At 74.3% G+C, this 461373-nt stretch carries 411 protein-coding genes, 9 tRNA genes, 1 other RNA gene, 1 pseudogene and 2 riboswitches (2 of these 424 running past the window's edge); of the genes and pseudogenes, 241 read left to right on the forward strand and 181 right to left on the reverse strand.

Going from position 1 to position 461373, the window contains the following annotated elements:
• The 10 genes from KIN34_RS10705 to KIN34_RS10750 all read left to right on the forward strand — a co-directional run.
• On the forward strand, nucleotides 1-1177 hold the 3' portion of the coding sequence (locus KIN34_RS10705; protein WP_214350198.1) for an Ig-like domain-containing protein. 5045 nt of this gene lie to the left of the window's left edge; only the last 1177 of its 6222 coding nucleotides appear in the window; the start codon falls outside the window, past its left edge; the stop codon is at nucleotides 1175-1177.
• An 83-nt stretch (nucleotides 1178-1260) separates the two neighbouring features.
• Nucleotides 1261-2217 (forward strand): AAA family ATPase, encoded by a 957-nt coding sequence (locus KIN34_RS10710; protein ID WP_214350201.1) that lies wholly within the window; start codon nucleotides 1261-1263, stop codon nucleotides 2215-2217.
• Entirely contained in the window at nucleotides 2217-3359 is a 1143-nt protein-coding gene (locus KIN34_RS10715; protein WP_214350205.1) for a DUF58 domain-containing protein, read from the forward strand. Before KIN34_RS10710 ends, KIN34_RS10715 begins: the two co-directional genes overlap by 1 nt.
• On the forward strand, nucleotides 3356-5686 hold the full coding sequence (locus tag KIN34_RS10720; protein ID WP_214350208.1) for a transglutaminase-like domain-containing protein: 2331 nt from the start codon (nucleotides 3356-3358) through the stop codon (nucleotides 5684-5686). The genes KIN34_RS10715 and KIN34_RS10720 overlap by 4 nt, the downstream gene beginning before the upstream one ends.
• On the forward strand, nucleotides 5683-6966 hold the full coding sequence (locus tag KIN34_RS10725; RefSeq protein ID WP_214350211.1) for an RDD family protein: 1284 nt from the start codon (nucleotides 5683-5685) through the stop codon (nucleotides 6964-6966). The genes KIN34_RS10720 and KIN34_RS10725 overlap by 4 nt, the downstream gene beginning before the upstream one ends.
• A 78-nt stretch (nucleotides 6967-7044) precedes the next feature.
• Nucleotides 7045-8505 carry an outer membrane protein assembly factor BamB family protein gene (locus KIN34_RS10730; protein WP_214350214.1) on the forward strand — a complete coding sequence of 487 codons (1461 nt, stop codon included), beginning with the start codon at nucleotides 7045-7047 and terminating at the stop codon, nucleotides 8503-8505.
• A gap of 187 nt (nucleotides 8506-8692) precedes the next feature.
• Nucleotides 8693-10465, forward strand: coding sequence for a 2-isopropylmalate synthase (gene leuA / locus KIN34_RS10735; RefSeq protein WP_214350216.1), 1773 nt, complete (start codon nucleotides 8693-8695; stop codon nucleotides 10463-10465).
• Between the two features lie 263 nt (nucleotides 10466-10728).
• Nucleotides 10729-11460, forward strand: a complete 732-nt coding sequence (recO, locus tag KIN34_RS10740) for a DNA repair protein RecO (RefSeq protein WP_214350219.1) — start codon at nucleotides 10729-10731, stop codon at nucleotides 11458-11460.
• A gap of 70 nt (nucleotides 11461-11530) precedes the next feature.
• A complete protein-coding gene (locus KIN34_RS10745) occupies nucleotides 11531-12322 on the forward strand; it encodes an isoprenyl transferase (RefSeq protein ID WP_214350223.1) in 792 nt (263 codons plus the stop codon).
• A gap of 41 nt (nucleotides 12323-12363) precedes the next feature.
• The gene (locus KIN34_RS10750) at nucleotides 12364-12711 is read left to right on the forward strand and encodes a VOC family protein (RefSeq protein ID WP_214350226.1); all 348 of its coding nucleotides are present in this window, start codon (nucleotides 12364-12366) and stop codon (nucleotides 12709-12711) included.
• 67 nt (nucleotides 12712-12778) lie between these two features.
• Here KIN34_RS10750 and KIN34_RS10755 read toward each other — a convergent pair whose 3' ends face one another.
• Nucleotides 12779-13510, reverse strand: a complete 732-nt coding sequence (locus KIN34_RS10755; RefSeq protein WP_214350229.1) for a DedA family protein — start codon at nucleotides 13508-13510, stop codon at nucleotides 12779-12781.
• A gap of 172 nt (nucleotides 13511-13682) precedes the next feature.
• Here KIN34_RS10755 and KIN34_RS10760 point away from each other — a divergent pair, with 172 nt between their 5' ends.
• From KIN34_RS10760 to dusB, 6 genes are all read left to right on the forward strand, one after another.
• Nucleotides 13683-15068 (forward strand): glycine--tRNA ligase, encoded by a 1386-nt coding sequence (locus KIN34_RS10760; protein WP_214350232.1) that lies wholly within the window; start codon nucleotides 13683-13685, stop codon nucleotides 15066-15068.
• A gap of 149 nt (nucleotides 15069-15217) precedes the next feature.
• Nucleotides 15218-16216, forward strand: coding sequence for an ABC transporter ATP-binding protein (locus KIN34_RS10765; protein WP_214350235.1), 999 nt, complete (start codon nucleotides 15218-15220; stop codon nucleotides 16214-16216).
• Entirely contained in the window at nucleotides 16213-17064 is an 852-nt protein-coding gene (locus tag KIN34_RS10770) for an ABC transporter permease (RefSeq protein ID WP_214350238.1), read from the forward strand. The genes KIN34_RS10765 and KIN34_RS10770 overlap by 4 nt, the downstream gene beginning before the upstream one ends.
• Before the next feature lie 90 nt (nucleotides 17065-17154).
• Nucleotides 17155-18348 carry a sensor histidine kinase gene (locus KIN34_RS17405; RefSeq protein WP_214350241.1) on the forward strand — a complete coding sequence of 398 codons (1194 nt, stop codon included), beginning with the start codon at nucleotides 17155-17157 and terminating at the stop codon, nucleotides 18346-18348.
• Complete coding sequence (locus KIN34_RS10780; RefSeq protein ID WP_214350244.1) at nucleotides 18345-18959, forward strand: response regulator transcription factor; 615 nt, start codon at nucleotides 18345-18347, stop codon at nucleotides 18957-18959. Before KIN34_RS17405 ends, KIN34_RS10780 begins: the two co-directional genes overlap by 4 nt.
• A 63-nt stretch (nucleotides 18960-19022) precedes the next feature.
• The gene (gene dusB / locus KIN34_RS10785) at nucleotides 19023-20216 is read left to right on the forward strand and encodes a tRNA dihydrouridine synthase DusB (RefSeq protein WP_214350247.1); all 1194 of its coding nucleotides are present in this window, start codon (nucleotides 19023-19025) and stop codon (nucleotides 20214-20216) included.
• Nucleotides 20217-20244: 28 nt separating this feature from the next.
• Here the strand turns inward: dusB and KIN34_RS10790 are convergent, their stop codons facing one another.
• Complete coding sequence (locus tag KIN34_RS10790) at nucleotides 20245-21153, reverse strand: carbohydrate kinase family protein (protein ID WP_214350250.1); 909 nt, start codon at nucleotides 21151-21153, stop codon at nucleotides 20245-20247.
• A gap of 109 nt (nucleotides 21154-21262) precedes the next feature.
• On the opposite strand from KIN34_RS10790, the gene KIN34_RS10795 reads away from it, so the two are divergent.
• Nucleotides 21263-22744: an alpha-amylase gene (locus KIN34_RS10795; RefSeq protein WP_214350253.1), complete on the forward strand. Its 1482-nt coding sequence runs from the start codon at nucleotides 21263-21265 to the stop codon at nucleotides 22742-22744.
• Nucleotides 22745-22820: 76 nt separating this feature from the next.
• Here KIN34_RS10795 and KIN34_RS10800 read toward each other — a convergent pair whose 3' ends face one another.
• Both KIN34_RS10800 and KIN34_RS10805 read right to left on the reverse strand, forming a co-directional pair.
• A complete protein-coding gene (locus tag KIN34_RS10800; RefSeq protein WP_214352034.1) occupies nucleotides 22821-24569 on the reverse strand; it encodes a glycoside hydrolase family 13 protein in 1749 nt (582 codons plus the stop codon).
• Nucleotides 24570-24657: 88 nt separating this feature from the next.
• Nucleotides 24658-25722, reverse strand: coding sequence for a LacI family DNA-binding transcriptional regulator (locus KIN34_RS10805; RefSeq protein ID WP_214350256.1), 1065 nt, complete (start codon nucleotides 25720-25722; stop codon nucleotides 24658-24660).
• 220 nt (nucleotides 25723-25942) lie between these two features.
• Here KIN34_RS10805 and KIN34_RS10810 point away from each other — a divergent pair, with 220 nt between their 5' ends.
• The 10 genes from KIN34_RS10810 to KIN34_RS10855 all read left to right on the forward strand — a co-directional run bounded on the left by KIN34_RS10810 (nucleotide 25943) and on the right by KIN34_RS10855 (nucleotide 43002).
• Complete coding sequence (locus KIN34_RS10810) at nucleotides 25943-27205, forward strand: sugar ABC transporter substrate-binding protein (protein ID WP_214350259.1); 1263 nt, start codon at nucleotides 25943-25945, stop codon at nucleotides 27203-27205.
• Between the two features lie 122 nt (nucleotides 27206-27327).
• Nucleotides 27328-28944: an ABC transporter permease subunit gene (locus KIN34_RS10815; protein WP_214350262.1), complete on the forward strand. Its 1617-nt coding sequence runs from the start codon at nucleotides 27328-27330 to the stop codon at nucleotides 28942-28944.
• The gene (locus tag KIN34_RS10820) at nucleotides 28944-29858 is read left to right on the forward strand and encodes a sugar ABC transporter permease (protein WP_214350265.1); all 915 of its coding nucleotides are present in this window, start codon (nucleotides 28944-28946) and stop codon (nucleotides 29856-29858) included. The genes KIN34_RS10815 and KIN34_RS10820 overlap by 1 nt, the downstream gene beginning before the upstream one ends.
• Complete coding sequence (locus KIN34_RS10825; RefSeq protein WP_214350268.1) at nucleotides 29855-31696, forward strand: glycoside hydrolase family 13 protein; 1842 nt, start codon at nucleotides 29855-29857, stop codon at nucleotides 31694-31696. Before KIN34_RS10820 ends, KIN34_RS10825 begins: the two co-directional genes overlap by 4 nt.
• A 78-nt stretch (nucleotides 31697-31774) precedes the next feature.
• Nucleotides 31775-33052 carry a deoxyguanosinetriphosphate triphosphohydrolase gene (locus tag KIN34_RS10830; RefSeq protein ID WP_214352036.1) on the forward strand — a complete coding sequence of 426 codons (1278 nt, stop codon included), beginning with the start codon at nucleotides 31775-31777 and terminating at the stop codon, nucleotides 33050-33052.
• 647 nt (nucleotides 33053-33699) lie between these two features.
• Nucleotides 33700-35376: a glycosyl hydrolase family 18 protein gene (locus tag KIN34_RS10835; protein ID WP_214350271.1), complete on the forward strand. Its 1677-nt coding sequence runs from the start codon at nucleotides 33700-33702 to the stop codon at nucleotides 35374-35376.
• Between the two features lie 90 nt (nucleotides 35377-35466).
• Nucleotides 35467-38553 carry a hypothetical protein gene (locus tag KIN34_RS10840; RefSeq protein WP_214350274.1) on the forward strand — a complete coding sequence of 1029 codons (3087 nt, stop codon included), beginning with the start codon at nucleotides 35467-35469 and terminating at the stop codon, nucleotides 38551-38553.
• Nucleotides 38554-38575: 22 nt separating this feature from the next.
• Nucleotides 38576-40492, forward strand: a complete 1917-nt coding sequence (dnaG, locus tag KIN34_RS10845) for a DNA primase (protein WP_214350276.1) — start codon at nucleotides 38576-38578, stop codon at nucleotides 40490-40492.
• A gap of 177 nt (nucleotides 40493-40669) precedes the next feature.
• Nucleotides 40670-42088, forward strand: a complete 1419-nt coding sequence (gene aztD / locus KIN34_RS10850) for a zinc metallochaperone AztD (protein ID WP_214350279.1) — start codon at nucleotides 40670-40672, stop codon at nucleotides 42086-42088.
• A 14-nt stretch (nucleotides 42089-42102) separates the two neighbouring features.
• Entirely contained in the window at nucleotides 42103-43002 is a 900-nt protein-coding gene (locus KIN34_RS10855; protein ID WP_214350282.1) for a metal ABC transporter substrate-binding protein, read from the forward strand.
• A 1-nt stretch (nucleotide 43003) separates the two neighbouring features.
• On the opposite strand, the gene KIN34_RS10860 is transcribed toward KIN34_RS10855, so the two are convergent.
• Nucleotides 43004-43801, reverse strand: a complete 798-nt coding sequence (locus KIN34_RS10860; protein WP_214350285.1) for a transglutaminase-like domain-containing protein — start codon at nucleotides 43799-43801, stop codon at nucleotides 43004-43006.
• A 370-nt stretch (nucleotides 43802-44171) separates the two neighbouring features.
• Here KIN34_RS10860 and KIN34_RS10865 point away from each other — a divergent pair, with 370 nt between their 5' ends.
• Complete coding sequence (locus KIN34_RS10865) at nucleotides 44172-44972, forward strand: DUF1206 domain-containing protein (protein ID WP_214350288.1); 801 nt, start codon at nucleotides 44172-44174, stop codon at nucleotides 44970-44972.
• A gap of 33 nt (nucleotides 44973-45005) precedes the next feature.
• On the opposite strand, the gene KIN34_RS10870 is transcribed toward KIN34_RS10865, so the two are convergent.
• The 4 genes from KIN34_RS10870 to KIN34_RS10885 all read right to left on the reverse strand — a co-directional run bounded on the left by KIN34_RS10870 (nucleotide 45006) and on the right by KIN34_RS10885 (nucleotide 47349).
• Nucleotides 45006-46316 carry an MFS transporter gene (locus KIN34_RS10870; RefSeq protein ID WP_214350291.1) on the reverse strand — a complete coding sequence of 437 codons (1311 nt, stop codon included), beginning with the start codon at nucleotides 46314-46316 and terminating at the stop codon, nucleotides 45006-45008.
• A 126-nt stretch (nucleotides 46317-46442) separates the two neighbouring features.
• Nucleotides 46443-46515: transfer RNA gene (locus tag KIN34_RS10875), tRNA-Asn, on the reverse strand.
• Nucleotides 46516-46583: 68 nt separating this feature from the next.
• Entirely contained in the window at nucleotides 46584-47096 is a 513-nt protein-coding gene (locus tag KIN34_RS10880) for a hypothetical protein (RefSeq protein WP_214350294.1), read from the reverse strand.
• A 179-nt stretch (nucleotides 47097-47275) separates the two neighbouring features.
• Nucleotides 47276-47349 (reverse strand) — tRNA-Ile (locus tag KIN34_RS10885).
• A 236-nt stretch (nucleotides 47350-47585) separates the two neighbouring features.
• Nucleotides 47586-47661, forward strand: a riboswitch (cyclic di-GMP riboswitch).
• A gap of 15 nt (nucleotides 47662-47676) precedes the next feature.
• Here KIN34_RS10885 and KIN34_RS10890 point away from each other — a divergent pair.
• From KIN34_RS10890 to KIN34_RS10905, 4 genes are all read left to right on the forward strand, one after another.
• Nucleotides 47677-47901, forward strand: a complete 225-nt coding sequence (locus tag KIN34_RS10890; protein WP_214350297.1) for a BldC family transcriptional regulator — start codon at nucleotides 47677-47679, stop codon at nucleotides 47899-47901.
• 142 nt (nucleotides 47902-48043) lie between these two features.
• Nucleotides 48044-48532, forward strand: a complete 489-nt coding sequence (gene def / locus KIN34_RS10895; RefSeq protein WP_214350301.1) for a peptide deformylase — start codon at nucleotides 48044-48046, stop codon at nucleotides 48530-48532.
• Nucleotides 48533-48695: 163 nt separating this feature from the next.
• Complete coding sequence (locus KIN34_RS10900; RefSeq protein ID WP_214350304.1) at nucleotides 48696-49196, forward strand: DUF3145 domain-containing protein; 501 nt, start codon at nucleotides 48696-48698, stop codon at nucleotides 49194-49196.
• Nucleotides 49197-49364: 168 nt separating this feature from the next.
• Nucleotides 49365-49757: a hypothetical protein gene (locus KIN34_RS10905; protein ID WP_214350308.1), complete on the forward strand. Its 393-nt coding sequence runs from the start codon at nucleotides 49365-49367 to the stop codon at nucleotides 49755-49757.
• A gap of 99 nt (nucleotides 49758-49856) precedes the next feature.
• Here the strand turns inward: KIN34_RS10905 and KIN34_RS10910 are convergent, their stop codons facing one another.
• From KIN34_RS10910 to KIN34_RS10930, 5 genes are all read right to left on the reverse strand, one after another.
• Entirely contained in the window at nucleotides 49857-51101 is a 1245-nt protein-coding gene (locus KIN34_RS10910; protein ID WP_214350311.1) for a beta-ketoacyl-[acyl-carrier-protein] synthase family protein, read from the reverse strand.
• A 135-nt stretch (nucleotides 51102-51236) separates the two neighbouring features.
• Nucleotides 51237-51485, reverse strand: a complete 249-nt coding sequence (locus KIN34_RS10915; RefSeq protein WP_214350314.1) for an acyl carrier protein — start codon at nucleotides 51483-51485, stop codon at nucleotides 51237-51239.
• Nucleotides 51486-51563: 78 nt separating this feature from the next.
• Nucleotides 51564-52565, reverse strand: coding sequence for a beta-ketoacyl-ACP synthase III (locus KIN34_RS10920; RefSeq protein ID WP_214350317.1), 1002 nt, complete (start codon nucleotides 52563-52565; stop codon nucleotides 51564-51566).
• Entirely contained in the window at nucleotides 52562-53557 is a 996-nt protein-coding gene (locus tag KIN34_RS10925) for an ACP S-malonyltransferase (RefSeq protein ID WP_214350320.1), read from the reverse strand. The genes KIN34_RS10920 and KIN34_RS10925 overlap by 4 nt, the downstream gene beginning before the upstream one ends.
• Nucleotides 53558-53675: 118 nt before the next feature.
• Complete coding sequence (locus KIN34_RS10930) at nucleotides 53676-54959, reverse strand: PucR family transcriptional regulator (protein ID WP_237689088.1); 1284 nt, start codon at nucleotides 54957-54959, stop codon at nucleotides 53676-53678.
• A gap of 319 nt (nucleotides 54960-55278) precedes the next feature.
• Between KIN34_RS10930 and KIN34_RS10935 the strand changes: the two genes are divergently transcribed.
• Entirely contained in the window at nucleotides 55279-55839 is a 561-nt protein-coding gene (locus tag KIN34_RS10935; protein WP_214350323.1) for a hypothetical protein, read from the forward strand.
• 119 nt (nucleotides 55840-55958) lie between these two features.
• On the opposite strand, the gene aceE is transcribed toward KIN34_RS10935, so the two are convergent.
• Nucleotides 55959-58706 carry a pyruvate dehydrogenase (acetyl-transferring), homodimeric type gene (gene aceE, locus KIN34_RS10940; protein WP_214350326.1) on the reverse strand — a complete coding sequence of 916 codons (2748 nt, stop codon included), beginning with the start codon at nucleotides 58704-58706 and terminating at the stop codon, nucleotides 55959-55961.
• Between the two features lie 412 nt (nucleotides 58707-59118).
• Here aceE and KIN34_RS10945 point away from each other — a divergent pair, with 412 nt between their 5' ends.
• The 4 genes from KIN34_RS10945 (at nucleotide 59119) to KIN34_RS10960 (ending at nucleotide 61068) form a co-directional block, all read left to right on the forward strand.
• Nucleotides 59119-59538 (forward strand): DUF3052 domain-containing protein, encoded by a 420-nt coding sequence (locus tag KIN34_RS10945; RefSeq protein WP_214350329.1) that lies wholly within the window; start codon nucleotides 59119-59121, stop codon nucleotides 59536-59538.
• A complete protein-coding gene (locus tag KIN34_RS10950) occupies nucleotides 59535-60005 on the forward strand; it encodes a peroxiredoxin (protein WP_214350331.1) in 471 nt (156 codons plus the stop codon). The genes KIN34_RS10945 and KIN34_RS10950 overlap by 4 nt, the downstream gene beginning before the upstream one ends.
• A gap of 93 nt (nucleotides 60006-60098) precedes the next feature.
• Nucleotides 60099-60172 (forward strand) — tRNA-Val (locus KIN34_RS10955).
• 26 nt (nucleotides 60173-60198) lie between these two features.
• Nucleotides 60199-61068 carry an MOSC domain-containing protein gene (locus KIN34_RS10960; RefSeq protein WP_237689089.1) on the forward strand — a complete coding sequence of 290 codons (870 nt, stop codon included), beginning with the start codon at nucleotides 60199-60201 and terminating at the stop codon, nucleotides 61066-61068.
• A 38-nt stretch (nucleotides 61069-61106) separates the two neighbouring features.
• Here the strand turns inward: KIN34_RS10960 and KIN34_RS10965 are convergent, their stop codons facing one another.
• Nucleotides 61107-61655, reverse strand: coding sequence for an NAD(P)-binding domain-containing protein (locus tag KIN34_RS10965; RefSeq protein ID WP_214350333.1), 549 nt, complete (start codon nucleotides 61653-61655; stop codon nucleotides 61107-61109).
• Nucleotides 61656-61784: 129 nt separating this feature from the next.
• Here KIN34_RS10965 and KIN34_RS10970 point away from each other — a divergent pair, with 129 nt between their 5' ends.
• The 3 genes from KIN34_RS10970 (at nucleotide 61785) to KIN34_RS10980 (ending at nucleotide 64571) form a co-directional block, all read left to right on the forward strand.
• Nucleotides 61785-62972, forward strand: coding sequence for a Nif3-like dinuclear metal center hexameric protein (locus KIN34_RS10970; RefSeq protein ID WP_214350335.1), 1188 nt, complete (start codon nucleotides 61785-61787; stop codon nucleotides 62970-62972).
• 47 nt (nucleotides 62973-63019) lie between these two features.
• Complete coding sequence (locus tag KIN34_RS10975; protein ID WP_214350338.1) at nucleotides 63020-63754, forward strand: zinc ribbon domain-containing protein; 735 nt, start codon at nucleotides 63020-63022, stop codon at nucleotides 63752-63754.
• A 64-nt stretch (nucleotides 63755-63818) separates the two neighbouring features.
• Nucleotides 63819-64571 carry a histidine phosphatase family protein gene (locus KIN34_RS10980; RefSeq protein ID WP_307858192.1) on the forward strand — a complete coding sequence of 251 codons (753 nt, stop codon included), beginning with the start codon at nucleotides 63819-63821 and terminating at the stop codon, nucleotides 64569-64571.
• 10 nt (nucleotides 64572-64581) lie between these two features.
• On the opposite strand, the gene KIN34_RS10985 is transcribed toward KIN34_RS10980, so the two are convergent.
• Both KIN34_RS10985 and KIN34_RS10990 read right to left on the reverse strand, forming a co-directional pair.
• Entirely contained in the window at nucleotides 64582-65754 is a 1173-nt protein-coding gene (locus tag KIN34_RS10985) for an SLC13 family permease (RefSeq protein WP_214350340.1), read from the reverse strand.
• Entirely contained in the window at nucleotides 65751-66527 is a 777-nt protein-coding gene (locus tag KIN34_RS10990; protein ID WP_214350342.1) for a YaaA family protein, read from the reverse strand. Before KIN34_RS10990 ends, KIN34_RS10985 begins: the two co-directional genes overlap by 4 nt.
• Nucleotides 66528-66636: 109 nt before the next feature.
• Between KIN34_RS10990 and KIN34_RS10995 the strand changes: the two genes are divergently transcribed.
• Nucleotides 66637-67020 carry a tautomerase family protein gene (locus KIN34_RS10995; RefSeq protein ID WP_214350344.1) on the forward strand — a complete coding sequence of 128 codons (384 nt, stop codon included), beginning with the start codon at nucleotides 66637-66639 and terminating at the stop codon, nucleotides 67018-67020.
• A gap of 49 nt (nucleotides 67021-67069) precedes the next feature.
• On the opposite strand, the gene KIN34_RS11000 is transcribed toward KIN34_RS10995, so the two are convergent.
• Nucleotides 67070-67462, reverse strand: coding sequence for a VOC family protein (locus KIN34_RS11000; RefSeq protein WP_214350346.1), 393 nt, complete (start codon nucleotides 67460-67462; stop codon nucleotides 67070-67072).
• A 63-nt stretch (nucleotides 67463-67525) separates the two neighbouring features.
• Here KIN34_RS11000 and rnpB point away from each other — a divergent pair.
• The 4 genes and pseudogenes from rnpB to KIN34_RS16845 form a co-directional block, all read left to right on the forward strand.
• Nucleotides 67526-67923, forward strand: an RNA gene (gene rnpB / locus KIN34_RS11005) — RNase P RNA component class A.
• A 75-nt stretch (nucleotides 67924-67998) separates the two neighbouring features.
• The gene (locus KIN34_RS11010) at nucleotides 67999-68676 is read left to right on the forward strand and encodes a hypothetical protein (RefSeq protein ID WP_214350348.1); all 678 of its coding nucleotides are present in this window, start codon (nucleotides 67999-68001) and stop codon (nucleotides 68674-68676) included.
• 73 nt (nucleotides 68677-68749) lie between these two features.
• Nucleotides 68750-69508, forward strand: coding sequence for a YcnI family copper-binding membrane protein (locus KIN34_RS11015; RefSeq protein WP_214350350.1), 759 nt, complete (start codon nucleotides 68750-68752; stop codon nucleotides 69506-69508).
• Nucleotides 69509-69596: 88 nt separating this feature from the next.
• Nucleotides 69597-69860, forward strand: a pseudogene (locus KIN34_RS16845) (copper resistance CopC family protein); the annotation flags it as partial.
• Between the two features lie 105 nt (nucleotides 69861-69965).
• Here the strand turns inward: KIN34_RS16845 and KIN34_RS11025 are convergent.
• From KIN34_RS11025 to map, 5 genes are all read right to left on the reverse strand, one after another.
• Nucleotides 69966-71117, reverse strand: a complete 1152-nt coding sequence (locus KIN34_RS11025; protein WP_307858193.1) for a DUF817 domain-containing protein — start codon at nucleotides 71115-71117, stop codon at nucleotides 69966-69968.
• A gap of 98 nt (nucleotides 71118-71215) precedes the next feature.
• Complete coding sequence (locus tag KIN34_RS11030; protein ID WP_214350354.1) at nucleotides 71216-75541, reverse strand: carboxypeptidase-like regulatory domain-containing protein; 4326 nt, start codon at nucleotides 75539-75541, stop codon at nucleotides 71216-71218.
• A gap of 247 nt (nucleotides 75542-75788) precedes the next feature.
• Nucleotides 75789-76523: an MBL fold metallo-hydrolase gene (locus KIN34_RS11035; RefSeq protein WP_214350355.1), complete on the reverse strand. Its 735-nt coding sequence runs from the start codon at nucleotides 76521-76523 to the stop codon at nucleotides 75789-75791.
• 74 nt (nucleotides 76524-76597) lie between these two features.
• Nucleotides 76598-77356, reverse strand: coding sequence for a polyphosphate--glucose phosphotransferase (gene ppgK, locus KIN34_RS11040; protein WP_214350357.1), 759 nt, complete (start codon nucleotides 77354-77356; stop codon nucleotides 76598-76600).
• Nucleotides 77353-78216 (reverse strand): type I methionyl aminopeptidase, encoded by an 864-nt coding sequence (map, locus tag KIN34_RS11045; protein ID WP_214350360.1) that lies wholly within the window; start codon nucleotides 78214-78216, stop codon nucleotides 77353-77355. Before map ends, ppgK begins: the two co-directional genes overlap by 4 nt.
• 59 nt (nucleotides 78217-78275) lie before the next feature.
• Here map and KIN34_RS11050 point away from each other — a divergent pair, with 59 nt between their 5' ends.
• A complete protein-coding gene (locus KIN34_RS11050; RefSeq protein ID WP_214350362.1) occupies nucleotides 78276-78446 on the forward strand; it encodes an SPOR domain-containing protein in 171 nt (56 codons plus the stop codon).
• Nucleotides 78447-78449: 3 nt separating this feature from the next.
• Here the strand turns inward: KIN34_RS11050 and panB are convergent, their stop codons facing one another.
• From panB to KIN34_RS11065, 3 genes are all read right to left on the reverse strand, one after another.
• Nucleotides 78450-79262 carry a 3-methyl-2-oxobutanoate hydroxymethyltransferase gene (gene panB, locus KIN34_RS11055; protein WP_214350364.1) on the reverse strand — a complete coding sequence of 271 codons (813 nt, stop codon included), beginning with the start codon at nucleotides 79260-79262 and terminating at the stop codon, nucleotides 78450-78452.
• Between the two features lie 100 nt (nucleotides 79263-79362).
• Entirely contained in the window at nucleotides 79363-81120 is a 1758-nt protein-coding gene (locus KIN34_RS11060) for an NAD+ synthase (RefSeq protein ID WP_307858194.1), read from the reverse strand.
• Between the two features lie 155 nt (nucleotides 81121-81275).
• A complete protein-coding gene (locus KIN34_RS11065) occupies nucleotides 81276-82232 on the reverse strand; it encodes a type IV toxin-antitoxin system AbiEi family antitoxin domain-containing protein (RefSeq protein WP_214350366.1) in 957 nt (318 codons plus the stop codon).
• A 218-nt stretch (nucleotides 82233-82450) separates the two neighbouring features.
• On the opposite strand from KIN34_RS11065, the gene KIN34_RS11070 reads away from it, so the two are divergent.
• Both KIN34_RS11070 and KIN34_RS11075 read left to right on the forward strand, forming a co-directional pair.
• On the forward strand, nucleotides 82451-83788 hold the full coding sequence (locus KIN34_RS11070; protein WP_214350368.1) for a glutamine synthetase family protein: 1338 nt from the start codon (nucleotides 82451-82453) through the stop codon (nucleotides 83786-83788).
• A gap of 7 nt (nucleotides 83789-83795) precedes the next feature.
• Nucleotides 83796-86840, forward strand: coding sequence for a bifunctional [glutamine synthetase] adenylyltransferase/[glutamine synthetase]-adenylyl-L-tyrosine phosphorylase (locus tag KIN34_RS11075; protein ID WP_214350370.1), 3045 nt, complete (start codon nucleotides 83796-83798; stop codon nucleotides 86838-86840).
• Nucleotides 86841-86877: 37 nt separating this feature from the next.
• Here KIN34_RS11075 and KIN34_RS11080 read toward each other — a convergent pair whose 3' ends face one another.
• Nucleotides 86878-88158: an AI-2E family transporter gene (locus tag KIN34_RS11080; RefSeq protein WP_214350372.1), complete on the reverse strand. Its 1281-nt coding sequence runs from the start codon at nucleotides 88156-88158 to the stop codon at nucleotides 86878-86880.
• Between the two features lie 161 nt (nucleotides 88159-88319).
• Here KIN34_RS11080 and KIN34_RS11085 point away from each other — a divergent pair, with 161 nt between their 5' ends.
• Both KIN34_RS11085 and KIN34_RS11090 read left to right on the forward strand, forming a co-directional pair.
• Nucleotides 88320-89810 carry a hypothetical protein gene (locus KIN34_RS11085; protein WP_237689090.1) on the forward strand — a complete coding sequence of 497 codons (1491 nt, stop codon included), beginning with the start codon at nucleotides 88320-88322 and terminating at the stop codon, nucleotides 89808-89810.
• On the forward strand, nucleotides 89807-90514 hold the full coding sequence (locus KIN34_RS11090) for an esterase/lipase family protein (protein WP_214350375.1): 708 nt from the start codon (nucleotides 89807-89809) through the stop codon (nucleotides 90512-90514). The genes KIN34_RS11085 and KIN34_RS11090 overlap by 4 nt, the downstream gene beginning before the upstream one ends.
• On the opposite strand, the gene KIN34_RS11095 is transcribed toward KIN34_RS11090, so the two are convergent.
• Entirely contained in the window at nucleotides 90511-91335 is an 825-nt protein-coding gene (locus KIN34_RS11095) for an alpha/beta fold hydrolase (RefSeq protein WP_214350379.1), read from the reverse strand. The genes KIN34_RS11090 and KIN34_RS11095 overlap by 4 nt on opposite strands.
• Nucleotides 91336-91700: 365 nt before the next feature.
• Here KIN34_RS11095 and KIN34_RS11100 point away from each other — a divergent pair, with 365 nt between their 5' ends.
• Nucleotides 91701-92699 carry a hypothetical protein gene (locus KIN34_RS11100; RefSeq protein WP_214350382.1) on the forward strand — a complete coding sequence of 333 codons (999 nt, stop codon included), beginning with the start codon at nucleotides 91701-91703 and terminating at the stop codon, nucleotides 92697-92699.
• 118 nt (nucleotides 92700-92817) lie between these two features.
• On the opposite strand, the gene glnA is transcribed toward KIN34_RS11100, so the two are convergent.
• Complete coding sequence (gene glnA, locus KIN34_RS11105; protein WP_214350385.1) at nucleotides 92818-94242, reverse strand: type I glutamate--ammonia ligase; 1425 nt, start codon at nucleotides 94240-94242, stop codon at nucleotides 92818-92820.
• A 175-nt stretch (nucleotides 94243-94417) separates the two neighbouring features.
• Between glnA and KIN34_RS11110 the strand changes: the two genes are divergently transcribed.
• Entirely contained in the window at nucleotides 94418-94915 is a 498-nt protein-coding gene (locus KIN34_RS11110) for an RDD family protein (protein ID WP_214350388.1), read from the forward strand.
• 91 nt (nucleotides 94916-95006) lie between these two features.
• Here KIN34_RS11110 and KIN34_RS11115 read toward each other — a convergent pair whose 3' ends face one another.
• Both KIN34_RS11115 and lipA read right to left on the reverse strand, forming a co-directional pair.
• On the reverse strand, nucleotides 95007-95720 hold the full coding sequence (locus KIN34_RS11115; RefSeq protein WP_214350391.1) for a DUF4191 domain-containing protein: 714 nt from the start codon (nucleotides 95718-95720) through the stop codon (nucleotides 95007-95009).
• A 75-nt stretch (nucleotides 95721-95795) separates the two neighbouring features.
• A complete protein-coding gene (gene lipA / locus KIN34_RS11120) occupies nucleotides 95796-96797 on the reverse strand; it encodes a lipoyl synthase (protein ID WP_214350410.1) in 1002 nt (333 codons plus the stop codon).
• Nucleotides 96798-96975: 178 nt separating this feature from the next.
• Between lipA and KIN34_RS11125 the strand changes: the two genes are divergently transcribed.
• On the forward strand, nucleotides 96976-97470 hold the full coding sequence (locus KIN34_RS11125) for a flavodoxin domain-containing protein (protein ID WP_214350412.1): 495 nt from the start codon (nucleotides 96976-96978) through the stop codon (nucleotides 97468-97470).
• A gap of 54 nt (nucleotides 97471-97524) precedes the next feature.
• On the opposite strand, the gene lipB is transcribed toward KIN34_RS11125, so the two are convergent.
• Nucleotides 97525-98199: a lipoyl(octanoyl) transferase LipB gene (gene lipB / locus KIN34_RS11130; RefSeq protein WP_214350414.1), complete on the reverse strand. Its 675-nt coding sequence runs from the start codon at nucleotides 98197-98199 to the stop codon at nucleotides 97525-97527.
• A 113-nt stretch (nucleotides 98200-98312) separates the two neighbouring features.
• On the opposite strand from lipB, the gene KIN34_RS11135 reads away from it, so the two are divergent.
• Both KIN34_RS11135 and KIN34_RS11140 read left to right on the forward strand, forming a co-directional pair.
• Entirely contained in the window at nucleotides 98313-99338 is a 1026-nt protein-coding gene (locus KIN34_RS11135) for a Gfo/Idh/MocA family protein (protein ID WP_214350416.1), read from the forward strand.
• Nucleotides 99339-99434: 96 nt separating this feature from the next.
• Complete coding sequence (locus tag KIN34_RS11140; protein ID WP_214350418.1) at nucleotides 99435-100775, forward strand: protein kinase; 1341 nt, start codon at nucleotides 99435-99437, stop codon at nucleotides 100773-100775.
• A 96-nt stretch (nucleotides 100776-100871) separates the two neighbouring features.
• On the opposite strand, the gene KIN34_RS11145 is transcribed toward KIN34_RS11140, so the two are convergent.
• From KIN34_RS11145 to KIN34_RS11165, 5 genes are all read right to left on the reverse strand, one after another.
• A complete protein-coding gene (locus KIN34_RS11145) occupies nucleotides 100872-101762 on the reverse strand; it encodes a TIGR01777 family oxidoreductase (RefSeq protein WP_214350420.1) in 891 nt (296 codons plus the stop codon).
• Nucleotides 101763-101861: 99 nt separating this feature from the next.
• A complete protein-coding gene (gene sucB, locus KIN34_RS11150; RefSeq protein ID WP_214350423.1) occupies nucleotides 101862-103751 on the reverse strand; it encodes a 2-oxoglutarate dehydrogenase, E2 component, dihydrolipoamide succinyltransferase in 1890 nt (629 codons plus the stop codon).
• A 27-nt stretch (nucleotides 103752-103778) separates the two neighbouring features.
• On the reverse strand, nucleotides 103779-105164 hold the full coding sequence (gene lpdA, locus KIN34_RS11155; protein ID WP_214350426.1) for a dihydrolipoyl dehydrogenase: 1386 nt from the start codon (nucleotides 105162-105164) through the stop codon (nucleotides 103779-103781).
• 179 nt (nucleotides 105165-105343) lie between these two features.
• Nucleotides 105344-105691, reverse strand: coding sequence for an oxidoreductase (locus KIN34_RS11160; protein ID WP_214350429.1), 348 nt, complete (start codon nucleotides 105689-105691; stop codon nucleotides 105344-105346).
• A 40-nt stretch (nucleotides 105692-105731) separates the two neighbouring features.
• Entirely contained in the window at nucleotides 105732-107213 is a 1482-nt protein-coding gene (locus KIN34_RS11165) for a leucyl aminopeptidase (RefSeq protein ID WP_214350432.1), read from the reverse strand.
• Between the two features lie 89 nt (nucleotides 107214-107302).
• Here KIN34_RS11165 and KIN34_RS11170 point away from each other — a divergent pair, with 89 nt between their 5' ends.
• The 4 genes from KIN34_RS11170 to KIN34_RS11185 are packed head-to-tail and all read left to right on the forward strand — an operon-like array spanning nucleotide 107303 to nucleotide 109421.
• Nucleotides 107303-107680 (forward strand): hypothetical protein, encoded by a 378-nt coding sequence (locus tag KIN34_RS11170; RefSeq protein WP_307858195.1) that lies wholly within the window; start codon nucleotides 107303-107305, stop codon nucleotides 107678-107680.
• Nucleotides 107677-108141: a hypothetical protein gene (locus KIN34_RS11175; protein ID WP_214350435.1), complete on the forward strand. Its 465-nt coding sequence runs from the start codon at nucleotides 107677-107679 to the stop codon at nucleotides 108139-108141. The genes KIN34_RS11170 and KIN34_RS11175 overlap by 4 nt, the downstream gene beginning before the upstream one ends.
• A 9-nt stretch (nucleotides 108142-108150) precedes the next feature.
• Nucleotides 108151-109212: a quinone-dependent dihydroorotate dehydrogenase gene (locus tag KIN34_RS11180; RefSeq protein WP_214350438.1), complete on the forward strand. Its 1062-nt coding sequence runs from the start codon at nucleotides 108151-108153 to the stop codon at nucleotides 109210-109212.
• Nucleotides 109212-109421 (forward strand): hypothetical protein, encoded by a 210-nt coding sequence (locus tag KIN34_RS11185; RefSeq protein ID WP_214350440.1) that lies wholly within the window; start codon nucleotides 109212-109214, stop codon nucleotides 109419-109421. The genes KIN34_RS11180 and KIN34_RS11185 overlap by 1 nt, the downstream gene beginning before the upstream one ends.
• Before the next feature lie 21 nt (nucleotides 109422-109442).
• Here the strand turns inward: KIN34_RS11185 and yczR are convergent, their stop codons facing one another.
• Nucleotides 109443-110900 (reverse strand): MocR-like transcription factor YczR, encoded by a 1458-nt coding sequence (gene yczR / locus KIN34_RS11190; RefSeq protein WP_214350442.1) that lies wholly within the window; start codon nucleotides 110898-110900, stop codon nucleotides 109443-109445.
• 60 nt (nucleotides 110901-110960) lie between these two features.
• Here yczR and KIN34_RS11195 point away from each other — a divergent pair, with 60 nt between their 5' ends.
• Both KIN34_RS11195 and yczE read left to right on the forward strand, forming a co-directional pair.
• Complete coding sequence (locus tag KIN34_RS11195) at nucleotides 110961-111122, forward strand: hypothetical protein (protein WP_214350444.1); 162 nt, start codon at nucleotides 110961-110963, stop codon at nucleotides 111120-111122.
• Between the two features lie 77 nt (nucleotides 111123-111199).
• Entirely contained in the window at nucleotides 111200-111829 is a 630-nt protein-coding gene (gene yczE / locus KIN34_RS11200; protein ID WP_214350446.1) for a membrane protein YczE, read from the forward strand.
• A 153-nt stretch (nucleotides 111830-111982) separates the two neighbouring features.
• Here the strand turns inward: yczE and KIN34_RS11205 are convergent, their stop codons facing one another.
• Nucleotides 111983-112993 (reverse strand): aldo/keto reductase family protein, encoded by a 1011-nt coding sequence (locus tag KIN34_RS11205; RefSeq protein WP_214350448.1) that lies wholly within the window; start codon nucleotides 112991-112993, stop codon nucleotides 111983-111985.
• A 33-nt stretch (nucleotides 112994-113026) separates the two neighbouring features.
• Complete coding sequence (locus KIN34_RS11210) at nucleotides 113027-113623, reverse strand: DUF3043 domain-containing protein (protein WP_214350450.1); 597 nt, start codon at nucleotides 113621-113623, stop codon at nucleotides 113027-113029.
• Nucleotides 113624-113655: 32 nt separating this feature from the next.
• On the opposite strand from KIN34_RS11210, the gene KIN34_RS11215 reads away from it, so the two are divergent.
• Nucleotides 113656-115089, forward strand: a complete 1434-nt coding sequence (locus KIN34_RS11215) for a dipeptidase (protein WP_372449540.1) — start codon at nucleotides 113656-113658, stop codon at nucleotides 115087-115089.
• 18 nt (nucleotides 115090-115107) lie between these two features.
• Here the strand turns inward: KIN34_RS11215 and KIN34_RS11220 are convergent, their stop codons facing one another.
• Together KIN34_RS11220 and nadA are read right to left on the reverse strand one after the other, a co-directional pair.
• Nucleotides 115108-115650 (reverse strand): acyl-CoA thioesterase, encoded by a 543-nt coding sequence (locus tag KIN34_RS11220; RefSeq protein WP_214350452.1) that lies wholly within the window; start codon nucleotides 115648-115650, stop codon nucleotides 115108-115110.
• Between the two features lie 85 nt (nucleotides 115651-115735).
• Nucleotides 115736-116935 (reverse strand): quinolinate synthase NadA, encoded by a 1200-nt coding sequence (nadA, locus tag KIN34_RS11225; RefSeq protein ID WP_214350454.1) that lies wholly within the window; start codon nucleotides 116933-116935, stop codon nucleotides 115736-115738.
• A gap of 92 nt (nucleotides 116936-117027) precedes the next feature.
• On the opposite strand from nadA, the gene KIN34_RS11230 reads away from it, so the two are divergent.
• Nucleotides 117028-118209 (forward strand): glycerate kinase family protein, encoded by a 1182-nt coding sequence (locus KIN34_RS11230; RefSeq protein ID WP_307858196.1) that lies wholly within the window; start codon nucleotides 117028-117030, stop codon nucleotides 118207-118209.
• A gap of 148 nt (nucleotides 118210-118357) precedes the next feature.
• Nucleotides 118358-118708, forward strand: a complete 351-nt coding sequence (gene erpA / locus KIN34_RS11235) for an iron-sulfur cluster insertion protein ErpA (protein WP_214350457.1) — start codon at nucleotides 118358-118360, stop codon at nucleotides 118706-118708.
• A 140-nt stretch (nucleotides 118709-118848) separates the two neighbouring features.
• Here the strand turns inward: erpA and KIN34_RS11240 are convergent, their stop codons facing one another.
• Nucleotides 118849-120018 carry a cysteine desulfurase family protein gene (locus KIN34_RS11240; protein ID WP_214352052.1) on the reverse strand — a complete coding sequence of 390 codons (1170 nt, stop codon included), beginning with the start codon at nucleotides 120016-120018 and terminating at the stop codon, nucleotides 118849-118851.
• 367 nt (nucleotides 120019-120385) lie between these two features.
• Between KIN34_RS11240 and ctaC the strand changes: the two genes are divergently transcribed.
• The 4 genes from ctaC (at nucleotide 120386) to KIN34_RS11260 (ending at nucleotide 124272) form a co-directional block, all read left to right on the forward strand.
• Nucleotides 120386-121264 carry an aa3-type cytochrome oxidase subunit II gene (gene ctaC / locus KIN34_RS11245; RefSeq protein ID WP_214350460.1) on the forward strand — a complete coding sequence of 293 codons (879 nt, stop codon included), beginning with the start codon at nucleotides 120386-120388 and terminating at the stop codon, nucleotides 121262-121264.
• Nucleotides 121264-123090: an aa3-type cytochrome oxidase subunit I gene (gene ctaD, locus KIN34_RS11250; protein WP_214350464.1), complete on the forward strand. Its 1827-nt coding sequence runs from the start codon at nucleotides 121264-121266 to the stop codon at nucleotides 123088-123090. Before ctaC ends, ctaD begins: the two co-directional genes overlap by 1 nt.
• Nucleotides 123087-123485: a cytochrome c oxidase subunit 4 gene (locus tag KIN34_RS11255; protein WP_214350466.1), complete on the forward strand. Its 399-nt coding sequence runs from the start codon at nucleotides 123087-123089 to the stop codon at nucleotides 123483-123485. Before ctaD ends, KIN34_RS11255 begins: the two co-directional genes overlap by 4 nt.
• A gap of 256 nt (nucleotides 123486-123741) precedes the next feature.
• On the forward strand, nucleotides 123742-124272 hold the full coding sequence (locus tag KIN34_RS11260) for a glyoxalase superfamily protein (RefSeq protein WP_214350468.1): 531 nt from the start codon (nucleotides 123742-123744) through the stop codon (nucleotides 124270-124272).
• Nucleotides 124273-124352: 80 nt separating this feature from the next.
• Here the strand turns inward: KIN34_RS11260 and KIN34_RS11265 are convergent, their stop codons facing one another.
• From KIN34_RS11265 to ctaE, 5 genes are all read right to left on the reverse strand, one after another.
• Nucleotides 124353-124982 carry a superoxide dismutase gene (locus KIN34_RS11265; RefSeq protein WP_214350470.1) on the reverse strand — a complete coding sequence of 210 codons (630 nt, stop codon included), beginning with the start codon at nucleotides 124980-124982 and terminating at the stop codon, nucleotides 124353-124355.
• A 106-nt stretch (nucleotides 124983-125088) separates the two neighbouring features.
• Nucleotides 125089-126828 (reverse strand): cytochrome bc1 complex cytochrome b subunit, encoded by a 1740-nt coding sequence (qcrB, locus tag KIN34_RS11270; RefSeq protein WP_214350472.1) that lies wholly within the window; start codon nucleotides 126826-126828, stop codon nucleotides 125089-125091.
• Nucleotides 126825-127865, reverse strand: a complete 1041-nt coding sequence (gene qcrA, locus KIN34_RS11275; RefSeq protein ID WP_214350474.1) for a cytochrome bc1 complex Rieske iron-sulfur subunit — start codon at nucleotides 127863-127865, stop codon at nucleotides 126825-126827. Before qcrA ends, qcrB begins: the two co-directional genes overlap by 4 nt.
• Complete coding sequence (gene qcrC / locus KIN34_RS11280; RefSeq protein ID WP_214350476.1) at nucleotides 127862-128647, reverse strand: cytochrome bc1 complex diheme cytochrome c subunit; 786 nt, start codon at nucleotides 128645-128647, stop codon at nucleotides 127862-127864. Before qcrC ends, qcrA begins: the two co-directional genes overlap by 4 nt.
• 79 nt (nucleotides 128648-128726) lie before the next feature.
• Entirely contained in the window at nucleotides 128727-129374 is a 648-nt protein-coding gene (gene ctaE / locus KIN34_RS11285) for an aa3-type cytochrome oxidase subunit III (RefSeq protein WP_214350478.1), read from the reverse strand.
• A 219-nt stretch (nucleotides 129375-129593) separates the two neighbouring features.
• Here ctaE and KIN34_RS11290 point away from each other — a divergent pair, with 219 nt between their 5' ends.
• Nucleotides 129594-130034 (forward strand): response regulator transcription factor, encoded by a 441-nt coding sequence (locus tag KIN34_RS11290; protein ID WP_214350480.1) that lies wholly within the window; start codon nucleotides 129594-129596, stop codon nucleotides 130032-130034.
• Nucleotides 130031-131074, forward strand: coding sequence for an anthranilate phosphoribosyltransferase (gene trpD, locus KIN34_RS11295; RefSeq protein WP_214350483.1), 1044 nt, complete (start codon nucleotides 130031-130033; stop codon nucleotides 131072-131074). The genes KIN34_RS11290 and trpD overlap by 4 nt, the downstream gene beginning before the upstream one ends.
• A gap of 238 nt (nucleotides 131075-131312) precedes the next feature.
• Here the strand turns inward: trpD and KIN34_RS11300 are convergent, their stop codons facing one another.
• Together KIN34_RS11300 and KIN34_RS11305 are read right to left on the reverse strand one after the other, a co-directional pair.
• Nucleotides 131313-131594, reverse strand: a complete 282-nt coding sequence (locus KIN34_RS11300; protein WP_214350485.1) for an Lrp/AsnC family transcriptional regulator — start codon at nucleotides 131592-131594, stop codon at nucleotides 131313-131315.
• 25 nt (nucleotides 131595-131619) lie between these two features.
• Nucleotides 131620-133446 (reverse strand): DEDD exonuclease domain-containing protein, encoded by a 1827-nt coding sequence (locus KIN34_RS11305; protein WP_214350487.1) that lies wholly within the window; start codon nucleotides 133444-133446, stop codon nucleotides 131620-131622.
• 113 nt (nucleotides 133447-133559) lie between these two features.
• Between KIN34_RS11305 and KIN34_RS11310 the strand changes: the two genes are divergently transcribed.
• Nucleotides 133560-134810 (forward strand): NYN domain-containing protein, encoded by a 1251-nt coding sequence (locus KIN34_RS11310; RefSeq protein ID WP_214350489.1) that lies wholly within the window; start codon nucleotides 133560-133562, stop codon nucleotides 134808-134810.
• 58 nt (nucleotides 134811-134868) lie between these two features.
• Nucleotides 134869-135093: a hypothetical protein gene (locus KIN34_RS11315; protein WP_214350491.1), complete on the forward strand. Its 225-nt coding sequence runs from the start codon at nucleotides 134869-134871 to the stop codon at nucleotides 135091-135093.
• 45 nt (nucleotides 135094-135138) lie between these two features.
• On the opposite strand, the gene KIN34_RS11320 is transcribed toward KIN34_RS11315, so the two are convergent.
• Nucleotides 135139-136956 (reverse strand): AMP-dependent synthetase/ligase, encoded by a 1818-nt coding sequence (locus KIN34_RS11320; protein WP_214350493.1) that lies wholly within the window; start codon nucleotides 136954-136956, stop codon nucleotides 135139-135141.
• A 246-nt stretch (nucleotides 136957-137202) separates the two neighbouring features.
• Between KIN34_RS11320 and KIN34_RS11325 the strand changes: the two genes are divergently transcribed.
• Complete coding sequence (locus tag KIN34_RS11325) at nucleotides 137203-138147, forward strand: ROK family glucokinase (protein ID WP_214350496.1); 945 nt, start codon at nucleotides 137203-137205, stop codon at nucleotides 138145-138147.
• Between the two features lie 49 nt (nucleotides 138148-138196).
• Here KIN34_RS11325 and KIN34_RS11330 read toward each other — a convergent pair whose 3' ends face one another.
• Nucleotides 138197-138793: a hypothetical protein gene (locus tag KIN34_RS11330; RefSeq protein ID WP_214350499.1), complete on the reverse strand. Its 597-nt coding sequence runs from the start codon at nucleotides 138791-138793 to the stop codon at nucleotides 138197-138199.
• A gap of 74 nt (nucleotides 138794-138867) precedes the next feature.
• Between KIN34_RS11330 and KIN34_RS11335 the strand changes: the two genes are divergently transcribed.
• The 3 genes from KIN34_RS11335 to KIN34_RS11345 all read left to right on the forward strand — a co-directional run bounded on the left by KIN34_RS11335 (nucleotide 138868) and on the right by KIN34_RS11345 (nucleotide 142355).
• Nucleotides 138868-139653, forward strand: a complete 786-nt coding sequence (locus tag KIN34_RS11335; RefSeq protein WP_214352054.1) for a lysophospholipid acyltransferase family protein — start codon at nucleotides 138868-138870, stop codon at nucleotides 139651-139653.
• 132 nt (nucleotides 139654-139785) lie between these two features.
• Nucleotides 139786-141006 carry a pyrophosphate--fructose-6-phosphate 1-phosphotransferase gene (locus tag KIN34_RS11340; RefSeq protein WP_214350502.1) on the forward strand — a complete coding sequence of 407 codons (1221 nt, stop codon included), beginning with the start codon at nucleotides 139786-139788 and terminating at the stop codon, nucleotides 141004-141006.
• Nucleotides 141003-142355, forward strand: coding sequence for a class II 3-deoxy-7-phosphoheptulonate synthase (locus KIN34_RS11345; protein ID WP_214350505.1), 1353 nt, complete (start codon nucleotides 141003-141005; stop codon nucleotides 142353-142355). Before KIN34_RS11340 ends, KIN34_RS11345 begins: the two co-directional genes overlap by 4 nt.
• A gap of 53 nt (nucleotides 142356-142408) precedes the next feature.
• On the opposite strand, the gene pknB is transcribed toward KIN34_RS11345, so the two are convergent.
• On the reverse strand, nucleotides 142409-144424 hold the full coding sequence (gene pknB, locus KIN34_RS11350) for a Stk1 family PASTA domain-containing Ser/Thr kinase (protein ID WP_214350508.1): 2016 nt from the start codon (nucleotides 144422-144424) through the stop codon (nucleotides 142409-142411).
• A 65-nt stretch (nucleotides 144425-144489) separates the two neighbouring features.
• Nucleotides 144490-145650 (reverse strand): LysM peptidoglycan-binding domain-containing protein, encoded by a 1161-nt coding sequence (locus KIN34_RS11355; protein ID WP_214350510.1) that lies wholly within the window; start codon nucleotides 145648-145650, stop codon nucleotides 144490-144492.
• Between the two features lie 201 nt (nucleotides 145651-145851).
• Here KIN34_RS11355 and KIN34_RS11360 point away from each other — a divergent pair, with 201 nt between their 5' ends.
• On the forward strand, nucleotides 145852-146256 hold the full coding sequence (locus KIN34_RS11360; RefSeq protein WP_214350513.1) for an Rv2175c family DNA-binding protein: 405 nt from the start codon (nucleotides 145852-145854) through the stop codon (nucleotides 146254-146256).
• Between the two features lie 24 nt (nucleotides 146257-146280).
• On the opposite strand, the gene KIN34_RS11365 is transcribed toward KIN34_RS11360, so the two are convergent.
• Complete coding sequence (locus tag KIN34_RS11365; RefSeq protein ID WP_214350516.1) at nucleotides 146281-147411, reverse strand: polyprenyl synthetase family protein; 1131 nt, start codon at nucleotides 147409-147411, stop codon at nucleotides 146281-146283.
• Between the two features lie 10 nt (nucleotides 147412-147421).
• Nucleotides 147422-147961, reverse strand: coding sequence for a hypothetical protein (locus KIN34_RS11370; protein WP_214350519.1), 540 nt, complete (start codon nucleotides 147959-147961; stop codon nucleotides 147422-147424).
• Nucleotides 147962-148064: 103 nt separating this feature from the next.
• Between KIN34_RS11370 and KIN34_RS11375 the strand changes: the two genes are divergently transcribed.
• Together KIN34_RS11375 and KIN34_RS11380 are read left to right on the forward strand one after the other, a co-directional pair.
• Nucleotides 148065-149210, forward strand: a complete 1146-nt coding sequence (locus tag KIN34_RS11375) for a DUF4192 domain-containing protein (RefSeq protein ID WP_214350522.1) — start codon at nucleotides 148065-148067, stop codon at nucleotides 149208-149210.
• A 165-nt stretch (nucleotides 149211-149375) separates the two neighbouring features.
• Nucleotides 149376-149774 (forward strand): universal stress protein, encoded by a 399-nt coding sequence (locus KIN34_RS11380; RefSeq protein WP_214350524.1) that lies wholly within the window; start codon nucleotides 149376-149378, stop codon nucleotides 149772-149774.
• A gap of 42 nt (nucleotides 149775-149816) precedes the next feature.
• Here the strand turns inward: KIN34_RS11380 and KIN34_RS17155 are convergent, their stop codons facing one another.
• Nucleotides 149817-150755, reverse strand: a complete 939-nt coding sequence (locus KIN34_RS17155) for a cold-shock protein (RefSeq protein WP_214350526.1) — start codon at nucleotides 150753-150755, stop codon at nucleotides 149817-149819.
• Between the two features lie 409 nt (nucleotides 150756-151164).
• On the opposite strand from KIN34_RS17155, the gene KIN34_RS11390 reads away from it, so the two are divergent.
• Nucleotides 151165-152757 (forward strand): RNA polymerase sigma factor, encoded by a 1593-nt coding sequence (locus KIN34_RS11390; RefSeq protein ID WP_214350528.1) that lies wholly within the window; start codon nucleotides 151165-151167, stop codon nucleotides 152755-152757.
• Between the two features lie 151 nt (nucleotides 152758-152908).
• Here KIN34_RS11390 and KIN34_RS11395 read toward each other — a convergent pair whose 3' ends face one another.
• Entirely contained in the window at nucleotides 152909-153112 is a 204-nt protein-coding gene (locus tag KIN34_RS11395; protein ID WP_237689091.1) for a DUF7455 domain-containing protein, read from the reverse strand.
• A 227-nt stretch (nucleotides 153113-153339) separates the two neighbouring features.
• On the opposite strand from KIN34_RS11395, the gene KIN34_RS11400 reads away from it, so the two are divergent.
• The 3 genes from KIN34_RS11400 to KIN34_RS11410 all read left to right on the forward strand — a co-directional run bounded on the left by KIN34_RS11400 (nucleotide 153340) and on the right by KIN34_RS11410 (nucleotide 157598).
• Nucleotides 153340-155469 carry a DNA gyrase/topoisomerase IV subunit B gene (locus tag KIN34_RS11400; RefSeq protein ID WP_214350531.1) on the forward strand — a complete coding sequence of 710 codons (2130 nt, stop codon included), beginning with the start codon at nucleotides 153340-153342 and terminating at the stop codon, nucleotides 155467-155469.
• 84 nt (nucleotides 155470-155553) lie between these two features.
• Nucleotides 155554-156636 carry a GNAT family N-acetyltransferase gene (locus KIN34_RS11405; RefSeq protein WP_214350533.1) on the forward strand — a complete coding sequence of 361 codons (1083 nt, stop codon included), beginning with the start codon at nucleotides 155554-155556 and terminating at the stop codon, nucleotides 156634-156636.
• 101 nt (nucleotides 156637-156737) lie between these two features.
• Complete coding sequence (locus KIN34_RS11410) at nucleotides 156738-157598, forward strand: lysoplasmalogenase family protein (RefSeq protein ID WP_237689092.1); 861 nt, start codon at nucleotides 156738-156740, stop codon at nucleotides 157596-157598.
• Nucleotides 157599-157618: 20 nt separating this feature from the next.
• On the opposite strand, the gene KIN34_RS11415 is transcribed toward KIN34_RS11410, so the two are convergent.
• Complete coding sequence (locus KIN34_RS11415) at nucleotides 157619-160105, reverse strand: DNA gyrase/topoisomerase IV subunit A (RefSeq protein ID WP_214350535.1); 2487 nt, start codon at nucleotides 160103-160105, stop codon at nucleotides 157619-157621.
• Nucleotides 160106-160224: 119 nt separating this feature from the next.
• On the opposite strand from KIN34_RS11415, the gene KIN34_RS11420 reads away from it, so the two are divergent.
• From KIN34_RS11420 to KIN34_RS11435, 4 genes are all read left to right on the forward strand, one after another.
• Nucleotides 160225-162969 (forward strand): GNAT family N-acetyltransferase, encoded by a 2745-nt coding sequence (locus KIN34_RS11420; protein WP_214350537.1) that lies wholly within the window; start codon nucleotides 160225-160227, stop codon nucleotides 162967-162969.
• Between the two features lie 95 nt (nucleotides 162970-163064).
• On the forward strand, nucleotides 163065-163637 hold the full coding sequence (locus tag KIN34_RS11425; RefSeq protein ID WP_214350540.1) for a DUF5998 family protein: 573 nt from the start codon (nucleotides 163065-163067) through the stop codon (nucleotides 163635-163637).
• Between the two features lie 8 nt (nucleotides 163638-163645).
• On the forward strand, nucleotides 163646-164881 hold the full coding sequence (locus KIN34_RS11430) for an alkaline phosphatase family protein (RefSeq protein ID WP_214350543.1): 1236 nt from the start codon (nucleotides 163646-163648) through the stop codon (nucleotides 164879-164881).
• Nucleotides 164882-164936: 55 nt separating this feature from the next.
• On the forward strand, nucleotides 164937-165605 hold the full coding sequence (locus KIN34_RS11435; protein ID WP_214350546.1) for a thymidine kinase: 669 nt from the start codon (nucleotides 164937-164939) through the stop codon (nucleotides 165603-165605).
• Nucleotides 165606-165614: 9 nt separating this feature from the next.
• Here KIN34_RS11435 and sepH read toward each other — a convergent pair whose 3' ends face one another.
• Nucleotides 165615-166883 carry a septation protein SepH gene (sepH, locus tag KIN34_RS11440; protein ID WP_214350548.1) on the reverse strand — a complete coding sequence of 423 codons (1269 nt, stop codon included), beginning with the start codon at nucleotides 166881-166883 and terminating at the stop codon, nucleotides 165615-165617.
• Between the two features lie 210 nt (nucleotides 166884-167093).
• Between sepH and KIN34_RS11445 the strand changes: the two genes are divergently transcribed.
• The gene (locus KIN34_RS11445; protein WP_214350551.1) at nucleotides 167094-167942 is read left to right on the forward strand and encodes an inositol monophosphatase family protein; all 849 of its coding nucleotides are present in this window, start codon (nucleotides 167094-167096) and stop codon (nucleotides 167940-167942) included.
• 173 nt (nucleotides 167943-168115) lie between these two features.
• Nucleotides 168116-168415: a DUF4193 domain-containing protein gene (locus KIN34_RS11450; protein ID WP_013883495.1), complete on the forward strand. Its 300-nt coding sequence runs from the start codon at nucleotides 168116-168118 to the stop codon at nucleotides 168413-168415.
• Nucleotides 168416-168547: 132 nt separating this feature from the next.
• Here KIN34_RS11450 and KIN34_RS11455 read toward each other — a convergent pair whose 3' ends face one another.
• Entirely contained in the window at nucleotides 168548-169033 is a 486-nt protein-coding gene (locus KIN34_RS11455; RefSeq protein WP_214350554.1) for a DUF3093 domain-containing protein, read from the reverse strand.
• A gap of 101 nt (nucleotides 169034-169134) precedes the next feature.
• On the opposite strand from KIN34_RS11455, the gene dut reads away from it, so the two are divergent.
• The 4 genes from dut (at nucleotide 169135) to KIN34_RS11475 (ending at nucleotide 171649) form a co-directional block, all read left to right on the forward strand.
• The gene (gene dut / locus KIN34_RS11460) at nucleotides 169135-169602 is read left to right on the forward strand and encodes a dUTP diphosphatase (protein ID WP_214350557.1); all 468 of its coding nucleotides are present in this window, start codon (nucleotides 169135-169137) and stop codon (nucleotides 169600-169602) included.
• 130 nt (nucleotides 169603-169732) lie between these two features.
• Entirely contained in the window at nucleotides 169733-170485 is a 753-nt protein-coding gene (locus KIN34_RS11465; protein ID WP_307858198.1) for a DUF3710 domain-containing protein, read from the forward strand.
• Complete coding sequence (locus KIN34_RS11470; protein WP_214350561.1) at nucleotides 170482-170850, forward strand: OB-fold nucleic acid binding domain-containing protein; 369 nt, start codon at nucleotides 170482-170484, stop codon at nucleotides 170848-170850. The genes KIN34_RS11465 and KIN34_RS11470 overlap by 4 nt, the downstream gene beginning before the upstream one ends.
• A gap of 145 nt (nucleotides 170851-170995) precedes the next feature.
• Entirely contained in the window at nucleotides 170996-171649 is a 654-nt protein-coding gene (locus KIN34_RS11475; RefSeq protein ID WP_214352060.1) for a DUF3159 domain-containing protein, read from the forward strand.
• On the opposite strand, the gene KIN34_RS11480 is transcribed toward KIN34_RS11475, so the two are convergent.
• Both KIN34_RS11480 and KIN34_RS11485 read right to left on the reverse strand, forming a co-directional pair.
• Nucleotides 171612-172298: a potassium channel family protein gene (locus KIN34_RS11480; protein ID WP_214350564.1), complete on the reverse strand. Its 687-nt coding sequence runs from the start codon at nucleotides 172296-172298 to the stop codon at nucleotides 171612-171614. The genes KIN34_RS11475 and KIN34_RS11480 overlap by 38 nt on opposite strands.
• Nucleotides 172295-172945: a potassium channel family protein gene (locus KIN34_RS11485; protein ID WP_214352062.1), complete on the reverse strand. Its 651-nt coding sequence runs from the start codon at nucleotides 172943-172945 to the stop codon at nucleotides 172295-172297. The genes KIN34_RS11480 and KIN34_RS11485 overlap by 4 nt, the downstream gene beginning before the upstream one ends.
• A 176-nt stretch (nucleotides 172946-173121) precedes the next feature.
• Here KIN34_RS11485 and KIN34_RS11490 point away from each other — a divergent pair, with 176 nt between their 5' ends.
• On the forward strand, nucleotides 173122-175122 hold the full coding sequence (locus tag KIN34_RS11490) for an APC family permease (protein WP_214350567.1): 2001 nt from the start codon (nucleotides 173122-173124) through the stop codon (nucleotides 175120-175122).
• Entirely contained in the window at nucleotides 175115-176356 is a 1242-nt protein-coding gene (locus tag KIN34_RS11495) for a class I SAM-dependent RNA methyltransferase (RefSeq protein WP_214350570.1), read from the forward strand. Before KIN34_RS11490 ends, KIN34_RS11495 begins: the two co-directional genes overlap by 8 nt.
• Nucleotides 176357-176372: 16 nt before the next feature.
• On the opposite strand, the gene KIN34_RS11500 is transcribed toward KIN34_RS11495, so the two are convergent.
• The gene (locus KIN34_RS11500; protein ID WP_214350573.1) at nucleotides 176373-178277 is read right to left on the reverse strand and encodes a carboxypeptidase regulatory-like domain-containing protein; all 1905 of its coding nucleotides are present in this window, start codon (nucleotides 178275-178277) and stop codon (nucleotides 176373-176375) included.
• Nucleotides 178278-178440: 163 nt separating this feature from the next.
• Nucleotides 178441-179685, reverse strand: coding sequence for a pectate lyase (locus KIN34_RS11505; protein WP_214350576.1), 1245 nt, complete (start codon nucleotides 179683-179685; stop codon nucleotides 178441-178443).
• A gap of 310 nt (nucleotides 179686-179995) precedes the next feature.
• Between KIN34_RS11505 and KIN34_RS11510 the strand changes: the two genes are divergently transcribed.
• From KIN34_RS11510 to KIN34_RS11520, 3 genes are all read left to right on the forward strand, one after another.
• Complete coding sequence (locus KIN34_RS11510; protein WP_214350579.1) at nucleotides 179996-180160, forward strand: translation initiation factor 2; 165 nt, start codon at nucleotides 179996-179998, stop codon at nucleotides 180158-180160.
• A gap of 259 nt (nucleotides 180161-180419) precedes the next feature.
• Nucleotides 180420-183164, forward strand: coding sequence for an aconitate hydratase AcnA (gene acnA, locus KIN34_RS11515; RefSeq protein ID WP_214350582.1), 2745 nt, complete (start codon nucleotides 180420-180422; stop codon nucleotides 183162-183164).
• A gap of 82 nt (nucleotides 183165-183246) precedes the next feature.
• On the forward strand, nucleotides 183247-184161 hold the full coding sequence (locus KIN34_RS11520) for an endo alpha-1,4 polygalactosaminidase (protein WP_214350585.1): 915 nt from the start codon (nucleotides 183247-183249) through the stop codon (nucleotides 184159-184161).
• Nucleotides 184162-184219: 58 nt separating this feature from the next.
• Here KIN34_RS11520 and KIN34_RS11525 read toward each other — a convergent pair whose 3' ends face one another.
• Nucleotides 184220-184636 (reverse strand): DUF1801 domain-containing protein, encoded by a 417-nt coding sequence (locus KIN34_RS11525; RefSeq protein WP_214350588.1) that lies wholly within the window; start codon nucleotides 184634-184636, stop codon nucleotides 184220-184222.
• A gap of 77 nt (nucleotides 184637-184713) precedes the next feature.
• On the opposite strand from KIN34_RS11525, the gene KIN34_RS11530 reads away from it, so the two are divergent.
• A complete protein-coding gene (locus tag KIN34_RS11530; protein WP_214350591.1) occupies nucleotides 184714-185991 on the forward strand; it encodes a serpin family protein in 1278 nt (425 codons plus the stop codon).
• Complete coding sequence (locus tag KIN34_RS11535) at nucleotides 185988-187253, forward strand: serpin family protein (protein ID WP_214350593.1); 1266 nt, start codon at nucleotides 185988-185990, stop codon at nucleotides 187251-187253. The genes KIN34_RS11530 and KIN34_RS11535 overlap by 4 nt, the downstream gene beginning before the upstream one ends.
• A 61-nt stretch (nucleotides 187254-187314) precedes the next feature.
• On the opposite strand, the gene KIN34_RS11540 is transcribed toward KIN34_RS11535, so the two are convergent.
• The 6 genes from KIN34_RS11540 to KIN34_RS11565 form a co-directional block, all read right to left on the reverse strand.
• Nucleotides 187315-187788, reverse strand: coding sequence for an aromatic ring-opening dioxygenase LigA (locus KIN34_RS11540; RefSeq protein ID WP_214350596.1), 474 nt, complete (start codon nucleotides 187786-187788; stop codon nucleotides 187315-187317).
• A 156-nt stretch (nucleotides 187789-187944) separates the two neighbouring features.
• A complete protein-coding gene (locus KIN34_RS11545) occupies nucleotides 187945-188811 on the reverse strand; it encodes an alpha/beta fold hydrolase (protein WP_214350599.1) in 867 nt (288 codons plus the stop codon).
• Between the two features lie 17 nt (nucleotides 188812-188828).
• On the reverse strand, nucleotides 188829-189728 hold the full coding sequence (locus tag KIN34_RS11550) for an aminoglycoside phosphotransferase family protein (protein ID WP_214350602.1): 900 nt from the start codon (nucleotides 189726-189728) through the stop codon (nucleotides 188829-188831).
• Complete coding sequence (locus KIN34_RS11555; protein WP_214350605.1) at nucleotides 189725-190411, reverse strand: NUDIX hydrolase; 687 nt, start codon at nucleotides 190409-190411, stop codon at nucleotides 189725-189727. The genes KIN34_RS11550 and KIN34_RS11555 overlap by 4 nt, the downstream gene beginning before the upstream one ends.
• Complete coding sequence (locus tag KIN34_RS11560) at nucleotides 190408-191109, reverse strand: type 1 glutamine amidotransferase (RefSeq protein ID WP_307858200.1); 702 nt, start codon at nucleotides 191107-191109, stop codon at nucleotides 190408-190410. Before KIN34_RS11560 ends, KIN34_RS11555 begins: the two co-directional genes overlap by 4 nt.
• Nucleotides 191106-192560 (reverse strand): GuaB1 family IMP dehydrogenase-related protein, encoded by a 1455-nt coding sequence (locus tag KIN34_RS11565; protein WP_214350608.1) that lies wholly within the window; start codon nucleotides 192558-192560, stop codon nucleotides 191106-191108. Before KIN34_RS11565 ends, KIN34_RS11560 begins: the two co-directional genes overlap by 4 nt.
• Before the next feature lie 168 nt (nucleotides 192561-192728).
• Here KIN34_RS11565 and dxs point away from each other — a divergent pair, with 168 nt between their 5' ends.
• From dxs to pflA, 4 genes are all read left to right on the forward strand, one after another.
• The gene (gene dxs / locus KIN34_RS11570; protein WP_214350613.1) at nucleotides 192729-194615 is read left to right on the forward strand and encodes a 1-deoxy-D-xylulose-5-phosphate synthase; all 1887 of its coding nucleotides are present in this window, start codon (nucleotides 192729-192731) and stop codon (nucleotides 194613-194615) included.
• A gap of 83 nt (nucleotides 194616-194698) precedes the next feature.
• Nucleotides 194699-195952 carry an amidohydrolase gene (locus KIN34_RS11575; RefSeq protein ID WP_214350616.1) on the forward strand — a complete coding sequence of 418 codons (1254 nt, stop codon included), beginning with the start codon at nucleotides 194699-194701 and terminating at the stop codon, nucleotides 195950-195952.
• 140 nt (nucleotides 195953-196092) lie between these two features.
• Complete coding sequence (gene pflB / locus KIN34_RS11580; protein WP_214350619.1) at nucleotides 196093-198366, forward strand: formate C-acetyltransferase; 2274 nt, start codon at nucleotides 196093-196095, stop codon at nucleotides 198364-198366.
• 69 nt (nucleotides 198367-198435) lie between these two features.
• Nucleotides 198436-199329, forward strand: coding sequence for a pyruvate formate-lyase-activating protein (gene pflA / locus KIN34_RS11585; protein WP_214350622.1), 894 nt, complete (start codon nucleotides 198436-198438; stop codon nucleotides 199327-199329).
• Here the strand turns inward: pflA and KIN34_RS11590 are convergent.
• The 6 genes from KIN34_RS11590 to KIN34_RS11615 form a co-directional block, all read right to left on the reverse strand.
• Entirely contained in the window at nucleotides 199326-199994 is a 669-nt protein-coding gene (locus KIN34_RS11590; RefSeq protein ID WP_214350625.1) for a maleylpyruvate isomerase N-terminal domain-containing protein, read from the reverse strand. The two genes, pflA and KIN34_RS11590, sit on opposite strands and share 4 nt — an antisense overlap.
• A 112-nt stretch (nucleotides 199995-200106) precedes the next feature.
• Nucleotides 200107-202266, reverse strand: a complete 2160-nt coding sequence (locus KIN34_RS11595) for a 3-hydroxyacyl-CoA dehydrogenase NAD-binding domain-containing protein (protein WP_214350628.1) — start codon at nucleotides 202264-202266, stop codon at nucleotides 200107-200109.
• The gene (locus KIN34_RS11600) at nucleotides 202263-203552 is read right to left on the reverse strand and encodes a thiolase family protein (protein WP_214350630.1); all 1290 of its coding nucleotides are present in this window, start codon (nucleotides 203550-203552) and stop codon (nucleotides 202263-202265) included. The genes KIN34_RS11595 and KIN34_RS11600 overlap by 4 nt, the downstream gene beginning before the upstream one ends.
• A gap of 155 nt (nucleotides 203553-203707) precedes the next feature.
• On the reverse strand, nucleotides 203708-204964 hold the full coding sequence (locus KIN34_RS11605) for an HRDC domain-containing protein (protein ID WP_214350633.1): 1257 nt from the start codon (nucleotides 204962-204964) through the stop codon (nucleotides 203708-203710).
• A 102-nt stretch (nucleotides 204965-205066) separates the two neighbouring features.
• Nucleotides 205067-205582 carry a LuxR C-terminal-related transcriptional regulator gene (locus tag KIN34_RS17160; protein ID WP_307858201.1) on the reverse strand — a complete coding sequence of 172 codons (516 nt, stop codon included), beginning with the start codon at nucleotides 205580-205582 and terminating at the stop codon, nucleotides 205067-205069.
• Nucleotides 205583-205717: 135 nt separating this feature from the next.
• Entirely contained in the window at nucleotides 205718-206302 is a 585-nt protein-coding gene (locus tag KIN34_RS11615) for a DUF3000 domain-containing protein (RefSeq protein WP_214350635.1), read from the reverse strand.
• A 173-nt stretch (nucleotides 206303-206475) separates the two neighbouring features.
• Here KIN34_RS11615 and KIN34_RS11620 point away from each other — a divergent pair, with 173 nt between their 5' ends.
• From KIN34_RS11620 to cuyB, 4 genes are all read left to right on the forward strand, one after another.
• On the forward strand, nucleotides 206476-207093 hold the full coding sequence (locus tag KIN34_RS11620; protein WP_214350637.1) for a YbaB/EbfC family nucleoid-associated protein: 618 nt from the start codon (nucleotides 206476-206478) through the stop codon (nucleotides 207091-207093).
• 298 nt (nucleotides 207094-207391) lie between these two features.
• Nucleotides 207392-208852 carry an NADP-dependent phosphogluconate dehydrogenase gene (gene gnd, locus KIN34_RS11625; protein WP_214350640.1) on the forward strand — a complete coding sequence of 487 codons (1461 nt, stop codon included), beginning with the start codon at nucleotides 207392-207394 and terminating at the stop codon, nucleotides 208850-208852.
• Entirely contained in the window at nucleotides 208849-210138 is a 1290-nt protein-coding gene (locus tag KIN34_RS11630) for a carboxylate--amine ligase (RefSeq protein ID WP_214350642.1), read from the forward strand. The genes gnd and KIN34_RS11630 overlap by 4 nt, the downstream gene beginning before the upstream one ends.
• Nucleotides 210135-210842, forward strand: coding sequence for a cysteate racemase (gene cuyB, locus KIN34_RS11635; protein WP_214350644.1), 708 nt, complete (start codon nucleotides 210135-210137; stop codon nucleotides 210840-210842). Before KIN34_RS11630 ends, cuyB begins: the two co-directional genes overlap by 4 nt.
• A 77-nt stretch (nucleotides 210843-210919) precedes the next feature.
• Here the strand turns inward: cuyB and KIN34_RS11640 are convergent, their stop codons facing one another.
• The 8 genes from KIN34_RS11640 to KIN34_RS11675 all read right to left on the reverse strand — a co-directional run bounded on the left by KIN34_RS11640 (nucleotide 210920) and on the right by KIN34_RS11675 (nucleotide 218595).
• The gene (locus KIN34_RS11640; protein ID WP_214350647.1) at nucleotides 210920-211405 is read right to left on the reverse strand and encodes a hypothetical protein; all 486 of its coding nucleotides are present in this window, start codon (nucleotides 211403-211405) and stop codon (nucleotides 210920-210922) included.
• A gap of 58 nt (nucleotides 211406-211463) precedes the next feature.
• Nucleotides 211464-212270 (reverse strand): dihydrofolate reductase family protein, encoded by an 807-nt coding sequence (locus KIN34_RS11645; RefSeq protein ID WP_214350650.1) that lies wholly within the window; start codon nucleotides 212268-212270, stop codon nucleotides 211464-211466.
• A 123-nt stretch (nucleotides 212271-212393) separates the two neighbouring features.
• Entirely contained in the window at nucleotides 212394-213578 is a 1185-nt protein-coding gene (cobA, locus tag KIN34_RS11650; RefSeq protein WP_214350652.1) for a uroporphyrinogen-III C-methyltransferase, read from the reverse strand.
• Nucleotides 213578-215032, reverse strand: coding sequence for a sulfate adenylyltransferase subunit 1 (locus KIN34_RS11655; protein WP_214350654.1), 1455 nt, complete (start codon nucleotides 215030-215032; stop codon nucleotides 213578-213580). The genes cobA and KIN34_RS11655 overlap by 1 nt, the downstream gene beginning before the upstream one ends.
• Complete coding sequence (gene cysD / locus KIN34_RS11660) at nucleotides 215032-215973, reverse strand: sulfate adenylyltransferase subunit CysD (protein WP_214350657.1); 942 nt, start codon at nucleotides 215971-215973, stop codon at nucleotides 215032-215034. The genes KIN34_RS11655 and cysD overlap by 1 nt, the downstream gene beginning before the upstream one ends.
• Complete coding sequence (locus KIN34_RS11665) at nucleotides 215970-216689, reverse strand: phosphoadenylyl-sulfate reductase (RefSeq protein WP_214350659.1); 720 nt, start codon at nucleotides 216687-216689, stop codon at nucleotides 215970-215972. Before KIN34_RS11665 ends, cysD begins: the two co-directional genes overlap by 4 nt.
• Nucleotides 216686-216940, reverse strand: a complete 255-nt coding sequence (locus KIN34_RS11670) for a hypothetical protein (RefSeq protein ID WP_214352181.1) — start codon at nucleotides 216938-216940, stop codon at nucleotides 216686-216688. The genes KIN34_RS11665 and KIN34_RS11670 overlap by 4 nt, the downstream gene beginning before the upstream one ends.
• Entirely contained in the window at nucleotides 216937-218595 is a 1659-nt protein-coding gene (locus KIN34_RS11675; protein ID WP_214350661.1) for a nitrite/sulfite reductase, read from the reverse strand. Before KIN34_RS11675 ends, KIN34_RS11670 begins: the two co-directional genes overlap by 4 nt.
• A 342-nt stretch (nucleotides 218596-218937) precedes the next feature.
• Between KIN34_RS11675 and zapE the strand changes: the two genes are divergently transcribed.
• Nucleotides 218938-219972, forward strand: a complete 1035-nt coding sequence (zapE, locus tag KIN34_RS11680) for a cell division protein ZapE (protein ID WP_307858202.1) — start codon at nucleotides 218938-218940, stop codon at nucleotides 219970-219972.
• On the opposite strand, the gene KIN34_RS11685 is transcribed toward zapE, so the two are convergent.
• From KIN34_RS11685 to glgX, 4 genes are read right to left on the reverse strand one after another with little or no spacing between them, the layout of a single operon-like run.
• Nucleotides 219912-223409 (reverse strand): proline dehydrogenase family protein, encoded by a 3498-nt coding sequence (locus tag KIN34_RS11685; RefSeq protein WP_214350667.1) that lies wholly within the window; start codon nucleotides 223407-223409, stop codon nucleotides 219912-219914. The two genes, zapE and KIN34_RS11685, sit on opposite strands and share 61 nt — an antisense overlap.
• Nucleotides 223406-225208, reverse strand: coding sequence for a malto-oligosyltrehalose trehalohydrolase (gene treZ / locus KIN34_RS11690; RefSeq protein WP_214352068.1), 1803 nt, complete (start codon nucleotides 225206-225208; stop codon nucleotides 223406-223408). The genes KIN34_RS11685 and treZ overlap by 4 nt, the downstream gene beginning before the upstream one ends.
• The gene (treY, locus tag KIN34_RS11695; RefSeq protein ID WP_214350671.1) at nucleotides 225205-227712 is read right to left on the reverse strand and encodes a malto-oligosyltrehalose synthase; all 2508 of its coding nucleotides are present in this window, start codon (nucleotides 227710-227712) and stop codon (nucleotides 225205-225207) included. The genes treZ and treY overlap by 4 nt, the downstream gene beginning before the upstream one ends.
• The gene (glgX, locus tag KIN34_RS11700; RefSeq protein WP_214350674.1) at nucleotides 227709-229991 is read right to left on the reverse strand and encodes a glycogen debranching protein GlgX; all 2283 of its coding nucleotides are present in this window, start codon (nucleotides 229989-229991) and stop codon (nucleotides 227709-227711) included. Before glgX ends, treY begins: the two co-directional genes overlap by 4 nt.
• A gap of 129 nt (nucleotides 229992-230120) precedes the next feature.
• Between glgX and KIN34_RS11705 the strand changes: the two genes are divergently transcribed.
• Nucleotides 230121-231368 (forward strand): NAD(P)/FAD-dependent oxidoreductase, encoded by a 1248-nt coding sequence (locus KIN34_RS11705; RefSeq protein ID WP_214350677.1) that lies wholly within the window; start codon nucleotides 230121-230123, stop codon nucleotides 231366-231368.
• A 4-nt stretch (nucleotides 231369-231372) separates the two neighbouring features.
• Here KIN34_RS11705 and KIN34_RS11710 read toward each other — a convergent pair whose 3' ends face one another.
• A complete protein-coding gene (locus KIN34_RS11710) occupies nucleotides 231373-232506 on the reverse strand; it encodes a carboxylate-amine ligase (protein ID WP_214352070.1) in 1134 nt (377 codons plus the stop codon).
• Between the two features lie 791 nt (nucleotides 232507-233297).
• Here KIN34_RS11710 and KIN34_RS11715 point away from each other — a divergent pair.
• Genes KIN34_RS11715 through KIN34_RS11725 form a run of 3 tightly spaced genes read left to right on the forward strand, consistent with a single transcriptional unit; the run spans nucleotide 233298 to nucleotide 237837 of the window.
• Nucleotides 233298-234998: a glycosyltransferase family 2 protein gene (locus KIN34_RS11715; RefSeq protein ID WP_214350680.1), complete on the forward strand. Its 1701-nt coding sequence runs from the start codon at nucleotides 233298-233300 to the stop codon at nucleotides 234996-234998.
• Nucleotides 234995-235726, forward strand: coding sequence for an HlyD family efflux transporter periplasmic adaptor subunit (locus KIN34_RS11720; protein ID WP_214350683.1), 732 nt, complete (start codon nucleotides 234995-234997; stop codon nucleotides 235724-235726). Before KIN34_RS11715 ends, KIN34_RS11720 begins: the two co-directional genes overlap by 4 nt.
• On the forward strand, nucleotides 235723-237837 hold the full coding sequence (locus tag KIN34_RS11725) for a glycosyl hydrolase (RefSeq protein WP_214350686.1): 2115 nt from the start codon (nucleotides 235723-235725) through the stop codon (nucleotides 237835-237837). Before KIN34_RS11720 ends, KIN34_RS11725 begins: the two co-directional genes overlap by 4 nt.
• Nucleotides 237838-237847: 10 nt before the next feature.
• Here KIN34_RS11725 and KIN34_RS11730 read toward each other — a convergent pair whose 3' ends face one another.
• From KIN34_RS11730 to idi, 9 genes are read right to left on the reverse strand one after another with little or no spacing between them, the layout of a single operon-like run.
• Nucleotides 237848-238708 carry a potassium channel family protein gene (locus KIN34_RS11730; RefSeq protein ID WP_214350689.1) on the reverse strand — a complete coding sequence of 287 codons (861 nt, stop codon included), beginning with the start codon at nucleotides 238706-238708 and terminating at the stop codon, nucleotides 237848-237850.
• Nucleotides 238709-238756: 48 nt separating this feature from the next.
• Nucleotides 238757-239242, reverse strand: a complete 486-nt coding sequence (locus KIN34_RS11735; RefSeq protein WP_214350692.1) for a pyrimidine dimer DNA glycosylase/endonuclease V — start codon at nucleotides 239240-239242, stop codon at nucleotides 238757-238759.
• 2 nt (nucleotides 239243-239244) lie between these two features.
• Nucleotides 239245-240156, reverse strand: a complete 912-nt coding sequence (locus KIN34_RS11740; protein ID WP_214350695.1) for a prenyltransferase — start codon at nucleotides 240154-240156, stop codon at nucleotides 239245-239247.
• Entirely contained in the window at nucleotides 240153-240491 is a 339-nt protein-coding gene (locus tag KIN34_RS11745; protein WP_214350698.1) for a lycopene cyclase, read from the reverse strand. The genes KIN34_RS11740 and KIN34_RS11745 overlap by 4 nt, the downstream gene beginning before the upstream one ends.
• Nucleotides 240488-240946: a lycopene cyclase domain-containing protein gene (locus tag KIN34_RS11750; RefSeq protein WP_214350701.1), complete on the reverse strand. Its 459-nt coding sequence runs from the start codon at nucleotides 240944-240946 to the stop codon at nucleotides 240488-240490. The genes KIN34_RS11745 and KIN34_RS11750 overlap by 4 nt, the downstream gene beginning before the upstream one ends.
• Nucleotides 240943-242628, reverse strand: coding sequence for a phytoene desaturase family protein (gene crtI, locus KIN34_RS11755; protein WP_214350704.1), 1686 nt, complete (start codon nucleotides 242626-242628; stop codon nucleotides 240943-240945). The genes KIN34_RS11750 and crtI overlap by 4 nt, the downstream gene beginning before the upstream one ends.
• Complete coding sequence (locus tag KIN34_RS11760; protein ID WP_214350706.1) at nucleotides 242628-243506, reverse strand: phytoene/squalene synthase family protein; 879 nt, start codon at nucleotides 243504-243506, stop codon at nucleotides 242628-242630. Before KIN34_RS11760 ends, crtI begins: the two co-directional genes overlap by 1 nt.
• Entirely contained in the window at nucleotides 243503-244621 is a 1119-nt protein-coding gene (locus tag KIN34_RS11765) for a polyprenyl synthetase family protein (RefSeq protein ID WP_214350708.1), read from the reverse strand. Before KIN34_RS11765 ends, KIN34_RS11760 begins: the two co-directional genes overlap by 4 nt.
• Entirely contained in the window at nucleotides 244618-245175 is a 558-nt protein-coding gene (idi, locus tag KIN34_RS11770) for an isopentenyl-diphosphate Delta-isomerase (protein WP_214350710.1), read from the reverse strand. Before idi ends, KIN34_RS11765 begins: the two co-directional genes overlap by 4 nt.
• A 95-nt stretch (nucleotides 245176-245270) precedes the next feature.
• On the opposite strand from idi, the gene KIN34_RS11775 reads away from it, so the two are divergent.
• Nucleotides 245271-245801 (forward strand): MarR family winged helix-turn-helix transcriptional regulator, encoded by a 531-nt coding sequence (locus tag KIN34_RS11775; RefSeq protein ID WP_214350712.1) that lies wholly within the window; start codon nucleotides 245271-245273, stop codon nucleotides 245799-245801.
• On the opposite strand, the gene KIN34_RS11780 is transcribed toward KIN34_RS11775, so the two are convergent.
• Together KIN34_RS11780 and KIN34_RS11785 are read right to left on the reverse strand one after the other, a co-directional pair.
• A complete protein-coding gene (locus KIN34_RS11780; RefSeq protein WP_214350714.1) occupies nucleotides 245798-246874 on the reverse strand; it encodes a LacI family DNA-binding transcriptional regulator in 1077 nt (358 codons plus the stop codon). The two genes, KIN34_RS11775 and KIN34_RS11780, sit on opposite strands and share 4 nt — an antisense overlap.
• Nucleotides 246875-246960: 86 nt before the next feature.
• Nucleotides 246961-247179 (reverse strand): hypothetical protein, encoded by a 219-nt coding sequence (locus tag KIN34_RS11785; RefSeq protein ID WP_214350716.1) that lies wholly within the window; start codon nucleotides 247177-247179, stop codon nucleotides 246961-246963.
• 263 nt (nucleotides 247180-247442) lie between these two features.
• Between KIN34_RS11785 and KIN34_RS11790 the strand changes: the two genes are divergently transcribed.
• The 11 genes from KIN34_RS11790 (at nucleotide 247443) to KIN34_RS17410 (ending at nucleotide 261233) form a co-directional block, all read left to right on the forward strand.
• Entirely contained in the window at nucleotides 247443-248345 is a 903-nt protein-coding gene (locus KIN34_RS11790) for a phosphatase PAP2 family protein (RefSeq protein ID WP_214350719.1), read from the forward strand.
• A gap of 192 nt (nucleotides 248346-248537) precedes the next feature.
• Nucleotides 248538-249734: a toxic anion resistance protein gene (locus KIN34_RS11795; RefSeq protein ID WP_214350722.1), complete on the forward strand. Its 1197-nt coding sequence runs from the start codon at nucleotides 248538-248540 to the stop codon at nucleotides 249732-249734.
• Between the two features lie 44 nt (nucleotides 249735-249778).
• Nucleotides 249779-250297, forward strand: coding sequence for a hypothetical protein (locus KIN34_RS11800; RefSeq protein WP_214350725.1), 519 nt, complete (start codon nucleotides 249779-249781; stop codon nucleotides 250295-250297).
• A complete protein-coding gene (locus KIN34_RS11805; protein ID WP_214350728.1) occupies nucleotides 250294-251943 on the forward strand; it encodes an AAA family ATPase in 1650 nt (549 codons plus the stop codon). Before KIN34_RS11800 ends, KIN34_RS11805 begins: the two co-directional genes overlap by 4 nt.
• Entirely contained in the window at nucleotides 251940-253307 is a 1368-nt protein-coding gene (locus KIN34_RS11810) for a GlnX family signal transduction membrane protein (protein ID WP_214350730.1), read from the forward strand. Before KIN34_RS11805 ends, KIN34_RS11810 begins: the two co-directional genes overlap by 4 nt.
• Entirely contained in the window at nucleotides 253307-254266 is a 960-nt protein-coding gene (locus tag KIN34_RS11815) for a glutamate ABC transporter substrate-binding protein (protein WP_214350732.1), read from the forward strand. Before KIN34_RS11810 ends, KIN34_RS11815 begins: the two co-directional genes overlap by 1 nt.
• A gap of 11 nt (nucleotides 254267-254277) precedes the next feature.
• Nucleotides 254278-255420, forward strand: a complete 1143-nt coding sequence (locus tag KIN34_RS11820; RefSeq protein ID WP_307858203.1) for a hypothetical protein — start codon at nucleotides 254278-254280, stop codon at nucleotides 255418-255420.
• A complete protein-coding gene (locus KIN34_RS11825) occupies nucleotides 255417-257783 on the forward strand; it encodes a serine/threonine-protein kinase (RefSeq protein ID WP_214350733.1) in 2367 nt (788 codons plus the stop codon). The genes KIN34_RS11820 and KIN34_RS11825 overlap by 4 nt, the downstream gene beginning before the upstream one ends.
• Nucleotides 257768-259063 (forward strand): PP2C family protein-serine/threonine phosphatase, encoded by a 1296-nt coding sequence (locus KIN34_RS11830; RefSeq protein WP_307858204.1) that lies wholly within the window; start codon nucleotides 257768-257770, stop codon nucleotides 259061-259063. The genes KIN34_RS11825 and KIN34_RS11830 overlap by 16 nt, the downstream gene beginning before the upstream one ends.
• Before the next feature lie 2 nt (nucleotides 259064-259065).
• The gene (locus KIN34_RS11835) at nucleotides 259066-260343 is read left to right on the forward strand and encodes a VWA domain-containing protein (protein ID WP_214350735.1); all 1278 of its coding nucleotides are present in this window, start codon (nucleotides 259066-259068) and stop codon (nucleotides 260341-260343) included.
• Nucleotides 260340-261233, forward strand: a complete 894-nt coding sequence (locus tag KIN34_RS17410) for an FHA domain-containing protein (RefSeq protein WP_214350737.1) — start codon at nucleotides 260340-260342, stop codon at nucleotides 261231-261233. Before KIN34_RS11835 ends, KIN34_RS17410 begins: the two co-directional genes overlap by 4 nt.
• A 16-nt stretch (nucleotides 261234-261249) precedes the next feature.
• Here the strand turns inward: KIN34_RS17410 and KIN34_RS11845 are convergent, their stop codons facing one another.
• Nucleotides 261250-263358, reverse strand: coding sequence for an acyltransferase family protein (locus tag KIN34_RS11845; RefSeq protein ID WP_214350739.1), 2109 nt, complete (start codon nucleotides 263356-263358; stop codon nucleotides 261250-261252).
• Nucleotides 263359-263644: 286 nt separating this feature from the next.
• On the opposite strand from KIN34_RS11845, the gene KIN34_RS11850 reads away from it, so the two are divergent.
• From KIN34_RS11850 to KIN34_RS11860, 3 genes are all read left to right on the forward strand, one after another.
• Nucleotides 263645-263716, forward strand: a tRNA-Gly gene (locus KIN34_RS11850).
• 46 nt (nucleotides 263717-263762) lie between these two features.
• Nucleotides 263763-263833 (forward strand) — tRNA-Cys (locus tag KIN34_RS11855).
• A gap of 19 nt (nucleotides 263834-263852) precedes the next feature.
• Nucleotides 263853-263927 (forward strand) — tRNA-Val (locus KIN34_RS11860).
• Between the two features lie 189 nt (nucleotides 263928-264116).
• Here KIN34_RS11860 and KIN34_RS11865 read toward each other — a convergent pair.
• The 3 genes from KIN34_RS11865 to KIN34_RS11875 all read right to left on the reverse strand — a co-directional run bounded on the left by KIN34_RS11865 (nucleotide 264117) and on the right by KIN34_RS11875 (nucleotide 265351).
• Entirely contained in the window at nucleotides 264117-264518 is a 402-nt protein-coding gene (locus tag KIN34_RS11865) for a RidA family protein (protein ID WP_214350742.1), read from the reverse strand.
• A 105-nt stretch (nucleotides 264519-264623) separates the two neighbouring features.
• Nucleotides 264624-264893 carry a DUF7218 family protein gene (locus tag KIN34_RS11870; RefSeq protein WP_214350745.1) on the reverse strand — a complete coding sequence of 90 codons (270 nt, stop codon included), beginning with the start codon at nucleotides 264891-264893 and terminating at the stop codon, nucleotides 264624-264626.
• Nucleotides 264894-265180: 287 nt separating this feature from the next.
• Nucleotides 265181-265351: a CsbD family protein gene (locus KIN34_RS11875; protein ID WP_214350748.1), complete on the reverse strand. Its 171-nt coding sequence runs from the start codon at nucleotides 265349-265351 to the stop codon at nucleotides 265181-265183.
• Between the two features lie 310 nt (nucleotides 265352-265661).
• Between KIN34_RS11875 and KIN34_RS11880 the strand changes: the two genes are divergently transcribed.
• Complete coding sequence (locus KIN34_RS11880; RefSeq protein ID WP_214350750.1) at nucleotides 265662-266855, forward strand: alcohol dehydrogenase catalytic domain-containing protein; 1194 nt, start codon at nucleotides 265662-265664, stop codon at nucleotides 266853-266855.
• A gap of 51 nt (nucleotides 266856-266906) precedes the next feature.
• Here KIN34_RS11880 and KIN34_RS11885 read toward each other — a convergent pair whose 3' ends face one another.
• The gene (locus tag KIN34_RS11885; RefSeq protein ID WP_214350752.1) at nucleotides 266907-267944 is read right to left on the reverse strand and encodes an NAD-dependent epimerase/dehydratase family protein; all 1038 of its coding nucleotides are present in this window, start codon (nucleotides 267942-267944) and stop codon (nucleotides 266907-266909) included.
• A 193-nt stretch (nucleotides 267945-268137) separates the two neighbouring features.
• Here KIN34_RS11885 and KIN34_RS11890 point away from each other — a divergent pair, with 193 nt between their 5' ends.
• From KIN34_RS11890 to KIN34_RS11900, 3 genes are all read left to right on the forward strand, one after another.
• Nucleotides 268138-268827 (forward strand): ANTAR domain-containing protein, encoded by a 690-nt coding sequence (locus KIN34_RS11890; protein ID WP_214350755.1) that lies wholly within the window; start codon nucleotides 268138-268140, stop codon nucleotides 268825-268827.
• A gap of 100 nt (nucleotides 268828-268927) precedes the next feature.
• Nucleotides 268928-271102 carry a SpoIIE family protein phosphatase gene (locus KIN34_RS11895; RefSeq protein WP_237689095.1) on the forward strand — a complete coding sequence of 725 codons (2175 nt, stop codon included), beginning with the start codon at nucleotides 268928-268930 and terminating at the stop codon, nucleotides 271100-271102.
• 112 nt (nucleotides 271103-271214) lie between these two features.
• Nucleotides 271215-271484 carry a hypothetical protein gene (locus tag KIN34_RS11900; RefSeq protein ID WP_214350757.1) on the forward strand — a complete coding sequence of 90 codons (270 nt, stop codon included), beginning with the start codon at nucleotides 271215-271217 and terminating at the stop codon, nucleotides 271482-271484.
• A 29-nt stretch (nucleotides 271485-271513) separates the two neighbouring features.
• Here the strand turns inward: KIN34_RS11900 and KIN34_RS11905 are convergent, their stop codons facing one another.
• Nucleotides 271514-273004, reverse strand: coding sequence for an ATP-binding SpoIIE family protein phosphatase (locus KIN34_RS11905; RefSeq protein WP_214350759.1), 1491 nt, complete (start codon nucleotides 273002-273004; stop codon nucleotides 271514-271516).
• A gap of 24 nt (nucleotides 273005-273028) precedes the next feature.
• Complete coding sequence (locus tag KIN34_RS17170) at nucleotides 273029-274078, reverse strand: ANTAR domain-containing protein (protein WP_214350761.1); 1050 nt, start codon at nucleotides 274076-274078, stop codon at nucleotides 273029-273031.
• Between the two features lie 230 nt (nucleotides 274079-274308).
• Here KIN34_RS17170 and KIN34_RS11915 point away from each other — a divergent pair, with 230 nt between their 5' ends.
• From KIN34_RS11915 to KIN34_RS11935, 5 genes are all read left to right on the forward strand, one after another.
• A complete protein-coding gene (locus tag KIN34_RS11915) occupies nucleotides 274309-275289 on the forward strand; it encodes a TIGR03557 family F420-dependent LLM class oxidoreductase (protein WP_214350763.1) in 981 nt (326 codons plus the stop codon).
• 79 nt (nucleotides 275290-275368) lie between these two features.
• Entirely contained in the window at nucleotides 275369-276163 is a 795-nt protein-coding gene (locus KIN34_RS11920) for a histidine phosphatase family protein (protein ID WP_214350766.1), read from the forward strand.
• Nucleotides 276156-277007, forward strand: a complete 852-nt coding sequence (locus KIN34_RS11925; protein WP_214350768.1) for an NAD(P)H-hydrate dehydratase — start codon at nucleotides 276156-276158, stop codon at nucleotides 277005-277007. The genes KIN34_RS11920 and KIN34_RS11925 overlap by 8 nt, the downstream gene beginning before the upstream one ends.
• Before the next feature lie 49 nt (nucleotides 277008-277056).
• Nucleotides 277057-278241, forward strand: a complete 1185-nt coding sequence (locus tag KIN34_RS11930; protein ID WP_214350770.1) for a chorismate-binding protein — start codon at nucleotides 277057-277059, stop codon at nucleotides 278239-278241.
• A 28-nt stretch (nucleotides 278242-278269) separates the two neighbouring features.
• Nucleotides 278270-279124 (forward strand): aminotransferase class IV, encoded by an 855-nt coding sequence (locus KIN34_RS11935; protein WP_214350772.1) that lies wholly within the window; start codon nucleotides 278270-278272, stop codon nucleotides 279122-279124.
• 79 nt (nucleotides 279125-279203) lie between these two features.
• Here the strand turns inward: KIN34_RS11935 and KIN34_RS11940 are convergent, their stop codons facing one another.
• Complete coding sequence (locus tag KIN34_RS11940; protein ID WP_214350774.1) at nucleotides 279204-279632, reverse strand: SsgA family sporulation/cell division regulator; 429 nt, start codon at nucleotides 279630-279632, stop codon at nucleotides 279204-279206.
• A 309-nt stretch (nucleotides 279633-279941) separates the two neighbouring features.
• On the opposite strand from KIN34_RS11940, the gene KIN34_RS11945 reads away from it, so the two are divergent.
• The 20 genes from KIN34_RS11945 to KIN34_RS12040 all read left to right on the forward strand — a co-directional run bounded on the left by KIN34_RS11945 (nucleotide 279942) and on the right by KIN34_RS12040 (nucleotide 300374).
• Nucleotides 279942-280013, forward strand: a tRNA-Val gene (locus KIN34_RS11945).
• A 158-nt stretch (nucleotides 280014-280171) separates the two neighbouring features.
• Nucleotides 280172-282274, forward strand: coding sequence for a threonine--tRNA ligase (thrS, locus tag KIN34_RS11950; RefSeq protein ID WP_214350776.1), 2103 nt, complete (start codon nucleotides 280172-280174; stop codon nucleotides 282272-282274).
• A gap of 84 nt (nucleotides 282275-282358) precedes the next feature.
• Nucleotides 282359-282997 carry an HIT family protein gene (locus tag KIN34_RS11955; protein ID WP_214352078.1) on the forward strand — a complete coding sequence of 213 codons (639 nt, stop codon included), beginning with the start codon at nucleotides 282359-282361 and terminating at the stop codon, nucleotides 282995-282997.
• A gap of 7 nt (nucleotides 282998-283004) precedes the next feature.
• Nucleotides 283005-283622, forward strand: coding sequence for a phosphatidylinositol phosphate synthase (gene pgsA / locus KIN34_RS11960; RefSeq protein ID WP_214350778.1), 618 nt, complete (start codon nucleotides 283005-283007; stop codon nucleotides 283620-283622).
• The gene (locus KIN34_RS11965) at nucleotides 283619-284593 is read left to right on the forward strand and encodes a phosphatidylinositol mannoside acyltransferase (RefSeq protein WP_214350781.1); all 975 of its coding nucleotides are present in this window, start codon (nucleotides 283619-283621) and stop codon (nucleotides 284591-284593) included. The genes pgsA and KIN34_RS11965 overlap by 4 nt, the downstream gene beginning before the upstream one ends.
• Before the next feature lie 20 nt (nucleotides 284594-284613).
• Nucleotides 284614-285810 (forward strand): glycosyltransferase family 4 protein, encoded by a 1197-nt coding sequence (locus KIN34_RS11970; RefSeq protein ID WP_214352080.1) that lies wholly within the window; start codon nucleotides 284614-284616, stop codon nucleotides 285808-285810.
• Complete coding sequence (locus tag KIN34_RS11975; RefSeq protein WP_214350784.1) at nucleotides 285807-286472, forward strand: hypothetical protein; 666 nt, start codon at nucleotides 285807-285809, stop codon at nucleotides 286470-286472. Before KIN34_RS11970 ends, KIN34_RS11975 begins: the two co-directional genes overlap by 4 nt.
• Before the next feature lie 114 nt (nucleotides 286473-286586).
• Nucleotides 286587-287513, forward strand: a complete 927-nt coding sequence (gene pdxS, locus KIN34_RS11980; protein WP_214350788.1) for a pyridoxal 5'-phosphate synthase lyase subunit PdxS — start codon at nucleotides 286587-286589, stop codon at nucleotides 287511-287513.
• Nucleotides 287507-288154, forward strand: a complete 648-nt coding sequence (locus tag KIN34_RS11985; protein ID WP_372449556.1) for an NUDIX hydrolase — start codon at nucleotides 287507-287509, stop codon at nucleotides 288152-288154. The genes pdxS and KIN34_RS11985 overlap by 7 nt, the downstream gene beginning before the upstream one ends.
• 63 nt (nucleotides 288155-288217) lie before the next feature.
• Nucleotides 288218-289402 carry a pyridoxal phosphate-dependent aminotransferase gene (locus KIN34_RS11990; RefSeq protein ID WP_214350795.1) on the forward strand — a complete coding sequence of 395 codons (1185 nt, stop codon included), beginning with the start codon at nucleotides 288218-288220 and terminating at the stop codon, nucleotides 289400-289402.
• Between the two features lie 23 nt (nucleotides 289403-289425).
• Nucleotides 289426-290031 (forward strand): pyridoxal 5'-phosphate synthase glutaminase subunit PdxT, encoded by a 606-nt coding sequence (pdxT, locus tag KIN34_RS11995; protein ID WP_214350798.1) that lies wholly within the window; start codon nucleotides 289426-289428, stop codon nucleotides 290029-290031.
• Nucleotides 290032-290038: 7 nt separating this feature from the next.
• Nucleotides 290039-290794: a YebC/PmpR family DNA-binding transcriptional regulator gene (locus tag KIN34_RS12000; protein WP_214350801.1), complete on the forward strand. Its 756-nt coding sequence runs from the start codon at nucleotides 290039-290041 to the stop codon at nucleotides 290792-290794.
• Nucleotides 290795-290858: 64 nt separating this feature from the next.
• Nucleotides 290859-291419 carry a crossover junction endodeoxyribonuclease RuvC gene (gene ruvC / locus KIN34_RS12005; protein WP_214350805.1) on the forward strand — a complete coding sequence of 187 codons (561 nt, stop codon included), beginning with the start codon at nucleotides 290859-290861 and terminating at the stop codon, nucleotides 291417-291419.
• A gap of 222 nt (nucleotides 291420-291641) precedes the next feature.
• Entirely contained in the window at nucleotides 291642-292265 is a 624-nt protein-coding gene (ruvA, locus tag KIN34_RS12010) for a Holliday junction branch migration protein RuvA (protein WP_214350808.1), read from the forward strand.
• Between the two features lie 97 nt (nucleotides 292266-292362).
• Nucleotides 292363-293400 (forward strand): Holliday junction branch migration DNA helicase RuvB, encoded by a 1038-nt coding sequence (gene ruvB, locus KIN34_RS12015; protein WP_214352082.1) that lies wholly within the window; start codon nucleotides 292363-292365, stop codon nucleotides 293398-293400.
• Nucleotides 293401-293599: 199 nt separating this feature from the next.
• A complete protein-coding gene (gene yajC / locus KIN34_RS12020; RefSeq protein WP_307858205.1) occupies nucleotides 293600-294076 on the forward strand; it encodes a preprotein translocase subunit YajC in 477 nt (158 codons plus the stop codon).
• A gap of 130 nt (nucleotides 294077-294206) precedes the next feature.
• On the forward strand, nucleotides 294207-296276 hold the full coding sequence (gene secD / locus KIN34_RS12025; protein ID WP_307858206.1) for a protein translocase subunit SecD: 2070 nt from the start codon (nucleotides 294207-294209) through the stop codon (nucleotides 296274-296276).
• Complete coding sequence (gene secF, locus KIN34_RS12030) at nucleotides 296276-297376, forward strand: protein translocase subunit SecF (RefSeq protein WP_214350812.1); 1101 nt, start codon at nucleotides 296276-296278, stop codon at nucleotides 297374-297376. The genes secD and secF overlap by 1 nt, the downstream gene beginning before the upstream one ends.
• Entirely contained in the window at nucleotides 297373-297939 is a 567-nt protein-coding gene (locus KIN34_RS12035; RefSeq protein ID WP_214350814.1) for an adenine phosphoribosyltransferase, read from the forward strand. Before secF ends, KIN34_RS12035 begins: the two co-directional genes overlap by 4 nt.
• A 116-nt stretch (nucleotides 297940-298055) precedes the next feature.
• On the forward strand, nucleotides 298056-300374 hold the full coding sequence (locus KIN34_RS12040; protein ID WP_214350816.1) for a RelA/SpoT family protein: 2319 nt from the start codon (nucleotides 298056-298058) through the stop codon (nucleotides 300372-300374).
• Here KIN34_RS12040 and KIN34_RS12045 read toward each other — a convergent pair.
• Genes KIN34_RS12045 through KIN34_RS12055 form a run of 3 tightly spaced genes read right to left on the reverse strand, consistent with a single transcriptional unit; the run spans nucleotide 300337 to nucleotide 303584 of the window.
• On the reverse strand, nucleotides 300337-300939 hold the full coding sequence (locus tag KIN34_RS12045) for a hypothetical protein (protein ID WP_214350817.1): 603 nt from the start codon (nucleotides 300937-300939) through the stop codon (nucleotides 300337-300339). The two genes, KIN34_RS12040 and KIN34_RS12045, sit on opposite strands and share 38 nt — an antisense overlap.
• A gap of 54 nt (nucleotides 300940-300993) precedes the next feature.
• The gene (locus tag KIN34_RS12050) at nucleotides 300994-302781 is read right to left on the reverse strand and encodes a DUF349 domain-containing protein (RefSeq protein ID WP_307858207.1); all 1788 of its coding nucleotides are present in this window, start codon (nucleotides 302779-302781) and stop codon (nucleotides 300994-300996) included.
• Nucleotides 302778-303584, reverse strand: coding sequence for a peptidylprolyl isomerase (locus tag KIN34_RS12055; protein ID WP_214350819.1), 807 nt, complete (start codon nucleotides 303582-303584; stop codon nucleotides 302778-302780). The genes KIN34_RS12050 and KIN34_RS12055 overlap by 4 nt, the downstream gene beginning before the upstream one ends.
• A 224-nt stretch (nucleotides 303585-303808) precedes the next feature.
• Here KIN34_RS12055 and KIN34_RS12060 point away from each other — a divergent pair, with 224 nt between their 5' ends.
• Both KIN34_RS12060 and hisS read left to right on the forward strand, forming a co-directional pair.
• A complete protein-coding gene (locus tag KIN34_RS12060; RefSeq protein ID WP_214350821.1) occupies nucleotides 303809-304615 on the forward strand; it encodes an MBL fold metallo-hydrolase in 807 nt (268 codons plus the stop codon).
• A 135-nt stretch (nucleotides 304616-304750) separates the two neighbouring features.
• Nucleotides 304751-306130, forward strand: a complete 1380-nt coding sequence (gene hisS, locus KIN34_RS12065; RefSeq protein ID WP_214350824.1) for a histidine--tRNA ligase — start codon at nucleotides 304751-304753, stop codon at nucleotides 306128-306130.
• 16 nt (nucleotides 306131-306146) lie between these two features.
• On the opposite strand, the gene KIN34_RS12070 is transcribed toward hisS, so the two are convergent.
• Nucleotides 306147-306677 (reverse strand): TspO/MBR family protein, encoded by a 531-nt coding sequence (locus KIN34_RS12070; protein WP_214350827.1) that lies wholly within the window; start codon nucleotides 306675-306677, stop codon nucleotides 306147-306149.
• An 80-nt stretch (nucleotides 306678-306757) separates the two neighbouring features.
• Here KIN34_RS12070 and KIN34_RS12075 point away from each other — a divergent pair, with 80 nt between their 5' ends.
• The 3 genes from KIN34_RS12075 (at nucleotide 306758) to KIN34_RS12085 (ending at nucleotide 310522) form a co-directional block, all read left to right on the forward strand.
• Nucleotides 306758-307789: an Rv2578c family radical SAM protein gene (locus KIN34_RS12075; RefSeq protein ID WP_214350830.1), complete on the forward strand. Its 1032-nt coding sequence runs from the start codon at nucleotides 306758-306760 to the stop codon at nucleotides 307787-307789.
• A 130-nt stretch (nucleotides 307790-307919) separates the two neighbouring features.
• On the forward strand, nucleotides 307920-309710 hold the full coding sequence (gene aspS / locus KIN34_RS12080; protein WP_214350833.1) for an aspartate--tRNA ligase: 1791 nt from the start codon (nucleotides 307920-307922) through the stop codon (nucleotides 309708-309710).
• The gene (locus KIN34_RS12085) at nucleotides 309707-310522 is read left to right on the forward strand and encodes a GNAT family N-acetyltransferase (RefSeq protein ID WP_214350837.1); all 816 of its coding nucleotides are present in this window, start codon (nucleotides 309707-309709) and stop codon (nucleotides 310520-310522) included. The genes aspS and KIN34_RS12085 overlap by 4 nt, the downstream gene beginning before the upstream one ends.
• Nucleotides 310523-310535: 13 nt before the next feature.
• Here the strand turns inward: KIN34_RS12085 and KIN34_RS12090 are convergent, their stop codons facing one another.
• Nucleotides 310536-310880, reverse strand: coding sequence for a hypothetical protein (locus KIN34_RS12090; RefSeq protein WP_214350839.1), 345 nt, complete (start codon nucleotides 310878-310880; stop codon nucleotides 310536-310538).
• 4 nt (nucleotides 310881-310884) lie between these two features.
• Nucleotides 310885-313119 carry an MMPL family transporter gene (locus KIN34_RS12095; RefSeq protein ID WP_214350842.1) on the reverse strand — a complete coding sequence of 745 codons (2235 nt, stop codon included), beginning with the start codon at nucleotides 313117-313119 and terminating at the stop codon, nucleotides 310885-310887.
• A 162-nt stretch (nucleotides 313120-313281) separates the two neighbouring features.
• Between KIN34_RS12095 and KIN34_RS12100 the strand changes: the two genes are divergently transcribed.
• From KIN34_RS12100 to KIN34_RS12140, 9 genes are all read left to right on the forward strand, one after another.
• Complete coding sequence (locus tag KIN34_RS12100) at nucleotides 313282-314652, forward strand: replication-associated recombination protein A (RefSeq protein ID WP_214350845.1); 1371 nt, start codon at nucleotides 313282-313284, stop codon at nucleotides 314650-314652.
• A 229-nt stretch (nucleotides 314653-314881) separates the two neighbouring features.
• Nucleotides 314882-315508 (forward strand): 30S ribosomal protein S4, encoded by a 627-nt coding sequence (gene rpsD / locus KIN34_RS12105; protein ID WP_214350848.1) that lies wholly within the window; start codon nucleotides 314882-314884, stop codon nucleotides 315506-315508.
• Nucleotides 315509-315627: 119 nt separating this feature from the next.
• Nucleotides 315628-315996 carry a DUF948 domain-containing protein gene (locus KIN34_RS12110; RefSeq protein WP_214350851.1) on the forward strand — a complete coding sequence of 123 codons (369 nt, stop codon included), beginning with the start codon at nucleotides 315628-315630 and terminating at the stop codon, nucleotides 315994-315996.
• A complete protein-coding gene (locus tag KIN34_RS12115; protein ID WP_214350853.1) occupies nucleotides 315996-316364 on the forward strand; it encodes a hypothetical protein in 369 nt (122 codons plus the stop codon). The genes KIN34_RS12110 and KIN34_RS12115 overlap by 1 nt, the downstream gene beginning before the upstream one ends.
• Before the next feature lie 106 nt (nucleotides 316365-316470).
• Complete coding sequence (alaS, locus tag KIN34_RS12120) at nucleotides 316471-319167, forward strand: alanine--tRNA ligase (RefSeq protein ID WP_214350855.1); 2697 nt, start codon at nucleotides 316471-316473, stop codon at nucleotides 319165-319167.
• Between the two features lie 2 nt (nucleotides 319168-319169).
• Entirely contained in the window at nucleotides 319170-319757 is a 588-nt protein-coding gene (gene ruvX / locus KIN34_RS12125; RefSeq protein WP_214350857.1) for a Holliday junction resolvase RuvX, read from the forward strand.
• Nucleotides 319754-320965 carry an endolytic transglycosylase MltG gene (gene mltG / locus KIN34_RS12130; protein WP_307858208.1) on the forward strand — a complete coding sequence of 404 codons (1212 nt, stop codon included), beginning with the start codon at nucleotides 319754-319756 and terminating at the stop codon, nucleotides 320963-320965. The genes ruvX and mltG (KIN34_RS12130) overlap by 4 nt, the downstream gene beginning before the upstream one ends.
• A 69-nt stretch (nucleotides 320966-321034) precedes the next feature.
• Nucleotides 321035-322216 carry an endolytic transglycosylase MltG gene (gene mltG, locus KIN34_RS12135; protein ID WP_214350859.1) on the forward strand — a complete coding sequence of 394 codons (1182 nt, stop codon included), beginning with the start codon at nucleotides 321035-321037 and terminating at the stop codon, nucleotides 322214-322216.
• Nucleotides 322213-323082 (forward strand): shikimate dehydrogenase, encoded by an 870-nt coding sequence (locus tag KIN34_RS12140; protein ID WP_214350861.1) that lies wholly within the window; start codon nucleotides 322213-322215, stop codon nucleotides 323080-323082. Before mltG (KIN34_RS12135) ends, KIN34_RS12140 begins: the two co-directional genes overlap by 4 nt.
• A 7-nt stretch (nucleotides 323083-323089) precedes the next feature.
• Here the strand turns inward: KIN34_RS12140 and KIN34_RS12145 are convergent.
• A tRNA-Leu gene (locus KIN34_RS12145) sits at nucleotides 323090-323163 on the reverse strand.
• A 129-nt stretch (nucleotides 323164-323292) separates the two neighbouring features.
• Between KIN34_RS12145 and KIN34_RS12150 the strand changes: the two genes are divergently transcribed.
• Entirely contained in the window at nucleotides 323293-323976 is a 684-nt protein-coding gene (locus KIN34_RS12150; protein ID WP_214350863.1) for an ANTAR domain-containing response regulator, read from the forward strand.
• Between the two features lie 201 nt (nucleotides 323977-324177).
• Nucleotides 324178-325467, forward strand: coding sequence for an ABC transporter substrate-binding protein (locus tag KIN34_RS12155; RefSeq protein WP_214350865.1), 1290 nt, complete (start codon nucleotides 324178-324180; stop codon nucleotides 325465-325467).
• Between the two features lie 182 nt (nucleotides 325468-325649).
• On the opposite strand, the gene KIN34_RS12160 is transcribed toward KIN34_RS12155, so the two are convergent.
• Genes KIN34_RS12160 through KIN34_RS12175 form a run of 4 tightly spaced genes read right to left on the reverse strand, consistent with a single transcriptional unit; the run spans nucleotide 325650 to nucleotide 329775 of the window.
• On the reverse strand, nucleotides 325650-326444 hold the full coding sequence (locus tag KIN34_RS12160; protein ID WP_214350868.1) for an ABC transporter ATP-binding protein: 795 nt from the start codon (nucleotides 326442-326444) through the stop codon (nucleotides 325650-325652).
• Nucleotides 326441-327454 (reverse strand): ABC transporter ATP-binding protein, encoded by a 1014-nt coding sequence (locus KIN34_RS12165; RefSeq protein WP_214350870.1) that lies wholly within the window; start codon nucleotides 327452-327454, stop codon nucleotides 326441-326443. Before KIN34_RS12165 ends, KIN34_RS12160 begins: the two co-directional genes overlap by 4 nt.
• The gene (locus KIN34_RS12170) at nucleotides 327444-328430 is read right to left on the reverse strand and encodes a branched-chain amino acid ABC transporter permease (RefSeq protein ID WP_214350872.1); all 987 of its coding nucleotides are present in this window, start codon (nucleotides 328428-328430) and stop codon (nucleotides 327444-327446) included. Before KIN34_RS12170 ends, KIN34_RS12165 begins: the two co-directional genes overlap by 11 nt.
• Before the next feature lie 16 nt (nucleotides 328431-328446).
• A complete protein-coding gene (locus KIN34_RS12175) occupies nucleotides 328447-329775 on the reverse strand; it encodes an ABC transporter permease subunit (protein ID WP_307858210.1) in 1329 nt (442 codons plus the stop codon).
• A gap of 559 nt (nucleotides 329776-330334) precedes the next feature.
• Between KIN34_RS12175 and KIN34_RS12180 the strand changes: the two genes are divergently transcribed.
• Nucleotides 330335-330997, forward strand: a complete 663-nt coding sequence (locus KIN34_RS12180; RefSeq protein WP_307858211.1) for a GNAT family N-acetyltransferase — start codon at nucleotides 330335-330337, stop codon at nucleotides 330995-330997.
• Between the two features lie 31 nt (nucleotides 330998-331028).
• Here KIN34_RS12180 and KIN34_RS12185 read toward each other — a convergent pair whose 3' ends face one another.
• Nucleotides 331029-331430: a hotdog fold thioesterase gene (locus KIN34_RS12185; RefSeq protein WP_214350876.1), complete on the reverse strand. Its 402-nt coding sequence runs from the start codon at nucleotides 331428-331430 to the stop codon at nucleotides 331029-331031.
• On the opposite strand from KIN34_RS12185, the gene polA reads away from it, so the two are divergent.
• From polA to KIN34_RS12200, 3 genes are all read left to right on the forward strand, one after another.
• Nucleotides 331429-334257: a DNA polymerase I gene (polA, locus tag KIN34_RS12190; RefSeq protein ID WP_214350879.1), complete on the forward strand. Its 2829-nt coding sequence runs from the start codon at nucleotides 331429-331431 to the stop codon at nucleotides 334255-334257. The genes KIN34_RS12185 and polA overlap by 2 nt on opposite strands.
• Nucleotides 334258-334390: 133 nt before the next feature.
• Nucleotides 334391-334744, forward strand: coding sequence for a DUF485 domain-containing protein (locus KIN34_RS12195; protein WP_214350880.1), 354 nt, complete (start codon nucleotides 334391-334393; stop codon nucleotides 334742-334744).
• Entirely contained in the window at nucleotides 334741-336393 is a 1653-nt protein-coding gene (locus tag KIN34_RS12200) for a monocarboxylic acid transporter (protein ID WP_214350882.1), read from the forward strand. Before KIN34_RS12195 ends, KIN34_RS12200 begins: the two co-directional genes overlap by 4 nt.
• 63 nt (nucleotides 336394-336456) lie before the next feature.
• Here KIN34_RS12200 and KIN34_RS12205 read toward each other — a convergent pair whose 3' ends face one another.
• Nucleotides 336457-337290, reverse strand: a complete 834-nt coding sequence (locus tag KIN34_RS12205; RefSeq protein ID WP_214350885.1) for a class I SAM-dependent methyltransferase — start codon at nucleotides 337288-337290, stop codon at nucleotides 336457-336459.
• Nucleotides 337291-337414: 124 nt separating this feature from the next.
• Between KIN34_RS12205 and KIN34_RS12210 the strand changes: the two genes are divergently transcribed.
• The 8 genes from KIN34_RS12210 to KIN34_RS12245 all read left to right on the forward strand — a co-directional run bounded on the left by KIN34_RS12210 (nucleotide 337415) and on the right by KIN34_RS12245 (nucleotide 346335).
• Nucleotides 337415-338440, forward strand: a complete 1026-nt coding sequence (locus tag KIN34_RS12210) for a 6-phosphofructokinase (RefSeq protein ID WP_214350888.1) — start codon at nucleotides 337415-337417, stop codon at nucleotides 338438-338440.
• 201 nt (nucleotides 338441-338641) lie between these two features.
• A complete protein-coding gene (gene rpsA, locus KIN34_RS12215) occupies nucleotides 338642-340117 on the forward strand; it encodes a 30S ribosomal protein S1 (protein ID WP_214350891.1) in 1476 nt (491 codons plus the stop codon).
• 125 nt (nucleotides 340118-340242) lie between these two features.
• Entirely contained in the window at nucleotides 340243-340869 is a 627-nt protein-coding gene (coaE, locus tag KIN34_RS12220; RefSeq protein WP_214350894.1) for a dephospho-CoA kinase, read from the forward strand.
• A gap of 179 nt (nucleotides 340870-341048) precedes the next feature.
• On the forward strand, nucleotides 341049-341462 hold the full coding sequence (locus KIN34_RS12225; RefSeq protein ID WP_214350897.1) for a hypothetical protein: 414 nt from the start codon (nucleotides 341049-341051) through the stop codon (nucleotides 341460-341462).
• A gap of 79 nt (nucleotides 341463-341541) precedes the next feature.
• Entirely contained in the window at nucleotides 341542-343647 is a 2106-nt protein-coding gene (uvrB, locus tag KIN34_RS12230; protein ID WP_214350899.1) for an excinuclease ABC subunit UvrB, read from the forward strand.
• A 64-nt stretch (nucleotides 343648-343711) separates the two neighbouring features.
• A complete protein-coding gene (locus tag KIN34_RS12235; protein ID WP_214350901.1) occupies nucleotides 343712-344140 on the forward strand; it encodes a VOC family protein in 429 nt (142 codons plus the stop codon).
• Nucleotides 344141-344337: 197 nt separating this feature from the next.
• Nucleotides 344338-345336: a TerC family protein gene (locus tag KIN34_RS12240; protein ID WP_214350903.1), complete on the forward strand. Its 999-nt coding sequence runs from the start codon at nucleotides 344338-344340 to the stop codon at nucleotides 345334-345336.
• A 3-nt stretch (nucleotides 345337-345339) separates the two neighbouring features.
• Nucleotides 345340-346335 carry a TerC family protein gene (locus tag KIN34_RS12245; protein ID WP_214350905.1) on the forward strand — a complete coding sequence of 332 codons (996 nt, stop codon included), beginning with the start codon at nucleotides 345340-345342 and terminating at the stop codon, nucleotides 346333-346335.
• Between the two features lie 24 nt (nucleotides 346336-346359).
• Here the strand turns inward: KIN34_RS12245 and KIN34_RS12250 are convergent, their stop codons facing one another.
• Nucleotides 346360-346644, reverse strand: a complete 285-nt coding sequence (locus KIN34_RS12250) for a YciI family protein (protein WP_214350907.1) — start codon at nucleotides 346642-346644, stop codon at nucleotides 346360-346362.
• 39 nt (nucleotides 346645-346683) lie between these two features.
• Between KIN34_RS12250 and KIN34_RS12255 the strand changes: the two genes are divergently transcribed.
• Nucleotides 346684-347502, forward strand: a complete 819-nt coding sequence (locus KIN34_RS12255; protein ID WP_307858212.1) for an aldo/keto reductase — start codon at nucleotides 346684-346686, stop codon at nucleotides 347500-347502.
• 140 nt (nucleotides 347503-347642) lie between these two features.
• Nucleotides 347643-348797 carry an acyl-CoA dehydrogenase family protein gene (locus KIN34_RS12260; RefSeq protein ID WP_214352094.1) on the forward strand — a complete coding sequence of 385 codons (1155 nt, stop codon included), beginning with the start codon at nucleotides 347643-347645 and terminating at the stop codon, nucleotides 348795-348797.
• Between the two features lie 18 nt (nucleotides 348798-348815).
• Here the strand turns inward: KIN34_RS12260 and KIN34_RS12265 are convergent, their stop codons facing one another.
• Together KIN34_RS12265 and KIN34_RS12270 are read right to left on the reverse strand one after the other, a co-directional pair.
• On the reverse strand, nucleotides 348816-349526 hold the full coding sequence (locus tag KIN34_RS12265; RefSeq protein ID WP_214350910.1) for an MBL fold metallo-hydrolase: 711 nt from the start codon (nucleotides 349524-349526) through the stop codon (nucleotides 348816-348818).
• Nucleotides 349523-351439 carry a glycoside hydrolase family 15 protein gene (locus tag KIN34_RS12270; protein ID WP_214350913.1) on the reverse strand — a complete coding sequence of 639 codons (1917 nt, stop codon included), beginning with the start codon at nucleotides 351437-351439 and terminating at the stop codon, nucleotides 349523-349525. The genes KIN34_RS12265 and KIN34_RS12270 overlap by 4 nt, the downstream gene beginning before the upstream one ends.
• Nucleotides 351440-351601: 162 nt before the next feature.
• Between KIN34_RS12270 and uvrA the strand changes: the two genes are divergently transcribed.
• Nucleotides 351602-354463, forward strand: a complete 2862-nt coding sequence (gene uvrA, locus KIN34_RS12275; RefSeq protein ID WP_214350916.1) for an excinuclease ABC subunit UvrA — start codon at nucleotides 351602-351604, stop codon at nucleotides 354461-354463.
• A gap of 28 nt (nucleotides 354464-354491) precedes the next feature.
• Here uvrA and KIN34_RS12280 read toward each other — a convergent pair whose 3' ends face one another.
• Nucleotides 354492-355010 carry an OsmC family protein gene (locus tag KIN34_RS12280; RefSeq protein ID WP_214350919.1) on the reverse strand — a complete coding sequence of 173 codons (519 nt, stop codon included), beginning with the start codon at nucleotides 355008-355010 and terminating at the stop codon, nucleotides 354492-354494.
• 73 nt (nucleotides 355011-355083) lie between these two features.
• Between KIN34_RS12280 and uvrC the strand changes: the two genes are divergently transcribed.
• The 9 genes from uvrC (at nucleotide 355084) to KIN34_RS12325 (ending at nucleotide 364438) form a co-directional block, all read left to right on the forward strand.
• A complete protein-coding gene (gene uvrC / locus KIN34_RS12285) occupies nucleotides 355084-357198 on the forward strand; it encodes an excinuclease ABC subunit UvrC (RefSeq protein ID WP_214350922.1) in 2115 nt (704 codons plus the stop codon).
• On the forward strand, nucleotides 357195-358139 hold the full coding sequence (rapZ, locus tag KIN34_RS12290) for an RNase adapter RapZ (protein ID WP_214350925.1): 945 nt from the start codon (nucleotides 357195-357197) through the stop codon (nucleotides 358137-358139). The genes uvrC and rapZ overlap by 4 nt, the downstream gene beginning before the upstream one ends.
• Nucleotides 358140-358165: 26 nt before the next feature.
• A complete protein-coding gene (locus KIN34_RS12295; RefSeq protein WP_214352096.1) occupies nucleotides 358166-359161 on the forward strand; it encodes a gluconeogenesis factor YvcK family protein in 996 nt (331 codons plus the stop codon).
• A gap of 91 nt (nucleotides 359162-359252) precedes the next feature.
• Nucleotides 359253-360233 carry a DNA-binding protein WhiA gene (gene whiA, locus KIN34_RS12300; RefSeq protein WP_214350929.1) on the forward strand — a complete coding sequence of 327 codons (981 nt, stop codon included), beginning with the start codon at nucleotides 359253-359255 and terminating at the stop codon, nucleotides 360231-360233.
• 322 nt (nucleotides 360234-360555) lie between these two features.
• On the forward strand, nucleotides 360556-361560 hold the full coding sequence (gene gap, locus KIN34_RS12305) for a type I glyceraldehyde-3-phosphate dehydrogenase (RefSeq protein ID WP_214350932.1): 1005 nt from the start codon (nucleotides 360556-360558) through the stop codon (nucleotides 361558-361560).
• Between the two features lie 117 nt (nucleotides 361561-361677).
• Nucleotides 361678-362877 carry a phosphoglycerate kinase gene (locus KIN34_RS12310; protein ID WP_214350935.1) on the forward strand — a complete coding sequence of 400 codons (1200 nt, stop codon included), beginning with the start codon at nucleotides 361678-361680 and terminating at the stop codon, nucleotides 362875-362877.
• Nucleotides 362877-363671, forward strand: coding sequence for a triose-phosphate isomerase (tpiA, locus tag KIN34_RS12315; RefSeq protein WP_214350938.1), 795 nt, complete (start codon nucleotides 362877-362879; stop codon nucleotides 363669-363671). Before KIN34_RS12310 ends, tpiA begins: the two co-directional genes overlap by 1 nt.
• A gap of 157 nt (nucleotides 363672-363828) precedes the next feature.
• Nucleotides 363829-364080, forward strand: a complete 252-nt coding sequence (secG, locus tag KIN34_RS12320; protein ID WP_214352098.1) for a preprotein translocase subunit SecG — start codon at nucleotides 363829-363831, stop codon at nucleotides 364078-364080.
• 10 nt (nucleotides 364081-364090) lie between these two features.
• A complete protein-coding gene (locus KIN34_RS12325) occupies nucleotides 364091-364438 on the forward strand; it encodes an RNA polymerase-binding protein RbpA (protein WP_214350941.1) in 348 nt (115 codons plus the stop codon).
• 124 nt (nucleotides 364439-364562) lie between these two features.
• On the opposite strand, the gene KIN34_RS12330 is transcribed toward KIN34_RS12325, so the two are convergent.
• From KIN34_RS12330 to tkt, 6 genes are all read right to left on the reverse strand, one after another.
• Nucleotides 364563-365234 carry an O-methyltransferase gene (locus tag KIN34_RS12330; protein ID WP_214350944.1) on the reverse strand — a complete coding sequence of 224 codons (672 nt, stop codon included), beginning with the start codon at nucleotides 365232-365234 and terminating at the stop codon, nucleotides 364563-364565.
• 51 nt (nucleotides 365235-365285) lie between these two features.
• Nucleotides 365286-366053, reverse strand: coding sequence for a 6-phosphogluconolactonase (pgl, locus tag KIN34_RS12335; RefSeq protein ID WP_214350947.1), 768 nt, complete (start codon nucleotides 366051-366053; stop codon nucleotides 365286-365288).
• Entirely contained in the window at nucleotides 366050-366973 is a 924-nt protein-coding gene (locus tag KIN34_RS12340) for a glucose-6-phosphate dehydrogenase assembly protein OpcA (RefSeq protein ID WP_214350950.1), read from the reverse strand. Before KIN34_RS12340 ends, pgl begins: the two co-directional genes overlap by 4 nt.
• On the reverse strand, nucleotides 366970-368511 hold the full coding sequence (gene zwf / locus KIN34_RS12345) for a glucose-6-phosphate dehydrogenase (RefSeq protein ID WP_214350953.1): 1542 nt from the start codon (nucleotides 368509-368511) through the stop codon (nucleotides 366970-366972). Before zwf ends, KIN34_RS12340 begins: the two co-directional genes overlap by 4 nt.
• Nucleotides 368508-369638 (reverse strand): transaldolase, encoded by a 1131-nt coding sequence (gene tal / locus KIN34_RS12350; protein ID WP_214350956.1) that lies wholly within the window; start codon nucleotides 369636-369638, stop codon nucleotides 368508-368510. The genes zwf and tal overlap by 4 nt, the downstream gene beginning before the upstream one ends.
• A 151-nt stretch (nucleotides 369639-369789) precedes the next feature.
• Nucleotides 369790-371958 carry a transketolase gene (tkt, locus tag KIN34_RS12355; protein WP_214350960.1) on the reverse strand — a complete coding sequence of 723 codons (2169 nt, stop codon included), beginning with the start codon at nucleotides 371956-371958 and terminating at the stop codon, nucleotides 369790-369792.
• A 569-nt stretch (nucleotides 371959-372527) separates the two neighbouring features.
• Here tkt and KIN34_RS12360 point away from each other — a divergent pair.
• The 12 genes from KIN34_RS12360 (at nucleotide 372528) to KIN34_RS12415 (ending at nucleotide 383423) form a co-directional block, all read left to right on the forward strand.
• On the forward strand, nucleotides 372528-373379 hold the full coding sequence (locus tag KIN34_RS12360) for a heme o synthase (RefSeq protein WP_237689803.1): 852 nt from the start codon (nucleotides 372528-372530) through the stop codon (nucleotides 373377-373379).
• 160 nt (nucleotides 373380-373539) lie between these two features.
• Nucleotides 373540-374451: a site-specific tyrosine recombinase XerD gene (locus tag KIN34_RS12365; protein ID WP_237689804.1), complete on the forward strand. Its 912-nt coding sequence runs from the start codon at nucleotides 373540-373542 to the stop codon at nucleotides 374449-374451.
• Between the two features lie 74 nt (nucleotides 374452-374525).
• On the forward strand, nucleotides 374526-375389 hold the full coding sequence (locus tag KIN34_RS12370) for a ParA family protein (protein ID WP_214350969.1): 864 nt from the start codon (nucleotides 374526-374528) through the stop codon (nucleotides 375387-375389).
• A complete protein-coding gene (locus KIN34_RS12375; RefSeq protein WP_214350972.1) occupies nucleotides 375373-376314 on the forward strand; it encodes a segregation and condensation protein A in 942 nt (313 codons plus the stop codon). The genes KIN34_RS12370 and KIN34_RS12375 overlap by 17 nt, the downstream gene beginning before the upstream one ends.
• Nucleotides 376311-376958, forward strand: coding sequence for an SMC-Scp complex subunit ScpB (gene scpB, locus KIN34_RS12380; protein ID WP_214350976.1), 648 nt, complete (start codon nucleotides 376311-376313; stop codon nucleotides 376956-376958). Before KIN34_RS12375 ends, scpB begins: the two co-directional genes overlap by 4 nt.
• Complete coding sequence (locus KIN34_RS12385; RefSeq protein ID WP_214350979.1) at nucleotides 376955-378064, forward strand: pseudouridine synthase; 1110 nt, start codon at nucleotides 376955-376957, stop codon at nucleotides 378062-378064. Before scpB ends, KIN34_RS12385 begins: the two co-directional genes overlap by 4 nt.
• Nucleotides 378061-379170, forward strand: a complete 1110-nt coding sequence (locus KIN34_RS12390; RefSeq protein WP_214350982.1) for a prephenate dehydrogenase — start codon at nucleotides 378061-378063, stop codon at nucleotides 379168-379170. Before KIN34_RS12385 ends, KIN34_RS12390 begins: the two co-directional genes overlap by 4 nt.
• Nucleotides 379152-379868: a (d)CMP kinase gene (cmk, locus tag KIN34_RS12395; protein ID WP_214350984.1), complete on the forward strand. Its 717-nt coding sequence runs from the start codon at nucleotides 379152-379154 to the stop codon at nucleotides 379866-379868. The genes KIN34_RS12390 and cmk overlap by 19 nt, the downstream gene beginning before the upstream one ends.
• Nucleotides 379869-379872: 4 nt before the next feature.
• The gene (locus KIN34_RS12400; protein ID WP_214350987.1) at nucleotides 379873-380565 is read left to right on the forward strand and encodes a lysophospholipid acyltransferase family protein; all 693 of its coding nucleotides are present in this window, start codon (nucleotides 379873-379875) and stop codon (nucleotides 380563-380565) included.
• Between the two features lie 101 nt (nucleotides 380566-380666).
• A complete protein-coding gene (gene der, locus KIN34_RS12405) occupies nucleotides 380667-382142 on the forward strand; it encodes a ribosome biogenesis GTPase Der (RefSeq protein WP_214350990.1) in 1476 nt (491 codons plus the stop codon).
• A gap of 4 nt (nucleotides 382143-382146) precedes the next feature.
• Entirely contained in the window at nucleotides 382147-383322 is a 1176-nt protein-coding gene (locus KIN34_RS12410) for a hypothetical protein (protein ID WP_214350993.1), read from the forward strand.
• Nucleotides 383323-383349: 27 nt separating this feature from the next.
• A tRNA-Pro gene (locus KIN34_RS12415) sits at nucleotides 383350-383423 on the forward strand.
• Between the two features lie 103 nt (nucleotides 383424-383526).
• Here KIN34_RS12415 and KIN34_RS12420 read toward each other — a convergent pair.
• A complete protein-coding gene (locus KIN34_RS12420) occupies nucleotides 383527-383886 on the reverse strand; it encodes an MmcQ/YjbR family DNA-binding protein (protein WP_214350995.1) in 360 nt (119 codons plus the stop codon).
• Between the two features lie 421 nt (nucleotides 383887-384307).
• Here KIN34_RS12420 and KIN34_RS12425 point away from each other — a divergent pair, with 421 nt between their 5' ends.
• Nucleotides 384308-385675, forward strand: a complete 1368-nt coding sequence (locus tag KIN34_RS12425) for a pectate lyase family protein (RefSeq protein WP_214350998.1) — start codon at nucleotides 384308-384310, stop codon at nucleotides 385673-385675.
• 77 nt (nucleotides 385676-385752) lie between these two features.
• Here the strand turns inward: KIN34_RS12425 and KIN34_RS12430 are convergent, their stop codons facing one another.
• Complete coding sequence (locus KIN34_RS12430) at nucleotides 385753-386682, reverse strand: VOC family protein (protein WP_214351001.1); 930 nt, start codon at nucleotides 386680-386682, stop codon at nucleotides 385753-385755.
• A 102-nt stretch (nucleotides 386683-386784) separates the two neighbouring features.
• Nucleotides 386785-388122: an alpha-amylase family glycosyl hydrolase gene (locus KIN34_RS12435; RefSeq protein ID WP_214352100.1), complete on the reverse strand. Its 1338-nt coding sequence runs from the start codon at nucleotides 388120-388122 to the stop codon at nucleotides 386785-386787.
• Between the two features lie 122 nt (nucleotides 388123-388244).
• Here KIN34_RS12435 and KIN34_RS12440 point away from each other — a divergent pair, with 122 nt between their 5' ends.
• Nucleotides 388245-390551, forward strand: coding sequence for an aryl-beta-d-glycosidase (locus KIN34_RS12440; RefSeq protein WP_214351004.1), 2307 nt, complete (start codon nucleotides 388245-388247; stop codon nucleotides 390549-390551).
• Here the strand turns inward: KIN34_RS12440 and KIN34_RS12445 are convergent.
• Nucleotides 390515-391144 (reverse strand): TetR/AcrR family transcriptional regulator, encoded by a 630-nt coding sequence (locus tag KIN34_RS12445; protein WP_307858214.1) that lies wholly within the window; start codon nucleotides 391142-391144, stop codon nucleotides 390515-390517. The genes KIN34_RS12440 and KIN34_RS12445 overlap by 37 nt on opposite strands.
• 78 nt (nucleotides 391145-391222) lie before the next feature.
• Here KIN34_RS12445 and KIN34_RS12450 point away from each other — a divergent pair, with 78 nt between their 5' ends.
• Nucleotides 391223-391531, forward strand: a complete 309-nt coding sequence (locus tag KIN34_RS12450) for a hypothetical protein (protein ID WP_237689098.1) — start codon at nucleotides 391223-391225, stop codon at nucleotides 391529-391531.
• Between the two features lie 68 nt (nucleotides 391532-391599).
• Here KIN34_RS12450 and KIN34_RS12455 read toward each other — a convergent pair whose 3' ends face one another.
• The 7 genes from KIN34_RS12455 to KIN34_RS12485 all read right to left on the reverse strand — a co-directional run bounded on the left by KIN34_RS12455 (nucleotide 391600) and on the right by KIN34_RS12485 (nucleotide 398191).
• Nucleotides 391600-392241, reverse strand: coding sequence for a hypothetical protein (locus KIN34_RS12455; protein WP_214351010.1), 642 nt, complete (start codon nucleotides 392239-392241; stop codon nucleotides 391600-391602).
• A gap of 130 nt (nucleotides 392242-392371) precedes the next feature.
• Complete coding sequence (locus KIN34_RS12460) at nucleotides 392372-392686, reverse strand: DMT family transporter (protein WP_214351013.1); 315 nt, start codon at nucleotides 392684-392686, stop codon at nucleotides 392372-392374.
• A gap of 9 nt (nucleotides 392687-392695) precedes the next feature.
• Nucleotides 392696-392760: riboswitch (guanidine-III (ykkC-III) riboswitch) on the reverse strand.
• 10 nt (nucleotides 392761-392770) lie between these two features.
• Complete coding sequence (locus tag KIN34_RS12465; RefSeq protein WP_214351016.1) at nucleotides 392771-393952, reverse strand: AI-2E family transporter; 1182 nt, start codon at nucleotides 393950-393952, stop codon at nucleotides 392771-392773.
• Between the two features lie 90 nt (nucleotides 393953-394042).
• The gene (locus tag KIN34_RS12470; RefSeq protein ID WP_214351019.1) at nucleotides 394043-395626 is read right to left on the reverse strand and encodes an esterase/lipase family protein; all 1584 of its coding nucleotides are present in this window, start codon (nucleotides 395624-395626) and stop codon (nucleotides 394043-394045) included.
• A gap of 94 nt (nucleotides 395627-395720) precedes the next feature.
• Entirely contained in the window at nucleotides 395721-396542 is an 822-nt protein-coding gene (locus KIN34_RS12475) for a universal stress protein (RefSeq protein WP_214351022.1), read from the reverse strand.
• 132 nt (nucleotides 396543-396674) lie between these two features.
• Complete coding sequence (locus tag KIN34_RS12480) at nucleotides 396675-397163, reverse strand: YbaK/EbsC family protein (protein ID WP_214351024.1); 489 nt, start codon at nucleotides 397161-397163, stop codon at nucleotides 396675-396677.
• A 44-nt stretch (nucleotides 397164-397207) separates the two neighbouring features.
• Nucleotides 397208-398191 (reverse strand): pirin family protein, encoded by a 984-nt coding sequence (locus tag KIN34_RS12485; RefSeq protein WP_214351026.1) that lies wholly within the window; start codon nucleotides 398189-398191, stop codon nucleotides 397208-397210.
• A gap of 258 nt (nucleotides 398192-398449) precedes the next feature.
• Between KIN34_RS12485 and KIN34_RS12490 the strand changes: the two genes are divergently transcribed.
• Genes KIN34_RS12490 through KIN34_RS12500 form a run of 3 tightly spaced genes read left to right on the forward strand, consistent with a single transcriptional unit; the run spans nucleotide 398450 to nucleotide 399931 of the window.
• Nucleotides 398450-398947, forward strand: coding sequence for an RNA polymerase sigma factor (locus KIN34_RS12490; protein ID WP_214351028.1), 498 nt, complete (start codon nucleotides 398450-398452; stop codon nucleotides 398945-398947).
• The gene (locus tag KIN34_RS12495) at nucleotides 398944-399546 is read left to right on the forward strand and encodes a methylated-DNA--[protein]-cysteine S-methyltransferase (RefSeq protein WP_214351030.1); all 603 of its coding nucleotides are present in this window, start codon (nucleotides 398944-398946) and stop codon (nucleotides 399544-399546) included. Before KIN34_RS12490 ends, KIN34_RS12495 begins: the two co-directional genes overlap by 4 nt.
• Nucleotides 399547-399556: 10 nt before the next feature.
• On the forward strand, nucleotides 399557-399931 hold the full coding sequence (locus KIN34_RS12500) for a DUF2277 domain-containing protein (protein WP_214351032.1): 375 nt from the start codon (nucleotides 399557-399559) through the stop codon (nucleotides 399929-399931).
• Between the two features lie 76 nt (nucleotides 399932-400007).
• Here KIN34_RS12500 and KIN34_RS12505 read toward each other — a convergent pair whose 3' ends face one another.
• Nucleotides 400008-400313: a hypothetical protein gene (locus tag KIN34_RS12505; RefSeq protein ID WP_307858215.1), complete on the reverse strand. Its 306-nt coding sequence runs from the start codon at nucleotides 400311-400313 to the stop codon at nucleotides 400008-400010.
• On the reverse strand, nucleotides 400310-401827 hold the full coding sequence (mqo, locus tag KIN34_RS12510; protein WP_307858216.1) for a malate dehydrogenase (quinone): 1518 nt from the start codon (nucleotides 401825-401827) through the stop codon (nucleotides 400310-400312). The genes KIN34_RS12505 and mqo overlap by 4 nt, the downstream gene beginning before the upstream one ends.
• A gap of 161 nt (nucleotides 401828-401988) precedes the next feature.
• Here mqo and KIN34_RS12515 point away from each other — a divergent pair, with 161 nt between their 5' ends.
• Nucleotides 401989-402225: a hypothetical protein gene (locus KIN34_RS12515; protein ID WP_214351034.1), complete on the forward strand. Its 237-nt coding sequence runs from the start codon at nucleotides 401989-401991 to the stop codon at nucleotides 402223-402225.
• A 33-nt stretch (nucleotides 402226-402258) separates the two neighbouring features.
• Here the strand turns inward: KIN34_RS12515 and KIN34_RS12520 are convergent, their stop codons facing one another.
• The 4 genes from KIN34_RS12520 to ligD (KIN34_RS12535) all read right to left on the reverse strand — a co-directional run bounded on the left by KIN34_RS12520 (nucleotide 402259) and on the right by ligD (KIN34_RS12535) (nucleotide 405941).
• Nucleotides 402259-403449, reverse strand: a complete 1191-nt coding sequence (locus KIN34_RS12520) for an App1 family protein phosphatidate phosphatase (RefSeq protein WP_214351036.1) — start codon at nucleotides 403447-403449, stop codon at nucleotides 402259-402261.
• A complete protein-coding gene (locus tag KIN34_RS12525) occupies nucleotides 403446-404030 on the reverse strand; it encodes a Dps family protein (RefSeq protein WP_214351039.1) in 585 nt (194 codons plus the stop codon). The genes KIN34_RS12520 and KIN34_RS12525 overlap by 4 nt, the downstream gene beginning before the upstream one ends.
• A 100-nt stretch (nucleotides 404031-404130) precedes the next feature.
• Nucleotides 404131-405027, reverse strand: coding sequence for a non-homologous end-joining DNA ligase (gene ligD, locus KIN34_RS12530; RefSeq protein ID WP_214351042.1), 897 nt, complete (start codon nucleotides 405025-405027; stop codon nucleotides 404131-404133).
• Nucleotides 405024-405941 (reverse strand): non-homologous end-joining DNA ligase, encoded by a 918-nt coding sequence (gene ligD / locus KIN34_RS12535; RefSeq protein WP_237689810.1) that lies wholly within the window; start codon nucleotides 405939-405941, stop codon nucleotides 405024-405026. Before ligD (KIN34_RS12535) ends, ligD (KIN34_RS12530) begins: the two co-directional genes overlap by 4 nt.
• Before the next feature lie 172 nt (nucleotides 405942-406113).
• Here ligD (KIN34_RS12535) and ku point away from each other — a divergent pair, with 172 nt between their 5' ends.
• The 3 genes from ku to KIN34_RS12550 all read left to right on the forward strand — a co-directional run bounded on the left by ku (nucleotide 406114) and on the right by KIN34_RS12550 (nucleotide 408583).
• The gene (gene ku, locus KIN34_RS12540) at nucleotides 406114-407061 is read left to right on the forward strand and encodes a non-homologous end joining protein Ku (protein WP_214351047.1); all 948 of its coding nucleotides are present in this window, start codon (nucleotides 406114-406116) and stop codon (nucleotides 407059-407061) included.
• Entirely contained in the window at nucleotides 407058-408116 is a 1059-nt protein-coding gene (locus KIN34_RS12545; RefSeq protein ID WP_214351050.1) for a PHP domain-containing protein, read from the forward strand. The genes ku and KIN34_RS12545 overlap by 4 nt, the downstream gene beginning before the upstream one ends.
• Nucleotides 408117-408301: 185 nt before the next feature.
• Nucleotides 408302-408583, forward strand: coding sequence for an HU family DNA-binding protein (locus KIN34_RS12550; RefSeq protein WP_214351053.1), 282 nt, complete (start codon nucleotides 408302-408304; stop codon nucleotides 408581-408583).
• 69 nt (nucleotides 408584-408652) lie between these two features.
• Here the strand turns inward: KIN34_RS12550 and KIN34_RS12555 are convergent, their stop codons facing one another.
• A complete protein-coding gene (locus tag KIN34_RS12555; protein ID WP_214352108.1) occupies nucleotides 408653-409087 on the reverse strand; it encodes a DUF6328 family protein in 435 nt (144 codons plus the stop codon).
• A gap of 222 nt (nucleotides 409088-409309) precedes the next feature.
• Between KIN34_RS12555 and KIN34_RS12560 the strand changes: the two genes are divergently transcribed.
• A complete protein-coding gene (locus KIN34_RS12560) occupies nucleotides 409310-410344 on the forward strand; it encodes a threonine aldolase family protein (protein ID WP_214351057.1) in 1035 nt (344 codons plus the stop codon).
• A 111-nt stretch (nucleotides 410345-410455) separates the two neighbouring features.
• Here KIN34_RS12560 and KIN34_RS12565 read toward each other — a convergent pair whose 3' ends face one another.
• From KIN34_RS12565 to KIN34_RS12575, 3 genes are all read right to left on the reverse strand, one after another.
• Entirely contained in the window at nucleotides 410456-412453 is a 1998-nt protein-coding gene (locus KIN34_RS12565; RefSeq protein ID WP_214351059.1) for a cellulase family glycosylhydrolase, read from the reverse strand.
• Nucleotides 412454-412550: 97 nt separating this feature from the next.
• Nucleotides 412551-414830 (reverse strand): glycoside hydrolase family 6 protein, encoded by a 2280-nt coding sequence (locus KIN34_RS12570; RefSeq protein ID WP_237689100.1) that lies wholly within the window; start codon nucleotides 414828-414830, stop codon nucleotides 412551-412553.
• 319 nt (nucleotides 414831-415149) lie between these two features.
• On the reverse strand, nucleotides 415150-416190 hold the full coding sequence (locus KIN34_RS12575) for a LacI family DNA-binding transcriptional regulator (protein WP_214351066.1): 1041 nt from the start codon (nucleotides 416188-416190) through the stop codon (nucleotides 415150-415152).
• A 136-nt stretch (nucleotides 416191-416326) separates the two neighbouring features.
• Between KIN34_RS12575 and KIN34_RS12580 the strand changes: the two genes are divergently transcribed.
• Nucleotides 416327-419050 carry a substrate-binding domain-containing protein gene (locus KIN34_RS12580; protein WP_214351069.1) on the forward strand — a complete coding sequence of 908 codons (2724 nt, stop codon included), beginning with the start codon at nucleotides 416327-416329 and terminating at the stop codon, nucleotides 419048-419050.
• Nucleotides 419051-419057: 7 nt separating this feature from the next.
• On the opposite strand, the gene KIN34_RS12585 is transcribed toward KIN34_RS12580, so the two are convergent.
• Both KIN34_RS12585 and KIN34_RS12590 read right to left on the reverse strand, forming a co-directional pair.
• Nucleotides 419058-420884 carry a DEAD/DEAH box helicase gene (locus KIN34_RS12585; RefSeq protein ID WP_214351071.1) on the reverse strand — a complete coding sequence of 609 codons (1827 nt, stop codon included), beginning with the start codon at nucleotides 420882-420884 and terminating at the stop codon, nucleotides 419058-419060.
• Nucleotides 420885-421179: 295 nt separating this feature from the next.
• Nucleotides 421180-421593 (reverse strand): CoA-binding protein, encoded by a 414-nt coding sequence (locus KIN34_RS12590; protein WP_214351074.1) that lies wholly within the window; start codon nucleotides 421591-421593, stop codon nucleotides 421180-421182.
• 138 nt (nucleotides 421594-421731) lie between these two features.
• Between KIN34_RS12590 and clsA the strand changes: the two genes are divergently transcribed.
• The 8 genes from clsA (at nucleotide 421732) to KIN34_RS12630 (ending at nucleotide 427861) form a co-directional block, all read left to right on the forward strand.
• The gene (gene clsA / locus KIN34_RS12595) at nucleotides 421732-422376 is read left to right on the forward strand and encodes a cardiolipin synthase ClsA (protein ID WP_307858218.1); all 645 of its coding nucleotides are present in this window, start codon (nucleotides 421732-421734) and stop codon (nucleotides 422374-422376) included.
• A complete protein-coding gene (locus KIN34_RS12600) occupies nucleotides 422373-423431 on the forward strand; it encodes a DUF881 domain-containing protein (protein ID WP_307858219.1) in 1059 nt (352 codons plus the stop codon). Before clsA ends, KIN34_RS12600 begins: the two co-directional genes overlap by 4 nt.
• Nucleotides 423428-423760 carry a small basic family protein gene (locus KIN34_RS12605; RefSeq protein ID WP_214351077.1) on the forward strand — a complete coding sequence of 111 codons (333 nt, stop codon included), beginning with the start codon at nucleotides 423428-423430 and terminating at the stop codon, nucleotides 423758-423760. Before KIN34_RS12600 ends, KIN34_RS12605 begins: the two co-directional genes overlap by 4 nt.
• 1 nt (nucleotide 423761) lies before the next feature.
• Nucleotides 423762-425048, forward strand: a complete 1287-nt coding sequence (locus tag KIN34_RS17415) for a DUF881 domain-containing protein (protein WP_214351080.1) — start codon at nucleotides 423762-423764, stop codon at nucleotides 425046-425048.
• A 138-nt stretch (nucleotides 425049-425186) separates the two neighbouring features.
• Nucleotides 425187-425645, forward strand: a complete 459-nt coding sequence (locus KIN34_RS12615) for an FHA domain-containing protein (RefSeq protein WP_214351083.1) — start codon at nucleotides 425187-425189, stop codon at nucleotides 425643-425645.
• A 49-nt stretch (nucleotides 425646-425694) separates the two neighbouring features.
• Nucleotides 425695-426510, forward strand: coding sequence for a transcriptional regulator FtsR (ftsR, locus tag KIN34_RS12620; protein WP_307858220.1), 816 nt, complete (start codon nucleotides 425695-425697; stop codon nucleotides 426508-426510).
• 76 nt (nucleotides 426511-426586) lie between these two features.
• The gene (locus tag KIN34_RS12625; protein ID WP_307858221.1) at nucleotides 426587-427102 is read left to right on the forward strand and encodes a bifunctional nuclease family protein; all 516 of its coding nucleotides are present in this window, start codon (nucleotides 426587-426589) and stop codon (nucleotides 427100-427102) included.
• Between the two features lie 174 nt (nucleotides 427103-427276).
• Nucleotides 427277-427861 (forward strand): MerR family transcriptional regulator, encoded by a 585-nt coding sequence (locus tag KIN34_RS12630; protein WP_214351086.1) that lies wholly within the window; start codon nucleotides 427277-427279, stop codon nucleotides 427859-427861.
• 101 nt (nucleotides 427862-427962) lie between these two features.
• Here the strand turns inward: KIN34_RS12630 and KIN34_RS12635 are convergent, their stop codons facing one another.
• Nucleotides 427963-428727 (reverse strand): ParA family protein, encoded by a 765-nt coding sequence (locus KIN34_RS12635; RefSeq protein ID WP_214351089.1) that lies wholly within the window; start codon nucleotides 428725-428727, stop codon nucleotides 427963-427965.
• 159 nt (nucleotides 428728-428886) lie between these two features.
• On the opposite strand from KIN34_RS12635, the gene KIN34_RS12640 reads away from it, so the two are divergent.
• Nucleotides 428887-429045, forward strand: coding sequence for a hypothetical protein (locus KIN34_RS12640; RefSeq protein ID WP_214351092.1), 159 nt, complete (start codon nucleotides 428887-428889; stop codon nucleotides 429043-429045).
• Between the two features lie 37 nt (nucleotides 429046-429082).
• Nucleotides 429083-429577: a GNAT family N-acetyltransferase gene (locus KIN34_RS12645; protein ID WP_214351095.1), complete on the forward strand. Its 495-nt coding sequence runs from the start codon at nucleotides 429083-429085 to the stop codon at nucleotides 429575-429577.
• 12 nt (nucleotides 429578-429589) lie between these two features.
• On the opposite strand, the gene KIN34_RS12650 is transcribed toward KIN34_RS12645, so the two are convergent.
• Entirely contained in the window at nucleotides 429590-430645 is a 1056-nt protein-coding gene (locus tag KIN34_RS12650) for an ankyrin repeat domain-containing protein (RefSeq protein WP_307858222.1), read from the reverse strand.
• Between the two features lie 119 nt (nucleotides 430646-430764).
• On the opposite strand from KIN34_RS12650, the gene KIN34_RS12655 reads away from it, so the two are divergent.
• The 5 genes from KIN34_RS12655 to KIN34_RS12675 all read left to right on the forward strand — a co-directional run bounded on the left by KIN34_RS12655 (nucleotide 430765) and on the right by KIN34_RS12675 (nucleotide 434473).
• Entirely contained in the window at nucleotides 430765-431067 is a 303-nt protein-coding gene (locus tag KIN34_RS12655) for a hypothetical protein (RefSeq protein ID WP_214351097.1), read from the forward strand.
• 139 nt (nucleotides 431068-431206) lie between these two features.
• Nucleotides 431207-431704, forward strand: coding sequence for a hypothetical protein (locus KIN34_RS12660; protein WP_214351100.1), 498 nt, complete (start codon nucleotides 431207-431209; stop codon nucleotides 431702-431704).
• A 304-nt stretch (nucleotides 431705-432008) separates the two neighbouring features.
• Nucleotides 432009-432674, forward strand: coding sequence for a hypothetical protein (locus tag KIN34_RS12665; protein WP_214351103.1), 666 nt, complete (start codon nucleotides 432009-432011; stop codon nucleotides 432672-432674).
• 170 nt (nucleotides 432675-432844) lie between these two features.
• Nucleotides 432845-433819: a phosphotransferase enzyme family protein gene (locus KIN34_RS12670; RefSeq protein ID WP_214351106.1), complete on the forward strand. Its 975-nt coding sequence runs from the start codon at nucleotides 432845-432847 to the stop codon at nucleotides 433817-433819.
• Nucleotides 433820-433966: 147 nt separating this feature from the next.
• Complete coding sequence (locus tag KIN34_RS12675; RefSeq protein ID WP_214351110.1) at nucleotides 433967-434473, forward strand: heme-degrading domain-containing protein; 507 nt, start codon at nucleotides 433967-433969, stop codon at nucleotides 434471-434473.
• Nucleotides 434474-434495: 22 nt separating this feature from the next.
• Here KIN34_RS12675 and KIN34_RS12680 read toward each other — a convergent pair whose 3' ends face one another.
• The 3 genes from KIN34_RS12680 to KIN34_RS12690 form a co-directional block, all read right to left on the reverse strand.
• Nucleotides 434496-436877, reverse strand: coding sequence for an ATP-binding cassette domain-containing protein (locus tag KIN34_RS12680; protein WP_214351112.1), 2382 nt, complete (start codon nucleotides 436875-436877; stop codon nucleotides 434496-434498).
• 128 nt (nucleotides 436878-437005) lie between these two features.
• Complete coding sequence (locus KIN34_RS12685) at nucleotides 437006-437416, reverse strand: VOC family protein (protein WP_214351114.1); 411 nt, start codon at nucleotides 437414-437416, stop codon at nucleotides 437006-437008.
• A 10-nt stretch (nucleotides 437417-437426) separates the two neighbouring features.
• Nucleotides 437427-437879, reverse strand: a complete 453-nt coding sequence (locus KIN34_RS12690; protein WP_307858223.1) for a helix-turn-helix transcriptional regulator — start codon at nucleotides 437877-437879, stop codon at nucleotides 437427-437429.
• A gap of 74 nt (nucleotides 437880-437953) precedes the next feature.
• Here KIN34_RS12690 and KIN34_RS12695 point away from each other — a divergent pair, with 74 nt between their 5' ends.
• Nucleotides 437954-438388, forward strand: a complete 435-nt coding sequence (locus KIN34_RS12695) for a helix-turn-helix domain-containing protein (RefSeq protein WP_307858224.1) — start codon at nucleotides 437954-437956, stop codon at nucleotides 438386-438388.
• Nucleotides 438389-438423: 35 nt separating this feature from the next.
• Entirely contained in the window at nucleotides 438424-438825 is a 402-nt protein-coding gene (locus tag KIN34_RS12700; RefSeq protein ID WP_214351120.1) for a VOC family protein, read from the forward strand.
• 18 nt (nucleotides 438826-438843) lie between these two features.
• Here KIN34_RS12700 and KIN34_RS12705 read toward each other — a convergent pair whose 3' ends face one another.
• Together KIN34_RS12705 and KIN34_RS12710 are read right to left on the reverse strand one after the other, a co-directional pair.
• Nucleotides 438844-439692, reverse strand: coding sequence for an aminoglycoside phosphotransferase family protein (locus KIN34_RS12705; RefSeq protein WP_307858225.1), 849 nt, complete (start codon nucleotides 439690-439692; stop codon nucleotides 438844-438846).
• A 32-nt stretch (nucleotides 439693-439724) separates the two neighbouring features.
• Nucleotides 439725-442061, reverse strand: coding sequence for a rhamnogalacturonan lyase family protein (locus KIN34_RS12710; protein ID WP_214351124.1), 2337 nt, complete (start codon nucleotides 442059-442061; stop codon nucleotides 439725-439727).
• Between the two features lie 168 nt (nucleotides 442062-442229).
• Between KIN34_RS12710 and KIN34_RS12715 the strand changes: the two genes are divergently transcribed.
• Nucleotides 442230-442721, forward strand: a complete 492-nt coding sequence (locus tag KIN34_RS12715; protein ID WP_214351127.1) for a hypothetical protein — start codon at nucleotides 442230-442232, stop codon at nucleotides 442719-442721.
• A gap of 47 nt (nucleotides 442722-442768) precedes the next feature.
• Here the strand turns inward: KIN34_RS12715 and KIN34_RS12720 are convergent, their stop codons facing one another.
• A complete protein-coding gene (locus KIN34_RS12720) occupies nucleotides 442769-443710 on the reverse strand; it encodes an aldo/keto reductase (RefSeq protein WP_214352122.1) in 942 nt (313 codons plus the stop codon).
• Nucleotides 443711-443933: 223 nt separating this feature from the next.
• Between KIN34_RS12720 and KIN34_RS12725 the strand changes: the two genes are divergently transcribed.
• Nucleotides 443934-444278 carry an RNA polymerase-binding protein RbpA gene (locus KIN34_RS12725; protein WP_214351129.1) on the forward strand — a complete coding sequence of 115 codons (345 nt, stop codon included), beginning with the start codon at nucleotides 443934-443936 and terminating at the stop codon, nucleotides 444276-444278.
• A gap of 49 nt (nucleotides 444279-444327) precedes the next feature.
• Here the strand turns inward: KIN34_RS12725 and KIN34_RS12730 are convergent, their stop codons facing one another.
• The 10 genes from KIN34_RS12730 to KIN34_RS12775 form a co-directional block, all read right to left on the reverse strand.
• Entirely contained in the window at nucleotides 444328-445116 is a 789-nt protein-coding gene (locus tag KIN34_RS12730; RefSeq protein ID WP_307858226.1) for a polyprenol monophosphomannose synthase, read from the reverse strand.
• A complete protein-coding gene (gene lnt / locus KIN34_RS12735) occupies nucleotides 445113-446675 on the reverse strand; it encodes an apolipoprotein N-acyltransferase (RefSeq protein ID WP_307858227.1) in 1563 nt (520 codons plus the stop codon). Before lnt ends, KIN34_RS12730 begins: the two co-directional genes overlap by 4 nt.
• A 516-nt stretch (nucleotides 446676-447191) precedes the next feature.
• Nucleotides 447192-448808, reverse strand: a complete 1617-nt coding sequence (locus KIN34_RS12740; RefSeq protein ID WP_214351135.1) for an amidohydrolase — start codon at nucleotides 448806-448808, stop codon at nucleotides 447192-447194.
• Nucleotides 448809-448827: 19 nt separating this feature from the next.
• On the reverse strand, nucleotides 448828-451728 hold the full coding sequence (locus tag KIN34_RS12745; RefSeq protein WP_214351139.1) for a DEAD/DEAH box helicase: 2901 nt from the start codon (nucleotides 451726-451728) through the stop codon (nucleotides 448828-448830).
• A gap of 49 nt (nucleotides 451729-451777) precedes the next feature.
• Entirely contained in the window at nucleotides 451778-452692 is a 915-nt protein-coding gene (locus KIN34_RS12750) for a diacylglycerol/lipid kinase family protein (protein ID WP_214351142.1), read from the reverse strand.
• A complete protein-coding gene (tatC, locus tag KIN34_RS12755) occupies nucleotides 452689-453501 on the reverse strand; it encodes a twin-arginine translocase subunit TatC (RefSeq protein WP_214352127.1) in 813 nt (270 codons plus the stop codon). Before tatC ends, KIN34_RS12750 begins: the two co-directional genes overlap by 4 nt.
• Before the next feature lie 44 nt (nucleotides 453502-453545).
• Entirely contained in the window at nucleotides 453546-453839 is a 294-nt protein-coding gene (gene tatA / locus KIN34_RS12760) for a Sec-independent protein translocase subunit TatA (RefSeq protein WP_214351145.1), read from the reverse strand.
• A 97-nt stretch (nucleotides 453840-453936) separates the two neighbouring features.
• Nucleotides 453937-454257 (reverse strand): hypothetical protein, encoded by a 321-nt coding sequence (locus tag KIN34_RS12765; RefSeq protein WP_214351149.1) that lies wholly within the window; start codon nucleotides 454255-454257, stop codon nucleotides 453937-453939.
• Between the two features lie 13 nt (nucleotides 454258-454270).
• Complete coding sequence (locus tag KIN34_RS12770) at nucleotides 454271-455245, reverse strand: helix-turn-helix transcriptional regulator (protein ID WP_214351152.1); 975 nt, start codon at nucleotides 455243-455245, stop codon at nucleotides 454271-454273.
• A complete protein-coding gene (locus tag KIN34_RS12775) occupies nucleotides 455238-456293 on the reverse strand; it encodes a helix-turn-helix transcriptional regulator (RefSeq protein ID WP_214351155.1) in 1056 nt (351 codons plus the stop codon). Before KIN34_RS12775 ends, KIN34_RS12770 begins: the two co-directional genes overlap by 8 nt.
• A gap of 34 nt (nucleotides 456294-456327) precedes the next feature.
• On the opposite strand from KIN34_RS12775, the gene KIN34_RS12780 reads away from it, so the two are divergent.
• Nucleotides 456328-457464 (forward strand): DUF3866 family protein, encoded by a 1137-nt coding sequence (locus tag KIN34_RS12780; protein WP_214351158.1) that lies wholly within the window; start codon nucleotides 456328-456330, stop codon nucleotides 457462-457464.
• Nucleotides 457465-457484: 20 nt separating this feature from the next.
• Here the strand turns inward: KIN34_RS12780 and KIN34_RS12785 are convergent, their stop codons facing one another.
• From KIN34_RS12785 to ribA, 6 genes are all read right to left on the reverse strand, one after another.
• Complete coding sequence (locus tag KIN34_RS12785) at nucleotides 457485-457922, reverse strand: PH domain-containing protein (protein ID WP_214351161.1); 438 nt, start codon at nucleotides 457920-457922, stop codon at nucleotides 457485-457487.
• On the reverse strand, nucleotides 457922-458770 hold the full coding sequence (gene hisG, locus KIN34_RS12790) for an ATP phosphoribosyltransferase (RefSeq protein WP_214351164.1): 849 nt from the start codon (nucleotides 458768-458770) through the stop codon (nucleotides 457922-457924). The genes KIN34_RS12785 and hisG overlap by 1 nt, the downstream gene beginning before the upstream one ends.
• A gap of 70 nt (nucleotides 458771-458840) precedes the next feature.
• Nucleotides 458841-459104 (reverse strand): phosphoribosyl-ATP diphosphatase, encoded by a 264-nt coding sequence (locus KIN34_RS12795; protein ID WP_214351166.1) that lies wholly within the window; start codon nucleotides 459102-459104, stop codon nucleotides 458841-458843.
• Nucleotides 459091-459837, reverse strand: coding sequence for a nicotinamide riboside transporter PnuC (gene pnuC, locus KIN34_RS12800; protein ID WP_214351169.1), 747 nt, complete (start codon nucleotides 459835-459837; stop codon nucleotides 459091-459093). Before pnuC ends, KIN34_RS12795 begins: the two co-directional genes overlap by 14 nt.
• A complete protein-coding gene (gene ribH, locus KIN34_RS12805) occupies nucleotides 459834-460328 on the reverse strand; it encodes a 6,7-dimethyl-8-ribityllumazine synthase (RefSeq protein WP_214351172.1) in 495 nt (164 codons plus the stop codon). The genes pnuC and ribH overlap by 4 nt, the downstream gene beginning before the upstream one ends.
• Nucleotides 460325-461373, reverse strand: partial view of a GTP cyclohydrolase II gene (ribA, locus tag KIN34_RS12810; protein WP_214351175.1) — the 3' portion only. Its footprint extends 316 nt past the window's final position; only the last 1049 of its 1365 coding nucleotides appear in the window; its start codon lies off the right edge, out of view — the gene reads right to left on this strand; its stop codon occupies nucleotides 460325-460327. The genes ribH and ribA overlap by 4 nt, the downstream gene beginning before the upstream one ends.

A 461373-nucleotide genomic window follows, 5' to 3' on the forward strand; every position in this document is an offset into this window, starting at 1 on the left:
GCCGTCGGTCAAGAACGCCGAGCAGCTCACGGGGTACCGGGTGACCGTCACGAGCGCGCAGGGCTTCCGGCTCGCCACCGACCTGCCGCTGCAGAACCGGTGGACGTTCGACCAGGCGGAGAACGGCGTGGACTACACATTCGTCGTCCAGGCCCGGAACAAGTACAGCGACGACGGCAAGGGCGAGGGCGAGAAGAGCTCGCCCGCCACGGCGCGCGCGTTCGGTCAGCCGACGACGCCGCAGCTCACCGACGTCGCCGCGCCGGCGGGCACCGGCGAGATCACCGTGCAGTGGGCGGCGGTCGACGACCGCGGCGCGGCGGTCACGTACCACGTGTACGAGGACGGCAAGGAGGTGGACACGACCAAGAGCCTGTCCACCCGGCTGACCGGGCGCGTCGGCGGGACGACGTACACGTACAAGGTCATGGCCGAGAACGAGGCGGGCAAGAGCGGCTTCAGCGCGGAGAAGAAGGTCATGGCGACCACGGCACCGGGCCGGCCGACCGGCCTCGGGATCGCCAAGACGGCGCCTGCGGGCGTGGGCAAGCCCGAGACGATCCACGTCACGTGGGACGCGGTGGACTCCGGCGGCGGGAACAACCTGCGCTACGACTACGAGCTGCGGATGGGCGGGCGGTCGAGCGGCACCAAGACGACCTCCAGCACCGGCGCCGACGTCGACGTGAGCAGCTGGGACGTGAGCCTGTGGGGCTCGGAGTTCACGCTGGTCGTGACGGCCCGTACGGACATCAAGAGCGGCGAGAGCGCCTCGGCGAGCACGACGATCAGCTGGGGCGAGGTGCCGTCGACGCCGACCAACCTCCAGGTCGCGCTGGACTCGGCCACCGCGCCGACGTCCGTCACGGCCACCTGGGGCGCGCCCGTCAACGGCGGTGGCGCCGGCGACGTGCGCTACGAGTACTGCTGGTACCCCGAGCGCACGGGGCGCACGTGCGGTTCGACGGCCGAGGCGGGGCCGTTGACCGTCACCCTCGCCGAGCTCGGCGCTGAGCAGTCGTGGCGCGATCGTCAGATCACGTTCCAGATCCGGGCGATCAACGACAAGGGCGGCTCGGACTGGATCCAGGAGTGGGTCACTGTCCCCGCGCAGCAGCCCGATCCCGAGCCGACACCGGACCCGACGCCCGCGCCGACCGACGGCACGAGCGGCTGAGCAGCTCCTCCGCACGACCCGACTCCGACCCGCACCACCGAGCCGTCACCGAGCCACTACCGAGCCACCAACGAGAGGACCCCATGACCCCCGAGCAGAGCGCCTGGTTCGCTGAGACGTTCACCGCGCTGACGGAGAACGTCGGCCGCGCCCTGCTGGGCAAGGAGCACACGGTGCGGCTCGCGCTCACCGCGATGGTGGCGGAGGGGCACCTCCTGCTCGAGGACGCGCCGGGCACCGGCAAGACGTCGCTGGCCAAGGCGCTCGCGGCGACGGTCCAGGGGTCGCACCACCGCATCCAGTTCACGCCCGACCTGCTGCCGTCGGACGTCACCGGCGTCACGATCTACGACCAGGGGACCGGGCGGTTCGAGTTCCACCGCGGCCCGATCTTCGCGTCGGTGGTGCTGGCTGACGAGATCAACCGCGCATCGCCCAAGACCCAGGCCGCGCTCCTCGAGGTCATGGAGGAGGGCAACGTCACGGTCGACGGCGTGACGCACCCGGTCGGTCGGCCGTTCATGGTGATCGCGACCCAGAACCCCATCGAGCAGGCCGGCACGTACCGGCTGCCCGAGGCCCAGCTCGACCGGTTCATCATCAAGACGAGCCTCGGCTACCCCGACCGTGCGTCGGCGGTCGAGATCCTGGCGGGGGCGAAGGACCGCGTCGCGGGCCTCGGCGCGCGGATCACGACCGAGGCGGTCGGCACGATGGCGGACCTCGCGCAGACCGTGCACATCGACCCGGTCGTGCTCGACTACGTCGCCCGCATCACCGAGGCGACCCGCGACGACAGCCAGACCGCCCTCGGCGCGAGCGTGCGCGGCGGCCTCGCGCTGGTGCGCTGCGCGAAGGTGTGGGCGGCGTCCCAGGGCCGGGAGTACGTGCTGCCCGACGACGTGAAGGACCTGGCCCAGCCGGTGCTCGCGCACCGCCTGGTGCTCGACGCGGAGGCGGAGTTCGCGGGCGTCACCGCGGTCGACGTGCTCGCCCGGCTGCTCGACCAGGTCGCACCCCCGGCGCAGCGGGCGGCCTGATGCGCATCTCGGCCGTCGGGTGGGGGACCGCGTTCGTCGCGGTCCTCGGCCTCGTGCTGGGCCGGCTGCTGGGCTGGCTCGAGCTCGCGGCGCTCGGTGCGGGTCTCGCGGGCGTGCTCGTCGTCGCGCTGCTCATGACGGTCGGCCGGGCGCGGTACGCGATCACCCTCGACATGGCGGACAACCGCGTGAAGATCGGCGAGCGCGCGGTCGGCCGGCTCGAGGTCCGCAACGCTGCCCGGCGACGCTCGCTGCCCTCGCGGCTCGAGCTCCCCGTGGGAGCGGGTCAGGCGGAGCTCTCGGTCCCGTCCCTGGCCCCGGAGGCGACGCACGACGAGCTGTTCGCGATCCCCACGGCACGGCGCGCGGTCGTCGTGGTCGGTCCGGTCCGCTCGGTGCGCGGCGACCCGCTGGGGCTCGCGCGGCGCAGCGTGCTGTGGACCCGGCCGGTGGACCTGTACGTGCACCCGCTGCTCGTGGCGCTCGGCGGGGCGAGCGCGGGCCTGCTGCGTGACCTCGAGGGCCAGTCGACGCGCGACCTCTCGGACTCCGACATGTCGTTCCACGCCCTGCGCGACTACGTCGCGGGCGACGACCGCCGGAACATCCACTGGCGCACGACCGCCCGCACGGGCCAGCTCATGGTCAAGCAGTTCGAGGACACCCGCCGCACGCAGACGGTCCTCGCGCTGGCCACCGACCCCGCGGACTACGCCGACGACGACGAGTTCGAGCTCGCGGTCTCCACGATCGCCTCGATCGGGGTGCAGACGCTGCGCGACGAGCGCGACCTCGAGGTCCTGGCGGGCCCCGGTTCGCTGCGCGTCCTGACCCCGCCCATGCTGCTCGACGACTGCTCGGGGCTCGAGCTGTCGCCGACCGGGGCCGGGGTGACGCTGCTCGGACGGCGCGTCGTCCGGGAGGCGCCGCAGTGCTCGGTCGCGATGCTCGTGACCGGCTCGGAGCCGTCCGACGCGGACCTGCGGCTGGGGGCTCGTCACCTGCCGGCGGGCACGCGCGCGCTCGTCGTGCGCTGCCAGACCGGCGCGGAGGTCTCCGTGCGGACGCAGGGCCTGCTGACGCTCGGGACCCTCGGCACCCTCGACGACCTGCCTCGTCTGCTGCGCCGGGTCGTGTCGTGAGGCGCCCGGCGCGCGTCCGTCCGCTGGGTCTCGCGGCCGTGGACGCCCTCGTCCTGGTCGTGGTCCTCGCGGTGGTGCTCTACCCGCTGCTCGACGTGTACGGCGGCGCCGTCGCGGCGCCCGCGATCGCCGGCGGGCTGCTCGTCGGCGGCGGCCTGGGACTCGTGGCCGCCTGGCGCACGTGGTCGGCGCTGTCCGTGGTCGCCGCCGTGGTCGGGGCGTACGTGGTGCTCGGCGGCCCGCTCGCCGTGCCGACGACGACCGTGGCCGGGGTGGTCCCGACGGGGGAGACGCTCGTCGCCCTCGCGCGCGGGGTGGTGTCCTCCTGGTCCCAGGTCGTCACGCTCCAGCCGCCCGTGGGCCGCGGCGGCAGCGTGCTCGTCGCCGCCTTCGTGCTCGCGCTCGCCGGTTCGTCGGGCGCGGTGGCGCTCGCGACCCGGCTCCGGGCGCCGGCGGCCTCGGCCGCGGCGCTGGTCCCCGTCGCGGTGCTCGTCGTCGTGATCCTGCTCGGGACGCGCGCCCCGACCGTGCCGCCCGTCGCCACCGGCGTCGTGCTCGCCGTCGTGCTGCTCGGCTGGGCCGCGTGGCGGGCCGACCGGCTGCGCGCCCGCCGTGTCGTCGCGACCTCGGTGGTCGCGGTCGTCGCGGTGGGCTCCGGGGTGCTGGGAGCGTCCGCCGTGGTCGCGGACCAGCCGCGCTACGTGCTGCGCGACGAGATCGTGCCGCCGTTCGACCCGCGGGACTACGCGAGCCCGCTGTCCGCCTTCCGCGAGTACCTCAAGGAGCTCGACGAGACCACGCTGTTCACCGTGAGCGGCCTGCCCGAGGGCGCGCGGGTCCGGCTGGCGACCATGGACGCGTACGACGGGGTCGTCTGGAACGTCGCCGGCGACGGGGGCGCCCAGAGCTCGGGGGAGTTCCGCCGCGTCGGCGGCGAGCTGGCCACCAGCCTGCGCGGGACGCCGGCGCACGTCGACGTCACCGTCGAGGACCTCGGCGGGGTGTGGCTGCCGACGGTCGGCCAGACCACGGCGTTCGCCATGTCCTCGAACGCGGTGACCCAGCAGCTGCGCTTCAACGAGGCCACGGGTGCGGCGGTGCTCACCGGCGGTCTCACGAAGGGCCTCTCCTACGGCCTCGACGTGGTGGTCCCGGCGGTTCCCGCGGACGACGACATCGGCGCCGCCGAGCCCGGGTCCGACCCCCAGCCCGTCGCGCTGGCCGTGCCGGACGTCGTGGGCGTGACCGCCGCCGACGTCGCGCGCGACGCGGGCAACCCGGTCGAGGTGGCGCGCGAGCTGTCCGACTGGCTGGTCGACGAGGGCTTCTACAGCGACGGCCTCGACGAGCAGGGCGGTGGCACGGGCTCCCTGTCCGGCCACGGCGCGGACCGGATCGCGAGCCTGCTGGGCGGCGACCAGCTGGTCGGCGACGGCGAGCAGTACGCGTCCGCTCTCGCCCTCATGGTCCGGGAGATGGGCCTGCCCGCGCGGGTCGTGCTCGGGTTCGTGCCGTCCGCCGAGGACGTCGCCGGCGACGAGCCGGTACAGGTCACGGGCGACGACGTCGAGGCGTGGGTCGAGGTCGGCTTCGAGGGCTTCGGGTGGGTGCCGTTCGACGCCACCCCGCCGCGGGAGCGCACGCCCGACAACACCGACATCGAGAAGCCGACGGACCCGCAGCCGCAGGTCGTGCAGCCGCCCCCGCCGCCGCCTGGTGCCGTCACACCGCCCGACGAGGACGACGAGCAGCCCGCGCCCGAGCCCCCGTCGGACGACGACGGCTCGGCGGCGATCTGGCGGACGGTCGCGATCGTCGCGGTCTCGGTGCTCGTCCCGCTGCTGGTGCTGGCGCTCCCGTTCGTCGTCGTCGGGCTGATCAAGGCCGTCCGGCGTCGCCGCCGCCGCAACCGCGGTGACACGGTCACGCGCGTGGCGGGCGGCTGGGCCGAGGTGCTCGACACCGCGGCCGACCTGCGTCAGCCCGTCCCGGACCACGCCACGCGCACGGAGTCGGCGGCGGTCCTCGCGGCCGCCTTCGTCGGCGAGCCCTCGCGGCGGCGCCCGGACGTCGGAGCGGAGGTCCGCGAGCTCGCGCGCACTGCCGACCGTGCGGTCTTCGCCCCGGGCGAGCCCCCGCCGGAGCAGGTGGACGCGTACTGGTCCCGGGTCGACGAGGCCGTCGCGGCCATGCGGCGGTCGGTGGGCTGGCGTCGGCGCGTGCGCGCCCGCCTGTCGCTCGCGTCGGTGCGGGCGCGCCGCCACCGGACCGTCCCCGCATCCCCTGCCGGAGCCCGTCCCGGGCGCTCGAGGAAGGACTCCCGGTGATCCGCACGATCGGCACCGCACCCGTCGCGGGCCTCGGCCGGCGCGCCGCCGCCGTCCTGGTCGACGGCCTGCTCGCGCTGCTCGCGGGCGGGTGGCTCGTCGTCGTGGTCGCGGTGCGGGCGCTGCCGGGGGGGAGCGGCGGTGACGCAGACGGGCCGTCCGTCCCCGGGTGGGCGGTCGCGCTGTGCTGGGGAGCCCTGCTGGTGCTCACGGTGGCGCAGTGGGTCCTGCACGGCCGGCTCGGCTGGACCCTGGGCCGCCGACTGCTCGGCGTGCGCACCGTCGACGTGCGCACGCGCCGGCCCGTCGGGATGGCGCGGGTGCTCCTGCGCGGTCTCGTCGTCGCCGCGGGCGCGCTGGTGCTCGGCGTGGGCCAGTACGTCGTCCTGCTGTCGCCGCTGCTCGACGGCTCCGGCCGGCGCCAGGGCTGGCACGACAAGGCGGCCCGGGACCTGGTCCTGGACGTGCGCGGGGTCGGTGCCCCGGTGCCGCCCCCGCCGCCGCGCCCCGAGGTCGCCCGGGCCGCGACCGCGATCTCGTTCCGCGGCGCGCCCGACGGGCAGCTGCCGGTCTCGCCGCCCCCGCCGGTGCCGGGCGGGCTGACCCCGCCGCCGCCCGGCGCGGCAGTGCGACCGTCGGGTGCCCCGGATGCCCCGGGTGCCTCGGTCGCCCCCGCGACCGGCCCGCTGGTGCTCGCGCCGCTCGCGCCGCGGCGCGCCGGGCCGGACCTCGACACCCGCGCGCTCCCGCTCGTCCCGCCCCCGCCGCGTCCCGTCCCGCCGCCGCCGGCTCACCCCGAGCCCGTCGTCGCACCGACGGTGGCCCGCGCCGCCGAGATCGACGACGAGGATCTCGACGGCGAGGACGACGAGGACGTCGAGACCACACGCCGCCGCGTCGACCTGCCGCCCTCCGGCGCGCCGGCCGCCGGACGAGCGTCCGGGCCGCTGACGGCCGCGGTGCTGACCCTCAGCGACGGCCAGCGCGTCGTCGTCCAGCGCACCGCGCTCGTCGGACGCAACCCGGCCGCCGCGGCGGACGGCGTCCAGCTCGTGCGCGTGGTCGACCCCGGCCGGTCGGTCAGCAAGACGCACCTGCAGATCGCCGTGGAGCCCACGGGGGTCTGGGTCGCGGACCGCGGCTCCACCAACGGCACGGTCGTCACGCTGCCGGACGGCGGGCAGGTCATCTGCCCCGTCGACCACCCGGTCCGGCTGCGCATCGGTGCCGTGGTGGTGTTCGGCGACTGCGCGATGCGGCTGGTCGAGACGACGAGCTGACGGCACGGCGCCGAGCGAAGGGCACGGACCTGACCCGACGGCACGGCGTTCGACCGGTGCGGGGCATAGCCTGAGCCCATGGCAGGCTCGGGCCGGGCTGCGCAGATGCAGCTGGTCGAGGTCGAGGAGACCTCGCCGGCGCGCGCCGCTGCGCCCCCGTCCGGCTCGCGGCCGGAGCCCGGCCCGTCGTCGCCGGAGGGGGACCCGCCCCCCAGAGGGCGCCTCCGGACCGGCCGCTGGGTGCTGCTCGGCGGTGCGCTGGCCGCCGCGGTGGTCGCCTCGCTCGTCGTCGTCGACGCCCGTGCGCGGGACGCGGACCGCGACCACGCGCTCGCCACGCCCGGCCTGCTCCTGCCGGTCGACGGCCCGCTGCGCGCACGCTGGAGCGCACCGGCAGCGAGCGGCGCGGGGACGGTCCAGGTGGCCGGCGGGACGGTCGCCGTCGTCACGACGGACGGCGCCGGCCGGGCCGTGACCGGCTACGCCGCGGGCACGGGCGAGCCGCGGTGGCGGGTGGAGGTCGAGGGCGGCACCTCGGGCTTCGAGGACGGCGGGCTGACGTGCCCGTCGACCCGGTACGACGACGACCTGGTGCTCTGCACCGCCGCGACCCCGGACCCGCTGTACGTCGACGAGGGCGACGAGGTGACCCCGCAGACCCGCGTCCTCGCGATCGACGCGGCGACGGGCCGGGAGGAGGGCGGCTGGTCGCAGCCCGGGGTCCTGATCGGCGTGCAGCGGGTGGACGACGACCTGGTGCTCGCCAGCACCGACGAGGACGGCCACACGCTGGTCCAGCGCCGCGCCGGGCGCACCGGCGACGTCCTGTGGACGTACCGCTCGCGGGGGGTGATCGTGAGCGAGTTCGCGCAGGCCAGGTCGACGATGGACGCCTCGGAGCGCACGGCGGTGGTGCGCGGCGTCGACGTCGTGGCGGTGCGGCTCCGCGACGGTCTGGTCACGCCCGTCGGCTCGCGCGCGCTCGCGGTCGCGGCGGCCCCGTTCCGGGACGCGTTCGCGACCTGGACGCCGGCCCGTGGCGGCACGCTGCACGACGAGGACGGCGCCGCGACGGTCGAGCTCCCCACCATCCCGGCGCCGCTGGCGGTCGACGACGGATCGTCGGGCGAGCTCGCGGTGGTGAGCACCGGCGTGGACGTGCGGGGCATCGACGTCGGGTCGGGTGCGGAGGTCTGGCGCGCGGTGACCACGATGCGCGTCCGCGGCGTCGTCGCGCAGACCGTGCTGCTCGGGGACGGCCCGCGGTACGCGGCCCTGGACGCCACCGACGGACGGACCCTGTGGTGGCAGGAGCGGCGCTCCGCGCTGCCGTGGACGCCGCTGACCGACGGGTCCGTGGTGCTGGCGCCGGGCGAGGACGGCGCCGGCGGCGACGCGCCGGGCACGCTCGTCGCGCGCGACCTGCGGGACGGCGGGGCCCTCTGGCAGACCGAGCTCCCGGCGGGGGTACGGAGCCTCGAGACGGTGGGCGGCCTGGTGGTGGGACGGACCGCCGACGGCGTCGTCGTGCTGGGCTGACGGCGCCCCGAGGCGCGGCCGGCTTGCCCGCCACGGCCCTCGTCGTTGTAGTGTGACGGCGTGCAGACCAGCGTGAGCCTCCTTCTTCGCTGCCGCGGCGAGGCCTTCTAGGCCGGATCCTCGCCGCGGTGTTCGGTGTGCCGGCTGACCACTCGCCGAGAACCAACCGCAGCGAAGGACCCACCCCATGAGCTATCTGGACACGAGCCCGCAGCAGCCGTCGGGCATGCCGATCCACAAGTACCGGCCGTTCCACGAGCAGATCCGCGTCGACCTGCCGGACCGCACCTGGCCGTCGGCGCACATCACGAAGGCGCCGCGCTGGTGCGCGGTGGACCTGCGTGACGGCAACCAGGCGCTGATCGAGCCGATGAGCCCCGCCCGCAAGCTGGAGATGTTCGAGCTGCTGGTGGACATGGGCTACAAGGAGATCGAGGTCGGCTTCCCGGCGGCGTCGCAGACGGACTTCGACTTCGTCCGCAAGCTGATCGAGGAGGACCGGATCCCCGACGACGTGGTGATCCAGGTCCTGACGCAGTCGCGCGAGCACCTGATCGAGCGGACGTACGAGGCGATCGCGGGCGCCACGCAGGCGATCGTGCACCTGTACAACTCGACGTCCACGCTGCAGCGCGAGGTCGTGTTCCGGTCCGACGAGGACGGCATCGTCGACATCGCGGTCTCGGGCGCCCGGTTCTGCAAGAAGTACGAGGAGCTGATCCCGGACACCGAGGTCTTCTACGAGTACTCCCCGGAGTCCTACACGGGCACCGAGCTGGAGTTCGCGGTGCGGATCTGCAACGCGGTGCTCGAGGAGTGGCAGCCCACGCCCGACCGCCCGGTGATCGTCAACCTGCCCGCGACCGTCGAGATGGCGACGCCGAACGTCTACGCCGACTCGATCGAGTGGATGAGCCGCAACCTGCGCTACCGCGACGCGGTGGTCCTGAGCCTGCACCCGCACAACGACCGCGGCACGGCCGTCGCCGCCGCGGAGCTGGGCTACATGGCGGGCGCCGACCGCATCGAGGGCTGCCTGTTCGGCAACGGCGAGCGCACCGGCAACGTGTGCCTGGTGACGCTGGGCATGAACCTGTTCAGCCAGGGCATCGACCCCCAGATCGACTTCTCGGACATGGAGCGCATCCGGCGCACGGTCGAGCGGTGCAACCAGCTGCCCGTCGGCGAGCGCCACCCGTGGGGCGGCGACCTGGTGTTCACGGCGTTCTCGGGATCGCACCAGGACGCCATCAAGAAGGGTCTGGACGCCATGGAGGTCCGCGCCGCGGCGCAGGGCAAGGGCGTCGACGACATCGAGTGGGCCGTGCCGTACCTGCCGATCGACCCCAAGGACGTCGGCCGGTCGTACGAGGCGATCATCCGCGTGAACTCGCAGTCCGGGAAGGGCGGCATCAGCTACCTGATGAAGTCCGAGAAGGACCTGGACCTGCCCCGCCGGCTCCAGATCGAGTTCTCCCAGGTGGTGCAGCGGCACACCGACGCGCACGGCACGGAGGTCACGTCCGACGACCTGTGGCGCATCTTCGTCGACGAGTACCTCCCGGTCGACGTCGCCAAGGTCCAGACCGCCGCGCAGGACTTCGGGGACCTGGTGCCGTGGGGCCGGTTCGCGCTGCAGGGCACGCGGACGACGAGCGAGCAGGACGGACCGGACGCGCTCGAGGTCGACCTGCAGGTCGACGGCGCGGTGCGCACGCTCACGGGCTCGGGCAACGGCCCGGTCGCGGCGTTCGTCGCGGCGCTCGAGCAGGTCGACGTCCACGTCGCGGTGCTGGACTACGCGGAGCACGCGCTCTCGTCGGGCGGCGACGCCACGGCGGCCGCGTACGTCGAGTGCGCGATCGGCGACCAGATCCTGTGGGGCGTCGGCATCGACCCGTCGATCACGACGGCGTCGCTCAAGGCGATCGTCTCCGCGATCAACCGTCACCTGCGCTGACCTCGTCGGGCCGGCGCGGCCGGTCGCTCCCACCGAGCCTTCCGGGGACGGCACCACCCTTCGTCGTACCCCGGCGGCGCGCCGCACGTCCGTGAGCACCCCCACGGGACGTGCCCGTGCGCGACCCTGCGCCGCCGGCGCCCGATCGACTCGTCGCCCACCACCCCTCGGGACGACGAGCCACGTCGAGGCGCCGGCGGCGCGGGTACCCCCGCGACCGCGCGGTGCGGGGCGATGTCGGTGCGGTGAGGGAGGATGGACGGGTGAGCCTCTACCGCGACGAGGCGATCGTGCTGCGCACCCACAAGCTGGGGGAGGCCGACCGCATCGTCACCCTCCTGACCCGCCAGCACGGCAAGGTGCGCGCGGTCGGCAAGGGCGTCCGCCGCACGACGTCGCGGTTCGGCTCGCGCCTCGAGCCGTTCATGCACGTGGACCTGCAACTCTCCACGGGCCGCAACCTCGACATCGTGACGCAGGCGGAGACGCTCGGTCCGTACGGGCGGGCGCTCGCGGCGGACTACGCCCTGTACACGGTCGGCACCGCGATGCTGGAGACCGCCGACCGGCTGGTCGAGGCCGAGCACGAGCCCGCGCTGCAGCAGTACTGGCTGCTCGTCGGGGCTGTGCGCGCGCTCGCGACGCGGGAGCACGCCCCCGGCCTGGTGCTCGACTCCTACCTGCTGCGCGCGCTGGCCGTCGCCGGCTGGGCGCCGAGCTTCGCGGACTGCGCGCGCTGCGGTGATCCCGGCCCGCACCAGGCGTTCAACGTCTCGTCGGGCGGCGCGGTGTGCTCGCGGTGCCGCCCGCCGGGCTCGGCGTCGCCGGCGCCGGAGACCTTCGGGCTGCTCTCGGCGCTGATCGCGGGCGACTGGGTGGTCGCGGACGCGAGCGCCGAGCGGCACCGCGGTGAGGCGGCCGGGCTGGTCGCCGCGTTCAGCCAGTTCCATCTGGAGCGCCACCTGCGTTCCCTGCCGCACGTCGAGCGCGTCTGAGACCCACCCGCCCCACCCCGCACGCCGCACGCCGGGCCGGGCGCGGGGCTGCCGTGGCGGACCCGGCACAATGGGCCGCGTGGTGAAGCCTCTGGTCGACCCGTACCCGCACCCGTCCGGCGCGCAGCCGCCCGCCATCCCGCAGCAGTTCGTGCCGCGCCACGTGGCGGTGGTCATGGACGGCAACGGTCGGTGGGCGAACGCGCGCGGCCTGAGCCGCATCGAGGGCCACAAGGCGGGGGAGGCGTCGCTGCTCGACGTGGTGGCCGGCGCGATCGAGATCGGCGTCGAGTACGTCTCGGCGTACGCGTTCTCGACCGAGAACTGGAGCCGCTCGCCCGAGGAGGTGCGCTTCCTCATGGGCTTCAACCGGGACGTCCTGCGGCGCCGCCGGGACCTCATGAGCTCGTGGGGGGTGCGCGTCCGGTGGGCCGGGCGGCGCCCGCGGCTGTGGCGCTCGGTCATCACCGAGCTGGAGACCGCCGAGGAGCTCACGCGCGAGAACACGCGGTGCACTCTGACCATGTGCGTCAACTACGGCGGGCGCGCGGAGATCGCCGACGCCGCGGCGGCGCTCGGCCGGGACGTCGCCGCCGGCCGGGTCAACCCGGACCGGGTCACGGAGAAGGTGTTCGCGCGGTACCTCGACGAGCCGGACCTCCCGGACGTCGACCTGTTCCTGCGCTCGTCCGGGGAGCAGCGGATCTCGAACTTCATGATCTGGCAGGCCGCGTACGCCGAGCTCGTCTTCCTGGACGAGCCGTGGCCGGACGTCGACCGGCGCCACCTGTGGCGCGCCGTCGAGGAGTACGCCCGCCGGGACCGGCGCTACGGCGGGGCGGTCGACGCGCCCCGGGCCTGACGGCCCACCGCGGTGTCGGCCGCCGTCGCTACGGTGACGTCATGGCACTCACGGTGGGGATGATCACGTTCGACACGCGGGACGCGGTGGCGCTCGCGGCGTGGTGGGCACGGCAGCTCGGCGGGACGGTGCACGACGAGTCGGAGGGCTGGTTCGTCATCGTGACGGACGTGCGCGGCGTCGGGCAGGTCGCGTTCCAGCGGGTCGAGGACCCGACGCCGGGCAAGAACCGCGTGCACCTGGACCTCGGCTCCGAGGACCCGGCGGCCGAGGTGGCGCGCCTGCTCGCGGACGGCGCCTCCCTGGTGGCGCGGCACGACGAGCACGGCTTCGCCTGGACGGTGCTCGCGGACCCGGAGGGCAACCAGTTCTGCGTGGCGCCGGGCTGACGCGTCGGCGTCGCGGTGGCGTCAGCTCGGCCCCGCCCGGTGCAGCCCGGCCGGGTGCGGGACCGGCTCAGTCCGGCGGCCGGGCCTCGTCGGAGCGCGCGGCGCGGTGCTGGTGGTGCGGGCGGTGCAGGTCCGGCTCGTCGTCCACGGAGGTCCACAGCGGCTCGCCGAGGACGTCGTCGATGCTGCGCACGTGGCGCCCGCCCTCGTCGGCGTGCCGCCCGTGCGTCTCCGGCGGCTCGAGCGACTCGTACGCCTCCGCCTCCTCCCGGGCGTGGCGCAGCATGCGGCGCCGGAAGAACCACGACCCCAGGACCACCAGCCCCGCGAGCACGGCGGCCAGGAGCCAGGGGGACGTCGCCACCAGCCGGATCGCGCCCCACACGGCGGAGAGCCCGACCGTGGCCCAGACGATGCCCCAGGCGAGTGCGCCGGGAAGGGTCGCGATCGTGAACCGCAGGTAGCGCATCCGGATCAGGCCGGACGCGGCGAAGACGGCCGTCTGGACGCCGAAGGTGAGGAACGCGAACGTCACGGCGAAGGGGCCCCACCGCCGGACGAGCTCGAGGCCGCGCTGCGCGGCGCGCGTGCTGGTCCACACCTCGAGGTGCGTGATGGTCGACCGCCACCACGCGTAGCCCTTGTCGCTCGAGTGGACCGTCCGGGCGCCGCGGACCACGCCTCGTCCCGCCCAGTAGGTCGCGTGGGACCGGGCGAGGGCGACCAGGAACAGGGCGCCGATCGCGACGCCGATCGACGCGGCCCCCAGGCCGAAGGCGTCGAGGGGGTCGTTGTCCACGCGCGCATCCTACGAAGTCGGCGCGCCGGCGGGCGGGACCGAGGTTGCGCCCCCGGGATTCCCGGCGGGCCCGGGCGGCGCGGGCCGGTACCCTGGGCGGGCGCCGCGGCAGCCCGCGGCATCCCCGGTCGCGACACCCAGTCGCGGCACGTCGACCTGGAGTGATCGCACCGTGGCAGCCCCCTCTCGCCTGGATTCCGTCGTCTCCCTCGCCAAGCGGCGCGGGTTCGTGTTCCCCAGCGGCGAGATCTACGGCGGTACGCGCTCGGCCTGGGACTACGGGCCGCTGGGCGTCGAGCTCAAGGAGAACATCAAGCGCCAGTGGTGGCGTGCGATGGTGACGAGCCGGGACGACATCGTCGGCCTGGACTCCTCCGTCATCCTGCCGCGCCAGGTGTGGGTGGCCTCCGGCCACGTGGGCGTCTTCACCGACCCGCTGACGGAGTGCCTGTCCTGCCACAAGCGGTTCCGCGAGGACCAGATGCTCGAGGAGTTCGAGGAGCGCAAGGGTCACGCGCCCGAGGGCGGGCTGGCCGGCATCGCGTGCCCGAGCTGCGGCACCCGCGGTCAGTGGACCGAGCCGCGCGACTTCAACATGATGCTCAAGACGTACCTCGGCCCGGTCGAGGACGAGTCCGGCCTGCACTACCTGCGGCCCGAGACCGCGCAGGGCATCTTCGTGAACTTCAAGAACGTCTACACGGCCGCCCGCATGAAGCCGCCGTTCGGCATCGGCCAGATCGGCAAGTCGTTCCGCAACGAGATCACGCCCGGCAACTTCATCTTCCGGACGCGCGAGTTCGAGCAGATGGAGATGGAGTTCTTCGTCGAGCCGGGCAGCGACGAGACGTGGCACCAGTACTGGATCGACTTCCGCACCGACTGGTACGTGGACCTCGGGCTCAGCCGGGACAACCTGCGGCACTACGAGCACCCGGCCGAGAAGCTGTCGCACTACTCCAAGCGCACGGTCGACATCGAGTACCGGTTCGGCTTCCAGGGCAGCGAGTGGGGCGAGCTCGAGGGCATCGCGAACCGCACCGACTTCGACCTGTCGACCCACAGCGAGCACTCGGGTCAGGACCTGTCGTTCTTCGACCAGGCCAAGAACGAGCGCTACGTGCCCTACGTCATCGAGCCCGCCGCCGGTCTGACGCGCAGCCTCATGGCGTTCCTGGTCGAGTCCTACACGGAGGACGAGGCGCCCAACACCAAGGGCGGGGTGGACACGCGCGTCGTGCTCAAGCTCGACCCGCGCCTCGCCCCGGTCAAGGCGGCGGTGCTCCCGCTGTCGCGCAACGAGCAGCTCAGCCCCAAGGCGCGTGACCTCGCGGCCGAGCTGCGCAAGCACTGGAACGTCGACTTCGACGACGCCGGTGCCATCGGCCGCCGCTACCGCCGCCAGGACGAGATCGGCACGCCGTTCTGCATCACGGTGGACTTCGACACGCTGGACGACCAGGCCGTGACGATCCGTCACCGCGACGACATGTCCCAGCAGCGCGTCGCGCTCGACCAGGTGACGTCCTACCTGGCACCCCGCCTCCTGGGCGCCTGACCGACCGCGCACCACGCTCGCCGAGGTCGTCGGACCCCCCGACGACCTCGGCGACCGGTGTGCCGGGCGAGCGGGTCGTGACATCTGTCATGCGGGGTCGGTGACGGGCGGCGGGGGAACGGCCCGGGCGCGGTCGCCAGGATCGAGTCATGACCTCCACCGACACCCTCGCGTCGCCGGCACGGACCGGCGACGCCCCGCTCGCGATCGACCTGCGCGGGCTGCACAAGTCGTTCGGTCCGGTGCGCGCGGTCGCGGGGCTGGACCTCGCGGTGCGGCCCGGTGAGGTCGTCGCGTTCCTCGGGCCCAACGGCGCGGGCAAGACGACGACCATCGACATGCTGCTCGGTCTCGCCGAGCCGGACAGCGGCCACGTGCGCGTGCTGGGCATGGACCCGTCGGACGCCATCGCCGCGGGCCGCGTCTCCGCGGTGATGCAGACCGGCGGCCTGCTCAAGGACCTCACCGTGGCGGAGACCGTGCGGCTGAGCGCGTCGTTCTTTGGCGCGCCCGCCGCCGCGGTGACCGACGCGATGGCGCGCGCCGGCATCGCCGAGATCGCCGAGCGCCGCGTCGGCACGTGCTCGGGCGGTCAGCAGCAGCGGCTGCGGTTCGCGCTCGCGCTGCTCCCGGACCCGGACCTCATCGTGCTCGACGAGCCGACGACCGGCATGGACGTCGAGGGCCGGCGCGAGTTCTGGACCGCGCTGCGGGCCGACGCCGCGCGCGGCCGGACGATCGTGTTCGCCACGCACTACCTCGAGGAGGCCGACGCCTACGCCGACCGCGTCGTGATGGTGAGCCACGGCAGCGTGGTCGCCGACGGATCGGCCGCGCAGGTCAAGGCGCTCACGGCCGGCCGGGTCGTGTCCGCGACGGTCGCGGGCGGCGTGGACGCCGCGCTGCAGGCCGCCCTGCACGCCGTGCCCGGGGTCGTGGACGTCGAGGTGCGGCGCGACCGGCTCGTCGTGCGCACCACGGACTCCGACGCGCTCGCGCGCCACCTGCTGACCGCGACCGCGGCCACCGACCTCGAGATCACGGCGCGCGGGCTGGAGGACGCCTTCCTCGCGCTCACGGGTGACGCCGTCACCCCGACGAGCACGCCCGCCCCGACCACCACGACGACCCCCGGGAGCACCCGATGACCGGCACGACGACCACCACGTCCACGACGAGCGCCACCCTGGCCGACCCCACCGACCCCGCCGACCGCACGGCCGCACGTGCCGGCGAGCGCGTAGCCCGCACCGGACCGGCGCGCGGACTGGTGAACCTGCCGTACCTCGCGATCGAGCTGCGCCGCGTCCTGCGCAACCGCCGCACGGTGGTCTTCACGCTCGCGATGCCGCCGGTGTTCTTCCTGCTGTTCGGGACGGTCGGCGACTACCAGACGCAGCGGGCGGGCTACGGCAACGTGACCGCGTGGGTGATGGTGTCGATGGCGCTGTACGGGGCGCTGCTCGCCACGACCAACGGGGGCGCCAGCGTCTCGGTCGAGCGCGCGCAGGGCTGGACGCGCCAGCTGCGGCTGACGCCGCTGCGTCCCGCGACGTACGTGACGACGAAGGTGCTCGTCGCGATGATCCTGGCGCTCGCCTCGATGGTGATCACCACCGTCGTCGGTCTCGCGTCCGGCGCGGACGCGCCCGTGGGCCGGCTCGTCGCCGCCCTCGTCGTCGGCTGGGTGGGCTCGGCCGTGTTCGCGGCGTTCGGCCTGTTCATGGGCTACCTGCTGCCGTCGGAGAACGTCATGCAGGTCCTCGGCCCGGTGCTCGCGCTGCTGTCCTTCGCGGGCGGGCTGTTCATGCCGCTCGGCGACGGCGTGTTCGCGACGGTCGCACGGTTCATGCCGACGTACGGCCTCGCCGAGCTCACGCGCGCGCCGATCGGTGGCGACTTCTCGTGGTGGGCCGTCGTCAACGTCGTCGTGTGGGGGGCGGTGTTCGTGTGGGGCGCCGCATGGCGCTTCCGCCGGGACACGGCGCGCGTCTGAGCCCCGGCGGTCAGCGGCGTGGGTACGGCGGCTACGGTGAGCCCTGCTGGCGTAGGCCCGGCTGGCGTGAGCCCGGCTAGCGTGAGCACCGTGACGTCCCCCAGCCCCGACCGCCTCGAGCAGGGGTCGCCGATCTTCACCCCGTGGCGGCGCGGGCGCCGGGCGATGCGGGTCATCGGGCCCGTGATGGGCATCGTGTGGGTCGTCTTCCTGGTCCAGCCGCTGCGAGCGGCGTGGGACAGCGGCCCGGGCGCGGCCCGCTGGGTCTCGGTGGTCGCGGTCGTGGCGCTCGCGCTGAGCTTCGCGTTCGTCGTCGTCCGGTACGCCCGGCCCTACGCGGACGGGATGTCCCGGGACCGCGCGGTGGCGTTCCTGGTCGGGCAGGTGGTCCTCGTCGGGCTGTCGACGATCGCGGCGGACCAGGTCGGCCTCGTCGGGCTGGTGTTCGTGTGCGTGTCGGGGGTGTTCCTGCTGCGCGGGCCGGCGGTGCTGGGCGTCGCGGTGCTCGCCTCTCTCGCGATCGTGGTGGTGCCGCGGGTCGCGGGCTGGGACCCCATCGACGACCTCGTGGTCTCGGTGGTCCTCAGCACGGTCGCGATGTTCGGGTTCACCCAGCTCGTGCGGCGCAACCGGCAGCTCCAGCTCGCGCAGGACGAGGTGGCGGTCCTCGCGGTGGAGCGCGAGCGCGAGCGGATCGCGCGGGACATGCACGACATCCTCGGGCACAGCCTCACCGTCATCTCGGTCAAGGCCGAGCTCGCGGCCCGGCTGCTGGACCGGGACCCGGAGCGGGCGCGGGGGGAGGTGCTCGAGGTCCAGCAGCTCGCCCGCTCGGCGCTCGCGGACGTGCGCGGGATGGTCACCGCCACGCGCGCGGTGACGCTCGCGGGCGAGCTGGCCGGGGCGCGGCTCGCACTGGACTCCGCGGGGGTGCAGGCGACGCTGCCGGGCAGTGTCGAGGAGGTGCCGGAGGACCTGCGCGAGCTGTTCGCGTGGGGGCTGCGCGAGGGGACGACGAACGTGCTCCGGCACGCCGGTGCGCGGCGCGTCGTGGTGGTCATGGACGCGCGCACGCTGATCGTCGACGACGACGGCGCGGGTCCGCCGGACGCCGCGGCCGCGCAGGACTCCCACGGGCTGCTGGGCCTCACCGAGCGCGCCCGGCGTGCGGGCGCCCGGGTCGAGGTCGGTGCGAGCCCGATCGGCGGCTACCGGCTGCTGGTGACGCGCGACGGGGGAGCACCCGGGCCCGCGGGGACCCCGGACGGGCGGACCGACGCATGAGCGAGGCGATCCGGATCCTGCTGGCGGACGACCAGGCGCTCGTCCGGGGCGCCCTCGCGGCCCTGCTCGACCTCGAGCCGGACCTCGAGGTCGTCGCGCAGGTGGCCCGCGGCGACGAGGTGCTCGACGCCGCGCGCTCGTCGGGCGCGCAGGTGGCGCTGCTGGACGTCGAGATGCCCGGGCTGGACGGCATCGCGGCCGCCGACGTGCTGCGCCGGGAGCTGCCCGGCTGCCGGGCGCTGATCGTGACGACGTTCGGCCGGCCCGGCTACCTGCGGCGCGCGCTGGACGCGGGGGCGAGCGGGTTCGTCGTGAAGGACACCCCGGCCGAGCAGCTCGCGGACGCGGTGCGTCGCGTGCACGCCGGGCTGCGGGTGGTGGACCCGGACCTCGCGGTCGAGTCGCTGACGGTCGGCGCCAACCCGCTCACCGAGCGCGAGCGTGGGGTGCTGCGGGCGGCCGCCGACGGCGGCACGGTCGCGGACGTGGCGCGCGCGACGTTCCTGTCCGAGGGCACGGTGCGCAACTACCTCTCGGCGGCCATGGGCAAGACGGGCGGGCGCACGCGCGCGGAGGCGGTCCGGCTCGCGCAGGAGAACGGCTGGCTCTGAGCCGCGCGCGGGGCGCGGCTCCGAGCCCCTGGTGCACCGGCGCACCGGCGCACCGGTGGGAGAATGGCGCGCGTGACGACCACGACGACCGCCGACCAGCGCGCGCCCGCCGCCGTGCTGCCTCCGCTGCGCATCGGCCCCCTCCAGGTGGACACCCCGGTGGTGCTCGCACCCATGGCCGGCGTCACCAACGCGGCGTTCCGCCGGCTGTGCCGCGAGTCCGGCGCCGGGCTGTACGTCGCGGAGATGCTGACGAGCCGCGCGCTCGTCGAGCGGTCTCCCGAGTCGTTCCGGATCATCGCGTTCGAGCCCGACGAGGTGCCGCGCTCGGTCCAGGTGTACGGCGTCGACCCGGCGACGGTCGGCGCGGCCGTGCGGCTCCTGGTCGAGGAGGACCGCGCGGACCACGTGGACCTCAACTTCGGCTGCCCGGTGCCCAAGGTGACACGCCGCGGCGGGGGAGCGGTGCTCCCGTGGAAGCGGGACCTGTTCCGCTCGATCGTGACGGCCGCGGTCCAGGCGGCCGCGCCGCGCGGCGTGCCGGTGACCGTGAAGATGCGCAAGGGCATCGACGAGGACCACCTGACCTTCGTCGAGGCGGGCCTGACGGCGCAGGACGCGGGCGTCGCGGCGGTCGCGCTGCACGGCCGCACGGCCGCCGACTACTACTCGGGCACCGCCGACTGGGACGCCATCGCGGCGCTCAAGGAGGCCGTCACCGACATCCCGGTGCTCGGCAACGGGGACATCTGGTCCGCCGAGGACGCGCTCGCGATGGTCGCGCACACCGGCTGCGACGGGGTCGTCGTCGGCCGCGGGTGCCAGGGCCGGCCGTGGCTCTTCGCCGATCTCGCGGCCGCGTTCGCCGGGTCCGACGAGCGCGTGCGGCCGGGCCTCGGGCACGTCGCGGGCGTCGTGCGCCGGCACGCCGAGCTGATGGTCGACCACTTCGGAGAGGAGGACAAGGCGCTGCGCGAGATGCGCAAGCACATGGCCTGGTACCTCAAGGGCTACGTGGTGGGCGGCGAGCTGCGCGCCCGGTTCGGGCTCGTCTCGAGCCTGGCCGAGCTCGACGACCTGCTGGCCGAGCTCGACCTCGACCAGCTGTACCCGGGGGCGCCCGCGGAGGGCCAGCGCGGCCGTGCGGGTTCCCCGAAGAAGCCGCACCTGCCGTACGGCTGGCTCGACTCGCGAGAGCTGTCCGACGAGTTCCGCCGCGACCTGGCCGAGGCCGAGCTCAGCGTCTCGGGCGGCTGACGCCGGTCCCGAGGTCCGCGCAGTCCGGTCAGGCCGGGCCCGTGACGCGGACCGCGCGGGCCAGGGTCTCGACGGTCGCCGGGTCGGCGTGCGGCGCGGCCAGGCCGAGGTGCGTGACCGCCAGCGCACCGGTGGCCGCCGCCTGCGCCAGCGCGTCGCGACGCGGGGCGCCCGCGAGCGTGGCGCGCAGGAGCCCGGCCAGGAAGGCGTCGCCCGCGCCCTCTGCGTCGACGACCGGGCCCGCGTCGGCGACGTCCACCTCCCACCAGCCGTCCGCGTCCAGCGCGAGCGCGCCGCGCGCCCCGTCCGTGCAGACGGCCAGCGAGGTGCCGGAGCGGAGCGCAGCGCGCAGGTAGGCGCGCGGGTCGGCGAGCCGTGCCGCCGAGACCAGGAGCACGTCCGCCGCGGCCGCGAACGCGCGCGCGAAGTCGCCCACGCCGTCGTCGTCGTGCACGTCGCACCACACGGGGACGCCGGCGGCCCGGGCGACGTCGAGCAGCGGGCGCGATCCCGCGGCGAGGTCGAGCACCGCGGCGTCGGCGGCGCGCACCGCCGCGAGGACCGCGTCGTCCGCCGGGGGAGCCGTGGGCAGCTCGAGGTAGAGGGACAGGCGCGCACCGTCGTCGGCTACGAGGTTCACGTGCCGCTCGGTGCGTCCGCCGAGCGCGGGCCGGGCGAGCACGCGGAGGTCACCACCGCCGCGGCCCGCACCGAGCGCGTCGAGCACGCGCGCGGCCTGCTCGTCGTCGCCCGTCGTCGTGACGAGCGTCGTCGGCACGCCCAGGGCGGCCAGCGTGACGGCCTTGCCGGCGGACGTGCCGCCCAGCCCGTCGTGGTGCGCGGCCGCGAGCTCCATGTGCGGCACGGGCGCGGGCAGGCGGGGCAGCCGGACGACGGTGTTCCAGGAGACCGGCCCGTGCACGACGACGTGGTTCACGTCACGCAACCTAGGGCCTGCACCCCCTACTCTGGTACCCCTGGCAGAAACTTGCAGCAACTCCTTGCAGCGCTCGTCGTCGAGCGTTGACCGAGACCTGGTGGTGACGATGACGCGCCCTTCCCGACGCGCCCGAGCGGCGCGGTGGCTGACGCCGCCGGCCGCCGCCGTGCTCGCCCTGACCGCCCTCGCCGGGTGTACCGGCGAGCCGCCGGACCCGGCGACGCGGCCGGCCGCCGACGGCAGCGGGCACGACGTCGGCGTCCAGCTGTTCCAGTGGACGTGGGACGCGGTCGCGGCGGAGTGCACCGACGAGCTCGGGCCGGCGGGGTACGCCTGGGTGCTCGTCTCGCCACCTCAGGAGCACGTCGTGGGAGCGCCCTGGTGGACGGCGTACCAGCCGGTGAGCTACCGGCTGGAGTCCCGGCTCGGCACGCGCGAGCAGCTCGCGGCGATGGTCGAGACCTGCCACGACGCGGGCGTCGACGTCCGGGTCGACGCGGTGATCAACCACATGACCGGCCAGGACGAGCCCGGGACGGGCTGGGCGGGCTCGTCGTACGAGCACTACCGCTACCCCGGGACGTGGGAGGAGGACGACTTCCACCACTGCGGGCTCACGCCCGCGGACGACATCGTGCTCTACGGCGACCGCGAGCAGGTCCAGACGTGCGAGCTCGTGAACCTCGCGGACCTCGACACGGGGGCGTCGCACGTGCGCGAGCGGCTGACGGCGTACCTCGAGGACCTCGTGGGGCTCGGGGTCGACGGGTTCCGCATCGACGCCGCCAAGCACATGGCTGCGCAGGACGTGGGGGCGGTCGTGGCGCCGCTCGACGACGACGTCGCGATCATGCAGGAGGTCATCCGGGGATCTGCGGAGCCGGTCCAGCCGGAGGAGTACGTCGCGAACGGCCAGGTGTACGAGTTCACGTACGGCAAGGAGATGGCGGGCGTCGTCGCGGGGTCGCCCGGCCTGGCGCTCGAGCTCGGCGAGGCGTCCGCGCGGTACCTGCCGTCGGACGACGCGGTCGTGTTCGTCGAGAACCACGACACCGAGCGCAACGGCTCGACGCTCTCCTACCGGGCGGGGACAGACGACGCCCTGGCGACCGTGCTCATGCTCGCGGGCGACTACGGCACGCCCCAGGTCTACTCCGGTTACGCGTTCGACGACGTCGACGCGGGCCCGCCGCAGGACGACGGCGGCACGGTGCTGGACGCGTCCTGCTCCGCCGACCCGGGACCGCAGGCCACGCCGGCGCCGGGAGACTGGGTCTGCCAGCACCGCTGGCCGCAGGTCGCGGGGATGGTCGGCTGGCGCGGCGTCGTCGGTGACGCCGAGGTCCGGGACACGTGGTCGGAGGGCGACGCCGTCGCGCTCGGCCGCGGGCAGCGCGGCTTCGTCGTCGTGAACCTGGGCGACGAGACGCTGACGACCACGCTCCCGACGAGCCTGCCGGAGGGCGACTACTGCGACGTGCTGAGCGCCGCCGACGCGTGCGCGCGCACGACCGTGCACGACGGCGAGATCGAGGTCGTGGTCCCGCCCGGCTCGGCGGCCGCGTGGGACGTCGCGCGCACGGACTGACGGCGAGCAGCGAGGGACGGGCCGACGGCCCGTCCCTCGCGTGGTCTCCCGGCGGAGGCGTCGCCGGGAGCGTCCGTCAGGCGCGCAGCCAGACGGTGGTGTCGGCCGGCACGACGAGCGCGTCGCCGTCGGTCACGAGGTCGCCCGACGCGATCAGCACGAGGGCGTCGGCGGGCAGCCGGACCGGGGTGGTGCCCAGGTTGGCCACGACCCGCACGCCGCGGTTGACGAGGTCGAGCACGTCGTCGCCGGACGCGTGCCAGGCCAGGCCGCCCGAGCCGAGCTGCTCGGCCTTGCGCAGGGCGAGCGCGGACCGGTAGGTCTCGTACGTCGATCCCGCGACGCCACGCTGGGCGTCGGCGGCGTACGCGACCCAGGACGCGGGCTGGGGCAGCCACGTGCGGCCGGTGGGGGAGAAGCCGAAGCCCGGCTCGGCCGCCGACCAGGGGAGCGGCACCCGGCAGCCGTCACGGCCGCGCTCCGCCCCGCCCGTGCGGAAGAACGCCGGGTCCTGGCGCAGGTCGTCCGGCAGCGCGGTGTGGTCGGGCAGGCCCAGCTCCTCGCCCTGGTAGAGGTACGCGGAGCCCGGCAGGCCCAGCATCAGCAGCGTGGCCGCGCGGGCGCGGCGCAGGCCGAGCTCCTCGTCGGGCTGCTCGTCACTTGCGCCGATGCCGTTGGGGCGCGATCCCGCCACGGCCAGCCCCAGGCGCGAGGCGTGCCGGACGACGTCGTGGTTGGACAGGACCCACGTGGTCGGCGCACCGACGGAGTCGGACGCCGCGTACGACGCGGTGATGACGTCCCGCAGCGCGGCGGCGTCCCACAGGGTCGCCAGGAAGGCGAAGTTGAAGGCCTGCTGCATCTCGTCCGGCCGCACGTACCGCGCCAGGCGGGACAGCGGCTCGACCCACGCCTCGGCGACGAGCGCGCGGTCGCCCTGGTACCCGGCGAGCACGCGGTTCCACGCGCGGTAGATCTCGTGCACGCCGTCCTGGTCGAACATCGGGCCCTGGTTGCCGGATCCCGTGACCTCGTCGACGCGCTCCACCTCGGTGCCGTCGGCGTGCGCGTGCAGCACGTGCTCCGCGGCCTCGTGCGCGGTCTCCGAGCCCTCGATCATCGAGACGTGCCCGTGCCAGTCCGGCAGCCCCGGGGCCTTCACCATGCCGTGCGCGACGTCGATCCGGAACCCGTCGACCCCGCGGTCGAGCCAGAACCGCAGGACGTCCTCGAACTCGGCGCGGACCTCGTCGTGCTCCCAGTTGAGGTCCGGCTGGCGCGAGTCGAACAGGTGCAGGTACCACTGCCCGTCGGGCACGCGGGTCCAGGCAGGACCGCCGAAGATCGACTCCCAGTTGTTGGGCGGCAGCTCGCCGTGCTCACCACGCCCCTCGCGGAACAGGTAGCGCTCGCGGGCGGGCGAGCCGGGGGCGGCGGCGAGGGCCTCGACGAACCACGCGTGCTCGTCGGAGGTGTGGTTCGGCACCAGGTCGACGATCACCCGCAGCCCCAGCCCGTGCGCGCGGCCGAGCAGCGCGTCGAAGTCGTCCAGCGTGCCGAACAGGGGGTCGACGTCCCGGTAGTCCGCCACGTCGTAGCCCGCGTCCGCCTGCGGCGAGCGGTAGAACGGCGAGAGCCAGACGGCGTCGACGCCGAGCTCGGCCAGGTGCGGCAGGCGCGAGGTGATGCCGGGGAGGTCGCCGACGCCGTCCCCCGAGCCGTCCGCGAACGAGCGCGGGTAGACCTGGTAGATGACGGCGTCGCGCCACCACTCGCCGTCGGGCGAGCCGGGAGCGTGCACAGTCGTGGGTCGGGCGTCGAGCATGGTCACGGGGGGTCGTACCTTTCGCAAGGGTGTGCTGCGGACGCAGCGGGAAGGTCGCGCCGGAGGCGCACGTGCCGGGGTGGCTGGGTCAGCCGGCCGCGACGTCGTCGAGGGCCTGCACGACGACGGGCGCCGCGCCGGTCGAGCCGCGCACGATCAGCTCCGGGTGGAACTGGAGCTCGGTGCGGGAGGCCGGGGTCTCGTTGATCTCCGCGACGAGCGCGGAGACGGCCGCGTGCCCCATCGCCAGGACGGGCTGGCGCACGGTGGTCAGCGGCGGGTCGGTGAACGCGATGAGCGGCGAGTCGTCGAACCCGACCACCGACAGGTCGTCCGGCACCTCGAGGCCGCGGGAGCGTGCGGCACGGATGGCGCCGAGCGCCATCATGTCCGAGCCGCAGACGATCGCCGTGTGGCCGGACGCGATGAGCTCGAGCGTCGCGGCCTGGCCGCCCTCCACGGTGAACAGCGTGGAGACGATGTGCTCGTCGGGCTTTGTGACGCCGAGGTGACGCGCCAGGTTCTCGGCGAACGCGGCGCGCTTGCGCTGCGCGGGGACGAACCGCTCCGGGCCGATCGCGAGGCCGATCCTGCGGTGGCCGAGCGAGACCAGGTGCCGGAACGCGAGGTCGAGCGCCGCCTCGTCGTCGGTGGACACGAACGGCGCGTCCACGCCGTCGGCGAACCCGTTGACGAGCACGATCGGCATGCCGCGGCTGCGCAGGCGGTGGTAGCGCTCCTTGCTCGCCGAGGTGTCGGCGTGCAGCCCGGACACGAACACGATCCCCGCGACGCCGTGCTCGAGCAGCATCTCGACGTACTGGTCCTCGGTGGTGCCGCCGGGCGACTGCGTGCACAGCAGCGGCGTGTACCCCCGCTCGGTCAGCATCGACTCGATGACCTGCGCGAACGCCGGGAAGACGGGGTTCGCGAGCTCGGGGACGACGAGCCCGACCAGGCCGGCCGAGCGCGTGCGCAGCTTCTCGGGGCGCTCGTACCCGAGCACGTCGAGGGCGGCGAGCACAGCCTGCCGCGCCTGGGCGGACACACCGTGCTTGCCGTTGAGGACGCGGGAGACGGTGGCCGTGCTGACGCCGGCCTGCTCCGCGAGATCCGTCAAGCGGGTACGCACGGGGGGCAGCGTAGGGGACACAGGACCTCCTCGTCCTCGTTCGGTTGGCCAACGGGCACTCGTGTCCGGGCGGGGGCAGCGGACGACCGCGCACCGACCCACCTGAAACTGTTGCCTGAAAGTTACCGTAACGACTTGCAAGCCCCGTTGCAACGAGGTTAGTTTCCTCCGCATCAGGCCAGAGTCGGCAGGCGATGCCGACGACGGGCTACGCCTCGATCGACCCCAGGAGACACAGACGATGCGACGGAGCATCCCGGCCCTCGCGGCCGTTCTCGGCCTCGCCATGACGCTCACCGCCTGCAGCAGCGGCGGCTCGGGCGACACGGACGCCGACGCCACCACGGAGCCCACGACGGCCGAGAGCACCGCCCCGGCCCTCACCGGCACCCTCACGATGTGGGTCGACGAGACCCGCATCGACGTGATGAAGCCGATCGTCCAGGAGTTCCAGGACGAGACCGGCGTCAAGGTCGACCTGGTCCAGAAGGCCTCCGGCGACATCCGCACCGACTTCGTGTCCCAGGTGCCGACCGGCCAGGGCCCGGACGTCATCATCGGCGCGCACGACTGGACCGGCGAGTTCGTCAACAACGGCGTCGTCGCGCCGATCCAGCTCGGTGACGTCGCGGACCAGTTCTCGCCGTCCGCCGTGCAGGCCTTCACCTACGACGGCCAGGTCTACGGGTCGCCGTACGCGATCGAGAACATCGCGCTCGTGCGCAACAACGAGCTGGTCCCCGAGACCAAGGCCACGACGTTCGACGAGCTGATCGCCGAGGGCAAGGCGGCCGGCACCAAGTACTCGGTGCTGCTGCAGCAGGGCGACCAGGGCGACGCGTACCACATGTACCCGCTGCAGACGTCGTTCGACGCCCCCATCTTCACGCAGGACGAGACCGGCTCGTACACCACCGAGCTCGGCCTCGGCGGCGAGAACGGTGACGCGTTCGCCGAGTACCTCGCCAAGCTCGCGGACGAGAAGGTGCTCGACCCCGCGATCGGCGGCGACCAGGCGAAGGCCGCCTTCGAGAAGGGCGAGTCGCCCTACATCATCACCGGCCCCTGGTACACGACGGCCTTCAGCGAGGCCGGCATGGACATCTCGGTCCTCCCGGTCCCCAGCGCGGGCGGCTCCGAGGCCAAGCCGTTCGTCGGCGTCCAGGGCGCGTTCATCTCCGCGAAGTCGGAGAACCCGGTGCTCGCGAACGAGTTCGTCGTCAACTTCCTGACCACCGAGAAGGTCCAGACGGAGCTGTACGAGGCCGGCGGCCGTCTCCCGGCGCTCAAGGCCGCGGCGGCCAAGGTCGACGACCCGATCCTCGCGGGCTTCAACGAGGCCGGCGCCACCGGTGCGCCGATGCCCTCGATCCCGGAGATGGGTGCCATGTGGCAGTTCTGGGGCACCACCGAGGTCCAGATCATCGGCGGTCAGGCGAAGGACCCCGTCGCCGCCTGGAACACGATGGTCGACAACATGCAGGACGCGGTCGACAAGGCGTGACCTGACGGCTGCCCGCGTCGCCACCCGGCGGCGCGGGCAGCCACGCCTCGTCACGGCCCCCGTCCCGTTCCCGCAACACTGCCGAGGTGCCGGCGCCACGACGCGCCCGCGGAGGAACCACCATGTCGCAGCAGACGATCGCCCCGGACGGCGAGCAGGCGCCGCCGCAACCCCCACCCCGAGCGCGAGGGCGCGCCGGGGACTCCTCTCCCGCCCGCAGCTTCTCCCGGGGCTTCCTGGTCAAGCTCGCGCTCGTCGCCATCGTCAACGCGCTGGCCCTGTACGGCCTGCTCACCGCGATCTCGGTGCAGCAGTGGGCCCTCGCGGCCTCGATGGTCGTCGCGATCGTCGCGGTGAACTGGGCCTACTTCTCCCGGCGCGCGCTCGCGGCCAAGTACCTGCTGCCCGGGCTGGCGTTCCTGTTCGTCTACGTCATCTTCACCGCGTGCTACACGGCGTACGTCGCGTTCACCAACTACGGCGACGGCCACAACTCGACCAAGCAGGACGCGATCGAGGCGATCCTGGCCCAGAACGAGCAGCGGGTGGAGGGCTCCCAGGCCTACCCGCTGGCGGTCGTCTCCCAGGACGGCGAGCTCGGCTTCGCGGTCGTGCGGGACGGCCAGGCCGAGGTCGGGACCGCCGAGCAGCCCCTCGAGCCCGCCGACGGCGCGACCGTCGAGGGCGACCGCGTCACCGCGCTGCCGGGCTGGGACGTCCTGGACTTCGCCGCGGTCGCCGGGCAGCAGGACGCGATCGTCGCGCTGCGGGTCCCCGTGTCCGACGAGGCCGCCGACGGCTCGCTGCGCACGCAGGACGCGTCGACGGCCTACGTCTACGAGTCGGTGCTCGAGTACGACGCCGCGGCCGACACGATGACGGACACCTCGACCGGCGTCGTCTACACGCCCGACGACCACGGCAGCTTCCGCGCGGACGACGGCACCGCCCTGACGCCCGGGTGGAAGGTCACGGTCGGGTTCGAGAACTTCACGCGGGCCTTCACCGACGAGCGGCTGCGCGGGCCCTTCGTCGAGGTGTTCCTCTGGACGTTCGCGTTCGCGCTGCTCTCGGTCCTGACGACGTTCGTGCTGGGGCTGTTCCTCGCGGTCGTGTTCAACGACCCGCGGGTGCGCGGGCGCAAGGTCCTCCGGTCGCTGCTGATCCTGCCGTACGCGTTCCCCGCCTTCCTGTCGGCGCTCGTCTGGAAGGGCATGCTCAACGAGAGCTCGGGCTTCGTGAACGAGGTGCTGCTGCGCGGCGCCGACGTCGGGTGGCTCACCGACCCGTGGCTGGCCAAGGGCTCGATCATCGCGGTGAACCTGTGGCTCGGGTTCCCCTACATGTTCCTGGTCTGCACGGGGGCGTTGCAGTCGATCCCGGGCGACGTGCTGGAGTCCGCCCGGATGGACGGCGCCAGCGCGTGGCGGGTCCAGCGCTCGATCGTGCTGCCGCTGCTGATGGTCTCGGTGGCGCCGCTGCTGGTCGCGTCGTTCGCGTTCAACTTCAACAACTTCGCGCTCATCTACATGCTCACGGGCGGCGGACCCAACTTCGTCGGGACGCCCGTCGTCGTCGGGCACACCGACATCCTCATCTCGATGGTCTACTCCGTGGCGTTCGAGAGCGGCCTGAAGCAGTACGGGTTCGCGAGCGCCCTGTCGATCCTCATCTTCATCGTCGTCGGCGCGATCTCCTGGTGGGGCTTCCGTCGCACGCGTCGCCTCGAGGAGCTGTGATGGCCACCCAGACGACCGACCAGCGGCCGACCAAGGCCGCGACCACCCGCAAGCGTCGGGAGGGCACCACCGGCGCCCGGTGGTGGCGCGAGGTGTCGTGGCGCTACCTCGTCGCGCTCGTGATGATCGCGATCTGCGTCCTGCCCCTGCTGTACGTGCTCTCCGCCGCGCTCAACCCGGGCGGCCGGCTCGTCGGGTCCAACGACCTGTTCGGCACGGTGGCCGCGGACAACTTCGCCGAGCTCGCGGACCGCGGGTTCTGGGGCTGGCTGCGCAACTCCCTGGTCGTGTGCACCGTCACCGCGATCGGCACCGTGCTGATGGGCGCGGCGGCGGCGTACGCGTTCTCGCGGTTCCGGTTCCGGGGCCGGGAGAAGGGCCTCACCGGCCTGCTGCTGGCGCAGATGTTCCCGCAGACGCTCGCGTTCGTTGCGATCTTCCTGCTGCTGCTCACGCTCGCGGACGTCTTCCCGGCACTCGGGCTGGACAGCCTGCTCGGCCTGATCTGCGTGTACCTGGGCGGCGCGCTCGGGGTGAACACGTTCCTCATGTACGGGTTCTTCAACACCGTGCCGCGCGAGCTCGACGAGGCCGCCAAGATCGACGGCGCCACGCACGCCCAGATCTTCTGGACGATCATCCTGCGGCTGGTCTCGCCGATCCTCGCGGTCGTCGGCCTGCTGTCCTTCATCTCGTCCTTCGGCGACTTCCTCATCGCCAAGGTGGTGCTCCAGCACCAGGAGAACTGGACGGTCGCGGTGGGTCTCTACACGCTGGCCGCCGACGAGCGCACGGCCCCCTGGGGCGTGTTCGCGGCCGGCGCCGTCGTGGCGGCGGTGCCGATCGTGCTGCTGTTCCTGTTCCTCCAGAAGTACATCGTCGGCGGCCTGACGGCCGGCTCGGTCAAGGGATGACGACGCTCGACCAGCCGCACCACGACGGGTCGGAGCTGTACGTCGAGCGCGGCACCCCGCGGCTCGGGGACGTGGTGCCCGTCCGGGTCCGCGTCCCCGCGTCGCGCCGCGAGCGGGCCGTCCACCTGCGTGTGGTGCGCGACGGCGAGCCGCGGTTCGTCGCGGCCCGCCTGGAGCGGTCCGACGAGCACGAGCGCTGGTACGTCGCCGACGTGCCGGTGCACAACCCCGTCACGCCGTACCGCTTCCTGCTCGACGAGCCGGGCGGCTACCGGTGGCTCGACGGCCGCGGCCTGCACGACCGCGACGTCACGGACGCGGCCGACTTCCGGCTGTCCGTGCACTCGCCCGCGCCGCGGTGGCTCGACGACGCCGTGGTGTACCAGGTGTTCCCGGACCGGTTCGCGCGCTCGTCGGGGCACGAGGGGCCGCCCCAGGGCGACCTGCCGGGCTGGGCCATCCCGGCTGCCTGGTCCGACGAGCCGGTCGCAGCCGGTCGCGGCGTCGCGCAGCAGCTCTTCGGCGGCGACCTGCGGGGCGTGGAGCAGCGGCTCGACCACCTGCAGCGCCTCGGCGTGGACACGGTGTACCTGACCCCGGTGTTCCCGGCCCGCTCGAACCACCGCTACGACGCGACCACGTTCGAGCACGTCGACCCGCTGCTCGGCGGGGACGCGGCGCTCGCGTCGCTGTCCGCGGCCGTGCACGCGCGCGGTATGCGCCTGGTCGGGGACCTGACGACGAACCACACGGGCGCGGGTCACGAGTGGTTCGAGCGCGCCCGCGCGGACCGGTCGAGCCCCGAGGCGCAGTTCTACTACTGGACCGACGACGAGCCCGGCTACGTCGGCTGGCTCGAGCACGCGTCGCTGCCGAAGCTCAACTACGGCGCGCCGGGGCTGACGGAGCGCATGGTCACCGGACAGGGCGCGGTCGCCGAGCGGTGGCTGCGCCCGCCGTTCGACCTCGACGGCTGGCGCATCGACGTCGCCAACATGACCGGGCGGTACCGGGACGACGACCACGCGCACGCGGTGGCCCGCGCGCTGCGCAGCAGGATGCACGGCATCAACCCCGACGCCGCGCTGGTCGCGGAGCACTTCCACGACGCGGCCGCGGACCTCGTCGTCGGCGGCTGGCACGTCAACATGAACTACTCGGCGTTCACGCGGCCGGCGTGGACGTGGCTGGTCGAGCCCGGCTCGACGCTGCCCTTCCTGGGCATGCCCGTGCCGGTGCCGCGCCGCGGCGGTGCGTCGATGGTCGCCACCATGCGCGACTTCGACTCGACGGTCCCGTGGTCGGTGACGCGCCACCAGTGGAACCTGCTGGGCTCGCACGACACGGCCCGGATCCGCACGGTGGTCGGCTCGCGCGAGGCGGTCGAGGTCGCGGCGACCCTGCTGTTCACGTACCCCGGGACGCCGGTGGTCTTCGCGGGCGACGAGGGCGGGCTGACGGGCGTCAACGGCGAGCACGCACGCGTGCCGATGCCGTGGTCCGAGGTCGACGCGGGCGGGGGAGCGCACTGGGACGCCGCGACGTTCGCGGTCTACCGGCGCCTGGCGGAGCTGCGACGCTCGTCGCGCGCGCTGCGCGAGGGCGGGCTGCGCTGGGTGCTGGCCGAGGACGACGCCGTCGGCTTCCTGCGGGAGACGTCCGACGAGCGCGTGCTCGTCGTGCTGACGCGGGCGGCCTGGCCGGGCGCGCGGCTCACGGGTCTGGCGGCACGCTCGTCGGACCTCCTGCACGGCGCCACCCCGCTGACGCACGACGCCACCGCGACCCACGTCCCGGCCACGCCCGGCCCCGCGGCGCACGTCTGGCGCCTGAGCTGACCCGCGTCCTCACCTCCCACGCGCGTCGGTGGCGATGACCGGGCGACGGCGGGCTCGCCCTAGGCTGGGCGCGTGACCATGCTGGAGCACCTCGACGTGGACGGGTACGTCGACGTCGACCGGGAGCGGTGGGTCGCGGAGTCCGCGAAGTCGAAGGGCCGCACACCGTTCGAGCGCGACCGCGCCCGCATCGTGCACTCGTCCGCGCTGCGCCGGCTCGGTGCCAAGACCCAGGTGCTCGGCCCGTCGTCGGACGACTTCGTCCGCACGCGCCTGACGCACACGCTGGAGGTCGCGCAGGTGGGTCGCGAGATCGGCAAGGCGCTGGGCTGCGACCCGGACGTCGTCGACACCGCGTGCCTGGCCCATGACCTGGGGCACCCGCCGTTCGGCCACAACGGCGAGCGGGCGCTGGCCGCGCTGGCGCGGGGCATCGGCGGGTTCGAGGGCAACGCGCAGACGCTCCGGCTGCTGACCCGGCTCGAGCCCAAGGTCGTCGGGCCGGACGGGACGCCCGTCGGTCTCAACCTGACCCGCGCGTCGCTCGACGCCTCGGTCAAGTACCCGTGGCGCTACCTGCAGGGACCCGTGAGCGCCGCGAGCGGCCGCCCCACGCACAAGTTCGGCGTCTACGAGGACGACCTGCCGGTCTTCACCTGGCTGCGCCAGGACGCGCCCGAGGGCCGCAAGTGCCTCGAGGCGCAGGTCATGGACCTGGCGGACGACATCTCCTACTCGGTGCACGACGTCGAGGACGCGGTGGTGGGCGGCCGGCTCGACCTGACGGTCCTGACGGTCCCCGACGAGCGCGCGCGCGTCGTCGAGGCCGTGCAGACCTGGTACGGCGACACGGTGGACGAGGCCGGGCTGCTCGCCGCGATGGACCGGCTGGTGCACGCGCGGCTGTGGGCGACCGGCTTCGACGGGTCCCGCGGCGCGCTCGCGATGCTCAAGGACGCGACGAGCCAGCTCATCGGGCGGTTCGCCAAGGCGTCGCAGAAGGCCACGCGCGCGCAGTACGGCGACGGGCCGCTCACGCGCTACGCGGCCGACCTCGTCGTGCCGCTCACGACGCAGGCCGAGATCCTGGTGCTGAAGGGGCTCGCGGTCGCCTACGTGATGGCGCCCCGCGAGCTCGAGCCGCTGTACCACCGGCAGCGGGAGATGTTGACCGACCTGGTCACGATCATGGCGGACCGCGCGCCGCTGGCGCTGGAGCCGCCGTTCGCCGCCGACTGGGCCGCCGCGCCCGACGACGCCGCGCGCCTGCGCGTGGTGATCGACCAGGTCGCGTCCCTGACCGACGTCTCGGCCGCCGACGCCCACGCCCGCCTGGTCCGCCCACCCCGCCACTGACCCCACCCCCACCCCAGCCCGCACCGGCCCGCCCTACCCGAGCCAGCCCGCCCCGCCGGGCCCGCCCGGTCCAGCTCGCCCGCCCCGGCCAACCCCGCCCGCCCCGCCTGCCCCGGCAGGCCGCCTGCCCCGGCTGACCGGCCTGCCCCGGCCGGCCCGCGCGCGCCAGCCTGCCCCTGGCCCACCAACCCCCGCCGAGAACGTCATCGCTCCGGCTCTGCGCCCTCAGAGCCGGAGCGATGGCGTTCTCGACTGGGGATGGGGGCCCGCTCGGGCCAGCTCGCCCGCCCGGGACAACCCCGGCCGGCCCGCCTGCCCCGGCTGGCCGCCTGCCCGGGCCGGCCGCGCCAGCCTGCCCCTGGCCCACCAGCCCCGCCGAGAACGTCATCGTTCCGGCTCTGCACCCTCAGAGCCGGAGCGATGGCGTTCTCGACTGGGGATGGGGTGGTCGGGGTGCGGGCGGGGAGGGGTGGGGTGCGGGCGGGGAGGGGTGGGGCGGGGTGAGCGGGGCGGGCTGGGGTCTGGTTGGGGCGGATATCGGGCGGATCGTTGACCGATTTCACCCGGTCTGGTTACCGTCGGGGGTGAGGGATTTGTGAATATCCCTTACTAAATACCGCACTTCCCATCGCTCAGGGAGGCAAGGCATGCACCACGCAGGACCCGCCGGCACAGGCGCCGGCAGCACCCGCAGGACACCGCCCCAGCGACGACGTACCGCGCTCGTCGCCCTCGCCGCCGCGGCGGCACTCGTGACGGCCGGACTCGCCGCCGCACTGCCCGCCACCGCGGCGGGCTCGTTCACCGCGACCTTCACGTCGGCGGGTGACTGGGGGACCGGTCACCAGGCCAGCGTGAAGGTCACCAACGGCTCGTCGGCCTCGGCGTCCTCCTGGACGCTCGAGTTCGACCTGCCCGCCGGCACCGCGATCACCAGCTCGTGGGACGCGGACGTGACCCGCACCGGCAACCACTACAAGGTCACCTCCAAGAGCTGGGCCGGCCCCTTCGCCCCGGGCGCCTCCCAGTCCTGGGGGTACGTCGGCAGCGGCCCGTTCGCGCAGCCCACGGGCTGCACGATCAACGGCGCGACGTGCACGGGCACGGTCCTGCCGACGACGAGCCCGACGGGCCCGACCACGAGCCCGACGCCCACGACGAGCCCGACGGTGAACCCGACTCCGACGCCCACCACGACCGTGAACCCGGGAGCGAAGAAGCTCGTCGGGTACTTCGCGGAGTGGGGCGTCTACGGACGGAACTACCACGTCAACAACATCAAGACGTCCGGCAGCGCGTCGAAGCTGACCCACATCCTGTACGCGTTCGGCAACACCACCGGGGGCCGCTGCTCGATCGGCGACTCGTACGCGGCGTACGACAAGGCGTACACCGCGGACCAGAGCGTCGACGGGGTCGCGGACACCTGGGACCAGCCGCTGCGCGGCAACTTCAACCAGCTGCGCAAGCTCAAGGCCGCCAACCCGAACCTCAAGGTCATCTGGTCGTTCGGCGGCTGGACCTGGTCGAGCGGCTTCACCGCCGCCGCGGCCAACCCGACCGCGTTCGCGGACTCCTGCTTCGCGCTGCTGAACGACTCCCGGTGGGCCGGGCTGTTCGACGGCATCGACATCGACTGGGAGTACCCGAACGCGTGCGGGCTGAGCTGTGACACCAGCGGACCGCAGGCGTTCGACAAGGTGATCACGGCGCTGCGCACGAGGTTCGGCCAGAGCTTCCTGATCACCGCCGCCATCACGGCGGACGGCAGCAACGGCGGCAAGATCGACGCCACGGACTACGCGACGGCGGCGACGAAGCTGAGCTGGATCATGCCGATGACGTACGACTACTTCGGTGCCTGGGCGCCGCAGGGGCCGACCGCCCCGAACGCGCCCCTGACGTCGTACCCCGGCATCCCGCAGGCGGGGTTCAACGCCGAGGACGCGATCAACAAGCTGATCGGCAAGGGCATCCCGGCGAGCAAGATCCTGCTGGGGGTCGGCTTCTACGGCCGCGGCTGGACGGGCGTGACGCAGTCCGCGCCCGGCGGCTCGGCGACCGGTCCCGCGCCCGGGACCTACGAGCAGGGGATCGAGGACTACAAGGTCCTCGCGACCCGCTGCCCGGCCACCGGCACCGTCGGCGGCACGGCCTACGCGAAGTGCGGCAGCGAGTGGTGGAGCTACGACACCCCCGCGACCATCACCTCCAAGATGTCCTGGGCCAAGAACAAGGGCCTCGGCGGCGCGTTCTTCTGGGAGCTGTCGGGTGACACCGGCAACGGCGCGCTCGTCTCCGCGATGCGGAGCGGCCTGGGCTGACCGCGACGCGCCGGAGGGGCGGACCGCAGGGTCCGCGCCTCCGGCGTGCGTCGCCTCCGCGGGTGTCGTCGTCGTGGCACACTGCGCGCCGTGTCACGACGCAACGGCGCCTCGCGGAGCACGATCGCGCTCACCCTGGTCCTGGTCGGTCTCCTCGCGCTCGGGGCCCTGGTCGCCGCGCAGGTGGGTGACCTGCTCGGGCTGAGCCACACCGCGGCGGACGTCCCCGACGAGCAGACGTCGGCGGCGCCGGCACGGCCCGACGTCGCCGCCCCGGCGGTCAGCGCGGTCGTCGCGCCCGGCGTGCCGTCGCTGCAGCTCGCGGCCGGCTCGGTCGCCGCCGCGTACGCCGCGCGCGGCCTCGCCCGCCCGGAGGTCACCTCCGACGAGCCGGGCGTCCGGTCCGACGACGAGCCCGACGACGAGCCCGACGACACCTGCTGCCGCCTCGTCGCGACCGTCGACGCGGGGTCGGGGCTCACGGGCGAGCAGTTCCGGCTCACGACCGACGCCGGGATCCGGGTGGTCGCCGGGACCGAGGCGGGCGCCCGCGCCGGCCTCTACACCGTCGCCGACCGCGTGCGCTCGGCGACCGAGGTGGTGCCGGACGACCAGGACGGCGTCACCCAGGAGCCGCGCCTCGGCCTGCGGCTGACGGACGTCGGCGCGGTCGGACTCGACGACGACCCCGCGCGGTTCGCGGCGGGCGACGACTACTCGCTGAACTCCGACGTGGTCGGCTCAGCGGTGCTGCCCGCGGCGCCCTGGGTGGACCCGGCCGCCGTCCGGGCGATCGAGACGCAGTTCCGCGCGCTCGTCGACCATGCGTCGGAGCAGGGCTACAACGGCGTCGTCGTGCCCGGCTTCCTGGAGTACGTGACGTTCCCCGACCTGGGCGTCTACCCGGAGGGCGACCCTCACGTGGCGCGCGCGGAGGCGATGGTGCAGGCCTTCGCCCCGGTGTGGCGCTACGCCCACGACATGGGGATGAAGGTCTACCTGATGACGGACATGCTCGCCGTCAGCCCGCCGCTCGAGGAGTACCTCGAGCGGACGGTGGGCGGCCTCGACACGACCTCGCCGGCGCTGTGGTCGGTGTACCAGGCCGGCCTCCGCGAGCTCTGGACCGGCATGCCGTTCCTCGACGGCGTCATGGTCCGCATCGGCGAGGGCGGGTCCGCCTACCAGCTCCCGGGCTGGGACTACGGGTCGAGGATCGCGGTCACCACGCCCGCCGCGGTCCGCGCGATGCTGACCGCGTTCCTCGAGACCGCCGGTGCGGCGGACAAGGACGTCATCTTCCGCACGTGGACCGTGGGTGTCGGCGCCGTCGGTGACCTGCACACCAACCCGCAGTCGTACGACGAGGTGCTGGGCGGGCTCGACGACCCGCACCTCGTGGTGTCGACCAAGTACGTCGCGGGCGACTTCTACAGCCACCTGCCGATCAACCCGACGCTCCGCACCGGCACCCAGCGCCGCATCGTGGAGCTGCAGGCCAGGCGCGAGTTCGAGGGGCAGGGATCGTTGCCCGTCGACCTGGGCGACCTCACGCAGCGGGCCCTCGCGGACCTGCTCGCCGCCAACCCGCACATCGAGGGCGTGTGGGACTGGGCGCAGACCGGTGGACCGCTGTACGCGGGGCCGCGCGCGCTCTACCTGCGCGACGGCTTCTGGCAGCTGTGGGACCTGAACGCCTACCTCGCGGCGCGGCTCGCGGTCGACCCGACGACGTCGGTCCCCGCCGCGCGCGCCGACTGGGTCCGCCAGACCTTCTCGTCAGACCCCGCGACGGTCGCGGCGGTCTCCGAGGCCTACGCGCTGTCCCGCGACGCGATCACCGACGGCCTGTACATCGGTCCGTTCGCCGACCGGTCGGTCAAGGCGCTGGGGCTCGAGCCGCCCCCGATGATGTGGATCTTCGAGTGGGACATCGTCTCGGGCGACTCGGCGACGTTCGACACCGTCTACGCGTTGACGCGCGAGCGGGTGGACGAGGCGGTCGCGCAGGGCCACCGCGCCGCGGCGACCGCCGCGCGCATGCGCGAGCTCGTCGCCGCGACGCCCGCCTCGACGTGGCGGGACCCCGCGCAGCGCACCGCCTTCCTGGCGGCGCTCGACTACGAGCAGGACCTGCTCGCCACGCTCGACGCGTACCGCGAGACGGTGCTGCGGCACGCGCAGTGGCTCGACACCGGCTCGGGCGCGGCGCGGGCGGCCTGGCGCACCGCGGAGCAGCGGTTCCAGGCGGCTCGCGCCGCGCACGACGCGCGCTACGGCGACGACCCGGAGCTCCCGGCGTACAACTTCGCCGCCGCCGACCTGGGCCTGCACCGAGCGGACCTCGGCGACGCCGCGACGTGGACGTCCCGCGGACTCCTGGCCCTGACGCTGGCCGCGCTCGGGCTCGGCGCGTGGTCGGCGCGCCGCCCGCGGTTCGCCGGCCACCGCGCACTGCACCTGCTGTGGACCGGGGCGACCCGTCCCTGGCGGCTCGCCGACGCGTCCGCCGCGGCCGGGAGGCCGGGCCGGACCGACCGGGTCCTGCTCGTCGCGCTGCCGGCGGTGGTGCTGGTCGCCTCCCGCGAGGCCTACACCGCCTTCTCCGCGCCCGTGCACCTGGCGCTCACCCTCGGCGCCTGGCTCGTGCTGGCCCTCGTCGTGCTGGCCCTCGGGGCGGGCCGACGAGCGTGGTGGCCGCTGCTGGCGACGGTCGGCGGCGTCGCGCTGGTGCGCAGCGCGCTGCTGCTCGCGGTCCTGTCCTGGCGGGGGCCGGGTCGCTACTGGTTCGGCTTCTGGACGCTGCCCACGCAGCGCGCGGTCTACGTGACGGTCGCGTTCGCGGCGTTCTGCTGGCTGTTCGTCGCCACCTACCTGGCGCTGCGGGCCGCCTACGGGGCGAGCCGACGACGCGCCGCGGGCGTCGTCGCGGGCGCGGTCGGCGCGGTGCTCCTCGTGGGCGGCGCGGTCGTGGCCGCCCTCGGTCTCGAGACCGTGCTGAGCACGTGGAACGACCAGATGGCGCTGCTGCCGTGGGGCCTGCACCGGATCCTCGGGTTCTGCGTCTACCTGGGCATCCCGACGTCGCTGCCCGCCGGCGTGGCCGTCGCCGGTGCCGTCCTGTGCGCGGTCGCCGGGCTCCTGCAGCTGGGTCGTCGTCCCGCGCCGTCGCGCTGACCGGGGCACCTACACTGGCCGCGTGGCGGGACGCATCCGACGGGAGGACGTGGAGGCGGTCCGCGAACGCGCGCGCATCGAGGAGATCGTCGGCGCGCACGTGCAGCTGCGCTCCGCCGGCGTCGGGTCCATGAAGGGGCTCTGCCCGTTCCACGACGAGCGCTCGCCGTCCTTCCACGTGCGGCCCCAGGTCGGCCGGTACCACTGCTTCGGCTGCGGTGAGGGCGGCGACGTCATCGACTTCGTCATGAAGGTCGACGGGCTGCCCTTCGCGGAGGCCGTGGAGTACCTCGCGGGCCGCGTCGGCCTGCAGCTGCGGTACGAGGAGGGCGGGCCCACCCGGCCCGCGGAGGAGCCCGGCCGCCGGCGGCGGCTGGTCGAGGCGCACAAGGTCGCCGAGGAGTTCTACCGCGAGCAGCTCACGTCGCCCGGTGCCGCGGCGGGCCGGGCGTTCCTGGCCGAGCGCGGCTTCGACCGCGCGGCGGCCGAGCAGTTCGGCGTGGGGTTCGCCCCCCAGGGCTGGGACCACCTGATGAAGCACCTGCGCGGACGCGGCTTCACCGAGCCGGAGCTGCTCGCGTCCGGGCTCGTGAGCCAGGGGCAGCGCGGCGTGTACGACCGGTTCCGCGGGCGCCTGGTCTGGCCCATCCGCGAGGTCACGGGGGAGACGATCGGCTTCGGCGCCCGCCGGCTCTTCGACGAGGACTCCGGGCCCAAGTACCTCAACACCCCGGAGACCCCGCTCTACCGCAAGTCGCACGTCCTGTACGGCCTCGACCTGGCCAAGCGCGACATGCAGCGCACCAAGCAGGTGGTGGTGGTCGAGGGGTACACGGACGTCATGGCGATGCACCTGTCCGGGGTCGGCACGGCCGTGGCGACGTGCGGCACCGCCTTCGGCTCCGACCACACCCGCATCGTCCGTCGGCTCGTGGGGGACAGCGGCTCGACGAGCGGGGTCCAGCTCGCGACCGGGGCGTCGGTCGGCGGCGAGGTGATCTTCACGTTCGACGGCGACGAGGCCGGCCAGAAGGCGGCCCTGCGTGCGTTCGGGGAGGACCAGACGTTCGCGGCCCAGACCTTCGTCGCGGTCGAGCGCAGCGGCCTGGACCCCTGCGAGCTCCGGCAGAGCCGCGGTCCCGACGCGGTGCGCGCGCTGGTCGCCGGCCGGCAGCCGCTCTTCGCGTTCGTGCTGCAGGCGACGCTGCGCTCGTTCGACCTCGCGACGGCCGAGGGGCGGGTGGCGGCGCTGCGCGCGGCGGCCCCGGTGGTCGCCGGCATCCGGGACGCGGCGCTGCGCCCCGAGTACACGCGCCTGCTGGCCGGCTGGCTGGGCATGGAGGACCAGGGGGCGGTGCGCCAGGCGGTCGCGGCGGCGGGCCGGCCCGCGGCGCAGGCGCGCGGCAGCCAGGCACCGGGGCGTCAGGACCCGCCGCAGCGGCGACCGCAGCGCCCGGCGGATCCCGTCACGCAGCTCGAGCGCACGGCTCTCGAGGTGGTCCTCCAGGCGCCCGCGCTGGTCCCGCCGGAGTTCGACGAGCTCGCGGCCGACGCCTTCGCGGCGCCCGCCCACCGCGCGGTGCACGAGGCCGTGCGCGCCACGGGCGGCGTCGGCGCGGGCCGCGCGCTCGTCGGTGCGGACGGCAGCTCGACGGCATGGGTCGGTGCGGTGCTCGAGGAGGCGGCCGAGGCCGTGCGTCCGCTCGTCACGGAGCTGGCGGTCGCGCCGCTGCCCGAGGACCGGCCGGAGGCGGTGGCCGACTACGTGCGCGGCGTGGTGCTGAGGCTGGTCGAGGTCGGCTTCACGCGGCACATCGCGGAGCTGCGCGGGCGGCTCCAGCGCATGGATGCGGCCGAGGACCCGGCGGGCTACCAGGCGGCGTTCGCCGAGCTGGTGGCGCTCGAGGGCCGCCGCCGCAGCCTGCGCGAGAGCGCCTGACGCACCCACCGGGACGGGCGCGGGCATCGTCTGCCCGTCTTTAGTGAGAACGAGTCGCAGTATCTGTTAACGTTCCTCTCGCTCGAGCACGCTCGGCGCTGCCGGTCCGCCGGACGACGCCGGCTCCTGCCCCGACGAGAAGGAAGGAGGGGTCCCACCCGGGACCCCGATCACCCCATGACGAACACGACCCACCCCGGGCCGCGCGCCGCGGCCCGCCTGACCCGGCGCCGCGCCGCACGGGCGCTGGCCCTCGCGGTGCCTCTCGCCCTGCTGGCGGCCTGCGGCGACGCCGCCGACCCGGCTGCGACCGGCTCATCCACGCCCGGACCCTCGACCGCGGCGGGCGACCCGACGAGCACCCCGACGAGCACGCCCGTCGCCACCGAGCGCGACGCCGCCACCCCGCGCCTCGTGCTCACCTACGACGGCGGGCTCGTCGTGCTCGACGCGACGTCGCTGGAACCGGTGGCGACGCTCGACGCCGAGGGCTTCACGCGGGTGAACCCCGCGGGCGACGGCCGGCACGTGCTGGTCTCGACGACGGGCGGCTTCCAGGTCCTCGACGCCGGCACCTGGTCCCAGGCGCACGGTGACCACGCGCACCACTACACGGCCGACCCGGCTCTGACGGACCTCACGTACGCCGCCGCCGAGCCGGGCCACGTCGTCGTGCACGACGGCCGCACCGCGCTGTTCGACGACGCCACGGGGCACGTGACGGTGCTGAACTCCGCGGACGTCGCCGACCCGGCGGCCGTGCTGCGCGAGCACACCACACCCGCCGCCCACCACGGCGTCGCGGTCGAGCTCGACGACGGCACGCTCGTCGTCTCCGACGGCACCGCCGACGAGCGCACCGGCGTCCGGGTGCTCGACGCGCACGGCGCGGAGCTCACCGCGTCCGACGCGTGCCCCGGCGTGCACGGCGAGGCCGTCGCGGCGGACGACGCGGTGGTCGTCGGGTGCGAGGACGGCGTCCTGGTGGTCCACGACGCGCAGGTCACGAAGGTCGACGCCCCCGACGCCTACGGCCGGATCGGCAACCAGGCGGGGCACGAGAGCTCCCCGATCGTCCTCGGCGACTACAAGAGCGACCCCGACGCCGAGCTCGAGCGGCCGACGCGCGTCGCGCTCGTCGACACGCGGGACGCCGCGCTGCGCCTGGTGGACCTGCCCGCGAGCTACACCTTCCGCTCGCTCGCGCGCGGCGACGACGGCGAGGCGATCGTCCTCGGCACCGACGGCGCGCTGCACGTGATCGACCCCGAGACCGGCGAGATCGTGCGCTCGGTCCCCGTGGTCGACGCGTGGCAGGAGCCCGAGGACTGGCAGCAGCCCCGCCCGGCCGTCCGCGTGCACGCGGGCACCGCGTACGTGACCGACCCCGCGGCGCGCGCGGTGCACGCCGTGGACGTGCAGACCGGTGAGGTGTGGCGCTCCGTCGAGCTCGACGTGGTGCCCAACGAGATCGCCGTGGTCACGGGCGACGTCCCGCCGTCCGCGCACGGCGGCGCGCTGCCCGACGAGCACGCGCACGACGAGCACGCGCACGACGAGCACGCGCACGACGAGCACGCGCACGAGAACGACTGACGGAGAGGCCCCCGATGCGTACCCCCATCCGCCGCGGCTCGCGCGCGGCCACCCCGATCGCGGCCGGCGCGCTGGCCGTCGGACTGCTCGCCGGCGCGTGCGCGGCGGGTGGGGCGTCCGCGCAGGACGACGACCGCGTGCACGTCGTCGTCTCCTCCTACCCGCTGCAGTACGTCGCCGAGCGCGTGGGCGGAGCGCGTGTCGACGTCGTGAACCTGACCCCGCCCTCGTCGGACCCGCACGGACTGGAGCTCACCGTCCGGGACGCCGCGGACCTGGCCGCCGCGGATCTCGTCGTGCACCTGCCGGGAGGCTTCCAGCCGGCCGCCGACGCGGCCGTGGCGGACGTCGAGCCCGGCCGGCTGCTCGACGCGACGGACGCGGCCGACCTGCGGGGCGAGGACCCGCACTTCTGGCTCGACCCGACGCGGCTGGCGGCGGTCGGCGACGCGGTCGCCGACCGGCTCGCGGCGATCGACCCGGACGCCGCGCCCGGCTACCGCGCGGACGCGGCCGTGCTCGCGGCCGACCTGGTCGCGCTCGACGAGCGGTACGCCGCGGCCCTCGCACCGTGCGCCGGCGCCACCCTCGTGACCTCGCACCAGGCGTTCGGGTACCTCGCCGAGCGGTACGGCCTGCACCAGGTCGGCGTGGTGGGCGTGGACCCCGAGGTCGAGCCGAGCCCGGCCCGGCTGCGCGAGGTCGCCGAGCTGGTGGAGCAGCACGGCGTGCGCACCCTCTACTTCGAGCGCGCCGCCGGCCCCGGGGTCACGTCCTGGCTGGCGGAGCGGGCGGGTGTCGGCACGGCCGTCATCGACCCCGTGGAGTCGCACGGCGAGGACGACCCGGACTACCTCGAGGCGATGGGGGCGAACCTCGACGCGCTCGTCGGCGGGCTCGCCTGCCAGGGCTGACTCAGCGCAGGACGCGGGTCCCGCTGCCGTCGTCGGGAGACAGGACCTCGCTGGACGCCGCGGTCACCGTCATGGACCGCAGCGTCAGGTGGCCCCGGTAGTGGGAGAGGAACGCCGTGTCCGTCGCGTCCCGGCCGGTCGCGATCCGCAGCATCGCGTCCCGGGGGGCCAGGCGGGTCGCGTCGAGCAGGTGCCACGCGCCGTCCACGTACGCCTCGGCGACCGCGTGGAAGTCCATCGGCTTGAGCCGCGGCGCGTACACCGAGACCAGCCGGGCCGGCACGTCGCACGCCCGCAGCAGCGCGACGACCAGGTGCGCGAAGTCCCGGCAGACGCCACGCCGCTTGAGGAGGGTGTCGGACGCGCCGTCGGTCGGCAGGCTCCCGCCCGACAGGTAGGTCACGTGCGAGGCCACCCACGTGACGACCGCGTCCATCAGCGCCGTGCCGTCGAGGCCGCGGAACTGGTCGCGCGCGAAGGCCAGGAGCCGGTCGGAGTCCGCGTACCGGCTGGGCCGGAGGTACTCGACGAGGTCGATGTCCTCGACCGGCGGGACGTCCGCCAGGCCGGCGACCGAGGCCTGGTAGTCGACGACGACGCGACCGGCGGGGGCGAGCACGCGGTGCAGGCGTGCGCCGTGCGCGGACTTGATCTCCAGCACGTCGAGCGGACCGTCCTCGTGGCGGACGACGAGCTGCTCCGTGCGGTCGTAGGCACCGTCCGCGACGGCGACGGCGAGGAACATCTCGAGCGGGGTGCGCACGTCGAGCGAGAGGTGGCAGGAGACGGTGCGCAGCACGGCCGGTGGTCCATTTCTCCGGCCGTCGGTGGCCGGTTTCCGCGAGGGGGCAGCGCAAGTGTGAGGCTCGCGCGGCCGTTCGACAAGCCCGTCGTCGAGCAGGTGCGAACCCGCAGGTCAGGGGGCTGTCGGGGGCCGTCGGGCGGGCCCGCGGAAGAGCTTCGAGGGCGTCGACGACGGTCGCGGCGACGAGCGCTGCGGTCGCGGGCGCGGCGCGCCGCTGCCACCATCGGACGATCGTGGTCGATGGCGCACCCGGCGCCGCCTCGGCCGCGGTCACCCGACGACCCTGAACCACCCCGCACCACACCACCCACCACCCCCCTGGTGAACGGCAGCGACACCCCCTGAACCCCCCGACGGGAGAGCCATGACGAGCATCGCGAGCGTGTCCGGCACCACCGAGGACGCCTGGGAGAAGGTCGCCCGCGTGGGCTTCGCCGTGAGCGGGCTGCTGCACCTGCTCATCGGGGTCCTCGCCTTCCAGCTCGCCTTCGGGGACTCGGGCGAGTCCGCGGACCAGTCGGGCGCCCTGTCCGCGGTTGCGGAGCAGCCGTTCGGCGCCGCGGTGCTCTGGATCTCCGTGGTCGGGTTCGTCGCGCTCGGTGCATGGCAGCTCGCGAAGGCCGTGCACGTCGGTCACACCCGGAGCGAGAGCTCGACCGGGGACCGGCTCAAGGCGGTCGGCCGCGCCGTCGTCTACCTCGCCCTCGCCGTCGCGGCGTTCGGGTGGGCGACCGGTGGCGGCTCCTCGAGCAAGAACCAGACGCAGGGCCTGACCTCGGACCTGCTCAAGATGCCCGGCGGGCAGCTCCTGGTCGGCGCGATCGGCGTGGCGGTGGTCGCCGTCGGCGTCTACCACGTGGTCAAGGGCTGGCGGGAGAAGTTCCTCGAGGACCTCAAGGGCCTCCCGCGCGGCCAGGCCGGCCGCGGGACGCGCTGGGCCGGGAAGATCGGCTACGTCGCGAAGGGTGTGGCCCTCGCGGTGGTCGGCGGCCTGTTCGTCGTCGCGGCCGTGCAGCACGACGCGTCGGAGGCCTCCGGGCTGGACGGGGCGATGCACACGCTGAAGGAGTCGCCGGCGGGCCCGGTGCTCCTGGCGCTCGTCGCCGTCGGCCTCATGGCGTTCGGCGTCTACTGCTTCGTCCGCGCGCGGTACGGGCGCCTCTGACGCTCGTCGAGCCGCTCCTGCGTCGGGTCGGGCTCACCGGCCCCGGCGCAGGACGTCGCGCAGCGACGGGACCACGACGCCCTCGTCGGCCATGACCGCGCGGGTGCGCCGGCGGGTGGTCAGGACGCCACCGACGCCCAGCACCCACAGGCCCAGGAGCGAAGCGAACGCGGCCCGGTACGCGTCGAGCGAGTACGTCGTCGCGCCCGCGGGGGAGAGGGCCTGCAGGACCACCCCGACGACGAGCACGGCGACCACGGTCGAGGTGAACCCGCCGGTGTTGACGAAGCCGGACGCGGTCCCGATGCGGTCCGCGGGCGTGAACGTGCGGGCGTAGTCCATCCCGACGAGCGACACGGGTCCGCCGGCACCGATGACGGCGCAGAACACGACGAGCTGCCACATCGGCCGCGGCGTCGTGGGCACCAGGAGCGCGACCCACGCGACGAGGGTGAGCGTGCACGAGCCGAGCACCACCCACGACCGCCGCAGCGGGTGGCGTCCGGTGAACCGCCCGACGAGCGGGCCTGCGGCCATCGCGGACACGGTGAGGACGGTCAGCAGCGTCCCGGCCTCCGCCCGCGTGCGACCCTGCGCGGTGACGAAGAACGGCACGCCCCACAGCAGGGAGACCACGTTGGCGCTGAACGGCGTCGCGAAGTGGCTCCACCAGCCGAGCCGGGTCCCCGGCGGCCCCGCGGCGGTCCGCACGGCGCGCAGGAAGGAGCTCTCGCCCGGCGCGGTCCGGCCGGCCGCGGCGGGCTCGCGGACCCCCAGGAACGCCCCGCACGTCGCGAGCGCACCCACGACGGCGAGCGTGCCGAACGCGGGTGTCCAGCCGTGCGAGTGCAGCAGCCAGGCCAGCGGGATGGCCGACGCGAGCTGGCCGGACTGGCCGATCAGGCCGGTGAGCTGGACCAGCACCGGGATCCGGCGCGGCGGGAACCACAGCCCGACCAGCCGCACCGCCGAGATGAAGATGCCCGCGTCGCCGGCCCCGATGAGCACCCGCGCGAGCAGTGCTGCCGGGACCGAGTCGGCGAACGCCAGGACCAGCTGACCGGTCGCCATGACCGCGGACCCGCCGGCGATCACGGCGCGGGAGCCGAACCGGTCCAGCAGGCGCCCGGCGGGCAGCTGCAGCGCGGCGTAGACGACGAGCTGGACCACCGAGAACATGGACAGCGCGGTGGCGCTGAGCCCGAACCGCTCGATCGCGTCGACGCCGGCGACCCCGAGCGCGGTCCGGTGGAGCACCGCGACGAAGTAGGCCGCGACGGCGGCCACGTAGACGACCACCGCACGGTGCGACGACGACGGCACGGGCTGCCGCTGGTCGCTCATCGGGTGCTGGTCCGTCCTTCCGGCGCCCACGACGAGCACCGTCCACCCACCCTACGACGCCCGGGCGGCCCCGCCGCCCGCACGACGAAGGCCCCGACCAGACGTGCTGGTCAGGGCCTTGTGGAGCTCCCCCGACTGGACTCGAACCAGTAACCCTTCGATTAACAGTCGAATGCTCTGCCAATTGAGCTACGGGGGATCGCGCTGCAGAACTCTAGCAGCCGATCGGGGGTGGTCCCGACCACCGGGACCCGCGGGCGGCGACGGTCAGGCGCGCAGCCCCGCCGCGGCGCGGACCTGCTCCTCGGCCTCGTCGACCGCGTGCGCGACCGCAGGGTCGGCGAGGTCGACGCCGTCGTCGGCGATGACCTGCGTGAAGAGCTCGCCGTCCTCGTCGCGCCGCAGCGCCACGCGCGCCTGCCCACCCGCGGGGAGGTTCACCGTCGCGGCGTGGACCACCGACTGCTGCACCCGCTCCCGGAAGGTCTGCGAGAACGTGACGGACGTGCGGTCGGTGCCGAACCGGAACGCGTCCGAGGCGCCCCAGACCCAGCGCACCGTCAGCGTCCTGGTCTCCGGGTCGAGAGAGCCGCGGTCGACGTCGGCCCACGGCGTGCGCACCCCGGCCTCGTCGGACAGCACGTGCAGCGCGAGCCGCGACGCGGCCACGCGCCGGCCGTCGGTGAGCGTGGCGGCCACCAGGACGCGGTCGCCGCGCCGCAGCCCGAGCCGTCGGCGGTCGTCGGCGGTCAGCGCACGGGCGGGGGAGAAAGCGGCCACCGCCTCACGGTACCGGCCCGCGACCGGGACACCGTGGCCCGGCGAGCGGTCGCGCCGTGCCGGACCCGGACAAGGGTGATGACCCCGGCGCCCAGGGTCGCTACCGTCCAGGCATGGACGGACGGATCGGGCACAACGCGATCGACCGCCTGGTCACGCGCCGTCTCCGCGGCATCGAGTGGGGCAGGTGGGGCTTGAACCCACGACCGACGGATTATGAGTCCGCTGCTCTGACCGGCTGAGCTACTGCCCCTCGGCGCCGCCCAGGGTAGCGGTCCGGGACGTCCGCCGACCGCGGCGCGGCCCCGTCGCGCAACGCCGGCCGAGGGCGCCCCGGGGAGGCGGTTGCCGACGGCACCCAGCGCGGGTCCTGGGGCTTGTGCCGGATCTCTCCCGGTTCGGTGCGTCCGAAATTCACCCGTATGCCCGTGGTCTCTCACGGGTTGCTTCTTGCACAGGTGTCCAGTTTCGGGCATAGTTCTGACTTGTCAGCGACAACGGCAAACCCTCCGCAAGGGGGGGACGCAAAGCCACGGGACCCACGCAGGTCAGCCGAGCTACCGAACGACAGGAGTCGATCATGGCGATCACCACCCCCCACACGGAGACCCCGCTGCAGCAGGGCGCCCTGCTCACCCCCGGCGAGGTCGCGGTCCTCTTCCGCGTCGACCCCAAGACGGTCACGCGCTGGGCCCAGGCCGGCAAGCTCTCGGCGGTCCGCACCCTCGGCGGTCACCGCCGCTTCCACGAGGCCGAGGTCCGTCAGCTCCTGCAGGGCGTCCCGCAGCAGCGCGTCGGCGAGTGACCGATCGCGGCACCCGCCGCACGCGTCCTTCGACGAAGGGCCGGTGACCACAGGTCACCGGCCCTTCGCGCGTCCGCGGCCGGGTGTCCCGAGGTGCGGCCCGCGCCGCGGAGCCCGACCCGGACGTGCGAGGATTCTCGGCATGGCGATGCGAGAGATCCGGACCGTCGGCGACCCCGTGCTGCGCACCCCGTGCGACCCCATCACGACGATCGACGAGCGTGTCCGCTCGCTCGTCGAGGACCTGCTCGAGACGGTCGACACCGACGGCCGTGCGGGGCTGGCCGCCAACCAGATCGGCGTCGGTCTGCGGGCCTTCTCGTGGAACATCGACGACGAGATCGGCTACGTCCTCAACCCCCGCATCGTGGAGCTCTCGGAGGACGAGTACCAGGACGGTGACGAGGGCTGCCTGTCCGTCCCGGGCCTGTGGTTCCCGACGAAGCGCGCGTGGTACGCCCGCGTGGTCGGCACGGACCTGGACGGCAAGGAGGTCGTCGTCGAGGGCACCGAGCTCATGGCGCGTTGCCTGCAGCACGAGGTCGACCACCTGGACGGCATGCTCTACCTGGACCGCCTCGAGCGGTCGGTGCGCAAGAAGGCGATGCGCGCGATCCGCGAGCAGCTCTGACCCCGGGGATCGGCGGCACGCGGCGTCCCGTCCGGCCGCGACGCTTGGCGGACGACGTGCTCGTCGTGCATGCTGGGCCTGTACGCCGCGAGAACCGTGCGCTCCGTGCAGTGGGACGAGGTCGTTGGGGAAGGCGAACCTCGAGCCGCTGATGGAGGACGACATGGCAGGTGCGATCACCCGCGGTGTGCTTTTCGTGCACTCTGCACCCCGCGCGCTGTGCCCCCACGTGGAGTGGGCGGCAGGCAACGTGCTGGGTCAGCGGCTCAGCCTCGACTGGACCGAGCAGCCCGCCGGGCCCGCGTTCTTCCGCGCGGAGCACTCCTGGCAGGGCGCCCCGGGCACGGGGGCGCGGCTCGCGTCCGCGCTGCGTGGCTGGGCGCACCTGCGCTACGAGGTCACGGAGGAGGCCAGCCAGGGCGTCGACGGGGCGCGGTGGAGCCACACCCCGGAGCTCGGCATCTTCCACGCCGCCACGGACGCCCACGGCAACGTGGTGGTCCCCGAGGACCGCATCCGCGCGGCGCTCGAGCACGCCGAGGACGCTGTCCGGCTGCGCCAGGAGCTCGACCTCGCGCTGGGCCAGGCCTGGGACGACGAGCTGGAGCCGTTCCGCTACGCCGGCGCGGGGGCTCCCGTGCGGTGGCTGCACCGCGTCGGCTGACGCCCCGGCGGCTGTGCCGTTGTCTCCTGGCACTGCCTTTGTCTCCTGTGCGCTCCTGACCAGGCGAGACGCGCGCACCAGGGCGTCCCGGTCTGCGCTATTTTGCCCCCTTCTGCACATCGGTGGGAGCGCTTCCGCGCGCCCGCCGCGACTGAAGGGACACACCGCATGCCCGAGTTCCCCGAGCTCACCGACTGGCTCACGGCGCAGCCCGAGCTCTTCGAGACCAAGAAGAAGCTCTTCGGCAAGAGCGTGATCCACAAGCCGTCGGGCGAGAAGGTCGTCGAGGGCTACCGGTACTTCCGGTCGAGCATCGACGAGCTCACGGCCGCGTTCGAGAGCGGCGACCTGGCCGCGGTGCAGGCGCTCGAGTACGCCCTGGACGAGGACGGCGACCCCGACACCAGCGCGGTCGCGCTGCTGCTCGCCTACACCAAGAACGGCGCGTTCCTCGCGGCCCAGCCGGAGGAGTACCAGGACTACGTGCCGGTGCGCGTGCGTGAGCCGCGCTTCTTCCCCGGCTCGGTCGCGCTCGTCGACGAGCTCGACCAGACGAGCTGACGGCGGTCCGCTGACGCGAGCACGGTCCCGCGCTCGGCGCGCGGGACCGTGCTCGTGACGTCGGCGGGTACGGGCTGCGGGGCCTGCGGGCGTCGCCCCTCAGGCGGAGGTGACCACCAGGGCCACGTTGTGGCCGCCGAAGCCGAACGAGTTGTTGATCGCGGCCACGTCGCCCGCGGGCAGCGCGCGCGGCTGGTCGCGGACCAGGTCGAGCACCAGCTCCGGGTCCGGGTTCGCGACGTTGATGGTGGGCGGTGCCTGACGCTCGTGCAGTGCGAGCACCGTGAAGATGGTCTCGAGCGCGCCGGCGCCCCCCAGCAGGTGCCCGGTCATCGACTTGGTCGCCGAGAGCGCCACGTGGTCGGCGTCCTCGCCCAGCACGCCGCGGACCGAGCGCGCCTCGATGAGGTCGCCCACCACGGTCGAGGTCGCGTGCGCGTTCACGTGGACCACGTCCGTCGCGTCGACGCCCGACTCGCGCAGCGCGGACCGCATGGCGCGGATCTGGCCGTCGCCGCTCGGCTCCGGCGAGGTGATGTGGTAGCCGTCGGCGGAGAGCCCGACCCCGGCGATCCGTGCGTAGACGCGCGCCCCGCGGGCGGCCGCGTGCTCGGCGCTCTCGAGCACGACGATGCCGGCGCCCTCGCCGATCACGAACCCGTCGCGGTCGACGTCGTAGGGACGCGAGGCGCCCGTGGGGTCGTCGTTGCGCAGCGAGAGCGTGCGGGACGCCGCGAACGCGGCGATGGGCATGGGGTGGATCGTGGCCTCGGTGCCGCCCGCGATCACCACGTCCGCGCGGCCCGCGCGGATCATGTCGACCCCGTAGCCGATCGCCTCGGCGCCGGAGGCGCACGCGGACACCAGCGCGTGCGCACCGGCCTTCGCGCCGAACTCGAGCGACACGTAGGCCACGGGGGAGTTGGGCATGAGCATGGGGACGGTCATCGGCAGGACGCGGCGGGCGCCCTTCTCCCGCAGGACGTCCCAGCCGTCGAGCGTGGTCCAGATGCCGCCGATGCCGGAGGACACCACGGCGCCCAGGCGCTCGCCGTCGATCTCGGGCGAGCCCGCGTCGGACCACGCCTCGCGCGCCGCGATGATCGCGTACTGCGCCGAGGGGTCCATGCGCTTGAGCTCCGGACGCTCGAGGACGTCCGCCGGCTTGACCTTGATGGTGGCCGCGAACTCGACGGGGATGCCGTACTGCGCGGACCAGTCCTCCTCGAACGGGCGGGCGCCGGACTCGCCGGCGAGCGCGGCGGCCCAGGTGCTCGTGACGTCGCCACCGAGCGGGGTGGTGGCGCCCAGGCCGGTGACGACGACCTCGGTCGTGTGGCTCATCGGTGCTCCAGTGTCAGGTGCCGTCGGTGTCAGGTGTGCCGTCGGTGCGGGCAGGACGTGCGGTGGGGACGCGGTGGTCCCCGCCGGCCCACCCCGGCGTCCGCGCGGGGCGGACGGGGCGGGCCGGCGTGAGGATCAGGACTGCGCGCCCGCGATGAAGCTCACCGCGTCGCCGACCGTGGCGAGGTTCTTGACCTCGTCGTCGGGGATGCGGACGTCGAACTTCTCCTCGGCGAGCGTGACGATCGTCATCATCGAGAGCGAGTCGATGTCCAGGTCGTCCGTGAACGACTTCTCGGGCTGGACCGCGTCGGCCGGCAGACCGGTCTCCTCGCTGACGATCTCGGCCAGACCGGCCAGGATCTCCTGCTCGCTGTACGCCATGGGTGTCTCCTTTGTCGGACGTGCGGGGTCGGACGAACGGTACAGCCGGACGGCCGCACCGGGCGGTAGGGGGTCGTGTCAGGGGAGCACGACGACCTGGGCCGCGTAGACCAGACCGGCACCGAAGCCGATCTGCAGGGCGAGCGCCCCGGAGGGCACCTGGCCCTCGCGCAGCAGCCGCTCCGTGGCCAGGGGGATCGAGGCCGCGGACGTGTTGCCGGTGTCGGCGATGTCGCGGCCGACCACCACGGACTCGGGCAGCTTCAGCTGCTTGATCATCTGGTCGATGATCCGCATGTTGGCCTGGTGGGGGATGAACGCCTCGATGTCGTCGGCGGTCACGCCCGCGGCGTCGAGCGCCTTCTGCGCGACGGGAGCCATCTGCCACACCGCCCACTTGAAGACGGACTGGCCCTCCTGACGCAGCGTCGGCCAGCCCGCGCCGTTCTGCGTCTCCTTCCAGGAGTGCGTCTGCCGGATCGCCTGCGCCTGGCCGCCGTCCGAGCCCCAGATCGTCGGGCCGATGCCGGGTGTGTCCGAGGGGCCGACGACGACCGCGCCGGCGCCGTCGCCGAGCAGGAAGGAGATCGACCGGTCCGTCGGGTCGACGAAGTCGCTCATCTTCTCGGCGCCGATGACGAGCACGTGGCGCGCGGTGCCGGCCCGGACGAGCGCGTCCGCCTGGCCGATGCCGTAGCAGTACCCGGCGCACGCGGCCGAGATGTCGAACGCGGCCGCCGGCGTGGCGCCGATGCGGTCGGCGACGATCGCGGCACCCGCGGGCGTCTGGTGGAAGTAGGTGACCGTGGACAGGATCACGGCGTCGATGTCCGCGGCGGTCAGCCCGGCGTTCGCGATCGCCTGCCGGGCCGCCGCCTCCGCGAGGTCCAGCACGTCGGAGTCCGCACCGGCGCGGGCGCGGGTGATGATGCCGGTGCGCTGCCGGATCCACTCGTCGGAGGAGTCGATCGGGCCCGCGATCTCGTCGTTGGTGACCAGGTTCTCGCCGCGGACCCCGCCGATCCCGAGGATGCGGGTGTGGGCGGGCCCGGTGGCCTGCGTGAGGGTGGGACGGGTCACGACGACTGCTCCTGGCTGCTCGCGGACGGGACGGCGCCGGCCGGTGTGCCCGCGTGGCGGCGCACGAGGTCGCGCGCGGCGTCCAGGTCGGCGGGGGTCTTGACGGCGACCGTCTCGACCCCGGGCAGCGTACGCCGGGCCAGGCCCGTGAGCACACCACCGGGCGCGACCTCGAGCAGCCCCGTCACGCCGAGCTCGAGCAGCGTGGCGCAGCACAGGTCCCAGCGCACGGGGTTGGCCACCTGGGCCACGACGAGGTCGAGCGCGCGCGCCCCGGAGGGGACCACCGAGCCGTCGGAGTTGGTGAGGAGCCGGACCGCCGGATCGCCCGGCGTGACGCCGGCGGCGGCCGCGCGCAGCTCCGCGACGGCGGGTGCCATGTGCTCGGTGTGGAACGCACCGGCGACCTGCAGGGGCACCACGCGCGCACGGGCCGGCGGCGCGGCGGCGAACGCGGCCAGCGCCTCGAGCGTCCCGGCGGCGACCACCTGGCCGCCCCCGTTGACGTTGGCGGGCACCAGGCCGTGGCTCGCGAGTGCCGCGAGCACCTCCTCGGGGTCGCCGCCCAGGACCGCGCTCATGCCCGTCGGCGTGACGGCCGCCGCTCGGGCCATCGCCGAGCCCCGGACCGCGACGAGCTGCAGCGCCTCCTCGTCGGACAGGACGCCGGCGACGGCGGCCACGGCGAGCTCCCCGACGGAGTGCCCGGCGGTCACGTCGACGCTCGTCGCCACGCCCGCGCCCAGCGGCGCGTCGGGCGCCAGGTCGAGCACGGCGCGCAGGCTCGCGAGGGCCGACGCGACCAGCAGGGGCTGGGCGACGGCCGTGTCGCGGATGGTGTCCGCGTCCGACGTGGTGCCGTGCGCGGCCAGGTCGAGGCCCGTGGCCTGCGAGGCCCGGCCGATCGACTCGGCGACGGCGGGCAGCTCGAGCCAGGGGCTGAGCATGCCGGGGGACTGGGCACCCTGACCGGGGCAGGCGACGACGAGCACGCGTCCACTCTGCCGTCCGCGCGGCGCCCGACCCGGTCGCGGCGGGCACCAAGGTCGCCGCGGGCTGTTGTGCGTGTCCTACAAACGCACCGGACCGCGCGGCGGCCCTCGGACGCCGTCAGGTCGCGTCGAGGCGGCCGACGGCCAGCGCGGTCTGCAGCACGTAGGACTCCCGGGCGTCGAGCGGGTCCCAGCCGGTGACGTCGGCGACGCGCTTGAGGCGGTACCGCACGGTGTTCGGGTGCACGTACAGCGAGCGGGCCGCGGCCTCCAGGGAGCGCCCGGTCCCCAGGTACGCCGAGATCGTCTCGAGCAGGGCGCCCTGGCTCGCGGCGAGCGGCTCGTACGCCTGCACCACGAGCGTGCGGCGCGCCGTGGCGTCGCCGACGAGCACGCGCTCGGGGAGCAGGTCGTCGGCCAGCACCGGCCGCGGCGCCTGGGGCCATGCCGCCGCGGCCTGCAGCCCGGCGAGGGCCGCCCGCGCCGACCGTGCGCTGTCCGTGAGGTCCTGCACCACGGGCCCGATCACCACGGGGCCTGGGCCGAAGCGCGGCATCAGCGACGTCGCGGCGGCGCGCAGGTCGCCCTCGCCGCCCAGGAAGACGACGAGGCGGTCGCCCTGGATCCCGACCAGCGCGTCGTCGGCGGCCCGGCGGGTCGCGCGCCGCAGGTCGGCGGCCCGCACCTCGTCGATCGCGGTCGCGGAGGTGCCGACCAGCACGAGCGTCGAGCCGCGACCGCTCCAGCCGAGCGCCGCGACGCGGGAGCGCACCGAGTCGTCCACGTCGCCGCGCACCAGGGAGTCGACGACGAGCGCCTCGAGGCGCGCGTCCCACGCACCGCGGACCTCCGCGGCCCGGGCGTAGACCTCCGCGGCCGAGAACGCGACCTCGCGCGAGTAGAGCAGCACGGCCTCGCGGAGCTCGCGCTCGTCGCCGGGCGCCGCCAGCCGGTCCGCGTGGCTCTCCACGACGTCCACCACGACGCGCACCAGGTGGAGCGTGTGCTGCAGCGAGATCGACCGGGTCAGCTCCGGCGGCGCGGACGCAAAGATGTCGCCCACCCCGTGCGGGGGCCGGGAGGGGTCCGCGAACCAGGCGATGAACGCGCTGATGCCCGCCTGGGCGACCAGGCCGACCCACGAGCGGTCCTCCGCCGGCAGCGCGCGGTACCAGTCGAGGTCCTCGTCGAGCCGTCGCATCGCCGCCGCCGCGAGCAGGCCCGCGCCCTCACGCACCCGCCGCTGCGTCTCGGGGGTGCCACCGTGCACGGTGGTGGCGCCGGCGCGGACCGAGCGACCCGCGGCACGCGAGGACGTGCCCGACGAGGGCGCGGCCGACGAGGTGGGGGTGGCCGGGGGGACGGCGCCCGATGCGTCGGCACCGGCGTTCGCAGCGGGCATGGGGTGAGCATAGGGCGGCCGGTTGTGGGAAGTCGACAAAGTCCGCGCGCGCTCGCGGCGACGCTCCAGCCGGCGACAGCGGCCTCGCGACGGGGCCCCGTCGGCGCGCGGTGGTGCCCCGGCGGGGCCGCGATGGGTCCCGCGAGACCGCCGTCGCAGGGTGCGTCGGCGCCGCAGAGGCTAGGGTCGCTGCATGGCTCTGCTGCCCCGCCTGAGACAGCTCATGCGCCGACCGTCGTCCGCGTCGCGTGTCGGAGCGCGCCGACCGACCAGCACGGCTCGGCGCGGAGACACGCTGCACGAGGACGCCCTGCGGTCGATGCTGAGCGACGACCCCAACAACGTGCGCGCCTTCGCGGCCCTCGCGGAGATCGTCCGCCGCCGCGCTGCGGACGCCGGCCCGGACGGCGACCCGCTGACCGCGCCGCAGGACGAGCACGAGCGTCAGCGAGCCGCTGACCTGGCCGTGTGGTCGCTGGGCGAGGAGCTCGCCGGCAACCCCCGCGCCTGGTACCCGCTGATCGAGGTCGCCCGGCTCTCGGTGCGGGACGACCACGAGGGGACGCTGCGCCGGCTCACCACGGCCGCCGAGCGCGACCCCTCCGGCAGCGCGCTGGTGGAGGCGCTGTCGCTGCTGCGCGAGGCGGGCCAGCCCGTCGACGCGCTCGGTCTCGGGGTGGGCCACTGGCGCCCGCGCGAGCACGACCCGGAGGTGGCGCGCCAGCTCGTCCTCGCCGCGATCGAGGCCGACCGCCCGCTCGAGGCCAAGCAGTACGTGGCCAACCTGGAGCTCTACCCGGACCAGGCGGCGATCAGCGGCCTGCGGGACGAGCTGACGCACGTCGTGGCCGAGGCACAGCAGGCGATGCCCGGGACCTGACCCCGGCCCGGAGTCGGCGAGCGCGCTCGTCGGACCGCACGCAGCCAGTCAGCCCGGACGGAGAAGGGGCCGACGACCACCGGTCGTCGGCCCCTTCCGCGTCGGCGCGACGCCTCGGGTCAGCTCTCGCCGCCCGCGTTGCCGGACGTGCCGGCCGTGACGTCGTGCAGGCGGTAGCGCTCGATCGCCTGGGCGGGGGCCTCCGGGGCCACCGCGCCCGTGCGGGCCAGCTGCTGCAGCACGCGCACCACGGTCGACGGGCCGTCGATCTTGAAGTGCCGGCGTGCGGCCGCCCGGGTGTCGGAGAAGCCGAAACCGTCGGCGCCGAGCGTCGCGTACGTGCCGGGGATCCACGCCCGCACCTGGTCGGGGACCAGGTGGTCGTAGTCGGTCGTCGCGACGAACGGCCCCTCCGCGCCCTGGAGCTTCTGCGTCAGGTAGGCCTGGCGCGGCTCCTCGCCCGGGTGGAGGTACGCGTGCTCCTCGGCCGCCAGACCGTCGCGCCGCAGCTCGTTCCACGAGGTGACGGACCAGACCGCGGCGCGCACGCCCCAGTCCTCGGCCAGGAGCTGCTGCGCCTCGAGCGCCCACGGCACCGCGACGCCCGACGCCAGGATCTGGGCGCGCGGCCCGTCGCCCTCGGCCGGCTTGAGCAGGTAGATGCCCTTGAGGATGCCCTCGACGTCGACGCCCTCGGGCTCGACGGGCTGGACGATCGGCTCGTTGTACACCGTGAGGTAGTAGACGACGTCGCGGTCGCGCCCGCCGTTGTCCTCGGCGTACATCCGGTCGATGCCGTCCTTGACGATGTGCCGGATCTCGTACCCGTACGCCGGGTCGTAGTGCACGACGTGGGGCATCGTGCCCGCCAGCAGCGGCGAGTGGCCGTCGGCGTGCTGCAGGCCCTCGCCCGTCAACGTCGTCCGCCCGGCCGTCGCGCCGATGAGGAACCCGCGCGCCATCTGGTCGCCGGCGGCCCAGAACTGGTCGCCGGTGCGCTGGAACCCGAACATCGAGTAGTAGAAGTAGAACGGCACCAGCGGCTCGGAGTGCGTCGCGTAGGACGTGCCGACGGCCTGGAAGGCCGACGCGGAGCCGGCCTCGTTGATGCCGGTGTGCATGATCTGCCCGGACTCGGACTCCTTGTAGCTCAGCATCAGGTCGCGGTCGACCGCGAGGTAGTGCTGGCCCACGGTGTTGAAGATCTTCGCCGAGGGGAAGATCGAGTCCAGGCCGAACGTGCGGGCCTCGTCGGGGATGATCGGCACCAGGCGGTGGCCGAACTCCTTGTCCTTGAGCAGGTCCTTGAACAGGCGCACGAGCGCCATCGTCGTGGCGACCTCCTGCGTGCCCGAGCCCTTCGCGAGGCCTTCGTACTTCTCCGCCGGGGGAGTCGTCACGGGCTTGTGCGTCGCGCGCCGCTCCGGGACGAACCCGCCGAGCTGGCGGCGCCGCTCGAGCATGTACTGGATCGCCTCGTCCTCCGTGCCCGGGTGGTAGTACGGCGGGACGTAGGGGTTCTCCTCGAGCTGCGCGTCCGTGAACGGGATGTGCAGCGTGTCGCGCAGCGTCTTGAGGTCGTCGATCTTGAGCTTCTTCATCTGGTGCGTGGCGTTGCGCCCGGCGAAGCCGGAGCCCAGGCCGTAGCCCTTGATGGTGTGCGCCAGGATGATCGTCGGCTGCCCGGTGTGCTCGCGCGCGCTCTTGTAGGCGGAGTAGATCTTGCGGTAGTCGTGCCCGCCGCGCTTCAGCGCCCAGATCTCGTCGTCCGTCATCTTCTCGACGAGCTGCTTGGTCCGGGGGTCCCGGCCGAAGAAGTGCTCGCGGATGAAGGCGCCGTTCTCGGCGCGGTAGGTCTGGAAGTCGCCGTCGGGCGTGGTGTTCATCAGGTGCACCAGCGCGCGGTCCTTGTCGGCGTTGAGCAGGGTGTCCCACTCGCGGCCCCAGATGACCTTGATGACGTTCCAGCCCGCGCCCCGGAACTCGGCCTCGAGCTCCTGGATGATCTTGCCGTTGCCGCGGACCGGGCCGTCGAGCCGCTGCAGGTTGCAGTTCACGACGAAGGTCAGGTTGTCGAGGTTCTGCTGCGCCGCGAGGTGGATCAGGCCGCGGGACTCGGGCTCGTCCATCTCCCCGTCGCCCAGGAACGCCCAGACGTCCTGCTGGCTCGTGTCCTTGATGCCGCGGTTGTGCAGGTAGCGGTTGGTCCACGCCTGGTAGATCGCGCCGGACGGGCCCAGGCCCATCGAGACGGTCGGGAACTCCCACAGGTCCGGCGCGAGGCGCGGGTGCGGGTAGGACGGCAGGCCGCCCCCGGGGTGGGAGAGCTCCTGGCGGAAGCCGTCGAGCTGGTGCTCGCTGAGCCGGCCCTCGAGGAAGGCGCGGGAGTACACGCCGGGGGAGGCGTGGCCCTGGAAGTAGACCTGGTCGCCGCCGCCGGGGTGGTCCTTGCCGCGGAAGAAGTGGTTGAGGCCCACCTCGTACAGCGTCGCCACGGACGCGTACGACGAGATGTGCCCACCGACCCCGATGCCGGGACGCTGCGCGCGCGTGACCATGACGGCCGCGTTCCACCGGTTCCAGGAGCGGTAGCGCCGCTCGATGACCTCGTCGCCGGGGAAGTACGGCTCGTTGTGCACCGCGATGGTGTTGACGTACGGGGTGTTCAGCGACGCGGGGATCGCGACGTTCTTCTCCCGCGCGTGGCGCAGGAGGCTCATGAGGACGTACCGCGCGCGCGGCCCGCCCTTCTCGTCGATGAGGCCGTCGAGCGACTCCACCCACTCCCCGGTCTCCTCGGGGTCGATGTCCGGTACCTGGCTGAGCAGGCCGCCGATGAGCGGGCCTGTCTCGTCGATCTGAGCCACCAGTGCTCCTCGCCTCTCGTCCGCGCGCGGGCCCGGTAGGCCTCGGCGCACATCGTCGGCCCGGCCAGGTTCCGGCGCGGCTGGTTGCCGCGCGGGCCGGGTGCGGGTAGTCGCCCCATTCTCGGACCCCCGAGGGCGGAAAGTCACACGGAGGTCATGCCTTGGGCACGTGACGTCGGCGACACCGGCCCCTCGGAGGGCCGGCCCCGCGCGGTCCCGAGCCGACCCGGAGGTGGCCCGGACCCGACCCAGACCCCGCGCGGCCGCCGCGCTGCGGGCCGCCCGCTGGGCTCGTCGGACGAACTGGTGCCCGCACTCTTGCCAGGTGGCGCCGGGTGCGGTGGGCTAGGTTGTGCGGACATCGGCAGCTCGTCCCGACGGGGGACGGCACGACGAAGGGATCGGTCGGGACGTGTCAGCCAGTACGGACGGCGCCGCACAGTCGGTGGTGCGTCTGGGGTTCGCCTCGGGACAGGTGATCCAGGAGTTCGGCTACGACGACGACGTCGACGACGCGCTGCGCGCGGCGATCGAGGGCGTCACGGGTAGCGACCTCGTCGACGAGGACTACGACGACGTGACCGACGGGGCCATCATCTGGTTCCGCGACGACGACGGCGACCTCACCGACTTCCTGGTCGACGCGATGACGGTGCTGGAGGACAACGGGCCGATCTGGGTCCTGACGCCGAAGTCCGGCCGCTCGGGCCACGTCACGCACTCGGACATCGAGGAGGCCGCGACCACGTCCGGCCTGCACGCCATGACCACGTTCGCGGTCGCTCCCGACTGGTCGGCCACCCACCTCGGCACGCGCGGCCGCGGCAAGTGAGCCAGGGGTCGCACGCGCTCGTCGTCGGCGAGCCCGCTCCCGACCTGACGCTCCCGGACACGCACGGGACCCCGGTCTCGCTCGCCGGGCTGCGCGGTGGCCCGGTCGTGCTCGTGTTCGTCCCGTTCGCGTTCTCGGGGACCTGCACGGGCGAGCTGTGCGAGCTGCGGGACAACATCGCGGACTTCCAGGAGGCCGGTGTGCATTTGGCCGTCATCTCCTGCGACCCCATGTTCTCCCTGCGCGCCTGGGCGGAGAAGGAGGGCTACGCGTTCGACCTCCTCTCCGACTTCTGGCCGCACGGCGAGGTCGCGCGGGCCTACGGCGTCTTCGACGAGGCGAGCGGACACGCGCTGCGCGGATCGTTCCTGATCGACGCCGAGGGCGTGCTGCGCTGGAGCGTCGTCAACCCGCGCGGCGAGGCCCGGCCGCTCGCCGCCTACCGCGAGGCGCTCGCCTCGCTCTGAGGTCGTCCCGGGCGCGGGTCGCCACGGGTCGGCGCGGCACGACCAGCCGCTAGGCTGTGCCCCCGTCGCAGGGACGCAGGGCGTCCGTGCACGGGGCCTGTAGCTCAGCTGGTCAGAGCACCGCGCTTACACCGCGGGGGTCGCCGGTTCGAACCCGGCCGGGCCCACCCGAGCGGCGAGGAGGCAGGTGTCGATGGACCGCGTGAGCACGCCGCAGCGCCCGTCGTCGAGCACGAGCGCGTCGCTGCGCCTGTCCGCGGTCGGCGTCCGTCCCGTGAAGTCCTTCGCAGGGGTCGCTGCCCGGTCCGCGGTCATCGAGCGGCAGGGGCTGCGGGGCGACCGGCGGTGGATGCTCGTCGACGACGCGGGGGACACCGTCACCGCGCGCGAACTGCCGCGGATGCTGGAGGTCACGGCGGTGCCCGCGGGCGACGGGATCGAGCTCTCCGCGCCGGGGCACGGGCCGGTGCGGGTCGCCGAGCCGGTCGCGGGGTCGCGCGCCACCGTGACGATGTCGCGCGTCGGGTGGGCGCGGGCCGCCGGGGACGCCGCCGACGAGTGGGTGTCCGCCGTCCTGGGTCGACCCCTGCGGCTCGTCTGGCTGGACGACCCCGCGCGGCGGACGGTCTCGGCGCAGCACGGCGGCCGGCCGGGCGATCCGTTGAACCTGTCCGACGCCGGTCCGGTGCACCTGACGACGGAGGCCTCGCTCGCGGCGCTCAACGGCTGGTTGGCCGACGAGCAGGACCACCCGCCGCTGCCGATGGAGCGGTTCCGGCCGTCGCTCGTGGTCGCCGGTGAGCTCGAGCCGTTCGCCGAGGACGGCTGGGCGGGCGTGCGCGTCGGTGAGGTCGAGCTGCGGTTCTCGGAGCGGTGCGACCGGTGCGTGATGACGACCGTCGACCTCGACATGCTGCGGACCACGAAGGAGCCGACGCACGCTCGCGCGGCATCGCCGCGAGGACGGCAAGGTCTGGTTCGGCATCCGGCTGGTCCCGGTCAGCACCGGCACCGTGCGGGTCGGCGACGAGGTCGTCCCGCTGCCCTGAGCACCGAGCGCTGACCCGCGGGGGCGTGCGCGTCGCCGCTCGCCGTGACCCGTCAGCCGGCGGTGCCGCGCCGTGCCCGGAGCGTCGCCGTCCCCGCCTCCGCGTCGTCACCCGTCCAGAGGGTCCGCTCGGCCATCGCGTCGAGCACGGGCGCGACGAAGCCGCGAACCTGGGGCGGGCCGGCCGCGAGGACCGTGCGCGTCCCGGCGGCGTCGTCCTCGAGCCCGTCCAGCACCGGCGCGTCGACGAGCACCAGGCCGTACCGGCGCGCGAACGTGCCGAGGCCCGCGATCGCGTCCTGCGGGACCGTCGTCGACTGCAGCCAGGCCATCCCGGCACGCAGCCCGGGCGCCGCGGCGGCCATCACCTCCAGCACCTCCGCGTCCCCGTCCAGCAGGGTCAGCACGATCTCGGCGTCGTCGACCGTCGCTGGGGGCGAGCCGACCAGGGCGACCCCGTCCACGACCGACGGCTCCGGCGCTGTGCGCGACCGGTCCCAGGCGCGGACCTCGTGCCCCGCCCGCGCCAGGTCGCGTGCGACGGCTGCCGCGCCGTCCGCGGTGCCGAGGACCGCGACCGCTCGCGGGTCTGTCTGGCTCATCGATCCCACCCTCCGTGCCGCGTCCGCCGCGGCATCGCGCCCAGTCTCCCTCGTCGTCGGCGGCGGCACGCCCGCTCCCGCACGGTTCCCACGCGCACGCCGCCGCGCGCGCCTGGGTACCGTGCGGGGGTGAGCGCACCCCGCCTGGCCGACGTCGTCCGTGTCCTCGAGCGGCGCTACCCGCCGGCGACGGCCGAGTCCTGGGACGCGGTCGGGCTGGTCGCGGGGGACCCGGACGTCCCGGTCCGGAAGGTTCTTTTCGCGGTCGACCCGGTCGCGGAGGTCGCCGACGAGGCACTGGCGTGGGGCGCCGACCTCGTCGTGACGCATCACCCGCTGCTGCTGCGCGGCGTGCACTCGATGGCGGCGACCACGTTCAAGGGCGCTCTGCTGCACCGACTGGTCCGCGCCGGCTGCGGGCTGTTCACGGCGCACACCAACGCGGACGCGGCCGCCGGGGGTGTCGCCGACGCGCTCGCCGCGGTCCTCGGCCTCGTCGACCTGACCCCGCTCGTCGCCGACGACGCCGCGCCGCTGGACAAGCACGTGGTGTTCGTCCCCGTCGCGGACGCGTCCGCGGTGGTCGACGCCATGGCCGCCGCGGGCGCGGGCGCACTCGGCGACGACGACCGGTGCGCGTGGACGACCACCGGTGAGGGCACGTTCGAGCCGGGACCCGAGGCCCGTCCCGCCGTCGGCCGTGTCGGCGAGCGCGCGGTCGTCGTGGAGGCGCGCGTCGAGATGGTGGCCCCGCGCGGCCTGCGGTCCGCGGTGGTCGCCGCGATGCGCGCGGCCCACCCGTACGAGGAGCCGGCGTCGGACGTGCTCGAGCTGGCAGGCACCAGCGGCCCGACCGGCACGGGCCGGGTGGGCCGGCTCGTCGTCCCGACGACGTTGCGCGACCTCGCCCAGCACGTCGCCGACGCGACCCCCGCGACGGCCCAGGGCGTGCGGTTCGCGGGCGACCCGGACGGCCTCGTGGAGCGGGTCGCCGTCGTCGGCGGCTCGGGCGACCCGTTCTTCGACGCCGTGCGGGCGGCGGGCGTCGACGCGTACGTCACCGCCGACCTCCGTCACCACCCGGCGTCGGAGCTGCGGGAGCGTGCGGCCTTCGACGCGGCCCGACGCGGCGGCGCGACGACGCCGTACCTGGTCGACCTGGCGCACTACGCCTCGGAGTGGCCCTGGCTGGCGCACGCCGCCCGCGCGCTCGAGGCGGACCTGGCCGACGAGGGCACTACGGTGGAGACCCGCGTGAGCGTGCGCAGCACCGACCCCTGGACGGGCCGGGCGGCGCGCGCCGACGCCGACAGCTGAAGACGAGCCAGCCACCGCCCGGACCGGGCGTGTGCGGAAGGACCCCCGTGCCGAACGCCCCCGCAGCGGACCAGCGCCGACTCCTCGACGTGCAGGCGCTCGATACGCGCCTGTCCCAGCTCGCGCACCGTCGCCGCACGCTCCCGGAGCTCGCGCGCATCGCGGAGCTCGAGACGCAGCTCGCGGACCTGCACACCGCCCTGGTGACCTCGCAGACCGCGGTCGCGGACCTGCGGCGCGAGCTCACCAAGGCGGAGGCGGACGTCCAGCAGGTGCGGGACCGCGCCGCCCGGAACCAGACCCGCCTCGACAGCGGCCAGGGCAGCGCCAAGGACCTGCAGGCGATCCAGCACGAGCTCGCGAGCCTGGCCAAGCGCCAGGGCGACCTCGAGGAGGTCGAGATCGAGGTGATGGAGCGGCTCGAGGCGCACGAGGGCGCCCTGACCGAGGTCACCGCGGCCCACACCGCGCTCGTCGAGCAGCGCACCGCCGTCGAGGCGCAGCGCGACGCGGCGTTCGCGGAGCTCGACGTCGAGGTCGGCCAGGTCGAGGCCGAGCGCTCGTCCGCCGCCGCGGGCCTGGACACCGCGCTGGTCGCGCTCTACGACAAGCTGCGCGGCCAGCTCGGCACCGGTGCGGCCGCCCTGCGCGGTCGTCGGTGCGAGGGCTGCCGGCTCGAGCTCAACCCGCTCGACCTCGACGGGATCAAGGCCAAGCCGGAGGACGCGGTGGTCCGGTGCGAGGAGTGCGGCCGGATCCTGGTGCGCCTGCCCGAGCAGTGAGCCGGCCCGCCGCGCCCGGGTCCCGGGGTCGCGCCTGACGCGGGGGACGACGAGACTGCGAGGCGTGACCGACGAGCCCGCCCCCTCGCCCACCATCCCGCGCAGCGCGGCCGATCCCGGGACCGGCCGCGTGCCGCGCCCGTCGGGAGCGGGCGTGCGGTTCGACGACGAGCGCCCCGTCACGGTCGTGCTCGTGCGGCACGGCGAGACCGCGATGACGGTCGCCCGCGGCTACTCGGGCTCGAGCGAGCCGGGCCCGCCGCTCGACGAGCACGGACGCGAGCAGGCGACCCGTGCGGCCGCGCTCGTCGACCGCATCGGCGGCGACCTGTGGGGGGACATCGAGTACCCCAGCGAGATCCTGGCGTCCCCGATGGTCCGGACCCAGGAGACGGCCGCCATCATCGCCGAGCGCCTCGGTCTGCCGGTGCAGACCGAGGAGCGCGTCAAGGAGGCCGACTTCGGGGCGTGGCAGGGCCTGACGGCCGAGCAGATCGAGGAGCGCTGGCCCGGACTGCTCGAGCCGTGGCACACGCGCGCGGACGTGCGTCCGCCCGACGGCGAGTCGATCGTCGACGTGGGCGAGCGGCTGTCGGCCGTCTTCGAGGACCTGCTGGCGACCGAGCGGGGCCGCACCGTCGTGGTGGTCTCGCACGCGGTGGCGATCCGCGCGGCGCTGGGCGTCGCGATGGGCGCCAACCCCGGGTCCTGGAGCCAGCTGCGCGTGGCACCGGCGTCGGTGAGCATCGTGCGGCTGTTCGCGGACAAGCGGCACGAGATCGCGGTGGCGGGCGCGCCGAGCGACGGCTGGGCCTGACGCGCCGGGCTCAGGACGTGAGGACGAGCGCGGCCGTCGCCAGCACGAGCGTCAGGGGCGCGACCAGCAGCCCCTGGAGCACGATCGTGCGCGCGGGCACGTCGAGCAGCACCTGACGGCACCGCTGCCACCACAGCACGGTCGCGAGGGAGCCCCACGGCGTCAGCAGCGGCGCCACGCCGGTGCCGATCAGCAGGGCGGCGATGCGCAGCGGCTCGCCCGCCGTCGCGGGGTCGAGCGCCAGGTACGCGGGCAGGTTGTTCACGGCGTTCGACGCGAGCGCGCCCACGGCCGCGAGGCGCAGCAGGTCGAGGGGGCCGTCGCCGTCGCCCGCGGCGGCCGCGAGCGCGTCGCCCAGCCCGTGGGCGTGAGCGGTCGCGACCACCACGAACAGCCCGGCGACCACGACGAGCGTGCGCCAGGGCACCAGGTCGGCGGCCGGCACCGGGAGCGGACGTCGTCGGACCGCCGTGGCGACCAGCAGGACGACCGCCGCCACGCACGCGGCGAGCGCGGGCACCACGCCCACGAGGAAGGCCACGGCCATGGTCGCGACGACCCCGCCGGTCGTGCGCAGGAGCACGGGGTCCGCGGCGCGGGGTGCCGGGACCGGGTCGTGGGCCCCGGCGAGCGAGCGCCGGTCACGCACGCCGAGCACGAGCACGGTGACGAGGACCGAGACGAGCGCGGGTGCCCACATCAGCGCGAGGAAGCCCGCCCCCGCCTCCCGCAGCGCGTGGTCGGCGAGCAGGTTCGTCAGGTTGGAGACCGGCAGCACCAGCGACGCGGTGTTCGCGAGCGCCAGGACGACGAGCGCGAACGGCAGCGGCGGGGTGTGCGTCCGGCGGGCGAGCGCGATGACGACGGGGGTCAGCAGGACGGCCGTCGTGTCGAGCGAGAGCACCGCCGTGCTCGCGGTCGCGAGCACCACGACGAGCAGCCACAGCGCCCAGCGGCGTCCGCGGGCGACCCGGGCGGCACCGGCGGCGGCCGCGGCGAACAGCCCCGCGCCCGCGCACAGCTCCGCCACCACCGTCAGGGCCGCGACGAAGAGCAGCACCGGGCCGGTGCGCTCCGCCAGCGCCACGGCGTCGGCACGCGGGAGCCAGCCGGTGACGAGCGCGAGGAGCGAGACGGCGAGCGCGACGACCCACCAGGGCCGGCCCCGACGCGGGGTGGTCACGCCACCACGAGCGTGAGCGTGCGCGCGCCGCGGGCGGGCCGCGGCGCGAGCTCGACGGCGAGCAGGTCGGTCCCGACGAGCTCCGCTGCCGCCGCGGCGAGGGCCTCGGCGTCCCGCGGCGGCTGGGCGCGCCGCGTCAGGAGGTGGCGGGTCAGCACCCCGCGGGCGTGCTTCGCGTTGTGCGAGACGACCGAGCGCCGCCCGGCGAGCTCCCGCTCGACCCGCACGGCGACCCAGTCGGCGGCGGCCGGCCGCCACATCGCGACGTAGTCGGCCGAGCGGGCGTCGACGACGAGCCCGCCCGCCGCCTGCTCGTCGAGCACGGCGCCCAGGTGCGCGCGCCACACCGTGCCCAGCGGGCCGACCCCCGGCAGGTCCACGCCGCCCGACAGCCGGTAGGCGGGGATCACGTCCTGGGGCGTGACGACGCCCCAGAGCCCCGAGAAGATCCGCACGGACTGCTCGGCGCGCCGACGCTGCGCGGGCGTGAGGTGCGCGAGCCCGGCTGCGGTGTGCAGCACGCCCGTGTAGACCGAGCGCGCCGGGGCGGCCGGCGCCTGGCGCAGCGCGGTGTTGCGCGCGACCTCGTCGGACAGCCCGGCCGAGACGTGCAGCACGTCCGTGGCGTCCGGCCGCGCGCTCACCCGGACGAGCGCGTCGAGCACGGCGGCCCGCGCGGGCGTCAGCGCGGGGGCGGACAGCGCGCCGAGGTCGACGGGAGCACCGCGTCGGGGCGCGGTCTTGCCCTCGGACGGGGGGAGCAGCACGAGCACCGGACGACTCTAGGCGCGCGCGGGCGTGCGCGCGCCGGACGCGTGCGTCCACGGGACGAGGCGTGCGCCACGATGGGTCCGAGGTCGGACGGGTCGAGGGGAGTGCGCCGTGGCGCAGGTGAAGGTCTACGGGCGGCGCTCGGCGTGGGCGCCGCGCCGGGCCGAGGTGTCGGACGCGATCCACGGCGCGTTGGTCGACGCGTGGGGGCTGCCCGCCGACAAGCGCTTCCATCGCTTCCTGCTGCTGGACGACGAGGACCTGGTGGCACCGCGCTCGTCGGACTACCTCGTGGTCGAGGTGGTGTGCTTCACCGGCCGCAGCGCCGCGGCGAAGCGGGCGCTGCTGACCGCGTTCTTCGCCGACGTGGCACCCGCGCTCGGCCTGGCGCCCGACGACCTGGAGGTCATGATCCTCGAGAGCCCGCCGGAGCACTGGGGCATCCGCGGGGTCTCCGGTGACGAGCTCACGCTCGGGTACCGCGTCGACGTCTAGGTGGACGTGGTGGTCACGTGGTGGTCTGCGGGGACGAGCGGGTCGCGCGTCAGGCCCGTGCGGCGGCGAGCTGGGCCGGGGTGGAGCGCAGCAGGCAGAACTCGTTGCCCTCCGGGTCCGCCAGCACGATCCACGGCACGTCGCCCTGGCCGATGTCCACGCGCGTCGCGCCGAGCTCCAGCAGGCGTGCGAGCTCGGTCGGCTGGTCCGAGCCGTCCGGTGGGCGCACGTCCACGTGCAGCCTGTTCTTCACGGTCTTGGTCTCGGGCACCCGGATGAACAGCCACGGCGTCGCGTCGCCCGCGGGCGGGGCGATCTCGACCTCGTCGTCGTCCGGCTCGTCGTCCTCCACCTGCACCCAGCCCAGGACGCTCGCCCACCAGCGGGCGAGCGTGGTCGGGTCCGGGCAGTCGATCGTGAGCTGGGAGACGACGAGACTCATGACGGCCACGCTAGCCACGGACACCGACACCCGCCCGCGGACGGCTAGGATCGGCCGTGCGGATGAGTCAGTCAGGCGGCCGCGTCGGCACCTCCCTCGGGGCGGTGCCGCCGAGGAACGTCCGGGCTCCGTAGGGCAGGGTGGTGGGTAACGCCCACCCGGGGTGACCCGCGGGACAGTGCCACAGAGAACAGACCGCCTCGCCCGACCGGTTCGCCGGGAGGACGCGGTAAGGGTGAAACGGTGGTGCAAGAGACCACCAGCGCACCGGGTGACCGGTGCGGCTCGGTAAACCCCACCCGGAGCAAGGCCAGACAGGGAGCGTTCGAGGGCTGCCCGCCCGAGCTCCCGGGTAGGCCGCTGGAGGCGTGCGGCAACGTACGTCGTAGATGGATGGTCGCCACCCGTGCGGGGGCAACCGCGCACGGGGACAGAACCCGGCGTACCGACTGACTCATCCGCCCTCGCCTGAGACGCTCGTCACGGCGGCCTGTGGACAGGTACGTCGGTGTTCGCCAGGTCGTTACGGTGGTCGCGTGGACCGGCCGACCTCGGGTGCTGCGCGACTGCTGCGCGCTGCGCTGCTGGCGTCCCTCGTGGTCGTGCTCGCCGCTGCTGCGCACACCGCCGCTGGCGGCTTGGTCCCGTCGGTACTCGCGCTCGCGGGCCTGGCCGCGCTCGTGCTCCCCGTCGCCGTCGTCGTGACCGGGCGCAGGGTCGGGCCGTGCGGTGCGCTGGCGTTGCTGGGCCTCGGTCAGCTCGTGCTCCACGAGGGCTTCGTGCTGCTGGAGCGATGCGACGCATCGCTCACCAGCTCCGCTCCCACCGGCTCAGCTCTCGCCGGCTCAGCTCTCACCACGTCGGCTCTCGTCGGTGGCCCGCACACCGGCCACGCGGCCGTCGGGCACGTGCACGGCTGCGCCGCGCACGTCGGGGCGCACACGAGCACGACCATGCTGGCGGCGCACGCCGCGGCGACCGTGGCGACAGCCCTGCTCGTCGCCGGTGCGGAGCGTGGGCTGTGGCGCGTGCTCGCCTACCTGGCGCCGCTCCTGGGGCCGGTCCTGCCCGTCGTCGTCCCCGCGTGGCCGGCGTCGGCGGTCGTGCCGGTCCGCCCGGCGCCGCCCGTCGCGCTGCACCTGCGGGTCCCGCCGGCGCGCCGCGGACCGCCCGTGCCCATGGCACCCCGCTACCCCTTCGCGCTCGCCGCCTGACGACCCCCGGGTCGCGGTGTGCCGCGCGTCCCTTCTCGGTGCCCCACCCGGGCACGCCCCCAGGAGTCGTCTCATGTCGAAGTCCCCGCGCGCTCTCGCGCGCCTCGCTGCCGCCGGCGTCGCCGTCGCGGCGCTCGTCGTCGTCCCCGCCGCCGGTGCGTCCGCCCACGTGCGAGTCGTGCCCGAGTCCACGACGGCAGGGGCGTGGACCACGCTGACCTTCCGGGTCCCCAACGAGTCCCCGACCGCGGTCACGACGAGCGTCGCGGTCGACCTGCCCACCGACACCCCTTTCCTGGGCGTGTCCACCAAGCCCGTCCCCGGGTGGACGGCGAGCGTCGAGGAGGGCGACCTGCCGCAGTCCGTCGACGTGGACGGCACGACGATCACGCGCGCGCCGGTGCGCGTGGTGTGGACCGCCGACGACGAGAAGGCCGCGATCGGCGACGGCGAGTTCCAGGAGCTCGAGATCTCGGTCGGGCCGCTGCCGGCGGCGGGCACCACGCTCGTGCTCCCGGCCGAGCAGAGCTACTCCGACGGGTCCGTGGTGGCCTGGGACGACGTCGCCACCGGCGACGACGAGCCGGAGCACCCGGCGCCGGCCCTCGTCGTGACCGAGGACACCACCGGGGCAGGGCACGGCGCGGCGCACGGCGACACGGAGGATGCTGACGGGGTGACGACCGAGGCGACGACGAGCGAGCAGACGACGAGCGAGACGACGAGCTCGGACGGGGTGGCGCGCGCGCTCGGCGGCGTCGGCGTCCTGCTCGGCGGGACCGCGGTCGCCGTGGCGGTCACCGGGCGTCGTCGTGCGACGGGGGGCGAGTGACGTGCGCGCCCACCTGGCGCGAGCGTTCGTCGCACTGCTGGCCGCGGCGGGTCTGCTCGCCGTCGGCTCGTCGGCCCAGGCGCACGACGTGCTGCGCTCGACGGACCCGGGGGACGGATCGACCCTCGCCGTGGCGCCCGAGCAGATCACGCTGACCTTCGACCAGCCGGCGCTCGCGCTCGGCACGCAGGTCGTGGTGCTGACGCCCGACGGGCGCGACGCCGCGGCCGGCGACCCCGTGCTGGTGGACACGACCGTCACGCAGGCGGTCGGCGGCCCGCTCCCGGCGGGGGAGTACACGGTCGAGTGGCGGGTCACGTCGTCGGACGGGCACCCCATCGACGGGACGTTCACGTTCACCGCGACCGCGGCGAGCGGCTCGGACCCGACGCCGACGGCGGACACGACGGCAGAACCGACGCCGGGCGGCGAGCCGACGACGGCCGCGCCCACGACGTCAGCCGACGCGGTCCCCACGCCGGTCGCGTCGTCGACGGCGCGACCCGTGATCGACCCCGGCCCCGCCGGTGGCGGACCGGCCGCCTGGGTCGTCGGCGGGCTCGTCGCGCTGCTCGTCGTCGGTGCGGTCGCCGTCGTCGTCTCCGCCGCCCGGTCCCGCCGGACCTGACCCGACCGGACCTGACGCGACCGGACCCAACGCGACTGACCACCCCGGGCCGGCCGCCGCGGGTGCGGCCGGTCCGGGCGCCCGCGGCGGGTGCACCCAGGTCACCAGCACCACCGAGATGATCATGAGCAGGAACCAGGACCCCAGCTTGCTCACCCCGACGGGGTGCCACGCGGCGGCCTGGTCCGGGTAGAGCCACGCGCCCGCGAACGTGGCGACGTTCTCCGCGACCCAGATCACGCTGGAGACCAGCAGGAACGCGACCACGACGGGCATCCGGTGCACCCGCGTCAGGACGCGGTAGTGCATGACGCACGGACCGAAGACGACGAGCACCGCGCCCACCAGCACCCAGCGCACGTCCGTGACCCAGTGGTGCGTGAAGAAGTTGACGTAGATCGCCGCCGCGAGCACTGCGGTGACCCAGCGCCGCGGGTAGCGGTCGAACCGCAGGTCGAAGATGCGCAGCACGCGGGTCAGGTAGGAGCCGACGGCCCCGTACATGAAGCCCGAGAACAGGGGCACCGCGCCGATGCGCAGCACGCCGTCCGCCGCGTAGGCCCACGAGCCGACGTCCGTCTTGAACAGCTCCATCACGGTCCCGACGACGTGGAACACGATCACCACGCGCATCTCTCGGACCGTCTCGAGCCGCGTCGCCAGCATGAGCACCTGCAGCGCGACGGCGGCGATCGTGAGGAGGTCGTTGCGGGCCAGCGGCGCGTCGGGCGGGTACCACGCGTCGGTCGCCAGGATCACGACGAGCAGGAGCGCGCCGAACAGGCACGCCCACGCCTGCTTGAGCGTGAAGACCGCGAGCTCGACGAGCGCCCCGACGACGCGCGCACCGCGGCCGCCGGTGCGGACCCGGGCCAGCTGGGCCAGCGCCCAGCGGTCGACGCGCTGCTCGACGGTCGTGAAGCCGCGCTCGGCCGCGCTCCGGGCTCCCGGGGGGCGGGTGAGTCGTCGTCGCCACAGCACGTGCCCAGCCCACCAGGTCGCCGCCGCATGCGTGGCCCGGACGTGTGACGGTTCGGGGGAGGGGCTGCGCAGGTGCAGCTGGACCTGCCCCGCGACGACTAGAGGTACGCCGCCGCCGGCGTCGTGACGGCTCTCGTGCTCGCGGTCGTCGCAGCCGAACGGTACCCGGGCTTGGACGCCGTCACGCGAACCGAGAGCCGGGTGCGCACGTCCGCGCTCCGTGCCGTGTACGTGGCCTTCGTCGCACCCGCGATCGCACGTCCGTCGCGTAGCCACTGGTAGCGAACGGTGACGCCGGGGACCGACCACCGACCCGGCGAGACGCGCACGGTCGCTCCGACGCGCGCCGTGCCGGTGACCGTCGGCCTCGTCACGTTCTTGATCGTGCCGGCGACGACCGTGCTCGTCGTGCTGACGGCGGAGGCCGACGGGTAGCCGGTGAGGGTGGCGGTCACGCGCACCGCGAGCTTCTTGCCGACGTCGGCGGCGACGGGAGCGTAGGTGGCCCGCGTCGCGCCCGCGATCGGCGCACCGCTGCGCAGCCACGTGTACCGGACGGACTTCGGTGCGGCGCTCCAGGTGCCGCGTGACGCCGTCACACGTGAGCCGACCGCCACCGTCCCGCTGAGCTTCGGCGGGCTCAATGCGACGAACGAGAAGACCGGAGTACGCGCGGCGGATGTCGCCACCGCTGGCGTGTACCCGTAGCGCACGGCCGTTGCGGTCGCCCTGACCTGGTGACCGACGTCGGCCTTCGTGATCGCGTAGCGCGCGCTCGACGCGCCGCTGATCGGTGCTCCGTCGCGCTCCCACCGCCACGTGACCGTCGAACCCGACCACCCCGTGACGGCTGCCGTCAACGTCGACCCGAGTGCGGCCTTGCCGGTCAGCGAGACGCGACCGGCCCCGAGAACGCCGCGCTCCACCTCGCCCCACGGCCCGACCACGCGTACTCCCTCACGCAGGCCGACGAGCCGCGCGGTGACTCGCGCCTTGACCGATCTGCCGAGGTCGGAGGGCGTCAGGCGGTAGGTCGCGGAGGTCGCGCCCGGGATCGGCGTGCCCCCGCGGAGCCACTGGTAGGCGACCGTGGCCGGCGAGGGCGCCCAGGTGCCCGACGTGACCTTCAACGTCGAACCGACGCGCCGGGTGCCGGTGACCTTCGGTTCGGTGATCGCGTGAACAGCGGGGTGCGCACCGAGGCGGGCCCCGGCCACGTCGTCGCACGACGTGAAGGTGACGTCGTCGAGCCGGCGTTCGGGTCCCGCGTCGATCGCCAGACCGACGTGGTAGGTGCCCGGTGCGAGACCGCGGAGGACGAACGCGTCCTCGCCCTCGTCGCCGTCCCACGTGCGCACGACGAGCCCGTCGTCCCACACCCGGACCGTCGCGACCTCATCATCATCGACGACCTCGTCGATGAACCCCGACCACGTGACGCACGCGTCGGCGGCCAGCACGACGCCGGCCGCCTTGCCCCGGGGCTCGAGGCTGACGACGGTCGCGGAGTCGCGCGGGACCGTCCCGGTGCTCCCTGCCGCGTAGTACGTCGGGGCGTACCAGGACCACGCGTCGTCGAGGTTCGCGCCGATGAGGTACTCGCCCGGGAGCAGCCCGCCGAGGACGAACGAGTGGCCCGGGTCGACGTAGTCCGAGGCGACGATCTCGCCCGTCGCGGTGTCGACGACGACGACGGAGGAGGAGCCGTCGTCGACCGCCGACGGGGCGACGCGCCCTGTGACGGAGGCCGCATCCGTCGCCACCACGCTGATCGTGCCCCGACCTGGGACCGACGTCGCGACCGACCTTCCGGCGACGAGCGGGGCGCCCTCGCCGTGGTACCAGCCGGTTCCGACCCCGGTGCCGCTCAGCCGGACCAGGTACTCGCCGTCCTGCGCGAGGTTCGTGAGCAGTGCGACGCCGGACGCCCTCGCCGTCGACGAGGCGACGGCGTTGCCGCTCAGGTCGTAGGCACGGACGGTCGGGCTCGAGTAGGTGATCCCCGCTGTTCCCGGGAGCGTGACCTGCACCTCGATGGTGCCTGCACGGCTGAGTCGGATCGTCCGGGGCAGCTCGGCCGGAGCCATCGTCGAGGCGTCGGTCGGGGACGGGACCGTCCTGCCCGACGCGAAGACCCGGCCCGTCGCGAGCGTGCCGGAGGCCTCATCGACGTGCAGGTCGTACTCGACGTCAGGGTCGAGGCCGCGGAGCACGAATCCGCCGTCGGCGCCGACCTCGGCCCGCGCGTCGCGAACGCTCGCTTCGCCGTCGACCGCGGACGCGATGAGCTCCACGTGCACCGAAGCGGCGTCGACCCCCTCCGGCAGCACGACCTGCCCCTGCAGCGTCGTCGTGCGGATCGGCCGTAGCACGAGCCCGCCCGTGCCCGCGGGAACGGCGGTCGCCCGCCTCGAGTCACGTGTCAGCGGGGTGTCGTCGGAGACGTACCAACCACCAGCGACGACGCCCGATCGGTCCTCGAGCGTGAGACGCACGGTCTCGTAGGGCTGGAGATCGGGCACGACGAAGGCGCCCGTCCGCGAGACGTTGATCCACCTACCGTTCTCGGTCCCGAGCTCGAGCTGAACATCGCTCCAGGTCACGCCTCCCGGCAGCTGGACCCGGCCGGTGAGGCGCGACGCGAGCGGCGGGCGCAGCGTGACACCCGACTGCGGTGCGACCAGCGCGGCCCTCGAGCCCGACGTCTCCCAGCTGCCGTCGGCGCCCAGGAAACCCCTGACGAGCCCTGATCCGTTGTATCCGAGGGTGTAGAACCTCGTCGGATCGAGGCCGCGGATGCGGAAGGTGCCGTCTTTCTCGACCTCGGCATATACGTCGTGCATCCCGTCATCGACGCCGTCGGAGTAGGCGGTCACCGTCGTGTACTCGAGACTCCCCGTGAAACCGGTGGGCTTGACGACGCGTCCGGACATGGACGTGGACGGGCGAGCGCGCAGCGTCACCGTGCTGCTCCCGGGGCGCACAGGGGTCGCGCGGTCGACGGACGTGACGAGGTACGGCTCGGTCGCGCTGTAGTACCCGCCGACCGCGGTCGTGCTCCACGTCGCCCCGTACTCCAGCAGGTACGACCCGCTCGACGGGAGGCCGGTGAATCGGAACCGTCCGTTCGCGTCGGTCGACCGGCTGCCGGCCCAGCTTCCGTCGTCGGCGTACCGCAGCGTGACGTTCTCGTAGGCGGGTGCCGGACCGTCGGGCAGCACCAGACGGCCGGAGATCGCCAGGTTCACGGCGGGCCGCAGGGTGAGCGTGGGTCCGTCGCCGCGGACGACGACCGCGTCCGACCGCTTTCGTGAGAGCGCACCTGTCGCGGCGTCGGTGAGGTAGCCCGCCACGAGCTGCCCGCTACCGTCAGCGAGGCGCAGGAGGTACTCGGCGCCGGGAGCCAGACCGCGGAACGTGAAGCCCGTGCCCCCGTCACGGAGCGAGACAGAGCCGACTTCCTCGTCGGTGTCGGGATCGAGCAGCTCGACATAGGGCTTGAACGAGTCGCTCCAGTCGTAGCCGGCGGGGACGACCACCGTCCCGCGCACGGACGCCGCCAGCACGGTCCGGATCTCGACCTCGTGCCCGACGACCGTCACCAGGGAGTCGCGGTCCGCCCCGACCGCCCCGGTGGCTCCGTCGACATAGCCGCCGACCAGCTGACGTCGGCTGTCGGCGAACCACAGCAGCACGCCTTGGCCGGTCGGGAGATCGGCGAGGGAGAACGTGCCGTCGGCGGCGACTGCGGCAGTCTCGCCGGTCGGGTACCAGTTTTCGTCGTTCCACGTCGACGCGCGGACCGTGAGTGTGCCCTTCGCGTACGTGTACCCCGATGGCATCGCGACACGACCGTGCAGGGTCGACAGGAGCGCGGGTGCCAGGAGGACGCTGTCGACGGTGTCGTCGATGACCGTGGCCTCGCCGAACGTGCGGACCGTCGAGCCGCTCCGGTCCCAGTAGCCGGTGACCAGGTCCGTCCCGGAGTCGAGCCGCAGCCGGTGGGTGAGGTGAGGCGCGAGGCCGATCCGGAACGACCCGTCCGAGGCCACGGGCACGTCCGTGCGCGACGTGCGGCCCGCGGTGGTGGTCGCGTGCAGCGTGAGGTCGAGGTCCTCGAGCGCGCCGTCCCAGGCCGGCGGCGCCTGCACCGTGCCGGAGACCACCCGTGGCGCGACCGGCCGCATCACGATGTCCGCGCCGGCGGAGACGCGCACGCCGTCCAGCATGGTCTCTTGCGGCACCAGCGTCCGGTCGTCGGTCGCGTACCAGCCCGAGACAGCTGTCAGCGGGTCGGCACTGCGGAACAGGATCCAGTAGCTCGTGCCGTTGAGGCCCGGCAGCTCGAAGGTGCCGTCGGGCGCGACGTCAGCCTCGACGGCCGAGTACGACGAATCGGCCCATGCCGAGACGGTGCCGACCACGGCTCCGTCAGCCGGCGCCACTACGGTGCCGCGCAGCGACCATCCCGCGGCGTGGGCGCTGGGCGGCGACGCCAGGCCGGCGAGCCCCACGGCGAGTGCGGTCAGGAGGACGAGGAGGACGCGCGCGGGACGCACGGAGGCGGTGACGATGAGACACATCCTTGGTCGAGCCACGACGCGCTGCCGCCACGTCGTGGGAATGATGGCACCGCTGCGTCGCCCCGCGGGCGCCGTTCACCCCGATGGGCTAGCCGACACCTGCCCGGGCCACCGCGTGCTGTCTGCGGTGCGTGGTGCGGAGCCAGGCGGCCGTCAGGCGCGTGTCGCAGACGTCGTCGGGACGGGAGGCCGCGACGAGCGCGTCGAGGTACGCGCGGTCGGCCGCGGCCCTCGCCCGGGAGCCCCGGCCGACGGTGCCGTGGCCGGGCACGACGAACGTGGCGGCAGCCCGCGCGAGCAGGTCGAGCGCGGCGCGGTAGTCGGCCACCGGGTCCACGGCGGTGTCGTCGAGCAGCGGGATCTCGACGTCGGAGAGCATGTCGCCGGCGACCAGGACGCCGACGTCGGGCAGGTGCAGCGCGGTGTGGCCGGGCGCGTGCGCGCGGTGGTGCGCGACCAGGACGCGCGGCCCGGGCCAGTCGAGCACGGCCCAGCCGTCGGCCGTGGTCCTCGCGCGGGGGTAGGGCAGCGGGTGGGGGCCGATCGGGGCGGGCTCGTCGTCGGCGCCCAGGGCGCGTCTGAGCTCGTCGTCCTCGTCGCGCTGGCGCGCCAGCTCGTCGTGCGTCCCACCGCCACCCGCGCCCCAGCGGGGGAGTCCGGCGAACCCGGGGCCGTCGAGGCGGTGGTCCCAGTGGTCGTGCGTCGACCACACCGCGAGCGGTCGCCAGCCGCGCTCTGCGATCGTGTGGGCGAGCGTCGCGACCTCGCGTCGGGTGACGCCGGGGTCGACGACGAGGCACGTGCCGTCCGCGGCGACGAGCACGCTCGTCGTCGTCGTGTAGACCCTGCTCGTCGCGACGTGGACGCCGGACGCGACCTCGACGAACGGGCCGGGGGTCAGCGGGCCGCCAGTGCGGCCGCGCCCACGATCCCGGCGGCGTTGCGCAGCTCGGCCGGCACGATCTTCGTGCGCAGGTCGAGCAGCGGCAGGAACTTCTCGTGGTGCTTCGAGACGCCGCCGCCGACCACGATCAGGTCGGGCCAGAACAGGTTCTCGACCACGGTGAAGTAGCGCTGGAGGCGCTCGGCCCACTGGGGGTACTCGAGGCCCTCGCGATCGCGTGCCGCGTCGGACGCGCGCGTCTCGGCGTCGTGCCCGTCGATCTCGAGGTGGCCCAGCTCGGTGTTCGGAACCAGCTGCCCGTCGACCACCAGGGCCGAGCCGATGCCCGTGCCGAGCGTGACGACGAGCACCACGCCGTCCACGCCCTTGGCGGCGCCGTACCGCGTCTCGGCGTACCCCGCCGCGTCCGCGTCGTTCACCGCGACGACGTCGCGGCCGGTCGCCTTCGAGAACAGCTTCTGCGCGTCGGTGCCGATCCACGACGCGTCGACGTTCGCGGCGGACTGCGCCACGCCGTGCAGCATGACCGCCGGGAACGTGACGCCGATCGGCACCTTCTTGTCCAGGTCGAACGAGTCGACGATCTGGGCGACGGTCTGCGCGACCGCGTCGGGCGTGGCAGGCAGCGGCGTCGGGATGCGCAGGCGGTCGTCGGCGAACTCGCCCTTCTTGAGGTCGACGGGGGCGCCCTTGATGCCGCTGCCGCCGATGTCGATGCCGAACGCGGTCTCGTGCTTGTGGTGGTGGCTCATGGCAGTGTCAGGATCTCCGCTCCGTCATCGGTGACCAGCAGGGTGTGCTCGAACTGGGCACTGCGTCGCCCGTCGGCGGTCAGCACCGTCCAGTCGTCGTCCCACATGATCCAATCAGGTGTGCCGAGGTTCAGCATCGGCTCGATCGTGAACACCATCCCGGGCTCGATCACGGTGTCGTACTGGGGCGCCGCGTCGTAGTGCGGCACGACGAGGCCCGTGTGGAACGCCGGCCCGACGCCGTGACCCGTGTAGTCGCGCACCACCCCGTAGCCGAAGCGTGCGGCGTACTTCTCGATGACCCGGCCGATCACGTTGATCTCGCGGCCGGGCCGGACCGCCTTGATCGCGCGCGCGAGCGCCTCCTGCGTCCGCTCGACGAGCAGCCTCGACTCCTCGTCGACCTCGCCCGCCAGGAACGTCGCGTTGTTGTCGCCGTGCACGCCGCCGACGAACGCGGTGATGTCGACGTTGACGATGTCGCCGTCCTGGACCACGGTCGAGTCGGGGATGCCGTGGCAGATCACCTCGTTGAGGCTCGTGCACAGCGACTTGGGGAAGCCGCGGTAGCCGAGCGTCGACGGGTACGCGCCGTGGTCGAGCAGGAACTCGTGGCCGATGCGGTCGAGCTCGTCGGTCGTGACGCCCGGCGCCACGTGCCGGCCGACCTCCGCCAGCGCCTGCGCCGCGACCCGTGCCGCGACGCGGACCTGCGCGATCGTCTCGTCGTCCAGCACGTCGGGCCCGCGGTACGGCGTGGGTCCCGGCTTGCCGACGTACTCGGGCCGGGCGATGGTGGCGGGGACGGCACGACGAGGGCTGATCGTGCCCGGTGACAGCGCGGAGCGGACGGGCGGCATGCCTGGCAGTCTACGGATCCCGGGCGACGCGGCCCGTGGACGACGGACGGAGCGGCAGCGTGGCGGAGTACTGGTACAACACCGAGACCGGCGAGGTCGAGGAGGGTCGGCGCAGCGACTGGAGCAAGGTCATGGGCCCGTACCCCTCGCGCGAGGGCGCGCAGCACGCGATCGAGCAGGCGAAGGCGCGCACGCAGGCGTGGGACCGCGAGGACGAGGAGCGTCGCTGACGCTCAGTGGTCGAAGCTGTGCTCCGCGTCGGGGAACGACCCGCCGCGGACCTCGTCCACGTACGCGCTCGCCGCGGCCGTGAGCGCGGCGCCGACCTCGCCGAACCGCTTGGCGAACCGCGGCGACCAGTCGCCCATGCCGGCCATGTCGACCCAGACCAGGACCTGCCCGTCGCACTCGGGCCCGGCGCCGATGCCGATGGTCGGGATCGCGACGATCTCGGTGACCTGGGCGGCGACCGGCGCGGGCACCATCTCGAGGACCACGGCGACCGCGCCGGCCTCCGTGACGGCCACCGCGTCCGCGCTGAGGTGCTCGGAGGCCTCGTCGCCCCGCCCCTGGACGCGAGGTCCGCCCAGCAGGTGCTCCGACTGCGGCGTGTACCCCAGGTGCGCGACGACGGGGATCCCGGCGTCGGTGAGCGCGCGGATCTGCGCCGCGCTGCGTCGGCCGCCCTCGAGCTTGACCGCGTCCGCGCCCGTGGACTTCATGATGCGGACCGCGCTCTCGAGCGCCTGCTGCGGGCCGGCCTCGTAGCTGCCGAACGGCAGGTCCACGACGACGAAGGCCCGCCGGGCGGCACCCGCCACGGCCCGCGCCGCGGGGATCATGTCGTCGATCGTGACGGGGAGCGTCGTCGCGTGCCCGTGCATCGTGTTCCCGATCGAGTCGCCGACCAGCAGCATGTCGACGCCGGCGTCGTCGAAGATCCGGGCCGTGACCGCGTCGTAGGCGGTCAGCATCGTGAGCTTCTCGCCGCGCTCCTTGGCGGCACGCAGGTGGTGCACGCGCACGCGCTTGACCGTCTCGCTCATCGTCGGCTCCTGTCCGGGGGTTCGGTGGTCGTGCTCGTCGTGCTCGTCGTGCTCGTCGGGAGGGTGTCAGCGGCGAGTCACGGCTCGCGCCAGCGCTGTGTCATGGCTCGCGCCAGCGCGAGGTGACCGGCAGGCGTCGGTCGCGGCCGAACGCGAGCGCCGTGACCTTGGGGCCCATCGGGTACTGCCGGCGCTTCCACTCGGCCCGGTCGACGAGCTGCAGCACGCGGTCGACGACGGCCTCGTCGAACCCGCGCTCGAGCAGCTCGGCGCGGCCCTCCGCGTGCTCGACGTAGGCGTCCAGCACCTCGTCCAGCAGGTCGTACGGAGGGAGCGAGTCCTGGTCCAGCTGGCCCGGCCGCAGCTCGGCGCTGGGCGGCTTGGTGATCGAGGACTCGGGGATCGGCGGGATCTCGCCGCGGTCGACGGCGTGGTTGTTGCGCCACCGGGCGAGTGCCCACACGCGCGACTTGTCGACGTCCTTCAGCGGGGCGAAGCCGCCGATGCTGCCGGCGTCGTAGATCGTGGCGTAGCCCGTCGCGAGCTCGGACTTGTTGCCAGGCGCGATCACCAGGTGACCCTCACGGTTGGAGATCGCCATGAGGATGACGCCGCGGACCCGCGCCTGCAGGTTCTCCTCCGCCACCCCGTCCAGCGCGAGCTGCTCCTGGTACGCGTCCACGATCGACGCGATCGGCTGGACCCGGTAGTCCGCGCCGATCCGCCGCGCGAGGTCCTCGGCGTCGTCCTTGCTGTGCGTCGAGGAGAACGACGACGGCATCGAGACGCCGACGACGTTCTCGCCGGCGATCGCGTCGGCCGCGATCGCCGCGGTGAGCGCGGAGTCGATGCCGCCCGACAGCCCCAGCACCACCGACCGGAACCCGTTCTTGCGGACGTACCCGCGCAGGCCCGTGACCACCGCGCGGTAGGTCTCCTCGTCGGCGTCCAGCGGGGGCACGCGCGCACCGCGCCGGGACGGCTCGCCCTCGTCGGCCAGGTCCCACACCAGCAGGTGCTCGACGAACTGGGGTGCGCCCGCGAGCTCGGTCCCGTCCCGGTCGACGACGAACGAGCCGCCGTCGAACACCAGGTCGTCCTGCCCCCCGACGAGGTTGACGTAAACCACGGGCGCGTCGACCTCGGCGGCGCGGCGTGCCGCGAGCTGCGCCCGGACGTGGCCCTTGCCCTCCTCGAACGGCGAGCCGTTCAGCACGACGAGCGCCGCGACCTCGTTCTCGTCCATCAGCGACACCGGGCCGCCGTCCTGCCAGATGTCCTCGCAGATCACGACGCCCACCCGGCGTCCCGCGACGTCCACCACGCAGATCTCGTCGCCCGGCGCGAAGATCCGGAACTCGTCGAAGACGCCGTAGTTCGGCAGGTGGTGCTTGGAGTAGCGCGCCTCGACGCGCCCGCCGCGCAGCAGCACCGCGTCGTTGGTCGGCCGCACCGCGTCCGCGGCCTCGGGTCGTCCGGCGACGACGTCGCCCGCGACCTCGGACGCCACCAGCCGCCGGTCGGGGTGCTCGGTGGTCCCGCTCTGCGGCGAGTCCTCGCGGCGGCGGTCCGCCGGGCGCTCGCCCACGGACCCGACGAGCACGGCGACCTCACCGAGCCCGGCGTCCGCGAGCTCGACGGCGAGCCGCTCGAGGGTCGCCTGCGCGGCTCGTCGGAACGAGGCCCGCAGCGCGAGGTCCTCGATCGGGTAGCCCGTGAGCGTCATCTCCGGGAAGACGACGAGGTGCGCGCCCTCGTCGGCGGCGCGCCGCGTCCACTCGAGCACGGCCCGAGCGTTCCCCTCGAGATCCCCGACGCACGTGTCGACCTGCGCCGCCGCAATCCTCACCAACCCCACCTGGCCGACCCTACCCACCCGCGCCCGACGCCTCGCACGTCGGACGCGCTCCGCTCACCGGTCGGCGCAGCGATGGCCGCATCACCACGACGCCCGAAGGGCACTTCCGGTGCGACCACGGATGTGCCGGCGCGCGGGAGGCGGTTCGTCACCCCTCATGCGCGTCGCAGGGCGACGACCTGCGGACGACGTGCCGCGGTGAGCGAACGGTGGGCGCGCTCGATCCGGTCCAGGACCTGGTCGGGTTCGCGGCGGATCTCTCGCGGGGTGAACGCCAACCGGAGGACCCCGGCCTCCGCGAGCGCCGAGTCCGCCCGGATCGTCGCCGTCCACTGCTCACCCGCGGCGTGGTGGGCGTGCGAGTGGACCTGGACAGCGAGGCCCACGTCGTCGAACCAGAGGTCGGGCGTGGGGAGTGCGCCTCCGGACGGGTCACGCAGCATGGGGTTCGGCCAGGGCTCTGGCAGCACTCGGCTCCGACGCACGACCCGGATCAGGTCGTGCTCCGCCACCGACCAGGCCCCGGAGCCGGCGGCCTCGATCGCAGCGCGAAGCGTCGCGGACCCTCGCGTCGGCCCGGCGAACAGCTCGTCGAACATGGTCGCCACGGTCACCTTGCGCCGCTGCACCGCCTCGATGACGAGCGCGCGCGCATACCGGAGGTCGGCCGTCGCTCGGCAGGCGTCCCCGACCACCCGCGCCGGAGGAGCGACGGCCAGCAGACCGAACCGCGTGGCGGCTGCGGGCATGCGGTCGGTACGTGACAGCCGGACGAACGCGACGGTGCGGGTCGCGCGCGTCGCGGGGACCAGGAGGTCGACCTGCCGCACCTCGCCGGCGTTCGCGAGTCCGAGGAGCCGTGCGCCCGCGCGCCCGGTGATGCGCGCGTCCTGTCCCGCCATCAGCTGCGCTGCGAGGGGGCGCGCTTCCGTCGGCAGTGCCAACCGGGACAGCAGGACGACACCGGGCAGCACGAGGCGCCACTCGTGGACCAGCCGCGCGCGCAGCGCTCGCGCGGTGATGCCGTGAGCCTCGAGCTGCGCGCGCGTCACCAGCCCGGCCTGCTCGGCAGCAAGGGCGAGGACCTCGTCGGGCGTGGGGATGCGCGTCACGGGCCGACGATGCCCCACCGGCGCGCCCTCGATCGTGCCGGGCCAGACGCTGTGGACGGACCGCACGGGCAAAGACCGTGCGTCGGCGCAGCCTTGGACGCATCCGGCGCGACGCTCTCGGTCGCGTCGGATGCGGCGATCGGTGCGATCAGAGGGTGGCCGCGCCGAGGGGTGGGATGCGGGGTCGTGCGCGCTCCGGATCAGGCAGGATGTACCGCATGGACAGGCAGCAGGAGTTCGTGCTCCGTACGGTCGAGGAGCGGGACATCCGCTTCATCCGTCTCTGGTTCACCGACGTGCTCGGGATCCTGAAGTCGGTGGCGGTCGCCCCGGCCGAGCTCGAGGCCGCCTTCGCGGAGGGCATCGGCTTCGACGGCAGCTCGATCGAGGGTCTGACCCGGGTGTACGAGGCGGACATGATCGCCCGTCCCGACCCGTCGACGTTCCAGGTGCTGCCGTGGCGCGGCGAGCGGCACGGCACCGCCCGCATGTTCTGCGACCTGCTGACGCCCGACGGCGAGCCGAGCCTCGCGGACTCGCGCAACGTGCTCAAGCGCGCGCTGAGCCGGGCGAGCGACAAGGGGTTCACGTTCTACACGCACCCCGAGGTCGAGTTCTACCTCTTCGACGCGCCCGCGGACCCGGCGCAGCCGCTGGTCCCGGTCGACCAGGGCGGGTACTTCGACCACGTCCCGCGCGGCACGGCGCACGACTTCCGGCGCGCCGCGATCACGATGCTCGAGTCCATGGGCATCTCGGTCGAGTTCTCCCACCACGAGGCGGGGCCTGGCCAGAACGAGATCGACCTGCGCTACGCCGACGCGCTGACCACGGCGGACAACATCATGACGTTCCGCACCGTGGTCAAGGAGGTGGCGCTCGAGCAGGGCGTGTTCGCCAGCTTCATGCCGAAGCCGATGGCGGACCAGCCCGGGTCCGGCATGCACACCCACCTGTCGCTGTTCGAGGGCGACCGCAACGCGTTCCACGAGGCGGGCGGCCACCTGGAGCTCTCCTCGACGGCGCGTTCGTTCATCGCCGGCCTGCTGACGCACGCTGCCGAGATCACGGCGGTGACCAACCAGTTCGTCAACTCCTACAAGCGGCTGTGGGGCGGCGCCGAGGCGCCGAGCTACGTCTGCTGGGGTCACAACAACCGGTCCGCGCTGGTGCGGGTGCCGATGTACAAGCCGGGCAAGGGCAACTCGAGCCGCATCGAGTACCGCGCGGTGGACAGCGCGACCAACCCGTACCTCGCGTTCGCCGTCCTGCTCGCAGCGGGCCTCAAGGGCATCGAGGAGGGCTACGAGCTCCCCGAGGGTGCCGAGGACGACGTCTGGGAGCTCACGGACTCGGAGCGCCGCGCGCTCGGCATCGAGCCGCTGCCGCAGTCGCTCGAGGCCGCGATCGCGGTGATGGAGAAGTCGGAGCTGGTCGCGGAGACGCTGGGCGAGCACGTCTTCGACTTCTTCCTGCGCAACAAGCGTGCGGAGTGGGACGAGTACCGCGCCCAGGTCACGCCGTACGAGCTGAAGCGGTTCCTGCCGGTCCTGTGAGCCTCCGATGAGCGAACGTCCCGAGCGGGGAGCGTCGCTCGCCGGCAGGTTGACGCGCGTCGGCGTCGACGACGTCGCGCGCGCGGAGCGCCTGCTGCACGACGACGCGCTCCTGCTGGTGCTGCCCGAGCCCGACGGCCTGGTCGGCGAGCTCGCCGACGTCGCGGACCCGGACTCGGCGCTGCTCACGCTCGCCAAGCTCGCCGGAGCGGTCCGGGGTGACGAGGCGCTGGCCGGGCTGCTGGCGCGGACGCTCGCCGAGGACGGCCCCGCCCGTCGTCGGCTGCTCGCCGTGGCGGGTGCGTCCGTGGCGCTGGGGGACACGCTCGTCGCGCACCCGACGAACCTGCATGTCGTCGCCGACGACGCGCCGGGCACCGGCGTCCCCGCCGCCGAGGTGCGCGCCGAGCTGCTGCACGCGGTCGGCGCGGACGCCGACGCCGACGAGCCCGTCGCGACGCTCGTCGGACCCGCCGGGACGGACGCGATGCGCCGCGCGTACCGTGCGCGCCTGCTGCGGATCGCCGCGACCGACCTGACGGTGAGCGACCCGCTGAACCGGATGCCGGGGGTCGCCGCCGCGCTGGCCGACCTGGCGTCCGCCGCCCTGGAGACGGCGCTCGCGCTGGCCCGTGCCGACCTCCCGGACCACGGCGCGGGCGTGCGGCTCGCGGTGATCGGCATGGGCAAGGCCGGCGGCCGCGAGCTCAACTACGTCTCGGACGTCGACGTCGTCTACGTCGCCGAGCCCGCGGAGGGCAGCGGCGTGAGCGAGTCGGACGCACTCGCCGTCGGGACGCGCCTGGCGACGGGCCTGGCGCGGGCGTGCTCGGTGCCGTCGTCGGAGCCCGTGCTCTGGCCGGTCGACGCCGCGCTGCGGCCGGAGGGCAAGGACGGGCCGCTGGTCCGCACGCTCGCGAGCCACCGGGCCTACTACGAGCGCTGGGCCAAGACGTGGGAGTTCCAGGCGCTGCTCAAGGCCCGCCCGCTCGCGGGCGACCGCGACCTCGGCCGCGCGTACGTCGAGATGACCCAGCCGTTCGTGTGGTCGGCGGCGCAGCGCGAGCACTTCGTCGAGGACTCGCAGGCGATGCGCCGGCGGGTCGAGGGCAACATCCCCGCGGCCGAGGCCGACCGCCAGCTGAAGCTGGGCGTGGGCGGGCTGCGCGACGTCGAGTTCACGGTCCAGCTCCTGCAGCTGGTGCACGGCCGGTCCGACGAGGAGATCCGCTCCGGCTCGACGCTCACCGCGCTGGCCGCGCTCGCCGCGGGCGGCTACGTGGGCCGTGACCACGCGGCGCGGCTCGCCGTCTGCTACCGGTTCCTGCGGCTCCTCGAGCACCGCATCCAGCTCCACCGGCTGCGGCGCACCCACCTGCTGCCGACGGCGGAGGCGGACCTGCGGCGGCTCGCCCGCTCGGTCGGCATGCGCGCGGAGGGTGCCGAGGGCCTCCTGGAGCGGTGGCGCCAGGTCCGTCGCGACGTGCGGCACCTGCACGAGGAGCTGTTCTACCGGCCGCTGCTGCCGGCGACGGCGCAGCTCTCGCCCGAGGAGGCGAGCCTCGCGCCCGAGGCCGCGCGCGCCCGTCTCGCGGCGATCGGCTACCGCGACCCGGCCGGTGCGGTGCGCCACATCGCCGCGCTGACCGAGGGCGTCTCCCGGCGCGCGGCCATCCAGCGTCAGCTGCTGCCGGTGATGCTCGGTTGGTTCGCCGACGGCCCGGACCCGGACGGCGGGCTGCTGGCGTTCCGGCGGCTCTCGGAGTCGCTGGGCACCACGCACTGGTACCTCAAGCTGCTGCGCGACTCGGGGACGGCCGCGCAGCGCCTTGCGCGCGTGCTCTCGACGTCGCGCTATGTGGCGGACGCCCTGACCCGCTCGCCGGAGTCGGTCACCTGGCTGGCGGGCGACGACGAGCTGGCGCCCCGTGGCCGCGAGCGGCTGTGGGCGGAGGCGGACGCCGTCCTGACCCGTGCCCACGAGCCCGTCCCGGCGGTGCAGGCGCTGCGCGGGCTGCGCCGCCGCGAGCTGGCGCGCACCGCGGCGGCGGACGTCCTGGGCGTGGTCACGGGGACCCGGGCGGCGCAGAGCCTGACGGTCTCGGCCGACGTGGTGCTCGCGGGCGCGCTGCGTGTGGCGGAGTGGGAGGCGCGCGCGGCGCGCGGTCTCGAGCAGAGCCCGACGAGCATGCTCGTCGTGGCGATGGGGCGCCTCGGCGGACGCGAGATGGGCTACTCGTCGGACGCGGACGTGCTGTTCGTCCATGAGCCGGCCGAGGGTGCCGACCACCGCACGGCGCAGGAGTTCGCGGTCGCTGTCGCGACGGCGCTGCGGCAGCTGCTCGGGTCCGTCGGGCCCGAGCCCGTGCTCGCCGTCGACGCCGACCTGCGGCCCGAGGGGCGCAACGGCCCGCTGGTGCGGTCCTTCGAGGCCTACGCGGAGTACTACGGCCGCTGGTCGTCCCCGTGGGAGAGCCAGGCGCTGCTGCGGGCACGGCCCGCCGCCGGCGACGAGGCGCTGGGGGAGCGGTTCGTCACGCTCGTCGACCCGCTGCGCTACCCGGAGGGCGGGCTCGACGCCGCGACGGTCCGCGAGGTCCGCCGGATCAAGGCGCGCGTCGAGGCCGAGCGGCTGCCCCGGGGCACCGACCCGACGCGGCACCTCAAGCTCGGGCGCGGCGGGATCGCGGACGTGGAGTGGACCGCGCAGCTGCTGCAGCTCCAGCACGCGCACGCGGTGCCGGCGCTGCGCACGACGGGCACGCTGGACGCGCTGGCGGCGGCGACCGAGGCGGGTCTGCTCGACGAGGCCGATGCCCAGACCCTGGTCGAGGCGTGGGAGCTCGCGTCCCGCCTCCGGGACGCCAACGTCCTGTGGACCGGCCGCAGCGACGGGACGCAGGTCGACGTGCTGCCGCACGACCGGCAGGCGCTCGCCGGTCTGGCGCGGGTCGTCGGGTACCCGTCCGGCTCGGGCGGCGAGCTCGAGGAGGACTACCTGCGCACCGCTCGTCGGGCGCGGGCCGTCGTCGAGCGCGTCTTCTACGGCTGACCGCGCCCGCGCTCCGTGACGGGTGAGGCCTCGCCCGTCAGTCGCGCCGTGAGCCGCCCGACGGGTCCTCGTCGGGACGTGCGCTCTCGGAGCGGATGGTCGGGGCGCCCGGCTCGTCGCCGCCCGCGGTGCTGCTGCCGCCCGGTCCGCCGGCACCGGCGGTGCGCACCAGCGCGTCGTCCGCCTGCGCGTCGTCCGCCTGCTCGACGTCCGTCCAGTGCCGATGCCGGCGCAGCGCCTCCACGTCCTCGTGCAGCAGAGGGTCGTCGACGAGCTCGTGCCTGCGCACGTACGTCGAGGACACGGCCTGGATGGTCGCCATCACGGGCAGCGCCAGGAAGGCGCCCATGGCGCCGAAGACCGCGCCGAAGGCGATGACGCCGAGGAACGAGATCGCGGGGTTGAGCTCGAGGGCCTTGGCCGAGACCTTGGGCGAGAAGATCAGGTTCTCGATCTGCTGGTAGGCGATGATCCACGCGAGCACGATCAGCGCCTTGACGGGCGAGATGGTCAGCGCGACCGCGACGGGCAGCGCGCCACCGATGTACGTGCCGATGGTCGGCACGAACTGCGAGACGATGCCCGTGAACGCGGCGAGCGCCAGCGCGTAGGGCACGTCGACGATGATGAGGAAGATCCAGGTGAAACCGGCCGAGAGCGCGGCGAGGACGAGCCGCGAGGTGATGAAGTCGGCCACCTTCTCCTGCGACACCTCCCAGACGCGCAGCACCTCGCGCTGCCGGGCGGGCTCGAGGTAGCGCAGCACCGACGCGCGGAACCGCGGCCCGGCGCTGGCCATGTAGTAGGTGACGAGGCCGATCGACGTCGCGGTGAAGAACGCCCCGACGATCGAGATGCCCGCGCCGATGATGCTCGGGGCGAAGTTCTGCCAGTGGTCCCCGATCGAGCTGACCGCCTCGTCGGCCGTGGGGATCTGCAGGTCGAAGCTCTCGTCGAGCCACTCCGCGAGCTGGGCGTAGTACTCCGGGACGTGCGCGGCGAAGTCCACCACCTGCTGGACGAAGAGGTTGCCGAACAGCGCCAGGACCACGACGCCGCCGGCGATGCCGGTGAGCATCACCAGCCCGGTGGCGCGGGTGCGGCGCAGGCCGCGGCGCACGAGCCAGCGGATGGAGGGCTCCATGGCGAGCGCGATGAACCAGGACAGCACGACGATCGTGGTGACGGTCGAGAGCTGGGCGAGCGCTCGCCACGCCAGGATGCCGAGGAAGACCGCCGCGACCGCCATCAGCAGGGCCCGGCCCAGCCACGCGGGTGGGCGGCGCTCGGGGTGCGGCGCGAGTCGGCTGGTCGCCATGGTCGTCCTCGGGTCGTCGGTGCTGACGCACGCACCGTACCGGCAAGCCGCTGACCTGCGAGGTCCGTCCGCCTCGGCACGCGGTCGGTGATGCTCGCGCGCCGCGACCCGCCCTGCCATGCTTCAGGCATCCAGGTCAGTGGTCGAGGAGAGGAACCGCGATGAGCGAGGCGAAGCCGCCGCGACGCGCGACGGGGGGCCGGCCCGCGCGGACCGGCGACGCGCACCCGGTCGAGCACCAGACCGAGCCGCTCGCGGTCGAGGAGCTCGAGGCGGCCGCCGCGGCGGACAGCACGGCCGACCGCGACGAGCTGCTCGCTCGCCTCGCCGCTCTCGAGGCGGAGAACGCGCGCCTGCGCGCCGCACCCGCAGCCGCACCGGCGACGGCACCGGTCGCCGTCGTCGCGCCACCGCGCCGCCGGCGCTGGGGCCGCTCCACGACGGCCGTCGTGCTGATCCTCCTCGGCGCGCTGCTCGCCCCCATCGCCGTGGTGTCGGCGTGGGCGCAGGGCCTCGTCGACGACACGGACCGGTGGGTCGCCACCGTGGGCCCGCTGTCCGACGACACGACGATCCAGGCCGCGGTCACGAACCGCATCACGGACGCGATCGTCGACGCGGTCAACGTCGAGCAGCTCGCCGCGGACGCGACCGGCGCCGTCGCGGACCTGGGTCTGCCGCCGCTGGTGTCCTCGGCCGTCGAGTCGCTGCAGGGTCCGCTCGTCAACGCCGCCACCGACTTCATCCGGCGGGGCGTGACCAACGTCGTGACCTCGGACGCGTTCTCCACGGCGTGGGTCGAGGCCAACCGGACGGCGCACGCGCAGCTCGTCGCCGTGCTGCAGGGCGACCCGGACGCGATCGCGAGCATCGACGCCGACGGCACCCTGTCCGTCAAGCTCACGACGGTCATCGACGCCGTCAAGGACACCCTCGTCGAGCGTGGCTTCACGATCGTCGAGCGGCTGCCCTCGATCGACGCGACCTTCCCTCTGGTGCAGAGCTCCGACCTGGTGAAGCTGCAGACCGGCTACCGGCTCCTGCACGCTCTCGGCACGTGGCTGCCCTGGCTGTCGATCCTGCTGCTGGCCGGTGGCGTGATCGCCGCCCAGCGCCGGTCGCGCGCGCTCGTGGTCGCGGGGCTCTCGCTCGCGGTGGCGATGCTGGTCCTCGGGCTCGGTCTGACGATCGGCCGGTCGGTCTACGCCTCGTCGCTGCCGGACACGATCCAGCGGCACGACGCGGCGCTGGTCGTGTACGACCAGGCGGTGTCGCTGCTGCGGATCGCGCTGCGCTCGGGCCTGGTCCTCGGGCTCGTCGTGGCGGCGGTCGCGTTCCTCGTCGGTGGGACGGTCGCCGCACGCTCGCTGCGCTCGTCGTGGTCGCGGGCCACCGCGGCCGCTCGCGGCGCGGGCGACCGACGCGGCGTCTCCACCGGGCCCGTCGGTGAGTTCCTGTACCAGCAGCGCACCCTGCTGCGCGTCGTCGTCATCGCGATCGCGGCGCTCGTAATCGTGCTGGCGGACCCCATCACGCCACCACTGGTGTTCTGGACGGCGGTCGTCGCCGGGGCGGTGCTGCTCCTGCTGTCGCTCCTGGCGCGGCCGGGCGCGCCGGTCGTCGAGCCGGACGAGAAGACCGTCGCGGTGTGACGAGGCGGTCGGGGTCGGCGCCGCGCCGTCTGTGGTGGCGGGCCTGGGACTACGCGGTCGCGGTCCGCTGGATCGTCGCCGGCGCGTTGCGACCGGGTGACCCCGACGAGCTCGCGGGGACGTCCTCGGGCGTCGCCGGACGCCCGGTCGTGCTGGTGCCGGGCGTGTACGAGGCGTGGCACTTCCTGCGCCCGCTCGCGCGAGCGCTGCACGCGCGCGGCCTGCGCGTGCACGCCGTGCCCGGGCTCGGCCGCAACCGCGGTGTGATCACGCCGTCCGCCGCCCTCGTGCGGGAACGGATCGAGGCGCTGGGGCTCCGGGACGTGGTGCTCGTCGCGCACAGCAAGGGCGGCCTGATCGGCAAGCGGGCCATGATCGAGGACGTCCTGTCGTCCGACCCTCGCATCGCCTCGATGGTCACGGTGAACACGCCGTTCACCGGCTCGCGCTACGCCCGCTGGGTCCCGCTGCCCGCCGTGCGCGCGCTGCTGCCGGGCGACGCGGTCATCCGGGAGCTGGCGCTCGAGCGGTCGGTCGACGAGCGCATCGTGGCCGTGCGCAGCTTCTGGGACCCGCACGTCCCGGACGCGGGGCCGCCGGACGGGGGAGCGGACGTGCTCCTGCGGACGCCGGGACACTTCCGCCCCCTCGCCGACCCCGAGCTCGTCGAGCTCGTCGTCCGCCACGTGCTGGACGGCGGCTAGCGGCCGATCCGCAGCACGCGCGTGAGCCCGGGCTCGTCGGGGTCGTCGACGATGTCGCGGCCGTCGAGCCAGGACCGCACCACGTGCGCGAGCTCGCCGGGGTGGCTGAAGTTCACCGCGTGGGCGGCGCCCTCGATGAGCACCACCGTGACGTGCTCGGGCGCGAGGCGCCCGACCTCGCGGACCCGCGACGGGGCGGGCATGAGCGGGTCGCGGCTGCCCAGCACGGCGAGCGACGGGACCGGGGTGCTCAGGAGCCGCTCGAGCGACGGGAACCGGGTGAGCTCGCTGAACAGGTGCAGCGCGTTGACCGGCCCGAACCGCAGGTAGTCGGGGATCGCCACGGGGAACATCCGCGGGCTCTCCCGCGCGACGTCGCGGGCCATCTGGCCCAGCGCCCGGCTCAGCGGCTGGTTCTGGATCCCGCCCGCGGGCGCGACGAGCACGATCCTGTCGACGCGGTCCGGCACCAGGTGGGCGACCTCGAGGCTGACGGGGCAGCCCATCGAGTTCCCGACGAGGACGACGCGCTCGAGCTCGAGCGCGTCGAGGAGCCCGACGAGCGTGTCGGCCAGCGCGGGGATCCCGAGCGCCCGCCCGAGCCCGTCGCTGCGCCCGTAGCCGGGCAGGTCGGGGACGAGCTGCGTCCCGCGGTCGGTGAGGCGACGGGCCGTGGGCATCAGGTACGAGCCGGAGATCGCGAAGCCGTGCACGTGGACCATCGGCAGCCGCCCCGGCGCCTCGGGCCCCTGGCGGACGAACACGCTGGTCCCGCCGACGACGACCCGGCGCTCGGTCCATCCCGGTTCCGGCACGCGCATGTGCTGATAGTGACAGACCCGCAGCTCGGCCGACGCGCCCGTATCTACCGGCAGCCTGCGGGCACCTGCGAGGAAGGGGCCGGCCCTGACCGGCCCTCCCGGCGGAGGTCCCCATGGCGACGACGAGCACGACGAGAGCCCGGCGCGCGAGCCGGGCCCCCGCGCCGAGATCTCCCGGCCGCGCCGCACCCCAGCCGGCCCGCCCGGTCCCGGAGCCGGTCGCTGTGGCCACCGAGCCGGCCCTCGAGCGGACTGACGCGAGCCACGCGGCCTTGGATGCCGCCCCGCCTCCACCGACGCCCGTCAATGCCGAGGTGGTGGGTGGGACGGAGCAGGCCGCCCCGCCGCCGCCTCCCGTACCGCACGTGACCCCGAGCCTGCGTCAGGGCAGGTCGGTGCGTCTCGCCGCGGCGTACGCGGACCTCCAGCTGGTGCAGAACAGCGTGACTGCCGCACCGGAGCGCCACGGCAGCGAGGCGGTCAAGATCATCTGCGTCGCCGAGCTGCGCGCGGCGCAGGCGGCGCTGGAGCGGATCGACTCCGGCAGCGCCCGGATCTCGAGGGACGCGCACTTCGAGTTCGCCTGGACGTGCATCCACCGAGCACGCGCGCTGCTGCCGCTGATCGTCGCCGACGACGCGCTCGAGACCCAGTACCTCTACGCGGTCGAGCGCGCTGGCCGGATGCGGCCGCGGGACGCGCGGCTCCTCGCCAGCCTCGGTCACCGCTCGAGCGACGCGGCGGACGCCGGCCCGCAGCGCCGGCAGCGCCTGAGCTACGCGCTCTCCGTCGCGTACGGCGCGGCGGACCGCGAGCACCAGCAGCTGCGCGTCCTGCGGGACCGGCTGCTGCGGGTGGCGTGGCTGACCTCGTTGGCGCTCCTGCTCGTCGTCGCCGCCGGCACCTGGGTGCCGTCGCTCTTCCCGCTGTGCTCCGAGGACCAGACGGTCTGCCCGGCGGGTCACGGCGCGCCGGACCCGGCCGACGTCGGCACGGTCGCCTTCCTCGGCCTGATCGGCGCGGGCCTGACGGCGGTGCTCGCCATCCGGCGCGCCCGCCCGTCCACGTCGCCCTACCGGCTGATGCCGGCACTCGGCTTCCTGCGCATCCCGCTGGGCGGCATCGTCGCGGTGCTCGGCGTGGTGCTGGTCCAGAGCGGGTCGGTGCCGGGCGTCGTCGGGCTGGCGGACTCCCAGCAGATCGCGGTGTACGCGATCGTCTTCGGGTTCGCGCAGGAGGCCGTCACCCGGCTCCTCGAGAACCGCGCCCGTGCGGTGCAGGACGTCGCGGCCGCGGGCGCGACCGCGAGCGTCGCCGCGGCGAGCGGCAGCACGACGAAGGACGACGACGAGACGACGCTCTGACCGCGGTCCCCGAACGGGCGCGGCTGGAACGACACAGCAGCCCGGCCACCACGAGGGCGACCGGGCTGCTGTTCCTGCGAGTCACCGGCCCCCGGGAGCAGCCGGGGGCCGGGACGTCTCACACGTCGTAGTAGAGCTCGAACTCGTGCGGGTGCGGCCGCAGACGAATCGGGTCCACCTCGGCGGTGCGCTTGTAGTCGATCCACGTGGCGATCAGGTCGGGCGTGAAGACGTTGCCCGCCGTGAGCCAGTCGTGGTCGGCCTCGAGGTTGTCGAGCACCTCGGAGAGCGAGCCCGGCACCTGCTGGATCTGGGCGTGCTCCTCGGGGGGCAGTTCGTACAGGTCCTTGTCGACCGGCTCCGGCGGCTCGATCCGGTTCTGGATGCCGTCGATGCCGGCCATCAGCATGGCGGCGAACGCGAGGTACGGGTTCGACGACGGGTCCGGGACGCGGAACTCGATGCGCTTGGCCTTCGGGTTCGAGCCGGTGACCGGGATGCGGATGCACGCGGAGCGGTTCCGGGCCGAGTAGACCAGGTTGACCGGCGCCTCGAAGCCCGGGACCAGGCGGTGGTAGGAGTTCACCGTCGGGTTCGTGAACGCGAGCAGCGCGGGCGCGTGCTTGAGCAGGCCGCCGATGTACCAGCGCGCCATGTCGGACAGGCCGCCGTAGCCCTTCTCGTCGAAGAACAGCGGCTCGCCGTCCTTCCAGAGGGACTGGTGCACGTGCATGCCCGAGCCGTTGTCGCCGAACAGCGGCTTCGGCATGAACGTCGCCGTCTTGCCCGCGGCGTGCGCGACGTTCTTCACGACGTACTTGAAGAGCTGGACCTTGTCGGCGGACTTGGCGAGCTCGTCGAAGCGGTAGTTGATCTCGGCCTGGCCGGCGGTGCCGACCTCGTGGTGCGCGCGCTCGACCCCGAGGCCGAGGGCGTCCAGCTGCAGCGAGATCTGGTCGCGCAGGTCGGCGAAGTGGTCGACCGGCGGCACGGGGAAGTAGCCGCCCTTGTAGGGCGTCTTGTGGCCGAGGTTGCCACCCTCCTCCTTGCGGCCCGTGTTCCACGCGGCCTCGATGGAGTCGATGTAGTAGAACGACGCGTCCTGGCGGGTCTGGAACCGGATGTCGTCGAAGATGTAGAACTCGGCCTCGGGCGCGAAGAACGCGGTGTCCGCGATGCCGGTCGACTTCAGGTACGCCTCGGCCTTCGCGGCGACCTGGCGCGGGTCGCGGCTGTAGGGCTCGTCGGTGTACGGGTCCACGATGTGGAAGTTGATGTTGAGCGTCTTCTCCGCGCGGAACGGGTCGACGTAGGCGGTCGTCACGTCCGGCACGAGCTTCATGTCCGACTCGTGGATCGCCTGGAAGCCGCGGATCGACGAGCCGTCGAACATCTGGCCGTCGGTGAAGAAGTCCGCGTCGAGGGACTGCGCGGGGACGTTGAAGTGCTGCATGACGCCCGGGAGGTCGCAGAACCTCACGTCGACGAACTTGACGTCCTCGCTCTTGATGAACGCCAGGACTTCCTCTGGCTTGCTGAACATCCGCTGCTCCTCGGTTGATGGTGCCCTGGGGTCGGGCGTGACCGACGCTAGGCCGGGGCCGTTTCTCTCGTGTGTGCCGATTGTTTCCGTGAGGTTACGCGCACCGCCCGGGTGTAACGATCGTGGGAACGGTCCGCCTGCCGGGACGGGTCGGCTCGCCGCTTAGTCTGGTGGGGTGACGACTCGGGAGAACGTGGGCTCGTGGCTCGAGGGCGGGCCGGGTGGTGACCAGGGGGCGCGCGGCGCCCGGCTGGGGCTGCCCGCGCAGGGTCCGGGCTCGGCAGCGGGTGTCGGGCGGCGCATCGTCGCGCTCGTCGTCGACTGGACCGTGTGCCTCGCGATCTCCGCGACGTTCTTCCCGGCCGACGAGACGGCCACGTTCCTGGTACGCGCGGACAGCATCGTGACGCTCGCCGTGTTCGCCCTCGAGAACCTGCTCCTGGTCGGGCTCCTGGGCTTCACGCTGGGTCACCGCCTGCTCGGCCTGCGCGTGCGCACGGCCGGCTACGCCCCGGGTGGCACGCCGGTGTCCGACGACGCGCGCGCGCCGGGTCTGGTGCGCGGGTTCGTGCGCACCGCCCTGCTCTGCCTGGTGATCCCGGCCGTGGTGTGGGACGCCGACGGCCGCGGGCTGCACGACCGGCTGGCCGGCACGGCGATCGTCCGTCGCTGACCCGCTCCGTCTTGCACCGGATCCGCCGTTGACCCGATCCGCGTGACCCGCAGGGGTCGGTCCGACGCCGAGCGCGCCGGGCCGGTGCGGCTCAGCGCCCGCGCATCCCCTTGCGGTCGGGGCGCGCCCGCATCGGGTCGACGCCCTTGGGGATCGGCGGCCGTGCCGTGCCCAGCGCGGTCAGGCGCTTGGCGACCTCGGCGACCTCCTGCTTGGTCAGCTTCGGCTTGAGCTTGCGCAGCTCCGTGGGCAGCTTGCGGAGCGCGACCTGACCCTCACCGGTGCCGACGACGAGCAGGGTGATCGGGACGGTGGGGATGACGCGCGCGGTGCGCTTGCGCTCGGCCTCGAGCAGCCGCGACACCCGGCCCGAGGGGCCCTCGCCGACGAGGACCACACCGGGCCGCCCGATCCCGCGGAAGACCATGTCCTGGGTCCGCGGGTCGATCGCGACCGGCTCCTCGGGGAAGGTCCACCCGCGGCGGATGGTGCGCAGGGCCGCCAGGGCCGCTCCGGGCTGCCCCTCGATCCGTGAGTACGCCGCCTTCTCCGCGCGCCGGGCCAGGATGAACATCACGCCCAGCAGCGCGAACGGCAGCGCCAGGAACAGGAAGTACACGACGTGGTCGAACACCACGCCGAGCACGACGCCGAGCGCCAGGATCCCCACGAAGACGGCCAGCAGGATCCACGTGATGCTCGGGTCGACCTCCCGCGTCATCTTGAACGCTTCCCACACCTGGTGGTACCAGCGGACCTTCTTGGTCTTCGGCGCAGGGGAGGTCGAGGCGGAGTCACGGGCCATGGGCGTGAGTCTACCGAGCGCGCGGGGCGCTCCCGCGCGCATGCTGCCCGGCACCGGGGCCGAGGCGCCCGCGGGTCAGCGGGCGAGCAGGCTCGCCGCCTCCTGGCGTGCGGTCGTCGGCTCGCCCAGGTGCGCCAGGGCGTCGGGGATCGGCAGGCCGCGGCGGCGCATCGCCTGTCCCCACAGCCGTCCGGCACGGTACGACGAGCGCACCAGCGGCCCGGACATGACGCCCAGGAAACCCATCTCCTCGGCCGCCTGCGACAGCTCCACGAACTCCTCCGGCCGGACCCACCGGTCGACGGGGTGGTGCCGCACGGACGGGCGGAGGTACTGGGTGATGGTGATCAGGTCGCAGCCCGCGTCGTGCAGCTGCTGGAGCGACTCCACGACCTCGTCGAACGTCTCGCCCATCCCGAGGATCAGGTTGGACTTGGTGACCATGCCGGCCTCACGGGCGCGCGTGATGACGGAGAGCGAGCGCTCGTAGCGGAACCCGGGGCGGATCTGCTTGAAGATGCGCGGGACCGTCTCGAGGTTGTGCGCCAGCACCTCGGGCCGCGACGCGTTGACGACGTCGAGGAGCTCGGGCACGGCGTTGAAGTCCGGGATCAGCAGCTCGACGCCGGTGCCCGGGTTGAGCGCGTGGATCTGGCGCACCGTCTCCGCGTAGAGCCACGCGCCGCCGTCCGGCAGGTCGTCACGGGCGACGCCGGTCACGGTGGAGTACTTCAGGCCCATCGCCTGGACGGACTCCGCGACGCGACGCGGCTCGTCGGCGTCGAAGTCCGCGGGCTTGCCGGTGTCGATCTGGCAGAAGTCGCAGCGCCGCGTGCACTGGTCGCCGCCGATGAGGAACGTGGCCTCGCGGTCCTCCCAGCACTCGAAGATGTTGGGGCAGCCGGCCTCCTCGCACACCGTGTGCAGGCCCTCGCGCTTCACGAGCCCCTTGAGCTCCGAGTACTCCGGGCCCATGGTCGCGCGCGTCCGGATCCACTCGGGCTTCTTCTCGATGGGCGTCGCGGCGTTGCGTGCCTCGACGCGCAGCATCCGGCGCCCTTCGGGTGCGATCGTCACGTCAGCCACCCTAACCGCTCGGACCCGTGCCGCCCCTGCTCGTCGGGACCGGTGGACGAGGCGGTGGTCACAGGTGCCCGCGGCGACCACCTCGGGACCAGGGTCCCGTGACCGGCCGCGAGCCGGGCGGGACGCTGGAGGGGAGGCGGGCGGAATGCCCGCGGAGGGAGGCACGACGATGCGGGTGCTCGTGAGCGTCGCGTCCCGGCACGGGGCGACGGCGCAGATGGGGGAAGTGGTCGCGGACGCGCTGCGGGAGGCCGGTCACACGGTCGACGTGGTCGCGCCCGACGAGGTCGAGCGGGTGATGCCCTACGACGCCGTGGTCCTGGGCTCGGCCGTCTACGTCGGACGTCTCGCGGCGTCGATGCGCGACCTGGTGCAGCGGCAGGCGCCGCACCTGCGGCTGCGGCCGGTGTGGCTGTTCTGGTCCGGTCCGGTGGGCGCGGCGCCCGTGCGGGTCAGCGTGCCCGACGACGTCGACGCGCTGGTCCGGGCGACGGGCGCGCGCGAGGCGAAGTGCTTCGTCGGCGCGCTCGACAAGTCGTCGCTCAACCTGTCCGAGCGCGCGCTGGTCTCGCTCGTGCACGCGCAGGACGGTGACTTCCGCGACCTCGACGCGGTGCGGGCCTGGGCGGCGGGCGTCGCCGACGAGCTCGCGGCGGCCGCCTGAGGCGCCTCGCCCCGCCGGGTTCGCCGTCGGCGACGGCTCGTCGGCGACGTCTCGTCAACGCTGCCCGGCGGCCGCGGTCCGACCGGCGGCGAGCAGGGGCGGCAGCGTCTCGTGGAGGTGCGCCCGGACGGAAGGCAGCACCTCGGCGATCGGGACGCGGCGGCCCAGCTCGACGCTGAGCGACGTGACGTCCGCGTCCGGGATCCCGCACGGCACGATGCGGTCGAAGACGTGCAGGTCCGGCTCGCAGTTGAGCGCGAACCCGTGCATCGTCACGCCGCGCGAGACGCGCACGCCGATCTGGGCGACCTTGCGCTGCCGGGCCCCGGGGGCCGGCGCGTCGAACCACACGCCGCTGCGCCCCTCGACGCGGATCGCGGCCAGGCCGAGGTCGGCGCAGGTGCGGATCAGCGCCTCCTCGAGGGCGCGGACGTAGCGCACGACGTCGACGGGCTCGCCGAGCCGCACGATCGGGTACCCGACCAGCTGGCCCGGCCCGTGCCACGTGATGCGACCCCCGCGGTCGACGTCGACCACGGGCGTGCCGTCGACGGGCCGGTCCCACGTCGCCGTCCGCCGGCCGGCGGTGTACACGTCCTCGTGCTCGCACAGCAGCACGGTGTCCTCGCGCTCGCCTGCGACCACCTCCGCGTGCACCTCGCGCTGCCGCTGCCACGTCGGCTCGTACGGCAGCAGCCGCGTGCCCAGCTCCAGCTCCTCGAACCGCATGCCGCCAGCGTACGGCCCGCCGCCCGAGGCTCCGTCCGGTCGTACGTCCGGGTCCACGTCAGGGTCCGCGTCAGGTTCCACGTCCTGGTCCACGTCGGGGCAGACTGGCGGGCATGAGCGCAGCGGACGTGATGCGGGTGGGGCTGGTCGGCTACGGCGGGGCGGGGCGGGGGATCCACGCCCGGTTGCTGCGGGAGGCCGGTCTCCCGGTCACCGCCGTCGTGACGCGGAGCCGTGGCGCGCAGGTGCGCGACGAGTGGCCGAATGCGGTCGTCGTGCCCGACGTCACGGCGCTCCTGGCCCTCGACCTCGACCTCGTCGTGGTCGCGAGCCCGACGGGGGACCACGCCGCGCACGTCACGCAGGCGCTCGGGTCCGGCGCGCACGTCCTCGTCGACAAGCCGCTGGCGACGTCCGCCGACGAGGCCGCGGCGCTGGTCGCCCGCGCGGACGGCCGGCTCACGGTGTTCCAGAACCGGCGGTGGGACCCCGAGCAGCTGGCCCTCGCCGGGCTCCTCGCCGACGGTGCGCTGGGCCGGGTGCACCGGTTCGAGCGGCGCTGGGAGAGGTTCCGGCCGCAGCCCCAGGACCGGTGGAAGGAGAACGACCCGCGCGGCGGCGGGTTGCTGCTGGACCTCGGCGCCCACCTGGTCGACTCGGCGGTCCAGCTCTTCGGGCCCGTGACCGAGGTCTACGCCGAGCTCGCGGCGCTGACGACGCCCGCGGTCGACGACGTGTTCCTCGCGGTGCGGCACGAGGGTGGGGTGACCTCGCACCTGCAGGCGGGCGGGCTGACCGGGGCGCCGGGCCCGCGGACGCGCGTCCTCGGCGACGCCGGCGCGTTCCTGGTGACGAGCTTCGAGAACGAGCCCACGCCCTTCCAGGTGCTCGACGACGCCTACGAGGAGGGCCGCCGTCCGGGTGAGCCGGCGCACGAGGGCTGGCTGGTGACCGGCGCCGAACGACGGCCCGTGCCGGCTCCGGCCGGGGGGCACCACGAGATCTACCCGCTCCTCGCGGCGTGGGTGCGCGGGGACGCCGCGCCGCCCGTCGACCCTGCCGACGCGGTCGCGACCGCCCGGGTGCTCGACGCGGCGCTCGTGAGCGCGGCCGAGCGCCGCGTCGTCCGCCTCGGCTGACGGGTCCCCTCGTCCAGGGTTCCCACGAGCGTCGCGCGGTGTGGAGGCTGTGGACAGCCGACGACGCGCGCGCGCCAGGTTCGGTTCGATGGGGCCATGACGTCATCGACGCACGTCGAGCGCGTGCTCGCGGCCGCCGGGTACCGCCCGGCGGGCCGGAGCGCGACCGGCGCGACGCTCGGGGTCGCGCTCGACGGGTCGGACCGCCGCGTGGAGCTGGAGGTCGTGGCCGCCGACGACGAGGTCCGGTCCCGGTGGCACGCGTTGCGGGACCTGCACCACGACCACCTCCCACGGGTGCTCGAGGTCGTCGAGCTCCACGACGAGCAGCTCGCGGTGTTCACCGAGCACGTCGTCGGGACGACGCTGGAGCAGGTCTGCGGCGCCCGCGGGCCGCTCGGTCCGGGCGAGAGCGTGACGGTCGCGATCCCGGTCGCCCAGGCGCTCGACGCGCTGCACCGCTCGGGGCTCGTCCACGGGGCGGTGAGCGCCCGCGCCATCGTGCTCGATCCCGCGGGACGGCCGGTCCTGACGTGCGCCGGGTCGTCCGTCGGGCGCGGCGCTCAGGGAGCCGAGCCTCGTCAGGACGTGCGGGCGCTGCTCGCGCTCCTGCTGGCGCACCTGGACCGCGGCCCGGCAGCGGGAGCGACGGAGGAGGACCCGGCGGGGCGGGACGCCGGGTTGGGCGCGGCGCTGGAGGACCTGCTCCGCGCGGACCGGGACGGCGAGCCAGTCACGGCGGACCGGGTCGTGGGGCGGTGCTTCCGGACGTGCGCGCCGCGTCCGGTCCGGCTGCCGACGCGCGACGAGCTGCGCCGCGTCGCCCTGACCGCGGGGACCGTCGGGGCGCTGCGACGCCCCCGCACCGAGCCGGACCGCGCGCGGGCACGGCCCGGGCCCGGAGGTCGCCGCCTCGCCCTCCTCGGTGTCGGCGGGACGGTGCTGGTCGCGGCGGCGGTCGTCGGGCTCCTGACGGTCACCCGGCCGGCGGGTCCTGCCCGAGCCGTGCCGGAACCGGCCGCTGCCGTGACGACCCGGGCGTCGTCGGTCGACACGCCCTCCGACCCGCAGGAGGCGGCGCGGGCGCTCACCGCGCGGCGCGCGGAGCTGCTCGTCGCCGGCGAGGTCGCCGGGCTGGCCGAGGTCGAGGTGGTCGACGGGCCGGCGCACACCGCGGACGCAGCGCTGCTCGGCGAGCTGGCGGGCGACCGGCTGGACGGGCTCCGCGTGCACGTCGAGCGCGTGACCGCGCTGCCGGCCGAGGCCGCGGACGAGGCACGTGTCCTGGTGGGCAGCAGCGCCAGCGCGTACGAGCGTCTCGCCGGCGACGGGACGGTCGTCGCCACCGGCCCGGCGGCGACGACGGACGTGGTCCTGGTCCTGCGCTGGACCGACGCCGGCTGGCGCGTGTGGGACGTCGCTGCGCCGCCCGGGTGACGAGCCCCGGGGTGTCGGGGTGGATTATCTGGACCGTGGCGTCAGGACCGTGGCGTCCGGACCGTGGTGTCGGGACCGTGGTGTCACGCCCGGGTGTCAGGACTGCTCGACGAGCCAGCGCGCGGCGGTCTCCAGGTCCGGGTGGTCCGGGGTGAAACCGCTGGCCTCGAGGACCCGCGGCACGGCCCGGACCGATCCGAGCACCTCCGAGGCGAAGTCGCGCAGCACCAGGCGCAGCGCCCACGCGGGCGCGGGCACCACGGCCGGGCGGTGCAGGGCGGCGGCGAGCGCGGCGACGACGTCCGCGTTCCGGTCGGCGTGCGCGACGAGGTTGACCGGCCCGTGCACGTCCGCGGTTAGGAGGTGCTCGATGGCGCGGACCTCGTCGTGGAGCGTGATCCACGGCCAGAACTGGCGGCCCGAGCCGAGCCGCCCGGCGAGCCCGGCCCGCAGCAGCGGCCAGAGCGGGCGCAACGCCCCGGCGCCCGGACCCAGGACCACCCCGGTGCGCAGGAAGACCACGCGCCCGCCCGCCTCCGTCGCCGGCTGGGTGGCCGCCTCCCACTGGCGGACCACCTCGGCGAAGAAGGTCGTGCCGAGCGGCTCGTCCTCGTCGACCGGGGTGTCGCCGCGGTCGCCGTACGCGCCGATGCCCGACGCCTGCAGCAGGCGCGGGCGCGGGCCGTCGAGCGTCGCGATCGTCTCGGCGAGCAGCCCGGCCGAGTCGACGCGCGACGCCAGGACCTCGCGCTTGCGCGACTCGGTCAGGAGCCGCGTCCCGGGGTTCACCCCGGCCAGGTCGACCACCGCGTCGACCCCGGACAGCGCGCGTGCGTCCAGCCAACCGGCGGCCGGGTCCCACCGCGTCTCCTCGGGCCGCGCCGCCGCGTGGCGCACCAGGACCCGCACGTCGTGGCCCGCGTCCTCGAGCCGACGGCGCAGAGCCGTGCCGATGAACCCGTGAGAGCCCGCGATGAGGATGCGCATCCGCTCACCCTAGGCGCGCGTGCCCCGCGCGGCCGGACGAACGTCCCGGAGACGCCGACGGCCCGGTCCCGTGCGGGGACCGGGCCGTCGGCGACGTGCTCAGAGGCCGAGCTCGGCCTCGAAGGCGCCCTCCTCGAGGCGCGCCTTGAGCGCGGACAGGTAGCGGGACGCGTCGGCGCCGTCCACCAGCCGGTGGTCGTACGACAGGCAGAGGTAGCACAGCGACCGGATCGCGATGACGTCGTCACCCTCCGGGCCCTTCACCACGGCCGGCCGCTTCACGATCGCGCCGGTGCCGAGGATCGCTGACGTGCCGCCGGGGACGATCGGCGTGTCGATGATCGCGCCGCCCGAGCCGGTGTTGGTCACCGTGAAGGTCGCGCCCGACAGCTCGTCGGGACCGATCTTGTTGTTGCGCGTGCGGCCAGCGAGGTCCGCGATCTTGCGCGCGATCCCGCCCAGGTTGAGGTCACCGGCGTCGCGGATCACGGGCACGACGAGGCCGCGCTCCGTGTCCACCGCGATGCCGACGTTCTCCTGGCCGTGGTACGTGATCTGGTTGCCCTCGAGCACGCCGTTGATCTTCGGGAAGGCCTTCAGGCCCTCGATCGCCGCGAGGACGAAGAACGGCAGGAACGTGAGGTTCACGCCCTCGCGCGCCTTGAAGTCCTCCTTGGCCGACGCGCGCAGCTTCGCGATGCGCGTGACGTCGACCTCCACGACGGTGGTCAGCTGGGCCTGCGTGTGCAGGGCCTCGACCATCCGCTCGGCGATGATCTGGCGCAGCCGGCTGGCCTTCTCCGTGGTGCCGCGCAGCGGGGACACGGCGGGCGCCGCGGCCTTGGGCGCCGCTGCCGGTGCCGCGGCCTTGGGCGCGGCGGCGGCCTGCGCCGCCGCGGTCTTCTCCGCCTCCGCCTTCGCTGCCGCCTCGAGGACGTCCTCCTTGCGGATGCGGCCACCGACGCCGGTGCCGGTGAGGCCCGCGACGTCGACGCCCTTCTCCGCGGCGAGCTTGCGCACCAGCGGCGTCAGGTAGCCACCGGAAGCCGCGGGCGCGGCGGGTGCCGAGGCGGCGGCGGGCGCGGGCGACTGCGCCGCGACGGGAGCCGGGACCGGCGAGGCGGGGACGGGCGCGGGCGCCTGCGTCTCCTGCTCGGCGGCCGGCTCGGGTGCGGTCGCAGCGGCAGGCGCCTGCTCCGGGGCAGCCGACTCCTGCGCAGGCGCGGACTCCTGCGTGGGCGCCTGCTGCTGCGCCGGCTCCTCAGCCTGCTTCTGGGCGGGGGCCGCGGAGCCGGATCCGACGAGCGCCAGCACGGCGCCGACCTCGACGGTCTCGTCCTCCTGCACCACGATCTTCTGCAGCGTGCCGGCGACCGGCGACGGGATCTCGGTGTCCACCTTGTCCGTGGAGATCTCGAGCAGCGGCTCGTCGACCTCGACCGTGTCGCCCTCGGCCTTGAGCCAGCGCGTGACGGTGCCCTCGGTGACGGACTCGCCGAGCGCGGGGAGGGTGACCTCCTGCGCGTCGCCGGAGCCCTGTCCGTCGGACGGGCCCGTGGACGGCGCCGCCTGGGACGACTCCGCCGGGGCGGCCTCCTCGTGCTCCTCGGGGGACTGCTGCTGCGGCTGGGCCTCGGCGGCGGACTCCTCCGCGGGAGCCTGCTCGGCGGGCTGCTGCTCGTCGGGCTGCTGCGCGCCGGACTGCTCGGCGGGCGCCTGGTCGGACTCGGCCGACGACGACGAGGCGCCGTCGCCGGAGCCGATCACCGCGAGGGCGGCCCCGACCTCCACCGTCTCGTCCTCCTGGACGAGGATCTGCTCGAGCACGCCGGCGAACGGCGACGGGATCTCGGTGTCGACCTTGTCGGTCGAGATCTCGAGCAGGGGCTCGTCGACCTCGACCGTGTCGCCGACGTTCTTCAGCCAGCGGGTGACGGTGCCCTCGGTGACGGACTCACCGAGCGCGGGAAGCTGCACGTTCTCGGACATGACCGCGTCGTCTCCTTCGATTCCAGGTCAGTTGTGGGCGTGCAGCGGCTTGCCGGCGAGGGCCAGGTGGGCCTCGCCGAGCGCCTCGTTCTGCGTGGGGTGGGCGTGGACCAGGGCGGCGACGTCCTCCGGGTACGCCTCCCAGTTCACGATGAGCTGGCTCTCGCCGATGAGCTCGCCGACGCGCGCACCGATCATGTGCACACCGACGACTGGGCCCTCCTTCTGCCGCACGAGCTTCACGAAGCCCTGCGTGCCCAGGATCTTGCTCTTGCCGTTGCCGGCGAGGTTGTACTCGAGGGTCTCCACGGCGTCGTCGCCGTAGATCTCCTTCGCCCGGGCCTCGGTGACGCCGACGGAGGCGACCTCGGGCTCGGAGTAGGTGACGCGGGGGATGCCGGACTCGACGATCGGCGCGGGGTTGAGCCCGCAGATCTGCTCGGCGACGTAGATGCCCTGCGCGAACCCGCGGTGCGCGAGCTGCAGCCCGGGGACGATGTCGCCGACGGCCCAGATGTTCCCGACGCCCGTGTGCAGCTTCTCGTCCGTGATGACGAAGCCGCGGTCGAGCGTGACGCCCTGCTCCTCGAAGCCGAGGCCCGACGTGCTCGGCCCGCGGCCGACGGCCACGAGCAGCACGTCGGCGTCGAACGTCTTGCCGTCCTCGAGCGAGACGTGGACGCCGTTGTCGTCCTGCGTCACGCCGGAGAACCGCACGCCCAGGTTGAACGCGATCCCGCGCTTGCGGAACGCACGCTCGAACGCCTTGGACAGCGCCTCGTCCTCGTTGGGGACCAGGTGGGGGAGCGCCTCGATGATCGTGACGTCCGCGCCGAACGACTTCCACACCGACGCGAACTCCGAGCCGATGACGCCGCCGCCGAGGATGATCGCCGACTTCGGGATCCAGTCCAGCTGCAGCGCCTGGTCCGACGTGATGACGCGGCCGCCGATCTCGAGGCCGGGCAGCGAGCGGGCGTAGGAGCCGGTGGCGAGGATGACGTGCTCACCGGTGAGGGTCTGGCCGTCCACCTCGACGGTGTTGGGGCCGGTGAGGCGTCCGTAGCCCTCGACGACCGTGATCTTGCGGGACTTGATGAGTCCCTGCAGCCCCTTGTAGAGGCCGGCGATGACCGTGTCCTTGTACTGGTTCACGCCGCCCATGTCGACGTGGTCGAGCGTCGTGTGCACCCCGTAGTGCGCGCCCTCGCGGGCGTTGTCGGCGAGTTCCGCCGCGTGCAGGAGCGCCTTGGTGGGGATGCAGCCCTTGTGCAGGCAGGTGCCGCCGACCTTGTCGGCCTCGACCAGGGCGACGTTCTTGCCCAGCTGTGCAGCGCGCAGGGCAGCCGCGTAGCCACCACTTCCCGCTCCCAGGACGACGATGTCGAAGGCGGTGCCGGTGGTCTCGGCCACGTGCAGACTCCTCAGGTCGGACGTCAGATCTCGGTGCAAGATCGTGGACCGCGACGCGCACGGTGCTGCCGCCGCGGGTCGCCGTCCATCTTGTCACCTAGGCCTGCCCCGAACGAACCGGACGGCGCGAGGACGCGTGTGACGCTCGGAACAGTCATCCCACGTCTTGCCCCACGGGGTCAGGACGACGCGTTCCGCCGGGCCAGCCGCTGGCGTGCGTTGTAGTCCCGCCACCGCTGCGGGTAGCCCGTCCGCTGCACGTCGTACGTCGGGATGCCCATCGCCTGCGCGAGCCGGTAGGCGGTCGCCGCGTCCGGCACCCGCCGCCGCGTCCACTCGCCGTCGGTGGCCACCAGCATCACGGTCGTCTGGGTGACGTTCGTCTGCGGCTCGACGTACGCCTCGACCCCCACCCGCGTGCGCACGAACTCCTGCAGGTGCGCGACGGTCGCGTCGCGCGCGTCCTTCTGGGAGACGTCGGGAGCGCCCGGCTCCGGGGAGCGGCGCGAGCGGCGGAACAGACCCATGCCGGGACAGTACCGGGCGCGACGCGGGTGCCGGGGCGGGTCAGGCGTAGGACTCGACGAGCGAGAGCAGCGTGCGCACGCCCACGCCCGTGCCGCCGGCCGGCGTGTAGTCGTGCGGTGCCTTCTCGTTGAACGCCGGGCCGGCGATGTCCAGGTGCGCCCACGGGGCGTCCCCGACGAACTCGCGCAGGAACACGCCGGCGGCGAGCATCCCGCCGAACCGCTCGCCGATGTTCGCGATGTCCGCGACCTTCGACTTGAGCGTGGGGCGCAGCTCCTCGGGCAGCGGCATGGGCCAGAACTGCTCGCCGCTCGACGTCGCGGACGCCACCACGCGCTCCCGCACCTCGTCGGTGCCCATGACCGCGGAGACGCGGTACCCGAGCGCCACGACCTGAGCCCCGGTGAGCGTGGCGATGTCGACGACGACGTCCGGCTCCTCCTCGAGGGCGGCGACCAGGCCGTCCGCGAGCACCAGGCGGCCCTCGGCGTCGGTGTTGAGCACCTCGACCGTCTTGCCGCCGCGGATGGTCAGGACGTCCGACGGGCGCTGCGCCGTGCCGGACGGCATGTTCTCGGCGAGGCAGAGCCACCCCGTCACCGCGACCGGCAGGCCCAGGCGCGCGGCGGCGACCACGGTGTGCAGCACGGCGGCGGCGCCCGCCATGTCGGACTTCATCGCCTCCATGCCGGCGGCGGGCTTGATCGAGATGCCGCCGGAGTCGAACGTGATCCCCTTGCCGACGAGCGCCACGTGGGCTCGCGGCTTCGAGGGGGAGTAGGCGACCTTGACCAGACGCGGCGGGCGGGCCGAGCCCTGCCCCACGCCGACGAGCCCGCCGTAGCCGCCCGAGGCCAGCGCCTTCTCGTCGAGCACCGTCACCTTGAGACCCTTGGCGCCCGACTGCTTGACGGCCGCCCGCGCCTCGTCGGCGAACGCCGCCGGGTACAGGTCGTTGGGCGCCGCGTTCACCAGGTCGCGGGTCCCGTGGACCGAGGCCGCGAGGACCTCGGCGCGCGCCACCGCCTCCTGCGCCGCGCGGTCGCGCGCACGGTCCGTCACGACCTCGATCTGCGCCACGGCCGCCTCGGCGAGCGCGTGGTAGCGGCTGTAGGTGTACGCGCCGAGCAGCGCGCCCTCGGCGACGGCGGCGACCGAGGCCGCGTCGGGTGCGGGCAGCGCGAGCGCGACCGAGGCGAGGCCCGCGAGCTCGCGCGTCGCGGCGCCGGCCGCGCGGCGGAGGGTCTCGGCGCCCGCGGGCGAGCCGGCGTCGAGCGGCTTGTCGCCGACACCGGTCACGACGAGCGCCGCCGCCTTGAGCCCCGTGCCGGGCAGCCGCCGCACCTCGTCGACCGCGCCCGTGATGCCCAGCCGTGCCGCGTCGCGCGCGAGGGTCTGGACGATCTCCTTCGGCAGCCAGTCGGCGCCGACGGCGGCGACCGAGGTGCCGCGGGGCCGGACGGCCACGACCACGGCGTCGACGGAGAGCTGGGCGGGGTTCTTGGCGGTGAGCGCGATCACCGCTCGATGGTAACCGCGCGGCCGGCGCGGGGACGCGGTCACAGGTCCCTGGGCGACGCCGCGGAGGACGCCAGGTAGGTTGTGCAGCCGTGACCGAGCCCGTGGACCCCCTGGTGCCTCTGGCGCTCCTCGTCGCGCTGCTCTGCGCCGCGCTGGGCGCGTGGGCGCTGTGGTTCGTCGTGCGGGACCGCGCGGTGGTGCTCCGCCAGCTGTGGGGCGGGGCGGTCGTCGAGGCCGTGCTCGTCGTGCAGGCCGTGGTGCTCGCGGTGGCGCAGGCGACGGGTGACCGGGAGGTCGACGGCCTGCTGCTGTGGGGGTACGTGGTGACGCAGCTCGTCATCCTCCCGTTCGCCGCGGCCTGGGCGTTCGCCGAGCGTTCCCGCTGGAGCTCGGTCGTCCTGCTGGTCGCCGCGCTGACCGTCGCCTTCCTCGAGCTCCGGCTCCTGCAGATCTGGGGGACCCTGTGACCGCACCGTCGACGCGCTCCGCGAGGCGCCCCACCGGCAGCGGGCCCGGCCGGCTCCTGGTCGCGGTCTACGGCGTGCTCGCGCTGGCCGCGACCGCGCGCGGCCTCTACCAGGTCACGACCAAGTGGGCCGAGGCGCCGCTGGCCTACGCGCTGTCGCTGCTCGCCGGGCTCGTCTACGTCGTCGCCACCTACGCGCTCGCGCGGGACCGCCGCACGCTCGCGTGGGCGACCGTCGGGTTCGAGCTCGCCGGCGTCCTCGTCGTGGGCACGCTGTCGCTCGTCGACGTGGGCGACTTCCCCGACGAGACCGTGTGGTCCGGGTTCGGCGCCGGCTACGGCTACGTCCCGCTGGTGCTGCCGTTCGTCGGGCTGTGGTGGCTGTGGCGCACGGGCCGGACGGGCGCCGGGCGGCCGCCCGCCCCGCAGACGGGTCCGACGAGCCCGCCCCTCCGCCCGTAGGGTGAGCGCGTGTACCGCCTGCTGTTCGACCTGGTCTTCCGGCGCATGGACCCCGAGCGCGCGCACGAACTCGCGTTCCGGCTGATCGCGACGGTCGGCCGCACGCCCGTGCTGCGCAGCCTGGTCGCGCGTCTGTTCGCCGTGCCGTCCGGCGGCGCGGTGCGCGTGTGGGGACGGTCGCTGCCCGGTCGGTTCGGTGTCGCGGCGGGGTTCGACAAGGACGCGCGCGCCGTCGAGGGCCTGGCGATGCTCGGGTTCTCCTTCGTCGAGATCGGCACCGTCACGGCGCAGCCCCAGCCGGGCAACGAGCGGCCGCGGCTGTGGCGCGTGCTCGACCAGCGCGCGCTGCGCAACCGGATGGGCTTCAACAACGAGGGTTCGCTCGCCGTCGCCCGGCGGCTGGCGCGGCTGCGCGCGACGGACCGCGGACGTGCGCTCGTCGTCGGCGTCAACATCGGCAAGACCAAGATGACGCCCGCGGCCGAGGCCGCGGCGGACTACGCGACGAGCGCGGGGCGGCTCGCGCCGTACGCGGACTACCTGGTGGTCAACGTGTCCTCGCCGAACACGCCGGGGCTGCGGGACCTGCAGTCGGTCGAGGCGCTGCGGCCGATCCTGGAGGCCGTCCGCGTCGCCGCCGACGAGGCGACGGCGCGCGCCGGCGTCCGGGCCGTGCCGCTGCTCGTCAAGATCGCGCCGGACCTCTCCGACGACGACGTGGACGCGGTCGCCGACCTCGCGGCCGAGCTCGGGCTCGACGGCGTGGTCGCCGTGAACACGACGATCGGGCACGACCTCGGACCGGGCGGCCTGTCCGGCCCGCCGGTGCTGGCGCGCGGCCTCGACGTGGTCGCCCGCCTGCGGACCCGACTGGGCCCCGACGCGGTGCTCGTCGGCGTGGGCGGCATCACCACGCCCGCCGACGCGCGCGAGTACCTGGCCGTGGGCGCGACCCTGGTCCAGGGCTACACGGGCTTCATCTACCAGGGTCCGGCGTGGGCGTCGAGGATCGGCCGCGCGCTGGCCTCCGACGCGCGCCGTCCGGTCCGCACGGGGGAGGTCGGCCGGTGATGGCGCTGCGTCCGCAGTGGGAGTGGCAGCTCGACGGTGCGTCCGGGCCGCTCGAGCGACCCGTGAGCCCCGTGTTCGGCAACCGGTACGACGCCGAGCAGTGGCTGGGCGAGCACTGGCGCGCGCTCGCCGCGCAGGGGGTGCAGGTCGCGACGTTGCGCCAGGAGGGCGTCCTCGTCGGGCAGCCCGTCCCGTTGCCGGCCCCCTGACGAGGCCGGCAGGCCGACGCGTCAGACGACGAACGACGCGGCCTGGTCCCGCGCGGGCGCGTCCGCCTCGATGCCCAGCTCCGCCCACGCGCGCGCCAGGCCGTCCACCGCGCGCACCAGGCGTTCGGCGGGCTCGGTGAACGGCACGCGCAGGTAGCGCTCCAGCCCGGGGTCGACGCCGAACGTGGGCCCGGGCGCCACGCGCACGCCGTGCCGCGGCGCGAGCGCGGCGAGCGCCGAGGAGACGGGCGCCCCGAGGTCGACCCAGAGCGACAGCCCGCCCGCCGGCGGGTCCACGCGCCACGACGGCAGGCGCCGCGCGAGCTCGTCGACCAGCACGTCACGCTGCTCGCGCAGTCGCGCACGCCGGCCGAGCAGCAGCGCGTCGCCCTGCTCGAGCAGCCGCACCACGACGAGCTGGTCGAGCACCGACGAGCCGAGGTCGACGTGGTTGCGCTGCGTCGTCAGCCGTCCGACCACGTCGCGGTGCGCCCGCACCCAGCCGATCCGCAGCCCACCCCAGAAGCTCTTGGAGGCGGACCCCACGCAGGCGACGGCGGCGTCGGTCCCGCCGCCCGCGAACGAGGGCGGCTCGGGGCCGTCGAGCGTGAGGTCGGTCAGCGCCTCGTCGCCGACGACGAGCGTGCGCGTGCGGACCGCGAGGTCCCGGACGGTGGCGCGGTCCTGCGCGCTCATCGTCGTGCCGGTCGGGTTGCGGTGGTCCGGGATGAGGTAGGCGAGGCGGGGGGACGCCTGGCGCAGGGTCGAGGCGAACAGCTCGACGTCGAGGCCTTCCGGACCGGACGGGACGGGGACCGGTCGCGCGGCCGCCGCGCGCACGGCGTCGAGCGCGTGCGGGTAGGTCGGCTGCTCGACGACGACGCGGTCGCCGGGGCCGGCGTGGGCCGCGACCAGGAGGTGGATCGCCTCCTGACCGCCGGTGGTCACCAGGACCTGGTCGGGGCTCGTCGGCGTCCCGCGCGCCGTGTACCGGTCCGCGACGGCCTGGCGCAGCTCCGGGAGGCCGGCCGGTGCGTACCCCGTGCCCGGCAGGTGGCGCGGCAGCAGCTCGAGCGCCGCGACGACGGCCTCGTGGAGCTCGGCCGGCGCGGACGGCGCGGCGACGGTGAGGTCGACGACGTCGTCCGGCACCGCGTGCGGGAGGGCGCCGCGGACGGGGCGTCCGGAGTCCGGCAGGGTCGTCACGGTGCCGGAGCCGCGGCGGCTGACGAGGTACCCCTCCTCGCGCAGCGCGTCGTACGCCGCGGTGGTCGTGGTCCGGGACACGCCGACGGACTCCGCGAGCTCGCGCTCGCTGGGCAGGCGCGTCCGCAAGGGGAGCGCGCCGGAGAGCACGGCGGCCCGCAGCGCGTCGGCCAGCGCGGCGTACGCCGGCCCCGGGCGTTCCCAGGCGCCGAGCACCGCGCGCAGGCGGGCGCCGGAGACGCGGCGGTCGGTCGGGAGGTCGACGATGCTCACGACGCCACTGTGGCAGAAGTGGTTATGGTCTGCATAGCCACCTGGGGCCAGATTGGAGACATGGTCTTCCTCCTGGCTATCGTCTGCGTGGTGCTCGTGAATCTCGTCGCCCTCGTCCGGACCGTCCTGCGGGACGGGCTGGACGAGCCTGCGCCGGGCCCGGCGGACTGGGCGACGGGCACGACCCTCGAGGTGCCCCGCAGCGTCCGGTCGGCGCGGTGAGCCGCACGACGGCGGGGCCCGGGTCCTCCAGGTCTGCTCGCGCTCCACAGCCGCGTCGGCCGTGGGGGACGCGCCCCGTGCGCCGCACGAGCCAGCTCGCCGTCGGCCTGGTGCTCTACGCGGTCTCCATGGCCGTGCTGGTCGACAGCGGCCTGGGCAACATGCCCTGGGACGTCCTCAGCGAGGGCGTGGCGGCGCGGACAGGTGCGACCTTCGGCACGGTGACGCTCGCCGTGAGCGCGCTGGTGCTGGCCTGCTGGATCCCGCTGCGCCAGCGGCCCGGCGTCGGCACGGTCGCGAACGTGCTGGTCATCGGCCTGCTGGTGGACCCGTTCCTGCGTCTCCTGGACGCCGCCGGGGACCAGCCGCTCGCCGCCCGTCTGGCGATGGCCGCGTGCGGGATCGCGCTGAATGCGCTCGCCACCGCGCTGTACGTCGGAGCGGGCCTGGGTCCGGGGCCGCGTGACGGGCTCATGACCGGCCTGGTCGCGCGGACCGGCCGACCGGTCGCGCTGGTGCGCACCGGGATCGAGGTCGTGGTCGTGGTGACGGGCATCGCGCTCGGGGGCACCTTCGGCGTGGCCACCGTCGCCTACGCGCTGCTCGTCGGCCCCCTGGTGCACGTCCTGCTCCCGCGCCTCACCGTGCGTGACGTGCCCGACGCCGCGAGCCCGGCGCTGCAGCCGGGCGCGGCCGCCGCCCGCTGACGGGGCACTGCCGCCGGCCGGTCCCGCCGCGGTGCCCGCCCAGCGATCCCGCCGAGCGATCCCGCCCGGCAGCCCCGCGGGCCGAGCCGGCCGTATCGCCCGGTCACCGGCCCGTCGTCGTCGGCGCGCACGCCGACGACGACGGGGACCGGGTCAGCGCGACGCGGGGGAGGACTTCGCGGTCTCGGCGGGGTCGCGCACGACGCTGTCGCCCAGGACCTCGTCGATCGTCGCGAGCAGCTCGGCCGGGATCTCGACGCCCGAGGCCTTGACGTTCTCCGCGACCTGCTCCGGCCGCGAGGCGCCGATGATCGCCGCGGCGACGTTGTCGTTCTGCAGCACCCACGCGACCGCGAGCTGCGCCATCGTCAGACCCAGCTCGTCGGCCACGGGCCGCAGCCGCTGCACCCGCTCGAGCGTCTCGGTCTGCTCCAGGAAGCGGCCGATCATGCGGGCGCCGCCCTTGTCGTCCGTGCCGCGCGACCCGGCGGGCGCCGGCTGGCCCGGCAGGTACTTGCCGGTGAGCACGCCCTGCGCGACGGGGGACCAGACGACCTGCGACAGGCCCTCCTCGCGGGACGCGGGGAGGACCTCCTCCTCGATGACCCGCCACAGCATCGAGTACTGGGGCTGGTTCGAGATGAACGGCACCTTGAGCTCGCGGGCCAGGGCGGCGCCGGCGCGGATCTGGTCCGCGGTCCACTCGCTCACGCCGATGTAGAGGGCCTTGCCCTGCCGGACGACGTCGGCGAACGCCTGCATCGTCTCCTCGAGCGGCGTCTCGTGGTCGTAGCGGTGCGCCTGGTAGACGTCGACGTAGTCGGTCCGCAGCCGCTCGAGCGAGCCGTCGATCGACTCGAGGACGTGCTTGCGGGACAGGCCGGAGTCGTTGGCGCCCTTGGGGCCGACGGGCCAGTAGACCTTGGTGAGGATCTCGAGCGACTGTCGCCGCTCGCCCTGCAGCGCCTCGCCCAGCACGGTCTCGGCGGCGGTGTTGGCGTAGACGTCGGCGGTGTCGAACGTGGTGATCCCGGCGTCGAGGGCCGCACGCACGCACGCCTTGGCGGTGTCGTTCTCGACCTGCGAGCCGTGGGTGAGCCAGTTGCCGTAGATGATCTCGGTGACCTTCAGGCCGGAGCGGCCCAGGTGGCGGTAGTTGACCATGCAACCACCCTAAGCGCCGTGCTCAGGCGCGGCTCACTGCGGGTAGGCGCGACGCTTCACCTGCGGCTTGGGGAGGCGCGCCCGGCGCAGCTGGAAGGCCCGCATGACGCAGTACATGAGCGTGCCGCGCGGCACCTCACCGAACTTCGCGGTCAGCCGTCGCTTGAGCCGCCACCAGAGCACGAAGCCGTCGATCACCGACGCGACGACGTACAGGTACAGCACCGACAGCGCGCCGAGCGCGACCGACGGGTTGATGGCCGAGAACGTGAGCTGGAGCACCAGGAACAGCGCCGCGACGGGCAGGAAGATCTCGCCGAGGCTGAACCGCGCGTCGACGTAGTCGCGCACGTAGCGCTTGACCGGACCCCTGTCCCGCATGGGCATCGCGCGCTCGTCGCCGGCCTGCATGGCCTTGTACTCGCAGTCGCGCTGCTCGCGCTGCGCCTGCCGCGCGGCCTTGGCCGCCGTCTGACGGTCCGCGGGCACCAGGGGACGCCGGTTGGCCGCCTCGGCCTCCTTGCGCTTCGGCGTGGGGCGGCCCTTGCGGCCGTCCTCGACGATCCCGACGGGCGGCTCCTCCGCGGCGGGGCTCGCAGGCGTCACGGGGTCCTTCTGGCGTCCGAACACCGCATCAGGGTAGTCGAGTAGCGTGGACGTCCGTGACGCACGACCACACCCCTGACCCGGTCCCGACGAGCCCGACGAGCGCGACGGCCGCCGGTGCGGCGCCCGACGACGAGCGCACCACCGTCCTGCGCGAGCGGGTCGCGCGCGCGTTCCCGGCGCTGCGCGCCGATCTCGAGGCGCTCGTGCGCATCCCGTCGGTGTCCAACGGCGAGTTCGACCAGGCGCACGTCGAGGCGAGCGCCGAGCACGTCGCGGGCCTGCTGCGGGACGCCGGGCTCGCCGACGTCCGCGTGCTGCGGGTCACCGGCGGCGCCGGGCAGGTGGGCCGGCCCGCGGTCGTGGGGCACCGACCGGGCCCCGCGGGCGCGCCGACGGTCCTGCTCTACGCGCACCACGATGTCCAGCCGCCGGGGGACGACGCCGACTGGTCCAGCGCGCCGTTCGAGCCCACCGAGCGCGACGGCCGCCTGTACGGCCGCGGCGCGGCGGACGACAAGGCCGGGATCGTCGCCCACGTCGGGGCGCTGCGCGCGCTCGGCGACGAGCTCGGCGTCGGTGTCGTCGTGTTCGTCGAGGGCGAGGAGGAGATCGGCTCCCCGACCTTCGCGGACTTCCTGCACGCGCACCACGAGGAGCTCGCGGCCGACGTGATGGTCGTGGCGGACTCGTCGAACTGGGCCGTCGGGACGCCTGGCCTGACCACGTCGCTGCGCGGGCTCGTCGACTGCGAGGTCGAGGTCGCGGTCGTCGACCACGCGATCCACTCCGGCATGTTCGGCGGTCCGGTCCTCGACGCGCCGACGCTCCTGGCCCGCCTGATCGCGACGCTGCACGACGAGAACGGCGACGTGGCCGTCGCGGGGCTGCACCGCGCCCCGGACCCGACCGTCGACTACGACGAGGCGACGCTGCGTGCCGACGCGGGCGTCCTGGACGGCGTCCGGCTCGCGGGCACCGGCCCGTTGACCGCCCGGATGTGGACGCGTCCGGCCCTCAGCGTGATCGGGTTCGACGCCCCGCGCGTCGCGAGCGCGTCGAACACGATCACCCCGCGGGCCACGGCCAAGCTCTCCCTGCGCATCGCCCCGGGCAGCGACCCCGCGCAGGCGGCGGCCGCGCTGCGGGCCCACCTCGAGTCGCACGCACCGTTCGGGGCGCGGGTGACCGTGCGGGACGGCGAGCAGGGCAAGCCGTTCCAGGCCCCGCAGGACTCGGCCGCGATGCAGGCCGCGCGGTGGGCGTTCGGGCAGGCGTGGGGCACCGAGCCGGTCGACATCGGCATCGGCGGGTCCATCCCGTTCATCGCCGACCTGCTGGAGCTCAACCCCGCCGCGGCGATCCTGGTGACCGGGGTCGAGGACCCGGACTCCCGTGCGCACGGCGCCGACGAGTCGGTCCACCTCGGTGAGCTCGAGCGGGTGGTGCTGGCCGAGGCGCTCCTGCTCGAGCGGCTCGCCCGGGGCTGAGGCGCGCCGCCGGGGAGATCAGCGCGCGGCGACGTCCACGGCGCGGGCCCAGGCCGCGACGTCGTCGGGGACGGGCGGGCTCGTCACGTGCTCCCCGACGATGAGCGCGACCACGTCGGGGGCCGGCACCCGGGTGCCGTCGCGGCCCAGGAACCGGCCGGCGACGATCCCGCGCGCGACGTGCTCGGGCGCGCCCGCGCGCGACCTGCGCGAGAACGACTGCTCGAGGTAGACCACGCGCTCGTCCCAGCCGAGGACGCGCGTCGCGATCTCGAACCGCTGCCGGTAGGTCAGCGACCGCCGGTACTTGATGGTCTGCGCCGCGACCACGGGGTACCAGCCGCGCTCGTTCAGCTCGCCGAACGCGCCGAGGTCCGCCAGGTAGTTGCTGCGAGCGACGTCCATGCACTGCAGGTAGATGCCGTTGTTCATGTGCCGGTACAGGTCGAGGTCCGACGCGTGCACGCGCATGCGCGTCGTGGAGACGTCGAGGAGCTGCTGCCCCGGGACGGCCCGGCGCGGGTGGAAGGTCGCGGCGGCGAGCTGCATCGTGCGGATCACGGCGCGATGTTACTCGCCGGTACGTCTGCGGGCCGCGGAGGGGCGGGCACGTCCCTCCGCACCTGCCAGGGTGCGACGCGCCCGCTCAGTAGCCGGGCAGCGCGAGCATCTGGTCGAGCGCGACGCGGGCCCAGTGCGCGTCGTCAGGGTCGACGACGATCCGGTTGACCACCCGCCCGGCCGCGAGCGACTCGAGCGTCCACACCAGGTGCGGCAGGTCGATGCGGTTCATGGTGGAGCAGAAGCACACCGTCGAGTCCAGGTAGTGGACGGACTTGTCGGGGTGCGCGGCGGCGAGGCGGCGCACCAGGTTGAGCTCGGTGCCGATCGCCCACGACGAGCCCGCCGGGGCTGCGTCGAGCGCCTTGATGATGTACTCCGTCGAGCCCACCATGTCGGCCGCGGTGACCACCTCGTGCTTGCACTCGGGGTGCACCAGGACGGTGACGCCGGGGTCGGCGGCGCGCACGTCGGCCACGTTGCGCTCGGAGAACCGGCCGTGCACCGAGCAGTGCCCGCGCCACAGGATCATCCGCGCGTCGCGCAGCTGGGCCGCCGTGAGCCCGCCACCGGGGCGCCGCGGGTCGAAGACCACGCAGTCGTCGAGCGAGAGGCCGAGCTGCTGCACCGCGGTGTTGCGGCCCAGGTGCTGGTCCGGCATGAACAGGACCTTGCCCGTGCCGTCGACCCCGCCGACCTTGTCGAACGCCCAGCGCAGCGCGACGTGGGCGTTCGAGGACGTGCACACCGTGCCGCCGTGGCGGCCCGTGAACGCCTTGATCGCAGCGGTCGAGTTCATGTAGGTGACCGGCACCGTCTCGTCCGCGACGCCGGCGTCGACCAGCACGTCCCACGCGTCGTCGACCTGGTCGATCGCGGCCATGTCGGCCATCGAGCAGCCGGCCGCGAGGTCCGGCAGCACCACCTGCTGCTCGTCGGACGTGAGGATGTCGGCCGACTCCGCCATGAAGTGGACGCCGCAGAACACCACGTACTCGGCCTCGGGACGCGCCGCCGCCTCGCGCGCGAGCTTGAACGAGTCGCCCGTGACGTCGGCGAACGCGATCACCTCGTCGCGCTGGTAGTGGTGGCCGAGCACGAACGCCCGGTCGCCCAGGGCGGCCCGGGCGGCGCGTGCGCGCTCCACGAGGTCGGGGTCGCTGGGCGCCGGCAGGTCGCCGACGCACTCCACTCCGCGCTCCGACGCCAGGTCGGCGCCACGACCGAGCAGGAGCAGCGCCGAGGGCGCCGGCTCCGCGAACGTCCGGGGGGTCGTCAGGCTCACGGCACGATCCTCGCACAGCGCGCGCGGCCGGCCTCGGGACCGTCCGCGGGCGCCCGGCGTGACCTGCGTCGCTCGCGTGGGAGCATGCGGGCGTGCGTGTGCTGGTGGCCCCGGACGGGTTCGGCTCGAGCCTGACGTCCGCGCAGGCGACGACGACGATCGTCGACGCCTGGCGTTCGGCCTGCCCGCACGACGACGTGCACGGCTGCCCCCTGTCCGACGGCGGTCCCGGCTTCGTGGAGACGCTGCGGACCTCGCTCGGCGGCGAGCTCGTCGGAGCGACGGTCGGCGGACCGCTCGGCACGCCCGTACCCGCCGGTCTCCTGGTGGTCGACGACGAGCGCGGGCGCACCGCGTACGTCGAGTCGGCCCACGCCGTCGGCCTGGCGCTCGTCCCGCCCGAGCTGCGGGACCCGACGCGCACCACCACCCGCGGCCTGGGCGAGCTCCTCGAGGCCGCACGGGCGACGGGCGCCCGCCGGGTGGTCGTCGGGCTGGGCGGGTCGGCGACGAACGACGCCGGCGCAGGCATGCTCGTCGGGCTCGGCCTGCCCGACCCGCGCGGGCTCCTCGGAGGAGGCGGCGGTCCGCTCGCGGCCGTGACGCCCGACGACCTCGCGGGCCTGCGCGAGCTGCGCGCGCGCTGGGCGGGCACCGAGCTGCTGGTCGCCTCCGACGTCGACGTCCCGCTGCTCGGTCTGCAGGGGGCCAGCGGGGGCTTCGCGGCGCAGAAGGGTGCGACCCCCGCGCAGGCGCAGGAGCTCGAGCGTGCGCTCGCGTCGTTCTCCCGCGCCGCGGTCACCGCCCTCGGCGACGCGCTCCGGCCGGACCTGCTCGCCGCCCGGACGGCCTCGCCGGCGACGCGCCTGACGCACGCGCCCGGTGCCGGCGCCGCCGGGGGGCTGGGGTTCGGGCTCGCGCTGCTCGGGGGACGGACGGTCCCCGGCGCCGCCCTCGTCGCCGACGCGGTCCGCCTCGACGAGCGCATCGCGGCGGCGGACCTCGTGGTCACGGGCGAGGGCCGGTTCGACTGGCAGTCGCTGCACGGCAAGGTCGCGGCGCTCGTCGCCGAGCGTGCGCTGCCGCACGCCGTCCCGACGATCGTGGTGGCCGGGCAGGTGCAGGTGGGGCGGCGTGAGCAGTCGGCCGCCGGCGTCGCGGGTGCGTACGCCGTGGCGGAGCACCCCGACGAGGTGGCGCGGGCGCTCGCCGACCCCGCCGGCACGCTCGCCGCGCGGGTCGTCCGCGTCGCGCGGACGTGGTCGCCGGCCTGACGCGCCCGTCTGGCGGGCGCGGCGGTGTGGCATCGGTCTCGCCTGCGCGGCACCGGCCCGCAGGAGTCGTACGCTGGACGGGAACATTCGAGCTGCTGCCGCTGTTGGTGGCGTTCGAGAGACGTTCGTCATCCGTCAGGGAGTGCCCATGAGCGAGACCACCGAGGTCGCCACGCACGGCGTCAACCTCACCGACGTCGCCGCGAGCAAGATTCGCAGCCTGCTCGAGCAGGAGGGTCGCGACGACCTCCGGCTGCGGGTCGCCGTGCAGCCGGGCGGCTGCTCCGGCCTGATCTACCAGCTCTACTTCGACGAGCGCCTGCTCGACGGGGACGCGACGCGCGACTACGACGGCGTCGAGGTCGTCGTCGACCGCATGAGCGTCCCGTACCTGGACGGCGCGACGATCGACTTCGCCGACACGATCGAGAAGCAGGGCTTCACGATCGACAACCCGAACGCGGGCAGCGCCTGCGCGTGCGGCGGCTCCTTCAGCTGAACCCGTCGCGTCCCGCGTGGCGCCGGTGGACGAGGCCCGGATCCTTCAGGGATCCGGGCCTCGTCGTGCGTCCGGTGGCTGCTCGCGGGCCGGCGGCTGCTCGGGTCGATCGGCTCCCGGAGGTCGTCGACCGTCCGGGCTCAGAGGTCGGTGACGCCCAGCGTGGCCCGGACGTCGGCGACGGCGCGGGGGAGCACGGCGAGGAAGTCCCGCACGTCGTCGTGCGTGGTGCCGTGGTGCAGCGCGACCCGGACGTTGCCCTGCGTGAGGACGCCCATGGCGGCGAGCACGTGCGACGGCTCGAGCGTGCTCGACGTGCACGCGGAGCCGGAGCCGACCGCGAACCCCCGCCGGTCGAGCTCGCCGACGATCGCCTCGCCGTCGACGTAGAGGCAGGAGAACGTCACGACGTGGGGGAGCCTGCGGTCCGGGTCGCCGACGACCTGGACGGCCGGCACGGTCGCCGCGACGCGCTCGCGCAGCTCGGCGACCATCGCCCGCAGCCGTGCGTCCTGGCGGTCGCGCTCGGTCACCGCGGTCTGCAGGGCGACCGCCGCGGCGAGCGCCGCCGGGACGCTGACGCCACCGGGCGCCCAGCGGTCGTCGTCGTCGGGCCAGTCGGGGGAGCGGCGCACGCCGGCGCGCGTCGCCAGCACCCCGAGGCCGCCGGGCCCGCCCCAGTCGCCCGGGTCGGCGGCCAGGACGTCCCACGCCTCGCCGACCGGCGCGTGCCCCATGCTCGCCCCGGCGTCGACGAGCAGCGGCACCCCGGCCTCGCGGGCCGCGGCGTGCGCCTCGGCCACGGGCTGGAGCGTGCCGACCTCGCCGTTGGCGTGCTGGAGCGCCGCGAGGGCCACGCCGGGGCCGCTCACCTGCGCGACGAAGGCGTCGAGGTCGACGCGACCCTGCTGGTCGACCGCGATCGTGCGGCGCTCGCCCCCGCCGCGGGCCACGACGAAGTCGGTTGCGTGGAGCAGCGCCGCGCGCTCGACCGCGCTCACCACGACGGCGGTGCCGGCCCGGCGTCGACCGCGCGCGACCGAGCGCACGGCGTGGTGGAGCGCGAGCGTGTGCGAGCCCAGGAGGTCGACGTCCTGCGGGCGCGCGCCGAGCCCGGCCGCGAGGGCCTCGCGCGCGCCGTCCAGGAGCAGCCGGGCGCGCCGGCCCTCCGCGTGCAGCCGGCGCGGGTCCGCCCAGCCCTGGTCGAGCGCCTCCACGTAGGCCGCGCGGGCCTGCGGGAGCAGCGGCGCCCGTCCGCCGGCGTCGAGCACCACGCGCCGGGACGGGGGTGCCGGCTGCGCCCCGGTCATGGGCAGTGGCTCGTCCGGCAGCTCGTCGTGCTGCTCGTCGTGCTGCTCGCCGGATCCGGCGTCCGGTCCGGCGGAGGGACCGGGGTGAGGCTCGTGCGCGTCCACACGGGCACGGTAACCGGCGCCGCGCGGACGTCCGGTCCCCGCCCGCCCTGCGTGCGTGGTGAAGAGGCTGTGGCGGCCCCCGTCGGGGTGTGTACGCGCGCCGTGCAGGTGTGACGGTGCTGACACCGTGTCGTCAACGGGTGTCACGACGCCGTGCCAGGGCGGATCGCGCGCTAGGCTGCTCGGGTCGAGGACGAAGGTCCCACGTGCGTGCAGCTCCTACTGGGCGGCTCGCACCGGGACGCGAGCGAGAGGTCCCCCGTTGCACCCGGAAACCCCCCGCCGGAAGCGGCGCCCGGCCCTGAAGTGGGCGGGCATCGCGGCCGTCGCCGCCGTGGCCCTGAGCGGCTGCTCCGAGCAGGTCCAGCGCGGCTGGCTGCCTGGCGACTCGGACGCCGAGATCACCAACCAGACCGGCCGCATCACCGACCTCTGGGTCGGCTCGTGGGTCGCCGCACTGATCGTCGGCATCATCACGTGGGGCCTGATGCTCTGGTGCGTCGCGGTCTACCGGAAGCGCAAGGACGACGACGTCCTGCCGGTGCAGCTCCGGTACCACGTGCCGCTCGAGATCATGTACGTGATCCTGCCGATCGTGATGGTGGGCGTGCTGTTCTTCTTCACCAACCGCGACATGACGGAGATCAACGACACGTCGGCGGACGCGGACCTGCACGTCCAGGTCATCGGCAAGCAGTGGAGCTGGGACTTCAACTACCTCGACGACGACGTGTACGAGACGGGCCAGCACGCGCAGGACGTGGGCGGCTCGAACGGCGTGCTCGACGACCAGGTGACGCTGTACCTGCCGGTCGGCGAGAGCGTCGAGTTCACGCTCGACTCGCGCGACGTCATCCACTCGTTCTGGATCCCGGCGTTCCTCTACAAGCTGGACATGATCCCCGGGAAGACCAACAGCTTCCAGGTCACGCCCGAGCAGACGGGCCTGTACCGCGGCAAGTGCGCCGAGCTGTGCGGAGAGGAGCACTCGTCGATGCTCTTCAACGTGCAGGTCGTGACGCGTGAGGAGTACGACGAGCACATGCAGGACCTGCGGGACAAGGGCCAGACGGGCTCGCTGGGGCTGGAGTACAGCCGCCAGCAGGACCTGGACAGCGCCGTCGAGGGGGGCGAGAGCTGATGGCCGTCGTCGCGGAGCACGTGCCCGGCCTGGCGCCCTCGCGCCAGACCCTCGGTCGCACCGTGGTGAAGTGGATCACCTCCACCGACCACAAGACGATCGGCTACATGTACCTGATCACCAGCTTCGTCTGGTTCATGGTCGGTGGCCTGCTCGCCCTGCTGATCCGTGCGGAGCTGTTCACGCCCGGCATGGACGTGTTCCAGTCCAAGGAGCAGTACAACCAGGCGTTCACGATGCACGGCACGATCATGCTGCTGCTGTTCGCGACGCCCCTGTTCGCCGGCTTCGCCAACGTGATCATGCCGCTGCAGATCGGTGCGCCGGACGTCGCGTTCCCGCGGCTGAACATGTTCGCGTACTGGCTCTTCTTCTTCGGCGGGCTGATCGCGGCCGGAGGGTTCCTCACGCCGCAGGGCGCCGCCTCGTTCGGCTGGTTCGCCTACGCGCCGCTGTCCAACACGGTCTACTCACCGGGGGTCGGGGGAGACCTCTGGGTCTTCGGCCTGGCGCTCGCCGGCTTCGGCACGATCCTCGGTGGCGTCAACTTCATCACCACGATCGTCACGATGCGCGCGCCCGGCATGACGATGTTCCGGATGCCGATCTTCACCTGGAACACCCTGGTGACGTCGCTGCTCGTGCTGATGGCGTTCCCGCCGCTGGCCGCGGCGCTGTTCGCGCTCGGCGCGGACCGCCGCCTGGGCGCACAGGTGTTCAACCCGGACAACGGCGGCGCCATCCTCTGGCAGCACCTGTTCTGGTTCTTCGGCCACCCCGAGGTCTACATCATCGCGCTGCCGTTCTTCGGCATCGTCACCGAGATCCTGCCGGTGTTCAGCCGCAAGCCGATCTTCGGCTACAAGGGCCTCGTCTACGCGACGATCGCGATCGCGGCGCTCTCGGTCACCGTGTGGGCGCACCACATGTACGTCACCGGCTCGGTGCTGCTGCCGTTCTTCGCGTTCATGACGATGCTCATCGCGGTGCCGACCGGCGTGAAGTTCTTCAACTGGATCGGCACGATGTGGCGGGGGAAGATCACCTTCGAGACACCGATGCTGTGGACCCTCGGGTTCCTCATCACGTTCCTCTTCGGTGGCCTGACGGGCATCATCCTGTCCAGCCCGGCGCTCGACTTCCACCTCTCCGACACCTACTTCGTCGTGGCGCACTTCCACTACGTCGTGTTCGGCACGGTCGTGTTCGCGATGTTCGCGGGCTTCTACTTCTGGTGGCCCAAGTTCACCGGGCGGATGCTCGACGAGCGCCTCGGCAAGATCCACTTCTGGACGCTCTTCATCGGGTTCCACACCACGTTCCTGGTGCAGCACTGGCTCGGGGTCGTCGGCATGCCGCGCCGCTACGCGGACTACTCCCCGGACGACGACTTCACCTGGATGAACCAGCTGTCGACCATCGGCGCGGTCATCCTGGCGGCCTCGACGCTCCCGTTCCTGTGGAACGTGTACACGACGGCGCGGAACGCGCCCAAGGTCACGGTCGACGACCCGTGGGGCTACGGCGGCTCCCTGGAGTGGGCCACCTCGTGCCCGCCCCCGCGCCACAACTTCACGTCGCTGCCGCGCATCCGCTCGGAGCGCCCCGCGTTCGACCTGCACCACCCCGAGGTCGCGGCCATGGACTTCGTGGAGCCGGACCCGGGTCCGCTCGACTGGGAGGCCGACCGCCGCGGTGAGACCGACGTCGCAGCCGAGCGCGTGGTGAACGGCTCGGGCGAGCCGGAGCAGTCCTCGGCCGTGGTGACGGACGATCCGCCGGTGGACGGCACGCAGACGACGCAGGACGGGGAGGGCTCGAAGTGAAGCTCGAGGCCAAGCTCTTCGGCTACGGGGTCGCCTTCTTCGTCCCCGTCGGTCTGATCTACGCGCTCTGGAGCGACGGCGAGCCGGTCGGCACCGTCGGCATCCCGCTCGTGGGCGGCCTGGTGGGCATGATCGGCGCCTACTTCGCGCTGCTCGCCCGCCGTATCGACGCGCGTCCCGAGGACGACGAGCACGGCGAGATCGAGCAGGGCGCCGGCGACCAGGGCGTGTACTCGCCGTGGTCGTGGTGGCCGCTGGCGATCGGTGCCGCGGGTGCCGTCGTGTTCCTCGGCCTCGCGATCGGCTGGTGGCTGGTCTACATCGGCGTCGCGCTCGGCGTGGTCGGGCTGGTCGGCTGGGTGTTCGAGTTCTCCCGCGGGCAGCACGCCCACTGAGACCGGTCCCGCCGCCGGGACAGCAGGACCTTCGCGAGCCGGGATCGGCGCCTCCAGGGCGTCGGTCCCGGCTCGTGGCGTCACCGACGGGTTGTCGGTACCCTCGGCGAAGGCTGACGCGGCCAGCCGCTCGCGCCGATCTCCGGCACGGTGAACGCGTCATGACGAGTCACGACGTCCGTTGCTCCCGCTCGCGCGGCGCTGACGGTCGGCAACGCGAGCACCGGACCGCCTAGGCGCCGAGGACGGCGGAGTCATGGATCTGACCACGCAGCAGGCGAAGGCAGCGGCGCGCGCCCTGCGCACCGCGCTGGCCGAGGAAGGCGTCGAGGTCGGCCACGCCCGCGCGCTCGAGCTGGTCGCGCGCCAGCTCGGCGCACGGGACTGGAACACGGCCAGCGCGTGGCTCGGCGCCCCGCGGGCAGTCGAGCCGTCCACGGGACCGGTCGTACCGGTGCTGCGGATCCAGGACGAGGCGCTCGCGCGCGAGCTGTACGTCGAGTACCTCGGCTTCGTGGTGGAGTGGGAGCACCGGTTCGACCCGGAGGCGCCCCTCTACCTGCAGGTGCGCCGGGGCGCCAGCGTGCTGCACCTCTCCGAGCATCACGGCGACGGCGTCCCCGGCACCGTGGTCAGGATCCCGGTGAGCGACCTGCGGGCGCTGCACGACGAGGTGGCGGCGCGCGGCCACCGTCGGGTTCGACCCGGGATCGAGAGCTCGCCGGGCGGTGCGACGATGGAGGTCCCCGATCCGTTCGGCAACGCGCTGCGCTTCTACCAGGCCTGAGCACGGCCCTCGGCGTACGGCGAGGGCCGTCCTTCCCGGAGCTCGGGAAGAACGGCCCTCGCGTCGGTGCTCCGTCCGGGTCAGACCGCCGGGACGATGAGACCGGAGGTCTGCGTGCGCGCGCGCTCGAAGCGGGCGGACGCGTCGGCCCAGCTCACGATGTTCCACCAGGCCTTGATGTAGTCGGCCTTGACGTTGACGTAGTCCAGGTAGAAGGCGTGCTCCCACATGTCGAGGACCACGATCGGCACGAGGCCGAGGGGGAAGTTGCTCTGCTGGTCGTACAGCTGGAAGATCGCGAGCTTCTGGCCGATCGAGTCCCAGCCGAGGATGGACCAGCCGGAGCCCTGGATGCCGGCCGCGTTGGCCGCGAAGTGCTTCTGGAACGCGTCGAACGAGCCGAAGAACTCGTCGATGGCGGCCGCGAGCTCACCGGTCGGCTTGTCGCCGCCCTCGGGGGACAGGTTCTGCCAGAACACCGAGTGGTTCACGTGGCCACCCAGGTTGAACGCGAGGTTCTTCTCGTGCAGGTTCACGGCGGCGAGGTCGCCCGACTCGCGCGCCTCGGCGAGCTTCTCCAGGGCCGTGTTCGCGCCCGTCACGTACGCGGCGTGGTGCTTGTCGTGGTGCAGCTCCATGATCCGGCCAGAGATGTGCGGCTCGAGGGCTGCGTAGTCGTACGGCAGGTCCGGAAGCGTGTAGTCAGCCATGCGTGAGTACCTCTCCTGCGTCGTCGCGGGGAGTGACCCCGCGTGGAACTGAGCGGGCGGCCCGCCCTGAGGCGAGCCGCCCGACTCGGTCAACTCTTGTCGAGGATCAGTGATTCCGCTCGTCGGACGCCGTCCCGCTGGCGGAGACGCTGCCGACTCCCGCGGGGACGGCAGCCACCTGGGCGTGCTCGTCGTGCCCCTCGATCGCGTGGGTGTCGTGCCCGTGGGCCGCGTGCGCGGCCTCGAGCTCCGCCGGCGTGACGGGCTCGACGCGGTCCTCGTAGAAGACCTGCGAGATCCGCTGGCGCAGCCGGTCCGTCTTGTAGCCCTTGCGGCGGACACCGCGCGAGTCCTCGGCCGGCTCGATCTCGAGCGGACGGACAGCGTCGTGCTGGACCCGCAGCCAGCGCTCGTGCGCGTCGAGCGGCTTGTGCACCTCGATGTACTCGCCCGAGGCGAACCGGACGATGCGGCCCGTCTCGTGGCCGTGCAGCACCAGCTCACGGTCCTTGCGCTGCAGGCCCAGGCAGATCCGCTTCGTGACCAGGAACGCGAGCCACGGTCCGACGAAGAGCAGGACGCGGAACACCCACGTGATGTCGTTGATCGACAGGTGGAAGTGCGTCGCGATGAGGTCGTTCGACCCGGCCAGGACCAGGATGAAGAACGCCACCAGCAGCGAGACACCGAACGCCGTCCGGAACGGGCGGTTGCGCGGGCGGTCGAGCAGGTGGTGCTCGCTCTTGTCGCCCGTGGCGAACGCCTCGATGAACGGGTAGGCGCCCAGCAGCGTGAACAGGATCCCGGGCACGATCATCGCGGGGATGATGACGTTGAGGCTCAGCGTGTAGGAGCCGAGCATGATCTCGGTCTGTCCCGGCATGAGACGGAGCGCGCCCTCGAGGAACAGCATGTACCAGTCGGGCTGGGCGCCGGCGGACACCGGTGACGGGTCGTACGGGCCGTAGTTCCAGACCGGGTTGATGGTCATGGTCGCGGCCATCAGGGCGATCACGCCGAACACGACGAACAGGTTGAACAGCAGCTTGCCGGCGTAGACCGGGAGTGCCGGGTACCCGACGACGTTGGTGTTCTTGCGGCCCGAGCCGGGGAACTGCGTGTGCTTGTGCATCACCATGAGGAACAGGTGCAGGCCGATGAGCGCGAGGATCAGGGCGGGCACCAGCAGGATGTGCACGGTGAACAGCCGGGGGATCAGGTCCGTGCCCGGGAACTCGCCACCGAAGATCATGGACGACATGTAGGACCCGATGATCGGGATCGCCTTCACCACGCCGTCGGTGATGCGCAGGCCGTTGCCGGACAGCACGTCGTCCGGGAGCGAGTAGCCGGAGAAGCCGGCCGCCAGGCCGAGGATCAGCAGGATGAAGCCCACGAGCCAGTTGATCTCACGCGGCTTGCGGAACGCACCGGTGAAGAACACCCGCATCATGTGGACGACGATCGACGCCATGAAGATCAGCGCCGCCCAGTGGTGGATCTGCCGCATGAGCAGACCGCCGCGCACCTCGAACGACAGGTCGAGGGTCGACCGGAACGCCTCGGACATCTCGACGCCGCGCATCGAGGCCCACACGCCGTCGTCGGGGTAGTGCACCTCCGACATGCTCGGGACGAAGAACATCGTCAGGAACACACCGGAGATCAGCAGCGTCACGAAGCTGTACAGCGCGATCTCGCCGAGGAAGAACGACCAGTGGTCCGGGAAGACCTTCCGGGCGAAGAACTTGACCGCGTTGCCGACGCCGGTGCGCTGGTCCAGGTAGTCGGCGGTCGCCGCCGCAGCCTGCGCGCCGCGGCTCGGGGGGCTCTTGATCTCGCTCACTTGGTCGCACGCTCCCAGAAGCTCGGGCCGACGGGCTGGGTGAAGTCGCTCTGCGCGATCAGGTAGCCCTCGTCGTCGACCGTGATGGGCAGCTGGGGCAGGGGGCGCTTCGCCGGGCCGAAGACGACCTTGCAGCCGTCGGCGACGTCGAACGTCGACTGGTGGCACGGGCAGAGCAGGTGATGCGTCTGCTGCTCGTAGAGCGCCACCGGACACCCGACGTGGGTGCAGATCTTGGAGTAGGCGACGATCCCGTCGTGCGACCAGGTCTCGCCCTGGGGCGACTGGTCCGACTTGAGGTCGCGCGGGTCGAGGCGGATGAGCAGGACGACGGCCTTGGCCTTCTCGTCCAGCTTGCCGTGCTCGAGCTCGTTGAGGCCGTCGGGGATGACGTGCCACACGTCGCCGATCGTGACGTCCGCGGCCTTGATGGGGCGGCCGGTGGGGTCCGTCGCGAGCTTGGTGCCCTTCTTCCACATCGTGTGCTTGAGCTTGCCGACGTTCCAGTCGCCGCCGACGTTGCCGAGCAGCGGGACCAGGATCGACAGCGGGAAGACGGCGAGCGCGGTGACGCCGGCACCCACGAGCGCCTTGCGGCGGGTGAAGCCCGAGTCCTCGGCGCCGTCCTTGAGCATCTGGACCGCGACCTCACGCGTGGCGTCCGACGAGCGCTGCTCGTGGCGCTCCTCGACGTACTCGCGGTTGCTCATCAGGACCTTGATGTAGTAGTTCCCACCGATCCCGATGCCGAGGAGGCAGACGGCAAGACCCAGGCCCAGCACGATGTTGGACGTGCGCATGGACCCCGGCGTCTCGCCCGGGGGCAGCGCGAAGTAGGCCCAGACGACGACGATCGTGCCGATGATCGACGCGGTGAACAGCGCCAGCACCTGGCGCTCGACACGCTTGGCGACCTTCGGGTCGACGTCCGCCTGGCGCGACGCGTGCTCGTGCAGGCCCGGGTTCTCGAACCGCGCGGGCGTGGCGCCTCCGTCGTCGTGGACGACGACGTCGCTGTGGGGGTCGTGAGTGCTCACGAGGACTTCGCTCCGATCCAGACAGACATACCGATGAGCAGGCCGAGGCCGACGACCCAGGCCCACAGGCCCTCGCTGACGGGCCCGAGGGCGCCGAGGTCGAGACCGCCGGGCGAGACGTCACCCTGCTCGTCGATGAACGCGATGATGTCGCGCTTCTCCTCGGGTGTGAGGTTGGCGTCGTTGAAGACCGGCATCGACTGCGGGCCGGTCAGCATCGCCTCGTAGAGGTGCGTGGGGGTGGTCTCCCACAGGTTCGGGGCGAACTTGCCCTGGGACAGCGCACCGCCGGCGCCGACCGCGTTGTGGCACATCGCGCAGTTGTTGCGGAAGAGGGCCATGCCCGAGGCCGAGTTGCCGAGCGCGGGGTCGACCTGCTCCTCGGTGGGAATCGCGGGCCCGGCGCCCAGCGAGGCGACGTACGCCGCCAGCTGGCGGATCTGCTCGTCGTCGAACTGCACCGGCTTGGCCTGCGCCTGCGGGCCGTCCATCTGCATCGGCATCCGGCCCGTGCCGACCTGGAAGTCGACCGCGGCGGCGCCCACGCCGATCAGCGACGGCACGGTGTCCGTGCCGGACGCCGACGGGCCGTGGCACGTGGCGCAGTTGGCCTGGAACAGCTTCTCGCCGGCGGCGATGTCGTCAGCGCTGGCGGTCTGCGTCGTGGCCTCGGCCGACGACGGGACGACCACGGCGTAGACACCGCCGATCATCAGCAGCGCCAGCAGGAGGAGCAGCGCCGGCGCGCGCCGGTCGTGCCTGCGGGCGGCGAGTGCCTTCACGGATGGATCCTCGTCTCGCGGGTGGGGGGTGACTGGCGGGTGGGGCGTGCGCCACGCGGCCGCGCGGCGGGTCAGCGCGTCAGCGCAGCAGGTAGATGACCGCGAACAGTGCGATCCAGACGACGTCGACGAAGTGCCAGTAGTACGACGTCACGATGGCCGTGGTCGCCTCGTGGTGACCGAAGCGCTTGGCCGAGAACGAGCGGCCGAGCAGGAAGAGGAAGGCGATGAGCCCGCCGATGACGTGCAGCCCGTGGAAGCCCGTCGTCAGGTAGAACACCGAGCCGTACGGGCTCGAGGAGATCGTGAGGCCCTCGTGCACGAGCTCGGCGTACTCGAACACCTGGCCACCGATGAAGAACGCACCCATGAGGTACGTCAGGGTCATCCACTCGTTCATGCCCCAGCGGTTGACCTGCACCAGCGAGCCGGTGCGCGCGGGCTGGAAGCGCTCCGCGGCCCACACGCCCATCTGGCACGTCACCGAGGAGAGCACCAGCACCGTGGTGTTGATCGCGGCGAACGTGATGTTCAGCTTCTCGGTCTGCTCGGCCCACTCCTGCGGCGCGGCGGCGCGCAGCGTGAAGTACATGGCGAACAGGCCGGCGAAGAACATGAGCTCGCTCGCGAGCCACACGATCGTCCCGACCGACACGGGGTTCGGTCGGTTGACGCTCACGTGGGGGGAGGTGCGCGGGGCAGCCGTTGCGGTCGACACGTTCGCCATTATGGCCGATGGAGGGCCCGCATGGGTCATTGGGCCCAGGCGTTGCGAGCGGTAAATGTCACACCGTCAGGATCCCGGCGCCGTGAAGGGTCCGTCACGCAGGGTGGCAGACCCGTGGCAGACCTGCGGGAGAACCTGTGCGCGCGGACGTCGTCGTGCCGGTACGGCCGGCGTGCCAAGATGCATCCCGGACCACGTCGACGACGAGTGAGGGACCCCATGAGCACCGTGCACGACTCTGCCTCCGCCGGCTCGGACCCGACCACGGCCGGGCCCCGGATCGTCCTGTACAGCGACGACGTCGACGTCCGCGCCCAGGTGCGGCTCGCGGTCGGCAGCAGGCTCGTGCACGGCGCGCCCCCGATCGAGTGGGTCGAGGCGGCGACGGCCGCCGCCGTGATCGGCACGGTCGAGGCCGGTGGCGTCGACCTGCTCGTGCTCGACGGCGAGACGGACAAGGTCGGCGGCATGGGGCTGGCGCGCCAGCTCAAGGAGGAGATCTACCGGTGCCCGCCGGCGCTGGTGCTCACCGGCCGACCGCAGGACGCCTGGCTCGCCTCGTGGTCGAACGCGGACGCCGTCGTCAGTCGCCCGATCGACCCGATCGAGCTGCAGTCCACGGTCGCGGCGCTGCTGTCGGCCGAGGCCGTCGCGGGATGAGCGGCGCGCTCACCTGGCCCGACCTGCTGTCCTGGCTCGTCGCGAAGCGGGACCTCACCAGCGCACAGGCGTCCTGGGCGATGGACGAGATCATGCGGGGCGAGGCCTCGCCCGTGCAGATCGCCGGGTTCCTGGTCGGGCTGCGCTGCAAGGGCGAGACGGTCGACGAGCTGACCGGCCTCGCGGAGACGATGCTCGCGCACGCGCACCGGATCGACGTCCCGGGCCGGACCGTCGACATCGTCGGCACCGGTGGCGACCGATCGCACACCGTGAACATCTCGACCATGTCGTCCCTCGTCATCGCCGGCGCGGGTCTGCGGGTCGTCAAGCACGGCAACCGCGCCGCCTCGTCGTCGTCCGGCTCGGCCGACGTGCTCGAGGCGCTCGGCATCCGGCTCGACCACGCGCCCGAGCGCGTGCGGCAGATCGCGATCGACGCCGGCATCACGTTCTGCTTCGCGCAGGTGTTCCACCCGTCGTTCCGGCACACCGCCGCCGCGCGGGCCGGGCTCGGCATCGGCACCGCGTTCAACTTCCTCGGGCCGCTCACCAACCCCGCGCAGCCGCAGGCCGCCGCCATCGGCGTCGGCGACGCGCGGATGAGCCCGCTCATCGCCGGCGTCCTCGCGGCGCGGGGGGTGTCGGCGCTCGTGTTCCGCGGCGAGGACGGGCTCGACGAGATCGCCCCGACCGACCTGACGCGCATCTGGGAGGCCGGCGGGGACGGCGTGGTCGAGCACCTCGTCGACTGGCGCGACCTGGGCGTCGAGCGCATCGCGGTGGCCGACCTGCGCGGGGCGGACGCGGCGCACAACGCCGGCGTGGCGCGGCGCCTGCTCGACGGGGAGGAGGGGCCGGTCCGCGAGACCGTGCTGCTCAACGCCGCCGCCGCGCTCGTCGCGGACGGCACCCTGCCGGGCACCGCGACCGGTTCGCTCCACGAGCGGCTCGCGGCCGGGGTGGGGCTCGCACGCGAGTCGATCGACACCGGCAGCGCCCGCGCGGCACTCGAGCGCTGGCAGCACGCCAGCGCCTGACGCCGCGCTCCGGAGGGGGAGTGCCGCGTGCGGCGACCCGCACCCCCCGCTGCGCTCCGCCTCAGTCCTCGAGTCTGTGGTCGGACCGAGGCTGCGCTCCGCCTCAGTCCTCGAGTCGTGTGGTCGGACCGAGGCTGCGCTCCGCCTCAGTCCTCGAGTCGTGTGGTCGGACCGAGGCTGCGCTCCGCGGTGGGCGAGTGCCGCCTTCGGCGACCCTCACCCCCCGCTGCGCTCCGCCTCAGTCCTCGAGCCCGAGCGCGAACGCCTGGTCCAGGTCGTGCTGGCTGTACGTGCGGAAGGCGATGTAGGTCTGCGTGCGCAGGACGCCCTCGATCTTGCTCACCTTGTCGGCGATGACGTCGGCGAGGTCGTCGTGCTCGCGCACCCGCACCATGGCGACCAGGTCGACCTCCCCGGTCACGGAGTAGACCTCGCTCACGCCGCGGATGTCGGCGATCTGCGCGGCCACCTCGGGGATGCGGGCGGCGTCGGTCTCGATCATGACGATGGCAGTCAGCATGCCTGCCATCATGCCGCGAACGGCCTCACGCCGTGCGCGACATGACGACCCGCAGGTGCGGCCGAGCGGGAGCCTCCTGCACCTCGCCGCGGACCCGGGTGCCGTGGGCCGCGATGGCCGCGGCGGGGTCGACGTTCCCGAGCGCGGTGCGGACGGGCAGGGCCCAGGTGCCGACGACGTCGACGATGCGGACGCCCGGCCGCTCCAGCCAGTCGAGGACCAGGTCGGTCTCCTCCGGGTGCGCGGCGGAGGTGGGGGCCACCGGGGCCGGCACGTGCTCCGCCGTCGCCCGCAGCGTGGCGATCGTGGGGCGCGGGTCGGTGACGCGGTCGACGCGGGCGGTCGCGGCGAGCCGCCCGTGCCGGACCAGGACGATCTCCCACCCGCCGTCCTCCGCGCGCTGCGCCGCCACCACCTCGCTGCACGCCGCGAGAGGGCCGACGCGCTGGGCGCGTGCCGCACCACGCAGGAACGCGCCGAGGCGGTCCCGCACGGTCGCGGCCTCCTCGAACCGCTGCTGGGCCGCGAGGGTCTCGATCCGCTCGGCATGCACCGCGACCACCGGTGCGGGGTCGGCGTGCATCGCGGACCGGACCCGGTCGACCACCGCGCCGTAGGAAGGTGCGTCCTGGCCGCCCGTGCAGGGCGCCCCGCACCGGCCCATGTCCGCCAGGGCGCACGCGGACGCGCCCGCGGGTGGCAGGAGAGGCAGCCGGCGCGTGCACTGCCGGATGGCGAAGCTCTCCTGCAGCGCCTCGACGGCGAGCTGGGCGCCGGACTGCGAGGGGAACGGTCCGATGTACGCGGCACCGTCCTCCTCCCGGACGTCGCGGACCACCGAGAGCCGGGGGTACGGCTCGCTGGTCAGCCGCACCCACGGCATCCGCTCCGGGAAGCGGGAGCGCCGGTTGTACCGCGGCGCGTGCTCGGCGATGAGCCGGAGCTCGCGCACGCGGGCCTCGAGCGGGGTCGCGCACACCACGGGATCGACGCGCGTGGCGATGCGGACCATCTCGAGGATGCGGCCCCGCTTCTCCGCCGAGGTGAAGTAGGACCGGACGCGCTTGCGCAGCGACGTCGTCGACGTCCCGACGTACAGGACCTCCTCGCCCGGGCCGCGGAACAGGTAGACCCCCGGCGCGTCCGGCAGGCCGTCCGCGAGCGTGCGCTTGCGGCGCACCTCGGCCGGCACGGGGTCGGTCGCGGTGGCGAGGTCCTCGAGGTGGGTGACGCCCAGCGGGCCGAGCCGGTCGAGCAGGGCGTGCAGCACGTCGACGGTCGCCCGCGCGTCGTCCAGCGCGCGGTGGTTGGGCGTGACCTCCGCGTGGAAGAGCGCGGCGAGCGTCCCCAGCTTGTGGTTCGGCGCCTCGTCACGCGTGACGACCCGGCGGGCGAGCCGCACGGTGTCGACCACGCGCGGCCCCGGCCACGCGTGCCCGCACCGGGCCGCCGCCGCGCGCAGGAACCCGACGTCGAACGGCGCGTTGTGCGCGACGAGCACGGCCCCGGCGGCGAACTCGAGGAACGACGGGAGGACCTGCTCGATCGGCGGCGCGTCGACGAGCATCGACGTGGTGATGCCCGTGAGCACCTGGATGAACGGCGGCACGGGCCCGCCCGGGTCCACCAGCGTCTGGAACTCGCCGAGCACCTGACCGCCGCGCACCTTGACCGCGCCGATCTCCGTGATGCCGTTCTCGGCCGGCGTGCCGCCCGTCGTCTCGAGGTCCACGACCACGAAGGTGACGTCCGACAGCGGGGTGCCGATCTCGTCCAGGCCGAGCTGGACGGGGGTGCCACCGGCAGCGGGGACGCCGGCCCAGACGGGGCGGAGGCGGTGCACGGTCGGCATGGCGGCGACGGTACCTGCGGTCACCGACAAGCCCCGACAAGCCCCGGCGCGCGTCGCGCGCGTCGCGGTCGACGGGCCGTCTCGTCGTGCCGGACCCGCCTAGGGTGACGGGCATGACCGACGACGAGGTGCCCGCCGCGCTGCGTGCGCACCTCGTCGCGCTCGCCGCCGACACGGTCGCCGAGGTGGACCGGGCCGTCCTGCCGGCGCCGCTGCGCCGCGTGGCGTCGTTCGCCCCCGCGAAGCGGGCGAGCGCGGGCGCCGTCCCGCTGTGGGTCGCGCTGTCCGACGACGGCTTCCGTCACCGCGTGGCTCGCGCGTGGCAGCAGCGCCACCCGGCGCTCTCCGACGAGCTCGCCGCGCAGCCGCAGGACGTGCCTGCGTCGTGGGAGGCCGCGGCGGGTGCCTGGCTGCTCGACGGCGACTGGGCGGCGCTCGTCCCGCCGTCGCCCCGGGAGGCACCCGCCGGCGACGGCGGCGTCGCGAGCGCCCGCCTCACCGAGCGCGTCGCGCACCTGACCGCCGAGCTGGCCGCCGCGGCGGGCCGCGAGCGGGCCCTGGCGGACGAGCTCGCGACGATGCGCCGGGAGCTGCGCCGGTTGCGCTCCGACGCGGACCGCGCCCGCGCGCAGGGGCGGCAGGCGACGCAGGAGGCGGAGGAGGCGCTCGCGCTCGCGCGGCAGGAGGGCGCCGCGGCGTCGGCCGACCGTGACCGGGCGGCCGAGGACCGCCGCGCCGCCGAGGCCGAGCGGACCGCCGCACGCGCGGAGCTCAGGGTCGCGCGACGGCTCGCCGACGCCCGGGTGCGCCTGCTCCTCGACACGATCGTGGACGCGGCGAGCGGGCTCCGCACGGAGCTTGCGCTCCCGCCCGCCGCCGACCTGCCGGCGGACCTCGTCGCGCCCGCGCAGCCCGGAGCGACCGCACGCGTCGGGTCACGAGGCCGGCAGGTCGAGGACCCCGCGCTGCTCGACGAGCTGCTCCGGCAGCCTCGCGCGCACCTCGTCGTCGACGGGTACAACGTCTCGAAGACGGCGTACGGCGGCCTGACGCTGGAACGCCAGCGGCGGCTGGTCGTGGACGGGCTCGCGGCGCTCGCCGCGCGCACCGGCGCGGAGGTCACGTGCTGCTTCGACGGCCAGGACCTCGCGGTCGCGCCGGCCGCGAGCGCGCGCGGCGTGCGCGTGCTGTTCTCGGTCGGCGAGATCGCGGACGACCTCATCCGGCGGCTGGTCCACGCCGAGCCGGAGGGCCGCGTCGTCGTGGTGGTCACCAGCGACCAGGAGGTCGTCCGGGACGTCGAGGCGCGCGGCGCGTACGTGGTGCCGTCCGCGACGCTCGTGGCTCGGCTGCAGCGCAGGTGACGGCCCGACGAGGCCGGTGCCGGGCCCGGTTGTCGGAGGTCGGTCCTAGCGTCGCGGCATGATCATCGACTGCGAAGGATGCACCGCGCGCCCGGCAGCCTGCGGGGACTGCGTCGTGACGTTCGTGCTGGAGGTACCCGGACGCGACGCCGGGACGGAGACGCCCTCCGGGGCCGCCCCCGCGGCGGCCGCGTTCGAGCTCGACGACGACGAGCGGCGGGCGCTCGGCGCGCTCGCCGCGCTGCAGATGGTGCCGCCGCTGCGCCTGGCCGAGAGCGGCTGACGCCCGCCCCCACGCGGGGACGGGCGTCAGTCGCCGGACAGGGGGTCAGGCGACGTCGTGGCCGTCGCCCTCGTAGAGCGCCTCGACCTCGCCGGCGAAGTCCTTGAGCACGAGCGAGCGCTTCACGCTGAGCTTGGGCGTGAGGTAGCCGTTGGCGATCGTGAGGTCCGTGCCGAGGATGTGGTACTTGCGGATCGACTCTGCGCGCGAGACGGCCTTGTTGGCGCGGGCCACGGCCTTGTCGATGGACGCCAGGACGTCGGGGTCCTTGGCGGCGGCGTCGAGCGACATCTCCGGCTTGCCGTGCGCGCTCAGCCAGCCGGGCACGCCCTCCGGGTCGAGCGTCACGAGCGCACCGATGAACGGCCGCTGGTCGCCCACCACGACGACCTGGCTGATCAGCGGGTGGCCGCGGAGCCGGTCCTCGAGCACCGCGGGCGCGACGTTCTTCCCGCCGGCCGTGACGATGATCTCCTTCTTGCGGCCCGTGATCGACAGGAACCCGTCCTCGTCGATCGAGCCCAGGTCGCCCGTGCGGAACCAGCCGTCCTCGAGCGACTCGTCGGTCGCCTCCTGGTTGGCGTGGTACCCGCGGAAGACCTGGATGCCCTTGATCTCGATCTCGCCGTCCTCGGCGATCCGCACCGACGTGCCCGGCAGCGGGAGACCGACGCTGCCGATCTTGGTCTTCTCCGGCCGGTTCACGGTGGCGGGGGCGGTCGTCTCGGTCAGGCCGTAGCCCTCGAGGACGCGCAGCCCGACCCCGCGGTAGAAGTGCCCGAGGCGCTCGCCGAGCGGCGCGCCGCCGGAGATCGCCCACTGGGCCTGCCCGCCGAGCAGCGCACGCAGGCGCTTGAGGACCAGGACGTCGGCGACCTTGTGCTGCAGGCGCAGCCACGGGCTCGGCCCGCGGGGCGTGTCGAGCGCGCGGGAGTAGACGATCGACGTCTTGGCGGCGCGCTGGAAGATCGCGCTCTTCCCGCCGGCGACGGCCTTCTGCTCCGCCCCGTTGTAGACCTTCTCGAACACGCGCGGGACGGCCAGGATGAAGGTCGGCCGGAAGGACGCGAGGTCCTCGAGCAGGGTGCGGGTGTCGGGGGAGTGGCCCAGCACCGCGCCGGCCGGGATGCACAGCACGTGGATGAACCGCGCGAAGACGTGGGCGAGCGGCATGAACAGCAGCGTGCGCGAGCCGGGCTCGGACACGACCTCGCGCAGGCCCTCCACGGCGTTCACCGTCAGCTCGTAGAAGTTCCCGTGCGTGAGCTCGACACCCTTGGGCCGGCCGGTGGTGCCGGAGGTGTAGATGACGGTCGCGACGCTGGCGAGGTCCGCCAGGCCCCGGCGCCGCGTGATCTCGTCGTCGGGGACGTCCGCGCCGGCCGCGACCAGCGCGTCGACGGCGCCGTCGTCGATGACCAGCACCTCGCGCACGGCCGGGGTCTCCTCGGCGACCTGCGCGGCGACGGCGGCGTGCCCGGCGTTCTCGACGACGAGCAGCGACACGTCGGCGTCCGTGAGGATCCAGGCCACCTGCTCGGCGGAGGAGGTCTCGTACAGCGGCACCGGGACGGCGCCGGCCGCCCAGGCCGCCCAGTCGAGCAGCGACCACTCGTACCGCGTGCGGGACATGATCCCGACCCGGTCGCCCGGCTGCACGCCCCGCGCCACGAGCCCCTTCGCCACCGCCACGACCTCGGCGTCCAGCTCGCGCCCCGTCAGCGGGATCCAGGGGCCGTCCTGCTGGGTCTTGTGCTCGATGACCACGCCGTCCGGGTCCGCGTCGACCCGCTCGGCGAGCAGGTCGTTGAGGTTGCGCGTCGGCTCGACGTCGACGAGCAGGGGCATGCTGAACTCGACCATGCTGGCTCCAGTGGCAGTGGCGGCGTGTGCGACGAGGATACGGGACGTCCGTCCATGTCCTGGGAGGTCGCAGCGGCAGTAGTGTTCCCGGGGCGCTCCGCCGCGGGACGCGCACGGGCCCGCCGTCGCGGGGCGCTAGCGTGGGCGGGTCCGCGGGACGGACCGCCGCGCGGCGGCGGTCCCGGCACGACGCCGCGACGACGCCACGACCCGGAACTCGACGCATCAGGTAAGGGACTTCAGCGCATGCACGCCATCGGTGTGGACATCGGCGGGACCAAGATCGCCGCCGGTGTGGTGGACGACGAGGGGCGGATCCTCGCCCAGACGCGCCGCCACACCGAGCCCGACGACGCCGCGAGCATCGACGCGGCGATCGCCGACGTCTACGCCGAGCTCAGCGCCGACCACCGGATCGGCGCCATCGGCCTGGCCGCGGCGGGCTTCGTGGCCGCCGACCGGTCGGGCGTGCTGTTCGCCCCGAACATCGCGTGGCGCGACTACCCGCTGCGTGACCGCGTCGCCAGCCTCATCGAGGACAAGGTCGAGATCGTCGTCGAGAACGACGCGAACGCGGCGGGCTGGGCCGAGTTCCGGTTCGGTGCGGCGCGGGACGTCGAGGACATGCTCACGCTCACGATCGGCACGGGCCTGGGCGGCGCGATCGTCTCGCACGGCCAGCTCGTGCGCGGCTTCGCGGGCGTCGCGGCCGAGGTGGGGCACATGCGCGTCGTCCCCGGCGGCCACTACTGCGGCTGCGGGCACGAGGGCTGCTGGGAGCAGTACGCCTCCGGCAGCGCGCTCGTGCGCGACGCGCAGGCGGCCGCCGTGGCGCACCCGGACCGCGCGGGGCGCATCCTCGAGCTCGCCGGCGGCGACGCGGAGAAGATCGTCGGCCCGTACGTGACGCAGGCGGCGCAGGAGGGCGACGAGCTCGCGATCGCGCTGCTCGCCGACCTGGGCCGCTGGATCGGTGAGGGCGCCGCGTCGGTCGCGGCCCTGCTCGACCCCGCGATGGTCGTCGTGGGCGGCGGCGTCGCCGCTGCCGGGGACCTGCTCCTGGTCCCCGCGCGCAAGGGCTTCGCCGACCAGCTCTCGGCGCGCGGCCACCGGCCCGAGGCGTCGATCGTCGTCGCCTCGATGGGCAACGACGCCGGGATCGTCGGCGCCGCGGACCTCGCGCGCCTCTGACCACACCGCGGGCCCGCGAGGTCGGGCCTGCGGGCGTCCGGCCGCGGGCTCAGACCACGGCGCCCGTGTCGTCGTCATCGCGGTCACGCCGCTGCGGCATGCGCCACAGCAGCACCCCGACGCCGAGCACGAAGACCACGCAGGCGGCCTGCACGATCGCGGACGGGGCGTCGCGCCACGCGATGAGCACCACGACGAGGAACAGCGGCATCCCGGCCGCGGCGAACCACGCCATGGTGAGCAGCGGGTCGCCGCCGAGCACGGGGCCGGGGTCGGGCGGCACGAACCGCTCGGCCTCGTCGATCGCGTCCTCGGCCTCGTCGTACTGCGACGTGCCGTCCCAGTCCCGGCCCGACGCCGACGGTGCCGCGAGCTCGTCGCGCCGGGCACGTCCGTCCGTCCGGTCGTCCGTCCGGCCGTCCGCGCCGTCGTGCGGGCCGTCCTCCTGGCGGCCCTCGTGCGCGGGCCGCACGACCCGTCGCCCGTCGAAGGGCGAGGCGACGCCCGGGGCGACGGGGAAGTCGATCCCGGCCGGGGGCGCGCCGGTCCCGGCGGACGAGTCGAGGTCGCCGAGCTCCGCCACGATGCGGGCCCAGCGCTCGTCGTCGACCGGCCCGTCGTCGGGTCCGTCGGAGCGAGCAGCCATGAGAGCACTCTAGAGTCGGACGTGCGGTCCGACGGCCCGCGAGGCGGAAGGCTGGACACTTGTTCTACTGGTTGATGAAGCGGGTCTTCGTGGGGCCGCTGCTGCACCTGGTCTACCGACCGTGGATCCGCGGTGCGGAGAACGTGCCGAGCGACGGCCCGGCGATCCTCGCCAGCAACCACCTCGCGGTCATCGACTCGTTCTTCCTGCCGCTCATGCTGGACCGCGAGCTCGTGTTCATCGGCAAGCAGGAGTACTTCACCGGCCAGGGCCTCAAGGGGCGGATGACGGCCGGGTTCATGCGCGGCGTCGGGACCATCCCCGTGGACCGCGGCGGTGGCAAGGCGAGCGAGGCCGCGCTGCGCACCGGGCTGCGCCGCCTGGACGAGGGCGACCTGTTCGGCATCTACCCGGAGGGCACCCGCAGCCCCGACGGCCGGCTCTACCGCGGCAAGACCGGCATCGCGCGGCTCGCGCTGGAGTCCGGCGCGCCGGTGGTGCCCGTCGCGATGGTCGGCACCAACATCGCCCAGCCGGTCGGCCGGCGGATCCCGAAGGTCATGCGCATCGGCATGGTCGTCGGCGAGCCCATGGACTTCTCCCGCTACCAGGGCATGGAGAACGACCGGTTCATCCTGCGCTCGGTCACCGACGAGATCATGTACGCGATCATGAGCCTGTCCGGGCAGGAGTACGTGGACGTCTACGCGGCGACGCAGAAGGCCCGCATCGCGGCCGGCCTCGCGACGTCGGAGGGCGCCGCGGACGACGCGCGGACCGTCGCGCCGGGCGGCCGCCCCGCGCCGGACGTCCAGGTTCCGGTCCCGCCGCAGGACGAGGGCGAGCCGTCAGTAGGATGACCCGGGTCGGCCGGGTGCCGGCAACCGGGCACCGACGGTCGTGCTGAAGGTCCCGGTGGTGCGCGAAGGTCGCACCCTAGGGTCGCCTGCGTTCCGCAGGTCCACCCTGCAGCTCAACGGAAGGTGTCTGTCATGTCGGTCCGTCGCGTCGCCCTCCTCACCGCGGGTGGCTTCGCCCCGTGCCTCTCGTCCGCCGTCGGTGGCCTCATCGAGCGCTACACCGAGATCGCGCCGGACGTCGAGATCATCGCGTACGAGCACGGGTACTACGGGCTGCTGCGCGGGGACAAGATCGTCATCGACGACGAGACCCGCAAGAAGGCCGGCATCCTGCACCGGTTCGGCGGCTCGCCGATCGGCAACTCGCGCGTCAAGCTCACCAACGCCAAGGACTGCGTCAAGCGCGGCCTGGTGCAGGAGGGGCAGGACCCGCTCGAGGTCGCGGCCGAGCAGCTCAAGGCCGACGGCGTCGACGTGCTCCACACGATCGGCGGCGACGACACCAACACCACGGCCGCGGACCTCGCGGCGTTCCTCGCGGCGAACGACTACGGCCTGACCGTCGTGGGCCTGCCCAAGACCATCGACAACGACGTGGTCCCGATCCGGCAGTCGCTCGGTGCGTGGACGGCCGCCGAGGAGGCCGCGGGCTTCGCGGCGAACATCATCGGCGAGCACCGGTCCGGGCCGCGCATGCTGATCGTGCACGAGGTCATGGGCCGGCACTGCGGCTGGCTCACCGCCGCCGCGGCCGTCGAGTACCGCAAGTGGCTGGACCAGCAGGAGTGGGTCCCGAGCATCGGCCTGTCGCGCGAGCGCTGGGACGTGCACGCCGTCTTCGTGCCCGAGCTCGCCATCGACATCGACGCCGAGGCCGAGCGCCTCAAGGCGATCATGGACAGCCAGGGGAACGTCAACATCTTCCTCTCGGAGGGTGCGGGCATGCACGAGATCGTCGAGCAGCTCACGGCGGCGGGCACGCCGCCCGAGCGTGACCCGTTCGGTCACGTCAAGCTCGACACGATCAACCCCGGCCAGTGGTTCGCCAAGCAGTTCGCGGAGAAGCTGGGCGCCGAGAAGACGATGGTCCAGAAGTCGGGCTACTACTCGCGCGCCGCGGCCGCGAACGCCGAGGACCTGCGTCTCATCAAGTCCATGACGGACCTCGCGGTCGAGTGCGCGCTGCGCGGCGAGGCGGGCGTGATCGGGCACGACGAGGAGAACGGCGACGTGCTGCGCGCGATCGAGTTCCCGCGCATCGCGGGTGGCAAGGCGTTCGACGTGCAGCAGGAGTGGTTCGGCGAGCTGCTGACGGACATCGGCCAGCCCTTGGTCCCGGCGAGTCACTCGTGAGCGTCGTCGCGGACCCCGCGGTCGTCGCCGGTCTCGACGCCTGGCGCGCGCTCCAGCCGCTGCAGCAGCCGGTGTGGCCGGACGCGACGGCGCTCGCGCAGGTCACCGACAAGCTCGCGACGCTCCCGCCGCTCGTCTTCGCGGGCGAGTCGGACGCGCTGCGGGCCCAGCTGGCGGCCGCGGGCCGGGGCGAGGCGTTCGTGCTCGTCGGCGGCGACTGCGCCGAGACGTTCGCTGAGGCCACGGCCGACAACATCCGCAACAAGATCAAGACGATCCTGCAGATGGCGGTCGTCCTGACCTACGGCGCGAGCATGCCGGTGGTGAAGATCGGGCGGATGGCGGGGCAGTACGCGAAGCCGCGCTCGTCGGACACCGAGACGCGCGACGGCGTGACGCTCCCGGCGTTCCGCGGCGACATCGTCAACGGGTTCGACTTCACGCCGGAGGCGCGCACACCGGACCCGCAGCGTCTGCTCGAGGCGTACCACACGTCCGCGTCGACGCTGAACCTGATCCGCGCGTTCACCACGGGCGGGTTCGCGTCGCTGCTGCGCGTGCACGAGTGGAACAAGGGCTTCACCACGAACCCGGCGTACGCCCGGTACGAGGTGCTGGCCGCCGAGATCGACCGCGCGATCCGGTTCATGGCTGCCTGCGGGGCCGACTTCGAGCAGCTCCGGACGGTGGACTTCTACTCGAGCCACGAGGGCCTGCTGCTCGACTACGAGCGGGCGCTGACCCGCGTCGACTCCCGCACCGGCCTGCCCTACGACTGCTCGGCGCACTTCGTGTGGATCGGGGAGCGGACCCGGCAGCTGGACGGCGCGCACGTGGACTTCTTCTCGCGCCTGCAGAACCCCATCGGGGTGAAGCTGGGTCCGACGACGAAGCCCGACGACGCGCTCGCGCTGCTCGACAAGCTCAACCCGAGCGGGGAGCCGGGGCGGATCACGTTCGTGACGCGCATGGGCGCGGGCAAGGTCCGCGACCTGCTGCCCTCGCTCGTCGAGAAGGTCACGGCCGACGGTCGCCCGGTCACCTGGGTCTGCGACCCGATGCACGGCAACGGCTTCACGTCCGCCAACGGCTACAAGACCCGCCGGTTCAGCGACGTGATGGACGAGGTCGCGGGCTTCTTCGAGGTGCACCGCTCCCTGGGCACGTCGCCCGGCGGTCTCCTCATCGAGCTCACGGGCGACGACGTGACCGAGGTGCTGGGCGGCTCGGAGGAGATCGACGACGCGCGCCTCGCCGAGCGGTACGAGACGCTCGTGGACCCGCGCCTGAACCACCAGCAGTCGCTCGAGATGGCGTTCCAGGTCGCGGAGCTGCTGCGCGCGTCCTGACCGACCGTTCGACGACGGCGGGCCGGACCCCCACGGGTCCGGCCCGTCGTCGATCAGGTGATCGTGAGCACGATCGTCGTGCCCTTCGGCTGCATGTCGCCGCCGCCGGGCTCCTGCCCGACCACGAAACCGAGCCCGAAGTACGCCACCGCACGCTGCACGTCGACCTTGAACCCCGCGTCCTCGAGCGTCGCGGTCGCGGACTCGACGCCCTGACGCATGACGTCCGGGACCTCGAAGAGCTCCGGTCCCTTGGAGACGACGAGCTTGACCGTGTCGCCCCGGTGCGCGGACGTCGTGGCCTTGGGCGACTGGCTGATGACGACGCCCGCGTCGACGTCGTCGCTGAACTCCTCGGTGGACTTCACCTTCAGCCCGTCGGCCGTGAGCTGCTCGGTCGCGTCCTCCAGCGTCGCCCCGACGACGGAGGTGATCGTGACGGGCGCGGGCCCACGGGAGGTGGTGATGGTGACGACCGTCCCCCGGGTGGTGCGGGTGCCGGGCTCCGCGGGCGAGTCGTCCGGCAGCGTGGCCGAGACCACCACGCCGAGCCCCGCGTCGTCGTCGTAGACCGGGTCCGCGTACTCGACCTCGAGCCCCGCCTTGGTCAGCGCGGCCTTCGCGTCGGCCTGCATCTCCCCGACGACGCCGTCGGGGACGTCGACGTAGTCCGGGCCCTTGGAGACCGTGACCTCGACGGTGCCGTCCTTGTGCACGCGGTCGCCCGGGGCGGGGTCGCTGCTGACGACGAGTCCCTTGTCGACCTCGTCGGAGAAGTCGGACGTGGTCCTCGCCGTGAGCCCGACCGCCTGGAGGGCGGCCTCGGCGGCGTCGGCGCTCTTGCCCTCGATCTCGGGGACGGTCGTGTAGGCGCCCGGTCCCGCGGTCACGTACCACCAGCCGGCGCCGGCGAGCCCGAGGACCGTCACGACGACGATCAGCGCGGCCAGCAGCCGTCGCTTGCGGCGCGGCCGGGGGGCGAGCGCCGGCTCGCGGGTGGCGACGGCGGACGCGCCCAGGCCGATCGGCAGCGCGACGGTCGAGCCGCGAGGCACGTCCTCCAGCCGGACGGTGGCGCCGTCCTCGTCGGAGGCGTCCGCGCCGTCGTTCGCCGGCGTGCCGTCGTCGGACGGGAGCGCGGTCTCGTCGGGGTCCGTGGCGGAGGGGAGGACGATCGTCGGCGCGACGTCCGCGCGACGCGCGAGCGTCGCCTCGTCGAGCTCGGACCGGACCCGGCGGAGCAGGGCCGTCGCGGCGGCCGCGTCCACCGGCCGGTCCTCGGGGTCACGCGCGGCGAGCGCGCGGACCAGGTCGTCGACCTCGATCGGGAGCCAGTCGACCGCGTCGGACGGGGCCGGGATGTCCTGGTTGACGTGCTGGAACGCCACCTGGATGGGCGTCTCGCCCGTGTACGGCTGCGCGCCGGTCAGCATCTCGTACAGCAGGATCCCGCAGGCGTAGACGTCCGTGCGGGCGTCGCTCGCACCGCGCACGACGAGCTCCGGGGCCAGGTACGCGACCGTGCCGAGCACCGTGCCCGTCGTCGTCGACGTCACCTCCGTGACGGCGCGCGCGAGGCCGAAGTCGGCGAGCTTGACCCGGTCGTCGGTCGCGAGCAGGACGTTCTCCGGCTTGATGTCGCGATGGACCAGGCCGGCCCGGTGCGCGACGGCCAGCGCGTCGAGCACCGCCTCCGCGATGCGCAGCGCGTCCGCGACCGTGAGCGCACCCTGCTCGGCGAGCCGACGGCGCAGGTTGGTGCCGTCGACGTACTCCATGGTCAGGTAGCTGGTCTCGCCGTCGACACCCTGGTCGTAGACCCCGACCAGACCGGGGTGCGTGAGCCGGGCGGCCGCCCGTGCCTCCCGGCGGAACCGGGCCTCGAAGTCCGTGCCGGACGTGCCCTCCGCGAGGTGCGGGTGCATCACCTTGAGGGCGACGTCGCGGTCGAGCCGACGGTCCACCGCGAGGTACACCGTGGCCATGCCACCGCGGGCGATCCGGGACACGACCTCGTACCGCCCGTCGACCAGGCGGCCGACGAGCGGATCGGTCACGGTTGCTCCCACGCCGCGAGTGTACGGTCGCCGTCAGGCTGTGCCGTGGAGCGCGCGCGGACCGTGGAGGAACCTCCTCAGAACCGCCCCATCAGGGTCTGCACGTTCGCGACGTAGCGACGCGTGTCCGAGAACATGCCGTACTTCCGCACCGAGCTCGCGCCCTGGTAGTACCCGGCGATCGCGCTCGGCAGGTCGGGCGAGATCCGCAGGAGCGCCTGGAGGATCACGACGCCGGCGGTGACGTTGTCGTCGGGGTCGAGCAGGTTGAGCTCGCGGCCGACGAGGTCCGACGCCCAGTCGCCCGCGCTCGGGATGACCTGCATGGTGCCGATCGCGTTGGCGGGGGACACGGCCGTGTGGTTGAAGCCCGACTCCTGGAACGCGACCGCCTGGGCGAGCCGCGGGTCCACGCCGTAGGCGCGCGCGGTCGCGGCGACCTTGGCCTGCATCTGCGACGGGCTGGGCACGCCCGCCGCGAGGAGGGCCCGCTTGTTGGCGTTGGCCGCGTCGACGACGTCGCGCGCGTAGGTCCGCCCCTCGAAGGTGTCCCCGACGAGCGGCGTCCCGGGCTGCGGGGTCGACGGCGCGGTGCTCCCGCTGAGCCGCAGGGTCTGGCCCACCCGGATCATGGCGTCGGAGCCGAGGTGGTTGGCGGAGACGATCGCGGAGACCGTGGTCCCGTGGCGCGCGGCGATCCCCGAGACGGTGTCACCCGCGCGGACCGTGTAGGTGCTGGCGGTCGGGGTCGGCGTACCGGTGCGTGGAGCGGTCGAGCCCGCCGTCGGGATCGTGAGCCGCTCGCCGACGACGATCATGGCGTCCGATCCCAGCCCGTTGGCCGCGACGATGGACGCGATCGACGAGCCGGTGCGCATCGCGATGCCGCTGACCGTGTCGCCCGGGCGGACCGTGTAGGTCGTGCTCGTCGCGGGCGCCGAGGTCTGCGGCGCGGTGGTGCCCGACGCGCGGGGGATGGTCAGGACCTGGCCCTCGCGGATCCGCGAGACGTCCGGCAGGGCGTTCGCCGACGCGATCGCCGCGACGCTCGCCCCCGTGCGCAGCGCGATGTGGCTCACGGTGTCGCCGGCGCGCACGGTGTAGGTCGAGCCGTCGGCGGCGTGCGCGGCGCCCGAGGTGGACACGGACATCGCGACGAGCGCGAGCGTGGCCCCGGTGCCGGTGGCGGCGCGGCGACGGAGGTCGTTCGTGCGCGGCGCGGTCGCGTTGGGCGTCATGGCGGTCCCCCGAGTGGTGTGGCGCAAGTGCAGCAGAGTGTCTGGTGTTACTGGTGTGACAGAAGTGAACGTAGCCGAGGTGCGGCGCGCTGGAAAGCCCCGGGGGACCTCGTCGCCCGCTCGGCGCAGCGGCGGCGCGCCGGAGCGGGCGGCGCGCGGCGGACCCCGCCGGAGCCGTCGGGCGTTGCGTAACCTGTGCGGGTGACCACACCTGCAGACGCTCTCGAGACCCTCGTCGACACCTGGTTGACGCTGCCCGACGTCGCGGAGCGCGTCGGCCTCGACGTGGGCAAGGTGCGGCGGATGCTGCAGGAGCGCCGCCTGGTGGGCGTGCGTCGCGGCGAGCCTCGCGTCCTGTCGGTGCCGGAGCGGTTCCTGGTCCCGGCACGTACGCCCGACGAGCGTGACGCGGCCGCGACGGGGGAGTGGGTCGCGCTGCCCTGGCTGCAGGGCACGCTCACGGTCCTGGCGGACGCCGGCTTCTCCGACGAGGAGGCGATCGTCTGGCTCTTCACGCCCGACGACACGCTGCCGGGCACGCCGATCGACGCGCTGCGGGCCGGCCAGAAGACGGAGATCCGGCGCCGGGCGCAGGCCGAGCTCTAGCCGTCCCTCGGGTCGGCCCGTCGGTCAGGCCTGGCGGTCGACGGTCGCGTGCGCGAGCAGGGTCAGGACGCCGGCGGCCGGGTCGGGCCAGGCGCGTGCCTCGATTGCGGCGAACGCCGTGCCGGCGAGCTCGTCGATCAGCTGCTCCACCTCGGCGAGGGCGCCGGTCGCCGCGATCGCGTCGGCCGTCGTCGCGACCTGCTCGTCGGACAGCGACCGGTCGCCCAGGCCGGTGCGCAGGAGCGCCGCCGTCCGCTCGTCGCCCCGGGACGTCGCGGCGCGCAGCGCGCGGACGACCAGGACGGTCCGCTTCCCCTCGCGCAGGTCGTCGCCGGCGGGCTTGCCGGTCGTCGCCGGGTCGCCGAAGACCCCGAGCACGTCGTCGCGCAGCTGGAAGGCCTCGCCCAGCGCCAGGCCCAGCTCCCGGAGCGCGGCCACGTCCCCGGGCGACGCGTCCGCGAGGGAGGCGCCGAGCACGAGGGGGTGCTCGACGCTGTACCGCGCGGACTTGGCGCGGATCACCTGGCGCGCGCGGGCCTCGTCGGCCTCCGCGTCCTGGCCCCACGGCTGGGACTGCGCCAGCACGTCGAGGTACTGGCCGACGGTGACCTCGGTGCGCATGAGGTCGAACACGCCGCGGGCGCGGGCGGCGGCGCCGGCGGGGAACGAGGTCAGCGCCTCGGCGAAGACCTCCTCGCTCGCGACGAGGGCGAGGTCGCCGAGCAGGATCGCTGCCGACGCGCCGAAGTGCTCCGCGTCGCCCTGCAGCCCGAGCTCGCCGTGCATCGCGGCGAACGCGCGGTGCGCGGCCGGGCGGCCGCGGCGCGTGTCGGAGTCGTCCATGACGTCGTCGTGGAACAGGGCTGCGGCCTGGAACAGCTCGAGCGCGGCACCCACCTGGAGCACCGCCGTGGCCGCGGTGGTCCCCGGCTCGCCGCCGTGCGCGCGCCAGGACCAGTAGCAGAACGCGGCACGCAGCCGCTTCCCGCCGCGCAGCATGGTCTCGACCGCGTCGGCGAGCACGTCCGCGTCCGGGCCGACCGACGCCAGGCGCGCGCGCAGCGCCGCGACGTGGGCGGCGAGCGCGTCGTCCACCCCGGCGCGGACGCCCTCGAGGTCGACGAGGGCGGCGGGCGTCGCGGGGGTCGGGCTCACGCCCGGCAGCCTAGGCGACCGCGACGCGACCACCGAGAGTCAGCGTGCGCACGCCGTCGCGGTCGAGCACGGCGACCGTGAGCACCTCGCCCGTGTGGCGGGCGAACGTGGACTCGGCGGCGACGCCCGCGGGCGGGGTCGCGACGGGGGTCTCGGTGAAGCCCGCGTCCTCGAGGCCACCGCGCAGCTGGTCCATGAGCTCGTCGGCGGTGAGGGTCGTGCGCAGGTTCAGGCTGATCTCGACGAGGTCGCCTCCCGCCACGGGCTGCGCGGTCGAGACCAGGATGTCCGCGTCGTCGGGCAGGTCGACCAGGTCGGGCGGGAAGTCCTCGGCGAGCGCGCCCACCGTGGAGTGCGCCGTGTCCGGCAGGTCCAGCGGCGCCTGCGAGGACAGGTCCGCCGCGGCGCTCGCCGAGCTCGCGGGTGCGGTCGCCTCGTCGAGCCGCGCGGGCGCCGAGGTGCTGCACGCGGCCACGCCGGTCAGGAGGCCGGTCAGTGCGGTCAGGAGCGCGGTCCCGACGAGGGCGCGGGCGGCGGGGCGGTACGGCACCGGGTCAGGGTAGCGAGCCGACCCCAGGCCCCGAGCCGTCGCGCTCGTCCACATTCGGGCCGAGGCGCCGCCGTCGGGTCCGCGGCTGCGATGGGCTCCGGGCATGACGACGACGACGCTGCGGGTGCACGAGCCCCGCGAGATCATCTCCCTGGTCCCGTACCGCCTGGGCTTCCGGCCGCGGGACAGCGTGGTCGCGGTGAGCCTGCGGGCGCCGCGCGGGCGGGTCGGCGTCGTGATGCGCGTCGACCTCGACGCCATGGGGGACCCGGTGCTCGGGTCGCAGGTCGCACGAGCGGTGGTCGGCACGCTCGGCAAGGACCGGGCGACGTCGTCCGTCCTCGTCGTGTACACCGACGACGACCCGCGGGGCAGGCCGGGTCCGGTCGAGCGTGCGGTGCACCACTACCGGGAGGCGAGCGACGCGCTCCTGGGGCCGGCGGCCGTGTGGGTCGTGACGGCCTCGGGCTACCTGTCCTTCGACTGCGCGCGACCGTGCTGCCCGCCGGGCGGCCGGCCCCTGCGGGAGCTCGACTCCACGCAGGTGGCCGCCCGCATGGTCCTCGCGGGGACCGCCGTCGCCGAGTCGCGCGACGCGCTGGTCCGGTTCGCCCTCGCGGACCCGGACCGGCGGCGGGTCGTCGCACGCTCGCGGCGACGGTGGGAGCGGCGTGGTGCCGAGGCGCTGGTGCGCGGTCCCGCCGCCGTCGAGGAGTGGCGGGCCGCGTCGCTCGCGGCGTGGCGCACGGCCGTCTCCGTCGCCGCGGGGACCGCACCCACGGGCGGCCACGCCCCGTGGGGACGGGTCGAGGCCGGGCTGCGGGACCGTCGGGTCCGCGACGCGGTGCTCGCGACGCTCGTGCCCGGCGTGGGCGACCTGCCCGAGCGGAGCCTGCGGGGCCGCCGGACGCCGGCGGACGTCGACGCCGAGATGGGCCGGGTGACCGCGCGGATCATGGGGTCCGCCGACGGGCGGCCGCCCGTGCTCGAGGCGACGCGGACGCACGAGGCCGCGCTGGAGGGCGTGGTCGTCCACGGGCTGCGCGACCGTCAGGCGCCGGCGCTGACGCTGCTCGGCCTCCTCGCCTGGTGGCGCGGCGACGGTGCGCGCGCCTCGGTCCTCCTCGCCCGCGCACTGGGTGACGACCCCGAGTACCGGCTCGCGGCGCTGCTGGACGCGGCGCTCACCGCCGGGCTGGCGCCCGGGTGGGCGCGGACCGAGGAGCGGGGGACCGACGGCGCCCGATGACCCGTGGACGGAGCCGGCGGTCCGCCTCGCGTGCACCCCGGACCGCGGCCGCTCGTCGCCGCGCACGTGGCGCCGCGGCCCGCGGCGTCCGCGCAGGTGGAGCGGCGGCCCGTGCGGCGGTACGGTCAGGCCACAACGGTCGAAGGCGTCGAGGGGGAGGTCCGCATGGGCATCGTGGTCGGCTACCTGGCGACGCCGGAGGGGCGAGCGGCTCTCGACGCCGCGGTCCAGGAGGCCGCGGTCCGCGGCCGGCCCGTCGTGGTCGTGGTGAGCACGCGTCCCGACGAGGCGGAGGACCAGCGCGCCGCCGTCGAGGAGGAGCTCGGGCGCGTGGCGGAGGACCTGCGCGGCCGCGGGGTCGAGCACGAGGTGCGGATGCTCGGCGGCGGCGGGGACGTCGCCGACGACCTCATCGCGACCGCCGAGGAGGTCGGGGCCGAGCTCGTCGTGATCGGGCTGCGCCGCCGCAGCCCCGTCGGCAAGCTGATCCTCGGCGCCAACGCGCAGCGCGTGCTGTTCGACGCGCCCTGTCCGGTCCTGACGGTGAAGCCCGCGGCCCGCTGACCCTCGCTCCACAGCACCCCGGCGCTCACCGGCGCCGGGCGCTCACAGCAGCTCGACGCGGTCCGCCTGCGGTCCCCGGTCGCTCTGGCGCACCTGGTACCGGACCCGGTCGCCCTCGTACAGCGGCTCGCCGCCGCGCACGACGGACACGTGCACGAACAGGTCCTCGCCGCCCGCGTCGGGCGTGATGAAGCCGAACCCGCGGTCCGCGTCGTAGCGCGCCACGACCCCCTCGCCGCCGCGTGCCGGGGCGGAGGCCGAGCGCGGGCGCGCGTGCCGGTCCCGCGCGGGTGCGGCGGCGACCGACCGGCGCGGTGCGCCGCCCACGAGCTGCACGTCGCGGGCCTGCGGTCCGCGCTCGCCCGCGGCGACCTCGAAGCGGAGGCGGTCGCCCTCGGCGAGCTCGCGCACCCCCGCCGGCAGCGTGCGGACGTGCACGAAGACGTCCTCGCCACCGGCGTCGGGGGCGATGAACCCGAACCCCTTGTCGGCGTCGAAGAAGGTCACGGTGCCGTCCGCTCCGTCCGCCGCGGCGGCCCGGCCGGCCTGGTCGCCGAGCGGGAGCAGGTGGTCGGCCTGCGGCCCCTTCTCCCCGTCGACCACCAGGAACGCGACGCGCTGGCCCTCGCGGACCACGCCGCCGCCGACGATGGCCGAGCTGTGCAGGAAGATCTCGGCGCCTCCGCCGTCGGGGCTGACGAAGCCGTACCCCTTCGCGGGCTCGTACCAGCTGACGGTGCCGAGCACCCCGAGCGGCGCGTCGGCGGGGAGGTCGCCGGTGACGCGGACGCGCCGCGCCTGCGGACCCCGGTCACCCTCGCCGATCTCGAACTCGACCTCCTGGCCCTCGCGGAGGACCCGGGCGCCGTCGTCGCCCACGATCTCGGACGCGTGCACGAACAGGTCCTCGGCGCCCTCCCCGAGGTCGAGGAACCCGAAGCCCCGTTCGGCGTCGAACCAGCGGACAACTCCCTGCGGCACGGTGAACTCCTCGTCGATCGGATGCTGCTGCCGTCCAGTGTCCCTCAGGCGGGCGCCCCGGCGCGTGCCGTGAACGAGGCGGCGGGAATCTTCCGGCGCGCTCGTCCGTTGTGCGGGTCGGTGGCTCCGGCGTCGCTGACCTCGGCCGCGTGAGAGAGCACCAGACCGTGCCCGGTCGACCAGCGCCCGCCTGCGGCGGCCGCTCGTGCCGACGGTCGTGCCCGCTGGCGCGCCGCCGTCGCTCTCCGGTCCAGTCCGGCCCCGTCCGGCGGGCACGTCTCCCCGTTCCCGACCACGATCCGCGCCTCGAAACCACCCGTCCCGGCGGTTCGATCCCGGAAGTGCTCGGTACAATGTCCGTCTACCACCCGGCTCCTCCACCGGGTGTCGTGCTGCCGAAAGGTCGTTCGTGTCGTCCCAGACCCCGCACCCCGCGCTCCCGCGTGAGTTCGAGCACCCCGCGCTGCAGGACCTCGTCGTCCGCGGTCGCACCCACGGCACCGTCGGTGCCGAGGACGTCCGCTCGGCGTGCGAGCAGGCCGGCGTCGAGGACGCCAAGCGGCTCAAGGCCGTCGTTCGCGGTCTCGCGACCGCCGGCGTGTCCGTGAGCCAGACCGTCGCGGCGCCCGCGCCCAAGAAGGTCGCGGCCGCCACCACGGCCAAGGCCCGCACCACCTCGAAGGCCGCGGTCGCGTCGGCCGGCACGGCCGTCGCCTCCGACGAGGCCGCGGCGGCACCCGCCGCCAAGACGGCGACCTCCACGACCGCGACCAAGGCCCCGGCCAAGGCCCGGTCCACCGCACGGACGGCTGCGAAGACCACGGCCAAGGGCGCCAAGGTCACGGCGGACGACGCGTCCGACGAGGTCGCCGAGGACGTCGAGGCCGAGGACGTCGACGCCGCCGCGCTCGAGGCGGACCCGGAGATCGCCGAGGTGGTCGCCGAGGCCGTCGAGGAGGACGCGGACGACGAGGACGGCGAGGAGAAGCCGGCCGCGAAGGACGAGAAGTCTTCCGAGGACACCGACAAGGGCTTCGTCTACTCCGACGCCGACGACGACGACGCCCCTGCGCAGCAGGTCGTCACCGCCGGTGCGACGGCCGACCCGGTCAAGGACTACCTCAAGCAGATCGGCAAGGTCGCGCTCCTCAACGCCGAGCAGGAGGTCGAGCTCGCCAAGCGCATCGAGGCCGGCCTGTTCGCCGAGGAGCGCCTGGGTGCCGGACTGACCATGGAGCCGAAGTTCCGCCGCGAGCTCGAGTGGATCGCGCAGGACGGCCGCCGGGCCAAGAACCACCTCCTCGAGGCCAACCTGCGCCTCGTCGTCTCGCTGGCCAAGCGCTACACGGGCCGCGGCATGCTGTTCCTGGACCTGATCCAGGAGGGCAACCTGGGCCTGATCCGTGCGGTCGAGAAGTTCGACTACACCAAGGGCTACAAGTTCTCGACGTACGCCACGTGGTGGATCCGCCAGGCGATCACGCGCGCGATGGCCGACCAGGCGCGCACCATCCGCATCCCGGTGCACATGGTCGAGGTCATCAACAAGCTCGCCCGCGTGCAGCGCCAGATGCTCCAGGACCTGGGCCGCGAGCCCACGCCGGAGGAGCTGGCCAAGGAGCTCGACATGACGCCCGAGAAGGTCGTCGAGGTCCAGAAGTACGGCCGCGAGCCCATCTCGCTGCACACGCCGCTCGGCGAGGACGGCGACAGCGAGTTCGGTGACCTCATCGAGGACTCCGAGGCCGTCGTGCCGGCCGACGCGGTGAGCTTCACGCTCCTGCAGGAGCAGCTGCACCAGGTGCTCGACACGCTCTCCGAGCGCGAGGCCGGCGTGGTGTCGATGCGGTTCGGTCTGACCGACGGCCAGCCCAAGACGCTCGACGAGATCGGCAAGGTCTACGGGGTCACGCGCGAGCGGATCCGTCAGATCGAGTCGAAGACGATGTCGAAGCTCCGGCACCCGTCGCGCTCGCAGGTCCTCCGCGACTACCTCGACTGACGAGCGGCCGCACCCGACGAAGCCCCCGCCCCGAACGCCCGGGAGCGGGGGCTTCGTGCGTCGGTCCGCGGCGCCAGGACGGACGCTCGCGCGCAGACGCGAGAAGGCCCGGACCGATGTCGGTCCGGGCCCTCTCGTGGTCGTGGATGGGTCAGCGCGCCGCGCCGGCGCCGTGCTCCTCGAGGAGACGGTCGGTCTCGTCCTGCACGTGGGTCGCCATCTCGGCGAACTTCGGCGCGTGCTCACGCGCGTGGTGGGCGCAGAACAGGAGCTCGCCCACGGGGAGAACCACGCGGACGTAGGCCTGGGCGCCGCAACGGTCGCAGCGGTCGGCTGCGGTCAGCGGTTCGGTCATGGTCCCTGTCACGTCTCCATACAACCATCCGGACCGCGGATCCATCCCATCGGCGGCGGGTGGTTCGCTCACCGCGTACCCAAACGTCACAAGATCGTGACGTGCGCGACATGCAAGGGACCTTCGGGAGGGGGTCGCGGGCCTGACCGGCCGCTCCGGGTCGACGACGCCGGCCCCGGTCGGCATGGCGGCCCGGCGGCGTCGGTGCCCGCGGTTACGATCGCCGCGTGACGACGACCCCCGCACGCTCGGACTACACCGCCCGGCACCTGTCGGTGCTGGAGGGCCTCGAGGCGGTCCGCAAGCGCCCCGGCATGTACATCGGGACCACGGACAGCCGCGGGCTGATGCACTGCCTGTGGGAGATCATCGACAACTCGGTCGACGAGGCGCTGGCCGGTGAGGGCGACCGCATCGAGGTCGTGCTGCACGCCGACACGTCGGTCGAGGTGCGGGACAACGCGCGTGGCATCCCCGTCGACGTCGAGCCCAAGACGGGCCTGACCGGCGTCGAGGTGGTCTTCACCAAGCTGCACGCGGGCGGCAAGTTCGGCGGCGGCTCCTACGGGGCGTCGGGCGGCCTGCACGGCGTGGGTGCCTCGGTGGTCAACGCGCTCTCGTCGCGCCTCGACGTCGAGGTGGACCGCGACGGCAAGACGCACCGCATGACGTTCCACCGCGGGGAGCCCGGGACGTTCGACGACACGGCGGGCCGCACGCCCGAGTCGCCGTTCGAGCCGTTCGTGTCCGGGTCGGAGCTCGCGGTCGTCGGGAAGGTCGCACGCGGCCGCACGGGCACGCGCGTGCGGTACTGGGCGGACCGCCAGATCTTCCCGAAGACCGCGGTGTTCTCCTACGACGAGCTCGTCACGCGCGCCCGGCAGACCAGCTTCCTGGTGCCGGGCCTGACCATCGTGGTGCGCGACGAGCGGGGCGTGCCCGGGACGCCCGGCGCGGACGGGCCGCACGAGGAGACGTTCTGCCACTCGGGCGGCGTCGTCGACTTCGTCGACCACCTGTCGCCCGACCCGGCGGTGACGGACACGTGGCACCTCACGGGCTCGGGCACGTTCACCGAGACGGTCCCGGTGCTCGACGAGCGGGGCCACATGACGCCGCGCGAGGTCGAGCGCACGTGCGAGGTCGACCTCGCGGTGCGTTGGGGGACGGGCTACGAGACCGAGGTCCGGACGTTCGTCAACATCATCTCGACGCCCAAGGGCGGCACGCACCAGGCGGGCTTCGAGGCGGGACTGCTCAAGACGCTGCGCAAGCAGGTCGAGGCGAACGCCCGGCGGCTGAAGATCAGCGCCAAGGACGCGGCCACCGAGCGCATCGAGAAGGAGGACGTGCTCGCCGGTCTCACCGCGGTGCTCACCGTCCGCCTGGCCGAGCCGCAGTTCGAGGGGCAGACCAAGGAGGTGCTCGGCACCGGACCCGTGCGGGGCATCGTCGCGAAGGTCGTGGAGACGGAGGTCGCGGCGATCTTCGGCTCGCCGCGCCGCGAGCACAAGGCGCACAGCGCGGCCCTGCTGGACAAGGTCGTGGGGGAGATGCGCGCCCGCCTGTCCGCGCGGAAGCAGAAGGAGATCTCGCGGCGCAAGAACGCGCTCGAGTCGTCCTCGCTGCCGGCCAAGCTGGCCGACTGCCGGATCGACGACGTCGCGCGCAGCGAGCTGTTCATCGTCGAGGGGGACTCGGCGCTGGGCACGGCCAAGCTCGCGCGCTCGTCGGACTTCCAGGCGCTGCTGCCGATCCGCGGCAAGATCCTCAACGTCCAGAAGGCGTCCATCACGGACATGCTGAAGAACGCCGAGTGCGCGGCGATCATCCAGGTGCTCGGCGCGGGGTCCGGGCGGTCGTTCGAGCTCGAGGCCGCGCGCTACGGGAAGATCGTCCTGATGACCGACGCGGACGTCGACGGCGCGCACATCCGCACGCTGCTGCTCACGCTCTTCTTCCGGTACATGCGCCCGCTGGTCGAGGCGGGGCGGGTGTTCGCGGCCGTCCCGCCCCTGCACCGCGTCGAGCTGCTGGGCGTGCGCGGGGACGCGGACCGGTACCTCTACACGTACTCGGAGGCGGAGCTCGCGGCGACGCTGAAGAGGCTCGACCGCTCGAACAAGCGCTACAAGGACGACATCCAGCGCTACAAGGGCCTCGGCGAGATGGATGCCGACCAGCTCGCGGAGACCACCATGGACCCGCGGCACCGCACGCTGCGGCGGGTGACGGTCGAGGCGGCGCAGCGCGCGGAGGAGATCTTCGAGCTGCTCATGGGCTCCGACGTCGCCCCGCGCAAGGACTTCATCGTGGCGGGCGCGAACGCGCTCGACCGCACGCGCATCGACGCCTGAGCCGACGCCGGCCGCGTCGCGGGCAGACCGGTGCGCGCGGATATGCGGTTGCCGGGCGACGTCGTGACGCGCGAGCCTGGCGCCATGTCCTCCTCCGCGACCACCTCCGCGAGCACCTCGGCGACCACCGCCGAGACCCCCGACCAGGCGCCCGTACCGATCGCCGATCGCGCCCGCCCGCCGGCCGAGGTCCGCGTGCCGTCCACCGCGCACGGGCTGACGTGGCGTCCGCTGACCGTCGCGGACGCCGGGGCGCTCACGACGCTCGTCACCGCGATCGAGGAGGCGGACGCCGAGCCGTTCCGGACGTCGTTCGACGAGGTGACGGAGAAGTTCGACGGGGCCTGGAAGGACCACGAGCGGGACACGCTCGCCGGCGTCGACGGCTCGGGCGCCCTGCGGGCCTGGGCCCAGGTCACCCAGCCGCCGGGCGACGTGCGCGTGGTGCGGACCTTCCTCGAGGGCGGCGTCGACCCGGCGTGGCGCGGGCGCGGGATCGGGCGCGAGCTCCTGGCCTGGCAGGTGGACCGGGCGCGCCAGGTGCTCGCCGCCACGGGCAAGGACGTCCCGGGCCGCATCGGGGCGTTCGCCTCCGAGCAGGCCGCGTCGGCCGCAGCCCTGCTGCAGTACGCCGGGCTGGCGCCCATCCGGGTGTACTCCGAGATGCGCCGACCGCTGGACGCGGACCTGCCCGAGCTCCCGGCGCCCGGCGGCGTGCGGCTCGCGCCGTGGTCAGACGAGCGCGACGACGACGTGCGGCTCGCGCACAACGAGGCGTTCGCGTCGCACTGGGGCAGCGAGCCGCAGACCGCGGAGGCCTGGCGCAGCGGACGCAGCCAGTTCGCGCCGGGGTGGAGCCTGGTCGCGCTGGACGAGGAGAGCGACGAGGTCGTCGGTTACCTCCTCGCGGGGCGCTACGAGCAGGACTGGGAGATCGCCGGGCACAGCTCCGGCTACGTCGAGCTGCTGGGGGTGCGGCCCGGGTGGCGTCGACGCGGCATCGCTCCCGCGCTGCTCGCCGCGGCCATGGCACGCGTGCGTGCGGACGGCATCGAGTACGCGGAGATCGGCGTCGACACGGAGAACCTGTCCGGCGCGCTGGGCCTGTACACGTCGCTGGGGTTCACGCCCTTCCACCGGTCGACGCTCTACACGATCGAGCTCTGACCCGGGCGTCGCGCTCGCTGACGAGCGCGGGATAGCATCGCGCCGGCGGACGACGGTGTCCGCCGTCGTGCTGCCGGCGGTGCCGGCGGGAAGGACGTCCGATGCCCCCGTCGGTCGTGCCGCGGTCCGGGTCCGGCACCCGTTCCGCCGGCTGGCCCCGTGCCCGGCGCGTCGCCGGGCCGGCTCCCTGGTCCATGGGCTGGGCCATCGGCTGGTCCACCGGGTGGGTGCTCGCCGTCGCGCTGCACCTCGGTGCGCTCGTCGCGGGTGCCGAGGTGCTCGCCGACGTCACGCAGTGCCTGATCACGCCGCTGCTCGCGGGGGCGCTCGTCGCCGCGACGCGCTGGCCGCGCGGGCACGTCGTGACCTGGTCCCTGGCCGGGCTCGGCGCCTGCTTCCTCGGCGACGCCGCGCCGCGCCTGCTCGCGGGCGACGCAGCGTTCCTGGCGATGGTGGGCTGCTTCCTGGTGGCCCAGGTGGCGTACGTCGTGGCGTTCGCGCCGCGGGTGAGGCGCAGCGTCGTGCGCACCCGGCCGGTGTGGCTCGTCGCGTACGCCGCCGCGCTCGTCGCGCTGGTCGCGCTGTGCGCTCCGCACGCGGGCCCGCTGCTCGTGCCCGTGGCGGTCTACGGCGGCCTGCTCACGGCGATGGCGGTGCTCGCGACGGGCCTCGGTCCCCTCGGTGCGGCGGGCGGCGCCGTGTTCCTCGTCTCGGACGCCCTGATCGCGCTGGGGCGGTTCGTGCCGGGCTGGGACCTGCCCGGCCACGACGTCGCCGTCATGCTCACCTACGCGGTCGGTCTGGGCCTGCTCGTCCTCGCGGTCGCGCGGGACGACCGGACGCAGCGCACCACCTCCGCGGCACGCACGCGCGAGCGCGCGGCCGCGAGCGTGCGCGCGGAGCGCGACGAGCGCGACAACGTCGTCCCGCTCGTCGCCGTGCGGCGGCGGCTGGAGGTCTGAGGCGCCGGTGGCGCGTGCCGTCAGCCGACGGCGTGCACGGGCGCGGGCAGGGCCGTGCCGGACATGTCGCGGCGCGGGTCGAGCTCGGGCAGCTCCACGGGCTGACCGGCGGAGCCGCACGCCCAGGCGGGCGCCGTCCCGACCCAGGCGAGGATGAGCGCGTCCTCACCCTTGAGGAACCGGTGCGAGCGGACGCCGCCGGTCGCGCGGCCCTTGCCCGGGTAGGCCTCGAACGGCGAGACCTTCGCGGAGCCCGACTGCGTGCCGGGCAGGGCGGACGACGAGCCGGCGACCGTGACGACGACCGCGTCGGGCACGAGCGCGGGCGTCACCGCACCGAACGTGACGACGCGCTGTCCCGCCGCGAGCTTGATGCCCGCCATGCCGCCCGCGGCACGGCCCTGGGGCCGGACCTGGGTCGCCGGGAAGTGCAGGAGCGAGGTGTCCGACGAGACCAGCACGAGCTCGTCGTCGTCCGCCACGTGGGTGGCGCCGACGACCTCGTCGCCGTCCTTGAGCCCGATGACCTCCCACGCGTCCCGGTTGCTGGGCACGTCACCCGGCGCGACGCGCTTCACGACGCCCTGTGCGGTCGCCAGCGCGAGCGTCGGGGCGTCGGCCGCGAGCGAGGCCAGGGCGACCACGCGTTCGCGCGGCTCGAGCGCGACGACCTCGCCCACCGGCACCCCGCCGCCGAGCGACGGCGCCCCGTCGGTGGGCGGCAGCGCGGGCAGGTCGAGCATGGACAACCGGACCAGACGGCCGCGCGACGTCACGACGCCCACCTCGGCGCGTGTGCTCGTCGCGAGCGTCGAGGCGAGCACGTCGTGCTTGGCGCGCCGGGTCTGCGGCGTCCGCACCAGCGGCTCGTCGCTCGCGGTCCGGGCGAGCAGGCCGGTGCCGGACAGGAGCGCCCAGCAGGCGGTGTCGGCGATCTCCAGCGGCGCCGCGACGCCGCGCGAGCTGCGCGCGGCCGCCGCCGCCCCGGTGACGGCCGACCCGCCGGCGGACTCGAGCAGGATCGTGCGGCGCGGCGTGCCGTAGGTCGCGGCGACCTGCGCCATCTCGTCGGAGACCACGGTCCGCAGCAGCGCGTCGTCGGCCAGGATGCCGCGCAGCTCCGCGATCTCGGACTCGAGCTGCTCCTTCTCACGCTCGAGCTCGAGGCGGGAGAACTTGGTCAGCCGGCGCAGCCGGAGCTCGAGGATGTACTCGGCCTGCGGCTCGGACAGGTCGAACACCGTGCGCAGGCGCTCGCGCGCGGCCTCGGCGTCGTCCGACGTGCGGATCACCTGGATGACCTCGTCGATGTCGAGGATCGCGACCAGCAGGCCCTCGACCAGGTGCAGGCGCTCGAGCCGCTTGCGCAGGCGGTGCTCGGACCGGCGCCGGACCACGGCGATGCGGTGCTGGACCCACACGTCGATGAGCTCGCGCAGCCCGAGCGTGCGCGGCTGGCCCTCGACCAGGGCGACGTTGTTGATCGAGAACGAGTCCTCGAGCGGGGTGGCGCGGTAGAGCTGCTCGAGCACGGCGTCGGGGTCGAAGCCGGCCTTCACCTCGATGACCAGGCGCAGGCCGTGCTGCCGGTCGGTGAGGTCGACCGCGTCCGCGATCCCGGAGAGCTTCTTGGCCTGCACGCCCTCCTTGATCTTCTCGATCACCTTCTCCGGGCCGACGGTGTACGGCAGCTCGGTGATGACGATGCCCTTGCGTCGCGGCGTGACGTTCTCGACGCGCGCCGTCGCGCGCGTGCGGAACGCCCCGCGGCCGGTGCGGTACGCGTCCCGCACGCCGTCGAGCCCGACGATCTTGCCGCCGGTCGGCAGGTCCGGCCCCGGGACGAACCGCATCAGGTCCTCGAGCGTGGCGTCCGGGTGCAGCACCAGGTGCCGCGCTGCCGCCACCACCTCGACCAGGTTGTGGGGCGCCATGTTCGTCGCCATGCCGACGGCGATGCCGGCCGCGCCGTTGACCAGGAGGTTCGGGATCGCGGCGGGCAGGACCTCGGGCTGCGTGAGCTTGTTGTCGTAGTTGGGCACGAAGTCGACGACGTCCTCGTCGAGGTCGCCCGTCATCGCGAGGGCCGCGGGCGCCATGCGGGCCTCGGTGTAGCGCGGGGCGGCCGGACCGTCGTCCAGCGAGCCGAAGTTGCCGTGGCCGTCGACCAGCGGCAGCCGCAGGCTGAACGGCTGCGCGAGGCGGACCATTGCGTCGTAGATGGCCGTGTCGCCGTGGGGGTGGAGCTTGCCCATCACCTCGCCGACGACGCGCGCGGACTTCACGTAGGGCCGGTCCGGGCGCAGCCCCATGTCGGCCATCTGGAACAGGATGCGGCGCTGCACGGGCTTGAGGCCGTCGCGCGCGTCGGGCAGCGCGCGCGAGTAGATGACCGAGTACGCGTACTCGAGGAAGGAGCCCTCCATCTCGGCGGCGACGTCGATGTCGACGATCTTCTCGACGAGGTCCTCGGGCGGCAGGTCCGGGGTCGCGGGGCGACGGGCCATGCGGTGGTGCTCCTCGGGGGGTCGTGCCGGTGGTGCGCGCGGACGGCGGGATGACGGCCCATTCTCGCCCGGTCGGCGACGCTCACGTGCCAGGCGCGCGGGATCGCTAGCCTGACAGCATGCAGGACGCGAGGGAGCGGTACCCGGCGGGCTGGGAGGCCGACGTCGTCCTGCAGGACGGGTCGACGACCCGCGTGCGCCCCATCCGCCCGTCGGACGCCGAGGCGCTGCAGGCCTTCCACGTCGCGCAGTCGGAGCGGTCGACGTACCTGCGCTTCTTCGCGCACCTCGAGCGGCTGCCGGAGCGCGACCTGCACCGCCTCGTGACGGTCGACCACGTCGACCGGGTCGCGCTCGTCGCGACGACGGACGCCGACGAGCCGCCGGGCTACCGGATCATCGGCGTCGCGCGGTTCGACCGGATCGGCGACGACGAGGCGGAGGTCGCCTTCAACGTGGCGGACGCGCACCAGGGGCGCGGCGTCGGCTCCGTGCTGCTCGAGCACCTCGCGGCGGCGGCGCGCGAGCGCGGGGTCCGCCGGTTCGTCGCCGAGGTGCTGCCGCAGAACGGACGGATGATCGCGGTGTTCCGCGACGCGGGGTACGAGGTGCGCCAGCACTCCGAGGACGGGGTCGTCTCCCTCGCGTTCGACATCGACCCGACGGACCGGTCGCTCGCGGTGGTGGCCGACCGCGAGCACCGCGCCGAGGCGCGCTCGATGCGCGCGGTGCTGGGCGCGCGCTCGGTGCTCGTCGTCGGTCCCGCGCTGCCGGGCGCACCGCCGCCGCGCGCGCTGCACCTCGGCATGGCGCGGGCGGCGCACGCCCACCTGACGGCCGGGGACGCGCGCGTGCGGGTGCAGGCGGTCGGCCTGGGGCTCGAGCCCGGCGACTCGTCGTCCGACGACGTCCTCGCGCCCGTCCCCGCGGTCGGCGGGGATCCGTTCGCCGCGTCCTTCGCGAGCGTCGTCGGGCCCGTGGACCTCGCGGTGCTCGCGGTCCCGGCGCAGGCGGCTCCCGCGGTGGTCCGCGCGCTCGCGCCGCTCGGCGTCCGCGGCGTGGTGCTCATGTCCGCGGGGTTCGCCGAGGAGGGCGAGGCGGGCCTCGCGCGGCAGCGGGCGGTGCTGGCGGCGGCCCACGGTGCGGGCATGCGCGTGGTCGGGCCGTCGTCGTACGGCCTCCTGACCACGGGGGAGCACGGCACGCTCAACGCCTCCCTCGCCGCAGAGCTGCCGCGGGCGGGCCGCGTCGGGCTGTTCTGCCAGTCCGCCGCGCTCGCGGTGCCGCTGCTCGCCGGCGTGCGGCGGCGCGGGCTCGGCCTGGCCGAGTTCGTCTCGGCGGGGCACCGCGCGGACGTGTCCGGCAACGACCTCATGCAGTTCTGGGCCGACGACGACGGCACGGACGTGGTCGGGCTCTACCTCGAGTCGATCGGCAACCCGCGCAAGTTCTCCCGCGTCGCGCGGCGGCTCGCGCAGGTCAAGCCGGTGGTCGTGCTGACCGCCGGCCGGTCCGGCCAGGTGGTCCCGCCCGGGCACGCGGTGCGCGCGACGACGGCCCCCGCGCGGGCGGTCGACGAGCTCATGCGGCAGTCCGGCGCGATCCGGGTGGACAACACCCACCAGCTCCTCGACGTCGCCCAGCTCCTCGCGCACCAGCCCCTGCCCGCGGGCCGGCGGGTGTCCGTCCTGGCGAGCTCGTCATCGGTCGCGGCGCTCGTCGCGGAGGCCGCCGCCGCGGCCGGTCTCGTCGTCGCGGGCGCGCAGGTCCTGCCGGAGGACGCGGAGGTCGACGAGGCGCGGGAGCGGGTCGTCGCGGCGCTGCGCGACCCGGACGCGGACGTCGCGATCGTCGTGCGGATCCCGACCGTCGGCGGGCCGGACGTCGGGCTGGCGTCGCTCGTCGCGCACGAGGCGGCGGCGTCCGGGCGGACCGTCGTGGCCTGCGTGCACGGGCTGAGCGGTGTGACGCCCGAGCTCACCGCGCCGGACCCGGCCGGCACCCTGCGCACCGTCCCCGCGTACACGACGCCCGAGGACGCCGCGCTCGCGCTCGGTCACGCCGCGCGCTACGCGGCCTGGCGGGCGCGGGACCACGGCCGGCCGCTGCACCCGGCGGGGATCGACCTGCGGGCGGCGCGACGGCTGGTGGACGCCCGGCTGGCCACCGACGCGGAGGTCCCGCTCGACGCGCGGTCGGCCGCGGAGCTGCTCGCCGCCGCAGGGGTCGCGGTGCTGCCGTCGGCCGGCGTGCGCGACGCCGACGAGGCGGTCGCGGCGGCCGCCGCGACCGGGTACCCCGTCGCGCTCAAGACCACCGCGCCGGCGCTGCGGCACCGTGCCGACCTGGGCGGCGTGCGGCTCGACGTCGCCGACGAGGCCGAGCTGCGGGCCGACGTCGAGCAGGTGCTGGCGCTCGCGGCCGAGCACGCGCCGGAGCCGGGCGCCCCGCCGCTCGAGGTCCAGGCGATGGCACCGCGCGGCTCGTCGTGCGTCGTCCGCTCGCTCGAGGACCCGCTCTACGGTCCGGTGATCAGCGTGGGGCTCTCGGGCGACGCGTCGGACCTGCTCGGCGACGTCGCCTACGGCATCCCGCCGCTGACCGACGTCGACGTGGCCGACCTGGTGCGCTCGCCGCGGGCAGCGCCACGGCTGTTCGGCTACCGCGGCCTGCCGCCCCTGGACGTCGCCGCGCTCGAGGACGTGGTCGCGCGCGTCGCGGTGCTGTCCGACGCGGTCCCGGAGATCCGCCACCTCGAGCTCAACCCGGTGGTGGTGGGGGAGCGCGGGGCCACGGTGCTCGCGGCGCGCGTGACGCTCGCGCGCGCCCACCGTGCGGACGCGCGGCGCCGGCTGCCGGGCTGATCGGCCCGCTGAACCGGTTCGTGCGTCCCCCCGACGGGCGACGCGTCGGTGGATGACGGTGGGGCGGGGGCCGTCCGCGGTGCGAAGATGAGCAGATGCCCGCTGCCGCACCCTCCTTGCGCGAGGACCTGCACCGTGCCGGTTACTACCCGGAGCTCGTCGCCGACGTGCTCGAGGTCGCCCTGGGCGACGAGACCGTCACGGCGCACCTGGTGCACCCCGAGACCACGTTCGACTCCGCGGAGGTGCGACGCCACGTCACCGTGCTCGTGCTGACGCCGACCCGCCTGGTGTGCGCGCACGTCGACGACCATCCGGCCGACTCCGAGCACCCGGCGGCGTCCGCGTCCGCGACCACGGAGTCCGTGCCGCTCGCCGAGCTGCGGTCCGTGGTCCTCACGCACGTGGTCGAGGAGCCCGAGCGGCACACGAGCGGCGCCTCGGCGCTCGAGCTCACGCTCGCGATCGGGTGGGGCGCGGTGTCGCGGGTCGACCTCGAGCCCGCGACGTGCGGCGACCCCGCGTGCGAGGCGGACCACGGCCTGACGGGCACGCTGTCGCCGGACGACGTCGTGGTGCGGGTCAGCGCGGCGGCGGAGGGCGTGGAGTCCGTGCGCGCGGCCACGCAGTTCGCACGGGCGCTGTCCGCGGCGAGCGCGCGGCGCTGAGGACCGACGTGGCTGCCCCGACGACCGTCGGCTCGACCTCCGCCGCCGGCTCTCCGACCGCGCTCGCCGACGCCGCGGAGGCGAGCGGGCTCCTGCTGCCCGGCGCCGACGGGCGGCCGTGCCTCGGCACGGTGCTGCCCGCGGTCGCGGGTGCGCTGACCGCCGCGGGCGCCGCGGAGCCGTCTCCCGCGCTCGGCGCCTCGTGGGCCGCGGCGCTCGCGACGCTCGGGCTGCCCGTGGCGGACCGGGTGTGCGTCGTCCTGGTCGACGGCCTCGGCCACCTCAACCTCGCCGAGCGCAGCGGGCACGCGCCCTTCCTGCGGTCCGCGTCCGCGGGGTCGTCGCCCCTGAGCAGCACGTTCCCGTCGACCACCGCGACCGCGCTCGGCACGTTCGGCGTCGCGGAGCCGCCCGGCCGCACCGGCATGCTGGGCTACACGGTGCGTGACCCGGCGACGGGCACGCTCGGGAACCTCGTCTCGTGGACGGACCTGCCGGAGCCGGAGCACTGGCAGCCGCACGCCAGCGTGCTCGAGCACCTGACGGCCGCAGGCGCCGCGGTCACGAGCGTCGGCCCCCGGCGGTTCGCGGGCTCGGGCCTGACGCGGGCAGCCCTGCGCGGGGCTGCGTACGTCCCGGCCGAGCCGCTCGCGGCCCGCGTCGACGCGGCGGTCCGGGCGCTGCGGGCGCCGGGCCTGGCGTACCTGTACTGGGGCGACGTGGACAAGGCCGGCCACCACCACGGCGTGGGCTCGTGGCAGTGGGGCGACGCGCTCGCCGACGCGGACGCCGAGATCGGCCGGCTGGCGCGATCGCTTCCCCGCGGGACCGTGCTCCTGGTGACCGCCGACCACGGCATGGTCGACGTCGACCGGACCCGGCGCTGGGACGTCGCGGACGACGAGCGGCTCGCGCACGACGTCGCGCTGGTCGCGGGCGAGCCGCGCGCCTCGCACCTGCACCTGCGGCCGGGCGCGGACGCCGAGCGCGTCCGCGACGTGTGGGCCGACGAGCTCGGCGACGCCGCGCTGGTGCTCACGCGCGAGGAGGCCGTCGCCGGCGGGCTGTTCGGTGCCGTCGACGAGCGGGTGCTCCCCGTCGTCGGCGACGTCGTCGTCGCGATGACCGAGCGGGCGACCGTCGTCGACTCGCGGACCCAGACGCCGGCCTCGCTCGACCTCGTCGGCGTGCACGGCTCGCTCACCCCGCACGAGATGCTGGTGCCCTGCATCGTCGTCGCCTGACGACGGCCCGACCGACGCCCGCACCGCGGGCCCGACCCGACGAGGAGCGCGGCTGGTGGCCGAGCTGGTCTTCTTCTCCGGCACGATGGACTGCGGCAAGTCGACCCTCGCGCTCCAGATGCACCACAACCACGCCGCGCGCGGCCGGGACGGCGTGCTGTTCACGCGCCAGGACCGCGCGGGGACGGCGACCATCTCCTCCCGCCTGGGCCTGACGAAGGAGGCGTGCGAGGTCGACGACGCGACGGACTTCTGGTTCGAGGTCATCGACCGGCGCACGCAGGGCCGTCCCGTGGACTACCTCATCGGCGACGAGGCGCAGTTCTACACCGCCGCCCAGGTGGAGCAGCTCGCGCGCGTCGTCGACGAGCTGGGCGTCGACGTCTACGCGTTCGGCATCTCGACGGACTTCCGCGCCCGGCTGTTCCCCGGCGCGCAGCGCCTGGTCGAGCTCGCCGACCGGGTCGACGTGCTGCAGGTCCGCGCCCTGTGCTGGTGCGGCGCCCGCGCCACGCACAACGCGCGCGTGGTGGCGGGCCGCATGGTCGTCGAGGGTGCGCAGGTCGTCGTGGGCGACGTGGACGGCGGCTCGTCGGGCGGCGCCGACGAGGTCACGTACGAGGTGCTGTGCCGGCGGCACCACATGCGGCGCATGACCGCGGCCGCCGCGCGCGCGGCGGCGCCGAGCGCGCAGACGCTCGTCTCGAGCGTGCTGGACGGCTGACGCGCCCCGTCACTCCGGACGGGCGCCGAAGACGATCTCGTCCCAGCTCGGGACCTTCGCCCGGCCCTTGCGCGTGCGCGGCCGCTGCTCCTCGGCGGGGGCGTCGGCGCTGGCGGCGGTCGGCTCGGCGGCGGTGGGCCCGTCTGCGCCGCCCGACCGGGACGCGGACTCGTCCGCGGGCCGCGCCGAGGAGGCGGCGGCCGTCTCCGCGGTCGCGTCACCGGCGGTCGCCTCGTCCGTGTCCGCCGCCCTCGTGTCCGCCGCCTTCGTGCCCGCCTCGCTCGTGCCGGGCTCGCTCGTGCCGGCCTCCGGGGCCGACGAGCGCGCGCGGCCGCGCAGGTGCACGGGCAGGACGACGGCCTCGGCCTGAGGATCCGCGTCGACGGGGTGCGCGCCGGGGACGTCCTCGAGCCGCGCGAAGTCGAACGCGTGCTGCGGGCCGAAGCCCTCGAACTCGCCGGCGTCCTCGTCGTCGTCCTGCTCGACGGCCTGACGCACCCCGCGGCGCCCGCGCAGGTCGTCGAGCAGCGCGGCGGTCTGCTCCTGCGGGTCCACGGCCGGCTGCTCGTGCGTGTCGTCGTCGGGGGCGTCCGGGGCACCCGGGCGCGTGACGCCGCCGGCCGGCCGTGCGCCGCGCGCGGTCGCGACCGAGTCGAAGTCGAACACCACGTCCCGCACGGCGGCGAGGTGCCGGCGCGCCACGGGCTCGTCGGGCAGCTCGGTCTCCGAGAGCCAGCGCGCCTCGTCCTCGTCGGCGACGAGCGTGCGCGCGGTCGCGTCGAACGCCCACCGCGCCTCGTGCGGCGACCCCTCCACCGTGAACCGCGCGAGCACGTACCAGGGGCCGGACGGTTCGCGGGCGGCGTCCCAGGCGAGCGAGGACAGGTCGACGCCCCGCGCGGCCAGCCGGTCGGTGACCAGGTCGCCCAGCACGGGCGCGTCGGACTCGCGGCGCACCCGGGTCGCGCGCGCCTGCTCCGCCACGTACTCGCGCTCGGCCAGCACCGGGCCCTCGAACCGACGCACGTGCTCGACGGTGATGCCGGCGCCCTCGGCGACCTCCTGCGTGGTCGCGCCGGCGCGGATCCGTGCCTGGATCTCACGCGGGCTGAGGGTCCCCGCGCTCTCCGCGCGCAGCTGCTCGAGCTGCGGACGGTCACGGCGCACGGCCGCGCGCAGCGCCTCGTCGATGCGCAGACGGAAGCGCTGACCGTCGCCGCGCGACAGCACCAGGTGCTCGCCGTCGTCGTGCAGACCCACCAGCTCGAGCTCGTCCATCCGTCCTCCTACTGACCTCACCGACGAGGGTGCCACCTCCGCGGCGCCCCGCGCCGCAGGCGGCCCGGTGTGCCGTCCACCGGTGCACGCCAGGGAGACGTGATCCTCGCCCGCCGGTCCGGCCCCCGGGGAGGGTGCCGGACGCGGTGCGGGCGCGGGGGCGGGCACGGCGAGCCGACGCCCCGGCGGCCGGGCGGGCAGGATGGGCGCATGACGAACGCCGACCCCGCCCTGGTCCATGAGCTCATGACGACGGCGGAGGCCGTCGCCCGCGAGGCCGGGGCCCTGGTGCACGGCGGCCGGCCGACGCGCGTGACGGTGCACGCCACCAAGACCAGCCCGGTCGACGTCGTCACCGCCATGGACCTGGCCTCGGAGACGCTGGTCCGCGAGCGGCTGGCCGAGCTGCGGCCGGACGACGGGATCCTGGGGGAGGAGCAGGGGTTCGTGCGCGGCTCGTCGGGCATCACGTGGGTGGTGGACCCGATCGACGGGACGGTCAACTACCTGTACGGCCTCGCGTCGTGGTCGGTCTCCGTCGCGGCCGTGGTCGCGGGGCCCGACGAGCACGGCGCGCCGGACCCCCGGACATGGACGGTGCTCGCGGGCGCGGTGCACTCGCCGACCGACGGGCGGACGTACGTCGCGGGCGCGGGGCAGGGCGCCACGCTGGACGGTGCGCCGCTGCGCGTCAACGACCCGCAGCCCCTCGACCGCTGCCTCGTCGGCACCGGCTTCGGCTACCTCGTCGAGCGGCGCCGGGCCCAGGCGGTCGTCGTCGCCGACCTCCTGCCGCGCGTCCGGGACATCCGGCGCCTCGGCTCGGCGGCGCTCGACCTGTGCGCCGTCGCCGGCGGCGGGCTCGACCTGTACTACGAGCGCGGTCTGGCGCCGTGGGACATGGCCGCCGCGGGCCTGGTGGCGAGCGAGGCGGGTGCGGTCGTCACCGGCCTGCGCGGCCGTCCCGCGACGGACGCGATGACGGTCGCCGGACCGCCCGGAGGCATCGACCCGCTGCTCTCGTTCCTGGAGGACCACGGCGCCGACGCGACCGCCTGACGCCGCTCGGAGAGCGGTTCACCCGGCCGGGTGACCGGTTGCCCGCGTCAGCACTGTTCGCGCGCGGTGCAGATGTGGTGCACAATCCCCTGCGCGCGGGAACAAAACCCTCCAGCAGTGCATTGTTCACGCGTACTCACCAGCCCAGCCCAAGACGGAGTGTGACGCCACACATGGCTACCGACTACGACGCCCCGCGCAAGACCGAGGAGGACCTCAGCGAGGACTCGCTGCAGGAGCTCCAGGCGCGACGCGCGGACAAGAACTCCGGCGTGGTCGACGAGGACGAGACGGAGGCTGCCGAGGGCTTCGAGCTCCCGGGCGCCGACCTCTCGGGCGAGGAGCTCTCGGTCCGCGTGCTGCCCCGCCAGGCAGACGAGTTCACGTGCTCGCGCTGCTTCCTGGTCCACCACCGCAGCCAGCTCGCCTACGAGCGCGACGGGCAGCAGGTCTGCTCGGAGTGCGCGGCCTGACCGCCTGACCAGGTCCGGGGCCCCAGGTCCCGGACCGTCGGCGTCCGCCCGGACCGGCCTGCCGCCGGGCCGACGCCCCGCCTGCCTGACGGCCGGTCCCGTTCGCGGGGCCGGCCGTCCGTGCGTGCGGGCTCAGGCGGCGCGGAGCGCCGCGACGAGCGCCTCGGGCCGCCGCGTCGAGACCACCCAGTACGGCGTGGGGTCCGCCGGGTCGGCGAGCTCCGCCCGGACCGCGGTGCGCACCCAGCCGCGGTGGCACAGGAACGCGCGCGCGTCGAGGCCCGGCCCGAGCTCGTGGCGCAGGGTCGGCGCGTCGAGCGCGCGCGGCTCGCGCAGGAGGGCCACCGGGACGTGTGCACGGCCCGCGTGCAGCTCGCCGGCGACCACGCGCACGCGCGGCGTCGTCACGACGAGCGCGACCAGTCCGCCGACCAGCACGACGAGGCCCGCCACGACCGCGAGCACCCCGTCCACGGGCAGCAGGGCCGCGGCCAGCGTGCCGGCGAAGAACGGCACCGCGAGCCACCCGACGGCGCCGGGCCACAGCGCCTCGTCGAAGGCGGGGACGGTGGCGGGTCCGTCCACCGGACCGGAGGGGAGCGCGTCGGAGGCGGGCATGGCTCCAGGATCGCACCGCGCGCCCACGGTCCGGGCACCGTGTGCACAGCACGGACCGGAGAGCGGCCCGATGCGCACCCCGGCCGGTAGGGTCGGGGCCCGTGACGCGCGAACCCGACCTCGAGGTCCTGCTCCAGCTGCTCGACCCGGAGCTCCCGGCGCCCGCGTACGCCCATCCGGGCGACGCCGGCGCGGACCTGGTGACCCGCATCGACGTGACGATCCCGCCGCAGGGCCGGGCGACCGTGCCGACCGGCGTCGCGATCGCGCTGCCGGACGGGTACGCCGCGTTCGTGCACCCGCGCTCGGGGCTCGCGGCGCGGCACGGGCTCACGATCGTCAACGCCCCGGGCACCGTCGACGCGGGGTACCGCGGCGAGATCGCCGTGACGCTGCTCAACACCGACACCGAGCAGGCGATCGTGCTGCACCGCGGCGACCGGGTGGCGCAGCTCGTCGTGCAGAGGGTCGAGCGCGTCCGGTTCGTGGCGGTCGAGACGCTGCCCGGCTCCCACCGGGGCGAGGGCGGCTTCGGGTCCACCGGCGGGTGGCGCACGGCCGCCCACTAGGTCTGCGGCCCCGGGCGGGCTACTGTCGAATCAGGGACGCCGTCCGCGGGCGCGCGTCCGAGCGAGAGTCGCGGGTGCCCGTCGGGCGCCTGTGCGGACGGGCGCGTGGCGCCCGAGGAGGAGTGAGCACGTGGCGATGTTCCGGCGCCGTCCCAAGGACGGCGACGAGCCCGAGGTGCGCGACGACGCGCTCGAGGCCCAGTCCGACGTCGACGAGATCGACGAGCCCGACGAGCCGACGGCCGACGCAGGGGCGACGACGCCCGTGCCGCGGACGCACGGTCCGTGGGACGCCGCCGACGACGTCGACGACCGTCCGCGCGTCGACCTCGGTGCCCTGCACGTCCCCGGCGTCCCGGGGATGGAGCTGCGCATGGAGATCGACAAGACGACGAACGTCGTGTCGGCCGCGTCGGTGTCCGTCGACGGCTCGACGCTGCAGCTCCAGGCGTACGCGGCCCCGCGCACCGAGGGCATCTGGGACGAGATCCGCGGCGAGATCCAGCAGTCGGTGGTGGCGCAGGGTGGCGCGGCCGACGACCTGCCGGGACCGTTCGGACGGGAGCTCCTGGCCCGCCTGCCCGCGCGCACGCCGGAGGGCCGCACCGGTCACCGCCCCGCACGGTTCCTCGGCGTCGACGGACCGCGCTGGTTCCTGCGCGGCGTGATCACAGGGCGCGCGGCCGTCGAGCCCGCGGCCGCCCAGGTGCTCGAGCAGGTGTTCGGCGGGGTCGTCGTGGTCCGCGGGCAGGACGCCCGCCCGCCGCGCGACCTGCTGGCCCTCAAGCTGCCCGGTCAGGCCTCGGCCGCTCCGGTCGCGCCCGAGCCGGAGCAGTCCCTGGACCCGCTCACGCGCGGTCCCGAGATCACGGAGACCCGATGAGCCTCAAGGAGCGGCTGCGGTCCCTCGCGGCCTCGCAGGCCGAGATCGAGGCCCATGAGGAGCGCGCCGACGCCGAGCGCGCGGTGGGCTGCACCGCGGTGGACCACCTGCCCCTGCGGCAGCGCGCGAAGGTCAGCGGCATCATCCGCTCGGTGACGTTCCGGCCACGAGAGGGCGTCCCCGCCCTGGAGGCCGAGCTGTACGACGGCAGCGGCTCGCTCGCGCTGGTCTGGCTCGGTCGCCGCGAGATCGCGGGCGTGGGCCCGGGTCGTCGGCTGAAGGCCGAAGGTCTCGTGTGCGAGATCGAGGGCCGCCGCACCATGTTCAACCCGCGGTACGAGCTGCGGGCACGCCCCGGTGAGTGACCCGGGCGCTCCGGGTCGGTCCGGGGCCCACGACGAGCGCCCACCGGGCACGCCCGTTCCGTACGGCACGGCTCCCGACGTCGCCGACGAGGTGCTCGAGGCCGTCGACGACGTGGTCCCGCCCGACGAGGGCGGCGCGCGCGGCATGCGCGTGCTCGCCGCGCAGGAGTTCTCCGCGGCCGACGCGGTCGGCGGTGTCCGCGGCGTCGTCGAGTCCGTCGCGCCCGGCCTGCTGTTCGTCGTCGTCTACCTCGCGAGCGGCCAGCGACTGACCCCCGCGCTCGTGGCGGCCGGCGCGGCCGCCCTGATCGCGGTCGTGGTCCGGCTCGTCCAGCGCACGCCGCTGACGCAGGCGTTCTCGGGCGTGATCGGCGTGGGCATCGGCGTGTTCTGGGCGTGGCGGACCGGGGACGCGTCCGACTACTTCGCCTACGGGCTGCTGATCAACGCGGGCTACCTCGTCGGCACCCTTGCCACCGTGCTGGTGGGCTGGCCGCTCGTCGGGCTGGTCCTGGGCCTGTTCGCCAAGGACGGGCCGCTGGGCGGGGGACCGTGGCGCAACGCCGTGGCCTGGCACGACGACCGCGCCCTGCGGCGCGTGTACACGCTGGCCACGCTGCCGTGGGTCGCGATGTTCGCGCTCCGGCTCGCCGTGCAGCTCCCGCTGTACTTTGCCGACGACGTCGCGTGGCTCGGCACGGCGAAGCTCGCGATGGGTGTCCCGCTGACCGCGCTCGCGCTCTGGGTGAGCTGGGTCCTGGTCAGCCCGACACGCCGGGCGACGCCGTCGGCACCTTGAGCAGCAGCTCGAGGGCACCCTCGTCGGCGTCGCGCCCGGTCACGAACAGCAGCTCGTCGCGCGCCTCCAGCGTGTCGTCCGGGCTGGGCGCGATCGGCCGACCGCCGCGCACGATGCACGCGAGCACGACGTCGGTGGGCCACTCCACCTGACCGACGCGGATCCCGACGAGCGGTGCGTCGGGCGGCAGCGTGATCTCGAGGATGTCGGCGCCCGACTGGTGGAACGTGAAGATCCGGACCAGGTCGCCGACCGCCACGGCCTCCTCGACCATCGCCGTCATGATGCGCGGCGTCGAGACGGCGACGTCGACGCCCCACGCCTCGTCGAACATCCACTCGTTCTTCGGGTTGTTGACGCGGGCGACGGTGCGGGGCACCCCGAACTCGGTCTTCGCCAGGAGCGAGATGACCAGGTTGGCCTTGTCGTCGCCGGTGGCGGCCACCATCACGTCGCACTCGTCGGTGCGGGCCTCGCGGAGCGTGGGCAGCTCGCAGGCGTCAGCGAGGAGCCAGTCGGCCTCGGCGACCTGCGCCACCCGCATCGCGGTGGGCTGCCGGTCGATCAGCGTGACCTCGTGCTCGTGCGCGAGCAGCTCCCGGGCGATGGACCGGCCGACCGACCCGGCGCCGGCGATGACGACCCTCACTCCTCGACCTCCGGCTCGGACGTGAGGACGCGCTCGACGGACGCGAGGTCGTCCACGCGGACCAGGGCATGCACCACGTCGTTCTCCTGCAGGACGGTGCCCGCGGTCGGCAGGACGCCGTCGCCGTAGCGGGTCAGGTAGGCGATGCGTGCACCCGACGCGTCCTCGAGGGTCGCCAGCGTGCGGCCGACCCACCCGGTGTGCACGTCGATCTGCACCAGCGTGATCTGCCCCGACGAGTCGCGGAACTCGTCGGACGTGCCCATGGGCAGCAGCCGCCGCAGGACCTGGTGGGCGGTCCAGCGGACCGTCGCCACCGTGGGGATGCCGAGGCGCTGGTAGATCTCGGCGCGGTGCGGGTCGTAGATCCGCGCCACGACGTTCTCGATGCCGTACGTCTCGCGGGCCACGCGCGCGGCGAGGATGTTCGAGTTGTCGCCGTCCGCCACGGCGGCGAAGCCGTAGGCGTCGTCGATGCCCGCCTTGACCAGGGTGTCCCGGTCGAAGCCGAGGCCAGTGACCTTGTGGCCGGCGAACTCGTTGGACAGGCGTCGGAAGGACTCGGGGTTCTGGTCGATCACGGCGACCGAGTGGCCGTGCTCCTCGAGCGTCTGCGCGAGGCTGGCGCCGACGCGGCCGCAACCCATGATGACGAAGTGCACGGTCGGTCACGCTATACCCCGACGGACCCTCGGCGCGCGGTCGCGCACCCGCCGGGCGATCCGTCCGCACCGCCCGTCCGCCCCGCCAGTCCGCACGCCCGTCCGCACCGCTCGGCCTCGCCGTACGCAGGAGTGCTCGGGCACGCCTACGATGGGGCATCGTGTCGGACCTCTCGGATGCCGCCAAACGCCTGTTGCTCGGACGTCCGGTCCGCAGCGACAACCTCGGGCACACCCTGCTGCCGAAGCGCATCGCGCTCCCGGTCTTCGCGTCGGACGCGCTCTCGTCGGTGGCCTACGCCCCCGACGAGATCCTGCTGACGCTCTCGATCGCCGGCCTGTCGGCGCTGACGATCTCGCCGTGGGTCGGGATCGCCGTCGCGGTCGTCATGCTGACGGTCGTCGCGAGCTACCGCCAGAACGTCCGCGCATACCCCTCGGGCGGTGGCGACTACGAGGTCGCGACCGTGAACCTCGGTCCCAACGCCGGCGTGACGGTGGCCAGCGCGCTGCTGGTCGACTACGTGCTGACGGTCGCCGTGTCGATCTCGTCGGGCGCCCAGTACGCCGCGGCGGCGTTCCCCGCGCTCAAGGGGCACGAGGCGCCGTTCGCGATCGGGCTCGTGGTGCTCCTGACGCTCGTCAACCTGCGCGGCGTCAAGGAGTCCGGCCGCGCGTTCGCGGTCCCCGTGTACCTGTTCATGCTCGCGATCGGCCTGATCGCCGTGATCGGCTCGTGGCGCTACGTGGCCGGCACGCTCCCGCTCGCCGAGTCCGCCGAGCTCGACATCGCGCCCGAGGCGGGCTTCGAGCAGGGCCTGGTCGGGATCGCGGGCTTCTTCCTGGTACTGCGCGCCTTCGCGTCGGGCTGCGCCGCGCTCACGGGCGTCGAGGCGATCAGCAACGGTGTCCCGGCCTTCCGCAAGCCCAAGTCCAGGAACGCGGCGACCACGCTCGCGCTCCTGGGCGGGCTCTCGATCACGATGATCCTGTCGATCCTCATGCTGGCGAAGGCGACCGGCATCAAGTTCGCCGACGTCCCGGCGGAGCAGCTGCTGCTCGACGGCGTCCCGGTCGGCGAGGGGTACGAGCAGCACCCGGTGATCGCCCAGCTGGCGTCGGCGGTGTTCGAGGGGATGCCCGTCCTGGTCGCCGTCGTCGCGATCGTGACCGGCCTGATCCTCGTGCTCGCCGCGAACACCGCGTTCAACGGCTTCCCGGTGCTGGGCTCGATCCTGGCGCGCGACGGCTACCTGCCCCGTCAGCTCCACACCCGCGGCGACCGGCTGGCGTTCTCCAACGGCATCGTGACCCTCGCGGTCGTCGCGATCGCGCTGATCTGGGCGTTCGACGCGCAGGTCACGCGCCTGATCCAGCTCTACATCGTCGGCGTCTTCGTCTCCTTCACGCTGAGCCAGCTCGGGATGGTGAAGCACTGGACGCGCGAGCTGCGCACCGAGCCGAACCCCGCCGACCGCACGCGGATGAAGCGCTCCCGCGTGGTCAACGCGATCGGCCTCGGCATGACGGGCACCGTCCTGGTGGTCGTCCTGATCACCAAGTTCACGCACGGCGCCTACATCGCGATCCTCGCGATGATCGTCGTCTTCGTGCTGATGCAGGGCATCCACCGGCACTACGCCACGGTCCGCAAGGAGCTGGCGCTGGGGGAGGACCCGATGGCGTCCCGCGCCCTGCCGAGCCGCGTGCACGCGATCGTGCTGGTCTCGCACCTGCACCGGCCGACGATGCGTGCCATCGCGTACGCGCGCGCGTCGCGCCCGCAGGTGCTCGAGGCCGTCACGGTCGGGGTCGACGAGGACGACGTGGACGACCTGCGCGCGCGGTGGGACGCGATGGAGCTGCCCGTGCCGCTGCGGGTGCTCGACTCGCCGTTCCGCGAGATCACGCGGCCGGTGCTGCAGTACGTGCGGTCCATCCGCCGCGAGAGCCCCCGCGACCTCGTCGTGGTCTACATCCCGGAGTACGTCGTCGGTCACTGGTGGGAGCAGCTGTTGCACAACCAGAGCGCGTTGCGGCTCAAGGGCCGCCTGCTGTTCACACCCGGCGTCGTCGTGGCCTCGGTGCCGTGGCAGCTCGCCTCGTCGGAGGGGCAGACCGGTCTCGAGGACCACGTCCGGCGGACGGCGCCCCGTGGCTGACGGCCTGGTCGAGCTCGAGATCGGCCCCGTCGCGCACGGTGGCCACTGCGTCGCGCGGCTGGACGGCCGGGTCGTCTTCGTCCGGCACACGCTGCCGGGTGAGCGCGTGCTGGTCCGGCTGACGGACGCGGCGGACGGCGCCACCTTCTGGCGGGGGGACGCCGTGGAGGTCCTCGACGCCTCGCCCGACCGCGTGCCGAGCGCCTGGCCCGCCGCGGGCCCGGACGGCGTCGGCGGCGGCGAGCTCGCGCACGTCGCGCTGCCCGCGCAACGCGAGTGGAAGCGTGCGGTCCTGCGGGAGCAGCTGCAGCGCCTCGCGCACGACGAGCGCGACCTCGTGGTCCGTGCCGCGCCGGGCGACGACGAGCGTGGCGGCCTCGCCTGGCGGACGCGCATCGACCTGGTCGCGGACGCGGACGGCCGCGCCGGCATGCGCCGGCACCGGTCGCACGACGTCGTCGCGCTCGACTCGATGCCGCTCGCGGTCGAGGAGATCGCCGCGCTCGACCTGTTCTCCCGCCGCTGGCCCGCGGGCGCCCACGTCGAGGCGGTCGCGCCCGTGGGCGGTGATCGTCCCCTGGTGCTCGTCGACGGCGAGCCGTACGACCTCACGCGACGCCGCCCGGACAGCCGGCCGAACGCCCGCAGCTCGGTGCGCGAGGTCGTCGCGACGCCCGGGGGCGAGCGGACGTACCGCGTGGCGGCTGCCGGCTTCTGGCAGGTGCACCGCGCGGCGCCGGCCGCGCTCGTGGACGCCGTGCTGAGCGGCGTCGGCGACGTCGCCGGAGCCGTGGTGCTCGACCTGTACGCGGGGGCCGGCCTGTTCACGCTCCCGCTCGCCGACGCGGTGGGCGACGGCGAGGTGGTCTCCGTCGAGGGCGACGCCCGGGCCGTCCGCGACGCGCGGCGCAACCTGCACGACCGCGCCAACGTCGAGCTGCACGTGGGCGACGTCGCCCGGGTGCTGCGGGGGGACCAGGACGCCGGCTCGGACGTCGTGCACGCCGACGTCGTCGTGCTGGACCCGCCGCGCGCGGGAGCGGGCCGGGCGGTCCTGGAGGCCGTCGCGGCGCTGCGGCCCGAGCGCGTCGTGTACGTCGCGTGCGACCCGGCCGCGCTCGCCCGTGACGTCGCCCTGCTGGCCGACGCGGGCTACGGGCTCCAGACCGTCGAGGGCCACGACCTGTTCCCCATGACCCACCACGTCGAGGCCGTCGCGACGTTCACCCGCTGAGCGAGCGCCGCGACCGTCACACGACTCTCGAGGTGGTCGCCGACGTCCGCGACTGGCTGACGTACCCCGCTCGGGCCCCGGTCACCTTCACGTGCAGCCGGTGGCCGCGGTCGACGGACCTCGGCGTGTAGGTCTTCGCGGTGGCGCCCGAGATCGCCACGCCGTCACGGAACCACCGGTAGGCGAACGTGACGCCGGACGGCTTCCAGGCACCCACCTTGGCGGTCAGGGTCGCCCCGACGCGCGGGGTTCCGGAGACGGTCGGCTCCACCGACGTGAGCACGCCCTTGACCGCGGTGGTCGGCGCCGACGTCCGCGACGCCGTGTCGTACCCCGCGCGCGACCCGGTGACGCGGACCTTGATCAGGCGTCCGCGGTCGGCGGCGGTCAACCGGTAGGTCGCGGCCGTTGCGCCGGCGATCGGGCTGCCGGAGCGGTACCACTGGTAGCTGGTGCGGGTCGGCGTCGGGGTCCAGACGCCGACCTTCGCGGTGAGGGTCTTCCCGACGACCGCGGTCCCGGCGACGCCGGGTGCGACCGTGGTGAACGCGAGCCCGGGGACGCGGACGCTCGCCTGCGCGAGGCGCGTCCCGCCGGCCGGCCCGGTCGCGCGGTAGTAGGCGCGGACCTCGACCGTGGTGGCACGGTGCGCCGTCGTCACCGCGAACGTCGGACCGTATCCCGCCGGCACGCCGTCGACGTACCACTCGTACCCGGTGGACGCGTCGCCGGGCGAGACGGTGCCGTCGCTCGCGGAGAGGGTCCGGCCGGTGGCGGGCGTGCCCGCGATCGTCAGGGGCGCCGATGTCGTCGGGGCGGCGCCACCGATCTGACCGATGCCGGCCGTCCGCGTCATCGACGCGTAGCCCGTGCGCGTGCCCGTGACCTCGACCGAGACGTAGCGCCCCGCCAGTGCGGCGGTGGTGGTCAGGGTGCGGCCCGTCGCGCCGGCGACGGCCTCGCGCACGCCCTCGTCGGTGTACGACACCCACTGGTACCGGACCGCGACGCCGGACGGTCCCCACGTGCCCGGGTAGGCGGTCAGGGTGGTGCCCGTCGCGGTCGTCCCGACGACCGACGGGTAGCCCGGCGTCAACGCCTTGCCGGCGGTCTTCATGACGACCGTGCGCGTCACGCGCTGCCCGACGTCGGTGAACGAGGTGGTCCCGGCGTCCTCGAGCGGGACACCGCCCGTGCCGGCCTGGTTCCAGCAGCCGGCCTGGTGGCGCACCGTGGGAGTCCACGTGCCCCCGCCGTCGTCCGTGGGCTGGTACCAGCTGTCCGTGAAGCAGAGCCTCCACTGCGTGCCGGGCTCCACGGGGTGCCACATGCGGCCGTCCTCATCGGTGAGGAGCGGGCCGTACTGCCGCCCCACCCACCGGCCGGTCGCGGGGTCGCGGTCGTAGACGTTCCACGCGATGTTCGCGAGCGGCTTGCCGGTCTCGTCGACCGCCCGGCCGAGGACCCCCGACGTCGGCCGCAACCGGAACGTCAGCCCGGTGAGGTCGGCGGCACCCGTGTCGAACGTCTGCCAGCCCTCGACGCCGGCGGAGCCGTCCCACGTCTGGGTCCGCCACAGGTCGTCGGACTGCCAGTCGTCGTCGACCTGCAGTGCGCTGGGGCCAGCGGGGACGCCGGTGATCGCGAAGGTCCCGTCCGCCGCGGTGAGCGCCGAGTGCTGCTGGCCGCCGTTCGCTGGGCCGATCGCGACGCGAACGCCGGCGACGGCCTGGGACGCCGTGTCGGTCACCCGGCCCGAGACCGTGATGGTCGTGGCCGCGCCCGCGGGCACCGCCGGCGCGAGCGTCGCGACGAGCACGGCGGCGAGCGCCCCGGCGAGCGCGACGGCGGTGCGCCCGGCGCGGTGACGGGAACGGTGACGGGAACGAGCGGTCCCGTCGGGGGAGTCGGTCTGGGGCACGGCGTCCTCCGAGGGGTCTGGGTCCGTGGCGGGCGGCACATCGTATGTCGGATCCGTCCTGGTCCGACCGGATCATCCGACGGTGCGGCGGCCGACGGTGTGGCGCCGGGCGCGCCGCGGCGCCCGCCGGCCGAGGCCGACGAGCGCCGCGTCCGACGCGAGGTCAGCGGTAGGTGATGCTCGAGGTGCTGTACCCGCAGACCGCGCTCGGGCCCGAGCCGATCTTGCTGGGCTCGCCCGAGGTGACGCCCTTGTACTCCTCGCAGATCGCGATCTTCCTCGACGAGTCGCCGATGATCGTGATGCCCGTGAGCGTGGCCTTGTCGCCGAGGTTGGAGTTGATCCCGACGAGCGACTTGCCGGGGGCGGTGACCTGGACGTTGGAGACCACCACGGTGCGCGCGTACTGCTTCGAGCAGTTGCCGCAGGACCGGTAGAGCTTGCCGAAGTCCGAGACCTGGAAGTTCTTGATCACGAAGGTGCCCGGCCCGTTGTGCTGGAACACCTTGTCCGAGGCGCTGCGCGCGCCGCCGCCGTCGACGGTCATGGTCTGCGACGACGAGGTGCCCTTGAACGTCGCCGCGTCCTCCTCGACGTCCTCCCACCACACGTTCTGCAGCGTGCACGAGCCCTTGCAGTGGACGCCGTCACCCGCGCCGGAGCCGATGATGACGTTCTTGAGCACCGCGCCGTCCGCGAGCTCGAACATCGGGGGCTGCGACTCGTCCTGCCCGCCCGAGGAGATGCCGTAGTAGCGCACCATGCCGAGGTCGCGCGTGCCGCTCACCGCGATCGTCGACGAGACCTTCTGGGACCCGGTGGCCGACGGCCAGGACGGGAACGAGCCCGTCGTGCCGCTGCCGACCCGCACGAGCTCCCACTGCTGGTTGTACTGGTTGTTGTTCGTCAGCTGCGTGACGGTGGCGCCGTCCGCGGTGGAGCGGTCGGTCACGGTGACCGCCTTGCCGGAGTGGCGGTTGAGCAGCCGGACGCGGCCGCCCTCGGAGTCGGCCAGCTTGAACTGCTGGTTGGCGCCGTTGAGGTCGGTGAACTGCCGCAGCTCGCCGCCGTCCGCGGTCGACCAGCCCCAGACGTCCAGGACCTTGCCGGAGTGCCGTGCCTGCAGGCGGTAGTAGCCCGAGCCCGAGTCGAGGAACTTCCACTGCTGCCACGGGCCGTCGTTGCGCGGCCACTGCTGGATCACGGCTCCGTCGGCCGTCGACGTGTCGCGCACGTCCAGGACCTTGCCGCTCTGCCGGTTGACCAGGACGTACCAGGCGCTCGTGTCGACGCTCGCCGCGCTCGCGGGCACGGCGGTGGCCACGAGCGCGCCGGCGCCCACGGTCGCCGCCGCGACGACGGCCGCGACGAACCGGCGCAGCCGCCGGGGCTTGTGGTGCTGGATCATCGTCGATCCTTCCGTTCGGACCAGGAGGGAAGCGGTTCCCCTCAGCGGCCCGAAAGTAGGCGTGTGAGCGATCACACGCCAGGGCTCGGGGCCCCTCCGAATCGCTTCACCGCCGCCGGGACCGGGTCCGTGCGTCATCGGTGGCCCGCTGGCCGCGCGTCCCGCCACGGGCGGGCCGTGGACGACCGCGCGCCGGGTGCGCGCTGACGCGCGCACCCGCCTCGCGGGAGGACGGAGGTCGGCCTAGCGTGGCACCAGCAGGTGTCATGACCGGGGACGACGAGCACGACGAGCGACCAGGAGGCATCGGATGAGCGAGCACGACGACGCGCAGCACAAGCTGGCCGACGCGCGCCGGCAGGCGACGCAGGAGCTGTTCAAGCAGGGCACGCCCGACTACGACCAGCGCGCGCACCAGCGCGCCGTGGAGGCCGAGCGCAAGGCGGCGGAGGCTGCGGAGCCGCACGAGGGCTGACCCCGCGGGGCGTGCGCGCCCGCAGTGCTGCGAGCGCGGTCGTCTGAGGTCGGCAGGGCGCTCGGCGTGCGGGGTCGGGTGCGCGCGGCGCACGCTCGTGTGCGGTCGCCGCGCCGGGTAGCGTTCGCGCGGCGGTCGCCCGACCATGTATCTTGATGTCGAGATATCTTGCGTCGACGACCGCCGTAGGCTGGCGATCGACGCCCTGCGGTCCGTGGACCCCCATCCCCGGCAGACTCGCCCCAGAAGGAGCCGCCCAGTGAGCACCGTCGACAGCTTCGGATCCCGCGGAACGCTGGAGGTCGGTGACGCCTCCTACGAGGTGTACCGGCTGTCCGCGGTCCCGGGCCTCGAGCGCCTCCCCTTCAGCCTCAAGGTCCTCGCCGAGAACCTGCTGCGCACCGAGGACGGTGCCAACATCACGGCGGACCACATCACCGCGCTCGCGTCCTGGGACCCCGACGCCCAGCCCGACACGGAGATCCAGTTCACGCCGGCGCGCGTGATCATGCAGGACTTCACCGGCGTCCCGTGCGTCGTCGACCTGGCGACCATGCGTGAGGCCGTCGCCGAGCTCGGCGGCGACCCCGAGCGCATCAACCCGCTCGCCCCGGCCGAGATGGTGATCGACCACTCGGTCCAGATCGACGTCGCGGGCCGCGCCGACGCCTTCGTCAAGAACGTCGAGCTCGAGTACGAGCGCAACCGCGAGCGCTACCAGTTCCTGCGCTGGGGGCAGACGGCGTTCGACGACTTCAAGGTCGTCCCGCCCGGCACCGGCATCGTCCACCAGGTCAACATCGAGTACCTGGCCCGCGGCGTGATGGTGCGCGACGGCAAGGCGTACCCGGACACCTGCGTCGGCACCGACTCGCACACCACCATGGTGAACGGCCTGGGCGTCCTGGGCTGGGGCGTCGGCGGCATCGAGGCCGAGGCCGCGATGCTCGGCCAGCCGGTCTCGATGCTCATCCCGCGCGTCGTCGGCTTCAAGCTGACCGGCACGATCCCGGCGGGCGTCACCGCGACGGACGTCGTGCTGACGATCACCCAGAAGCTGCGTCAGCACGGCGTGGTCGGCAAGTTCGTCGAGTTCTACGGCGAGGGTGTCGCGGCCGTGCCGTTGGCCAACCGCGCGACGATCGGCAACATGAGCCCGGAGTTCGGCTCGACGGTCGCCATCTTCCCGGTCGACGACGTCACGATCGACTACCTGCGCCTGACCGGCCGTTCCGCCGAGCAGCTCGCGCTCGTCGAGGCCTATGCCAAGGAGCAGGGCATGTGGCTCGACCCCACGGCCGAGGGCTACACCGAGCCCGTGTTCTCCGAGTACCTCGAGCTCGACCTGTCGACCGTCGTGCCGTCGATCGCCGGGCCCAAGCGTCCGCAGGACCGCATCGAGCTCTCGCACGCGAAGGAGCAGTTCCAGCGTGACCTGCCGACCTACGCACCCGAGCTGAACCAGGTCGACGAGGCCGAGCGCGAGTCGTTCCCGGCCTCGGACGCGCCCGCGATCTCGTCGTCGGCGAACCGCACGTTCTCGGTGACCGACAGCGAGGGACGCGAGTTCGAGCTCTTCCACGGCGCCGTGGCGATCGCCTCGATCACGTCGTGCACCAACACGTCGAACCCGTCGGTGATGCTCGCCGCCGCGCTGCTGGCGAAGAACGCTGTCGAGAAGGGGCTGACCGCCAAGCCGTGGGTCAAGACGTCGATGGCGCCGGGCTCGCAGGTGGTCACCAACTACTACGAGAAGGCCGGCCTCTGGCCGTACCTCGAGAAGCTGGGCTTCCACCTGGTCGGCTACGGCTGCGCCACGTGCATCGGCAACTCGGGCCCGCTCGACGAGAAGGTCTCCGCGGCCGTCCAGGAGCACGACCTGGCCGTGGCGGCCGTGCTCTCCGGCAACCGCAACTTCGAGGGCCGCATCAACCCCGACGTGAAGATGAACTACCTGGCGTCGCCGCCGCTGGTCATCGCGTACGCGCTCGCGGGGACGATGGACTTCGACTTCGACGCCGACCCGCTGGGCCGCACCGAGGACGGGCACCCGATCTTCCTCAAGGACATCTGGCCGGCCCCCGACGAGGTGCAGGCGACGATCGACGCGTCGATCGACCGCAAGATGTTCGAGGACGACTACGCGGACGTGTTCTCGGGCGACGAGCGCTGGCGCGGGCTCGACACCCCGGAGGGCAACGTCTTCTCCTGGGACCCCGAGTCCACGTACGTGCGCAAGCCCCCGTACTTCGAGGGCATGGGCGCCACCCCCGAGGCCGTCACGGACATCTCGGGTGCGCGGGTGCTCGCCAAGCTGGGCGACTCGGTCACCACCGACCACATCAGCCCCGCCGGCTCGATCAAGGCCGACTCGCCGGCCGGCGTCTACCTCGCGCAGCACGGCGTCGAGCGACGTGACTTCAACTCCTACGGCTCGCGCCGTGGCAACCACGAGGTCATGATCCGCGGCACGTTCGCGAACATCCGGCTGCGCAACCAGCTGGTGCCCGGCGTCGAGGGCGGGTTCACCAAGAACCTGCTCACCGGCGAGGACACGACGATCTACGACGCGTCGGTCGCGTACCAGGAGGCGGGCGTCCCGCTCGTCGTGCTGGGTGGCAAGGAGTACGGCTCCGGCTCGTCGCGCGACTGGGCGGCCAAGGGCACGCGCCTTCTGGGCGTGCGCGCCGTCATCACCGAGTCGTTCGAGCGGATCCACCGCTCCAACCTCATCGGGATGGGCGTCCTGCCGCTGCAGTTCCCCGAGGGCGAGTCGGCCGACTCGCTCGGCCTGGACGGCACGGAGACGTTCGACATCGCGGGCGTGACCGCGCTCAACGAGGGCACCACGCCGCGGACCGTGAAGGTCACCGCGACGAAGGCCGACGGCGGCGTCGTCGAGTTCGACGCGGTCGTCCGCATCGACACCCCCGGCGAGGCGGACTACTACCGCAACGGCGGCATCCTGCAGTACGTCCTGCGCCAGGTCGCCGGCGTCGCCTGACGACCCGGCACGACGAGCGAGACCCGCCACCCGCGACGGTGGCGGGTCTCGTCGCACCCGGGCCCGAACCGAGGAGGTCGACATGACCGGACCCACGAGGCTCCGCCGCAGGCGGGCGCAGGCGGCGGGGACCGCTGCTGCTCTCGCTGCGCTCGTCGCCCTGCTCCTCGGCGCCGCGCCGCCCGCCGCGCCGGCCGCGGACCGTCCTGGCAGCGAGGTCGTCGTCGCGGCACGGGACGGCGGCGCGCGGTTGGACCCGCCGGTCGTGCGCGCGCCCGGCGCCTGGGAGCCCACCGTGCGGACGAGCTGGGACTGGCAGATCAAGTCCGTGCCGAGCAAGCCGTACCGGGCGGTGCGGATGCTCGACGTGGACGGCTTCGAGGCGACGAAGAAGGACGTCGCGGCCATGCACGCGGCGGGCAGGAAGGTGGTCTGCTACGTCTCCGGCGGCTCGTGGGAGCGGTGGCGTCCCGACGCCGATGCGTTCCCGGCGCGGCTCAAGGGCGCGCGGCTCGACGAGTGGCCGGGGGAGCGCTGGCTCGACGTTCGCGACGTCCAGCGGACGAACAGCGTGCTGGCGCGGATCATGAACGAGCGCCTCGCGATGTGCCGGGCCAAGGGCTTCGACGCGGTCGAGTGGGACAACATGGACGCCTACCGCAACGACCCGGGCGTCCCGATCACCGCGCGCGACCAGCTGGTCTTCAACCAGCTCATGTTCAACAACGCGCACGCATACGGCATGAGCGTCCTGCTGAAGAACGACCTCGACCAGGTGCGCCGCCTGCTGCCCTACGTCGACGGGGTGCTCGACGAGCAGTGCTTCCAGTACGACGAGTGCGGTCTGCTGCGGCCGGTCGTCGCGGCCGGCAAGCCGGTGTTCGTGGCCGAGTACCGCCGCACGCCCGGTCTGTGCCGGGACGCCCGGGCGCTGCGGTTCAACGCGGTGCGGTTCTCGCTCGACCTCGACGGGACCGTGTTCCAGCCCTGCCGGTGAGGACTGCCGGTGAGGACTGCCGGTGAGGACTGCCGGTGAGGACTGCCGGTGAGCGAGGTCAGGCTTCGGCGGTGACCCGTGCGTAGGAGCGCGCGACCAGGCGCTCGAGCGCCGCGAGGTCGACCTTGGTGAGGTCCTTGAGGTAGAGGCAGGACGTCGAGACGCGGTGCGGCCCGAGCTCCGCCAGGTCGTCGTCGAGACCGTCGAACCCGTACGGGAAGTAGACGGTCGACGCGGCCGCGCGGGGCGAGAAGCCCGCGGCGGCGGAGTCGCCCTCACGCCCCGAGGCGTACGCGTAGTGGTAGCTGCCGAAGCCGACGATCGCCGGGCCCCACATCACTGCGCGCTCGCCCGTCGCGCGCTCGTGGAGCGCGAGGAGGTTGAAGCCGTCCCGCCGGCGGACCGGGTTCGTCACGGCGTCGAGGAACGCGACGGGATCGGCGGCTGTCGGGACGGTCACGGGCGAGTCGGCCATGCTCCATCATGCGCGCGCGGGACGGGAGCGAAGAAGGGCGCGCGCAAGGTTCCGCGTCCTGGCGACACCAACCTGACATGGGACACGGTCGAGGGACACGACGACAGCAGGCGTGGATCGGTGCGGCGGGGGTGCTGCTGCTCGCGGGATGCGCATCGAGCGCGGCGGCCGAGCCCGGGCCGCGGTCCGGCGAGGGCGAGCGCCAGCACGTCGCCCTCGATGAGGCGGACGCGCTCGACGAGGTGGTCGCGGCGAGCTGGGAGCTCGGGGTCGCCGCCCTGCGCGAGTCCGACGGCCAGAAGGCGGCGGTGGTCTCGCCCTCGAGCCTCGTCTCGGCGCTGGCGATGGTGGCCGAGGGCGCGCGCGGGGACGAGGCCCTGCCGTTCGACGCGACGCTGGGAGCCGCTGGCGACGACCGCACCGACGCGGTGAACGCGCTGCTCGGCGCGCTCGAGCGGTACGAGGGCGATCCGGCGGTCGTCCAGGAGGACGACCTGCCGGAGACACCGGTGCTGCACTCCGCCCAGCAGGTCGTCGTGGACGACCAGACCGTGCCCGAGCAGGACTACCTCGATGTCCTGACCCAGTCGTACGGCGCCGGCGTCATGGTCACGGACCTGGCGACCGACCAGGGTCTGGACCCGCTCGGCGCATGGGTGCGCGAGCACACGGGCGGCCTGGTCGAGGACACGGCGATGTCCCCCGACCCGCTGCTCGCGCTCGTGCTGCAGGACGCGGTCGCCTTCGCGGGTGCGTTCGAGCAGCCGTTCGAGGAGGGCATGACCGCCGACCGGCCGTTCGCCGTGGGCGGCACGCGGGTCGACGTCCTGACCATGTCGGGGACCAACCCGCTCGTCGCGGTCGAGCAGGACGGCTGGACGGCGGTGCGCCTGCCGTTCACCGACGACCTCTCGCTCGACGTCGTGCTCCCGCCGGTGGGATCGCCCGAGGCGGTGCGGCCTGCCGACGCGCCACCGGAGGTGCTGGCGGCCCTCGGGGACGCGCTCGACTCGGCGCCGCAGCGCGCGGTCCAGCTCAGCCTGCCCGTGCTCGACCTCAGCACGAGGACCGACCTCATGCCGCTGCTCAGCGACCGCGGGCTCACCGGTTGGCTCAGCGGCCTGGTGGCGGGCGATGACGACGTCGCGATCGGCCAGGGGACGCAGCAGGCCGTGCTCGAGCTCTCGGAGGGAGGCGTCCGGGCGGCGGCGGTGACCGAGCTCGGCATCGTCTACGCCTCGGGCCCGATCGTCGAGCTCGAGGTGGCGGTGGACCGGCCGTTCCTGCTGAGTGTCCGTGACGGGAGCTCCGGGTGGCCGGTGTTCCTCGCCGCGGTCGAGGACCCCCGCCCGTGACCGCCCGCCGCGCCGCACCCGCCCGCTGGGCGGCGCCCGCGGTGCTGGTCGCGCTCGCCGGGTGCGCGGGGGCGCCCTCCGGCGACGAGCCCGCCCCCGCGGTCGAGTTCGAGCAGCTCGCCCTCGAGGACGCCGCCGCGGTCGACGGCGTCGTCGCCGCGACGTGGCGTCTGGGCGTCGAGGCACTGCGGACCGGCGAAGAGCCCGCGAGCGCGATCGTCTCGCCGTCGAGCCTCGTGACCGCGCTGGCCATGCTGGCCGAGGGTGCTCCGCCGGCTGCGGCGGGCCCGCTCGACGACGCGCTGGGCGCGGCCGGTCAGGAGCGGACCGACGCCGTGAACGCGCTGCAGGGCGCGCTCGCGCGCTACGGCGGAGACCCGGCCGTGCTGCAGGACGACGAGCTGCCGCGGGTGCCGATGGTGCACGCGGCGCAGCAGGTGGTGGTGGACGACGACCACGAGCTCGTGCCGGACTTCCTCGACCGGCTGCGGGCCGGGTACGGCGCGGGCGTGCTGCGGACGGACCTCGGCTCGTCGGCAGGGATCGACGACCTGAGCGACTGGGTCAGGCAGCACACCGGTGGCCTGGTCGAGAAGAGCGGCATCGTGCCCGACGCGGCGCTGGTCGCGGTGCTGCAGGACGCGATCGCGCTCGCGGCGGCGTGGGAGCAGCCGTTCGACGCCGCGCTGACGAGCGACGAGACGTTCCACGTCGCCGGCGACGAGCCGGTCACGGTGCCGACGATGCGGGGGATGCCCGAGACGGTCGTCGTCGAGCAGGACGGGTGGCAGGCCGTGCGGTTGCCGTACACCGACGACCTCGCGGCGGACGTCCTCCTGCCGCCGGCCGGCTCGGCGGCGGCGGCGGACCCCGCGACCGCGGACGCAGGCGCCCTGGCGGAGCTGTCGGCTGCGCTCGACGAGGCGACGCCCTCGCTCGTGGCGGTCCGCATGCCGGTGATCGACCTGGCGACGAAGCTCGACCTCCTGCCTTTGCTGGGTGAGCTCGGGATCACCGGGGTGCCGTACGAGGTCGTGACGAGCGGGCCCGCGCACCTCGGGCAGGCAGTTCAGCAGGCCGTCCTCCAGGTCGACGAGGCCGGCACGCGTGCCGCGGCGGTCACCGAGCTCGGGCTCCTCGAGTCCGCCGGGCCGCGCCCCGAGCACGAGGTCGTCGTCGACCGGCCGTTCCTCGTCGTCGTGCGGGACGGGACCACCGAGTGGCCGCTGTTCCTCGCCGCCGTGCTGGACCCGCGGGGCTGACACGACGACGCCCCCGGTCCCGCAGCGTCGCGGGACCGGGGGCGTCGCCCGGAGGGGTCGATCAGGCGAGCACGGGGGTCTGCTTCGCCTCGACGGTGGCCACGGCGGTCGCCGGGTCGAGCTTGCGGAGCGCGTAGCCGATGATGCCGAAGACGACACCGAGGCCCATCACGAGGGCGGCGACGCCGAAGGCGACGACCGAGGTGAAGAGCGACGCACGGAGGAACGACCCGTTCATGGCGGTCTCGCGCAGCGGGTCCTCGCGGTCGAGCTGGGCGTAGGTCTTGCCGCCGGTGGCATCGAGCGTGTGGTGCTCGATGATCTGCGCCTCGGAGAAGGCCTCCCAGGGCGTGTCGACGGTGCCACCGGCGAACGTGGCGTCGTCGGAGACGGTGATGCTCTCACCCTTGAGGTTGGTGGAGACGGCGATCCAGGTCGTGGCCCCGGCGACCAGGAACACGGCGCCGAAGATGATGGTGATCAGGCCGAGCAGGCGGACGAGACCCGCCTTGTGGGCGGTCGTGGTGGTCGACATCGTGAGTCCTTCGGATCCCTCGGTGACGGGGTGGTGACCCCGGCGGCCTATCGGCTCGCACTACCGATCGTGGCGGCTCCGCGTGACCTGGACGTGGGACCAAGGGTCCGTGTGTCTCAGGTCACATGTACCCCTGCATGCACGCGTCCGTGCAGGTCACGGCAGCGGCGTGGAGGATCGGACGGCCCCGGCGGCGAGGTCGACCAGCCAGTCGAACGCCACGGGGAGCGCGTGCAGCACCGACACGTGACCGTCGCGAGGGCGCAGCCAGAGCTGGGCGTCGGGCAGGAGCTCGAGCAGGCGGCGGCTGTGGGACGCGGGCACGACGGCGTCGCGGCCGCCGTGCACGAGCAGCACCGGGACCCGGACCTCCTGCGGCGTGAAGCCCCACGCCTGGGCGTAGGCGACGTCGTCGTCGACCACGCCGTCGGGCCAGGCCTCGCCTGCCGGGCCGGCGTCCGCGCCGAGCGCACCCCACGCACCGCGCAGCGCCGCCCAGTCGGGCTCCACGAAGCCCGCGACCCCGTCGTCGTCCGTGTGCGCGGCGCGCGCCTCCCGGCCGCGCGTGGCGGACCGGAGCGCCGCGTCGGAGGCCATGCCGGCCGACCAGTCGAAGCCCTCGAACGGCGCGAGCCCGGCGATGCTCACGGCGGCGGTCGCGCGTTCGGGCAGCAGGGCCGCGCACGCGAGCGCATGGGGTCCGCCCCCGGACGCGCCGACGAACGCGGCTCGCTCCACGCCGAACGCGTCGAGCACGTGCGCGACGTCGTCCGCGGCGGACGCGACGGTGCGGCCCGGGGCGGGCGTGGAGCCCCCGTACGACGGGCGACCGTAGGAGACGACCCGCAGGCCGCGCCGGGCGGCGGCTGCGACCACCGGCGCGAGCAGCGCGCCGGACTGCGGCGTCCCGTGGTGCCAGACGACGGTCGGTGCGTCGGGCGGGGCGGCGGAGGCGTGCGCGCGCAGCGTCCGTCCCGCCACGTCCAGGGTGACCGAGGTCGTCGCAGGCACGTCGGCGTCCATCCGACGAGTATGCGCGATCAGCCGAGCGCGACCTGCGCCGCCGTGTGCCGCCCGACGGCGGCCATGAGCGGGTACTCCACCGGGTGCGCCGTCAGCATGGGCACCATCGCCGCGGCCCAGGCGCGCGCCCGGCGCCAGGTGGCGTCGTCCCAGCCGGACCGCTCGCGCGCCCGCCGGACGAACGCGGCGCGCCCCCGCTCGTCGAACGTCATCCACGCGGTCGCCAGGTCGCTCGCGGGGTCGCCCGAGCACAGGTCCCCGAAGTCGATGAGCCCGCCGAGCCGCGTGCCGTGCGCGAGCAGGTTGCCCGGGTGGGGGTCGCCGTGCACCCAGACCGCGGTCCCGGCATACGGGGGAGCGGCGAGCCCGTCCGCCCAGGCGCTCCGCAGCGCGTCCGCGTGGGGGAGCGCGCCGTCCTCGAGCCGCGCGGCGACCACGGCGTCCCGCGCCGCGAGCGGGACGCCCCGGAACGCGTTGACGGGTGCGTCGTCCGGCGCCGGGACGTGCAGTGCGGCGAGCGCGTCGGCGAGCTCGGTGGCCCACGCGGTGCGGCCGGCGACGTCGGTCGCGGCGGCGACCGTGCCGGGCAGCCAGGGCAGGACGCTCCACGGCCACGGGTAGCGGGGGCCGGGGCGCCCGTGGCGCACCGGCGTCGGGACGGCCACGGGCAGCATCGGGGCCAGGCGGGGGAGCCAGGTCTGCTCGGCCACGACGAGCGCCGCCGAGAGCTCCCGCACCGGGAACCGCAGCGCGAGGTCGTCGCCCAGCCGCCAGGTGAGGTTGTCCCAGCCGTGGACGCGGCCGCGCAGCGGGAGGTCGGCGAGGTCCGGGTGCTGCTCGAGCAGCAGGTCTCGAGCGAGCGTCTCGTCGACCTCGACCTCGATCTTCGGGTGCCGCGGCACGCTGGACCCGGTCACGGCGTCAACCGCCGGTCGCGGTCCCACGGCACCGTCCAGCCGACCGTGTCGAAGATCCCGTGCAGCACCAACGCGGTGAAGCCCCACACGAGCACGTCGCCGTCGAGCTGGAACGCGGGCGTGCGCAGCGTGCCCCGCACGCCTCGGTGCTCCACCACGCCGCGGCGGGCCGGGTCGAGCAGGTCCGCCACCGGGGCGCGGAACACGTCGACCGCCTCGGCGTGGTCGACGGCCGCGACGTGCGACGGTCGCGCCCACCACGCCACGACGGGCGTCACGAGGTTGTCGCTCACGGGCAGGGGCACGTCGGCGAGCGTCCCGAGCACCTCGACACCGGCCGGGTCGAGCCCGGTCTCCTCGACCGCCTCACGGACGGCGGCCTCGCGCGGCCCGGCGTCGGTGGGGTCGATGCCGCCGCCGGGGAAGGCGACCTGACCCGCGTGGTGCGCCATGGTCGCCGCGCGCCGCTGCAGCAGGACGTCGAGCTCGGCCGGTGCGTGCGCTGCGCCCGCCGCCCGTGCGGGGAGGTGGTCGAGCACCCCGAACAGCACGAGCACCGCGGCCCGGCGGGCGCTCGACGGGTCGCGCAGGAGCCGGCCCGGGTCGGTGGGCCACCGCACGCCGTCCCGTACCAGCCGCTCGAGGTCGTGCCGCGCGTCGGCGGGGCTCGTCGGCCCCGTCACCCGCGGAGCCGGACCTGCTCGGCGAACACCTCGACCACCTTGCGCGCGGCCGGGACCAGCGCCGGCAGGTGCGTCCGCCCGTCCTCGCGGATCGTGGCGATCTCGTCGTCGTCGAGACCCGCGACCATCTCCGGGGTCTGCAGCCACAGGTCGAGCATCGCGGGCTCGAGCTCGAGGTGGAACTGCACGCCCAGCGCGCTGCCGCGGCGGAACGCCTGCACGGGCGTCACCTCGGTCGACGCCAGCAGGGTCGCGTCCGGCGGCAGCTCGACCGCGTCGGCGTGCCAGTGCAGCACCGTGGGCCGCGCGCCGAGCGGACCGAGCACCAGGTCGTCCGCGACGACGTCGACCGGCCCGAACCCGACCTCGGTGCCGTGCCGGCGCAGCAGCCGGCCGCCGAGCGCCATGGCCAGCAGCTGCGCGCCCAGGCAGACGCCGAGCACCGGCACGTCCTGCGCGACGGCGCGGGCGAGCAGCGCGCGCTCGGCCGCGAGGCCGGGATGGTGCAGGTCGTCGTCGGCGTCCATCCAGCCGCCCATCACGACGATCCCCGCGACCTCGTCGGGATCCGGCAGGAGCGGGTCCGCGACGTCGACCACCGTGCGCACGCGCAGCGGTGCGTCGAGCGCGGGACCGATGAGGCCGGGACCCTCGGAGGGCGCGTGCGTCAGGACCAGGACGGGCCGCACGTCGCTCACCAGCCGTCGGGGAGGGGACGGCCCTCCTCGTAGCCCGCCGCGGACTGGATCCCGACGACGGCACGCTCGTGCAGCTCCTCGAGCGTGGCGGCGCCGACGTACGTCGCCGCGGACCGCACGCCGGACGTGATGTGGTCGACCAGGTCCTCGACGCCGGGCCGGCGCGGGTCGAGGTACATCCGCGAGGAGGAGATGCCCTCCTCGTACAGCGCCTTGCGCGCGCGCTCGAACGGCGACCCGCCGCGCGTGCGGGCGGCCACGGCGCGCGCCGACGCCATGCCGAACGACTCCTTGTAGAGCCGTCCGGTGCCGTCCTCGTGCAGGTCGCCGGGAGACTCGTGCGTCCCGGCGAACCAGGAGCCGATCATGACCTGGGACGCACCCGCGGCCAGCGCGAGCGCGACGTCGCGCGGGTGCCGGACACCCCCGTCCGCCCAGACGTGGCCGCCGAGCCGACGTGCCTCCGCCGCGCACTCCAGGACCGCGGAGAACTGCGGGCGGCCGACCGCGGTCATCATGCGCGTGGTGCACATGGCGCCGGGCCCGACGCCGACCTTGACGATGTCCGCCCCGGCCTCGATGAGGTCCCGCGTGCCCTCTGCGGTCACGACGTTGCCCGCCACGACGGGGACCCGCGGGTCGACCGAGCGCACGGCGGCGAGCGCCTCGAACATCTTGCGCTGGTGGCCGTGCGCGGTGTCCACGACGAGCGTGTCGACGCCGGCCTCGAGCAGCGCCGCGGCCTTGGCCTTGACGTCCCCGTTGATGCCGACGGCCGCGGCGATGCGCAGCCGGCCGCCGTCGTCGAGCGCGGGGCGGTAGATCGAGGAGCGGAGCGCGCCCACCTGCGTCAGCACGCCGACGAGCGCGCCGTCGCGGACCACGGGCGAGAACCGGCGACGGCTCGCGTGCAGCTGCTCGAACGCGGCCTCGAGGCCGCGCGCGCCGCCGGACTCGACGACCGCGAGGTCGACGGTGGTCGGCTGGTCGCTCATGACGTCCTCGACCTGCGTGAACCGGTCGACGCCCTGGCAGTCGGCCTCGGTCACGACGCCGACGGGCCGGCCGTCGGCGACCACGACCGCCGCGCCGTGCGACCGCTTGCCGATCAGCGTGAGCGCGGTGTGCACGGTGTCCTGCGGTGCCACGACGACCGGGCTCTCGACGACCGGGTGGCTCGCCTTGACCGACCGGACCACGTCCGCGACGACGTCCGCGGGGATGTCCTGCGGGATCACCGCCATGCCGCCGCGACGGGCGACGGTCTCGGCCATCCGCCGGCCGGAGACCGCGGTCATGTTGGCGACGACGAGCGGGATCGTCGTCCCCGTGCCGTCGACGCTCGCGAGGTCGACGTCGAAGCGGGAGGTGACCTCGGAACGTGACGGGACCAGGAAGACGTCGCCGTACGTGAGGTCGGAGGTGGCCGACTGGCCGGGCAGGAAGCGCATGAGGGGATCCCCTTTCCGAGACATCCTACCCGTGGGGGCCCGGCCGGCCCCGCCTGCCTGGGGGCGCCCGCCGCCGCTGGGACCTACAGTGGTGCGTCAGGCACTCGGCGTCCGCACCCGCGCTGCAGCGTCGCCGCACACGACGAGACCCCGGGAAAGGACGCGTCCGTGACCCGATCGATCCTCTCGACGATCCGCACCCCGGCGGACGTGCGCGCGCTGCGCCCCGAGCAGCTCGACGACCTCGCGGCGGAGATCCGCGCGTTCCTGGTCGACCAGGTCTCGCGCACGGGCGGACACCTCGGCCCGAACCTCGGCGTCGTCGAGCTCACGGTCGCGATGCACCGCGTCTTCACCAGCCCCCGGGACACGTTCGTCTTCGACACCGGGCACCAGTCCTACGTGCACAAGCTGCTGACGGGCCGCGGCGACTTCAGCGCGCTGCGGCGTCGCGACGGGCTCTCGGGCTACCCCAGCCGCACGGAGTCGGAGCACGACGTCGTCGAGAACTCGCACGCGTCGACCGCGCTGAGCTGGGCGGACGGGATCGCCAAGGCCAACGAGCTGCAGGGCCGTGCGGACCGGCACGTGGTCGCCGTGATCGGCGACGGCGCCCTCACCGGGGGCATGGCGTGGGAGGCCCTCAACAACATCGCGGCGGCCGAGGACCGCCGGCTCGTCGTCGTGGTGAACGACAACGGCCGCTCCTACGCCCCGACGATCGGCGGGCTGGCCCACCACCTCGACTCGCTGCGCACCACGCAGTCCTACGAGAGCGTGCTGTCCTGGGGCAAGCGGACCCTGACGCGCTCCGGTGCGCCGGGCCGCGTGGCGTACGACGCGCTGCACGGCCTGAAGAAGGGCATCAAGGACGTCGTCGCGCCGCAGGGCATGTTCGAGGACCTGGGCCTGAAGTACATCGGCCCGGTCGACGGCCACGACGAGCCCGCGGTCGAGCGCGCGCTGCGTCGCGCGCAGGCGTTCGGCGGTCCGGTGATCGTGCACGTCATCACCGAGAAGGGGCGCGGGTACTCCCCGGCCGAGCAGGACGCGGCGGACCGGTTCCACGCGGTCGGCCGCATCCACCCGGAGACCGGCCTGCCGGTGGCGCCGTCCCGGTTCGGGTGGACCAGCGTCTTCGCCGACGAGATCGTGCGGATCGGCCGCCGCCGCCCGGACGTCGTCGCGATCACGGCGGCGATGCTGCAGCCCGTCGGCCTCGCACCGTTCGCGCAGGAGTTCCCGCAGCGCGTCTTCGACGTCGGGATCGCCGAGCAGCACGCGGCCACCTCCGCGGCGGGCATGGCGTTCGGCGGCCTGCACCCCGTCGTCGCGGTCTACGCGACCTTCCTCAACCGCGCGTTCGACCAGGTCCTCATGGACGTCGCGCTGCACCGGGCGGGCGTGACGTTCGTGCTCGACCGGGCCGGCCTCACCGGCGACGACGGCGCGAGCCACAACGGCATGTGGGACATGGCGATGCTGGCGATCGTGCCCGGTCTGCGGCTCGCGGCCCCGCGCGACGAGGAGACGCTGCGCACCGCCCTGCGGGAGGCGGTCGACGTCGACGACGCCCCGACGGTGGTCCGCTACCCCAAGAGCGCGCTCGTCGACCCGATCCCCGCGCTCGAGGACGTCGACGGCGTCGACGTCCTGGCCCGGCACGACGACGCGGCCGACGCGCGCCGGGTCCTGGTGGTCGGCGTCGGCTCGATGGTGGGCTGCGCGCTGCAGGTCGCCGAGCAGCTCGCCGCGCACGGCCTGCGCGCCACGGTCGTGGACCCCCGGTGGGTCCTGCCGGTGCCGGCCGCCCTGGTCAAGCTCGTCGGGGACCACGACCACGTCGTGACGATCGAGGACGGCGTCGTCGACGGCGGCGTCGGTGCCCACGTCGGCCAGCGGGCCGCCGAGCACGGCATCGCCACGCCCGTGCAGTCGTTCGGCATCCCGCGCGACTTCCTGCCGCACGCCTCCCGCGACCAGCTGGTCACGACGCTGCGGCTGACTCCGCAGGACGTCACGCGCGACGTGCTCACGGCGCTCGCCCGCGGCTGACCGCGCCGCGCGACCGGCACGGGGTCGCCGACGCCGGCGAGCGCCCCGGGTGATGATGGAGCGCCCCGGGTGATGATGGGGACATGAGCGCCCAGCCCCGCACCGCCCGGTCCACCGTCGCGATCACGGGCGGCTACGTCGTCCCCGTGGTGTCCGACCCGATCGAGGGCGGGACCGTCCTGGTCGAGGACGGCATCGTGACGGCCGTGGGGGCGGACGTCGTGGTCCCCGAGGGCGCCCGCGTCGTCGACGCGACCGGCAGGTGGGTGCTGCCGGGGTTCGTCGAGGCGCACGCGCACCTGGGCCTGCACGAGGAGGGCGAGGGCCGCGCGGGCGACGACACCAACGAGATGACCGACCCGAACGGCGCGGGCCTGCGCGCGATCGACGCGATCAACATCGAGGACGAGGGGTTCCGGGACGCCCTCGTCGGCGGAGTGACGTCGGCCGTGGTCAAGCCCGGCTCGGGCAACCCGATCGGCGGCCAGGCGGTCGCGATCAAGACCTGGGGCGGCCGCACGGTCGACGAGCAGGTCATCCGCGAGGCGGTCTCGGTCAAGTCGGCGCTGGGGGAGAACCCCAAGCGGGTCTACGGCGAGCGCAAGCAGCTGCCCTCCACGCGGCTGGGCGTCGCGCACGTGATCCGTGCGGCGTTCGTCGACGCGCAGACCTACGTCGCGCGCCGCGACGCCGCCGCGGCGAAGGGCGAGCCGTTCGCGCGCGACCTCGCCAAGGAGACGCTCGCGCGCGTGCTCGCGGGCGAGCTCGTGTGGGACCAGCACGTGCACCGGGCCGACGACATCGCGACGGCACTGCGCCTCGCGGACGAGTTCGGGTACCGGCTGGTGATCAACCACGGCACCGACGGCGCGCAGATCGCGGACGTGCTCGCGGAGCGGGACGTGCCGGTGGTGTTCGGGCCCATGTTCACGACGCGGTCCAAGGTCGAGCTGCGGCACCGCGCGATCGCGAACCTCGGCGTCCTGGCGCGCGCCGGCGTGCGGGTGGCGATCACGACCGACCACCCCGTGGTGCCGATCAACTTCCTGGTGCACCAGGCCTCGCTCGCGGTGAAGGAGGGGCTCGACCGGGACACGGCGCTGCGGGCGCTGACCGTGAACCCCGCGCAGTTCCTGGGCATCGACGACCGCGTCGGCGCGCTCGCGCCCGGGCTGGACGGCGACGTCGTGGTGTGGAGCGGCGACCCGCTGGACGTGACCTCGCGCGCCGAGCGCGTGCTGGTGACCGGGACCGAGGTGTACGCGTGGGAGCCCGGCACGGACGGGGAGCCCGGCACGGGCCGGGTGGTCGAGCGCGGGTCCCGCTTCGCGCGCTGAGCGCGCGCACCGCCCTCGTCGGGCACGGGCCGGACCCCACGTGTGACGTGCGGAACAGGCCGCCGGGCCAAAGGTCCTGAGACATCCCATCACTCGCTTCGTAGGTTCGATCCATCGGACCGATTCCCCAAGGAGCGAAGATGTCCACGACGGCCGTACCCGGCACCGACCACCTCGAGGCGACGACGCCCGCTGCCTGGGAGGGGTTCGTCAGCGGACCCTGGGCAGACCACGTCGACGTGCGGGACTTCATCCAGCGGAACTACACGCCGTACACCGGCGACGCGTCGTTCCTCGCCGGGCCCACCGAGCGCACGACCGCGATCTGGTCGAAGCTCTCCGCCATGTTCCCCGCCGAGCGGGAGAAGGGCGTCTACGACGTCGACGCGACCACGCCGTCGACCATCACGTCGCACGGACCCGGCTACATCAGCGAGGGCGACGAGGTCATCGTCGGCCTGCAGACCGACGCGCCGCTCAAGCGCGCGATCATGCCCAACGGCGGCTACCGCATGGTGCAGACCTCGCTCGAGACCTACGGCTACGAGGCCGACCCGGTCGTCACGGAGATCTTCACCAAGTACCGCAAGACCCACAACGACGGCGTCTTCGACGTGTACCCGCCGGCCGTGCGCGCCGCGCGCTCGTCGCACATCATCACCGGCCTGCCCGACGCCTACGGCCGCGGCCGGATCATCGGCGACTACCGCCGCGTCGCGCTGTACGGCGTCGACGCGCTGATCGCGGCCAAGAAGCTCGAGAAGGCCGACCTCGACATGGAGCGCTCCGTCGAGGACGTCATCCGCGCCCGTGAGGAGCTCGCGGAGCAGCTGCGGGCGCTGAACGAGCTCAAGACGATGGCCACCTCGTACGGCTACGACGTCTCCGGCCCGGCGACCACGGCGCGCGAGGCCGTGCAGTGGCTGTACTTCGGCTACCTCGCCGCGGTGAAGGAGCAGAACGGCGCCGCGATGTCGCTGGGCCGCACCTCGACGTTCCTGGACGTCTACCTGAACCGCGACCTCGAGGCCGGCCGGATCACCGAGGAGCACGCGCAGGAGATCATCGACGACTTCGTCATCAAGCTGCGGATCGTGCGCTTCCTGCGCACGCCCGAGTACGACAACCTCTTCTCCGGCGACCCGACCTGGGTCACCGAGTCGATCGGCGGCATGGGCGAGGACGGGCGCACGCTCGTCACCAAGACCTCGTTCCGCTACCTGCAGACGCTGTACAACCTGGGTCCGGCCCCCGAGCCGAACATGACGGTCTTCTGGAGCGACCGGCTCCCGGAGGGCTTCAAGGCGTACTGCGCGCAGGTGTCGATCGACACCTCGGCCGTCCAGTACGAGTCCGACGACCTCATCCGCGCGGACTGGGGCGACGACGCGGCGATCGCCTGCTGCGTGTCCCCGATGCGGGTGGGCAAGCAGATGCAGTTCTTCGGGGCGCGCGTCAACCTCGCCAAGGCGCTGCTGTACGCGATCAACGGCGGGCGCGACGAGGTCTCCGGCAAGCAGGTCGCGCCGGTCACCGCGCCGGTCGAGGGCGAGATCCTCGACTACGACGACGTGATGGCGAAGTTCGACGCGACCATGGACTGGCTGGCCCAGACCTACGTCGACGCGCTCAACTGCGTGCACTACATGCACGACAAGTACGCGTACGAGCGCATCGAGATGGCGCTGCACGACCGCGAGATCCTGCGCACCATGGCCTGCGGCATCGCCGGCCTGTCGGTGGTCGCGGACTCGCTGTCGGCGATCCGGTACGCGAAGGTCCGCGCGCTGCGCACGGCCGACGGCCTGGTCACCGAGTACCAGGTCGAGGGCGACTTCCCCACGTACGGCAACGACGACGACCGCGCCGACGACATCGCCGTGCACCTCGTCGAGACCTTCATGGAGAAGATCCGCCGGTACCCGACGTACCGCGGCGCGCTGCACACGCAGTCCGTCCTGACCATCACGTCGAACGTCGTCTACGGCAAGGCCACGGGCTCGACGCCCGACGGCCGGCGCCACGGCGAGCCCTTCGCCCCGGGTGCCAACCCGATGAACGGGCGCGACACGCACGGCATGCTCGCCTCGGCGCTGTCGGTGGCCAAGCTGCCGTACTCGCAGGCGCAGGACGGCATCTCGCTCACCTCGTCCGTGGTGCCCAGCGGGCTCGGCCGGACGCGCGGCGAGCAGGTCGCCAACCTCGTCGGGCTCCTGGACGCCTACACGATGTCCAACGGCTACCACATGAACGTCAACGTGCTGAACCGCGAGACGCTGCTGGACGCCATGGAGCACCCGGAGAACTACCCGCAGCTCACCATCCGCGTCAGCGGCTACGCGGTGAACTTCGTCCGGCTGACGCGCGAGCAGCAGCTTGACGTCCTGTCCCGCACGTTCCACGGCGCGGTCTGACCGTCCCGACCGATCGAACCGATCACCCACCGATCACCCACCAGCACGACGAGCCCGAGGGAGACGACGATGAGCACCACGACCGCCGAGGTCACCGGAGCCCCCGTCGTCTCCCTCGGCGTCCCGCTGGTGGGTGGCCAGCACGGCCGTGTGCAGGGCGCCGGCACCGAGGGCCTCGCGGAAGCCGAGTCCGACGACCGCTCGGCCCGGCTCGCCGCGGTCCGCGCCGGCGAGCTCGGGGCGGTGCACTCGTGGGAGCTCGTCACGGCCGTCGACGGCCCGGGCACGCGCCTGACGGTGTTCCTGTCCGGGTGCCCGCTGCGCTGCCTGTACTGCCACAACCCGGACACCATGGAGATGCGCCGCGGCACGGACGTGACGGCGGACGAGATCCTGGCGAAGGTCAAGCGGTACCGGGGCGTCATGACGGCGACCCGTGGCGGCCTGACCATCTCCGGCGGCGAGCCGCTCATGCAGCCCGCGTTCGTGCGGCGCCTGCTGCGCGGGGCCAAGGCCATGGACGTGCACACCGCGATCGACACGTCGGGCTACCTCGGCGCGCACTGCACCGACGAGATGCTCGACGACGTCGACCTGGTGCTGCTCGACGTGAAGTCGGGCGACCCCGAGACCTACCAGCGCGTCACCGGCCGCCCGCTCGAGCCGACGCTGCAGTTCGGCCGGCGTCTCGCCGCCCGCGGCGACACCGAGATCTGGGTCCGCTTCGTCCTGGTCCCGGGCCTGACCGACGACGAGGAGAACGTCGAGGAGGTCGCGCGGTACGTGGCCTCGCTCGGCGAGTGCGTCACGCGCGTCGAGGTGCTGCCGTTCCACCAGATGGGCCGCGACAAGTGGGCCGAGCTCGGCATGCGGTACGAGCTCGAGGACACCCAGCCCCCCACCCCGGAGCTGGTCGAGCGCGTGCGCGACCAGTTCCGCAGCCGCGGCCTGCAGGTCTTCTAGAACGCGCTGATCGACGCGGGCGCCCGCTGCGGGCGGCTCAGCGAGCGGACCAGCGCGTCCTGACCGTGGCGCCGGACCGCGAGGTCCGTCAGCAGCGTGAGCACGGGGGAGAGCACCTCGTGCGGGAACTGCGGGACGGGGACGTCGAGGCTCGCCGCGAGGTCGTCGGAGTGCACCACGATCTCCAGCAGCCGCGTCGCGACGACGTCCTCGATCGCCATCGCGGCGCCCGTCCAGGGCAGGACCACGACGGGGGGCACCGCGGTCAGCGCGGCGTCGAGCCGCGCGAGCGACATCTGGGCCGTCAGGGCGGCCGCCTGAGGGCCCGCGGCCGCCTGCTGCTCGCCCCGCTCGCGGACCCCCACGTTCGACGGCCCCTCCAGGTCCTCGTGGAGCCAGACCGCGCGCGCGTAGTGCGTCGACACGGCGATCGGCTCCGAGAGGCGCGAGTCTCGAGGGTCGTGCGACTCGAGCACCTCCACCAGGCGCTGCGGCTGGTTGATCAGGTGCCACGTGAGCCCGCCGACGCTGAGCCCGGCGCACGCGGACTCGTCGTCCCACCGGGCCGTGAGCTCAGGCCAGGCGACCAGTCCGGCCAGCAGTCGCGTCGCGGCGAGGGCGGCGCGTGGGTCGAGCTTTCCGACGAAGGTCAGATCGGGCCACATGGGGACAACCTTGGCACGGCTCCGGCGCCTGCAGGCGCGGATGGTCCCACCGGCTGCGCCCGTGTCGGGCGCAGCCGGTGCGTCAGGCGTGGTGCGTTCAGGCGTGGTGCGGTCAGGCGTGGTGCGGGGTGGGGACGTTCGCCGTGCCGTCGGGCAGGAGCCGGCGGCCCAGGACCCGCTCGCTGTAGCCGGTGCGGTCCAGCAGGGGCGTGATGCCGCCCAGGTGGAAACCCCAGCCGGCGCCCAGGATCATGCAGAGGTCGATCTGCTGCGGCGTGGCGACCACGCCCTCGTCGAGCATGTGGCCGATCTCGACCGTGAGGGCCGTCAGGACCGAGTCGAGCACGCCTGCCTCGTCGAGCGGCTGCTCGGTCCGCTCAGGCGCGGGCCGGCTGCCGCGGGCCTCGTCGAACGTCGCCTGGATGGCCGGGTCGACGGGCTTGGGCAGCCCCTTGCCCGGCGCGGGGAGGACGACGCGTGTGCCGTCGGCGACGAGCTTCTCGAGCCCCGGCGACCGGGGGAACCGGTCGCCCAGGTCCTCGCGCAGCGACGTGAGGACGTGCAGGCCCACCGCGGGCCCGACGAGGTCGAACAGCTCGAACGGCGGCATCGGCAGGCCGAGCGGCCGCAGCGCGCGGTCCGCGACCTCGACCGGGGTGCCGTTCTCGACCGCGTCGACGATCACGCCGAGCAGCAGGACCAGCAGACGGTTCACGACGAACCCCGGCCGGTCGGCCACGAGTACCGCGGTCTTGCGCAGCTTCGACGCGACCGCGAAGCCGGTGGCCAGCGCCTCCGGCGACGTGCGCTCGGCGTGGATCACCTCGACCAGCGGCATGGCGGCCACGGGGTTGAAGAAGTGCAGCCCGACGACGCGCTCGGGGTGCTGCAGGTCCGCGGCCATCTGCGTGATCGACAGGGCCGAGGTGTTCGTCGCGAGGACCGTGTCCGCGGAGACGACCTGCTCGACCTCGGCGAACACGCGCTTCTTGAGCGAGAGCACCTCGGTCACCGCCTCGATCACGAGGTCGCAGCCGGTGAGGTCGGCCAGGTCGGTCGTGCCGTGGACCGATCCCAGGAGCCGCGCCCCGGTCGACTCCGAGATCCGGCCCGACGACGTCAGGCGGTCGACGCCCGCGCGCACCGCGCTCAGCCCGTGCGCGACCCGCTCGTCGTCCAGGTCCCGCATGACGACGGGGACGCCCAGGCGCTGCGCGAAGAGCAGGGCGATCTGGGCGGCCATGAGCCCGGCGCCGACGATGCCGACGCGCGTGACCGGACGCGCGAGGGCCCGGTCCGGGGCGCCGACGGGCCTCTTGCCGCCGGAGACCAGCCCGAACGCGTAGACCGAGGCGCGCATCTCGTCGGACATGATCAGGTCCGCGAGGGCCTCGTCCTCGGCCGCGAACGCCTCCTCGCGCGACGACGCGCGCGCCGCGGCGACCAGGTCCAGCGCCCGGTACGGCGCGGGCCGGGAGCCGGCGACCGTCGCGTCCAGCCGCTGCCGCGCGGCGTCGGTGACGGCGGTCCACGTGGCCTCGTCGTCGAGCTCCCGACGGGCGACCGCGACCTCGCCCGTCAGCACGCGCGCCGCCCAGCGCACGGACTCCTCGAGGAAGTCCGCGGCGTCGAGGACCACGTCGACCAGGCCGATCTCGGCGGCCTGCTGCGCGCTGAACGGCTTGTTGGCCGCGGGCCGGGCCAGGATGACGTCGAGCGCGGCCTGCACGCCGACCAGCCGCGGCACCAGGTACGCGCCGCCCCAGCCGGGCACGAGGCCCAGCCCGGTCTCCGGCAGGGCGAGGGCCCGCACGTCCGCGGCCGCGGTCCGGTAGTCGCAGGCCAGCGCGAGCTCGAGCCCGCCGCCGAGTGCGACGCCGTTGACGAAGGCGAAGGTCGGCACGCCCATGTCGTGCAGCAGCGCGTACGCGGCGTGGCCGCCGCGCCCCAGCGCGAGCGCGTCGTCGCGCGAGGTCACGCTCGCGACCTGCGTCAGGTCGGCGCCCGCCGCCAGGAAGTAGGGCTTGCCCGTGACGGCGACGGCCTGCACCTCGCCCGCGGCGACGCGCTCGCGCAGGGCCGTCAGGGTCGTGGTGAGCTCGGCGATGCCGAGCGGTCCCAGCGTCGTCGGCTTGGTGTGGTCCAGGCCGTTGTCGATCGTGACCAGGACCAGGGTGCCTGCTCCGCCGGGCAGGCGGACGTCCCGGGCGAGGGCGTGCGAGACGCGCTCGGCGCGGGGCTCCGCCGGGGTGGTGCTCGGGGCGTCGCTCATCGCGCGGCCTCCTCACTCGTCGGGACATCGCTCGTCGGGACATCGCTCGTCGGGACGTACTCGGGGTGGTGAGGGTTCTCCCAGATCACCGTGCCGCCCTGGCCCAGGCCGACGCACATCGTCGTGAGCCCGTACCGGACGTCGGGCCGCTCGGCCATCTGGCGGGCGAGCTGGGTCATCAGCCGCACGCCCGACGACGCGAGCGGGTGGCCCACGGCGATGGCGCCGCCGTCGGGGTTGACCCGCGGGTCGTCGTCCGCGATCCCGAACGCGTCCAGGAACGCGAGCACCTGGACGGCGAACGCCTCGTTGATCTCGAACAGGCCGATGTCCTCGATCGTGAGCCCGGCCCGCTCGAGCGCCCGCCGGGTCGCCGGGACCGGGCCGATGCCCATGATCTCCGGCTCGACGCCCGCGTACGCGAACGCGACCATGCGCATCCGCACGGGGAGCCCGAGCTCGGCGGCCGTGTCCTCGGCGGCGAGCAGGCAGGACGCCGCGCCGTCGGTCAGCGGTGCCGACGTGCCGGCCGTCACGCGGCCACCGGGACGGAACGGGGTCGGCAGGGCCGCGATGCCCTCGACCGTGGTGCCGGGGCGGGGCGGCTCGTCGGCCGTCGCGAGGCCCCAGCCGCGCTCCGGGTCGCGGGTCGCGACCGGCACGAGGTCCGCGTCGATGCGGCCCGCGGCGAGCGCCTCGGCGTACTTGCGCTGGCTCGCGGCGCCGTAGGCGTCGGCCCGCTCGCGCGTGAGGGCACCGAAGCGGTCGTGCAGGTTCTCGGCGGTGACCCCCATGTTCAGGGCGTCGTTCGCGACGAGGCGCTCGGCGAGGAAGCGCGGGTTCGGGTCCGCGTCGAAGCCCATCGGGTGGTGGCCCATGTGCTCGACCCCGCCGGCGAGTGCGACGTCCGCCGCACCGACGCCGATCGCGGCGGCCACGTTGGTCACCGCCGTCATCGCGCCGGCGCACATGCGGTCGATCGCGTACCCGGGGACCGTGCGCGGCAGGCCGGCCAGCACGCCGACCGTGCGGCCGAGCGTCAGACCCTGGTCGCCCTGCTGCGTCGTGGCGGCGATCGCGACCTCGTCGATCCGCTCGGCGGGCAGCTCGGGATGCCGGCGCAGGAGCTCGCGCACGGTCTTCACCGCGAGGTCGTCGGCCCGGGTGTGGGCGTACAGGCCGTCCGGCCGGGCACGGCCGAAGGGGGTGCGCACGCCCTCGACGAAGACGGTGCGGCGGACGCGGGGAGCCGGGTTCGGCGACGCGGGTGCGGATGCGGCGGGCATCGGGCCTCCAGGCGGGACGGCGGTGTCCGTGGATGGCTGACCAGGGTGGCGTCCTGATCAGGACCTTCGGCCCGGTGGGCCGAAGTTACTCGAGAGTAACATCCGGCGGCCCGTGACGTCCGTCACCCGGCGGCGCCGGTTCGTCGGCCGCGCGGTCACGCCGTCGGCAGCGCCCCGAACGCGGCGGTGAGCGGACCGGCGAGCAGGCCGACCTGCCACGGACGCGCACCGCCGGCCTCGAGCTGGTCGGCGATGCCGCGCTCGTCGAGCGGGCGCGGCGGGGACCAGCACAGGCGGCGCAGCAGGTCCGGCTGCAGCAGGTTCTCGACCGGCACGGTGTGCTCCGCGGACAGGGCGGCCACGACGTCCCGTGCGGCGGCGAGCCGCGCGGCGGCGGCCGGGTCCCGGTCCGCCCAGGCGCGAGGCGGCGGCGGGGCGTCGCTCTTGGGCCCGCGGACCGAGGGCAGCTCGCCGTCCGGCAGCGCCAGCGCACGGTCGATGGCCGCCTGCCACAGCGGAGCGCGGCGACGCGTCCCCTTGCCCGAGAAGGCGGGCAGCGCGGTCAGCGCGGGCACCGAGCGCGGGAGCGCCTGCGCGGCGGCCACGATCGCCGCGTCGGGCAGCACGCGGCCCGGGGAGATGTCCCGCTGGCGGGCGTTGGTGTCCCGCGTGGTCCACAGCTCGCGCACCACCGCCAGCCGGCGGGCGTCGCGGATCGCGTGCAGACCGGAGACGCGGCGCCAGGGCTCGACGCGCGGGGGCGGCGGGGGAGCCGTGCGCACCGCCTCGAACTCCTGCGCCGCCCACTCGGCCTTGCCGGCCACCGCCAGGCGCTCGGCGAGCACCTGCCGGACCTCGACGAGCACCTCGACGTCGAGCGCCGCGTAGCGCAGCCACTCGGTCGGCAGCGGCCGCGTCGACCAGTCGACGGCCGAGTGCTCCTTGGCGAGCCCGAGGCCGAGGGTGTCCGCGACGACCGCCGCGAGGCCCACGCGCTCGAGGCCCAGCAGCCGGGCGCCGAGCTCGGTGTCGAACACCCGCGACGGGCGCATCCCCTGCTCCGCGAGGCCGGGCAGGTCCTGCGACGCCGCGTGCAGCACCCACTCCACGCCGACGAGCGCCTCGGACAGCGCCGAGAGGTCCGGCAGCGCGATCGGGTCGATCAGCGCGGTGCCCGCACCCTCCCGTCGCAGCTGCACCAGGTAGGTGCGCTGGCCGTACCGGTAGCCCGACGCGCGCTCGGCGTCGACCGCCACGGGTCCCGTCCCGGCGCCGAACGCGGCCACGACGGCGGCGAGCGCCTCCGGGGTCTCGACGACCGGCGGGATGCCCTCGGCCGGGTCGGTGAGGGGGACGACCGCGTCCTCCGGGGCATCCCCGGAGGGGTCCACCTGCTCCTCACCCGCTCGCATGGGAACCACGGTAGGCGACGACGGCACCGCATCCGTGCAGGCCGCGCGGCACGCCCGCGACGAGAGCGCCGGCCTGGCCCGTCGCGCGCCGGGGTGCCGGGCTCAGTCGAGCAGGCCGCCGCGGTAGGACATCGCCACCAGGTGCGCCCGGTCGCCCGTGCCGAACTTGCGGGAGATGCGGGCGAGGTGGCTCTTGACCGTCAGTGCGGACAGCCCCAGGTCCTCGCCGATCAGGCGGTTGCTGCGGCCCTGCGCGACGAGCCGCAGGACGCTCAGCTCGCGGTTGGTCAGCTCCGGCAGCGGCGGCATGGGCGGCGCCGCTGCGGGGGTGCGCGCGAGCGTGGCCGCGGTGCTCGAGGCGACCGCGCCGCGCACGCCCCCCTGGAGCAGCACGCCGAGCTCGATGCGGCTCGCCCGGCGGGTCAGGACGACGACGCGCTGCGCGCCGCGGCGACGCAGGCTCTGCACGAGCGTGGAGCCGTCCCCGTCCGCGAGCTCGGTCACGACGACGCACATGTGCTGGGCGGCGGACGGACGTCGCTGCGCGGCAGCCGGCGCGGTCGCGCTCCCGGTGGCACGCCGGGCCACGGGTGCGCGGCGGAGCGGCTCGATGGTCACGTCCGTCACATCGGCAGCCGGTGCCGTGGACTTGAGGGACCGCGGCACGTCGGACGAGGCGGACGTCCGGGACCGACCGTGACGCCCGGGCGCAGCGATCGACGGCGGCACCGCCGTCGCGTCGCAGCCGGTGCGTCAGTGCCGCGGGCCGAGCGGCACGACGCCCTCCGGCAGCGGCGGCAGCCCGGCGGCGGTGCACAGCAGCGTCTCCCACGCGCGCAGGTGGTCCCGCAGGTCGGGGTCCGCCGCGGTCCACGACGCCCGGATCTCGAGCTCGGTCTGCTCCGCACGCACCTCGAGCGCACCGAAGCTCTGGGACAGCACGCGGGTCACCGTACCGCCGGCGGCGTGCGCGTCCAGCCCCACCTCGGCGAGCGCGTCGAGGAACCACGTCCACGCGACCTCGGCGAGCATCGGGTCCGAGCCGACCTCCGCCTCGAGCGTCGCCCGCACCAGGGTCACCAGCCGGAAGCAGCCGTCCCACGCCTCCTGGCCCGCCGGGTCGTACAGCACGACGAACCGACCGGAGGCGAGCTCGGTCGCGGCGACCGACCGCCGCGCCGTGCGGACCTCCGCGGTCAGCGCCGCCGAGTACGGCGCGATCCGTGCCGGGCCGGGCACCTCGTCGAGCAGCACCTCCGGGCGGACGGTCACCGCACGCAGCGAGCGCAGCGCGTTCACGAAGTCGGCGGGCACGTCGTCGGGGCCGGCGGGGGTCACGGTTGCTGAGCGTACGGACCCGCGTGCCGGGTCCGGCTCCGGCGCGCCGCGCGTTCGCGCGTCGGCCGGACCTGTGGAGGACGACCGACGCCCGCGGGCCGCGCGGACTAGCGTCCGGCGCGGCGGGGGACGCCTCCGCACGGGCACGACGACGAGCGACGGGGGAGCGACGAGTGGGCGAGAGGGCAGCACGGTCCGCGGAGCGGGAGGACGCCGGCGCGGCGCAGCGGGGAGCCGCCGGCAGGGCGTGGGTGCCGAGCGCCGTGGGGGCGCGGGCGCGGGTGCCCGGGTCCGACGAGTCCGCCGACGCGGTGCCCCGGGACCCGTTCGGCGCGCCGCGCGTGCCGCCCTCGGCGCTCGCCGAGCACGTGCCCGAGCCGGCAGCCGAGCCGGGCTGGAGCGAGCCGGGCTGGAGCGAGCCGGACGGGAGCGAGGCGGGCCGGAGCGAGGCGGCGCGCCGGGTCGAGGCGCAGGTCGCGGCGGCGCGGGAGCGGGCACGGCAGGCCACGGCCCTGAGCGCGGAGGTCGACGCGCTGCGCGCCTCGGCCCGCTCACCGCGGGGTGAGGTCACGGTGGAGGTCGACGCGGGCGGACGCGTCACGCGCGTGGGCTTCACCGAGCGCGCCCGTGCCGTGCCGCCCGCCGCGCTCGGCCGCGCGGTGGAGGAGGCGATCCGGGCGGCGGCGCGGGAGTGCGGCAGGCGGGCGGTGGCGCTCGTCGAGCGGAGCGCGGCCGGGGGACCCGCGATGGCCGAGGCGATGCGTGCGGACCACGACCGGCGCTGGGCGTGACCGACCACCCGGGGGCCCGACCGACCAGCCGGGGGCCCGACGGACCAGCGCGGGCCGGACGTGCGGGGACCTCATCCCCTCCTGACCCCCTCATGCGGTGGCGGGGACGGGCGCCCGTGCGGCGGCCTTCGGCCGCGGCGCCTGTGCGGCGGCCTTCGGTCGTCTTGCCCCGTGATCGCGCGCAGGAGCCCGTCCGGGCGGCGCACTAGGCTGAGCCGGGCACCCAACCCCGGCCGGACCGCCTGCGCGTCATGCCCGCGCGTCGCCGAGCCGACGACCCGAAGGAGCACCTCGCAGCATGGTCGACAACGCACCTGGCACGCAGACCGGGACCGCGCAGATCGGTGTCACGGGGCTGGCGGTCATGGGCCGCAACCTGGCACGCAACTTCGCCCGCAACGGCTACACGGTGGCGGTGCACAACCGGTCCTGGGCCAAGACGGCCTCGCTCGTCGAGGACCACGGTGACGAGGGCACGTTCGTCCCGTCGGAGTCGGTCGAGGACTTCGTGGCCTCGCTCGAGCGGCCGCGCAAGATCGTCGTCATGGTCAAGGCGGGCGCGGCCACGGACGCCGTGATCGACGAGCTGGTGCCGCTGCTGGAGGAGGGCGACATCGTCGTCGACGCCGGCAACGCGCACTTCCCGGACACCGTGCGCCGCGAGAACGCGCTGCGGGCCCAGGGCCTGCACTTCGTCGGCTCGGGGGTCTCGGGCGGCGAGGAGGGCGCGCTGCTCGGACCCTCGATCATGCCCGGCGGCACGCGCGAGTCCTACGAGTCGCTCGGCCCGATCCTCGAGAAGATCTCCGCCAAGGTCGACGGCGTCCCGTGCTGCACGTACGTGGGCCCCGACGGCGCCGGGCACTTCGTCAAGATGGTGCACAACGGCATCGAGTACGCGGACATGCAGCTCATCGCCGAGGCGTACGACCTGCTCAAGCAGGGGCTGGGCGCGTCCGCGGCCGAGATCGGGCAGATCTTCGCCGACTGGAACACGGGCGACCTGGAGTCGTTCCTCATCGAGATCACGGCCGACGTGCTGCAGCACGTCGACGCCGAGACCGGCAGCGCCTTCGTCGACATCGTGCTCGACCAGGCGGAGCAGAAGGGCACCGGTCGCTGGACCGTGCAGAACGGGCTCGACCTCGGCGTGCCGATCACCGGCATCGCGGAGGCCACGTTCGCCCGCGCCCTGTCCGGCGGGGTGCCGCAGCGCGAGGCGGCGGTCGGCACGCTCCCGGCGGCGACCACGCCGTGGGAGATCACCGACCGCGACGCCTTCGTCGAGGACGTGCGGCTCGCCCTGTACGCGTCGAAGGTGGTCGCGTACTCGCAGGGCTTCGACCAGATCGCCGCGGCGTCCGCGCAGTTCGGCTGGGACATCGACCGTGGCGCGATGGCGCGGATCTGGCGCGGCGGCTGCATCATCCGGGCCCGGTTCCTCAACCGGATCACGGAGGCGTACGAGCGCGACGCGAACCTGCCCCTCCTGCTCGCGGACCCGTACTTCACGGGCGCCGTCGGCAACGGGGTCGAGGCCTGGCGGCGGATCGTGTCCGGCGCCGCGCTGCACGGCGTGCCGACGCCCGCGTTCTCGTCGTCGCTGGCGTACTACGACGGCGTGCGCGCGGAGCGCCTGCCCGCGGCGCTGATCCAGGCGCAGCGTGACTTCTTCGGCGCGCACACCTACCGCCGGACGGACCGCGAGGGCACGTTCCACACGCTGTGGTCGGGCGACCGCACCGAGCAGCCCGCGTGAGTCGTCGGCAGCGCGCCGCCGTCGCCCAGGACGACCTCCAGCCGGTCGTCCTGGGCGGCGACATCGGTGCGTACAGCATCGCCCGCACGTTCCACGAGGCCTACGGCGTGCGCGCCGTCGTCGTGTCGACCGTCTCCACGGGGCTCGTGCGGCACTCGCGGATCCTGCACAACGTCGTCGAGCCCGGGCTGGAGGACCCCGCGACGCTCGTCGCGACCCTGCGCCGGATCGCCGCCGAGCACGCCGGGCGGCGTCTGGTGCTGCTCGGCAGCGCCGACTGGCTGGTGCGTCTCGTCGTCGAGAGCCGCGAGCAGCTCGAGGACCTGTACACGATCCCGTACGTGCCCCGCGCGACCCTCGACAAGGTGACCGACAAGGAGCTGTTCGGCGAGCTGTGCCGCGAGCACGGCCTCGGGCACCCGACGACCGTGGTCCACGACGTGCAGGGCGGCGGCACGCCCGACGTGTCCGGCCTGCGCTTCCCGGTGATCGCGAAGGCCGCGGACACCGCCGCGTACCACGCGATCGAGTTCGCCGGGAAGAAGAAGGTGCACACCGTCGGCTCCCCGCAGGAGCTGGCGGACCTGCTGGGCCGCGTCCGCGCCTCCGGGTACCAGGGCGGGTTCGTGATCCAGGACTACATCCCGGGCGACGACTCCGGCATGCGGATCCTCACCTGCTACAGCGACCGCAGCGGGACCGTGCGGTTCGCGGCGTTCGGTCACGTGCTGCTCGAGGAGCACACGCCCGGCGCCCTCGGCAACCCCGCGGGCATCGTGACCCGCGAGGAGCACGCGCTCGTGGCCCAGGCGACCCGCCTGCTCGAGGCGCTCGGCTGGACGGGCTACGCCAACTTCGACCTCAAGCACGACCCGCGCGACGGCAGCACGGTCTTCTTCGAGCTCAACCCGCGTCTCGGCCGGTCGAACTTCTACATCACGGCCGGCGGGCGCAACACGGCCGAGCTCTACGTGCGCGAGCACGTGCAGGGGCTCGACCCGCTCCCGCCCGGAGCGGCGACGCAGCTCGTCGAGCCGCACCTGTACACGGTCCTGCCCCGGTGGCTGCTGCGTCGGTACGTCGCGGACCCGACCATGCGCGCGCGCGTGCGCTCGCTGGGCCGGTCGCGTCGTGCGACCAACCCCCTGTGGTACCGCGCCGAGACCGATCCGCGGCGCATCGCGTACCTGTGCCTCGCGCAGCTCAACCAGGTGCGCAAGTACGCGCGGCACTACCCGGTCGGGGAGGCGCGCCTGGCGGCGTACCGGCCCGAGGGGGCGGCGTGAGCGACCTCGTCGGCGTGATCGGGGGAGTCGGGCCGCAGGCCACCGTCTGCTTCCTCGACAAGGTCGTGCGGCTCACCAGCGCCGGTCGGGACCAGGAGCACGTCGACCTCGTCGTGCTGCAGCACTCCTCCATCCCCGACCGGACGGCGTTCATCCTGGGCGAGTCCGACGAGGACCCGGGGCCGGTCATGGCCGCCGACGCGCGCCGTCTGAGCGCGCTCGGGGTCGCGTTCGTCGTCGTGCCGTGCAACACCGCGCACCACTTCACGCAGCAGGTCGTCGAGGCCGCGGGCGTGCCCGTGCTCTCGATCGTCGAGGAGGCCGTCGCGGAGATCGACCGGCGCGGGACCGCGCGCAAGGTCGGCGTGCTCGCGACGTCGGGCACGCTCGCGGCCGGCGTCTACCAGCACGCGGTCGAGGCCGCGGGCCTCGAGTACCTGGTGCCCGACGAGGCCGACCAGGCGACCGTCATGGCGATCATCTACGACCAGGTGAAGGCCGGTCGGCCCGCCGACGTGGCCGCGCTGCAGGGGGTCGTCGACCGGCTCGTCGCGCGCGGGGCGGACGTCGCGCTGCTCGGGTGCACCGAGCTGTCGGTGGTCGCCGACGAGGCCGGCCTCCTGGCGGACCCGCGCTACGTCGACTCGCTCGACGTCCTGGCCCGGCGCACGGTGGTGCGCGCGGGCCACACGCTCCGGGACTGACTGGCGGCGCCGACGGGGCGCGCCGGGAGGTCCCGTGCCCGCCCCGCCGGTCCCTGCGCCGTGCGGGTGAGGTGCGCTCAGCCGAGCTCGGACGTGCCCGAGTACAGGTGCAGGACCGGGACCTGCAGCACGTCGCGCGCCCGCGAGGCCCAGTCCTGGTGGAACGTGTCGAGCCACGCGTGCGGGTAGGTCACGACGGCGAGCTCACGGACCTCGCCCGACGCGACGGTCTCGCGGACCGCGGGGAGCGGGTCGTCGGAGACCACGGCGCCGGTGGCCCGGCGGCCGGCGGCGGCGAACTCGGCGAGCGTGGCGCCCAGGCGCTCCTCGGCGGTCGCCGTGGCCTCGCGGACCGTCGGCTCCTTGCCGCGCAGGCGCGCGAGCGCGTCCTTGATCTCGCCGAGGCCCAGGTCGTCGACGATGGTCGGCAGCAGCGGGCGCTCGGAGTCCGCGGGGACCAGCACCCGGTACTCGAGCTCCTCGCCCGCGTGCAGCGCGAGCAGGTGCTGGATGTCGACGGGCGCGAGGGTGTCCTCGATGAGGACCAGGATCGTGTCGGTCACGGGCAGAGCCTAGTCGTCGCGACGGGCGCCGCGGGGCGCCCCACCACGCCCGGCCGGGTCACGCCGTGGCGTGCAGCCGCCACCGCCCGAGCAGCACCCCGTCGGCGTGCAGCAGGTGGACCAGCGTGGCGTCGACCGGCGGCGCGAGCCACGGTGCCCCCGCGAGGACGCGGGGGGCCGGGCCCCCGACGATCGTGGGGCTCCAGGTGAGGAACAGCTCGTCGACGAGACCACGCTGCAGCAGGCCGGCCAGCAGCGCGGGACCGCCCTCCGTCAGGACGTCGGTCAGCCCGAGGTCGCCGAGCAGCCCGAGCGCCAGCCCGAGGTCGACCGGCCCGTCCCCGTCGCCGTCGCCTGCCACGAGGACGCTCTCGGCGCCGATGCGGTCACGCAGCTCCCCGAGCCGGGGGCTCGACGCCACGGTCACGACGAGCGGCGGCAGGTCGGTGCCGAGCAGCTCGTCGGGCACGTCACCGCGTCGCGTCACCACGGCCAGCCGCGGCGGTTCCGCGCGCCCGTGCGCGCGACGCGTCTCCTCGAGCGCGGCCGGCAGGTCGATCCCGCGGTACCGCTCCTGGCGGACGGTCCCGGCGCCGACGAGCACGACGTCGGCCACCGTGCGCAGCGCGCGGAAGACCCGCAGGTCCGCCGGACCGTTGATGGAGCCGGTGACGTCGTCCGGGCCGGTGGCCGCACCGTCGAGCGTCGCGATCATGTTCGCGCGCACCATGACGTCGCCCCGGCCTTCCGGGCGTGCGCGCGCGAGCAGGTCGACGAGCTCTGCCTCGTCGTCCCGCGGCTCGAGCCGGACCGGGGTGAGCGGTGCGCGGGGGAGCAGGACGTCGAGCGCGGGCACGTCGGTCATGCACGCAACCTAGACGGCTCCGGCGCCGGGTGCGCGGGACGTGACGGGAGGGCCGTTCGTCCGGGCCGACCGGGCCGACCGTGCCGCCCGGGCCGACCGGGCCGACCGGGCGGGCCGCCCGGGTCAGTGGACGTCGGCGAGGGAGGCGACGTCGCCGACGACGACCACGGCGGGGTTGCCGATGCCGCGCTCGCGCGCCAGGTCCGCGATGGTGCCGAGCGTCCCGACGGTCGTGCGCTGGGAGGCGAGCGTCCCGTTCTCGACCACGGCGACGGGGGTCCCGCGGTCGCGGCCGTGCGCGACGAGCGCGTCGGCGTAGGCGGCGATCCGGGCGACGCCCATGAGCAGGACGAGCGTGCCCTCGAGCCGGGCCAGCGTGGCCCAGTCGGGCGTCGTGTCGTGCGCCGAGAGGATCGTCACCTGGCGGGCCAGGCCGCGGTGGGTGACCGGGATCCCGGCCGCGCCGGGGACGGCGATCGCGCTGGTCACGCCGGGCACCACGGTGACGGGGACGCCGGCCTGGGTGCACGCGAGGACCTCCTCGCCGCCGCGGCCCAGCACGTACGGGTCGCCGCCCTTGAGCCGGACCACGCGCTTGCCGGCGCGGGCGCGCTCGACCAGCACGGCGTTGATCTCGGTCTGCGTGAGCGTGTGCGCGTGCGGCGCCTTGCCCGCCTCGACGACCTCCACGTCGTCCGCGAGCTCCGCGAGCAGCGCGCGGGGCGCGAGCCGGTCGACGACGACGACGTCGGCCTCGGCGAGCGCGCGCCGCCCTCGCGTCGTGATGAGCCCGGGATCGCCCGGACCGCCGCCGACGAGCGTGACGTGCCCGGCCGCGGGCGCGCGGTGGTGCCGCAGCGGCAGGCCGCCGGTGTCCAGGAGCACGGCGATCGCGGAGCGCAGCGCCGCCGCCCGGCGCGGGTCGCCGCCGGCGCTCACGGCCACCGTGACGTCGCCCGCACGGGCCACGGCGGGCGTCCAGGCCGAGGAGGCCGCGGCGTCGTCCGCGCGGACGCACCAGATCCGTTCCGTCTCCGCGTCGGCCGCGACCCGGTCGTCGATCGAACGCACGCCCGTCGCGGTGTGCGCCAGCCACGCGCCCGCGAGGTCGCCGGGCGCGTAGTCGCGCGCCGTCCACCGCACGGCGTCCGCGGCCGCCAGGGCCGCCAGGTCCTCGCACACGGCGGGGGCGACCACGAGCACGTCCGCCCCGTCCTCGACGAGCCGCGCGGTGCGCCTGGCCGCGACGGGCCCGCCGCCGACGACGACGACGCGCCGGCCGCGCAGGTCGAGGAAGAGCCCGTGCATCAGATGCCCGCTCCCGCGAGCCAGTCGGCGTCCGCGTCCTCGTCGGGCTCCGGCGCGAGCCGGTCCAGCAGCGTCGGCCCGACCATGCCGGCCGCGAGCGTCGTGCCGTCGGCGGGGTCCACGAGCAGGAAGGCCCCGGTCCCGCGGTGCGCCGCGTAGTCGTCCAGCAGGACCGGCTCGGCGAGGCGCACGCGGACGCGCCCGATCGCGTTCAGCCCGAGCCCCGAGGGGGCCGCGTCCGACGAGGTGTCGGTCGCGTCCACCGCGTGCAGCGTGTCGACGCCGCTCAGGAGCTCGACGGTCTGCGTGTCGACGTCGAGGCGCGCGTCGACCTCCCGCAGCAGCGCCCGCACCGTCCGGGTGCCGAGCCGCACCAGCAGGCGGGCGCCCAGCACGGACCGACGCTCGGACAGCCAGCACACGGTGCCGACCAGGTCCTGGCCCACCGTGGTGCCCGCGTCCGCGTCGGTGGTCGGGGTGGGGACCAGGACGTCCCCGCGCGAGACGTCGAGCTCGTCGGCCAGGCGCACGGTGACGGACCGGCCCACCGACGCCTGCTCGAGCGGACCGTCGAAGGTGTCGATCGCCGCGACGACGCTCGTCTTCCCCGACGGCAGGACCGTGAGGGAGTCGCCGACCCGGACCGTGCCGGAGGCGATGCGGCCCGCGTACCCGCGGTAGTCCGGGTACGCCGCGGTGCGCGGACGGATGACGACCTGCACCGGCAGCCGCAGCGGGGCGTCGGCGAGGGCGTCGTCCGTCGGCACCTGCTCGAGGTGCTCGAGCAGCGTCGGGCCGGCGTACCAGGGCGTGCGCGTCGAGCGGTCGACGACGTTGTCGCCGGCCAGCGCCGAGACGGGCACCGCGAGCACGTCGGGCAGGCCGAGCCCGGTCGCGTACGTCGCGAACTCCTGCGCGATCGCGCGGAACGTGGCCTCGTCGAAGTCGACCAGGTCCATCTTGTTGACCGCGAGCAGCACGTGCGGGACGCCCAGGAGCGCGGCCACCGTGGCGTGCCGGCGGGTCTGCTCGAGCACCCCCTTGCGGGCGTCGACGAGCACGATCGCGAGCTGCGCCGTCGACGCGCCCGTGACCATGTTGCGCGTGTACTGCACGTGCCCGGGCGTGTCCGCGAGCACGAACGCCCTCCGGGCGGTCGAGAAGTACCGGTACGCGACGTCGATGGTGATGCCCTGCTCGCGCTCGGCGCGCAGCCCGTCGGTGAGCAGGGCGAGGTCGACCTCGCCCGCCGCCGCGCCGCGTGCGAGCGTCGCGCGCTCCACGGCCGAGAGCTGGTCGGCCAGGACCGACTTCGTGTCGTAGAGCAGGCGGCCGATGAGCGTGCTCTTGCCGTCGTCGACGGAACCGGCCGTCGCCAGGCGCAGCAGCTCGCGCTGCGCGTGCTCGGCCGCCGAGCCCGCGGCGGCCGTCGTCGTGCTCGTGGTCGTCGTCATCAGAAGTAGCCCTCGCGCTTGCGGTCCTCCATGGCGGCCTCGGAGGCCCGGTCGTCGGCGCGCGTCGCCCCGCGCTCGGTCAGCCGGCTGGCGGCGACCTCCGCGATGACGTCGGCGACCGTGGCGGCGGTCGACTCGACCGCGCCCGTGCAGCTCATGTCCCCGACCGTGCGGTAGCGCACGGTCCGGGTCTCGAGCACCTCGTCGGACCGTGGCCCGCCCCACCCGCCCGGCGCGAGCCACATGCCGTCGCGCAGGAAGACCTCGCGCTCGTGCGTGTAGTAGATCGCCGGGAGCTCGATGCCCTCCCGCTCGATGTAGCGCCACACGTCCAGCTCGGTCCAGTTGGACAGCGGGAAGACGCGGACGTGCTCGCCCGGCTTGTGGCGGCCGTTGTAGAGGTCCCACAGCTCGGGTCGCTGCCGGCGCGGGTCCCACTGGCCGAACTCGTCGCGCAGGGAGAACACGCGCTCCTTGGCACGCGCCTTCTCCTCGTCGCGCCGCCCGCCGCCGAACACGGCGTCGAACCTGTTCGCGGTGATCGCGTCGAGCAGCGGGACGGTCTGCAGGGCGTTGCGCGAGCCGTCCGGGCGCTCGGCCACGCGGCCGTCGTCGATCGCGTCCTGCACGTGCGCGACGACGAGCCGCAGGTGGTGCTCGGCGACGGTGGCGTCGCGGTACGCGAGGACCTCCGGGAAGTTGTGCCCGGTGTCCACGTGCAGCAGCGCGAAGGGCACCGACGCGGGCCAGAAGGCCTTGCGGGCGAGGTGCAGCATGACGATCGAGTCCTTGCCGCCGCTGAACAGCAGCACGGGCCGCTCGAACTCGCCCGCGACCTCGCGCATCACGTGGATCGCCTCGGACTCGAGCGCGTCGAGCTGGGTGAGCCGCGAGCCGGCGGCGGGTGCCTCGACGGGGTCGAGGGTGGGCGTGGGCGTCATGTGTGCAGACCGCATTCCGTCTTGGAGGTACCGGACCAGCGCCCGGCCCGCGGGTCCTCGCCCGGGGCCACGGCGCGCGTGCAGGGGCCGCAGCCGATGGACGCGTAGCCCGACTGCCGCAGGGGGTTGAGCACGACGCCGTTCGTCTCGACGTACTCGTCGACCTGCGCCTGGGTCCACGCGGCGAGCGGGTTGAGCTTGACCTTGCCGCGCTTGGCGTCCCAGCCGACGACGGGGATGTCCGTCCGCGTGGGGGCGTCCTCGCGCCGCATGCCGGTGACCCACGCGCCGTAGGGCGCGAGCCCGCGCTCGAGCGGCTCGACCTTGCGCAGGGCGCAGCACAGGTTCGGGTCGCGGTCGTGCAGCCGCGGGCCGTGCTCGGCGTCCTGCTCCGCGACGGTGCGCAGCGGCAGGATCGTGCGCAGGTTGATCGGCGTGAAGTCGGCGTAGTAGTCCCGCGTGCCGATGGTCTCCGCGAAGTGGTACCCGGTGTCCAGGAAGATGACGTCGATGCCGGGCACGGCCCGGGCCGCCATGTGCACCAGGATCTCGTCGCCCATCGAGGACGCGACGACGAGGTCGCTGCCGAAGGTGGCCCCGGCCCAGGCCAGGATCTCCTCCGGGTGGGCGTCCTCGAGCTCGGCGCCGGCGCGCTCGACGTAGGCGCGCAGCTCGTCGGGCGACAGGTCGGCCACCGCCGGTGTCGTGGTGCTCATCGCGTCTCCTCCCGTGCTCGGTCCGGCAGGACCGGGTCGGTCGCGTGCGTGGGTGTCGCTGTGGTGGATGTCGCTGTGGTGGGTGCTGCTGCCGTGGCCGCTGCGAGCCCGACGAAGCGCAGCGCGAACGCGCGGGTGCACGCCCGGCACTGCCACTGGCCGTGGGTCTCGCCCGCGGGCCACAGGTCCTCGCTCGCGCAGAACGGGCAGTAGTACGGCACCGCCCGCTGGCCCTCGGAGCCGCTGCTCATCGCAGGTCGTCCTCGGCGGCGCGCTGGACCCACTCGGCGAAGAGCTCGCCCTCGACCCGCTGCTCGTCGAACCGCCGCGCGACCCGCTCGACGTAGTCCTCGAGCTCCGACGCCGGCACGCGCAGCCCGCGCAGGGTCTTGCCGAGCCCGCTGGTCATGCCCAGGCCGCCGCCGAGGTGCACCTGGTAGCCCTCCTCGCCCTGCGCGAGGGCACCCTTGAGGCCGATGTCGGCCGTCTGGATGCGCGCGCACGAGTTGGGGCAGCCGTTGACGTTGATGGTGATCGGCTGGTCGAAGGTGGGCAGGCGCTTCTCGAGCTCGCCCACCAGCGCCGTCGCGCGGCCCTTGGTCTCGACGATCGCGAGCTTGCAGAACTCGATGCCCGTGCACGCGATGGTGCCGCGGCGGAACTGCGACGCCGTCCGCACGCGCAGGCCCAGCTCCTCGAGACCGGCGACGAGCGCGTCGACCCGGTCGGCCGCCACGTCGAGCACCACGAGCTTCTGCTCGGTGGTCAGCTGGACCCGGTCCGAGCCGGCGGCGTCCACCACGTCCCCGATCGCCTCGAGCACCGGGCCGGAGAGCCGACCCACGGTCGGCGCGGCGCCGACGTAGAAGCGACCGTCCTTCTGCGGGTGGACGCCCACGTGGTCACGGTTGCCGGTGGGCGGCGGGGGCGGCGCCGGACCGTCGGACAGGTGGTACCCGAGGTACTCCTCCTCGAGGACCTGACGGAACAGCTCCGGCCCCCAGTCGGCGAGCAGGAACTTCAGCCGCGCACGCGTCCGCAGCCGGCGGTAGCCGTAGTCGCGGAAGATCGACACGACGCCCACCCAGACGTCCGGGATCTGCTCGAGGGTCACGAAGGCACCGAGGCGCTTGCCGAGCATGGGGTTGGTCGACAGCGCGCCGCCGACCCACAGGTCGAAGCCGGGGCCGAGCTCGGGGTGCACCACGCCGACGAACGCGACGTCGTTGATCTCGTGCGCGACGTCCTGGTGCGGGGAGCCGCTGATCGCCGTCTTGAACTTGCGCGGCAGGTTCGAGAACGACGGGTCCCCGATGTAGCGCTCCTGGATCGCCTTGATCGCGGGCGTGCCGTCGATGATCTCGTCGGCGGCGACGCCGGCGACGGGCGAGCCCAGGATCACGCGCGGCACGTCGCCGCACGCCTCCTGGGTCGAGAGCCCGACCGCCTCGAGCCGGCGCCAGATCTCGGGCACGTCCTCGATCCGGATCCAGTGCAGCTGGATGTTCTGACGGTCGGTGATGTCGGCGGTGTCGCGGCCGAACTCGCGCGAGATGCCGGCGACGGTCCGCAGCTGGGCGAGCGTGAGCGTCCCGCCGTCGCACCGCACGCGGAGCATGAAGTAGGAGTCGTCGAGCTCGTGCGGCTCGAGCGTGGCGGTCTTGCCGCCGTCGATGCCGGGCTTGCGCTGCGTGTACAGCCCCCACCAGCGCATGCGGCCGCGCAGGTCGTCGCCGGGGATCGAGTCGAAGCCCTGCTGGGCGTAGACCGTCTCGATGCGGTGGCGCACGTTGAGGCCGTCGTCCGCCTGCTTGAGCGCTTCGTTGCCGTTGAGCGGCTCACGCTGGTCGAAGGCCCACTGGCCCTCGAGCTTGGCGGCGGGTGGGGCGATCCGGGTCTGCGCCATGTGGCGCTACCTCCAGGACGTTCATGGCCGAACGGCTGCACCTGGGGCAGGGACGCGGGTCAGCACGTGGCTGGGTCCATCCCTCCGGGCACAGACCGCGCGCCCGGGGTGTCGGGGGACGGGGCGGGTCAGTTGCTCCGCAGACAGCAGCACATGCACATGGACGTCCGAGCGCACGCTGCCGAGCCGGCACAGGGCCGACACGCGCGCACGAAGGACGAGGTCATGGAGCGAGGGTCACACGCGCACGGGCGGCACGGGAGTCCCAGACCGGATGGTGAGATGGGTGTGACGACATGTGGACGCGGCTCCGACCGACGCGTGGACGTATCCTCGACCCTCGTGACCGCCACCCCCAGCGCCCGCTCCCTGGCCGGGGTCGTGCCCGTCGTCCCGCCGCAGCGCCTGGTCGCCGAGCTCGTCCCGCCGGCCCACTTCGCGCAGGCGTCGTTCGCGAGCTACGTGCCGGACCCGGCCCACCCCAGCCAGGGCGCGGCCGTCGAGCGGCTCCGTGCCGCCGCCGCCCGGATCGCCGCCGCCGGCTCGTCGTCCACGTCGTGGTTCCGCCGCCGGCGCAGCGAGCCGGAGGCGCTCTACCTCGACGGCGGGTTCGGCGTGGGCAAGACGCACCTGCTGGCGGCGCTCGCGCACGCGGTCGTCGCCGACGGGGGGACGGCGGCCTTCGGCACGTTCGTCGAGTACACCAACCTCGTCGGCGCGCTCGGCTTCCGGCAGACCGTCGACGCGCTGGCCGAGTTCCGTCTGGTCGGCATCGACGAGTTCGAGCTCGACGACCCCGGGGACACGGTCCTGATGTCCCGGCTGCTCCGCGAGCTCGCGGACCGCGGGGTCGCGCTCGCCGCGACGTCGAACACCCTGCCGGAGTCGCTCGGGGAGGGCCGGTTCGCCGCCGAGGACTTCCTCCGGGAGATCCAGGCGCTCGCCGCGCGGTTCGAGGTGCTGCGGATCGACGGGGAGGACTACCGGCACCGCTCGGTGGAGCACGGCGCGCCCCTGCCCGACGACGCGGTCCGCGGCGCGGTCAGCGGCCGGCCCGGCGCGACGCTCGACCCGTTCGGCGCGCTGCTCGACCACCTCGCCCAGGTCCACCCGAGCCGCTACGGCGCGCTGCTCGACGGCACCACCCTCGTCGGCCTCACGGGGGTGCACCCCGTCACGCGGCAGGACGTCGCGCTGCGGCTCGTCGTCCTGGTGGACCGGCTGTACGACCGCGACGTGCCGGTGCTGCTGGGCGGCGGCGGCACCGACGAGCTGTTCTCGGCGGAGATGCTCGCGGGCGGCTACCGCAAGAAGTACTACCGCGCGCTGTCCCGCCTGGGCTCGCTCGCGGCGGACGGCGCCGCGCTCGTCGGCTGACCGACGGCGGTCTCCGCGCGCAGCACGTCGTCCGTCAGGTGGTGCGGCGTGCCGAAGCGGTGCGCCGTGATGCTGACCGCCTGCTCGTGCAGGAACGGCACGAGCTCGACGCGTCCGGACTCGGTGACCTCGTGGTCCCAGACGGCCACGTCCGGGCGGCCCCCGGTGGCCGGGACGGTCGTCGACGCGGTGCCCCCGACGAGGCGCACGCGTCCGCCGTCGAGCCGCGCCAGGCGGGCGAGCCAGGCCTCGTCGTCCTCGACCACGAAGTCGGCGACGGCGCCGACCGCGGTGGCGAGCGCCGGCGGGAGGTCGTCGGCGACCGAGACCACGACCCGCGCGCCGGCCGCCGTCGCAGCCGCGACCACGCGGACGAGCGGTCCCGCCGCTGCTCCGGCGGCGCCGCGGACCAGCGCGGGCTCGTCGTAGGGGAGGTGGCGCAGCACGTCCCGCTCCGCGGTCAGGCCGCTGACGTCCCTCGCCGCGAACCGGGTGGCCAGGGCCAGCGCGTCGCTGCGCGCACCGCGCTCGACCGCGGCCGCCTCGTCGTGCGGCAGGGTGGCGCGGGCGGCGGCGAGGAGGGCGAGCACGCCCCCGTCGGTGACGTCCGCGCCCTGCGTCGCGCGCGCCGGCGACCACGTGCCCAGCGCGTCGAGGTAGCCCGGGCCGCCGGCCTTGGCGCCCGGTCCGACGGCCGAGCGCTTCCAGCCGCCGAACGGCTGCCGCCGGACGATCGCGCCGGTGGTGCCACGGTTCACGTAGAGGTTGCCGGCACGCACGCCCGCCAGCCAGGCGGCGATCTCGTCCGGGTCGAGGGAGTGCAGACCGGAGGTGAGGCCGTACTCGACGTCGTCGACGAGCTCGAGCGCCTCGTCGAGGTCCGCGGCCGTCATCACGGACAGCACGGGGCCGAAGTACTCCACGAGGTGCGAGGGCGCCCCGCGCCGGACCCCCGTGCGCACGCCGGGTGTCCACAGGCGTCCGGACGCGTCGAGCGGACGTGGCCGCAGCGCCCAGGTCTCCCCGGGCGCGAGCTCGGTCAGCCCCGCCAGCAGCTTGCCGGCGGCAGGTTCGATCACGGGTCCCAGCTGCGTGCGGGGGTCGTCGGGGTAGCCCACGACGAGCGACGACACGGCGTCGAGCAGCTGGTCGCGGAACCGCCGCGAGGTCGCCACGGAGCCGACCAGCACGACGAGCGACGCCGCCGAGCACTTCTGGCCCGCGTGGCCGAAGGCGGACGCGACGACGTCCCGCACGGCGAGGTCCAGGTCCGCGCTGGGCGTCACCACGATCGCGTTCTTGCCGCTCGTCTCCGCCAGCAGCGGCAGGTCGGGCCGGAAGGACCGGAACAGCGCCGCGGTCTCGTACGCGCCGGTCAGCACCACCCGGTCGACGTCGGGGTGCGCGACCAGCTCGCGGCCGAGCTCGTGCTCGTCGACCTGCACCAGGCGCAGCACGTCACGGGGCACCCCCGCTCGCCAGAGGACCTCCGCGAGCACGGCGCCGCAGCGCTGGGCGGGGCCCGCGGGCTTCAGGAGCACGGCCGATCCGGTCGCGAGCGCGGCGAGCGTGGACCCGGCCGGGATCGCGACCGGGAAGTTCCAGGGCGGGGTGACCAGCGTGACCCGCGCGGGGGAGAACCGGGCACCGTCGACGCCGACGAGGTCCCGGGCGAGCTCCGCGTAGTAGTGCGCGAAGTCCGCCGCCTCGGACACCTCGGGGTCGCCCTGGTCGAGCGTCTTGCCCGCCTCGGCCGCCATCACCTCGAGCAGCTCCGCGCGGTGCGCGTCGAGCTCGTCGCCCGCGCGGTGCAGCACCGCCGCACGCTCGTCGGGCGTCAGCGCCGCCCACGGAGCCGCGGCGCGCCGCGCGCCCTCGACCGCCTCGTCGACCTGGGCCGGCGTGCGCAACCACGCCGCGGCGATCGTGTCCTCGCCCAGCCGGGAGGTCGGGACGCGGGTGAGCACGGCCCGGGCCCACGCGCGGTTCTCGGGGACGGCAGGGTCGGTGTCCGGGGTCCCGACGAAGTGCCCCGGCCCCGGACGCCGCTCGACGGCGGCGAACCGGTCCGGGGTCCGGTGCCGCGCCGGCACCGGGTCGTCGAGGGCGGCGACCGACGCGAGGAAGCGGTCCCGCTCGCGGGCGAGCAGCGCCGGGTCGCTCGCGAGGTCGTACACCGCCGACATGAAGTTGTCGGTCGAGGCGCCCTCCTCGAGCCGCCGGATCAGGTACGCGATCGCGACGTCGAACTCCCGCGGCGCCACGACGGGCGTGTACAGCACGAGCCCGCCGACCTCGCGCCGCACCACCTCCGCCTGGCCGGACGCCATGCCGAGCAGCATCTCGAAGTCCACCGCGTCGCGGACGCCGCGGCGCCCCGCCAGCAGCCACGCGTACGCGACGTCGAACAGGTTGTGCCCCGCGACCCCGACGTGGACGTTCGTGACCCGGTCCGGCTGCAGCGCCCAGTCGAGGACGCGCTTGTAGTGGGTGTCCGACTCGCGCTTGGTGTGCCACGTCGCGAGCGGCCAGCCGTGGAGCTCCGCCTCGACGCGCTCCATCGGCAGGTTCGCGCCCTTGACCAGCCGGACCTTGACCGGCGCACCGCCGCGCGCCCGCCGGGCGGCCGCCCACCCCTGCAGCCGTTGCATCGCGGGCAGCGCGTCCGGCAGGTACGCCTGCAGCACGACGCCGGCCCGGAGGTGCAGCAGCTCGGGCTCGTCGAGCAGCGTGGTGAACACCTCGAGCGTCGCGTCGAGGTCCTTGTACTCCTCCATGTCGAGGTTGACGAACTTCGTCGGCGTGCTCGAGGCAGCCAGGCGGAACAGCGGACGGAGGCGCTCGACGGTGTCGGCCACGGCCTCCTCGTGCGCCCACGGGCTGTGCGGCGCGACGGTCGAGGAGACCTTGACGGAGACGTAGTCGACGTCGTCGCGCTCGAGCAGCCGCTGCGTCCCCGCGAGCCGACGCGCGGCCTCGCGGCGGCCGAGGATCGCCTCGCCGAGGAGGTTGACGTTGAGGCGCACCCCGTCTCGACGCAGCCGGGCCACCGCCACGCCCAGGCGCCGGTCGGTCGCGTCCACCACCAGGTGCCCGACGAGGTGCCGCAGCACGCGGCGCGCGGCCGGGACCACCACGTGGGGCAGCACGGGCGCGAGGGCCCCGCCGACGCGCAGGAGCACCCGCAGGCCGGCGGGCAGGAAGCGGGGCGGCCGCCGCGACAGCGTGCGCAGCGTGCGGGCGGCGACGTGCACGTCCTGCGGCCGGACCACGCCGTCCACGAACCCCACGACGAACGGGAGCCCCGCCGGGTCCTGCAGCGCCGCCGCGAGCTGCGCGGCGGAGGCGTCGACCGGCAGCTCGGCGGACTCGGCGAGCCACCGCTCGACCAGGGCGACGGCCTCCTCCGCGAGCGACGGGGCGACGGACGGCGTCATGCCGCGCCCCGGTCGTCCGTCCCGTCGAGCGCCGGGACCAGGACGGCGGTGGACCGGCCGGGGACGACGAGCGCGCCGGGCCGGGGCCGCACGGGGGACCACGCCGCGGCGACCTCGTACGGCCCGGGCGGCAGCTCCACCTCGCGCTCGCTCTCGTCGAGGTTCAGCACGACGAGCGCCGCGCCCCGCCGCAGCACGAGCACGCCCTGCCAGGGCCCGTCGGCGTCGTCGGGACCGTCCCAGCGCAGGTCGGTGGCCGCCAGGTCACCGGACCCCAGGTCGGGCACGGACCGGCGGAGGACCACGAGCTGGCGGTACCAGTCGAGCAGCCGGCCGTGCTCCGCGGCCCCGGGGCCGGAGCGCACCTCGCCGCGGTCCAGGACCGCGGCGTCGCGTGTGGCGGGGTCCTGCGGGTCCGGCACCTCGACCTCGCCGCCGTAGATGCCCTCCCACCCGTGGCCGGCGAACTCGGCGCGGCGGCCCTCGCGCACCGCCTGGGCGAGCTCCGGGTCGGTGTAGGACGTGAAGAACGGGAACCGGCGGCGCGTGCCCCACTCCTCGCCCATGAACAGCATCGGGGTGAAGGGCGAGAGCAGCAGGAGCGCGGCCTCGGCGGCGAGCACACCGGCCGCGAGCCGCTCGGACGGACGGTCGCCGAGCGCCCGGTTGCCGACCTGGTCGTGGTTCTGCACGCAGACGACGAAGGCGTGGCCGTCGGTACCGGCCGGCACCGGACGCCCCCAGTCGCGGCCGCGGAAGGTCGACCAGCCGCCCTCGTGGACGAACACCCTCGTGAGCGCGTGCCGCAACGTCGCGGGGGTGCCGAAGTCGACGTAGTAGCCGTGCCGCTCTCCCGTCACCAGCGCGTGGATCGCGTGGTGCACGTCGTCCGCCCACTGCGCGGTCATGCCCCAGCCGCCCGCGGCCGTCGGCGTCACGGACACGGGGTCGTTGAGGTCCGTCTCCGCGACGAGGGACAACGGCCGGCCGAGCTCGTCGGACAGCGTCGCCACCGCGTCGGACAGCTCGGCCAGCAGGTGCGGCTCGGAGTCGTCCGCCAGCTCGTGGACGGCGTCGAGGCGCAGCGCGTCGACGTGGAAGTCGCGCAGCCAGCGCAGCGCGGAGCCGATGATCCAGTCCCGCACGCCGCGCGAGCCCGGCTGGTCCAGGTTGATCGCCGCGCCCCACGGCGTCGCGTGCGCGTCGGTCCAGTACGGGCCCAGGTCGCCGACGTAGGCCCCGGCCGGTCCGAGGTGGTTGTGCACCACGTCGAGGCACACGCCGAGCCCGTGCGCGTGGGCGGCGTCCACGAAGCGCTGCAGCGCGGCCGGGCCGCCGTACGCGTCGTGCACCGCCCAGAGCCCCACGCCGTCGTAGCCCCAGCCGCGGTCGCCGTCGAAGGGCGCGAGCGGCATGAGCTCCACCACGTCGACGCCGAGCGAGACGAGGTCCTCGAGGTGCTCGACCGCCGCGTCCAGCGTGCCCGCCGCGGTGAACGTCCCGACGTGCAGCTCGTAGAGCACGCGCCCGCGCACGTCGAGGCCCGCCCAGCCCTCGTCGGTCCAGCCGAAGGTCGTGGCGTCGAACGTGCGGCTGGGCCCATGCACGCCGTGCGGCTGCCACGCGCTGCGCGGGTCCGGGCGCGGCGGGCCGCCGTCGACGCGGAACGCGTAGTCCGTCCCGTCCGGCAGCTCCGGACCCGACCACCACCCGTCGTCCTGCCGCACCATCGCGTGCTCGTCGTCGCCGGCGACCAGGCCGACCCGTCCGGCGTCCGGAGCCCACACCCGCACGGTCAGACCACCTTCACCAGGAGCGCGACCGGCAGCCGGTCGAGCAGGGGAGCGACGGGGACCACGCCGCCCGCCACCTCGTGGCCGGTGAGCACGTCCACCCAGTCGCCGTCGGGGACGCCGACCGTGTGGTCCGCCCAGCCGCCGAGGCGGTCCACGGAGGAGGCCAGGCGCGTCGCGACGACGGTCACGCGCGGCTCGTCGTCGACCGTCCGGGCGTACGTGACGGACTGGCCCGACGAGTGCGCGAGCGGCACGTAGCCCGCGTCCGGGCCGACGAACGCCTCCGGCAAGTCCCGGCGCACCCGTAGGGCGCGCGACGTCACCAGCAGCTTCTCGTCGGACAGGTCGCGCGGTCCGGCGCCCTCGTCGAGCCGCTCGAGCCGCGCGACGAGCGGCTCGAGCTCGACGTGGCGGCGGTTGTCCGGGTCCACCAGGGTCGGCTCGGCGACCTCGCTGCCCTGGTAGACGTCCGGCACCCCCGGCAGCGTGAGCTGGACCAGCTTGGTGCCGAGCGTCGCGGCCCGGACGGCGGCACGGGTCAGCTGCTCCCACTCCGTGAACAGGGCGGCCACGACGGGGTCCTGGCGGGCCTGACGGGCCAGGTCGAGCACGGCGCGCTCGTACGCCTCGTCGGGTGCGGTCCAGAACGTGTGCTGCTTGGCCTCGCGCAGCGACTTGGTGAGGTACTCGGTCAGCCGGTCCTCGGCGATGGCGCCGGCCTCCGTCCACGTGCCGGCGAGGGTCTGCCAGAGCCACTGCTCGGCTCGGCCGTCCACGTGCGCGGCCCGGTACGTCGCGGTCGCCGCACGGACCTGCGCCACCAGCGCCGCCCACTCCTGCGGTCGCTCGCTGAGGACGCCGAGGCGGTTGCGCGTGTCCTCGTTGCGCTTGGTGTCGTGCGTGGACAGCGTCGTCATCGCCAGCGGCGCCGCGACCTGCTGCCGCGCGGCCCACGCGGCGAGGTCGGTCGGCGTGAACGCGAACCGCGCGGGCTCGCCGCCCACCTCGCACAGCCCGACGAGCTGCGTCCAGCGGTAGTACGCGGTGTCCTCCACGCCCTTGGCCGTGACGGCGCCGCACGTCTGCTGGAACCGGACCACGAGCTCGTCTCGCCGCTCGCCGCGGGTGCGTCCCGCGCTGCCCACCTCGCGACCGGCGAGCAGGTCGACGACGACGTCCATGGTCGCGCCGCGCTCGGCGGACATGCGGGTGCGGGCGATCGCGGCCGGGTGCTCGAGCGACGCCGCCGAGTCCGGGTGCATGGGCTCCCCGGGCACGACGTACGCGCGGTAGCGGTCGAACGCCACCAGCAGCTCGACCAGGCACTCGTGCAGGGCGCGCCACGTGTGGTCGCGCAGGCGCAGGTCGTCCGAGCAGATGCTCGCGGCGAGCGTGGTGAGCCGGTACACCTCGGCGTACAGCGGGCCGTCGACCACCTCGCGCTTCGCCTGCTCGACGACGTGGGCGTAGTCGTCGGACGCGTCGCCCGTCAGCCGGTGCATGAGCGCGCCGAGCGGTGCGGCGCCGCCGGGGTCGACGAACGTCTGCTGGATCCGCCACAGCGCGTCGTAGCCCGTGGTGCCCGCGGTGTCCCAGTCGGAGGGCAGGTCCTCGTCGCCCTCGAGGATCTTCTCCACCACCACCCACGCGCCGTCGCTGGCCTCGTGCAGCCGGGCCAGGTAGCCCGCCGGGTCCGCGAGCCCGTCCGGGTGGTCGATGCGCAGCCCGTCGAGCGTGCCGTCGGCCAGCAGGTCGAGCACCAGCCGGTGCGTCGCCTCGAAGACCTCGGGGTCCTCGACCCGGACGGCGAGCAGCGTGCCCACGTCGAAGAAGCGGCGGTAGTTGAGCTCCTCGTCCGCCACGCGCCAGTACGCGAGGCGGTAGTGCTGGCGCTCGAGCAGCTCGACGAGCGGCAGCTGCTCGGTGCCCTCCCGCACCGGGAACACGTGGTCGTAGTAGCGCAGCACGGTCCGCACGCCGTGTCCGGGGACGTCCTGCTCGGTGAGCTCGATCTCCCCGCGGGCGACGACGGTCCCGATGCGGTCGCCGAGCACGGGCATGAGCACCGCGCCCTCGCCGGCGGACCAGTCCACGTCGAACCACGCGGCGTACGGCGAGTCCGGACCGTGCGCGAGCACCGACCACAGCGCGGCGTTGTGCCAGACGGGCGTGGGCACGGCCATGTGGTTGGGCACGATGTCGAGGACCAGACCGAGCCCCGCGTCGTGCGCGGTGGCGGCCAGCCGGCGCAGGGCCGGCAGCCCGCCCAGGACGGGGGAGACCTCGTCGTGCGCCACCACGTCGTAGCCGTGCGTCGAGCCCGGCGCGGCGCGCAGGATCGGCGAGAGGTAGACGTGGGTGACGCCGAGCGACGCGAGGTACGGCACGCGCGCCGCGACGTCGTCCAGCGTCAGGTCGGCGCCGAGCTGCACCCGGTACGTCGAGACCGGGACCGCGCGGCCCGGTGCGGGCAGCCGGCGCGCAGGTGTCTGGCGCGCGTCGGTCACTGCGCCCCGTCCGTCGGCGCGCCGTCGCGGACCTTGCGCCGTGCCCGCCTGGGCTTCGCCGGCTCGGCAGCGGCCTCGCGCTGCTCGCGGGTCGGCGGGGGAGTGACCTTCGCGGACTCGCGTGCCGCTGCCGCGACCGCGCCCGAGCCCGACACCGACGGGATCGGCTGGATCGGCGGTCGCGTCAGCACCACCATCGAGTGCCGGGCGAGCGCGAGCTCCTCGCCGGGCCTCGCCGTGTCGCCCGGCTCCACCTGCGAGTCCGTGTCGAGCACGGCCGTCCACAGCTCCCCGTACTCGCCGTCGGGGATGGTGAACGACGTCGGCTCGGGCTGCCCGTTGAACAGGATCAGGAACGAGTCGTCGACGATCTCCTCGCCGCGCATGTCCGGCTCGGCGATCGCGTCGCCGTTGAGGAACACCGAGACGGCGCGCGCCATCGAGTTGTTCCACTCCTCGTCGGCCATGTGCTCTCCGGAGGGCGCGAGCCACGCGATGTCCCGCAGCTCCGACTCCCCGCCGTGCTCGGGCGCGCCCGCGAAGAAGCGGCGGCGCCGGAAGACGGGGTGGTCCTGGCGCAGCTGCACGACCCGCCGGGCGAACGCGAGCAGCTCCGTGCTCGTCTCGTCGAGGTCCCAGTCCACCCACGAGAGCTCGTTGTCCTGGCAGTAGACGTTGTTGTTGCCCTGCTGGCTGCGCCCCAGCTCGTCACCGTGCGCGAGCATCGGGATGCCCTGCGAGAGCATCAGCGTCGCCAGGAAGTTGCGCTGCTGCCGTGCGCGCAGCGCGTTGATCGCCGCGTCGTCCGTCGGCCCCTCGGCACCGCAGTTCCAGGACCGGTTCCAGCCCTCGCCGTCCCGGTTGTCCTCGCCGTTGGCCTCGTTGTGCTTCTCGTTGTAGGAGACCAGGTCCCGCAGCGTGAACCCGTCGTGCGCCGTGATGAAGTTGACGCTCGCGATCGGACGGCGGCCCGTGTGCTCGTACAGGTCCGACGAGCCGGACAGACGGCTCGCGAACTCCCCGAGGGTCGAGGGCTCGCTGCGCCAGAAGTCGCGGACGGTGTCCCGGTACTGACCGTTCCACTCCGACCACAGGGGCGGGAACCCGCCGACCTGGTAGCCCCCGTCGCCGACGTCCCACGGCTCCGCGATGAGCTTGACCTGCGAGACCACCGGGTCCTGGTGCACCAGGTCGAAGAACGCGGACAGCCGGTCGACCTCGTGGAACTGGCGCGCCAGCGTCGCGGCCAGGTCGAACCGGAAGCCGTCGACGTGCATCTCGGTGACCCAGTAGCGCAGCGAGTCCATGATCAGCTGCAGCACGTGCGGCGAGCGCATGAGCAGCGAGTTGCCGGTGCCGGTGGTGTCGAAGTAGTGCTCCTTCTCCTCGTCCACCAGGCGGTAGTAGTTCGCGTTGTCGATCCCGCGGAAGCTGAGCGTCGGCCCCAGGTGGTTGCCCTCGGCCGTGTGGTTGTAGACGACGTCGAGGATGACCTCGATGCCCGCCGCGTGGAGCTCCTTGACCATCGCCTTGAACTCCTGGACCTGCTGGCCCGGCTGGCTGAAGGCGGCGTACGCGTTGTGCGGCGCGAAGAACCCGATCGTGTTGTAGCCCCAGTAGTTCGACAGCCCCTTCTCCTGCAGCGAGGGGTCGTTGACGAACTGGTGGACCGGCATGAGCTCGATCGCGGTGACGCCCAGCTGCTTGAGGTGCTCGATGACCGCGGGGTGGGCCAGGCCGGCGTACGTGCCGCGCAGCTCCTCGGGCACCGCCGGGTGGAGCTTCGTCAGCCCGCGCACGTGCGCCTCGTAGATCACCGACTCGTGGTACTCGTGCTCCGGCGGCCGGTCGTGGCCCCAGTCGAAGTACGGGTTGATCACCACCGACGTCATGGTGTGCGGCGCCGAGTCCTCCTCGTTGCGCTGCGCCGGGTCGTCGAACCGGTAGGAGTACAGCGACGCGTCCCCGTCGACCTGGCCGTGGATGGCCTTGGCGTACGGGTCGAGCAGCAGCTTGGAGGGGTCGCAGCGGTGGCCGTTCTCGGGGTCGTACGGCCCGTGCACGCGGTAGCCGTACTGCTGCCCGGGCTGCACCGCGGGCACGTAGCCGTGCCACACGAAGGCGTCGGCCTCGACGAGCTCGACGCGCGTCTCCGTCCCGTCGGGGTCGATGAGGCAGAGCTCGACACGTTCGGCGATCTCCGAGAACAGCGCGAAGTTGGTGCCGCTGCCGTCGTAGGTGGCGCCGAGGGGGTAGGGGCGTCCGGGCCAGATGAGCATGCGCTCAGGGTGCCAGTGACCGCCCACATCGGCGCGGGCAGGCCGGGGTGACTTCGTCACACGACGCGCGGTTGCGCGCCGGCGTACCCGGTGTTGCGCCGCCGGCGCCGACCTGGTCGGCTGGTCGTCGTGACGCAGCGCGTGGTGGTCGTGGGTGCGGGGCTCGCCGGAGCCAAGGTGGCGGAGTCGCTGCGCGCGCGGGGGTACGCGGGCTCGCTCGTCGTGCTGGGTGCCGAGCCCGTCCGTCCGTACGAGCGGCCGCCGCTGTCCAAGGGGTACCTGCAGGGGTCCGACGAGCGCGAGTCCGTGTTCGTCCACCCCGAGGCCTGGTACGACGAGCACGACGTCGACCTGCGGCCGGACGCGACCGTCACGTCGCTCGACCTCGCGTCCGGGCACGTGGTGGACGCCGGCGGCGGGCGCACCGCGTTCGACCGCCTGGTCCTGGCGACCGGCTCGGCGCCTCGCGGGCTCGACGTCCCCGGGGCGGAGCTCGAGGGCGTGGTCACGCTGCGGACGCTCGCGGACAGCGACCGTCTGCGTGCCCGGCTGTCGGAGGCGCGCCGCGTCGTCGTGGTGGGCGGCGGGTGGATCGGCCTCGAGGTCGCCGCGGCCGCGCGCGCGGCGGGCTGCGAGGTCACGGTCGTGGTCCGCGGCGCCGCGCCCCTGCTCGGCGTGCTCGGCCCGCGGATGGCCGGGATGTTCGCGGCGCTGCACCGCGAGCGGGGCGTGGAGCTGCGCACGCGGTCCGAGGTGCGTGCGCTCCTGCCCGCGCGGCGCAGCGGCTCCCTGGACGGCACAGCGGTCGGGGGTGTCGAGCTGCTCGACGGCACCGTCCTGCCGGCCGACCTCGTCGTGGTCGGCGTCGGTGCCCGCCCCCGCGTCGCGCTCGCCGAGGACGCGGGCCTCGTCGTGGGGGACGGGGTGCACGTCGACGCCCACCTGCGCACGTCGGACCCGCGCGTGCTGGCGGTCGGCGACCTCGCGGCGGTCGCCCACCCGTTCCTGGGGCACCGCGTGCGGGTCGAGCACTGGGACGCGGCTCTCCACCACGGCGAGACGGTCGCGGCGACCGTGCTGGGCGCGGACGAGCCCTACGACCGGCTGCCGTACTTCTTCACCGATCAGTACGACCTGGGCATGGAGTACACGGGATGGACCGGCCCCGAGGGCGGCACGGACGTCGTGGTGCGTGGCGACGAGGACGCGCGCGAGCTCGTCGCCTTCTGGACGCGGGACGGTCGCGTGGTCGCGGGGATGAACGTCAACGTGTGGGACGTCGTGGACGACCTCCAGGCGCTCGTGCGCTCGCGCGCGGTGGTGCCGCCTGAGCGGCTCGCGGACACGTCGGTGCCGATCGCCGACCTCGCGGGGTGACGGGCTAGCCGGCGACCACCGGCGCGCCGAGCGTGCGGTCCACGGCGCGGCGCACCACCGCCTCGTCGTCGTCCCCGCGGGCGCGCCACGACATCTGCTCGAGCGCCCCGTTGCCGCGGCGCAGCACGGTCGCGGTCTGCCGCTCGACCGCCTCGAGGTCGCCGTTGGCGACGAGCGCGTCGCGCACGTGGTCGACCAGCTCGCCGACCACCTGCTCCGCGGGCGCGGGTCGCCACGTGACGGGGCTGACCAGGTCGCCACCGAGGCCCGAGCGTGCCGCGCGCCACGTCGCGGCACGCAGCAGCTCGGTGCGCACCGGCGGCTCGGCCGGGGCCGTGGGGGCGGGCGGGGACGAGGCGCGCGACGGTGCCTGCGCGACGGCCGTGTCGGCGAGGGCGCGCACCAGCGCGGCCTGCAGGGCCGCGTCCGCCGCGTCCAGGCACACGTCCGCGACACGCACCTCGACGGTGGGGTAGCGCTGCGAGAGACGGGCGTCGAAGTAGAGCATGCCGTCGTCGAGGATCGTCCCGCTGGCGAGCAGGCTCTCGATGACGGCCCGGTAGCCCGCGGCGTCGCCGAACGGCGCGGTCGGTCCGGCGGTGGGCCACCGCCCCCACACCTGCGAGCGGTAGCTCGCGTAGCCGCTGGTCACTCCCTGCCACGACGGGCTGTTGGCGGACAGCGCCAGGAGCACCGGCGTCCACGGGCGCAGGTGGTCGAGGATCACCACGCCCTCGTCGTCGTCCTCGACCGAGACGTGGACGTGGCAGCCGCACGTGAGCTGCTCGCGCGCGGTGAGGCCGAACGCCGCCCGGATCGCCTGCGCGCGGCGGTCCGGGATGACGGTGGGCTCGACCTCCTGGGGCGCGGTGCCGAGCGCCGCGATGCGGACCCCGGCGCCCTGCGCCACCTCGTCGACCCGCGTGCGGCCCGCCCGGATCTCCTCGAGCAGCTCGGTGAGGTCGGTGCACGGGTGCGTGGACGTCTCGACCTGCTCGCTCTTGAACTCCTTCTCCACGTCGCCGCCCGGTTGCGAGGTGCTCGGCACCGTCCGGGCCGCCAGCCCCAGCACCGCGGGTGACTGCGCGGCGGGCACCCCCTCGGGCGTGACCAGCAGGTACTCCTCTTCGACGCCCATGGTTCGCACGGGCCCCAGTGTGGGGTCGGGCGCGCGCGACGGCGAGCGGAGAGCGCCCGCCGGCCCGTCGCGGCGGCGGCGGCGGGCGCGGCGGGCGGGACGCGGCCGTGCCGGTGCCGGGGTGGACGGGGGTGCTCGGCGCGGACGGGACTCCCGCTGACGGCTGCGGTGGGCCATGATGATCACCTCAGGGGACGGGCGGGTCACGGGACGTGACGCGCCGGGCGCGGGCCGGCCGACATCGCCGTCGGCGGTGACCCGCAGTCGTGGTGCAAGACGCCACGGGATCGCGACACAGGCAGGACGCAGGGGAGCGCCAGGGGCGCTGGGGTGCGGCGGGGGGCGTCGCAGGACCGGACGGGGGTGGGACCGATGGGGACAGCCGTGCGAGCGGTGCTCGTGGGTGCGTGCTGGATCGTCGGGCTGGTCGGTGTGCTGGTGGCGCTGCTGACGGGGCTCGCGCTCTCGGGCGGCTGACCCGGGCGCGTCTCGACGGGCGCGTCCCAGCGGGTGACACGGCTCGTCGCCCGACCGGGTGGCCCGGTTCCCGGGGGGCGGCGTGCACCACGCCGCTGACCAGCGAGTTCACCGGGCCGACGCGCAGCGTGCACGCGGGTGTGACCGGCGCCACACCGCGAGTTGGTGGACACCTCGTCCGAGTTGTCCGTTAGCGTCGGGCCATCGACACAGGACCTCGGTCCCGTGCACCCGGCGCCACCGTCGCCGTCGCAACGGCACCGCTGGGCCCGCCCACCGGTCGCCGCTCCAGCAGCGACGAAGGGGGGCCCGTAGTGACCACCACCACCTCGTTCGACCGGCTCGTGCTCGAGCCACGCCGCACCGACCAGCCGCTCGCCCGGCCGGCTCGCTCCCGCGAGACCCACGCCGCGCAGAGCCCGTCGCTCGTCCTCATGGTGCTGCTGGCCAGCGCCGGCATCGTCGTCTACGCGGTGTTCCTGCTGAACCCCGCGAACCGTGGCGACTGGCTGCCGTACGCGATGGTGATGGCCGCGGAGACCGTGCTCGTGGTCCACGCCCTCCTGGCGATGTGGACGGCCCTGTCCGCGTCGCACGACCCGCGCGGCTTCTCCTTCCACCACGCGCAGGACCGGATGTACGACGTCGCGGACATCGTGCGCGCCCGGGCGGAGGACCGCCCGCACGAGTGGACGGTGTTCCTGCGCGACCGCGCGGTGACGATCGACGTCTTCATCACCACCTACGGCGAGGACGTCGACACCATCCGGCGCACGGTGACCGCCGCGCTCGCGATGCAGGGCGCCCACCGCACGTGGGTGCTCGACGACGGGCGCTCCGACGAGGTGCGGGACCTGGCCGCCGAGCTCGGCGCACGGTACGTCCGGCGCCTGTCCAGCAACGGCGCCAAGGCCGGCAACCTCAACCACGCGCTGTCGATCGCGAACGGCGAGCTGTTCGTGGTGCTCGACGCGGACTTCGTGCCCCTGCCGACGTTCCTGCACGAGACCGTGCCGTTCTTCGCCGACGACACGGTCGCGTTCGTCCAGACGCCGCAGGCCTACGGCAACCTGCACACGACGATCTCGAAGGGCGCCGGCTACATGCAGGCGGTGTTCTACCGCTTCATCCAGCCGGGCCGGAACCGGTTCAACGCGGCGTTCTGCGTCGGCACGAACGTCGTCTTCAAGCGCGCCGCCATCGACTCGGTCGGCGGCATCTACTCCGACTCCAAGTCGGAGGACGTGTGGACCTCGCTCATGCTCCACGAGAAGGGCTGGCGCACGGTCTACATCCCCGAGACCCTCGCCGTCGGGGACACGCCCGAGACCATCGAGGCGTACTCGAAGCAGCAGCTGCGCTGGGCCACCGGCGGCTTCGAGATCATGCTCACCCACAACCCGCTGTCGCGGAAGCACCCGCTGACGCTCGACCAGCGGCTGCAGTACACGGTCACCGCGACGCACTACCTCACCGGCATCGCGCCGCTGCTCCTGCTGCTGGTGCCGCCGCTGCAGATCTACTTCGACCTCACGCCGATGAACCTGACGATCACGCCGCTGACGTGGTTGCTCTACTACTCCGGGTTCTACGTCCTGCAGATCGTGCTCGCCTTCTACACGCTCGGGTCGTTCCGGTGGCAGGTGCTCCTGCTGGCGTCGGTGTCCTTCCCCATCTACACGCGCGCGCTCGTGAACGCCGTGCTGCGGCGGGACCAGGCGTGGCACGTCACGGGCAAGAAGGGCGCGTACCGCTCGCCGTTCGCGTTCATCGGCACCCAGCTGCTCTTCTTCGAGCTCCTCGCGCTGACCACGGCCGTCGGGCTGTGGAAGGACGTCTCGAACGGCTACCCCAGTCTGGCGGTCGCCTGGAACGCGACCAACACCCTGATCCTCGGCGGGTTCGTCCTGACCGCGTGGCGCGAGGCGCGCGCGGGCCGACGAGCGGCGCGCGAGGCCCGGGTGCCCCGCGGTCGGCGCACGGTCGCCGCCCTGACCACAGGAGGTGCGGCATGACCTGGCGCGTCCGGCTCAAGCTCGTCACCGGCACGGTCCTCGTGCTCGTCCTGGCGGCTCTCGCCACCTACCACGTCAACCAGACCCGCGGCACGGCCGTGAGCGACTCGGCCCAGATCCTGGGGCAGAGCTACGTCGTCGGGACGCCGTACGCCGGCCTCGTCGTGGACCAGGTGGTCCAGGCGGGCGACGAGGTGCACGAGGGCGACCCCCTCTTCGTCGTCGACTCGACCGCCCTCGAGCGCGACCTGTCGCTCGGGACGGTGAGCACCGCGGGTGCCGCCACCGAGATCGACGACGACGGCAACCTCGTCGTGCTCGCCACCGACGACGGGACCGTGACCGACGTGGTCGCCACGGAGGGCACCTTCGTCTCCGCCGCGGACCACCTCGCGACGGTCCAGCGCGCGGGCACGCTGTACGTGCAGGCGGAGTACACGTTGTCCGCCAAGGAGTACGCGCGCGTGCCCGACGAGGCGGCGGTCACCATCGTGCTGCCCAACACGGCGACCGTCGCCGGGCACGTCGACCGCATCGAGGTCACCACGGTCGCCGGGCAGGCGCAGGCCGTGGTCACGGTCGTCAGCGACGAGCTCGTGCAGGGCGACCAGAGCGGCCTGGTGACCTCGGGCACGCCCGTCGACGCCCGCCTGGCGCTGCGCAACGACGGGATGGTGACCACCGTCTCCGACGCGGTCACGGGCTACGTCCGGGGGATCTTCGGGTGACGGCCCGCGCGCGCTGGCTGGGGCTGGTGGTCGTGCTCGTCGTCGCGGTCGGCTCGGTGCTGGTGCTCGCCGCGGCCGACCGCACCCGCGGCACCGCCGCGACGGCCGGGCCCGACGGCGAGCCGACGCCGGCCGGTCCGCCGCCCGGCCCGCCCGACGCGACCGTGCCGCAGGTCGACACCGCGGCGCTCGTCGCCGCCGTGCCGCAGCGGGAGGTCGCCCGCCTGCCGGACGCGCGCGTGGCCGAGGACGTCCTGCCGCAGAGCAACCGCTGGTACAGCGGCCTCGTCTTCGGCGACCAGCCCGTGTTCGCGACGCCGCTGTCGTTCGCGGTCGAGGGGCCGGGCTTCACGATCGGGCTCCCGCAGCCGGTCGCCTCCGCGACCACGGTCGCAGGCCCGCACGTGGCCGCGCTGACCGTCGACGTCGGCGCCGCGAGCTACCGGGTCAGCGCCGCGGACCCGGTCGCCGTCACGCTCGAGCTGCTGGACGACGCGGACCGCGTCCTCGGGCACGTCGCGCTCGCGGAGGGGTCACCCGTCGTCACGTTCACCGCAGCGCGTGACGTCACGGTCCGCACGACGACGGCCTCGGGCGCGCTCGTCACGGACCAGGGACCGGACCAGGGACCCGACCAGGGATCGGACCACGGACCCGCGACGGCGTCGGGCGACGTCGCCGGCACCACGTGGGGGCTCGTCGGGCCCGGGTACGACGAGGGCGCGAGCCGGCTCCGCGAGGGCGACGTCGTCGGGTGGTATGCGCTGCCCGCGGACGCCTCGTCGGCCGCGCAGGACGCGCTCGCCGCCGCCGCGCAGCACCCGGTCGCGGGCGTCGACGTCACCTACGGCGTGGACGACGAGGTGGCGCGCACGACGCTGACGTACCGCACGGGTGGTGCCGCGGCCTACGTCCTGAGCCCGCACCACCGCGTCGGCACCCAGCCGGAGCGCGCCGGGTGCGGCCTGGGCGAGTACGCGAGCGTCGGGGGCGCGCTCGAGCTGTGCGCGGGGAGCGTGCTGACCGCGTACGCGCCCGTCACGACGGCCGTCGACGTCCCCGACCTCGACGGCGTCCCCCGGGGCCGGCTCGACGAGCTGCGCTCGACGCTCGCCGCCGACGTCGCCGCGACCCCCGCGTTCCCGTCGGACACCTACTTCGGGGGCAAGGCGCTGTTCCGGGCCGCGACGCTCGTCGTGCTCGGGGAGCGGCTCGGGGCGGACGACGTGGTCGCGGACCTGCGCGTCACCACGGAGTCGGCGCTGCGGGAGTGGGCGGAGCCGGACGGCTGCGAGCGGCGCGACGCGCGCTGCGTGGTCTACGACGCGTCCGCGCGGTCCGCGATCGGGCTCACCCCCTCCTTCGGGTCCGACGAGCTCAACGACCACCACTTCCACTACGGCTACCTGCTCGCGGCGGCGGGGCTGCTCGCGCAGGACCACCCGGCGCTCGCGACGGACCTCGCGCCGGTGCTGGACCTGCTCGCGGCGGACGTCGCCGCGGCCACGCCGGGCGCGGACCTCCCGCAGCTCCGCTCGTTCGACCCGTACCAGGGCCACTCCTGGGCGTCCGGGACCTCGCCGTTCGCCGACGGCAACAACCAGGAGTCCAGCTCGGAGGCGGTCAACGCGTGGAACGGGCTGGGGCTGTGGGCCCGCGCGTCGGGCAATGACGCGCTCGCCACCCAGGCCGCCTGGCTGCAGTCGACCGAGTCGGCGGCGGCGCGCGCCTACTGGACCGACCCGACGGAGGTCGACGGGTTCGACCACACGATCGTCTCGCTGGTGTGGGGCGGGAAGCGGGACTACGCGACGTGGTTCAGCCCCGAGCCGGCCGCGATCCTCGGCATCCAGCTCATCCCGATGGGCCCGGCCCAGCGCGCCACGGCCACCGGGGTGGACCCCGAGCAGATCCTCGCGGCCGTCGACGAGGCCGCCGCCGGCGGCTACGACGTGCAGTTCGGCGGCTACCTCCTGGCGTACCGCGCGCTGGCGGGGCGGTCCGAGGCCGACGACGCGTGGGACGCGCTCGTGACGGCGCCGGACGTCGCGATCGACGACGGGACGTCCCGCACGGCTCTGCTGGCGTTCGTCGCCGACGCGGCGACCTGACGGCAGGGCGTCAACCGCGCGGTGCGCCGGCCGGTCCGTCCGAGGCGGTGCCCTCGCGGCTGTCGGGTGCCGGCGCGTCGTCTGGCGTCTCGGAGATGACGGGGGTGGGGGAGACCGCCTCGTCGTGCAGGGTGGTGGGAGCGCCTGCTCCGGGGCCGCGCCACGAGGCGACGAGCCGCGCGACGATCGTCACCAGGAACACCTGGCCGACGAGCGCCTCGAACGTGGCGAGCCCGCGCCCGGCATAGCCCGCCGCGGTGAGGTCGCCGTAGCCGAGCGTCGTGAGCGTGGTGAACGAGAAGTACTGCAGCGCCCGTCCGTCGGCGACCTGGTCGCCGGCGAAGAACGGCGGGTCGAGCCACGCGATGACCCCGAACACGTGCGTGAAGCACATCCCGATGAGGAGGTAGCCCGACAACGCGGCCGCGATCGACCGGAGCGTGACGGTGCGTTGCTCGAGGACGCGCGCGAGCACGACGACGAGCGTGAAGAGCAGGACCAGGGCGAACGTGACGTCGATGATGCCGAGGGCGTCGGCGCGCGGCAGCACGACGAGCGCGCCCACCGTCACGACCAGTCCGCCGCCCGCGACCACCTGCACGGTGCGCTGGAGCCGCCGCGAGGGGCGCGAGGTGCGTACCGCCAGCACCAGTGCGGACACGGTGAGCGCGGCGGTGACCACCTGGGCCCACACCGCAGTGGTGACGGCGAAGAGGACGTAGCACACGGCGAGGAGCACGAGCACGACCCCGTACAGGTCCGGCGCGACGGGACGGCGCGCCCGGCCCGTCCGGCCGGCCCCGGGCCGCGAGCGCGCGCCGTCACCGGCCGTCGCGCCCGATCCCGGTCCCGCTGCTGCCGCTTCCGTCATGCCGACCCTCCGTCGCTCAGCCGGACGGTACCGCGATCCGCGGTCCGGTCAGGCGCGTTCCCACGCGGCGACGGGACCGGGCACCACGACGAACGACGGGTGGGGACGCACCGACGTCGCCCGCAGACGAGCCGCCGCCTCGGGTGCGCGGGCGTCGAGCTTGGCCAGCAGGTGCTCGCGCTCGTGCGCGAGCTGGCCGTCCGTCACGACGAGCAGGCTCACGGCATCGGGGTGGGTGGGGCGGCCGGGTGGGTCGGTGGGCGATCCGCCCGGGCCGTCGGCGGGTCGTCGTACGCGGATCCGGCCTCGGTCGAACCGGTACCCGCGCAGGTCGGCCTCGTCCGCGAGCGCCTCGAGGTACCGGCCCGCGGTCGCCAGCGGGACGGGCGCGGCGCGGAACCGCTCGAGCTGCGGGTGCCGGCTGTAGCCGCCCTCGGGCCGCAGGAGGACAGCCTGCGCGAGCAGGGCCTCCCGCCAGCACGCCACGAGGCCGGCCTGGTCGAGGTGCTCGGGGTGCAGCGACCAGAGCCGCACGGTCAGCCGATCGCCGCGATGATCAGGCCCTGCGTGATGGCGAACCCGGCCACCAGGTTGAGCCACAGGAACCGCCGCCAGCCGCGGTTCGCTCGTTCGCACTCGTCGTCGGTCAGGTCCCGGTAGGGCGCGATCGAGACCAGGTAGGCCACGGGGATCACCGCGGCGAGCGCGGCGGGCAGACCGGTGGTCGCCATGAGGAGCGCGGCGAGCGCGTACCCGCCCATCGCGAGCCGGACCGTGCGCCGGGCGCCCAGGACCGTGGCGACGGACGCGATGCCCGCGCCGCGGTCGGCGCGCACGTCCTGGACCGCGCCGAACGCGTGCGACGCGCACGCCCACGCGAAGAACGCGAGCAGGGTGGCGACCACGGGCCAGGTCATCGCACCGCCGGCGAGCACGACGCCGAGCACGGCCGGGCTGACGAAGTGCGTCGCGGACGTCGCGGAGTCCAGGCCCGGCCGCTCCTTGAACCGCAGGTGCGGTGCCGAGTACGCCACCACCGCCGCGACGCTCACGGCGAGGACCACCACGGCCCAGGGCTCGTCCGCGCGCAGGGCCAGCACGACGAGCGCGACGACGAACGGTGCGGTCGTCGCGACCGACCAGGCGATGACCGTGCGGTGCCACCGCACGTCCAGCACCACGCCCTCGATGCCGCCCTTGCGCGGGTTCGCGACGTCCGACTCGTGGTCGTAGACGTCGTTGATGCCGTACATCAGCAGGTTGTAGGGGATCAGGAAGAACAGCGTCCCGACGACGAGCGCGACGTCGACGCCGCCGCCCGCGAGCAGGTACGCCGCCGCGAAGGGGTAGGCCGTGTCGATCCAGCTCAGCGGCCGCGACGTTCCGACCAGCTGGCGCAGCCCGGAGGGCCGCCCGTCGGCGGGCGCGGGAGCGACGTCCGCACTCATGCCGTCGCCTCCGTCCGGTCGACGTGCGCCGGGGTGAGCAGCGCGTGCAGGGCCGGCAGCAGGAGCGCGGCGGCCCAGGGCCACGCCAGGTCCTCCACGGGGGTGAGCCACAGGCGCGGGCCGAGGAGCGACGCCTCGTCGTACCGGAACAGGTCCGCGGCGATCATCGCACTGTCGAACACGACCGTGAGGACCGACAGGACGGCCCCGGTCGCGATGGCGACGACGAGCAGGGCGGCCCCGCGGCGACCACGGCGCCGCTCGGTCGCGGCCGCCACGGTCAGCACGGCGGCGGACACGGCGAGGAACGGCACGGCGAGGGCGACGTAGGTCATCGGCGCACCTCCCCGGCGACGCGCTGCTGCGCGCCGCGCTCGTCGTGGCCGTCCGACGCCCCCGACGCCCCCGGACCCGGCGGCTGCGGTCCCGGCACCTGCGGCCGCACGCGTGCCGGCGGCAGCGCGGACGCGAGCGCCGGCACCCGGGCGACCGCGGCGGCGACGACGAGGGTGACGTGGCACAGGAACGCGACGAACACGATCTCCTCGAGCGGGAGGTGGTCGACCACCCACACGCCCAGCAGCGCGCCGGAGTCGCCGCGTCCGTAGAACCCCGCACCGATCGCCAGCAGGTCCCATGCCAGGAAGAACGCGACCCCGAGCGCGACGACGGCGAAGGACGTGCGGCGGCCGCGCGCCGACCGCTGCCCCAGGGCCAGGCGCCACCGCAGGTCAATGGTCAGGACCCCGGCCCAGGACACGAGCAGGCAGAGCAGGTAGGCCCCTCTCACGGGTGCACCCCCGCGGCATCGGCCGGCGTCGGGTCGGGACGTGCCGGGTCGGGTCGGGTCCGGCCGGGCCGGGCCGGGCCGGGTCGCGGCTCCGGCAGCGGTCCGCTCGACCGGTCGCCCCGCAGGCGCTTGGCGACGAGCTCCGCGCTGATCAGGCACATGGGCAGCCCGATGCCGGGGATCGTCGACCCGCCCGCGTACAGCAGCCCGGCCACGTGCGCGGACGCGTTGCGCCCGCGCAGGAACGCGCTCTGCCGGAGCGTGTGCGCCGGTCCCAGCGCGCCGCCGCGCCACGAGTGCAGGTCGCGCGCGAAGTCCCCGGGACCGACGGTCCGCCGCACCACGACGCGCTCGGCGAGGTCCGGCACCCCCGCCCAGGTGGAGATCGTCGCGATGGCCGCGTCGGCGACGCGCTCGACCACCGGGTCGCCGGTCCCCGCGATCCCGCCGGCCCCGAGGCCCGGGTCCGCGGGCACGGGGACCAGCACGAAGAGGTTCTCGTGGTCCGCGGGCGCGGTGCCGGGATCCGTCCGCGACGGCGTGCACACGTAGAACGACGCCGGGTCCGGCACGCGCGCGCTCGCGCCGAGGACGGCGTCGAAGTTCGCCCGCCAGTCGCGTGTGAAGAACATCGAGTGGTGCGCGAGCTGCGGCACGCGTCCGCGGACGCCGAGGTGCACCAGGACGGCACCCGGTCCGGGGTCGCGCCGGTCCCACCAGGACTGCGGGTAGGTCGCGAGCTCGTCGGGCAGCAGGCGGGTCTCGAGGTGGTGCAGGTCGCCCGCGCCGACGACGACGTCGGCGGTCACCAGGCTGCCGTCGGCGAGCTCGACGCCGACGACCCGGGCCGCTCGGTGCCCGGACCCGAGACCGGGGAGCCGGCCCGTGCGGGCGCCCCGCGCGCCGTCGTCGGGAGCCGTCCGGACGGCGGTCACCTGCTCGCCCGTCCGGATGCGCACGCCCGCGCGCTCCGCGACGCGGACGATCGCGTCGATGACCGCGCCGAAGCCGCCGCGCGGGTAGAGCACGCCGACGTCGAGGTCCGCGTGGCTCATCAGGTGGTACAGGGCGGGGGCGCGCTCGGGGGACGTCCCCAGGAAGACGGCGGGGTAGCCCAGCACCTGGCGCGCGCGCGGGTCGCGGAACCGCCGGGCGACGAGACCCTCGAGCGAGCGCCCGAGCAGCGGCGCCAGCCGCGGCGCGGCGCGCAACACCTCCGGGTGCAGCAGCCGCGTCGGACGCTCGAAGCTCGTGTAGAGGAAGCGGCGCAGCGCCAGGTCGTAGGCCTCGCGCGCCGACTCGAGGTGCTCGCGCAGGCGCGGCGCGGACCCCGGCTCGAGCACCTCGAACGCCTGCTCGGCGGCCCCGGTCCGGACGTCGACCCGCGGAGCGGCGCCCGCGACCGCCGGCTCGAAGAACACGCGGTAGGCCGGGTCGAGGCGGACCAGGTCGAGCTCGACCTCCGCGCTCGTGCCGAACAGCCGGAAGAAGTGGTCGAAGACCTCGGGCATGAGGTACCAGGACGGGCCCAGGTCGAACGTGAAGCCGTCCTGCTGCCACGTGGCCGCGCGCCCGCCGATCCGGTGCTGCTGCTCCAGGACCTCGACGTCGTACCCGTCCCGGGCCAGCAGGGCCGCGGTCGCGAGCCCGGCGATGCCCGCGCCGATGACGGCGGCCCGCATCAGCGCCACCCCGCCGGGAGCAGGGTGCGGGCGACCACGACCGCCTTCGCGGGTGCCGGCACCCGCACGCGCTCGCGCGCGATCGTCGCGGCGGGCGTCCGGCGCAGCCGGGCCGAGAGCGCGGCGAACAGGCCGTGCGCCGCCAGGACCGCGCGCCGGCTCGAGCGGGGGAGCGCGGCGATCGCGCGGCGGGCGGCGGCCAGGTCGGCGTCGACGTCGTCGAGCAGCGTGTCGCGCTGCGCGTCCGTGAGGGCCGCCGGGTCCAGGCCGGGGAAGTAGGCGCGGCCCAGGTCGTCCCGGTCCGCGGCGAGGTCCCGCAGGAAGTTCACCTTCTGGAAGGCCGCGCCCAGCCGGCGCGCGCCGGGGGCGAGGGTCGCATACCCGTCCGACCGCATCGCGGGGGTCGCGTCGGGCGCCGCGACGAAGATGCGCAGGCACATCAGCCCGACGACCTCGGCTGACCCGTACACGTACTCGTCGAACGAGCGTCCGTCGTGGCTCGCCACGCCCAGGTCGGTCCGCATCGAGGCGAAGAAGGGCTCGACGAGGTCGGCGCCGATGCCGTGCTCGCGTGCCGTGCGGGCGAACGCGTGCACCACCAGGTTCGCGGAGAAGCCCGTGCGCAGCGCCTCGAGCGTCTCCTCCTCGAGGGCGTCCAGGTGCCGGGCGCGCTGCTCCGTCGTCAGGCCGAGGTCGGGCGCGTCCACGATCTCGTCGGCCACGCGCACCAGTCCGTACACCGTGCGCACGTGCCCCCGCACGGGCTCGTGCAGCAGCCGGCACGCGCGCCCGAAGGACGTCGAGTACTCGCCCACGACGGTGGCGGTGGCGGTCGCGGCCGCGTGGTCGTAGCGCGCGGCGCCGGTCAGGGGGGTCATGCGGCACGCCCCTCACGGGTCCGCACCAGGCGCTCCACGTCGGCGAGGACGGAAGCGGGCAGGCCGGCCGCGAGGGTGAGCTCCCGCGCGGCCCGCAGGTGCTGCTCGACCAGCACCTCGACGGCCTCGCGCGAGCCGCACCGCTCGAGCTCGGTGCGCAGCAGCTGCGCGTCGGCGGCGGTCAGGGCGGGATCGCCGAGGTGCGCCGCGATCCGCGGCCACGCGCTGGTGGTGCGGGCGTGCGCGACGAGCGCGGTGAGCTTGCCCTCGCGCAGGTCGCCCAGCGTGCTCTTGCCGGTGACAGCCTCGTCGCCGAAGACGCCGAGCAGGTCGTCCCGCAGCTGGAAGGCGATGCCGAGCAGGCGTCCGACGCGCTGCAGCTCCGCCGTGGTCCGCGCGTCCGCTCCCGCCAGGACCGCGCCCGCGCACAGCGGCAGGCAGAAGGAGTAGGCCGCCGTCTTGAGCTCCGTGACGGTGAGGACCTCGGCGAGCGTCGGCGAGTCCACCCCGAGCGCGAGCCGGACGTCCTGCAGCTCGCCGGCCGCGGACGCCCCGACGGCCCGGTCGAGCAGGTCCAGGAGCGCGGCGACGACGCCCGGGGCCGCAGGCGTCGTGGCGAGCAGGCGGGTCGCGCCGACCAGGGCGAGGTCACCCGCGAGGATCCCGGCCGCGCGCCCGTAGCCGCGCGCCGCCGGGCCGGGCGCGCCTGCGTCCACGCCGCGCCGGGTGAAGGTCCCGACGACGTTCGGCCGGCCGCGCCGCACGTCGTCGTCGTCGATCACGTCGTCGTGCATGACGAACGCCGCGTGCAGGAGCTCGACGGCGTCGGCGACGTGCAGGACGGCGGCCGGCCCCGCATCGGGACGGCCGTCCCGGCGGCAGGCCTGGTACGCCGCCGCGACCAGCGCGGGCCGCAGCCGGCGTCCGCCGCGCGTCGCGTCGCCCAGCGCGTCCCACAGCGCCGCGAGCTCCGGGTCGTGGTCCACGTCCGTCCCGGGTCCCGCGGCCAGGAACGCCTCGAGGGGTCCCGGGTGCGCGCCATGCTGCGGTAGCGCCGCTGCGTGCGGGTCCGGCGCCTGGACGCGGGGGCCGGGCGGGGCCCAGGTGGCGGTCATGCGCGCGCGTCCAGCGGCGGCTCGTCGAGCTCGGCGAGCGCGTCCACCTGCTCGACCAGCCACGGGCTGAAGGCCCACGGGGCGGCCCGCACCGCGCGCCCCATGTCCTGGGTCGTGACCCAGCGCAGGTCCATGACCTCGTCCTCGGCCGGGACCGGCGTGCTCGTCGTCGTCGCGAACCAGACGGGGCAGACCTCGTTCTCGACGACCCCGTGCGCGTCGACCGCGCGGTAGCGGAAGTCGGGGAGCATCAGGGCCAGGTCCTCCAGCTCGATGCCGAGCTCGTCGCGGCCGCGCCGTCGCACCGCGTCGGCCGGGTCCTCGCCCGGGCGCGGGTGCCCGCAGAAGCTGTTGGTCCAGACCCCGGGCCAGCTCGCCTTCGCGAGCGCGCGCCGGGTGAGCAGCACCATGCCGTCGGGGCGCACGACGTGGCACGAGAAGGCCAGGTGGAGCGGGGTGTCCAGCCCGTGGACCGTGGCCCGCGGCGCCGTGCCCACCGGGCGGGCGTGCTCGTCGAGGAGCACCACCTCGTCGTGCAGGACGTTCACGCTCATGCTGTCTCCCCGTCCGCCGACGCCTCGCCGTGGCTAGCCAATCTAGGCCACTATCGCTAGCCAATCTAGTGACTTGCAGGACTAGTATCCGCGTCATGACGGAGCCCGCAACGGGAGCGCCCTACTGGTACGGCGATCGCGAGGTCGTCGCCGTGCTCGAGGCGCTGCGCGAGTTCCGCCGCGCGGACCAGGACATGCGCCGGCGCGCCGCGGCCGGCATGGGGATGAACGAGACGTCGATGCGCGCCCTCCAGGTCGTCGTCGCGGCGGAGCGGCAGGGCCGCACGGTCTCGCCCCACCACCTCGCGCGTGCGCTGGGGATCTCGACCGCGTCGACGACGAAGCTGCTCGACCGGCTCGTGGCGTCCGGCCACCTGGTGCGCTCGCCGCACCCGCACGACCGGCGTGCGGTGGTCGTGACCGCGACGCCGCACGCGCACAGGGAGATCCGCGACCGGCTGGCCGCCATGCACCAGCAGATGGCCGATGTCGCGGCCCGGGTGCCGGCCCGCTCGCGAGCGCCCGTGCGCCGGTTCCTCGAGGAGATGGCGGGACTGCTGGACGCTCAGGACGCCGCCCCGCTGGAGCCCGCCGCGGACGCGGTCGACCTCGCCGCGGCGGACTAGCTCGACGAGCCGGCCGCGGTCGGCGCCGGCCCCGTCGAGCCGCGCACCACGAGGTGCGTCGGGACGACGACGTGCTCGGGCTCCGCGGCCGACGAGCCCTGCGCGTCGATCGCGCGCTCGATCGCGTGCGCCGCCGCGCGGCCCTTGGCGTCCAGGTCCTGCCGGACGGTCGTCAGGGGCGGGGTGACGGTGCGGGCGAGCGGGGAGTCGTCGTACCCGATGACCGACAGGTCGCCCGGCACCCTCAGCCCGAGCTCGTCCGCGACGCGCACGACGGCCCAGGCGACGAGGTCGGAGAAGCAGAGCACCGCGGTCGGCCGGTCCGGGAGCGTGAGCGCCGTGCGGGCGGCCGCGAGCGCGTCCTCCTCGAGGTTGTCGTCGAGGTTGACCGCGACGACGTCGGCGCCCGCGGGACCGAGCACGCTCATCCAGCCCTCGACCCGCTCGCGCGAGACGTAGCCCACGCCCGCGGTCGCCGCGTCGGGGGCGACGCCGCGCGGCTGGCCGTGCGCGGTGGTGAGGATCGCGATGCGGCGGTGGCCGAGGTCGAGCAGGTGCTGCGCGGCCGCGCGTGCACCCGGGCGGTCGTCCAGCAGCACGCTCGACGCACCCGCGACCGTGGGCGCCTGGTCGACGAAGACGAGCGGGAGCCGTCGGCGCTCGAGCCAGTCGAGCGCCTCGGTGTCGCCGGCGCAGGCGTACACGAGCGCGGCGTCCATGGGCACGTCGCGCGCGGCGACCCGCGGGCCGTTCGTCGTCGTGGCGGGCAGCAGCGAGAGCGCGAGGCCGGTGGGCGCGAGAGTCTCGGCCACAGCCGCGAAGAACTCGGCCGCGATCGGGTCGCGGAACGCGCCCTGCGAGTCGGTGAAGAGCACCCCCACCGCACCGGCGGAGCCGCGTGCCAGCGCTCGCGCCGCCGGGTCCGGGCCGACGTAGCCGAGCTCCGCGGCGGCGGCGAGGACGCGCTCGCGCAGCTCGGCGGACAGCTGGTCGGGCCGCGAGAACGCGTTCGAGACGGTCATCCGGCTCACGCCGACCCGGTCCGCGACCGTCTGCAGCGTGACCCGGCCCACGATCCCCTCCGCTTCCCGCTCGCCCGCGCCGACCCGGGGGAGGGTGGCCTCGCGGCCAGCGTAGGCGAGCGGGAGGGCCGTCGGGATCACCGCAGCGCGGCGCGCTCGGGGCGCGGCGCGAGGACGTCGGCCACGTGGTGCAGCGCACGTGCCGTGACCGACCGGGTGGCGCGCGTGGCGCGCGCGGTCCGGTGCGGACGGCTCCGGTCGGGCACGACCGGGGCGTCGGGCAGGGCGCTGCGGGACTGGATGAGGGCCGCCCGGCGGGAGTGCAGCAGGCTGAGCGGCGGCGGGTTCATCGACATGGTTCCTCCTGTACCGGTCCAGAACTGTACCGCTAAAGTAGCGCGTGCTTCTGTAGCGGTCAAGAGGAACCGCGCGGCGGTTGCTCTCGTCCGGATGACGGGCCGGCCCCGGGGGCTTCGACACCCCGAGGACGCAGGCAGCGTCGGCGTGGGGCGGGTGGAATCCTGGTGAGTGCGGTCACAGCGAGCCCGTCCTGGCCGGTCGGGGCGCCCGACGCCGCTAGTGTGCGGTGAACGGTGTGCCGACGCGGAAGGGGCGCAGGGTGACGCGCGAGCAGACGACGGGTGAGCCCGCCACGTCTCGGACGCGCTCGTGGACCCGCCGCCACCGCGAGCTGCTGCGCGAGCTCCTGCTCGTCGTCGGCCTGTACGCCGGCTACTCGGCGACCCGCCTCGCCGCCACGGGCGCGTGGGACGTGGCCGCCGACCACGCGCGCACGATCCTCGACCTGGAGCGCACGCTCAACCTCGACATCGAGCACGCGGTCAACACCTGGGTCTCGACGCAGCCCTGGCTCGAGATCGCGACGTCGTACTGGTACCAGTCGATGCACTACCTGGTGACGCCGACGCTGCTCGTCCTGCTCTTCTTCCGGCGCCCGCTGCTCTACCGGCCCGCGCGCACGGCACTCCTCGCGGCGACCTTCGTCGCCCTCGCGGGGTACGTCTTCCTCCCGACCGCTCCGCCGCGGCTGCTGGGTCAGTACGTCGACACGGTCTCGGAGAGCGCCGCGCACGGCTGGTGGCCGTCCGCCGCCGAGCAGGCCGCCATGGGGGCGAGCTCGGTGACCAACCAGGTCGCCGCGATGCCGTCGATGCACGTGGGCTGGGCGATGTGGGTGAGCCTGGTGCTCGCCACGCTGACGCGCCGGTGGTGGCTCAAGGCGCTCGCCGGGTGCTACGTGCTCGCCACCACGTTCGTCGTCGTCGTCACCGCCAACCACTGGATCCTCGACGCCGTCGCCGGCGCCGCGATCGTCGTGGCCTGCTGGTGGTTCGCCGGCCGCAGCCACGGGCTGTGGGCCCAGCGCGGACGGGTGGAGGCCGAGCTCGACGGCCTGGTGGCGACCGTGCGCGCGCCCGCCGCCGACGCGCCCGGCACGCGCTCGCTCGCCGGGGCGGCGGAGCCGAAGCCCGAGCCGGACCCGGACGAGCCCCGGCGCTGACCCCGGCGCCGACCCGCTCGACCGACCCCGACCCCGCGTCCACGACGCGGCGCACCCGGGCGAGATCTGTGGGCGGAGGCCGTGCGCGGGCTCGTCATGGCATACCGTGCTCGTGACCGAGCGCGCGCACGACGACGAGCCCGCGCGGCCGACCAGTCCAGGGCCCCACCTGGACGTACGCGGAGGTGGACGATGACGGAACCGGCACCCTTGACCCCGCCCCTGACGCTCGAGGCGCCCGCGCCGCTCGCGCCCGTGGCGACCACGCAGGCGCCCGCCATGGCACCGCGCGTGGAGGAGGCCGCGCTCCCGGGTCTCGACGCCAAGGTCGACTCCTACCTCCAGGGGCTCGCGGCGGCGCAGACCGGCTCGCCCGAGTTCGCCGCGAAGGCGGACGACGTGCGGCTCATGGGCGACGCCGAGATCCGGGCGTCGGCGGAGACCTCCAACCGGCTGCTGCAGATGCCCGTCCGGGAGCTGCGCGAGGGCGGCGTCTCGGGCACGTCGCAGGTGAGCGCGTCGCTCCTCGACCTGCGCCGCACGGTCGAGGACCTCGACCCCTCGGAGGCGAGCTTCGGCAAGAAGCTGCTGGGCCTCCTGCCCTTCGGCGACTCGATCACGGACTACTTCCGCCGCTACGAGAGCGCGCAGAAGCAGATCGACGCGATCGTCCGCGCGCTCTACAACGGTCAGGACGAGCTCCGCAAGGACAACGCGGCGCTCAACCTGGAGAAGCAGCACCTGTGGGCGACGATGGCGCGCCTGAACCAGTACGTGTACGTCGCCGAGCGGCTCGACGCGCGGCTCTCGGCCCTCATCGCCGAGACCGAGCTGAGCGACCCGGCGCGCGCCAAGTCGCTGCGCGAGGACGTGCTGTTCTACGTCCGCCAGAAGCACCAGGACCTGCTGACCCAGCTCGCCGTCTCGATCCAGGGCTATCTGGCGACCGACATCATCATCAAGAACAACCTCGAGCTCATCAAGGGCGTCGACCGCGCCACCACGACCACGGTGGCTGCGCTGCGCACCGCCGTGCTCGTCGCCCAGGCGCTGAACAACCAGAAGCTGGTGCTCGACCAGATCACCGCGCTGAACACGACGACGTCCGCGATGGTGGCCTCGACCTCGAAGCTGCTGCGCGAGCAGTCGGTCGCGATCCAGTCGCAGGCCGCCGGGTCGACGCTCGGCCTGCCCCAGCTGCAGCAGTCGTTCAACGACATCTACGCGACGATGGACGCCATCGACGACTTCAAGGTCAAGGCGCTCGACTCGATGTCCCAGACCATCGGGGTGCTGGAGACGGAGACGACGCGGGCGCGCGAGTACATCGACCGGGTCTCCCAGGCCGACCGGACGAACGTCGCGGACAGCCCGCTCGACATCGGCTGAGCGTGGGCGCAGGGGCGAGGGCGGGGACAGGGGCAGACGTCGCGATGGGCTGGTGGGACGACCTGACGGATCGGCTGCGCGGGGGGCGCGAGCCGGAGCCCGTCGCCGTGCCGGCGCCGCCGACCGGGCAGGAGATCGTCGCGGCGGTGCGGCGCGTCGAGCAGGACATCGAGGGGCGGGTGCCCGCGGCGGTGACGGCGCGCGTCGCCCGCATCTCGCGCGTGGTGCAGGACATGGTGCCGCGGCTCGACCGGCCCGGGATCGGCAGCCGCCAGGCGCACACCGTGGTCGCGACCGCGACCAGCTACCTGCCGGAGGCCGTGGGGTCCTACCTGCGCCTCCCGCGCGACTTCGCCGACCGCCGCGTCGTCGCGCAGGGGAAGACCTCGCTCATGCTGCTGTGCGACCAGCTCGACCTGCTCGGGGTGACGCTCGCGAAGATCTCCGACGCGGTGTCCCACCAGGACGCCGACGCGCTGGTCGCGCACGGGGCGTTCCTCGCCGAGAAGTTCGGCACCTCGTCCCTGGAGCTGCCCCCCGGCGGGCCGGCGGTGGCGTCGTGACCGCGGTCAGCGCGTTCCGTGCGGCACTGGACGACCTGGTGGTCGCCGGCCGCGCGGCCGGCCTGCCCGAGGACGACGTGCGCGACGAGGGGGAGCGCCTCGCCGCCGCCGTCGCCGAGAACGTGCCCGGTGCGCCCGCCGCGTGGGGCCGCGCGCTCGGCGTCGCCGGCGTGGGGGAGTTCTTCGACGCGGCGTCCTCGGCGCGCCGCTGGCGGACCGCACCGACCGACCTGCTGGCGCACCTGGTCGCGGACGGCTCCGCGCAGGCCGAGGCCTATGCGCGCGCCCTCGGCGCGGTCACGTCCGCCGCGTGCGACCTGGGCGACGCCTCGCTCGACGTCATCGCGCGCGCCTCGACGACCGCCGCCGTGCACCTGCAGGCGGCGCGCACGGTCGCGCCGCCCGCCGTGCCGGCGGACCCGGGGGCCGCCGCACGGCCCCTCGCCGGCCCGGACCGGCGCCGGGACGCCGTCCCGGCGGCGGCCGGTCCCCGGTCACCGGCCCGGCGGGACCGGTCGGGGGTCGCGCGTGCCGAGACGTCGGCCGAGACGGAGGCGGCGACCGAGGCCGGGACGGCGGTCGAGCCGGAGGAGGCCGAGCCCGAGCGGTCGCTCGAGGAGCTGCTCGCCGAGCTCGACAGCCTCGTCGGGCTCGAGCGCGTCAAGAAGGAGGTGCGCGAGCAGGCGCAGCTCCTGCGCGTCGAGCGGCTGCGCACGGATGCGGGCCTGACCCGGCCGACCATCACGCGGCACCTGGTGTTCCTGGGCAACCCGGGCACGGGCAAGACGACGGTCGGGCGCCTGGTCGCGGGGATCTACCGCGCGCTCGGGCTGCTCGGCAAGGGCCACCTGGTCGAGGTCGACCGGTCCGAGCTCGTGGGCGGCTACCTGGGGCAGACCGCGAGCAAGACGACCGAGGTGGTCGGCACGGCGGTCGGCGGCGTGCTGTTCGTCGACGAGGCCTACGCGCTCGCGGGTGACCAGTACGGGGCCGAGGCGGTGAACACGCTGGTCAAGGACATGGAAGACCACCGCGACGACCTCGTCGTGATCGTCGCGGGGTACCCGGGGCCGATGGCGCGCTTCCTGGCGACCAACCCGGGTCTCGAGAGCCGCTTCGCCACGACGATCACGTTCGACGACTACTCCGACGAGGAGCTGACCGCGATCTTCCGGCTCGCCGCGGAGCGGGCCGACTTCGCGGCTCCGGAGGCGACGCTCGCGCGGTTCCGCGAGATCGCCGGCACGCAGCTGCGGCACGAGGGCTTCGGCAACGGCCGGTGGGCGCGCAACGTCCTGGACCGGGCGATCACGCGGCACGCGTGGCGCCTGCGGGACGTCGCCGCGCCCACGCTCGACGAGCTGCGCACGCTGCTGCCCGAGGACCTGGTCGAGCCCGAGCCGTCCGACGAGCCCGAGCCGTCCGACGAGCCCGAGCCGTCCGACGAGCCCGAGCCGTCCGACGAGCCCGAGCCGTCCGACGAGCCCGAGCCGTCCGACGAGCCCGCGCGGTCCGACGAGCCCGAGCGGGGGACCGCGCAGCCCGACGTGCCGGTCCCGGTGCCGTTCGCCGCCGCGCAGCACGAGGCGCGAGACCGGACCGACGACGCGCACGACGAGACGCACGACGAGAAGGAGCCCGCGTGACGCAGCCCGCCTCCGCGCCGCCGCCCACGGCGCCCGCGCGCCGACCCGGGTCCCCGGGTGCCGTCGCCCCCGCGAACCGCGGCGTCGCGACGCGCGCCCCCGCCACGCCGCCGGTCCCGTCGCCCGCCGGCGCGGGCGCCGTGGCGCCGCGCACCGGCGCCCTCAGCCGGACGCCGGGCCGACTGCGGCTCGCGGCGGCGATCGCGGCGCTCGCGTGCCTGGCGATCGCGGTCGCAGGCCTCGTCGGCGGGCTGGTGCAGTCGTCCGCGCTCGGCGACGCGGTCGCCGACACCGACCAGCAGGTGCGCGCGCTGGGCGTGCGCAACGATCTCGTCGCGGCCGACGCGACGGCGACCAACGCGTTCCTGGTCGGCGGGCTCGAGCCGGTCGAGCAGCGCGCGCAGTACGACGAGTCGCTGACGGCGGCCGGGGAGGGCCTCACCGCGGTGGCTGGCGCCAACGGCGACGACGCGGCGTCGCTCGGTTCCGTCAACGCCGGGGTGAGCACGTACGCGGGGCTGGTAGAGCAGGCCCGGGCGAACAACCGCCAGGGGTTCCCCGTCGGCGCGGCGTACCTCGAGACCGCGTCGCAGGAGCTCCGCGACGTCGTCCTGCCGGGCCTCGACGGCGTGGCGCAGGCGAACGACGACCGCGTGGAGTCGGCGTTCGACGCGGCCTCCCTCGCGCAGCTGGCGCTGATCGTGCTCGTCGTCGGAGCCGTGGTGCTCGTCGTCGTGCAGGTGTGGCTGGCCCGGCGCGTGCACCGTCGGCTGAACGTCGGCCTGCTCGTCGCGACCGTGCTCGTCGTCGTGGCGGGGTTCACGCTCTTCTCCAGCCTGCAGGCGGGCGCGCAGACGGCGCGCGACGTCGAGGCGGGCAGCTACGGGCGCACGGTCGCGGTGGCGCGGGCGTTCTCGCTGGCCAACGACGCGCGCGCGATGGAGTCGTTCACGCTGATCAAGCGCGGCTCCGGCCAGGCGTACGAGGAGGCCTACCAGGCCGCCGTGGCGGAGGCCGGTGCCGACCTCGCGGCCGCGGAGGGCACGGGCGCGCCGGTGACCCAGGCGTTCGACGCCTGGACGGCCACGCACGACGAGATCCGCGAGCTGGACGACGCGGGCCGGTGGGACGACGCGGTCGCGCGCGCGACCAGCACCGAGGCCGGCTCGCCCAACGCGACGTTCGACGCGTTCGCGCAGCTCGCCGAGCAGAGCGTCGCCGACGCCGGCGACGCGGCGTCCGCCGACCTCGAGGGGGCCGCGTCCGGCGCCCAGCGGGTCGCCTGGGTCGCGCTCGTCGCGGGCGTCCTGGCCGCACTGGCCGCCCTGTGGGGGTTCAGCGCCCGACTGAAGGAGTACCGCTGATGACCGTCCGCACCGCGCGACGTCCCGCGCTCGTCGGGGTGCTCGTCGGGCTCCTCGCGCTCGCCGGCTGCACGGCGGGTGCACCCGACGCCGCGCCGGCCACCCCGCGGGTCCAGGAGCAGCCCGCCGCAGCCCCAGCCGCTGACGAGCCCGTCGAGTGCGACGACCTGACGTCGTCGTACCAGCCCGCGAAGGACGAGCTCACGGCGGACAACGCCACGGTCGACGAGATCCGCGCGCGCAAGGTGCTGCGGGTCGGCGTCTCGGCGGACACGCTGCTGATGGGCTCGCGCAACCCGATCTCCGGGCAGATCGAGGGCTTCGACATCGACATGCTCCACCACGTCTCCGAGGCGATCTTCGGTGACCCGGACCGGCTGCAGCTCCGCGTGATCACCTCGGGCCAGCGGCTCGAGGTGCTGGAGAACCACGAGGTCGACCTGGTCGCGCGCGCGTTCTCGATCACCTGCGAGCGGTGGGAGTCGATCGCGTTCTCGGCGGAGTACTTCCACGCGGGGCAGAAGGTGCTGGTCACCCGTGACTCGGACGCGACGCGGATCGAGGACCTCGCGGGTCGGCGCGTCTGCGCGCCGGACGGCACCACGACGCTCGACCGGCTCGCCGACTACCCCGAGATCGAGGCCGTGGCGGCGCCGACGCACACGCAGTGCCTCGTGCTCTTCCAGCAGGGGAAGGTCGACGCCATCACGGGTGACGACACGATCCTCGCCGGCTTCGCGGCCCAGGACCCGTACGCCAAGGTCGTCGGCGACGCGATCAGCGACGAGCCGTACGGCATCGGCGTCGCCGCGGACCAGGTGGACCTGGTGCGGTACGTCAACGCGGTGCTCGACGAGGTGAAGGCGGACGGCCGCTGGAAGGCGTCGTACGGGACGTGGCTCGGCGCGCTCGGCAAGGCGCCCGCGCCGCCGGCGTCCGTGTACGGGCGGACGCCGTGACGGACCGGGTCGTGGTCCCGCCGACCGCGGCGGCCTCGCCCGCCGGCCGGCTGGTCGACCCGCCCCAGGCGCCCGGCCACCTCGGCGAGGCCATCCCGGCCACGGACCTCCTCGCGTACCTGGGCGCGCTCGAGCGGTGGGCGGCCGACCGCCGGGCCGAGCTGGACCGGCTCGACGCGACCGCACGGGCGTCGAGCACGCCGGACGCGTTCACGTCGGACGTCGTGCTCGCGATGACGATGTGGCAGTCGATCCGCGACCGGCTGGACCGCCTGGTCGCCGTCTGGGACTCGGGCCGCGCCGACGCCGTGGCGCGGGAGCAGATGTCCCAGCTCATCTGGGGCCGCCTGGACGCCGGCCGTGGCTCGGCGCTGGTCTCGCTCGTCGAGGCCGTCACGCTGTGCGACGCGATGATCGACCAGCTGCGGGACCGGCTGGCCCTCGACCCGGACGCCGCGGACCAGGCGGCGCGGGTGCGTGCGGTCCGCGCGGCGCTGGTGCGCTGCGAGGACCTCGCCGACGCGCCGGAGCAGCGCGAGGCGGTCGCGGCGCTGCGCGCCCGCGAGGAGAAGGTCACCGCCCAGGCGCAGCGGGGGGCCGACGTGGGCGGCCCGCTCGCGGAGCTCGAGGTCGCCGTGGCACGGGCCGAGCGCGACCTGATCGTCGACGTCTCCCAGCGCCGCACCCTGGCGCGCCAGCGGGCGGACGCCCAGGCGGCGGTCGACGCGCTCGAGACGCGCGAGCCCACGCTGCGCGACCTCGCCGAGCGGTGCCGGCGGGAGGTCGTCGAGCCGCCGAACCTCGCGGTCCCGGACGTCTCCCGCCTGGGGGCGGTCCCCGCCACGCGCGACGAGGTCGAGGCCTTCGTGCAGCGCCTGCGCAACGTCGCGCGTGCGTTCGACGCGGTGGCGGAGGCGTACAGCGCGCCGCTGCGCGAGCGCGCCGAGCTGCGGTACCGCCTGGACCGCCTGCGCGCGGCGGGGGACGCCAACGGGCGCAGCGCCTCGCCGACGGTGCGGTCGGGCTACGACGAGGCGCGCGTGGCGGTCGAGGCGACGCCGTGCGACGTCGTCCTCGCGCGCTTCCTCGTCGAGCAGTACGAGTTCCTCACCCGCGACCTGCCCGTGCACGGGCCGAAGGGAGCCGCGCGATGACCGCCTGCACCGAACCGGGCTGCACCGGCAGCTACGAGGACGGCTACTGCAACGTGTGCGGCTCGCCGCAGGCGCCCACCGCTCCCGGCGGGACCGGGTCTCCCGGTGTCGCGGGCACGGCGGCGCGTCCCGCAACCGGTGCGCCCGGCGGCACCGGTCGCGTCGCGTCGGCCACCTCGCTGCTCGGCACCGGGATCGCGGGTGGCGACGCGGGTCCGTCGTCGCGGCCGGGGCAGGCGGCGTCCGGGGACGACGAGCGCTCGACCCGGACCGGTCGCACCAGCTCGAGCCGGCTCGCGACCGCCGCGCTGGGCTCCGCCCGGACCCGGGCCTCGGGCTCGCGCGCGACGCGCCGGCTCGGCACGGGCTCGACACGACTGCGCGGCGCCAGGCTCGGCGCGGGCCTCACGACCGTTCCGAGCGCGCCGGTGCGGGACCCGCTCCAGGTGGTGATGGCGGACCCCCAGGTCCCGGAGCGCAAGCGGTTCTGCCCGTCGTGCGGCACCCCCGTGGGCCGCGAGCGGGACGGCGTGCCGGGGCGGACCAAGGGGTTCTGCCCCAAGTGCGGCACCGGCTTCGACTTCGACCCCCGGCTCGTCGCGGGCGACCTCGTCGGCGGCCAGTACGAGGTGGTGGGGTGCCTGGCGCACGGCGGGCTCGGGTGGATCTACCTGGCGCGGGACCAGAACGTGTCCGGCCGGTGGGTCGTGCTCAAGGGCCTGCTCAACGCGGGCGACGCGGACGCGTACGCCGCGGCGATCGCGGAGCGCCAGTTCCTGGCCGAGGTGGAGCACCCGCTGATCGTCGAGATCTACAACTTCGTCATGCACGACGGTGCGGGCTACACCGTCATGGAGTACGTCGGCGGGACCTCGCTCAAGGAGATGCTCACCGCGCGCAAGGAGGCGAACGCGGGCGTCAACGACCCGCTGCCCGTCGACCAGGCGATCGCGCTCGTGCTCGAGGTGCTGCCGGCCTTCGCGTACCTGCACGACGTCGGCCTGCTCTACTGCGACTTCAAGCCCGACAACGTGATCCAGCAGGGCGACGCGGTCAAGCTCATCGACCTCGGCGGCGTGCGCCGGGTCGACGACCTCGACTCGGCGATCTTCGGCACGGTCGGCTACCAGGCGCCGGAGGTGGCGGAGGTCGGCCCGTCGGTGGCCTCCGACGTGTACACGATCGGCCGCACGCTCGCGTCGCTCGTGATCGACTTCCGCGGGAACACGACGACGTTCGTCGCGGCGCTGCCGCCCGTGGCGGAGCAGCCGGTGTTCCAGGCCTACGACTCGTTCTACCGGCTGCTCGCCAAGGCGTGCGCCCTCGACCCGTCGGACCGGTTCGCCACCGTCGACGAGCTGCGCACGCAGCTGCTCGGCGTGCTGCGCGAGGTGGTGGCCGCCGACCGCGGCTCGGGCCACCCCGCGCTCCACTCGGCCGCGTCGGTGCTGTTCGAGTCGCCCACGACGGACGGCCCGGCCGCGCCCCTGCGCTGGGACGAGCTGCCGGCCCTCAAGGTCGACCCGGGCGACCCGGCGAGCGGCTGGCTCGCCGGTGTCAGCGTCAGCGACCCCGTGCGCCGTATCGAGGCGCTGGCGGACGCGCCGGAGGAGAGCGTCGAGGTCCGGCTCGAGCGCGCGCGGGCGGGCATCGAGGCGGGAGCGCCCGACGTGGTGCGCTCGGCGCTCGCGCAGGTGCTCGACGCGGACCCGTGGGAGTGGCGCGCGGTGTGGCTGGACGGGCTGGCGCAGCTCGCCGCGGGGGACCCGCTCGCCGCGCGTGCGTCGTTCAACGCGGTCTACGGCCAGGTCCCGGGCGAGCTCGCCCCCAAGCTGGCCCTCGCGGTGGCGTGCGAGCTGTCCGCCGAGCCGGACATCGCGGAGTCGCTGTACGTGATCTGCGCCCGCTCGGACGCCAACTACACCGCTGCCGCGGCGTTCGGCCTGGCCCGCATCCGCGAGGCCCGCGGGGACCTGGACGGCGCGCTCGCGGCCCTCGACCTCGTGACGGCGACGCGCAGCTCCTTCGTCGAGTCGCGCCTGCGGCGGGCGCGGCTGCTCGCGGCCTCGGACAAGGGGGTCGCCGGGCTCGCGGACGCGCTGCGCAGCCTCGAGCGCGTCACCGTCGAGCCGCAGGAGCGCGTGGACCTGCGGATCTCGGTGTTCCAGGGCGCGCTCGCGTCGGTGGGCCGCAGCGGACCGTCGCCGCAGCAGAAGATCGGCGACGTCCCGGCGGAGGACGGCCCGCTGCGCGACGCGCTGGAGGCCGCCTACCGCGAGAAGGCCACGCTGGCGTCGTCGCGCGACGAGCGGATCGCGCTGGTCGACCAGGCCAACGCGGTGCGCCGGTGGACGGCGTGGTGACGGCCGTCGTGTGCGCCGCGTGCGGCACGTCCGCGCGCGACGACGACGTGTTCTGCGAGGTGTGCGGCGCGCGGCTGGCGTCGGCGCCCCTCGAGCCGGTCGACGGCGCGGCCCCGGTCCCGCCGCCACCGGGGGCGGGCGCCCCGGCGGCCGGCGAGCCGAGCGCGGGCACGAGCGGTGACGGGCCGGCCGACGAGTCGGCTGACGAGCCGGGCGACGGGCCGGGCGGCGACGAGACCGAGACGGCACCGGTCGCGCGGGTCGCGGCGCCCGCGCCCGGGCCGGTGTGCCGGGCCTGCGGCGGCACCGTGGCGCCGGACGGCTACTGCGAGCAGTGCGGCGAGCCCGCGGTGTCCCGGCGCGACCACTGGTCCGAGCGTCCCGCGGCGTGGGTGGGCGGCGTCTGCGACCGCGGCGTACGGCACCCGCGCAACGAGGACGCGATGGCCCTGGCGGCCTCGGGCTCGTTCGCGGCGCTCGTCGTCTGCGACGGCGTGTCGACGGCCCCGGACTCCGACGTGGCGAGCGCGGCGGCCGCGGCGGCCGCGGTGGAGGTGCTGGTGGCGGGCGGCCCGGACGGCGCCGAGCCGGTCGGTGGCAGTGCGGGCGCCCGCACCGCCGCCTGGTCCGCGCTGCTCGCGCGGGCGGCCGTGGCGGGCGACGACGCGATCCGCGCGACCGCGGGTGCCACGCACGGGCCCGACGACGTGCCCTCGTGCACGTTCGTCGCCGCGGTGCTCGACGCGTCGCTGCTCGTCGTGGCCTGGCTGGGCGACTCGCGCGCGTACTGGCTCCCGGACGCGGGCCCGGCCGAGCAGCTCAGCGCCGACGACTCGTGGGCCGGCGACCTGATCGCCCGGGGCGTCCCGCGCGTGGCGGCGGAGGCCTCGCCGCAGGCGCACGCGATCACGCGGTGGCTGGGCCCCGACGCGACCGACGTCACGACGAGGTCGACCGCGACGGTCGTCGACGAGCCCGGCTGGGTGCTGGTCTGCTCGGACGGGCTGTGGAACTACTGCTCGCCTGCCGAGGACGTGGCCCGCCTGGTCCGGGAGTCGGCGGCGGAGGTCGACGGCGATCCCGAGCGCACCGCGGGTGCGCTCGTGGCCTGGGCGAACGCGCAGGGCGGCCGCGACAACGTGACGGTGGCGCTCGCCCGCGTCCCCGCTCCGGCGTCCGTCTCGTCGGATAGCCTCGACACGCGCACCGAGCCGTCGCCCGTCGACGGCTCCGGCGCGGGCAGCACCGCGAGCTCCACCGACCGACCGACGAAGGGTTGAGCGTGGCCGTCTTCACCGCCGAGGTCTTCCAGAACGAGTTCCTGCCCGACGGGGCGACGGACGTGCACGCCATCGTGACGGTCACGAGCTCGGAGGCCGGCACCGCGGCCGCCTCGTCGGGCGGCGTGGCCGAGATCATCATGGTGGACACGTCCGGCTCCATGAGCGGGCGCAACCTCGACGCGGCGAAGCACGCGGCGCAGGTGGCGGTCGACCAGATCGCCGACGGCACGTGGTTCGCGATCATCGGCGGCAGCCACGTGGCGCAGCGCGTGTTCCCGTACCCGAACGCGGTGCTGGACATGGTGCAGATGGAGCCCGGCGCGCGCGCCGAGGCGAAGCGTGCGATCGGCTCGCTGCGGCCGTCCGGCGGCACCGCGATGAGCACGTGGCTCGCGCTCGCCGACCGCCTGTTCGCGACGGTCCCGCAGGCGCCCCAGCGGCACGCGATCCTGCTGACGGACGGCAAGAACGAGTCCGAGCCGCGCGGCGCGCTGTCGTCCGTGGTGAGCCGGGTGACGGGCCACTTCCAGTGCGACGCCCGCGGCGTGGGCGCGAACTGGCAGGTCGACGAGCTGCGCGAGATCTCGACCGCCCTGCTCGGCACGGTGGACCTGATCGCGCGGCCCGAGGACATCGCGGCGGACTTCAGCGCCCTGGTGCAGCGCTCGATGTCGCGCGGCGTCGCCGACGCGGAGCTGCGCGTGTGGGCGCCGCAGGGCGCGCAGGTGCTCTTCGTCCGGCAGGTCTCGCCGACGGTGGAGGACCTGACCACCCGGCGCTCGGTGGTGAACCCGCTGACGGGCGCCTACCCCACGGGGTCGTGGGGCGACGAGTCCCGGGACTACCACGTGGCCGTCCGGGTCGCCTCCAAGCCGGTCGGCAGCGAGCAGCTCGCGGCGCGCGTCCAGGTCGCCGTCGGGGGAGAGGTGCTCTCGTCGGGCCTCGTCAAGGCGCGCTGGTCCGACGACGACGCGCTGACGGCCCGCATCAGCCCCGAGGTCGCGCACTACACGGGCCAGGCGGAGCTCGCGAGCGCGATCCAGGAGGGCCTCGCGGCGAAGGCGGCGGGCGACGAGGCGACCGCGACCGTCAAGCTCGGCCGTGCCGTCCAGCTCGCGCAGGAGACCGGGAACGACGAGGCGACGAGCCGGCTCCGGCGCGTGGTCGACATCGACGACGCGGACCACGGCACGGTCCGCCTCAAGCGGAACACCGACCGGCTCGACGAGATGGCGCTCGACACCGCGTCCACCAAGACGACCCGGGTCCGCCGGTGAGCGTCGTCTGCCCCGAGGGGCACACCTCGCAGTCGACCGACTACTGCGACGTCTGCGGGGCGCCGATCGCCGCCGCGCCCGCGGCGCCCGCGCCGGTCGCGGTGGCCGCGTCCGCGCCGACACCGACGACCTGCCCGCACTGCGACACGCCCGCGGCGCAGGGTGCGCTCTTCTGCGAGAACTGCGGCTACGACTTCACCACGGGGGCCACGCCCGACCCCGCCGCCCCCGCGACGGGCGCCGTCCCCCGCGTCCTGACCGCACCGTCGGAGCCCGGTGGTCCCGCGGCCCCCGCGTCGGCGACCGGCTCGGCTCCGGCCGTGCCGGAAGGCCCGCTCGGCTCGCCGGGCCCGGAGGCGCCGGCGGGCGCGCCCGAGGCCCCCTCCGCGGCGCCGGCCGCCGGCCCTGCCGGCGCGGAGCCGGACGCGTCCGCCCCGGGCGCACCGGCCGTCGGGTCCGCGCTGCCGACCCCGGGCGTGCCCGGACCGGACGCGTGGGTCGCCGAGATGTGGGTCGACCCCGACTGGTACGCGGTGCAGCAGCCGGAGGACCCGCTGCCGTCCGTCGGGCTGCCCGTGCTCGTCCCGCTGCGCAGCCGCAGCCTGCTCGTCGGGCGACCGTCGGCCTCGCGGAACATCCACCCGCAGATCGACTGCGGTGCCGACGCGGGCGTCTCGCGGCGGCACTGCCAGCTCAGCACCGACGGCCTGCGCTGGTGGGTCGAGGACCTCCAGTCGTCGAACGGGACGTACGTGGCGCGGGCGGGGGAGCCGCTGCCCGACGTGCCGCTGCCGCCGGGGCAGCGGCACGAGCTGCAGGACGGCGACCGGGTGTTCGTCGGTGCCTGGACCCGCATCGTCGTCCGGCAGGCGCTGCCCGGCGAGGTCTGAGCGGGCGCGCTCCTGGTCAGCCGCGGATCCGCTCCGCCACCGCGGCCTCCACCTCGGGCTGCAGGGTCCGGGCGAACGTCCGCGTCAGGTGGCCGTGGTCGAAGTAGACGATCGCCCCGCCGACGACGTCGTGGCACGTGCCGTCCCAGCAGATCATCCGGTTGAGGTCGAGCACGGAGACGCGTCCCGAGGAGTCCGCCGCCGCGGCGTCCGCCAGCGGGTCCGGTTCCACGGCGACGTCCTGCGGCTGCACGCACTCGCGCCAGCCGTCGCGCTGCCACGCGACGCAGTCCGGCGCGGGGTCGCCCGCGTTCGGCGTGTCCCGCAGGACCAGCACCGGGACACCCGCGGCCGTGAAGCGTGCGAGGAGGCGGGAGTAGGCCTCCTGCTGCCGGGCGTGCTGCGCGTCGTCGGGCACGTCGAGCAGGGGCCGGAAGGTGCGGGCGGCCAGGACGACGAGGTCCGGTCGCTGCGCGAGCGCGTCGTCCACCGCCCAGCGCGTCCACGCGGCGCAGCCCGGGGCCTCGGCGGGGACCGGCACCTCGATCGGCAGGTCGACGGGGTAGCACTCGGACGTGAGGTAGGTGCGCAGGGACCACCCCTCGCGCTGCACCTGGTCGACGAGCGCGGGCTGCCACTGCCCGGCGTGCGAGTTGCCCAGGAGCACGACGCGTCGCACGGGCGCGTCGGAGCCGTACGTGCACGTCCGGCGGCCCGTGAAGGGGGCGTTGTTCCAGCAGCCGTCCTGGTACAGCTCGCTGCGGTCCGTCGCCGCCACGCCCGGGCTCATGAGGAGCGCCTCCCCGACGGGGTCCGGGCAGGCGGGGTCACGCACGGCCTGGGCACCGAAGCACGGGACCTCGCCGGTCCGTGCCGCCTCGAAGACCGCTCGCTCGCCGGCCGCCCGGTCCGCGGCGACGGCCCCGGCCCCGCACGCGAGTCCCACGCACACGGCCGCGGTGAGCGCACCCAGCGTGAACGTGCGGGGGAGCGACGCGCGCAGGCGGGCGGAGCGGCGCACCGGGGCCTCGACCCAGCGCGTCGTCGCCGCCGCCAGCAGGAGGGTGAGGACGACGAGCGGGACGCGCGCCCAGCCGCCGAGCGCCGCGCCTACGGCGAACGGCGCGAGCACCAGCAGCGGCCAGTGCCAGAGGTACACGCCGTAGGAGACGTCGCCGAGCGCCACGACCGGCCGGGACCCGAGCACCCGGCCCACCCCGCCCGGGACGTCGTCGGTGGCCGTCGCCACCACGAGCGCGGCACCGAGCGTCGGCAGCAGCGCGGCGGTGCCGGGGAACGGGGTCGCGCCGTCGAACGCGAGGCACGCGACGACGATCGCCGCGGCACCGGACCACGCCAGGAGCGCGCGGGCCCGCGCCCAGCCGGCCGTGCGCACCCCAACGACCGCCACGAGCGCACCGAGCGCGAGCTCCCAGACGCGCGTCGGGGTGACGAAGTAGGCCCGCGCCGGGTCGTCGTGCGTGAGGTTCGCGCTGTGCGCCAGCGACACCGCGCCGACGAGCGCGATCGCGACCCCGGCGGCGAGCCGGGTGCGGCCGAACCGCCGTCCGACCAGGATCGCGACGGCGAGCAGGAGCGGCCAGCCCAGGTAGAACTGCTCCTCCACGCCCAGGGACCAGAAGTGCTGCACGGGCGTCGGCGTCGTCTCGGCGGCGAGGTAGTCCGTGGCCTGGTGCGCCAGCTCCCAGTTCTCGACGAGCAGCGTCGAGGCCAGCAGCTCGCGAGCGGCGGGCCGCAGGAGGTGGCTCGGCAGCAGCGCCACCGACGCGATCGTGGTCACGGCCAGGACCACCCCTGCGGCCGGCAGCAGGCGGCGCACGCGCCGGGCCCAGAAGGCGCCCAGGGCCCGCGGGCTCGTCGGCGGGGTCCGCAGCAGGTGGGACGTGATGAGGAAGCCGGACACCACGAAGAAGACGTCGACGCCGACGTAGCCACCCGGGAGCGCGGACGGCCACAGGTGGAAGACGACCACCGCCGCGACCGCCACCGCGCGCAGCACCTGGATGTCGCGCCGCGGCGCACGGGCGCGGGCCCCGCCGGTGGCGGCACGCGTGGTCGCGGGCGCGCGCTCGGCGGTCGTCACGGGCGTGCTCGTCGTCGTCATGGAGCTCCGGGGTGGTCCAGCGGGTGGGCGTCGCACCGCTGTCGCGTGCGCCGGGGGCGGTCGCCGCCCGAGGTGCCGATGCGGCCAGGAGATTCTCGCCCGAGGTGGCCTCCGGCGCCGCCGGGAGCCGTGCCGCCGACGGTCGCCGGCCGGCCGGTCGGAGGGCGGATCCGGCTGTGACCCGCGTCATCGTGCGGATCGGGGAGCCAGTTGGACTCTGGCGCGAAGACTCAGTTAGAGTCTGGGACGCACACGGAACGCCGGTGAGAACCGGGGGACGTGCAGCGCGGACGTGGCTCAGTGGTAGAGCATCACCTTGCCAAGGTGAGGGTCGCGGGTTCGAATCCCGTCGTCCGCTCGGAGACATCCTTCTCGGCCCCGGCCGCTGAGGACAGCGGTCTCAGGGTGGAGTGGCCGAGAGGCGAGGCAGCGGCCTGCAAAGCCGTATACGTGGGTTCGAATCCCATCTCCACCTCGCATCATCACCACCCCCTGGGCGATTGGCGCAGCGGTAGCGCGCTTCCCTGACACGGAAGAGGTCACTGGTTCGATCCCAGTATCGCCCACCAGCAGCACAGCAGTGCAGCACAGAAGAGCCCGCCCCGGGAGCCCGGGAGCGGGCTCTCTGCCTGTTCGGTCCCTGCCGCGCCGAACCCCGCCTCCCTGAACCGCACCTCCCCGAGGCGCGCGACGAACGTCCGGCACGCGTCGTTCGGAGAGGCGTCGTTCACCGCCCTGGTGACGAAGACCGGCTGAGCTCAGGTGCGCACGACGGCCGCGGTCGCGCTCACCTCGATCAGGGCTCCGGGTACGCCCAGCCCTGCGACGAGCGCCGCGGTGACCAGCGGCGGTGCTCCTGCCCGCGCGAGCCGGGGCGCGATCGCGCCGTAGGCGGCGCGCAGGTCCGCCGACTGGTCGATGAGCACGGTCCACAGCACGACGTCCGCGAGCGACGCGCCCGCGGCCTCGAGCGCCGCGGCGGCGTTGTCCAGAGCGCGCACCGCCTGCTCGGTGACCTGGTCCGAGACGACCGCGCCGGTCTCGTCGACGCCGTTCTGGCCCCCGACGAGGATGGTCGTCGCCCCCGGCGGGATGACGGCGACGTGGCTGAAGGCCGGGCTGACGACGAGCCCGGTCGGTTGCGGGTAGGTGATCTCCATGACACCCACGCTCGCACGACCCACCGACAGCGGCGCGAGGGCGGTGGGTGTCGCGCCGGTCGCGCGCCGGTCTCGGTGCGGCGCCCCGTAGGTCCTCGTGCCTGCTCAGTGCGAGCGCAACGCCTCGACCAGCTCGCTCTTCCTCATCGACGACCGGCCGTCGATGCCGATCTCGGAGGCGCGCTTCCGCAGGTCCGCGACGGTCCAGTCCTCGTAGGAGCCCGACTCGCCGCCCCTGCGGGCGACCTTCGAGCGGCCCTGCGCGGCGCTCGCGTTGGCGATGCGCGCGGACTTCTCCTTGCTGTTGCCCTGCTCCCGCAGGTCCTCGTAGAGCTTCTTGTCCTTCACGCTCGGTCCGGGGTCACGTGCGGGCACGGTCGCCTCCTCGGGTCGTGGGGTCCGGACGGGTCCGACTGGACCGCCGGGTGGATCACCGGGTGGATCACCGCCTGGATCACCGCCTGGATCACCGCCTGGATCACCGCCTGGCCGGGTGGCGCGCCACGGCCTGCGGCGCGGAGCAGCCGGCTCGCCCGCACAGGGGGTCCCGGCCGCACGATCGCGGACGCTCTCGCCTCCCGCACCGCTCCGCAGGCCCGGTGCCGTGCCGGTCGGGTGGCGGGTTCACCGGGTCACGCGACCGTCACGGCGTGCGCGGTGACTCAGTGGAAGGCGTCCTTGACGTCGTCGCCCGCCTGCTTGACGTCGGCGCCGGCCTGGTCGGCCTTGCCCTCCGCCTGCATGCTGGTGTCGTCGGTCAGCTTGCCGACGCCCTCCTTGGCCTGGCCCTTGAGCTCCTCGGCCTTGTGCTCGATCTTGTCGTCCATGCCCATCGGGAGAGTCCTCTCGCTCGGGCGGAGGTCGACGCGTCGATGGGCCGACCCCGCAGCGTGCCGGAGACCGTGCGGCGGCCGCGTCCTGACCGCCCCGGTCCCTCGAACGTAGCCCTGCGCGGGGTGCCCCGCACGCGGAGGCGGCACGGTCCGCGAGCGCGACGTCCGGATGCGGGCCGCGGGACGGGGTGCGACGGTGAGCAGCGACCGGTCACCACGAGTGACGTGTCGATCGAGACGTGACGAGCGAGGGCGAGCAAGGACGACCACCGCTCCGGCCGGACGGCTCCTGACGAAGGCGAGGACGAGCATGCGAGCACTGACGTGGCAGGGACACCAGGACGTCACGGTCGAGACCGTGCCCGACCCGACGATCCAGGAGCCCACCGATGCGGTCATCCGGGTCACCTCGACGGCGATCTGCGGCTCGGACCTGCACCTGTACTCGGTCCTGGGTCCCTACCTCCAGGCCGGGGACGTCCTGGGCCACGAGGCGATGGGCATCGTCGAGGAGGTCGGCTCGGAGGTGAGCGGGCTGCGGGCCGGGGACCGGGTCGTGGTGCCGTTCGGCATCGCGTGCGGAACCTGCTTCATGTGCCTCGCGGGCCTGCAGTCCCAGTGCGAGACGACCCAGGTGCGCGAGCAGGGCAGCGGCGCCGCGCTCTTCGGCTACACCTCGCTGTACGGCAGCGTCCCCGGCGGGCAGGCGCAGTACCTGCGTGTCCCGCAGGCGCACTACGGTCCCGTCGTCGTGCCGCAGGACGACGAGCCGGACGAGCGCTACCTCTACCTGTCGGACGTGCTCCCGACCGCGTGGCAGGCGGTCGAGTACGCGGCGGTGCCCGCGGGCGGGACGGTCGTCGTCGTCGGGCTCGGGCCGATCGGGCAGATGGCCGCGCGCATCGCGCTGCACCGGGGTGCCGGCCGGGTCATCGGCATCGACTCCGTCCGCGAGCGCCTCGACATGGCCTCCCGCCACGGCGTCGACGTCATCGACACCGGCTCACGCACCGACACCGAGGACGCCGTCCGCGAGCTGACCGGCGGGCGGGGCGCCGACGCGAGCATCGACGCCGTGGGCATGGAGGCGCACGGCTCCCCGCTCGCGCACGCGGTGCACCGCGTGACGGCCGTGCTCCCGGACGCCGTCGCCCGCCCCATGATGGAGAACGTCGGTGTCGACCGGCTCGCCGGGCTGCGGACCGCGCTCGGGGTCGTGCGGCGCGGCGGGACCGTGTCCGTCGTGGGCGTCTACGGCGGCGCGGCCGACCCGTTCGACCTCATGGACGTCTTCGACCGCCAGCTCACGCTGCGGTTCGGCCAGGCCAACGTGCGCCGGTGGATCGGGGACCTGCTGCCGCTGGTGACCGCGCCAGGCGACCCGCTCGGCGTGCTGGACCTGCGGACGCACCGGCTCCCGCTCGAGGAGGCCCCGGCCGCCTACGACCTGTTCCAGCGCAAGAACGACGGCTGCATCAAGGTGGTGCTCGACCCAGCCGCGTGAGCCTCGCCCCGGCCGCTGCGCGGACGACGTGCGGCGGCCGGGCGTGCGCGCTCAGGACGCGCCGAGCAGGCGGCGGCGCGGGTGCAGCGGCCGGCTGGCCGTGCCGGCACCCGTCGCGAGACCGTCGAGCACCTCGGCGAGGGCCTCGCGGCCGGTGCGCCGGGGGAGCCAGCCGAGCTCCTGGCGCACGCGCGCGGTGTCCATGACCGGCGCGCCGGTGGCCATGTCGAGCCAGCCCGGTCCGACCACGGCGAGCCGGGCGCGCCACGCGGCGTCGAGCGCCACGCGCAGCGCGCCGGGCGGCACGGGCAGCACCCCTGGCGCCCGCAGCACCTCCGCGACGTCGTCGGCCCGCAGGACGCCGTCTCCCGCGACGTTGAAGGCGCCGGTCGCACGCTGGGTCAGGATCCGCACGTAGGCGTCGGCGAGGTCGTCCGCGTGCACCGCCTGCAGCCGTAGCCCGGCGGGCCAGGGCAGCACGGGCAACGGGCCGCGCAGGAGCGCCTTCGGCACCAGCGGTCCCAGGAAGAGGCGCCCCACCTCGGCGCCGGCGCCGCGCTGGAACACCAGTGCCGAGCGCACGCGGGCCACGGGCCGACCGCGGCCGGCGCCCTCGTCGAGCAGACGCTCGACGGCGGCCTTGTCGGAACTGTAGCTCGAGGTCGGGATGCCGGTGGACGCCCAGGCCTCGGTGCGCGGCTCGTCGTCGCCGACCGCCGCGTAGGTCCCCACCGACGAGGCGGCCACCACGTGGGCGACCCCCGCGGACTCCGCGGCGGCGAGGACCGCGCGCGTGCCGTCCACGTTGGTCGCGCGGAGCCGCTCGCGGTCGTGGCTGGGCTGGATCGCCCACGCGAGGTGGACCACCGCGTCGGCGCCGTCGAACGCGGCGGCGAGGCGGGACGCCGCGTCGGGCGCGGCCACGTCGCAGGCCACCCACCGGTCGACCGCGTCGTACGGCGCCGGCACGGCACGCCGGGGCACGCGCCGGGCGACGCCGACGACCGAGCTCACCGCCGGCTCGTCGCGCAGCCGGCGCAGGAGGGCCGTGCCGACGTTGCCGGTGCAGCCGGTGACCGCGACCCTCATCCCGCGCCTCCTCGAGCTCGGACGGGACGCCGGACGCGCCTCGCGTGGTGCACTCACTATCGGTGCGCTCCCGGTGTCCTGCATCCCGGTGGCGCCCCTCGCGCGTCGCGGTTTGCCCGGGTGCACCTCCCGGCTTACTGTCACCCCGGGTCAGGAAGCGGCCTCGGCACCACATCGACGTGGGGAAGCGGTCATGGCAGCACCTGCGACCGAGCCGGTCCGGCACGACGCGCTGACGGGTGGGCGGTTCGTGGTCGACCTGCTCCGCGACCGGTGGTGGTGGAGCGACGGCCTGTACCGCGTCCTGGGCTACGCGGCCGACGAGGTCGTGCCGTCCTCGGCGCTCGTGCTCGAGCACACGCGCCCGGGCTGCCGGCACCGCTGGGACGAGTCGTTCGAGCGCTGGCGGCGCCGGGACGAGCCCGTGCTGGTCGGGCTGGAGATGGTCGACCGCCACCGGCAGCCGTTCGACGCCGTCGTCGTCGGCGCGCTCGAGAACGAGCCCGCGGGCTCGGCGAGCCTGGTCGTGGACGGCTACGTCATCGACCTGGGCCACGCACGCCTGCCCGCTGAGCTCGCGCCCGTCGACCCGCGGATCGCCGAGGAGGTGCGGGTCCGGGAGACCATCGACCAGGCGAAGGGCGTGGTGACGGCCGCGTTCGGCACGGACGCCGAGATGAGCTTCGACCTGCTCCGGGAGGCGGCGATCCGCAACGCGGTGCCGTTGCGCATGCTCGCCCGGCACGTGGTGGCCGAGGCCGCCGGCGTCGCACCGGGGGAGATCGAGCCGTGGCTGCGGCGGCTGCTGTCCGGGCCCGGGTCGCCCGGCGACGGCGGCGACCGCCCGGCGCGTGCGCCGGGCCCCGAGCGGCCCGCCGGGTGACCGGCTCGTCGTACGCCGAACCGGGGACCCGGACGCACGGACCTGCCTCACGCGCCTATGGTTCGTCCCGAGGGAACCCGGCCGGGCCAGGAGGTGGACGTTGACCGAGAAGTCCATCCCCGGGCTGACGGGCGCGCAGGACGGCGACGACGTCGACGCCGAGCTCGCGGCGCTCGCCGCGCGGTACGAGACCGACCGCCTGCGGTGGCAGCTCGCCGTGGCCGCGGGCGGCGTCGGGAGCTTCGACTGGGACCTGGTCAGCGGGCGCCTCGAGTGGGACGACCAGCTGCTCGAGATATTCGGGATCGCGCGGGAGGACTTCGCCGGGACGATCGAGGCGTTCGACGCCGCGCTGCACCCGGACGACCTCGACCGCGTCAACGAGGCGATCGGCGTGGCCGTCGAGACGTGCGGGCAGTACCTCGCGGAGTACCGCGTCGTGCGGCCCGACGGACGCCAGCGCTGGGTCCGGGCCCGCGGCGTCGCGCTCGCGGGCGCCGACGGTCGCGCGGTCCGGCTCCTGGGGGCGGCGTACGACACGACGAGCGAGCGGGACTCCGACGCGCGCATCCAGCGCGTCCTCGAGACCATGCCGTCCGCGTTCTTCCTGCTCGACGCGGACTGGCGGTTCGTCTACGTCAACTCGGCGGCGGCACGGATGCTGGACCGACCGCGGGAGGCGCTCCTCGGCGGGATCGTGTGGGAGCTGTTCCCGGACGCGGTCGGGACGATGTTCGAGGAGAGCTACCGCGGCGCGGTGGCGGACGGCGAGCCGCGCCGGTTCGAGGAGTACTACCCGGCGCCGCTCGACCGCTGGTACGAGGTCCGCGCGTGGCCGGGACCCGACGGGCTGTCCGTCTACTTCAACGACGTGACCGACCGGCGCGCGGCGCAGGACGAGGCACGGGCGGCGCGCGACGCGGCCGAGGCGTCGTCACGCCGGCTCGCTCTCCTGGCGGACCTGGGCGACGACCTGACGTCGACGCTGGACACGCACGACGCCGTGGCCCGGCTCGCGCGCCACCTCGTCCCCGCGTTCGGCACGTGGTGCCTGGTCACGATGTCGGAGGACCAGCGGCACCTGCGCGACCTCGCGAGCTGGCACGTCGACCCGCGGCTGCGCGCCACGGTGACCCGGTACGCCGAGCTGCGGATGGACGCGCTGGCCCCGTCGTCGTACCTGTTCCGCGCGCTGCGGACGGGCGAGACCGTGGCCGTGCCCGACGCCACCGAGGCGATCGCCCGGGTCCTGACCGGCGACGCGCGCGACCTGCTGCGCGATCTCGCCCCGCGGATGGCCTACGCCGTGCCGATGCGCGCCCGTGGCCGCACGCTCGGCGCCATCACGGTGTTCCTCGACGACGGGCCCGACCTCGGCACCGAGGACCTGACCCTGCTGACGCAGCTCGCCGACCGGGCGGGCATGGCGCTGGACAACGCCCGGCTCTACGAGCGGCAGCGGGAGATCGCCGTCGGCCTGCAGCGGTCCCTGCTGTCGGCACCGGCGCAGCCCGACGACCTCGAGGTCGTCGTGCGCTACGTCGCCGCGAGCGAGGCCGCGCAGGTGGGCGGGGACTGGTACGACGCGTTCGTCCAGCCGTCGGGCTCGACCGTCCTGGCGATCGGCGACGTCATGGGCCACGACACGCCGGCGGCCGCGGCCATGAGCCAGCTGCGCACGCTGCTGCGCGGCATCGCGCACACCACCGACGGCACACCCGCCCAGATCCTGCGCGGGCTCGACTCGGCGGCCGAGGCGCTGCACGTGGGCGCCATGGCGACCGCGGTGGTGGCGCGGCTGGAGCAGTGCGACCGGCAGCGGTCCGCGGCGACGACGACCGTGCGGTGGACCAACGCGGGTCACCTGCCCCCGCTCCTGGTGCTGCCCGACGGCACGGTCGAGCAGCTGGTGGCGCCCCGGCCCGAGCTGGTGCTCGGGCTGGACGTCGCCGCGACGCGGACGGACAGCGAGCGCGAGGTGCCGCGCGGCTCGGTGCTGCTGCTCTACACCGACGGCCTCGTGGAGCGCCGGGGCGAGCACCTGGAGCGGGGCATCGGCCGGCTGCTGGCGGCGGTGGGCGAGGCCTGGCGGGAGGCGTGTGCGGGTGCGGACGGGCGGCCCCGTCCGGGCACCGACGGGACGAGCCCGGCGGTGGGATCCATCGACGTCGCCGCCTTGGTCGACGGCGTCCTGGCGCGCTGCGTCGGGGACCGCGAGCCCGCCGACGACATCGCCGTGCTCGCGGTGCACCTGGGTCCGCAGCACCCGGCCTGACCCACGGCTGCGGGGCACCGCGCGCCCCGGCGTGCGCGTCCCGTGCGACCGCGCGAGCATGGTCGGGCCGGCAGCGGACCGCGCGCGGCACCCACGACGACGGGAGGACCGCGTGTCCGACGCCAGCAGGTCGACCACCGACCACGACGAGATCCGGACGTGGGTCGAGGCCCGCGGCGGCACGCCTGCGCTGATCGCCTCGCTCGGCAGGCACGAGGACGGCGTGCCGGCGGTCGTGTTCCCGGCCGGGCCGAGCGGTGAGGGCGCCGTGCCGACGACGTGGGCGCGGTGGTTCGAGGTGTTCGAGCGCGACTCGCTCGCGTTCGTCCGGCCCGCCGACGTCGACGCCGCGGCGCCGTTCTTCGAGCTCGCGCAGCGCTGACCGCCGCTGAGCACCTGGGCTCCGGGTGCTCAGGTCTCCGTCGTCGGGGTCCGCGACAGCTCCAGCGTCAGCGCGGCGGACGTGCTGCGCGGCACGACGATGTCGACGGCCCCGCCGCCGGCAGCGCCCTCGCGGGCGGCGCGAGCCAGGGCGCGCACGGCACCGCTCCCGAGGAAGGTGCTCGGGTCGATGTCGACGGTCACCGGGCTCGACGCGCCGCGCGACTGACGTCGCAGGGCGTGCTCGAGCGCGGCGACCGTCGCCTCGTCGTCGAAGGAGCCCCGGATCCGGACGATCCCGTCGGCCGCGTCGACCGTGCCGTCGCCGGGAAGAGCCACGGGGATGGCAGGTCCGCCCACGGGCACCGAACGGCGCGCGTCGACGTCCACGCGGGTGCGCGTGCCGGACGCGCCGCTCGTCACGCTCAGCCGGGCGCCACCGGAGGCGATCATGGCCAGGCCGCGGCCGCGGTCGCCCGGGTCCCGAGTCGGGCGCCGCCAGCGCCCCTCGTCGCGCACCTCCAGGTGGATGGTCACCCCCCGCACGCGAGCCGTCACGGTGACGTCGCCGGTCCCACCGCCCTGGTAGCCGTGCTCGATGCTGTTCGCCGCGGCCTCGCTCGCCGCGAGCACCAGGAGCGTGCGCTCCTGCGCCGGCAGGCCCAGCCGCTCCAGCCACCCGCCGACGGCCTGGCGCACCTGGCCGAGGCGCCCGGGGTCGGCGGGGATCACGAGCTCCAGGTCCGGGAACGGCTCCCGGCGCGCCGCGCAGAGCGCCGTCGCGTCGTCGCGGGCCGTGCCACCGGCGGCGCCCACGACCCGGCGGCAGACGCGCTCGGCCGTCCCACCCGGGGCCGCCTCGTCGCGGTGCGCCGCGACGACGGCGTCCTGCAGCGCGCGCAGCCCGGCGTCGAGCGGGCGCCCGGGCCGCTCCACGGCTCCGTCGGTGAACAGCAGGATCGCCTCGTCCGCGGCCAGCGTCGCGCGGCCGACGCGGTCGCCGCCCAGCCCGATCGGGTCGCCCTGCGTCGAGGGCAGGAGCCGCGCGCCGCGGGGCCCGACGACGAGCGGGGCCGGGTGACCGCGCGTCACGTACTCCAGCTCCCCGGTCGCGGGGTCGAGCACCGCGGTGCACACCGTCGTCGCGAAGGTCCCGGCGGCGACGTGCGAGTACCGGTCGAGCGAGGCCAGCGCCTCGCCGAGGGTGGCGCCGTCGAGACTCCGGGCCGCGAAGATCGCGCGCATCTGGCACATGGCCGCAGCCGCCTCGATGCCGTGGCCGACGACGTCGCCCACGCTCAGCCAGAGGCGCCCGTCGGGGGCGAGGCTGGCGTCGAACCAGTCGCCGCCCGCGGACTGCTCGTCGCCCGCGACGCGGTACGCCGCCGCCAGGTCGACGTCCTGCAGGAGGGGCACGCTCGAGGGGAGGAGGGCGCGCTGCAGGGACAGCGCCGTGACGTCGGCAGAGGTCCGTGCCACGCCAGGCGAGGCCTCGCCGGTCTCAGCTCCTCGCGTCCCCATGCGCTGAGGGTCGCACGACTCAGGTCAGGGGGACACCGCTGAGGCGCCGTCGGGCGAGTTGTCCGGGTCGCGGTGCCCGGCGTCGCCGGCCTGCTCGCGGCGAGCGCGCCGCGGATCGTCGTCGACGTCACGCACCACTTGGACGTCGAGGTGGTGCCCGGCGGCGAGGAGCAGGGTGCTGTCCGGGGCCACGACGACGCGCAGCCGGCCGCCGCGCGTGCGGATCCGCCGCGCGACCGACGCGAGCGCGGACACCCCGGCCGAGCCGACGTGCGAGACCTCCCGCAGGTCGATCACGACGTCGCCCCCGGTGCCGCCCTCGGCGCCGAGCACCTCGATGGCCGCCGTGAGCGTCCCAGCGGTCGCCAGGTCGACGGGCCCGCTCGCGACGATCGTCGGGACCCCGTGCTGCAGGACCGTCCGCAGGTGCAGCTCGCCCTCGTCGTTCCCGACGGGCGTGGTCTCGTCCGCGAACGACTGGAAGACGACCTCGTCCATCAGCGCGCGCGTCTGCGGGGGAAGGCCGCCGCTCGAGCAGACCGCTGCGATCAACCGCTCGGCGAGCGTGGCGACGCGGACGTTCTGGTGCTGGGAGCACCACCGGAGCAGGTCGAACGCGGTCTGCGCGTCGATGCCGTAGACCAGCATCAGTGCGCCCTTCGCCTGGTCGATCGTGGAGTGGGACGCGACGGCCTGGCGCAGGCCGGCGCTCACGCGACGGTCCACGCGGTCGCGCTCCACCGGCAGCGTGTCGACCAGGAAGCCGCTCACGAGCACGGTGCCGTCGCGCCGGTCGGCCGCGCCGCACAGCACCACCTCGCGCGGCTCACCCGCGAGGTCCAGGAGGTCGTACCAGACCGTGAACGGACCGCCGCCCTGCTCGACGGTCGTGAGGGCCGTCCGCACGGCGTCCCGGTCCTGCTCACCGACGTGGCTCAGCAGCACCTCACGCGAGGGCACGACGCCCCCGGCAGGGATCGCGTGCAGCGCGAACATCTCGTCGGACCACCACCAGCGGTCTGCACCGACGGTGTAGGCGAAGCGCCCCACCTGCGGGACGGTCGCGTCGGACACCCTTGCCTCCAGCACGGTCACGCGAGCCGCGGTCAACCGGGCTGTCGTCTCAACCCGTCGGCGGTGCTCGTCACCGTGCCTGAACGATAGTGCGGCGCCGCCTGCCCGGCCCGGTGAGCGCGGGGCCGCCGGACGGGTTTCCAGGCCGGCGGGCTCGAGGGCGGCGTGCGCGCGGGTGGCGCCACGCCGCATCCGGGTGCGGCGCCCCGCGCCTCGTGTGAACGTGAGGCATGACACGTTTCGGGTACACGCTGATGACGGAGCAGTCGGGTCCGCGCGAGCTGGTGGGCTACGCCCGGCGCGCCGAGGAGCTGGGCTTCGACTTCGAGGTCTCGAGCGACCACTACTTCCCCTGGGTCGACGAGCAGGGCCACGCCCCGTACGCGTGGGCGCTGCTGGGCGCGGTGAGCCAGGCGACCTCCAGCGTCGAGCTCATGACGTACGTGACCTGCCCGACCATGCGCTACCACCCGGCGGTCGTGGCGCAGAAGGCCGCGACGCTCGGTGCGCTCTCGGGCGGCCGGTTCCTCCTGAACCTGGGCGCCGGCGAGAACCTCAACGAGCACGTCGTGGGGGAGCGCTGGCCCGCCGTCGGCGAGCGGCACGACCTGCTGGAGGAAGGGCTGCACGTCATCCGCGAGCTGCTCACGGGCGAGCGGACCACGTGGGAGGGCGAGTGGTTCCGCGTCGACTCCGCGCGGTTGTGGGACCTGCCCGACGAGCCGGTGCAGATCGGCGTCGCCGTCTCGGGCGACCAGTCGGTCTCCCGGTTCGCGCCGCTCGCGGACCACCTCGTCGCGGTCGAGCCCTCGGCCGAGCTGGTCGCCGGCTGGGACGAGGCGCGTCCGGCGGGCGCCCCGCTGTCCCGCAAGATCGGCCAGATCCCGATCTCCTGGGACCCCGACCGCGAGGCCGCGGTGCGACGCGCCCACGAGCAGTTCCGCTGGTTCGCGGGCGGGTGGAAGGTGAACGCCGACCTGCCCACGACCGAGGCGTTCGCGGCCGCGTCGCAGTTCGTCCGGCCGGAGGACGTCGCCGAGCAGATCCCGTGCGGGCCGGACCTGGACGCGGTCGTCGAGGCCGTCCGGCCGTACTGGGAGGCCGGGTTCACCGACGTGGCGATCGTCCAGGTGGGCGACGAGCAGCAGCAGAGGTTCCTCGACGAGGCGGCCGAGCCGTTGCTCGCCCGGCTGCGCGAGGCAGCCCCGTGAGCCCGTCCCACGGTGCCCCGGGCGCCTCGGGTGCCGTGCGCGCGCGCGACGACGTGGCGCCCGACGTCGTCGGGTCGTCATGAGCGGCGGGCCGCGGGTGCTGCTGCTGGTCCGGCACGGGGAGAGCGTCGGGAACGTCGCGGCGCGGGAGGCCGAGCGGGCAGGCGCCGAGGAGCTGGAGCTCGCGACCCGCGACGCCGACACCCCGCTGTCGGAGCTCGGACGCGCGCAGGCGGACGCGATCGGACCGTGGCTCGCGGCACTGCCCGTCGAGGAGCGGCCCCGCGCCGTGTGGTGCTCGCCGTACGTGCGCGCGGTGGAGACCACGGAGCGGGCGCTGGCCGCCGCCGGGCTGGACCTGCCGGTCGAGCGGGACGAGCGGCTCCGCGACCGCGAGCTCGGGGTGCTGGACCGACTGACGGTGCGCGGGGTGCAGGAGCGGTTCCCGCTCGAGGCGGAGCTGCGCGCACGGCTCGGGAAGTTCTACCACCGGCCCGCCGGCGGGGAGTCGTGGGCGGACGTGGCGCTCCGCCTGCGGTCCCTCGTGCGCGACGTCGAGGCCGCGCCGGACGCGCCGCTCATGGTCGTCGCGCACGACGCGGTGATCGTCCTGCTGCGCTACGTGCTGGAGCACCTCACCGAGCGGGAGGTGCTCGACCTGTCGCGGCGGTCCGGGGTGCGCAACGCCTCCGTGACGACCATGCGTCGGGACGACGACCAGTGGTCCACCCCGTCCTTCGCGGCCGTGGACCACCTCGCCGTGCTCGACGAGCCGACCGGGGACCACGCGGCGACCGCACGCGGCGGCCGGGCGGACGACGCGGGCGCGGTCGGCGCGGGCGCGGTCGGCGCGGAGGAGCGTGCCCGTGGCTGACCCGGCTCCGCTGACGCCGCAGGCCCTGCGGGAGTGGCCGCTGCCCCGCCCCGAGGGCGGGAAGGACCAACGCGGCGCCGTGCTGGTGGTCGGCGGCGCGCGCGCCACCCCGGGCGCGAGCGTGCTGGCCGGGGTGGCGGCGCTGCGGGTCGGCGCGGGCCGGCTCACGCTCGCGGTGACGAGCTCGGTCGCGGTCGCGGTCGCCGTGGCGACGCCCGAGGCCGGGGTGCTCGCGCTGCCCGAGTCCCCGACGGGCTCGCCCACCGGTCCCGGTGACGGGTTCGCCGACGAGCTCGGCCGGGCCGACGCCGTGCTCGTCGGACCCGGTCTGGACGAGCCGGACGGGACCCACGCGCTCGTGGGCGCGGTGCTCGGAGGGCTCGAGCCCGGCGTGCCGGTGGTGCTCGACGCGTTCGCGCTCGGGGTGCTGCCCCGCTTGCGCGAGCAGGTGCGCGCACGCGGCGGGACCGTGGTGCTCACCCCCAACGGCGCCGAGGCACGGCGGCTCGTCGACGACGACGACGAGCCCACGGCCCAGGGCATCGCCGCGCGGTACGGCGCCGTCGTCGCGCTGGACGGTGCCGTCGCGGCGCCCGACGGCCGCGCCTGGACGTCGGCGAGCGGGACCACCGGCCTGGGCACCTCCGGCAGCGGCGACGTGCTCGCGGGCGCCGTCGCCGGCCTGCTCGCCGCAGGCGCCGCGCCCGAGCAGGCGGCGTGCTGGGCGGTCGCCCTGCACGGCACCGCGGGGGACCGCCTCGCGGCGCGCGTGGGCCAGGTGGGGTACCTGGCACGCGAGCTCGTCGACGAGCTGCCCGCGGTGCTCACGGAACTGCGGACCTGACCCGCGGACCGCGCGCACCCGGTCCGCGGCGGCTGGCTAGCGTGGGCACGTGCCCGCCAGCCCCGCCCGCGCCCGCTTCGCCGGCGTGAGCCTGCGCGGTCTCGTCGAGAGCGTCGACCTCGGTACGCGCCCGGACGCGCTGGCCACGCCCGGCTGGTGGGCCCTCGTCGGCGACTTCGAGGGCCGCGTCCGCGCGTGGCGGTTCGCCGAGCGGTCCGACGAGCGGTCCGACGAGCGGTCCGACCAGCTCGACCCCGCCGTCGCGGCACGCGCGGCGACCACGTGGCGGGGGCCGGCGCGCGACGCCTGGCGGTCCTCCCTCTCGCGGGCGCAGTACGTCGCCGCCGTCGAGGCGGTGCGCGACGCCGTGCGCGAGGGCGACGTCTACCAGGCCAACCTCTGCCGCGTCCTGAGCGCACCGCTGGGCGGCGTGGCCGCCGAGCCGGACCCTGCGGCGCTCGCGGACGCGCTGGCGGTCGGCAACCCGGCGCCCTTCGCGGGCTACGTCCACGTCCCCGCCGGCCGCGAGGAGGAGGGCGTCTGGGTCGTCACGGCGTCGCCGGAGCTGTTCCTGCGCCTCGAGGACGACGTCGTGACCTCGGCCCCCATCAAGGGCACCGCGCGCACGCCCGAGGGCCTGAGCCCGAAGGACGCGGCGGAGAACGTCATGATCACCGACCTGGTCCGCAACGACCTGCAGCGGGTGTGCCGGCCGGGGACGGTCGAGGTCACGACGCTGCTCGGGGTCGAGCACCACCCCGGTCTGGTGCACCTGGTGTCGACCGTCCGCGGGCGCCTGACGCCCGCGGTGCTGCGCGCACCCGACGCCCTCGCGCAGGTCCTCGCGGCCGCGTACCCGCCGGGATCCGTGTCCGGCGCGCCGAAGTCGTCGGCGCTCACGCTCGTCGACCGGCTCGAGCCCGTGCCCCGCGGACCGTACTGCGGGCTCGTCGGCTGGGCGCACGTCGCGCCGGACGGTGCGGTCCGGGCCGAGCTCGCGGTGGGCATCCGCACGTTCTGGTGGACCGCGGACGACGAGGGCGCGGGGACGTTGCGGTTCGGGACCGGCGCCGGCATCACGTGGGCGAGCGACGCCGCCGCGGAGTGGGCCGAGACCGAGCTCAAGGCCGCGCGGCTCGTCGGGCTCGCCTCGACGCCGGGTGCCCGCGTGGAGGATGCGGCGCAGCCGGACGGGACCGGCGGGCCGGACGAGCGCAGCGAGGCACCGCGGTGAGCCGGGGCCGGGGTGCCAGACTGCGACCATGAGCGTCGTGATCTGGGCGGACGGCCGCCTGCACGCCCCCGGTGATCCCGTCGTGTCGGCGGTCGACCACGGCCTGACGGTCGGGGACGGCGTGTTCGAGACCTGCGCCGTCGAGCGCGGACAGGCCTTCGCCCTCACCCGCCACCTGCGCCGGCTCGAGCGCTCGGCCGCAGGCCTGGGCCTGCCCGTCCCCGACGAGCAGCTCCTCCGCGACGCGGTCGCACAGGTGCTCGCCGCGCTGCCCGACGCGGGGCGCCTGCGCATCACCTGCACCGGCGGCACGGGGCCGCTCGGCTCGGACCGGCTCGCCGACCAGCGGCTCACGGTGCTCGTGCTGGCCGGGCCGGCCACGCCGTCCTCGTCGAGCCGTGCCGTCCGGGTGCCCTGGGTGCGCAACGAGCGGTCGGCGGTCGCGGGGCTCAAGACGACGTCGTACGCCGAGAACGTGGTCGCCCTGGCGGCCGCGCGCGGGCGCGGGGCCGACGAGGCGCTGCTGGCCAACACGGTGGGCGAGCTGTGCGAGGGCACCGCGTCCAACGTCGTGGTCGAGCAGCACGACGAGCTCGTGACGCCCCCGCTGTCGAGCGGCTGCCTGGCCGGCATCACGCGCGAGCTGCTCCTGGAGTGGGGACGGGACGCCGGCCTGCCGGTGCGGGAGGGCCGTCCGGGGGAGCTGACCTACGACGTGCTGGACGACGTCCTCGACGGTCGCGCGCACCTGGCGCTCACGGGGTCGATCCGGACGGTCTCGCCCGTGGTGGAGCTCGACGAGCACCCGGTCGCGGTGGGAGAGCTGACCCGCGCGGCGGTCGAGGTCTACCGCGCCCGCGCGGCCGACGACGTCGACCCGTGAGCGTGGCCGCGGCAGCCCCGCGGCAACGCGAACGACCGGCCCCGTCGGCGATGACGGAACCGGTCGTCAGGTGGTCGGGTCAGGCGGTGAGGAGAGCGGCGATGAACGCCGAGATCTCCGTCTCCATCCGGTCGCTCTCCTCGCCCAGCGGGACGAGGGACTCGGTGGCTGCCAGGAACCGGACGACGGGCTCGGAGGGGGCGGCGAGCAGCGCGCTGCCCTCGACCCCGCTGAGCGACACGAGGGCGTAGTCGGGGTCCTCGTCCCGCCACACCTGGACGTCACCACTTCCGGCAGGCGCGTCGGCCGAGGCGTGCATGCCCATCGAGAGCAGCTCGCGGCCGATCAGCCAGGTCGACATCGTGTGCGGGCCGGTGAAGACCGCGCGCACGGTGTACGGGTCGGAGGTCCGGAAGGACAGCTCGGCACTGACGGGGATGACGCTGGCGTCGCTCCCGATGAGCTGCATGGCGACGACCTCGACGACGTCATACGACGAATGCGTCATCGGGTCCCCCCTCTCGTTGGGCTGTTGGTCCCATCATGGCAGCGGAGGTGCCCGATTGGACCGGTCCGGGACACAGGTTCACCCGCTGGGAGGCCTTGTGACCGCGCCCAGGGGGCCGGTAAGCGCTCCACGGCGCCTCGGGGGCGCGCGGTGACGGACTCGCACGAGTGACCCATGCAGGACGTATCGGTCGCTCGGGGCGACGGCTTGAGCCCTCCGGCGAACTTCTGGCGCGATCCGTGGCGCGGTTTCGCCAATCGGCTCCCGGGCCAGTAGCATCCTCGTCAGCGCCGCCCACGGGTGGCTCGCGGGCGATTGGCTCAGTGGTAGAGCGCCTCGTTCACACCGAGGAGGTCACTGGTTCGAACCCAGTATCGCCCACCCGCGTCGGCCCAGGCCGACCAGCACGTCGCACGGCACGCCACGCAGGCCGGTCCCGGAACGGGGCCGGCCTTCGTCGTCCTCGGGGTCCCGGGGACGCCGGAGCCGATGGGGACGACGGCAGACGACGGCAGGCGACGGCAGGCGACGGCAGAGCAATGCGCGAGGCCGGCGAGCAGGTCACGGGTAGCATCGACGGGTCCCGCCGGACGGCGGGTGCCACCACCGAGGAAGGCCACCACGCCGTGCCCGAGCAGATCGCCCTCACCGTCGACGGAACCGCGACCACGGTGGAGGCCGGGACGACGGGGACGCAGCTGTTCGGCGACCGCAAGGACGTCGTCGTCGTGCGCGTGGACGGCGAGCTCCGCGACCTGGCGCTCCCGCTCCCGGACGGCGCGAAGGTCGTCGAGCCGGTGAGCGTGCACGAGCCCGACGGGCTCGCGGTGCTCCGCCACAGCGCGGCGCACGTCCTCGCGCAGGCGGTCCAGGAGGTGAACCCGTCCGCGCGGCTCGGGATCGGCCCGCCGATCACCGACGGCTTCTACTACGACTTCGACGTCGAGACCCCGTTCACCCCCGAGGACCTGCGCGCGCTCGAGAAGGTCATGAGCCGCATCGTCCGCGAGGGGCAGACCTTCCGTCGCTGGGACGTGACGGAGGCGGAGGCGCGCGAGGTCCTCGCCGACGAGCCGTACAAGCTCGAGCTGATCGGCCTCAAGGGCGACCCGGGCGCGGCCGACGGCGCGGACGTCGAGGTCGGCCTGGGCGGGCTGTCGATCTACCAGAACGTGCGCGGCGCGGGCCGCGAGAGCGAGACCGTGGTCTGGCAGGACCTGTGCCGCGGTCCCCACGTCCCGAGCACCAAGGTGCTCGGCAACGGGTTCCAGCTGACGCGCTCGGCGGCGGCGTACTGGCGCGGCAGCGAGAAGAACCCGCAGCTGCAGCGCGTCTACGGCACCGCGTGGCCCACCAAGGACGAGCTCAAGGCCTACCTCGACCGGGTCGCCGAGGCCGAGCGGCGGGACCACCGCCGCCTGGGCACCGAGCTCGACCTGTTCTCGTTCCCCGACGAGATCGGCTCGGGCCTGTCGGTGTTCCACCCCAAGGGCGGGATCATCCGGATGGAGATGGAGGAGTACTCGCGCCGCCGGCACGTCGAGGCGGGGTACTCGTTCGTCAACACCCCGCACATCACCAAGGAGCGGCTGTACCAGATCAGCGGCCACCTGGACTGGTACGCGGACGGCATGTACCCGCCCATGCAGCTCGACGAGGAGCGCGACGAGGACGGCAACGTCAAGCGGCAGGGGCAGAACTACTACCTCAAGCCGATGAACTGCCCCATGCACAACCTCGTCTACCGCGCCCGCGGCCGCTCCTACCGCGAGCTGCCCCTGCGGCTGTTCGAGTTCGGCACGGTGTACCGGTACGAGAAGTCCGGCGTGGTGCACGGCATGACCCGCGCGCGCGGCTTCACGCAGGACGACGCGCACATCTACTGCACCAAGGACCAGATGAAGGCGGAGCTGACGAGCCTGCTCACCTTCGTGCTGGACCTGCTCAAGGACTACGGGCTCGACGACTTCTACCTCGAGCTGTCCACCAAGAACCCCGAGAAGTTCGTCGGCGACGACGCGGTCTGGGAGGAGGCGACCGAGACGCTGCGGCAGGTCGCCACCGAGTCCGGGCTCGACCTGGTGCCGGACCCGGGCGGTGCGGCGTTCTACGGCCCCAAGATCTCGGTCCAGGCCAAGGACGCGATCGGCCGGACGTGGCAGATGTCGACGATCCAGCTCGACTTCAACCTGCCCGAGCTCTTCGAGCTCGAGTACACCGCGCCCGACGGGTCGCGGCAGCGCCCGGTGATGATCCACCGCGCGCTGTTCGGCTCGATCGAGCGGTTCTTCGCGGTCCTCACGGAGCACTACGCGGGCGCCTTCCCGGCCTGGCTCGCTCCCGTGCAGGTCCTCGCGGTGCCGGTCGCGGAGCCGTTCGAGCCCTACCTGGACGACGTGGTCGCCCAGCTCCGGGCGCAGGGCATCCGTGCCGAGGTCGACCGGTCCGACGACCGGTTCGCCAAGAAGATCCGCAACGCGAGCACGCAGAAGGTGCCCTTCGTGCTGATCGCGGGGGGCGAGGACGCCGACGCCGGCGCCGTGTCCTTCCGGTACCGCGACGGGCGCCAGGACAACGGCGTTCCGGTCGCGGAGGCGGTCGAGCGCATCGTTGCCGCGGTCCGCGAGCACGCGCAGGTCTGACGCGTGTCCGACGAGCACGACGACGCAGCGGGGCAAGTCCTGGACGGTCCGAGCCCGGACGCGCCGAGCCCGGACGCGCCGAGCCTGGACGCACCGAGCCCCGCGGTCGAGGACGCGGCGGCGTTCGCGGGTGCGCCGGACGGGTTCCAGCGGCTGTGGACGCCGCACCGGATGGCCTACATCGGCGGCGAGAACAAGCCCCCGGACCAGGAGGCCGGCCCGGGGTGCCCCTTCTGCCGCATCCCGACGCAGCCGGACGAGGCCGGCCTGGTCGTCGCCCGCGGCGAGGTCGCGTTCGTCGTGCTCAACCTGTACCCCTACAACTCGGGGCACCTGCTGGTCTGCCCCTACCGCCACGTGGCCGACTACACGGACCTGACCGACGACGAGGTGCGCGAGGTCGCCGAGCTCACGCGGACCGCGATGCGCGTGCTGCGCGAGGTGTCCGGTCCGCACGGCTTCAACCTGGGCATGAACCAGGGCGAGGTGGCGGGCGCCGGCATCGCGGCGCACCTGCACCAGCACGTGGTGCCGCGGTGGAGCGGTGACGCGAACTTCCTGCCCGTGGTCGCCCGCAGCCGTGCGCTGCCCGAGCTCCTGTCGCAGACGCGGGCCCGGCTCGCGGCGGCGTGGCCCGGGGGAGCGTCGACGAGCGCGCGACCGGACGGTGCCGAGGGCGCCGGCGGCGAGCCGACCGGGGCGACCGGACCGACGAAGGGATGATCGAGGCGTGCTGAACCGACTCCGCGGGGCGATGACGCGCCTGTTCACCCCGGTGGCCGACGCCCTGCTGCGCCGGGGCGTGTCGCCCGACGCGGTGACCATCACCGGCACGCTCGTCGTGGTGGTCACGGCCCTGTGGGCGTTCCCGACCGGGCACCTGCTCGTCGGCACGCTCGTGATCGCGCTGTTCGCGCTGACGGACTCGCTCGACGGCGTCATGGCGCGTCGGGCGGGCCGCTCCGGCCCCTGGGGCGCGTTCCTCGACTCGACGCTCGACCGGTTCGGCGACGCCGCGATCTTCGGCGGCCTGGTGCTGTGGTTCTTCGGCGACGGGGCAGACCGGCTCGCGGGCTCGCTCGCGCTGGCCTGCCTGATCCTCGGCTCGGTGGTGCCGTATGCGCGGGCCCGCGCCGAGGGGCTCGGCATGACGGCCTCGGGCGGCATCGCCGAGCGGGCCGACCGCCTGCTGCTGGTGCTCACGGCCACCGGCCTCGTCGGGTTCGGCCTGCCCGCGGTCGTCCTCACCGTCGTGCTCGCGCTGCTGGCGGTCGCCTCGGCGATCACGGTGGTGCAGCGGATGGCGATGGTCCGGCGGCAGGCGCTGCCGCCGGAGGGCGCGGCGTGAAGGTCGACACCGCGCGCCTGTACGCGTTCGCCTGGCGGCACGCGGGCCGCCTGCCCGGCTGGCTGGTGCGTGGTGCGGGCAACCTGGGCGCCGACGTGACGTGGGCGCTGCGCCGCGGCGGCGTGGACCGGCTCGAGGCGAACCTGGCCCGCGTGCGGCCGGACCTCGACGTGCGGGGCGTCCGGCGACTGGCGCGCGCCGGCATGCGCTCCTACCTGCGCTACTTCGGCGAGGCGTTCACGTTGTCCTCGGTGGCCCCGGAGCAGATCGACGCGCGCGTGCGCGCCGTCGGGCTGGAGCACGTGACCCGGCTGACGGGCGAGGGGCGCGGGGTGGTCCTGGCGCTCGGCCACCTCGGCAACTGGGACCTCGCGGGGGCGTGGGCCCAGCGCAACGTCGCGCCCGTCACGACCGTGGCGGAGCGGCTCGAGCCGCCCGAGGTGTTCGAGGAGTTCCTGCGGTTCCGGGAGAGCATCGGGCTGAAGATCCTGGCGCTGGGCGACCAGGACGTGTTCCGCCGGCTCGTCCGGGAGGTGCGCGACGGACCCGTCCTCGTGCCGCTGCTCGCGGACCGCGACCTGACCGCCAAGGGCGTCGAGGTGGACCTGTTCGGTCGCCGTGCCCGCGTGGCCGCGGGGCCGGCCGCGCTCGCGCTGACCGCGGACGCGCCGCTGCTCACGACGGTGATCACGTACGAGCGCCTGCGGGGCGCGCGCCGGCGCGCGGCCGGCTCGCCGTGGGGGATCCGGATCGACTTCGTGCCCGTGCCCCCGCTGCCCGACGACGTGCCGCGCGGCGAGCGGGTGGCGGCACTGACCCAGGCCTGGGTCGACCAGCTCGCGGCGGGGATCGCGCAGCGTGCGCAGGACTGGCACATGCTGCAGCGCGTCTTCGTCGAGGACCTCGACCCGGTGCGGTACGCGCAGACGCGCGCACGGGCGGGGGAGACCGACACGCGGGGTGTCTCGTGACGCCGACGACCGACCGTCCGCTGCGCGTCGGGATCGTGTGCCCGTACTCGTTCGACGTGCCCGGCGGCGTGCAGTTCCACGTCCGGGACCTCGCGGAGGAGCTGCTGTCCCGCGGGCACGAGGTCTCGGTCCTGGCGCCGGCCGACGACGAGACGCCGGTCCCGGACTACCTGACGGCCGCCGGCCGCGCGGTCCCGGTGCGCTACAACGGCTCGGTCGCGCGCCTGACGTTCGGTCCGGTGACGGCGGCCCGGACGCGCAAGTGGCTCGCCGCCGGCGCGTTCGACGTCCTGCACCTGCACGAGCCGGTGACGCCGAGCCTGTCGATGCTCGCGCTGTGGATCGCGGACGGCCCGATCGTCGCGACCTTCCACACCTCGACCGTGCGCTCGCGCTCGTTGCAGGTCGCGTTCCCGCTGGTCCGGCAGTCGCTCGAGAAGATCTCCGCACGGATCGCCGTCTCCGAGGACGCCCGCCGCACGCTCGTCGACCACCTGGGCGGGGACGCCGTCGTGATCCCGAACGGCGTGTACGTGGACGCGTTTGAGGCGGCGGAGCCCGACGAGCGGTGGGTCGGCACCGCGCAGGCGCCGACGATCGCGTTCCTCGGCCGGCTCGACGAGACGCGCAAGGGGCTGCCGGTGCTCCTGGGCGCGGTCGGGCAGGTGCTCGACGCGATCCCGGGTGCGCGGTTCCTGGTCGCGGGGCGCGGCGACAGCGGGCAGGAGCAGGCGCGCGAGCTCCTGGGCGAGCGCGCGGGCGCCGTCGAGTTCCTGGGCGGCGTGTCCGACGAGGACAAGGCGCGGCTGCTCGCGTCGGTCGACGTCTACGTCGCGCCGCAGACCGGGGGCGAGAGCTTCGGGATCGTGCTGGTCGAGGCGATGAGCGCGGGCGCCGCCGTGGTCGCGAGCGACCTCGGGGCGTTCTCGCGGGTGCTCGACGACGGCGCGGCCGGCGTCCTGTTCCGGACCGGCGACGCGGGCGACCTGGCGCGCACGCTGCTGCGGGTGCTGCCCGACCCGGCGCTGCGGGGGACCGTCGTCGAGCGCGCGCACGCGGTGGTGCGGCGGTACGACTGGTCCGCCGTCACGGACCAGGTGCTCGCCGTCTACGAGATGGCGGTCGAGGGCGGCAGCGCGCCGGTCGGCGAGGACCCGTCGTCGCTGCGCGGGGCGCGCCTGATGGAGCTGCGGCGGGGCCGGGGGGAGAGCCGATGACGTGGTCGGAGGTCGCGGTCGTCGTCGTGCTCGTCCTCGCGCTCCTGGGCTGGACCGTCTGGGTCGCGGCGTCGCGCCTGGACCGGCTGCACCGCAAGGTCGGGGCGTCGCGCAGCGTCGTGGAGACCCAGCTGGTGCGGCGTGCCACGGTCGCGGCCGAGCTCGCGACGTCCGGCCTGCTCGACCCGGTGAGCTCGGTGCTGATCGGCGAAGCCGCCTGGGGCGCCCTCGCCAGCGAGGACGGGGGCCGCTCGGACGCGCCCGCCGAGCTGGTCGCGCTGCTGCTCGCCGACCCGCGGGACCCCCGCGACCGTGCGCTCTCCTCGCCGACCTCGGGCTCCGTGCCCGAGCAGGTCGAGGAGCGCGGCCGGGTGGAGAGCGAGCTGAGCGGGACCCTGCGCGCGGTGCTCGACGACCCGGACGAGGTCGCCGCGCTGTGCGCGAGCGAGGCGGGTGCCGAGCTCGTCGACGCGCTCAGCTGGGCCTGGTACCGCGTGGAGCTCGCGCGCCGGTTCCACAACGAGGCCGTGATGCAGACGCAGGACGTGCGCCGCGGCCTCCTGGTGCGGGCGCTGCGGCTCGCGGGCCACGCGCCCGAGCCGCGCACGCTCGAGCTCGACGACGCGTGGCCGGACGCCCTGCCCCGGCCGGGCGTGGGCTGAGACGACCCGTCGGGACCCGCGGGCGCACGCACTAGGATGACGAGGTTCGGGCCGCCCGCCGAGCACCCGGGGCGCGCGGCCCTCCCGACCGCACGAACTTCTGCGAGGCTCGACGTGACCAGCGAGAACAGCCAGCCCACCCCGACGAGCGACGCCGCCGGCGTCATCGGCACCGCGCGCGTCAAGCGCGGCATGGCGGAGATGCTGAAGGGCGGCGTCATCATGGACGTCGTCACCGCGGAGCAGGCGAAGATCGCCGAGGACGCCGGTGCCGTGGCCGTCATGGCGCTCGAGCGCGTCCCGGCGGACATCCGGTCCCAGGGCGGCGTCGCCCGCATGAGCGACCCCGACCTGATCGACGGCATCATCGAGGCCGTCTCGATCCCGGTCATGGCCAAGGCGCGCATCGGCCACTTCGTCGAGGCGCAGGTGCTGCAGAGCCTCGGCGTCGACTACGTCGACGAGTCCGAGGTCCTGACCCCGGCCGACTACGCGCACCACATCGACAAGTGGGCGTTCACCGTCCCCTTCGTCTGCGGCGCGACCAACCTGGGTGAGGCGCTGCGCCGCATCACCGAGGGTGCGGCGATGATCCGCTCGAAGGGCGAGGCCGGCACCGGCGACGTCTCGAACGCGACCACGCACATGCGCACGCTGCGGGACGAGATCCGCCGCCTGTCGTCGCTGCCCGAGGACGAGCTCTACCTCGCGGCGAAGGAGCTGCAGGCGCCGTACGAGCTCGTCAAGGAGGTCGCCGTCGCGGGCAAGCTCCCCGTGGTGCTGTTCACCGCGGGCGGCATCGCCACCCCGGCGGACGCGGCCATGATGATGCAGCTCGGTGCGGAGGGCGTCTTCGTCGGCTCCGGCATCTTCAAGTCCGGCAACCCGGCCGAGCGTGCGGCCGCCGTGGTCAAGGCCACGACGTTCTACGACGACCCGGACGTGATCGCCAAGGTCTCGCGCGGTCTCGGTGAGGCCATGGTCGGCATCAACGTCGACGACGTGCCCGTCCCGCACCGTCTGGCCGAGCGGGGCTGGTGAACCCAGACGCCCCGACGGGGGCCGCGGGCGGCGACCAGCCCGCGGCCCTCGTCGTCCCCGGTGGACCGCCGGCGGGAGCCGCCAGCGGCGACGCCGGGGCGCCCGGGCACGCCCTCGGCGCCGAGTGGGTCCGGGGCGCGGACGGGCTCCTGTTCCGCCGCGGCGCCCGAGTGATCCTGCTCGACGAGGACGACCGCGTGCTGCTGATCCGCGGGCACGACGCGGACCAGCCCGAGCGGTCGTGGTGGTTCACGATCGGGGGCGGCATCGACGCGGGGGAGTCGCCGGTCGACGCGGCGATCCGGGAGGTGCGCGAGGAGTCGGGGATCGTCCTGGCCCCGGACGATGTCATGGGGCCCGTGCTCACCCGGTCCGCGGTCTTCGACTTCGCGCGGGAGCACTGCCGGCAGGACGAGGAGATCTTCCTGGCGCGCGTGCCGTCGTCGTCGTTCGTCGCCGAGGACCGGTCGGGCTGGACGCCCCTGGAGCAGGACGTGATCGACGAGCTGCGGTGGTGGGTGCTCGAGGACCTGGCGTCGGTCGAGATCGAGGTCTTCCCCGAGGGGCTCGTCGACCTGGTCCGTGCCCTGCTCCCGGTCTGGGACGGTCAGGTCCGGCACCTGGGGCTCGCCCACGAGTGACCCGCACCGGCGCCGCTACCGGCCGGTAACCTCCGCGTGACGTGGTGCGCGTACCGTCGGTCCATGCCCTCGCCGTCGTCGACGTCCCCGGTCCTGCGCGTGCCGCGCAGCGGCATCCGCGCCCTCATGGAGCTGGCGCTGCAGGACCCGCAGGCGATCCACCTCGAGATCGGCGAGCCGGACGCGCTGGTCCCGCAGCACGTCGTCGAGGCGGTCGCCGACGCGGTCGACCGGGGAGCGACGGGGTACTCCTCGAGCCTGGGGCTCCCCGAGCTGCGGGCGGCCGCCGCGGCGCGCGTGGCCCGACGTTCCGGCGTCCGGGTGGACCCGGCTCGGGTCGTCGTGACCCATGGCGCCATGCACGGCCTGGCGATGGCCATGGCGACGCTCCTCGGTCCCGGCGACGAGGTGCTGCTGCCGGACCCGACGTTCCCCAACTGGGAGATGGCGGCGGTCGCCTGCGGTGCGGTCCCGCGGACCTACCGGACCCGGTGCGAGGAGGGGTTCGTCCCGCTGGTCGCCGACGTCGAGGCCGCCATCACGGACCGCACGCGCGCGCTCGTCGTGTGCAGCCCGAACAACCCGACCGGCGCGGTGTACCCGGCGGAGACGGTCGCGGCGCTCGTCGAGCTCGCGCGCCGCCACGACCTGTGGGTGCTCTCGGACGAGTGCTACGAGTCCGTGACGTTCGGCGTGCCGCACACGAGCCCGGCCCAGCACGACGTGGACGGCCGGGTGCTCGTGTTCCACACGATGTCCAAGACCTACGCGATGACCGGGTGGCGCGTGGGCTACGTCGTCCTGCCGAGCGACGACCTGCTCGAGCCGTTCGGGCACCTCGCCGAGGCGACCGTCGCCTGCCCGGCCACGACGAGCCAGCGCGCGGCCCTCGCCGCGCTCGAGGGTCCCCAGGAGTGGGTGCACGAGTCCGTCGAGTCCTACTGGGACCGCCGCGACGCCGCCGTCGCGCTCCTGGCGGGACGGGGCGTGCGCTTCGTCGAGCCGGACGGTGCGTTCTACCTCATGGTCGACGTCGGCACACCGGACACCGAGGCGTTCGCGCGCTCGCTGCTCGCAGACCGTCACGTCGCGGTCGCGCCCGGCAGCACGTTCGGCGCGGCGGCTCAGGGCATGGTCCGGATCAGCCTCGCCGCACCCCGGGCGCAGCTGGTCGAGGGGCTGGGGCGGCTCGCGGACCACCTGGCCGCCGGATCGGGCGGCGCCGGACGGGCGGCGGCGTCGCGCTGACGCTCGACCTAGGATCGGACGTCGTGACGACTGTCGTGGGTGTGCTGGCTCTGCAGGGCGACGTGCGCGAGCACGTCCACGCGCTCGAGACGGTCGGCGCCCGCGCGGTCACCGTGCGGCGCGTGAGCGAGCTCGACGCGGTGGACGCCCTGGTGATCCCGGGCGGCGAGTCGACGACGATCGACAAGCTCCTGCGCGCCTTCGAGCTGTTCGAGCCCGTGCGCGAGCGGCTGCGGGCCGGCATGCCGGCGTACGGCTCGTGCGCGGGGATGATCCTGCTCGCCGACCGCGTCGAGGGCGGCATCGAAGGGCAGCAGACCCTGGGCGGCGTCGACGTGACGGTGCGGCGCAACGCGTTCGGCCGGCAGGTCGACTCGTTCGAGACGGACCTGACGATCGACGGGATCGACGACGGCCCGCTGCACGCGGTGTTCATCCGCGCGCCCTGGGTCGAGGAGGTCGGTCCCCGGGCGACCGTCGTCGGCCGGGTCGAGGGGGGTCCCGCCGCCGGTAGGATCGTCGCGGTCCGCCAGGGACCGCTGCTCGTCACCTCGTTCCACCCGGAGGTCACGGGCGACACCCGGGTGCACCGCCTGTTCGTCGAAATCGTCCGCCAGAGCCAGGGGTAGTCAGCCGATGTCGGGTCACTCCAAGTGGGCCACCACGAAGCACAAGAAGGCCGTGATCGACGCGAAGCGCGGCAAGCTCTTCGCGAAGCTCATCAAGAACATCGAGGTGGCCGCCCGCACGGGCGGCGGTGACCCCGCGGGCAACCCGACGCTCTTCGACGCGATCCAGAAGGCGAAGAAGTCGTCGGTCCCGAACGACAACATCGACCGCGCGCTCAAGCGCGGCTCCGGCCAGGAGGCCGGCGGCGCCGACTACCAGACGATCATGTACGAGGGCTACGGCCCCGGCGGCGTCGCGGTGCTGGTCGAGTGCCTGACGGACAACCGCAACCGCGCCGCGAGCGACGTCCGCGTCGCGTTCACGCGCAACGGCGGCCAGATGGCCGACCCGGGCTCCGTCTCCTACCTGTTCAGCCGCAAGGGCGTCGTCATCGTCCCCAAGGAGGGCACGGACGAGGACGCGGTCATGGAGGCGGTCCTCGACGCCGGTGGCGAGGAGGTCACCGACCTCGGCGAGCAGTTCGAGGTGCTGAGCGAGGCGACCGACCTGGTCCCCGTGCGCACCGCGCTGCAGGACGCGGGCATCGAGTACGACTCCGCGGACGTCGTGTTCTGGCCGGCCACCCAGATCGAGGTGGACGCCGAGGGCGCACGCAAGATCCTCCGCCTCGTCGACGCGCTCGAGGACTCGGACGACGTGCAGAACGTCTACGCGAACTTCGACGCGTCCGACGAGGTCATGGCGGAGCTCGAGGACGACTGACCGCGCGCCGCCGCGGCGGCGGGTCGGTCCCCGTCCGTCGGGCGCCGGGTGCGACCATGCGTGCATGCGCGTGATGGGAGTCGACCCGGGCCTGACCCGGTGCGGGCTGGGTGTCGTCGACGGCCTGCCCGGTCGGCGAGCGCGCCTGGTCGACGTCGGGGTCGCGACCTCGGCGCCCGGGCTCGACGTGGACCAGCGCCTGCTCGTGATCGAGCGCAGCATCGAGGAGTGGCTCGAGGAGCACGCGCCGGACGCGGTCGCGGTGGAGCGGGTCTTCGCGCAGCACAACCTGCGCACGGTGATGGGCACCGCGCAGGTCGCGGGCCTCGCGATGGTGGCCGCCGCGCGTCGTCGGATCCCGGTCGCGCTGCACACGCCGTCCGAGGTGAAGGCGGCCGTGACGGGCAGCGGGCGCGCGGACAAGGCGCAGGTGCAGACCATGGTCGCGCGGCTGCTCCGGCTGGAGGACCTGCCGCGGCCGGCCGACGCGGCCGACGCCCTGGCGCTCGCGATCTGCCACCTGTGGCGGCCGGCGGGCGCGCTCGGCGCGCCGCAGCGACCGGCCTCGTCGATGACGGCGGCCCAGCGCGCGTGGGCGGCTGCGGAGCAGGCCGCGCGCCGGTGACGGAGCGCGCCGCGCGCCGGTGACGCACCGCGCCGAGGGGTCGCGCGATGGGGCGTGTCTTCGTACGTGTGTTCGCCCGCGTGTGGCAGGCTGGGCCGCGGCAGCGGGGCTGCCCCTGCTGAACCAGCGCTGAGGCCAGAGCTGAGACCAGAGCTGAGACCAGACCTGAGCCCGGTGCCGAGGGCGGCGGCACGGGACCGGACGACGAAGGTGAGGGCGCACGTGATCGCTTCGGTGCGCGGTGCGGTGCTGGCGGTGCGGCTCGACGCCGCGGTGGTCGAGGTCGGCGGGGTCGGCATGCTCGTCCAGGCCACGCCGGCGACGCTGGCCCACCTGCGGGTGGGTCAGGAGGCGACGCTGCACACCTCCCTGGTCGTCCGGGAGGACTCCCTGACGCTGTTCGGGTTCGTCGACGACGACGAGCGCGAGGTGTTCGAGGTCGTCCAGACCGTGAGCGGCGTGGGACCGCGGCTCGCCCTCGCGATGCTCGCGGTGCACACCCCGGACGGGCTGCGGCGCGCCGTGGCGGGCGAGGACCTCAAGGCGCTCGAGCGGGTCCCGGGCATCGGCCGCAAGGGCGCGCAGCGGATCGTGCTGGAGCTCAAGGACCGGTTGGGAGCGCCCGCCCCCGAGGGCGGCGCGGTGGCCGGCGCCGCGCCGGCGCTGCCGGTGGGGGACCACCGTCAGCAGGTGGTGGACGCGCTCGTCGGGCTGGGCTGGAACCAGAAGGCCGCCGACGAGGCCGTGGGCACGGCCCTGGCCGACGTGACCGGACCGGTCGCCGCGGACGAGGTGCCCGGCCTCCTGCGGGCCGCCCTGCGCACCCTGGGCGGCGGACGTGGCTGACCGCGCTGGTCGCGCCGGTCCCGACGCCGGGTCCGACGCCGGGTCCGACGCCGTGCCCGGTGGGTACGGCGGGGCGCACGACGAGGACGGCGACGGCCTGGTGACCGAGCGGTTGCCCGCGGACTCGTTGGTGCGGCCGGGTGCGGACGACCTCGAGCGGGCGGCCGAGGCGGCACTGCGGCCACGACGGCTCGCGGAGTTCGTCGGCCAGCGCGTCGTGCGCGAGCAGCTCTCCCTGGTGCTCGAGGCCGCGCGGGGCCGCGGTCGCGCGCCGGACCACCTGCTGCTCTCGGGTCCGCCGGGGCTCGGCAAGACCACGCTCGCCATGATCATCGCGGCCGAGCTCGGGACGTCGCTGCGGGTGACGAGCGGCCCCGCGATCCAGCACGCCGGTGACCTGGCCGCGGTGCTGTCCTCGCTCGAGGAGGGCGAGGTGCTGTTCCTCGACGAGATCCACCGGGTGGCACGGCCCGCGGAGGAGCTGCTGTACGTCGCGATGGAGGACTTCCGCGTCGACGTCGTCGTGGGCAAGGGGGCGGGCGCGACCGCGATCCCGCTCGCGCTGCCGCCGTTCACGGTCGTCGGCGCGACGACCCGCGCCGGCCTGCTGCCGGCTCCGCTGCGGGACCGGTTCGGGTTCACCGCCCACCTGGACTTCTACGCCGCCGACGAGCTCGAGCAGGTGCTCCTGCGCTCGGCCGGGCTGCTCGACGTCCCGCTGGCGGGTGCGGCGGCGCGGGAGATCGCCTCGCGGTCCCGCGGCACGCCGCGCATCGCGAACCGCCTGCTGCGCCGCGTGCGCGACTGGGCCGAGGTGCGGGGCGACGGCCGGCTCACCCTCGCGGCCGCCCGCGCGGCGCTCGAGGTGTACGAAGTCGACGAGCGCGGGCTCGACCGGCTCGACCGCTCGGTGCTCGAGGCGCTGTGCCTGCGGTTCGGCGGGGGACCGGTCGGTCTGACGACCCTCGCGGTCGCCGTGGGTGAGGAGCCGGAGACGGTCGAGACCGTCGCCGAGCCGTTCCTGGTGCGCGAGGGGCTCGTCGGGCGGACCGCGCGCGGTCGGGTCGCGCTGCCCGCCGCGTGGGCGCACCTGGGGCTCACGCCGCCACCGGAGACCGGCACGCTGTTCTCCTGAGCGTGTGCTCCTGAGCCTGCTCCAGAGCACACGCCCGCCGCTCTCCTGAGCTCTCTCCTGAGCTCGCTCCCGCGCGCAGGCACGGGCCCGCTCACCTCCGTCGCGCGGTGCCGGGGAACCCGAGTGGTGGGCCGTACGTTGGAGCGGCGGGCCGCTGCGCCTACACTGCCCCGAACACGTCAACGCCGAAGGACCTGCTGTGACTCTGCTCAGCGCCGCACTCGCGGCCGACACCTCCGCCCCCTCGGGTGGCGGCGGTGGCTACTCGATGTTCCTCATCCTCGCTCTCGCGGTCGTGGCCTTCTGGTTCATGTCGCGGCGCACGCGCAAGCAGCAGGCCGCGCAGCGGGAGTTCCGCAACGAGCTCGCGCCGGGTGACGAGGTGATGACGGCCTCCGGCATGATCGGCACGGTCGTGGAGGTCGCCGGCGACCGCGTCACGCTCGAGGCCGAGCCGGGCGGCGGTCGCACGCAGTGGGTGCTCGCCGCGATCGCCAAGCGGATGGACCCGCCGGTCGAGGACGACGTGGTGGACGACGAGGACGTCGACGACGACGACGCCGCGGCGTCGGACGCCGACCGCATCGCCCGCGCCAACGACGCCGTGATCGACGTGCCGAACGACCTGTCCTCGCTCGACAAGCGTCGCGACGACGACACGGGTACCTCCAAGTAGACCCATGCGGCCCGGGGGCGCTCCTCCGGACCAGGACCCCACCGGCCGCACGGGCGGCCGGTGCGCGCACGAGAGAAGAACTCCGTTGGCCCCACCCACACGCCGCCGCAGGCCTGTGCGCACGCTCGTCGTGCTCGCCGTCATCGTCCTGCTGCCGTTCCTCGCGGTCTTCGTCGGGACGAAGGCGTCCGACGCGACCTGGACGCCGAAGCTCGCCCTCGACCTCGAGGGCGGGACGCAGATCATCCTCAACCCGGTCTCCGAGGACGGCACCGAGCCGACCTCGGAGGACATCAGCCAGGCGATCAACGTGATCCGCCAGCGGGTCGACGGGTCCGGTGTCGCCGAGGCCGAGATCAGCAGCCAGGGCGGCGGCAACATCGTCGTCGCGATCCCGGGCAAGGCCTCCGAGGAGACGATCACGGCGATCAGCCGCTCGTCGCACATGGAGTTCCGCCCCGTGCTGCAGCAGGGGATCGCGACGCCGACGGTCGAGCCCACCGCGGCGCCGTCGGTGGACCCCTCCGCCGAGCCCTCGACGGACCCGTCCGCCGAGCCCTCGACCGACCCGACGCCCGCGGCAACGCCGACGGCCGAGGAGGCGCTCGAGCCGGTGGGCGACGAGACCGAGGACACCTCGGCCGACGCGACCGACGACGCGAGCGCTCCGGCGACGGACCCGAGCGCGGCGGCGAGCGCCGAGCCGACGCCGTCGGCGTCGGCGCCGGCGGACGACGCGGCGGGCCCGGAGTCCGCGAGCGACGCCGCCTACTGGGTCACGGACGACGTCCAGGCCGAGTTCGACGACCTCGACTGCACGGACCCGGCGAACCTCGCGGGCAGCATCTCGGGCGACCCCGACGCCGCGTTCGTCACGTGCAGCATCGACATCAGCACGGGCCAGAGCGACGGCCTGAAGTACATCCTCGGACCGGTCGAGATCGACGGCAGCGAGATCGACAGCGCGTCCTCGGGCCTCGAGACCCTCGCGAACGGCACCGTCGGCACGCGGTGGGTCGTCAACATGGAGTTCACCTCCGAGGGCGCCTCCGAGTTCGCGGACGTCACCACGCGCCTCTCGACGCTGACCCAGCCGCAGAACCAGTTCGCGATGGTGCTGGACGGGCTGATCATCTCGGCGCCCAGCGTCGACGAGACCATCCCCAACGGCAAGGCGCAGATCTCCGGCAGCTTCACGCAGGCGAGCGCGGCCGAGCTGGCGAACCGCCTCAACTTCGGCTCGCTGCCGATCAACTTCGAGGTGCAGAGCGAGCAGCAGATCTCCGCGACGCTCGGCTCCGAGCAGCTGGAGAAGGGCCTGCTGGCCGGGCTCATCGGTCTGGTGCTCGTCGTCGTCTACTCGCTGTTCCAGTACCGGGCGCTCGGTCTCCTGACGGTCGGCTCGCTGGTGATCGCGGCCACGCTGACCTATGGCGTCATCACCCTGCTGTCGTGGACGCAGGGGTACCGCCTCTCGCTGCCCGGCGTCGCCGGGTTGATCGTGGCGATCGGCATCACCGCCGACTCGTTCATCGTGTACTTCGAGCGCATCCGCGACGAGCTGCGTGAGGGACGCGTCCTCGGCGCGGCCGTCGAGCGAGGGTGGGACCGTGCCAAGCGGACGATCCTGGCCTCCGACGCCGTGAACCTGATCGCCGCCGTGGTGCTCTACTTCCTGGCGGTCGGCGGGGTCCGTGGCTTCGCGTTCACCCTCGGCCTCACCACCATCATCGACGTCATCGTCGTGTTCCTGTTCACCCACCCGATGATGGAGCTCCTGGCGAAGACGAAGTTCTTCGGCGAGGGCCACCCGGCGTCGGGCCTCGACCCGCGGCGTCTGGGGGTCCCGGGGACCCGCTACGTCGGCCGCGGGCGCGTCGTGACCGGCCGCCGGCCGGACGTCGAGCCCGGCTCGGCGGACCAGGACGTCCAGGACGCGGTCGTGGAGCGCGAGCCCGTGACTGCCGGCGTCGGGACCCGCGGCATGACGATCGCCGAGCGCAAGGCCGCCCAGCGGGCCGCCCAGCAGCCCGCGGCCGACCCGCCCGCCGACAACGCAGCGGTGGACGACGCGTCCGTCGTCGACGCGCCCGTCGACGACCGGACGGTCGGCGACCCACCCACCGACAGCACGTCGAGCGGCAGCGCGCCGCGCGGCACGACGGCCGGCGACGACCGTCCCGAGGGGAGCGACCGCTGATGGCCGCCGGATTCGCCCAGTGGGGCAACGACCTGTACGCCGGTCGGCGCTCGTACGACATCGTCGGCCGCCGCCGCGCGTTCTACGCGGTCTCGGCCGTGCTCGTCCTGATCTCCGCGATCCTCCTGATCAAGCCGGGTCTCAACCCGGGCATCGAGTTCCGCGGGGGCTCGGAGTTCGTCGTCTCGGGGATCGAGGGCGATCGCGACCAGCAGCTCGCGATCGACACGGTGCAGAGCGTCGCGCCGGAGGAGTCGCCGGAGGTGACGAACCTCGGCGAGGACTCGCTGCGGATCCAGGTCGCCGAGCTCACCGACGACGAGGTCAAGGAGGTCGGCGACGCGCTGCAGACGGCGTTCGACGTCACGGACGACGACATCACGACCCAGTTCGTGGGACCGACGTGGGGCAAGGACGTCTCGCAGAAGGCGATCACGGGAATCATCGTCTTCCTGCTGTTCGTCTCGGTCGTCATGGCGCTCTACTTCCGCAACTGGCGGATGGCGCTCGCCGCGCTCGTCGCCCTGGCGCACGACCTGATCATCACGGTCGGCATCTACGCCGGCGTCGGCTGGGAGGTCACGCCCGCGACCGTGATCGGGTTCCTGACGATCCTGGGGTACTCGATCTACGACACGGTCGTGGTCTTCGACAAGGTGCGCGAGAACACCGCGGACACGCTCGACCAGACGCGGTTCACGTACGCCGAGAAGGCGAACCTCGCGGTCAACCAGACGCTGGTGCGCTCGATCAACACCTCGGTCGTCGCGCTCCTGCCGGTGGCGGCGATCCTCTTCGTCGGAGCCTTCGTCCTCGGCGCGGGCACGCTGCGCGACATCGCGCTCGCGCTCTTCGTCGGCATGCTCGTCGGCACGTACTCGTCGATCTTCCTGGCGACCCCGTTCGAGGTCACGTTGCGCGAGCGCGAGCCGAAGATCAAGGCGCACACCGCCAAGGTCCTCGCCGCTCGCGCGGGCGTGAGCGACCCGGACACCGCGGCGCTCGCCGGCGCCGGCGTGCGTTCCGCCGCCGGTCAGCTGCGCCCGGGTGAGCACCTGGGTCAGGCCGCCCAGCCGAAGCGCCGCAAGACCGGTCGATGACGCCGGACACCTCCCACCGGCCCGCCGGCCCGGCGCGCGCGGACGTCGCGCGCCGGGCCGACGAGCTTGTCCGGCTGGTGCCGGACTACCCGCTGCCGGGCGTGCTCTTCCGGGACATCACGCCGCTGCTGGCCGATGCCGACGCGTTCGCCGGGGTCGTCGGCACGCTCGCGGCCGGGACGACGGGGCCGGTCGACCTGGTCGCCGGGATGGAGGCGCGCGGGTTCCTGCTCGCGGCCCCGGTCGCCGCGGCGCTCGGGTCGGGGGTGGTCCCGGTCCGCAAGGCGGGCAAGCTTCCTGCCCCGACCGCCTCGCAAAGCTATGCGCTCGAGTACGGCGAGGCGACCATCGAGATCCACCCGGCCACCGTGCCCGCCGGGGCGCGCGTGCTCGTCGTCGACGACGTGCTCGCCACGGGCGGGACCGCGGCGGCGACGGTCGAGCTCCTGCGCGGGTGCGGTGCCGAGGTCGTCGGGCTCGCGTTCCTGGTCGAGATCGCCGGGCTCGGCGGACGGGACCTGCTGCCGGGTCTCGCGATCGACACGGTGCTCACGGTCGACTGACGCGCACGCCGCGCGTGCGGCCGGGCGCTGTCCCGCCCCCGTGCCGGGACGGTCGGACCCGCGTACGGTCGTAGACTCGAACGACCGAGCGTGACCAGCAGCAGGAGGGGGACCGGGTGGCGGAGGACCTCGCGTCGGGCGTCGAGCCCACGGGCGGCTCGTCGGACGGCGGCTCGTCGGCGTCGCGTGTGCTGGCGCGGCTCCCGCGGTTCGGTGCGCCCCGTGGCCCCGCCTACCCGGCGCTCGAGCCGGTCCTGCAGGCCGCGCGGGCCAACCACCCGAAGGCCGACCTCACCACGGTCGAGCGCGCGTACGTGGTGGCCGAGCGTGCGCACCGCGGGCAGCTGCGCAAGAGCGGCGACCCGTACATCACGCACCCGGTCGCGGTCGCCACCATCCTGGCCGAGCTCGGGATGACACCCTCGACGCTCGTCGCGGCGCTGCTGCACGACACGGTGGAGGACACCGAGTACTCGCTCGACCAGCTGCGGCGGGAGTTCGGGCCCGAGGTCGCGATGCTGGTCGACGGCGTGACGAAGCTCGACAAGGTCACCTACGGGGACGCGGCGCAGTCGGAGACGGTGCGCAAGATGGTCGTCGCGATGGCGCACGACATCCGCGTCCTGGTCATCAAGCTCGCCGACCGCCTGCACAACGCGCGCACCTGGAAGTTCGTGCCCGCGGCATCGGCCGAGAAGAAGGCGCGCGAGACGCTCGAGATCTACGCACCGCTGGCGCACCGCCTCGGCATGAACACGATCAAGTGGGAGCTCGAGGACCTGTCGTTCGCGACGCTGTACCCGAAGGTGTACGACGAGATCGTGCACCTGGTCGCGGAGCGCGCGCCCGCGCGCGAGGAGTACCTCGCGGTGGTGCGGGACCAGGTCGGCGCGGACCTGCGGACCTCGAAGATCAAGGCCACGGTCACCGGCCGGCCCAAGCACTACTACTCGATCTACCAGAAGATGATCGTCCGCGGTCGCGACTTCGCGGACATCTACGACCTGGTGGGCGTCCGTGTCCTGGTCGACACGGTCCGGGACTGCTACGCGGCGCTCGGTGCGCTGCACGCGCGGTGGAACCCGGTGCCGGGCCGGTTCAAGGACTACATCGCGATGCCCAAGTTCAACCTCTACCAGTCGCTGCACACGACGGTGATCGGTCCGGGCGGCAAGCCCGTGGAGATCCAGATCCGGACGCACGACATGCACCGCCGGGCGGAGTACGGCGTCGCGGCGCACTGGAAGTACAAGGAGAACGCGAAGAGCGGGGCGCAGGCCGAGGCGCCGGCCGGCGGCGACATGGCGTGGCTGCGCCAGCTCGTCGACTGGCAGAAGGAGACGGCCGACCCGTCGGAGTTCCTGGACTCGCTGCGGTTCGAGATCGCGGGCTCCGAGGTGTACGTGTTCACGCCCAAGGGCGACGTGATCGCGCTGCCGCAGGGCTCCACGCCCGTGGACTTCGCCTACGCGGTGCACACCGAGGTCGGCCACCGGACCATGGGTGCGCGCGTCAACGGGCGGCTGGTGCCGCTGGACTCGGCGCTCGAGAACGGCGACGTGGTCGACGTGTTCACGTCGAAGTCGGAGACGGCCGGGCCCAGCCGCGACTGGCTCGGGTTCGTCAAGAGCCCGCGGGCCCGCAACAAGATCCGCCAGTGGTTCTCGAAGGAGCGCCGCGAGGAGGCCATCGAGCACGGCAAGGACGCGATCGCCAAGGCGATGCGCAAGCAGAACCTGCCGATCCAGCGCCTGCTCTCGCACGAGTCGCTGGTCGCGGTGGCCTCGGAGATGCGGCACTCGGACGTGTCGGCGCTCTACGCGGCGATCGGCGAGGGCCAGGTCTCGGCCGCCAACGTCGTCCAGAAGCTCGTGCAGTCGCTCGGGGGCGAGACGGGGGCCGAGGAGGACCTGGCCGAGACGGCGCGCCCCGGTCCGACCGCGCGCCGGGTGCGCACCGGAGACCCGGGCGTCGAGGTCAAGGGCGTCGACGACATCTGGGTGAAGCTCGCCAAGTGCTGCACCCCCGTCCCGGGCGACGAGATCGTCGGCTTCGTGACGCGCGGCGCGGGCGTGAGCGTGCACCGGTCCGACTGCATCAACGTCGAGCAGCTGCGCCGCCAGCCCGAGCGCATGGTCGACGTCGCCTGGACGCACGCCTCGTCGTCGCTGTTCCTGGTCCAGATCCAGGTCGAGGCGCTCGACCGGTCCCGGCTGCTGTCCGACGTGACGCGCGTCCTGTCGGACCACCACGTCAACATCCTGTCGGCGTCCGTCTCGACCTCGCGCAACCGGGTCGCGATGTCGCGGTTCGTGTTCGAGATGGCGGAGCCGTCCCACCTCGCGTCCGTCCTGGCGGCGGTCCGCAAGGTCGAGGGCGTGTTCGACGTCTACCGGATCACGGGTGCGCGGACGGAGGAGCCGGCGGCCCGCTGACGCGGTCCGCCGTCCGTCGGAGCACCTCCCGCGCCGCGCGCAGGTTCCGTCGGCCGGCCAGGGCGTCGAGGCGGCGGCACGTGTCGTCGAGGTCCAGCCCGGCGACGACGAGCCCGACGAGCACGTCCACCGCCCGGTCCGGCTCGAGCCACCGCGCGACGTCCACCGCGGTCCGCTCGATCGTCGTCACCGGCACCGCACCGAGGCGCAGCACGTCGTCGGGCGGCAGGTCCGCCTCCGCGCAGGTGCGTCCCGGCTGCGCGTTCGGGCGCCGCACGCCGCACGGCACCAGGACGCACGCCCGGAGCGGCTCGAGCGTCCCCGTGTGGACCCAGGCGGCGGCGTCCCGGCCCACCACGCCGTGGCGGGGGAGCAGCGGCTCCAGCGCGCGGGCGCGGTCCGGCGCGCCGGGCGGCACCGGACCCACCGTCGCGACGTCCTGCCGGACGACGGTCAGGACGCCGTCGCGCAGCATCCCGGTCCACGCCGCGGCGCCGACGTCCTCGCGCCGGACCAGGCGCGCGAGCTCGCGGGGCCGGGGGAGCAGCGAGGGGGCGTGCGGCACCCGGTCAGGATGCCGCACGCCCCCTCGTGGCGTGACGCGGGTTGTGGACGAGGCTCAGCCGCGCGCGTCGTGCGCGGCGCGCTGCACCTGCTCGAGCCAGGCGCGCCGGGCGTCGAGCGCGGCCTGGGCCTCCGCGATGCGGCGCTTGTCCTTCGCGGCCTCGGCCTTCGCCAGGTCGGCCTCGAGCCCGGCGATCGCCTGCTCCAGCTGGGCAGCCGCCCCCTCGGCGCGTGCCCGCGTCTCCGGGTTGGTGCGCGTCCACTGGCGCTGCTCCGCGTCACGGATCGCGCTCTCGACAGCCCGCAGACGTCCCTCGACGCGCTGCACGTCGCCGCGCGGGACCTTGCCCGCCGCCTCCCAGCGGTCCTGGATGCCGCGGATCGCCTGCTTCGCCGCGGCCAGGTCGCCGAGCGGCAGCAGCGCCTCGGCCTCGGTGAGGAGGGCCTCCTTCACCTGCAGGTTCGCCTGGTACTCGGCGTCGGTCGCCGCGTTCTCGGCGTCCCGCGCCGCGAAGAAGGCGTCCTGCGCAGCCCGGAACCGCGCCCACAGGGCGTCGTCGTCGGCCCGGCTGGCCCGACCGGCCGCCTTCCACTCGGTCATCAGGTCGCGGAACGCGCCGGCGGTGGCTCCCCAGTCGGTGCTGGACTGCAGCCGCTCGGCCTCGGCGACCAGGCGCTCCTTGACCTGCTTGGCCGAGGCGTTGCGCTGCTCGAGCTCGGCGAAGAAGTGCCGTCGCTCACGGTCGAACGTGGTCCGCGCGTGGCTGAACCGCTTCCACAGCGACTCCTCGGTGGGGCGGTCCAGACGGGGCCCGCTGCGCTGGGCGTCCTTCCACTGGTCCAGGAGCGAGCGCAGCTGCTCGCCCGCCGGGCGCCACTGGATGCGGCTCGGATCGGTGGCCGCGATCTTCTCGGCCTGCTCGACGATCGCGGTCCGCGCCTCGACGGCCGCGGCACGCGCGGCCTGACGCTCGGCCTCGGCCTGGGCCCGGCGCTCCGCCGCGACCCCGCGCAGGGCCTCGAGCCGGGTCCGGAGGGCGTCCAGGTCACCCACGGCGGCCGGCTCGGCGGTCTCCTCGGTCAGCTTCGCGAGCGTCTGGTCGATCTCCTTGACCGACAGGTCCGTCGCGGTCAGGCGCGCCTCGAAGACCGTGATCTTCGCCTGCAGGTCGAGGAACCGCCGCACGTACAGGCCGAGCGCCTCCTCGGCCGTCGCGCCGGGGTACTGGCCGACGACGCGCTCGCCGGACGCCTCGCGCACCCGCACCGTGCCGTCCTCGTCGACCGACCCGAACGTCGCGGCGAGCGCGGCCTCGGCCGCGTCCACGGGCGGCGTGACCGGGGCGGCGGGCGCTGCCGGTGCCGTCGCCGCGGCTGCCGCTGCGGCGGGTGCCGTCGGCGCGGCGACCGGCGGCCGCGGCACCGGCCGCGGACCGGGGCGCACGCTGGCAGGGCTGGGCCGCGGTGTCGCGGGCTTCGGCTCCGCGACGGCCTCGACCTCCGCGGCCTGCTCGGTCTCGGGCACCTGCTCGCCCTCGGCGGGCGGCGCGCTCTCGCTGACGGGCTCGTCCGTGGTGCCGGTCTCGGTCTCGGCGACGGGCTCTGCCTCGGCGACGGGCTCGGTGTCGGCGACCGGCTCCGCCTCGGTCACGGCCTCGGTGTCGGCGACCGGCTCCGCCTCGGTCACGGCCTCGGTGTCGGCGACCGGCCCGGCCTCCGTCGCGACGTCGGCCGTGGGCTCGAGGGCCGTCTCGACCGTCTCGTCGGACGTCACCTCGACGGGAGCGGGTTCGGGAGCGGGTGCGGCGGCGGTCTCGGGCGACTCGTCCGGGGTCTGCGTCACTGGATCTTCACTCCCTCGATGATGACGTCGGACACCGGGGCGGTGATCCCGCCCACGTCCTTGGTGCCCGCGTCGGCGATGGCCTCGACGACGTCCAGACCGGACGTCACGTGGCCGAACACGGTGTAGCCGCCCGCCGAGTCCGACGGGATGGTGCTGTCCTGGTAGACGATGAAGAACTGCGAGCCCATGGACGCGCCGTCGTTGCCGACGCGCGCCATCGCGATCGTGCCCGCGGGGTAGACGTCGTCCGCCGGCGCGTTCTCGATCGGGCCCCAGGTGTAGCCGGGGCCGCCGGTGCCCGTGCCGTCGGGGTCGCCGCACTGCAGCACGTAGATCCCCTCGGTCACGAGGCGGTGGCACTTCGTGTCGTCGAAGTAGCCGTCCTGCGCGAGCGTGACGAAGTTCGCGACCGCCTGGGGCGCGGCCGCGCCGTCGAGCTCGATCCCGACGTCGCCGCTGTCGAGCGCGATGTCGCCGGTCCACGTCCGGTCCTCGGCGAGCGCGGGGTCGGGCACGTCCGCGGAGTTGGTGGCCACGGCGCCGGGGGTGGCGCCGGGGGTGGCGTCGGGACCGGCGCCGGCCGTCGCGGCCGGGCTGCCGGTCTCGCCCGCGGTCGTGGGGGTCTCGTCGTCACCGTTCGCGACGACGAGCGCGACCACGCCGATCACGACGACCAGCGCGCCGACGACGGCGCCCGCGACGATGCGCTGCTGGCGCCGGCGGCGCAGCGCCTCGGCGTGACGGACCTGCCACTTCTCGTACCGGCGGCGCTCGTACTCGCGCTCCCGCTTGCTGGACAACCCACACTCCTCGTGACGTCGTGCGTCCGCCGCCGGCCGGCACAGGTCTCGTCCTGCGGCGTCGCACGGTGGAACCCCGCACAGTCTAGGCAGGTGGCAGGCGCGCGCGATCCGCGGCGCGACCCGTGGGATCACAGTCCGGTCACGGTGCGGCGGGCCGTCGGACGGGCGTCGGGACGGCGCGCGGGTGCGTCGGGGCGGCCCGGGGCCCTAGCGTGCTCGGCGTGGACGTCCTGACGATCATCTCCCCGGTGTTCGGCGCGCGCTGCAGCGTGCTCGTCGCGGACGGCGGCGCCTGCGTCGTGGTCGACCCGGGGGCGCTCGTGGCGGACCACGTCGTCGCCGCCGTCGTCGAGCGGGGACTGCGCCCCCGCGCGGTGCTGCTGACGCACGGACACGTCGACCACACCTGGGACGCGGCCGAGGTGGCGGAGCGCCTCGACGTCCCGGTGCTGCTGCACGCGCGCGACGCCTACCGTCTGGACGACCCGTTCGGCACGCTCGGCTCGCTGGGCGGCGCGGCGCACGACCCGGACGGGCCGCTCGCGCAGGCGCTCGCGCTCGTCGGCGTCGACGCCGCCGCGTACCGCCGCCCCGCCGACGTGCGGCCGTTCGGCACACCCCCCGGCGGCTTCGCACCGGACGTCCCGGTGCCCGCCGGGACCCAGCCGGTCGAGCGCCCGTCGGACGAGCACGAGTCCGACGAGCGAGGGTCGGGGATCTCGACGCCCCGCGACGAGGACGTCGACCTGGACCTCGACGGCATCACCGTCGTCGCGCGGCACGCGCCCGGCCACACCGAGGGGTCGACCCTCTACCTCGTCGCCGGCCTGGCGCTCACGGGCGACGTGCTGTTCGCCGGGACGATCGGGCGCACCGACCTGCCGGGCGGGGACGGACCGACCATGGCCCGCACGCTGCGGGAGGTGGTCGCCCGCCTCGACCCCGGCCTCCAGGTGCTCCCGGGGCACGGTCCGACGAGCGACGTGGCGGCGGAGCTCGCCGCCAACCCGTTCCTGGTCCGCGCCTGAGCGGGAGCGCGCCCTCGTCGGACCCGGCCGTCAGCCGCGCGTCCTGAGCGACGGCGACCTGGGCGCGCGTCGTGAGAGATGCCCGTCCTGAGAAACGTCGCGTGGCGCGGCGCGCGCGTCTGCGAGGATCGGGGCATGGCGCGACCGACCCCCCTGTCCGGATTCCCCGAGTGGCTGCCCGAGGGGCGCGTCGTGGAGCAGCACGTGCTCGACGTGCTGCGGCGCACGTTCGAGCTGCACGGCTTCGCGGGCATCGAGACGCGCGCGGTCGAGCCGCTCGAGCAGCTCCTGCGCAAGGGCGAGACCTCGAAGGAGGTCTACGTGCTGCGCCGCCTCCAGGAGGAGCCGGGGGCCGCGTGCGCCGAGCCGGACCGCGCGGGGCAGCTCGGTCTGCACTTCGACCTGACGGTCCCGTTCGCGCGGTACGTGCTGGAGAACGCCGGTCACCTCGCGTTCCCGTTCCGCCGCTACCAGGTCCAGAAGGTCTGGCGCGGCGAGCGACCCCAGGACGGCCGGTTCCGCGAGTTCGTGCAGGCGGACATCGACGTCGTGGGGGCGGGCGAGCTCCCGTACCACTACGAGGTCGAGCTGCCGCTCGTCATGGCGGAGGCGCTCACCGCGCTGCAGTCGATCGGCCTGCCGCCGGTGCGCATCCTGGTCAACAACCGCAAGGTCGCCGAGGGCTTCTACCGCGGCCTCGGGCTCACCGACGTCGAGGCCGTGCTCCGCAGCATCGACAAGCTGGACAAGATCGGCGCCGACGCGGTCGCGGACCTCCTGGTCGCCGAGGCCGGCGCGACGGGCGACCAGGCCCGGGCGTGCCTCGAGCTCGCCGCGATCAGCGGGACCGACGAGGACGTGGTCGACCGCGTGCGCCGGCTGGCGGTCGAGGCCGACGCGCAGCACGACCTGCTGGAGGAGGGGCTCGCCGAGCTGGGGCAGCTGGTGCGGGCCGCGCAGGACCGGGCGCCGGGCGTCGTCGTCGCCGACCTGAAGATCGCCCGCGGGCTCGACTACTACACGGGCTCGGTCTACGAGACGGTGCTGGTCGGCCACGAGCAGCTGGGCTCCATCTGCTCGGGCGGGCGGTACGACACGCTCGCGACCGACGGTGCCACCAGCTACCCGGGGGTCGGGCTGTCGATCGGCGTGTCGCGGCTCGTCTCGCGCCTTCTGGGCGCCGGGCTGGTGCGCGCGACCCGTGCGGTGCCGTCGGCCGTGCTCGTCGCGGTCTCGTCGGAGGAGGACCGCCACCGCTCGGACGCCGTGGCCACCGCGCTGCGCGAGCGCGGGATCCCGGTCGAGGTGGCGCCGTCGGCGGCCAAGTTCGGCAAGCAGATCCGCCACGCGGACCGGCGCGGGATCCCGTTCGTGTGGTTCCCAGGCCCCGCCGAGGCGGGCGGCACGGCCGACGAGGTCAAGGACATCCGCTCGGGCGAGCAGGCGCCCGCCGACGCGGGGACCTGGTCCCCGCCCGCCGAGGACCTGTACCCGCGCGTCGTCCCGGCCGGCTGAGACGGGGCGCCGCGCCTCAGTTCAGGACGGCGATGCCCAGGTTCAGCGAGGTCGCGTACGCGACCCACAGCGCGTAGGGGACCAGGAGCCACGCCGCGACGCGGGAGTGCCGCCGGAACGCCAGCGCCGTCGCCACGACGAGGCCCAGCAGCACGACGATGACGACGAGCGCGAGCCAGGCGTACCGGCCCGCGAAGAAGATCGGCGTCCAGGCGGCGTTGAACGCGAGCTGGACCACGTAGAGGGTGAGGGCCCGCCGCGCCGGCGCCCATCCCGCGCGGCGCCACACCAGCCACGCGGCGACGCCCATGAGCACGTAGAGCAGGCTCCAGACGGGGCCGAACACGGCGTCCGGCGGGTTCCAGGGCACCTTCTCGGCGTCCGCGTACCAGCCGTCGACGGCTTCCCGCGTCGCGAGGCTGCCGAGCGCGCCGACCACGAAGTTCGCGCCGACCAGGACCGCCAGGACCACCCCCTGCAGCAGGACGCCGGGCGCGTTCGCGTCGCGGACGTCGTGGGCGGGCGGGCTGGCTGGGGTGGCCGTCATCCGTCGAGCCTGCGGGCCGTCCGCGACGTCGGCAACCGCAGACGGTTGCGCGGCGTGCGAACGTGTGTTCGAATCGATGGGTGCGATGGGACGGGCAGAAGATCGGCGCCGACGAGGGAGCGCTGCCCGGTCTCGAGCTCCCGGGACTCGTCCGCACGGTGCGGACGCCCGAGTTCTCCGGCGTGACGTTCCACGAGGTACGGGCGCGGTCAGCCCTGTCGCGGGTACCGGACGCCTCGCAGGTGCCGTTCCGCTGGACGGTGAACCCGATGCGCGGCTGCCTGCACCGCTGCGTCTACTGCTTCGCCCGCGGCACGCACCGGTACCTCGAGCTGGACGCGGGCCGCGACTTCGACACCCAGATCGTCGTGAAGACGAACGTCGCGGAGGTGCTGCGGACCGAGGTCGCACGGGACTCGTGGGGACGCGAGCACGTCGCCCTCGGCACCAACACCGATCCCTACCAGCGTGCGGAGGGGCGGTATCGACTGATGCCGGGCGTGATCGAGGCGCTGGCCGGCTCCGGGACGCCGCTGTCCATCCTGACCAAGGGCACGCTGCTGCGCCGGGACCTGCCGCTGCTGCAGGAGGCGGCACAGGACGTCCCCGTCTCGCTCGCGGTGTCGATCGCCGTGCTGGACGACGAGCTGCAGCAGAGCCTCGAGCCGGGCACGCCGACCGCGCGTGCGCGGCTCGACCTGGTGCGTGCCGTGCGTGACGCCGGCCTGCCGGTGCACGTCATGGTCGCTCCGGTGCTGCCGTGGCTCACGGACTCGACCGAGCATCTGGACCGGCTGCTCGCCGCGCTCGCCCGTGCGGGCGCGCAGCGGGCGACGGTCCTGCCGCTGCACCTGCGGCCCGGCGCGCGGGAGTGGTTCCTGGCGTGGCTGGACCGGGAGCGGCCGGAGCTCGTCGCCGGCTACCGGCGCGTGTACGGGGACGGGTCCTACGCGCACCGCGACTACCGCGCGTGGCTGGCCGCGCGCGTGGCCCCCCTGCTCGCGCGGCACGCGCTGGACCGTCACCGACCCGAGGAGGGCGGCGTGCGGTGGTCGCCCCGCGCGTCCCGCGCCCACGCCGCGGCGGCGGAGGTGCAGCCGAGCCTCTTCTGACCGCGTCGCACCGCGAGCATCCCCTGCGCGGACCGTGCCCGGCCGCATTCGCGTCGAGCCCGCGCAGGGACCCCAACTATGATCGTCGCGGCGCCCGACCGGGCCCGGACCCCGACCTGAAGGACCTTCCGTGCTGCGCACCCACACCGCCGGCTCGCTGCGGGCCGAGCACATCGGCACCACCGTCACCCTCACGGGCTGGGTGGACCGTCGGCGCGATCACGGTGGGGTGGCCTTCGTGGACCTGCGGGACGCGTCGGGCATCGCCCAGGTCGTCATCCGCGACGAGGCGGTCGCCCACGGGCTGCGCGCGGAGTACGTGCTGCAGGTGACCGGCGAGGTCGGCCGCCGTCCGGAGGGCAACGAGAACGCGCACCTGGCGACGGGCGAGATCGAGGTCGTCGCCACGGACGTCGTCGTGCTGAACGAGTCCGCGCCGCTGCCGTTCCAGGTCTCGTCGGCGCTCGACGAGACGATCGGCGAGGAGGCCCGCCTCCGGCACCGCTACCTCGACCTGCGCCGGCCGGCGCCCGCGCGTGCCATCCGGCTGCGCTCGGACGTGAGCCGTGCGGCACGCGCGGTGCTGGACGCCAACGACTTCGTCGAGATCGAGACCCCGACGCTGACGCGCTCCACGCCCGAGGGTGCGCGCGACTTCCTGGTCCCCGCCCGCCTGTCGCCGGGGAGCTGGTACGCGCTGCCGCAGTCGCCGCAGCTCTTCAAGCAGCTGCTCATGGTCGCCGGCATGGAGCGCTACTACCAGATCGCGCGCTGCTACCGCGACGAGGACTTCCGCGCCGACCGTCAGCCGGAGTTCACGCAGCTCGACATCGAGATGAGCTTCGTCGAGCAGGACGACGTGATCGCGCTCGCCGAGCAGATCCTGGTCGCCCTGTGGCGCCTGGTCGACGTCGAGATCCCCACGCCGATCCGCCGCATGACGTTCGCCGAGGCCATGGAGCGGTACGGCACCGACAAGCCGGACCTGCGGTTCGGGCTCGAGCTCGTCGACCTGACGCAGTACTTCGCGAGCACGCCGTTCCGCGTGTTCCAGGCGCCCTACGTCGGCGCCGTGGTGCAGCCAGGTGGCGCGAGCACGCCGCGCCGCGGGTTCGACGCGTGGCAGGAGTGGGCCAAGCAGCGCGGGGCCAAGGGTCTCGCGTACGTCACGGTGGGCGAGGACGGCGAGCTCGGCGGCCCCGTCGCCAAGAACATCACCGACGACGAGCGCGCCGGCCTGGCCGCCGCGACGGGCGCCCAGCCGGGCGACGCGATCTTCTTCGCCGCCGGCAGGACGTCCGACGCGCGCGCCCTGCTCGGTGCGGCCCGCCTCGAGATCGGCCGTCGCGGCGGCCTGGTCGACGAGGCGGCGTGGGAGTTCGTGTGGGTCGTCGACGCGCCGCTCTTCAAGCCCACGGGCGAGGACGACGACGTCGCGGTCGGCGGTGGCGCGTGGACGGCGGTGCACCACGCCTTCACGTCCCCGACCCCCGAGTGGATCGACCGCTTCGAGGAGGCGCCGGGCGAGGCGCTCGCGTACGCCTACGACATCGTCTGCAACGGCAACGAGATCGGTGGCGGGTCGATCCGAATCCACCGCCGTGACGTGCAGGAGCGCGTGTTCGAGATCATGGGCATCGGCCCGGCCGAGGCGCAGGAGAAGTTCGGCTTCCTGCTCGACGCGTTCCAGTTCGGCGCGCCGCCGCACGGCGGGATCGCGTTCGGCTGGGACCGCATCGTCGCGCTGCTCACGGGCGCGGAGTCCATCCGCGAGGTCATCGCGTTCCCGAAGTCGGGCGGCGGCTACGACCCGCTCACGCAGGCGCCCGCCCCGATCACGGTCGAGCAGCGCCGCGAGGCGGGCGTGGACGCCAAGCCCAAGGAGGCGAAGCCCGCCGTCGAGGCCCCCGCCGCGCCGTGACGGCGCTCGACCTGCTGCCGCCGCGGTGGCGGTCCGACCGGTTCCTGCGGACGGACGCGCCGGGGTGGCACGACGTCGAGGTGGTCGGGGACGACGAGGCCGTCGTGGTCGTCGTCGACTCGCCGCACGTCGAGCGTGCGGTCGTGGGCCGTGGCGATGCGGGACGCGTGCGCGGGCTGCTGGCCGACCTCGCGCGGCGGCGCGCGGGACGCCCGCACGGCTGGATGAGCGTGCCGCGCGGGACGTCGCCGTCCGACGACGTGCTGGCCGCGCTCGGGCTGCGCCCGTTCTCGTCGTGGGACTGGTTCGCCTCGACCACCTGTCCCGACGGCCTGGCCGACCGCCCACCCGGCGGCGCGCCGGCTCCCGCGCTCGAGCCGGCCGCCGCCGTGCGGGAGCTGGACCGCGTGGCCGACGCCGCGGAGATCCGCGCGTGCCTCGCCGAGGCGAACCCGGGCACGTCCGCGGACCCCGGCGGCGCGCTCGAGGCGGCCTGGTTCGGCGTCGCGGACCACGACGCGCTCGTCGGGGTGATCGGTGCGAGCCTGCGCCCCGCCGCTGACTCCGCGCACGCGGCCTCCTGGCACCTGCACGGGCTCGGGGTCCGGCCGCGCGCCCGGCGTCGCGGCCTGGGCGCGGCGTTGACCGCCGCGGCCACGACGGCCGGGCTGCGGGCCGGGGCGCCGTGGGTCTCCCTCGGCATGTACGCCGACAACGCCGGCGCCCGCCGGATCTACGAGCGGCTCGGCTACGTGTGCGAGGCGCGCTTCGACTCGTTCGGACCCCCGACGGCGGAGCGGCCGCCCTCCTGAGCGACCGGCGCGGCTACCACCGCCGCGGCGTCGGTGGCGCATCGGGCCGCAGGGACTCGTGACGCCCAGGGGCCTCGGCCGCGGGGTCCGGCGGACCTGGGGTGGGCCGACGAGCCGCGGCGAGCGAGCGACGCGCGCACCGCCACGCGGCGAGACCGAGCACCGGTGTGAGCAGCGCGGTCACGAACCACGAGAACGCCATGCCGGACTCGCCGTGCCGCGCGGTGCTGACCAGGAAGAGGACGTGGCTCGCGGTCAGCACCACGAGCACCACGGCCGCAGCGCCCCAGCCGGCCGCGCGTCGCGGGTCGGCGTCCGGTGCGGGCGCCACGTCGGGGCGGGGCTCGAGGGGGCGCACGGGGTCAGTGGGTGATCTCGACGCGCGCGTGCAGTCGCTTCGCCCAGCCGGGAGCCCACCAGTTGAGCCGGCCCAGGACCGTCATCGTCGCGGGCACCAGCAGGAGCCGCACGACCGTGGCGTCGATGAGCACGGCGACGGCGAGCGCGAAGCCGACCTCCTTGATGACCAGCAGCTCGCCCGCGACGAACCCGGCGAACACGACGACGATGATCGCGGCGGCCGAGGTGATGATCCGGCCCGACCGCTGCAGCCCGAGCCGCACCGCCTCGGACGTCGGGCGGCCCTCGTCGTGCAGCTCCTTGATGCGCGAGAGCAGGAACACCTCGTAGTCCATCGCGAGGCCGAAGCCGAAGGCGATCACGAGGGCGAGGACGTACGTCTCGATGCCGCCGGCGGACGTGAACCCGAGAAGCGACTCGAGGTGGCCGTCCTGGAACACCCAGACGAGCACGCCGAGCGACGCGGCCAGCGAGAGCACGTTGGTGAGCAGCGCCTTGACGGGGATCACGAACGAGCCGGTCATGAGGAACAGCAGGACGAACGTCGCGAGGACGACGATCAGCGCGGCCCACGGCGCGCCGTCGGCGAGTGCGGCGACGAAGTCCGTCTGCGACGCGGCCTGGCCCGCGACCCACGTCGGGAAGGCCGGGTCGAGCCCACGGATCTCCTCGACGACGCCGCGGGCGACCTCGCCGCCGGGGTCGTCCGTGGCGGGGCGGACCCCGATCACGACGTACGAGCCGACGACCGCGGGCGGGTCGACGGACGCCACGTCGTCGAGCGCGGCGAGCTCGTCCGCCCAGGCGGTGGCGTCCGCCATCGTCGCCTCGGTCACGACCGTGATGTCGGGACTCGTCGACGCGGGGTACTGCTCGGCGAGGACGTCCAGGAACTGGCGCTGCGTGCTGCTCTCGGGCAGGAGCGCGGTCGTCGAGCCGCGCAGCTCGAGGTGCGCGAGCGGCGCGGCCAGCACGCCCAGCAGCGCCACCGCTCCCGCGGTGACCAGCCAGGGATGGCGCTGCACGCGCCCGACGAGCCGGGAGAACACGCCCTCCTCGGCCTGGACGTCGGCGGTGCGCGCGAGCACGGGGCGCAGGAAGGGGACGCGCGCCAGGAGGCCGGGCCTGAGGAGCCGCCGGCCCGCCAGGGTGAGCAGCGCGGGGACGAGCGTGAGGGCGGTCGCGACCGCGACCAGGATGACCGCGCAGCCCGCGGCGCCGATCGCGCGCAGGATCTGCGGGCTGAACACCAGGAGCGAGGCGACCGCGATCGCGACGGTCACCGCCGAGAACGCGACCGTGCGGCCCGCGGTGGCCATGGCCCGCTCCACCGCCGTGACGACGGCGCCGTCCCCGCGGCGGCGTCGGGCGGAACGGCCCTCGTCGTGGTCGACGAGCGCGTGCAGCTCCTCCCGGAACCGCGAGACGATCAGCAGGCCGTAGTCGATCGAGAGCCCGAGGCCGAGCACCGTCACCACGTTCACCACGGACGACTCGACGTCCATGAGGTAGGTCAGCGCGAGCACGGTCGCGAGCCCGCCGGCGATCGACGCGACCGCGCCGGCCATCGGCATCGCCGCGGCCAGGAAGCCGCCGAACACCAGGACCATGACGAGCAGGGCGATCGGCAGCGCGATGGCCTCGCCGGTGCGCAGGTCCTCCTCGACCTGAGAGGTGATCTCGTCGACGATCAGCGGCGTCCCGCCGACGATGCCCGTCACGTCGGGCGCGACGTCGCCCAGGTCGTCCGGCACCTGGCCGAGTCGCTCCGTGACGGCGTCGACGGTCTCGGCGTGCGCCTCGTCGGAGAGCGTCGGGTCGAGGTCGACCACCATGAGGAAGCCGTCGCCGTCCTGCGCGACGAGGGGCGCCGCGGCGGGGTTCTCGACCCCGTCCGGCAGCACCAACGGGTCGATCACCGACGCGACCCCGGGGATCGCGGCGACGTCGTCGCGTGCGGGCGCGAGCGCGGTCGCGACGTCGGGGTCCGCGGGGTCGACGCCCGACAGCACGAGCGTGAGGGAGGTGCCGGACTCGTCGGCCTCCTCGAGGATCGCGCGCGCCTGCGCGCTCTCCGAGCCCGGTGCCTCCGGCTGCCCCGTGCTGAGGCGGTCGAACAGGGACTCGCCGTGGACGCCCTGGACCGCGAAGGCGTAGCCGACGACGGTCAGGACGATCCACACGACGACGGTGACGCGTGGGTGGTGCGCGACGAGGCGCCCGAGACGTGCGAACACGCGGTCATCGTCGCAGGTCGCTGCGCGTGCGCGCACACCGCGGCGTCGGCGGGGCCGTGCCCGCCCACGGACGGCATCCTCGCGCCGGGGGTGCGCCGGGGGTGCGCCGGGTGCGCGCCGGGTGGGCGCGGCGGTGTCGGCAGGCCGACGTACGCTGCGCGCATGGACCTGTTCGACGCGGTGTCGTCCACGGCGGCGGGCGTCCCGCTCGCCGGCGCGGGCGCGCCGCTCGCGGTCCGGATGCGCCCGCGCTCGCTGGACGAGGTCGCGGGTCAGGCGCACCTGCTCGTCGCGGGCTCGCCCCTGCGCCGGCTCGTCGAGCCGGCGGGGGAGGCGGAGCGGCGCGCGGCGCCCTCGTCGGTCGTGCTCTGGGGTCCGCCCGGGACCGGGAAGACGACCCTGGCCTACCTGGTCGCCACCTCGTCGGGCCGTCGGTTCGTCGAGCTGTCCGCCGTGACGGCCGGGGTCAAGGACGTGCGCGCCGTGGTCGACGACGCCCGTCGCCGCCTGGCGACGGACGGCGGCGAGACGGTGCTCTTCATCGACGAGGTGCACCGCTTCACCAAGGCCCAGCAGGACGCGCTGCTCCCGAGCGTCGAGAACCGCTGGGTCACGCTCGTCGCCGCCACGACGGAGAACCCGTCCTTCTCGGTGAACTCGCCGCTGCTGTCCCGCTCGCTCCTGCTCACGCTGCAGCCGCTGGACGTGGAGGACGTCCGCGCGCTGGTCCGGCGCGCGGTCGCCGACGAGCGCGGCCTGGGGGAGGCGGTCCGGCTCGAGCCCGAGGCGGAGGAGCACCTGCTGCGCCTGGCCGGCGGGGACGCGCGCAAGGCGCTGACGATCCTCGAGGCCGCCGCGGGCGCGGCGCTGTCCGGCGCGACGGGCGAGGACGGGCCGGCGGCGGTGGACCTCGCCACCATGGAGCGCGCGATCGACGTCGCGGCGGTCCGCTACGACCGCGACGGCGACCAGCACTACGACGTCATCAGCGCGTTCATCAAGTCGGTGCGCGGGTCCGACGTCGACGCCGCGCTGCACTACCTGGCGCGGATGATCGCGGCGGGGGAGGACCCGCGGTTCATCGCGCGCCGGATCGTGATCTCGGCCGCCGAGGACGTCGGGATGGCGGACCCGAGCGCGCTGCAGACCGCGGTCGCGGCGGCGCAGGCGGTGCAGCTGATCGGCATGCCCGAGGCGCGCATCGTGCTGGCCGAGGCCGTCGTCCACCTGGCGACGGCGCCCAAGTCCAACGCGGCCTACGTCGGCATCGACCGTGCGCTGGCGGACGTCCGCGCGGGCCGGATCGGCTCGGTGCCGACCCACCTGCGGGACGCGCACTACCCGGGCGCCGCCCAGCACGGCCACGGCAAGGGCTACGTCTACTCGCACGACGAGCCGCACGGCGTCGCGTCGCAGCAGTACCTGCCCGACGAGCTGCAGGGCCAGCGGTACTACGAGCCCACCGACCGGGGCTTCGAGCGTCAGGTCACCGACCGCCTCGACCGCATCCGCCAGCTGCTCGGGCCCGCCTGACCGGGGAGTCGCCGAGCGGTGGATGCTCGGCGATTCGGCCGGAGGGCGCCTCAGCGGGTAAGGTGTCACGGTCGTGCAGCACCCGTGGGTGCCGCACCGACCACCTGGGGCCCTAGCCAGGAACCGGACGCGTCGTCACCAGCTGACCGCGGCCGTTCCCTCGAAGGTCGGCCCCACGCCCCGGACGCCGTCCGGCCGGCGTGACGTCAACACGACAGGAAGTACAGCTGTGAGCAGTGTGACCCGCTCGCGTCGCCAGGTCCGCCTGAGCCGCGCCCTCGGCCTGGCCCTGACGCCCAAGGCCGTCAAGCACTTCGAGAAGCGTCCCTACCCGCCCGGTGAGCACGGCCGCGCGCGTCGTCGCACCGAGTCGGACTACGCGGTCCGGCTGCGCGAGAAGCAGCGCCTGCGTGCGCAGTACGCGCTGCGCGAGAAGCAGCTCGCCCGTGCCTACCAGGACGCCCGCAAGGCCCCGGGCCTGACCGGTGAGGCGCTCGTCGAGATCCTCGAGACCCGTCTCGACGCGCTCGTCCTGCGCGCCGGCTTCGGCCGCACGATCCTGCAGGCGCGCCAGATCGTGGTGCACCGCCACATCCTCGTCGACGGCCAGATCGTCGACCGCCCCTCCTTCCGCGTGAAGCCGGGCCAGACCATCCAGGTCAAGCCGAAGAGCCAGGCCACCACGCCGTTCCAGGTGGCCGCCGCCGGTGCGCACCGCGACGTGCTGCCGGCCGTCCCGGGCTACCTGGACGTCCAGCTCGAGAAGCTGACGGCCGTGCTGGTCCGTGAGCCGAAGCGCGCCGAGGTCCCCGTGACCTGCGAGGTCCAGCTGGTCGTGGAGTACTACGCCCGCTGACCCACCCGGTCCCGTTCGGAGCCCCGTCGCGCCTCGCGCGGCGGGGTTCTGTCGTCCGCGGGGCGCGCGGGTAGGGTTTCACCGTCAGGCGCAGGTACACCGGGTAGTGAGGACGTGGGATGTCGGTCTCGGACGTCGCGGGGCTCGTCGCGGCCATCGCGTTCGTGCTGCTCGTGGGGCTGTGCGCGGTGCCGCTGCTCAAGCTCGGCAAGGTGCTGGACGAGGCGCGTGACTCCGTCAAGGAGCTCACGGACCACACCGTCCCGGTGCTCGACGAGACCGCGCAGCTCGTCGCCTCGTCGAACGTGCAGCTCGACAACGTCGACAAGGTGACGACCGCTGCCGCGCAGGTGTCGCAGAACGTCTCCGCGCTCACCGCGCTGTTCGCGGCGACCGTCGGCAGCCCGATGGTCAAGGTCGCCGCGTTCTCCTACGGCGTCCGCCGCGCGTTCGGCGGACTGGCGGCCGGCGCCCGCAAGGGCCGCTGATGCGGCGCCTGTTCTGGGTCGGGGTCGGCGTGGTCGCCACCGTCGTCGTGGTGCGCAAGGGCCGGGACCTCGCGGTCGCGTACCTGCCGGAGGGCACCACCGACGTCGTCGAGGGCGCCACGGCGATCACGCGTGCGCTCGGCACCGCCCGGCACGAGTTCGTCGCCGGCATGGCCGAGCGGGAGGCCCAGCTCCGCCACCAGCTGGTCGGTGACGTCGACGTCGACGAGGCCCGGGCGAACCAGGGCCGGCACGTCGAGGAGCTGCGAGCCGCGTGGAGCGGCCGGCGCGGCGGGACCCCGGTCCCGGGCGGCTGGGCCGGACCGCTCGACGACCCTGACGACGACGGCGAAGCCGCCTTCTTCTGACCCGTGCCCCGCACCACGTCGAACTGCCGCACAGCGGCCGGCTCGACCACCACGACCACCGGGCCGCGACCGGCCCGGACATCTCCAGGACATCGACGAGGACACCATGCGTACCGCTGAGATCCGCCAGCGCTGGCTCGACTACTTCTCCGAGCGCGGGCATGCCGTCGTGCCCTCGGCCCCGCTCATCTCGCCCGACCCGTCCACGCTGTTCGTGATCGCGGGCATGGTGCCGTTCATCCCGTACATGCTGGCGGAGCAGACGCCGCCGTGGCCGCGCGCCACGAGCGTGCAGAAGTGTGTGCGCACCCTCGACATCGAGGAGGTCGGCAAGACCACGCGGCACGGCACGTTCTTCCAGATGAACGGCAACTTCTCCTTCGGCGACTACTTCAAGGAGGGGGCGATCACCTACGCCTGGGAGCTCGTCACGGGCAGCCAGGCCGACGGCGGCTACGGCTTCGACCCCGAGTCGATCTGGGTGACCGTCTTCCACGACGACGACGAGGCGGCGGCGCTGTGGAAGCGCATCGCCGGCCTGCCCGACGAGCGGATCCAGCGCCGCGGGATGCGGGACAACTTCTGGTCGACGGGCGCGCGCGGCCCGGCCGGCCCGTGCTCGGAGATCTACGTCGACCGGGGGCCGCAGTACGGCGCCGAGGGCGGCCCGGTCGTGGACGAGGACCGCTACCTCGAGATCTGGAACCTCGTGTTCATGCAGTACGAGCGCGACAACGGCGGGACCAAGGACGGCTTCCCGCTGCTGGGCGAGCTCAAGCAGAAGAACATCGACACGGGCATGGGTCTCGAGCGCGTCGCCTACCTGCTGCAGGGCGTCGACAACATGTACGAGATCGACGAGGTCCGGCCGGTCATCGACGGCGCCGTGGCGCTGTCCGGCAAGCGGTACGGCGCGGACCACGACGACGACGTGCGCATGCGCGTGGTCGCGGACCACGTGCGCTCGGGCCTCATGCTCATGGGCGACGGCGTCACGCCGTCCAACGAGGGCCGCGGCTACGTGCTGCGCCGTCTGCTGCGCCGGTCGATCCGCGCGATGCGGCTGCTCGGCGTCGAGGACCCGGCGCTACCCACGCTGCTCCCCATGAGCCGCGACGCGATGAGCGCGTCGTACCCGGAGCTGCAGCGCGACTTCGAGCGGATCAGCCAGGTCGCGTACGCCGAGGAGGACGCGTTCCGCCGCACCCTCGCTGCGGGGACGACCATCCTGGACACCGCGGTCGCGAGCGCGAAGCGCACCGCGCCCCCGGTCCCGGACGCGCGGCCGCTGCTGTCCGGGGCGGACGCGTTCCAGCTCCACGACACCTACGGCTTCCCGATCGACCTGACGCTCGAGATGGCGCAGGAGCACGGTGTGGACGTCGACCGTGAGGCGTTCACGACCCTCATGGCGGAGCAGCGCGCCCGCGCCCGGGCGGACGCGATGGCCAAGCGTGCGGGCCACGCCGACATCGCGGCGTACCAGGACCTGCACGCGGTGCTCTCGGAGACGGTCGCGAAGCCCGTGACCTTCGTCGGCTACACCGACGCGCAGGCGCGCTCGAAGGTCGTGGGCCTGCTCGTCGACGGCGTCCCGGTGCCGACCGCGACCGCGCCGGCCGACGTCGAGGTGGTGCTGGACGTCACGCCGTTCTACGCGGAGTCCGGGGGCCAGCAGGCGGACACCGGCACGATCGTGCTCGACGAGGGCGGCCGCATCGAGGTCGACGACGTGCAGGCGCCCATCAAGGGGCTGTCGGTGCACCACGGCCGGCTCGTGGACGGCACGATCACGCTCGGCGCCGCGGGCACGGCCGCGATCGACACCGCGCGCCGGCAGGCGATCGCGCGCGCCCACACCGCGACGCACCTGGTCCACAAGGCGCTGCACGAGTCCCTGGGCGAGAGCGCCACGCAGGCCGGCTCCCTGAACGCGCCCAGCCGGCTGCGGTTCGACTTCCGCTCGCCGTCGGCGACCCCGGCGACGGTCGTCGCCGAGATCGAGGCGCGCGTGAACGAGCGGCTGCGCGACGACCTGGAGGTCACCGACTCGATCAAGCAGATCGACGAGGCGCGCGCGATGGGCGCGATGGCGCTGTTCGGCGAGAAGTACGGCAACGAGGTGCGCGTGGTGTCGATCGGCGGCGACTGGTCGCTCGAGCTGTGCGCGGGCACGCACGTCAGGCGGTCGGGCGAGCTCGGCCTGGTCACGCTGCTCTCGGAGTCCGCGATCGGGTCCGGCGTGCGCCGCGTCGACGCGCTCGTGGGTTCCGGCGCGTACGGGTACCAGGCGAAGGAGCGCGCCCTCGTCGGGCAGCTCTCCGGCCTCCTGGGTGCGCGTCCCGACGAGCTCGCCGAGCGGGTCTCGGGCCTGATGACCCGCCTCAAGGAGTCGGAGAAGGAGCTCGCCTCGCTGCGGCAGGCGCAGGTGCTGGCGGCTGCCGGCTCGCTGGCGTCGAACGCGCAGCAGGTCGGCTCGGCGCGCGTCGTGACGCACGACGCGGGGGAGCAGTCGCCCGACGACGTGCGCACGCTGGTGCTCGACGTGCGGTCGAGGCTCGGCGAGGCCGCGCCCGTCGTCGTCGCGGTCGGTGCCGTGAGCAAGGGCCGTCCCGTCGTCGTCGTCGCGACGAACGCCGCGGCCCGGGAGGCCGGCCTCAAGGCCGGCGCGCTGGTGCGCACCGCGTCCCAGGTCCTCGGTGGCGGGGGCGGCGGCAAGGACGACCTCGCGCAGGGCGGTGGCGCCGACGCGGCGCAGCTGGGTGCGGCCCTGGCGGCGGTGGCGACGGCCGTCGCGGGCTGACCGTGGCACCGTCCGACGCGAGCCGGGCCGCGCGCGACGAGGTCGTGCGCGGCCCGCGCCTCGCCGTCGACGTCGGCACGGTCCGCGTCGGGCTCGCGGCGAGCGACCCGGACGGGCTCGTCGCGACCCCGGTGGAGACGCTGCCGCGCGACTTGCGGCGACGGCCCGGACGGCTGCCCAAGGACCTCGCGCGGATCGTGCGGGAGGCGCGCGAACGATGTGCGGAGTGTGTGTACGTCGGGTTGCCGAGGCACCTGTCAGGGGCGGAAAGTCCCTCTTCTGCCGCGGCACGCGGTTACGCTGACATGCTGGCGCAGGCCGTCGCACCCGTCCCGGTGCGGCTGGTCGATGAACGGATGAGCACGGTGTCCGCGCATCAGGCGCTGCACGCGGCCGGCCGATCCGGTCGCCATCACCGTGACGTGGTCGACCAGGCCGCGGCGGTGGTGATCCTGCAGTACGCGTTGGACGCCGAGCGTGCGACGGGGCGTCGTCCCGGAGAACGGGTCGAGGTCGCCCCGGAGCTCGACGGGACGCGTCAGGGGGCTGCGGGCGGACCGACGGACGACGGTGGAGCTACGCACTCGTGAACGACAGCCAGGGCACGACGGACACCCTGTGGTGGACGGGCGACCGGACCGAGGACACCAACGTCCTCGGCCAGGACCCCGCGCCGCAGCGGCGTGAGCGACCCGCGGGCCGGGCCCGCGCCGCGCGCGCCCGCCGGGCGCAGCGTCGGCGCTCGCTCGTCGTCGTGCTCGTCGTGCTCGCGCTGGTGCTCGGTGCCGGCTACGTCGTCGCGTCGCTGCTCGACGTGCGCCCCGGCGGCGGCGACGAGCCGACCGCCTCGGTCGCCGCGTCGGACGACTTCACGGGTCCGGGCCACGGCTCCGCGACCGTGACGATCGAGAAGGGCGCGAGCGGGGCGGAGATCGGGCGCGTGCTGACGGACGCCGGCGTGGTCGCCGACGCGGCGACGTTCGCCGCGGCGTTCGCCGCGAACGCCGACGCCACGTCGATCCAGCCCGGCACGTACCGGCTGCTGCTGGAGATGCCCGCCGCCGACGCCGTGACGGCGCTGCTGAACCCCGCGAGCAAGGCGTCGCTGCGCGTCACCATCCCGGAGGGCCTGCTGGCCGAGCAGATCCTCGCCAAGGTGAGCGAGAAGACGACGATCCCGCTGCAGGAGCTGCAGGACGCGGCGAAGGACGCCGAGGCGATCGGCCTGCCCGCGGAGGCCGGCGGCAAGGTCGAGGGCTGGCTCTACCCCGCGACGTACGAGGTCGCGCCGGACGCGTCGGCCGAGGACGTCCTGGGCGAGCTCGTCGCCAAGACCGTCGCCGTGCTCGAGGCCAAGCACGTGCCCCGGGCCGAGCGGCAGGACGTGCTCATCAAGGCCTCGCTCGTGGAGCGCGAGGGGAAGCTCGACGAGGACCGGCCGAAGATCGCCCGCGCCATCGAGAACCGCCTCGCGATCGACCAGCCGCTCGAGATCGACTCGACCGTGTCCTACGGCGCGGGCACGACGGGCGCGCCCACGACGGCGATGATCGAGGACGCGTCGAACCCCTACAACACGTACACGAGCTACGGGCTGCCGCCCACGCCGATCGCGTCGCCGGGGGAGGCGTCCATCGACGCCGTGCTGCACCCGGCGGCCGGGAGCTGGCTGTTCTGGGTCACCGTCGACCTCGACACCGGTGAGACGTTGTTCGCCGACACGTACGACGAGCACCTCGAGAACGTCGAGAAGCTCCGGGCGTGGCAGGCGGAGAACGAGGACGCGGACCAGGACTGACCCGTACCCTCTCCTGCAGGCCACCATGGTCCGGGCGGGGGGCACGCACGATGACGTGGAGAGGCGAACGTGAGCGACAGCCAGACGCAGTGGTGGGCACCGACCGGTGCCGGCGAGCCGTCGCCCCCGCCGGCGCCGCAGCAGCCTCCGCGCCGCTCGCGCGAGCGGGGGCGTGAGGCCCGGCAGCGGCAGGCGCAGCGGCGCCGCACGACGTGGGTCGTGATCGTGGTGCTCGCGCTGCTCGTCGCTGCGGGCTACGTCGTCTGGTCCTCGATCGACGACGTCTTCGGCGGGTCGGGCAAGCCGGCGGCGACGACGGGCGCCGACTTCCCGGGTCCCGGGCACGGCAGCGCACAGGTCGTCGTCAGCCCCGGCGACAGCGGCCAGGCCATCGGCCAGACCCTCGAGGACGCGGGCGTGGTCGCGTCGGCGTCGGCGTTCGTCGCGGCCTACGGGGCGAACCCCGCCGCGACCGGGATCCAGCCCGGGACGTACCAGCTGCTGCTCGAGATGCCGGCGGCGGACGCCGTCGACGCGCTGCTGAACCCCGCGAGCAAGCTCCAGACCAAGGTGACGATCCCGGAGGGGCTGACGGTCAAGCAGATCGTCACGCGGATCAGCGAGAAGACGTCGATCCCGCTCAAGGACCTCCAGGCCGCGGTCAAGGACCCCGACTCGTTCGGCCTGCCCGAGCAGGCGGGCGGCGAGGTCGAGGGCTGGCTCTTCCCGGCGACGTACGAGGTCCAGCCCGACGACGGCGCGACCGACCTGCTCCGGCAGATGACCTCGGCGACGGTCGACGCGCTCGAGGGCGCGGGCGCCCCGAAGGACCAGTGGGAGGACGTGCTCATCAAGGCGTCGCTGGTCGAGCGCGAGGCCAAGCACGACGAGGATCGCCCGAAGATGGCCCGCGCGATCGAGAACCGGCTCGACGTCGGCGAGCTCCTGCGCATCGACGCGTCGGTCGCGTACGGCGCCGGCGTCTCCGGCACGGAGCTGACGCAGGCGATGCTCGACGACGCGAGCAACCCCTACAACCTCTACCAGCACGCCGGGCTGCCGCCCACGCCGATCGCCGCTCCGGGGAAGAAGTCGATCGAGGCGGTCATGGACCCCGCGGACGGCGACTGGATCTTCTGGTGCACCGTCAACCTGGAGACCGGGGAGACCGAGTTCGGCGTGACGATCGACGACCACAACGCGTGCGTCGCCAAGCTCAACGCCTGGATCGAGGAGCACGGGGACGAGTGAGCGCCCCGGACGCTCGCCGGGCCGCCGTGCTCGGCCACCCGATCGCGCACTCGCTCTCGCCGCGCCTGCACCGGGCGGCGTATGCCGCGCTCGGCCTGGGCGGCTGGTCGTACGACGCGCACGACGTGACGGAGGACGAGCTCGCGGCATTCGTCGCGGGCCTGTCCGACGAGTGGGCAGGGCTGAGCCTGACGATGCCGCTCAAGCACGCGGTCCTGCCGCTGCTCGACCACGTCGAGCCGCTCGCGCAGGTCGTGGGCGCCGTCAACACCGTCCTGCCGCAGGGCACGGGCCGTGCGCGCACGCTCGTCGGCGCCAATACGGACGTCTACGGGCTGGTCACCGCGCTGGGCGAGGGCCTGGGCCCGCGCCCGGACGGGGATGACGCCGCGCGACCGGTCGGCTCGGCGCTGGTGCTCGGCGCCGGCGCCACCGCGGCCTCGACGCTCGCGGCGCTCGCCGAGCTGGGCTGCCCGACGCCCGTCGTCCTGGTGCGCTCGATGGCGCGCGCCGGCGGGCTCATGCGTGCCGCGCACCGGATGGGCGTCGAGCCGTCGTTCCGCTCGCTCGACGAGGCCGCGGCGCTGCTGCCGCGCGCCGACGTGGTCGTGTCGACGCTCCCGCCGCACGCCGCGGACGGGCTGGCCGCCGACCTCGCCACCGCGCCGGCGGGCGTGCTGCTCGACGTGGCCTACGACCCGCGCCCGACCGCGCTCCAGGCGGCGTGGGCGCGCCTGGGCGGGACGACGGTCGGCGGCGAGCGGATGCTGCTGCACCAGGCCGCCGAGCAGGTCCGCCTGATGACGGGACGGACCGCGCCGGTCGACGCCATGGACGCCGCGCTCGAAGATGCGCTGACCGCCTGAGCGAGGGTGCCCCGAGTGGGATTCGAACCCACACTGGATCGGGTTTGAGCCGAACGCCTCTGCCGGTTGGGCTATCGGGGCCGCGCGCCAGCATATCCGGCGGCCGCCGTGACGCCGGTCGGGCCGGGCGGCGTGAACATCCTGTGCGTGAAGGGACTCACACCCGCCACAGACCCTGACTGGAGTGGTTGGCGCACTACGCTGTGCCTCGTGACCAAGGACGCCACCCCCGAGACCACGACGGCGACCCCCGACGCCCTCGACCTGACCGCCGCGCCCGCTGCCGACGACGACCGTCCGGCGCCGAGCGGTCGGCCGCTGCGCCGCGCCGTCGTCGCGGAGGACGAGGCGCTGATCCGCATGGACGTCGTGGAGACGCTCCGCGACGGCGGGTTCGACGTCGTCGGCGAGGCCGGGGACGGCGAGCAGGCGGTCGCGCTCGCGACCGAGCTGAAGCCCGACGTGGTCGTGATGGACGTCAAGATGCCGGTCCTCGACGGGATCTCCGCCGCGGAGCGGATCGCCAAGGAGCACCTGGCGCCGGTTGTCCTGCTCACGGCGTTCTCCCAGACCGAGCTCGTCGAGCGCGCGCGGGACGCGGGCGCCATGGCGTATGTAGTCAAGCCGTTCAGCCCCGCGGACCTGCTGCCGGCCGTGGAGATCGCGATCTCGCGGTACTCGCAGATCAGCGCTCTCGAGTCGGAGGTCGCCGACCTCGCCGAGCGGTTCGAGACGCGCAAGCGTGTGGACCGGGCCAAGGGTCTGCTCATGACGAAGATGGGCCTCACCGAGCCGGAGTCGTTCCGGTGGATCCAGAAGACGTCGATGGACCGTCGCCTGACGATGCGCGAGGTCGCCGACGCGGTCATCGAGCAGGTCGGCGGCGGGTCCTGACCCGTCCCGTCCGCTGACCCGGTCCGCGGCGACGCGAGGCACGCGTCCGGCCGGGACTTTAGTCACAGATCGGCAACGAAGCACCGGATGTCCTTGGCGGACACATCCCGGATACAAACCATGGTTACCGTCGCGTCACATTGCACGGGGACCCGATGCCGTCGGGCCCCCGGACGCGTTCCTCACGGAGAGGTGGAACCCATGGTCCGTTCTCATCACGCGATGAGGGCAGCTGCCCTTGCCGGTGCCGTCGCGCTCGTCCTGACCGCCTGCAGCTCGTCGGACGACGATCCCGGCGACACCACGTCCGGCAGCCCTGCGGCCGGCGGTGACGGCGACGCGCTGGTGATCGGCACCCTGCTGCCGCAGACCGGCTCCCTCGCGTACCTCGGCCCGCCCGAGATCGCCGGCGTCGACCTCGCCGTCAAGGAGATCAACGAGAACGGCGGCATCAACGGCGCTGACGTCGTCGTGAAGCACGCCGACTCGTCGGACGCGGACCACGGCGACGTGGCCCCGCAGTCGTGGACGGACCTGCAGAGCCAGGGTGTCCAGGCTGTCATCGGTGCCGCATCGTCCGCCGTGACCCAGCTCGTGGTCGACGACATCACGAACGCCGAGGTCGTCATGGTCTCGCCCGCGAACACGGCGACGAGCCTGTCGGGCTACAGCCCGTTCTACTTCCGCACCGCGCCGCCGGACACCGTCCAGGGCTCCGCGCTGGGCAACCTGATCCTCGAGGACGGCATCGAGAACCTCGGCATCCTCGTGTTCAACGAGGAGTACGGCACCTCGCTGCGTGACGTGGTCAAGTCCACCGTCGAGGCCGCCGGCGCGACCGTCACGTACGGCAACCAGGGCGAGGAGTTCGACCCCACGGCCTCGTCGTTCGCCGACCCCGTCACCGGTGTGATGTCGTCGAACGGCGGCAGCGCCCCGGACGCGATCGCGATCATCGCCTTCGAGCAGACGAAGTCGATCGTCCCCGAGCTCGTCGCCGCCGGGTACAAGGGCCGCGTCTACATGGTCGACGGCAACACCGCGGACTACTCGAAGGACTTCGAGTCCGGCACGCTGGCGGCGTGGACGTCGCAGGGCACCATCCCCGGCGCGTTCCCGAACGACGAGTTCAAGGCGCGCATGCTCGAGGTCGACCCGGACCTCAAGGACTACGCGTACGGCCCCGAGTCGTACGACGCCGCGATCCTCATCGCACTCGCCGCGCTCAAGGGCGGCGGCACCGACGGCGCCACCATCCAGGAGAACATGGCGGCCGTCTCGGGCGCCGACGGCGGCACGAAGTGCACCGGCTTCAAGGAGTGCGCCGACCTGGTGACCGCCGGTGAGGACATCGACTACGAGGCCGCGTCCGGCGCGGGCCCGTTCAACGCGGACAACGACCCGTCGTCGGCGTTCATCGGGATCTACCAGTACGAGGACGACAACACGAACACCTGGAAGAAGGCCGTGGAGGGCTCCGTCGAGGGCTGATCCGCGCTGCTGACCGCTCGTCGGCCCCGGAGGTCCGCGCGACCTCCGGGGCCGACGAGCGTCTGTGAGAGGTCCGACGAGCGGCCGCGCGCGCCGTCGGCGCGCGCGGCACGGTCCGGACGGCAAGAGGCGCCGCGCCCTCGTGCGGTCGCGGCGCCCCGTCGACGGAGCGGAGCAGGTCGCTAGGCGCCCGGCTCGGCGGCCTGCTCGACGTCGGTCGCGAGCGTGCCCAGGTAGAGCTGGATCACCTTCGGGTCGTGCATGAGCTCGCGACCCGGACCGGAGTAGGCGTTGCGGCCCTGGTCGAGTACGTAGGCGCGGTCGCAGATCTGGAGGCACCGGCGCGCGTTCTGCTCGACGATCACGATCGAGACGCCCGCCTTGTTGATCTTGCGGGTGCGCAGGAACGCCTCGTCCTGACGGACGGGGGACAGGCCTGCCGAGGGCTCGTCGAGCAGGAGGACCGACGGGTCCATCATGAGCGCCCGGGCCATCGCGACCATCTGTCGCTCGCCACCGGACAACGAGCCCGCGCGCTGGCGCCGGCGCTCGCCGAGCGCCGGGAAGATGTCGGTGACGAACTCGAACCGCTCGGTGAACCGCTTCGCGTCCTGGAAGATGCCCATCTGCAGGTTCTCCTCGATCGACAGCGAGGGGAACACGTTGTTGGTCTGGGGGACGAACCCCACCCCGCGGCGGACGAGCTTGTCCGCACGCTCGTTGGTGATCTCCTCGCCGCCGAGCGTCACCGTGCCCTGCCGGATCGGGACGAGCCCGAACAGGGCCTTGAGCAGGGTCGACTTGCCGGCCCCGTTCGGGCCGATGATCCCGACGAGCTCGCCCGGGTGCAGCACCAGGTCGCACCCGTTGAGGATGTCGACGCCGGGGAGGTAGCCCGCGTAGAGGCCGGTGGCGGCGAGCAGCGGCTCGCCCCCGGGAGCCCCGCGGTGGACGTCGGGGCCCGTGGTCTGCGTCACTTGGTCGCCTCCTCGGCCTCGGCCTCGGCCTCGTACTGGTCGGCGGCGCCCTCCTCCAGGAGCGCGTCGTCGCCCAGGTCGGTGTCGTGGTGCGCGCCCAGGTAGGCGTCGACCACGGCCTGGTCCTGCATGATCGTGCCGGGCGGACCCTCGGCCACCGTGCGGCCCTCGGCCATCACGACGACCCAGTCCGAGATGTGCCGCACCATGTGCATGTCGTGCTCGACGAAGAGCACGGTCATGCCCTCGTCGCGCAGCGCCTGGATGTGCCCCAGCAGCGACTGGGTCAGCGCGGGGTTCACGCCGGCCATCGGCTCGTCGAGCATGACCATGGTGGGACGGGTCATGAGGGCGCGGGCCATCTCGAGGAGCTTGCGCTGACCGCCGGACAGGCTCCCGGCGAAGTCGTCGGCCTTGTCGCCGAGCTTGAACCGCTCCAGCAGCTCCCGTGCGCGCTCGGTGATCTCCGCCTCCTGGGCGCGCCACAGCCACGGGAGGAGCGACCCGAGCACGGTCTCGCCGCGCTGGTCGACCGCGCCGAGGCGCATGTTGTCCATCACGGTCATCCGGGACAGGGCCTTGGTCAGCTGGAACGTGCGGACCATGCCGAGCCCGGCCATCCGGGCGGCCGCCTTGCCCTGCACCTGCCGGCCCTCGAACGACCACGTCCCCGCGTCGGCCCGGTCGAAGCCGGTGAGCAGGTTGAACAGCGTCGTCTTGCCGGCGCCGTTGGGCCCGATCAGTGCGGTGATCGCGCCACGCTGGACCTCGAGGTGCTCGACGTCGACGGCATGGATCCCGCCGAACGTCCGGCGCACGCCGTCGGCCACGATGATCGGGTCCGGCTTCGGCGCGCCGGGGCTCCGCGGCACCGCCGCGAGGTCACGGGCGATGCGTTCGCGGGACACGGCGCTGCGCGCCGTCGCGGACTCGGCCGGGTCGGGGACGGTCGCCGGGTCCGGCGTCGTCCCGTCGGCGGGGGAGGTGCCGGGGGGAGTCTCAGCGGACATCGATCGCCAGCTCCTTCTTGTCGCCGAGGATGCCTTGTGGTCGGAAGATCACCAGCAGCATGAGCGTGGCACCCACCAGCATCCAGCTGAACGCCTCGGACTGCGTGCTCGAGATGAAGGACAGCTCCGCGTCCCGCAGCACGCTCTTGACGAGCATGAGCATCGTCCACATCAGGATCGAGCCCAGGACCGGACCGAACACGGTCGCGGCGCCGCCGAGCAGCAGGATCGTCCAGATGTTGAAGGTCATGGTCCGGCCCATCGTGTCCGCCTGCACCGAGGTCGGCAGCGTGTAGAAGATGCCGGCCACGGCGCCCCCGACGCCGCCGAGGATGAGCGCCTGCATCTTGTAGCCGTACACGTTCTTCCCGAGCGCGCGCACGGCGTCCTCGTCCTCGCGGATGCCCTTGAGCACCCGCCCCCACGGGCTGCGCATCCAGCGCCACACCAGCAGGCAGCCGATCGCCACCGCGGCCCACGCGGCGACGCGCAGCCACCAGCTGCTCCCCGCGCAGTTGGGGTAGGTCCAGACCCAGATCGTCGTCCTGCCGTCGGGGAACGGGCAGAGTGCCTCGAAGGACTTCTTGTAGCCGTCCCCGCCCGAGAGCCCGGAGTTCCCGCCGGTGAGCCAGGTGAGCGACGTCGAGCGGCTGATGATGCGCACGATCTCGGCCGCCGCGATCGTGACGATCGACAGGTAGTCGCCGCGCAGCTTGAGCGTCGGGATGCCGAGGATGATGCCGAAGATGATCGCGGAGACCATCGCCGCGATGACGGACGCCCAGAATGGCCAGCCGGCGATCGCGGTGATGGCGTACGAGTACGCGCCCAGGAGCACGAAGCCGGCCTGGCCGAAGTTGAGCAGACCGGTCATGCCGAAGTGGATGTTCAGGCCGATGGCGGCCAGGGCGTACGCGGCGGTCGCGGGCGCGAAGGCCTCGCCGGCGACGTTCGTGAGGATGCGGGTCCAGTCCATGGTGTCCCTCCTGGCCTCAGCCGATCCGGTCCCGCCGGCCCAGGATGCCCTGGGGCCGGACGAGCAGGACGAGGATGAGGATGAGCAGCGCGCCGGCGTACTTCATGTCCGACGGGATGACGAGGCTCGACATCTCGGCGACCACGCCGATGACGATCGAGCCGGCGAGCGCGCCCCACGCGGTCCCGAGACCGCCCAGGGTGACGGCGGCGAACATGAGCAGCAGCACCGTGCCACCCATGTTCCAGGCCGTCGACTGGAAGTAGAGGCCGACGAGCACGCCGCCCAGCGCGGCGAGGCCTGCGGCGCCGATCCACACGATCCGGATGACGCGCTCGACGCCGATGCCCGAGGCCGCGGCGAGCGCCGGGTTGTCCGACACGGCGCGCGTCGCGCGGCCCGTCCGGCTGTAGAGCAGGAAGACGGCGACGCCCGCGAGCACCACGATCGCGATGCCGGCCGAGACCAGACCCTGCACGGTGAGCGTGACGGGGCCGATCCGGACCGGGTCGGGGTTGCTGGTGTCGATCCGCAGGCGTCCGCCGCCGTAGATGAACTGGTACAGGTACTGCAGCACCATCGAGAGCCCGATCGTGACGATCATCTGCTGCGTGAGCCCGACCCGCCGTCGGCGCAGGGGGCGCCACAGCCCGGCGTCCTGCAGCCAGCCCGTGGCGGCACCGCAGAGGGTTGCGACGAGCGCGGCGACCCAGACGTTCATCCCGAGCGTCTGCACGAAGGTGTAGGCCAGCACCGCGCCGAGCGTCACCTGCTCGCCGTGCGCGAAGCTGCTCAGCCCCGTCGTGCCGTAGATGAGCGAGAGGCCCACGGAGGCGAGCGCGAGGAGCAGACCGAACACGAGGCCGTTCGCGAGCTGCTGCGCGACCCGCTTGCCGGTCACGCCGCTGCCCGACGAGGCGGGCGCGTCGGTCCCGGGCTCGTCGCCCGGCGCCGCGGTCGGGCCGGCGCTGGCGCCCGACGTCGGCGTGGCGGTCGGTCCCGACGAGGTCGGCTCGCCCAGCGCGAAGAGCACGCGGGACTGGGAGTTGAGCAGGGCGTTCACGGTGCGCGACGTGGTGCTCGGATCACGCAGCGTCTCGCCCTCGGGGAGCGTCTGCGGGTCGATCGTCACGGTGTAGGCGCCCGCGGTGGTGATCGGCACCGACCACGCACCGTCGTCGTCCGTCGCCACCTGCACCGTCTCGCCGGCGCCCTCGACCGTGAGCTGGACACCGACGGCGGGCTCGCCGTCCGCCTGCTTGAGGGTGCCCAGCACGCAGCCGGTCGAGGCGTCGGGCGTGCACGGGCCGTCTCCCGTCGCGGCCGACGCGGCGGTCGGCGCCACGAGGGACAGCACCGCGAGGACGACGGCCGCGACGAGGACCAGGGCTCCGCTCGTCCGGCGTCCGCGGTCTGACCGCCTGAGCGTGTGCCGTGTGTCCGTGCCGGGTGCTCGTCCTGGATGGCCGAGTGCGCTCACCGAGGACCTCCGTCCGTCTCCTCGCGCGACCGGCCCGGGGGTGGGCGGTCGTCCTGCGTGTCGTGGTCGTGCGTGTCGCAGTCGTGCGTGTCGCCGTCGTGCCGCTCCCGCCACCGGACGCGACACTGCGCCTGTTGGCTACCGGTCGGTACGGACGCGAGCCCGGCCGACGTTAGGGACTGATTGTGTCGGGATCGTTTCGGCAGCATGCCTCCTCGGGCCGCGTGTCGCACGATCGGGTGCGTCGCGACACGCCGGCCGGCCGGGACGCGCCGGGGAACCGGTGAGCGGTCCCAGGCAGGACTAGGCAGCACGGGCCCGGGTGGGCCATGATCGACCTCGGCGCCACCGTGGGCAGCGGGACGTCGACCTCACTCGACCGGATCCCCCTCGTCCGCCGGAGGTGTCTACCGTGCGTCCCGGAGTGCAAGCGCGAGCTGCCCGCCCCGAGGATCTCGACGACCTCGTCCACCTGTCCATGGAGGCGCGCAAGGAGACGGGTGTCGGTGCGCAGCTGTGCACCGACGACGCCGAGCGCCTGCGTCGTCAGCTGGGCGCGTTCCTCGCCGTCGACGGCGGGCTCGTGCTCGTCGGCACGATCGACGACCAGCCGGCCGGCCTGCTGCTGGCGCGGCTCGTCGGTCCCAGCCTGTTCTCGGACTCGGCCTCACTCGCGCTCGAGGCGCTCTACGTGATGCGCACGGCCCGCCGGCGCGGCCTGGGCCACGTGCTCGTCGCGACCGCCGCGGAGGCCGCCGAGCAGCACGGCGCGGCCGAGGTCTACGCCGCACCGCTGCCCGGTGCCCGCGGCATGCAGCGGTTCCTCGCGCGGCTCGGCTTCGCGCCGGCCGCGGCGTACCGCGTCGCGGGGACGGCCGCGCTGCAGCGTCGGCTCGCGCACGACGCGACGGCGGGCACGGGCGCCCGACGGCCCGGTACCCGGGGTCTCGAGGACCTGATCGCCCGGCGTCGTCAGGCGCGTGAGGCGCGGCAGCCGCTCGAGGAGCAGACCGCGTCGCTGAGCGTCCAGGTCAACCCGACGGTGGCCCTGCGGCGGACGTCGCCGTCGTCCCGCGGCATCTGGTAGCGCCGGCGGCCTCGAGCAAGAGCGGTGCGCGTCAGAGCGCGTCGACGATCATGCACGTGAGCCGGGCCGTGCACAGCCGGCGGTCGTCCTCGTCGACGACGACGATCTCGTACGACGCGGTGCGCCGGCCGAGGTGCAGCGCGGTCGCGGTGCCGGTGACCGTGCCGCTGCGGGCGGCGCGGTGGTGGGTCGCGTTGAGCTCGATCCCGACGGCGCCACGGCCCGGGCCCGCGTGCGCGACCGCCGCGTAGGAGCCGAGCGTCTCCGCCAGCGCCGCCGAGGCCCCCCCGTGCAGCAGCCCGAACGGCTGGGTGTTCCCCTGGACCGGCATCGTGCCGACCGTGCGCTGCGCGCCGATCTCGGTCACGACGATGCCGAGCCGCTCGATCAGGGTGCCGCGCTCGTCCCGCAGGGCGTCGGGGGTGTCAGTCATGGCAGATAGGTTGGCACCCGTGAGCGACGTCCAGCCAGCCGGGTCCACGCCTGACCAGTCCGCCGACCAGCCCGCCGTCGAGCCCGCCGACCAGCCTGCGGTCGAGAGCGCCCGGCCGCAGCCGTCCGGCCAGCCCGCGCGGCTGCTGCTGATCGACGGGCACTCCATGGCCTACCGCGCCTTCTTCGCGCTGCCCGTGGAGAACTTCTCGACCTCGGCGGGCCAGCCCACGAACGCGGTGTTCGGCTTCACGTCGATGCTCGCCAACCTCCTGCGGGACGAGCAGCCGACGCACGTGGCCGTCGCGTTCGACCTGGGCCGCACGACGTTCCGGACCGAGGTGTACGAGGCGTACAAGGGCACGCGCGACGCGACGCCCGAGCCGTTCCGGGGTCAGGTGGACGTGATCCGCCGGGTGCTCGAGCCGCTGCACATCCCGGTCATCACCAAGGAGCGGTTCGAGGCGGACGACGTGCTCGCCACCCTCGCGACCCAGGCGACCGCGCAGGGCATGCAGGTGCTCATCTGCACGGGCGACCGGGACGCGTTCCAGCTCGTGTCGGACGACGTGACCGTCCTCTACCCCGTGCGCGGCGTCTCCGAGCTCGCCCGGATGACGCCCGAGGCGGTCGAGGCCAAGTACGGCGTCGGGCCGGCGCGGTACTCCGATCTCGCGGCCCTGGTCGGCGAGACCTCGGACAACCTCCCGGGCGTCCCCGGCGTGGGACCCAAGACGGCCGCGAAGTGGCTCACGCAGCACGACGGGCTGGAGGGCGTCGTCGCGGCGGCCGAGCAGATCACCGGCAAGGCGGGGGAGTCGCTGCGCGCGAACCTCGAGCAGGTGCAGCTCAACCGTCGCCTCAACCAGCTGGTGCTCGACCTGGACCTGCCCGTCGGGCCCGAGGACCTCGAGGCGCGGCCGTGGGACCGCCAGGCGCTGCACACGATCCTCGACGAGCTCGAGTTCCGCACGCTGCGGGACCGGCTGTTCGCGATGCTCCCGGACGAGTCGAGCGCGTCCGCGGTGGCCGTCGCGGCGGCGGCGCTCGAGCTCGCGGACCTCGCCGACGGCGCGCTCGAGGGCTGGCTCGCCGCGCGTCGGCAGCACGCGCTGGGCCTGGACGTGCGCGGGTCGGGTGCGCCCGCGGGTGGCGACGCCTGGGGAGTCGCGATCGCCGACGCCGACGGCCAGGCGGCCCTGGTCGACCTCGCGGCGGTGTCACCGCAGGACGAGGCGGCCCTGGCGGGCTGGCTCGCGGACGCCGAGGCGCCGAAGATCGTGCACGGCGCCAAGGTGGCCGCTCACGCGCTGCGCGGCCGCGGTCTCGCGCTGGCCGGGGTGGTGCAGGACACCGAGCTCGCCGCGTACCTCTGCCAGCCGGACCGCCGGGCCTACGACCTGCCCGACCTCGCGATCGGGTACCTGCACCGCGAGCTCGGTGAGGACGAGGGCTCCGCGGGCGGCCAGGGTGCCCTCGACCTCGAGCTCGACGGCACGGACGAGGACCGGCGCGCCGCCGTGCGCGCCGCGGCGGTCCGCGACCTCGCCGAGGTGCTGGACGCCGAGGTCGCGGACCGCGGTGCGCGCCACCTGCTGACCGACGTCGAGCTGCCGCTCGAGGACGTGCTGGTGCGCCTCGAGGCGACGGGCATCGCGGTCGACGCGCCCTACCTGGCCGAGCTCGAGCGCGGCTTCGGCGCGCAGGTGACGGCTGCGGCGGCGGACGCGTACGCCGTGATCGGCCGCGAGGTGAACCTCGGCTCGCCCAAGCAGCTGCAGGAGGTTCTCTTCGACCAGCTCGGCATGCCCAAGACCAAGCGGATCAAGACGGGGTACACCACCGACGCGGCCGCGCTGACGGACCTGTACGCGCGCACGCAGCACCCCTTCCTGGAGCACCTGCTCGCCCACCGGGACGCGATCCGGCTGCGGCAGACGGTCGAGGGCCTGCAGCGGTCGGTGGCGCCCGACTCCCGCATCCACACCACCTTCCAGCAGACGATCGCGGCGACCGGTCGGCTGTCCTCGACCGACCCGAACCTGCAGAACATCCCGATCCGGACCGAGGAGGGCCGCCGCATCCGGCGTGCGTTCGTCGTCGGACCCGGGTTCGAGACGCTGCTCACCGCGGACTACTCGCAGATCGAGATGCGGATCATGGCCCACCTCTCGGGTGACGAGGGCCTGATCGCCGCCTTCCGCTCGGGGGAGGACCTGCACAGCTACGTCGGGTCGCGCGTGTTCGGCGTGCCCACCGACCACGTGACCGCCGCGCAGCGCTCCAAGATCAAGGCGATGTCCTACGGCCTGGCGTACGGGCTCTCGTCGTACGGCCTGTCGCAGCAGCTCGGCATCGAGGTCGGCGAGGCGGCCGAGCTCATGCGGGACTACTTCGAGCGGTTCGGCGGCGTGCGCGAGTACCTCACCGGCGTGGTGGACGAGGCACGGGCGACCGGCTACACCGCGACGCTGCTGGACCGGCGCCGCTACCTTCCCGACCTGACGAGCGACCACCGGCAGCGGCGCGAGGCGGCCGAGCGGATGGCGCTCAACGCGCCGATCCAGGGCAGCGCGGCGGACCTGATCAAGCTCGCGATGCTGGGGGTCGACGCCGAGCTCACGCGGCGCGGCCTCGCCTCCCGGATGCTGCTCCAGGTGCACGACGAGCTGGTGCTCGAGGTCGCCGCCGGCGAGCGGGACGAGGTCGAGCAGCTGGTCCGGGAGCAGATGGCCGGGGCGGGCGATCGGCTGCCCGGCGGGCCGCTCGACGTGCCGCTGGACGTGAGCGTCGGCGCGGGCGCGAGCTGGCACGAGGCCGGGCACTGACCCGCCCGCGCTGACCGCACCCGGAACCTCTCGCGCGAACCTCCGAAAGTCCTCGTAGCGAAACGGTGTGTCGTACGCCACACTGCTAGTCGCCGACGGCAACGAGGCCGTCGTCCGTCCGAGGGAGGCGTGCGTGAGCGACACGTTCGACGAATCGTCTGAGACCCCGTACCAGCAGGTCCAACGCAGCGAGGAGTTCCAGGCCCTGCGGCGCCGCTTCCGGCGCTTCGTGTTCCCGATGACCGCGCTGTTCCTGGCGTGGTACTTCCTGTACGTCCTGCTCGCGGACTACGCGCACGACTTCATGTCCACGAAGGTGTGGGGCAACATCACGGTCGGCCTGCTCTTCGGCCTCGGCCAGTTCGTGTCCACGTTCGCCATCACGATGATCTACGCGCGGTGGGCCAACAACCGGCAGGACCCGGTCGCGGACCGCCTGCGTCGGCACATCGAGGACGGCACGCTCAACACGGGAGAAGCAGCGTGAGCGCCGGGGGGACGGTGCTCGCCGCGGAGACGACGCAGATCGGCGAGCCGGCGGTCAACATCGGCATCTTCGCCCTGTTCGTCCTCGTCACGCTCGTCGTCGTGTTCCGCGCCTCGCGCAACAACAAGACCGCGGCGGACTACTACGCGGCCGGGCGCTCGTTCACGGGACCGCAGAACGGGACCGCGATCGCGGGGGACTACCTGTCCGCGGCGTCGTTCCTGGGCATCTGCGGCGCGATCGCGATCAACGGGTACGACGGCTTCCTGTACTCGATCGGCTTCCTGGTCGCCTGGCTCGTCGCGCTCCTGCTGGTCGCCGAGCTGCTGCGCAACACGGGCCGGTTCACCATGGCGGACGTCCTGAGCTTCCGGCTCCGGCAGCGGCCCGTCCGCATGGCCGCAGCGCTCTCGACGCTCGCGGTGGTCTTCTTCTACCTGCTCGCGCAGATGGCGGGTGCCGGCGGACTGGTGGCGCTGCTGCTGGGCATCGAGGGCACCGCCGCGCAGGGCGTGGTGATCGCCGTCGTCGGCGCGCTGATGATCCTGTACGTGCTGGTGGGCGGCATGAAGGGCACCACCTGGGTGCAGATCATCAAGGCGATCCTGCTGATCCTCGGCGCGGGCGTCATGACCGTCTGGGTGCTCGCGAAGTTCGGCTTCAACCTGTCGGACGTCATGCAGGGAGCCATCGACGCCGCGGGGGAGGGCGGCGAGGCGCTCATCGAGCCGGGCAAGCAGTACGGCGCGTCCGCGACGAGCCAGCTCAACTTCCTGTCGCTGGCGCTGGCGCTGGTGCTCGGGACAGCCGGTCTGCCGCACGTGCTGATGCGCTTCTACACGGTGCCCTCGGCCAAGGAGGCCCGGCGCTCCGTGGTCTGGGCGATCTGGCTCATCGGCATCTTCTACCTGTTCACGCTCGTGCTCGGCTACGGCGCCGCGGCGCTCGTCGGGCCGGACGCGATCAAGGGCGCACCGGGCGGCGTGAACTCGGCGGCCCCGCTGCTCGCCTACGAGCTCGGCGGCACGATCCTGCTGGGCCTGATCTCGGCGGTCGCGTTCGCGACGATCCTCGCCGTGGTCGCCGGCCTGACGATCACCGCCGCCGCGTCGTTCGCGCACGACATCTACGCGAACGTCATCAAGCGCGGCGACGTGAAGCCGGACGGCGAGGTGAAGGTCGCCCGGATCACCGTGATCGCGATCGGCATCCTCGCCATCATCGGCGGGATCTTCGCCAACGGGCAGAACGTCGCGTTCCTCGTGGCCCTCGCGTTCGCGGTCGCGGCGAGCGCCAACCTGCCGACGATCCTGTACTCGCTGTTCTGGAAGCGGTTCAACACGGCCGGCGCCCTGTGGAGCATGTACGGCGGCCTGGTGTCCTGCATCGTCCTGATCGCGTTCTCGCCGGTCGTCTCCGGCAAGGTCGACCCGACGACGGGGGAGAGCCTGTCGATGATCAAGGACACCTCGATCGACTTCCACCTGATCCCGTTGGAGAACCCGGGCCTGATCTCGATCCCGCTCGCGTTCCTGCTCGGGATCCTGGGCACCCTGCTCAGCAAGGAGAAGCCGCACCCGGAGAAGTTCGCGGAGATGGAGGTGCGCTCGCTCACCGGAGCGGGTGCCGAGAAGGCGACCACGCACTGAGTCGTCCCCCCGATCCGCCGGCCGACGGCGCGCGTCCCCTGCGGGCGCGCGCCGTCGGCGTCGTCAGAGCGGCGGCGCGGCCGGGCTGGCGGTGTCGGGACGACGAGCGACGAAGATCGCCGTGCCCGGGAGCAGCGCCCCACGCACCGGTCCCCAGCCGCCCCAGGTCCGCTCATGGCCCGCCGGCCACGGCGGCTCGACGATGCTCTCGACGACGAGGCCGGCGGCGACGAGGTCCGCGACGTGGTCGCCGACCGTCCGGTGGTACTCGGCGTAGAGCACCCGCCCGCTCGCGCCGAGCTCGACGTAGGGCGACCGGTCGAAGTAGGAGCGCACGGCGGTGAGGCCGGTCGGGTCGTCGGGGAAGGCCCACCGGACCGGGTGGGTCACGGCGCACACCCACCGCCCACCGGGCCGGAGCACGCGCGCCGCCTCGGCGTGCACCCGGTGCGCGTCGGGGACGAACGGGATCGCGCCGAACGCGGTGAACACGACGTCGAACGACGCGTCGGGGAACGGGAGCGCCCGCGCGTCGGCCACCACGGCGGGCACCCGCACGCCGGCGCGCCGGTCGAGCCGGGACGCGGAGCCGAGCATGCTCGCGGAGACGTCGGACGCCACGACCTCGACGCCCTGGCGCGCGAGCCACCGGCTGCACTGGGCCGCGCCGGCGCCGACCTCCAGGACACGCGCGCCGGTGAGGTCGCCGAGCAGGTGGGCGTCGCGCTCGCGCAGCCCCTCGGGGCACCACACGAAGTCGGCGTCGCCCAGGAACTCGCCGTGCTCGTCGAGGTAGTCGGCCGCGTTCGCGTCCCACCAGCGCCGGCCGGCGCTGCCGTCGTCGCCCGCGTCGCGGAAGGCGACCTCGGCCAGCGGCTCGTCCGGCTCGTCGTGCATGGCACCAGTGTGCCGGGTGCGCCTAGGACCCCCGGGCCACGGTCGGTCGTGCGGCCTGGCTAGGCTGGACGTACGGTCGCCCGACGACGCGCACCGCAACCCACCTGTCGACGAAGGAGCAAGCGTGCGAGTCGGTCTGCTGACCGGGGGCGGCGACGTCCCCGGCCTGAACGCCGCGATCCGGGCCGTGGTCAAGCGCGGCGAGGGCGAGTACGGGCACCAGATCGTGGGCTTCCGCAACGGGTGGCGGGGCGTGGTCGACGGTGACGTGATGCCGCTGACGCGGCAGCACATCCGCAACGTCCTGCCCGTGGGCGGGACGCTCCTGGGCACCGCGCGGTTCCACCCGCACGCGTCGGACGGCGGCATCGACGCGGTGCTCGCAACGCTGGAGGCGGAGCGGCTCGAGGCGCTGATCTGCATCGGCGGCGACGGCACGCTGCACGCCGCCAGCAAGATGGCCGAGGCGGGCGTGCGGATCGTCGCGATCCCCAAGACGATCGACAACGACGTGTGGGGCACGGACCAGTCCATCGGCTTCGACACCGCGGTCACGATCGCGACCGAGGCGGTGGACCGGATCCACACCACCGCCGAGAGCCACAACCGCGTGATGATCGTCGAGGTGATGGGCCGGCACGCGGGCTGGATCGCCGCGACTGCGGGCATCGCGGGCGGTGCGGAGCTCGTGCTGGCGCCGGAGGCGCCGTTCGACATCGCGACGATCGAGCGCTTCCTCAAGCACCGGCACCGCGCGCACGCGAGCTTCTCGATCGTCGTCGTCGCGGAGGGTGCCGTGCCGGCCGAGGGGACGGCGATGCACTACGAGACGCAGGTGGGGAAGTTCGGCGAGATCGTCGCCGGCGCCATCGGCGAGCGGCTCAAGGCCGAGATCGAGGAGCGGACGGGGTTCGACACGCGGGTCACCGTGCTGGGTCACGTCCAGCGCGGCGGGACGCCCACGCCGACCGACCGCATCCTCGGCAGCCGGTTCGGCGTCGCGGCGATCGACGCGGTGACGCAGGGCCGGTCGAACGTGATGACGGCCCTGCGCGGCGACCGGATCGAGCTCGTGCCGCTCGAGGAGGTCGCCGGGAAGGTCAAGCACGTGCCCGACGAGCTGCTCGCCGTGGCCCGCGCGCTGGCCTGACGTCTTTGACCCGCCCTGTCCGCCACCGTTAAGGTGGACGGCGGTGCCGCGCGCCTTCTTCCCGCGTGCGTGCGTGAGGTCCCCGGACGGGGTCCCGCGCAGCGGTCGGGAGCCTCGAGAACACATCCGTGATCCCGGAGCCGGGCCGTGCGCCGTCCCTGTTCGCACCTACTTCCTGTCCGCATCGGAGCCCACCACTACATGAGCATCTCCACCCCCGCGAAGCCCGCCACGCCGCAGGTCGCGATCAACGACATCGGCACGGCGGAGGACTTCCTCGCCGCGATCGACGCCACCATCAAGTACTTCAACGATGGCGACATCGTCGAGGGCACCGTCGTCAAGGTCGACCGTGACGAGGTCCTGCTCGACATCGGCTACAAGACCGAGGGCGTCATCCCCTCCCGTGAGCTGTCCATCAAGCACGACGTGGACCCCGGTGAGGTCGTCAAGGTCGGCGACGAGGTCGAGGCCCTCGTCCTCCAGAAGGAGGACAAGGAAGGCCGCCTGATCCTGTCCAAGAAGCGCGCGCAGTACGAGCGCGCCTGGGGCACGATCGAGAAGATCAAGGAGGAGGACGGCGTCGTCACCGGCACCGTCATCGAGGTCGTCAAGGGCGGCCTCATCCTCGACATCGGTCTGCGCGGCTTCCTGCCCGCGTCGCTCGTCGAGATGCGTCGCGTCCGCGACCTCGGCCCCTACGTGGGCAAGGAGATCGAGGCCAAGATCATCGAGCTCGACAAGAACCGCAACAACGTGGTTCTGTCGCGCCGTGCCTGGCTCGAGCAGACGCAGTCGGAGGTGCGCTCCACCTTCCTGCAGACGCTGCAGAAGGGGCAGGTCCGCCCCGGTGTCGTCTCGTCGATCGTCAACTTCGGCGCGTTCGTCGACCTGGGCGGCGTGGACGGCCTCGTGCACGTCTCCGAGCTGTCCTGGAAGCACATCGACCACCCGTCCGAGGTCGTCGAGGTCGGCCAGGAGGTCACGGTCGAGGTCCTGGACGTCGACTTCGACCGCGAGCGGGTCTCGCTGTCGCTGAAGGCGACGCAGGAGGACCCGTGGCAGGCGTTCGCCCGGACGCACGCCATCGGCCAGGTCGTCCCCGGCAAGGTCACCAAGCTCGTCCCGTTCGGTGCGTTCGTGCGCGTCGAGGACGGCATCGAGGGCCTGGTCCACATCTCGGAGCTGGCCGTCCGCCACGTCGAGATCCCGGAGCAGGTCGTCCAGGTGGGCGACGACGTCTTCGTCAAGGTCATCGACATCGACCTCGAGCGTCGCCGCATCTCGCTGTCGCTCAAGCAGGCGAACGAGGGCTTCGACCCCGAGTCGGAGGACTTCGACCCCGCGCTGTACGGCATGGCGGCGGAGTACGACGAGGCGGGCAACTACAAGTACCCCGAGGGCTTCGACCCGAGCACCAACGAGTGGCTCGAGGGCTTCGAGACCCAGCGCGAGGCGTGGGAGGCCCAGTACGCGGCCGCCCACGAGCGCTGGGAGGCGCACCGCAAGCAGGTCGCCGAGGCCGCCAAGGCCGACGCCGAGGCCGCTGCCCCCGAGGCTGCTGCCCCGGCCGCCGCTGCTGCGTCGACCTACTCCTCGTCGACCGACGAGGCCACGGGGACGCTCGCGTCCGACGAGGCCCTCGCCGCGCTGCGCGAGAAGCTCACGGGCAACTGAGCACCCCGGGCGCCGTCCGCGGCGCCCGGCTCGACGGGCCGGTCACCTTCGGGTGGCCGGCCCGTCGGCGTCCCGGCGGACCTCTCGCACGGCGCGAGGCGCCGGCCCTGGGCAGGATGGGGGGCATGCAACGCATCGGGCTCACAGGCGGCATCGCGGCAGGCAAGTCCGTCGCCGCACGGCGGTTCGGCGAGCGGGGGGCGGTGGTGATCGACTCCGACGTCCTGGCGCGCGAGGCACTCGCGCCCGGGTCGGTCGGGCTCGACGAGGTGGTCGCGGCGTTCGGCGAGGGCGTCCTCGCCGCCGACGGCTCGCTCGACCGGCCCGCGCTCGGCGCCCTGGTGTTCGGCGACGACGCACGCCGCACGCGCCTGGAGTCGATCGTCCACCCGGTCGTGCGCCGGCTGTCGGTGGAGCGCGAGGCGGCGGCGGCGACGGCGGACCCGGGTGCCGTGGTGGTGCACGACATCCCCCTGCTGGTCGAGACGGGCCAGGCGGGGACCTTCCACGTGGTCGTCGTCGTGCACGCCCCGGCGGTGCTGCGGGTCGAGCGCCTGGTGCGGCTGCGGGGGATGAGCCGGGCGGCCGCCGAGGCGCGCGTGACCGCGCAGGCGAGCGACGACGAGCGGCTCGCGGTGGCCGACGTCGTGCTCGACGGCACCGGCAGCGACGCCGAGCTGTGCGCCCAGGTGGACGAGCTGTGGGACCGGCTCGCGGCGGAGCGGGCCCAGGAGGCGGACGCCGACGCGTAGGCGTCATGCCAGGCTCCGGCGGTGGGCGCGCTCCCATACCACAGATGAGTCATCCGTACCGGGCGGATTCGGTCAATGTTGTCCCCGGGCTCAGTGATCTGCGCTACCTTGCCGATGTCTGGGGGCAGGACGGTGCCGATGGGGGCGCCGTCGACTCACATCTCGAGAGGGAGCGGTCCATGGCGAAGCCCGTCCAGACGCGCGCATCGGTCTCGATCGGATCGGGGCTCGGTGAGGCCCGGATGCTCGAGCTCGCGGAGAAGGCGTCGACCAACGTCGACGACGCCGCCGGCCGGATCCGGCTCGAGACGCGTGGCCCGCACGCCACGTCGTTCTCGGTCCGCGACCACGTCGAGGGCCGTGAGGTCATGCGGTTCGACGTCGTGACGGACCGGTCCATCGGGCGGACGACCGCGCGCACCGCGATCACGTCGTTCCAGGTCAAGGAGGGCGGCGTGGCCGCTCTCGTGCCGATGGCGAAGAAGAAGCTCATCGGCTTCTCGGCGTACGAGGCGTTCCTGGACTGGTACGTGTCCGCCGTGGTCGCCGAGGACCGCGACGCCATCGTCACGCTGGTCGACGGCAAGGACTGACGCCTGCCGCGTCCGTCTCGGACGGGCGTCTCGACCGGCGCGGGGCGACCGTGTCGGTGGTCGGACGTAGCGTTGAGCCATGCGCCCCGTGACCGACCTGCAGCGGACCGTCGCCCCCTTCGAGGTGGTGTCCGAGTACACGCCGTCCGGCGACCAGCCGACCGCGATCGCCGAGCTCGCCACGCGGGTGCAGGCGGGGGAGAAGGACGTCGTCCTGCTGGGCGCGACGGGCACGGGCAAGTCGGCGACGACGGCCTGGCTGATCGAGAAGCTGCAGCGCCCGACCCTGGTCATGGCGCCGAACAAGACGCTCGCGGCGCAGCTCGCCACGGAGTTCCGCGAGCTCCTGCCCCACAACGCGGTCGAGTACTTCGTCTCGTACTACGACTACTACCAGCCCGAGGCGTACATCGCGCAGACGGACACCTACATCGAGAAGGACTCGTCGATCAACGACGAGGTCGAGCGGCTCCGCCACTCCGCGACGTCCTCGCTGCTCACCCGGCGTGACGTCGTGGTGGTGGCGTCGGTGTCCTGCATCTACGGCCTCGGGACGCCGCAGGAGTACGTGGACCGCATGGTGTCGCTGCACGTCGGCGACCAGGTGGACCGCGACCAGCTGCTGCGCCGGTTCGTGCAGATGCAGTACGCGCGCAACGACACCGCGTTCACGCGCGGCACCTTCCGGGTCCGCGGCGACACCGTCGAGATCATCCCGGTGTACGAGGAGCTCGCGATCCGGATCGAGTTCTTCGGGGACGAGATCGAGGCGCTCGCGACGCTGCACCCGCTCACCGGCGAGGTGGTGCGCTCGGAGGAGCAGATGATGATCTTCCCCGCGACGCACTACGTGGCCGGTCCCGAGCGCATGGAGCGGGCAATCGGCGGGATCGAGGCGGAGCTCGAGCAGCGGCTCGCGGAGCTCGAGCGGCAGAACAAGCTGCTCGAGGCCCAGCGCCTTCGCATGCGCACGACCTACGACATCGAGATGATGCGCCAGGTCGGGTCCTGCTCGGGGATCGAGAACTACTCCCGCCACATCGACGGTCGGACGGCCGGCTCGGCCCCGAACACGCTCCTCGACTTCTTCCCTGAGGACTTCCTCCTCGTGATCGACGAGTCGCACGTCACCGTGCCGCAGATCGGGGCGATGTTCGAAGGGGACATGTCACGCAAGCGGTCGCTCGTCGACCACGGCTTCCGGCTGCCCAGCGCGGTCGACAACCGGCCGCTGCGGTGGGAGGAGTTCGTCGACCGGATCGGCCAGACGGTCTACCTGTCGGCGACGCCCGGCGACTACGAGCTCTCGATGTCCGACGGCGTGGTCGAGCAGATCATCCGTCCGACCGGGCTGGTCGACCCCGAGGTCGTGGTGAAGCCGACCAAGGGTCAGATCGACGACCTGCTGGGCGAGATCAACGACCGGGTCGCGAAGGACGAGCGCGTGCTGGTGACGACGCTGACCAAGAAGATGGCCGAGGACCTCACGGACTACTTCCTCGAGAAGGGTGTCCGCGTGCGGTACCTGCACTCGGAGGTCGACACCCTGCGTCGGGTGGAGCTGCTGCGCGAGCTGCGGCTGGGCGAGTACGACGTCCTGGTCGGCATCAACCTGCTGCGCGAGGGGCTCGACCTCCCCGAGGTGTCGCTCGTCGCGATCCTCGATGCCGACAAGGAGGGCTTCCTGCGCTCGGGCAAGTCGCTCATCCAGACGATCGGGCGCGCCGCGCGCAACGTCTCCGGCCAGGTGCACATGTACGCGGACAAGATGACGCCCGCGATGACGCTCGCGATCGACGAGACCAACCGCCGGCGGGAGAAGCAGGTCGCCTACAACCTCGAGCACGGCATCGACCCGACCCCGCTGCGGAAGAAGATCGGCGACATCACCGACCTGCTCGCGCGGGAGGACGCCGACACCGCGGAGCTCCTGGGCGGCGGTGGGCGGCAGTCCAGCCGGGGCAAGGCCCCGGTGCCCGGCTTCGGCTCGCGTCCGGCACCGCACGACGAGCGCACGCGCCTCACCGGGGCGGCGGCCGGCGAGCTCGCGGGGCTCATCCAGGACCTCACCGACCAGATGCACGCCGCAGCCGGGGAGCTGCAGTTCGAGCTCGCCGCCCGGCTCCGCGACGAGATCTCCGGGCTCAAGAAGGAGCTGCGCGGGATGCAGGCCGCGACCGCGTGAGCGGAGCGACGCGCACACGGGTCCTCCGACTCCGGGGGACGACAGGACGACAGGAGACGGACGCATGGCTGTGAAGATCCAGGTCACCTTCGACGCGGCGAGCCCGCCGACGCTGGGCGCGTTCTGGGCGCAGGTGCTCGGGTACGTCGAGGACGCTCCGCCCGCCCCGTTCGCCACCTGGGACGAGTGCCTGGACGCGATGGGCGTGCCGCTCGACCAGCGCGACTCGGCGTACGCCGTGGTCGATCCTGACGGGCTGGGGCCGCGCCTCTGGTTCCAGAAGGTGCCCGAGGAGAAGGCCGGCAAGAACCGGGTCCACCTCGACGTGAACGCCGGTGCCGGTCTGCCGGCGGAGGAGCGGCCGAGTGCCGTCCGCGCGCGCGCCGCCGAGCTCGAGACGCTCGGCGCACGCACGCTCTACGAGCGCGAGGAGCTCGGCGGCTTCTGGGTCACGATGCAGGACCCGGAGGGCAACGAGTTCTGCGTGCAGTGACCGGTCGCAGGCCCACGGAGCACGCGCCTGCGCCGGAGGTGCCCTAGGATGGCGTGCGATGAAGGGGAGTACCCCACAATCGACCGCGTCGTCATCACGGATCCCGGAAGACCTGGACCCGGTGCGGTCGGCCCGCCGGCAGGCGGGCGGGGGAGACCTTCGGTACTGACACACATCTGCGTACCGGAGGTTTGCCCGTGGACGTCTCGACCCTTGCCTGGCTCGTCACGGCGGGCGTGGTCGTCGGACTCATCGTGTTCGACTTCTTCGCCCACGTGCGGACGCCGCACGAACCGACGTTCCGCGAGTCGGCCTGGTGGTCGGCCGTCTACATCGCCCTCGCCCTCGTCTTCGGCGTGGGTCTCGGCATGGTGTCCGGCTGGGACTACGGCGCGGAGTACTTCGCCGGGTACGTGACCGAGAAGAGCCTGTCGGTCGACAACCTCTTCGTCTTCCTCATCATCATGACGAAGTTCGCGGTCCCGCGGGCGTACCAGCAGAAGGTCCTGCTGGTCGGCGTCGCGATCGCGCTGGTGCTGCGCACGCTGTTCATCGTGGCCGGTGCGGCGGCGATCGAGCAGTGGGCCTGGGTCTTCTACATCTTCGGTGCGTACCTGGTCTACACGGGCTGGAACCTGGCGCGGGAGCACGGCGCGGAGCCTGACCCGGACGCCGGCGAGGGCCTCATGGTCCGCTGGGTCCGCCGCGTGCTGCCGACGACCGACGAGTACCACGGCGACCGCCTCACGACGCGGATCGACGGCCGTCGGGTCCTCACGCCGATGCTGCTCGTCATGGTTGCGATCGGCTCGACCGACATCGTCTTCGCGCTCGACTCGATCCCCGCCATCTACGGGCTCACCTCGGAGCCGTACATCGTCTTCACGGCGAACGCGTTCGCGCTGCTGGGTCTGCGCCAGCTGTACTTCCTCATCGGCGGGCTGCTCGAGCGCCTGGTCTACCTGTCGCAGGGCCTGGCCTTCATCCTGGGCTTCATCGGCGTGAAGCTGTTCCTGCACGCCCTGCACGTCAACGAGGTGCCGTTCATCAACGGCGGCGAGCCGGTCACGTGGGCGCCCGAGATCCCGATCTGGCTGTCGCTGACCGTCATCCTCGGCACGCTCGCGGTGGCGACCGTGGCGAGCCTGGTCAAGACGCGCCGCGACGCGCGCACCGACGCCGAAGTGGAGTCCTGACCCGTGGAGGTCCCCCTGCTCGTCTGGGCCGTGTCGCTCGCCCTCGTCGGCGCGCTGCTCGTCGTCGACGTCGTGGTGGTCTCGCGACGTCCTCACGTCCCGACGACCGCCGAGTGCCTGCGCCACCTCGCCCTGTACGTCGGGCTCGCGGTGGCGTTCGGCCTCGGCGTGTGGTGGACCTCCGGGGGTCAGTACGCGGGGGAGTTCTTCGCCGGCTGGCTCACCGAGTACTCGCTCTCGGTCGACAACCTGTTCGTCTTCATGCTGATCATGGCCCGGTTCGCCGTGCCCCGGCAGTACCAGCAGACGGCGCTGCTGGTCGGCATCGTGCTCGCCCTGGTGTTCCGCGCGGTCTTCATCCTGGCGGGCGCGGCGCTGGTGAGCGCCTTCAGCTGGGTGTTCTACCTGTTCGGCGCGTTCCTCGTGTGGACCGCGTGGAAGGTGGGCCGCGAGGGCATGTCCGACGACGAGGACGAGGAGTACAGCCCGCCGCTGCTCCTGCGCCTGGTGCAGCGCTGGTTCCCCGCGACGTCGGAGTACCACGGGGTGCGGCTCACGGTCGTCGAGGGCGGTCGGCGCCTGATCACGCCGATGCTCGTCGTCCTGGTCGCGCTCGGTGCGACGGACCTGCTGTTCGCGTTCGACTCGATCCCCGCGATCTTCGGGCTCACCAGCGAGCCGTACCTGATCATCATGGCGAACCTGTTCGCGCTGATGGGTCTGCGCCAGCTGTACTTCCTGCTCGGGGACCTGCTCTCGCGCCTGGTCTACCTCAGCTACGGCCTGGCGGTGCTGCTCGGCTTCATCGGCGTGAAGCTGGTGCTCGAGGCGCTGCACACCAACGAGGTCGGGTTCATCAACGGCGGCGAGCCGGTGCCGTGGGCGCCGGAGATCCCGATCTGGGTGTCGCTCGGCGCGATCGTGTTCATCCTCGGCGTGACCGCGGTCGCGAGCCTGCTCAAGTCCCGCCGCGACGAGCGGGCGGCGCTGGACGCCTGACCGCGGCGTCCGGACCGAGCCGCGTCAGCCGGCCCAGGGACCGAGCACGACGTCCCACTGCCGCACGTGGACCTCGACGACCAGACCCTCGCGCTGGAACGGGTCGGCGTCGAGCAGCGCTCGCACCGCGGCCTCGTCGGACGCCTCGAGGACCAGCAGCGCGCCCGGCTCACCGCCGACCCACGGTCCCGAGCCGCGCAGCCTCCCCGCCTCGGCGAGCCCGGCCAGGTAGGAGCGGTGCTCGGGGCGCACGACGTCACGGACGTCGGCGCGCTCGTCGTAGGTGTACCGGACGGCGAAGGTGGCCATGACCGCATCCTGCCGCACGAGCGGTGGCAGAGTGGCGGGGTGACCACGTACCTGACCCTGTCCGACGGGATGCGGATGCCGGCGATCGGCTTCGGTCTCTACAAGGTGTCCGACGAGGAGGCGCAGCCCGCCGTCGCGACGGCGTTGACCGCGGGCTACCGGCTGCTCGACACCGCCACCCTGTACGGCAACGAGCGGGCAACGGGCCAGGCGGTGCGGGCCAGCGGGCTCGACCGCGACGAGGTCTTCGTGACGACCAAGCTGTGGAACGACGCGCACGGCGAGCAGGCGGCGCGCGCGGCCTTCGCCGCGTCGGTCGAGCGGCTCGGGATCGGTGCGCCGGACCTCTACCTGATCCACTGGCCGGCGCCGGCGCGGGGGCTGTACGTCGAGACCTGGCGGACGCTGGTGGCCCTGCGCGACGAGGGTCGCGTCCGCTCGGTGGGCGTCTCCAACTTCGAGCCGGAGCACCTGGAGCGGGTCGTCGCGGCGACGGGCGAGGTGCCCGTGGTGAACCAGGTCGAGCTGCACCCGTACCTGCAGCAGCGCGAGCTGCGCGCGCTGCACGCCGACCTCGGGGTGATCACCCAGGCGTGGTCGCCGCTCGGGCGCGGCGCGGTGCTCGAGGACCCGGTGCTCGTGGACATCGCCGCCCGCCACGGCGCGACGCCCGCGCAGGTCGTGCTGCGGTGGCACCTGGACCTCAACGTCGCCGTGATCCCCAAGTCGGTCACGCCGGAGCGCATCCGGAGCAACCTCGACCTCGCTGGGCTCGACCTGACGGACGAGGACCACGAGCGCATCGCGGCGCTCGACCGCGGCGAGCGCACCGGCTCCCACCCGGACCGGGTGAACTGACGCGCTCGACGACGCCTCCTCCCGGCGCCGGCACGCACGACACCCGCCGCACCGCACCGAGCGCCATGACGGCACGTTCCCTGACGACACGTTCCATGACGACACGTTCCATGACGACGAGACCCACGAGAGAGGCCGCCATGCCGCGCGAGCTGCGCACGCTGCTGACCGAGGACCTGCTGGCGCGCATCCACGAGCGCGCGGCCACGCACGACCGCGACAACACGTTCCCGCACGAGGACCTGGCGGAGCTCACGGCAGCCGGGTACCTGCGCGCCTTCGTGCCGCAGCGGCTCGGCGGCGCGGGACTGACGCTCGAGGAGGTCGCGGCCGAGCAGGTCCGGCTCGGCGCCGCCGCGCCCGCCACCGCGCTCGCCGTGAACATGCACCTGGTCGTCACGGGCCTCGCCGCGCAGCTCCTGGACCGGGGGGACGACTCCGCGGAGTTCGTCCTGCGCGACGCGGCGGCCGGGGAGGTCTACGCGTTCGGGAACTCCGAGGCGGGCAACGACCTGGTGATGTTCGGCTCGCGCACGCGTGCGGAGCGCCAGCCCGACGGCGGCTACCGGTTCACCGGGACCAAGATCTTCACCTCGTTGTCGCCGGTGTGGACCCGCCTGGCGACGTTCGGCCTCGACGACGAGGACCCCGACGACCCGCGGCTCGTCCACGCGGTCGTCGGCCGGGAGGGCGTCACGACGAAGGACGACTGGGACACCCTGGGCATGCGCGCGACCCAGTCCGCGACCACGGTCCTCGACGGTGCGTACGCGCCGCCGGCGCAGGTCTACCGGCGCCTGCCGCCCGGGCCGTCGGCGGACTCGTTCGTCTTCGCCCTGTTCTCGGTGTTCGAGATCCTGCTCGGTGCCGTCTACACGGGCATCGGGCGCCGCGCGATCGAGCTCGCGGTGGCGAACGCGCGTCGTCGGACCTCCATGAAGGCCGACGGGCGCGCCTACGCCCAGGACCCCGACATCCGTTGGCGGATCGCGGACGCCGCGCTGCTGCAGGACGGTGCGGAGCTCCAGGTGCGGGCGCTCGCACGGGACGTGGACGAGCGCGTGGACCACGGTGCGCGGTGGTTCGCCCAGCTCGTCGGGCTCAAGGTGCGCGCGACCGAGTCGGCCCGGCAGGTGGTCGAGCTCGCGCTGCGCGCCTCGGGCGGCGGGTCCTACTTCACGGGCAACGAGCTCGGCCGGCTGTACCGGGACGTGCTCGCCGGGATCTTCCACCCCTCCGACGACGAGTCGGCCCACGCGACGGTCGCGGCGTCGCACCTGGGGCCGCCCGACTGACGTGGCAGGGCCGCACCGTCACCAGCCTCGCTCGCGCCACTCGTCGAGGTGCGGCCGCTCGGCGCCGAGCGTGGTGTCGGCGCCGTGGCCCGGGTACACCCAGGCCGAGTCGTCGAACCGGTCGAACAGCCGCTCGACCACGTCGGACCACAGCGACGCGAAGTCCTCGGGGCTGCCGGTCCGTCCCACGCCGCCCGGGAAGAGCGAGTCACCGGTGAACAGGTGCGCCCGGCCGGGGTGCGAGCCCGGCGCGGCGGCGTGCTCGGGCTCGCGGTAGACCAGCGCGACCGAGCCGGGCGTGTGCCCGCGCAGCGCGACGACCTCGAGGGTCGCGTGACCGACGACGAGCACGTCGCCGGCGTGCAGGCGGCGGGGGACCGGGACGTCGGCCAGCCGCTCGACCTCGTCCGCGTCGTCGGCCCCGGCGGCGACGGGAGCGCCTGTGACGGTCACGATCGAGCGCAGCGCGCCGAGGTGGTCGCGGTGCCGGTGGGTGGTGACGACGAGGTCGAGGCGCGCCCCGCCGTTGCCCTCGCGGACGAGCGCGAGCAGGCGGTCCGGCTCCGCGGCGGCGTCGACCAGCAGCTGGGCGCCGTCGCGTCGGCACGTGACCAGGTAGGCGTTGTTCTGCATCGGGCCCACGCCGACCTTGCGGATCTCGATCTCGTCGAGCACGCGCACCGCCGTCGGGCCGCCCACCGTGACGTCACCGGTGTAGGCCTCGCTCATGCGCCCTCCCGCGCGGCCGTCGCCACGTTCGAGCCCGCCGTCGCGTGGGCTGCCGTCGCCGCGGCGTGGCTGTGGGCGGCACGGACCAGCGCCAGGTGCGACAGCGCCTGCGGGACGTTGCCGGCCATCCGGCGGCCGTGGGGGTCGTACTGCTCGGCGAGGAGGCCGACGTCGTTGACGAGCCCGACGAGCGTGTCCAGGACCTCGCCCGCGGCGTCGGGGTCGCCGGTGCGGGCCAGGGCGTCGGCGAGCCAGAACGAGCAGGCGAGGAACGCGTGCTCGTCCCCGGGGACGCCGTCGTCGGTGCGCTCGACGGGGTACCGGCGCAGGAGACCCGGGGCGATCTCGAGCTCGGCGCGGATCGCCGCGATGGTGCTGCGGAGGCGCTCGTCGTCGGCCGGGAGAAACCCGACCTGCACCATCTGGAGGAGCGCGGCGTCCGTGTGCCGGGCGCCGTACGCCTGCACGAACGTCCCGCGCTCGTCGTCCCAGCCGTGCGCCAGGACGTCGGCGTGGATCTCGTCGCGCACCGCGCGCCAGCGCTCGACCGGACCGGACAGGCCGTGCAGCTCGACGCCGCGCACGGCCCGGTCGACCGCGGCCCACGCCATGACCTTGGAGTGGACGAAGTGCCGGGGGTCGCCGCGCACCTCCCAGATCCCGCGGTCGGGCTCGGTCCAGTGCGCCAGGAGCTCCTCGACCAGGTGGCACTGCAGCGACCACGACGCCGGGGTGTCCGTGATGCCCGCGACGCGCGCGGCCTCGAGCGCCGACATCACCTCGCCCAGCACGTCGTTCTGCACCTGGCCGACCGCCGCGTTCCCGATCCGGACCGGCCGCGAGCCGGCGTAGCCCGGCAGGTGGTCGAGCTCGCGCTCCAGGAGCTCGCGCCCGCCGTCGACCCGGTACATGATCTGCAGGTCCGCGGGGTCGCCCGCCACGGCGCGCAGGAGCCAGTCCCGCCACTGCGTGGCCTCCTCCAGGAAGCCCTGCTCGACGAGCGCCTCGAGCGTGAGCGCGGCGTCGCGCAGCCAGCAGAACCGGTAGTCCCAGTTGCGGGCGCCGCCGAAGTCCTCGGGCAGCGAGGTCGTGGCCGCGGCGGCGATCCCGCCGGTCTCGAAGTCGGTGAGCAGCCGCAGCACCAGCAACGAGCGCACCACCGCCTCGCGGTGCGGCCCGTCGTAGGCGCAGTCGCGGGCCCACAGGCCCCAGGCGATGCGGGTGGTGTCGATCCGGTCCGGGATGCTCAGGACCGGCGGCGCCGGGCACCACGACGGGATCCAGGTGAGCGACAGCTCGAGCGACTCGCCCTCCCTCATCGTCAGCTCGTCCCGGTGCCGGTGGTCCGTGGCCCGCGGCAGGCGCGTCCCGCGCAGCAGCAGCGAGTCGGGGCCCGCGACCGCGCGGATCGCGGGGCGGCCACCGTCGTCCACGCGCGTGACCCACGGCTCCACCGCGCCGTACCCGAACCGCACGATCCACTCGTGCAGCACCCGCACCTCGCCCTGCGTGCAGTCGATCCGGCGCACGACGTCCGCGCGGTCGTCGCTCAACGGCATCGCCTCGGTGACGACCGCGGTGCCCGTGGGGGACACGTACGTGGTCTCCAGGACGAACGAGTCGCCGACGTACCGGCGGGTGACCTCCGCGGCGTCGGGGACGGTGAGGAGCCAGCGCCCGTGGTCCTCGGTGCCGAGCAGCCGCGCGAAGCACGCGCCCGAGTCGATCTGCGGCAGGCAGAGCCAGTCCACCGAGCCACGGCGCGACACCAGCGCCGTGGTGCGGCCGTCGCCGAGCACGGCGTACTCCCCGATGGGGACGGGCAGCGGCTCGGGGTCGTGAGCCGCGTCGGGTGGCGTGACGTGGTTCGTGCGCGCGGGGTGGTCAGTCTGCGTGGCGTGGTTCGTCTGCATGGCCCGTCCAGGATCGCGTGACCCGTCGCGTTCGGCACGCCGGGCGGGGCTGCCTGCGCGCCGACGTGCCGCGCGAGGCACCCCTGCCCGGGGGTTGCGCCGAGGGCGAACCGGTGTCGAACGAGTGTGCGACTGTCAGTGCCGGAACGTAGACTCCCAGCCGTGAACGAACGTCTGGTGGTGCAGGGCGCCCGCGAGCACAACCTCCGCAACGTCGACCTCGATCTGCCCCGGGACCGGCTGATCGTCTTCACGGGCCTGTCGGGCTCGGGCAAGTCGTCCCTGGCGTTCGACACGATCTTCGCCGAGGGTCAGCGTCGGTACGTCGAGTCGCTGTCGGCGTACGCGCGCCAGTTCCTCGGGCAGATGGACAAGCCCGACGTCGACTTCATCGAGGGCCTGTCGCCGGCGGTCTCGATCGACCAGAAGTCGACCAACCGCAACCCGCGGTCGACCGTCGGCACGATCACCGAGGTGTACGACTACCTGCGCCTGCTGTTCGCGCGCGCCGGGACGCAGTACTGCCCGGAGTGCGGGGAGCGCGTCACCGCGCAGACGCCGCAGCAGATCGTGGACCGCCTGCTGGAGCTGCCCGAGGGCACGCGCTACCAGGTCCTCGCGCCCGTGGTGCGCGGACGCAAGGGCGAGTACGCGGACCTGTTCACCGAGCTGCAGGGCAAGGGCTTCGCGCGCGCCCGGGTGGACGGCGAGGTCGTCCAGCTGACGTCGCCGCCGACGCTCGAGAAGAAGCTCAAGCACGACATCGAGGTGGTCGTCGACCGCCTCGTCTCGCGTGAGGGCGTGCAGCGGCGGCTCACCGACTCGGTCGAGACCGCGCTCGGTCTCGCGGGCGGGCTCGTCGTGATCGACCTGGTGGACGCGGACGCGGAGGACCCGGGCAAGGAGCGGCGGTTCTCGGAGAACCGCGCCTGCCCCAACGACCACGTGCTGACGCTCGACGAGATCGAGCCGCGCACGTTCTCCTTCAACGCGCCGTACGGCGCGTGCCCGGAGTGCACGGGCATCGGGTCGCGGCTCGAGGTGGACCCGGACCTCGTGGTGCCCGACGACGAGCTGTCGCTCGACGACGGTGCGGTCGCGCCGTGGGCCCAGATCTCCTCGGACTACTTCGGGCGCGTCCTGACCGCGCTGGCGGAGGAGATGGGCTTCTCGACGAGCGTCCCGTGGCGTGCGCTGCCGCAGCGTGCGCGCGACGCGGTGCTGTACGGCCGCAACCACGAGGTGCACGTCCGGTACAAGAACCGCTGGGGACGCGAGCGGCAGTACTCGACCGGGTTCGAGGGGGTCGTGACCTTCCTCGAGCGGCGGCACTCGGAGACCGACTCGGACTGGAGCAAGGAGAAGTACGAGGCCTACATGCGCGAGGTCCCGTGCCCGGTCTGCCGTGGCGCGCGGCTCAAGCCGGAGGTCCTCGCGGTGAAGGTCGGCGGCCGGTCGATCGCCGAGGTCTGCGAGCTGCCGATCAACGAGGCGCGCAGCTTCCTCGACACGCTCGAGCTGGGCGAGCGCGAGCGCCAGATCGCGGCCCAGGTGCTCAAGGAGATCCAGGCGCGGCTCGGCTTCCTGCTCGACGTCGGCCTCGACTACCTCTCCCTCACGCGGCCTGCGGCGACCCTGTCGGGCGGCGAGGCGCAGCGGATCCGGCTCGCGACGCAGATCGGCTCCGGCCTCGTCGGCGTCCTGTACGTGCTCGACGAGCCGTCGATCGGCTTGCACCAGCGGGACAACCGTCGCCTGATCGACACGCTGACGCGGCTGCGCGACCTCGGCAACACGCTGATCGTCGTCGAGCACGACGAGGACACGATCCGCACCGCCGACTGGATCGTCGACATCGGTCCGGGCGCCGGCGAGCACGGCGGGCACGTGGTGCACTCGGGCGACCTCGCCGGGCTGCTGGCCTCTGAGCGCTCGGTCACCGGCGCGTACCTGTCGGGCCGACGGCAGATCCCGATGCCCGCGGACCGCCGCCCGGTGGACCGCAAGCGCCAGGTGACGGTCCACGGCGCGCGCGAGCACAACCTGCGCAACATCGACGTGTCGTTCCCGCTCGGGACGCTGACCGCCGTGACCGGGGTGTCGGGCTCGGGCAAGTCCACGCTCGTCAACTCGATCCTCTACACGGTGATGGCGAACGAGCTCAACGGCGCCCGTCGCGTCGCGGGGCGGCACAAGCGCGTCACCGGTCTCGACCACCTCGACAAGGTCGTGCACGTGGACCAGGGCCCGATCGGCCGGACTCCGCGGTCCAACCCCGCGACCTACACGGGCGTGTGGGACCACGTGCGGCGGCTGTTCGCCGAGACCGAGGAGGCGAAGGTGCGGGGCTACACGCCCGGTCGCTTCTCCTTCAACGTCAAGGGCGGGCGCTGCGAGGCGTGCGCGGGTGACGGCACGATCAAGATCGAGATGAACTTCCTCCCGGACGTCTACGTCCCGTGCGAGGTCTGCCACGGCGCGCGGTACAACCGCGAGACGCTCGAGGTGCACTTCAAGGGCCGGACGGTCGCGGACGTGCTCGACATGCCGATCGAGGAGGCCGCGGAGTTCTTCGCCGCGGTCCCGGCGATCAGCCGGCACCTGACCACGCTCGTCGACGTCGGCCTCGGCTACGTCCGGCTCGGTCAGCCGGCCCCGACGCTGTCGGGCGGCGAGGCACAGCGCGTGAAGCTCGCGACCGAGCTGCAGCGCCGCTCGACCGGACGCACGGTCTACGTGCTCGACGAGCCGACCACGGGCCTGCACTTCGAGGACATCCGCAAGCTGCTCGGGGTGCTGCAGTCGCTCGTCGACAAGGGCAACTCGGTCATCGTGATCGAGCACAACCTCGACGTCATCAAGAACGCCGACTGGGTGATCGACATGGGCCCGGAGGGCGGCTCCGGGGGCGGGCAGGTGATCGCCGAGGGGACGCCCGAGCAGGTTGCGGGCGTCGCGGCCAGCCACACCGGCCGGTTCCTCGCCGAGGTGCTGGAGCCCGTGCGGGAGGCGGTCTCGGCGTGACGCGCTCCGCGCGGGCTCCTCGCGGCGCTCAGCCCACCGGGGCGTCGCGGCGCTCGAGCTGGACGGGCGCCGGCTCGTGCCGCACCGTGAAGTTCACGGAGCGCGCGATGAAGCAGTGCTCGTGCGCGCGATGGTGCAGGTCCGCCAACACCTGGTCGTCGACCGCGCGCCCGTCCGGGAGCACCGAGGTGCGCACCGTCACGCGGGGGCGCAGCACCACCTCGGTGAACTGGCCGTGGCCCGCGGCCTCGATCCGCATCGTGCCGGACGCCGCGTCGGTGTACCCGACGACGACCAGGCCCGCCGAGGCGGCGAGGTGCAGGAACCACAGCATGTGGCACTGGGCGAGCGCGCCGACCATCAGGTCCTCGGGCGACCAGCGTGCCGGGTCCCCGCGGAAGCCGGGGTCGGACGTGCCGGGCAACCGGGGCTTGTCGCCCGAGACGAGCTCGTGGTCGCGGCCGTAGGACGTGTACGTCGTCGTGCCTGCCGAGCCGGCGCCCGTCCAGGTCAGGTCCACCGAGTACGAGTGCAGCAGCTGTGCCATGGCCTCACGCTAGCCCCGTCCGTCGGCGCTGTCCGGGCATCGGTGTGTCCCACGCTCGAACTAGGCTCGAACCATGGCTGATCCCTCGACCTACCGGCCGGCACCGGGGGAGATCCCCGACCAGCCCGGCGTCTACCGGTTCCGGGACCCCAGCGGCCGGGTGATCTACGTCGGTAAGGCGAAGAGCCTGCGATCGCGCCTGAACAGCTACTTCCAGGACGTCGCCGGGCTGCACCCGCGGACGCAGCAGATGGTGACGACCGCGAGCTCGGTGCAGTGGACGGTCGTCGGGACCGAGGTCGAGGCGCTGGCGCTCGAGTACTCCTGGATCAAGGAGTTCGACCCGCGCTTCAACGTGAAGTACCGGGACGACAAGTCCTACCCCTACCTCGCGGTGACGCTCGCCGACGAGTTCCCGCGCGTGCAGGTCATGCGCGGCGCGAAGCGTCCGGGCACGCGGTACTTCGGCCCCTACGCGCACGCCTGGGCGATCCGGGAGACGGTCGACCTGCTGCTGCGGGTCTTCCCGGTCCGGACGTGCTCGGCGGGGGTGTTCAAGCGCGCCCACCAGCAGGGTCGCCCGTGCCTGCTCGGGTACATCGACAAGTGCTCCGCGCCGTGCGTCGGGCGGATCTCCGAGGACGACCACCACCGCCTGGCCCAGGACTTCTGCGACTTCATGGCGGGCGACACGTCGCGGTTCACCCGGCGGCTCACCCAGCGCATGAAGGAGGCCGCCGCTGAGCTCGACTACGAGCAGGCGGCACGGCTCCGCGACGACATCGCGACGCTGCAGCGGGCGACCGAGCGCAACGCGGTGGTGCTCGCGGACGGCACGGACGCCGACGTCTTCGCGCTCGCCGGGGACGAGCTCGAGGCCGCGGTCCAGGTGTTCCACGTCCGGGACGGCCGGATCCGGGGCCAGCGGGGCTGGGTCGTCGAGAAGGTCGAGGACCTGGACGACGCGGACCTCGTCGAGCACCTGCTGCAGCAGGTCTACGGCGCGGACGGGGACGCCGACGCCGGCGCGGTGCCGCGCGAGGTGCTCGTGCCGGTGCTGCCGCACGACGTGGTGCAGGTCCAGGACTGGCTCGCCGGGTTGCGGGGCTCCCGTGTCCAGGTGCGGGTCCCCCAGCGCGGCGACAAGCGCGAGCTCGCGGCGACCGTGCTGAAGAACGCCGAGCACGCACTGATGCTGCACCGCACGCGCCGGGCCGGTGACCTCACCTCGCGGAGCCAGGCGCTGCGGGAGATCCAGGAGGCGCTCGGGCTCGAGAGCGCGCCGCTGCGCATCGAGTGCTACGACGTCTCGCACAACCAGGGCACGTACCAGTCGGCGTCGATGGTGGTGTTCGAGGACGGGCTCGCGCGCAAGAGCGAGTACCGGCTCTTCAACGTCCGGGGACCGGCGGGCGACGGCGCGGCCGACGACACGGCCGCGATGCACGAGGTCATCACGCGCCGCTTCCGCCGGTACCTCGCGGACCGCGCGGACTCGGCCGACCTGGACCTCGGGTTCGGCGGCCAGGACGACGACGAGCCTGTGTCCGGACCGGTCGAGTGGACGCCGACCGGGGGCTCGACGGAGCGGCCGCGCCGGTTCGCGTACCCGCCGAACCTCGTCGTGGTCGACGGCGGTCCGCCCCAGGTCGCGGCAGCCGCGGCGGCGCTGGCGGAGCTCGGGATCGACGACGTGGCGCTGTGCGGCCTGGCCAAGCGGCTCGAGGAGGTCTGGCTGCCGGGCGACGACTACCCCGTCATCCTGCAGCGCAGCTCCGAGGGGCTGTACCTCCTGCAGCGGCTCCGCGACGAGGCGCACCGCTTCGCGATCACGGCGCACCGCAAGCGCCGCAGCAAGGGCATGACGGCCTCCGTCCTCGACGACGTGCCGGGTCTCGGCCCGGCCCGGCAGAAGGCGCTGCTGCGCCGGTTCGGCTCGGTCAAGCGGCTGCGCGCGGCCAGCGTCGAGGAGATCGCCTCGGTGCCGGGCATGGGCGAGCGCACGGCCGCGGCGGTGGTCGCCGCCCTGGCCTCCGGCGAGGGCGCGACGTCCGCAGCACCCGCCGCCGGCCAGGAGGTGCCCACCGACCTCGCGGTCGCCGTGTCGGCCGAGTCCGCGGAGCCGGGTCCCGACGCGCGGCCGGAGGCGACCGCGGCAGCCGGTCCTGCTGGCATGCTGGCCACATGAGCGACGAGCCTTCGCCCATGACGGTCCCCGCGGGGATCCCCGCCATCGACGCCGCGACCCAGCACCCGCGGCTGCAGCAGCCCCAGGTGCTGATCATCACTGGCATGTCCGGCGCGGGCCGGACCCGCGCGGCGGCCGTGCTCGAGGACCTCGACTGGTACGTCGTCGACAACCTGCCCGCGCAGATGCTCACCCACCTCGTCGGGATGCTCACCAGCGGCCCCGTGGAGACGCGCGCGCACCGCGTGGCGGCGGTGATCGACGTCCGCGGCCGGGGGTTCTTCGCCGACCTCGCCCAGGTGCTGGGCGGTCTGCGGGAGGCGGGCGTCGAGTACCGGGTGCTGTTCCTCGACGCGTCCGACGAGGTGCTCGTCCGGCGGTTCGAGCAGGTGCGCCGGCCGCACCCGCTGCAGGGCGACGGACGGATCATGGACGGGATCGCCGAGGAGCGCGCCGTCCTCGCGGACATCCGCGAGCGGGCCGACACGGTCGTGGACACCTCGGACCTCAACGTCCACGACCTCGCCCGCGAGGTGCGCGCGCTCGTCGGCGGCGAGATGGACGACGTGCTGCGGGTCTCGGTCATCTCCTTCGGGTTCAAGTACGGCATCCCGCTGGACGCGGACCACGTGGTCGACGTCCGCTTCCTGGCGAACCCCTACTGGGTCACCGAGCTGCGGCACCTCACCGGTCGGGACGCGCCGGTGCGCGACTACGTGCTGGGGCTGCCCGGGGCGACCACCTTCATCGACCGCTACGTCGGCGCGCTCGAGCCCGTGCTCGCGGGCTACCTCAACGAGGAGAAGCGCTACGTCACCATCGCGGTCGGCTGCACGGGCGGCAAGCACCGCTCGGTCGCCATCAGCGAGGCGGTCGCGGCGCGGCTCCGGGAGGCCGGTCACCGGGTCTCGGTCGCCGCGCGGGACCTGGGCAAGGAGTGAGCACGGCACCCACCGCCCGTCCCCACCTGCCGACCCCGCCGCCGCCCGACGGTGCGCAGCGCCGGGGGCCGGCGGTCGTCGCGCTCGGCGGCGGGCACGGCCTGTCCGCCACCCTGTCCGCGCTCCGGCTGATGACCGACCAGATCACCGCCGTGGTCACGGTGGCCGACGACGGCGGCTCGTCGGGACGGCTGCGCGACGAGCTGGACGTGCTGCCCCCGGGCGACCTGCGGATGGCGCTCGCCGCGCTGTGCGACGACTCGGACTGGGGCCGGACCTGGCGGGACGTCCTGCAGCACCGGTTCGCGAGCGCGGGCCCGCTGGACCAGCACGCGCTCGGCAACCTCCTGATCGTGACGCTCTGGGAGCTGCTCGACGACCCGGTGGCCGGGCTGGACTGGGTCGGCCGTCTGCTCGGCGCGCGCGGCCGGGTGCTGCCGATGACCGAGGTGCCCCTCCTGATCGAGGCGGACGTGCTGCGCGCGGACGGCCGGACCGAGACCGTGCGCGGCCAGAGCGCGGTCGCGGTGACCACCGACCCGATCGCCCAGGTCCGGCTGGTCCCCGAGCAGCCGTCGGCCTGCATCCACGCGGTGCAGGCGGTCGACCGGGCCGACTGGGTCGTCCTGGGGCCGGGCTCCTGGTACACCTCGGTCCTGCCGCACCTGCTGGTGCCGGACCTGCGCTCCGCGCTGCACCGCGCGGACGGCCGCGTCATCGTCACGCTCAACCTGTCGCCCGAGGAGGACGGCGAGACGGCGGGCATGCACGCCGAGGACTACCTGGACGTGCTGCACGCGCACGCCCCGGACCTCGGGGTGCACGCGGTCGTCGCCGACCCGCGTGCCGTCGAGGACGTGAGCCGGCTCGCGGACCGGTGCGCCGAGCGGGACGTCCGGCTGCTGCTGCGGCAGGTGGGGCGGTCCGACGGCTCGCCGCGGCACGACCCGCTGCGGCTGGCTGCGGCGTTCCGTGACGTCGTCGACGGCGTGCTCGGGGACGTGCCCGGCCAGCGCGCCTGACCTCGCCGAGCTCCGGACCGGCCGCGCGGCGGAGGTGGACGGCTGTCCGGACCGGGCACGCGCGCGCCGCGCGAATGGCAGGATGGCGCCCATGGCGTTGACGGCACAGGTGAAGGACGAGCTCGCCCGACTCCAGATCGACAAGACCTCGTGCCGCAAGGCGGAGGTGTCGGCGACGCTGAGGTTCGCGGGCGGCCTGCACATCATCTCGGGACGGATCGTCATCGAGGCGGAGCTGGACACGGCGATCGCCGCGCGGCGGCTGCGGCAGGCGATCGCCGAGGTGTACGGCCACGAGAGCGAGATCATCGTCGTGTCCGGCGGCGGCCTGCGCCGCGGCAGCCACTACGTGGTGCGGGTGGTCAAGGACGGCGAGTCCCTGGCGCGCCAGACCGGCCTGCTCGACAACCGCGGGCGTCCGGTGCGCGGGCTGCCGCCGCAGGTGGTCGCCGGGGGCATCGGCGAGTCCGAGGCGGCCTGGCGCGGGGCGTTCCTGGCGCACGGCTCGCTGACCGAGCCCGGTCGCTCGTCGTCGCTCGAGGTCACCTGCCCCGGTCCGGAGGCGGCGCTCGCCCTCGTCGGAGCGGCCCGGCGCATGGGCATCCCGACGAAGGCGCGCGAGGTCCGCGGCGTGGACCGCGTGGTGATCCGCGACGGAGACGCGATCGGCGCGATGCTCACCCGGCTCGGCGCGCACGAGACGATGCTGGTGTGGGAGGAGCGGCGCGTCCGGCGCGAGGTGCGCGGCACCGCGAACCGCCTCGCGAACTTCGACGACGCCAACCTGCGCCGGTCGGCGCGGGCGGCGGTCGCGGCCAGCGCCCGGGTGGAGCGCGCGTTCGAGATCCTGGGGGAGGACCTGCCCGAGCACCTGCGCGAGGCCGGCCGGCTCCGGCTGGAGAACAAGGACGCCTCGCTCGAGGAGCTCGGCAAGCTCGCGGACCCGCCGCTGACCAAGGACGCGGTCGCGGGCCGCATCCGGCGCCTGCTGGCCACGGCCGACAAGCGGGCGTCCGACCTCGGGATCCCCGACACGGAGGCCGGCCTCTCGCCGGACCTGCTGGACCTGTAGCGCTCGACCTGCAGCGCTCGACGGGTTGCGGTCCGCGGGTCCAGCCCGCCCGCCTGCGGAGGGCTGCCGACCCCGCTGCGGAGGCCGTGGTCAGCGCTGCGGAGGCGCATCCCAGCACGTGGACAGGCGCCCGCCCTGGGACCTTCGCGGCGTGCGACGCAGGCGCAGGGGTATAGGCTCGGGACATCCGATCGTCACACGAGCGTCACGTGCTGGGCATGAACCGGTATCGCGGCGGCGAGGGCGAGAGGCACGCACATCGGCGTGCGAGACACCACCACCTATTGTGCGCCGGCCCCGTCGGCGCTGCCGAGGAGGGCACGTGACCATCAAGGTCGGCATCAACGGCTTCGGCCGTATCGGTCGCAACTTCTACCGGGCCATCGTGGCGTCCGGTGCGGACATCGAGATCGTCGGGGTCAACGACCTGACGGACAACGCGACGCTCGCGCACCTGCTCAAGTACGACACGGTCCTGGGCCGTTTCCCGCTGAGCGTGGACCACGACGACGAGAACATCATCGTCGACGGCAAGAAGATCCGGGCGCTGGCTGAGCGGAACCCGGCTGACCTGCCGTGGGCCGAGCTCGGCGCGGACATCGTCATCGAGTCGACCGGCTTCTTCACGGACGCCACGAAGGCCAAGGCGCACATCGACGCCGGCGCCAAGAAGGTCATCATCTCGGCGCCCGCGAAGAACGAGGACGGCACCTTCGTCGTCGGCGTGAACCACGAGCAGTACGACGCGGCGACGCAGCACATCATCTCGAACGCGTCCTGCACCACGAACTGCCTCGCCCCGCTGGCCAAGGCGCTCAACGACTCGATCGGCATCGAGCGTGGTCTCATGACCACGATCCACGCCTACACGGGCGACCAGAACCTGCAGGACGGCCCGCACCGCGACCTGCGTCGTGCCCGCGCCGCCGCGCAGAACATCGTCCCGACGTCGACCGGCGCGGCCAAGGCCGTCGCCCTGGTCCTGCCGGAGCTCAAGGGCAAGCTCGACGGCTTCGCGCTCCGCGTGCCGACGATCACCGGCTCCGCCACGGACCTGACCTTCACCGCCTCGCGCGAGGTCACGGTCGAGGAGGTCAACGCCGCGGTCAAGGCCGCCGCCGAGGGCCCGCTCAAGGGCGTCCTGTCCTACGTCGAGGACGAGATCGTCTCCAGCGACATCGTGACAGACCCGCACCAGAGCATCTTCGACTCGAAGCTCACGAAGGTGATCGGCGACCAGGTCAAGGTCGTCTCCTGGTACGACAACGAGTGGGGCTACTCGAACAGCCTCGTCGCCCTCACGCAGTACGTGGGCGAGCGTCTCTGACGACGTCCTCACCGATCACTCGGTAGCACGACCAGCGTCCGCGTGCGCCACGGCCACCGGCCCGGCGCGCGCGGACGCTGTCGTGCAGGCACCTGTCCGCCTGGAGGAGAAGGAACCATGAAGACCATCGAGGACCTCGGCGACCTGCGCGGCAAGCGCGTGCTGGTCCGCTCCGACTTCAACGTGCCGCTCGACGGCACGACGATCACCGACGACGGCCGCGTGCGCGCGGCCCTCCCGACGCTGACCGCGCTGCTCGACGCCGGCGCGCGCGTCGTCGTCACCGCCCACCTCGGCCGGCCCAAGGGCGCGCCCGAGGACAAGTACTCCCTCGCGCCGGTCGCGACGCGCCTGTCCGAGCTGCTCGGCAAGCCGGTGGCGCTCGCGAAGGACACCGTCGGCGAGTCCGCGCGCGAGACGGTCGCGGCGCTGCAGGACGGCGAGATCGCGCTGCTCGAGAACATCCGCTTCGACGCGCGCGAGACCAGCAAGGACGACGCGGAGCGCGCGTCGCTCGCGGCCGACCTGGCCGCCCTCGCGGACGTGTTCGTCTCCGACGGCTTCGGCGTCGTGCACCGCAAGCAGGCGTCGGTCTACGACGTCGCCCTCACGCTGCCGCACGCCGTGGGCAAGCTCGTCCTCAACGAGGTCGAGTCGCTCAGGAAGGCGACCGAGGACCCGGCGCGCCCGTACGTCGTCGTCCTGGGCGGCTCGAAGGTCTCGGACAAGCTCGGCGTGATCTCCAACCTGCTGACCAAGGCCGACCGCCTGGTCATCGGTGGCGGGATGCTGTTCACGTTCCTCGCGGCCAAGGGGTACTCGGTGGGCAGCTCGCTGCTCGAGGAGGACCAGATCGACACGGTCAAGGGCTACCTCGAGCAGGCCGAGTCGGCCGGCGTCGAGATCGTGCTCCCGGTCGACATCCGCGTCGCCGCCGAGTTCAAGGCGGACTCGCCGGCCGAGGTCGTGGCCGCCGACGCGATCCCGGACGGCAAGATCGGGCTCGACATCGGCCCGGCCTCGGAGGAGCTGTTCGCGTCGAAGATCGTCGACGCCAAGACGGTCGTCTGGAACGGCCCCGCGGGCGTGTTCGAGTTCGAGGCGTACGCAGGCGGCACCAAGGCCGTGGCGCAGGCGCTGATCGACGCGGGCGCGGACGGTGCGTTCACCATCGTCGGCGGCGGCGACTCCGCCGCGGCCGTGCGCACGCTCGGCTTCGACGAGGCGAAGTTCGGCCACATCTCCACCGGTGGCGGGGCGAGCCTCGAGTTCCTGGAGGGCAAGACCCTCCCCGGCATCGCTGTCCTGGAGGACTGATGGCCACGCGCACCCCGCTCATGGCGGGCAACTGGAAGATGAACCTCGACCACCAGCAGGCGATCCAGACGCTGCAGAAGCTGGCGTGGACGCTCAAGGACGCCAAGCACGACTTCGGCACGGTCGAGGTCGCGGTGGTCCCGCCGTTCACCGACCTGCGCAGCGTGCAGACGCTCGTGGACGCCGACAAGCTCGAGATCGTGTACGGGGCGCAGGACGTCTCGGCGCACGAGTCGGGCGCCTACACGGGCGAGATCGCGCCGTCGTTCCTGGCCAAGCTCGGCGTCACCTACGCGGTGATCGGGCACTCGGAGCGGCGCGAGTACCACGCGGAGAACGACGCGCTGGTCAACGCCAAGGTGAAGAACGCGCTCAAGGCGGGCCTCAAGCCCATCCTGTGCGTGGGCGAGGACCTAGAGACCCGCCGGGCCGCCGCGCACGTCGCGCACACGCTGCTGCAGCTCGAGGGCGCGCTCGTCGACCTGACCGCCGCGCAGGTCCGCGACGTCGTCGTGGCCTACGAGCCCGTCTGGGCGATCGGCACGGGCGAGACGGCGACCCCCGAGGACGCGCAGGAGCTGGCGGAGGCCATCCGCGGCCGGGTCGCGGAGCTGTACGACGACGAGACGGCGCAGGCCGTGCGCGTCCTCTACGGCGGCTCGGTGAAGTCGTCGAACGTCGCCTCGATCATGGCGAAGCCCGACGTCGACGGCGCCCTCGTCGGGGGCGCGAGCCTCGACCCCGAGGAGTTCGCGAAGATCGTGCGCTACCAGTCGCACGCCGTCGGTCTCTGACCGGTTCCTGATCGACCGCACCGGCACGGCACCCCCGCGGGGGACCGTGCCGGTGCGGCGATGTGGCCCGGCGCACGATTCGTCGCCTACCCTGTACCCCGGCCCGTGCGTCGTCGCGCGGGGACGGACCCGCTCGCAAGTGAGGAACGACACCGACGTGACCGCCGTGAAGATCTCGATGCAGGTGCTGCTGGTGCTGACCAGCCTGCTCCTGGTGCCCCTGGTGCTGCTCCACAAGGGCAAGGGTGGTGGCCTGTCGGACATGTTCGGGGGCGGCATCACCTCGAGCGCCGGCAGCTCCGGCGTCGCCGAGCGCAACCTGAACCGCATCACCGTCGGTGTCGCGCTCATCTGGACCGTGACGATCATCGTGCTCGGGCTCGTCGAGCGCGTCGCGCCGGACGCCTGAGGCGACGGCGATGGCGAGCGGGAACGCGATCCGGGGTTCGCGCGTCGGCGCGGGCCCGATGGGGGAGGCCGAGCGCGGCGACGCCGCGCCGCGGATCTGGATCTCCTACTGGTGCGCCAACGGCCACGAGACCCGGCCCAGCTTCGCCGAGGAGGCCGCGGCCGAGGCTCCCGTGACCTGGGACTGCCCGCGCTGCGGGTTCCCGGCCGGCCAGGACGAGGCGAACCCGCCCTCGCCCGTGCGCAACGAGCCGTACAAGACGCACCTCGCGTACGTGAAGGAGCGCCGGTCAGACGAGGACGGCGCCGCGATCCTCGACGAGGCCCTGGAGGCGCTGCGCGCCCGGCGGGGACGCTGACCGGGCACTGCTCCCTGGTCCACCGCACGACCGACGACGGGCGCCCCGCGAACCGCTGGGTGCCCGTCGTGCTACCCGGGCCAGTGCTGCCGGTCCGTCGTCCGCAGCGCCGGGCGGCGCGCGGTCAGGGCAGGACGCGCAGGAGGGCGAACCCGTCATGCCCCTTCACCCCGACGGTCTGGATCACGGTGGGGTCGAGGCGCGGGTGGTCGGCGAGCAGGTCGACCATGCGCCGCACGCCCTGGACCCGCTCGTCCGGGTGCGCGGGGTCCACGACCGCACCCTGCCGCACCACGTTGTCCACGATGATCACGGTGCCCGGACGGGACAGCTCGAGCGAGAGCTCGAGGTACCGGCTCAGCGACTGCTTGTCCGCGTCGACGAAGACGAGGTCGAACGGCGCGCTCCCGGCGCGGACCATGCCGGAGAGCGTCTCGGCGGCCGGCCCGACGACGACCTCCACGAGGTCGCCCACTCCGGCGGCGGCGAGCGACTCCCGCGCGACCGCGGCGTGGGCGGGGTCGATCTCGAGGGACACGAGCGTGCCGTCCGGCGGCAGCGCCCGCGCGAGCCAGAGCGTGCTGTAGCCGCCGAGCGTCCCGATCTCGAGGATGCGGCGCGCGCCGACGAGCGCGGCGACCAGGTGCAGGAGCTTGCCCTGGTTGGCTGCCACCGCGATGTCGGGCAGCCCGGCGGCTGCCGCCCGCTCGCGCGTCGCGACGAGGTGGTCGTCCTCGGGCGCGAGCACCGCGAAGTAGTCGTCGACCTGCGCCCAGAGGTCCAGCTCGTCCGGCATGCCGCTCCGATCGTCGTCGGGAAGTGAACCGGCCGGTCCCGGCGGGGCCGGCTAGGCGTCCTGCTGCAGCTCCTGCGTGGCCGCCACGTCGACGAGCCACAGCGTGCGTTCGCGGCCCAGCGCACCCGCTGCCGGCGTGGTGCTCACCGGCGCCGACGCGAGGGCCGAGGCGACCGCGCCGGCCTTCTCGGCGCCTGCGGCGACCACCCACACCTCACGGGCGGACCGGATGGCGTCGAACGTGAGCGAGACGCGCAGCGGGGGCGGCTTGGGGGAGTCCTGGACGCCGATCGCCGCCGTGCCGGACGCCTCGACCTCGGGGTGGCCCGGGAAGAGCGAGGCGACGTGACCGTCCGGCCCCATGCCGAGCAGCAGCACGTCGAACGTCGGGACGAGGGCGCCCTCCGGGGCCCACGCCGCCAGCTCCTCGTCGTACGCCGCCGCGGCGTCCTGCGTCGTCGCGACCTGCGTCGACAGCGCCGGCACGGCGTGCACGTTGGCTGCGGGGAGCGCGTCGCCCAGCGGCGTGATGAGCGCCTCCCGCGCCTGGGTCTCGTTGCGGTCGGCCTCGCCGTCGGCGAGGAAGCGCTCGTCGCCCCACCACAGGTGCACGCCGGACCAGTCGACCGCGTCGCGCACGGGCGACGCGGCCACCGCGGCGAGCGTGCGGATACCGACCGTGCCGCCGGTCAGGACGACGTGCAGGGGAGCCCGGTGCGACTGCGCGTCGACGAGCGTCGTGAGCAGCCGCGCCGCGGTCGCCTGGGCGAGGACCTCGGCGTCGGGGTGGACGACGACCTCGCGCTGCGCCGAGGTCATGCGGACAGCCTCGCGAGGCCCTTGGTCAGCACCTCGCCGTAGACCTCGTCGGGGTCGAGCCGCCGCAGCTCCTCCGCGAGGCACTCGCGCAGGTGCCGGATGGGGAGGGCGATCCGGTGCTCGGGCTGGTCGGGCTGGCGCAGCGCGGCCGTCTTGCCGTCGGGCCGGTCCAGCACGATGTCACCGCTCGACCGCTCGAGCTTGACCTGGATGATCGCCGGCGCGTCGTCGATGCGCTCGACCTCGACGGGGCAGCGCAGCGCCTGGGCGAGCCACGCGGCGACCATGTCGACCGACGTGTGGGTGCTCTGGCCCGAGACGACGGCGCGCCGCACGGGCTCGTAGGGCGGGCTCTCGAGCGTCGCGGCGATCAGGCCGCGCCACAGCGTCGCGCGGGTCCAGGACAGGTCGGTGTCGCCCTCGACGTACGAGCTCGCGAGGCGCGCGAGCATGCCCGCCGGGTCCGACGAGCGGACCGTGTCGGTGATCCGGCGCTGCGCCATGCGGCCCAGCGGGTGCTCGGACGGCACTGCCGGGGGCTCGTACGGCCACCACGCGACGATCGGAGCGTCCGGCAGCAGCAGGGGCATCACGAGCGTGTCGAGGTGGTCCGTCACCTCCCCGGTGGGGCGCAGGATGATGACCTCGCTCGCACCCGCGTCCCCGCCGAGGCGGATCTGCGCGTCGAGGCCGCGCTCCTCCGACCCTCCGGGGAGCTGCGACGTGATGAGGATGACGCGGCAGGGGTGCTCGCGGCTCGCGTCGTTGGCGGCGGAGATGGCGTGCTCGGGGTCGTGGTCGCCGGTGTCGATGAGCAGCGTGAGCACGCGGCCGAGCGCGACCGCGCCGCCCTCGTCCCGCTCCTGCAGCAGGCGCTTCGCGACCTCTCGCGTCGTCGTGCCGGGCATGTCGATGATCACGGCAGCCTCCACGCGCGCCCGTCGCGCGCCATCATCTCGTCGGCGGAGGCCGGACCCCAGGTCCCGGCCCGGTACTGGTCGGGCTTCCCGTGGTTGGCCCAGTACTCGATGATCGGGTCGAGGATCTTCCAGGAGAGCTCGACCTCGGTGTTCTGCGGGAACAGCGGCGGGTCACCGAGCAGGACGTCCAGGATCAGGCGCTCGTAGGCCTCCGGGGACGCCTCGGTGAACGCGTGGCCGTAGCCGAAGTCCATGGTGACGTCGCGGACCTCCATCGCCGTCCCGGGGACCTTCGCGCCGAACCGCAGCGTGACGCCCTCGTCGGGCTGCACGCGGATGACCAGCGCGTTCTTGCCGAGCTCCTCGGTCGCCGTGGACTCGAACGGCAGGTGCGGCGCCTTCTTGAAGACGACCGCGATCTCCGTGACGCGCTTGCCGAGCCGCTTGCCGGTGCGCAGGTAGAACGGCACGCCCGCCCAGCGGCGCGTGTCGATGTCCACCCGCACCGCGGCGAACGTCTCCGTCGTGGAGCTCGGGTTGAAGCCCTCCTCCTCGAGGAAGCCGACGACCTTCTGGCCGCCCTGCCAGCCCGCGGTGTACTGCCCGCGCGCCGTGTGCCGGCCGATGTCGCGGGGGAGGCGCACGGCCGACAGTGCCTTCTCCTTCTCGGCGCGCAGCGACGCGGCGTCGAAGGAGACGGGCTCCTCCATGGCGGTCAGCGCCAGGAGCTGGAGCAGGTGGTTCTGGATGACGTCGCGCGCCGCGCCGATCCCGTCGTAGTAGCCCGCGCGCCCGCCGATGCCGATGTCCTCGGCCATCGTGATCTGCACGTGGTCGACGTAGTTCGCGTTCCAGATCGGCTCGAACATCTGGTTGGCGAACCGCAGCGCCAGCAGGTTCTGGACCGTCTCCTTGCCCAGGTAGTGGTCGATCCGGAAGATGTCGTCGGGCCGGAAGACGCTCGAGACGATGTCCTGCAGCTCGCGCGCGCTCGCCAGGTCGTGCCCGAACGGCTTCTCGATGACGACGCGCCGCCACGTGCCGTCCTGGGGCCGGGACAACCCCGACCGGTCGAGCTGCTGGCACACGACCGGGAACGACGAGGGCGGCACCGACAGGTAGAACGCGTGGTTGCCACCGGTCCCGCGCGAGACGTCGAGCTCCTCGACGGTCGCGCGCAGGCGGTCGAACGCGTCGTCGTCGTCGAACGTGCCCTGGACGAAGCGGATGCCCTCGGACAGCTGACGCCACGTCGCCTCGCGGAACGGGGTGCGCGCGTGCTCCTTCACCGAGTCGTGCACGATCTGGGCGAAGTCCTGCGTCTCCCAGTCGCGCCGAGCGAAGCCGGTGAGCGCGAAGCCGGGGGGCAGGAGGCCGCGGTTGGTCAGGTCGTACACCGCCGGCATGAGCTTCTTGCGGGCCAGGTCACCCGTCACGCCGAAGATGACGAGCCCGCAGGGCCCGGCGATGCGCGGCAGCCGCCGGTCGCGCGGGTCCCGCAGCGGGTTCTGTCCCTCGGCGACCTTCGTCGGGCTCATCGGTCACCCGCCGCACCGTCGGCGGCGCCGCGCAGGCCCTCGTCGACCTTGGCGAGCAGCTCGCCCCAGCTCTTCTCGAACTTCTCGACGCCCTCGGCCTCGAGGTGGGACGCGACGTCGTCGACGTCGATGCCGAGCGCGACCAGGCGGTCGAGCAGCGCGGCGGACTCGTCCTGCGTGCCCGTCACGGTGTCGTGGCCGTCGCCCCCGTGGTCGGCGACCGCGTCGAGCGTCTTCTCGGGCATCGTGTTGACGACACCGGCGACGACGAGCTCGTCGACGTAGAGCGTGTCGGGGTACGCCGGGTCCTTGACGCCCGTGGACGCCCACAGCGGTCGCTGGACGTGCGCGCCGGCCGCGGCCAGCGCCTGCCACCGCTCGCTCGCCACGACCTCCTCGTACACCCCGTAGGCGAGGCGCGCGTTGGCGATCGCCGCGCGGCCGCGCAGGGCCGCTGCCTCGGGCGTGCCCAGCTCGTCGAGCCGCGGGTCGATCGCGGTGTCGACGCGCGACACGAAGAACGACGCCACCGAGCCGATGGGCGCCAGGTCGTGCCCGGCGTCCCGCGCGGCCTCGAGGCCGGCGACGAAGGCGTCGAGCACGCCGCGGTAGCGCTCGAGGGAGAAGATCAGCGTCACGTTGACGCTGATGCCCTCTGCCAGCACCGCGGTGATCGCGGGCAGTCCCTCGACCGTCGCGGGGATCTTGATGAAGACGTTGGGTCGGCCGACCGTGGACCACAGCGCCTTCGCCGACTCGACGGTCGCCGCCGTGTCGTGGGCGAGGCGCGGGTCGACCTCGATGGACACCCGGCCGTCCACGCCGTCCGTGCGGTCGTACACCGGACGCAGCACGTCGGCGGCCTCGCGCACGTCGTCGGTCGTGATGGCGAACACCGCGGCGTCGACGTCCGCGCCCTGCGCCGCGAGCTCGCGCAGCTGCTCGTCGTACGCGTCGCCCGCCGCGATCGCCGTGGCGAAGATCGTCGGGTTCGTGGTCACGCCCACCACGCCGCGCTCGACGAGGTCGGCGAGGTTGCCGGTGCGCAGGCGCTCGCGCGACAGGTCGTCGAGCCAGACGGCCACTCCCGCGTCCGTGAGCCGTGCGAGAGGTCCGCTCGGTGCCATGGTCGTTCCTTCCCTCGATGGTGCTGTCGCCGTCGTGCCTGCCGTCCGGCCCGGGGGCGCGCTGACCACGCCGTCCCGGCTCAATCCTGACGCGGTGGGCCCGGGTTGTCTCCCGGGCCCACCGTGGCGTCAGCCGTGCTGGTGCGGTGCGTCAGCCCTGCTGGTCGCCCGTGCCGGTCGCCGTCGGGGCCGCGGCCGCGGCGCTCGGGGCGGCCGACGCGTTCGCGGCGGCGAGGGACTCGCGCGCAGCGGCGACCACGGCGTCGGCCGTGATCCCGAACTCGCGGTAGAGCGTCTCGTAGTCCGCCGAGGCGCCGAAGTGCTCGAGCGACACCGTGCGACCGGCGTCGCCGACGATCTTGTGCCACGAGAGCGCGATGCCGGCCTCGACCGAGACCCGCGCGCGCACGCCGGACGGCAGCACCGACTCGCGGTACTCCGCGTCCTGCTCGGCGAACCACTCGAGGCACGGCGCCGAGACGACGCGCGTCGGCACGCCCGCGGCCTCGAGCGTCTCTCGCGCCTGGACCGCGAGCTGCACCTCGGAGCCCGTGCCGATCAGCACGACCTCGGGGTCGCCGTTGCTGGCGTCGACGAGCACGTAGGCGCCCTTGGCGACGCCCTCGGCGCCCGCGAACCCGTCCTCGCCGCGCGGGAACGTCGGGACGTTCTGCCGCGTGAGGATCAGGCCGACCGGTCCGTCGCGGTGCTCGAGCGTGGCCTTCCACGCCTGCGCGGTCTCGTTCGCGTCGGCCGGACGGACCACGGACAGGCCGGGGATCGCCCGCAGCGCGGTCAGGTGCTCGACCGGCTGGTGGGTGGGTCCGTCCTCGCCGAGGCCGATGGAGTCGTGCGTCCAGACGTAGATCGTCGGCGCTCCCATGAGCGAGGCGAGCCGGACCGAGCCGCGCATGTAGTCGGCGAACTGCAGGAACGTGCCGCCGTACGCACGGGTCAGACCGTGCAGCGTGATCCCGGACAGGATCGCGCCCATGCCGTGCTCGCGGATGCCGAAGTGCAGCGTGCGGCCGCCCTCGTCGCCCGCGAACTCGTGCGTCGAGCGCTTGGCCGGGATGAAGGACGGCTGGCCCTTCATCGTCGTGTTGTTCGACCCCGCGAGGTCGGCCGAGCCGCCCCACAGCTCGGGGAGCTCGTCGGCGATCGCCGAGAGCACCTCGCCCGACGCGGCGCGCGTGGCGACGGCCTTGCCGGCGGGGAACACCGGCAGCGCGTCCTCCCAGCCGGCCGGGAGCTCGTGCGCGACGAGCCGGTCGAGCAGCTCCTTGCGCTCCGGGTTCGCGGCGGCCCAGGCGTCGAACGACTCCTGCCAGGCGGCGCGCGCGGTCGCGGCGCGGTCGGCGAGCGAGCGCGTGTGCGCGAGCACCTCCGGGGCGACCTCGAACGTCTGGTCGGGGTCGAAGCCGAGCAGCTCCTTGAGGCCGCGGATCGAGTCGGTGCCGAGCTTCGAGCCGTGCGACGAGTGGTCGTCGGTCTTGCCCGGGGTCGGCCACGCGATCAGCGTGCGGATCCCGATGAACGACGGCTTGTCGGTCACGGCCTTGGCCGCCTCGATCGCCGCCGCCAGGGCGTCGACGTCCTCGCGGTACTCGCCGCCCGCGGTCCAGTCGACGAACTGGACGTGCCAGCCGTACGCCTCGTAGCGCGCGAGCACGTCCTCGGTGAACGCGATCTCGGTGTCGCCCTCGATCGAGATGTGGTTGTCGTCCCACAGCACGACGAGGTTGCCGAGCTCCTGCGTGCCCGCGATGGACGACGCCTCGCTCGTCACGCCCTCCTGGAGGTCGCCGTCGGAGGCGATGACGTACGTGTAGTGGTCGAACGGGCTCGTGCCCGGCGCCGCGTCGGGGTCGAGCAGCGCGCGCTCGCGACGCTGCGCCATCGCGAACCCGACGGCCGAGGCGAGGCCCTGGCCGAGCGGTCCGGTGGTGATCTCCACGCCGGCCGTGTGCTTGTACTCGGGGTGGCCCGGGGTCTTGGAGCCCCAGGTCCGCAGCGCCTGCAGGTCCTCGATCTCGAGCCCGAAGCCGCCGAGGTAGAGCTGGATGTACTGCGTCAGGCACGAGTGCCCGGCCGAGAGGACGAACCGGTCGCGGCCGAGCCAGTGCGGGTCCGTCGGGTCGTGCCGCAGCACGTTCTGGTAGAGCAGGTACGCAGCGGGGGCGAGGCTGATCGCCGTCCCCGGGTGACCGTTGCCGACCTTCTCGACGGCGTCCGCCGCGAGCACGCGGACGGTGTCGACCGCCTGCAGGTCGAGATCGGACCAGCCGACCGTCTGCGCCAGGGGAGCCTTCGCGTTCACCGCACCTCATTCCCACCCGGTGGCAGCCGGGTGACGTGTCCGACCTGAAAGGACGTGCCCGACAGGCACGTCGTCACCGTCCGGGTGGCGCCGCGGGGGTGGCCGGCTCACGGGGAGCGCGGCGCGCGAGGCGTTCGACGACGGACGGTTCCGTTCGAGCCTATAGCCGACGAGGGCGCTGGTCGTCCGGATGACCAGCCACCGGCCAACCTCACCGGCCCGGGCTCGCCGGCCGTGAGCCGCGTGTGACGTCGCCGTCACACGTGCGGCCGACGTCGACCGCGACGGCTGCCGCGAGCGACCGAACTCACAGGCGACGCCCGCGCGGGTGAGGGGCTTTGGTCCCGGGGACGTCGTAGCATGGCTGGCGAACGCCCCGCTGCCCTCGTCCTCGAGGACGCTCCCGACGAACGGACCTGCCCCGCGTGCGCCCCACGACCTCGTTGCCCGTCGCTGACGCCGGAGCGTCCGCCTCGCCGCACCAGGGTGCCCCCGCGAGGCCGGCCGGTGCCGCGGAACGGGCCGGCGCCTGGGCTCGGGTCCGCGGGGTCGTCGCACCGTACGTAGTCCTGACGAAGCCGCGCGTGATCGAGCTGCTCCTGGTCACGACGATCCCGACGATGCTGCTCGCCGAGGGCGGCTGGCCCAGCCTCGGGCTGGTGCTGGCGACGCTCGTCGGAGGCGCGCTCGCCGCGGGGTCCGCGAACGTCCTCAACTGCTACATCGACCGCGACATCGACCAGGTGATGAACCGGACGCGGCGCCGGCCGACGGCCACGGGGGAGATCAGCCCGCGGGCCGCGCTGACCTTCGGCCTCGTCCTCGGCGCCGTCAGCCTGACCTGGCTGTGGCTCGTGGTGAACCCCGTGTCCTCGCTGCTGACGGCCGGGGCGATCCTCATCTACGTCGTCGGCTACACGATGATCCTCAAGCGCCGCACGCCGCAGAACATCGTGTGGGGCGGCGCGGCAGGCTGCATGCCCGTGCTGATCGGGTGGTCGGCGGTCACCGGGAGCGTCGGCTGGCCGGCCGTCCTCCTGTTCGGCGTGATCTTCTTCTGGACGCCGCCGCACTACTGGCCGCTGTCGATGAAGTTCCGCAACGACTACGCCGCGGCGGGCGTGCCCATGCTGCCCGTGGTCGCCAAGGACACCAAGGTCGCGCGGGAGATGATCGGCTACACGCTCGCGATGATCGCGTGCTCGCTGCTGCTGGTCCCCGCCGCCGGCATGACGTGGGTGTACGCGGTGGTGGCGACGGCCCTCGGCGCCTGGTTCCTGTGGGCCTGCATCACGCTGCTGCGCCGCGCCGAGGACCCGGCCCGCGGCAAGCTGCGGGCGATGAGCGTCTTCCACGCCTCGATCACCTACCTGACGCTGCTGTCCGTCGCGATCTCCGTCGACGTCTTCCTGCCCTTCTGACGCGACGCCGGGAGCGCGGCACGTGACGGCGGCACCGCACCGCGGAACCAGCGAGGTCGGGGTCGAGGTCGAGGTCGAGGTCGACGAGCCTGCGGGGGCGCAGCAGGGCACGGGCGCCCCGCCGGTCCAGGAGCACGAGCCGTCGCCGCTCGCCCGCGCGCTGGAGGCGTACCTCGCGCACCTGACCGTCGAGCGCGGCCTGTCGGTGAACACGCTCGCGGCCTACCGGCGGGACCTCGGTCGCTACGTCGCGTTCCTCGACGCCCGGGGCCGCGCCGCGCCCGGCGACGTCGCGGAGGCGGACGTCGAGGACTACCTGCTCGCCGTCCGCACGGGTGCCGACGGGCGCAGCCCGCTGTCGCCGGCGTCGGCGGCGCGCGCGGTGGTCGCGGTCCGCGGCTGGCACCGGTTCTGGGTGCGCGACGGGGTGACGGACGACGACGCCGCGCGCGCGGTCCGGCCGCCCGCGCAGCCCCGCCGGCTCCCCAAGGCCATCCCCGTCGAGCAGGTCGAGCAGCTCCTCGACGCGGCCGGCCTCGGCGAGGGCCCGGTGCCCCTGCGCGACCGCGCGCTCCTCGAGCTCCTCTACGCCACCGGGGCGCGCATCTCCGAGGCCGTCGGCCTGGACGTGGACGACCTGGACGCGAGCCCGGGGCGCGCGTCGGTGCGGCTGCGCGGCAAGGGCGGCAAGGAGCGGGTGGTCCCGCTCGGGTCCTTCGCGCTGGACGCCGTCGAGGCCTACCTCGTGCGGGGACGGCCCGCGCTCGCGGCGGGCGGCCGGGGCACGCCGGCGCTCTTCCTCAACACGCGCGGTGCCCGGCTCTCCCGGCAGAGCGCGTGGGCGGCGCTGCGCACGGCCGCCGGGCGGGCGGGCCTGGGGGACGCGGCCCACCTGTCGCCGCACACCCTGCGGCACTCCTTCGCGACGCACCTGCTCGCGGGCGGGGCGGACGTGCGCGTGGTGCAGGAGCTGCTGGGGCACGCGTCCGTCACGACGACGCAGGTGTACACGCTGGTCACCGTCGACTCGCTGCGCGAGGTCTACCAGCTCAGCCACCCCCGCGCCCGCTGACGGGCGGCGAGCCGGCCGGAGTCGCTCGCGCGCCCGCACGCGTCGGGAGCCGGCGCTCCGGTAGGTTGTGCGACGTGGTGAGCAGCGAGACGACGCAGGCCCTGGACGCCGTGGGGCGCCCGCTCCCGGACTTCCCCGAGCCGGCCGCGCTCGCCTCGCACGGGCCCGCCCGGGTCATCGCGATGTGCAACCAGAAGGGTGGCGTCGGCAAGACGACGACCACGATCAACCTGGCCGCCGCGCTCGCGGAGTACGGGCGCAAGGTCCTCATCGTCGACTTCGACCCGCAGGGCGCCGCGTCGGTCGGCCTGGGCGTCAGCCCGCACGAGCTCGAACTGACCGTCTACAACCTGCTGATGGAGCGCAACGCGCAGATCGCGGACGTCGTGCGCCCGACGGCGACCCCCGGCCTGGACCTGCTGCCCGCCAACATCGACCTGTCCGCCGCGGAGGTGCAGCTCGTCGGCGAGGTCGCGCGCGAGTCGGTGCTCTCCCGCGTGCTGCGCCCGGTGCTCGACGACTACGACGTCGTCCTCATCGACTGCCAGCCGTCGCTCGGCCTGCTCACGGTGAACGCCCTGACCGCGGCGCACGGCGTGCTCATCCCGCTGGAGTGCGAGTTCTTCGCGCTGCGCGGGGTCGCCCTGCTCATCGAGACGATCGAGAAGGTCCGCGACCGGCTCAACCCGCGCCTGCAGGTCGACGGGATCCTGGCCACGATGTACGACTCGCGCACGCTGCACGCGCGCGAGGTCGTCGCGCGCGTGAGCGAGGCGTTCGGCGACGTGCTGCTGCACACCGTGATCGGACGGACGGTGAAGTTCCCCGACGCGACGGTGGCCGCCGAGCCGATCACCACGTACGCGCCCTCCCACGCCGGCGCGGTGGCGTACCGCCAGCTCGCGCGCGAGCTCGTCGCCCGTGGCGACGCCGCCTGAGGTCGCGCCGCCCGGCGACGCGACCACGGCACCCGGTCCCGCAGGGAGCGCGGGCTTCGAGGTCCACCTCGACAACTTCTCGGGGCCGTTCGACCTGCTGCTGGGCCTGATCGCCAAGCACAAGCTCGACATCACGGAGGTCGCGCTCGCGCGCGTCACCGACGAGTTCATCGGCTACATCCGGGCCGCCGAGGCGGCGTGGGACCTCAACCGCGCGTCCGAGTTCCTCGTCGTCGCGGCGACCCTGCTGGACCTCAAGGCGGCGCGCCTGCTGCCCTCGGCCGACGTCGAGGACGACGAGGACCTCGAGCTGCTCGAGGCGCGCGACCTGCTGTTCGCGCGGCTGCTGCAATACCGCGCGTACAAGCAGGTCGCCGGCGACCTGGCGCACCGGTGGGCCACCGAGGGGCGACGCTTCCCGCGCACGGTGACGCTCGAGCCGCAGCTCGCCGCGCTGCTGCCGGAGCTTGTCTGGCAGATCGGACCCGACCAGCTCGCGGCACTCGCCGCCAAGGCGCTGGCACCCCGGGCCCCCGCTCCCGGCGTGGACATCAGCCACCTGCACGCGCCGCCCGTGTCGGTGCGCGAGCAGGCCGCCGTGCTCGTCGACCGCCTGCGGCACCACGGCGCGGTCTCGTTCCGATCGCTCGTCGCCGACGCGGGCTCGACGATCGTCGTGGTCGCGCGGTTCCTCGCGGTCCTCGAGCTGTTCCGCGAGGGCGCCGTCGGCTTCGACCAGGTGACGCCGCTCGGCGAGCTGACCGTGCGGTGGACCGGTGCGGCCGAGGGCGACGTCGAGGTCTCCGACGACTTCGACCAGGCCGACGGCGGGGCGCCCGCCGCCGCGCCGGCAGGCGCGCCGGCCGGTGCCCACCGTCCCGACCACTCCGACCGCCCCGACCACCCCGAGGAGGCGGACCGATGACCGACGCCGCACCCCAGCCGCCCGCCGACTCCCCGGAGGAGCTCGCGTTCGACGTCGAGGACCTCCCCGGCGGCGCGCTCGCGGCGCTCGAGGCCGTCCTCATGGTCGCGGACGAGCCCGTCCCCGCCGTCCGGCTGGCGGCGGTGCTGGCCCTGCCGACCGACCGCGTGGAGGAGCTGCTCGAGCAGCTGGCCGCCGAGTACCGCGGCGAGGGCGAGGGCCGGGCGCGCGGCTTCGAGCTGCGGCGCGCGGGCGAGGGGTGGCGGATCTACTCCGCGCCCGCCTACGCGGACGTCGTCGGGAGGTTCGTGCTCGACGGCCAGACCGCGCGGCTGACCCAGGCCGCGCTCGAGACGCTCGCGGTCATCGCGTACCGCCAGCCGGTCACCCGCGGGCAGGTGTCCGGGGTGCGCGGCGTGAACGTCGACGGGGTGGTGCGCACGCTGACGGCCCGCGGCCTGATCACCGAGGTGGGCACCGAGCCGACGAGTGGTGCGCTCCTGTACGGGACCACGGGATACTTCTTGGAGCGGATGGGCCTGTCCACCCTGGACGAGCTGCCCCCGCTCGCTCCCTACCTGCCGGAGATCGACGCGCTGGACGGCGTCGACGAGCCCGGCCGTCCGATCGGAGGACACGTATGAGCCCGCAGCAGCGCCGAGGCGACGGCCGTGACAGCAACGCCCGCGACAGCAACCGCAGCAGCAGCAACCGCGGCAGCAGCAACCGGAGCAGCAGCCGCAGTGACAGCAGCCGCAGTGACAGCAGCCGTGGCGACCGAGGCAGCTCCGGCGGCAGCGGCGCCGGCGGCAGCGCCACCGGCGGCCGCAAGCCGCACCGCGGCCAGGCCGGCAAGCCGGCGGGCACCGGCCGGCCCGGTGCCGGCGGTGGCAAGGCCGGTGGCAAGGGCGGTGGCAAGACCGGTGGCAAGCCGCGCGGGGCGGGCGCCGGTTCCCGCGGGGGCGCTCCCGCGCGCGCCACGTCGCGGCCGCGGGCGGACGTCGTCCCCGTCGACGTGCACGACCCGGACGGCATCCGCCTGCAGAAGGTGCTGGCCACGGCGGGCATGGGGTCGCGGCGCGCGTGCGAGGACCTGATCGCGTCGGGCCGCGTCGAGGTCGACGGCCAGGTCGTCCTCGAGCTCGGCGTGCGGGTCGACCCCAAGAAGGCCGTGGTCCTGGTGGACGGCATGCGCGTCCAGCTCGACACCAGCCACGTCACCATCGCGCTCAACAAGCCCAAGGGCGTCGTCTCGACGATGCACGACCCGGAGGGCCGCCCGTCGGTCGCCCAGTTCGTCAAGGACCGCAGCGAGCGGCTGTTCCACGTCGGCCGGCTCGACGCGGACACCGAGGGCCTGCTGCTGCTGACGAGCGACGGCGAGCTGGCGAACCACCTGTCCCACCCGTCGCACGCGGTCGCCAAGACCTACCTGGCCGAGGTGCAGGGCAAGGTCACGCCCGGTCTCGCGGCACGCCTGCAGAAGGGCATCGAGCTCGACGACGGCCCGGTGAAGCCCGACAGCGTCACGATCGTCCAGGCGCTCTCGCACGCGAGCCTCGTCGAGATCGTGATCCACGAGGGCCGCAACCGGATCGTGCGACGCATGTTCGCCGCGGTCGACCACCCGGTCACGAAGCTGGTGCGCACGCGCATCGGCCCGATCCGGCTGGGCGACCTCAAGCAGGGCCGCACGCGCGTGCTGTCCCAGGTCGAGATCGGCTCCCTGATGACGCAGGCGGGCATGTGACGGCCGCTACCCGCGGTCCCGTCCTGGTGGTCGGGGCCGGCCTCCTGGGCGCCTCGGTAGGCCTGCGGCTGCGCGCCCTGGGCGTCGACGTGCGCCTGCAGGACCCGTCGCGCACCGCGGTCGCGCTGGCGCGAGACGTGGGCGCGGGCCGCCCGTGCGCACCGGACGACGACGAGCCCGCGCTCGTCGTCGTCGCGGCGCCGCCCGACGTCACGGCGCAGGTGGTGCGCGACGAGCTCGACCGCCACCCCGCGGCCGTCGTCACCGACGTCGCCAGCGTGAAGGGTCACGTGCTCGCCGAGCTCCGCGCGTCCGGCGCGGCGCTCGACCGCTACGTCGGCTCCCACCCGATGGCGGGGCGGGAGCGCTCCGGGCCGTCGGCGGCGGTGCCGGACCTCTTCCTCGGCCGCCCGTGGGTGATCGCGGCCGCGGCGGAGTCCTCGCCCGAGGCGGCGCTCGTCGTGCGCGAGCTCGCCGTGGACCTGGGCGCGGTGCCGCTGACCATGGACGCCGACGAGCACGACGCCGCCGTCGCGGCCGTCTCGCACGTCCCGCAGGTGGTGTCCTCGCTCGTCGCCGCCCGGCTCACCGACGTGGAGGGCGACGCGCTCGGCCTCGCGGGGCAGGGGCTGCGCGACGTCACGCGGATCGCCGCCTCGGACCCCGAGCTGTGGACGTCGATCCTGGCGGCGAACTCGGCCGCGGTCCTGCCGGTGCTCGTCGCGCTGCGCGCGGACCTGGACGACGTGATCGCCGCCCTGGCGGAGGCGGACGTCGCGGACGGCCCCGAGACGGTCGGACCCGGCGCGCTCGTGACCATCGCGCGGGCGATCGCGCGCGGGAACGACGGCGTCGCCCGGATCCCCGGCAAGCACGGCGGTGCCCAGCGCGCCTACGACGAGGTCGCGGTGCTGGTCCCGGACGAGCCCGGCGCCCTCGCGCGGCTGCTCACCGACGTCGGCGACGCCGACGTCAACCTCGAGGACCTGCGCCTCGAGCACGCCGCCGGCCGCCCGGTCGGCATGGCGGTGATCTCGGTGCTCCCCGCGGCGGTGGCGCACCTCGAGGCGGAGCTGACGGCCCGCGGATGGAGGCTGGTCGTGTGAGCACGGTCGTCGTCGCGATCGACGGGCCGTCCGGCTCGGGGAAGTCGAGCGTCGCGCGCGAGGTCGCGCGCCGCCTCGACCTGGCGTACCTGGACACGGGGGCGATGTACCGCGCCGCGACGTGGTGGTGCCTGCACTCCGGGGTGCCGCTCGAGGACCAGCCCGCGGTGGCGCGCGCGGTGCGCGAGCTCCCGCTCGACCAGGGCGTGGACCCGGATGCGCCGCACGTCGTGGTCGCCGGCACGGACGTCGGGGAGGCAATCCGCGCGACGGCGATCTCGGCCGCGGTGAGCGCGGTGGCGACCAACCTCGACGTCCGCGACGAGCTCCGGCGGCGGCAGCGGACCGCGATCGCCGCGCAGCGCGACCCGGGAGCGTTCTCCGGCGGTCGCGGGATCGTGGCCGAGGGGCGCGACATCACGACCGTGGTCGCGCCCGACGCGGACGTGCGGATCCTGCTGACGGCCTCGGAGGAGGCGCGCCTCGCGCGGCGGGCGCGCGACGTGCACGGCTCCGACGACGAGGCGGCGGTCGCCGCGACCCGCGACCAGGTGCTGCGCCGGGACGCCGACGACTCGACGGTGGTGCAGTTCCAGGTGGCGGCTGACGGCGTCGTCACCGTGGACTCCTCGGACCTCGACCTCGAGCAGACGGTGCAGGCGGTGCTCGCTGTCGTCACGCAGGTGACCGGTCGGTGACGCGATGAGCCGCGACGCGCTGCCGTCGATCTGGGGCCCGCGCTGGTCCCGGTGGGTCGGGCGGTTCCTCGCCCGCGTGGTGTGGGACACGCGAGTGGTCGGACGGCACCACGTGCCGAGCGAGGGGCCGGTGCTCCTGGCCGCCAACCACACGGGCGTGGTCGACGGGCCGCTGCTGCTGGGCGTCGCCCCGCGCGGCGCGCACATCCTCGTCAAGGAGGAGATGTTCGTCGGCCCGGTGGGCTGGGTGCTGCGGCGGGCCGGTCAGATCCCGGTGGACCGCGACGGGGGCCGCACGGCGCTGTCCACCGCGCTGGGCGTGCTGCGCCGCGGGGGAGTCGTGGGCGTGTTCCCCGAGGGGAGCCGCGGCCGCGGCGACGCGAGCGACGCGCGCGCCGGCATCACCTGGCTCGCGCTCAACGGCAAGGCGCCCGTCGTGCCCGTCGCCGTGCTCGGCACGCGTCGCACGGGGGAGGGCGTGAACCACCTGCCCGGGCTGCGGCGACGCCTCGTGATCGCGTTCGGCGAGCCCGTGCTGCTGGAGCGGCCGCCCGGCGTCTCGGGCCGCGAGGCGACGGCCGCGGCGAACGTCCGGCTGCGTGACGCCCTGGCGCTGCACGTCGCGGCGACGGTGACCGCGACGGGCGTCGGGCTCCCCACCGACGCACCGCTCGAGGGGCGCGCGGCCGCTTCCTGACGCCGGCCGGCGTGCTCGGGACCGCGCCCCGACCGGTGCGTCGACCGGTACGTGGACCGGCGCGTGAGGCGCGGGGCCGTTCGTCGGGGAGAATGGTCGCCATGAGTGAGCCTGAGGTCGACTTCGTGCTGCCCGACGAGGCCGGGGACGCCGAGCGTGAGCGCGCCCTGCGGGCCGGCCTCGCGGAGTACGAGCTGGAGGACGAGGACCTCGCGCTCCTCACCGGCGAGGGTGGCGACGGCGAGGACGGCAAGGTCGAGACGGCGCTGCCCGTGCTCGCGATCGTCGGCCGGCCGAACGTGGGCAAGTCGACCCTCGTCAACCGCATCCTGGGCCGCCGCGAGGCGGTCGTCGAGGACAAGCCCGGCGTGACGCGCGACCGCGTGAGCTACCCCGCCGAGTGGTCCGGCACCCGGTTCACCCTCGTCGACACCGGCGGCTGGGAGATCGACGTCGCCGGGATCGACGCCCGCGTCGCCGAGCAGGCGGAGGTCGCCATCGCGCTGGCCGACGCGGTCGTCTTCGTCGTCGACGCGACCGTGGGCTCCACGGACACCGACGAGCAGGTGGTCCGCCTCCTGCGCCGCTCGGGCAAGCCCGTGGTGCTGTGCGCCAACAAGGTCGACGGCCCCGCGGCCGAGGCGGACGCGGCGGCGCTGTGGGGCCTGGGCCTCGGCGAGCCGCACCCCGTCTCGGCGCTGCACGGCCGCGGCACGGGCGACCTGCTGGACGCCATCCTCGACGCCCTCCCGGAGGTCTCCGCGCACGGGGTCCTGCGGCCGCAGGGACCGCGTCGCGTGGCGCTCGTCGGACGGCCCAACGTGGGCAAGTCCTCCCTGCTGAACAAGGTCGCGGGCACCGAGCGCGTCGTGGTCGACGACGTCGCGGGCACCACGCGGGACCCCGTCGACGAGCTCATCGAGCTCAAGGGCGTGCCGTGGGTCTTCGTCGACACCGCGGGCATCCGGCGCCGGGTGCACCAGACGCAGGGCGCGGACTTCTACGCGAGCCTGCGCACGCAGGCCGCGATCGAGAAGGCCGAGGTCGCGGTGGTGCTGCTCGACGCGTCGGAGCCCATGACCGAGCAGGACACCCGCGTGGTGCAGCAGGTCATCGACGCCGGCCGCGCGCTCGTGATCGCCTACAACAAGTGGGACCTCATGGACGAGGACCGCCGGCCGTACCTCGAGCGCGAGATCGAGAAGGAGCTCGTGCAGGTCACCTGGGCGCCGCGCGTGAACATCTCGGCGAAGACCGGCTGGCACGCCGAGCGGCTGGTCCCGGCTCTCGAGCGGTCCCTCGAGTCGTGGGACACCCGCATCTCGACCGGACGTCTCAACGCGTTCCTCGGCGAGCTGGTCGCGGCGCACCCCCACCCGGTGCGGGGCGGCAAGCAGCCGCGCATCCTGTTCGCCACGCAGGCCTCGACCCGGCCCCCGCGCTTCGTCGTGTTCACCACCGGCTTCCTGGACCCCGGCTACCGCCGCTACATCGAGCGCCGCCTGCGCGAGACCTTCGGGTTCGAGGGCACGCCGATCACGATCTCGGTGCGGGTGCGGGAGAAGCGCAAGCGGTGACCCGATGAGCCCGGAGTCGACGCCCCGGGGGCTGCGCGGTGCGCTCCTGCGCTGGGGCCTGCCGCGCGACCCCGACGCGTCCCGGCACCTGACGGGCTTCCTGGTCGCGACGGTCCTGACCGTGCTGGTGACGCGCGGGGCGCTGGCGGTCGCCGGGTTCCCGCAGGTGGGCGGCGACGGCCTGCACATCTCGCACGTGCTGTGGGGCGGCCTGCTCCTCGGGCTCGCGCTGGTGCTCTCGCTGTCCTTCCTGGGGCCCGTGGTGCGGCCGTTCGTCGTGCTCGTCGCGGGCGTCGGGTTCGGGCTGTTCGTCGACGAGGTCGGCAAGTTCGTCACGGACGACTACGACTACTTCTACGGACCCACCGCGATGCTGGTCTACGTGGCGGTCGTGACCCTGGCTCTCGTGGGTGAGGCGGTCGGCGCCGGCAGCCGGCCCGTGCCGGCCGAACGTCTCGCGGCGGCGGTGGACCAGGCCGTCGCCGGCGTCGCCGGCGGGTTCTCGCCGCGCGTCCGGGAGCACGCCGACCGGCTCCTCGACGAGTCGGCGGGGGCGCCGGGGCACGACGAGGTCGCGGCGCTGGTCGCCGTGGTCCGGCCGGACCGGGCCGAGCTGCCCGACCCCGTCGCCGCGGTGTCGCGCGCCGTCGTCGGGACCACGCGCCGCCTGGTCCGGGCGTCCTGGGTGCCGCGCCTGGCGGTCGTCGCGATCGTCGGCGTCGCCGTCCTCGCGGTGGCCCGCGGCCTGTGGCTGTCCGACGAGGACGCGCCCGCCTGGGTGGCCGTGATGCTGGTCGCCGGGGGAGCGGGCACCGTCGCCGCGTGCGTCGTCGGGCTCGTCGCCGCGGGCCGCGACCGCGAGCGGGCCTTCGAGTGGTTCCGCCGCGCCGTGCTGGTGAGCCTCCTGGTCACGGAGGTGGCGCTGCTGCGCCTCGACCAGTGGGCGGGGTTCGTCGTCCTCGCCGTCGACGTGGTGATCCTCGGCCTGATCGCGGCCGAGCTGGACGTGCTGCGGCACTCGCGCGAGCAGGCGAGCGCCCAGGCGAGCACGCAGTCGAGCACGCAGTCGAGCACGCAGTCGAGCACGCAGTCGAGCACGGGAGGCACACGAGGCACGGACGGCGTCGCCGGCGCCGCGGCAGACGGCCGGGGTGCCGGGGCAGCCCCGCCCGTACGGTAGGCTGTCGCAGGCTTCTTCGGGAGCCATCGGGCTGTGGCGCAGCTTGGTAGCGCACTTGACTGGGGGTCAAGGGGTCGCAGGTTCAAATCCTGTCAGCCCGACAGATCAGGCCTGGTGAGACACCGTCTCACCAGGCCTGAGCCGTCTGCGGACCTGCCGCCATCGGACCTGCCGTCCCGGCGCCGGCGCCCCGATGGTCCGTGGTCAGCCCGGACCGTCCGGGTGGGCGAGGTCGTAGGCGCGGGACAGCTTCTGGGGGACCACCATGCGCCAGGCGTCGACGACCAGCTCGCGCGCCTCGGTCGGGTCCAGCTCCGCGAGCGCGGCGTGCACCCAGTTGAACCGCGCGTCGGCCACCGACGGCATCTGGAACGTGCGCGGGTCGCTCGACACCAGCGCCGCCCGCTCCTCCCGAGGAAAGGCGAACCCCATCACGCTCTCGTCGACCGAGAACGCGACGTAGACCATCGGGCCGACGCGGAACTTCAGCCTCCCTCTCACGACGACCTCGTACGAGCGTTCCAGGCTGCGTCCCAGCGGCCGGGCGTCCTCGATCACCGCCACGGGCCACCTCCTTCGGTCGTGCGCGCCGCGACGCGCCGGAGCCTACCCGCGGCCGGACGCCACGGGACCGGGTGCGGACGGACCCCGCCGCGAGGGAGCTGCACCGGCGCCCGCACCGCTGCCTGGGCGGGGCCGTGGGGCGGTGCCTTGTCTCGTGGACGACCGTCCTCGGGCGGGATCGACGCGCGTCCCCGCGCTTCTCACCCCGTGAGACCGGTCGCCCAGAGGACCGGCTGGGTTCCGGCGGTCGTCGCACGCACCAGCGAGTCGAGGACGTCGCGCGGTGAGACGCGCGTCGACAGGCGCGCATGCGCCGCGAGCAAGCGGTTTCCCGCCGCCCGATTCGTTGCTATCGTCCGCTGCAAGCGCTTTCCCTGCCGGACGACGGAGTCCGGCGGCGCTCATCGAAGGGTCGACCACGATGGGACGAAGCAGGTATCGCGACGCGCGGCCGCTGCGCAGGACGACGGCGACCGTGGCGGTCGCGGCGATCGGCGCGCTCGTGCTGACGGCGGCCCCCGCTGTCGCCGGGCGCGGGCACGAGGGGCACGGCCACGGCCGCGAGCCGGGCCCGACGCGGCTCGACCTCGCGCTCGCGCGCCAGGTGCTGCCGGACGGCGACGGCTGGGGCTCGGCGGGGGAGGGCACCACCGGCGGATCGGCCGCGCCGACGCACGTCACGGTGACGGACCGGGCCGAGCTCGTCGCGGCCGTGGCGGGCGACGAGCCGAAGATCGTCTTCGTCGCCGGCACCATCGACGCGAACACCGACGACGCAGGCAACCCCCTGACCTGCGAGGACTACGCGCGTGACGGGTTCTCCTACGACGACTACCTCGCCGCCTACGACCCCGCGGTCTGGGGCTGGGACAGCGAGCCGTCGGGGCCGGTCGAGGACGCGCGCGTCGCGTCGATGGCCGCGCAGCGCGAGCGGATCGAGATCAAGATCGGTGCCAACACGACGCTCGTCGGGCTGCGCGGCGCGGAGATCACCGGTGCGGCGCTGCAGATCAAGGACGTCGACAACGTGATCGTCCGCGGTCTCACGCTCACGGACGCGTACGACTGCTTCCCCGCGTGGGACCCGACCGACGGGGAGACGGGCAACTGGAACTCGGAGTGGGACCTGCTGACGGTCTACGGCGCCACGAACGTCTGGATCGACCACAACGACCTGTCCGACGGTGACAACCTCGACGCGGTTCAGCCGGTCGAGTTCGGCCGGCCGATGCAGGCGCACGACGGGCTCCTCGACATCGTCCGCGCGTCCGACTACGTCACGGTCTCGTGGAACGACTTCCACGACCACGACAAGGTCATGCTCATCGGCAACAGCGACTCCCGGACCACCGACCGCGGGCTTCTGCGCGTGACGCTGCACCACAACGAGTTCCGCGACCTCGGGCAGCGCACGCCGCGCGTGCGGTACGGCCAGGTCGACGTCTACAACAACAGCTACGTCTCCTCGCCGCGGGACGACTACGAGTACGTCTACAGCTGGGGGCTGGGCGTCGAGTCGCAGCTGGTCGCCGAGAAGAACGCGTTCACGGGGCCGGTCGACCCCGCGACGGTGATCGGGGTCTACAAGGGCACGAGGGTCACCGAGAACGGCAACGTCGTGAACCTGCGTCCGGTCGACCTGCTGGGCGCGTACAACGCGGCGCACGACGCGACGATCGGCGACGACGCCGGGTGGACGCCGACGCTGCGTCGCCACGTGACCTCGGCGTACGCCGTCCCGCTCGTGGTCGGCCTGCTCGCCGGACCGTCCGGTCTCGCGGGTCGCTGACCCCCTGCGCCGCGCGGCGGTGCCGTCCTCGGGTGGTGGACGGCACCGCCGCGTGCCAGGTGCGGCGTCGCGGCACGTCAGCGCGCCAGCACCTCGTCCGTCGTCGTCCCCGGCAGGGAGACCGTGACCTGCGTGCCCCACGGGTCGCGCGCCGTGATCGCGCGGCCGTCGTCGGAGAACTCGACGGACCGTGCGCGCAGCCGCGCGGCGAGGGCGTCGAGGTCGTCGCGGCCCGGCACCGTCACGGCGACGTCGGCGAGCCCGAGGGTCGCGGCGCGCGGGCCGGCCCCCGCGCTGTTCCACACGTTCATCGCGACGTGGTGGTGGTAGCCGCCCGCGGACGCGAACAGCGCGCCCGGGTAGCCGCGGACCGTCGCCTCGAACCCGAGCGTGTCGAGGTAGAAGGACCCCGCGCGGCCGATGTCACCGACCTGCAGGTGCACGTGGCCGACGCGCCCGGCCAGCGCGGCGCCGGCGTCCAGCGCGTCCTGGGTCAGGTGCTCGCGCAGGAACGCGTTCGGGTCCAGGTACGTGGTGTCCATCCGGAGCTCGCCGCCGGCGTGCAGCCAGAGGCTGCGGTCACGGTCGGTGTACAGCTCGATCCCGTTGCCCTCCGGGTCCGCGAAGTAGAACGCCTCGCTCACCGAGTGGTCGCTCGAGCCGACGAAGCGGCTCGCCGGGTCCTGTGCCGCGCGGTAGACGGTCGCAGCGAGGCTCGTCGGGTCGTCGAAGAGGAACGCGGTGTGGAACAGGCCGGGCTGTCGCGGGTCGGTCTCCGGCAGGTCCGGCGTGTGCACCAGCCGCATCATCGGGGTGGTGCCGCGACCGAGCACGCGGTGCACCTCGCGGCCGCGGGTCCGCTCCTCGATCGGCTCCATCGCCAGGGCGTCGGCGTAGTACGACGACATGCGCTCGAGGTCGCCCACGCGCAGCGTCACGGCGTCCATGACCGTGTCCGGGTGCAGGACCTGGTCGGTGGTGACCCGCGGGTCGGTGGACGTGCTCATGTGTGACAGCTCCTGCGCCGAGGGTGCCGCGGCGGGCGGCGAGGGACGCGGGTCGTCCGCTCTCCCGTGGACAACGTCGGCGCGGTCGCAGATCGTCCCGCGTCAGCGGTCCGGTCCGGGGCCCAGGACCAGCCACCCGTGCGGGGCGACGTGCGTCGGGCCGCTGCCGTCGCTCGCGGCGAGCGGCGCCAGGTGACGCGTCCCGTCGGGCAGGGGCAACGGCTCGTCGTCCAGGTTCAGCGCGACGACGAGGGCCGCGTCCCCCGCGCGCTGCTCGACCACGAGCCCCCGGTTGCCCAGGTGCAGCGTCGTCGACGTCGCGCGGTGCAGCCACGGGTGGCGCCTGCGCAGACCGATCAGCTCCTGGTGGAGCCGCCGCACACCCTCGTCGGGCAGCAGCAGCGTGTCCGGCCCGCCGTCGGGGAACGGTGGCCGCACGGCGTCGTCACCGCCGGCCCGGTCCTCCTTGACGCCGCGGAACCCGAGCTCGTCGCCGGCGTAGACGGTGGGGGTGCCGCCCAGCGTGGCGAGCAGGACCACCGCGTGCGCCCGGTGCCGCTCGTCGGTGATGCGGCTCGCGATGCGCGTCACGTCGTGGTTCCCGACGAACGTCGTCGGGACGAACGAGGCGAGCATCTGCGAGTGCCGGCCCAGCGCGTGGTCGAGCTCGTAGAGGTTGGCGTCCTCGAGGCTGGACCAGATCGCCTTCCACAGCTCGTACTGCGTGACGCTGTCGACGCCGGACGCGGCGACGAAGCCCGCGTAGTCGCCGTGGATGACCTCCGCCGACGTCCAGACGTCCGGGTGGCGCTCGCGCACCCGCGGCAGCACGGACGCCCAGAACGCGGGCGGCACCGCGTACGCCGCGTCGAGCCGCCACGCGTCGGCGCCGCGGTCCGACCAGTGGCTCATCGCCTCGGTGACCAGGTCCGCGACCCGGGGGGAGGCGTGGTCGAGCGCGACGAGCGCGCCGTGGCCCTCGAAGTCGTCCAGCTCCGGGCCGTGGTCACCGTCGCGCCAGCGGAACCACGAGCCCGCCTCGCTGGCCGGGCCTTCCGCGAGCGCACGACGCGCCAGCGGGTGCTCCCGCGAGACGTGGTTGAAGACGCCGTCGAGCGCCACCCGCAGGCCGCGCGCGTGCGCCTGGGCCACGAGCTCGTCGAAGTCGGCCTCCTCGCCCAGCCGCGGGTCGAGCCGTCCGTGGTCCACCGTGTCGTAGCCGTGGGTCACGGACGCGAACACCGGGCCGAGCAGGATGCCGGACGCCCCGAGCCGCACCACGTGGTCGAGCCAGGGCACCAGGCGCAGGAGGCGGTGCTCGTCGGGGCTGGGCGGCGGGTCCGCGGGGAACGCGCCGACGGCGCCCAAGGGATAGACGTGCCACCAGATCGCGTGCGCGACCCAGTCCGGCTCGGGCGGGCGCGTGACCTCGGGTTCCAGCACGTCGCCACGCTAACGCGACCGCACGACGCCGCGCCCGACGAGACCTCGATCCCTCCTTACCGCCTGGTAAGAGAGCGCTAGCATGACGCCACGAGTCCCGCGCACAGGGAGGTGCCCGCATGACTGCGTCCGAGAGCACGCCGTTCGACGTCGAGAAGGTCCTGGCCGAGCTGACGCTCGAGGAGAAGGCGTCGCTGACCTCCGGGTCGGACTTCTGGCACACCCAGCCGGTCGACCGCGTCGGCGTCCCCGCGCTCATGGTCACCGACGGGCCGCACGGGCTGCGCAAGCAGGTCGCCTCGTCGGACCACCTGGGCCTGGGGGAGTCGGTCCCGGCGACGTGCTTCCCGACGGCGGCGGCGCTCGGCTCGTCGTGGGACGTCGACCTGGTGCACCGGGTGGGGGAGGCGCTCGGCCGCGAGACCCGCGCGAACGACGTGGGCGTGCTGCTCGGCCCCGGCGTCAACATCAAGCGCACCCCGCTGTGCGGGCGGAACTTCGAGTACGTCTCGGAGGACCCGGTCGTCGCGGGCGAGATCGGCACCGCGCTGGTCGACGGCATCCAGAGCCAGGGCGTGGGCACCTCGCTCAAGCACTTCGCCGCCAACAACCAGGAGACCGACCGGCTGCGCATCTCCGCACAGGTCGACGAGCGGACCCTGCGCGAGATCTACCTGCCGGCGTTCGAGCGCGTGGTCACCCGCGCCCAGCCGTGGACCGTGATGTGCGCGTACAACAAGGTCAACGGCACGTACGCGTCGCAGGACCCGTGGCTGCTCACCACCGTGCTGCGCGACGAGTGGGCGTTCGAGGGCCTCGTCGTCTCCGACTGGGGCGCGGTGCACGACCGCGTCCCCGCGCTGGCGGCCGGACTGGACCTGCAGATGCCCGCGGCGGGGTCGCGCCCGGACGACGAGGTCGTCGCCGCGGTGCGGGCCGGCACGCTCGACGAGGCGGTGCTCGACCAGGCGGTGCGCCGCGTGCTGCACCTCGTCGCCCGCGCGCAGCCCGCGGTCGTCGGCACGGGCACGTTCGACGTCGACGAGCACCACGCGCTGGCGCGCGAGGCCGCGGCCGCCGGCACGGTGCTGCTGCGCAACGAGCCCGTCGACGGCGCCCCGCTCCTGCCGCTCGCCGAGCCGGCGCGCACGCTCGTCGTCGGCGAGTTCGCCCGCACGCCGCGCTACCAGGGCGCGGGCTCCTCTCAGGTCAACCCGACCCGGCTCGACGACGCCCTGGGCGCGCTGCGCGCCGCCACCGCGGCCGACCTGCCCTTCGAGCCCGGGTTCACGATCGACGGCGGCCCGTCGGGGGACGACGAGGCCCTGCTCGCGGCGGCCGTCGCCGCGGCGCGCGACGCGGGCACGGTCCTGCTGTTCCTCGGCCTGCCCGCACCGGACGAGTCCGAGGGGTACGACCGGCCGCGGCTCGGCCTCCCCGAGAACCAGGTCGCGGCGCTCGCGGCGATCGCCGCGGTCAACCCCCGCGTGGTCGTCGTGCTCGCGAACGGGTCCGCCGTCGACCTGCCGTGGCGCGACCTCGCGCCGGCCGTGCTGGAGACGTGGCTGGGCGGTCAGGCGGGCGGCTCCGCGGTCGCCGACGTCCTCACCGGCGCGGTCGAGCCCGGCGGGCGCCTCACGGAGACCATCCCGCTGCGGCTGCAGGACACACCGGCGTTCGGCAACTTCCCCGGCGAGGCGGGCGAGGTCCGGTACGGCGAGGGCGTGCTCGTCGGGTACCGGTGGTACGACACCCGCGAGCTCGACGTCGCCTACCCCTTCGGCCACGGCCTCGGCTACACCACGTTCGCGTACGGCGACGTCGTCGCCACGGTCCGCGGCGAGGGAGCGGGCTCGACGGTCGACGTGCGCGTGACGGTCACCAACACGGGAGCCCGGACCGGCTCCGAGGTGGTGCAGGTGTACGTACGGGACCCGCAGGCCGCGGTCCTGCGGCCGGTCCGCGAGCTCAAGGCGTTCGCCAAGGTCACGCTCGCGCCCGGCGAGTCGCGCGAGATCGCGCTCACGCTCACCGCGCGCGACCTGTCCTACTGGCACCCCGGGCTGCGGCGCTGGGTGGTCGGGGGCGGCGAGATGGTCGTCGAGGTCGGCGCGTCGTCCCGCGACGTCCGCACGACGAGCCGCGTCGACGTGGTCGGCGAGCCGCTCTGGGGCGAGCTCGGCGTGATGTCCACCATCGCCGAGTGGCTCGCGCACCCCGTGGGCGCTCGACTGGCGGCGCCCTACCTCACGCTGCCCGAGGGTGCGCCCGAGCCGGACGAGAGCATGCAGGCGATGATCCAGCAGATGCCCATCAAGGTGCTGCTCGACTTCGGGTTCGCGCCGCTGGACCGCGACGGGCTCGACGCGCTCGTGGCCGCGGCGAACGCTCAGGACGCCTCGGGGTCGGGCGCGAGCGTCGCGTAGAAGGCGCGGATCTCGGCCGCCATGTCGACGCGCGTGCCCGGACGGTCGGCCTCCAGCAGCCACTGGACCTGGAGGCCGTCCATCACGGCGACGGTGCGACGCGCGGCGGACTCCGGCGTGACCCCCGGGCACAGCCGGCCCGCCGCGTCGAGCTCCGCGAAGTCGGCGGTGAGCTCGGCGAGGACCGTGGTGTAGCGCTCGCGGAAGTACGCGTGCGCGGGATGGTCGGGCGCGGTCGCCTCCGCCGACAGCGTGGCGAAGAGCTCGACGATGCCGGGACGGGCCGCGTTGCGCTCGACGACCCGCGCGAAGACCTCAGCCACCGGCAGGCCGGCGGCCCGGTCCGCCTGGGACGCCGCGAGGTCCACCTCGTCCCGGCGCGCCAGGACGGCCGCCAGCAGCGCCGCCTTGCTCGGGAAGTGGTGCAGCAGCCCCGGGTGCGAGATGCCCACGCGGGACGCGATCTCGCGCAGCGAGGCGGTGCGGTAGCCCACCTGGCCGAACAGCTGGACCGCGGCCTCGAGGATGTCCTCCCGGGTCGAGCGACCGCGCCGCACGGCGAGCGCGGCGGAGGGCGGGGTGGAGGTGGACACGTGCCCAGGATGGCACCTCGGGGGTGAACGTGGGGGCCCGTCTCGCATTCGAACACCCGTACGACCTACGATGGCCGCGTGAGCGGACGGCAGCAGACCAGGCGTGAGGTGGCGAACCGGGAGGCGCCCGAGCACATCCCCGTGCGACCCCAGGGCGACATCCCGGTGATCGTCCGCGTGGTGTGGCTGGACGGGACCGAGGAGTGGCGCCCCGCGCGGGCCGTGCGGTGGACGGCCGAGCACGTCATGGTCGCCTGGCGCGACGAGCAGGACGACCCCCGGTCGGAGCGCTACGAGTGGTTGCGCGCCGGGGACGTCGCGCGCTCGGTGAGCTGGCTCGTCGGGCCGCCCCAGGCGCCGCGGGCCACGGTCCGCCCGTCGGCGTAGGCCGTCGGCGCAGGCCGTCGGCGCAGGCCGTCGGCGCAGGCCGTCGGCGCAGGCCGTCGGCGCCGCGGTCAGACGAGCTTGGGGAACGTGACCAGGAACGACGCGAGGACGACGAAGCCGACGCAGGCCAGGCCCAGCAGCGTCCACTGCGCCCGGCGTGCCTTCATCCGGCCCGACATGGCCGCGAAGAACAGCACCGCGGCGAACCCGACCGTGAGCACCGTGTAGTTGTCTCCGCGCTGGTTGTTGCGCAGCGCCTCGTCGAACTTGGCGTCCGCGCGGGCGTCGGCGGCCTGCGCGAGCCCGAGCTCCGGGATCACGTACTCCGGCATCTCGAACGGGGTCGCCGGTGCGTCCGGGTTCTGCAGCGGCTTCGTCGCGACCCAGGCAGGCAGCGCCGTGGCCAGCGGCTCGGGGAACCGGTCCTCGAGGAACTCGGTGAGCTGGGCGTCCTGGGCCTGGTAGGCCTGGAGCCACTGCGTGAACAACGACACCTGGATGCTCTGCTTGCGGTTCGCGTCCGCCTCGAGCCGCGACGCCTCGATGCGCGCGGTCGACGCCTGCGAGAACGAGATCGACATCGCCCCGCCCCACTTGGACGCCTGGAACCCGGTCCACGCGGTCAGCACCGTCGTGATCGACAGCAGGATCACCGTCACCAGCTCGCGCCAGTCGGTCCCGTCCTCCGCGTCCGCGCGCCCGTCCGTCATGCCAGCTCCTCCCGCAGGTGGAGCCCATGATCGCGGGCGGGGGCGCACGGCGCTCGTCGGCGCGCCGCACCACGGACCGGACGACGGACCGGACGACGGACCGGACAGGTGTGCGGCCTGCCGGGAGGCGTCAGTGGACGACCTTGAGCCCGACGACGCAGCCCACGATGCCGAGCAGCAGCAGCACGCGCACGAGGCTCACCGGCTCGGCGCCCGTGAGCATGGCCCACGCCACGGTGCCGGTCGCCCCGATGCCGACCCAGACGGCGTACGCCGTGCCGGTGGGGAGGCTGCGCATCGCGTACGCGAGCCCGGCCATGCTGGCGACCAGCGCGACGGCGAACACGACGGTCGGCACCGGACGGTGCAGCCCCTGCGAGCGCCCGAGCGCGGTGGCCCACACCGCCTCGAGAACCCCGGACACGACGAGAACGGCCCATGCCATGACGACTCCCACGTGCCGTCTTGTCGCTGACCGGGTACGGCACCCTCGTCCGGGAGCCCGGCGACGGGCTCTGGCCTCAGGCTCTCACACGGGATCGGCCGAGGGTCCGGCCTCCGTGCCCTCGTGCTGGTGAGATCGCTCACCGGTCGTCGGCACGGCGGGTGCCGTCGGTGCGGTGGGCGCCGCCGGCACCACCGGCACCGCGGCGCGGTCGCCCGAGAGCCACCGCAGCCACCCCGCCGAGCCGTCCGGCTCGAGCAGCAGCGTGCGGACCAGGAGCGTGAGCGGGATCGAGAGGATCGCCCCGAGGGGACCCAGCACGAAGGTCCAGAACGTCACCGACGCGAAGCTGAGCGTGAGGCTGAGGTCGACCGCGTCGCTCACGACCTTGGGCTGGACGAGCACCTGCAGCACCACGTTGACGACGCAGTAGATGGCGACGACCGCGAGCATCATGGGCCAGCCGCCGACGACGAGCGCGAGGATCGCGGGCGGGATCAGGCCCAGCACGAAGCCGATGTTCGGGACGAAGTTGGTGACGAACGCGAGGATCGCCCACACCACCGGCGCGGGGACGCCGAGGATCGCGAGCGCGATGCCGTCCAGGACCGCGACGACGGCACCGAAGGTCGCGTTGACCACGTAGTACCGCCGCACGCCCCGCGTGTAGCTCTCGGCGCGCGCGATGGCCGGTCCCCGCTCGCCGCCGAACAGGCTCGACGCCGTGCTGTAGCGCGCGCCGTCGGCCGCCATGAACAGCACGTACGCGAAGACCAGGAACAGCGCGCCGGCGACCGCGACCGCCGACGAGCCGAGGTGGGTGGCGACCCCGAGCAGCCGCTGCGGGTCGAGCGCGCGGGATGCGGCGTCGGTCGCCGCGCCGTCGAGGCCGGCCGACGCCAGCCACGACCGCGCGTCGTCGAGCGCGGAGCGGAGCTCGGGCCCGTAGTCGGCCACCATCGACCCGAACCGGGCCACCGCGAAGGCGATCAGCGCGGCGATGAGCGCCAGGACGAGCCACCCGCTGAGGACCACCACCGTGGTCGCGGCACCGCGGGGCCAGCCCCGGCGCTCGAGACCGAACCGCAGCGGGTGCACGATGACGACGACGACCGCGGCGAGCGCCACCGGACCGACGAACCCACGCGCCCACCACAGCCCGGCCAGCAGGACGAACGTCGCGGCGAGCGCGACGAGGGCGCGGAGCGTGTACGACGAGGCGGGCGCGGGTGCCCCCGCGCCGACGTCGGGCTGGTCCTGCGTCACGCGTCCTCCTCCGCGGCCGGCGCGGACCGCGGGCCGGGCCCACCCTCGCGCCTGGGCGCCGAGCGGTCCAGCCGCCACGCCCGGACGGCGTCAGGCGCGGTCGAGCGTGGCCCGCGCGGAGACCGCGATGGTCACCGCCGCGTCGGCACCCAGCAGCGCACGCGCGTTCTCGGGTACCGGGATCCGCACCCGCCACGCGCCGGCCGCGTCGTCCTCGTCGGCCAGCGGCGCGTCCCGCTCGGGGTCCGGCGCCCAGTCCCGCAGCGCGCCCGGGAGCTGCGAGCCCCACCGGGCCCAGGTCCGCGGCGGCCCGTCGGCCGGGAGCTGGATGTCGACGACGAGCACGTCCGCCCAGTCCTCGGCCTGCTCGAGGTGGTCGAGGAAGGACAGCAGGCCGCCCTTGCTGCGCAGGGAGAGCAGGCGCAGCCGCAGCACGTGGCGCATCGTCTCGACCGTGCCGCCGGTGCGCGGGTCCTCGGGACGCGTCGCGGACGACGAGAGGTACGTGCGCACGAGCGGGACGGGGGTGGCGACGTCGTCCTCGCGCACCGGTCGCTCGATCTGCACCGGGCACAGGTGGTCGGCGCTCTGCTCGTGCAGGACCACGGGCAGGCCGCGGATCGACATCCGCGTCTCGAGCTGCCACGCGGTCTCGTCGTCCGGCGTGCCGGGAAGGCGCAGGTCCGTGAGGTCGGCGCGCACCTCGAGGTCCCCGAACAGGAACCGCCGCAGGTTCTGGTACCCCTCCTCGGAGTTCACGATGCCGAACCGGCCCGAGTGGCTGCGGTGCACGAAGGCGCGTGGCGTCCCGCGCAGGTAGGCGTTGTCGATCTGCACCAGCCCGTCGCTGCGCGGCCCGACGGCCCGTGCGGGCAGCCCCAGCGCCACGGCGTAGTCCGACGCGTTCGTCCCCACGAGGCAGAAGAACCGCTCGCGCGGGAAGCCGCCGTCGGGCAGGTCCGTCGCGTCGAACGCGTCGGCGCCTCCCGGCAGCGCGACGCGCGTCGGCACCAGGTACTCACGCATCCGCCGGGGACCGAAGATGTCCGCTCCCTGCACCCCGAGCGTGTCCCGGACCTTCTCGAGCAGCCCGAAGCCGACGGCGAACTCGATCCCGCCGTGCGGGGTGGCGTAGGTGAAGGCGCGGTCGACGAACGCGGTCGCCGCGTCGAGGCTGCCGCCCACGCGCTCGTCGTCCGGCACGACGCGCTGCAGCATGCCGCGCACGACGAGCCCGCCCATCGAGTGCGCGACGAGGAAGACCCGGGGCGCGCCGGTCTGGCGGCGCACGAGCTGGACGAGCTCGAACAGGCTCTGCGACGCGCGCTCGATCGAGAACGCGTTCGGGTCGCGGGTCAGGTGCGGCGCGAACTCGTCGTAGAAGCGGTGCACCCAGATCGACGCCGCGGGGACGGAGCCGGCCTCCTGGCCGCGCAGGTAGGCCTCCTGGTCCCCGCGCACCAGGAGCTCGTACCCGTGGTCGATCATCAGCCGCAGGAGCGGGCTCTCGAACTGGTGGAACGTGGGGCGGTCCGTGCCGTCGACGCGGACCTGCACGGACCCCTCGTTGAAGCCGTAGAACGGGTCGTCGACCGCGCTGTCGATGCCCGACGGCCCGCCCGCGTAGCCGCGCACGTAGACCACGGGCAGCCGCCCGTCCCCGGGGTAGCCCATGACCGCCTCCTCGTCGTGCGGCCGGCGGTGCGCGCGGCCTCTCAGGTGAGGATGGCGCGCCCGGCCGTCAGATACCAGGACGTAACGGACGGTGTCAGCCGAGGCCGTCGCGCACGACGAGCACGGGGCACCCCGCGCGGTGCGCCACCCGGCGGCCGACCACGCCTCCGCGCGTCACCCACCACCGCCGAGCACCCACGACGACGAGTCCGGCGGTGCGGGACTGCTCGACCAGCGCGTCGACCGGGTCGGCCTCGACCAGCAGCGCGCGGACGACGAGCGCCGGGTACGTGACGGCGAGGTCCGAGGCGAGCTCGGCCGCCGCCTGGCGCGCCGCGTCGTCCGACCCCGGGCGCCACGCGTGCAGCACGTGCAGCGCGCGGCCGTCGCGCAGCGCCTCGCGCGCGGCGAGTCCCGCCGCGAGCCACGACGCGGCTGTGCCGTCGACCCCGACGACGACCGGGCCCGGGCGGAGGTCGGCCGCCGGCTCGTCGTCGCCGGCTGCCCGCGCGCGGACGAGCGCGACGGGGCAGCGGGCACGCCAGGAAAGCGCGCGCCCGACGCCGCGGCCGGCGCGGCGCCCGTCCCGCGTCCCGGCGACGAGCAGCTGCGCGTCGGCGGCGTAGGAGGTGAGCGCCGGCACCGTCGGACCGTGCAGCAGCACGCCCTGGACGTGCAGCCCGGGATGGGCGCGCGCGATCTGTCCGCAGACCGCGCGCAGCTCGGCCAGCACGCCCTCGTCGTCGGGCGGCACCGCGGGCGCGCCGCCCCACGACCACGCGACCGGCGGCACCGCGACGTGCGCGACGACGAGCCGCGCACCGCGCCGCAGCGCGGCCGCGACGCCCCACCGCAGCGTCCGCTCGCTGCCGGGCGCCCCGTCGACCGCGACCACCACGGGACCGTCGATCCGCACGCCGCCACCACCGTCCGATCCGGGGCCTGCCGTCTGTGGCCGGCCCGGCATGGACCATCGTCCCCGCGCGCAGGGCGGAGGAGGGGTGCGGAAGGTCCCGGGGCGCCGGGGCTGATCCGCCGGGCCGCGCGGTCAGCTCGTGACCGTGTGCACCGCCCCGCCGGTGACCCGGACGAGCTCGTCGAACGTCGTAGGGAACACGGTGTGGGGCGTCCCGCCGGCCGCCCAGATCTGCCCGTGCTCCGCGAGCGACTCATCGACGACGGTCTCGAGCGGCGCCGGGTGGCCCACGGGCGCGACCCCGCCGATCGCCTGGCCGGTGGCCGCGCGGACCTGCTCCGGCGTCGCGCGGTCGATCGACGCCCGGCCCAGCCGGCGCGCCAACGCCACCGTGTCGACCCGGTGGCGCCCGCTGGTCATGACGAGCAGGGGCCGCCCGTCGGCCCAGAACACGAGGCTGTTCGCGATCTGGTCGACCAGGCAGCCGAGCGCCGCCGCGGCCTCGGCGGCCGTCCGGGCGGAGTCAGGCAGCTCGACGACCTCGCCGCGCACCCCGGCGTCGGCGAGCGCACGGGCCACGACGACCGAACGGGCGGGCAGCGGGGGCGACGGTGTGGTCACGCTCCCATCCTGCCGCAGGTCAGGGCGTCCGTGGCAAGCCCGCGTCAGCCGGCGGACGGCTCCGCGCCGGTCGTCGCGCGGCGCCGAGGCTGCAGGCGGACGTTCGGCAGGTCGGGCGCGGGGATCCGCTCGTCGTCGTGCCCGCGGACGTGCCCGAACCGGGCGTCGCGCCCGGCGGACTCCCACTCGGCGCGCGCGGCCGCGACCGCGGCGTGGTCGCGCCCCACGAAGTTCCACCACATCACGAGGTCCTCGGCGAACGGCTCACCGCCGAGCAGCAGGAAGCGCGCCGGCTCGTCGCCGGCCACGTCGAGGGTCTCTCGCCCGTCGCCGAGGTACAGGAGCGGGCCCGGGGCCACCTCGCGGCCCTCGACCACGAGGCGACCGGCCAGCACCAGCACGGCGTGCTCGTGGTCCGGGTCGAGCGGGAGGCGCGCGGCGGAGCCCGCCGCCACCGTCACGTCGGCACCGAGCAGCGGGGTGTGGACGCGCGCGGGCGACCGCAGCCCGCCCAGCTCACCGACCATCACGGTCGCCGCGACGCCGGGCGCACGCCACACGGGGAGGTCGGTGACCTGCTGGAAGGCGGCCGGTCCGTCGGCCGCGCCGTCGGGCAGCGCCACCCAGAGCTGCACCGCGTGCAGGCGACCCGGCCCGTCCACCGAGAGCTCGGAGTGCGCGATCCCCGCGCCCGCGGTCATGAGGTTGAGCTGCCCGGGCCGGACCACGACGTCGGAGCCGACGCTGTCCCGGTGCCGGATCTCGCCCACGAGCGGCCACGTCACCGTCTGCAGGCCGGTGTGCGGGTGCGGCAGCACGCGCATGTCCACGTCCTGCGGGCCGATCTCGTCGAGGAAGCACCAGGCGCCGACCGTCGGCAGCGAGCGCTGGGGGAGCGTGCGGCGGACCTGCATCCCGCGGATTCCGCCGAGCGGGACCTCGCGCGCCTCGTGGAGGTCCAGCCGGGGGCCGGTGCGGCCGTGCCGTGCGCAGACCTCGGGCGCCGGCTGCGTCTCCAGGTTCGTCATGGCCTCACTCTCGCACCGGATCGCGCGGTCGAGCGCACGGGGCGCTCACCACGCGCGTCAGGACGAGAAAGTTGCCGTGGCGCGCGTCCCGGCCGCACGCCCGGCCTCACACCCGGGCGGTCACTGGCGTCTACCTCGTGACGGGAGCGCCTCGGACCGGGCGGCACGGGAGCGGTGCCGTGCTGGACCGGGGGAGCGCCTCGGACGCCGACTCCGGGGCTGCCGTCGCGAGCTGCTCGGGAAGGGGAGACTGGCACCGTGGACGAGCCCTTCGAGCACGTCGTGCGCCGGCACGGCGCGACCGTGCTCCGCGTGTGCCGCTCGGTCGTCGGCCACCACGACGCGCAGGACGCGTGGGCGGAGACGTTCCTCGCGGCGCTGCGCGCGTGGCCGGCGCTCGACGCCGGCGCCAACGTCGAGGCGTGGCTCGTCACGATCGCCCGCCGGAAGGCGCTCGACACGGTGCGCGGGTCCGCGCGACGTGCGGTCCCGGTCGACGTGCTGCCCGAGGCGGGCGAGCGGGTCGACGAGGCCGACGGGGTCGCCGACGGCCTCGACCTGTGGGCGGCGCTCGGCGCGCTCCCCGAGCGGCAGCGCCGCGCCGTGGCGCTGCACCACCTCGGCGGGCTGCCCTACCCGGAGGTCGCCGAGGTGCTGGGCGGCACGCCCGCGGCCGCGCGGCGGGCGGGCGCGGACGGGATCGCGACGCTGCGGCGCACCTACGCACGCTGGGACGACGAGGGAGAGCCACGATGAACGAGCAGCAGCACGCAGGGTCGGGCACCGTCGTCGACGACGGCGAGCTCGCCGCGCTGCACGCGCGGCTCGTGCGGGACGCCCGGGACGCCGGCCTGCTGGACGTCGCGTACCGGGTCTGGGAGGGGCCGGTCGGGCCGCTCCTGCTCGCGGCGACGCCGGCGGGCCTGGTGCGTGTGGCCTTCGCGGTCCAGGACCACGACGCGGTGCTGACCTCGCTCGCGACGCGCATCAGCCCGCGGGTGCTCGCGGCGCCCGGCCGCCTCGACGCCGTCGCGCGGCAGCTCGACGAGTACTTCGCCGGGCGGCGGCGGCAGTTCGACGTCCCGGTCGACCTGCGTCTTCTGGACGGGTTCCGCCGCACGGTCGTCGAGCGCCTCGGCGAGATCGGGTACGGCCGCACCGCGTCCTACGCCCAGGTGGCCGCGGCGTCGGGCAGCCCGCGGGCGGTGCGGGCCGTCGGCACGGCCTGCGCGCTGAACCCCGTGCCCGTGGTGCTGCCGTGCCACCGGGTGGTGCGCTCCGACGGCTCGCCCGGTCGCTACGCGGGCGGCGCCGAGGCGAAGCTGCTCCTGCTCGACCTGGAGCGGCGGGCGTAGCGTGGCGCGCATGTGCCGGAACATCACCACGCTGCGCGGGCTCGAGCCGCCCGCGACGTCCGACGAGATCGAGGCCGCGGCGGTCCAGTACGTCCGCAAGGTCACCGGGGTCACGCGCCTGAGCGACGCGACCCGCGAGCCGTTCGAGGAGGCCGTGCGGGCGGTGGCCGCAGCGACCGCGCAGGTCATCGCCGCGCTGCCGGAGCGGCGGCAGCCGCCGACGACCGTGCCCCCGCTCCGGCGCGAGGACGTCCAGGCACGCATCGCCGCACGGATGGCGCAGCGCGAGGCCCACGAGCGGGCGCACGAGGCGGGCGTGGCGCACGTGCACGACGAGCACGGCGACATGGTGCTCGACGGCACCCCGGACACCGCCCGCGGCTGACCGCCCGGACAAGCGTCGGACGAGCAGCGTCGGACGAGCAGCGTCGGACGAGCAGCGGCGGACGAGGCGCCCGGTGTCAGCCCGAGATCGGCCAGGGCACCAGCCGGGGGATCCCGTCGGGAGCGACCGCGGCGACCGCCAGGAACCGCGCCTCGGCCCGGTGCAGCCGGATGTGCTCGTCGAGCGACCACGTCGGGCCGTTGGTCAGCCGCATGCCGCACGCGCACTCGATCGAGACGCGCCCGTCGTCGGACGTCTGCACCTGCCCGACGGTCGTGTGGTCGGTGAAGGCCTGGACCTTCGCCCGCCGCATCTGGGCGCTGACGGCCTCCTCGGGCGAAGGTCCCGCGGGGGTCGGGCTGCCGGTCTCGTCGGAGGTCACGCTCGATGATCGGCCGAGAACGACGTCTCGTCCACCAGCTGCTCGAGCTCGAACGACTCGTCCCAGGTGCCGCCGCCGAGGCTCGGCATCATCTCGCGCAGCTGGGGGCGCCAGGCCTCGACGCGGCCCGGGAAGCACCGCTCGAGCAGGTCCACCATCGTCGCCACGGCCGTGGAGGCGCCGGGGGAGGCGCCGAGCAGGCCGGCGATGCTGCCGTCGGCGGAGGTGACGAGCTCGGTCCCGAACTCGAGTGCGCCGCCGCCGGGGGCCTTCTTGATGACCTGGACGCGCTGGCCCGCCGTGATGAGCTCCCAGTCGCCCTCGCGCGCCGTCGGCATGAACTGGCGCAGCGTGCGCATGCGGTCCTGCGACGAGGCCGTGACCTCACCGATGAGGTACTTCAGCAGGTCGAGGTTCCGCAGCCCGACCGAGACCATCGGGAGCAGGTTGCCGGGGCGGATCGAGCGGACCAGGTCCAGCCAGGAGCCGTGCTTGAGGAACTTCATGCTCCAGCCGGCGTACGGACCGAAGAGCAGGGCCGTCTCACCCTCGACCACGCGCGTGTCGAGGTGGGGGACGGACATGGGCGGGGCGCCGATCTCGGCGCGGCCGTAGACCTTGGCCTGGTGCTGCGCGACGACGGCGGGGTTGGTGGTGCGCAGGAACTGGCCGCTGATCGGGAAGCCGCCGTAGCCCTTGGCCTCGGGGATCCCCGACTTCTGCAGGAGGCCCAGGGCGCCGCCACCGGCGCCGATGAACACGAAGCGCGCGTCGACGGTCCGGGCGCGGCGGTGGCCGTTCCACCGCCGGTCGCGCACCGTCAGACGCCAGGTGCCGTCCGCGCGACGACGCAGCCGCGTCACCTCGGACTCGAGGTGCAGGTCGGCCCCGCGCAGCACCGCGTCCTGGACCATCGAGCGGGTGAGCGCGCCGAAGTCGACGTCGGTCCCGCCCGCGGCGCGGGTCGCGGCGACGGGCTCCGACGGGTCGCGGTCCGCGACGAGCAGGGGCGCCCAGCGGCCGATCTGCTCGGGGTCGGTGCTGAACTCGAGGTCCGAGAACAGGGGGTGCTCGCGCAGCGTCTCGAACCGGCGCCGGAGGTAGTCCACGCCCTCCGCACCGCGGACGAACGTCATGTGCGGCGTGGTGGACACGAAGCCGGTGCCGAGCGGCAGGCGGTCGCGGCCCGCGAGGAAGTGCCAGAGCTCGCGCGAGAGCTCGAACTGCTCGTTGATCGTGACGGCCTTGCCGATGTCGATCGTGCCGTCGGGGCGCTGCGGCGTGTAGTTCAGCTCGCAGAGCGCGGCATGGCCGGTGCCGGCGTTGTTCCAGGGGTTCGAGCTCTCCTGCGCGAGGCCGTCGCGCCGCTCGTGGATCTCGATGCGCCACGTCGGCTCGAGCGTGCTGATGAGGCTCGCGAGCGTCGCGCTCATGATTCCGCCGCCGATCAGGACGACGTCGACGGGCCCGTCGTCGTGACGGCTGCCGGGGAGGGTGTTCCGGTCTGCTGGCACCGTTCGATAGTAAGTTGACGTCGAGATAGTCGACGGCGAGGCACCTGTGATCTTGCCGACATGTGACCTTCGTCTCTCGACGACCCCGGCGACGTGGTCCCGACGAGGCCGTGCCGTGGTCGCGGCGTGCGCGCACCCACCGGGGGAGGTACAACGAGACCATGACTGGCGACATCACCCGGGACCAGAACCGTGACAGCGGCCGCGACCTGGTCTCCGACCCCTCGGCCGAGCGCCTGGCCGACCGGGCCCCCGACGCGGCGCTGCTGGCGGCGGCCGACGCGCGCTCGGGCGGCGACGCCTCGCGGGCGCCGCGCTCGCTCACGGCCACGGAGCTCGAGCCCGACGACGAGGCGATCGCCAGCAACGAGGACTGGGACGACCCGAACCGCCTCTGACCCGCGTCCGGCCGGCCGGGCCGCCGACGCCCCTCAGTCGAGGACGATGCCCGCTGCCTGCACCGCGCGCAGCAGCTCGTAGCCGTCGGCGCCCTGGAGCACGGCGATGCCGTCGTGCACCGCGCGGTGCTCGGCCCGCACCGTCTCCGGGGCGGGCGCGGGCAGGCCGTGCGCCAGCACGTGCTCGGCGAACGTGAGCTGCCGGATCAGGACCGCACGCACGTGCGCCGGCCGGTGGGCGGCCGCCGACGCGTAGATCTGCGGGTCGTGCTGGCCGTCGTCGCCCACCAGGACCCAGCGGATCTGCGGGAACTCGTCCATGAGCCGCCGCAGCTGGGAGAGCTTGTGCTCGCGCCCGCTGCGGAACCACCCGGTGTTGGTCGGTCCCCAGTCGGTGAGCAGCATGGGCCCGGCGGGGTACCCGAAGCGGCGCAGGAACCGGCCGACCGCGGGCGCGGCGTTCCAGGCGCCGGTCGACAGGTAGACGACCGGGATGTCGGTGCGCCCGCCCAGCAGCCGGGCGTACAGGCCCGCCATGCCGGGCACCGGCTCGCGCGCGTTCTCGTGCCGGACGAGGGTGTTCCAGGCCGCGACGAACATGCGCGGCAGGCGCGTGACGACGACGGTGTCGTCGACGTCGCTGACCAGCCCCCAGCGCACGTCGGGGGAGATGACGTGCACCGGCGCGCTCGCCTCGGCGCCGCTCGTCGACCTCAGGCCGACGTCGTGCCAGCCCGGCTCGAGGTCGCTCTCGAGCCGCACGTCGAGGTAGCCGCCCCGGTCGGTCCGCACGTGGTGCGTCCGGCCGCCGACGCGGATCTCGAGCTCGGCCCCGGCGACCTGCGCGGTCGCGAACGAGCGCCAGCCCCGCACCGCGGTCGCCGTGGGCGCTCCGGCCTGCGCCGCTGCGCCGGCGCCGGGCAGGTCCTCGTCCCCGACCTCGGGCGCGGCGAGCAGCGTGCGGGCGAACACCCGGACCCAGCCGGGCCCGCCGTAGCCGGCGTACGGCTCGATGCGCAGCGTCCAGCCGCGGCGCCGCATGACCGCGGCGACGCGTCGGTCGAACGCGTCCTCCAGCCGCGCTGCGGGGTGGAGGTGGGCCGCGGGGTTGGCCGACCCGGGGCGCGCCGCCCCGGGCCGGACCGCCCGCAGGACCTCGTGGCCCCCGGTCGACGGGTCGGGCCGGGCGGACCGGCCCGCCTGGTGACCAGGAGCGTCGCTCACTCGGCCGCCGACGCCTTGCGTGCGGCACCGCCGGCGGCACGCGCCGCACCGGTCTCGGTGTGCGCGCTGCCCGTGCTGAGCGCACCACCCGACGACTCGAGGTGGGCGCGGACGAACCAGTGGAAGAGCTCGAGCTCGTGCAGGTGGCCCACCAGGAGGTCGTTGGTGACCGTGTCGAGCTCCTCGGTGTCCTCGGCCGCCTGGCGGTGGTCGGTGATGACGCCGACGTAGACCTGGTCGAGCGCGCCGAGGTGCTCGATCGCCCCCGCGCGGCCGATCTCGTAGTCGTCCCACGTGCGGTTCTTCACGAGCGCACCGGGCGTGCCGACGGGGGCCACGCCGAGGGTCGCGATGCGCTCGGCGATCGCGTCCACCATGAGCCGGACCGCGTCCACCTGGGGGTCGATCATCTCGTGCACCGCGATGAAGTGCGGGCCGACCACGTTCCAGTGGATGTGCTTCAGCGTGAGGGCCAGGTCGTTCAACGCGTCCAGGCGGGTCTGGAGGATCGCGGCGACCTTGGCGCCGTCCTCGGGCGTGAGGGAGGGGACGGTGTACTTCGGCAGGTCCTTGCGCGCCAATGCTCTCAGCTCCTCGTTCGGTCGTGCGGGACGCCGGTGGGCGGCCCGGGAACAACGCTGCCTCACGGCCCCGCGGTCCGCCATCGCTGGCGGCGGGTGCTCATCCTGCCGTCTCGGCGAACGGGTCGCCGCGCTCGTCCAGCCGACGCACCACGTCGCGCGGCCCCAGCTGCTCGAGGCCCGGCCCGATCTCCTCCCACCACCGCGGTGCCGCGACGCGAGGCTGCTCGCGGCCGCGCAGCGAGTAGGGCGTGATCGTCGTCTTGGCCGGGTGGTTCTGGGACCAGTCGAGCAGGACCTTCCCGCCGCGGAGGTCCTTGCGCATGACCGCGACGACGAGCTTCGGGTGCGCGGCCGCGAGCGCCTGCGCGAGGTCGCGGGCGTACCGCCGGGTGTCGGCCGCGGGCCGCCGCCGGGGCAGCGGCGCGTACAGCTGCATGCCCTTGCTGCCCGAGGTCACCGGGACGGTCCGCTCGAGCCCGTCGGCGGCGAGCCGCTCGGCGACCAGGTGCGCCACCTGCGCGCACTCGTCGAGCCCGGCGCCGGGCCCGGGGTCCAGGTCGACGACGAGGCGGTCCGCGCCCCGCACCTTGCCCGCGGAGGTGACGCTCCACTGCGGGGTGTGCAGCTCGAGCGCCCCGGCGTTGGTGGCCCAGACGAGACCCGCGAGGTCGTCCAGGAACGGCAGGTCGAGCACCGTCCCCTCGTCGCCCTCGTCGTTCCCCGGCGCCGCCGGCAGGCGACGGTGCCGCAGCCAGTCGGGTGCGCCGCGGGGGACGTTCTTCTCGAAGAACGGCGAGCCGCCGACGCCGTCGGGGAACCGGATCCGGGTGACCGGACGGTCCTTGAGCTGGTTGAGGAGGGCGGGCGCGACGCGCACCACGTAGTCGATGAGCTCGGCCTTCGTGGTCCCGGCGGCAGGGTAGAGGACCTTGTCGAGGTGGGACACGCGCACGGGCACGCCGCCGACGTCGAGGACCTGGCGCTCGGGCGTCATGGCGTCTCCCAGGGGTCGGGAGTCGTGTCGTCGCGCACCCCGCGGACGACGGGCTGCCGCAGGCGGCCGGTGCTGCCGCGCTGCAGGTAGCGGACGTCGACGACGAGCGTCGGCTCGCACCAGTGCGCGCCGCGTGCGTCCACGGCCGGCACGTCGTCGCCGAACGGGCTGGTCGGGCGCGGTACGACGAGCTCGCGCACGCGTCGCGCGAGGGGCCCCGCGAGGCCGCTGCCCGCACGACCCAGGAACCGCAGCGCGCCGTCCCGGTCGGGTGCGCCGAGCAGCAGCGAGCCGACGCGGCCGGAGCCGCCCGTCTCGTCGCGCCACCCGCCGACCAGTGCGGTCCGGGTCCGCCGGTGCGCGGCCTTGACCCAGTCGCCCGAGCGCGCGCCCGTGCGGTAGGTGGAGTCGCGTCGCTTGGCCACCACGCCCTCGAGGCCGTGGCCGCGCGTCACGTCCCACAGCTGCGCCCCGTCGTCGTACACGGGCGAGAGCGCGACGTTCTCCGGCAGCGCGACCTGCTCGAGCGCGGCCCGCCGCTCGTCGTAGGTCCGGCCCGTGAGGTCGGTGCCCGCGAGCCGCAGGACGTCGAACACCAGGTAGGTGACCGGGCGCGAGCGGGCGAGCTCGGCGGCGCGCCGCGCGTCGCGCACGTGCATGCGCTCGGCGATCGCGGCGAAGGAGGGCACGCCGTCGGACATCGCCACGACCTCGCCGTCCAGGACCGCGTCCGGGACGGCGACGAGACCGGCGAGCTCGGGGTAGGCGGGCGTGACCTCGCGCTCCGCGCGGCTCCACAGCCGCAGCCGGCCGCCGGTCGTGTCCGCGAGCACGCGCACGCCGTCCCACTTGATCTCGAACGCCCAGCGGGCGCCCGTCGGCGGGACGCCGGAGGCTGCAGGGGTGGCGAGCATGGGCTGCACGGGTCCATCCTGCCGAGAACGGGTCACGCCGGCAGTCCGGCGCGCTCGGGGCGGCGGCGCGCTCGGCGCGGCGCCCACGCGGCCGCGTCACGTAGGGCACGGTGGGACACGGAGCAGGACGACGGTGGTCGGACGGCCGGCCACCGAACACGAAGGGGCGACGATGCGGGCGATCTGGAAGGGCGCGGTGGCGTTCGGCCTGGTGAACGTGCCGGTGCGGCTGTACGCCGCGACGGGCGAGCACGAGGTGACGCTGCACCAGGTGCACGCGGCCGACGGCGGCCGCATCCGCTACAAGAAGGTCTGCAGCGTCGACGGCGAGCCGGTGACGATGGACGAGATCGCCAAGGGCTACGAGACCGCGGACGGCGAGCTCGTCGTGCTGACCGACGAGGACTTCTCCCGGCTGCCGCTCGCGACCGAGCGCGAGATCGAGGTCCTCGAGTTCGTGCCCGCCGAACAGGTCGACCCGATCCTCCTGGGCAAGACCTACTACCTGGAGCCCGACAAGACCGCCGCCAAGCCGTACGCGCTGCTGCGCGGCGCGCTCGAGGAGGCGGACCGCATGGCGGTGGTCAAGGTCGCGCTCCGCCAGCGCGAGTCCATGGCCGTGCTGCGCGTGCGGGACAAGGTCATCTGCCTGCAGACGCTGCTGTGGCCCGACGAGGTGCGCGCCGCCGACTTCCCGATCCTCGACGCCGAGGTCACCGTGAAGCCCGCGGAGCTGGCGATGGCGCAGTCGCTGGTCGACTCGCTCGCCGCCGACTTCGACCCGTCGCAGTTCGAGGACCGGTACGACGCGGCGCTCACCGAGCTCATCGAGGCCAAGGTGTCCTCCGGCGACACGCGGTCGCTGCCGCAGCCCGCGGCGGAGGAGGGCAAGGAGGGCGGCGGCGAGGTGGTCGACCTGCTCGCCGCGCTGCAGCGCAGCGTCGAGAAGGCCCGGTCCGCTCGGGGCGGCGCGGCGTCGTCCGACGAGGACGCGGCCGACGACGAGCCCGCCGCCAAGCCCCGCCGCAAGCGTGCCGCCGCCGGCGACGACGAGCCGAAGACGTCCGGCAAGGCGACCACGAAGGCCCCCGCGAAGAAGGCGAAGGCCAAGGCGTCGTGACCGACGCGGACCGCCGGGACCGCGCGGTCGCGACCCTGCGGCGCTGCGCGTTCCTGCTCGAGCGCGCCCAGGCGAGCGCCTACCGCAGCGCGGCGTTCCGCACGGCGGCCGGCGTCGTCGAGCAGCAGGAGCCCGCTCGGCTCGCGACGCTGGTCGCGGCGGCCTCGTTGACGGACCTGCCGTCGGTGGGCGCCCGCACCGCGGGCGTCGCCGAGCTGGCGTGGCGCGGTCGCGACGTGCCGTACCTGGCGGAGCTCGAGTCCGAGCTCGCCGCGCGCCTCGCCGCCGACGACGAGGCCGCGGGGGAGCACGCCGACGCCGCGCGGGACCTGCGCGCGGCCCTGCGTGGCGACCTGCACGCGCACTCCGAGGCGAGCGACGGCGCCACCTCGATCCAGGAGATGCTGCTCGCGGCGCTCGAGATCGGGCACGAGTACCAGGCGATCACCGACCACTCGCCGCGGCTCACGGTGGCCCACGGGCTGTCCGCCGCCCGGCTGCGCGCCCAGATGGATCAGGTGACCGCGCTGAACCGCGCGGTCGCGCCGTTCCGGGTGCTCACCGGCATCGAGGTCGACGTCCTGGACGACGGCGGCCTGGACCAGGAGCCCGGGCTGCTCGACGAGCTCGACGTCGTCGTCGCGTCCGTGCACTCGCAGCTGCGGATGGACCGGGCCGCGATGACCCGGCGGATGGTCAGCGCCGTGCGCAACCCGCGGACCGACGTCCTGGGCCACTGCACCGGCCGCCGGCTCCTGGGCCGGCAGCGACCGCCGAGCGAGTTCGACGCGCGCGTGGTGTTCGACGCGTGCGCGGAGAACGGCGTGGCCGTCGAGATCAACTGCCGCCCGGACCGGCTCGACCCGCCGCACGAGCTGCTGGCGGTCGCGGTCGCGGCGGGCTGCGACTTCGCCATCGACACCGACGCGCACGCGCCGGGGCAGCTCGACTGGCAGGCCGTCGGGTGCCTGCGCGCGGCGCAGCACGGCATCACCGCCGAGCGCGTGATCACCACGTGGCCGGTCGAGCGGCTGCTCGAGCGCACGCACGGGTGACGGACGCGGGCCGGTTCGTCGCGGTTCGCTCCGGCTCGCTGCGGGAGACCCGCGTGTTCGCGCGTGACGAACACCGCACGTCAGGCGGGTGTCCGTGCACGTACCTGCGCGGGAGCCCGGCTAGTGTCGGCGTCTGCGGCCTGCTCGTCCGGGGCCGTTGGAGATCCAGACAGGAGCGAACTTCCGTGAGCCTCAACCGCACCGAGCTCGTCCAGGCCGTCGCCGGCAAGGCCGGTCTGTCCGCCGCCGACGCCGACAAGGCGCTGCGCGCGTTCCAGGACGTCCTGGTCGAGCAGCTCGCCGCCGGCGAGACCGTGACGATCCCCGGCTTCCTCGCCGTCGGCCGCGCCGACCGCGCCGCCCGCACGGGCGTGAACCCCCAGACGGGCGAGAAGCTCGAGATCCCGGCCGGCTACCGCGTCAAGGTGACCGCCGGCAGCACGCTCAAGCGCGCCGTCCAGGGCTGAGCCCGTCCGCAGGCCCGGTCCCCGCGGGGGCCGGGCCTGCGGCGTCCCCGGAGCCCTCCGGGCCGGGGATCAGTCGCGCGCCTTCGCGCGCACCAGGGCCACGGGGAGCAGCCACCAGCACACGGCGAGCACGGCGAGGCCGACCGCCCCGACGACGTAGCCCGCGGTCCGGTCGAGCACGACGTCGAACACGAACGACGCGCTGCCGGCCAGGGCCAGGCCCAGGACCGCCAGGCCCGCGCGCGCGAGCACGTTGCCGGCGTCCACGAGCTCCGGCTTCATCCGCTTGCGGAAGAGCACGCGGTGCACGCTCACGGGCGCCACGATGAGCGCCGTCGCCAGCGCGGCGAGGACGACGAGCACGAGGTACAGGTCCTGCTGGTAGGCGTCGAGGTCGCCGAACCGCTGCTGGAACGGGATGGTCAGCAGGAACCCGGTGAGGATCTGGGCGCCGGTCTGGGTGACCCGCAGCTCCTGCAGCAGCTCGTCCCAGTTGCGGTCCATGCGCTCGGTGTAGGTCTCCCGCCGGCCGTCGCGCGGGTCGGCGTCCTGCTCGCCCGACCGGCCGCGCTCGTCGTCGGCGGTCCGTCCGGCGTCGTGCTCGCTCACGTGTCCTCCTCGGTGCGGGTGGCCAGGATCATCGCGCACCGGGCGCACGCGCGCTCGGTGGACGGCACGGCGCTCGTCGTGACCGGACCACGTGCCCGGGCGGGGGACACTGGGGGCGTGAGACCGCTCCATGACCCCGACCGCCGCGACTTCGCGTCGGACAACTACGCCGGTGTCCACCCCGAGGTCCTCGAGGCCCTCGCCGCAGCGAACGGCGGGCACCAGACGTCCTACGGCGGCGACGCGTGGACCGCGCGGCTCCAGGAGGTGGTCCGCGAGCACCTCGGTGCCCAGGCCGAGGCGTTCCCGGTGTTCAACGGCACGGGCGCGAACGTGCTGAGCCTGCAGGCCGTGCTGCCGCCCTGGGGTGCCGTCGTCTGCTCGTCGGACGCCCACATCCACACGGACGAGAACGGCGCGCCGGAGCGGGTCGCGGGCATCAAGCTGCTGCCGGTGCCGACCCCCGACGGCAAGCTCACCCCGGAGCTCGTCGACCGCGAGGCGTGGGGCTTCGGCGACGAGCACCGGGCCCAGCCCGGCGTGGTGTCCCTCACGCAGTCGACCGAGGTGGGGACGGTCTACACGCCCGACGAGATCCGCGCGGTCGCCGACCACGCCCACGGGCTGGGCCTCACCGTGCACGTGGACGGTGCGCGGATAGCGAACGCCGCGGCCTCGCTCGGCGTGCCGCTGCGGGCGATGACCACGGACGTCGGCGTCGACGTGCTGTCGCTCGGCGGCACCAAGAACGGCCTCGCGTTCGGCGAGGCGGTCGTCGTCCTCTCGCCCGCGGCCGCCACGGGGCTGCCGTACCTGCGGAAGATGGACATGCAGCTCGCGTCGAAGATGCGGTTCCTGTCCGCGCAGCTCGTCGCGCTCCTCGAGGGCGACCTGTGGCTGCGCTCGGCCACGCACGCCAACGCCATGGCGGCGCGGCTCGCGGCGGGGCTCACCGAGGCGGGCGTGGAGCTGCTGCACCCCGTCCAGGCCAACGGCGTCTTCGCACGGCTGGCGCCCGAGGTGGCGGCGGAGCTGCGCCGGACCTGGCGGTTCTACGACTGGGCGCACGGCACCGTCCGCCTGATGTGCGCTTTCGACACCACGCCCGAGGACGTCGACGACCTGCTGGCGGCCGTGCGGCGCCTGGTCTGACGGTGCACGCACCGCACGACTCTTGACGGTGAGCGAGCCGGTGGGTCGGCGCCGGCGGCGGGGGTCGTCACCCGCCGCCGGCGCCTGATCGAGGGACTCCGGGAGGCGCCGTCAGCCGACGGTGCAGGCGGAGCCGTTGAGCGTGAACGCGGTCGGGCTCGTGGTGGTCCCGGTGTGGGTCCCGTTGAACCCGAGGTCGACCGAGGCGCCCGGCGCGAGGGCGCTGTTCCACTGCGCGCCCGTGGCCGTGACCACCTGGCCGGTCTGCGACCAGGTGGCGCTCCAACCCTGCTCGAGGCGCTGGCCGGCCGGGAGCGTGAACGACAGCGACCAGCCGCTGACGCTCGTCGTACCCGTGTTCTTGACCTTGACGTTCACCGACATGCCCGTGCTCCAGGTGCCGGCCTGGTAGGTCACCGAGCAGGCGCCGACGGGCGGGGCGGTGGGCGTGCTCGTCGGGGTGCTCGTCGGGTCGTCCGTCGGGTTGGTGCCGGACCGCGTCGTGGCCGTCACCGCCGCGGACCGCGCCGAGACGTTGCCGGCCTTGTCGCGCGCCCGCACGGTGAACGTGTACGCGGTGCCCGGCTGCAGCCCGGTGACCGTGTAGGCGGACGTGCTGCTCGTCCCGACCAGGGTGGTGCCCCGGTACACGTCGTAGCCGTCCACCCCGGAGCCGGCGTCGGTCGCGGGCGACCAGGTCAGCGGCAAGGTGGTCGTGGTGGCGGTGCCGGCCGTGAGGCCGGTCGGCACGCTGGGCGGCGTGACGTCGGTGACGGTGCCGCCGAGCTCACCGAGCGACTTGCCGGTCGTGCTCCCCGCTCCGCCCAGCCGGACCTGGTGGTCGAGGCTCACGAACTTGCCGCCGTCCTGCCAGAGCGCGGGCTTGAGGATCGCGTACTTGGCCGCGTCCCACGTGGTCCAGTCGTCGAGCAGCAGGCCGCCGGTGTCACCGGAGTTCGGGTTGAGCGACCAGAAGGTGTGGGAGATCTTGCGCTCGACCATGGTGTCCCGCAGCGCGGTCATCCAGCGGTCCTGGCGCTCGTCCTGGCCGACCCGGCCGCCCCACTCGCCGATCAGGAGCGGGGCGATGCCCTGCTTGTGGATGTAGAGCCAGTTCGGGTCCCAGACGTCCTGCTCGAGCGTGGCGCGCGTGAACGGCTTCTGGAACCAGGCCTGGTCGAACACCAGCGGCCCGTAGTCGTGCGGCGAGTAGACGAGCTGGTCCTGGTGGGCGCCGAGGTCGACGGGGTGGTCCTTCACGCCGCGCAGGTTCCCGCCCCACCAGGTGCCGTAGTACTCCTTCTCGTTGGTCGAGGACCAGGAGACGCCCTCCTTGGGGTAGACCTCGATGCCCTCGCACAGGATGAGGACGCGCGGGTTGATCGCGAGGATCCGCCGCCCGGCCACCTGGCAGGTGTTCTTGAAGTTGTCCTGGTCGGTCGACGAGTCCCACTTGGCGCGCGGCGAGGAGTTCGGGGTCCCGTGCGGCTCGTTCTTGATGTCCATGGCGACGACGGTGTCGTTCGTCTTGTAGCGGTCGGTGACCCACTCCCACGCCGAGTAGAAGCTCTCGGTCGTGATCGTGCCCTTCCACCACACCGGGTAGAAGTGGCCGGCGTTGTCGGCCTCGGCGCTGTGCACGTCGAGCATGACCTTGAGGCCGTACTTCTCGGCGAGCTCGAGGAACCGGTCGAAGACCTGCAGCGAGGTCTTCCCGACGAGCTCCGGGTTGACGTAGGTGTTCACGCCCGAGGAGACGGCGGCCTGGCCGTTCTTCCACTCCAGCAGGAGCTGGGTCGAGATGGGCACGCGCACGATGTTGATGCCGTGGTCCGCCATGGACCGCGTGATCGACTCGAGGTTCACCGACCACAGGCCGTGGAACACGCGCTCGGTGGCGTTGAACCCGAACCAGTTGGCGCCGGTGAGCCAGACCTCGGTACCGGCCTCGTCGACGATCCGGTTGCCCTCGACGTGCAGCCAGTCGGCGGCCGGCGCGGCCTGCGCCGGTGCGGCGGCCACGGCGAGCGGCACGCCGAGGGCGGCCGCGGTGACGAACCCGGTCAGCGCGGTGCGCAGGCGCCGGGGGAGGTGCAGTGGTGCGGACACGGTCTCTCCTCGTTGAGAGCGGGCGGCGGGAGGCCGGCGGGCCTGCCCGGGGACGCCGCAGGCGGCCGTGCCGGGGCACGACCGCCTGCGGTGGGTGTCACGCGACGGTGCAGGTAGCGCCGTTGAGCGTGAAGGAGGTCGGGGCGGTGTTCGTCCCCGAGTGCGACGCGTTGAAGCCGATGTCGGTCGACGCGCCCGGAGCGAGCGAGCCGTTCCACGCGGCGTTCGTCGCCGTCACGGCCGAACCGGACTGGGTCCAGGTCGCGCTCCACCCCTGCGTGACCTGCTGGCCGTTCGCGAAGGTGAACTTGAGCGTCCAGCCGTTGAGCGCGGTGGAGCCCGTGTTGGTGACCTTGACGTTGGCCGACAGACCCGTGTTCCAGCTGCTGGCCTGGTAGGAGACCTTGCAGGAGGCGCCCGGCTGCGGCGTGGTCGGGTCGGGCGTCGGCTCGACGGCGGCCTTGGTGCGGGCGCTCAGTGCGGAGGACGCGGCCGAGACGTTGCCGGCGTTGTCCTTGGCCCGGACCGTGAACGAGTACGCCGTGTCCGCCGTGAGGCCGGTCGCGGTGTAGCTCGTCGTGGTGCTGGAGCCGACGAGCGTCGTGCCCCGGTAGACGTCGTAGCCGGCGACGCCCGAGCCGCCCGCGTTGTCCGTGGAGGCGTTCCAGGACAGCGGGATGCTGCTCGTCGTCGCGGTGCCCGCGGCCAGGCCGGTGGGCACCGAGGGCGCCACCGTGTCCGTCACGGTGCCGGGCTGCGTGGTCGCCGAGACCGCCGTCGAGGCGGCCGAGACGTTGCCCGCCTTGTCCTTGGCGCGGACCGTGAACGAGTACGCCGTGCTCGGGGTCAGGCCCGTCGCGGTGTAGCTCGCCGTGGTCGTCGACCCGACGAGGGTCGTGCCGCGGTAGACGTCGTAGCCCGCGAGGCCGGATCCGCCGGCGTTGTCGGAGGACGCGGTCCACGACAGCGCGACGCTCGAGCTGGTCACCGCGCCGACCGTGACGCCCGCGGGCACCGACGGGGCGACGGTGTCGACCGGGTCGGGGTCCACGGTGCCACCGGAGATCACCGGGTACGCGTTCTTCACCAGGGTGACGAACTGGTCCTCGAACCACTGGCCGGCGAGCGGCGCGTTCGGCGTGGCGCCGGTGAGCTGGTTCTTCAGCTTGGGCGAGACGAACGTCGGGTCGCACATGCGGTCGAACCGCTTGCCCTGGTCGTTCGGGATGTCCGACGACGCGCCGTCCGACTCACCCGGGGGCTTGATCCAGACGAAGGCGTCCAGGTGCGACGCGGTGTAGCCCGACGGCGTGGCCTGCGGGAGCATGCCGATGCCCGCGCCGAGCGGGTTGCACCAGGCGCCGCGGTGGACGCGCTTGTCCACGCGCGACTGGTTGACGTAGGTGTTGAGGTCGGTGCTGGTCGAGACCGCGGTCGGTCGGGCGGGGCCGCCCCAGCCGTTGCGCGAGGTGTCGATCAGCATGCCCAGGCTGGAGGGGAACCCGGCCGCGACCAGGAGCCGGTGCATGTGCGCGGTGAAGTCGACCTCGTCGAAGTCGAAGTTCCACTCGTAGAAGTCGCTCGAGCGGATCGGGTTGCCGCCGCCCAGCGTCTTCGACGAGTCGGGCAGGAACGGCTCCTCGAGCGGCGTGGTGTTCGCGACGTCGGACACGAACCCGTCGATCGACGCGAAGCCCGCGGTGGTCGTCTTGGCGACCTCGGCGAAGAGCTGCGCGGCGGGACCGGCGTTCGAGTCCCAGCCGAGCCAGCCCGAGTGGCCGATGTCGATGTAGTTATAGACGTTGGGGATCGCGTGCAGCTTGTCGAGCGCGTACTTCACGCCCTGGCGGTAGTACGGCGCGGCCTGCTGGCACGTCGACTCGCTGATGTTCGTCACGAGGTTCGGCAGCGAGTCGGGCTCGATCGTCGCCGAGATGCGCAGCCCGGCGTACTTCGGCTCGGCCAGCATCGCGGCGATCGGGTCGATGTACTCGGTCTTGTAGCGCGCCAGGCCGGCGTCGGTCGCGGGGAGCTCACCGTTCGACGCGAGCGCGTAGCAGTCGCGGCCGGGCAGGTCGTAGATGACCAGGTTGACCACGATCGGCGTGCTGCCCTGCTTCTGCGCGAGGGCGTTGTCGAGGTGGAAGCGCAGGCCGTTGCCGTCCGCGTTGCCCTCGATGGCGCTGATGCGGTCCATCCACACCGCGGTGGGCTGCTTCGCCACCGTGGCCATCCGGGCCGCGAGCGACGAGTCGCTCTGCTTGGCCGCGGACGCCTTCACGGCGGACGCCCAGGTCGGGTTCACGTACTGCGTGGCGCCGGCGTACGGGTTGTCGACGTGCGGCTCGGCAGCCTGCGCGCCGGACATGAACGCCATGGAGAGGGGTACTGCTGCGAGCACAGCCGTCGTGGCGGCGGCGACGGCGCGACGCCGGCGGGTGCCGGCGGTGCGGGGTCCGTGTCGGGACACGTGGTCCTCCGAGGGATCGAGCGGCCCGCCCGCGACGACGCTGTGCGGACGAGGGCCGCCCCGGGAAGTCGTCGGCGACCGGGACCCACCTGACCACGCCGCCGATCTGCGGGGGAGCGGGCGAATCGATTAGGACGAATGACCCGAACCGGTTCGCGACGGGCCCGGCTCCCGATCACGGGACCGGTACCACGTCGAGGCACCCGCGGCGCCCGCGACCTCGTCGTCAGCGCGCGTGCGGCGCGGTGCTGCCCCGCACGGCCAGCGCCGCGACCTGGAGCGGGACACGCACCGGCGCGTCCTCCGGGCCCGCGGCGAGCGCGCCGAGCACGGCCGTCGCCAGGGCGGTCCCCAGCTCGGCACCGAGCGCGGGCAGGCTGCTCAGGGCCGGCGTGGCCAGGCGGCACAGCACGCTGTCCGCGCCGGCGACGACCGACAGGTCCCAGGGCAGGACCAGACCCGTGCGCCGGGCGACGTCCAGGGCGGCGAGCGCCATCAGGTCGGTCTCGAGCACCAGCGCGGTCGGCGGCGCGGCCGCCATCAGCAGCCGGCGCGCCGCCGCCGCGGCGCCCTCGGCGGTGCCGTCCGTGGCCGCCGCCTCCAGCTCCGCACCGCCCGCGGCGAGCGCCCGCCGGAGGCCGGCCTCGCACTCGGCAGTGCGCACCCAGTCGGCGGGTCCCGTGACGGCCGCGACGCGCGTGTGCCCCAGGTCGAGGAGGTACCGCCCCACCCGCGCGTACGCGTCGGCGTCGTCGACCTCCACCGCGGACAGCTCCGGCGTGATGTGCGGGGGCCCGACGACGACCGCGCGCAGCCCGGCGGCCGCGACCGCCGCGAGGCGCCGGTCGTCGACCCGCACGTTCGGCACGACGACCGCCTCGCAGCGACGCTCGGCGCCCCACCGGGTGTACAGCTCGGCCGCGGCGACGTCGTCGTCCACGACCCGCAGGTCCACCGAGAGGCCGCGCGGCGCGAGCGCGCGCTGCAGCGACGCCACGACGTCGAGCACGGGCGCGCCGTGCAGCGCCTCGCCCGCGACGATCGCCAGCCCGACGGCCTGCGCGCCGGCGCGCATCGACCGGGCGGCGGGGTTGGGGCGCCAGCCGAGCTCGTCGGCCACGCGCAGCACGCGCTCGCGGGTCGCCCCGGAGACGCCGCGCCGGTCGTTCAGGGCATAGGACACGACGGCGGTCGAGACGCCCGCGGCGCGCGCGACGTCCGAGATGGTGGGGCGTCGTCCTGCTCGGGGTGCTGCCGGAGTGGTCACAATCGCCTAGTGTGTCGCCCGATGCGTCCGAATCGCATCATCTCGGCTCCGACGACGTTGACGGGGTGGCAGGGTGGTCTCAGCGGGAACAGGTCGGCACGGGTCCTTGGCGAACCCCGCTCGACGGACGGTCGGGGTGCTCGCGCCCGTCGTCGGCGGCTTCTACTTCGGGGCGGTCATCGCCGGCGTCGCGCGGGCGTGCCGCGCGGGCGGGCACCGCGTCGTCGCGGTCCAGACGTACCCGGCGGGTCTCGACCGCGAGGGGGCGGCGGAGCCCGACGACGTGCCCGTCGCGCTCGGCGCGGTCGACGGGCTGGTGGTGCTCAGCGGGGCGCTGCCGCACGAGCGGCTGAGCCGGCTCGAGGCCAGCGGGCTGCCGACCGTGCTGGTCAGCGAGGAGCTCCCGTCCCGCAGCGTGCCCGTCGTGCTGCCGGACAACGCCGCGGGCGTGCGGGCCTCGGTCGAGCACCTCATCCAGCACGGCCACCGGGCGATCGGGTTCGTCGGGTCGCTCACCCAGCGCGACATGCGGGAGCGGTTCGCCGCCTACCGCGACACGCTCGCCGCGCACGGCCTCGAGGCGGACGGCGCGTGGGTCTACGAGGCGAGCGACAACAACGAGCCCGGTGGCCAGGCCGCGGCGCGCCGGCTGCTCGCGGCCGGCCTGCCCACGACCGCGGTCGTCGTCGCGACCGACCGCAACGCCGCCGGCCTGATCGCCGGCCTGCGTCATGCGGGCCTCGCGGTGCCGCGGGACCAGGCCGTCGTGGCGTTCGACCACGCCGACTTCGGCGCACGCCTCACCCCGCGGCTCACGACCGTCGACGCGCACTTCGACCGTGTCGGCGAGGCCGCCGTGCGGCTGCTCCTGGCGCGCCTGCGGGGCGAGGTCGTGCCGGTGGGGGAGCACCGCACCGCCACCTCGCTCGTGGTGCGCGAGTCCTGCGGCTGCACGCCCCTGACCCGCACCGACGCCTCCCGGGACGACTGGCGCGACGACCTGCTCGACCTCACCCGCACCGCGTTCTCCGGCGGGCGCGGGCTGATCCCCGGCCCCCACGACCCCCGCACGCACCGCGAGGTGCGCCCGGACCCGCGCATCGACGTGCGCGCCGAGGCCCGCACCGACGCCCGCACTGACGCCCGTTCCGAGCGGCACCCCGACCGGCACCCGGAGCGGCACCCCGACCGTCGCGCCGAGCGGCACGAGCGACGGACGCCGCAGGAGGCCTGGTGCCACGCGGTCGTCGAGCCCCTGGGCGCGGCCCTGGGCGGCGCGGTGCCGGACGACGCGGCGATGGCGCGGCTCGCCGAGCTCACCACGGCGCTGCAGCCCTACCCCGACGCGCTCGAGCTGCTCGTCGCCGCGGTGCACCGTGCTCGCGACACGCTGCTGGTCGAGCAGCCGGCCGGCACCGCGGCCGCCACGCTCGAGCGCACCACCACCGCGGTCATCCTCGCGCTCACCCGCGGCTGCACCGCGGCGCTGCTCGGCCGCGCGGGACGCCTCGAGGCGACCGTGGAGCACCAGTACGAGGTGGCGATGGACCTGCTGCGGGACGGCACCGACCCGCGCACGCTCGAGTGGCTCCCGCGCGGGCTGCGCGGGCGCGCGTGCCTGGCGCTGTGGGTCGACGGGCCCGGCGGAGACCGCGAGCTGGAGATCGTCGGGGTCCGCGACGCGGCAGGCGCCCTGACCCGGCTCGTCGGGACGCGCACGGTGCCCGCCGACTTCCCGCCGCTGCCGATGCTCCGGGGCGGGCTGGTCGCCGAGGCGACCTTCGTGGTGCCGGTGACCTGCGGCCGCAGCGACTGGGGGCTGCTCGCCGTCGAGGGCCCGGTCGAGGCGCGCTCCACGACCGCGCGCGACCGGTTCAACCACTGGGCCGCGCTGCTCGCCGTGGCGCTCGACCAGCAGAGCCTCCTCGCCTCGCTGCACGAGCAGCGGCTCCAGCTCGAGCAGGCCGCGGCGCGCGAGCGCGCGCTCGCGGACGCCGTGCGGGTCAGCGAGGAGCACTACGCGCTGGCGTCGATGGCGGCCGACGACGGGACGTGGGACTGGGACGTCTCGAAGGGCACCGTGTACTACTCGCCGCGCTGGAAGCAGACGCTGGGCTACGACGACGAGTCGGTCGGCTCGTCGCCGACGGAGTGGCTCGACCGTGTGCACCCGGCGGACCGCGACGAGGTCTCGACCGCGATCGCCGCGTCCCTCGCCGGGGTCGACTCGACGCTCGAGCTCGAGCACCGGGTCCGCAGCGCGGGCGGCGAGTACCGCTGGTTGCTCTGCCGGGCGATGACCGTGCTCGACGACGCGGGCTGCCCCGCCCGGCTCGTCGGGACGATCGTCGACGTGACGGACCGCAAGCAGGCCGAGCTCTCGCAGCAGCGCGACGCGCTGCGCGACGCCGAGACCGGCCTGGCGACGCGCCTGCTGTTCCTCGACCGGCTCGGGGCGGCGGTCGTGCGTGCACACCGGATCGACGACTACGACTGCGCGCTCGTCGTGGTCCGAGCGCCCGTCGTCAGCCAGCCGGGCGGTGCCCGCGGAGCGGCGTCCACCGAGTCGCTCCGCGAGGTCGCGGAGCGGCTGCGGGACGCCGTCCGCGCGGGCGACACCGCGGCCCGGAGCTCGGACGACGAGGTCGCCCTGCTGCTCGAGGACACCGGCCCCGGGGGCGTGCCGTCACGCGTGCGGGGTGTCCTCGACGCGCTGGTCAGCGCGATGGGTGACCGGGTCCGGATCGGCATGGTGCCGAGCCTGCGGGGCTACGAGGACGCGGGGGCCGTCCTGCGCGAGGCGGACATCGCGGTGGCGCGGGCCGCCGCGGGCAGCGTGGCCCGCAGCGGCCCGCGCTGACCGGTCGTCAGCTGCGGCCGCGCGCCGGGCCGTGCCCGGGGCCACCGTGGTGCCCGCTCGTGTGGCCGGTGGTCGGACGGCTCGTGCCGTGACCCCCGCGCGGGCCGGCGTCGAGGCGGATCCGCAGGGGCCGCCCGGCCACCCGCGTGCGGGAGAGCTTGTCGACGGCCTCGGGCGTGAGGCCGCCCGGGATGTCGACCAGCGCGAAGCTGCCGAAGATGTCGATCTTGCCGACGTCGGCGCCGGTCAGGCCGCCCTCGCCGGTGAGCGCTCCGACGAGCGCGCCGGGCTGCAGGCCGTCGCGGTGCCCGACCGCCACGCGCCAGCGCGGCGACCCGCCGGCGATGTGGGTGCTCGCCCGGCGACGCGGGGCGGCGTCGTCGTGGTCCCGGCGCGGGCGGTCGGTGGACAGGCTCGCCCGCGCGAGCGCGTCGTCGAGGTCGTCGGCACCGGCCTGGCCGGGACCCTCGTCGCCCACGGCGAGCGCGAGGACCGCCTCGAGCAGCGCGGTCGGGTCCAGCTCGGGGTTCTCGAGGAGGTGGGTCGCGACCGCCTGCCGGTACACGTCGAGCCGGCCGGCCTGCACGCGGCCGGGGACGCGCGCCAGGAGGGCGCGGACACGGTGCGCGGAGACCTCGGCGGGCGAGGGCACGGCGACCTGCTCGAGCGTGGTGCGCGTGGTCCGCTCGATCGTGCGCAGCCGGGACTGCTCGGACGGCGTGACGAAGGTGAGCGCGACGCCGTCGCGCCCGGCGCGGCCGGTCCGGCCGATCCGGTGGACGTAGGTCTCCGGCTCGCGCGGGACGTCGTAGTTCACGACGAGCCCGATCCGCTCGACGTCGAGCCCGCGCGCCGCCACGTCGGTCGCGACGAGGACGTCGAGCGCGCCGTTGCGGAGGCGGTCGACGATCTTCTCCCGGTCGCCCTGGGCGACGTCGCCGGAGATGAACGCTGCGGAGACGCCGCGCTCGACGAGCGCGCTGCCCAGCTCCTCGGCGGCGCCGCGCGTCCGCACGAACACGATCGCCGCGTCGGCCTCCGAGACCGCGAGGACCCGGCCGAGCGCGCCGGCCTTGTGGCGGTGCGGGACCACGGAGTACGTCTGCTTGACCGTGGTCACGGTCGACGACTGCCGGGCGACCGTGACCTCGACGGGGTTCACCAGGTGCTGCTCGGCGACCCGACGGATGGCGGGGGGCATCGTCGCGGAGAAGAGCGCGACCTGGCGGCCCGTGGGCACCCGCTCGAGGACCTTCTCGACCTCCTCGGCGAAGCCCATGCGCAGCATCTCGTCGGCCTCGTCGAGAACGAGGTAGCGCACGCGGTCGAGCACGAGCGAGCCGCGCTCGAGGTGGTCGATGACACGCCCGGGCGTGCCGACGACGACCTGCGCGCCCCGCTGCAGCGCGCGCTGCTGGGGCAGGAACGGCGCGCCGCCGTAGACCGGCAGCACCGTCATGCCGGGCAGGTGGCGGGCGAACGTCGAGACCGCCTCGGCGACCTGCATCGCGAGCTCGCGCGTGGGGGTCAGGACGATGGCCTGGACCGCGCCGACGGCGGGGTCGACCGCCGCGAGCAGCGGGAGGCCGAACGCCGCCGTCTTGCCGGTGCCGGTCTGCGCGACCCCGACGATGTCGCGGCCCGCGAGCAGCGCGGGGATCGCACGCGCCTGGATCGCCGACGGCGTGACGAAGCCGAGGTCGCGGACGGCGCGGTCGAGCGCGTCCGGCATCCCGAGCGAGTCGAACGTCAGCTCGGGCGACGCGTCGGTGCCGGTCGAGGGGGGAGCACCGGGGGTGGAGGAGGACAGCAAGGAGCCCGTGGGCATGGTCATGTACGGCCGTTTCGTTTCGGGGGAGGACTGACCGGCGCCAGGTCGGCGCGCGGCTGTCGCAACCCCGAACACCCGGGCACCCTCAGGTGCCCCTCGCACGACGACGCCCACCGACCGACGAAGGGTGGGGGCGATACTCCAGGGGGGACGCGACGAACTCCGCGATGTCCCCATGGTAGCCGCGCGGTCCCCGGAGCGGACGGTCCCGGACGGGTGACGTGCCGCACAGGACCGTCGCGCGGACCAGCGGCGCAGTTCAGCGGCGCGGATCAGCGGCGTAGGTCAGCGGCCCAGGTCAGCCCAGCCCGCGCGCCGGCCCCTCGATCGCCGGGCACGCGTCCATCACCACGTCGAGCCCCGCGGCGCGGGCGCGCTCGGCGGCGGCCTCGTCGACCACGCCGAGCTGGAGCCAGACCGCGCGAGCGCCGCGCGCGACGGCCTCGTCGACGACGGCGCCGGCGAGCGAGGAGTTCACGAACACGTCGACGACGTCGATGTCGCCGGGTACGTCCGCGAGCGAGGCGTAGCCCTGCTCGTCGTGCACCACGGGGGCGCTGGGGTGGACGGGCACGATCGTCTTGCCGAGACGCTGCAGGTACGCGGCGACGCCGAACGCGGCCCGGTCCCGGTTGGTGGACAGGCCGACGACGGCCCAGCGGCCGGGTCCGCGCAGGAGCCGGTCGACGACGGCGGGATCGTTGGTGTGCACGGGTGCAGCGTCGCACGCCACGTCCTTACCCGCCGTCCGGACCGGAAGCCGCACGGCGCGCACGGACGCGGCGTGCGCGGACGTGCGCGGGGCAGCCGCTTAGGATCGGGCGGGCACGACGACGGGAGGCACGCGCACGTGACGGACCAGGTGCGACGGGACGACCCCGGTGACGTCGGGGAGCTCAGCACGCGCGTGCTCACGATCCCCAACGCCATCAGCATGGTGCGGCTGCTGCTCGTGCCGGTCTTCGGCGTGCTCATCGCCACCGGCCAGGACGGCTGGGCGGTGCTCGTGCTCGCGGTCTCCGGCGCCAGCGACTGGCTCGACGGCGTCCTCGCGCGGCGGCTCGGCCAGGTCACGCGGCTCGGCCAGCTCCTGGACCCCGCAGCCGACCGGCTGTTCATCGCCGTCACGCTCGTCGGGCTGGTGTGGCGAGGCGTCGTCCCGCTCTGGCTCCTGGTCGTCATCGTCGCGCGCGAGCTGGTGCTCGGCCTGATGCTGCTGGTGCTCGCCCGCGCCGGCTACCCGCCGCCGCAGGTGCACCTCGCGGGCAAGGCGGGCACGTTCGCGCTCCTGTACGCGTTCCCGCTGCTGCTGCTCGCCTCGTGGGACTCGTGGGTCGGCACGGTCGCGGAGGTCGCCGGCTGGGCGTTCGCGCTCTGGGGCGTCGGGCTGTACTGGTTCGCGGGCGCGCTCTACCTGGTGCAGGCGCGCCGACGGCTGCGTGCGCGGGAGACCGACGGGACGAGCCCGGGGGAGCCCTCGGCGGGGCTGCCGTGAGCACCCGTCACGGCATCGACTCCGGGGCGCCCGACCGCCGGCCGGACGCCTCCATGACGCTGCTCACCGAGGTGTACCGGCGCCCGCTCGACCCCGGCTACGCGCTCGCGGCGCGGCGCCGCGCCGCAGGGGAGCAGGCTCCGCCGGGGCCCGGCCGCCGGGCGGTCCTCTTGGTGGCGGCCGTGCTGCTGGGGCTCGCGGTGACGGCCGCGGCACTGACCCTGCACCAGCCGACCAGCTCCGCCCAGCGGGCGCGCGAGGTGCTCGAGGGCAACATCGTCGAGCGCAGCGACCAGGTGGCCGCGCTCCAGGAGGAGTCCGCGGCGCTCGGCGAGCAGATCACGGCGCTGCAGTCCGCCCTCGTCGGGCAGGGCGACGCCGCGCTGCGCACCGAGCTGGCCGCCGGCACCGTCGAGGCGGGCCAGTCCGAGGTCACGGGACCGGGCCTGCGTGTCGAGCTGAGCGACGCTCCCTCGGCCGCGACGAGCGACCTCGGCGACGAGTCCCGCGTGCAGGACGTCGACCTCCAGGTGGTCGTGAACGGCCTCTGGTCGTCCGGGGCCGAGGCGGTCGCGATCAACGGGCAGCGCGTCACCTCCACGACCGCGATCCGCAGCGCGGGCAGTGCCGTCCTGGTCGACCTCGTCCCCCTGACCAGCCCTTACCGCGTCGACGCGATCGGCAGCTCGACGCGCCTGCAGACCGGTCTCGTCCGCAGCAGCGCCGGCCAGCTCATCACGGCCCTGCGCTCCACGTACGGGATCGGCGTCGACATCTCCGCGCAGTCGTCGCTCGACCTGCCGGGCGCCGGGCAGGTGAACCTGCGCCACGCCACGGTGCCCGCCGGCGCCCTCCCGGACGCTCTCGTCCCGTCGCCCACGGCCACCCCGTCGGCGGCGTCCTCGCCCTCGGCGACGGACGGCTCGGTGACGTCGTCGCGCGGCACGGGCGTCGCGGTTTCGTCGACGGCGGTCGCTGTGGCAGCCTCGTCGCACGACGCGCGCGCCGGAGCGTCCGCCGGGGGACCCCGGGGCGTCGGGGAGGAGAGCTCGTGATCGCCGTCATCGGCCTGGTCATCGGCGTCGTCGCAGGCCTGGTGCTGCAGCCCACCGTGCCACCCGAGCTCCAGCCCTACCTGCCGATCGCCGTGGTGGCCGCGCTGGACGCGATCTTCGGCGGCGTCCGGGCCATGCTCGACGGGATCTTCGACGACCGCGTCTTCCTCATCTCGTTCCTGTCGAACGTCATCGTCGCGGCGCTCATCGTCTTCCTGGGCGACCAGCTCGGCGTCGGCAGCCAGCTCTCGACGGCCGTCGTCGTGGTGCTCGGCATCCGGATCTTCTCCAACGCCGCCTCGATCCGCCGTCACCTGTTCAAGGCCTGACGTGGCGGACCCCGACGAGGACGTGCCGCCGCCGAGCGTGCCGGCCGACGGCGACCGCCGGGCCGAGGACGCGCCCGTGCGCGCCTCGGAGCAGGCCGACGCGCGCCCGGTCACCGACGGCGCCGGCGCACCCGACGCGGGACGCCTCACGGCTGGCGACGGTCTCGCCGACGACGGTCTCGCCGACGACGGTCCCGCCGTCGAGCCGCAGGACGACCCGACGGCGGACCACGAGGCGCCGGTCCACGAGGCGCCGGTCCACCACGCGGCCGTCGACCAGGCGCCCGCCGAGGTCCGTCCTGCCGGCCCGGCCGTTCCCGACGAGCCCGCGTCCGACGCGGCGGTGCCCGACGAGCCCGTCGCGGAGCCCGGTCCCGCGCCGCAGGTGACCGGCGACGCGCCCGCTCCGGCGCCGTCCATCAGAGCGGCGGCCACGACGACGACCGTCGCGCCGACGGACGGCCCGACGGCGACCCCGGAGGACGATGCGGCAACCGAGCCGGCAACCGAGCCGGCAACCGAACCGGTCGTCGAACCAGCAACCGACCCGGCAGGCGCCTCGCCTGCCAACGGCTGGCGCGTCCTGGGCGCCTCGCTGCGTCCCCGCGCGACGCGTGCCCAGCTGCTCGCGGGCGTGCTGTGCGCGCTGCTGGGGTTCGCGGTCGTCGTCCAGGTCCGGCAGAACGACGAGAGCGCGCTCGCGGGCCTGCGTCAGTCGGAGCTCGTCCGCATCCTGGACGAGACGACGGAGCGCGGCGACCAGCTCCGCCAGGAGGTCTCGGACCTGCGCGGCGAGCGGGACGAGCTGCTGTCCGGCTCGGACCGGCAGCAGGCGGCGCTGGACTCGCTGCGGCGCAGCGCCGTGACCCAGGGGATCCTCTCAGGCCGGCTGCCCGCGGAGGGCCCGGGCGTCGAGGTGCTGCTCGTCGACCCCGAGGGCGGGCTGCAGCCCACGACGATGCTCAACATGCTCGAGGAGCTCCGCAACGCGGGCGCCGAGGCGATCCAGCTCAACGACCAGCGGATCACGGCCAGCTCGTCGTTCACGGGCACCCGTGGCGCCGTGGCGCTCGACGGCGTCGAGCTCCAGGCTCCGTTCACGTGGCGCGCGATCGGCGACCCGGAGACGCTCGCGATCGCGCTGCAGATCCCGGGCGGCGCGATGGCGACGGTGCGCGGCGCCGGGGCGTCCGGCGAGGTCGACCAGCTCGACCTGGTCCAGGTCACCGCGGTGCGGGCGCTCCCGGACCCGGCGTACGCGACGCCCGTCCCGCCCGAGGGCGGCTGAGGTGCCGCGCGAGGACGTGCAGCCGTTCGGAGGGCTGCGCCGGGCTCCCGCGTTGCATAGGGTGGGGCGATCGGCGACGGGTCTGTCGGCGGTGGGTCATGTGCACATCCGCACCGACGGTGCGAGCGGGGAGGTCTGATGATGGACGACGAGCGGACCACACGCACGCCCGGCGGCCCGGAGACCACCGTCAACTTCGGTCAGCTCTCGCCGGTGGAGATCGAGCAGGGCGCGCCGGTCGGCCTGACCCCGGACGAGTCGGCCGCCGTCCACGCGCTGCCGCCCACGTCCGCGCTGCTGGTGATGCAGCGCGGCCCCAGCGCCGGCGCGCGGTTCCTCCTCGACGCCGAGCGCACGGTCGCGGGCCGGTCGACGCAGGCGGACATCTTCCTCGACGACGTGACCGTGTCGCGCAAGCACGCCGAGTTCGTGCGCGACGGTGCGCACTTCGTCGTACGGGACATCGGCTCCCTGAACGGGACGTACGTGAACCGGACCCGGATCGACCAGACGGTGCTGCGCTCGGGGGACGAGGTGCAGATCGGGAAGTACCGCCTGACCTTCCACCCGAGCCCGCACCGCGAGCCCGAGGCATGACGCGCGCCACGACCATCTCCACGACGACACGCGGCCGCAGGTGCCGCCGGTGAGCCCGGCGAGCGGGGGGCGCGCACGGCGGCACGTGGACGAGGTCCCGGACGTCCCCGACGTCGCGCAGGAGCCGTCGCGGTCCGGCGCACCCGACGAGCCCGCCGCGCACGAGCCGTGGCCGCGCGGCCTGTCCCGCCGCGCGTCCATGCGGATCTCCGACGTGCTCGCGGCGCTCCAGATCGAGTTCCCGGCCGTGACGCCGTCCAAGCTGCGCTTCCTCGAGGAGCAGGGACTCGTCGAGCCCGTCCGCACGCCTGCGGGGTACCGGCAGTACTCGCCGGCCGACATCGAGCGGCTCCGGTTCGTCCTGCGCCAGCAGCGGGACCGGTACATGCCCCTGCGCGTGATCGGCGAGCGCCTCGCGGCGCTCGACGCGGGCGAGGAGGACGAGCCGACCTCGCGCGCGCGCCTCGCGGCGACGGACGGCGTCCTGCAGCGGGCCGACGAGCGCGTGGGCGCGGCCGCGCTGGCGCAGGAGAGTGGGGTCGAGGCGGAGTTCGTCGCCGAGCTCGTCGCCGCCGGCGTCCTCGTCGCGCGGCCGGGCGGGACGTTCGAGCCGTGGGCCCGCGAGGTCGTCACGACGGCGGCTGCGCTCGCCGAGCACGGCATCGACGTCCGGCACCTGCGCCAGTTCCGGCAGGCGGCCGAGCGGCAGGCGGACCTGGTCGACCAGGTCGTCGCGCCGTGGCGGGGTCAGCGCAACGCGTCGTCGCGCGCGCACGCCGCGACGCTGGCGGCCGAGCTCGGGGAGCTGTGCGCGCGGATGCACACGGCGCTCGTGCGGGCCGCCGTGACGGACGTCGCGCCCTGACTGCGACCGGACCCCGTCCGTGGCCCGGCTGCGCCGCCCCGCTGCCGCATCGGCCCGTCCGACGTAGCGTGGAGGCGTGGAAGAGCCCGAGCTGGTCGTCGTCGAGGTCGTCGGGGTGCGTCGGCACCCCGCGGTCGAGGAGATCGTCGTGCTGCTTCTCGACGCGGAGTCCGAGCTGGTGGTGCCGATCATGATCGGGCCGGCGGAGGCGGGAGCGATCGCCGCCGCGCAGGCCGGTGTGGTCCCTCCCCGCCCCATGACGCACGACCTGCTGCGCGACCTGCTCGTGGCCGCGGGCGAGCAGGTGGTGGGCGTGCGGATCACGCGTCTGACGGAGGGCGTGTTCCACGCGGAGATCGAGCTCGGCAACGGCGCCCGGGTCGACGCGCGCGCCTCGGACGCGATCGCGGTGGCGCTGCGGTTCGGGGTCCCGGTGCGGTGCTCGGCCGAGATCGTCGCGCTGGCGGGCATCGAGGTCGTCGTGACGGACGGCGCCGAGGGCGCCGAGGAGGACGTCGAGCGGTTCCGGGAGTTCCTCGACCAGGTCACGCCCGAGGACTTCGAGACCGGCAAGGAGCCCGAGGGCGGGTGACGACGGCCCGCGAAGGGTGAGCGGTGTAGCAAAAGTCTCAAGTTGAGGTTCAAGGTGAGACTCGCCGACGGCGACACGCCCCGCGTGTCGTTGCGTCCGGTGACCCGGGTGCCTAGCGTGGGGCCAGGCGCACCGCACGGACGTGCGAGACCGGGCGCGACGAGTGGAGGAAGCGTGCTGAACGAGAACGCGGAGGACGTCACGAGCGTCCCGCAACGCGCGCAGGGCCTCCTGTTCGACGACGACCTGCCGGATCTCGACACCGCGACCGGCTACCGCGGCCCGACCGCGTGCCGTGCCGCCGGCATCACGTACCGGCAGCTCGACTACTGGGCCCGCACCGGGCTGGTCGAGCCGTCCGTCCGTCCCGCGACGGGCTCCGGCACCCAGCGCCTGTACTCCTTCCGGGACATCCTGGTGCTCAAGGTCGTCAAGCGCCTGCTCGACACGGGCGTGTCGCTCCAGCAGATCCGCTCGGCCGTGAGCCACCTGCGCGAGCGCGGGGTCGACGACCTCGCCCAGATCACCCTGATGTCGGACGGCGCCTCGGTCTACGAGTGCACGTCGGCGGACGAGGTCATCGACCTGGTGCAGGGCGGCCAGGGTGTGTTCGGCATCGCCGTCGGCCGCGTCTGGCGCGAGGTGGAGGGCACGCTCGCGGAGCTGCCGACCGAGCGGGCCGAGGACGAGCAGGAGACGCCGGGGGAGCACCCGAGCGACGAGCTCGCGCGCCGTCGCCAGGCGCGCAGCGCGATCTGACGCGCAGCGCCAGCTGATCTGCCGCCTCGAAGGCCGGCCACCTCCGGGTCGCCGGCCTTCGTCGTCTCCGGCGGCGGAACCGCTCGGACCGGCGCGCTCGCTCAGCGGCGGGGTGCCCGCAGCGCGCGGTCCAGGAGGGCCTCGAACACCCGCGAGAGCTCGGCGGCGGCCGCGCCCGGCCACGCGTGCACGGGCTGCGCGGCGCCCTGCGCCTGCTGCAGGGCGGCGCGCTCGGGCACGTCGGGGGAGAGGATCAGCGGCCCGTACAGGGTCCGCAGCTCGTCGAGGCGGTACGCCTGCTCGAGGGAGCGGGCGCGCACGCGGTTCACGACGATCCCCAGCGGCTGCAGCGTCGCGGCCGGCCCCCGTCGGAGCTCGTCGATCGTCCGCATCGCCCGGCCGACCGCCATCACGGCGAACAGCCCCGGCTCGGTGACCACGACCGCGCGGTCGCACGCGGTGAGCCCGAGCCGGGTCAGCGAGCCCAGCGACGGCGGGCAGTCGACCAGCACCAGGTCGTAGTCCCGGACCCACGACAGCGCGTAGCGCAGGCGGTCGAGGTCGCCCTCCTCGAGCCGGTCGTGGCGCGCGCTGCGCTCGGAGCCGGGCAGGACGTCGAGCCCCTCGTCCGCCCACGTGCTCGGCGTCGTCGCCGCGCGCACCGACTCCTCGCCGGGCTCGTCGAGCACGCTCGCGACGTCCGCTCCCTCCGGCCGCACGCCGAGCGACATCGTCGAGTCGCCCTGCGGGTCCATGTCGACGACGAGCGTGCGCAGGCCGCGTTCGAGCGCGGCCGAGGCGAGGCCGAGCGTCACGGACGTCTTGCCGACGCCACCCTTCAGGCTGCAGACACCGAGGACGAGCACGACGCCACCGTATCGGGTGACGGCGCCCGACCGGACCAGGTCCGACGCGCGACGACCGGTGCGCCGGGCTCGTCGTCCCGGTCGCTCGCGACGACGTGCGCGCAGGTCAGGTCCGGCGGACACTGTCCGCAGGACGACGCGACCACGAGGAGACCCGACATGAGCGAGCCCGACGCGCGCACGGCGGCCGTCCCGCCCCTGGACGCGAGGGACGCCGTCCCGGAGCTCGAGTACGACGAGACGATCGCGCCCCGGCCGGAGGAGGCCGTCGCCGACGTCGCGCGTGCCCGACCCGACCCGCAGGGACACGGCGGGTGAGGACGGCGCACCGCCTCGCGTACGGCATCCTGTGACGGTGCAGATCAGATTCGCGACCGAGGACGACTGGGACGCCGTCTCCCGTATCCGGCTCCGGGCGCTGCGCGAGGACCCCGATGCGTTCGGGTCGTCGCTGAGCCGCGAGGAGCGGTTCAAGGAGAAGCACTGGCGCATGCGCGTGCGGACCGTGCCCACCTGGCTCGCGGTCGACGACGCGGGGGAGCCGCGCGGACTGGTCTCGATGCTGCAGGAGCCCGGCTCGCCCACCGACGACCGCCACGTCGTCAGCCTGTGGGTCGCCCCCGAGCAGCGACGTCAGGGCATCGGCTGGGCGCTGCTCGACGCGGTCCGTCAGGCGGCGCTGGCCGACGGCGCCCGGACCGTGTCGCTGTGGCTCGTCGACGGCAACAACGCAGCCGGCGACCTCTACGTGCGCGCCGGCTTCACGCGCACGGGGGAGCGCATGGCCCTCCAGCGCGACCAGGACGTGCTCGAGGAGCGGTACGTCCTCAAGCTCCCGCGCCACCTCTGAGCGCGCGCCGTCTCACCGCGCGTAGGCGGGAGCGGCCAGGCCCATCGGACGCGGGTTGAGCAGCACCCACCCGACCGCCAGCTCGGTCATCCGGGAGAGCTCGTCGGCACGCGCTGCGCCGGTACGGACGGTCGCGACGAGGTGGGCCGCCTCCTGGCGCTGGTCGTGCGGCAGCGGCGTGCCCGACGCCAGGTAGTCGGGCACCGCGTCGGTCATCCGACGGAAGTCCGCGTCCCAGTTGATGCTGCCGTTGTCGAGGATCTCCCGCCCGAGCCGACCGCAGACGCGCACGACCTCGCCCTGCACCGTGAGTGCCGCGCCCCGAGCCGGGACCAGGAGCCGCCAGAGCTCGGCGTGCTGGTCCGGCCAGGTCGTCGCGGAGACCTCGATCGGCGCGGACCCGTCGTGGCGGCGCAGCGGCGGCACCGGTTCCACCTCGAACAGCTCGTACAGGCGCGCCAGCCCGGCATCCGTGTCCGCGAGGTAGTCGGGGTTGAAGGCCTCTCGGCTGAACTCGAACGACTCGCCGATCGCCGTCACCCGCGCCCGCATCGCGTCGTCGACCGTGGCGCCCGCCGTGAGCAGCACCGCCGCGAGCTCGCTCGTCGGCGCGATCGCGAGGTTCGTGCAGCGGTCCAGTGCGACGGCCAGGGGAGTGCGACCGCCCCGGTCGCGCGCGGCCACGTCCGCACCGTGCCTGAGCAGCGCACGCACCCCGTCCACACGCGCGCGTCCCGCCGCGTGGTGCAGGGGAGTCTCACCGAGGTAGTCGACCGCCGTGACGTCCGCGCCCAGCGACGTGAGCAGCTCGACCGCACCGTCGTCGAGCCGGTGGTGCAGCGCGGTCCGCTCGTGGGCGTCCCGCGCGTCGACGTCCGCGCCCCGGTCGACGAGCCAGCGGGCGAGGTCGTCGGGGCACTCCGTGAAGCTGAGGGTCGTGTGACGGGAGGACCCGCCGGTCGCGTCGACATGACAGCGGTCGAACACACGTCGCATCGCCTCGATGTCGCCCTCGGCCAGGACGGACGCGATGTCGCGGGGGAGCGTCTTCCTCCTCGGGAGCGGCACAGCAGCGACAGTAGCGCTGGTCGGGCCGCACGGCGGAGCTTCGGGCCGCTACCGTGTGGGCACGCCGGACGCGGTCGACAACGACGACGACCGCGTCGGCGCGACCGAGAGGAACCGGTGTGCGTCTTCGTTTCAGGCCGGCGGCGCTGGCGTGGCTCGGCGTCGCGTGCGTCGTCGTGGGCATCGCTACGTCCGGGCTGGCCCAGCGGCTCGTCATGTCGGGTTCCGCGGTCGCGGAGGTGCTCACGTGGATGGGCGGGTTCGGTGCGACAGTCCTCAACGTCGTCACGTTCGTGCCACAGCTGCTCGGCGCCGTGCTGATCGCCCTGGCCGTCGCGTTCCGCCGCAGCGACGCGCCGCACGGCTCGCGTGGCGCGGCGGGCAGCAACACGAACACGATCTCGACACCGCTCGACAACTGAGGAACGCCCCCGTGGCCCGGTCTGCCGCGGTCGGGCTCAGGGTGGGGACGTCATGTCCGGGCGGGTCATGAGCTGACGGGAGACCACGTGACTGACGATGTGCGCAATCGTGGACATGTCCCGATCACGGAGGAACCACGTGTTTGAGAAGTACGGTTTGCAGCTTGCTCTTGCCGCCGCAATCGCGACCGCCTTGATTGCCCTGATCGGTTATCCGCTCTCGCGCTACCGAGCGCGACTCGGTCGTCGCCGAATCCTTGCCCTGCGAGATGGATCGGCTGATTTCTGGTGGGTGGCCATTCCACCTGAGTTCGGTCGAAGATTGCCTACGGTAACGCCCGGCGGCGTGTCGATCTTGAGCGCCAGCCCGCGGGGTCTTGAGGTGTGGCTGCGGCGACCCCGGCCCTACAAGGTGTGGGCTGTGAGGTGGGAAGAGGTAGAGGACATCTACGTCGGACCGGTTCGTCGATGGACGGACGAATTCCGTGAAGGCATCGTGATCATTGCGCGACCGACTGGCGAGATGCGACTCGTCGTATGGAACCAGGACATGCGTAGCGGTTTTGCGGACTGCGAGATCGTGGCGAATGAGCTCTGGGAGGCCCGCGAGCGATCGTCGGGTCTGATCGCGGAATAGTCGACCTGCGCGCCCCCCGCCATCGGCGCCACTGAGCGTGTTGACGACGGCTGGCCGCCGCCCGCTGTGGCGCCAGGTGTTCGACGGGCCCACGACCACGACCAGACGCGGCCCAGCGCGCTGCGTTGGGCAGACTCCGCTGCCGCCGAGCGACGCGCTGCGCCAGCCCTGATCCCCGCCGGGTTGTCGCGGAAGCACGCCGAGCTAGCGGCTCGGGTCGCAAGACTCTTGATGCCGACGACATGAAGGAGACAGGACGTGGGTCGACACGGCGTCGGCGACCAGCGCACGCTGCGGAGTATCGATGGGACGAATCAGAGTTGCCCCGGCGGCGATCGTCTCGCTGCTGCTTCTGCTGACACCGTCCTCGGCCAGCTCGGAGGGCGAGAGCCGGGGCAGCACGTTCCCGACTGATGGCCCGGCCCGCACGGCCACGAGCGATCCATCGGCGCCGCTGCAGTCGCCTGACGCGCGGCGGCCCGCCCGGCACATCGATCCAGGGGCCGGCGGGAGCCGCGCGTACGGCGTGGAGTCCATCGAGGAGCTGGCGGCGCGTGCCGATGTCATCGTCGTCGCCAGGATGGGGGACGACGCCGTCGAGGAGCCTGCTGACGAGGAGGGGGAGAGCGGCCTGTCCGCGGTGACGACGAGCGCCGCCGTGGCGGAGTGGATCAAGGGCGATGGTCGAGCCACTCTTCCCGTCACACAGCTGCCCTTGGACCTCATGGCTGAGGAGATCTCGCGCCTGGATCCCGGCTCGACATACGCGCTCTTCATGCACGAGACACGTCTCCGGGGCTCCGCACGCTTCATCCTGGTGGGAGGGGTCGGGGCGTACAAGATCGAGCCTGACGGAAGTCTGGTGCGGTCGGACGAGTCGGCCGACACGTTCCCGCACCGCTACACCTCGCTCGACGCGCTGAAGCAGGACGTGTCCGACGCGCCGACACAGTGGGGCGAATGGCCGTAGTGCCGTACCGCTAGCGGCGGCTGGGCTCCTGCGCACGGCAGTCCTGGGCCACGGGTCGCCAGGTGGGGCGTGGCCGGTGTGGCCGCCGGGAGGCATGCCTGCTGGGCTCTGCCTCGCTCGATCGGCCGTGCCCGCCGGCGAGCGGGGGAGGGAGGGCTAGGGTCGGCACCGTGAAGGCGCCCTCGGTGACCATGCTGTGGGAGAGCGTCGACGCTCATGAGGCCCTCCTGGAGCGCTTCGGTTTCGCCGACGCCACCGCAGCTGCTCACCACCTCACGGTCGTGATCGCCGACCACTGGGACCTGCGCGTCACGTGCGAGCGCGTGGTCCTGAGCGACCAGAACCTCCTCGCGTGGGTGCACGCGGGCCCCCGTTCCTTCGTCGTCAAGGCATGTGCCGCCGAGGCGCTGTTCGCCCGTCTTGCCGGCATCGCGGAGGTGGTGGCCCTCATCGGCGGCAGGGGCCTGCCCGTGGCCGCGCCCGTGCCGGCGTTGGACGGTACCCACCGCGTGGTGGTCGCCGGGCCCGTGCCCCTGTCGGTGTTCGTCATGCCGCTGAACGCCGGCGCGCCGCTCGATCCACTCGATCATGCCGCACTGCGGGCGACTGGTGCGGCGCTGGCCCGGATGCACCGCGCCTTGGCCGAGGTCGACCCTGAGCTCCCCGGACCGGTGCCGCACGCTCTGCTCGGGGCCGCCGGCCCAAGGCCGGTCAGTGCGCCGCCGGAGGACGCACCCGCCCGCGCCCGCGCTCCACGAGCGGCCGCCCGGCTCGACAGCCTGCTCGGAGGGCTGGCGAACCTCGGCGACACCACGACTCTCGTGCACGGGGACGTCCGGGGGGCGAACGTGCTGATCGCCGACGGGGGAGCCGCCGTGCTGCTCGACCACGACAGCATGGGACTCGGGCACCGCGTGCTCGACCTCGCGCGAGGCGCCGCGACGATCGCGACCCAGTTCCGGAGCTGGGACCCACCGCCGCCCGGCGCCCACCTGCACGTGCTCGACGGGTACCGCGATGTGGCGGCACTGTCGTCGCTCGAGGAGCAGTGGCTTCACGCCGCGCTGCTCGCGGAGAGTCTGCGCCAGATCCCGGCCGGCGACGACCCCGCCGGCTGGGCTGTTGCCGTCGAGCGCGACCTCTGACCCGCAGGACGCACGCGAGGCGAGCCTGCCGGAGGAGGAGCAGTGCCGACGCCCGACGACGACGAACTGACATAATGTACATTATCGGCGTTTGCGCCTCAGCGGCCTGAGGTGCCCGTGGCAGGGCTTCTGCGGCACGATGAACGCATGAGCCAGCCCAGCGCTGCGTCCTCCGCAGCCCGGAACGACGAGATCACCGCGACGATCGCGCAGGTCGAGGCGCAGGAGCGCGATCTCGTCTTCACGAGGTTCGACAACGACGACGCCTGGGCGCTCGGCTGCCTGCTCGTCGAGCTCGCGACCGAGCGCGACCTGGCCGTCACCGTCGACATCCGCAGGGCCGGCCAGCAGCTGTTCCACGCGGCGCGGCCCGGCACGACGGCGGACAACGACAGCTGGATCGAGCGCAAGACGCGCGTCGTGATGCGGTTCGGCGCGTCGTCGTTCCTCGTCGGCCTGCGCGCGACCGCACGCGGGACGACGTTCGCCGACCAGCACGGACTCGACCTGCAGGAGTACGCCGCGCACGGCGGGTGCTTCCCGGTGCGCGTCGAAGGCGTTGGGTTGGTCGGCACGGTCACGGTCTCCGGGCTGCCGCAGGCCGACGACCACGCGCTCGTCGTGGAGGCCGTGCGCCGCTTCCTGGGCCGCTAGCCCGCTTGCCGGCGGGCGGCGGTCAGGCGCCGACGTACTCAGCGAGGTGCTGGGCCGTCAGCGTGGAACGAGCGGCGACCAGGTCGGCCGGCGTGCCTTCGAAGACGACCTTGCCGCCGTCATGACCGGCGCCCGGGCCGAGGTCGATGATCCAGTCGGCGTGCGCCATGACCGCCTGGTGGTGCTCGATGACGATCACCGACCGGCCGGAGTCGACGAGGCGGTCCAGCAGCCCGAGGAGCTGCTCCACGTCCGCGAGGTGGAGGCCGGTCGTCGGCTCGTCGAGCACGTACACCGACCCCTTCTCCCCCATGTGCGTCGCGAGCTTGAGCCGCTGACGCTCACCGCCCGAGAGCGTCGTCAGGGGCTGACCCAGGGTGAGGTAGCCCAGGCCGACGTCCGCGAGCCGGTCGAGGATGGTGTGGGCGGCCGGGGTGCGGGCCTCCCCCGCGCCGAAGAACTGCTCGGCCTCGGTCACGGACATCGCGAGGACCTCGGCGATGTTCTTGCCGCCGAGCGTGAGCTCCAGGACGGCGGCCTGGAACCGCGAGCCGCCGCACTCCTCGCAGGTGGTCGCGATGCCCGCCATCATCGCGAGGTCGGTGTAGATCACGCCGTTGCCGTTGCAGACCGGGCAGGCGCCCTCGGAGTTGGCGCTGAACAGTGCGGGCTTGACGCCGTTGGCCTTCGCGAAGGCCTTGCGGATCGGCTCGAGCAGCCCGGTGTAGGTCGCGGGGTTGCTGCGTCGTGACCCGCGGATCGCGGTCTGGTCGATCGACACGACGCCGTCGCGACGCGCCACCGAGCCGTGGATCAGGGAGCTCTTGCCGGAGCCGGCGACGCCGGTGACGACCACGAGGACGCCGAGCGGCACGTCGACGTCGACGTCCTGCAGGTTGTGCGTGCTGGCGCCGCGGACCTCGAGCGCGCCCGACGGCTCACGCACCGACGGCTTGAGGGCGGCGCGGTCGTCGAGGTGCCGACCCGTGAGCGTGCCGCTCGCGCGCAGCCCGTCGAGGGAGCCGGCGAACACGATCTCGCCACCGGCGGTGCCGGCGCCGGGACCGAGGTCGACGACGTGGTCCGCGATCGCGATCATCTCGGGCTTGTGCTCGACGACGAGCACCGTGTTGCCCTTGTCCCGCAGCCGCAGCAGCAGGTCGTTCATGCGCTGCACGTCGTGCGGGTGCAGGCCCGCCGTCGGCTCGTCGAACACGTACGTCACGTCCGTCAGGGAGGAACCGAGGTGGCGGATCATCTTGGTGCGCTGCGCCTCTCCCCCGGACAGCGTGCCCGACGACCGGTCGAGGCTGAGGTAGCCGAGGCCGATCTCGACGAACGAGTCGAGCGTCTCCCGCAGCGTCGCGAGCAGCGGCGCCACCGACGGCTCCGAGAGCCCGCGCACCCAGTCCGCGAGGTCGCTGATCTGGATCGCGCACGCGTCCGCGATGCTGATGCCGTCGATCTTGGAGGACCGCGCGCCCTCGTTGAGCCGCGTGCCGTCGCAGTCCGGGCAGGTGCCGAACGTGATCGCCCGGTCCACGAAGGCCCGGATGTGCGGCTGCATCGCGTCACGGTCCTTGGACAGCATCGACTTCTGGATCTTGGGGATCAGGCCCTCGTACGTGACGTTGATGCCCTCGACCTTGATCCGGGTCGGCTCCTTGCGCAGCAGCGCGTCGAGCTCCTTGGGCGTGAAGTCGCGGATCGGCTTGTCCGCGTCGAAGAACCCGCACCCGCGGAAGATCCGGCCGTACCAGCCCTCCATCGTGTAGCCCGGGATGGTCAGCGCGCCCTCGTTGAGCGACTTCGTCTCGTCGTACAGGGCCGACAGGTCGAAGTCCGAGACGGTGCCCATCCCCTCGCACCGCGGGCACATGCCACCCGTGATGCTGAAGCTGCGGCGCTCCTTGGTCGTGGTCCCGCCCTTCTCGACCGTGACGGCGCCCGCACCGCTGATCGAGGCGACGTTGAACGAGAACGCCTGCGACGAGCCGACGTGCGGCGTGCCGAGCCGGCTGAACAGGATGCGCAGCATCGCGTTCGCGTCCGTCGCGGTGCCGACGGTCGAGCGCACGTTGGCACCCATGCGCTCCTGGTCGACGATGATCGCCGTCGTCAGCCCGTCCAGGACGTCGACGTCCGGACGCGGGAGCGTCGGCATGAACCCTTGGACGAACGCGCTGTAGGTCTCGTTGATCAGGCGCTGCGACTCCGCCGCGATCGTCCCGAAGACCAACGAGCTCTTGCCCGAGCCGGAGACTCCGGTGAACACCGTCAGGCGCCGCTTCGGGAGCTCCAGGCTCACGTCCCGCAGGTTGTTCTCCCGCGCTCCGACGACGCGGATGAGGTCGTGCGAGTCGGCGGTGTGCGGCGGTGCGGCGGTCCCGGCGGTGGCGGTCATCCGTGTCTCCCCGTGTCCCCTCGTGGTCCCGGCGTGCCCCGGGCGCGCGGCGTGGTGCGCGGCCCTGGTGAGCCGGGCACCACGCTAGCCGCCCCCGCCGACAAGCCGGTGGCGACGGCCGCGGGCCGTCAGGCCGCTGCGTTGATGCGGATGAGGTTGCCGGAGGGGTCCCGCACCGCGCAGTCCCGCACGCCGTAGGGCTGGTCGGTCGGCTCCTGGACGATCTCGGCGTCCGCGGCCTGCAGCCGCTCGAAGAGCCCGTCCAGGTCCGGCGTGGCGAGGGTGACCGCGCCGTAGCTGCCCTTGGCGATGAGCTCGAGGATGGTGCGCCGCTCGTCGTCGGTGATGCCCGGGTCCACGGCCGGCGGGTGCAGGACGATCGAGGTGCCCGGCTGCCCGGGCGGTCCGACGGTCAGCCAGCGCAGCCCGTCGTACCCCACGTCGTTGCGGACCTCGAAGCCGAGGAGGTCGCGGTAGAACGCGAGCGTCGCGTCCGGGTCGGTCTGCGGGAGGAACGCGTAGTGGATGGTGATGTCCATGGCCGTCACGCTAGGCCGTGGCCGCGGGCCGTGCTTCTCGATTCCTGACCGGTCGCGTGACCTGCTTGGCGTGGCAGGACGGCAGCTCCGGCGCCGGTCCCGTGCCCGCCGGCCGGTGCCGCGCGCGGTACACGCTCGGCGGCACGCCCACCAGCTCGGTGAAGCGCGTGCTGAACGTCCCGAGCGACTGGCAGCCGACGGCGAAGCACACGTCGGTCACCGACAGGTCGCCGATCCGCAGCAGTGCCATCGCGCGCTCGATCCGGCGAGTCATCAGGTAGGCGTACACGGACTCGCCGTACGCGAGCCGGAACTGACGGCTGAGGTGCCCGGCGGACATGCTCGCGCCGCGTGCGAGCGCCTCGACGTCCAGCGGCTGCGCGTACTCCCGGTCGATCCGGTCCCGCACCCGGCGCAGCCGGGCGAGGTCCCGCAGCCGCTGCTGCTCGTCGGAGGTGGTCACGCACCGATCCTGCCCCGTCGACGGGCGCCTGCCCACCTCCGGACGCGTGTCGGGCATGGGCCAGGATGGGCGCCGTGACCCGGGAGAGCGAGGACACCAACCGGCGGCTGCTGCGCGCCCGCGACGCGATGGACCGTCGGTACGCCGAACCGCTCGACGTCGCGGCGCTCGCCCGCGTCGCCTGCATGTCCTCGTCGCACTTCGCGCGCGAGTTCCGGCGCGTCTTCGGCGAGACGCCGTACCGCTACCTGCAGCGGCGTCGCGTCGAGCGCGCCATGTTCCTGCTGCGCACGACGAGCTCGAGCGTGACGGACGTGTGCATGGAGGTGGGGTTCACGAGCCTGGGCACGTTCAGCCGCACCTTCACCGAGGTCGTCGGCTGCTCGCCGCGCGCCTACCGCGACGCGACCGCGGGCCGGCCGCAGCCCGCGTCCGGATCGTTCGCGATGCGCTGGGGACGGCCGAGCAGTTTCGGAGAAGCGCACCTGCCGCCGGCGCCCCTAGCGTGACGGACGTCCGACCACGCACCACGAGAGGGGCTCCCATGCTCACCCGGAACAACCTGTCCTCCGTCTTCGTCCTCGACCAGGACCAGGCGCTCGAGTTCTACGTCGGCGTCCTGGGCCTCGAGGTCAGCGCCGACGTGGACTTCGGCCCCATGCGCTGGCTCACGGTCCGCGTGCCCGGCGACCGCAAGGAGATCCTGCTCGAGCGGCCCGGGCCTCCCGCGCAGGACGAGAAGACGGCGGAGCAGGTGCGCGACCTCGTCACCAAGGGCGCGGGCGGCGGGTGGCTCGCCTTCACGACCGACGACGTCGACGGCACCTTCGAGCGACTGGTCGCCGCGGGCGTGGACGTGACCCAGGAGCCGATGGACCAGCCCTACGGCCGTGACTTCGGGATCCGCGACCCGTTCGGCAACCACCTGCGCATCGGCGACGTCTGACGCTGCCACGACGCCACGTCAGAAGACGGCGAGCGCCTGGTCGAGCAGGCGCAGGCCCTGCGCCTCGAACGCCTCGTCGCCGACCTGGTGCGCCCACGCGGCGGTGGCGACGGCCTCGCGGAGCCGCACGCGATGCCAGGCCGCAGGTTCGCGCGGGTCGCGGCCGTAGCCCTCGAGGAACGCTGCCTCGAGCCGCGGGTCGCGCGCGAACTCCTGGCCCGCCAGGCGCGCCAGGTCGGTCATCGCGGGGCGCCAGGCCGCCCGCCCGAAGTCGATCACGCGGACCACACCGGAGTCGACCAGCCAGTTCCGGGGCTGCCAGTCGCCGTGGGTCGGCACGAGCGTCGCCGGCGCGTCGGGCCAGGTCGCGACGAGCGCGCGGACGTGGTCGACGGTCGCGTCGGCGATGCGGTGCCGGGCGCCCAGCCAACGCAACGTGCGGGCGTTCTCGCGCGCCTCGTGCTCGTCGTCGACGACGGAGGCCTGAGCGTGCAGCGCCGCGAGCAGGGTTCCTGCCTGCCGGTACGTCCGCTCGTCGTCCGCAGCCGGGGACCCGAGCACCAGCCGCCCGGGGAGCCACTGCCGGACCAGGAGCTTCGCCGCGCGGTCCGCTCGGAGCAGGGCGGGCGCGCCGCCGGTGGCGACCCACGGGTCCAGCCACCGCTCGTGCGCGTCGATCTCCCGCGCCAGGTGGTGGTCGGCTCCGTCGCCCGCCTTCACCAGCAGGCGCCGCCCGTCGTGCTCGACCTCCAGCACCGTCGTGCCGACGAGCCCCCAGGAGTGGTCCTTCACCACGACGAGCCCCGGGGCCCACTCGTCCAGCAGCCGCAGCTGGCGGTCGTCGAGGCGGGTTCCGACCGGGCGCACCCGCCGATCGTAGGGTGCGCCCGGCCGGCCGGTCAGGGGGTGTAGACCGAGGGCCGCGCCGGCGGGGTGAAGCCGTCGCCCAGGAAGAAGCCGGTGTGCGGCGGCTGGTTGTACGCGGTGTTCTGCCACGCGATCGCCACGCGGTACGTCTGGTCGTGCAGCAGCGTGGTCAGCCGCAGGCTCGTCGGGATCGGCGTCGCGTAGATCCTCAGGGCCGAGTCGTCGCTCGTCGGCCAGACGACCTCCTCCCGCCAGTCCCCCAGCAGGTCACCGGACAGCGACGGGGTGGACTTGGTCCCGTTGTTGGAGTGCACCCCGGACGCCGTCAGGAGCCGGGCGTCGCCGCCCGTGCCGTACTTGTCGATCCTGGTGCCGTCGAGCAGCTCCCGGACCGGGTCGCCGTCCCACCAGGCCAGGAAGTTGGTCGACGACGGCTTGCGTCCCACGCCCACGCCGGAGGTGTTCAGGAGCTGGGAGTCGGACGACGACCACGACTCCGCGCCCGGCGAGCCCGCCCACACGTCGTCGGACACCCCACGCCCGTTGTCCCCCTTCGCGGCCGTGCGCCACAGGATCTGACCGGTACGCGCGTCCGCCATCCAGGAGTCCGGCTGGTTCGCGGACTCGGTGACCTTGTAGTACTCGAGGCCGGGCCGGCTCGGGATCAGGTCGCCCAGGTGCCCCGCGTCGCCGTGGCCCGTGCGGGTGTTCCACAGGACCCGGCCGTCGTCGTCGATCGCGGCCGCGCCGTAGACGATCTCCTGGCGGCCGTCCGCGTCGACGTCGGCGATCGCGAGCGAGTGGTTGCCCTGGCCCGCCACCGCCGAGTTCCCGGAGGTCGAGCTGTTCGAGTCGAAGGTCCAGCGCCGCGTCAGCGTCCCGTTGCGGTAGTCCCACGCCACGACGACCGCGCGCGTGTAGTAGCCGCGCGCCATGATGATCGACGGCCGCACGCCGTCCAGGTACGCGGTGCCGGCCAGGAAGCGGTCCACGCGGTTGCCGTAGCTGTCGCCCCAGCTCGAGACCGTGCCGCGGGGCGGGACGTAGCTCGTCGTCGCGCCGACCGAGCCGTCGCGGCCCTCGAAGACCGTGAAGTACTCCGGGCCCGCCAGCACGTAGCCGGAGGAGTTGCGGTGGTCGGCGTTCGCGTCGCCGATCACCTGGCCCGTGCCGGAGCGGGTGCCGTCGGCCGTCTTGACCGCGACCTCGGCGCCGCCGTCCCCGTCGAAGTCGTACACCTGGAACTGCGTGTAGTGCGCGCCCGCCCGGATGTTGCGGCCCAGGTCGATGCGCCACAGGCGGGTCCCGTCGAGCCGGTAGCCGTCGAGGTAGACGTTGCCCGTGACGCCGGACTGCGAGTTGTCCTTCGCGTTCGTCGGGTCCCACTTGAGGACGATGTCCAGGTCGCCGTCACCGTCGAGGTCGCCGACGCTCGCGTCGTTCGCGGTGTAGGCCGCGCCCGGCTTGGAGATGGGCACGTCGAGGTAGCCGTTGGCGAACGTCAGGCTCGCGGCCGACGCCGCCTGCTCCGTGCCGTTGACCACGGCGCGCACGGTGTAGCGAGCGCTCGCGGACGCGCCGTTGTCGAGATAGCTCGTCGCCGTGGTGAGCGGGGACGACGTGATCCGCGTGCCGTCGCGGTAGACGTGGAAGCCCACGCCCGCCGGGTCCGTGCCGAGCAGCCGCCACTGGACCAGGTTCCCGCTGCCCGAGCGCACGCTGATCACGCCCCGGTCGAGCCGCTCCGCCTGCCACGCCCCCGCCGGGGGCGCCGTCGTGGTGGGCGTGGGCGTCGGTGTGGGCTGCGTCGTCGGCGTCGGCGTGGGCGTCGGGGTGGGGGTGGTCGTCGGGCTCGCCGTCGGGGACGACGAGGGCGAGACCGCGCCGGTGCACGTCGTGCCGTTGAGCGCGATGCTCGTCGGGACCGTGTTGGACGTGCCGGACGCACCGATGAAGCCGAAGCCGGCCGACCCGCCGGTGCCGAGCGACGCGTTCCAGTCGACGTTGCGTGCGGTGACCTGGCTGCCGCTCTGGGTGACGCTCGCGTTCCAGGCCTGGTTCACCGTCTGGCCGTCGGCGAAGCGCCACGACACCGTCCAGCCGGTCACCGCGTCGCCGAGGTTGGTGACGCGCACGTCCGCGGCGAAGCCCCCGCCCCACTGGCTCGCCACGGTGTAGGTGGCCGCGCAGCCCGCGGCGGCGGTCGCCGCCGGCGCGAGCGCGACGCCGCCGACGAGCAGGCCACCCACCGCGACTCCCGCGATCGCGGCGCCGGTCCCGGCTCGAGGGCTGCTGCCCCCTCGTCGTCGGCGCTCCCCCGTTCGGGGTGCCGTCGGGATCGGGTCCGTGGTCCGTGTGCTCCGTCGCATGCCGGGGACGCTATGTGAGCGCACACATCGGGACCAGGTCTCGGACGGTCCCGATCGGTGGCCGAATCGATTCAGCGCCACCCGACCCCAGCCCCCTGCCCCCGACGGCCGTCCACAGGTGCCGGCCCGCTCCCCCGCCGACCGCCCGCCGGCCGCACGCTCGTCGCCATGGTGACTCCTGCGCCCCACCCCGACGGCCACGGCCGCGACGCGATCGGCCCCGACGACCACCTCGCGGACGTGGCCGGGCTGATGGACCTCCCGGTGCGGGCGCCGGGTGAGGCGCTCACCGTGCTGGTGCCGATCGTGGGGCCCGAGGCACGCGGGCCGCTCGCCGTGTGGTGCCTGCTGCTGGACGCGGACGACCGCCCGCTGCGGCCCGTGGTCGTCGTCGACGACCCGCCCGACCCCGAGCTCGTCGGCCGCGGCTTCGGCGGTGCCCTGATGGAGGACCTCGCGGCCGCGCTCGACGAGCACGCGCTCGGGGGTTCGGTCGTCGTCGCCATCGTCGGGGAACGACGTCACCGGCCCGTGTGCACCTCCACGTGGGTCACCGCGCTGGCCACGGGCGCCGCGGCGGCGGGCGTGCCGCTGCGCGGCGTCGTCGTCGTCGGGCCGCGCGGACCGCGCGCGCTCGCCTGGCACCGGGGCGACGGGTGATCGCGCTGCGGGCTGCGGCGGCGCGGCACCACCCCCGCACCGCCCGCTCAGGCGGGCGCGGCGTCGTCGAGCGCAGCGAGCTGCTCGAGGTCCGGCTCCCAGAGGATCGAGGCGACGTTGGACCGCAGCTGGTCCGGCGTGCGCGCACCCGCGATCACCGACGCGACGGCCGGCTGGGCGGCCAGGCCGCCGAGCGCGAGCGTGGCGAGCGGGACGCCCCACTCCTGGGCGAGAGCGGTCAGCGCGTCGATCCGGTCGAAGTCCGCGCTCGCGAGGCGGTCCGGCATCCGGGACAGCCGCGACCCCGACGGGGCGTCCGCGCCGCGCGTGTACTTGCCCGTCAGCAGGCCGGACGCGAGCGGCACGTAGGGCAGGATGCCCACACCCGACGCCTCGGCGGCCGGCACCAGCTCCGCCTCGGCCGACCGGTCGAGCAGGTTGTACCGGTTCTGCGCGGAGACGAACGGCGTGAGCCCGGCGGTGCGCGCGGTCCAGTCGGCCTCGACCACCTGCCACGCGGCGAAGTTCGACGAGCCGACGTACCGGACCTTGCCCTCGACCACCAGCTCGTGCAGCGCCGCGAGCGTCTCCTCGACCGGGGTGGCCGGGTCCGGGGCGTGCAGCTGGTACAGGTCGATCCAGTCGGTGCCCAGCCGCCGCAGGGAGCTCTCGACGGCGCGCCGCACGTAGCGACGCGACCCGCGCGCGCCCCAGTCCGGACCGTTGAGGCCCCGGGTGTCCATGCCGAGCTTCGTCGCGACCACGACCTCGTCGCGGTGCGAGCCCAGCGCCGCCCCCAGGAGCTCCTCGCTCTGCCCAGGGCGGCCGCCGTACACGTCGGCCGTGTCGAAGAACGTCACACCCGCCTCGAGCGCCGCGTGCACCAGCGGGGCGACGCCCTCGTCCGGCAGCGTGGCGCCGAAGGTGTTGCACCCGAGTCCGGCGGTCGAGACGACCAGGCCGGAGTCGCCGAGGCGGCGGAACGTCATCTCGGGGGCGTCGGCGCGCCCGCCGCCCTGGTCAGGGCTCGCGTCGGTGGGTCCGGGGGTCGTCTGCGTGGTGGAGGTCACCCCCGCACGGTAAGCCTCTGCGGCGCTCTCCGCGTGCGTTCACGATCCCTTCACGCCAGGCTGGAACACTGGAACGGTCCCCACCGTTGACACCGGTGGAACTCACACTCGACGGCCGCAATCCGGCTACGGAGGCAATCCCATGGCGAACAGGTCCCTGCGTGGCATGCGCATCGGGAGCCAGAGCATGGAGTCCGAGGACGGCGTTGACTTCGCCCCTCGTCTTCAGGCGCACTACGACTGCCCCAACGGGCACACCATCATCCTGCCGTTCTCGGTCGAGGCCGACGTCCCGGTGGTGTGGGAGTGCCGGTGCGGCGCGGAGGCGCTCCTGCGTGACGCGTCCAAGCCCGAGGCGAAGCCCGGCAAGCCCCCGCGCACGCACTGGGACATGCTGCTCGAGCGCCGGACCATCGGCGAGCTCGAGGAGCTGCTCGACGAGCGGCTCGACCTGCTCCGCTCGGGCAAGCTGCGCCGCAGCGCCTGACCCCACGCGGACCGCCTCGGTTCAGACGGGCCGGTTCAGACGAGCTGGATCAGACGCGCTGGTTCGCGTCGTCGCTCCTGCTGCTCCTCCGGAACGCTCCCGCCACACGGCGGGAGCGTTCTGCTATCCCCCACTGCGTGACCTTGAGCAGCGCCTCCAGGACGATGTCCCGGCTCATCTTCGACGCGCCCAGCTCGCGCTCGACGAACGTGATCGGCACCTCGACCACGCGCGCCCCCGTCTGCACCGAGCGCCAGGCCATGTCGACCTGGAAGCAGTAGCCGCGCGAGGCGACCTCCCCGAGCGGGAGCCGGCGCAGCAGGTCCGCCCGGAAGGCCCGGAACCCGCCCGTGGCGTCGTGCACCGGGATGCCGAGCATCAGCCGGGCGTAGGTGTTCGCCCCGCGGGAGAGCCACTCGCGGTTCTTGGGCCAGTTGACGACCTCGCCGCCGGGGATCCAGCGCGAGCCGAGGACCAGGTCGGCGTCCGGAACGGCGGCGAGCAGCCGCGGCAGGTCCTGCGCGCGGTGCGAGCCGTCCGCGTCCATCTCGACCACGACGTCGTACCCGCGCTCGAGCGCCCAGCCGAACCCGGCGACGTACGCGGTGCCGAGACCGAGCTTGCCGGCGCGGTGCAGGACCGTGACCTGACGGGTGGCGCCCGCCGCGCGCTCGTCGTCGGCGATCGCCTCGACGATCGCCCCCGTGCCGTCCGGCGAGCCGTCGTCGACCACCAGGACGTCGACGTCCGGGGCGTGCTCGTGGAGCCGGCGCAGCGCGACCGGGATGCTCTCGCACTCGTTGTAGGTGGGGACGACCACCAGGACCCGCGTGCTCACGCCCGCTCCCCCCGGTCCGTCCCGCGCGTCCGGGCGGCGCCGACGGCGCCCGCGACCACCGCGCACACCGCCAGGACGTCGATCGCCCACGCCGGCCATGACCCGAGGCGCGTCGCCCAGGTCTGCGACGTCCGCAGCGGCAGCCGCGCGACCATCTGGTCCGCGGTGAAGAGCTCGGTGCGCTGGGTGACCGCGCCGTTGGGCTGGATGACCGCGCTGACCCCGACGGTCGAGATCTGCACGGTCGCGCGGCCGTGCTCCACCGCGCGCACCCGCGACATCGCGAGCTGCTGCACCGACTCGTCGGACCAGCCGAACGTCGCGTTGTTGGTCTGCACCACCAGGATCTCCCCACCCGCGCGCACCGCGGAGCGCACCACCTCGTCGTAGGCCACCTCGAAGCAGATCACCGTGCCGATGCCGACGGTGCGCCCGAGCCGGGACGACTCGAGGGGGATGTACCCCGGTTCGTCACCCGGAAGCATGTCACGGGTGACGAGGTCCACGGCCGACGAGAACATGCGGGCGACGCCGCGCAGCGGGATGTACTCGGCGAACGGCGCGGGATGCTGCTTCGTGTACGACGCGACCACGCCTTGTTCGGGCTCCCACAAGACCGAGGTGTTGTAGCGCCCGCCGGTCTCGGGGTACTGCACGGTCCCGACGAGCATCGGGGCGTCGACGGCCTGCGCCGCGTCGTCGATCAGCCCGGCCGCACGCTCGTCCGCCTGCGGGTCGATGTCCGTGCCGTTCTCCGGCCACAGGACCAGGTCCAGGTCCCCGGGCTCGACCTGGTCGAGCAGCGCGTACGTGCCCGCCAGGTGGTTGTCGAGCACCGCCTCGCGCTCACCGAACGCGTCCAGCCCTTGACCCGGCACGTTGCCCTGCACGGCACCGACCGCGAGCGTGCCCTCCTGCGCCGACGTCGGCGTCGGGACCAGGACACCGGCGAGCACGACGAGCAGCGCCGCCACCCCGGCGACCGACGCGCCGAGGAGGTTCGCCTGCCGCAGCGCGGCCGCTCCCTGGCCGAGCAGGACGCCGACGACGCAGACGAGCGCGCTCAGCAGCGGCACACCGCCCCAGGACACGAACGCGAGCAGCGTCGAGTCCGCCTGGGAGAACGCCAGTCGGCCCCAGGGGAAGCCGCCGAAGGGCCAGAACGCGAGCAGCTCCTCGACGGCGACCCACACCAGCGGGAACACGACGAGCTGCCAGCCGCGGCTGCGGCGGACCGCCTCACCGCGCCGCGCCCACGACCACGCGGCGCCGAACAGGGCGACGTACCCCGAGCACGCGAGCGAGAGCGCGAGCCACGGCACCAGGCCGACCGCGTCGTCCGCCCACGTGATCAGCAGCGGGTAGAACGCCAGGCCCCACACCAGGCCGACCAGCGCGTTCCACCGGGCGCTGTCGCGGCGGAGCGCGAGGTACAGCAGCGCGATGCCGACGAAGGCGGCCGGCCACCAACCGGGGTCCGGGAACGCCAGCCGCATCAGCAGGCCGCCCGCGACCGCGAGCACGAGCGTCCAGGTGCGGGACGGTCGGGCGGCTGGCACCGGCTCAGCCTAGGCGAGGAACCCGTCGGTTCCGACCAGCGGTTCCGGGCGGAGGCCGACCGACCGGCCCGCGTGTCCTTCGTACCGGTCGCGCGCGTGAGCGCGCACCGTTGTCTACTGAACACGCGGGCCCGGTCGGAGCCCCTGGATCCGGTTCGGAGCGGGTGCTGGACCCCTCCTGTCCCGTCCCAGTCCGGCGGTGGTGGCGACCTCGTCGTCCCCGTCCTCCGGCGGTGGGTCACCCGGAAAACTACCGTGCTGACGAGGGGTGTCAAGACGGCATCGGCGCAGGTGACGGGCCTTGCTGCAGGTCACCGTGGCGGCACGAACCGGACATGCGGCCCGGTTGTCGGCGTGTCGCACAGCGTGTCGGTACGACCCGTCCGGCGCGCCGCGGCGCTCACCGCCCGACCGCCGGCCGACCTCACCGCGGCCGGTCGGGGCGGCCCGCCAGATTTCACCCGCTCGCCGACGCGCGACGCGCTGACCAGGTGCTCGAGGCAAGGATCCGGCGGATCAGGCCATCGCGTCGAAGATGACCGTGCCCGCCCGGACGGTGCGCAGGCAGCGCGGCGGCGGCTCGTCGGCACCCAGCAGCGGGAGCAGCGGCGTGCCCGCCTGGGCGTCCGGGCTCCACGCGGACAGCCGACCGTCAGGCGCCTGCACCGCGAGGTGCTCGGCCCGCCACACCGCCAGGTGCGCCGGTGCCCCGACCCGCAGGTCGCCGGTCTCGTCGTGGCCCGCGAGGCGCCAGCCCCCTCGCGTCGCCGCACGGAACGCCGCCCGTGCGGAGATGCGCTGCTCGACCGCGGTGTGCTCGACGGCCGCCCGCACGCCCGCCCAGGGGTCGACGGGCGTCACCGGGGAGTCGGAGCCGAAGGCCAGCGGGACGCCGGCACCGGCGAGGTCGGCGAGCGGGTTGAGGGCGGCCGCACGCGCCGCGCCGAGGCGCGTCGCGTACATGCTCTCGGAACCGCCCCACGCGGCGTCGAACGCGGGCTGCACGCTCAGCCGCACGCCCAGCAGCACCAGCGCGGCCAGGGTCGGCGCGTCGACCATCTCCGCGTGCTCCAGCCGCACGCCGGTCCGCGCGATCGCGGCGGCGCCCTCGACGTCCACCGCGGCGCGCAGCCCGAGCAGCACCTCGTCCATCGCCCGGTCGCCGATCACGTGGAAGCCGGCCTGCACGCCGGCGCGGGACGCCGCGGTCAGGTGGTTGCAGATCTGCTCCCCGGTCAGGTGCAGGACCCCGTCACCGGGGGCGTCCGCGTACGACGAGCGCAGCGCGGCGGTCCGCGAGCCGATCGACCCGTCCACGTTGAGGTCCCCCCCGAGGCCCGTGAGCCCCGGGACGGCGGCGAGCACCTCGCGCGCGTCGTCGACCGTCACGCACTGCTCGCCGCGGTAGGCGACCAGGTGCGGCAGCCCGCCGGCCGCGTCGCGCGTCAGGTCCAGCAGCTCGACGAGGCCCGCCCGGGTGTCGATGAACGGTGCCGACTGCTCGTGCACCGACACCACGCCCCGTGCCGCCGCCTCCTCGAGCGCTCGGCGGTACAGCCGGGTCCGCCGGCCGGCGTCGACGGTGCGCGCCGCCTCGCGTGCGGCGTGGTGCGCCTCGCGCTCGACCCGTCCGTCGTCGGACCACCCGGCCAGCCGGTCGAGGCCCAGCCGCTCCGCCAGCGAGGTCGAGACGACCGCCGAGTGCACGTCCACGCGGGCGAGGTAGACGGGCGCGCCGCCCGCCGCGGAGTCGAGCTCGAACCGCGTCGGGGGGCGTCGCTCGGGCCAGCGCAGCTCGTCCCAGCCGAAGCCGAGCAGCACGCCGTCACCCGCGCCCCGGTCCCGGGACGCGGCACGCACGGCGGCCAGCGCGTCGTCCAGCGACGCGGTGCCCGACAGGTCGACGGACTCGAGCGCGAGGCCGGTCTCGAGCACGTGCACGTGCGCGTCGACGAAGCCCGGGGTGACGAGCGCGCCGTCGAGGTCGACCACGTCGTCGGCCCGTGCGGCGAAGCCCGCCGCGGTGTCGTCGGCACCCAGCCACGCGACGGTGCCGTCCTCGATCAGGATCGCCTCGGCGAACGGGTCGGCGGGCGAGTGGACGACGCCGCCGCGGTACAGGGTGGAGGTCACGACCGCACGATAGGCCAGGTCACACCGACGAGTACGCCACGACCCCGCGGCGCACGGCGTCCACGGCCCGCGCGGCGGTGCTGCGCAGGCGCTCGTGGGGCGCGGCCGACGAGATCTGGTCGAGCACGTCGATGACCTGCTTGCACCAGCGGACGAAGTCGCCCGCGGTCAGGTCGCTGCCCCGCAGGACCGCGTCGAGGCTGCGGCCGGCGGCCCAGCGGTGGACCGCCTCGACGAGGCCGAGGTCGACGGGCTGGATCGTCTCGAGCCGGTGGGCGGTCTCCAGGTCCTCGAGCTCCGACCAGGCCCGCACCGTCGCGTCGATCGCCACGCCGAGCCGCCCGTTCGGGCCACCGGGGACGTGGGGCTGCGCGTCCTCGTCGCGGCGGGACCGGTACAGCACGGTCGAGACGGCCGCCGCGAGACCCGGCGGGTCCAGCTCGTCCCAGGCCCCCCGCCGCAGGCACTCGGCGAGCAGGAGGTCGTTCTCGGCGTAGAGCCGCCGCAGCCAGCGCCCGTCCGGCGTGACGCGCAGCGCGCCCTCGTCGTCGACGTCGAGGTACCCGAGCTGCGCGAGCAGGTCGCACGTGCGGTCGAACACCACCGAGATGGAGCCGGTCCGCCCCGCGATCCGCCCGACCAGCGCGTCGTGCTCCGCGCGCAGCCGCGACCAGCGCTCCGCCCAGCGCGCGTGGTCCTCGCGCTCGGGGCAGCCGTGGCACGGGTGGGCGCGCAGCGCGCGGCGCAGGTCCTGCACGCGCGCGTCGTCGTCCGCCCGCGCCGCCCGCCGAGGCCGCTCGTGCGGCGCGGGCGCGAGGTCGGCCACCGCGGCGCGCAGCCGGGCGGCGAGGTCGCGCCGCGCGGCCGGCACCCGTGCCTCGAAGTCCCGCGGCACGCGCACGAACCCGACGGTGCGGGCGCCCCGGCCCACGTCGGGCACCGTGAGCCGCTGCACCTGCCGGTCGGTGGTCAGCACCGTCGGTCGCGGACCCTCGAAGCCCGCCTTCGGGCCGGGGTCGACGACGACGACGTAGCCGCTGCGCCGGCCCTGCGGCACCTCGAGCACGTCGCCCGGGCGCAGCCCCTCGAGCGAGCGCGCCGCCTCCGCGCGACGCGCGCCGGCGGCCTGCCGCGAGACGTCCTTCTCCGCCGCGGACAGCTCGCCACGGAGCCGCGCGTACTCCGCGAAGTCGCCCAGGTGGCACTCCATGGCCTTGGCGTAGCCCTCGAGCGCCTCCGTGTGCGCCTGCGCCTGCCGCGCGAGGCCGACGACGCCGCGATCGGCCTGGAACTGCGCGAACGACGTCTCGAGCACCTCGCGCGCACGGTCGCGCCCGACCTGCGCCACCAGGTTGACCGCCATGTTGTACGTCGGGCGGAAGCTCGAGCGCAAGGGGTACAGGCGCTTGGACGCGAGGCCGGCGAGCTGCACCGGGTCGAGGCCCGAGTGACCGAGCACCACGGCGTGGCCCTCGACGTCGATCCCGCGCCGCCCGGCACGGCCCGTGAGCTGGGTGTACTCCCCCGGCGTCACGTCCACGTGCCGCGAGCCGTCCCACTTGACCAGCTTCTCGAGCACCACCGACCGCGCGGGCATGTTGATCCCGAGCGCCAGGGTCTCGGTCGCGAAGACGACCTTGACGAGGCCCCGCGAGAAGAGGTCCTCGACGGTCTCCTTGAACAGCGGCAGCATGCCCGCGTGGTGCGCCGCGACCCCGCGGCTCAGGGCGTCGGCCAGCTGCCAGTAGCCCAGCACCTCGAGGTCCTCCGGGGGCACCGCGGCGCAGCGCTCCTCGACGATCATCCGGATCTCGGCCTGCTCGGCCGGCGAGGTGAGCCGGATCCCCGCACCCAGGCACTGCTGCACCGCGGCCTCGCAGCCGGCGCGGGAGAAGATGAACACGATCGCGGGCAGCAGCCCCTCGCGGTCGAGGACGTCGACGACGGCGAAGCGCGGCGTGGTCCGCACGGCCGGTGCACCGCCGGGCCGGTGGTCGCCGCCCGGTCGTCGTCCCCCGCGACCCCGGTACCCGCGGTCCCCGGGCCCACGCCGCTCGCCGCCGGACCGGTTCGCGAGCAGGCGCCGCAGGTCCGGGTTGATCGGCGGGTCGACGCCCGGGTCGGTCGGGTCCACGTGGCCCGCGTACAGGTCCAGGAGCTCGGCGTTGACCAGGACGTGCTGCCCCAGCGGGACGGGCCGGTGCTCGCTGACCACCACCTCGGTGTCGCCGCGCACCATCGCGAGCCAGTCCCCGAACTCCTCCGCGTTGGAGACGGTCGCGGAGAGCGAGACCAGCTGCACGTCGTCGGGCAGGTGGATGATCACCTCCTCCCAGACCGGTCCGCGGAACCGGTCGGCGAGGTAGTGCACCTCGTCCATCACCACGAACCCCAGGCCGTCGAGCGTCGGCGAGCCCGCGTAGAGCATGTTCCGCAGCACCTCGGTCGTCATGACGACGACGGGAGCCTCCGAGTTGATCGTCGTGTCGCCCGTGAGGAGGCCCACCTGGCCCGGGCCGTAGCGACGCACCAGGTCCCCGTACTTCTGGTTCGACAGCGCCTTGATGGGGGTCGTGTAGAAGGCCTTGCGGCCGGCGCCGAGCGCCAGGTGCACCGCGAACTCCCCCACGACGGTCTTGCCGGCGCCCGTGGGTGCCGCGACCAGGACCCCGCTGCCCCGCTCGAGCGCGGTGCACGCCTCGACCTGGAACGCGTCCAGGCGGAAGCCGAGCTCCTCACGGAACCGTCCCAGCTCGCCGGAGTCCTCCTGCTGCCGCCGCCGGGCCGCCGCGTACCGCTCGGCCGGCGAGGGCTCGTCGGCCGCACGCTGCCGTGCGGCACCCGCCGAGGTGTCGGGACCCGCCCCCGCGGCGCCGCTGGGGTTGTCGGGACGACGACGGTGACGGGAACGGGACGGCACAGGCCCACCCTAGGCACGCCGACGCCCGACGAGCGCGCGACGCACGGCGTCAGACCAGGACGCGCAGCGCCCCCGGGACCACCTCGACCTCGAGCGGCAGCGGGCCGATCCGCTCGCCGTCAGCGAACGCCGGTGGCGGCGCGACGCCGAGCGCGTCGACGGGCTCGATCAGGACGCGCCGCGCCCGTGAGATCCGCACACGCGGGTCCCCGACGTGCCGGCCGCGGTAGATGCCCGGGAAGATGCGCACGACGCCCCGCCGGGTGAACGGGCCGGCGACGACGACGTCGAGGAGCCCGTCGTCGACGCGGGCGTCGGGCGCGATCTGCAGCCCGCCGCCGATCCAGGGGACGTTCGCCACCGCGACGAGCGTGCCCGCCGACTCCCACACCTCGCCGTCGGCCGTGACGCGGTAGCCGAACGGCCGGAACGTGCCGAGCTCCGCGGCGAGCGCGCGCACGTAGCGCGCGTGCCCCCGCGGCCACGTGTAGACGTTGGCCCGGGCGTTCACGGCGGCGTCGATGCCGCACGACAGCACGCCGACGAACCACTCCCGCGCACCGCGCCCGGGTGCGCCGACCCGCACGGCGTCGATGGCCCGGGGCCCGTCCGCCAGCGCGCGCACCAGGTGCTCCACCGCCGCGGGCACGTCGCCGCGCGGCAGCCCGAGCGTCCGTGCGACGTCGTTGCCGGTGCCCGCCGGGACGATGCCGAGCGGCAGGTCGGTGCCCGCGACCACGTTCACGCCGAGGTGCACCATGCCGTCGCCGCCGACCACGACGAGCGCGTCCAGCCCCCGCAGCGCCCCGGCGCGTGCGCGGTCGGTCGCCTGCGCGAGGGACGGGCCCGAGAGGTCCTCGACCTCGAACCCGCGGCGTCGCAGCTCGTCGTGCACCGCGCGGCCCGCACGCCCGCCGCGTCCCCGCCCGGCGGTCGGGTTCACGACGAGGCCGAGACGCGTCACGTGCGCGGCTCCGAGGCGGCACCCGGCGAGGGCTCCGGCGGCGGTCCGGGCATGGTGCCGTCGAGCCGGGGAAGGCCCGCCGCGGCGCGACGCCGGTCGAGCCGGCGGTCGTGCAGCTCGCAGACACCGAGAGCCACGAAGTACAGCGCGCAGATCGGCGCCGCCACGACGATCATCGTGAGGGCGTCGGGAGTCGGGGTCATGACCGCCGAGAAGGTGAACGCGATGACGATCGCCCACCGCCAGCCGCGCCGCCACGTCTCCGCACGTCCGACGCCCGCGAAGTTCAGCGCGACCATCAGCACCGGCAGCAGGAACGCCAGCCCGAACGCGAGCAGCAGCCTCATGACGAACGACAGGTACGTCTGGGCGTCGATGAGGTTGGTGGCGCCCTCCGGGGTGAACTCCGTCAGCAGGCGCACCGCGTTCGGCAGCGCCCAGAAGGCCAGCGCGGCACCCGCGAGGAAGAGCGGCACCGCCGCGGCGAGGAAGCCGACGGCGTACCGCCGCTCGGACCGCGTCAGCCCCGGGGTGACGAAGGCCCAGAGCTGGTAGAGCCACCACGGGCTGGACAGGAACACGCCGAGGAACAGCGAGACCTTGATCTTCATGTCGAACGACGTCGCCACGCCCGCGAAGTTGATCGCGACGACGGACCCGCGCTCGTTCGCCACGTCCTGCAGCGGCTGCTGCAGGAGCTCGAACATCGGCTCGTACAGGAACCACCCGACGACCGCGCCGAGCACGAGGCCCAGGGCGGCGAGGAAGAGCCGGTGCCGCAGCTCGAGCAGGTGCGCCCGCAGCGGCATCCGGCCGCCGGGATCGCTCCCGCGGCGCTTGCCGGCCACCCGGGTCAGGCGGTGGTGCCGGTGCCGCCCTCCGCGGGGCGGTCGGCAGGCGGCGTCGCGGGCGCCTGCGGAGCGGGCGCGGGTGCCGGGGCCGGGGTCACGGGCGGCGCCGCGGGAGCGTCCGCCACGGGTGGCAGGGGCGCCGTGGCGGGCGGGTCGTCACGCAGGTCCTTGACCTCGTTCTTGAAGATCTTCATCGACTGGCCCACGCTCTTCGCCAGGTCGGGCAGGCGCTTGGCGCCGAACAGCAGCAAGATCACCACGAGTAGCACCACGACGTGCCAGGGCTGCACCCTCATGTCGGCCTCTCCTCCACAGCGGGGTCGCACGATCCTAAACCGCTCCGCGGGCCTTCCCGGACCGGCCGGCCCGTGCCGCGCACCGGATCCGTCGGCGTCAGGTCCAGAACGCGCGCCAGCCTTGGGCGGCGTCGAGCACCCGCACCGCGCGGCGCTCCTCGCGCTCGGTGCGCAGCCGGTCCCGGACGTCCCGCAGCTCGTCGCGGTCACCGAACAGCGTGGGACCGGTGTCCGGGGCGTTCTCGCGCGCGAGCCGCGCCAGCTCGTCGGCACGGTCGGCGAGCACGGCCAGGACCTCGCTCGCGCGGCCCAGCTCGCGCCCGAGCGCGAGGGTCGAGCGCCACAGGCGCCGCCCGAGGAAGAACGCGCCGGCGAGCGTCCCGAGCACCAGGACCGTCCAGAGCAGGAACCACAGCATCGCGGTCAGCCTCTCATGCGTCCCGCGGGTCCACCGCGAGGGGGCCGTACGCCGCGAGCGTCGCCCGGGCGGTGGCGGCCACCTCGTCGGCGACGCCCTGGGGGTGGATCGCGAGCACGTCGTCGGCCGCCTGCAGCACCAGGTGACGCAGCCAGGCGTGGCTGACGACGCGCAGGTCGACCTCGAACGAGCCGTCGTCGAGGTTGCGCACGTCCTCGACCGGGCTCGTCTCGGCGATCCACCGGGCGCGGCTGCGCAGGCGCAGCGTCACGAGGTCGCCCTCGGGTCCGGGCAGGAACTCGCCACCCGTGACCTCGTGCCGCTCCGCGGGCTCGTCGAGCACGCGGGCGGCCAGGATGCGGTCGACGCGGAACAGCCGCTCCCCCTCGACCGCGTGGCACCACGCGAGCAGGTAGGAGCGGTCGGCGTCCGTGACGAGGCGCACCGGGTCGACGTCGCGCTCGGACGCGACGTCGGCCGCGTTGACGTACCGCAGGTGCAGGCGGCGCCCGTCGCGCAGCGCCTGGGCGAGCGCGGCCGCGACCGCCGGCTGCGCGGCGAGCGTCAGGGTGACGTCGACCGTGCCGGCCGCGTCGCCCACGGCGGCGGTGAGCTTGTGCAGCGCGGAGCGGACGACGGCCGCTCGCTCGTCGTCCAGCGCGCCCGCGAGGCCCGCGTCCAGCGCGCGCAGCGCGGCCACGAGCGCGACGCCCTCACGCGCGCTGAGCCGCAGCGGGCGGGTCATGTTGCGGGACTCGGTGAGCCGGACCACGCCGCGGTCGAGCGCGAGGGAGTCGAAGTCGATGAGGTCGTACGGCAGGTAGCCCGGCGTGCCGGTCACCCAGAGCGTGTCGACGTCCGCCATGACCTGGCGCGGTGTCACCCCGAACTGCTCGGCGAGCTGGTCCACCGACGCGTCCTCGTGCCGGTCGAGGTACGCGATCATGCCCAGGAGCCGCACCACGCGGTCGCTCGCGCGCTCAGCCACGGGCCACCTCCGGGTCCGACGAGCCCCCGCGCGGCGCGAGCCCCGTCGCCTGCGCCAGCATCCACAGCACGTGGTCGCGCACCTCCGGGGGGTCCAGCACCAGGACCGCGTCGCCGTACCCGACGAGCTCCTCGGCCAGCTCCCAGGCGTTGCGGTACCCGACGTGCACCACGTCGCGCCCGGCGAGCAGCCCGGCCGTGCCCTCGTCGTCCCGCAGCCGCGCGAGGAGGTCCGCGGTGTCCGGCGGCGGCGTGACGGCGCGCACGCGCGCGGCCTCGGCACGCTCCGGGAGCAGCGCGAGCGTCGCCGTCCGCGCCGGACCCTCGCGCCAGGCGGCCAGCGCCGCGTCGACCTCCGCCTGACCGGGCGGCTCGAACGCGCCGGGCGGGCCCACGGGCCGCACCGCGCCCTCGATGCGGCTCAGCCGGTAGGAGCGGCTCGCTCCGCGGTCCAGGTCGCGTCCGACCAGCACCCAGCCACCGCGCCGGGCGAGGAGCTGCCACGGCTCGACCCGGCGTTCCCGGACCTCGCCGGTGTTCGCGGCGCGGTACGTGAAGCGCACCGCCTGACGCTCCTGCGCGGCGTCCAGCAGGGGCGCGAACGCCCCGCCGCCGGAGCGCACGCGCGGCGCCAGGCCGGCGACCAGGTCGGTCTCCCCCGGCCCCTGCCCGACCGCGCGCAGCTTCGTCAGCGCGCGGGCCGTGTCGCCGCGCATGGTCCGGTCCTGCCACGTCTGCGCGGCGAGGGTGAGGACACCGAGCTCGGCCGCGGTCAGGTCGATCGGGGGCAGCGCGTAGGTCTCGAGGTCGATCCGGTAGCCGATGTCGTCGCCGTGACCCGGGTCGGTGACCGTGACCAACGGGATGCCGAGCTCGCGCAGGGTGTCCTTGTCCCGCTCGAACATCCGCTCGAAGGACTCGTCCGACGGCGCGTCGGCGTAGCCGGCGACGGAGGCGCGCACCTGCTCCTTGGTCATCCGCCCACGGGAGTTCACCAGGGCGATGAGGAGGTTGAGGAGACGCTCGGCCGCGTCGATCTGGGTGACCATCACCGCACACCGTAGTGGCCGGTAGCGTGGAGTGGTGATCAGGTGGCGCGCAGGGGTCGTGGAAGAGGTCGGCGCCTCGTGGCCCGGCGCCGTCGAGCTGGTGGTGGCGCTGGACGAGCCGTGGTCGGACCCGACCCTCCCGGCGCGCGTGAAGGCCCTCGCCTACCCCGCGCTCGTGGGCGAGCTCGGCGTGGGTCGGCGCGTCCTGCTCAACGTGAGCGCGCTCGCGCGGGGGCTCGGGACCGGCGGGTACGCGCTCGTCGTCGCGCCGGGCGACGGCCGACCCGCCGACCCGCCTGGCCGGCGGGGCCACCTCGTCAAGGCGCGCTACACCCCGCTGCAGGCCATGGTGCTGGGCGTCGACGACCAGGAGTCGGAGCACCACGAGACGCTGCGTGACGCCGATGACCTCGAGGGGATGCCGGTCGTCGTCGCGGACCTGCACTCGGCACTGCCCGCGATCGTCGCCGGCACGCGGACGGCCGCCGCACGGGCGGGCCGCACCCCGCCCTCGGTGGCGTACGTCATGACCGACGGCGGCGCGCTGCCCGCCTGGTTCTCGCGGGCCGCCGCCGGCCTGCGGGAGGCCGGGTGGATCGACGCGGTCGTCACCGCGGGCCAGTCCTTCGGGGGCGACCTCGAGGCCGTGTCCGTCCACACGGCCCTGCTCGCCGCACGGCACGTGCTGCGCGCGGACCTCGCGGTCGTCGTCCAGGGCCCGGGGAACCTGGGCACGGGCACGCGGTGGGGCTTCTCCGGGGTGGCCGCGGGCGAGGCCGTGAACGCGGCGGGCGTCCTGGGGGGCCGCCCCGTCGCGTCCCTGCGCGTCTCCGGCGCGGACCCGCGGGAGCGGCACCTCGGGATCTCGCACCACTCGCTCACGGCCTACGGCCGGGTCGCGCTGGTCCCCGCGGACGTCGTCGTGCCGACCTTCGACGTGGACGACGACGAGCTGACCGCGCTGGGCCGCCGCGTGCACGCCCAGGCCGTCGCGCTCGGCGAGCCGCACGGCCGGCACCGCCTGGTCGAGGTGCACGCGGGTGCGGACCTGCGGTCGGCGCTCACCGCCTCGCCGGTGCGGCTGTCGACCATGGGCCGGGGGCTCGAGCAGGACCCGGCCGCGTTCCTCGCGGCGGCCGCCGCCGGGGTCCACGCGGTGTCGCTGCTCTGACCCGCGGGCGTCGCGTGCGGTCAGTCGTCGGGCAGGCCGCGGGAGCGCGCGGCGACGAGCGTCGCGAGCCGGCGCGCCTCGGCGTTCGCGCGCTCACCGTCGGCGCGCTGCACGCCCATGACGGCGAGCGTGTCGCCGTCGGCGAGGTCGAGCTGGACCCACGGCCGGTCGCCGAACCGCACGGAGACGATCTGCTCCCACTGCAGGTGCGTGGTGACCAGGAGGTTGCGGACCGTGAGCCCGCGCTCGTCGGGCACCGCCGCGACCGAGGCCTGCCGCCAGCAGAACCACGCGATGAGCAGACCCAGCAGCACGAACCCGGTGCGGTCCAGCGCCGTCAGGTCCGGCATGAGCGCGACCAGCACGCCCGTCGCGGCGAGCACCAGGACGACGAGCGCCCACGCGACGATCCGGGCGAGGTGGGGCCGGAACGGCCGCAGCGCCGGGTCCGCGGGCATCAGATCCGGCAGGCGTGGATCGAGGTCACCAGGATCGCGCGCGCGCCCAGGTCGTAGAGCTGGTCCATCACGCGGTTGGTCTGGTCGCGGCGCACCATCGCGCGCACCGCGGCCCAGTCGCGGTTGTGCAGCGGGGAGACCGTCGGCGACTCGAGCCCCGGCGTGACCGCCACGGCCGCGTCGACGAGCGTGAGCGGCACGTCGTAGTCCATCAGCACGTACTCGCGCGCCGTCAGGACGCCCTGCAGGCGGCGCGTCAGCACGTCGAGCCCGGCCGGCACCGCGACGTCGGAGCGGCGCACGAGCACGGCCTCCGAGCGCAGCAGCGGCTCGCCGAAGATCTCCAGGCCCGCCGCGCGGAGCGTCGAGCCCGTCTCCACGACGTCCGCGATCACGTCGGCCACGCCGAGGCGGATCGCGCTCTCGACGGCTCCGTCGAGCCGCACCACGCCGGCCGGCTCGACGCCGCGGTCGCCGAGCACGGTGCGCACCAGCACCGGGTAGGACGTGGCGACGCGCTGCCCGGCGATCTGCGCGACGTCGGTCATGGTGCCCGCCGTCGTCGCGAACCGGAACGTCGACCGCGCGAAGCCGAGCGGCAGGTGCTCGACCGCCGCGGACTCCGAGTCCAGCAGCAGGTCCCGGCCGGTGATGCCCACGTCGACGGTCCCCGCGCCCACGTACACCGCGATGTCCCGCGGCCGCAGGAAGAAGAACTCGACGTCGTTGTCCGGGTCGGGCAGGACGAGCTCGCGCGAGTCGCGGCGCTGGCGGTAGCCCGCCTCGCGGAGCATCTCGACGGCGGGCTCGGACAGGGAGCCCTTGTTGGGGACGGCGATGCGCAGCACGGGGATCCTTCGGCGGGGACGTCGGGACGGGCTCGGAGCGGGGTCGCTCAGGATGAGGGGTGGGGACCGCTCAGAGGTGGGCGTAGACGTCGTCGAGCGTGAGCCCGCGCGCGACCATGAGCACCTGCAGGTGGTAGAGCAGCTGCGAGATCTCCTCGGCCGTCCGCTCGTCACCCTCGTGCTCCGCGGCCATCCAGACCTCGGCCGCCTCCTCGACGATCTTCTTGCCGATCGCGTGCACGCCCGCGTCCAGCTCGGCGACGGTCCCCGAGCCTGCGGGCCGGCTCACCGCCTTCTCGGACAGCTCGGCGAACAGCGCCTCAAACGTCTTCACGTCGGCCAAGACTAGACGCAGCGCCGAGCGCCCCCGTCTCGGGTTCGGCCGCTGGGACGGCAGCGGCGTCCCCGGCAGCCCGCCGGGCGCGCCACCACACCACGAAGCCGTAGCCGACGACGCCGGCGTACACGACGTACAGCACGGCCGACGGGTAGTAGCCGGCCGAGAGCAGCAGCGGGACGCCCACCGCGTCGACCGCGATCCAGATCAGCCAGAACTCGATCCAGCCGCGCGCCATGCCGTACGTCGCCAGCAACGAGCCGGTGAAGATCCAGGCGTCCGCCCACGGCCCCCAGGAGCCGAGCTGCTGGAACACCCAGGCGAAGCCGACCGTGCCGACCACCGCGGTGGTCGCGATGAGGACCCAGCCCCGCGGACCCGCCCACCGCGGCTCGACGGCGGGGGCGTCCGGTACGCCGGCCTCGCGCGCGGCCCGCCGGGTCGCGCTCCACCGCGCCCAGCCGTACACGGACACCACGACGAAGAACACCTGCCGGCCGGCCTGGCCGTACAGGTCGCGGTGCTGCGGGGTGTCGAAGACCGCGCCGAGGAAGACCGTGAACAGCAGGACGTTCCCGACGATGCCCACCGGCCACGCCCAGACCCGGCGACGCAGACCGCCGACCGCGGACGCGAGCCCGAACAGGTTGCCGACGATCTCCCGCCACAGGATCTCGTGGCCCGCGACGGTGACGGTCGCGTCGAACAGCCAGCCCAGCGGTCCGCTCACGCGCGGGGGTCCGCCAGCGCGCCGCGGAGCTCGCGCAGCGCCGTCACGGTCGCGACCGCCGCCTGCGCGGCCTCGTGACCCTTGTCCTCCGACGACCCGGGCAGCCCCGCGCGGTCCAGCGCCTGCTGCTCGTCGTCGCACGTCAGCACGCCGAACCCGACGGGGACGCCGGTGGCGACGCCGACCTCCGTGAGGCCGTTCGTCGCCCCGCTGCACACGTAGTCGAAGTGCGGCGTCCCGCCCCGGACGACCACGCCGAGCGCGACGACCGCGTCCGCGCCCGCCCGCGCCGCCACCGCCGCGGCGACCGGCAGCTCGAACGTGCCCGGCACGCGCACGACGTGCACGTCCTCGACGTGCGCCTCGGCGAGGGCACGCCGGGCGCCGTCGAGCAGGCCGTCCATGACGACCTGGTGCCACGACGCCGCCACGACGACGACCCGAAGGCCGCTCCCGTCGACGGTGAGGGTGGGTGCTCCGGCGCCGCTCATGCGAGGTCCTCCAGGGGGACGTAGGTGTGGTCGGTGGTGTCCGCACCCGGCGTGCCGGCGGCGCGGACGGGTTCGACGCGGACGGGGTCGAGGTGGAGCGCGTGGCCCATCGACGTCGCCTTGGTGCGCAGGTAGGCCTCGTTCTGCGGCGTCCGGCCGACCTCGAGGCCGCGGACCTCCGCCACCTCGACGCCGTGGGCGCGCAGGCCGGCGACCTTGGCCGGGTTGTTGGTCAGCAGGCGCACGCGCGCGACCCCGAGCTCCCGCAGGATCGCCGCCGCCGCGCCGTACTCGCGCCGGTCGGCGGGCCAGCCCAGGTCCAGGTTGGCCTCGACCGTGTCGCGGCCCTCGTCCTGCAGCGCGTAGGCGGCCACCTTGGCCAGCAGGCCGATCCCCCGCCCCTCGTGCCCGCGCAGGTAGACCACCGCCCCGCCCTCGGCGGCCGCGAGCTCGAGCGCCGCGTCGAGCTGGGGTCCGCAGTCGCAGCGGGCGGAGCCGAACGCGTCGCCCGTGAGGCACTCGGAGTGCACGCGGACCACGGGCTCCTCGGCGAGGCCGGCGGTCGGGACCAGCGCGACGTGCTCGTCGCCGGTGCGCAGGTCGCGGAAGCCGTGGATCCGGAAGTCGCCGTGCCGGGTCGGCAGGTACGCGGTGTGCGTGGCGTGCACGCGCGGGCGCCCGGCCACGGGCCTGTCGGTGACGACCTCCGCGTCGTGCTCGCGCCGCCACGCGACCAGGTCGGCGATGGTGAGCAGCACCAGGCCGGCCTCGGCGGCGAGCGCGGCCGCCTGCGGCAGCCGGACCATCGAGCCGTCGTCGTGCACCAGCTCCGCGATCGCGCCCACCGGCTCCAGGCCGGCCAGCCGGCACAGGTCGACGGCGGCCTCCGTGTGCCCCGCCCGGTGCAGGACGCCGCCCGGGACGGCGCGCAGGGGCAGCACGTGCCCGGGCCGGATCAGGTCCCCCGCGCCGCTCGCGGGGTCCGCCAGGACGCGCAGCGTGCGCGCGCGGTCCGCCGCGGAGATCCCCGTGGTCACGCCCGTCG

The sequence above is a fragment of the Cellulomonas fulva genome, from assembly GCF_018531375.1.
Taxonomy (GTDB): Bacteria; Actinomycetota; Actinomycetes; order Actinomycetales; family Cellulomonadaceae; genus Cellulomonas; species Cellulomonas fulva.

Coding starts and splice junctions, on each gene's coding strand:
- KIN34_RS11205 (WP_214350448.1), bottom strand. CDS start 112,993: ATGGTCAACTACCGCCACCTGGGCCGCTCCGGCCTGAAGGTCACCGAG.
- KIN34_RS11265 (WP_214350470.1), bottom strand. CDS start 124,982: ATGGCTGACTACACGCTTCCGGACCTGCCGTACGACTACGCAGCCCTC.
- KIN34_RS11135 (WP_214350416.1), top strand. CDS start 98,313: ATGAGCGCAGCGGACGTGATGCGGGTGGGGCTGGTCGGCTACGGCGGG.
- KIN34_RS11785 (WP_214350716.1), bottom strand. CDS start 247,179: ATGTCGATGAACCCGCCGCCGCTCAGCCTGCTGCACTCCCGCCGGGCG.
- KIN34_RS10820 (WP_214350265.1), top strand. CDS start 28,944: ATGGCCACCCAGACGACCGACCAGCGGCCGACCAAGGCCGCGACCACC.
- KIN34_RS11905 (WP_214350759.1), bottom strand. CDS start 273,004: ATGGGGACGCGAGGAGCTGAGACCGGCGAGGCCTCGCCTGGCGTGGCA.
- ppgK (WP_214350357.1), bottom strand. CDS start 77,356: ATGAGCCACCACCACAAGCACGAGACCGCGTTCGGCATCGACATCGGC.
- KIN34_RS10730 (WP_214350214.1), top strand. CDS start 7,045: ATGGCAGGCTCGGGCCGGGCTGCGCAGATGCAGCTGGTCGAGGTCGAG.
- KIN34_RS10890 (WP_214350297.1), top strand. CDS start 47,677: ATGGCGATCACCACCCCCCACACGGAGACCCCGCTGCAGCAGGGCGCC.
- KIN34_RS11795 (WP_214350722.1), top strand. CDS start 248,538: ATGACGGAACCGGCACCCTTGACCCCGCCCCTGACGCTCGAGGCGCCC.
- KIN34_RS12070 (WP_214350827.1), bottom strand. CDS start 306,677: ATGACGGCCACCCCAGCCAGCCCGCCCGCCCACGACGTCCGCGACGCG.
- zwf (WP_214350953.1), bottom strand. CDS start 368,511: ATGAGCCCGACGAAGGTCGCCGAGGGACAGAACCCGCTGCGGGACCCG.
- KIN34_RS11675 (WP_214350661.1), bottom strand. CDS start 218,595: ATGGCGCAGACCCGGATCGCCCCACCCGCCGCCAAGCTCGAGGGCCAG.
- KIN34_RS12685 (WP_214351114.1), bottom strand. CDS start 437,416: ATGGACATCACCATCCACTACGCGTTCCTCCCGCAGACCGACCCGGAC.
- KIN34_RS10745 (WP_214350223.1), top strand. CDS start 11,531: ATGGGCCGCGTGGTGAAGCCTCTGGTCGACCCGTACCCGCACCCGTCC.
- KIN34_RS11825 (WP_214350733.1), top strand. CDS start 255,417: ATGACCGCCTGCACCGAACCGGGCTGCACCGGCAGCTACGAGGACGGC.
- tatC (WP_214352127.1), bottom strand. CDS start 453,501: ATGCCGCTGCGGGCGCACCTGCTCGAGCTGCGGCACCGGCTCTTCCTC.
- erpA (WP_214350457.1), top strand. CDS start 118,358: ATGAGCGAGACCACCGAGGTCGCCACGCACGGCGTCAACCTCACCGAC.
- KIN34_RS11670 (WP_214352181.1), bottom strand. CDS start 216,940: ATGAGCAGCGGCTCCGAGGGCCAGCGGGCGGTGCCGTACTACTGCCCG.
- KIN34_RS10750 (WP_214350226.1), top strand. CDS start 12,364: ATGGCACTCACGGTGGGGATGATCACGTTCGACACGCGGGACGCGGTG.
- polA (WP_214350879.1), top strand. CDS start 331,429: ATGGCAGATAGGTTGGCACCCGTGAGCGACGTCCAGCCAGCCGGGTCC.
- KIN34_RS11195 (WP_214350444.1), top strand. CDS start 110,961: ATGGTCTTCCTCCTGGCTATCGTCTGCGTGGTGCTCGTGAATCTCGTC.
- KIN34_RS12410 (WP_214350993.1), top strand. CDS start 382,147: ATGAGCCCGGAGTCGACGCCCCGGGGGCTGCGCGGTGCGCTCCTGCGC.
- KIN34_RS11685 (WP_214350667.1), bottom strand. CDS start 223,409: ATGACGCCGTCCGTCGCCCCGTCGCTCGCGGAGGAGGCCGTCGCCCTG.
- ctaE (WP_214350478.1), bottom strand. CDS start 129,374: ATGGCGAACGTGTCGACCGCAACGGCTGCCCCGCGCACCTCCCCCCAC.
- whiA (WP_214350929.1), top strand. CDS start 359,253: ATGGCGTTGACGGCACAGGTGAAGGACGAGCTCGCCCGACTCCAGATC.
- KIN34_RS12515 (WP_214351034.1), top strand. CDS start 401,989: ATGACTGGCGACATCACCCGGGACCAGAACCGTGACAGCGGCCGCGAC.
- gnd (WP_214350640.1), top strand. CDS start 207,392: ATGGTCGACAACGCACCTGGCACGCAGACCGGGACCGCGCAGATCGGT.
- KIN34_RS11335 (WP_214352054.1), top strand. CDS start 138,868: ATGAAGCGGGTCTTCGTGGGGCCGCTGCTGCACCTGGTCTACCGACCG.
- KIN34_RS12250 (WP_214350907.1), bottom strand. CDS start 346,644: ATGGCCACCTTCGCCGTCCGGTACACCTACGACGAGCGCGCCGACGTC.
- KIN34_RS11710 (WP_214352070.1), bottom strand. CDS start 232,506: ATGGGCGTCGAAGAGGAGTACCTGCTGGTCACGCCCGAGGGGGTGCCC.
- KIN34_RS12225 (WP_214350897.1), top strand. CDS start 341,049: ATGGCGAAGCCCGTCCAGACGCGCGCATCGGTCTCGATCGGATCGGGG.
- KIN34_RS11940 (WP_214350774.1), bottom strand. CDS start 279,632: ATGACGCATTCGTCGTATGACGTCGTCGAGGTCGTCGCCATGCAGCTC.
- trpD (WP_214350483.1), top strand. CDS start 130,031: ATGAGCGGCGCGCTCACCTGGCCCGACCTGCTGTCCTGGCTCGTCGCG.
- KIN34_RS12585 (WP_214351071.1), bottom strand. CDS start 420,884: ATGACCATGCCCACGGGCTCCTTGCTGTCCTCCTCCACCCCCGGTGCT.
- KIN34_RS11990 (WP_214350795.1), top strand. CDS start 288,218: ATGCCCTCGCCGTCGTCGACGTCCCCGGTCCTGCGCGTGCCGCGCAGC.
- KIN34_RS11800 (WP_214350725.1), top strand. CDS start 249,779: ATGGGCTGGTGGGACGACCTGACGGATCGGCTGCGCGGGGGGCGCGAG.
- KIN34_RS11645 (WP_214350650.1), bottom strand. CDS start 212,270: ATGACCGACGTGCCCGCGCTCGACGTCCTGCTCCCCCGCGCACCGCTC.
- lipB (WP_214350414.1), bottom strand. CDS start 98,199: ATGCGGTTCGAGGAGCTGGAGCTGGGCACGCGGCTGCTGCCGTACGAG.
- KIN34_RS12485 (WP_214351026.1), bottom strand. CDS start 398,191: ATGACGAACCTGGAGACGCAGCCGGCGCCCGAGGTCTGCGCACGGCAC.
- panB (WP_214350364.1), bottom strand. CDS start 79,262: ATGAGCGAGACGGTCAAGCGCGTGCGCGTGCACCACCTGCGTGCCGCC.
- KIN34_RS10915 (WP_214350314.1), bottom strand. CDS start 51,485: ATGGCGTACAGCGAGCAGGAGATCCTGGCCGGTCTGGCCGAGATCGTC.
- KIN34_RS11665 (WP_214350659.1), bottom strand. CDS start 216,689: ATGAGCACCACGACACCGGCGGTGGCCGACCTGTCGCCCGACGAGCTG.
- KIN34_RS12775 (WP_214351155.1), bottom strand. CDS start 456,293: ATGGTCACCCAGATCGACGCGGCCGAGCGTCTCCTCAACCTCCTCATC.
- KIN34_RS12205 (WP_214350885.1), bottom strand. CDS start 337,290: ATGCACGACGAGCCGGACGAGCCGCTGGCCGAGGTCGCCTTCCGCGAC.
- KIN34_RS10710 (WP_214350201.1), top strand. CDS start 1,261: ATGACCCCCGAGCAGAGCGCCTGGTTCGCTGAGACGTTCACCGCGCTG.
- cmk (WP_214350984.1), top strand. CDS start 379,152: ATGGAGGCTGGTCGTGTGAGCACGGTCGTCGTCGCGATCGACGGGCCG.
- KIN34_RS11405 (WP_214350533.1), top strand. CDS start 155,554: ATGTCCTCCTCCGCGACCACCTCCGCGAGCACCTCGGCGACCACCGCC.
- KIN34_RS12235 (WP_214350901.1), top strand. CDS start 343,712: ATGGCTGTGAAGATCCAGGTCACCTTCGACGCGGCGAGCCCGCCGACG.
- KIN34_RS12615 (WP_214351083.1), top strand. CDS start 425,187: ATGATGGACGACGAGCGGACCACACGCACGCCCGGCGGCCCGGAGACC.
- KIN34_RS11595 (WP_214350628.1), bottom strand. CDS start 202,266: ATGAGCGACGCCCCGAGCACCACCCCGGCGGAGCCCCGCGCCGAGCGC.
- KIN34_RS12270 (WP_214350913.1), bottom strand. CDS start 351,439: ATGCAGACGAACCACGCCACGCAGACTGACCACCCCGCGCGCACGAAC.
- KIN34_RS11935 (WP_214350772.1), top strand. CDS start 278,270: ATGAGCGTCGTGATCTGGGCGGACGGCCGCCTGCACGCCCCCGGTGAT.
- KIN34_RS11845 (WP_214350739.1), bottom strand. CDS start 263,358: ATGACGACGACGAGCACGCCCGTGACGACCGCCGAGCGCGCGCCCGCG.
- pgl (WP_214350947.1), bottom strand. CDS start 366,053: ATGACCTCGGCGCAGCGCGAGGTCGTCGTCCACCCCGACGCCGAGGTC.
- tpiA (WP_214350938.1), top strand. CDS start 362,877: ATGGCCACGCGCACCCCGCTCATGGCGGGCAACTGGAAGATGAACCTC.
- KIN34_RS11455 (WP_214350554.1), bottom strand. CDS start 169,033: ATGCCCGCCTCCGACGCGCTCCCCTCCGGTCCGGTGGACGGACCCGCC.
- KIN34_RS12000 (WP_214350801.1), top strand. CDS start 290,039: ATGTCGGGTCACTCCAAGTGGGCCACCACGAAGCACAAGAAGGCCGTG.
- KIN34_RS10835 (WP_214350271.1), top strand. CDS start 33,700: ATGCACCACGCAGGACCCGCCGGCACAGGCGCCGGCAGCACCCGCAGG.
- map (WP_214350360.1), bottom strand. CDS start 78,216: ATGCCGCCCGTCCGCTCCGCGCTGTCACCGGGCACGATCAGCCCTCGT.
- KIN34_RS11740 (WP_214350695.1), bottom strand. CDS start 240,156: ATGAGTGCGGACGTCGCTCCCGCGCCCGCCGACGGGCGGCCCTCCGGG.
- KIN34_RS11545 (WP_214350599.1), bottom strand. CDS start 188,811: ATGGACGCCGACGTGCCTGCGACGACCTCGGTCACCCTGGACGTGGCG.
- KIN34_RS11115 (WP_214350391.1), bottom strand. CDS start 95,720: ATGGCCCGTGACTCCGCCTCGACCTCCCCTGCGCCGAAGACCAAGAAG.
- KIN34_RS11380 (WP_214350524.1), top strand. CDS start 149,376: ATGGGCATCGTGGTCGGCTACCTGGCGACGCCGGAGGGGCGAGCGGCT.
- KIN34_RS12460 (WP_214351013.1), bottom strand. CDS start 392,686: ATGGCATGGGCCGTTCTCGTCGTGTCCGGGGTTCTCGAGGCGGTGTGG.
- coaE (WP_214350894.1), top strand. CDS start 340,243: ATGCAACGCATCGGGCTCACAGGCGGCATCGCGGCAGGCAAGTCCGTC.
- KIN34_RS11720 (WP_214350683.1), top strand. CDS start 234,995: ATGACCTGGCGCGTCCGGCTCAAGCTCGTCACCGGCACGGTCCTCGTG.
- KIN34_RS11880 (WP_214350750.1), top strand. CDS start 265,662: ATGCGAGCACTGACGTGGCAGGGACACCAGGACGTCACGGTCGAGACC.
- KIN34_RS11540 (WP_214350596.1), bottom strand. CDS start 187,788: ATGTCGACCACCACGACCGCCCACAAGGCGGGTCTCGTCCGCCTGCTC.
- KIN34_RS11485 (WP_214352062.1), bottom strand. CDS start 172,945: ATGGGTTGCGGCCGCGTCGGCGCCAGCCTCGCGCAGACGCTCGAGGAG.
- KIN34_RS12170 (WP_214350872.1), bottom strand. CDS start 328,430: ATGGACTGGACCCGCATCCTCACGAACGTCGCCGGCGAGGCCTTCGCG.
- KIN34_RS10800 (WP_214352034.1), bottom strand. CDS start 24,569: ATGCTCGACGCCCGACCCACGACTGTGCACGCTCCCGGCTCGCCCGAC.
- KIN34_RS12710 (WP_214351124.1), bottom strand. CDS start 442,061: ATGCGACGGAGCACACGGACCACGGACCCGATCCCGACGGCACCCCGA.
- KIN34_RS10830 (WP_214352036.1), top strand. CDS start 31,775: ATGCTGGAGCACCTCGACGTGGACGGGTACGTCGACGTCGACCGGGAG.
- secF (WP_214350812.1), top strand. CDS start 296,276: ATGGCCGCCGGATTCGCCCAGTGGGGCAACGACCTGTACGCCGGTCGG.
- KIN34_RS10780 (WP_214350244.1), top strand. CDS start 18,345: ATGAGCGAGGCGATCCGGATCCTGCTGGCGGACGACCAGGCGCTCGTC.
- KIN34_RS11975 (WP_214350784.1), top strand. CDS start 285,807: ATGACGTGGTCGGAGGTCGCGGTCGTCGTCGTGCTCGTCCTCGCGCTC.
- KIN34_RS11590 (WP_214350625.1), bottom strand. CDS start 199,994: ATGTGGCCCGATCTGACCTTCGTCGGAAAGCTCGACCCACGCGCCGCC.
- KIN34_RS11565 (WP_214350608.1), bottom strand. CDS start 192,560: ATGCGCTTCCTGCCCGGCCAGTCGGCCACCTCCGACCTCACGTACGGC.
- KIN34_RS10810 (WP_214350259.1), top strand. CDS start 25,943: ATGCGACGGAGCATCCCGGCCCTCGCGGCCGTTCTCGGCCTCGCCATG.
- KIN34_RS12185 (WP_214350876.1), bottom strand. CDS start 331,430: ATGACTGACACCCCCGACGCCCTGCGGGACGAGCGCGGCACCCTGATC.
- KIN34_RS12640 (WP_214351092.1), top strand. CDS start 428,887: ATGAGCGAGCCCGACGCGCGCACGGCGGCCGTCCCGCCCCTGGACGCG.
- KIN34_RS12330 (WP_214350944.1), bottom strand. CDS start 365,234: ATGCCGGACGAGCTGGACCTCTGGGCGCAGGTCGACGACTACTTCGCG.
- KIN34_RS12720 (WP_214352122.1), bottom strand. CDS start 443,710: ATGACGTTCCGCCGCCTCGGCGACTCCGGCCTGGTCGTCTCGACCGCC.
- KIN34_RS11340 (WP_214350502.1), top strand. CDS start 139,786: ATGTCGGTCCGTCGCGTCGCCCTCCTCACCGCGGGTGGCTTCGCCCCG.
- KIN34_RS12665 (WP_214351103.1), top strand. CDS start 432,009: ATGGGACGAATCAGAGTTGCCCCGGCGGCGATCGTCTCGCTGCTGCTT.
- hisS (WP_214350824.1), top strand. CDS start 304,751: ATGGCGCGACCGACCCCCCTGTCCGGATTCCCCGAGTGGCTGCCCGAG.
- ribH (WP_214351172.1), bottom strand. CDS start 460,328: ATGAGCGGCGCCGGAGCACCCACCCTCACCGTCGACGGGAGCGGCCTT.
- KIN34_RS11915 (WP_214350763.1), top strand. CDS start 274,309: ATGACACGTTTCGGGTACACGCTGATGACGGAGCAGTCGGGTCCGCGC.
- rpsA (WP_214350891.1), top strand. CDS start 338,642: ATGAGCATCTCCACCCCCGCGAAGCCCGCCACGCCGCAGGTCGCGATC.
- KIN34_RS11125 (WP_214350412.1), top strand. CDS start 96,976: ATGCGGGTGCTCGTGAGCGTCGCGTCCCGGCACGGGGCGACGGCGCAG.
- aztD (WP_214350279.1), top strand. CDS start 40,670: ATGACGAACACGACCCACCCCGGGCCGCGCGCCGCGGCCCGCCTGACC.
- KIN34_RS11505 (WP_214350576.1), bottom strand. CDS start 179,685: ATGATCCAGCACCACAAGCCCCGGCGGCTGCGCCGGTTCGTCGCGGCC.
- ruvC (WP_214350805.1), top strand. CDS start 290,859: ATGCGCGTGATGGGAGTCGACCCGGGCCTGACCCGGTGCGGGCTGGGT.
- KIN34_RS11760 (WP_214350706.1), bottom strand. CDS start 243,506: ATGACCCCCCTGACCGGCGCCGCGCGCTACGACCACGCGGCCGCGACC.
- glgX (WP_214350674.1), bottom strand. CDS start 229,991: ATGCTCATCTGGCCCGGACGCCCCTACCCCCTCGGCGCCACCTACGAC.
- dusB (WP_214350247.1), top strand. CDS start 19,023: ATGGCGCGCGTGACGACCACGACGACCGCCGACCAGCGCGCGCCCGCC.
- KIN34_RS12470 (WP_214351019.1), bottom strand. CDS start 395,626: ATGGGCTACCCCGGGGACGGGCGGCTGCCCGTGGTCTACGTGCGCGGC.
- KIN34_RS10935 (WP_214350323.1), top strand. CDS start 55,279: ATGCTGAGCGACGACCCCAACAACGTGCGCGCCTTCGCGGCCCTCGCG.
- KIN34_RS12440 (WP_214351004.1), top strand. CDS start 388,245: ATGACTGCGTCCGAGAGCACGCCGTTCGACGTCGAGAAGGTCCTGGCC.
- KIN34_RS12500 (WP_214351032.1), top strand. CDS start 399,557: ATGTGCCGGAACATCACCACGCTGCGCGGGCTCGAGCCGCCCGCGACG.
- KIN34_RS11765 (WP_214350708.1), bottom strand. CDS start 244,621: ATGACCGCCACCTGGGCCCCGCCCGGCCCCCGCGTCCAGGCGCCGGAC.
- KIN34_RS12425 (WP_214350998.1), top strand. CDS start 384,308: ATGGGACGAAGCAGGTATCGCGACGCGCGGCCGCTGCGCAGGACGACG.
- KIN34_RS12700 (WP_214351120.1), top strand. CDS start 438,424: ATGCTCACCCGGAACAACCTGTCCTCCGTCTTCGTCCTCGACCAGGAC.
- KIN34_RS11920 (WP_214350766.1), top strand. CDS start 275,369: ATGAGCGGCGGGCCGCGGGTGCTGCTGCTGGTCCGGCACGGGGAGAGC.
- KIN34_RS12100 (WP_214350845.1), top strand. CDS start 313,282: ATGGACCTGTTCGACGCGGTGTCGTCCACGGCGGCGGGCGTCCCGCTC.
- KIN34_RS12265 (WP_214350910.1), bottom strand. CDS start 349,526: ATGAGCGAGGCCTACACCGGTGACGTCACGGTGGGCGGCCCGACGGCG.
- KIN34_RS11470 (WP_214350561.1), top strand. CDS start 170,482: ATGAGCCTCAAGGAGCGGCTGCGGTCCCTCGCGGCCTCGCAGGCCGAG.
- KIN34_RS11145 (WP_214350420.1), bottom strand. CDS start 101,762: ATGCGCATCCTCATCGCGGGCTCTCACGGGTTCATCGGCACGGCTCTG.
- ligD (WP_237689810.1), bottom strand. CDS start 405,941: ATGCTCGCCACCCCTGCAGCCTCCGGCGTCCCGCCGACGGGCGCCCGC.
- rapZ (WP_214350925.1), top strand. CDS start 357,195: ATGAGCGACGAGCCTTCGCCCATGACGGTCCCCGCGGGGATCCCCGCC.
- ligD (WP_214351042.1), bottom strand. CDS start 405,027: ATGACGCCCGAGCGCCAGGTCCTCGACGTCGGCGGCGTGCCCGTGCGC.
- KIN34_RS11530 (WP_214350591.1), top strand. CDS start 184,714: ATGGGACACGGTCGAGGGACACGACGACAGCAGGCGTGGATCGGTGCG.
- KIN34_RS11000 (WP_214350346.1), bottom strand. CDS start 67,462: ATGAGTCTCGTCGTCTCCCAGCTCACGATCGACTGCCCGGACCCGACC.
- KIN34_RS11140 (WP_214350418.1), top strand. CDS start 99,435: ATGACGTCATCGACGCACGTCGAGCGCGTGCTCGCGGCCGCCGGGTAC.
- KIN34_RS12495 (WP_214351030.1), top strand. CDS start 398,944: ATGAACGAGCAGCAGCACGCAGGGTCGGGCACCGTCGTCGACGACGGC.
- KIN34_RS11355 (WP_214350510.1), bottom strand. CDS start 145,650: ATGACGCCCAACGCGACCGCGCCGCGCACGAACGACCTCCGTCGCCGC.
- pflA (WP_214350622.1), top strand. CDS start 198,436: ATGAGCACCACGACCGCCGAGGTCACCGGAGCCCCCGTCGTCTCCCTC.
- KIN34_RS12715 (WP_214351127.1), top strand. CDS start 442,230: ATGGTGACTCCTGCGCCCCACCCCGACGGCCACGGCCGCGACGCGATC.
- ku (WP_214351047.1), top strand. CDS start 406,114: ATGCGGGCGATCTGGAAGGGCGCGGTGGCGTTCGGCCTGGTGAACGTG.
- der (WP_214350990.1), top strand. CDS start 380,667: ATGAGTGAGCCTGAGGTCGACTTCGTGCTGCCCGACGAGGCCGGGGAC.
- KIN34_RS11445 (WP_214350551.1), top strand. CDS start 167,094: ATGACGAACGCCGACCCCGCCCTGGTCCATGAGCTCATGACGACGGCG.
- idi (WP_214350710.1), bottom strand. CDS start 245,175: ATGAGCGTGAACGTCCTGCACGACGAGGTGGTGCTCCTCGACGAGCAC.
- KIN34_RS11600 (WP_214350630.1), bottom strand. CDS start 203,552: ATGCCCGCCGCATCCGCACCCGCGTCGCCGAACCCGGCTCCCCGCGTC.
- KIN34_RS11415 (WP_214350535.1), bottom strand. CDS start 160,105: ATGGCCCGTCGCCCCGCGACCCCGGACCTGCCGCCCGAGGACCTCGTC.
- KIN34_RS11070 (WP_214350368.1), top strand. CDS start 82,451: ATGGACAGGCAGCAGGAGTTCGTGCTCCGTACGGTCGAGGAGCGGGAC.
- KIN34_RS10930 (WP_237689088.1), bottom strand. CDS start 54,959: ATGCCCGCTGCGAACGCCGGTGCCGACGCATCGGGCGCCGTCCCCCCG.
- KIN34_RS12325 (WP_214350941.1), top strand. CDS start 364,091: ATGGCGAGCGGGAACGCGATCCGGGGTTCGCGCGTCGGCGCGGGCCCG.
- KIN34_RS12280 (WP_214350919.1), bottom strand. CDS start 355,010: ATGGCACAGCTGCTGCACTCGTACTCGGTGGACCTGACCTGGACGGGC.
- KIN34_RS10715 (WP_214350205.1), top strand. CDS start 2,217: ATGCGCATCTCGGCCGTCGGGTGGGGGACCGCGTTCGTCGCGGTCCTC.
- KIN34_RS12570 (WP_237689100.1), bottom strand. CDS start 414,830: ATGGCGTTCATGTCCGGCGCGCAGGCTGCCGAGCCGCACGTCGACAAC.
- scpB (WP_214350976.1), top strand. CDS start 376,311: ATGACCGACGCCGCACCCCAGCCGCCCGCCGACTCCCCGGAGGAGCTC.
- KIN34_RS11325 (WP_214350496.1), top strand. CDS start 137,203: ATGCACGCCATCGGTGTGGACATCGGCGGGACCAAGATCGCCGCCGGT.
- KIN34_RS11320 (WP_214350493.1), bottom strand. CDS start 136,956: ATGGTCGAGTTCAGCATGCCCCTGCTCGTCGACGTCGAGCCGACGCGC.
- KIN34_RS11300 (WP_214350485.1), bottom strand. CDS start 131,594: ATGCTGACTGCCATCGTCATGATCGAGACCGACGCCGCCCGCATCCCC.
- KIN34_RS11420 (WP_214350537.1), top strand. CDS start 160,225: ATGCAGGACGCGAGGGAGCGGTACCCGGCGGGCTGGGAGGCCGACGTC.
- KIN34_RS11510 (WP_214350579.1), top strand. CDS start 179,996: ATGAGCGAGCACGACGACGCGCAGCACAAGCTGGCCGACGCGCGCCGG.
- KIN34_RS12115 (WP_214350853.1), top strand. CDS start 315,996: ATGCGGCGCCTGTTCTGGGTCGGGGTCGGCGTGGTCGCCACCGTCGTC.
- KIN34_RS10855 (WP_214350282.1), top strand. CDS start 42,103: ATGCGTACCCCCATCCGCCGCGGCTCGCGCGCGGCCACCCCGATCGCG.
- KIN34_RS11890 (WP_214350755.1), top strand. CDS start 268,138: ATGGCAGCACCTGCGACCGAGCCGGTCCGGCACGACGCGCTGACGGGT.
- cobA (WP_214350652.1), bottom strand. CDS start 213,578: ATGCACGGGCTCTTCCTCGACCTGCGCGGCCGGCGCGTCGTCGTCGTC.
- KIN34_RS11745 (WP_214350698.1), bottom strand. CDS start 240,491: ATGACCTACGTCGCCCTCGCCGTGCCGTTCCTCGCCGTGTCCGCCGCC.
- thrS (WP_214350776.1), top strand. CDS start 280,172: ATGCGCGAGGCCGGCGAGCAGGTCACGGGTAGCATCGACGGGTCCCGC.
- KIN34_RS11080 (WP_214350372.1), bottom strand. CDS start 88,158: ATGGCGACCAGCCGACTCGCGCCGCACCCCGAGCGCCGCCCACCCGCG.
- KIN34_RS10910 (WP_214350311.1), bottom strand. CDS start 51,101: ATGAGCCACACGACCGAGGTCGTCGTCACCGGCCTGGGCGCCACCACC.
- def (WP_214350301.1), top strand. CDS start 48,044: ATGGCGATGCGAGAGATCCGGACCGTCGGCGACCCCGTGCTGCGCACC.
- KIN34_RS10770 (WP_214350238.1), top strand. CDS start 16,213: ATGACCGGCACGACGACCACCACGTCCACGACGAGCGCCACCCTGGCC.
- KIN34_RS12765 (WP_214351149.1), bottom strand. CDS start 454,257: ATGCTGTGGTTCCTGCTCTGGACGGTCCTGGTGCTCGGGACGCTCGCC.
- KIN34_RS11015 (WP_214350350.1), top strand. CDS start 68,750: ATGTCGAAGTCCCCGCGCGCTCTCGCGCGCCTCGCTGCCGCCGGCGTC.
- uvrC (WP_214350922.1), top strand. CDS start 355,084: ATGGCTGATCCCTCGACCTACCGGCCGGCACCGGGGGAGATCCCCGAC.
- KIN34_RS11730 (WP_214350689.1), bottom strand. CDS start 238,708: ATGACGGAAGCGGCAGCAGCGGGACCGGGATCGGGCGCGACGGCCGGT.
- glnA (WP_214350385.1), bottom strand. CDS start 94,242: ATGTTCAGCAAGCCAGAGGAAGTCCTGGCGTTCATCAAGAGCGAGGAC.
- KIN34_RS12400 (WP_214350987.1), top strand. CDS start 379,873: ATGAGCCGCGACGCGCTGCCGTCGATCTGGGGCCCGCGCTGGTCCCGG.
- alaS (WP_214350855.1), top strand. CDS start 316,471: ATGCGTACCGCTGAGATCCGCCAGCGCTGGCTCGACTACTTCTCCGAG.
- KIN34_RS11305 (WP_214350487.1), bottom strand. CDS start 133,446: ATGCCGACCGTGCACCGCCTCCGCCCCGTCTGGGCCGGCGTCCCCGCT.
- KIN34_RS11260 (WP_214350468.1), top strand. CDS start 123,742: ATGGATCTGACCACGCAGCAGGCGAAGGCAGCGGCGCGCGCCCTGCGC.
- uvrB (WP_214350899.1), top strand. CDS start 341,542: ATGCGCCCCGTGACCGACCTGCAGCGGACCGTCGCCCCCTTCGAGGTG.
- KIN34_RS12310 (WP_214350935.1), top strand. CDS start 361,678: ATGAAGACCATCGAGGACCTCGGCGACCTGCGCGGCAAGCGCGTGCTG.
- KIN34_RS10765 (WP_214350235.1), top strand. CDS start 15,218: ATGACCTCCACCGACACCCTCGCGTCGCCGGCACGGACCGGCGACGCC.
- KIN34_RS11875 (WP_214350748.1), bottom strand. CDS start 265,351: ATGGGCATGGACGACAAGATCGAGCACAAGGCCGAGGAGCTCAAGGGC.
- KIN34_RS11425 (WP_214350540.1), top strand. CDS start 163,065: ATGCCCGCTGCCGCACCCTCCTTGCGCGAGGACCTGCACCGTGCCGGT.
- KIN34_RS11095 (WP_214350379.1), bottom strand. CDS start 91,335: ATGCGCGTGCCGGAACCGGGATGGACCGAGCGCCGGGTCGTCGTCGGC.
- KIN34_RS11655 (WP_214350654.1), bottom strand. CDS start 215,032: ATGACGACGACCACGAGCACGACGACGGCCGCCGCGGGCTCGGCGGCC.
- KIN34_RS11475 (WP_214352060.1), top strand. CDS start 170,996: ATGCGCGTGCTCGCCGCGCAGGAGTTCTCCGCGGCCGACGCGGTCGGC.
- KIN34_RS12035 (WP_214350814.1), top strand. CDS start 297,373: ATGACGCCGGACACCTCCCACCGGCCCGCCGGCCCGGCGCGCGCGGAC.
- KIN34_RS10960 (WP_237689089.1), top strand. CDS start 60,199: ATGGACCGCGTGAGCACGCCGCAGCGCCCGTCGTCGAGCACGAGCGCG.
- sucB (WP_214350423.1), bottom strand. CDS start 103,751: ATGTCCGAGAACGTGCAGCTTCCCGCGCTCGGTGAGTCCGTCACCGAG.
- KIN34_RS11085 (WP_237689090.1), top strand. CDS start 88,320: ATGAGCGAGGCGAAGCCGCCGCGACGCGCGACGGGGGGCCGGCCCGCG.
- KIN34_RS11520 (WP_214350585.1), top strand. CDS start 183,247: ATGACCGGACCCACGAGGCTCCGCCGCAGGCGGGCGCAGGCGGCGGGG.
- KIN34_RS11410 (WP_237689092.1), top strand. CDS start 156,738: ATGCCCCCGTCGGTCGTGCCGCGGTCCGGGTCCGGCACCCGTTCCGCC.
- KIN34_RS11815 (WP_214350732.1), top strand. CDS start 253,307: ATGACCGTCCGCACCGCGCGACGTCCCGCGCTCGTCGGGGTGCTCGTC.
- KIN34_RS10900 (WP_214350304.1), top strand. CDS start 48,696: ATGGCAGGTGCGATCACCCGCGGTGTGCTTTTCGTGCACTCTGCACCC.
- KIN34_RS11290 (WP_214350480.1), top strand. CDS start 129,594: ATGAGCACCGTGCACGACTCTGCCTCCGCCGGCTCGGACCCGACCACG.
- KIN34_RS11865 (WP_214350742.1), bottom strand. CDS start 264,518: ATGGAGATCACCTACCCGCAACCGACCGGGCTCGTCGTCAGCCCGGCC.
- KIN34_RS11160 (WP_214350429.1), bottom strand. CDS start 105,691: ATGGGTCTGTTCCGCCGCTCGCGCCGCTCCCCGGAGCCGGGCGCTCCC.
- ctaD (WP_214350464.1), top strand. CDS start 121,264: ATGGCCGTCGTCGCGGAGCACGTGCCCGGCCTGGCGCCCTCGCGCCAG.
- KIN34_RS10825 (WP_214350268.1), top strand. CDS start 29,855: ATGACGACGCTCGACCAGCCGCACCACGACGGGTCGGAGCTGTACGTC.
- KIN34_RS12675 (WP_214351110.1), top strand. CDS start 433,967: ATGAGCCAGCCCAGCGCTGCGTCCTCCGCAGCCCGGAACGACGAGATC.
- tatA (WP_214351145.1), bottom strand. CDS start 453,839: ATGAGGGTGCAGCCCTGGCACGTCGTGGTGCTACTCGTGGTGATCTTG.
- crtI (WP_214350704.1), bottom strand. CDS start 242,628: ATGCGGGCCGCCGTCATCGGCGCGGGCATCGCCGGGCTCGCGACCGCG.
- KIN34_RS12455 (WP_214351010.1), bottom strand. CDS start 392,241: ATGACGGACGGGCGCGCGGACGCGGAGGACGGGACCGACTGGCGCGAG.
- KIN34_RS11075 (WP_214350370.1), top strand. CDS start 83,796: ATGAGCGAACGTCCCGAGCGGGGAGCGTCGCTCGCCGGCAGGTTGACG.
- KIN34_RS12260 (WP_214352094.1), top strand. CDS start 347,643: ATGCCGCGCGAGCTGCGCACGCTGCTGACCGAGGACCTGCTGGCGCGC.
- KIN34_RS11310 (WP_214350489.1), top strand. CDS start 133,560: ATGACCGACGACGAGGTGCCCGCCGCGCTGCGTGCGCACCTCGTCGCG.
- KIN34_RS11525 (WP_214350588.1), bottom strand. CDS start 184,636: ATGGCCGACTCGCCCGTGACCGTCCCGACAGCCGCCGATCCCGTCGCG.
- KIN34_RS10965 (WP_214350333.1), bottom strand. CDS start 61,655: ATGAGCCAGACAGACCCGCGAGCGGTCGCGGTCCTCGGCACCGCGGAC.
- KIN34_RS11395 (WP_237689091.1), bottom strand. CDS start 153,112: ATGACCGAACCGCTGACCGCAGCCGACCGCTGCGACCGTTGCGGCGCC.
- KIN34_RS12725 (WP_214351129.1), top strand. CDS start 443,934: ATGGCGAACAGGTCCCTGCGTGGCATGCGCATCGGGAGCCAGAGCATG.
- KIN34_RS12110 (WP_214350851.1), top strand. CDS start 315,628: ATGTCGGTCTCGGACGTCGCGGGGCTCGTCGCGGCCATCGCGTTCGTG.
- pflB (WP_214350619.1), top strand. CDS start 196,093: ATGTCCACGACGGCCGTACCCGGCACCGACCACCTCGAGGCGACGACG.
- KIN34_RS10865 (WP_214350288.1), top strand. CDS start 44,172: ATGACGAGCATCGCGAGCGTGTCCGGCACCACCGAGGACGCCTGGGAG.
- KIN34_RS10905 (WP_214350308.1), top strand. CDS start 49,365: ATGCCCGAGTTCCCCGAGCTCACCGACTGGCTCACGGCGCAGCCCGAG.
- KIN34_RS12430 (WP_214351001.1), bottom strand. CDS start 386,682: ATGAGCACGTCCACCGACCCGCGGGTCACCACCGACCAGGTCCTGCAC.
- KIN34_RS11315 (WP_214350491.1), top strand. CDS start 134,869: ATGATCATCGACTGCGAAGGATGCACCGCGCGCCCGGCAGCCTGCGGG.
- KIN34_RS12785 (WP_214351161.1), bottom strand. CDS start 457,922: ATGCCCGCGGACCCGGCGCTGCGGCCGTTCCGGCCCCACCTCGCCCGG.
- KIN34_RS11240 (WP_214352052.1), bottom strand. CDS start 120,018: ATGACCGGGGCGCAGCCGGCACCCCCGTCCCGGCGCGTGGTGCTCGAC.
- KIN34_RS12680 (WP_214351112.1), bottom strand. CDS start 436,877: ATGACCGCCACCGCCGGGACCGCCGCACCGCCGCACACCGCCGACTCG.
- KIN34_RS12385 (WP_214350979.1), top strand. CDS start 376,955: ATGAGCCCGCAGCAGCGCCGAGGCGACGGCCGTGACAGCAACGCCCGC.
- KIN34_RS11375 (WP_214350522.1), top strand. CDS start 148,065: ATGACGACGACGACGCTGCGGGTGCACGAGCCCCGCGAGATCATCTCC.
- cysD (WP_214350657.1), bottom strand. CDS start 215,973: ATGACGCCCACGCCCACCCTCGACCCCGTCGAGGCACCCGCCGCCGGC.
- KIN34_RS12555 (WP_214352108.1), bottom strand. CDS start 409,087: ATGGACCGCAACTGGGACGAGCTGCTGCAGGAGCTGCGGGTCACCCAG.
- KIN34_RS10815 (WP_214350262.1), top strand. CDS start 27,328: ATGTCGCAGCAGACGATCGCCCCGGACGGCGAGCAGGCGCCGCCGCAA.
- tal (WP_214350956.1), bottom strand. CDS start 369,638: ATGGCACCGAGCGGACCTCTCGCACGGCTCACGGACGCGGGAGTGGCC.
- KIN34_RS11885 (WP_214350752.1), bottom strand. CDS start 267,944: ATGAGGGTCGCGGTCACCGGCTGCACCGGCAACGTCGGCACGGCCCTC.
- sepH (WP_214350548.1), bottom strand. CDS start 166,883: ATGGACGAGCTCGAGCTGGTGGGTCTGCACGACGACGGCGAGCACCTG.
- KIN34_RS11450 (WP_013883495.1), top strand. CDS start 168,116: ATGGCTACCGACTACGACGCCCCGCGCAAGACCGAGGAGGACCTCAGC.
- KIN34_RS11575 (WP_214350616.1), top strand. CDS start 194,699: ATGAGCGCCCAGCCCCGCACCGCCCGGTCCACCGTCGCGATCACGGGC.
- KIN34_RS10870 (WP_214350291.1), bottom strand. CDS start 46,316: ATGAGCGACCAGCGGCAGCCCGTGCCGTCGTCGTCGCACCGTGCGGTG.
- leuA (WP_214350216.1), top strand. CDS start 8,693: ATGAGCTATCTGGACACGAGCCCGCAGCAGCCGTCGGGCATGCCGATC.
- KIN34_RS12165 (WP_214350870.1), bottom strand. CDS start 327,454: ATGTCCGCTGAGACTCCCCCCGGCACCTCCCCCGCCGACGGGACGACG.
- KIN34_RS11330 (WP_214350499.1), bottom strand. CDS start 138,793: ATGGCTGCTCGCTCCGACGGACCCGACGACGGGCCGGTCGACGACGAG.
- KIN34_RS10795 (WP_214350253.1), top strand. CDS start 21,263: ATGACGCGCCCTTCCCGACGCGCCCGAGCGGCGCGGTGGCTGACGCCG.
- KIN34_RS11605 (WP_214350633.1), bottom strand. CDS start 204,964: ATGCGAGCGGGTGAGGAGCAGGTGGACCCCTCCGGGGATGCCCCGGAG.
- KIN34_RS11185 (WP_214350440.1), top strand. CDS start 109,212: ATGGCGCTGCGTCCGCAGTGGGAGTGGCAGCTCGACGGTGCGTCCGGG.
- KIN34_RS12155 (WP_214350865.1), top strand. CDS start 324,178: ATGGTCCGTTCTCATCACGCGATGAGGGCAGCTGCCCTTGCCGGTGCC.
- KIN34_RS11775 (WP_214350712.1), top strand. CDS start 245,271: ATGACGGAGCCCGCAACGGGAGCGCCCTACTGGTACGGCGATCGCGAG.